This is a genomic window from Pseudomonas sp. Irchel s3h14 (genome assembly GCF_900187425.1).
Taxonomy (GTDB): domain Bacteria; phylum Pseudomonadota; class Gammaproteobacteria; order Pseudomonadales; family Pseudomonadaceae; genus Aquipseudomonas.
On the sequence record NZ_FYDJ01000001.1, the window covers coordinates 1 to 453,026 of the forward strand.

The 453,026-nt window shown below is 59.2% G+C and carries 424 protein-coding genes, 1 other RNA gene and 4 pseudogenes (1 of these 429 running past the window's edge); 248 read left to right on the top strand and 181 right to left on the bottom strand.

Annotation, left to right across the window (positions count from 1 at the left end; all coding sequences use genetic code 11):
- Positions 1-577: 577 nt before the first annotated feature.
- Positions 578-1,798: a CaiB/BaiF CoA-transferase family protein gene (locus CKW16_RS00010; protein ID WP_008154477.1), complete on the bottom strand. Its 1,221-nt coding sequence runs from the start codon at positions 1,796-1,798 to the stop codon at positions 578-580.
- A 13-nt stretch (positions 1,799-1,811) separates the two neighbouring features.
- The gene (locus tag CKW16_RS00015) at positions 1,812-2,993 is read right to left on the bottom strand and encodes an acyl-CoA dehydrogenase (RefSeq protein ID WP_095126727.1); all 1,182 of its coding nucleotides are present in this window, start codon (positions 2,991-2,993) and stop codon (positions 1,812-1,814) included.
- A 157-nt stretch (positions 2,994-3,150) separates the two neighbouring features.
- Here CKW16_RS00015 and CKW16_RS00020 point away from each other — a divergent pair, with 157 nt between their 5' ends.
- From CKW16_RS00020 to CKW16_RS00070, 11 genes are all read left to right on the top strand, one after another.
- Positions 3,151-4,050 carry a LysR family transcriptional regulator gene (locus CKW16_RS00020; RefSeq protein ID WP_095126728.1) on the top strand — a complete coding sequence of 300 codons (900 nt, stop codon included), beginning with the start codon at positions 3,151-3,153 and terminating at the stop codon, positions 4,048-4,050.
- 436 nt (positions 4,051-4,486) lie between these two features.
- A complete protein-coding gene (locus tag CKW16_RS00025) occupies positions 4,487-5,608 on the top strand; it encodes a Re/Si-specific NAD(P)(+) transhydrogenase subunit alpha (protein WP_008154472.1) in 1,122 nt (373 codons plus the stop codon).
- Positions 5,609-5,623: 15 nt separating this feature from the next.
- The gene (locus tag CKW16_RS00030; RefSeq protein ID WP_003187010.1) at positions 5,624-5,947 is read left to right on the top strand and encodes an NAD(P) transhydrogenase subunit alpha; all 324 of its coding nucleotides are present in this window, start codon (positions 5,624-5,626) and stop codon (positions 5,945-5,947) included.
- The gene (locus CKW16_RS00035) at positions 5,947-7,383 is read left to right on the top strand and encodes an NAD(P)(+) transhydrogenase (Re/Si-specific) subunit beta (protein WP_095126729.1); all 1,437 of its coding nucleotides are present in this window, start codon (positions 5,947-5,949) and stop codon (positions 7,381-7,383) included. Before CKW16_RS00030 ends, CKW16_RS00035 begins: the two co-directional genes overlap by 1 nt.
- Positions 7,384-7,563: 180 nt before the next feature.
- The gene (locus CKW16_RS00040; RefSeq protein ID WP_074872382.1) at positions 7,564-9,057 is read left to right on the top strand and encodes an acetyl-CoA hydrolase/transferase family protein; all 1,494 of its coding nucleotides are present in this window, start codon (positions 7,564-7,566) and stop codon (positions 9,055-9,057) included.
- Between the two features lie 319 nt (positions 9,058-9,376).
- Positions 9,377-9,592, top strand: a complete 216-nt coding sequence (locus CKW16_RS00045; protein ID WP_008154465.1) for a DUF1127 domain-containing protein — start codon at positions 9,377-9,379, stop codon at positions 9,590-9,592.
- Between the two features lie 257 nt (positions 9,593-9,849).
- Entirely contained in the window at positions 9,850-10,059 is a 210-nt protein-coding gene (locus CKW16_RS00050) for a DUF1127 domain-containing protein (RefSeq protein WP_095126730.1), read from the top strand.
- A 145-nt stretch (positions 10,060-10,204) separates the two neighbouring features.
- Complete coding sequence (locus CKW16_RS00055; RefSeq protein ID WP_008044656.1) at positions 10,205-10,522, top strand: DUF2388 domain-containing protein; 318 nt, start codon at positions 10,205-10,207, stop codon at positions 10,520-10,522.
- 107 nt (positions 10,523-10,629) lie between these two features.
- The gene (locus CKW16_RS00060; protein WP_095126731.1) at positions 10,630-10,947 is read left to right on the top strand and encodes a DUF2388 domain-containing protein; all 318 of its coding nucleotides are present in this window, start codon (positions 10,630-10,632) and stop codon (positions 10,945-10,947) included.
- Positions 10,948-10,974: 27 nt separating this feature from the next.
- Positions 10,975-11,295: a DUF2388 domain-containing protein gene (locus CKW16_RS00065; protein WP_095126732.1), complete on the top strand. Its 321-nt coding sequence runs from the start codon at positions 10,975-10,977 to the stop codon at positions 11,293-11,295.
- Positions 11,292-13,253: a DUF4105 domain-containing protein gene (locus tag CKW16_RS00070; RefSeq protein ID WP_095126733.1), complete on the top strand. Its 1,962-nt coding sequence runs from the start codon at positions 11,292-11,294 to the stop codon at positions 13,251-13,253. Before CKW16_RS00065 ends, CKW16_RS00070 begins: the two co-directional genes overlap by 4 nt.
- A gap of 50 nt (positions 13,254-13,303) precedes the next feature.
- On the opposite strand, the gene CKW16_RS00075 is transcribed toward CKW16_RS00070, so the two are convergent.
- From CKW16_RS00075 to trpB, 3 genes are all read right to left on the bottom strand, one after another.
- Positions 13,304-13,759 (bottom strand): anti-virulence regulator CigR family protein, encoded by a 456-nt coding sequence (locus CKW16_RS00075; RefSeq protein WP_095126734.1) that lies wholly within the window; start codon positions 13,757-13,759, stop codon positions 13,304-13,306.
- Positions 13,760-13,880: 121 nt separating this feature from the next.
- Complete coding sequence (gene trpA, locus CKW16_RS00080; protein WP_095126735.1) at positions 13,881-14,693, bottom strand: tryptophan synthase subunit alpha; 813 nt, start codon at positions 14,691-14,693, stop codon at positions 13,881-13,883.
- On the bottom strand, positions 14,693-15,928 hold the full coding sequence (gene trpB / locus CKW16_RS00085; protein ID WP_095126736.1) for a tryptophan synthase subunit beta: 1,236 nt from the start codon (positions 15,926-15,928) through the stop codon (positions 14,693-14,695). Before trpB ends, trpA begins: the two co-directional genes overlap by 1 nt.
- A gap of 125 nt (positions 15,929-16,053) precedes the next feature.
- Between trpB and CKW16_RS00090 the strand changes: the two genes are divergently transcribed.
- On the top strand, positions 16,054-16,947 hold the full coding sequence (locus tag CKW16_RS00090; protein ID WP_095126737.1) for a LysR family transcriptional regulator: 894 nt from the start codon (positions 16,054-16,056) through the stop codon (positions 16,945-16,947).
- On the opposite strand, the gene CKW16_RS00095 is transcribed toward CKW16_RS00090, so the two are convergent.
- Positions 16,944-17,270, bottom strand: coding sequence for a YqjD family protein (locus tag CKW16_RS00095; protein WP_095126738.1), 327 nt, complete (start codon positions 17,268-17,270; stop codon positions 16,944-16,946). The two genes, CKW16_RS00090 and CKW16_RS00095, sit on opposite strands and share 4 nt — an antisense overlap.
- Positions 17,271-17,425: 155 nt before the next feature.
- Here CKW16_RS00095 and CKW16_RS00100 point away from each other — a divergent pair, with 155 nt between their 5' ends.
- On the top strand, positions 17,426-17,641 hold the full coding sequence (locus CKW16_RS00100) for a dodecin (protein WP_008027736.1): 216 nt from the start codon (positions 17,426-17,428) through the stop codon (positions 17,639-17,641).
- 123 nt (positions 17,642-17,764) lie between these two features.
- Positions 17,765-17,989, top strand: coding sequence for a DUF1161 domain-containing protein (locus CKW16_RS00105; RefSeq protein WP_095126739.1), 225 nt, complete (start codon positions 17,765-17,767; stop codon positions 17,987-17,989).
- Between the two features lie 64 nt (positions 17,990-18,053).
- Here the strand turns inward: CKW16_RS00105 and CKW16_RS00110 are convergent, their stop codons facing one another.
- On the bottom strand, positions 18,054-19,055 hold the full coding sequence (locus CKW16_RS00110; RefSeq protein ID WP_095126740.1) for an LLM class flavin-dependent oxidoreductase: 1,002 nt from the start codon (positions 19,053-19,055) through the stop codon (positions 18,054-18,056).
- Between the two features lie 241 nt (positions 19,056-19,296).
- Between CKW16_RS00110 and CKW16_RS00115 the strand changes: the two genes are divergently transcribed.
- Positions 19,297-19,728, top strand: a complete 432-nt coding sequence (locus CKW16_RS00115) for an OsmC family protein (RefSeq protein ID WP_046044847.1) — start codon at positions 19,297-19,299, stop codon at positions 19,726-19,728.
- Between the two features lie 156 nt (positions 19,729-19,884).
- A complete protein-coding gene (locus tag CKW16_RS00120; protein ID WP_095126741.1) occupies positions 19,885-20,118 on the top strand; it encodes a DUF1161 domain-containing protein in 234 nt (77 codons plus the stop codon).
- A 6-nt stretch (positions 20,119-20,124) separates the two neighbouring features.
- Here CKW16_RS00120 and CKW16_RS00125 read toward each other — a convergent pair whose 3' ends face one another.
- Both CKW16_RS00125 and CKW16_RS00130 read right to left on the bottom strand, forming a co-directional pair.
- On the bottom strand, positions 20,125-20,547 hold the full coding sequence (locus tag CKW16_RS00125; protein WP_095126742.1) for a hypothetical protein: 423 nt from the start codon (positions 20,545-20,547) through the stop codon (positions 20,125-20,127).
- Between the two features lie 40 nt (positions 20,548-20,587).
- Positions 20,588-21,010, bottom strand: coding sequence for a hypothetical protein (locus CKW16_RS00130; protein ID WP_095126743.1), 423 nt, complete (start codon positions 21,008-21,010; stop codon positions 20,588-20,590).
- Between the two features lie 59 nt (positions 21,011-21,069).
- Between CKW16_RS00130 and CKW16_RS00135 the strand changes: the two genes are divergently transcribed.
- The gene (locus CKW16_RS00135; RefSeq protein WP_095126744.1) at positions 21,070-22,158 is read left to right on the top strand and encodes an aminopeptidase; all 1,089 of its coding nucleotides are present in this window, start codon (positions 21,070-21,072) and stop codon (positions 22,156-22,158) included.
- 38 nt (positions 22,159-22,196) lie between these two features.
- Here the strand turns inward: CKW16_RS00135 and CKW16_RS00140 are convergent, their stop codons facing one another.
- The 3 genes from CKW16_RS00140 to CKW16_RS00150 all read right to left on the bottom strand — a co-directional run bounded on the left by CKW16_RS00140 (position 22,197) and on the right by CKW16_RS00150 (position 24,072).
- Complete coding sequence (locus CKW16_RS00140) at positions 22,197-22,655, bottom strand: transposase (RefSeq protein WP_095126745.1); 459 nt, start codon at positions 22,653-22,655, stop codon at positions 22,197-22,199.
- Between the two features lie 194 nt (positions 22,656-22,849).
- Positions 22,850-23,500: an HAD family hydrolase gene (locus tag CKW16_RS00145; protein ID WP_095126746.1), complete on the bottom strand. Its 651-nt coding sequence runs from the start codon at positions 23,498-23,500 to the stop codon at positions 22,850-22,852.
- Between the two features lie 26 nt (positions 23,501-23,526).
- Positions 23,527-24,072: a gamma carbonic anhydrase family protein gene (locus tag CKW16_RS00150; RefSeq protein WP_095126747.1), complete on the bottom strand. Its 546-nt coding sequence runs from the start codon at positions 24,070-24,072 to the stop codon at positions 23,527-23,529.
- A gap of 62 nt (positions 24,073-24,134) precedes the next feature.
- Here CKW16_RS00150 and prlC point away from each other — a divergent pair, with 62 nt between their 5' ends.
- Together prlC and CKW16_RS00160 are read left to right on the top strand one after the other, a co-directional pair.
- Complete coding sequence (gene prlC, locus CKW16_RS00155) at positions 24,135-26,213, top strand: oligopeptidase A (protein WP_176471498.1); 2,079 nt, start codon at positions 24,135-24,137, stop codon at positions 26,211-26,213.
- Positions 26,210-26,497 carry a YheV family putative zinc ribbon protein gene (locus tag CKW16_RS00160; protein WP_095126748.1) on the top strand — a complete coding sequence of 96 codons (288 nt, stop codon included), beginning with the start codon at positions 26,210-26,212 and terminating at the stop codon, positions 26,495-26,497. The genes prlC and CKW16_RS00160 overlap by 4 nt, the downstream gene beginning before the upstream one ends.
- A gap of 173 nt (positions 26,498-26,670) precedes the next feature.
- Here the strand turns inward: CKW16_RS00160 and CKW16_RS00165 are convergent, their stop codons facing one another.
- Positions 26,671-27,315, bottom strand: coding sequence for a tyrosine-protein phosphatase (locus CKW16_RS00165; protein WP_095126749.1), 645 nt, complete (start codon positions 27,313-27,315; stop codon positions 26,671-26,673).
- A gap of 300 nt (positions 27,316-27,615) precedes the next feature.
- Here CKW16_RS00165 and CKW16_RS00170 point away from each other — a divergent pair, with 300 nt between their 5' ends.
- Genes CKW16_RS00170 through CKW16_RS00180 form a run of 3 tightly spaced genes read left to right on the top strand, consistent with a single transcriptional unit; the run spans position 27,616 to position 31,457 of the window.
- Positions 27,616-28,356 (top strand): gluconate 2-dehydrogenase subunit 3 family protein, encoded by a 741-nt coding sequence (locus tag CKW16_RS00170; protein WP_095126750.1) that lies wholly within the window; start codon positions 27,616-27,618, stop codon positions 28,354-28,356.
- 2 nt (positions 28,357-28,358) lie between these two features.
- Entirely contained in the window at positions 28,359-30,143 is a 1,785-nt protein-coding gene (locus CKW16_RS00175; RefSeq protein WP_095126751.1) for a GMC family oxidoreductase, read from the top strand.
- 12 nt (positions 30,144-30,155) lie between these two features.
- Positions 30,156-31,457 (top strand): cytochrome c, encoded by a 1,302-nt coding sequence (locus CKW16_RS00180; protein ID WP_095126752.1) that lies wholly within the window; start codon positions 30,156-30,158, stop codon positions 31,455-31,457.
- A gap of 102 nt (positions 31,458-31,559) precedes the next feature.
- On the opposite strand, the gene CKW16_RS00185 is transcribed toward CKW16_RS00180, so the two are convergent.
- On the bottom strand, positions 31,560-31,865 hold the full coding sequence (locus CKW16_RS00185; RefSeq protein WP_095126753.1) for a hypothetical protein: 306 nt from the start codon (positions 31,863-31,865) through the stop codon (positions 31,560-31,562).
- A 230-nt stretch (positions 31,866-32,095) separates the two neighbouring features.
- On the opposite strand from CKW16_RS00185, the gene CKW16_RS00190 reads away from it, so the two are divergent.
- The 3 genes from CKW16_RS00190 to CKW16_RS00200 all read left to right on the top strand — a co-directional run bounded on the left by CKW16_RS00190 (position 32,096) and on the right by CKW16_RS00200 (position 35,746).
- Positions 32,096-33,154 (top strand): PA0069 family radical SAM protein, encoded by a 1,059-nt coding sequence (locus CKW16_RS00190; RefSeq protein ID WP_095126754.1) that lies wholly within the window; start codon positions 32,096-32,098, stop codon positions 33,152-33,154.
- Between the two features lie 243 nt (positions 33,155-33,397).
- Positions 33,398-34,129, top strand: coding sequence for a carbonic anhydrase (locus tag CKW16_RS00195; protein ID WP_033059830.1), 732 nt, complete (start codon positions 33,398-33,400; stop codon positions 34,127-34,129).
- A gap of 90 nt (positions 34,130-34,219) precedes the next feature.
- The gene (locus tag CKW16_RS00200; RefSeq protein WP_095126755.1) at positions 34,220-35,746 is read left to right on the top strand and encodes a SulP family inorganic anion transporter; all 1,527 of its coding nucleotides are present in this window, start codon (positions 34,220-34,222) and stop codon (positions 35,744-35,746) included.
- 120 nt (positions 35,747-35,866) lie between these two features.
- On the opposite strand, the gene CKW16_RS00205 is transcribed toward CKW16_RS00200, so the two are convergent.
- Entirely contained in the window at positions 35,867-36,517 is a 651-nt protein-coding gene (locus CKW16_RS00205) for a hypothetical protein (protein WP_046044861.1), read from the bottom strand.
- Between the two features lie 370 nt (positions 36,518-36,887).
- Between CKW16_RS00205 and coxB the strand changes: the two genes are divergently transcribed.
- From coxB to CKW16_RS00225, 4 genes are all read left to right on the top strand, one after another.
- Positions 36,888-38,015, top strand: coding sequence for a cytochrome c oxidase subunit II (gene coxB, locus CKW16_RS00210; RefSeq protein ID WP_095126756.1), 1,128 nt, complete (start codon positions 36,888-36,890; stop codon positions 38,013-38,015).
- Positions 38,016-38,097: 82 nt separating this feature from the next.
- Positions 38,098-39,690, top strand: coding sequence for a cytochrome c oxidase subunit I (gene ctaD, locus CKW16_RS00215; RefSeq protein WP_095126757.1), 1,593 nt, complete (start codon positions 38,098-38,100; stop codon positions 39,688-39,690).
- A gap of 126 nt (positions 39,691-39,816) precedes the next feature.
- Positions 39,817-40,374, top strand: a complete 558-nt coding sequence (locus CKW16_RS00220; protein ID WP_008152475.1) for a cytochrome c oxidase assembly protein — start codon at positions 39,817-39,819, stop codon at positions 40,372-40,374.
- A gap of 33 nt (positions 40,375-40,407) precedes the next feature.
- The gene (locus CKW16_RS00225) at positions 40,408-41,295 is read left to right on the top strand and encodes a cytochrome c oxidase subunit 3 (protein WP_095126758.1); all 888 of its coding nucleotides are present in this window, start codon (positions 40,408-40,410) and stop codon (positions 41,293-41,295) included.
- A gap of 18 nt (positions 41,296-41,313) precedes the next feature.
- Here CKW16_RS00225 and CKW16_RS00230 read toward each other — a convergent pair whose 3' ends face one another.
- Positions 41,314-41,517 carry a twin transmembrane helix small protein gene (locus tag CKW16_RS00230; protein ID WP_095126759.1) on the bottom strand — a complete coding sequence of 68 codons (204 nt, stop codon included), beginning with the start codon at positions 41,515-41,517 and terminating at the stop codon, positions 41,314-41,316.
- A gap of 70 nt (positions 41,518-41,587) precedes the next feature.
- Between CKW16_RS00230 and CKW16_RS00235 the strand changes: the two genes are divergently transcribed.
- Genes CKW16_RS00235 through CKW16_RS00255 form a run of 5 tightly spaced genes read left to right on the top strand, consistent with a single transcriptional unit; the run spans position 41,588 to position 45,496 of the window.
- Complete coding sequence (locus CKW16_RS00235; protein ID WP_095126760.1) at positions 41,588-42,328, top strand: SURF1 family protein; 741 nt, start codon at positions 41,588-41,590, stop codon at positions 42,326-42,328.
- Positions 42,294-42,887 carry a hypothetical protein gene (locus CKW16_RS00240; protein WP_095127244.1) on the top strand — a complete coding sequence of 198 codons (594 nt, stop codon included), beginning with the start codon at positions 42,294-42,296 and terminating at the stop codon, positions 42,885-42,887. Before CKW16_RS00235 ends, CKW16_RS00240 begins: the two co-directional genes overlap by 35 nt.
- A 10-nt stretch (positions 42,888-42,897) precedes the next feature.
- Entirely contained in the window at positions 42,898-43,977 is a 1,080-nt protein-coding gene (locus tag CKW16_RS00245) for a heme A synthase (protein WP_095126761.1), read from the top strand.
- Positions 43,965-44,864, top strand: a complete 900-nt coding sequence (cyoE, locus tag CKW16_RS00250; RefSeq protein WP_095126762.1) for a heme o synthase — start codon at positions 43,965-43,967, stop codon at positions 44,862-44,864. Before CKW16_RS00245 ends, cyoE begins: the two co-directional genes overlap by 13 nt.
- Positions 44,861-45,496: an SCO family protein gene (locus tag CKW16_RS00255; RefSeq protein WP_095126763.1), complete on the top strand. Its 636-nt coding sequence runs from the start codon at positions 44,861-44,863 to the stop codon at positions 45,494-45,496. The genes cyoE and CKW16_RS00255 overlap by 4 nt, the downstream gene beginning before the upstream one ends.
- 180 nt (positions 45,497-45,676) lie before the next feature.
- Here CKW16_RS00255 and CKW16_RS00260 read toward each other — a convergent pair whose 3' ends face one another.
- The 3 genes from CKW16_RS00260 to CKW16_RS00270 form a co-directional block, all read right to left on the bottom strand.
- Positions 45,677-46,450, bottom strand: coding sequence for a MetQ/NlpA family ABC transporter substrate-binding protein (locus CKW16_RS00260; protein ID WP_095126764.1), 774 nt, complete (start codon positions 46,448-46,450; stop codon positions 45,677-45,679).
- 79 nt (positions 46,451-46,529) lie between these two features.
- Entirely contained in the window at positions 46,530-47,204 is a 675-nt protein-coding gene (locus CKW16_RS00265) for a methionine ABC transporter permease (RefSeq protein ID WP_095126765.1), read from the bottom strand.
- Complete coding sequence (locus CKW16_RS00270) at positions 47,204-48,211, bottom strand: methionine ABC transporter ATP-binding protein (protein ID WP_056738424.1); 1,008 nt, start codon at positions 48,209-48,211, stop codon at positions 47,204-47,206. Before CKW16_RS00270 ends, CKW16_RS00265 begins: the two co-directional genes overlap by 1 nt.
- A gap of 262 nt (positions 48,212-48,473) precedes the next feature.
- Between CKW16_RS00270 and katE the strand changes: the two genes are divergently transcribed.
- Positions 48,474-50,612: a catalase HPII gene (gene katE, locus CKW16_RS00275; RefSeq protein WP_095126766.1), complete on the top strand. Its 2,139-nt coding sequence runs from the start codon at positions 48,474-48,476 to the stop codon at positions 50,610-50,612.
- A gap of 122 nt (positions 50,613-50,734) precedes the next feature.
- Here katE and CKW16_RS00280 read toward each other — a convergent pair whose 3' ends face one another.
- From CKW16_RS00280 to zur, 4 genes are read right to left on the bottom strand one after another with little or no spacing between them, the layout of a single operon-like run.
- Positions 50,735-51,451 carry a PA5502 family lipoprotein gene (locus tag CKW16_RS00280; protein ID WP_095126767.1) on the bottom strand — a complete coding sequence of 239 codons (717 nt, stop codon included), beginning with the start codon at positions 51,449-51,451 and terminating at the stop codon, positions 50,735-50,737.
- A gap of 37 nt (positions 51,452-51,488) precedes the next feature.
- Positions 51,489-52,277: a zinc ABC transporter permease subunit ZnuB gene (gene znuB, locus CKW16_RS00285; protein WP_095126768.1), complete on the bottom strand. Its 789-nt coding sequence runs from the start codon at positions 52,275-52,277 to the stop codon at positions 51,489-51,491.
- Complete coding sequence (gene znuC / locus CKW16_RS00290; protein ID WP_095126769.1) at positions 52,270-53,055, bottom strand: zinc ABC transporter ATP-binding protein ZnuC; 786 nt, start codon at positions 53,053-53,055, stop codon at positions 52,270-52,272. The genes znuB and znuC overlap by 8 nt, the downstream gene beginning before the upstream one ends.
- The gene (gene zur, locus CKW16_RS00295; protein WP_074872304.1) at positions 53,055-53,537 is read right to left on the bottom strand and encodes a zinc uptake transcriptional repressor Zur; all 483 of its coding nucleotides are present in this window, start codon (positions 53,535-53,537) and stop codon (positions 53,055-53,057) included. Before zur ends, znuC begins: the two co-directional genes overlap by 1 nt.
- 66 nt (positions 53,538-53,603) lie before the next feature.
- On the opposite strand from zur, the gene CKW16_RS00300 reads away from it, so the two are divergent.
- The gene (locus CKW16_RS00300) at positions 53,604-54,524 is read left to right on the top strand and encodes a zinc ABC transporter substrate-binding protein ZnuA (RefSeq protein WP_095127245.1); all 921 of its coding nucleotides are present in this window, start codon (positions 53,604-53,606) and stop codon (positions 54,522-54,524) included.
- 135 nt (positions 54,525-54,659) lie between these two features.
- Here CKW16_RS00300 and CKW16_RS00305 read toward each other — a convergent pair whose 3' ends face one another.
- Positions 54,660-55,610, bottom strand: coding sequence for a homoserine kinase (locus tag CKW16_RS00305; protein WP_095126770.1), 951 nt, complete (start codon positions 55,608-55,610; stop codon positions 54,660-54,662).
- A 58-nt stretch (positions 55,611-55,668) separates the two neighbouring features.
- Positions 55,669-55,959, bottom strand: coding sequence for a DUF2782 domain-containing protein (locus CKW16_RS00310; protein ID WP_046055305.1), 291 nt, complete (start codon positions 55,957-55,959; stop codon positions 55,669-55,671).
- A gap of 74 nt (positions 55,960-56,033) precedes the next feature.
- Between CKW16_RS00310 and polA the strand changes: the two genes are divergently transcribed.
- Entirely contained in the window at positions 56,034-58,805 is a 2,772-nt protein-coding gene (polA, locus tag CKW16_RS00315; protein WP_095126771.1) for a DNA polymerase I, read from the top strand.
- 301 nt (positions 58,806-59,106) lie between these two features.
- On the opposite strand, the gene yihA is transcribed toward polA, so the two are convergent.
- Positions 59,107-59,748: a ribosome biogenesis GTP-binding protein YihA/YsxC gene (yihA, locus tag CKW16_RS00320; protein ID WP_046044882.1), complete on the bottom strand. Its 642-nt coding sequence runs from the start codon at positions 59,746-59,748 to the stop codon at positions 59,107-59,109.
- 191 nt (positions 59,749-59,939) lie between these two features.
- On the opposite strand from yihA, the gene CKW16_RS00325 reads away from it, so the two are divergent.
- From CKW16_RS00325 to CKW16_RS00355, 7 genes are all read left to right on the top strand, one after another.
- The gene (locus CKW16_RS00325) at positions 59,940-60,230 is read left to right on the top strand and encodes a cytochrome c5 family protein (RefSeq protein ID WP_095126772.1); all 291 of its coding nucleotides are present in this window, start codon (positions 59,940-59,942) and stop codon (positions 60,228-60,230) included.
- A gap of 46 nt (positions 60,231-60,276) precedes the next feature.
- Positions 60,277-60,888 (top strand): cytochrome c, encoded by a 612-nt coding sequence (locus tag CKW16_RS00330; RefSeq protein WP_074872296.1) that lies wholly within the window; start codon positions 60,277-60,279, stop codon positions 60,886-60,888.
- Between the two features lie 200 nt (positions 60,889-61,088).
- Positions 61,089-61,730: a thiol:disulfide interchange protein DsbA/DsbL gene (locus tag CKW16_RS00335; RefSeq protein WP_095126773.1), complete on the top strand. Its 642-nt coding sequence runs from the start codon at positions 61,089-61,091 to the stop codon at positions 61,728-61,730.
- Positions 61,731-61,744: 14 nt separating this feature from the next.
- Complete coding sequence (locus CKW16_RS00340) at positions 61,745-62,623, top strand: endonuclease/exonuclease/phosphatase family protein (RefSeq protein ID WP_095126774.1); 879 nt, start codon at positions 61,745-61,747, stop codon at positions 62,621-62,623.
- A complete protein-coding gene (locus tag CKW16_RS00345) occupies positions 62,620-64,698 on the top strand; it encodes a GGDEF domain-containing protein (protein ID WP_095126775.1) in 2,079 nt (692 codons plus the stop codon). The genes CKW16_RS00340 and CKW16_RS00345 overlap by 4 nt, the downstream gene beginning before the upstream one ends.
- A 103-nt stretch (positions 64,699-64,801) precedes the next feature.
- The gene (locus CKW16_RS00350) at positions 64,802-65,581 is read left to right on the top strand and encodes an N-acetylmuramoyl-L-alanine amidase (RefSeq protein ID WP_095126776.1); all 780 of its coding nucleotides are present in this window, start codon (positions 64,802-64,804) and stop codon (positions 65,579-65,581) included.
- 75 nt (positions 65,582-65,656) lie between these two features.
- The gene (locus CKW16_RS00355) at positions 65,657-67,270 is read left to right on the top strand and encodes an EAL domain-containing protein (protein WP_095126777.1); all 1,614 of its coding nucleotides are present in this window, start codon (positions 65,657-65,659) and stop codon (positions 67,268-67,270) included.
- Positions 67,271-67,282: 12 nt separating this feature from the next.
- Here CKW16_RS00355 and CKW16_RS00360 read toward each other — a convergent pair whose 3' ends face one another.
- A complete protein-coding gene (locus CKW16_RS00360) occupies positions 67,283-69,073 on the bottom strand; it encodes an ATP-binding protein (protein WP_095126778.1) in 1,791 nt (596 codons plus the stop codon).
- 10 nt (positions 69,074-69,083) lie between these two features.
- Positions 69,084-70,430, bottom strand: coding sequence for a sigma-54-dependent response regulator transcription factor AlgB (algB, locus tag CKW16_RS00365; RefSeq protein ID WP_095126779.1), 1,347 nt, complete (start codon positions 70,428-70,430; stop codon positions 69,084-69,086).
- Between the two features lie 434 nt (positions 70,431-70,864).
- On the opposite strand from algB, the gene CKW16_RS00370 reads away from it, so the two are divergent.
- The 4 genes from CKW16_RS00370 (at position 70,865) to CKW16_RS00390 (ending at position 74,993) form a co-directional block, all read left to right on the top strand.
- Positions 70,865-71,152: a hypothetical protein gene (locus CKW16_RS00370; RefSeq protein WP_046044889.1), complete on the top strand. Its 288-nt coding sequence runs from the start codon at positions 70,865-70,867 to the stop codon at positions 71,150-71,152.
- An 81-nt stretch (positions 71,153-71,233) separates the two neighbouring features.
- Positions 71,234-71,398, top strand: coding sequence for a DUF1328 domain-containing protein (locus CKW16_RS00375; protein WP_003177151.1), 165 nt, complete (start codon positions 71,234-71,236; stop codon positions 71,396-71,398).
- 790 nt (positions 71,399-72,188) lie between these two features.
- On the top strand, positions 72,189-73,520 hold the full coding sequence (gene gltP / locus CKW16_RS00385; RefSeq protein WP_095126780.1) for a glutamate/aspartate:proton symporter GltP: 1,332 nt from the start codon (positions 72,189-72,191) through the stop codon (positions 73,518-73,520).
- A gap of 243 nt (positions 73,521-73,763) precedes the next feature.
- On the top strand, positions 73,764-74,993 hold the full coding sequence (locus CKW16_RS00390; RefSeq protein ID WP_095126781.1) for a nucleoside recognition domain-containing protein: 1,230 nt from the start codon (positions 73,764-73,766) through the stop codon (positions 74,991-74,993).
- 135 nt (positions 74,994-75,128) lie between these two features.
- On the opposite strand, the gene CKW16_RS00395 is transcribed toward CKW16_RS00390, so the two are convergent.
- The 9 genes from CKW16_RS00395 to CKW16_RS00435 form a co-directional block, all read right to left on the bottom strand.
- Positions 75,129-75,755, bottom strand: a complete 627-nt coding sequence (locus CKW16_RS00395) for an ABC-type transport auxiliary lipoprotein family protein (protein WP_095126782.1) — start codon at positions 75,753-75,755, stop codon at positions 75,129-75,131.
- Positions 75,752-76,690 carry an MlaD family protein gene (locus tag CKW16_RS00400; protein WP_095126783.1) on the bottom strand — a complete coding sequence of 313 codons (939 nt, stop codon included), beginning with the start codon at positions 76,688-76,690 and terminating at the stop codon, positions 75,752-75,754. The genes CKW16_RS00395 and CKW16_RS00400 overlap by 4 nt, the downstream gene beginning before the upstream one ends.
- 1 nt (position 76,691) lies before the next feature.
- Positions 76,692-77,495: an ABC transporter ATP-binding protein gene (locus tag CKW16_RS00405; RefSeq protein ID WP_095126784.1), complete on the bottom strand. Its 804-nt coding sequence runs from the start codon at positions 77,493-77,495 to the stop codon at positions 76,692-76,694.
- Entirely contained in the window at positions 77,492-78,640 is a 1,149-nt protein-coding gene (locus tag CKW16_RS00410; RefSeq protein ID WP_095126785.1) for an ABC transporter permease, read from the bottom strand. Before CKW16_RS00410 ends, CKW16_RS00405 begins: the two co-directional genes overlap by 4 nt.
- A 53-nt stretch (positions 78,641-78,693) precedes the next feature.
- The gene (locus tag CKW16_RS00415; RefSeq protein ID WP_095126786.1) at positions 78,694-79,725 is read right to left on the bottom strand and encodes a DUF5924 family protein; all 1,032 of its coding nucleotides are present in this window, start codon (positions 79,723-79,725) and stop codon (positions 78,694-78,696) included.
- A 117-nt stretch (positions 79,726-79,842) separates the two neighbouring features.
- Positions 79,843-81,231 carry a pitrilysin family protein gene (locus CKW16_RS00420; RefSeq protein ID WP_095126787.1) on the bottom strand — a complete coding sequence of 463 codons (1,389 nt, stop codon included), beginning with the start codon at positions 81,229-81,231 and terminating at the stop codon, positions 79,843-79,845.
- 56 nt (positions 81,232-81,287) lie between these two features.
- Positions 81,288-82,946 carry a Na/Pi cotransporter family protein gene (locus tag CKW16_RS00425; protein WP_095126788.1) on the bottom strand — a complete coding sequence of 553 codons (1,659 nt, stop codon included), beginning with the start codon at positions 82,944-82,946 and terminating at the stop codon, positions 81,288-81,290.
- A 213-nt stretch (positions 82,947-83,159) separates the two neighbouring features.
- Entirely contained in the window at positions 83,160-83,927 is a 768-nt protein-coding gene (locus CKW16_RS00430; RefSeq protein WP_095126789.1) for a TerC family protein, read from the bottom strand.
- Between the two features lie 85 nt (positions 83,928-84,012).
- Positions 84,013-85,320, bottom strand: a complete 1,308-nt coding sequence (locus CKW16_RS00435; RefSeq protein WP_095126790.1) for a CitMHS family transporter — start codon at positions 85,318-85,320, stop codon at positions 84,013-84,015.
- Between the two features lie 419 nt (positions 85,321-85,739).
- On the opposite strand from CKW16_RS00435, the gene CKW16_RS00440 reads away from it, so the two are divergent.
- The gene (locus CKW16_RS00440; protein ID WP_095126791.1) at positions 85,740-86,141 is read left to right on the top strand and encodes a GFA family protein; all 402 of its coding nucleotides are present in this window, start codon (positions 85,740-85,742) and stop codon (positions 86,139-86,141) included.
- Between the two features lie 5 nt (positions 86,142-86,146).
- Here CKW16_RS00440 and CKW16_RS00445 read toward each other — a convergent pair whose 3' ends face one another.
- On the bottom strand, positions 86,147-86,473 hold the full coding sequence (locus CKW16_RS00445; RefSeq protein ID WP_095126792.1) for a DOPA 4,5-dioxygenase family protein: 327 nt from the start codon (positions 86,471-86,473) through the stop codon (positions 86,147-86,149).
- Between the two features lie 82 nt (positions 86,474-86,555).
- Between CKW16_RS00445 and CKW16_RS00450 the strand changes: the two genes are divergently transcribed.
- Positions 86,556-87,227 carry an NAD(P)-dependent oxidoreductase gene (locus CKW16_RS00450; protein ID WP_095126793.1) on the top strand — a complete coding sequence of 224 codons (672 nt, stop codon included), beginning with the start codon at positions 86,556-86,558 and terminating at the stop codon, positions 87,225-87,227.
- Here the strand turns inward: CKW16_RS00450 and CKW16_RS00455 are convergent.
- Positions 87,214-88,164 carry a LysR family transcriptional regulator gene (locus CKW16_RS00455; RefSeq protein ID WP_095126794.1) on the bottom strand — a complete coding sequence of 317 codons (951 nt, stop codon included), beginning with the start codon at positions 88,162-88,164 and terminating at the stop codon, positions 87,214-87,216. The genes CKW16_RS00450 and CKW16_RS00455 overlap by 14 nt on opposite strands.
- Before the next feature lie 114 nt (positions 88,165-88,278).
- Between CKW16_RS00455 and betC the strand changes: the two genes are divergently transcribed.
- The 3 genes from betC to CKW16_RS00470 all read left to right on the top strand — a co-directional run bounded on the left by betC (position 88,279) and on the right by CKW16_RS00470 (position 92,476).
- The gene (betC, locus tag CKW16_RS00460; protein WP_095126795.1) at positions 88,279-89,793 is read left to right on the top strand and encodes a choline-sulfatase; all 1,515 of its coding nucleotides are present in this window, start codon (positions 88,279-88,281) and stop codon (positions 89,791-89,793) included.
- Positions 89,794-89,809: 16 nt separating this feature from the next.
- Positions 89,810-90,730 carry a choline ABC transporter substrate-binding protein gene (gene choX, locus CKW16_RS00465; protein WP_008155658.1) on the top strand — a complete coding sequence of 307 codons (921 nt, stop codon included), beginning with the start codon at positions 89,810-89,812 and terminating at the stop codon, positions 90,728-90,730.
- A gap of 177 nt (positions 90,731-90,907) precedes the next feature.
- Positions 90,908-92,476, top strand: a complete 1,569-nt coding sequence (locus CKW16_RS00470; RefSeq protein WP_095126796.1) for a SulP family inorganic anion transporter — start codon at positions 90,908-90,910, stop codon at positions 92,474-92,476.
- A 100-nt stretch (positions 92,477-92,576) separates the two neighbouring features.
- On the opposite strand, the gene aroE is transcribed toward CKW16_RS00470, so the two are convergent.
- Both aroE and hemF read right to left on the bottom strand, forming a co-directional pair.
- Entirely contained in the window at positions 92,577-93,398 is an 822-nt protein-coding gene (aroE, locus tag CKW16_RS00475; RefSeq protein WP_095126797.1) for a shikimate dehydrogenase, read from the bottom strand.
- A gap of 13 nt (positions 93,399-93,411) precedes the next feature.
- Entirely contained in the window at positions 93,412-94,326 is a 915-nt protein-coding gene (gene hemF, locus CKW16_RS00480) for an oxygen-dependent coproporphyrinogen oxidase (RefSeq protein ID WP_095126798.1), read from the bottom strand.
- Between the two features lie 178 nt (positions 94,327-94,504).
- On the opposite strand from hemF, the gene CKW16_RS00485 reads away from it, so the two are divergent.
- Positions 94,505-95,482, top strand: coding sequence for an NADPH:quinone reductase (locus tag CKW16_RS00485; protein WP_095126799.1), 978 nt, complete (start codon positions 94,505-94,507; stop codon positions 95,480-95,482).
- 90 nt (positions 95,483-95,572) lie between these two features.
- On the opposite strand, the gene CKW16_RS00490 is transcribed toward CKW16_RS00485, so the two are convergent.
- The 3 genes from CKW16_RS00490 to CKW16_RS00500 all read right to left on the bottom strand — a co-directional run bounded on the left by CKW16_RS00490 (position 95,573) and on the right by CKW16_RS00500 (position 98,390).
- Positions 95,573-96,130, bottom strand: a complete 558-nt coding sequence (locus CKW16_RS00490; RefSeq protein ID WP_056738480.1) for an L-threonylcarbamoyladenylate synthase — start codon at positions 96,128-96,130, stop codon at positions 95,573-95,575.
- A gap of 54 nt (positions 96,131-96,184) precedes the next feature.
- Positions 96,185-97,285: a DNA-processing protein DprA gene (gene dprA / locus CKW16_RS00495; RefSeq protein WP_095126800.1), complete on the bottom strand. Its 1,101-nt coding sequence runs from the start codon at positions 97,283-97,285 to the stop codon at positions 96,185-96,187.
- A gap of 79 nt (positions 97,286-97,364) precedes the next feature.
- Positions 97,365-98,390 carry a LysM peptidoglycan-binding domain-containing protein gene (locus CKW16_RS00500; protein WP_095126801.1) on the bottom strand — a complete coding sequence of 342 codons (1,026 nt, stop codon included), beginning with the start codon at positions 98,388-98,390 and terminating at the stop codon, positions 97,365-97,367.
- 172 nt (positions 98,391-98,562) lie between these two features.
- On the opposite strand from CKW16_RS00500, the gene def reads away from it, so the two are divergent.
- From def to CKW16_RS00525, 5 genes are all read left to right on the top strand, one after another.
- Positions 98,563-99,069 carry a peptide deformylase gene (gene def / locus CKW16_RS00505; protein WP_008155676.1) on the top strand — a complete coding sequence of 169 codons (507 nt, stop codon included), beginning with the start codon at positions 98,563-98,565 and terminating at the stop codon, positions 99,067-99,069.
- Between the two features lie 57 nt (positions 99,070-99,126).
- Positions 99,127-100,086: a methionyl-tRNA formyltransferase gene (fmt, locus tag CKW16_RS00510; protein ID WP_095126802.1), complete on the top strand. Its 960-nt coding sequence runs from the start codon at positions 99,127-99,129 to the stop codon at positions 100,084-100,086.
- Complete coding sequence (gene rsmB / locus CKW16_RS00515) at positions 100,083-101,393, top strand: 16S rRNA (cytosine(967)-C(5))-methyltransferase RsmB (RefSeq protein ID WP_095126803.1); 1,311 nt, start codon at positions 100,083-100,085, stop codon at positions 101,391-101,393. Before fmt ends, rsmB begins: the two co-directional genes overlap by 4 nt.
- A gap of 22 nt (positions 101,394-101,415) precedes the next feature.
- Positions 101,416-102,789 carry a Trk system potassium transporter TrkA gene (trkA, locus tag CKW16_RS00520; protein WP_095126804.1) on the top strand — a complete coding sequence of 458 codons (1,374 nt, stop codon included), beginning with the start codon at positions 101,416-101,418 and terminating at the stop codon, positions 102,787-102,789.
- A 144-nt stretch (positions 102,790-102,933) separates the two neighbouring features.
- On the top strand, positions 102,934-103,248 hold the full coding sequence (locus CKW16_RS00525) for a tetratricopeptide repeat protein (protein WP_095126805.1): 315 nt from the start codon (positions 102,934-102,936) through the stop codon (positions 103,246-103,248).
- Here CKW16_RS00525 and CKW16_RS00530 read toward each other — a convergent pair whose 3' ends face one another.
- From CKW16_RS00530 to CKW16_RS00540, 3 genes are all read right to left on the bottom strand, one after another.
- The gene (locus CKW16_RS00530; protein WP_008155688.1) at positions 103,249-103,488 is read right to left on the bottom strand and encodes a PilZ domain-containing protein; all 240 of its coding nucleotides are present in this window, start codon (positions 103,486-103,488) and stop codon (positions 103,249-103,251) included. It abuts the gene before it with no gap.
- 72 nt (positions 103,489-103,560) lie between these two features.
- Positions 103,561-104,448 (bottom strand): lysophospholipid acyltransferase, encoded by an 888-nt coding sequence (locus CKW16_RS00535; protein ID WP_095126806.1) that lies wholly within the window; start codon positions 104,446-104,448, stop codon positions 103,561-103,563.
- 40 nt (positions 104,449-104,488) lie between these two features.
- Positions 104,489-105,046 carry a DNA-3-methyladenine glycosylase I gene (locus CKW16_RS00540; RefSeq protein ID WP_095126807.1) on the bottom strand — a complete coding sequence of 186 codons (558 nt, stop codon included), beginning with the start codon at positions 105,044-105,046 and terminating at the stop codon, positions 104,489-104,491.
- A gap of 81 nt (positions 105,047-105,127) precedes the next feature.
- Between CKW16_RS00540 and glyQ the strand changes: the two genes are divergently transcribed.
- The 4 genes from glyQ (at position 105,128) to CKW16_RS00560 (ending at position 109,550) form a co-directional block, all read left to right on the top strand.
- Positions 105,128-106,081: a glycine--tRNA ligase subunit alpha gene (gene glyQ / locus CKW16_RS00545; RefSeq protein WP_008155694.1), complete on the top strand. Its 954-nt coding sequence runs from the start codon at positions 105,128-105,130 to the stop codon at positions 106,079-106,081.
- Complete coding sequence (gene glyS / locus CKW16_RS00550) at positions 106,078-108,132, top strand: glycine--tRNA ligase subunit beta (protein WP_095126808.1); 2,055 nt, start codon at positions 106,078-106,080, stop codon at positions 108,130-108,132. Before glyQ ends, glyS begins: the two co-directional genes overlap by 4 nt.
- A 4-nt stretch (positions 108,133-108,136) precedes the next feature.
- Positions 108,137-108,682, top strand: coding sequence for a D-glycero-beta-D-manno-heptose 1,7-bisphosphate 7-phosphatase (gene gmhB / locus CKW16_RS00555; protein ID WP_176471504.1), 546 nt, complete (start codon positions 108,137-108,139; stop codon positions 108,680-108,682).
- An 88-nt stretch (positions 108,683-108,770) separates the two neighbouring features.
- Positions 108,771-109,550: a 1-acyl-sn-glycerol-3-phosphate acyltransferase gene (locus CKW16_RS00560; RefSeq protein WP_095126809.1), complete on the top strand. Its 780-nt coding sequence runs from the start codon at positions 108,771-108,773 to the stop codon at positions 109,548-109,550.
- A 182-nt stretch (positions 109,551-109,732) separates the two neighbouring features.
- Here CKW16_RS00560 and CKW16_RS00565 read toward each other — a convergent pair whose 3' ends face one another.
- Together CKW16_RS00565 and CKW16_RS00570 are read right to left on the bottom strand one after the other, a co-directional pair.
- Positions 109,733-112,045: a CHASE2 domain-containing protein gene (locus CKW16_RS00565; RefSeq protein WP_095126810.1), complete on the bottom strand. Its 2,313-nt coding sequence runs from the start codon at positions 112,043-112,045 to the stop codon at positions 109,733-109,735.
- A gap of 18 nt (positions 112,046-112,063) precedes the next feature.
- Entirely contained in the window at positions 112,064-113,050 is a 987-nt protein-coding gene (locus CKW16_RS00570) for a FecR domain-containing protein (RefSeq protein WP_371918005.1), read from the bottom strand.
- A gap of 493 nt (positions 113,051-113,543) precedes the next feature.
- Here CKW16_RS00570 and CKW16_RS00580 point away from each other — a divergent pair, with 493 nt between their 5' ends.
- Complete coding sequence (locus CKW16_RS00580) at positions 113,544-114,263, top strand: response regulator transcription factor (RefSeq protein ID WP_095126813.1); 720 nt, start codon at positions 113,544-113,546, stop codon at positions 114,261-114,263.
- Positions 114,264-114,335: 72 nt separating this feature from the next.
- On the opposite strand, the gene gyrB is transcribed toward CKW16_RS00580, so the two are convergent.
- Genes gyrB through dnaA form a run of 4 tightly spaced genes read right to left on the bottom strand, consistent with a single transcriptional unit; the run spans position 114,336 to position 120,546 of the window.
- On the bottom strand, positions 114,336-116,753 hold the full coding sequence (gene gyrB / locus CKW16_RS00585) for a DNA topoisomerase (ATP-hydrolyzing) subunit B (protein ID WP_074872220.1): 2,418 nt from the start codon (positions 116,751-116,753) through the stop codon (positions 114,336-114,338).
- A 5-nt stretch (positions 116,754-116,758) separates the two neighbouring features.
- On the bottom strand, positions 116,759-117,862 hold the full coding sequence (gene recF, locus CKW16_RS00590) for a DNA replication/repair protein RecF (protein ID WP_007969883.1): 1,104 nt from the start codon (positions 117,860-117,862) through the stop codon (positions 116,759-116,761).
- Between the two features lie 20 nt (positions 117,863-117,882).
- Entirely contained in the window at positions 117,883-118,986 is a 1,104-nt protein-coding gene (dnaN, locus tag CKW16_RS00595; RefSeq protein WP_008155702.1) for a DNA polymerase III subunit beta, read from the bottom strand.
- Positions 118,987-119,025: 39 nt separating this feature from the next.
- Positions 119,026-120,546, bottom strand: coding sequence for a chromosomal replication initiator protein DnaA (gene dnaA / locus CKW16_RS00600; protein ID WP_095126814.1), 1,521 nt, complete (start codon positions 120,544-120,546; stop codon positions 119,026-119,028).
- 567 nt (positions 120,547-121,113) lie between these two features.
- Between dnaA and rpmH the strand changes: the two genes are divergently transcribed.
- The 26 genes from rpmH to CKW16_RS00735 all read left to right on the top strand — a co-directional run bounded on the left by rpmH (position 121,114) and on the right by CKW16_RS00735 (position 148,595).
- Positions 121,114-121,248: a 50S ribosomal protein L34 gene (gene rpmH / locus CKW16_RS00605; RefSeq protein ID WP_003213577.1), complete on the top strand. Its 135-nt coding sequence runs from the start codon at positions 121,114-121,116 to the stop codon at positions 121,246-121,248.
- Positions 121,249-121,264: 16 nt separating this feature from the next.
- The gene (gene rnpA / locus CKW16_RS00610) at positions 121,265-121,666 is read left to right on the top strand and encodes a ribonuclease P protein component (protein WP_031319201.1); all 402 of its coding nucleotides are present in this window, start codon (positions 121,265-121,267) and stop codon (positions 121,664-121,666) included.
- A complete protein-coding gene (gene yidD / locus CKW16_RS00615; protein WP_074872215.1) occupies positions 121,659-121,904 on the top strand; it encodes a membrane protein insertion efficiency factor YidD in 246 nt (81 codons plus the stop codon). Before rnpA ends, yidD begins: the two co-directional genes overlap by 8 nt.
- Positions 121,905-121,906: 2 nt before the next feature.
- Positions 121,907-123,592: a membrane protein insertase YidC gene (gene yidC, locus CKW16_RS00620; protein ID WP_095126815.1), complete on the top strand. Its 1,686-nt coding sequence runs from the start codon at positions 121,907-121,909 to the stop codon at positions 123,590-123,592.
- A 79-nt stretch (positions 123,593-123,671) separates the two neighbouring features.
- Positions 123,672-125,042: a tRNA uridine-5-carboxymethylaminomethyl(34) synthesis GTPase MnmE gene (gene mnmE / locus CKW16_RS00625; RefSeq protein ID WP_033059689.1), complete on the top strand. Its 1,371-nt coding sequence runs from the start codon at positions 123,672-123,674 to the stop codon at positions 125,040-125,042.
- 550 nt (positions 125,043-125,592) lie between these two features.
- On the top strand, positions 125,593-127,491 hold the full coding sequence (gene mnmG, locus CKW16_RS00635; RefSeq protein WP_095126816.1) for a tRNA uridine-5-carboxymethylaminomethyl(34) synthesis enzyme MnmG: 1,899 nt from the start codon (positions 125,593-125,595) through the stop codon (positions 127,489-127,491).
- Positions 127,488-128,132 carry a 16S rRNA (guanine(527)-N(7))-methyltransferase RsmG gene (gene rsmG / locus CKW16_RS00640; protein ID WP_033059687.1) on the top strand — a complete coding sequence of 215 codons (645 nt, stop codon included), beginning with the start codon at positions 127,488-127,490 and terminating at the stop codon, positions 128,130-128,132. The genes mnmG and rsmG overlap by 4 nt, the downstream gene beginning before the upstream one ends.
- Before the next feature lie 18 nt (positions 128,133-128,150).
- Complete coding sequence (locus CKW16_RS00645; RefSeq protein WP_008155709.1) at positions 128,151-128,948, top strand: ParA family protein; 798 nt, start codon at positions 128,151-128,153, stop codon at positions 128,946-128,948.
- 9 nt (positions 128,949-128,957) lie between these two features.
- Positions 128,958-129,830, top strand: a complete 873-nt coding sequence (locus tag CKW16_RS00650) for a ParB/RepB/Spo0J family partition protein (RefSeq protein ID WP_095126817.1) — start codon at positions 128,958-128,960, stop codon at positions 129,828-129,830.
- A gap of 147 nt (positions 129,831-129,977) precedes the next feature.
- Complete coding sequence (locus tag CKW16_RS00655; RefSeq protein ID WP_007948092.1) at positions 129,978-130,385, top strand: F0F1 ATP synthase subunit I; 408 nt, start codon at positions 129,978-129,980, stop codon at positions 130,383-130,385.
- A gap of 16 nt (positions 130,386-130,401) precedes the next feature.
- Positions 130,402-131,271 carry a F0F1 ATP synthase subunit A gene (atpB, locus tag CKW16_RS00660; protein ID WP_095126818.1) on the top strand — a complete coding sequence of 290 codons (870 nt, stop codon included), beginning with the start codon at positions 130,402-130,404 and terminating at the stop codon, positions 131,269-131,271.
- A gap of 133 nt (positions 131,272-131,404) precedes the next feature.
- Positions 131,405-131,662, top strand: a complete 258-nt coding sequence (gene atpE, locus CKW16_RS00665) for a F0F1 ATP synthase subunit C (RefSeq protein ID WP_002555987.1) — start codon at positions 131,405-131,407, stop codon at positions 131,660-131,662.
- 56 nt (positions 131,663-131,718) lie between these two features.
- Positions 131,719-132,189 carry a F0F1 ATP synthase subunit B gene (locus CKW16_RS00670; protein WP_008027535.1) on the top strand — a complete coding sequence of 157 codons (471 nt, stop codon included), beginning with the start codon at positions 131,719-131,721 and terminating at the stop codon, positions 132,187-132,189.
- A gap of 12 nt (positions 132,190-132,201) precedes the next feature.
- Positions 132,202-132,738, top strand: coding sequence for a F0F1 ATP synthase subunit delta (locus CKW16_RS00675; RefSeq protein WP_008155712.1), 537 nt, complete (start codon positions 132,202-132,204; stop codon positions 132,736-132,738).
- Between the two features lie 21 nt (positions 132,739-132,759).
- Positions 132,760-134,304 (top strand): F0F1 ATP synthase subunit alpha, encoded by a 1,545-nt coding sequence (atpA, locus tag CKW16_RS00680; protein ID WP_008155713.1) that lies wholly within the window; start codon positions 132,760-132,762, stop codon positions 134,302-134,304.
- Between the two features lie 50 nt (positions 134,305-134,354).
- On the top strand, positions 134,355-135,215 hold the full coding sequence (gene atpG / locus CKW16_RS00685; protein WP_095126819.1) for a F0F1 ATP synthase subunit gamma: 861 nt from the start codon (positions 134,355-134,357) through the stop codon (positions 135,213-135,215).
- Between the two features lie 27 nt (positions 135,216-135,242).
- Positions 135,243-136,622, top strand: coding sequence for a F0F1 ATP synthase subunit beta (gene atpD / locus CKW16_RS00690; RefSeq protein WP_033059678.1), 1,380 nt, complete (start codon positions 135,243-135,245; stop codon positions 136,620-136,622).
- Between the two features lie 45 nt (positions 136,623-136,667).
- Positions 136,668-137,093: a F0F1 ATP synthase subunit epsilon gene (locus tag CKW16_RS00695; RefSeq protein ID WP_008155716.1), complete on the top strand. Its 426-nt coding sequence runs from the start codon at positions 136,668-136,670 to the stop codon at positions 137,091-137,093.
- A gap of 116 nt (positions 137,094-137,209) precedes the next feature.
- On the top strand, positions 137,210-138,577 hold the full coding sequence (gene glmU, locus CKW16_RS00700; RefSeq protein ID WP_095126820.1) for a bifunctional UDP-N-acetylglucosamine diphosphorylase/glucosamine-1-phosphate N-acetyltransferase GlmU: 1,368 nt from the start codon (positions 137,210-137,212) through the stop codon (positions 138,575-138,577).
- A 226-nt stretch (positions 138,578-138,803) separates the two neighbouring features.
- Positions 138,804-139,580 carry a DeoR/GlpR family DNA-binding transcription regulator gene (locus CKW16_RS00705; protein ID WP_008155718.1) on the top strand — a complete coding sequence of 259 codons (777 nt, stop codon included), beginning with the start codon at positions 138,804-138,806 and terminating at the stop codon, positions 139,578-139,580.
- Between the two features lies 1 nt (position 139,581).
- The gene (gene glmS, locus CKW16_RS00710; protein WP_095126821.1) at positions 139,582-141,414 is read left to right on the top strand and encodes a glutamine--fructose-6-phosphate transaminase (isomerizing); all 1,833 of its coding nucleotides are present in this window, start codon (positions 139,582-139,584) and stop codon (positions 141,412-141,414) included.
- 77 nt (positions 141,415-141,491) lie between these two features.
- The gene (locus CKW16_RS00715) at positions 141,492-142,394 is read left to right on the top strand and encodes a LysR family transcriptional regulator (protein WP_095126822.1); all 903 of its coding nucleotides are present in this window, start codon (positions 141,492-141,494) and stop codon (positions 142,392-142,394) included.
- 131 nt (positions 142,395-142,525) lie between these two features.
- Positions 142,526-143,152, top strand: coding sequence for a glutathione S-transferase family protein (locus tag CKW16_RS00720; RefSeq protein ID WP_095126823.1), 627 nt, complete (start codon positions 142,526-142,528; stop codon positions 143,150-143,152).
- A 63-nt stretch (positions 143,153-143,215) separates the two neighbouring features.
- Positions 143,216-145,246, top strand: coding sequence for a pyridoxamine 5'-phosphate oxidase family protein (locus CKW16_RS00725; RefSeq protein ID WP_095126824.1), 2,031 nt, complete (start codon positions 143,216-143,218; stop codon positions 145,244-145,246).
- 51 nt (positions 145,247-145,297) lie between these two features.
- Complete coding sequence (locus CKW16_RS00730; RefSeq protein WP_095126825.1) at positions 145,298-146,494, top strand: DUF3142 domain-containing protein; 1,197 nt, start codon at positions 145,298-145,300, stop codon at positions 146,492-146,494.
- Complete coding sequence (locus tag CKW16_RS00735; protein WP_095126826.1) at positions 146,481-148,595, top strand: hypothetical protein; 2,115 nt, start codon at positions 146,481-146,483, stop codon at positions 148,593-148,595. The genes CKW16_RS00730 and CKW16_RS00735 overlap by 14 nt, the downstream gene beginning before the upstream one ends.
- A gap of 3 nt (positions 148,596-148,598) precedes the next feature.
- Here CKW16_RS00735 and CKW16_RS00740 read toward each other — a convergent pair whose 3' ends face one another.
- A complete protein-coding gene (locus CKW16_RS00740) occupies positions 148,599-149,228 on the bottom strand; it encodes a LysE family translocator (protein ID WP_095127247.1) in 630 nt (209 codons plus the stop codon).
- 145 nt (positions 149,229-149,373) lie between these two features.
- On the opposite strand from CKW16_RS00740, the gene CKW16_RS00745 reads away from it, so the two are divergent.
- Complete coding sequence (locus tag CKW16_RS00745; protein WP_033059662.1) at positions 149,374-149,850, top strand: Lrp/AsnC family transcriptional regulator; 477 nt, start codon at positions 149,374-149,376, stop codon at positions 149,848-149,850.
- 124 nt (positions 149,851-149,974) lie between these two features.
- Here the strand turns inward: CKW16_RS00745 and lpdA are convergent, their stop codons facing one another.
- Positions 149,975-151,375 carry a dihydrolipoyl dehydrogenase gene (lpdA, locus tag CKW16_RS00750; RefSeq protein ID WP_095126827.1) on the bottom strand — a complete coding sequence of 467 codons (1,401 nt, stop codon included), beginning with the start codon at positions 151,373-151,375 and terminating at the stop codon, positions 149,975-149,977.
- A gap of 215 nt (positions 151,376-151,590) precedes the next feature.
- Here lpdA and hflK (CKW16_RS00755) point away from each other — a divergent pair, with 215 nt between their 5' ends.
- From hflK (CKW16_RS00755) to cfaB, 5 genes are all read left to right on the top strand, one after another.
- The gene (gene hflK / locus CKW16_RS00755) at positions 151,591-153,549 is read left to right on the top strand and encodes a protease modulator HflK (RefSeq protein WP_095127248.1); all 1,959 of its coding nucleotides are present in this window, start codon (positions 151,591-151,593) and stop codon (positions 153,547-153,549) included.
- A complete protein-coding gene (gene hflC / locus CKW16_RS00760) occupies positions 153,546-154,580 on the top strand; it encodes a protease modulator HflC (protein ID WP_095126828.1) in 1,035 nt (344 codons plus the stop codon). Before hflK (CKW16_RS00755) ends, hflC begins: the two co-directional genes overlap by 4 nt.
- A complete protein-coding gene (gene hflK / locus CKW16_RS00765) occupies positions 154,577-155,635 on the top strand; it encodes a protease modulator HflK (protein WP_095126829.1) in 1,059 nt (352 codons plus the stop codon). The genes hflC and hflK (CKW16_RS00765) overlap by 4 nt, the downstream gene beginning before the upstream one ends.
- Positions 155,632-157,542 (top strand): cation-translocating P-type ATPase, encoded by a 1,911-nt coding sequence (locus CKW16_RS00770; protein ID WP_095126830.1) that lies wholly within the window; start codon positions 155,632-155,634, stop codon positions 157,540-157,542. Before hflK (CKW16_RS00765) ends, CKW16_RS00770 begins: the two co-directional genes overlap by 4 nt.
- 226 nt (positions 157,543-157,768) lie before the next feature.
- Positions 157,769-158,953 (top strand): C17 cyclopropane fatty acid synthase CfaB, encoded by a 1,185-nt coding sequence (gene cfaB, locus CKW16_RS00775; protein ID WP_095126831.1) that lies wholly within the window; start codon positions 157,769-157,771, stop codon positions 158,951-158,953.
- Here cfaB and cls read toward each other — a convergent pair.
- Positions 158,950-160,389: a cardiolipin synthase gene (cls, locus tag CKW16_RS00780; protein ID WP_095126832.1), complete on the bottom strand. Its 1,440-nt coding sequence runs from the start codon at positions 160,387-160,389 to the stop codon at positions 158,950-158,952. The two genes, cfaB and cls, sit on opposite strands and share 4 nt — an antisense overlap.
- Positions 160,390-160,521: 132 nt before the next feature.
- On the opposite strand from cls, the gene CKW16_RS00785 reads away from it, so the two are divergent.
- Positions 160,522-161,043: a DUF3617 domain-containing protein gene (locus CKW16_RS00785; RefSeq protein ID WP_095126833.1), complete on the top strand. Its 522-nt coding sequence runs from the start codon at positions 160,522-160,524 to the stop codon at positions 161,041-161,043.
- 23 nt (positions 161,044-161,066) lie between these two features.
- Here the strand turns inward: CKW16_RS00785 and CKW16_RS00790 are convergent, their stop codons facing one another.
- The 7 genes from CKW16_RS00790 to folE2 are packed head-to-tail and all read right to left on the bottom strand — an operon-like array spanning position 161,067 to position 167,177.
- Positions 161,067-161,948, bottom strand: a complete 882-nt coding sequence (locus CKW16_RS00790; RefSeq protein ID WP_095126834.1) for a His/Gly/Thr/Pro-type tRNA ligase C-terminal domain-containing protein — start codon at positions 161,946-161,948, stop codon at positions 161,067-161,069.
- A gap of 17 nt (positions 161,949-161,965) precedes the next feature.
- On the bottom strand, positions 161,966-163,303 hold the full coding sequence (locus CKW16_RS00795) for a dihydroorotase (RefSeq protein ID WP_095126835.1): 1,338 nt from the start codon (positions 163,301-163,303) through the stop codon (positions 161,966-161,968).
- Positions 163,304-163,305: 2 nt separating this feature from the next.
- The gene (locus CKW16_RS00800; protein ID WP_046044954.1) at positions 163,306-163,866 is read right to left on the bottom strand and encodes a DapH/DapD/GlmU-related protein; all 561 of its coding nucleotides are present in this window, start codon (positions 163,864-163,866) and stop codon (positions 163,306-163,308) included.
- Positions 163,863-164,738: a metal ABC transporter substrate-binding protein gene (locus CKW16_RS00805; protein ID WP_095126836.1), complete on the bottom strand. Its 876-nt coding sequence runs from the start codon at positions 164,736-164,738 to the stop codon at positions 163,863-163,865. The genes CKW16_RS00800 and CKW16_RS00805 overlap by 4 nt, the downstream gene beginning before the upstream one ends.
- Positions 164,739-164,749: 11 nt before the next feature.
- On the bottom strand, positions 164,750-165,616 hold the full coding sequence (locus CKW16_RS00810) for a metal ABC transporter permease (RefSeq protein ID WP_095126837.1): 867 nt from the start codon (positions 165,614-165,616) through the stop codon (positions 164,750-164,752).
- Positions 165,616-166,284 carry a metal ABC transporter ATP-binding protein gene (locus CKW16_RS00815; RefSeq protein WP_095126838.1) on the bottom strand — a complete coding sequence of 223 codons (669 nt, stop codon included), beginning with the start codon at positions 166,282-166,284 and terminating at the stop codon, positions 165,616-165,618. Before CKW16_RS00815 ends, CKW16_RS00810 begins: the two co-directional genes overlap by 1 nt.
- Positions 166,281-167,177, bottom strand: a complete 897-nt coding sequence (folE2, locus tag CKW16_RS00820; RefSeq protein WP_095127249.1) for a GTP cyclohydrolase FolE2 — start codon at positions 167,175-167,177, stop codon at positions 166,281-166,283. The genes CKW16_RS00815 and folE2 overlap by 4 nt, the downstream gene beginning before the upstream one ends.
- Positions 167,178-167,263: 86 nt before the next feature.
- Here folE2 and CKW16_RS00825 point away from each other — a divergent pair, with 86 nt between their 5' ends.
- Positions 167,264-168,460, top strand: a complete 1,197-nt coding sequence (locus CKW16_RS00825; protein ID WP_095126839.1) for an N-acetylmuramoyl-L-alanine amidase — start codon at positions 167,264-167,266, stop codon at positions 168,458-168,460.
- On the opposite strand, the gene CKW16_RS00830 is transcribed toward CKW16_RS00825, so the two are convergent.
- The gene (locus tag CKW16_RS00830) at positions 168,457-168,834 is read right to left on the bottom strand and encodes a glutamine synthetase (RefSeq protein ID WP_095126840.1); all 378 of its coding nucleotides are present in this window, start codon (positions 168,832-168,834) and stop codon (positions 168,457-168,459) included. The two genes, CKW16_RS00825 and CKW16_RS00830, sit on opposite strands and share 4 nt — an antisense overlap.
- Positions 168,835-168,977: 143 nt before the next feature.
- On the opposite strand from CKW16_RS00830, the gene zigA reads away from it, so the two are divergent.
- Both zigA and CKW16_RS00840 read left to right on the top strand, forming a co-directional pair.
- Positions 168,978-170,186 (top strand): zinc metallochaperone GTPase ZigA, encoded by a 1,209-nt coding sequence (gene zigA, locus CKW16_RS00835; protein WP_095126841.1) that lies wholly within the window; start codon positions 168,978-168,980, stop codon positions 170,184-170,186.
- Entirely contained in the window at positions 170,186-170,836 is a 651-nt protein-coding gene (locus CKW16_RS00840; RefSeq protein ID WP_095126842.1) for a DUF1826 domain-containing protein, read from the top strand. Before zigA ends, CKW16_RS00840 begins: the two co-directional genes overlap by 1 nt.
- A gap of 4 nt (positions 170,837-170,840) precedes the next feature.
- Here the strand turns inward: CKW16_RS00840 and CKW16_RS00845 are convergent, their stop codons facing one another.
- Complete coding sequence (locus tag CKW16_RS00845) at positions 170,841-171,197, bottom strand: hypothetical protein (protein ID WP_046044962.1); 357 nt, start codon at positions 171,195-171,197, stop codon at positions 170,841-170,843.
- A gap of 28 nt (positions 171,198-171,225) precedes the next feature.
- Here CKW16_RS00845 and CKW16_RS00850 point away from each other — a divergent pair, with 28 nt between their 5' ends.
- A complete protein-coding gene (locus CKW16_RS00850; RefSeq protein WP_095126843.1) occupies positions 171,226-172,197 on the top strand; it encodes a GTP-binding protein in 972 nt (323 codons plus the stop codon).
- Position 172,198: 1 nt separating this feature from the next.
- On the opposite strand, the gene CKW16_RS00855 is transcribed toward CKW16_RS00850, so the two are convergent.
- Complete coding sequence (locus CKW16_RS00855; protein ID WP_095126844.1) at positions 172,199-172,612, bottom strand: DUF3301 domain-containing protein; 414 nt, start codon at positions 172,610-172,612, stop codon at positions 172,199-172,201.
- 120 nt (positions 172,613-172,732) lie between these two features.
- Between CKW16_RS00855 and pdxY the strand changes: the two genes are divergently transcribed.
- Positions 172,733-173,605, top strand: coding sequence for a pyridoxal kinase PdxY (gene pdxY / locus CKW16_RS00860; RefSeq protein ID WP_095126845.1), 873 nt, complete (start codon positions 172,733-172,735; stop codon positions 173,603-173,605).
- A gap of 177 nt (positions 173,606-173,782) precedes the next feature.
- Here pdxY and CKW16_RS00865 read toward each other — a convergent pair whose 3' ends face one another.
- Positions 173,783-174,265: an acyl-CoA thioesterase gene (locus CKW16_RS00865; RefSeq protein WP_095126846.1), complete on the bottom strand. Its 483-nt coding sequence runs from the start codon at positions 174,263-174,265 to the stop codon at positions 173,783-173,785.
- A 205-nt stretch (positions 174,266-174,470) separates the two neighbouring features.
- Between CKW16_RS00865 and CKW16_RS00870 the strand changes: the two genes are divergently transcribed.
- Positions 174,471-176,234 carry a cation:proton antiporter gene (locus tag CKW16_RS00870; RefSeq protein WP_095126847.1) on the top strand — a complete coding sequence of 588 codons (1,764 nt, stop codon included), beginning with the start codon at positions 174,471-174,473 and terminating at the stop codon, positions 176,232-176,234.
- A 151-nt stretch (positions 176,235-176,385) separates the two neighbouring features.
- Here the strand turns inward: CKW16_RS00870 and CKW16_RS00875 are convergent, their stop codons facing one another.
- The 3 genes from CKW16_RS00875 to uvrD all read right to left on the bottom strand — a co-directional run bounded on the left by CKW16_RS00875 (position 176,386) and on the right by uvrD (position 180,282).
- Positions 176,386-176,793 (bottom strand): SMI1/KNR4 family protein, encoded by a 408-nt coding sequence (locus CKW16_RS00875; protein ID WP_008156656.1) that lies wholly within the window; start codon positions 176,791-176,793, stop codon positions 176,386-176,388.
- 136 nt (positions 176,794-176,929) lie between these two features.
- The gene (locus CKW16_RS00880; RefSeq protein WP_095126848.1) at positions 176,930-177,805 is read right to left on the bottom strand and encodes a Tim44 domain-containing protein; all 876 of its coding nucleotides are present in this window, start codon (positions 177,803-177,805) and stop codon (positions 176,930-176,932) included.
- Positions 177,806-178,098: 293 nt separating this feature from the next.
- Positions 178,099-180,282 carry a DNA helicase II gene (gene uvrD / locus CKW16_RS00885; protein WP_046044969.1) on the bottom strand — a complete coding sequence of 728 codons (2,184 nt, stop codon included), beginning with the start codon at positions 180,280-180,282 and terminating at the stop codon, positions 178,099-178,101.
- A gap of 258 nt (positions 180,283-180,540) precedes the next feature.
- Here uvrD and CKW16_RS00890 point away from each other — a divergent pair, with 258 nt between their 5' ends.
- The 3 genes from CKW16_RS00890 (at position 180,541) to CKW16_RS00900 (ending at position 184,897) form a co-directional block, all read left to right on the top strand.
- The gene (locus tag CKW16_RS00890) at positions 180,541-183,414 is read left to right on the top strand and encodes an EAL domain-containing protein (RefSeq protein ID WP_095126849.1); all 2,874 of its coding nucleotides are present in this window, start codon (positions 180,541-180,543) and stop codon (positions 183,412-183,414) included.
- A 135-nt stretch (positions 183,415-183,549) separates the two neighbouring features.
- Entirely contained in the window at positions 183,550-184,416 is an 867-nt protein-coding gene (hexR, locus tag CKW16_RS00895; RefSeq protein ID WP_008156648.1) for a transcriptional regulator HexR, read from the top strand.
- A 271-nt stretch (positions 184,417-184,687) separates the two neighbouring features.
- Positions 184,688-184,897: a PA3496 family putative envelope integrity protein gene (locus tag CKW16_RS00900; RefSeq protein WP_095126850.1), complete on the top strand. Its 210-nt coding sequence runs from the start codon at positions 184,688-184,690 to the stop codon at positions 184,895-184,897.
- On the opposite strand, the gene CKW16_RS00905 is transcribed toward CKW16_RS00900, so the two are convergent.
- The gene (locus tag CKW16_RS00905) at positions 184,839-185,801 is read right to left on the bottom strand and encodes a LysR family transcriptional regulator (protein WP_046044972.1); all 963 of its coding nucleotides are present in this window, start codon (positions 185,799-185,801) and stop codon (positions 184,839-184,841) included. The genes CKW16_RS00900 and CKW16_RS00905 overlap by 59 nt on opposite strands.
- 190 nt (positions 185,802-185,991) lie before the next feature.
- Between CKW16_RS00905 and CKW16_RS00910 the strand changes: the two genes are divergently transcribed.
- Together CKW16_RS00910 and oadA are read left to right on the top strand one after the other, a co-directional pair.
- Positions 185,992-187,407 carry an acetyl-CoA carboxylase biotin carboxylase subunit gene (locus CKW16_RS00910; protein WP_008156643.1) on the top strand — a complete coding sequence of 472 codons (1,416 nt, stop codon included), beginning with the start codon at positions 185,992-185,994 and terminating at the stop codon, positions 187,405-187,407.
- A gap of 11 nt (positions 187,408-187,418) precedes the next feature.
- A complete protein-coding gene (gene oadA, locus CKW16_RS00915; protein WP_095126851.1) occupies positions 187,419-189,227 on the top strand; it encodes a sodium-extruding oxaloacetate decarboxylase subunit alpha in 1,809 nt (602 codons plus the stop codon).
- A 78-nt stretch (positions 189,228-189,305) separates the two neighbouring features.
- Here oadA and CKW16_RS00920 read toward each other — a convergent pair whose 3' ends face one another.
- Positions 189,306-191,549: an autotransporter domain-containing protein gene (locus tag CKW16_RS00920; protein ID WP_095126852.1), complete on the bottom strand. Its 2,244-nt coding sequence runs from the start codon at positions 191,547-191,549 to the stop codon at positions 189,306-189,308.
- 426 nt (positions 191,550-191,975) lie between these two features.
- On the opposite strand from CKW16_RS00920, the gene CKW16_RS00925 reads away from it, so the two are divergent.
- The 3 genes from CKW16_RS00925 (at position 191,976) to CKW16_RS00935 (ending at position 194,264) form a co-directional block, all read left to right on the top strand.
- Complete coding sequence (locus CKW16_RS00925; RefSeq protein ID WP_095126853.1) at positions 191,976-193,328, top strand: HipA domain-containing protein; 1,353 nt, start codon at positions 191,976-191,978, stop codon at positions 193,326-193,328.
- The gene (locus CKW16_RS00930) at positions 193,325-193,603 is read left to right on the top strand and encodes a helix-turn-helix domain-containing protein (RefSeq protein ID WP_095126854.1); all 279 of its coding nucleotides are present in this window, start codon (positions 193,325-193,327) and stop codon (positions 193,601-193,603) included. The genes CKW16_RS00925 and CKW16_RS00930 overlap by 4 nt, the downstream gene beginning before the upstream one ends.
- 391 nt (positions 193,604-193,994) lie before the next feature.
- Entirely contained in the window at positions 193,995-194,264 is a 270-nt protein-coding gene (locus CKW16_RS00935) for a hypothetical protein (RefSeq protein ID WP_095126855.1), read from the top strand.
- Positions 194,265-194,335: 71 nt separating this feature from the next.
- Here CKW16_RS00935 and CKW16_RS00940 read toward each other — a convergent pair whose 3' ends face one another.
- Positions 194,336-195,172 (bottom strand): amino acid ABC transporter permease, encoded by an 837-nt coding sequence (locus tag CKW16_RS00940; RefSeq protein WP_095126856.1) that lies wholly within the window; start codon positions 195,170-195,172, stop codon positions 194,336-194,338.
- The gene (locus CKW16_RS00945; RefSeq protein WP_095126857.1) at positions 195,169-195,990 is read right to left on the bottom strand and encodes an ABC transporter substrate-binding protein; all 822 of its coding nucleotides are present in this window, start codon (positions 195,988-195,990) and stop codon (positions 195,169-195,171) included. The genes CKW16_RS00940 and CKW16_RS00945 overlap by 4 nt, the downstream gene beginning before the upstream one ends.
- A gap of 112 nt (positions 195,991-196,102) precedes the next feature.
- Here CKW16_RS00945 and CKW16_RS00950 point away from each other — a divergent pair, with 112 nt between their 5' ends.
- A complete protein-coding gene (locus CKW16_RS00950; RefSeq protein WP_095126858.1) occupies positions 196,103-197,002 on the top strand; it encodes a homocysteine S-methyltransferase family protein in 900 nt (299 codons plus the stop codon).
- A 133-nt stretch (positions 197,003-197,135) separates the two neighbouring features.
- Here CKW16_RS00950 and CKW16_RS00955 read toward each other — a convergent pair whose 3' ends face one another.
- The 3 genes from CKW16_RS00955 to CKW16_RS00965 are packed head-to-tail and all read right to left on the bottom strand — an operon-like array spanning position 197,136 to position 198,904.
- On the bottom strand, positions 197,136-197,807 hold the full coding sequence (locus CKW16_RS00955) for a GNAT family N-acetyltransferase (protein ID WP_046053906.1): 672 nt from the start codon (positions 197,805-197,807) through the stop codon (positions 197,136-197,138).
- A gap of 17 nt (positions 197,808-197,824) precedes the next feature.
- A complete protein-coding gene (locus tag CKW16_RS00960; protein ID WP_095126859.1) occupies positions 197,825-198,271 on the bottom strand; it encodes a GNAT family N-acetyltransferase in 447 nt (148 codons plus the stop codon).
- A 9-nt stretch (positions 198,272-198,280) separates the two neighbouring features.
- Complete coding sequence (locus CKW16_RS00965) at positions 198,281-198,904, bottom strand: FMN-binding negative transcriptional regulator (protein WP_033059256.1); 624 nt, start codon at positions 198,902-198,904, stop codon at positions 198,281-198,283.
- Between the two features lie 90 nt (positions 198,905-198,994).
- Between CKW16_RS00965 and CKW16_RS00970 the strand changes: the two genes are divergently transcribed.
- The gene (locus CKW16_RS00970; RefSeq protein WP_095126860.1) at positions 198,995-200,545 is read left to right on the top strand and encodes a PLP-dependent aminotransferase family protein; all 1,551 of its coding nucleotides are present in this window, start codon (positions 198,995-198,997) and stop codon (positions 200,543-200,545) included.
- 21 nt (positions 200,546-200,566) lie between these two features.
- Here CKW16_RS00970 and CKW16_RS00975 read toward each other — a convergent pair whose 3' ends face one another.
- The 6 genes from CKW16_RS00975 to aspA form a co-directional block, all read right to left on the bottom strand.
- On the bottom strand, positions 200,567-201,682 hold the full coding sequence (locus CKW16_RS00975) for a polyamine ABC transporter substrate-binding protein (RefSeq protein ID WP_095126861.1): 1,116 nt from the start codon (positions 201,680-201,682) through the stop codon (positions 200,567-200,569).
- Between the two features lie 12 nt (positions 201,683-201,694).
- Complete coding sequence (locus CKW16_RS00980; protein WP_095126862.1) at positions 201,695-202,726, bottom strand: histone deacetylase family protein; 1,032 nt, start codon at positions 202,724-202,726, stop codon at positions 201,695-201,697.
- 255 nt (positions 202,727-202,981) lie between these two features.
- On the bottom strand, positions 202,982-203,974 hold the full coding sequence (locus CKW16_RS00985) for an AraC family transcriptional regulator (protein WP_095126863.1): 993 nt from the start codon (positions 203,972-203,974) through the stop codon (positions 202,982-202,984).
- A 177-nt stretch (positions 203,975-204,151) separates the two neighbouring features.
- Positions 204,152-205,156, bottom strand: coding sequence for an asparaginase (locus CKW16_RS00990; RefSeq protein WP_095126864.1), 1,005 nt, complete (start codon positions 205,154-205,156; stop codon positions 204,152-204,154).
- Between the two features lie 141 nt (positions 205,157-205,297).
- Positions 205,298-206,749, bottom strand: a complete 1,452-nt coding sequence (locus CKW16_RS00995) for a sodium:alanine symporter family protein (protein WP_095126865.1) — start codon at positions 206,747-206,749, stop codon at positions 205,298-205,300.
- 503 nt (positions 206,750-207,252) lie between these two features.
- A complete protein-coding gene (gene aspA / locus CKW16_RS01000; protein ID WP_033059267.1) occupies positions 207,253-208,677 on the bottom strand; it encodes an aspartate ammonia-lyase in 1,425 nt (474 codons plus the stop codon).
- A gap of 180 nt (positions 208,678-208,857) precedes the next feature.
- Between aspA and CKW16_RS01005 the strand changes: the two genes are divergently transcribed.
- The 5 genes from CKW16_RS01005 to CKW16_RS01025 all read left to right on the top strand — a co-directional run bounded on the left by CKW16_RS01005 (position 208,858) and on the right by CKW16_RS01025 (position 212,646).
- Complete coding sequence (locus CKW16_RS01005; protein ID WP_095126866.1) at positions 208,858-209,775, top strand: LysR substrate-binding domain-containing protein; 918 nt, start codon at positions 208,858-208,860, stop codon at positions 209,773-209,775.
- A 295-nt stretch (positions 209,776-210,070) separates the two neighbouring features.
- Positions 210,071-210,562 carry a 5-(carboxyamino)imidazole ribonucleotide mutase gene (gene purE, locus CKW16_RS01010; protein ID WP_046044990.1) on the top strand — a complete coding sequence of 164 codons (492 nt, stop codon included), beginning with the start codon at positions 210,071-210,073 and terminating at the stop codon, positions 210,560-210,562.
- Between the two features lie 11 nt (positions 210,563-210,573).
- A complete protein-coding gene (locus CKW16_RS01015) occupies positions 210,574-211,656 on the top strand; it encodes a 5-(carboxyamino)imidazole ribonucleotide synthase (RefSeq protein ID WP_095126867.1) in 1,083 nt (360 codons plus the stop codon).
- A gap of 107 nt (positions 211,657-211,763) precedes the next feature.
- Complete coding sequence (locus tag CKW16_RS01020; RefSeq protein WP_007896499.1) at positions 211,764-212,012, top strand: GlsB/YeaQ/YmgE family stress response membrane protein; 249 nt, start codon at positions 211,764-211,766, stop codon at positions 212,010-212,012.
- 97 nt (positions 212,013-212,109) lie between these two features.
- Positions 212,110-212,646, top strand: a complete 537-nt coding sequence (locus CKW16_RS01025; protein ID WP_095127250.1) for a DUF3299 domain-containing protein — start codon at positions 212,110-212,112, stop codon at positions 212,644-212,646.
- A 146-nt stretch (positions 212,647-212,792) separates the two neighbouring features.
- On the opposite strand, the gene CKW16_RS01030 is transcribed toward CKW16_RS01025, so the two are convergent.
- Together CKW16_RS01030 and CKW16_RS01035 are read right to left on the bottom strand one after the other, a co-directional pair.
- Positions 212,793-213,692 (bottom strand): D-hexose-6-phosphate mutarotase, encoded by a 900-nt coding sequence (locus CKW16_RS01030; protein ID WP_095126868.1) that lies wholly within the window; start codon positions 213,690-213,692, stop codon positions 212,793-212,795.
- A 57-nt stretch (positions 213,693-213,749) separates the two neighbouring features.
- On the bottom strand, positions 213,750-214,154 hold the full coding sequence (locus CKW16_RS01035) for an acyl-CoA thioesterase (RefSeq protein ID WP_003177184.1): 405 nt from the start codon (positions 214,152-214,154) through the stop codon (positions 213,750-213,752).
- Positions 214,155-214,518: 364 nt separating this feature from the next.
- Between CKW16_RS01035 and CKW16_RS01040 the strand changes: the two genes are divergently transcribed.
- Positions 214,519-215,817: an MFS transporter gene (locus tag CKW16_RS01040; RefSeq protein ID WP_095126869.1), complete on the top strand. Its 1,299-nt coding sequence runs from the start codon at positions 214,519-214,521 to the stop codon at positions 215,815-215,817.
- Between the two features lie 17 nt (positions 215,818-215,834).
- Here CKW16_RS01040 and CKW16_RS01045 read toward each other — a convergent pair whose 3' ends face one another.
- Together CKW16_RS01045 and CKW16_RS01050 are read right to left on the bottom strand one after the other, a co-directional pair.
- Positions 215,835-216,326, bottom strand: a complete 492-nt coding sequence (locus CKW16_RS01045; RefSeq protein ID WP_095126870.1) for a type II toxin-antitoxin system VapC family toxin — start codon at positions 216,324-216,326, stop codon at positions 215,835-215,837.
- Complete coding sequence (locus CKW16_RS01050) at positions 216,323-217,381, bottom strand: helix-turn-helix domain-containing protein (protein ID WP_095126871.1); 1,059 nt, start codon at positions 217,379-217,381, stop codon at positions 216,323-216,325. Before CKW16_RS01050 ends, CKW16_RS01045 begins: the two co-directional genes overlap by 4 nt.
- Positions 217,382-217,568: 187 nt before the next feature.
- Here CKW16_RS01050 and CKW16_RS01055 point away from each other — a divergent pair, with 187 nt between their 5' ends.
- From CKW16_RS01055 to CKW16_RS01085, 7 genes are all read left to right on the top strand, one after another.
- Positions 217,569-218,567: a phosphate ABC transporter substrate-binding protein PstS gene (locus CKW16_RS01055; protein WP_095126872.1), complete on the top strand. Its 999-nt coding sequence runs from the start codon at positions 217,569-217,571 to the stop codon at positions 218,565-218,567.
- 224 nt (positions 218,568-218,791) lie between these two features.
- The gene (locus tag CKW16_RS01060) at positions 218,792-221,074 is read left to right on the top strand and encodes an ABC transporter permease subunit (protein ID WP_095126873.1); all 2,283 of its coding nucleotides are present in this window, start codon (positions 218,792-218,794) and stop codon (positions 221,072-221,074) included.
- Between the two features lie 15 nt (positions 221,075-221,089).
- Positions 221,090-222,760, top strand: a complete 1,671-nt coding sequence (gene pstA / locus CKW16_RS01065; RefSeq protein WP_095126874.1) for a phosphate ABC transporter permease PstA — start codon at positions 221,090-221,092, stop codon at positions 222,758-222,760.
- A gap of 157 nt (positions 222,761-222,917) precedes the next feature.
- Complete coding sequence (pstB, locus tag CKW16_RS01070; protein ID WP_046044998.1) at positions 222,918-223,751, top strand: phosphate ABC transporter ATP-binding protein PstB; 834 nt, start codon at positions 222,918-222,920, stop codon at positions 223,749-223,751.
- Between the two features lie 71 nt (positions 223,752-223,822).
- On the top strand, positions 223,823-224,584 hold the full coding sequence (gene phoU / locus CKW16_RS01075) for a phosphate signaling complex protein PhoU (RefSeq protein ID WP_008150055.1): 762 nt from the start codon (positions 223,823-223,825) through the stop codon (positions 224,582-224,584).
- A gap of 167 nt (positions 224,585-224,751) precedes the next feature.
- Entirely contained in the window at positions 224,752-225,705 is a 954-nt protein-coding gene (locus tag CKW16_RS01080) for a response regulator (protein WP_095126875.1), read from the top strand.
- A 208-nt stretch (positions 225,706-225,913) separates the two neighbouring features.
- Complete coding sequence (locus CKW16_RS01085) at positions 225,914-226,810, top strand: peptidoglycan DD-metalloendopeptidase family protein (RefSeq protein ID WP_095126876.1); 897 nt, start codon at positions 225,914-225,916, stop codon at positions 226,808-226,810.
- A 113-nt stretch (positions 226,811-226,923) separates the two neighbouring features.
- Here the strand turns inward: CKW16_RS01085 and CKW16_RS01090 are convergent, their stop codons facing one another.
- The 3 genes from CKW16_RS01090 to phoB all read right to left on the bottom strand — a co-directional run bounded on the left by CKW16_RS01090 (position 226,924) and on the right by phoB (position 230,445).
- Positions 226,924-228,264: a hemolysin family protein gene (locus tag CKW16_RS01090; protein WP_095126877.1), complete on the bottom strand. Its 1,341-nt coding sequence runs from the start codon at positions 228,262-228,264 to the stop codon at positions 226,924-226,926.
- A 123-nt stretch (positions 228,265-228,387) separates the two neighbouring features.
- On the bottom strand, positions 228,388-229,674 hold the full coding sequence (gene phoR / locus CKW16_RS01095) for a phosphate regulon sensor histidine kinase PhoR (RefSeq protein WP_219732363.1): 1,287 nt from the start codon (positions 229,672-229,674) through the stop codon (positions 228,388-228,390).
- An 81-nt stretch (positions 229,675-229,755) separates the two neighbouring features.
- The gene (gene phoB, locus CKW16_RS01100; RefSeq protein WP_046045002.1) at positions 229,756-230,445 is read right to left on the bottom strand and encodes a phosphate regulon transcriptional regulator PhoB; all 690 of its coding nucleotides are present in this window, start codon (positions 230,443-230,445) and stop codon (positions 229,756-229,758) included.
- A gap of 152 nt (positions 230,446-230,597) precedes the next feature.
- Here phoB and CKW16_RS01105 point away from each other — a divergent pair, with 152 nt between their 5' ends.
- Positions 230,598-230,987, top strand: a complete 390-nt coding sequence (locus tag CKW16_RS01105; protein ID WP_095126879.1) for a hypothetical protein — start codon at positions 230,598-230,600, stop codon at positions 230,985-230,987.
- A 150-nt stretch (positions 230,988-231,137) separates the two neighbouring features.
- On the opposite strand, the gene ubiA is transcribed toward CKW16_RS01105, so the two are convergent.
- Positions 231,138-232,028, bottom strand: coding sequence for a 4-hydroxybenzoate octaprenyltransferase (gene ubiA, locus CKW16_RS01110; protein WP_095126880.1), 891 nt, complete (start codon positions 232,026-232,028; stop codon positions 231,138-231,140).
- Positions 232,028-232,591: a chorismate lyase gene (locus tag CKW16_RS01115; protein ID WP_095126881.1), complete on the bottom strand. Its 564-nt coding sequence runs from the start codon at positions 232,589-232,591 to the stop codon at positions 232,028-232,030. The genes ubiA and CKW16_RS01115 overlap by 1 nt, the downstream gene beginning before the upstream one ends.
- Positions 232,592-232,791: 200 nt before the next feature.
- On the opposite strand from CKW16_RS01115, the gene CKW16_RS01120 reads away from it, so the two are divergent.
- The 3 genes from CKW16_RS01120 to CKW16_RS01130 all read left to right on the top strand — a co-directional run bounded on the left by CKW16_RS01120 (position 232,792) and on the right by CKW16_RS01130 (position 234,596).
- A complete protein-coding gene (locus tag CKW16_RS01120) occupies positions 232,792-232,959 on the top strand; it encodes a rubredoxin (protein ID WP_074872076.1) in 168 nt (55 codons plus the stop codon).
- Between the two features lie 20 nt (positions 232,960-232,979).
- On the top strand, positions 232,980-234,128 hold the full coding sequence (locus CKW16_RS01125; RefSeq protein WP_095126882.1) for an NAD(P)/FAD-dependent oxidoreductase: 1,149 nt from the start codon (positions 232,980-232,982) through the stop codon (positions 234,126-234,128).
- A gap of 192 nt (positions 234,129-234,320) precedes the next feature.
- On the top strand, positions 234,321-234,596 hold the full coding sequence (locus tag CKW16_RS01130) for an HU family DNA-binding protein (protein ID WP_003213368.1): 276 nt from the start codon (positions 234,321-234,323) through the stop codon (positions 234,594-234,596).
- An 89-nt stretch (positions 234,597-234,685) separates the two neighbouring features.
- Here CKW16_RS01130 and CKW16_RS01135 read toward each other — a convergent pair whose 3' ends face one another.
- Entirely contained in the window at positions 234,686-235,081 is a 396-nt protein-coding gene (locus CKW16_RS01135) for a DUF6124 family protein (RefSeq protein WP_095126883.1), read from the bottom strand.
- A 905-nt stretch (positions 235,082-235,986) separates the two neighbouring features.
- On the opposite strand from CKW16_RS01135, the gene tssA reads away from it, so the two are divergent.
- The 25 genes from tssA (at position 235,987) to CKW16_RS01260 (ending at position 266,518) form a co-directional block, all read left to right on the top strand.
- Entirely contained in the window at positions 235,987-237,543 is a 1,557-nt protein-coding gene (gene tssA, locus CKW16_RS01140; protein WP_095126884.1) for a type VI secretion system protein TssA, read from the top strand.
- A gap of 32 nt (positions 237,544-237,575) precedes the next feature.
- A complete protein-coding gene (gene tssB, locus CKW16_RS01145) occupies positions 237,576-238,079 on the top strand; it encodes a type VI secretion system contractile sheath small subunit (RefSeq protein WP_046045012.1) in 504 nt (167 codons plus the stop codon).
- Positions 238,080-238,107: 28 nt separating this feature from the next.
- A complete protein-coding gene (tssC, locus tag CKW16_RS01150; RefSeq protein WP_095126885.1) occupies positions 238,108-239,583 on the top strand; it encodes a type VI secretion system contractile sheath large subunit in 1,476 nt (491 codons plus the stop codon).
- 13 nt (positions 239,584-239,596) lie between these two features.
- Positions 239,597-240,004, top strand: a complete 408-nt coding sequence (tssE, locus tag CKW16_RS01155; protein ID WP_008150080.1) for a type VI secretion system baseplate subunit TssE — start codon at positions 239,597-239,599, stop codon at positions 240,002-240,004.
- A gap of 10 nt (positions 240,005-240,014) precedes the next feature.
- Positions 240,015-240,539, top strand: coding sequence for a PAAR domain-containing protein (locus CKW16_RS01160; RefSeq protein ID WP_095126886.1), 525 nt, complete (start codon positions 240,015-240,017; stop codon positions 240,537-240,539).
- A gap of 63 nt (positions 240,540-240,602) precedes the next feature.
- Positions 240,603-241,547, top strand: coding sequence for a DUF6402 family protein (locus CKW16_RS01165; protein ID WP_095126887.1), 945 nt, complete (start codon positions 240,603-240,605; stop codon positions 241,545-241,547).
- Positions 241,544-241,954: a hypothetical protein gene (locus CKW16_RS01170; RefSeq protein ID WP_095126888.1), complete on the top strand. Its 411-nt coding sequence runs from the start codon at positions 241,544-241,546 to the stop codon at positions 241,952-241,954. Before CKW16_RS01165 ends, CKW16_RS01170 begins: the two co-directional genes overlap by 4 nt.
- Positions 241,955-242,064: 110 nt before the next feature.
- Positions 242,065-242,505 carry a hypothetical protein gene (locus tag CKW16_RS01175; protein ID WP_141232697.1) on the top strand — a complete coding sequence of 147 codons (441 nt, stop codon included), beginning with the start codon at positions 242,065-242,067 and terminating at the stop codon, positions 242,503-242,505.
- A 74-nt stretch (positions 242,506-242,579) separates the two neighbouring features.
- Positions 242,580-244,367: a type VI secretion system baseplate subunit TssF gene (tssF, locus tag CKW16_RS01180; protein WP_095126890.1), complete on the top strand. Its 1,788-nt coding sequence runs from the start codon at positions 242,580-242,582 to the stop codon at positions 244,365-244,367.
- Positions 244,331-245,338 (top strand): type VI secretion system baseplate subunit TssG, encoded by a 1,008-nt coding sequence (gene tssG, locus CKW16_RS01185; protein WP_095126891.1) that lies wholly within the window; start codon positions 244,331-244,333, stop codon positions 245,336-245,338. Before tssF ends, tssG begins: the two co-directional genes overlap by 37 nt.
- A 13-nt stretch (positions 245,339-245,351) precedes the next feature.
- Positions 245,352-248,000, top strand: a complete 2,649-nt coding sequence (tssH, locus tag CKW16_RS01190; RefSeq protein ID WP_095126892.1) for a type VI secretion system ATPase TssH — start codon at positions 245,352-245,354, stop codon at positions 247,998-248,000.
- Positions 248,001-248,010: 10 nt separating this feature from the next.
- Positions 248,011-249,531 (top strand): sigma-54-dependent Fis family transcriptional regulator, encoded by a 1,521-nt coding sequence (locus CKW16_RS01195; protein ID WP_095126893.1) that lies wholly within the window; start codon positions 248,011-248,013, stop codon positions 249,529-249,531.
- Between the two features lie 93 nt (positions 249,532-249,624).
- Positions 249,625-249,765, top strand: a complete 141-nt coding sequence (locus CKW16_RS01200; RefSeq protein WP_008150087.1) for a hypothetical protein — start codon at positions 249,625-249,627, stop codon at positions 249,763-249,765.
- A gap of 17 nt (positions 249,766-249,782) precedes the next feature.
- Positions 249,783-250,979, top strand: coding sequence for a type VI secretion system-associated FHA domain protein TagH (gene tagH / locus CKW16_RS01205; RefSeq protein ID WP_095126894.1), 1,197 nt, complete (start codon positions 249,783-249,785; stop codon positions 250,977-250,979).
- A 5-nt stretch (positions 250,980-250,984) separates the two neighbouring features.
- Positions 250,985-251,485, top strand: a complete 501-nt coding sequence (gene tssJ / locus CKW16_RS01210) for a type VI secretion system lipoprotein TssJ (protein ID WP_008150089.1) — start codon at positions 250,985-250,987, stop codon at positions 251,483-251,485.
- 2 nt (positions 251,486-251,487) lie between these two features.
- Complete coding sequence (gene tssK, locus CKW16_RS01215) at positions 251,488-252,819, top strand: type VI secretion system baseplate subunit TssK (protein ID WP_046045022.1); 1,332 nt, start codon at positions 251,488-251,490, stop codon at positions 252,817-252,819.
- Between the two features lie 5 nt (positions 252,820-252,824).
- On the top strand, positions 252,825-253,700 hold the full coding sequence (icmH, locus tag CKW16_RS01220) for a type IVB secretion system protein IcmH/DotU (RefSeq protein WP_008150091.1): 876 nt from the start codon (positions 252,825-252,827) through the stop codon (positions 253,698-253,700).
- 13 nt (positions 253,701-253,713) lie between these two features.
- Positions 253,714-257,238, top strand: coding sequence for a type VI secretion system membrane subunit TssM (gene tssM / locus CKW16_RS01225; RefSeq protein WP_176471499.1), 3,525 nt, complete (start codon positions 253,714-253,716; stop codon positions 257,236-257,238).
- A complete protein-coding gene (locus CKW16_RS01230) occupies positions 257,238-257,966 on the top strand; it encodes a PP2C family serine/threonine-protein phosphatase (RefSeq protein ID WP_046045025.1) in 729 nt (242 codons plus the stop codon). Before tssM ends, CKW16_RS01230 begins: the two co-directional genes overlap by 1 nt.
- Entirely contained in the window at positions 257,963-258,964 is a 1,002-nt protein-coding gene (locus tag CKW16_RS01235; RefSeq protein ID WP_176471500.1) for a serine/threonine-protein kinase, read from the top strand. Before CKW16_RS01230 ends, CKW16_RS01235 begins: the two co-directional genes overlap by 4 nt.
- Positions 258,965-258,992: 28 nt before the next feature.
- Complete coding sequence (tssI, locus tag CKW16_RS01240; RefSeq protein WP_095126897.1) at positions 258,993-261,035, top strand: type VI secretion system tip protein TssI/VgrG; 2,043 nt, start codon at positions 258,993-258,995, stop codon at positions 261,033-261,035.
- Between the two features lie 53 nt (positions 261,036-261,088).
- A complete protein-coding gene (locus tag CKW16_RS01245) occupies positions 261,089-263,824 on the top strand; it encodes a hypothetical protein (protein WP_095126898.1) in 2,736 nt (911 codons plus the stop codon).
- On the top strand, positions 263,824-264,711 hold the full coding sequence (locus CKW16_RS01250; protein WP_095126899.1) for a tetratricopeptide repeat protein: 888 nt from the start codon (positions 263,824-263,826) through the stop codon (positions 264,709-264,711). Before CKW16_RS01245 ends, CKW16_RS01250 begins: the two co-directional genes overlap by 1 nt.
- Before the next feature lie 36 nt (positions 264,712-264,747).
- Positions 264,748-266,073, top strand: coding sequence for a lysozyme inhibitor LprI family protein (locus CKW16_RS32420; RefSeq protein ID WP_256580437.1), 1,326 nt, complete (start codon positions 264,748-264,750; stop codon positions 266,071-266,073).
- A gap of 4 nt (positions 266,074-266,077) precedes the next feature.
- Positions 266,078-266,518 (top strand): hypothetical protein, encoded by a 441-nt coding sequence (locus CKW16_RS01260; RefSeq protein WP_095126900.1) that lies wholly within the window; start codon positions 266,078-266,080, stop codon positions 266,516-266,518.
- 56 nt (positions 266,519-266,574) lie between these two features.
- Here CKW16_RS01260 and CKW16_RS01265 read toward each other — a convergent pair whose 3' ends face one another.
- On the bottom strand, positions 266,575-266,958 hold the full coding sequence (locus CKW16_RS01265; RefSeq protein ID WP_095126901.1) for a DUF6124 family protein: 384 nt from the start codon (positions 266,956-266,958) through the stop codon (positions 266,575-266,577).
- A gap of 436 nt (positions 266,959-267,394) precedes the next feature.
- On the opposite strand from CKW16_RS01265, the gene CKW16_RS01270 reads away from it, so the two are divergent.
- Positions 267,395-267,784, top strand: a complete 390-nt coding sequence (locus tag CKW16_RS01270) for a hypothetical protein (protein WP_008030620.1) — start codon at positions 267,395-267,397, stop codon at positions 267,782-267,784.
- 98 nt (positions 267,785-267,882) lie between these two features.
- Here CKW16_RS01270 and CKW16_RS01275 read toward each other — a convergent pair whose 3' ends face one another.
- The 6 genes from CKW16_RS01275 to exbB form a co-directional block, all read right to left on the bottom strand.
- Complete coding sequence (locus tag CKW16_RS01275; RefSeq protein ID WP_095126902.1) at positions 267,883-269,283, bottom strand: aminoacyl-tRNA deacylase and HDOD domain-containing protein; 1,401 nt, start codon at positions 269,281-269,283, stop codon at positions 267,883-267,885.
- A gap of 78 nt (positions 269,284-269,361) precedes the next feature.
- Positions 269,362-271,437 (bottom strand): ATP-dependent DNA helicase RecG, encoded by a 2,076-nt coding sequence (recG, locus tag CKW16_RS01280; protein WP_095126903.1) that lies wholly within the window; start codon positions 271,435-271,437, stop codon positions 269,362-269,364.
- Positions 271,438-271,446: 9 nt separating this feature from the next.
- Positions 271,447-272,376 carry a hydrogen peroxide-inducible genes activator gene (locus tag CKW16_RS01285; protein WP_010465236.1) on the bottom strand — a complete coding sequence of 310 codons (930 nt, stop codon included), beginning with the start codon at positions 272,374-272,376 and terminating at the stop codon, positions 271,447-271,449.
- Between the two features lie 281 nt (positions 272,377-272,657).
- The gene (locus CKW16_RS01290; protein WP_095126904.1) at positions 272,658-273,407 is read right to left on the bottom strand and encodes an energy transducer TonB; all 750 of its coding nucleotides are present in this window, start codon (positions 273,405-273,407) and stop codon (positions 272,658-272,660) included.
- Complete coding sequence (exbD, locus tag CKW16_RS01295; RefSeq protein ID WP_095126905.1) at positions 273,404-273,832, bottom strand: TonB system transport protein ExbD; 429 nt, start codon at positions 273,830-273,832, stop codon at positions 273,404-273,406. Before exbD ends, CKW16_RS01290 begins: the two co-directional genes overlap by 4 nt.
- Positions 273,833-273,838: 6 nt before the next feature.
- Positions 273,839-274,825, bottom strand: coding sequence for a tonB-system energizer ExbB (exbB, locus tag CKW16_RS01300; protein ID WP_095126906.1), 987 nt, complete (start codon positions 274,823-274,825; stop codon positions 273,839-273,841).
- A gap of 189 nt (positions 274,826-275,014) precedes the next feature.
- Here exbB and CKW16_RS01305 point away from each other — a divergent pair, with 189 nt between their 5' ends.
- Positions 275,015-275,872 (top strand): SDR family oxidoreductase, encoded by an 858-nt coding sequence (locus CKW16_RS01305; protein WP_095126907.1) that lies wholly within the window; start codon positions 275,015-275,017, stop codon positions 275,870-275,872.
- Between the two features lie 170 nt (positions 275,873-276,042).
- Here the strand turns inward: CKW16_RS01305 and CKW16_RS01315 are convergent, their stop codons facing one another.
- The 6 genes from CKW16_RS01315 to CKW16_RS01340 all read right to left on the bottom strand — a co-directional run bounded on the left by CKW16_RS01315 (position 276,043) and on the right by CKW16_RS01340 (position 281,333).
- Positions 276,043-276,783 (bottom strand): hypothetical protein, encoded by a 741-nt coding sequence (locus CKW16_RS01315; RefSeq protein WP_095126909.1) that lies wholly within the window; start codon positions 276,781-276,783, stop codon positions 276,043-276,045.
- 55 nt (positions 276,784-276,838) lie between these two features.
- Positions 276,839-277,219, bottom strand: coding sequence for a RidA family protein (locus tag CKW16_RS01320; RefSeq protein ID WP_003229509.1), 381 nt, complete (start codon positions 277,217-277,219; stop codon positions 276,839-276,841).
- 24 nt (positions 277,220-277,243) lie between these two features.
- Positions 277,244-279,349, bottom strand: a complete 2,106-nt coding sequence (gene spoT / locus CKW16_RS01325) for a bifunctional GTP diphosphokinase/guanosine-3',5'-bis pyrophosphate 3'-pyrophosphohydrolase (RefSeq protein ID WP_033059343.1) — start codon at positions 279,347-279,349, stop codon at positions 277,244-277,246.
- Positions 279,350-279,405: 56 nt separating this feature from the next.
- Positions 279,406-279,669, bottom strand: a complete 264-nt coding sequence (gene rpoZ / locus CKW16_RS01330; protein WP_007894670.1) for a DNA-directed RNA polymerase subunit omega — start codon at positions 279,667-279,669, stop codon at positions 279,406-279,408.
- A gap of 167 nt (positions 279,670-279,836) precedes the next feature.
- On the bottom strand, positions 279,837-280,457 hold the full coding sequence (gene gmk / locus CKW16_RS01335) for a guanylate kinase (protein WP_046045040.1): 621 nt from the start codon (positions 280,455-280,457) through the stop codon (positions 279,837-279,839).
- Positions 280,458-280,469: 12 nt separating this feature from the next.
- On the bottom strand, positions 280,470-281,333 hold the full coding sequence (locus tag CKW16_RS01340; RefSeq protein ID WP_095126910.1) for a YicC/YloC family endoribonuclease: 864 nt from the start codon (positions 281,331-281,333) through the stop codon (positions 280,470-280,472).
- Between the two features lie 270 nt (positions 281,334-281,603).
- On the opposite strand from CKW16_RS01340, the gene rph reads away from it, so the two are divergent.
- Both rph and CKW16_RS01350 read left to right on the top strand, forming a co-directional pair.
- The gene (rph, locus tag CKW16_RS01345; protein ID WP_010465211.1) at positions 281,604-282,326 is read left to right on the top strand and encodes a ribonuclease PH; all 723 of its coding nucleotides are present in this window, start codon (positions 281,604-281,606) and stop codon (positions 282,324-282,326) included.
- Between the two features lie 28 nt (positions 282,327-282,354).
- Entirely contained in the window at positions 282,355-282,723 is a 369-nt protein-coding gene (locus CKW16_RS01350) for a DUF4870 domain-containing protein (RefSeq protein WP_095126911.1), read from the top strand.
- 167 nt (positions 282,724-282,890) lie between these two features.
- On the opposite strand, the gene CKW16_RS01355 is transcribed toward CKW16_RS01350, so the two are convergent.
- Positions 282,891-283,670: an exodeoxyribonuclease III gene (locus CKW16_RS01355; protein WP_007934608.1), complete on the bottom strand. Its 780-nt coding sequence runs from the start codon at positions 283,668-283,670 to the stop codon at positions 282,891-282,893.
- 82 nt (positions 283,671-283,752) lie between these two features.
- Here CKW16_RS01355 and pyrE point away from each other — a divergent pair, with 82 nt between their 5' ends.
- Positions 283,753-284,397, top strand: a complete 645-nt coding sequence (pyrE, locus tag CKW16_RS01360; RefSeq protein WP_007934609.1) for an orotate phosphoribosyltransferase — start codon at positions 283,753-283,755, stop codon at positions 284,395-284,397.
- Positions 284,398-284,452: 55 nt separating this feature from the next.
- Here the strand turns inward: pyrE and CKW16_RS01365 are convergent, their stop codons facing one another.
- The 9 genes and pseudogenes from CKW16_RS01365 to coaBC all read right to left on the bottom strand — a co-directional run bounded on the left by CKW16_RS01365 (position 284,453) and on the right by coaBC (position 292,121).
- Entirely contained in the window at positions 284,453-285,322 is an 870-nt protein-coding gene (locus tag CKW16_RS01365; RefSeq protein WP_095126912.1) for a hypothetical protein, read from the bottom strand.
- A complete protein-coding gene (locus tag CKW16_RS01370) occupies positions 285,310-286,368 on the bottom strand; it encodes a type IV toxin-antitoxin system AbiEi family antitoxin (RefSeq protein ID WP_095126913.1) in 1,059 nt (352 codons plus the stop codon). The genes CKW16_RS01365 and CKW16_RS01370 overlap by 13 nt, the downstream gene beginning before the upstream one ends.
- Positions 286,369-286,502: 134 nt before the next feature.
- Complete coding sequence (locus tag CKW16_RS01375; RefSeq protein ID WP_095126914.1) at positions 286,503-286,886, bottom strand: hypothetical protein; 384 nt, start codon at positions 286,884-286,886, stop codon at positions 286,503-286,505.
- Complete coding sequence (locus tag CKW16_RS01380) at positions 286,873-287,445, bottom strand: hypothetical protein (RefSeq protein ID WP_056738674.1); 573 nt, start codon at positions 287,443-287,445, stop codon at positions 286,873-286,875. Before CKW16_RS01380 ends, CKW16_RS01375 begins: the two co-directional genes overlap by 14 nt.
- A gap of 17 nt (positions 287,446-287,462) precedes the next feature.
- Positions 287,463-287,675 carry a hypothetical protein gene (locus CKW16_RS01385; protein WP_080932508.1) on the bottom strand — a complete coding sequence of 71 codons (213 nt, stop codon included), beginning with the start codon at positions 287,673-287,675 and terminating at the stop codon, positions 287,463-287,465.
- Between the two features lie 190 nt (positions 287,676-287,865).
- Positions 287,866-288,771, bottom strand: coding sequence for an acetylglutamate kinase (gene argB, locus CKW16_RS01390; protein ID WP_008007602.1), 906 nt, complete (start codon positions 288,769-288,771; stop codon positions 287,866-287,868).
- Between the two features lie 25 nt (positions 288,772-288,796).
- Positions 288,797-290,173, bottom strand: a pseudogene (locus CKW16_RS01395) (phosphomannomutase/phosphoglucomutase); the annotation flags it as partial.
- A 278-nt stretch (positions 290,174-290,451) separates the two neighbouring features.
- Positions 290,452-290,907: a dUTP diphosphatase gene (gene dut, locus CKW16_RS01405; protein ID WP_095126916.1), complete on the bottom strand. Its 456-nt coding sequence runs from the start codon at positions 290,905-290,907 to the stop codon at positions 290,452-290,454.
- Between the two features lie 5 nt (positions 290,908-290,912).
- Positions 290,913-292,121 (bottom strand): bifunctional phosphopantothenoylcysteine decarboxylase/phosphopantothenate--cysteine ligase CoaBC, encoded by a 1,209-nt coding sequence (gene coaBC, locus CKW16_RS01410; protein ID WP_008150165.1) that lies wholly within the window; start codon positions 292,119-292,121, stop codon positions 290,913-290,915.
- Positions 292,122-292,257: 136 nt separating this feature from the next.
- On the opposite strand from coaBC, the gene radC reads away from it, so the two are divergent.
- On the top strand, positions 292,258-292,932 hold the full coding sequence (radC, locus tag CKW16_RS01415; RefSeq protein WP_095126917.1) for a DNA repair protein RadC: 675 nt from the start codon (positions 292,258-292,260) through the stop codon (positions 292,930-292,932).
- Between the two features lie 141 nt (positions 292,933-293,073).
- On the opposite strand, the gene CKW16_RS01425 is transcribed toward radC, so the two are convergent.
- Positions 293,074-294,660, bottom strand: coding sequence for an ABC transporter substrate-binding protein (locus CKW16_RS01425; protein WP_095126918.1), 1,587 nt, complete (start codon positions 294,658-294,660; stop codon positions 293,074-293,076).
- A gap of 446 nt (positions 294,661-295,106) precedes the next feature.
- On the opposite strand from CKW16_RS01425, the gene rpmB reads away from it, so the two are divergent.
- On the top strand, positions 295,107-295,340 hold the full coding sequence (gene rpmB / locus CKW16_RS01430) for a 50S ribosomal protein L28 (RefSeq protein WP_007894701.1): 234 nt from the start codon (positions 295,107-295,109) through the stop codon (positions 295,338-295,340).
- Between the two features lie 11 nt (positions 295,341-295,351).
- A complete protein-coding gene (gene rpmG / locus CKW16_RS01435; RefSeq protein ID WP_008150173.1) occupies positions 295,352-295,507 on the top strand; it encodes a 50S ribosomal protein L33 in 156 nt (51 codons plus the stop codon).
- A gap of 72 nt (positions 295,508-295,579) precedes the next feature.
- Here rpmG and CKW16_RS01440 read toward each other — a convergent pair whose 3' ends face one another.
- On the bottom strand, positions 295,580-295,942 hold the full coding sequence (locus CKW16_RS01440) for a cupin domain-containing protein (RefSeq protein WP_095126919.1): 363 nt from the start codon (positions 295,940-295,942) through the stop codon (positions 295,580-295,582).
- Between the two features lie 238 nt (positions 295,943-296,180).
- Here CKW16_RS01440 and CKW16_RS01445 point away from each other — a divergent pair, with 238 nt between their 5' ends.
- Both CKW16_RS01445 and CKW16_RS01450 read left to right on the top strand, forming a co-directional pair.
- A complete protein-coding gene (locus CKW16_RS01445; protein ID WP_008150178.1) occupies positions 296,181-297,674 on the top strand; it encodes an aldehyde dehydrogenase in 1,494 nt (497 codons plus the stop codon).
- A 191-nt stretch (positions 297,675-297,865) separates the two neighbouring features.
- Positions 297,866-299,008 carry an MFS transporter gene (locus tag CKW16_RS01450; protein ID WP_095126920.1) on the top strand — a complete coding sequence of 381 codons (1,143 nt, stop codon included), beginning with the start codon at positions 297,866-297,868 and terminating at the stop codon, positions 299,006-299,008.
- A 30-nt stretch (positions 299,009-299,038) separates the two neighbouring features.
- On the opposite strand, the gene CKW16_RS01455 is transcribed toward CKW16_RS01450, so the two are convergent.
- Positions 299,039-300,619: a phospholipase D family protein gene (locus tag CKW16_RS01455; RefSeq protein ID WP_095126921.1), complete on the bottom strand. Its 1,581-nt coding sequence runs from the start codon at positions 300,617-300,619 to the stop codon at positions 299,039-299,041.
- Positions 300,620-301,148: 529 nt separating this feature from the next.
- On the opposite strand from CKW16_RS01455, the gene CKW16_RS01460 reads away from it, so the two are divergent.
- The 4 genes from CKW16_RS01460 (at position 301,149) to CKW16_RS01475 (ending at position 305,760) form a co-directional block, all read left to right on the top strand.
- Positions 301,149-301,811: a DUF1120 domain-containing protein gene (locus CKW16_RS01460; RefSeq protein ID WP_095126922.1), complete on the top strand. Its 663-nt coding sequence runs from the start codon at positions 301,149-301,151 to the stop codon at positions 301,809-301,811.
- A gap of 205 nt (positions 301,812-302,016) precedes the next feature.
- Positions 302,017-302,724 (top strand): fimbria/pilus chaperone family protein, encoded by a 708-nt coding sequence (locus CKW16_RS01465; protein WP_095126923.1) that lies wholly within the window; start codon positions 302,017-302,019, stop codon positions 302,722-302,724.
- A 23-nt stretch (positions 302,725-302,747) separates the two neighbouring features.
- Positions 302,748-305,159 carry a fimbria/pilus outer membrane usher protein gene (locus CKW16_RS01470; protein WP_256580438.1) on the top strand — a complete coding sequence of 804 codons (2,412 nt, stop codon included), beginning with the start codon at positions 302,748-302,750 and terminating at the stop codon, positions 305,157-305,159.
- Between the two features lie 28 nt (positions 305,160-305,187).
- Complete coding sequence (locus CKW16_RS01475) at positions 305,188-305,760, top strand: hypothetical protein (protein WP_095126925.1); 573 nt, start codon at positions 305,188-305,190, stop codon at positions 305,758-305,760.
- Between the two features lie 12 nt (positions 305,761-305,772).
- Here CKW16_RS01475 and CKW16_RS01480 read toward each other — a convergent pair whose 3' ends face one another.
- A complete protein-coding gene (locus tag CKW16_RS01480; protein ID WP_095126926.1) occupies positions 305,773-307,206 on the bottom strand; it encodes a PLP-dependent aminotransferase family protein in 1,434 nt (477 codons plus the stop codon).
- Between the two features lie 179 nt (positions 307,207-307,385).
- Between CKW16_RS01480 and CKW16_RS01485 the strand changes: the two genes are divergently transcribed.
- On the top strand, positions 307,386-307,631 hold the full coding sequence (locus tag CKW16_RS01485) for a DUF1127 domain-containing protein (protein WP_095126927.1): 246 nt from the start codon (positions 307,386-307,388) through the stop codon (positions 307,629-307,631).
- A 144-nt stretch (positions 307,632-307,775) separates the two neighbouring features.
- On the opposite strand, the gene CKW16_RS01490 is transcribed toward CKW16_RS01485, so the two are convergent.
- Entirely contained in the window at positions 307,776-309,089 is a 1,314-nt protein-coding gene (locus tag CKW16_RS01490; RefSeq protein WP_095126928.1) for an FAD-binding oxidoreductase, read from the bottom strand.
- Between the two features lie 147 nt (positions 309,090-309,236).
- On the opposite strand from CKW16_RS01490, the gene CKW16_RS01495 reads away from it, so the two are divergent.
- Positions 309,237-309,590, top strand: a complete 354-nt coding sequence (locus CKW16_RS01495; RefSeq protein WP_007947437.1) for a YkgJ family cysteine cluster protein — start codon at positions 309,237-309,239, stop codon at positions 309,588-309,590.
- Positions 309,591-309,713: 123 nt separating this feature from the next.
- Here CKW16_RS01495 and CKW16_RS01500 read toward each other — a convergent pair whose 3' ends face one another.
- Positions 309,714-310,202 carry an Lrp/AsnC ligand binding domain-containing protein gene (locus tag CKW16_RS01500; protein WP_003177284.1) on the bottom strand — a complete coding sequence of 163 codons (489 nt, stop codon included), beginning with the start codon at positions 310,200-310,202 and terminating at the stop codon, positions 309,714-309,716.
- A 157-nt stretch (positions 310,203-310,359) separates the two neighbouring features.
- Between CKW16_RS01500 and dadA the strand changes: the two genes are divergently transcribed.
- The 6 genes from dadA (at position 310,360) to CKW16_RS01530 (ending at position 316,480) form a co-directional block, all read left to right on the top strand.
- Complete coding sequence (gene dadA / locus CKW16_RS01505) at positions 310,360-311,664, top strand: D-amino acid dehydrogenase (protein ID WP_074880408.1); 1,305 nt, start codon at positions 310,360-310,362, stop codon at positions 311,662-311,664.
- Entirely contained in the window at positions 311,636-311,989 is a 354-nt protein-coding gene (locus CKW16_RS01510) for a RidA family protein (protein WP_008150191.1), read from the top strand. The genes dadA and CKW16_RS01510 overlap by 29 nt, the downstream gene beginning before the upstream one ends.
- Positions 311,990-312,085: 96 nt before the next feature.
- On the top strand, positions 312,086-313,159 hold the full coding sequence (gene alr / locus CKW16_RS01515) for an alanine racemase (RefSeq protein WP_095126929.1): 1,074 nt from the start codon (positions 312,086-312,088) through the stop codon (positions 313,157-313,159).
- Positions 313,160-313,286: 127 nt separating this feature from the next.
- A complete protein-coding gene (locus CKW16_RS01520) occupies positions 313,287-313,835 on the top strand; it encodes a cupin domain-containing protein (RefSeq protein ID WP_008150195.1) in 549 nt (182 codons plus the stop codon).
- Positions 313,836-314,004: 169 nt separating this feature from the next.
- Entirely contained in the window at positions 314,005-314,430 is a 426-nt protein-coding gene (locus CKW16_RS01525) for a cytochrome c5 family protein (RefSeq protein ID WP_095126930.1), read from the top strand.
- A gap of 127 nt (positions 314,431-314,557) precedes the next feature.
- On the top strand, positions 314,558-316,480 hold the full coding sequence (locus tag CKW16_RS01530) for an acetyl-CoA hydrolase/transferase C-terminal domain-containing protein (RefSeq protein ID WP_095126931.1): 1,923 nt from the start codon (positions 314,558-314,560) through the stop codon (positions 316,478-316,480).
- A 147-nt stretch (positions 316,481-316,627) separates the two neighbouring features.
- On the opposite strand, the gene CKW16_RS01540 is transcribed toward CKW16_RS01530, so the two are convergent.
- Both CKW16_RS01540 and rep read right to left on the bottom strand, forming a co-directional pair.
- The gene (locus tag CKW16_RS01540; RefSeq protein WP_020799401.1) at positions 316,628-317,200 is read right to left on the bottom strand and encodes a xanthine phosphoribosyltransferase; all 573 of its coding nucleotides are present in this window, start codon (positions 317,198-317,200) and stop codon (positions 316,628-316,630) included.
- 56 nt (positions 317,201-317,256) lie between these two features.
- Complete coding sequence (gene rep, locus CKW16_RS01545) at positions 317,257-319,266, bottom strand: DNA helicase Rep (protein ID WP_095126933.1); 2,010 nt, start codon at positions 319,264-319,266, stop codon at positions 317,257-317,259.
- Between the two features lie 271 nt (positions 319,267-319,537).
- On the opposite strand from rep, the gene CKW16_RS01550 reads away from it, so the two are divergent.
- On the top strand, positions 319,538-321,211 hold the full coding sequence (locus CKW16_RS01550; RefSeq protein WP_095126934.1) for a bifunctional diguanylate cyclase/phosphodiesterase: 1,674 nt from the start codon (positions 319,538-319,540) through the stop codon (positions 321,209-321,211).
- A 105-nt stretch (positions 321,212-321,316) separates the two neighbouring features.
- Here the strand turns inward: CKW16_RS01550 and CKW16_RS01555 are convergent, their stop codons facing one another.
- Entirely contained in the window at positions 321,317-322,714 is a 1,398-nt protein-coding gene (locus CKW16_RS01555; RefSeq protein WP_095127252.1) for a NorM family multidrug efflux MATE transporter, read from the bottom strand.
- 159 nt (positions 322,715-322,873) lie between these two features.
- Between CKW16_RS01555 and CKW16_RS01560 the strand changes: the two genes are divergently transcribed.
- Together CKW16_RS01560 and CKW16_RS01570 are read left to right on the top strand one after the other, a co-directional pair.
- Entirely contained in the window at positions 322,874-323,794 is a 921-nt protein-coding gene (locus CKW16_RS01560; RefSeq protein WP_095126935.1) for a LysR substrate-binding domain-containing protein, read from the top strand.
- 183 nt (positions 323,795-323,977) lie between these two features.
- On the top strand, positions 323,978-325,954 hold the full coding sequence (locus CKW16_RS01570) for a methyl-accepting chemotaxis protein (RefSeq protein WP_095126936.1): 1,977 nt from the start codon (positions 323,978-323,980) through the stop codon (positions 325,952-325,954).
- 154 nt (positions 325,955-326,108) lie between these two features.
- Here the strand turns inward: CKW16_RS01570 and CKW16_RS01575 are convergent, their stop codons facing one another.
- Genes CKW16_RS01575 through CKW16_RS01625 form a run of 11 tightly spaced genes read right to left on the bottom strand, consistent with a single transcriptional unit; the run spans position 326,109 to position 342,533 of the window.
- Positions 326,109-327,548 carry a VWA domain-containing protein gene (locus CKW16_RS01575; RefSeq protein WP_095126937.1) on the bottom strand — a complete coding sequence of 480 codons (1,440 nt, stop codon included), beginning with the start codon at positions 327,546-327,548 and terminating at the stop codon, positions 326,109-326,111.
- Between the two features lie 57 nt (positions 327,549-327,605).
- Entirely contained in the window at positions 327,606-328,112 is a 507-nt protein-coding gene (locus CKW16_RS01580; RefSeq protein ID WP_095126938.1) for a hypothetical protein, read from the bottom strand.
- 4 nt (positions 328,113-328,116) lie between these two features.
- Positions 328,117-328,851 carry a hypothetical protein gene (locus CKW16_RS01585; RefSeq protein WP_095126939.1) on the bottom strand — a complete coding sequence of 245 codons (735 nt, stop codon included), beginning with the start codon at positions 328,849-328,851 and terminating at the stop codon, positions 328,117-328,119.
- Positions 328,852-328,898: 47 nt separating this feature from the next.
- Entirely contained in the window at positions 328,899-330,443 is a 1,545-nt protein-coding gene (locus CKW16_RS01590) for an SUMF1/EgtB/PvdO family nonheme iron enzyme (protein WP_095126940.1), read from the bottom strand.
- Entirely contained in the window at positions 330,433-331,656 is a 1,224-nt protein-coding gene (locus CKW16_RS01595; protein ID WP_095126941.1) for an ABC transporter permease, read from the bottom strand. Before CKW16_RS01595 ends, CKW16_RS01590 begins: the two co-directional genes overlap by 11 nt.
- Entirely contained in the window at positions 331,640-332,341 is a 702-nt protein-coding gene (locus tag CKW16_RS01600; RefSeq protein WP_095126942.1) for an ABC transporter ATP-binding protein, read from the bottom strand. The genes CKW16_RS01595 and CKW16_RS01600 overlap by 17 nt, the downstream gene beginning before the upstream one ends.
- 10 nt (positions 332,342-332,351) lie before the next feature.
- Positions 332,352-334,343 (bottom strand): vWA domain-containing protein, encoded by a 1,992-nt coding sequence (locus tag CKW16_RS01605; RefSeq protein ID WP_095126943.1) that lies wholly within the window; start codon positions 334,341-334,343, stop codon positions 332,352-332,354.
- Positions 334,343-335,362: a hypothetical protein gene (locus CKW16_RS01610; RefSeq protein WP_095126944.1), complete on the bottom strand. Its 1,020-nt coding sequence runs from the start codon at positions 335,360-335,362 to the stop codon at positions 334,343-334,345. The genes CKW16_RS01605 and CKW16_RS01610 overlap by 1 nt, the downstream gene beginning before the upstream one ends.
- A gap of 3 nt (positions 335,363-335,365) precedes the next feature.
- Positions 335,366-338,080: a putative virulence factor gene (locus tag CKW16_RS01615; RefSeq protein ID WP_095126945.1), complete on the bottom strand. Its 2,715-nt coding sequence runs from the start codon at positions 338,078-338,080 to the stop codon at positions 335,366-335,368.
- Entirely contained in the window at positions 338,077-341,142 is a 3,066-nt protein-coding gene (locus CKW16_RS01620; RefSeq protein WP_095126946.1) for a virulence factor SrfB, read from the bottom strand. The genes CKW16_RS01615 and CKW16_RS01620 overlap by 4 nt, the downstream gene beginning before the upstream one ends.
- 17 nt (positions 341,143-341,159) lie before the next feature.
- Positions 341,160-342,533 carry an SrfA family protein gene (locus CKW16_RS01625; RefSeq protein ID WP_095126947.1) on the bottom strand — a complete coding sequence of 458 codons (1,374 nt, stop codon included), beginning with the start codon at positions 342,531-342,533 and terminating at the stop codon, positions 341,160-341,162.
- 266 nt (positions 342,534-342,799) lie between these two features.
- On the opposite strand from CKW16_RS01625, the gene CKW16_RS01630 reads away from it, so the two are divergent.
- The gene (locus CKW16_RS01630; RefSeq protein WP_095126948.1) at positions 342,800-344,014 is read left to right on the top strand and encodes an aldose 1-epimerase family protein; all 1,215 of its coding nucleotides are present in this window, start codon (positions 342,800-342,802) and stop codon (positions 344,012-344,014) included.
- A 5-nt stretch (positions 344,015-344,019) separates the two neighbouring features.
- On the opposite strand, the gene CKW16_RS01635 is transcribed toward CKW16_RS01630, so the two are convergent.
- From CKW16_RS01635 to CKW16_RS01640, 3 genes are all read right to left on the bottom strand, one after another.
- Positions 344,020-345,513, bottom strand: coding sequence for a YifB family Mg chelatase-like AAA ATPase (locus tag CKW16_RS01635; RefSeq protein WP_046045074.1), 1,494 nt, complete (start codon positions 345,511-345,513; stop codon positions 344,020-344,022).
- Positions 345,514-345,695: 182 nt separating this feature from the next.
- Entirely contained in the window at positions 345,696-345,866 is a 171-nt protein-coding gene (locus CKW16_RS32230) for a hypothetical protein (RefSeq protein WP_176471501.1), read from the bottom strand.
- 34 nt (positions 345,867-345,900) lie between these two features.
- On the bottom strand, positions 345,901-346,437 hold the full coding sequence (locus tag CKW16_RS01640) for an N-acetyltransferase (RefSeq protein ID WP_095126949.1): 537 nt from the start codon (positions 346,435-346,437) through the stop codon (positions 345,901-345,903).
- Between the two features lie 191 nt (positions 346,438-346,628).
- Here CKW16_RS01640 and CKW16_RS01645 point away from each other — a divergent pair, with 191 nt between their 5' ends.
- Positions 346,629-346,892: a HigA family addiction module antitoxin gene (locus tag CKW16_RS01645; protein ID WP_095126950.1), complete on the top strand. Its 264-nt coding sequence runs from the start codon at positions 346,629-346,631 to the stop codon at positions 346,890-346,892.
- Positions 346,893-346,896: 4 nt separating this feature from the next.
- On the opposite strand, the pseudogene CKW16_RS01650 reads toward CKW16_RS01645, so the two are convergent.
- Together CKW16_RS01650 and CKW16_RS01655 are read right to left on the bottom strand one after the other, a co-directional pair.
- A pseudogene (locus CKW16_RS01650) lies at positions 346,897-347,423 on the bottom strand (Bro-N domain-containing protein).
- Positions 347,424-347,850: 427 nt separating this feature from the next.
- Entirely contained in the window at positions 347,851-348,117 is a 267-nt protein-coding gene (locus CKW16_RS01655) for an accessory factor UbiK family protein (RefSeq protein ID WP_007894783.1), read from the bottom strand.
- 418 nt (positions 348,118-348,535) lie between these two features.
- Here CKW16_RS01655 and glnK point away from each other — a divergent pair, with 418 nt between their 5' ends.
- The 4 genes from glnK (at position 348,536) to sutA (ending at position 351,314) form a co-directional block, all read left to right on the top strand.
- The gene (glnK, locus tag CKW16_RS01660; protein WP_002555808.1) at positions 348,536-348,874 is read left to right on the top strand and encodes a P-II family nitrogen regulator; all 339 of its coding nucleotides are present in this window, start codon (positions 348,536-348,538) and stop codon (positions 348,872-348,874) included.
- 35 nt (positions 348,875-348,909) lie between these two features.
- Positions 348,910-350,247: an ammonium transporter gene (locus CKW16_RS01665; RefSeq protein ID WP_095126951.1), complete on the top strand. Its 1,338-nt coding sequence runs from the start codon at positions 348,910-348,912 to the stop codon at positions 350,245-350,247.
- 215 nt (positions 350,248-350,462) lie between these two features.
- On the top strand, positions 350,463-350,888 hold the full coding sequence (locus CKW16_RS01670) for a secondary thiamine-phosphate synthase enzyme YjbQ (RefSeq protein WP_008030499.1): 426 nt from the start codon (positions 350,463-350,465) through the stop codon (positions 350,886-350,888).
- Positions 350,889-350,990: 102 nt separating this feature from the next.
- Positions 350,991-351,314 carry a transcriptional regulator SutA gene (sutA, locus tag CKW16_RS01675; protein WP_046045079.1) on the top strand — a complete coding sequence of 108 codons (324 nt, stop codon included), beginning with the start codon at positions 350,991-350,993 and terminating at the stop codon, positions 351,312-351,314.
- 170 nt (positions 351,315-351,484) lie between these two features.
- Here sutA and CKW16_RS01680 read toward each other — a convergent pair whose 3' ends face one another.
- From CKW16_RS01680 to CKW16_RS01705, 6 genes are read right to left on the bottom strand one after another with little or no spacing between them, the layout of a single operon-like run.
- The gene (locus tag CKW16_RS01680; protein WP_095126952.1) at positions 351,485-352,189 is read right to left on the bottom strand and encodes an HAD family hydrolase; all 705 of its coding nucleotides are present in this window, start codon (positions 352,187-352,189) and stop codon (positions 351,485-351,487) included.
- Positions 352,186-353,085, bottom strand: a complete 900-nt coding sequence (xerC, locus tag CKW16_RS01685) for a tyrosine recombinase XerC (RefSeq protein WP_008150257.1) — start codon at positions 353,083-353,085, stop codon at positions 352,186-352,188. Before xerC ends, CKW16_RS01680 begins: the two co-directional genes overlap by 4 nt.
- Positions 353,086-353,087: 2 nt before the next feature.
- Complete coding sequence (locus CKW16_RS01690) at positions 353,088-353,813, bottom strand: DUF484 family protein (RefSeq protein ID WP_095126953.1); 726 nt, start codon at positions 353,811-353,813, stop codon at positions 353,088-353,090.
- Positions 353,814-353,826: 13 nt separating this feature from the next.
- Positions 353,827-354,657: a diaminopimelate epimerase gene (dapF, locus tag CKW16_RS01695; protein ID WP_046045083.1), complete on the bottom strand. Its 831-nt coding sequence runs from the start codon at positions 354,655-354,657 to the stop codon at positions 353,827-353,829.
- Positions 354,658-354,661: 4 nt separating this feature from the next.
- Entirely contained in the window at positions 354,662-355,909 is a 1,248-nt protein-coding gene (gene lysA / locus CKW16_RS01700; protein WP_095126954.1) for a diaminopimelate decarboxylase, read from the bottom strand.
- A gap of 9 nt (positions 355,910-355,918) precedes the next feature.
- A complete protein-coding gene (locus CKW16_RS01705) occupies positions 355,919-356,101 on the bottom strand; it encodes a lipoprotein (RefSeq protein ID WP_046045085.1) in 183 nt (60 codons plus the stop codon).
- A 239-nt stretch (positions 356,102-356,340) separates the two neighbouring features.
- Here CKW16_RS01705 and cyaY point away from each other — a divergent pair, with 239 nt between their 5' ends.
- From cyaY to rnk, 3 genes are all read left to right on the top strand, one after another.
- Positions 356,341-356,673 (top strand): iron donor protein CyaY, encoded by a 333-nt coding sequence (gene cyaY, locus CKW16_RS01710; protein ID WP_095126955.1) that lies wholly within the window; start codon positions 356,341-356,343, stop codon positions 356,671-356,673.
- A 4-nt stretch (positions 356,674-356,677) separates the two neighbouring features.
- On the top strand, positions 356,678-356,896 hold the full coding sequence (locus CKW16_RS01715) for a DUF1289 domain-containing protein (RefSeq protein WP_095126956.1): 219 nt from the start codon (positions 356,678-356,680) through the stop codon (positions 356,894-356,896).
- A 166-nt stretch (positions 356,897-357,062) separates the two neighbouring features.
- Positions 357,063-357,473: a nucleoside diphosphate kinase regulator gene (rnk, locus tag CKW16_RS01720; RefSeq protein ID WP_046045088.1), complete on the top strand. Its 411-nt coding sequence runs from the start codon at positions 357,063-357,065 to the stop codon at positions 357,471-357,473.
- Positions 357,474-357,478: 5 nt separating this feature from the next.
- Here the strand turns inward: rnk and CKW16_RS01725 are convergent, their stop codons facing one another.
- From CKW16_RS01725 to CKW16_RS01735, 3 genes are all read right to left on the bottom strand, one after another.
- Positions 357,479-360,325, bottom strand: coding sequence for a class I adenylate cyclase (locus CKW16_RS01725; protein WP_095126957.1), 2,847 nt, complete (start codon positions 360,323-360,325; stop codon positions 357,479-357,481).
- Between the two features lie 205 nt (positions 360,326-360,530).
- On the bottom strand, positions 360,531-360,776 hold the full coding sequence (locus CKW16_RS01730) for a TIGR02647 family protein (protein WP_008150272.1): 246 nt from the start codon (positions 360,774-360,776) through the stop codon (positions 360,531-360,533).
- A gap of 297 nt (positions 360,777-361,073) precedes the next feature.
- Complete coding sequence (locus tag CKW16_RS01735; RefSeq protein WP_046045090.1) at positions 361,074-361,370, bottom strand: hypothetical protein; 297 nt, start codon at positions 361,368-361,370, stop codon at positions 361,074-361,076.
- Positions 361,371-361,494: 124 nt separating this feature from the next.
- Here CKW16_RS01735 and CKW16_RS01740 point away from each other — a divergent pair, with 124 nt between their 5' ends.
- Positions 361,495-362,154: a glutathione S-transferase family protein gene (locus CKW16_RS01740; protein WP_095126958.1), complete on the top strand. Its 660-nt coding sequence runs from the start codon at positions 361,495-361,497 to the stop codon at positions 362,152-362,154.
- Between the two features lie 118 nt (positions 362,155-362,272).
- Here CKW16_RS01740 and argH read toward each other — a convergent pair whose 3' ends face one another.
- The gene (gene argH, locus CKW16_RS01745) at positions 362,273-363,667 is read right to left on the bottom strand and encodes an argininosuccinate lyase (protein WP_010465079.1); all 1,395 of its coding nucleotides are present in this window, start codon (positions 363,665-363,667) and stop codon (positions 362,273-362,275) included.
- 143 nt (positions 363,668-363,810) lie between these two features.
- Here argH and CKW16_RS32425 point away from each other — a divergent pair.
- The 8 genes and pseudogenes from CKW16_RS32425 to CKW16_RS01780 form a co-directional block, all read left to right on the top strand.
- Positions 363,811-364,129, top strand: a pseudogene (locus tag CKW16_RS32425) (sensor histidine kinase); the annotation flags it as partial.
- Positions 364,126-364,872 (top strand): LytTR family DNA-binding domain-containing protein, encoded by a 747-nt coding sequence (locus CKW16_RS01750; protein WP_046045093.1) that lies wholly within the window; start codon positions 364,126-364,128, stop codon positions 364,870-364,872. The pseudogene CKW16_RS32425 and the gene CKW16_RS01750, both read left to right, overlap by 4 nt.
- 137 nt (positions 364,873-365,009) lie before the next feature.
- A complete protein-coding gene (gene hemC / locus CKW16_RS01755) occupies positions 365,010-365,951 on the top strand; it encodes a hydroxymethylbilane synthase (protein WP_095126959.1) in 942 nt (313 codons plus the stop codon).
- Positions 365,948-366,715, top strand: a complete 768-nt coding sequence (locus CKW16_RS01760; RefSeq protein ID WP_095126960.1) for a uroporphyrinogen-III synthase — start codon at positions 365,948-365,950, stop codon at positions 366,713-366,715. The genes hemC and CKW16_RS01760 overlap by 4 nt, the downstream gene beginning before the upstream one ends.
- A 16-nt stretch (positions 366,716-366,731) precedes the next feature.
- On the top strand, positions 366,732-367,886 hold the full coding sequence (locus tag CKW16_RS01765; protein WP_095126961.1) for a uroporphyrinogen-III C-methyltransferase: 1,155 nt from the start codon (positions 366,732-366,734) through the stop codon (positions 367,884-367,886).
- Positions 367,883-369,121, top strand: coding sequence for a heme biosynthesis protein HemY (locus tag CKW16_RS01770; RefSeq protein ID WP_095126962.1), 1,239 nt, complete (start codon positions 367,883-367,885; stop codon positions 369,119-369,121). The genes CKW16_RS01765 and CKW16_RS01770 overlap by 4 nt, the downstream gene beginning before the upstream one ends.
- A gap of 229 nt (positions 369,122-369,350) precedes the next feature.
- Positions 369,351-369,902: a disulfide bond formation protein B gene (locus CKW16_RS01775; protein WP_095126963.1), complete on the top strand. Its 552-nt coding sequence runs from the start codon at positions 369,351-369,353 to the stop codon at positions 369,900-369,902.
- A gap of 179 nt (positions 369,903-370,081) precedes the next feature.
- Positions 370,082-370,540, top strand: a complete 459-nt coding sequence (locus tag CKW16_RS01780; RefSeq protein ID WP_046045098.1) for an Rsd/AlgQ family anti-sigma factor — start codon at positions 370,082-370,084, stop codon at positions 370,538-370,540.
- Positions 370,541-370,603: 63 nt separating this feature from the next.
- On the opposite strand, the gene CKW16_RS01785 is transcribed toward CKW16_RS01780, so the two are convergent.
- Positions 370,604-371,269 (bottom strand): FKBP-type peptidyl-prolyl cis-trans isomerase, encoded by a 666-nt coding sequence (locus tag CKW16_RS01785; protein WP_095126964.1) that lies wholly within the window; start codon positions 371,267-371,269, stop codon positions 370,604-370,606.
- A gap of 192 nt (positions 371,270-371,461) precedes the next feature.
- Here CKW16_RS01785 and CKW16_RS01790 point away from each other — a divergent pair, with 192 nt between their 5' ends.
- Entirely contained in the window at positions 371,462-372,571 is a 1,110-nt protein-coding gene (locus tag CKW16_RS01790) for an AlgP family protein (protein ID WP_095126965.1), read from the top strand.
- On the opposite strand, the gene CKW16_RS01795 is transcribed toward CKW16_RS01790, so the two are convergent.
- Positions 372,568-373,032 carry a TIGR02444 family protein gene (locus CKW16_RS01795; RefSeq protein WP_095126966.1) on the bottom strand — a complete coding sequence of 155 codons (465 nt, stop codon included), beginning with the start codon at positions 373,030-373,032 and terminating at the stop codon, positions 372,568-372,570. The two genes, CKW16_RS01790 and CKW16_RS01795, sit on opposite strands and share 4 nt — an antisense overlap.
- Positions 373,033-373,082: 50 nt before the next feature.
- Here CKW16_RS01795 and CKW16_RS01800 point away from each other — a divergent pair, with 50 nt between their 5' ends.
- From CKW16_RS01800 to CKW16_RS01810, 3 genes are all read left to right on the top strand, one after another.
- Entirely contained in the window at positions 373,083-374,993 is a 1,911-nt protein-coding gene (locus tag CKW16_RS01800) for an ATP-binding cassette domain-containing protein (RefSeq protein WP_095126967.1), read from the top strand.
- Positions 374,993-375,574, top strand: coding sequence for a mechanosensitive ion channel family protein (locus CKW16_RS01805; RefSeq protein ID WP_095126968.1), 582 nt, complete (start codon positions 374,993-374,995; stop codon positions 375,572-375,574). Before CKW16_RS01800 ends, CKW16_RS01805 begins: the two co-directional genes overlap by 1 nt.
- Before the next feature lie 252 nt (positions 375,575-375,826).
- Positions 375,827-376,459, top strand: coding sequence for a LysE family transporter (locus CKW16_RS01810; RefSeq protein WP_095126969.1), 633 nt, complete (start codon positions 375,827-375,829; stop codon positions 376,457-376,459).
- A 54-nt stretch (positions 376,460-376,513) separates the two neighbouring features.
- Here CKW16_RS01810 and CKW16_RS01815 read toward each other — a convergent pair whose 3' ends face one another.
- The 4 genes from CKW16_RS01815 to CKW16_RS01830 are packed head-to-tail and all read right to left on the bottom strand — an operon-like array spanning position 376,514 to position 379,659.
- Positions 376,514-377,257 carry a penicillin-binding protein activator LpoB gene (locus CKW16_RS01815; RefSeq protein ID WP_095126970.1) on the bottom strand — a complete coding sequence of 248 codons (744 nt, stop codon included), beginning with the start codon at positions 377,255-377,257 and terminating at the stop codon, positions 376,514-376,516.
- Positions 377,258-377,260: 3 nt separating this feature from the next.
- On the bottom strand, positions 377,261-377,851 hold the full coding sequence (gene lpoB, locus CKW16_RS01820) for a penicillin-binding protein activator LpoB (RefSeq protein ID WP_008150305.1): 591 nt from the start codon (positions 377,849-377,851) through the stop codon (positions 377,261-377,263).
- Between the two features lie 23 nt (positions 377,852-377,874).
- Positions 377,875-378,249 carry a YcfL family protein gene (locus tag CKW16_RS01825; RefSeq protein WP_046045107.1) on the bottom strand — a complete coding sequence of 125 codons (375 nt, stop codon included), beginning with the start codon at positions 378,247-378,249 and terminating at the stop codon, positions 377,875-377,877.
- 12 nt (positions 378,250-378,261) lie between these two features.
- Positions 378,262-379,659, bottom strand: a complete 1,398-nt coding sequence (locus CKW16_RS01830; protein WP_095126971.1) for a COG3014 family protein — start codon at positions 379,657-379,659, stop codon at positions 378,262-378,264.
- Between the two features lie 166 nt (positions 379,660-379,825).
- Here CKW16_RS01830 and CKW16_RS01835 point away from each other — a divergent pair, with 166 nt between their 5' ends.
- Together CKW16_RS01835 and CKW16_RS01840 are read left to right on the top strand one after the other, a co-directional pair.
- Complete coding sequence (locus CKW16_RS01835; RefSeq protein ID WP_095126972.1) at positions 379,826-381,724, top strand: cytochrome c/FTR1 family iron permease; 1,899 nt, start codon at positions 379,826-379,828, stop codon at positions 381,722-381,724.
- Between the two features lie 27 nt (positions 381,725-381,751).
- Positions 381,752-382,207: a YaiI/YqxD family protein gene (locus CKW16_RS01840; protein ID WP_095126973.1), complete on the top strand. Its 456-nt coding sequence runs from the start codon at positions 381,752-381,754 to the stop codon at positions 382,205-382,207.
- A 114-nt stretch (positions 382,208-382,321) separates the two neighbouring features.
- On the opposite strand, the gene elbB is transcribed toward CKW16_RS01840, so the two are convergent.
- The gene (gene elbB / locus CKW16_RS01845) at positions 382,322-382,990 is read right to left on the bottom strand and encodes an isoprenoid biosynthesis glyoxalase ElbB (RefSeq protein WP_095126974.1); all 669 of its coding nucleotides are present in this window, start codon (positions 382,988-382,990) and stop codon (positions 382,322-382,324) included.
- A 115-nt stretch (positions 382,991-383,105) separates the two neighbouring features.
- Here elbB and CKW16_RS01850 point away from each other — a divergent pair, with 115 nt between their 5' ends.
- The gene (locus CKW16_RS01850; RefSeq protein WP_095126975.1) at positions 383,106-384,341 is read left to right on the top strand and encodes a sterol desaturase family protein; all 1,236 of its coding nucleotides are present in this window, start codon (positions 383,106-383,108) and stop codon (positions 384,339-384,341) included.
- Here the strand turns inward: CKW16_RS01850 and CKW16_RS01855 are convergent.
- Entirely contained in the window at positions 384,322-384,945 is a 624-nt protein-coding gene (locus CKW16_RS01855) for a DedA family protein (RefSeq protein ID WP_095126976.1), read from the bottom strand. The genes CKW16_RS01850 and CKW16_RS01855 overlap by 20 nt on opposite strands.
- A gap of 208 nt (positions 384,946-385,153) precedes the next feature.
- On the opposite strand from CKW16_RS01855, the gene hemB reads away from it, so the two are divergent.
- Positions 385,154-386,167: a porphobilinogen synthase gene (gene hemB / locus CKW16_RS01860; RefSeq protein ID WP_095126977.1), complete on the top strand. Its 1,014-nt coding sequence runs from the start codon at positions 385,154-385,156 to the stop codon at positions 386,165-386,167.
- A gap of 18 nt (positions 386,168-386,185) precedes the next feature.
- Complete coding sequence (ppk1, locus tag CKW16_RS01865; RefSeq protein WP_095126978.1) at positions 386,186-388,408, top strand: polyphosphate kinase 1; 2,223 nt, start codon at positions 386,186-386,188, stop codon at positions 388,406-388,408.
- 194 nt (positions 388,409-388,602) lie between these two features.
- Here ppk1 and ppx read toward each other — a convergent pair whose 3' ends face one another.
- From ppx to CKW16_RS01890, 5 genes are all read right to left on the bottom strand, one after another.
- Positions 388,603-390,105 carry an exopolyphosphatase gene (gene ppx, locus CKW16_RS01870; RefSeq protein ID WP_095126979.1) on the bottom strand — a complete coding sequence of 501 codons (1,503 nt, stop codon included), beginning with the start codon at positions 390,103-390,105 and terminating at the stop codon, positions 388,603-388,605.
- Between the two features lie 232 nt (positions 390,106-390,337).
- Positions 390,338-391,075: an amino acid ABC transporter ATP-binding protein gene (locus tag CKW16_RS01875; protein ID WP_095126980.1), complete on the bottom strand. Its 738-nt coding sequence runs from the start codon at positions 391,073-391,075 to the stop codon at positions 390,338-390,340.
- Positions 391,062-391,712, bottom strand: a complete 651-nt coding sequence (locus CKW16_RS01880) for an amino acid ABC transporter permease (protein ID WP_033060645.1) — start codon at positions 391,710-391,712, stop codon at positions 391,062-391,064. The genes CKW16_RS01875 and CKW16_RS01880 overlap by 14 nt, the downstream gene beginning before the upstream one ends.
- The gene (locus CKW16_RS01885) at positions 391,709-392,377 is read right to left on the bottom strand and encodes an amino acid ABC transporter permease (protein WP_095126981.1); all 669 of its coding nucleotides are present in this window, start codon (positions 392,375-392,377) and stop codon (positions 391,709-391,711) included. The genes CKW16_RS01880 and CKW16_RS01885 overlap by 4 nt, the downstream gene beginning before the upstream one ends.
- A 21-nt stretch (positions 392,378-392,398) precedes the next feature.
- Complete coding sequence (locus tag CKW16_RS01890; RefSeq protein ID WP_033060641.1) at positions 392,399-393,184, bottom strand: transporter substrate-binding domain-containing protein; 786 nt, start codon at positions 393,182-393,184, stop codon at positions 392,399-392,401.
- Positions 393,185-393,440: 256 nt separating this feature from the next.
- Here CKW16_RS01890 and CKW16_RS01895 point away from each other — a divergent pair, with 256 nt between their 5' ends.
- The 6 genes from CKW16_RS01895 (at position 393,441) to CKW16_RS01920 (ending at position 399,582) form a co-directional block, all read left to right on the top strand.
- Positions 393,441-394,148, top strand: coding sequence for a FadR/GntR family transcriptional regulator (locus CKW16_RS01895; protein WP_095126982.1), 708 nt, complete (start codon positions 393,441-393,443; stop codon positions 394,146-394,148).
- A 120-nt stretch (positions 394,149-394,268) separates the two neighbouring features.
- Positions 394,269-394,598, top strand: coding sequence for a thioredoxin TrxA (trxA, locus tag CKW16_RS01900; protein ID WP_008150340.1), 330 nt, complete (start codon positions 394,269-394,271; stop codon positions 394,596-394,598).
- A gap of 248 nt (positions 394,599-394,846) precedes the next feature.
- A complete protein-coding gene (rho, locus tag CKW16_RS01905; protein ID WP_007942421.1) occupies positions 394,847-396,106 on the top strand; it encodes a transcription termination factor Rho in 1,260 nt (419 codons plus the stop codon).
- Positions 396,107-396,245: 139 nt separating this feature from the next.
- Positions 396,246-397,712, top strand: a complete 1,467-nt coding sequence (gene ubiD, locus CKW16_RS01910; protein ID WP_095126983.1) for a 4-hydroxy-3-polyprenylbenzoate decarboxylase — start codon at positions 396,246-396,248, stop codon at positions 397,710-397,712.
- A complete protein-coding gene (locus CKW16_RS01915) occupies positions 397,712-398,680 on the top strand; it encodes a CDP-6-deoxy-delta-3,4-glucoseen reductase (RefSeq protein WP_095126984.1) in 969 nt (322 codons plus the stop codon). Before ubiD ends, CKW16_RS01915 begins: the two co-directional genes overlap by 1 nt.
- A gap of 233 nt (positions 398,681-398,913) precedes the next feature.
- Entirely contained in the window at positions 398,914-399,582 is a 669-nt protein-coding gene (locus tag CKW16_RS01920) for a gamma-glutamylcyclotransferase (RefSeq protein ID WP_095126985.1), read from the top strand.
- Here CKW16_RS01920 and glpT read toward each other — a convergent pair.
- Positions 399,558-400,907: a glycerol-3-phosphate transporter gene (glpT, locus tag CKW16_RS01925; RefSeq protein ID WP_095126986.1), complete on the bottom strand. Its 1,350-nt coding sequence runs from the start codon at positions 400,905-400,907 to the stop codon at positions 399,558-399,560. The genes CKW16_RS01920 and glpT overlap by 25 nt on opposite strands.
- A gap of 327 nt (positions 400,908-401,234) precedes the next feature.
- Between glpT and CKW16_RS01930 the strand changes: the two are divergent.
- Positions 401,235-401,844 (top strand): annotated as a pseudogene (locus CKW16_RS01930) (energy transducer TonB).
- 61 nt (positions 401,845-401,905) lie between these two features.
- Here the strand turns inward: CKW16_RS01930 and CKW16_RS01935 are convergent.
- Positions 401,906-402,883 (bottom strand): NADPH:quinone oxidoreductase family protein, encoded by a 978-nt coding sequence (locus CKW16_RS01935; RefSeq protein ID WP_095126987.1) that lies wholly within the window; start codon positions 402,881-402,883, stop codon positions 401,906-401,908.
- A gap of 150 nt (positions 402,884-403,033) precedes the next feature.
- Between CKW16_RS01935 and CKW16_RS01940 the strand changes: the two genes are divergently transcribed.
- Positions 403,034-403,441, top strand: coding sequence for a flagellar basal body-associated protein FliL (locus CKW16_RS01940; RefSeq protein WP_095126988.1), 408 nt, complete (start codon positions 403,034-403,036; stop codon positions 403,439-403,441).
- 116 nt (positions 403,442-403,557) lie between these two features.
- Here the strand turns inward: CKW16_RS01940 and CKW16_RS01945 are convergent, their stop codons facing one another.
- Positions 403,558-404,007: an EVE domain-containing protein gene (locus CKW16_RS01945; RefSeq protein WP_095126989.1), complete on the bottom strand. Its 450-nt coding sequence runs from the start codon at positions 404,005-404,007 to the stop codon at positions 403,558-403,560.
- A 201-nt stretch (positions 404,008-404,208) separates the two neighbouring features.
- Between CKW16_RS01945 and CKW16_RS01950 the strand changes: the two genes are divergently transcribed.
- Positions 404,209-404,361 (top strand): hypothetical protein, encoded by a 153-nt coding sequence (locus tag CKW16_RS01950; protein ID WP_008024268.1) that lies wholly within the window; start codon positions 404,209-404,211, stop codon positions 404,359-404,361.
- Positions 404,362-404,395: 34 nt separating this feature from the next.
- On the opposite strand, the gene CKW16_RS01955 is transcribed toward CKW16_RS01950, so the two are convergent.
- From CKW16_RS01955 to CKW16_RS01970, 4 genes are all read right to left on the bottom strand, one after another.
- The gene (locus CKW16_RS01955) at positions 404,396-405,001 is read right to left on the bottom strand and encodes a 5-formyltetrahydrofolate cyclo-ligase (protein WP_095126990.1); all 606 of its coding nucleotides are present in this window, start codon (positions 404,999-405,001) and stop codon (positions 404,396-404,398) included.
- An 86-nt stretch (positions 405,002-405,087) separates the two neighbouring features.
- Positions 405,088-405,266: non-coding RNA, 6S RNA (ssrS, locus tag CKW16_RS01960), on the bottom strand.
- Positions 405,267-405,296: 30 nt separating this feature from the next.
- Entirely contained in the window at positions 405,297-405,614 is a 318-nt protein-coding gene (locus CKW16_RS01965) for a cell division protein ZapA (RefSeq protein ID WP_007942435.1), read from the bottom strand.
- On the bottom strand, positions 405,611-405,820 hold the full coding sequence (locus tag CKW16_RS01970; protein ID WP_007942437.1) for a TIGR02449 family protein: 210 nt from the start codon (positions 405,818-405,820) through the stop codon (positions 405,611-405,613). The genes CKW16_RS01965 and CKW16_RS01970 overlap by 4 nt, the downstream gene beginning before the upstream one ends.
- A gap of 128 nt (positions 405,821-405,948) precedes the next feature.
- On the opposite strand from CKW16_RS01970, the gene CKW16_RS01975 reads away from it, so the two are divergent.
- The 9 genes from CKW16_RS01975 to gcvP all read left to right on the top strand — a co-directional run bounded on the left by CKW16_RS01975 (position 405,949) and on the right by gcvP (position 418,039).
- Positions 405,949-406,509 carry a YecA family protein gene (locus tag CKW16_RS01975; protein ID WP_095126991.1) on the top strand — a complete coding sequence of 187 codons (561 nt, stop codon included), beginning with the start codon at positions 405,949-405,951 and terminating at the stop codon, positions 406,507-406,509.
- Between the two features lie 27 nt (positions 406,510-406,536).
- Positions 406,537-407,871: a Xaa-Pro aminopeptidase gene (pepP, locus tag CKW16_RS01980; RefSeq protein WP_095126992.1), complete on the top strand. Its 1,335-nt coding sequence runs from the start codon at positions 406,537-406,539 to the stop codon at positions 407,869-407,871.
- Complete coding sequence (gene ubiH, locus CKW16_RS01985) at positions 407,868-409,055, top strand: 2-octaprenyl-6-methoxyphenyl hydroxylase (protein ID WP_095126993.1); 1,188 nt, start codon at positions 407,868-407,870, stop codon at positions 409,053-409,055. Before pepP ends, ubiH begins: the two co-directional genes overlap by 4 nt.
- 66 nt (positions 409,056-409,121) lie before the next feature.
- Positions 409,122-410,339, top strand: coding sequence for a 2-octaprenyl-3-methyl-6-methoxy-1,4-benzoquinol hydroxylase (locus CKW16_RS01990; RefSeq protein ID WP_176471506.1), 1,218 nt, complete (start codon positions 409,122-409,124; stop codon positions 410,337-410,339).
- Between the two features lie 236 nt (positions 410,340-410,575).
- Positions 410,576-411,580 (top strand): extracellular solute-binding protein, encoded by a 1,005-nt coding sequence (locus CKW16_RS01995; protein WP_095126995.1) that lies wholly within the window; start codon positions 410,576-410,578, stop codon positions 411,578-411,580.
- A gap of 163 nt (positions 411,581-411,743) precedes the next feature.
- Complete coding sequence (locus CKW16_RS02000; protein WP_095126996.1) at positions 411,744-413,360, top strand: iron ABC transporter permease; 1,617 nt, start codon at positions 411,744-411,746, stop codon at positions 413,358-413,360.
- Between the two features lie 156 nt (positions 413,361-413,516).
- Positions 413,517-414,599 carry a glycine cleavage system aminomethyltransferase GcvT gene (gene gcvT / locus CKW16_RS02005; protein WP_095126997.1) on the top strand — a complete coding sequence of 361 codons (1,083 nt, stop codon included), beginning with the start codon at positions 413,517-413,519 and terminating at the stop codon, positions 414,597-414,599.
- A gap of 50 nt (positions 414,600-414,649) precedes the next feature.
- Positions 414,650-415,033 (top strand): glycine cleavage system protein GcvH, encoded by a 384-nt coding sequence (gene gcvH / locus CKW16_RS02010; protein WP_095126998.1) that lies wholly within the window; start codon positions 414,650-414,652, stop codon positions 415,031-415,033.
- A gap of 132 nt (positions 415,034-415,165) precedes the next feature.
- Positions 415,166-418,039 (top strand): aminomethyl-transferring glycine dehydrogenase, encoded by a 2,874-nt coding sequence (gene gcvP / locus CKW16_RS02015; RefSeq protein ID WP_095126999.1) that lies wholly within the window; start codon positions 415,166-415,168, stop codon positions 418,037-418,039.
- 63 nt (positions 418,040-418,102) lie between these two features.
- Here gcvP and CKW16_RS02020 read toward each other — a convergent pair whose 3' ends face one another.
- The 4 genes from CKW16_RS02020 to CKW16_RS02035 form a co-directional block, all read right to left on the bottom strand.
- A complete protein-coding gene (locus CKW16_RS02020; protein WP_095127000.1) occupies positions 418,103-418,768 on the bottom strand; it encodes an outer membrane protein in 666 nt (221 codons plus the stop codon).
- A 213-nt stretch (positions 418,769-418,981) separates the two neighbouring features.
- Positions 418,982-419,299 carry a DUF2388 domain-containing protein gene (locus tag CKW16_RS02025; RefSeq protein ID WP_095127001.1) on the bottom strand — a complete coding sequence of 106 codons (318 nt, stop codon included), beginning with the start codon at positions 419,297-419,299 and terminating at the stop codon, positions 418,982-418,984.
- Between the two features lie 73 nt (positions 419,300-419,372).
- Positions 419,373-421,157, bottom strand: coding sequence for a GspE/PulE family protein (locus CKW16_RS02030; RefSeq protein ID WP_095127002.1), 1,785 nt, complete (start codon positions 421,155-421,157; stop codon positions 419,373-419,375).
- A gap of 90 nt (positions 421,158-421,247) precedes the next feature.
- Positions 421,248-421,586, bottom strand: coding sequence for a hypothetical protein (locus tag CKW16_RS02035; protein ID WP_095127003.1), 339 nt, complete (start codon positions 421,584-421,586; stop codon positions 421,248-421,250).
- A 126-nt stretch (positions 421,587-421,712) separates the two neighbouring features.
- On the opposite strand from CKW16_RS02035, the gene CKW16_RS02040 reads away from it, so the two are divergent.
- Positions 421,713-422,177, top strand: coding sequence for an Lrp/AsnC family transcriptional regulator (locus CKW16_RS02040; protein ID WP_046045137.1), 465 nt, complete (start codon positions 421,713-421,715; stop codon positions 422,175-422,177).
- A 131-nt stretch (positions 422,178-422,308) separates the two neighbouring features.
- Here CKW16_RS02040 and CKW16_RS02045 read toward each other — a convergent pair whose 3' ends face one another.
- Positions 422,309-423,676, bottom strand: a complete 1,368-nt coding sequence (locus CKW16_RS02045) for an inorganic triphosphatase (protein ID WP_095127004.1) — start codon at positions 423,674-423,676, stop codon at positions 422,309-422,311.
- Positions 423,677-423,833: 157 nt separating this feature from the next.
- Here CKW16_RS02045 and argE point away from each other — a divergent pair, with 157 nt between their 5' ends.
- Positions 423,834-424,991 carry an acetylornithine deacetylase gene (gene argE, locus CKW16_RS02050; RefSeq protein WP_095127005.1) on the top strand — a complete coding sequence of 386 codons (1,158 nt, stop codon included), beginning with the start codon at positions 423,834-423,836 and terminating at the stop codon, positions 424,989-424,991.
- Between the two features lie 136 nt (positions 424,992-425,127).
- A complete protein-coding gene (gene argA, locus CKW16_RS02055; protein ID WP_008026003.1) occupies positions 425,128-426,426 on the top strand; it encodes an amino-acid N-acetyltransferase in 1,299 nt (432 codons plus the stop codon).
- Between the two features lie 129 nt (positions 426,427-426,555).
- On the opposite strand, the gene tauA is transcribed toward argA, so the two are convergent.
- Complete coding sequence (gene tauA, locus CKW16_RS02060) at positions 426,556-427,545, bottom strand: taurine ABC transporter substrate-binding protein (RefSeq protein WP_095127006.1); 990 nt, start codon at positions 427,543-427,545, stop codon at positions 426,556-426,558.
- A gap of 350 nt (positions 427,546-427,895) precedes the next feature.
- Between tauA and CKW16_RS02065 the strand changes: the two genes are divergently transcribed.
- The 11 genes from CKW16_RS02065 (at position 427,896) to CKW16_RS02115 (ending at position 438,691) form a co-directional block, all read left to right on the top strand.
- On the top strand, positions 427,896-429,239 hold the full coding sequence (locus CKW16_RS02065) for an OprD family porin (RefSeq protein ID WP_095127007.1): 1,344 nt from the start codon (positions 427,896-427,898) through the stop codon (positions 429,237-429,239).
- 351 nt (positions 429,240-429,590) lie between these two features.
- On the top strand, positions 429,591-430,952 hold the full coding sequence (locus CKW16_RS02070) for an OprD family porin (protein ID WP_095127008.1): 1,362 nt from the start codon (positions 429,591-429,593) through the stop codon (positions 430,950-430,952).
- Positions 430,953-431,247: 295 nt separating this feature from the next.
- The gene (locus CKW16_RS02075; RefSeq protein WP_046053759.1) at positions 431,248-431,886 is read left to right on the top strand and encodes a peroxiredoxin; all 639 of its coding nucleotides are present in this window, start codon (positions 431,248-431,250) and stop codon (positions 431,884-431,886) included.
- A 299-nt stretch (positions 431,887-432,185) separates the two neighbouring features.
- Entirely contained in the window at positions 432,186-432,587 is a 402-nt protein-coding gene (locus tag CKW16_RS02080) for a nuclear transport factor 2 family protein (protein WP_095127009.1), read from the top strand.
- Between the two features lie 38 nt (positions 432,588-432,625).
- The gene (locus CKW16_RS02085; RefSeq protein ID WP_095127010.1) at positions 432,626-433,729 is read left to right on the top strand and encodes an alpha/beta hydrolase fold domain-containing protein; all 1,104 of its coding nucleotides are present in this window, start codon (positions 432,626-432,628) and stop codon (positions 433,727-433,729) included.
- Positions 433,730-434,025: 296 nt separating this feature from the next.
- A complete protein-coding gene (gene ssuE / locus CKW16_RS02090) occupies positions 434,026-434,619 on the top strand; it encodes an NADPH-dependent FMN reductase (RefSeq protein ID WP_008150435.1) in 594 nt (197 codons plus the stop codon).
- Positions 434,620-434,708: 89 nt separating this feature from the next.
- Complete coding sequence (locus CKW16_RS02095; protein WP_095127011.1) at positions 434,709-435,674, top strand: sulfonate ABC transporter substrate-binding protein; 966 nt, start codon at positions 434,709-434,711, stop codon at positions 435,672-435,674.
- Positions 435,675-435,699: 25 nt separating this feature from the next.
- A complete protein-coding gene (ssuD, locus tag CKW16_RS02100) occupies positions 435,700-436,848 on the top strand; it encodes an FMNH2-dependent alkanesulfonate monooxygenase (protein WP_008026018.1) in 1,149 nt (382 codons plus the stop codon).
- A gap of 8 nt (positions 436,849-436,856) precedes the next feature.
- Complete coding sequence (gene ssuC / locus CKW16_RS02105) at positions 436,857-437,639, top strand: aliphatic sulfonate ABC transporter permease SsuC (protein ID WP_095127012.1); 783 nt, start codon at positions 436,857-436,859, stop codon at positions 437,637-437,639.
- The gene (gene ssuB / locus CKW16_RS02110) at positions 437,636-438,442 is read left to right on the top strand and encodes an aliphatic sulfonates ABC transporter ATP-binding protein (RefSeq protein WP_095127013.1); all 807 of its coding nucleotides are present in this window, start codon (positions 437,636-437,638) and stop codon (positions 438,440-438,442) included. Before ssuC ends, ssuB begins: the two co-directional genes overlap by 4 nt.
- Before the next feature lie 33 nt (positions 438,443-438,475).
- Complete coding sequence (locus CKW16_RS02115; protein WP_003229256.1) at positions 438,476-438,691, top strand: molybdopterin-binding protein; 216 nt, start codon at positions 438,476-438,478, stop codon at positions 438,689-438,691.
- 63 nt (positions 438,692-438,754) lie between these two features.
- Here the strand turns inward: CKW16_RS02115 and CKW16_RS02120 are convergent, their stop codons facing one another.
- The 3 genes from CKW16_RS02120 to CKW16_RS02130 form a co-directional block, all read right to left on the bottom strand.
- Positions 438,755-439,519, bottom strand: a complete 765-nt coding sequence (locus tag CKW16_RS02120; protein WP_095127014.1) for a hypothetical protein — start codon at positions 439,517-439,519, stop codon at positions 438,755-438,757.
- 15 nt (positions 439,520-439,534) lie between these two features.
- Positions 439,535-440,167, bottom strand: a complete 633-nt coding sequence (locus CKW16_RS02125; RefSeq protein WP_095127015.1) for a TetR/AcrR family transcriptional regulator — start codon at positions 440,165-440,167, stop codon at positions 439,535-439,537.
- Positions 440,168-440,369: 202 nt separating this feature from the next.
- On the bottom strand, positions 440,370-441,746 hold the full coding sequence (locus tag CKW16_RS02130) for a glutamine synthetase family protein (protein ID WP_095127016.1): 1,377 nt from the start codon (positions 441,744-441,746) through the stop codon (positions 440,370-440,372).
- A gap of 278 nt (positions 441,747-442,024) precedes the next feature.
- On the opposite strand from CKW16_RS02130, the gene CKW16_RS02135 reads away from it, so the two are divergent.
- The 8 genes from CKW16_RS02135 (at position 442,025) to CKW16_RS02170 (ending at position 451,202) form a co-directional block, all read left to right on the top strand.
- Positions 442,025-442,801: a gamma-glutamyl-gamma-aminobutyrate hydrolase family protein gene (locus CKW16_RS02135; protein ID WP_095127017.1), complete on the top strand. Its 777-nt coding sequence runs from the start codon at positions 442,025-442,027 to the stop codon at positions 442,799-442,801.
- 37 nt (positions 442,802-442,838) lie between these two features.
- The gene (locus tag CKW16_RS02140; RefSeq protein WP_095127018.1) at positions 442,839-444,197 is read left to right on the top strand and encodes a glutamine synthetase family protein; all 1,359 of its coding nucleotides are present in this window, start codon (positions 442,839-442,841) and stop codon (positions 444,195-444,197) included.
- 60 nt (positions 444,198-444,257) lie between these two features.
- Entirely contained in the window at positions 444,258-445,622 is a 1,365-nt protein-coding gene (locus tag CKW16_RS02145; RefSeq protein WP_095127019.1) for an aspartate aminotransferase family protein, read from the top strand.
- 197 nt (positions 445,623-445,819) lie between these two features.
- Positions 445,820-446,917, top strand: coding sequence for a polyamine ABC transporter substrate-binding protein (locus tag CKW16_RS02150; RefSeq protein ID WP_095127020.1), 1,098 nt, complete (start codon positions 445,820-445,822; stop codon positions 446,915-446,917).
- A 164-nt stretch (positions 446,918-447,081) separates the two neighbouring features.
- Positions 447,082-448,179 carry a polyamine ABC transporter substrate-binding protein gene (locus CKW16_RS02155; RefSeq protein ID WP_095127021.1) on the top strand — a complete coding sequence of 366 codons (1,098 nt, stop codon included), beginning with the start codon at positions 447,082-447,084 and terminating at the stop codon, positions 448,177-448,179.
- 73 nt (positions 448,180-448,252) lie between these two features.
- Positions 448,253-449,395, top strand: coding sequence for an ABC transporter ATP-binding protein (locus CKW16_RS02160; protein ID WP_008150457.1), 1,143 nt, complete (start codon positions 448,253-448,255; stop codon positions 449,393-449,395).
- A gap of 35 nt (positions 449,396-449,430) precedes the next feature.
- Positions 449,431-450,312 carry an ABC transporter permease subunit gene (locus tag CKW16_RS02165; protein WP_176471507.1) on the top strand — a complete coding sequence of 294 codons (882 nt, stop codon included), beginning with the start codon at positions 449,431-449,433 and terminating at the stop codon, positions 450,310-450,312.
- Positions 450,309-451,202: an ABC transporter permease subunit gene (locus tag CKW16_RS02170; RefSeq protein WP_095127023.1), complete on the top strand. Its 894-nt coding sequence runs from the start codon at positions 450,309-450,311 to the stop codon at positions 451,200-451,202. The genes CKW16_RS02165 and CKW16_RS02170 overlap by 4 nt, the downstream gene beginning before the upstream one ends.
- Before the next feature lie 116 nt (positions 451,203-451,318).
- Here the strand turns inward: CKW16_RS02170 and CKW16_RS02175 are convergent, their stop codons facing one another.
- Positions 451,319-451,960 (bottom strand): HD domain-containing protein, encoded by a 642-nt coding sequence (locus CKW16_RS02175; RefSeq protein WP_095127024.1) that lies wholly within the window; start codon positions 451,958-451,960, stop codon positions 451,319-451,321.
- 374 nt (positions 451,961-452,334) lie between these two features.
- On the opposite strand from CKW16_RS02175, the gene CKW16_RS02180 reads away from it, so the two are divergent.
- Positions 452,335-453,026 carry the 5' portion of a GlxA family transcriptional regulator gene (locus tag CKW16_RS02180; RefSeq protein ID WP_095127253.1) on the top strand. Its footprint extends 274 nt past the window's final position, so only the first 692 of its 966 coding nucleotides appear in the window; it begins with the start codon at positions 452,335-452,337; its stop codon lies beyond the right edge, outside the window.

The window sequence follows — 453,026 nt, forward strand, 5'->3', positions numbered from 1 at the left end:
TCTCGCGGAGTAACTTGTGACGCTGATAATCTTGTTGACTATCAGTCTGACTCCACAAGCACCCACACGAATTGCTTGATTCAGTTGTTAAAGAGCGGTTGGTTAAGATCTTTCGTCTCAACCGAGGCGCGCATTCTACAGCAGCCTCTGTTGCTGTCAAGCGGTTATTTTCCGAAGTTTTCAAAGTTTCCTTTGCAACTTCAACCACTTGCGCTTGCGATCTCTCGTTAGCGGGAGGCGAATTCTACAGCGTTACTCGCTGCTGTCAACACCTCTTTTACACCGCTTTCGACCGAGAAGATCGAATCGCCCATCAAGCTAAACCACCCTGCCTGACCGACTCCTTCTGGACTTCGACGAGCTGAAGCAACTCGCTGTCGAAAACTGCGTAACTCACTGTTTACCAAGGAGTTTTCCGTTTCGACTGCGCCGGAAGTGGGGCGAATTATAGACTTCCAGAATCTGCCGTCAACCCTTAATTACGCTTTTCTATCAATCACTTGCAGGACGCCGGAAAACAGCCCGTTTCCTCTCTATATAGGAGAGTAAAACGACCCCCTCTATATAGAAGAAACCCTCAGAGTACCCCGGCCTCTTTGAATGCAGCCACAACGCCGGCATCCAGACCCAACACCCGCTGCAGAACCTCCAGCGTATGCTCCCCTAATAGAGGAGGCGCATTGCGATACTCCACAGGCGTTTCGGACAGACGAATCGGACTCGCCACTTGCGGCACCATCCCGGCCAGCACATGGGGCAGCTCGATCGCCAACCCGCGCGCCTTAACCTGAGGATCCGCAAACATCTGAGCCAGATCATTGATCGGCCCGCACGGCACACCTGCTTGCTCCAACTGCAGCACCCACTCAGCAGTCGTCTTGAACACCGTCGCCTGGCGGATAAGCGGAATCAACACCGCCCGATTCGCCACCCGCAACTTGTTGGTCGCAAAACGTGGATCATCTGCCCACTGCGGCTGACCAGCCACTTCAGCAAACTTGCGAAACTGCCCGTCATTACCCACGGTAAGGATGAAGTCTCCATCCGCCGTAGGAAAGTCCTGATAAGGCACGATATTCGGATGAGCATTACCCAGGCGCTTCGGAGCATTGCCCGTAGTCAGGTAATTCATTGCCTGGTTAGCCAGACAGGCCACCTGAACATCCAACAGCGCCATATCAATATGCTGACCGCCACCGTCATGGTCCCGATGCGCAAGCGCTGCAAGGATCGCCACGGTCGAATAGAGACCGGTCAAAATGTCCGTCAGCGCCACGCCGACTTTCACCGGCCCGGCACCCTCGTCCCCTTCGGGTCGCCCCGTCAGACTCATCAGACCGCCCAGCCCCTGGATCATGAAGTCATAACCCGCGCGCTTGGCATAAGGGCCTGTCTGGCCAAACCCGGTAATCGAGCAATAGATCAGATTCGGATTGATCGCCTTGAGCGATTCATAATCCAGCCCATAAGCCGCCAGACCACCGACCTTGAAATTCTCGATCAGGATGTCCGACTTCGCCGCCAGATCACGCACCAACTTCTGCCCTTCAGGCCGGGTGAAGTCGATGGTGACCGATTGCTTGTTGCGATTGGCCGACAAGTAATAGGCGGCCTCGCTGGTGTTCTCGCCATAAGCGTCTTTAAGGAAGGGAGGCCCCCAGGCGCGCGTGTCATCGCCATTGCCCGGGCGCTCGACCTTGATCACTTCGGCGCCAAGGTCAGCAAGGATCTGCCCGGCCCACGGTCCGGCCAGAACCCGCGATAAATCCAGTACCCGTAGATGCGAAAGCGCGCCCATGGCCGTTCTCCTATTAATAGAACGCCTGGATGCCAGTCTGCGCACGGCCGAGGATCAGTGCATGGACGTCATGCGTACCTTCATAGGTATTCACCACTTCCAGGTTGACCAAGTGGCGAGCAACACCGAACTCATCGGAAATACCATTACCACCCAGCATGTCACGCGCCATGCGGGCAATGTCCAGGGACTTGCCGCAGGAGTTGCGCTTCATCATCGAAGTGATCTCGACCGCCGCAGTACCTTCATCTTTCATACGACCCAGACGCAGGCAACCTTGCAGCGCCAGGGTGATTTCAGTCTGCATGTCGGCCAGCTTCTTCTGGATCAGCTGAGTGGCGGCCAATGGACGGCCGAACTGCTGACGATCCAGGGTGTATTGGCGAGCGGTGTGCCAGCAAAACTCGGCCGCGCCCAGCGCGCCCCAGGAAATGCCGTAGCGGGCCGAGTTGAGGCAAGTAAAAGGGCCTTTCAAGCCACGGACATCCGGGAAGATGTTCTCTTCAGGGACAAACACGTTGTCCATGACGATTTCGCCGGTGATGGATGCGCGCAAGCCAACCTTGCCGTGAATTGCAGGAGCGCTCAGGCCTTTCCAGCCTTTCTCGAGCACGAAACCGCGGATGTCGCCGGCATCGTCCTTACCCCAGACCACGAACACATCGGCGATCGGGCTGTTGGTGATCCACATTTTGCAGCCAGTCAGGCTGTAACCGCCTTCCACTTTGCGTGCACGAGTGATCATCGAGCCCGGGTCGGAACCGTGGTCAGGCTCGGTCAGACCGAAGCAACCGATCCATTCACCCGAAGCCAGTTTTGGCAGGTACTTCTGCTTTTGAGCTTCGGTGCCGAATTCATTGATCGGCACCATCACCAGCGAGGACTGCACACTCATCATCGACCGATAGCCAGAGTCGACGCGCTCGACTTCACGGGCTATCAGGCCGTAGCTGACGTAGTTCAGGCCGCTGCCACCATACTGCTCAGGGATAGTCGCGCCCAACAGGCCGATTTCACCCATCTCGCGGAAGATCGCCGGGTCGGTCTTTTCATGGCGGAAAGCTTCTAGAACACGCGGCGCGAGCTTCTGCTGAGCGAATTGCTCAGCGGTGTCGCGAATCATGCGTTCTTCTTCGGTGAGCTGTTGATCCAGCAGCAGGGGATCGATCCAGTTGAAGCTAGCTTTACCGCCCATGAGTGTGTCCTCTCGAATCGGGTCAAATAACGTGGGCTGATCCTAGGCCGGGTTCGGCGTTACGGCAAACGAGGATTTTGCATACTGTTGTGCTAATTTCTCACTCCGAAACATCGCAAAATAGCTTTTATGCGATGTATTAGTGAGGTTGACGTACATGCGCAGGAAAATCCCCAGCACAACTGCCCTGATCAGCTTTGAAGCAGCAGCTCGCCACGAAAGTTTTACCAAGGCAGCTCAGGAGCTTTCGCTCACTCAGGGCGCCATTTGCCGACAGATCGCCAGCCTTGAGGAATTCCTCAGCGTAGAACTGTTCCGACGCTCGCGACGTGGGGTCAAGCTGACGGAGGCCGGACTTTCCTACAGCCGCCGGGTGGCTACCCAACTCGATGCCGTTGAACGGGACACCTTGTCAGTGATGGGCCAGCAAGGTGCCAACGTGATCGAGCTGGCGGTGGTTCCAACCTTCGGCACTCAATGGCTACTGCCACGACTCAAGGATTTCCAGCAAAAACACCCGGAAGTGACGGTCAACCTCACCAACCGAACGCGCCCCTTCCTGTTTGCCGACACCGACTTCGATGCCGCGATCTATTTTGGCGATGCGGACTGGTCGGGTACCGAATCCCACAGGCTGATGGGCGAAAATCCGATGCCGGTATGCAGCCCCAACCTCATGGGGGAAAAGACAACCCTGTCTCCCGGCGACATCGCCGAATTGCCCCTGCTGCAGCAGACCACCCGCCCTTATGCCTGGCGCCAGTGGTTCAACTCTCAAAACCTAAATGTCCCGCGAGACATGACAGGACCGCGCTACGAGCTATTCTCCATGCTTGCCCAAGCGGCCATGCACGATATGGGAATAGCGCTGATTCCACCGTTCCTGATTCAACGTGAACTGGCCGAGAAGCGCCTGGTCATTGCCAACGCCCAAGCGTTATCAAGCATCAAGGCGTATTACTTGATGATTCCCGAGCGAAAGGTCGAATCGGCCTCTTTAAGGGCATTTCGCGATTGGCTGGTCAATCAGGCACAGAGCTACAGCCTAGAAGGATAAAGGCCTCGCCTGATTAACTGACCTCGTAGTCAGCAAAATCAAAGCACTACAGATATAAGTATTTGTCGCATATTCGAAGACTGTACCGACAAGCAGTACAAACGTCCCACAAGAGCCTGAAAACGTGGCCTTGAGCCTCTATTGCGGAGCAATAACGACTCATTCACCTGACCGATGCGTAAATTCTTCAATTTTCACAAGAATCCTTACAAGGCACGGCCTGCAAGGGATTGAACCGGTCAGTTGCGACATTCGGTCACGGGGTGACTTGTAGTTAATTTTCCGTCACCCGTCATAAACCCTTGAAGGGCACTAAGTTCGCCTGCAAAATGCCGCGCCCCGCCCTGATTTGGCGGGATCGTGCTGATCGGCCGCCCCCAGCCGCACCATCCGAAGTGCCTGGGTTTACTCAATAAGATCACGCAGGAGATTTGACGTGCACATTGGTGTTCCTCTCGAAACCCAGACCGGTGAAACACGGGTTGCTGCAACCCCGGAAACCATCAAGAAGCTGATCGGCCAGGGTCATAAGGTCACTGTGCAAAGCGGCGCCGGCATTAACGCCAGCGTTGTCGACAGTGCCTATGAAGCGGCAGGCGCAATTATTGGCAGCGCCAACGATGCGTTTGGTGCCGAGCTGATTCTCAAGGTGGTCGCCCCCAGCGACAGCGAACTGACGCTGATAAAAAGCGGCACCGTTGTGGTGGGCATGCTCAACCCGTTCAGCAATGAAACCATTGCCAAGCTGGCTGAGTGCGGCATTACCGCTTTCGCACTGGAGGCCGCACCACGCACCTCCCGCGCTCAGAGCCTGGATGTGCTGTCCTCCCAAGCCAACATCGCCGGTTACAAAGCCGTGTTGCTGGCCGCTCACCACTATCCACGCTTCATGCCGATGCTGATGACCGCTGCGGGCACCGTGAAAGCGGCGCGTGTGCTGATACTCGGCGCCGGCGTGGCCGGTTTGCAGGCGATCGCTACGGCGAAACGTCTGGGTGCAGTGATCGAAGCGTCTGACGTACGTCCTGCGGTAAAAGAGCAGATCGAATCCCTCGGCGCCAAGTTCGTCGACGTGCCTTATGAGACCGATGAAGAGCGCGAATGCGCCGTTGGTGTCGGCGGTTACGCACGACCAATGCCCGCCAGCTGGATGCAACGTCAGGCCCTGGCCGTGCACGAACGCGCCAAACAGGCTGACATTGTTATCACCACGGCACTGATCCCGGGCCGCAAGGCACCGACGTTGTTGAGCGCGGAAACCGTGGCGCAGATGAAGCCGGGCTCGGTGGTCATCGACCTCGCGGCAGCCCAGGGCGGCAACTGCCCGCTGACCGTGGCTGACCAGGTTGTGGTTGAGAATGGCGTGATTATTTGCGGCCCGACCAATCTGGCCGGCGCAGTCGCGGCAGACGCTTCAGCACTGTACGCGCGCAACCTGCTGGACTTCCTGAAGCTGGTCTTCAACAAAGAAGGCCAGTTCGAGATCAACCTCGAAGACGACATCGTCGCCGCGTGCCTGATGTGCCGCGACGGCCAAGTCATCCGCAAAAACGCCTAAGCAGGGATTCAGACGATGGAAGAGCTTATCTCCCCCGGTATCTACAACCTGATCATCTTCGTGCTGGCGATTTATGTCGGTTATCACGTGGTCTGGAACGTTACACCTGCACTGCACACGCCTTTGATGGCGGTGACCAACGCGATCTCGGCGATCGTGATCGTCGGCGCCATGTTGGCCGCGGCATTGACCGTCACACCTCTGGGCAAAACCATGGGCACCCTGGCGGTAGCTCTGGCAGCGGTGAACGTATTTGGTGGCTTCCTGGTTACCCGCAGGATGCTTGAGATGTTCAAGAAAAAAGCCCCAAAAGCAGTAAAAGAAGAGGCGCCTAAGTAATGAGCATGAATCTTGTAACGACGCTCTACTTGATCGCGTCGATCTGTTTCATCCAGGCCCTCAAAGGCCTGTCGCACCCGACCACGTCGCGGCGCGGCAACCTGTTCGGCATGCTTGGCATGGCGCTGGCCATCCTGACCACCGTGGGCCTCATCTATAAGCTCGGCGCAGAGCTGGCCACCGCCGGGATCGGCTATGTCATCGTCGGCCTGCTGGTCGGCGGCACGGCCGGTTCGATCATGGCCAAACGCGTTGAAATGACCAAGATGCCGGAACTGGTCGCCTTCATGCACAGCATGATCGGTTTGGCCGCAGTGTTCATCGCCATTGCGGCGGTGGTCGAGCCGCAGTCTCTGGGCATCGTCAAACAGTTAGGTGATTCGATTCCGGCCGGTAACCGCATGGAGCTGTTCCTTGGCGCAGCGATTGGTGCCATCACCTTCTCCGGTTCAGTAATTGCCTTCGGCAAGCTGTCGGGCAAGTACAAGTTCCGTCTGTTCCAGGGCGCACCGGTACAGTTCAGCGGTCAACACAAGTTGAACCTGGTGTTGGGCCTGGCGACGCTCGGCCTGGGCATCACTTTCATGCTGACCGGCAACCTTGGCGCCTTCGCCCTGATGCTGGCCCTGGCCTTCGTGATGGGCGTGCTGATCATCATCCCGATCGGCGGTGCCGATATGCCGGTGGTGGTGTCGATGCTCAACAGCTATTCCGGTTGGGCAGCAGCGGGTATCGGCTTCTCGCTGAACAACTCGATGCTGATCATCGCCGGATCGCTGGTGGGCTCTTCCGGTGCAATCCTCTCGTACATCATGTGCAAAGCGATGAACCGCTCGTTCTTCAACGTACTGCTCGGCGGTTTCGGCGGTGCAACGGAATCCGCAGGCCCCGCTGGCGCCAAGGAAGCTCGTCCGGTGAAGTCCGGCTCGTCCGATGACGCCGCGTTCCTGCTGACCAACGCCGACACCGTGATCATCGTGCCGGGCTATGGCCTGGCGGTGGCACGTGCCCAGCACTCTCTGATGGAACTGGCGGAGAAGTTGACTCACCGTGGTGTCACTGTGAAGTTTGCGATCCACCCGGTCGCCGGGCGGATGCCAGGACACATGAACGTCCTGCTGGCCGAGGCCGAAGTACCTTACGAGCAAGTGTTCGAGATGGAAGACATCAACTCCGAGTTCGGTCAGACCGACGTGGTGCTGGTGCTTGGCGCCAACGATGTGGTCAACCCGGCGGCGAAGAACGATCCGAAATCGCCGATTGCCGGCATGCCGATCCTCGAGGCCTACAAAGCCAAGACCGTCATCGTCAACAAGCGCTCGATGGCCAGCGGCTATGCCGGCCTGGACAACGAGCTTTTCTACCTCGACAAAACCATGATGGTCTTCGGCGACGCCAAGAAAGTCATCGAAGACATGGTCAAAGCCGTCGATTAAAACCTGCTCCAGCGCAATACCCAAAACCTCAGCCTTTAGTAGGCTGGGGTTTTTTATTGCCCGCTAAAAACCGACCAAAGGCTCTAAATCGGGGCTCTGCATTCGACCATGGTAGCGGGAGGAATTTTTTTGAAATCACTAGACTGCATACCTTGCTTTCGTTGCCCGAGATAACAATCCATGTACCGTGATCGTATTCGCTTGCCTTCGTTGTTGGATAAGGTGATGAGCGCCGCTGACGCTGCCGCTCTGATTGAGGACGGCATGACCGTCGGCATGAGTGGTTTCACTCGCGCCGGCGAAGCCAAAGCCGTGCCCCATGCATTGGCCGAGCGCGCCAAAATCACCCCGCTGAAAATCACGCTGATGACCGGCGCCAGCCTGGGCAATGACCTCGATAAACAGCTCACCGAAGCCGGCGTATTGTCACGACGCATGCCCTTCCAGGTCGACAGCACCCTGCGCAAAGCCATTAACGCCGGCGAAGTGATGTTCATTGACCAGCATCTGTCGGAAACCGTGGAGTCGCTGCGCAATCAGCAACTCAAGCTGCCGGACATCGCGGTGATTGAAGCTGTGGCGATCACCGAGCAGGGCCATATCGTGCCGACCACGTCGGTGGGTAACTCGGCCAGCTTCGCGATTTTCGCCAAACAGGTGATCGTCGAGATCAACCTGGCGCACAACCCGAATCTCGAAGGTCTGCACGACATCTATATCCCGACCTATCGGCCGACCCGCACGCCGATTCCACTGGTAAAGGTCGACGATCGCATTGGCAGCACTGCCATCCCGATCCCGCCGGAAAAGATCGTCGCAATCGTGATCACCAATCAGTCCGACTCGCCGTCCACCGTACTGCCGCCGGACGTTGATACCCAGGCCATTGCCGACCACCTGATCGACTTCTTCAAACAGGAAGTGGCTGCCGGGCGCATGACCAACAAGCTCGGCCCGCTGCAAGCCGGGATTGGCAACATCGCCAACTCGGTGATGTGCGGGCTGATCGACTCGCCGTTCGAAGACCTGACGATGTACTCCGAAGTGCTTCAGGACTCGACCTTCGACCTGATCGACGCCGGCAAGCTGAGCTTTGCTTCGGGCAGCTCGATCACCTTGTCGAGCCGTCGCAATACCGATGTTTTCGGCAACCTTGAGCGCTACAAGGACAAACTGGTCCTGCGCCCGCAGGAAATTTCCAACCACCCGGAAGTGGTGCGCCGGCTCGGCATCATCGGCATCAACACGGCGCTTGAGTTCGACTTGTACGGCAACGTCAACTCCACCCACATCTGCGGCACGCGGATGATGAACGGCATCGGCGGCTCGGGCGACTTTGCGCGCAATGCGCATTTGGCGATTTTCGTAACCAAATCGATCGCCAAGGGCGGCGCGATTTCCAGCGTGGTGCCGATGGTCAGCCACGTTGATCACACTGAGCATGACGTCGACATCCTCGTCACCGAGATCGGTCTGGCGGACTTGCGTGGCCTGGCGCCGCGAGAGCGCGCTCGGGTCATCATCGACAACTGCGTGCACCCGGACTATCGGCAAGCCCTGGATGACTACTTCACAGCCGCTTGTGCACTCGGCGGGCACACGCCGCATATCCTGCGTGATGCCCTGAGCTGGCACATAAACCTCGAAGAAACCGGGCGGATGCTCGCGGTGTAATTGGTACAGATAGCAGCTGACGCAAACACAGTTTCGTCAGCTTGCTGTTGCCAGACCAAATCCTGAATAAAACTGTACTGCTGTACCGGTCTTTTCCTACCGTAATTGCCTACCTTTTCGAGTCAACCAACCAAAAACGCACGATATTAGTGCAGACAAGTACAGTTGCCTCAATTTCGACCAGTACACCACCCTTTAACAGTTAACTGGTCCCTCACAATACAGGTGAACTGTATCTAGAGAGACTGGCCAAACGAGAGGATCATTGGCATCAGTTAAACCACTACCTAATCCCGCCATAAGCGGAAGGATGTCAACCATGGAACGTACACTCAGTTCCGAGCTGTTTTTCGAAGACAACGCTGTAAAAACCCAGGCTTCCACGCCTCTTCGCGTTCTCGCCAACCTGATGCTGTGGCAGCGCCGCATCTCCAGCCGCCATCAACTGGCTCGTCTGGATTCGCGTCTGCTGGCTGACGCAGGGATTAGCGAAGCACAACGCTACGAAGAGCTGAGCAAGCCGTTCTGGCGCTAAGTTAGCGTCGCTGGCTCTGACCCACCGGGTCCACCGCCAGCACTCCAAATTGAAAAAACAAAGCCCGTCGTGGGAAACCACGACGGGCTTTGTCGTTTTGGACCTCAACATGGGTCATACAGTAGAGCTTTCGCTTAACAGGTACAGTTTTACTATTTAAACAACTGAGCCAGTACAATTTCAGTGCGGTGTGTCTGTTGCGGAAGAGATGACGGGATCAACATGAAATCCCGTACTGCCAGCAAAAGGACCGCGCCATGAATCACTTACTGGATGTTTCCGTTTCCACACCTCAATCAACGCCTCGTTTCCTTTGGTTTCGTAGATTGCTGAGAGGCCTCGCCAACAGCCTTGAAAGGGCTCGAACCCGGCGTTTGTTGGGCCAACTCAATGACCGGCAGCTCTCAGACCTGAACATCAGCCACGCAGATCGTCTCAACGAGTTGGATAAACCGTTCTGGCGCTAGCTTCCTGCTTGAACAGACGGGACTGTTCGAACCGACACTCATAGGCCTAATATCCAGATGAAACGTGGCGAACGCTGCATGATTGGCGTCTGATTCAACAGACACTGCGCCACCTCTCAATCGGTTTATCCAAAGGAGTTTCACCATGTCCCGTCTTCGTCTGCTCAGCGCTGCAGCCCTGCTTGCCGTGGCCGCTAATTCCCACGCCACCAGCTTTATCGTGACCACCGACGCCGTCGTCGGCGCCCTCAAGGCCACGTCCGATGCGACCTCCGATGTCACTTCTTCCTTTCGCGATGACAAAATCGTGCGCGCCGCCCGTGACGACGCCGCCAGCTTCGTGGCCAGCGAAGGCGCCATTCGTGGCGTGAAACTGGAAAGCGCACTCGACCATATTCGCCACCAGGCACCTCAGCTGAACGCGACTGACGCACAACTGGCGCAAGCCATACTGACTATCTAAGCGTCACCACTGACGTGGGACACGCCCGCCGTGTCCCAATGTTTCGGCGCTGGCTCTAGACCGGGCGTTGCGCTAGCCTTGCGACTCGCCTTCAGCTATCGAGTCTCATGCGTTTTCTTTCAAATCTGTTGATCTCTCCGCTTTTCGTGGCCACCTGCTGGGTGGGCTCCGTCCATGCCTATGACGCCTTCAATCTGTCTACACAAGGCATCGTGGCTACCGGCTACGCCACAAGCATGGTGACCTCCGCTCCCTTCGACCGTAAGCTGCTACTCGCGGCACAAGATGATGCTGCGGCGTTCATCGCCAGTGACGGTCAACTGCGAGGAGCACAACTGGAGTCCGCCCTTATTTATCTGCGCCGGACCCAGCCAAAACTTCGTGCCAGCGACCTTGAACTGGCGCAGGCAATTCTCGTCCAATAGTTATCCTTGTTCTTGCGGAGTCGTTCCATGCGTAGCCCTCTGATTGTTGCCGCCCTTGGCCTTCTGTTATTGGCCGATGTGGCTCAGGCGCACACTTTGGTCGCCACCAGTAACATCCTCATCAATGCCACCCAACGCACGCTTGATTTCACTTCCGATACCACGACGTCCATCCGTGACTCGAAGATCGTTCGTGAAGCCCACGACGATGCGGCCAGTTTCGTCGCCAGCGATGGCGAGATTCGTGGCGCGCACCTGGAAGCGGCCTTCAACACGTTGCGCACCCGCGTACCGGAAGCTCGCGGCGCCAGTGATCAGGTTCTCGCCGAAGCCATCCTCGCACTGTGAGGTCCCCAGGCGCCTGGCTGTTGGCCGGGGTCATGTTGCTGCTCGGCAACACGGCTCAGGCTGACTTGCAATTAAGGCTTAAAACCGAAGGCCTCAGCCCCGCTCAACAACAAGCCAGTCAGGCGTTGCTCGATGAAGCCATGCAGGCGCTGCCGCCGCGGTTCATCGAGCAGCTAGACCGACGCATCGACGTCGGCTGGACCGATGACATGCCGAGCAACGCTTACGGCCAGGCGTCGCTGGTGTCCGAGCTCGATCTGAACCGCAACCTGCTTGCCAGCCTCACTGACGGCAGCGCCGCGACCAAAAAGACTTATCGTCCTCATGGCACCGTACGCCGCGAAATGCTTGCCACGGTGTTGCACGAACTCACCCACATCTACGACCGCTCGCGCCTGTGGCCAAACGCAGAGCGCACGCTGATTCAGCACTGCACCCGGCGCAACAGCAGCTCAGGGCTGATTGGCATTCCCGATCAATGCCGCGGCCAGTCCGACCGACGTTTTACGCTCAGCGACGACCCGCACCTGCTCGACCTCGCCGGCTGGCCACAGTATGTCGGCCGTCGTGGCGAGCGCGAACAGCACAACCGGCAAATTGCCCGCAGCCCCGACATTTACGAGACGAGCAGCCCCAAGGAGTTCGTCGCGGTCAACATGGAGTATTTCCTCCTCGACCCGAGCTACGCCTGCCGTCGTCCGGCGTTGTACCGCTACTACAAAGAACATTTCGGCTGGGCGCCCGCCGCTAAAGACACCTGCGGCAAATCCTTCTCCTTCCTCAATGCCGGCAACGATTTCGCCAAAACACCACTGGGCCAGGTCGATCCGGAACGGGTCTACGCCGTCGACTATCTGCTGGCAGAAGCCAACCAGAACTGGGTCAGTCGCTGGGGTCACAGCATGTTGCGGTTGGTGATCTGTGCACCCGGCCGCCCCCGTGGGCCGGATTGTCGGCTGGATCTGGATCAGCATCTGGTGTTGTCCTACCGCGCCTTCGTCGGTGACGTACAGCTGTCGAGTTGGGACGGATTGGTGGGCAAATACCCGTCGCGCCTGTTTGTCCTGCCGCTGGCCCAGGTGATCGACGAATACACCAAGACCGAACTGCGCAGCCTGGCTTCGGTGCCGCTGAACCTGTCGCGCAGCGAGATCGAAGACGTGGTGGAACACGCCGCCGAAATGCACTGGAGTTACGACGGCAACTACTTCTTCCTGTCCAATAACTGCGCTGTAGAGGGCCTGAAGTTACTGCGTAGCAGTACCAACAATACAAAACTGGTCGGGTTGGACAGCATCATGCCCAACGGTTTGCTGGAAGTGCTCAAGGGCCGCGGACTGGCGGACACCAGCGTGCTGGACGATCCCCGCGAAGCGCTGCGCCTGGGCTACCGATTCGACTCCTTCCGCGATCGTTATCAAGCGATGTTCGAAGTGCTGAAGAAGCACTTGCCGATCAAGCAGGAAAAGGTCGAAGACTGGCTCTCATTGAAAGCTGAAGAGCGCCGGCAATGGATCGACCAAGCCGATTTGCGCACCAGCGCAGCCTTGCTGTTATTGGAGCAGGCAGCCTTCCGTCAACAATTGGTGCTGGCCCAGGACGAAGTAAAGCAACGTTATCTGGGCGCTCGGGAATTGAAGAACGGCGGCATGGACAAGGCCAACGCGACCTTGCAGCAAATTCTTGCCAACAGCGGCTTCCTCAGCCGTCCGGCGGAGCTGCTTGGTACCGGAGGTTATGGATTGCCGCAGCCAAGTGAGTGGCAGCGTCTGGAATCGGAAAGCAGCCTGCGGCAGAAACAGCTTCAGGCGCTGACAGGCGATCTGGACAAGGAAGTGAGAGCGCTCCTCGAACCGAGCCGTGCAGCCGAAATGGCCGCCAATGAAGCCAACCTGAAGCAGGTTGGCGAGCATCTGAGGAAGTTGCACAAGGCTGCGGGCGGCTTGGAGTTGCCGTAACCAACAGGCTTCGCGGCTAATCCGCGAAGCCTTCAACACCTACCTGCTATTCAAAGCACCCCTTCGAGAATTTCATAAACGATCCCGGTTCCTACGGCGATCAGCACAATATCGCCACCCGCACGGCGCCATTCGTACCCCGGGTAATATGGCAGCCGGCCCAAGGCACGGTTATCGAGGCGTTCGCCGTAATAGCCGTGAGGCAGCGGTCGGCCACGCACCAAATGAATACCTGGAGGTGGCGGAGCACCGCGCACGAAATAGCCATGGTTATCGTGGATAGTCTGGCGCACCGGGCCGAAGTCCCGTGGCGGAGGGCCGCCGCGATGATTGTCCTGCGGGCCACGGTGATCGTCGCCATGATTGTCACCGCGGTTATCGTTATGGCCTTGCTGCGGGCCGCCGCGGTCGTGATCGTCGTGCTGATCAGCACTCGCACTCAGCAACGGGGTGGCACTGAGCATCAGCACACCCAGGCTGGCAATCAGACGTTTCGGCATTTTCATCGGGTCTTTCCTCACTGCACATACAGCAAAAAGGGCTTCAGAACGTAGTCCTGAAGCCCTCGGTCTTGCTGTTTAGTCTGTGCCGCGAGGCTCTAATTCCTCTGTATCAGGAACTTTACCTTCAGCTGACGCGGGCTTTACGCACGCCGTCTGCCAGCGCCGAGCAAAGGCTCAACACGCCATCAACTGCCTGATCCGGCGTTGACGCATTGGCGATGTGATCGATCAACGCCGAACCCACCACCACGCCATCAGCCAGACGCGCGATGGACGCCGCTTGCTCCGGTGTACGAATACCGAAACCGATGCTGATCGGCAGATCGGTGTGGCGACGCAGACGCGCAACCGCTTCTTCAACATGCTCCAGCGTCGCCGCGCCCGCACCGGTCACACCGGCAACAGACACGTAATAGACGAAGCCTGAGCTGCCGTTCAGGACAGTCGGCAGGCGCACATCGTCAGTCGTCGGGGTGGTCAGGCGGATGAAATCCAAACCTGCGGCCTGGGCCGGGTCGCACAGTTCGCCGTTATGCTCCGGCGGCAAGTCGACCACGATCAACCCGTCAACGCCGGCCTCTTTCGCATCGGCAATGAAACGCGGCACGCCATACATGTGGATCGGGTTGAAGTAACCCATCAGCACCAGCGGCGTCTCGGTATTGCCTGCACGGAACTCGCGAACCATTTGCAGGGTTTTCGCCAGGTTCTGCTTGGCGCCGAGGGCGCGGATGTTGGCCAACTGGATTGCCGGGCCATCGGCCATCGGATCGGTGAAAGGCATGCCCAACTCGATCACGTCGGCACCGGCGCCAGGCAGGCCTTTGAGGATCGCCAGAGAGGTGTCATAGCTCGGGTCGCCAGCGGTCACGAAGGTCACCAGGGCGGCACGATTCTGTTCCTTGAGTTCGGCAAAACGCGTTTGCAGGCGGCTCATCAGTGTTTCTCCTGCTTGGACTGCTCTTGTTGAGAGTTTTCCATGTGGTGCATCACGGTTTGCATGTCTTTGTCGCCACGGCCGGACAGGTTGACCACCATCAGGTGATCTTTCGGCAGGGTCGGTGCGCGTTTGAACACTTCGGCCAGGGCATGGGCGCTTTCCAGTGCAGGAATAATCCCTTCCAGGCGGCAGCATTTGTGGAACGCATCGAGGGCTTCGTCGTCGGTTACCGAGGTGTACTGGACGCGGCCGATGTCATGCAACCAGGCGTGTTCCGGGCCGATGCCTGGATAGTCGAGGCCGGCAGAGATTGAGTGAGCGTCGATGATCTGGCCGTCGTCGTCCTGCAGCAGGAAGGTACGGTTGCCGTGCAGTACGCCCGGTACGCCGCCGTTCAGGCTGGCCGCGTGCTTGCCGGTTTCAATACCGTAGCCGGCAGCTTCAACGCCGATGATCTCGACGCTTTTGTCGTCGAGGAACGGGTGAAACAGGCCCATGGCGTTGGAACCGCCACCGATGCACGCCACCAGGCTGTCCGGCAGACGACCTTCCTGGTCTTGCAGTTGCGTACGGGTTTCTTTGCCGATAACAGCCTGGAAGTCGCGAACCATCGCAGGATAAGGGTGCGGACCGGCCACAGTGCCAATCAGGTAGAAGGTGCTGTCGACGTTGGTCACCCAGTCACGCAGGGCTTCGTTCATCGCATCTTTCAGGGTGCCGGTACCGGCCACGACCGGGATCACTTCGGCGCCCAGCAGCTTCATGCGAAATACGTTGGCCTGCTGACGTTCGATGTCAGTGGTGCCCATGTAGATCACGCAATCGAGGCCAAAACGTGCAGCCACGGTGGCGGTCGCCACGCCGTGCATGCCAGCGCCAGTCTCGGCGATGATGCGTTTCTTGCCCATGCGTCGCGCCAGCAGAATCTGGCCGATGCAGTTGTTGATCTTGTGCGCGCCGGTGTGGTTCAGCTCTTCGCGCTTGAGGTAAATCTTCGCGCCGCCGCAGAACTCTGTCAGACGTTCGGCAAAGTACAGTGGGCTTGGGCGACCTACGTAGTCGCGCTGGAAGTAGGCCAATTCTTCTTTGAATGCAGGATCATCCTTGGCCAATTCGTATTCACGGGCCAGATCGAGGATCAACGGCATCAGGGTTTCGGCGACGTAACGGCCGCCGAACGCGCCAAACAGGCCGTTGGCGTCGGGGCCGTTGCGCAGATTAGTCTGGGTCATGGGTCGCTCCAGTTGAATGCGTGGGATGATGCTTTTGAAAAGAGAGTGGGCTAACTCTACCCCTGACGCCTTGAGCTGAAAACCGATAAGATCGCTGCAACCTGTCAGGAAAACTCACAGATCTCATGAGCCATGACCTTCCCCCGTTGAACGCCCTTCGGGCCTTCGAAGCGACTGCCCGCCTGAATAGCGTCAGCAAGGCGGCCGAACAGCTGCACGTCACCCATGGTGCGGTCAGCCGGCAACTCAAGGTGCTTGAAGAACATCTGGGCGTGAGCCTGTTCATCAAGGAAGGCCGCGGCCTTAAACTCACAGATGCGGGCATTCGTTTGCGCGATGCCAGCGGCGAGGCGTTCGAGCGTTTGCGGACTGTTTGTGCAGAGCTGACCCAAAGCACCGCCGACGCACCGTTCGTACTGGGTTGCTCGGGCAGCTTGTTGGCACGCTGGTTTATTCCCAGGTTGGGACGATTGAATACCGACCTGCCGGACCTGCGCCTGCACCTGTCGGCTGGCGAGGGTGATCTCGATCCACGTCGCCCGGGACTGGACGCCTTGCTGGTGTTTGCCGAGCCACCGTGGCCAGCGGACATGCAAGTCTATGAGTTGGCGAGCGAACGGATCGGCCCGGTCATAAGCCCGCGATTCGCCGGCTTCGAACGACTGCAAGACGCACCGCCCGCAGCGCTGCTGAGCGAGCCATTGCTGCACACCACCTCACGCCCGCAGGCCTGGCCAAGCTGGGCACAACAAAGCAACCTCGACGCCAAAGCATTGAAGTACGGACAGGGTTTCGAGCATTTGTATTACTTGTTGGAGGCCGCAGTGGCCGGCCTGGGTGTGGCGATTGCGCCCGAGCCGCTGGTCGCTGAGGACTTGAAGGCCGGGCGCCTGGTTGCGCCATGGGGCTTCAGTGAAACCCCGGCGCAACTGGCGTTGTGGCTACCCAAGCGCGCCGCGGACGGGCGCGCTCGGCAACTGGCGCAGTGGCTCAAAAACGAGCTGAGCCAGACGGATTAGTCACCGCGTTTGAACAGCAGATAAGCCGCGAGCAGCCCCAATGCACCGACAGCCACACCCGCTGTCGTCCAAGGGTGTTCCTGGGCGTAATCCCGCGTGGCAATCCCGGTTTCACGGGTTTTGACTTTGACGTCTTCGTACGCATCGCTGAGCAGATGACGCGAATGCTTCAGCGCATTCTCGGCGTTGCTTTTCAAGGCTTTAAGGGTTTTACGCGACTCGTCCGAGGCGTCGTCCTTCAGGTTTTCCAAAGACTTCAGCAGACTCTCGATCTCGGCTTCCATGCTTTGCAATGAGGCTTTACGTAAAGAGGTGTTGGCCATGGTGGCTCTCCTGCATTGATTGAGTTGCGTGTGTTGGTTGGGACTTCAGGGGTTCGAGAAAGTGCAGTAAATCTGAACTTCCACTTCGGATTGGCCGACAGAAGTAATACGAAAAATCACTGCTAGGCTGTATTTCACACCCTGAGGAGAACGCCATGACTGACCATCACACCTACAAGAAAGTCGAACTCGTCGGCTCGTCCACCAGTAGCATTGAAGACGCCATCAACAACGCACTGGCCGAGGCCAGCAAAAGCCTAAAATATATGGAATGGTTTGAAGTGACCGAAACCCGCGGGCACATCAAGGACGGTAAGGCAGCGCACTTTCAGGTGACGCTCAAAGTCGGGTTCCGGATTGCCAGTAGCTGAGTTTGAGCTAGTCTTCTGAGCCTGCGCGCTGGCCGAGCGCCATAGGGAATGGCAAAGCGCTACATATTTACATCCGGCTGATTGCTGGGTGACCCTATTGACCCGACCAGGGAATGCGACCCGATGAAGAATTTTATTTTAGCGGTAGGTTTGTTGATTTTTGCGGGAACAGCCCTGGCCCAGGGCAAGTCGTGCGAAGAGCTAAAAGCTGAAATCGCCGCGAAACTGGATGCCAAGGGCATTGCTAATTATTCACTGGAAATCGTCGATAAAGGCGCTGCCGCTGACGGCAAAGTCGTCGGCACTTGTGAAAAAGGTTCCAAGCAAATCGTCTACAAGCAGGGCTGACCGCCCTCGAAAATGAAAAAGCCGACGCAATGACGTCGGCTTTTTTGCGCTCGCGATTTGAGCGTCAGCCCTTCATGACCTGGGCCAGCAGTTCATAGGAGTGCACGCGATCGGCATGTTCGTACAGGTCGCAGGTAAAAATCAGCTCGTCCGCCTGGGTCTGCTCGATCAGCACTTCCAGTTTTGCGCGGATTTTCTGCGGACTGCCAACCATCGCCAGGCCAAGGAAATCGCCGACCGCCTCTTTCTCATGAGGCAGCCACAGGCCGTCCATGGTTTTTACCGGCGGACGTTGCACCAGGCTCTGGCCACGCATCAACGCCAGGATGCGCTGATAGACCGAGGTTGCCAGATAATCGGCCTGCTCGTCGGTGTCGGCAGCCACCAAGGGCACACCGAGCATTACGTAGGGCTTATCCAATATTGCTGAAGGCTTGAAGTGATTGCGGTAGACGCGAATGGCCTCATGCATGAAGCGCGGTGCGAAATGTGAAGCGAAGGCGTAGGGCAAACCGCGTTCACCCGCCAGTTGCGCACTGAACAAGCTGGAGCCCAGCAGCCAGACCGGGACGTTGGTGCCCGTGCCTGGCATTGCGATGATCCGCTGGTCCGGAGTACGTGGGCCGAGGTAACGCATCAGTTCGGCAACATCTTCCGGGAATTCGTCGGCGCTGCCGGAGCGTTCACGACGCAAAGCGCGGGCGGTCATCTGGTCGGAACCGGGTGCACGGCCCAGGCCCAGGTCGATCCGGCCCGGGTACAGACTTTCGAGCGTGCCGAACTGCTCGGCGATCACCAGCGGCGCGTGGTTTGGCAGCATCACACCGCCCGAGCCAACACGAATGGTCGAGGTGCCGCCAGCCAGGTAGCCAAGCAGTACCGAAGTCGCCGAACTGGCAATGCCGTCCATGTTGTGGTGTTCGGCAACCCAGAAACGGTTGTAGCCGAATTTTTCGACGTGCTGAGCCAGGTCCAGGGAATTGCGCAGCGACTGGGCCGCGCTGCCGTTCTCCCGCACGGGCACCAGATCGAGGGTCGAGAACTTGATATCGGACAGTCGTTTCATAAGCCTGCTTCTCCAATTGAGGGCGCAGGTTTTTTCTTACAAACGAAAACCTGCCGAATCTATAAGCGTGATTCATGCAATGAGGGCATATACCCGAGTTTCAATGGCAGAGCCAAAATTCCTACGAAATAAGAGGACCGATCAGATCAGGTGAACTTTGCACCACGGTCTATCCTCAGAACCCTAGCAACCGAAAACCACAAAGGCGCGACGCTTCGCGCCGGATCTTGAGGAGGCAGACATGGCTATTACGAAGAAAGCATCGGCTCATTGGGAAGGTGACCTGAAAACCGGTATCGGCTCGATTTCCACGGAAACCGGTGTCCTCAGAGAAGCGCCCTACGGCTTCAAGGCCCGTTTCGAAGGCGGCAAGGGCACCAATCCGGAAGAGCTGATCGGAGCAGCGCACGCGGGCTGCTTCTCCATGGCGTTTTCGATGATTCTCGGCGATGCCGGTCTCAAGGCTGACAGCATCGATACCAATGCCGAAGTTACCCTGGACCAGGTGGACGGCGGATTCGCGATCACGGCAGTGAAATTGATACTCAAAGCGAAGATTCCTGGGGCGACTCAGGCTCAATTTGAGGAATTGAGCAATAAAGCCAAAGAAGGCTGCCCGGTATCCAAAGTGCTGAATGCGAAAATCAGTCTGGATGCAACATTGATCAGCTGATAGGGGTTGTCGCGCTCACCGATAAAAGATCGCAGCCTCGGCGGGCTGCGTTCTTTTTTTGCGCTGAAACAAAACCTGGCTGGCGAGATTGTGGTCGAATAAATGACAGCAGCTAAAGCGCATTACCGTGCGCGCTGCCTCAAAGGAGCTTCAACCATGAAACGTTTTGCCTTGGCGATTATCTGTTGCGCGCTGGCCACACCGGCCCTGGCGGCAACGAAATCCTGTGAAGAACTCAAAGCCGAGATTGAAGCCAAGATCCAGGCCAATAACGTCTCGTCCTACACGCTGGAAATCGTCACCAACGACGAAGTACACGATCAGAATATGGTCGTTGGCTCGTGCGAAGGCGGCACGAAGAAAATCATCTACCAGAAGAACGACCGCTGATTCACCTCACATGAGGCAATAGGACTCTCGATCTTCAGCGACGATTTCACGCTTGGCGTTGTACAACCGGGCGCCGGGGGTGAACGCTATCGAACGGCCTTCCAGCACATAACGCTGGCCGGCTTCGAAATAATCGTAGTTGATGGTCAGGTAGCACAAGCGTTCCGAGGGGCCGTTCATCATGCCCAGGCCCCCACCACCGGGCACTTCAAAGTCGAATCGAACGATCAGCTCATGGCTACCGGGGGTGACCTGGAAAAAACGCCCGTCACGCAATCGCTGATTGTCCAGGCGTTCGGCCATCAGCAATTTATCGTTGGGGAATGGCGTAGAAAACTCGACCCAGGCCATCTGCGGATTAACCGCTGGCAACGGGCTCTGACAGCCAGCAACGATGCTTGCAGCAAGTAACAGCGTTAACCTGCGCATGATGATTTTCTCAAGGACTAGTCCTTTAGAATAACGCCGATCAGGTGCGTTGGCAGCCTGCCGGTACACCCTGGCCAATCACTTTTCGCTGCTGATCATAGAGCTTTGCCCACGGCCGAAAGCCGATATTTCCTGCTTTCAGCTGATACCGCTCGCCGGCATTGAAGTCGTTGAATTTCACGTTTATCTGGCAGTCACGCCATAGCGGTTCGGCGTCGGGCCCGATGTTGGTGGGTGCGACCGGGAATTGGTAACGAACCGTCAACTCATGGCTACCCGGCGGAACCTCGAAATAGCGCTTGTCGGTGGCGGCCTTGTCATCGACTTCCAGCGCTTGCAGCGCGGTGTCTTCCTGCTTCGAATCCAGGTCGATCCACGCTTGAGCCGGATCATGGCGGGGTAATCCGAATCCAGCACAACCTGCCAGCAACAGCAGGCTTCCTGTCAGCATCAACGTGCGCATAGCGGAGCTCCAGTCAGGCGGGATAGTCTTGCGGGCAGACTCTCCAAGGATGATTCATTTTGATCAGGCCGCTTCCAAGCCTTGGGTTACTTGATCGCGTTTTACGCATTTTGTTTCCGGGTGTGTTGTTTTTGTTTCTCAACGGTTGCGCCGGCGTCAGCTATTACGGCCAATTGGCCAGTGGTCAGCTGCAATTGCTGCGGGCACGCGAGCCGGTTTCCACAGTGATTGCCGATCCCGGTCGCGATCAGCTATTGCGTGCGCACCTGACTCAATCGCAAAAGGCCCGTACGTTCGCCAGCCAACAGCTGCGGCTACCGGATAACCAGAGTTACCGTTTGTACGCCGACATTGGCCGGCCGTTCGTAGTCTGGAACGTGTTTGCCACGCCGGAATTTTCCCTGACACCCCAGAACCATTGCTTCCCGATCGCCGGTTGCGTCGCCTATCGCGGTTATTACAGTCAGAGCGCGGCCCGCGGTGAAGCTGCGTTGCTACGATTGCAAGGTATGGACGTATCGATCGGTGGCGTCGAGGCTTATTCGACGCTCGGCTGGTTCAACGATCCGATTATCAGTTCGATGGTGGCCTGGGGTGACGAACGATTGGCCACGCTGATCTTCCATGAACTGGCGCATCAACGTGTTTATGTGAAGGACGACACCGAGTTCAATGAGTCTTTCGCCACCTTCGTCGAACAGGAAGGCACCCGCCAATGGCGTGCATTCCGCGGCTTGCCACCGGACAGCGGCGCGCAGGTGCAGCAACGGGACCAGTTCATTCAATTGGTTCTGGATACCCGAACGCGACTTGAACGGCTGTACACCCTGCCCCTGCCCGCCGACCAGATGCGCCAGCGCAAAGCCGACGAGTTCGAACGATTGCGGGGTGAATACCGGCAGCTGCGCGACAGCCAATGGGCTGGGGAAAAACGCTATGACGCGTGGATCAATGCGCCGATGAACAATGCCCGGCTGTTGCCATTTGGGCTGTACGACCAATGGGTGCCGGCGTTTGCGGCGTTGTTCAGGCAGGTAGGTGGGGATTGGGTGAAGTTTTATGCGGCAGTCGAGAAGCTCGGCGCGTTGCCGGTGGGTGAGCGCAAGGCGGCGTTGAAAGCATTAGCAGATAAGATTTCCGTCAACTGAACTGCCGCCACCGCGGGCAAGTAGTCGCTAGCGTTGGCTCACAACCAAATAGCATCCCACAACGGATAATCCCCAACCCTCTCGACCAATCCCGCTCGCAATGGATTGGCGACGATGTATCGAGCAACTGCCTGTAGGTCTTCTTCTTTGCGAATGGCGCGATCATGGAATCCTGGCTGCCAAATCGGACCTTCTCTCTGAAGCGCCCGGTTTAATGTGACCGTTGTGCGTGATTTCGTGCGGGCCATCAGGGTCGGCAAGGGAATGTTTTGAAGTTCGATAAGCCAATGAAAATGATCAGGCATGACAACCCAGGCCAATGAGTTGGCGAATTGCTCTTGTTGCGCCTTTTGAAATGCATCGACTACTAATCGACCCGTTTGAAAACTGGAAAAAACAGGCTGACGGTTTCGGACGACGGCTGTCAGCAAGTAGATTTGCCCCTCCTCCGAGTAACGTCCTGAACGTAGTCGGTGGGCATGATGCTGGCTTGGCATTGATGATCCTCCTTGATCCAACTTCTTTTTGAGGCTAGATCACGGAGCAAAGTTTGAGTCGCAACAGTTACTCAGGATGTGTCCGGAAGAACGCCATCGCGGGCAAGCCTTGCTCCTACAGATTCTCGTCAAGTCGCAATGGTGGGCACGACACGCCCCCGTAGGAGCAAAGCTTGCTCGCGATGGCGGTTTAATTAACGCTGCAAAAACGCCTGATGCATCTCTTCCAGCGTCTCGAAGAGCCAGGCCGGTGCTTCAGCGCTCAACTCTTCCCGACTGCCAAACCCGTAACCCACCGCCGCCGCATCCAGCCCGTTACTGCGCGCACCGATCAGATCGTGCTTACGGTCGCCGATCATCAGGGTGTTGGCCGGGTCCAGGCCTTCTTCGGCCATCAAGTGGGCGATCAGCTCGACTTTGTTGGTCCGGGTTCCATCCAGTTCGCTGCCGTAGATCACTTTGAAGTGCTTGGCGAAGTCGAAGTGCCGGGCAATTTCCCGGGCGAAAATCCACGGTTTTGACGTCGCGATGTACAGCTGTCGCCCTTGCCCGCCGAGGGTTTCCAGCAATGGTGTGACGCCGTCGAATACGCGGTTCTCGTACAGGCCGGTGACCTTGAAGCGTTCGCGGTAGAAGTTCACCGCTTCCCAGGCCTTGGGCTCGTCGAAGTCGTAGAACTGCATGAACGCCTGCAACAACGGCGGACCGATGAAGTGTTCAAGTTTGGTCAGGTCGGGTTCATCGATGCCCAGTTTGCTCAAGGCGAACTGGATCGAACGGGTGATGCCCTCGCGTGGATCGGTCAGGGTGCCATCGAGGTCGAACAATACGGTTTGGTAATGCATGTTGAATCCTGAATAAGGGCGCAGGGTCAGAGCTGGTCGTAGCCTTCGGCCAGATGCAAATTCTTGAGCTTCACGTAGTTCGCCGCGCTGTAGGTGAAAAAGGCTTTTTCCTTGTCAGTCAGTGGCCGGACCTGTTTCACCGGGCTTCCCACATAAAGGAAGCCGCTTTCAAGGCGTTTGCCCGGGGGCACCAGGCTGCCAGCACCGATAATCACGTCGTCCTCGACCACCGCGCCGTCCATGACGATGCTGCCCATGCCGATCAGAATCCGATTGCCTACGGAGCAGCCGTGGAGCATGACTTTATGCGCGATGGTCACATCGTCGCCAATCAGCAACGGAAAGCCATCGGGATTGAACGGCCCGTCATGGGTGATGTGCAGCACACAGCCGTCCTGCACGCTGGTGCGCGCACCAACGCGGATGCGGTGCATGTCGCCACGAATCACCGTCAGCGGCCAGACCGAGCTGTCTTCGCCGATTTCAACGTCGCCGATCACCACCGCCGAACCGTCGACAAAGGCGCCTTTACCCAGTAGCGGCGTGTGGTTCTGATACTTGCGAAGGGTCACGATAGGCTCTCTCTCTTTTGCTGATAGCTGCGGTGAGCGTCGATTGTAATTAAGATGGCGCAATGTTTCTTCCAGCCAAGGTGCCAACCGTGAGCGTGAACAACCCTCTTTTGCAGTCCTACGACCTGCCGCCGTTCTCGGCGATCCGTGCCGAACACGTACAACCGGCCATCGAACAGATCCTGGCTGACAACCGCGCCGCCATTATCGAGATCCTCAAAACCCAGGGCAAACAACCGACCTGGGCCGGCCTGGTGCTGGCGATGGACGAACTGAATGATCGCCTGGGCGCGGCCTGGAGCCCGGTCAGCCACCTGAATGCCGTGTGCAACAGCGCCGAATTGCGCGAAGCCTACGAGTCCTGCCTGCCGGCCTTGAGCGCCTACGCCACCGAATTGGGCCAGAACCGCGAGTTGTTCGAGGCGTTCGAAGCGCTGGCTAACAGCCCCGAAGCTGCCGGTTTTGATGTGGCGCAGAAAACTATCCTGGAACACTCCCTACGTGACTTCCGTCTGTCGGGTATCGACCTGCCGGAAGCCGAACAAAAGCGATACGCCGAAGTGCAGAGCAAATTGTCGGAGCTGGGCAGCCGCTTCTCCAACCAGCTGCTCGATGCCACCCAGGCCTGGACCAAGCACGTCACTGACGAAGCTACACTCGCAGGCCTGACCGATTCGGCCAAGGCGCAAATGGCCGCGGCTGCACAGGCCAAAGGTCTGGAAGGCTTCCTGATCACCCTGGAATTCCCAAGCTACTACGCGGTGATGACCTACGCCCACGACCGCGCCCTGCGCGAAGAAGTCTACGCCGCCTACTGCACCCGTGCGTCGGACCAAGGCCCGAATTCCGGTCAGAACGATAACGGCCCGGTCATGGAAGAAATCCTCGACCTGCGTCAGGAGCTTGCAAAACTCTTGGGCTTCGCCAGCTTCTCGGAGCTGAGCCTGGCCACCAAAATGGCCGAATCGAGCGATCAGGTGCTGAGTTTCCTGCGCGATCTGGCCAAGCGCAGCAAGCCATTCGCCGCCCAGGATCTGGAACAGCTCAAGGCGTACGCCGCCGAACAAGGCTGCCCGGACCTGCAAAGCTGGGACAGCGGTTTCTACGGTGAAAAGCTTCGCGAGCAGCGCTACAGCGTGGCCCAGGAAGCCCTTCGCGCTTACTTCCCGATCGATAAAGTGCTGGGCGGTCTATTCGCTATCGTTCAGCGCCTGTACGGCATCGAAATCACCGAACTGAAAGGCTTCGACACCTGGCACCCGGATGTTCGCCTGTTCGAAATCAAGGAAAACGGCCAGCACGTCGGCCGCTTCTTCTTCGACCTCTACGCCCGCGCCAACAAGCGTGGCGGTGCCTGGATGGACGGCGCCCGCGACCGTCGCCGCACGATCAGCGGCGTATTGCAAAGTCCGGTGGCGAACCTGGTGTGCAACTTCACCCCGGCCGACAGCGGCAAACCGGCCCTGTTGACCCACGACGAAGTGACCACCCTGTTCCACGAATTCGGTCACGGCCTGCATCACCTGTTGACCCGCGTTGAACACGCCGGCGTATCCGGCATCAACGGCGTGGCCTGGGATGCGGTCGAGCTGCCAAGCCAGTTCATGGAGAACTGGTGCTGGGAGCCGGAAGGTCTGGCGCTGATCTCCGGTCACTACGAAACCGGCGAACCGCTGCCTCAGGACCTGCTGGAAAAAATGCTCGCGGCGAAGAACTTCCAGTCCGGCCTGATGATGGTTCGTCAGCTGGAGTTCTCGCTATTCGACTTCGACCTGCACGCCACCCACGGTGACGGCCGTAGCGTGGCGCAGGTACTTGAAGGTGTGCGCGACGAGGTGTCAGTCATGCGTCCACCCGCCTACAACCGCTTCCCTAACAGCTTTGCGCACATCTTCGCCGGCGGTTATGCGGCGGGCTACTACAGCTACAAGTGGGCTGAAGTGCTGTCGGCGGATGCCTTCTCGAAGTTCGAAGAAGAAGGCGTGCTCAACGCCGAGACCGGCCGCGCGTTCCGCGAAGCGATCCTGGCACGCGGTGGTTCCCAGGAGCCGATGGTGCTGTTCGTCGACTTCCGCGGACGCCCGCCGTCGATTGACGCACTCTTGCGCCACAGCGGCCTGAGTGAGGTCGCAGCAGCATGAGCGAGGGGCCTGTGAAGACGAAAAAGCGCTTTATCGCCGGGGCGGTCTGCCCGGCATGCAGCGAGCCGGACAAGTTGATGATGTGGAACGAAGACGAAGTCCCGCACCGCGAGTGCGTGGCCTGCGGTTATTCCGACACGCTGAATGAACAAGGCCTTTCGGTACCCAAGGAATTGGGCACGCGGGTCAACATTTCGGCACTGAAGGTGCCGGACGCCAAGGTTCAGGCCGTGCAGTTTTTCCCGAACCCGAAGCTGAAGAAAAAGCCTGACGAGCAACACTGAGTCAACGCCACCTTCCACTCCTGAACGGATTGGAAGGTGGTATCTATCTACCACCTTTCCCCTGCGCTTCCTTTATAGGCTGACCACATTCAGCCTCTACTCAAGGAAGACGCCATGCCCGATACCAATCCGCTTTTGCAGGCCCAGAGGCCGTTGCCCGCTGACACAACGGTTTACTCGACATGGGCCGATTTGAACCAGCTCTTCATCGAACAACTGGCGAATGGGCTCGTGCTGCAATCGCCGTTGGCCAGCGCGGTGCGGAGCTTGTCGACATCGACCTGCATCATGTAGCGGACGCCGTCCTTGAAATGAGTGCTGTCACCAAAACCGCCCTGGGTCATTTCGTTCAGGGCGTCTTCCTTGCTCCAGCCCTGCACCACGACCCGGTACATGGCCGCCATCAGGCCCGTGCGGTCCGAACCATGTTTACAGTGCATCAGCACCGGCCCCTCGGCTTCGGCAGTCTGGATCGTACGAAGGGCTTTGAGTACATCCGCGTCATCCACATGGTTGGTGCGATAGGGCAGCTGTACTTGTGCGATACCTGGCGCGGATAACCAGCTTGAATCCGACTCTGGGAGGAAAGTGATAACGGTACCGACCTTGAGTTTTTCCAGTAACGGCACGGCGCCTCTGTCGGGCAATGCACTGCGATAGAGCGTCGGGGACATTTTGAAGAGGTTGTATTGCACCTCGACCGATTGAGCCCACTCCGCAGGTCGGGGCAACGCACTGTCGTCGGCAAGGGCCAGCGGCAGGTTCAAAAGTGCGGCCAGCGACAGACAAATCGCCGGGATACAACGCGGTAGAGACATGCTCGGGGTGACCGTTCAGGAAGAATCGGGAAGATGACGCCCAGCTTCATCCCCGAGCGGTCAAAGGCCTGTGACCCCTCTGTCAAAGAATCGTGAATCGGCCGATCGCTTTCATTGCAAAACCGAGGTTTTTTAGCTGAATCGGTTCATCTTTATGCTTAGCCTGCTACCATTTGTTTCTCCATATTACCGATGCGCCCTATTGCTCCCCCGCTTGGTGGCGATCTGCATCGGTGCCAAAACGAAAAGTCGTCCTGCGAGACGGCTGAAAAACCGCTATGCCTGATGAGGTGCCACCCTATGTCCGATCAAGATCGAGACAACCCGCGGCGTGAGTTTTTGCGCAAAACCCTGACCTTGATCCCGGTGGTCACCGTTGCCAGCACCGGTCTGGGCAGCACGGTCCTGATGGGCGCGCCCGAAGCAGCCCCGGCCAGTTCCGGCAAAGCGCCGGTCAGCACCAGCACCTATGAACCCAGCTACTTCACCGCCGAAGAATGGACGTTCATCCAGGCGGCTGTCGCCCAGCTGATTCCAAGCGATGCCCAAGGGCCAGGCGCTCTGGAAGCCGGTGTGCCCGAATACATCGACCGCCAGATGAACACGCCTTACGCGGCCGGTGCGCTGTGGTTCATGCAGGGACCGTTCAACGCAGACGCTGCTCCGGAAATGGGCTGGCAGAGCAAACTGGTGCCCAAAGAGATTTATCGCCTGGGCATCGCCGCCACGGATGCTTGGTCGAAAGCGTTCAACGGTAAAGTATTTGCTGAGCAAGACAGCGCTACCCGAGACGATTTGCTCAAGCAACTCGAGGCCGGAAAACCTCAGTTCGACAGTGTTCCAGCGAAGATTTTCTTCAACCTGCTGCTGCAAAACACCAAAGAAGGGTTCTTCTGCGACCCGATTCACGGCGGCAATAAAGGCATGGTCGGCTGGACCATGATCGGCTTCCCCGGCGCCCGCGCCGATTTCATGGATTGGGTGGAACGCAACGAGCAATACCCCTTCCCGGCAGTTTCGATTCGCGGCGAGAGGGCGTAAGCATGGCAACGGTAATGAAGAAGGTCGACGCAGTGATCGTCGGTTTTGGCTGGACGGGCGCGATCATGGCGAAGGAGCTGACAGAAGCCGGCCTGAATGTGCTGGCGCTGGAGCGCGGGCCGATGCAGGACACTTACCCCGACGGCAACTATCCACAGGTGATCGACGAACTCACCTACAGCGTGCGGAAAAAACTCTTCCAGGACATTTCCAAAGAGACCGTGACCATTCGCCATAGCGTGAATGACATCGCGCTACCGAACCGCCAACTGGGCGCCTTCCTGCCCGGCAATGGTGTCGGCGGCGCCGGTTTGCACTGGTCCGGCGTGCACTTTCGGGTCGACCCGATCGAGTTGCGCATGCGCAGCCACTACGAAGAACGCTACGGCAAAAGCTTCATCCCCAAGGACATGACCATTCAGGACTTCGGCGTCAGCTATGAAGAGCTGGAACCGTTTTTCGATTACGCCGAGAAGGTCTTTGGCACTTCGGGTCAGGCGTGGACGGTGAAGGGTCAGTTGGTCGGCGAAGGCAAGGGCGGCAACCCGTACGCGCCGGATCGTTCGAATCATTTCCCGCTGGAATCGCAGAAGAACACTGTTTCCGCACAGCTGTTTCAGAAAGCGGCCACCGCAGTGGGTTACAAACCCTACAACCTGCCCTCGGCCAATACGTCAGGCCCCTACACCAACCCCTACGGCGCTCAGATGGGCCCGTGCAACTTCTGCGGTTTTTGCAGCGGCTATGTCTGCTACATGTATTCCAAGGCATCGCCGAACGTAAACATTCTGCCGGCGCTCAAACCGCTGCCCAATTTCGAGTTGCGGCCCAACTCCCACGTACTGCGGGTCAATCTCGACAGCACCAAGAGCAAGGCGACAGGCGTGACCTACATCGACGGCCAGGGCCGGGAGGTCGAGCAGCCGGCAGACCTGGTGATCCTCGGTGCCTTCCAGTTCCACAATGTGCGGCTGATGTTGCTTTCGGGTATCGGCAAACCGTACGACCCGATCAGCGGCGAAGGCGTGGTCGGCAAAAACTTCGCCTACCAGAACATGGCCACCATCAAGGCCTACTTCGACAAAGACACCCACACCAATAACTTTATCGGTGCCGGCGGTAACGGCGTGGCGGTGGATGACTTCAACGCCGACAACTTCGATCACGGCCCCCATGGTTTCGTCGGCGGCTCGCCGATGTGGGTCAACCAGGCAGGCAGCCGACCGATCGCTGGCACATCCAACCCGCCGGGCACCCCGGCCTGGGGCAGTGCCTGGAAACGTGCCACCGCCGATTACTACACCCATCAAGTGTCGATGGATGCCCACGGCGCGCATCAATCCTACCGCGGCAACTACCTCGATCTAGACCCGGTGTACCGCGATGCCTACGGCTTGCCGCTATTGCGGATGACCTTCGACTGGCAGGAAAACGACATCAAGATGAACCGCTTCATGGTCGAGAAAATGGGCAAGATCGCCGAAGCGATGAGCCCCAAGGCCATCGCCGTACTGGGCAAGAAGGTTGGCGATCACTTCAACACCGCGTCTTACCAGACCACCCACCTTAACGGTGGCGCGATCATGGGCACCGACCCGAAAACCAGCGCTCTGAACCGTTACTTGCAGAGCTGGGACGTACACAACGTTTTCGTCCCCGGAGCGTCAGCTTTCCCACAAGGTCTGGGCTACAACCCTACCGGCCTGGTGGCAGCTTTGACCTACTGGTCGGCCCGGGCGATCCGCGAGCAGTACCTGAAAAACCCCGGCCCGCTGGTTCAGGCTTAAGGAGCGATGACCATGAAAGCACTTGTTATCGCGACCCTGGCGCTGCTCGGTTGTGGCTCGATCAACGCCGCTGAAATCGATCAAAACCTGATCAAACAAGGCGAGTACCTCGCCCGAGCGGGTGACTGCGTGGCTTGCCATACCGCCAAGGACGGCAAGCCGTTCGCCGGCGGCCTGCCGATGGAAACGCCGATCGGGACGATCTACTCCACCAATATCACTCCGGATAAAACCGGGCTGGGCGACTACAGCTTTGAGGATTTCGACAAAGCAGTCCGGCATGGTGTCGCCAAAAACGGTAGTACCTTGTACCCGGCCATGCCGTATCCGTCCTACGCCAGTGTCAACGAAACCGACATGAACGCCTTGTACGCCTACTTCATGCACGGCGTAGCTCCGGTGGCTCAAGAGAACAAGGACAGCGACATTCCGTGGCCCTTGAGCATGCGCTGGCCGCTGACTGGCTGGCGCTGGATGTTTGCCCCGGCCGTGGCGGACTACAAAGCGGCACTCGGCGAAGATGCCGTGGTCAGCCGTGGGGCTTATCTGGTCGAGGGCTTGGGACATTGCGGTGCGTGCCATACGCCGCGTGCCCTGACCATGCAGGAAAAAGCCCTGAGTGCCGGCGAAGGCAGTGCATTTCTGTCAGGCAGTGCGCCACTGGAAGGCTGGATCGCGAAAAGTCTGCGCGGCGATCACAAAGACGGCCTGGGCAGCTGGAGCGAAGAACAACTGGTGCAGTTCCTCAAGACCGGTCGCAGCGATCGTAGCGCGGTGTTTGGTGGCATGAGTGATGTGGTGACGCACAGCATGCAGTACATGACCGACAACGATCTGACCGCGATTGCCCGTTACCTCAAGTCCTTGCCGGCGAATGATCCCGACGATCAGCCGCACCAGTACGACAAACAGGTCGCACAGGCGCTGTGGAACGGGGACGACAGCAAGCCTGGCGCTTCGGTGTACATCGATAACTGCGCGGCCTGTCACCGTACCGATGGCCATGGCTACACCAAAGTGTTCCCGGCGCTGGCGGGCAACCCGGTGTTGCAGTCGGAGGATCCGACGTCGCTGATTCACATCGTGCTCAAGGGCGGTACGCTGCCGGCGACTCACACGGCCCCTTCGACCTTTACCATGCCGGGATTCGCCTGGCGCTTGTCGGATCAGGAAGTGGCGGATGTGGTGAGTTTCATTGCCACTAGTTGGGGAAACAAAGGTGCCACTGTTAAAGCCAGTGATGTAATGGCGTTAAGGGAAGACGAAATGAAAACGACTTCAAATGATGACATTGGCCAAGCGACGACTCATTAAATAAAATAAAAAAGCGGCATGGAAACTCCATACCGCTTTTTTAGGCTTAGTTACAACCTAACGTGCACTCAATATTTACCGACTGCATGCGTTCAATCGCGATTACGGATTAACGATCTTCGAATAGGCACTCGCCAAGGCCAGCAGAACGGCCTTGTCTTGTGCGTCGATGTCACCATCACCGTCCACATCAGCATGGGCGGCCCCCATGGTGAACGTCATGCCGCCATCGTTCGATACGGCCTCGCGGGTGCTCGAGTCCAGCAGAGCGTAAGTGACAGCGCGGTTTTCCGAATCGTAACCCTCTTCCTTTAGTGCAAACTGCATGGAAACCCTAACTTCTTTTGGACTAACAATAGACGCTCGCATCAGCTGCAAAAAAACACCACGATGATTGTAATTCGACATTAATTAATTCCATTTAATAGTTAAACACGACAACTTCGTGCGCAACAGATATTACTAATAGCTCTTATAACTATGCCAGGTGTTATATGTATCTCATGGTGACGAACGCTTTAACCAATCGATAGAAATACAAAGAACCAGGTTTTTTGTAATTAACAGGCGCCGAACGGCACTGGCCGAATTTGTCGAGGCCCTATACTGTATGAACATACAGCCAAAGGACCTTGTCGATGCCTACCCCCCTGCCACCTCGCGGCCGCGGCACCGCCACCAACCCGCACAACCGTTTCGCGCCGAATCGCTCGGTGGCCGAGGATGACGGCTGGTATCAGGAAGCGCCGATCACCCAAGGCACCGAGGTGCGCATCGAAACGGCGAAAACCATCATCACTCGCAACAACTCGCCGGACTTGCCCTTCGATCGTTCGATCAATCCCTATCGCGGCTGCGAGCATGGCTGCATCTATTGCTACGCGCGGCCCAGCCACGCTTATTGGGACATGTCGCCAGGGCTGGATTTCGAAACCAAGCTGATCGCCAAGACCAACGCAGCCGATGTGCTGGAAGAACAACTGTCCAAGCGCGACTATCAATGCGCGCCGATCAATCTGGGCTCCAATACGGATCCTTATCAGCCGATCGAGCGCGAGCACAAAATCACCCGCAAAACCCTCGAAGTCCTGCTGCGTTATCGTCACCCGGTGACCATCATTACCAAGGGCTCGCTGATTCTTCGGGATCTGGACTTGCTGGTCGAACTCGCCGAGCAAAGGCTGGTGGCGGTGATGATCAGCCTTACCACCCTGGACGACGAGCTCAAACGCATCCTCGAGCCGCGCGCCGCGGCACCCAAGGCTCGGTTGCGGGCGATCCGCGTGATGCGTGAAGCGGGAATTCCGGTGGGCGTTCTGTGCTCGCCGATGATTCCGATGATCAACGACAGCGAACTCGAAAGCCTGCTCACCGAAGCGCATGCCGCGGGGGCGCAAAGTGCGGCCTACATGATGCTGCGCCTGCCACTGGAAGTTGCACCGCTGTTCGAAGAATGGCTGGCGGCCCACTATCCTCAGCGTGCCGCTCATGTGTTGAGCCTGATTCGTCAGAGCCGTGGTGGCGAGCTCTACGACAGTCGCTTTGGTGCCCGGATGCGCGGCGAAGGACCGTTTGCCGATCTGCTGGCGCAGCGCTTTGCCAAAACCATCAAACGTCTGGGTCTCAATCGTCGGGAAGGTTTCAATCTGGACTGCGAAGCCTTCTGTCCGCCGGGTCGCCAGATGTCGTTGATTTGAGGACAATTGACCTATTGTTGGGTAGTGTGAAATGCACTTTGCCACTACGCCGGTCACACTTTTTGTAACCTGGAACACACGTTCTAGAGCGGTTTATTCAGTTTGAGTTAAGTTTCGGCCGCTACCTTGTTCATCGAGTGACTGACGGGTCTAGATACTCGGCCTGGATGTTTTTTAAACAGCCACTGGCTTCACACCGGACAAAACGGGAAAATTCCCTGACTCCGCCAAAGAGGATGAATCATGAGTGACAAGGATAAACAGCCGTTGGCTGCGTCGGCTTCAGCCCAACCCGAGGCGGAAACCGCCGATGCAGCGCTGCAGCATATTGTTGACGGCTTTTTGCATTTTCATCACGAAGTTTTTCCACAGCAGGAAGAACTCTTCAAAAAACTCGCCACGGCCCAGAGCCCCAGAGCGATGTTCATCGCCTGCGCCGATTCGCGCATCGTTCCTGAGCTGATCACCCAAAGCGCCCCCGGCGACCTGTTCGTCACCCGTAACGTCGGCAACGTTGTGCCGCCTTATGGGCAAATGAACGGCGGTGTTTCCACGGCGATCGAATACGCCGTTCTGGCCCTCGGTGTGCAACACATCATCATCTGCGGGCACTCTGACTGTGGCGCGATGCGCGCAGTGCTCAACCCGCAAAGCCTGGAAAAAATGCCGACGGTCAAAGCCTGGTTGCGTCATGCCGAAGTGGCAAAAACCATGGTCCAGGAAAACTGCCATTGCGCTGACGAAAACGAAAGCATGCACGTCCTCACCGAGGAGAATGTGATCGCCCAGCTGCAACATTTGCGCACGCACCCGTCGGTTGCCTCGCGCATGGCCAATGGTCAGCTGTTTATCCATGGTTGGATCTACAACATCGAAACCAGCGAAATCAGAGCTTACGACGCGGACAAGGGTTGTTTCCTGCCGCTCGATGGCAGCCATCCGATTCCGGTGGCGACGCCTAAAGCGCGCTTCTAAATCTTCCTAAATTATTGTGTGGTTTAGTCGAGGCTGCTGATCAAGCAGCCCGGCTTCGCCACGCCTGAAGAAAACTTCGGGAGAGTCACCATGCGTGCTGCTCAACTTAAAGCTGTTCTGCCACGGGAGCTGCTGGCGTCCGTGGTTGTGTTTCTCGTCGCCCTGCCCTTGTGCATGGGCATCGCCATCGCCTCGGGGCTGCCGCCGTCCAAAGGCTTGATCACCGGGATCATCGGTGGCCTGGTGGTGGGCTGGATTGCCGGTTCGCCACTGCAAGTCAGCGGCCCGGCGGCCGGTTTGGCTGTTCTGGTGTTCGAATTGGTACGCCAGCACGGCATCGACATGCTCGGACCAATCCTGCTGCTGGCCGGTTTTCTGCAACTGGTGGCCGGGCGTTTGAAGCTGGGCTGCTGGTTTCGGGTGACGGCGCCGGCGGTGGTGTACGGCATGCTCGCCGGGATTGGCGTGCTGATCGTGTTGTCACAGGTGCATGTGATGCTCGACGCCGTGCCCAAGCCTTCCGGGCTGGATAACCTGGCAGCCTTCCCGGCTGCCGTCGTGCAGGCCTTGCCCTCCTTCGGTTGGCAAGCCGGTTTGCTCGGGCTGTCGACGATTGCGGTGATGTGGTTGTGGGAGAAATTCCGCCCCCATTCCCTGCGCTTCATTCCTGGCGCACTGCTGGGTGTAGGCCTGGCGACCGTTGCCAGCCTGGTGCTCGCCTTGCAGGTCAAACGAGTGGAAGTCCCGGCCAACCTGGCGGAAGCCATCGACTGGCTGAAACCCGCAGATTTACTCAACCTCGCTGACCCGACGCTGCTCATTGCCGCATTTGCCGTGGCGTTTATCGCCAGCGCCGAAACCCTGCTTTCGGCCGCCGCGGTGGACCGCATGCACAGTGGCCAGCGCTCGGACTTCGACCGGGAATTGTCGGCTCAAGGCGTCGGCAACATGCTCTGCGGTCTGCTCGGCGCACTGCCAATGACCGGCGTGATCGTGCGCAGTTCGGCCAACGTCCAGGCCGGCGCCACCACGCGACTGTCGACGATCTTCCACGGCCTGTGGTTGCTGGCTTTCGTGTTGCTGCTGTCCAGCGTGCTGCAAAGCATCCCGGTGGCGAGCCTGGCGGGCGTTCTGGTTTACACCGGCTTCAAACTGGTCGACCTCAAGGCCTTCCGCGGTCTGGGCCGTTATGGCCGGATGCCGATGTTCACCTACGCGGCGACTGCCCTGGCAATCGTCTTCACCGACCTGCTGACCGGTGTGCTGATCGGCTTCGGCCTGACCCTGGCCAAACTGGCCTGGAAGGCTTCGCGGCTGAAAATCAGCCTGATCGATCTGCCCAAGGACGGAGAAATGGAGCTGCGATTGACAGGTGCAGCGACCTTTCTCAAAGTGCCGGCGCTGACCCAGGTGCTGGGGACCATTCCGGCAGGCGCGACGGTGCATGTGCCGCTCAATAACCTGAGCTACATCGATCACTCGTGTCTGGAGTTGCTGGAGGAATGGGGTCGGGCCAATGCGGCCAAGGGATCAAAACTGTTGATTGAAGCGCGGGGGTTGAAGCGCAGGTTGGAGGGGCGATTACGGACCACGACGGGTGTCGGTTCCACCGCTTGAATCACCTTGTAGGAGCCGAGCTTGCTCGCGATGACGGATTTACATTCGACATTGACGTCGACTGATACACCGCATCGCGAGCAAGCTCAGCTCCTACAGGGGATTGTGTTGATCAATGGATCAAGCCGCTGGCTGATCCAGTTCCAGGCCCACGCCTAACCGACGCGACATGCACGGCCAGCGCTTCCACGCAGCGCCAGTGTCCGGGCTGCTTAGCTTTCCACGGTAGGCTTCCACCGACTCCAGCGCGAAGCTTTCGTCGTCGAGCATCTCGTCCACGGCGTGATGTACAGCCTCATCCAGTTGGTTGGCGAACTCCTCACCGATCAGTTGGTGGGCAATCAGGTTGGCGACAGTCATGTCCAAGGGGATCAGTGGCTGGCCAAAATGCTTGATGTACAGGTCATTGACCTCTTCGACAAAACGGTGCGCCAGATAGGCTTCGTCCAGCAGGCTGTCGAGCCCGATGTGTCCAGCCATTATCGTCGGCGGCTGGAGGAAGTACTGTTCGGCAATTTTCAGCACCGGTTTGATCTGTGACTCGATACCCGCTTCCCTGGCAACTTCATTGGCTGCATCCAGCAGATCAGGAACTTCATCGATGTAGGCGGCGACAAAACGCGTCAGCACACCATTGGCGTCCGCTTCCGGCAATTGGATGGATGGGTGTAGATGAGGCAGTTTGCTTTCCAGCTGACGAGTCAGCAGGCCGGTCTCGGCTTCGTGTTGTTGGGCTTTTTGGATCTGCTCGCGCAATGCGGCGGTGTTCATGAAAACTCCAGGAAACAAAGGCAATGAAATAGGGAAGACATAACTTAGCTGGCATACGAAAAATGCTAAGACGCATTTGTCATAATTATTTCATCCTTGAGACATCAAAGTTATATCGGTTTGCCACCACTCGTCTGCATCCTTCTCCATTCGAGCCCTGGAACGCAAGTCCCACCTGTTTCAGATGATTTACGCCCTCACATTGCGAGGTGGCAGTCGCTGTCTATACTCGGGTGGGAATGGAGTTAGCTGATGCGCCCGACTGCACACGCAGCAAGGCTTGGCGATTCAAGTTCGTAGTCTGAAAAAGCCGCTCCCTTGCCGCAGGTGAAAGCCGGCGGGATAAAAAGAACGATAAGGGGAACCCGCAATGATGCGACATCCACACGTCTGGATGGGCCTCCTGTTGTGGTCGATTTTCAGTCAGGCACAAGCGGCCTGGACTGTGAATATGGCGCCGGGAGCGACTGAAATCAGTCACGCAGTATTTGACCTGCACATGACCATTTTCTGGATCTGTGTAGTGATCGGCATCATCGTCTTCGGCGCCATGTTCTGGTCGATGATTCTCCACCGCCGCTCGACCGGGCAGGTGGCCGCAAAATTTCATGAAAGCACCACCGTTGAAATCCTCTGGACCATCGTGCCCTTCCTGATCCTGGTGGCCATGGCGGTTCCCGCGACTGCAACCCTGATCAAGATGTACGACGCCAGTGAGCCGGATATCGATATCCAGGTCACCGGCTATCAGTGGAAGTGGCACTACAAATACCTGGGCCAGGATGTCGAGTTCTTCAGCAACCTGACCACGCCCGCCGATCAGATCCACAACAAGGAAGCCAAGAGCGAGCACTACTTGCTTGAGGTCGATAAGCCTTTGGTGCTGCCGATCGGCGCCAAGGTGCGCTTCCTGGTGACTTCCGCCGACGTCATCCACTCCTGGTGGGTGCCGGCCTTTGCGGTCAAGCGCGATGCGATTCCGGGGTTCGTCAACGAAGCCTGGACCCGCGTCGACAAGCCCGGTCTCTACCGCGGTCAATGCGCCGAATTGTGCGGCAAGGACCACGGCTTCATGCCGATCGTGGTCGAGGTCAAGGAAAAGGCCGATTACGAAAAATGGCTGGCCGAGCGCAAGGCTGAAGCCCTGCAGCTCAAAGAGCTGACCAGTAAGGAATGGACCCTCGACGAGCTCAAAGAGCGCGGCGACAAGGTCTATCACACCACCTGCGTCGCCTGTCACCAGGCCGAAGGTCAGGGCCTGCCGCCGATGTTCCCGGCGCTCAAGGGCTCGAAAATCGCTACCGGACCGATCAAGGATCACTTGGGCATTGTCTTCCACGGCAAACCCGGTACCTCCATGGCGGCGTTCGGCAAGCAACTCTCGGAAGTCGATATCGCAGCGGTCGTGACCTACGAACGTAACGCCTGGGGCAACAACAAGGGCGACATGGTCACCCCTAAAGAAGTGCTGGAGCTGAAACAGGCGGAAAGCAAATGACCCGGTCTATTGCGCACGTAAGGAACCCGTCGGGGCATCGCGCCCCGGCCTGCCCAGCCCATCTGTTTGCAGGAGACAGGACATGACTGCTGTCGTCGATGACCATGTTCATACCGGCACCGCCCACGCCCACGGCCCCGCCAAAGGCCTGATGCGCTGGGTGCTGACCACCAACCACAAGGATATCGGCACGCTGTACCTGTGGTTCGCGTTCTCCATGTTCTTGCTCGGCGGCTCGTTCGCGATGGTGATTCGTGCCGAGTTGTTCCAGCCGGGACTGCAAATCGTCCAGCCGGAGTTCTTCAACCAGATGACCACCATGCACGGTCTGGTGATGGTCTTCGGTGCGGTGATGCCGGCGTTCGTCGGCCTCGCCAACTGGATGATCCCGTTGATGATCGGCGCGCCGGACATGGCCCTGCCACGGATGAACAACTTCAGCTTCTGGCTATTGCCGGCGGCGTTCATCCTGCTGGTATCGACCCTGTTCACCCCCAGCGGCGGTCCGAACTTCGGCTGGACGTTCTACGCCCCGCTGTCGACGACCTATGCGCCGGAAAGCGTGACGTTCTTCATCTTCGCCATCCACTTGATGGGGATCAGTTCGATCATGGGTGCGATCAACGTGATCGCCACCATCCTCAACCTGCGCGCCCCCGGCATGACGCTGATGAAAATGCCGCTGTTCGTCTGGACCTGGCTGATTACCGCGTTCCTGCTGATTGCGGTGATGCCGGTACTGGCCGGGTGCGTGACGATGATGCTGATGGACATCCACTTCGGCACCAGCTTCTTCAGTGCCGCCGGTGGCGGTGACCCGGTGTTGTTCCAGCACGTGTTCTGGTTCTTCGGTCACCCCGAGGTGTACATCATGATCCTGCCGGCCTTCGGTGCCGTCAGCTCGATCATTCCCGCGTTCTCACGCAAGCCGCTGTTTGGCTACACCTCGATGGTCTATGCGACGGCGAGTATCGCGTTCCTGTCGTTCATCGTCTGGGCGCACCACATGTTCGTGGTCGGCATTCCGCTGGTGGGCGAGTTGTTCTTCATGTACGCCACGTTGCTGATCGCGGTGCCGACCGGAGTGAAGGTGTTCAACTGGGCCAGTACCATGTGGCAAGGCTCGCTGACCTTCGAGACACCGATGCTGTTTGCCGTAGCGTTCGTGATCCTGTTTTCCATCGGCGGTTTCTCCGGGTTGATGCTGGCCATCGCCCCGGCAGACTTCCAGTACCAGGACACCTACTTTGTGGTCGCGCACTTCCACTATGTGCTGGTGCCGGGGGCGATCTTCGGGATCTTCGCCTCGGCCTACTACTGGCTGCCGAAATGGACCGGCCACATGTACGACGAAACCCTCGGCAAGCTGCACTTCTGGCTGTCGTTCATCGGCATGAACCTGGCGTTCTTCCCGATGCACTTTGTGGGGCTGGCGGGCATGCCGCGACGGATTCCCGACTACAACCTGCAATTCGCCGACTTCAACATGGTGTCGTCGATCGGCGCGTTCATGTTCGGCGCCACGCAGATCTTCTTCCTGTTCATCGTGATCAAGACCATTCGTGGCGGCGAGCCGGCACCGGCCAAACCGTGGGATGGGGCCGAAGGCCTGGAATGGAGCATCCCGTCACCGGCGCCGTATCACACCTTCACCACGCCGCCGGAAGTGAAATGAACGCGCAACCCTATGTGGGAGCGGGCTTGCTCGCGAAGAACGATAACGCGGTTGATCTGACGGACCGCGGCGTCTGCTTCGCGAGCAAGCCCGCTCCCACAGGGTTCTCGGTGGGGGTTGGAAATCATGGCTGATTCGATTTCGTTGAAGAAACTGGTCACGCGCCTGCTGCTGGTGGTGGTGGCGATGTTTGTCTTCGGGTTTGCCCTGGTGCCGATCTACGACGTGATGTGCAAGGCGTTCGGCATCAACGGCAAGACCGGCGGGCAGTACGAGGGCGAGCAAACGGTCGACACCTCGCGGCAGGTTCGCGTGCAGTTTCTGTCGACCAATTCCGCCGACATGTCCTGGGACTTCTATCCCAAGAGCGATGAGCTGACGGCTAATCCGGGGGCGGTGAACGAGATGATTTTCATCGCCCATAACCCGACCGATCGCCCGATGAGCGCCCAGGCGGTTCCGAGCATCGCGCCCAGCGCCGCGGCGGCGTACTTCCACAAAACCGAATGTTTCTGCTTTACCCAGCAAGTGCTGCAGCCCGGTCAACGGATCGAGATGCCGGTACGTTTCATCGTTGACCGTGACATGCCCAAGGATGTGAAGCACCTGACGCTTTCCTACACGCTGTTCGATATCACCGCACGTCATCCACCCGCGGCTGTTGCTGCAAACACCGGTGGCTAGGCGTTAAAGCGTGCCCGATAAGGAGAACAATAAATGGCAACTCATGAACATTATTACGTTCCGGCACAGAGCAAATGGCCGATCATTGCCACGGTCGGTATGTTCGTCACCGTGCTCGGCCTGGCCACCTGGTTCAACGACCTGAAGGCGGCGCGGCCGGAGTCCCACGGCCCGCTGATCTTTTTCGTCGGTAGCCTGCTGCTGGCCTACATGCTGTTCGGCTGGTTCGGTACGGTGATCAAGGAAAGCCGCCAGGGGTTGTACAGCGCACAGATGGATCGCTCGTTCCGCTGGGGCATGAGCTGGTTCATCTTCTCGGAGGTGATGTTCTTCATCGCGTTCTTCGGCGCACTGTTTTATGTGAGAAACATTTCCGGCCCGGCGCTCGGGGGTGAAGGGGCCAAAGGCCTCGCTCATATGCTCTGGCCTAATTTCGAGTTCGTCTGGCCGTTGCTGAACAACCCTGATTCGAAACTGTTTCCGCCGCCCAAGGATGTCATCAGCCCGTGGGGCCTGCCGCTGCTCAATACCGTGCTGCTGGTGAGTTCCAGCGTCACCGTGACCATCGCCCACCACGCCTTGAAAAAGGGCCATCGCGGCGCACTGAAAATCTGGCTGGCGCTGACCGTACTGCTCGGTTGCGCGTTCCTCGGCTTCCAGGCCGAAGAGTACATCCACGCTTACAAGGAACTGGGCCTGACCCTGGGTTCCGGGATCTACGGCGCGACCTTCTTCATGCTCACCGGCTTCCACGGCGCCCACGTGACCATGGGCACCATCATCCTGTTTGTAATGCTGATGCGGATCATGCGCGGGCATTTCGATGCCGATCACCAATTCGGATTTGAGGCCGCGAGCTGGTACTGGCACTTCGTGGACGTGGTGTGGATCGGGCTTTTCGTTTTCGTCTACGTGCTCTGAGGCTCTTGACTTAAAGAGCTACCAAGGCACGTGCGACACCAACTGGCCGCTGAAAAAACCCCAGGCAATCAAGCCGAGGGTAATGGCGGCCAGCGCAACACGAACACTCAAGGCAATGACGAGGCGGTTCGAGCGGCTGTCGTCCTTGACCAGAAAAAACAGGCCGCTGAACAGGCTGACAACCGTGGCAATCAGCATCAGGACGATGGCTGCTTTGAGCATGGTGAGACTCCGGGGGAAAGGCGATGCACTTGAGTATAGCTATCGCGACTACCGACTTTCTGGCGACGCCATGAAGCGTTTCCGGCCGGGCATCGTGCCGACCCTGGTGGTCGCGGTGTTGTTGCCCATGCTGGTGTCACTCGGGTTCTGGCAAATGAGCCGGGGCGCAGAGAAAAGCGCGCTGCTGCAAAGCTACACCGAGCGCCGTGCCGCTGAACCGATGGCCAGCACCGAGCTGCAACCCACCGCAGATCCGGCCTTCCGCCGGGTACACCTGCACGGCCAGTTCGATGCCGCACACAGCCTGTTGCTGGATAACCGTCAGCGCGACGGCAAGGTTGGCGTCGAACTGCTGCAACCGTTTCAGGATCAGGCGACCGGGCTCTGGCTGCTGGTCAATCGCGGCTGGCTGCCGTGGCCGGATCGCCGCACCCCACCGCAATTCACCACACCGACTCAGTCCTTGAGCCTCGTTGCCTGGGTCTACGTCTCCCCCGGCGCCACCTTCCAATTGCACGCCGACCCGAACACCACGACCTGGCCACAACTGATCACCGCGGTCGAGCCGGTCAAGCTCTGGACGACGCTGGATCGCGAAGGTTTTGCCTACGAATTACGCGCAGAAAGCGGTCCCGCGACTTACCAGGCTGATTGGCCGGTAGTCGCCATGGGACCGGAAAAACACCTGGCTTATGCCGTGCAGTGGTTCGCTATGTCGATCGCCCTGTTCGGCCTCTATCTCTATCTCGGCTGGCACAACGCAAAGGAGAAACACCATGGGAGCGGCCATGAATCCACCCAGCATGTCTGAGGCGAAAACGCCGGCGAGTCGGCGCAAGGGTCGCTTGCAATTGCTGCTGATCCTGCTTGGGGTGATCGGTCCGATGATCCTCGCCACCGGCATGTACAAATTGCAGTTCTGGGTGCCAGAAGGTCGCAGTTACCACGGCGAACTGATCGGCAACGGCCAGACCCGCGCCGACCTCGGCGTGCAGGCGCAGGAGGATCGTTGGCAGATACTGGTGACCGCGCCCAAGGATTGCTCGGTGGACTGCCAGCAACTGGTGTACCTGGCGCGGCAGATCCAGATCGGCCTCGGCCGTGATGCCGGGCGCGCCAGTCATGCCTTGGCCGCGGCACAACCGCTGAGCAGTGAATACGACGCCAAGCTGACGCGCGAGTATCCTCAATTACAACGTTATCCACTGAATTTGACCGACTTCCATAAGACCGCCGGCGACCAGTCAGTGCCACAGCTGTGGATCATCGACCCTCACGGCAATCTGGTGCTGCGCTACGACCCGACGGTGAAGGGTAAGGATCTGCTCAACGACCTGCGCCATTTGCTGAAACTGTCGAACATCGGATAAGGGCATCGTCATGGCCAAACCTGGATTTCGCCTCGCGCTGTTTGCCACCTTGCTGGCACTGATTGTGGTGTTGCTCGGCGCTTACACCCGCCTGACTCACGCCGGCCTCGGCTGTCCGGACTGGCCGGGTTGCTATGGCTTTATCAGCGTGCCGCAAAGCGAAGTTCAATTGGCCCATGCCGAACTGCATTTTCCTGATGCGCCCGTCGAAGCTCACAAGGGCTGGAACGAGATGGTTCACCGCTACTTCGCCGGCACGCTAGGGCTGCTGATCTCGGTATTGGCCGGCCGCGCCTGGGTTCATCGTCGTCATCCAGGGCAGCCGGTGAAGTTGCCGTTGTTCCTGCTGGCGGTGGTGATTGCCCAAGCGGCATTCGGCATGTGGACGGTGACGCTCAAGCTCTGGCCGCAAGTGGTCACTGGGCATTTGCTCGGCGGCTTTGCGACGTTGAGTCTGCTGTTTTTGCTGACGTTGCGATTGTCCGGCGTGTTGCCGGCGCTAACCGTGCCACGGCGTTTGCAGTACTGGGCGACCGCCGGGTTACTGCTGGTGATTCTGCAAATTGCCTTGGGTGGATGGGTCAGTTCCAACTACGCGGCGGTGGCCTGTATCGACTTCCCGACCTGTCATGGGCAATGGCTGCCGCCCGCGGACTTCGCCAACGGTTTTCACCTGACCCAACACATCGGCCCCAATTACCTCGGCGGGCAACTGGACAACGATGCTCGCACGGCGATTCATCTGACTCACCGCATCGGCGCATTACTGGTGACCTTGGTGCTGCTCGGACTGGCCTGGCAGCTGAAGGTGGTCGGCATGACGCGGCTGGCCGGGCTGGTGCTGATCGCACTCGCCGCGCAAATCACCCTCGGTATCAGCAATGTGCTGTTTCACCTGCCGCTGCCAGTGGCCGTCGCACACAACGCGGGCGGCGCGGCACTGTTGCTGACGATGGTGCTGGTCAATTATCACGCGCGAACCAGTCTGGTTCGGGTCAAGCAGCAACCCCCTGCACGCTGGCGGTTCAGCCCGCGTAAACACTCAGCCGGGCCCATAACAATAAAAGGAGAGATGCCATGGCGACTCTGATCGGCGCACGTCACAGTCAGGCGATCTGGCGTGACTACCTGGAGCTGACCAAGCCGAAAGTGGTGGTGCTGATGCTCATCACCTCGCTGGTCGGCATGTTCCTCGCGACCCGCGCCGGGGTGCCGTGGACGGTGCTGGTGTTTGGCAATCTGGGGATCGCCTTGTGTGCCGGTGGTGCGGCAGCCGTCAATCATGTGGTTGACCGACGCATCGATGCGGTCATGGCCCGCACGCACAAACGTCCCCTGGCCGAAGGTCGAGTGTCACCGGCGGCCGCGCTGACGTTTGCCTTGGTATTGGCGGTGCTTGGGCAAACCATACTGCTGGCCTTCACCAATCCACTGACGGCGTGGCTGACCCTGGCCTCGCTACTCGGCTATGCGGTGGTCTACACCGGTTTCCTGAAACGCGCGACGCCACAAAACATCGTCATCGGCGGACTGGCCGGCGCCGCCCCGCCACTGCTCGGCTGGACCGCCGCCACCGGCCACGTCAGCGCCGAACCCTTGCTGTTGGTGTTGATCATCTTCGCCTGGACCCCGCCGCACTTCTGGGCGCTGGCCATTCACCGTAAAGAGGAATACGCCAAGGCTGACATCCCGATGCTGCCGGTGACCCATGGCGAGCACTACACCAAAGTTCATATCCTGCTTTATACCTTCGCGCTGCTGGCCGTGAGCCTGATGCCGTACGTGATCCACATGAGCGGCGTGCTCTACCTGATTTGCGCGCTGGGACTTGGCGCGAGGTTTCTGCAATGGGCCATCGTGCTGTACCGTGGCACTCGGCCGCACGCGGCGATCAACACGTTCAAGTACTCTATTTATTACTTGTTCCTGCTGTTTATCGCGCTGCTCGTAGACCACTACTTACTGTTGAACCTATGACTCGAACCCAGAAAACCATCTTCATCCTCGTTGCCCTGATCGCGCTGGTCCTGGGCCTGACCATCAACAAAGTGCTGTCCGGAAAAGGCCAGGGCGACCCGACTGCGCTGATCGATGCCGGGATCATTCTGCTACCGCAAAGCCGCAACCTGCCGAACGTGACGATGACCGACCAGAACGGCAAACCGGTGGCGGTCAACGAGCTGAAAGACAAATGGTCGCTGCTGTTCTTCGGCTACACCTTCTGCCCGGACATCTGCCCGACCACCCTCGCCCAGTTGCGCCAGATCAAGAGCGAACTGCCGCCAGAGGCTGTGGATAAGTTGCAGATCATTCTGGTCAGCGTCGACCCGAATCGCGACACACCCCAGCAGCTCAAGCAGTACCTGGGCTACTTCGATCCGCAGTTCCAAGGGCTGACGGCTTCGTCGGTTGAAGACATTCAGAAACTGGCCAACGCGGTGAGTATTCCGTTCATTCCGGCGGACACCAGCAAGCCGAACTACACCGTCGACCACAGCGGCAACCTGGCGGTGATCGGGCCGGACGGGACGCAGCGTGGGTTCATTCGGGCGCCGTTGAACAACGTGAAATTGGTGGCGCAGTTGCCGGTGATGCTGAACCGTCAATAATTTGGGCAACACATAACTAATGTGGGAGCGGGCTTGCTCGCGAATGCGGTGGGCCAGCCAACATAAATGCTGAATGACACACCGCATTCGCGAGCAAGCCCGCTCCCACAGGGTCCGTATTCCAGGCATAAAAAAACGGGGACGCAATCAATGCGTCCCCGTTCTTTTATTGCTGTCTGATCAGAACGCTGGCAATACCGCGCCTTTGTACTTCTCGAGGATGAAGGCTTTCACTTCCGGGCTGTGCAGGGCAGCAATCAGCTTCTTCATCGCTTCGCTGTCCTTGTCGTCTGGACGGGCAACGAGGATGTTCACGTAAGGCGAGTCGTTGCCTTCGATAACCAGCGCGTCCTTGGACGGATCAAGCTTGGCTTCCAGCGCGTAGTTGGTGTTGATCAGCGCCAGGTCGACCTGGGTCAGCACGCGCGGGATGGTCGCGGCTTCCAGTTCACGGAATTTCAGGTCCTTGGTGTTCTCGGTGATGTCCTTGACGGTAGCGAGGATATTGTTCGAATCCTTCAACTTGATCAGGCCAGCCTTCGCCAGCAGCAACAGCGCACGGCCGCCGTTGGTGGCGTCGTTCGGGATCACCACGTTGGCGCCGCCGGGCAACTCGGTCAGCGCTTTGTACTTGCTGGAGTAAGCGCCCAGCGGTTCCAGGTGCACACCGGCAACGGCCACCAGGTTGGTGCCCTTGGCCTTGTTGAATTCATCGAGGTACGGCTGGTGCTGGAAGAAGTTGGCGTCCAGACGTTTTTCGGCCACCTGCACGTTCGGCTGGATGTAGTCGGTGAAGACTTTGACCTTCAGGTCCACGCCTTCTTTGGCCAGGGCCGGTTTCACGAATTCGAGGATTTCTGCGTGCGGAACCGGGGTGGCCGCGACGCTCAGGGTTTCATTGGCCTGAGCAGAGAACGCCGCAACTGCTGCGAGCGCTACGAGTAGTTTTTTCATTCAGCTAACTCCTTGTGCGGCGCCGGTCTTCGACGCCTGCCAGCGAATGGCCGGCTCAATTGTCATTTACGAGAACGCTTTATTTCCTGGAGAAATGGACAACCAGTTTGTCGCCAACGGTTTGCAGAACCTGAACGATCACCAGCAGCAACATCACCGTCACGACCATCACATCAGGCTGGAAACGCTGGTAACCGAAACGGATCGCCAGGTCGCCCAAACCACCCGCGCCGACCACACCCGCCATCGCCGTGTAGGACACCAGTGTAATGGCTGTCACCGTAATCGCGGCGAAGATGCCCGGGCGGGCTTCCGGCAGCAAGGCATTGGTGATGATCTGCCGGGTCGTCGCGCCCATGGCCTGGGTCGCCTCGATGATGCCGCGATCCACTTCACGCAGGGCGGTTTCCACCAGCCGCGCGAAGAATGGCGTAGCGCCCACCACCAGCGGCGGAATCGCACCGGCGACACCGAGGGACGTACCAGTGATCAACACCGTGAACGGAATCATCACGATCAGCAGAATGATGAACGGCAGCGAACGCAGGATGTTCACCATCAGCGACAGCATCGCGTAGACGCCTTTGGCTTCCAGCAACTGACGCGGGCTGCAGAGGAACAACAGCACGCCCAGGGGCAGGCCGAGCAAAACGGTGAACAACAACGAACCGAAGAGCATCAGAAAGGTATCGCCGGTGGCCAGCCAGATTTCGAACCAGTCGATATTGACGAAGAAACTTGCCAGGACTTCCATTAGCGCAGGACCTCCATGTGGACGTCAGCTGCGGTGAAGTGGGCGAACGCCGCTTCCATGTCGCCACCGGTAACAGCCAGGGTCAACTGCCCGTAGGGCACGTCTTTGATGCGGTCGATACGACCGGCCAGGATGCTGTAGTCCACACCCGTTTCACGAGCGACAGTGCCCAGTAGCGGTGCGTAGGTCGCTTCGCCCTGGAAGGTCAGACGCACGATGCGACCTGGCACGTGAGCGAAGTCATCGCGCTGCTCGCTTTCGTCGATCTGCTCGTCTTCTTGCACGAAGCGCTTGGTGGTCGGGTGCTTCGGATGCAGGAACACCTCGGCCACCGAACCTTGCTCGACGATCACGCCAGCGTCCATCACCGCGACTTGGTCGCAGACCCGGCGGATCACGTCCATCTCGTGGGTGATCAAGACGATGGTCAGCTTCAGCTCGCGATTGATCTCGGCCAGCAATTGCAGGACCGACGCGGTGGTCTGCGGGTCCAGTGCGCTGGTGGCTTCGTCGCACAGCAGGATTTTCGGCTTGGTTGCCAGGGCGCGGGCAATGCCGACACGCTGTTTCTGGCCACCGGACAACTGCGCGGGGTACTTCTTGGCGTGGTCGGACAGGCCGACCCGCTTCAGCAATTCGGCCACACGCCGGTCGATCTCGCTGCGCGACAGTTCACCGGCCAGGGTCAATGGCAGCGCAACGTTGTCGGCCACGGTCTTGGACGCCAGCAAGTTGAAGTGCTGGAAAATCATCCCGACTTGCTGACGGAAGCGTCGCAGGCTGTTGGCGTCGAGCGCGGTGACTTCTTCGCCGTCGACGAATATCTTGCCGCCACTGGACTCTTCCAGGCGATTGATCAGACGCAGCAGGGTACTTTTTCCCGCACCGGAATGGCCGATCAGACCGAAGACCTGACCGTTCTCAATCGTCAGACTGGTCGGATGCAGGGCGGGAATATCCTTACCGGCGACGCGGTAGGTTTTGTGGACGTTTTGAAACTCGATCACGTAGCGAACCTTGTGGGGCGCGTTGGAAAAGGATCAGCGGTTAGCCGGGCGCGCATTTTAGCCTGTCCGTATAGAGGTTATTAGCATTTATTCCGCATTCAACCTTCCATTTGGCAATAACGCGATCAAAGGTTAGAAAAAAGGAACGGCGCAAATCGTCATCAGTCACTAATTAGGCAACTCGAAAACGCCCCCGGTCCGTGCCTGGGGTATTGCTCAAGAGTCCTGGCTACGGCGGGAATCGCACGAGGAGTTTTGCCTGATGAGTACTAAAAAGCCTGCCGCAACCAAAAGCGCACTGGCCGGGACCGATACACCGGACCGCGGTAACACCAATGCCAAGCTCGACAGCCTGGAGCAATTTCGCTCCGACGCCACTGAACAGGCCCTGCGCACCAATCAGGGCGTGAAGGTCTCGGACAACCAGAACACGTTGAAGGCCGGCGCCCGCGGGCCATCGTTGCTGGAAGATTTCATCATGCGTGAAAAGATCACGCACTTTGACCATGAACGCATTCCCGAGCGCATCGTCCACGCCCGCGGCACCGGTGCTCACGGCTACTTCCAGAGCTATGAAACCCATTCCGTGCTGACCAAGGCCGGATTCCTACAAGACCCAAGCCAAAAAACCCCGGTTTTCGTCCGCTTCTCCACGGTGCAGGGCCCTCGTGGGTCGGGCGATACCGTGCGGGACGTACGAGGTTTCGCGGTGAAGTTTTTCACCGACGAAGGCAACTTCGACCTGGTGGGCAACAACATGCCGGTGTTCTTCATTCAGGATGCGATCAAGTTTCCTGACTTCGTGCACGCGGTGAAACCCGAGCCACACAATGAGATACCCACCGGCGGCTCAGCTCACGATACCTTTTGGGATTTTGTCTCTCTGGTACCGGAATCGGCGCACATGGTGATCTGGACCATGTCCGACCGGGCGATCCCGAAAAGCCTGCGCAGCATGCAAGGCTTCGGTGTGCATACCTTCCGCCTGATCAATGCCGAAGGTAAATCGCGCTTCGTCAAATTCCACTGGCGCCCCACGGCCGGGACGTGTTCGCTGGTGTGGGATGAAGCGCAGAAACTCGCCGGTAAAGACACGGATTACCACCGTCGCGATCTCTGGGAGTCGATCGAGATGGGCGACTACCCGGAATGGGAACTGGGCGTGCAGATCATCGAGGAGGAGAACGAACATAAATTCGACTTCGACATCCTCGACCCGACCAAGCTGATTCCGGAAGAACTGGTGCCGATTACCCCGCTGGGCAAAATGACCCTCAACCGTAACCCCGACAACTTCTTCGCCGAAACCGAACAGGTCGCCTTCTGCCCTGGGCATATCGTGCCGGGCATAGATTTTTCCAACGATCCATTGCTGCAGGGTCGATTGTTTTCCTACACCGACACGCAAATCAGCCGACTTGGCGGGCCGAACTTTCACGAGATCCCGATCAACCGCCCGGTGGCACCGTTCCACAATGGTCAACGGGATGCGCTGCATCGCACCACCATCGACAAGGGCCGCGCGTCCTACGAGCCGAACTCCATTGATAGCGGTTGGCCGAAAGAAACACCGCCGGCAGCCCTGGATGGCGGTTTTGAAAGTTACCCAGAGCGCATCGACGCCAACAAAATTCGTCAGCGCAGCGAATCCTTCAGCGACCATTTCTCCCAGGCGCGGCTGTTTTTCCACAGCATGAGCAAGCACGAGCAGGAGCACATCATCTCGGCTTACAGCTTCGAGCTGGGCAAGGTTGAGCGGGCGTTCATCCGCGCGCGCCAGGTGAATGAGATTCTGGCCAACATCGATCTGGAACTGGCCAGGCGCGTGGCGCAGAACCTGGGGTTGCCAGCGCCCAAAGCCGGGACGGTCGAAGTACGCAAAACCTCACCGGATCGCTCGCCGGCCCTGAGCCAGGCCAACTTGCTGCCGGCGGATATCAAAACCCGCAAAGTGGCAATCCTGGCAGCCAATGGCGTCGATGGTGCAGCGATTGAAGCCATGAAGAAAGCGCTGAAGGCCGAAGGTGCGCACGCCAAACTGCTCGGCCCGACGTCTGCTCCGGTGACCACCGCCGATGGCAAAGCCTTGCCGGTCGATGCGTCGATGGAAGGCTTGCCTTCGGTGGCGTTCGATGCGGTGTTTGTGCCCGGTGGCGCGGCGTCGATCAAGGCGTTGAGCACTGACGGCGTGGCGCTGCATTACCTGTTGGAGGCGTACAAGCACTTGAAGGCGATTGCGCTGCAGGGTGAGGCCAAACAGTTGCTGGATGTGTTGAAGCTGGAGGCTGATGCGGGGTTGATCGTGGGTGCGGATGCGAAGTTGATCAAACCGTTTTTTGCCGCGATCGGGCAGCATCGGGTGTGGGACAGAGAGCCTAAGGCCAAGGCGATTCCGGCCTGAAGTTATGCGTGAATGGAAGGACGCCTTCGCGAGCAAGCCCGCTCCCACATTTGATCTCAGTTGGTTACAGAAATTGCGTACACAGGAGATCAAATGTGGGAGCGGGCTTGCTCGCGAAGCTTTTAGGGTTTACGCGGACTCAAGACCATCTGCGCAGGCACGTTGCGCAGAATCTGCTTCTCCAGATTCAGGTCAAAATCCGCATCGAGTTTCTTCACGCGCTTGGTCAGCAACGTGGTCAACCAAGGGAAGTCCTGGGTGCGTGGCGCTTGAATACTCACATCACACTGGTAATTCACCACATCGGCGGCGATCGCATCCAGTTGGCGACGAAGCTTGGTCATATCAGTCAGGTTCAACGCAACTGTGGTGCTTTCAGCCGTTGGATCAATGACTTTGGCCTGTGGCTTGGCTTCAGCAGCCATGAGCGCAGCTTCGGCTCTATCCAGCTCGGCTTTGCGGGCATCGACGATGGCGTTGTTCAGCCCGCCGGTCAGCGCCGGGGCCTTGGGCATCAACGCTCGGGCGCGGCTCAGCGCAGTGGCAGCGGCATTCACATCGCCTTTTTGCAGCACAATCTGGCTGCGGCGCAGATAGGCTTCGGCCAGTTGCCGCTGGTATTGCTCAAGGGATTGATCGTTGGGCGACTCGGCCTGCAAGGCAGCGAGTTGATCTTCGGCAGTCGCCAGCTCACTGCTGGCGAGGCTTTGTTCCAGCTGTGCGATGGCCGTGGCCCGTGCACCGGTAGCCTCGGGGGCCGCCGGTGGCGTGCTTTGACAAGCGCCCAGTAGCAGCGAAAATGCGACAAGGAGCAGATAACGGGAGGCGAACGGCTTCATTCCTGCGACTCTCTATTTGCGCAAAAAACGAGCAAGTCTACACCCCTCGACGGGGCAGGACAAAACTCAGCAAAAACAGTGCGGCGGCCGTCACAACAATCGATGGGCCCGCCGGGGTGTCCTTGAACCACGACAGCGCCAGCCCGCCACAGACCGCGAGCATACCCAGCAGGCTCGCGCCCAGTGCCATCTGCTCCGGTGACCGGGCGTGACGTTGTGCCGCAGCCGCCGGGATGATCAGCAAGGACGTAATCAGCAACACACCGACGATTTTCATCGCCACCGCGATCACCACAGCGATCAGCAACATCAGGGTCAAGCGCAACGCCGCCACCGGCAGACCTTCAACCCTGGCCAATTCTTCGTGCACCGTGATTGCCAGCAATGGCCGCCACAACGTCACCAGCAAGGCCAGAACGGCCGTGCTGCCGCCGAGTATCCAGGCCAGATCGGTCGGGCTGATCGCCAGCAAGTCGCCGAACAGATAAGCCATCAGGTCGATCCGCACTTCGTGCATGAAGCTTAGTACGACCAAACCCAAAGAGAGCGTGCTCGGTGCGAGAATTCCCAAAAGCGTGTCGGACGCCAGCGGTTGGCGCTGTTGCAAAGTCACCAGCAACACCGCCAACAGCAGGCAGCCTACGGTGACCGCAACCGTTGGGCTGACATCCAGCAAAAAACCCAGCGCCACGCCGAGCAGCGCGGCATGGGAAAGGGTGTCGCCGAAATAGGCCATGCGCCGCCAGACCACGAACGAACCCAACGGGCCCGCGACCAACGCCAGGGCCAGACCTGCAAGCAGGGCGTAGAACAGAAAATCAGCCATGCTTGCAGCTATCTCCGTGAACGTGGGTAGGGGCCGACGGGGCCGCGCTGACCACCGAGCCATGCAAGTCATGGGCGTGGTCATGATGGTGGTGATAAATCGCCAGGCTTTGTGCGTTCTTTCCGAACAGCTCGACGAAAGCCGGATCACCGCTGACCTGCTCAGGGTGCCCGGAGCAGCAGACGTGACGGTTGAGGCAGACCACCTGGTCGGTGGTGCTCATCACCAGGTGCAGATCGTGGGACACCATCAACACGCCGCAGCCGTGGCGGTCGCGCAATCGTGTGATCAGGCTGTAGAGCTCAGCCTGACCGGCCACATCGACGCCTTGCACAGGTTCGTCGAGCACCAGCAGTTCCGGCTCACGCAGCAATGCCCGGGCCAGCAGCACCCGCTGCATTTCGCCACCGGAAACACTTTGCACCGGGCTATCGATCACCTGTTCGGCGCCGACTTCCTTGAGTGCCGCCAAGGCCATGGCGCGGTCCACTCCCGGCACCAGACGCAAGAAGCGCAGCACCGACAGCGGCAGCGTCGGATCGACGTGAAGTTTTTGCGGCATGTAACCAACCCGCAGTTTCGGCTTGCGCCACACACTGCCGCTGTCCGGTTTCAACAGACCGAGTACAGCGCGCACCAGCGTGGTCTTGCCGGCGCCGTTCGGGCCGATCAGGGTGACGATCTGCCCCGGCTCGACACTCAGCTCGATGTTATCCAGCACGTTTTGCCCGGCAAAGGTGACAGCAACCTGCTCGAGGCGGATCAGCGCGTTGCTCATCAAACCCCCTGGCAACCCGAGCAGAGGCCGACCACTTCAACGGTCTGGCCCTCGACGACAAATCCGACATCCTTGGCGCTACTGATGATCGCGTCACTGATGGATTTCTGTTCGAGCTCGATGGCGGCGTGGCATTCGCGGCAAATCAGGAACTGGCCCTGGTGGGCGTGTCCCGGGTGATTGCAGCCGACGAAGGCGTTCAGTGAGGAGATGCGGTGTACGAGGCCGTTTTCCAGCAGGAAATCCAGCGCACGGTACACGGTTGGTGGCGCCGCACGGCGACCGTCCTGCTCGCTGAGTACCGCGAGAATGTCGTAGGCACCCAACGGTTTGTGGCTTTGCCATACCAGTTCCAGCACCCGCCGGCGCAAGGCGGTCAGGCGCAGGCCTTGACGTGCGCACAGAACATCGGCCTCAGACAATGCGCTATGGACGCAATGAGAGTGGTCGTGGGGACGGCTGGCAATCGGTGTTTTAGGCATGAGCGGCGACGAGTTTTGTGAGAGACGTTATTATGTTACCCGTTCTCGCCTCTTCGAGTGGTCATCGTGTCCCGACTTTTTTCTATCTTTGTCGCATTTGTCGCAAGTTTTCTGCTGATGGGTTCAGCTCACGCCGAAGTCAAAGTTCTCACCAGTATCAAGCCTCTGCAGCTGATCGCCGCGGCGGTGCAGGACGGTGTTGCGATACCGGAAGTCTTGCTGCCGCCCGGCGCCTCCCCGCATAACTACGCCTTGCGCCCTTCCGACGTACGGAAGGTGCAATCGGTGGATCTGGTGTACTGGATCGGTCCGAGCATGGAAGGTTTCCTGCCCCGCGTGCTGAATGGTCGTACGCTGCCCAGCGTCGCCGTGCAGGATTTACCGGGCCTGAAACTGCGACATTTCGCCGAAGATAGCCACTCCCACGCTGAAGAAGCCGACGAGCATGATCACGATCACCGCCCCGGTAGCCTGGACGCACACTTGTGGCTTTCGCCGGTCAACGCCCGCGTCATCGCCACAAAAATGGCCGCAGACCTGAGTGCAGCCGATCCGGCCAATGCCGCGCGTTATCAGAGCAACCTCAAGGCGTTCGATGAGCGTCTGGATGCAATGGATCTTCGCTTGAAGGCGCGTCTGGCCGGCATCGCGGGCAAACCGTACTTCGTGTTCCACGAGGCCTTCGACTACTTTGAAGACGCCTACGGCCTCAAGCACGCTGGCGTATTCAGCGTCGCCGCCGAGGTCCAACCCGGCGCCCAGCACGTCGCGGCGATGCGCACTCGATTGCAGGAAGTCGGCAAAACCTGCGTGTTCAGCGAACCGCCTCTGCGTCCGCGCCTGGCGGAAACCCTGGTGGCAGGTCTGCCGGTGAAGCTGGCGGAACTGGACGCGCTGGGCGGGTACACGCCGGCGACCGCTCAGGGGTATGAGCAGGTGCTGGAGAAGTTGGGGAATGATTTGGCTGGGTGCCTGGAGTCGTTGTAACTCAGACATTTGTGGCGCCACCATTCGCGAGCAAGCCCGCTCCCACATTGGATCTCAGTCGGCCACGGAATTTGTGTGCACAGGAGATCCAGTGTGGGAGCGGCGGTGCGACGATTCGACTTGCTCGCGAAGCTTTTAGAGGGCGAACGGCAGCGGGGTGCTGACCTTCTGCCGCTGCGCCAGACGCTGCTGAAACTCCATCGGATCGTGAATCAGCACGTCCTGCCCGGCAAACGACTCGGCGGCGATCAACCGCGACAACCAGAACCGTACGCACGCCACCCGCAGCATGGTCGGCCACAACTCCGCCTCAGCCGCCGTGAACGGTCGCAGCGCTGCATAAGCGCCGAGCAACGCCCTCGCCCGCGGCCCGTCGATCAACCCGCTCTCGTCCGAACACCAGTCGTTCAAGGCAATCGCCACGTCGTAGAGCATCGGCCCCGAACACGCGTTGTAGAAGTCGATCAACCCGGTCAGGTGGGTGCCTTCGAACATCGCGTTATCGCGGAACAGGTCGGCGTGGATATTGGCTCGCGGCAGCGCCAGAATTTTCGTCTTCTGCTGTGTGATTTCGTCCAGCGCCCGTTGCAGCAGATCGCTTTGCTCGGCATTGAGGTACGACAGCAACTGCGTGCCCTCTTCCAGCATCCAGTCCAGGCCGCGATCGGTCTTGCGCTTGATCATGTTGGCCTGGGTCGCAAGGTGCAGATGGCCGAGCAACTCGCCCACCTGAGCGCAATGCTGCGCATTGGCTTCCTTGATGTGCTTGCCCGCCAGACGTGGCTGCAACAGCGCAGGTTTGCCGGCCAGTTCGCGCAAGGCGACGCCGTCGGTGGTGCGCAAGGCATAAGGCACTGGCAGGTCGGCGTCATGCAGCACGTCGAGCAGTTCTATGAAGAACGGCATTTCCTGAACCGGACCACGCTCAATCAGGGTCAGGACAAATTCGCCCTGCTCCAGGCTGATGAAGAAATTGGTGTTTTCGCTACCGGCGGCAATCCCCTGGAAATCAAGCAGGCGGCCGAGCCCGTAAGGGGCGAGAAAGGTTTCCAGCTCGGGCCGAGCCAGCGGGGTGAACACAGACATGTTTGAACTGCCAGTACGGGCGCCGCTGCTTGAGCCAGCGCCGATTGAAATTAAGAAACTACTTCCACTCAAAGATCTTCCATGACGGAATCAGCATATCCGGCTGATCCGAGCGGATGAAGTTTGCATCTGTCCCGTCCGCACGCACTAGAAAATACGGTGGTGCGCCCTTCGGTGTGACCTTGATCGCATACAGGAAACCGTTTTGACGGTACTCCTGGATGGTTTTATCCCCTTCCGTGCGGATGGTGACTTCCGGCTCCGGTGTCGGTGCATCGTCCGCCGCCATGACGGCCAACGGAACGGATGCAAACAACCCAGCCAGCAACAGGCGATTTAGTGTGCGCATGATAACCTTGTCCCTTTGTCGTCAACGGTCCCGCTATTCTAGCGCCGGACCCGCCGAAAAGGTTGATCCTGCTCATGAGCCAAGCCCCCCTCGTCCTGGTGGACGGTTCTTCTTACCTGTACCGCGCCTTTCACGCCCTCCCACCGCTGACCACGTCCAAAGGCCTGCCGACCGGTGCGGTCAAGGGCGTATTGAACATGCTCAAGAGCCTGCGCAAGCAGTATCCGGAAAGTCCGTTCGCCGTGGTGTTCGACGCCAAGGGTGGGACATTTCGCGATGACATGTACGCCGAATACAAGGCCAACCGCCCGAGCATGCCCGACGACATGCGTGTTCAGATCGAGCCGCTGCACCAGAGCGTGATCGCCCTGGGCTTCCCGCTCCTGTGCGTCGAAGGCGTTGAAGCCGATGACGTGATCGGCACCCTGGCCCGCAGCAGCGCAGCGGCCGACCGTCCGGTGGTGATCTCCACCGGCGACAAGGACATGGCGCAGCTGGTCGACGGCCACATTACCTTGGTCAATACCATGACCGGTAGCGCGCTGGACGTGGAGGGCGTGAAGGAGAAATTCGGCGTCGCTCCCGAGCAGATCATCGATTACCTGGCACTCATGGGCGATTCTTCCGACAACATTCCGGGCGTTCCGGGCATTGGTCCGAAGACCGCTTCCGGCCTGTTGGTCGGCGTGAACGGCGGCCTGACCGAGCTCTATGCGCAGCTCGACATCGTCCCGACCCTGCCGATTCGCGGGGCCAAAACCCTGCCGGCCAAGCTCGAAGAGCACAAGGAGATGGCGTTTCTCTCCTATCAATTGGCAACCATCAAGATCGACGTGCCGCTGGATATCGGCCTCGACGACCTGCAAATGGGCAAGCCGGATCACGACAAGCTCGCCGAGCTCTACACCCTGCTTGAGTTCAAGAGCTGGTTCGAAGAGAACCAGCGCGACGCCAAGCGTTCCGGCCAGGAAGTCGTCGCTCCAGTGGCTGAAGAAGCGGCCGTCGATACCGAACTCAAGTACACCACCATCCTCACCCAGGCTGATTTCGACCTGTGGCTGAAGAAGCTCAACGACGCCAAGCTGATTGCCTTCGACACTGAAACCACTGGCATCGATGCGCAGCAGGCGCAACTGGTGGGCCTGTCTTTCGCTGTACAAGCCAACGAAGCGGCCTACATCCCGCTGACCCATTCCTACATGGGCGTGCCGGATCAGCTCGATCGCGACACCGTGCTGCGCGCGCTGAAGCCGATTTTGGAAGACCCGAGCAAACTCAAGGTTGGCCAGCACGCCAAGTTCGACATGAACATCCTGGCCAACTGCGCCATCGGTGGCGATCAGAGCTGCGGCATCACCGTACAAGGCGTCGCTTTCGACACGATGCTCGAATCCTACGTACTGGACTCCACCGCGACCCGCCACGACATGGACAGCCTGGCGCTCAAGTACCTGAATCACACCACCACCAGTTTTCAGGACATCGCCGGCAAGGGTGCCAAACAGCTGACATTTGATCAGATCTCCCTGGAACTGGCCGGACCTTACGCCGCCGAAGACGCCGACGTCACGCTGCGCCTGCATCAAACCCTGCTGGAAAAGCTCAATGCCATCCCGAGCCTGAGCAAGGTCCTGAGCGAAATCGAAATGCCGCTGGTGCCGGTTCTGGCACGGATCGAACGCCAAGGCGCGCTGGTCGATGCCAACCTGCTGGGCATTCAGAGCGTTGAGCTGGGCGAGAAAATGGTCGCCCTCGAGCGTGAGGCATTTGCCATCGCCGGGGAAGAATTCAACCTTGGCTCGCCGAAGCAATTAGGCGTGATCCTGTACGAAAAACTCGGCCTGCCGATCCTCAGCAAAACCGCCAAGGGCCAGGCGTCCACCGCCGAAGCCGTGCTGGCGGAACTGGCCGAACAGGATTTCCCGCTGCCCAAAGTGCTGATGCAGTACCGCTCGATGAGCAAGCTGAAAAGTACCTACACCGATCGCCTGCCAGAGCAGATCAACCCGCGCACCGGGCGAATTCATACCTCTTATCATCAGGCCGTCGCGGCGACCGGGCGTTTGTCGTCCAGTGATCCAAACCTGCAGAACATTCCGATCCGCACCGCTGAAGGGCGTCGGATTCGTCAGGCGTTCGTCGCGCCAAAAGGCTACAAGCTGCTGGCAGCGGACTATTCGCAAATCGAACTGCGAATCATGGCTCACCTGGCCAAGGACGAAGGGTTGCTGCACGCGTTCCGCAACGATCTGGACGTGCACAAAGCCACTGCTGCGGAAGTCTTCGGGGTTGAACTGGCGGACGTCACCACCGACCAACGGCGCAGCGCCAAGGCGATCAACTTCGGCTTGATCTACGGAATGAGCGCGTTTGGCCTGGCCAAACAGATTGGTGTTGATCGCAAGCAATCCCAGGCCTACATCGACCGTTACTTCGCCCGTTACCCAGGCGTGCTGGAATACATGGAACGCACCCGCGCACAGGCCGCCGAACAAGGTTTCGTCGAAACCATCTTTGGTCGTCGTTTGTACCTGCCAGAAATCAACGCGAAAAACCCGGCCCTGCGCAAAGGTGCCGAACGCACGGCGATCAACGCCCCGATGCAAGGCACGGCGGCGGACATCATCAAGAAAGCCATGATTGCCGTGGATAGCTGGCTGACAGCATCAGGCCTCGACGCCAAAGTCATCCTGCAGGTGCACGATGAACTGGTTCTGGAAGTGCGTGAAGATTTGGTCGACCAGGTCCGCGATGAAATTCGCGTGCACATGAGCGACGCAGCGAAGCTTGATGTGCCGCTGTTGGTAGAGGTTGGTGTAGGAAATAATTGGGATGAGGCTCACTGAGCCGTCTGAAAAGGCGTTTTCTGCTGCGGCATAGTGCCGCGGCAGAAGGCCAAAGGGCTCTATAGTTCGGAAAATTCGACGGCCTATTCCAAAGGCTTTTTAAAAAATTCTGAACTAATCGCCTGAATCGCCACTCAGAGTTACTGAATGGGTGGTGAAGCCCTTCGATGCTCCTAATGTTGTGTTAAGTGTTGGCAGATATCTGGACCCCGCCCTAGCGGTCCGGAACTTGAACCCCGGAACTTCCCCCTCCCCATAAGAAGTCCGGGGTTTTTTTTGCCCGCGGTTTTTGTAAATGAGCTTACTCCGCGAGCTCGGCGCCCTTGTCCGCCAGTTCCATCCAGCCCGCCAGTACAGTGTAGGCGTCTTCCAGGCCCATGCGTTTTGGCGCCGAGAACAGCTGGATGCTGATCGCATCTCCCCAACCCTTGCGGATGTCTGCCTGAACCTTGAGCAGGACGTTTTTCGCCGCGCCGTAGGTCAGCTTGTCGGCTTTGGTCAGCAAAATGTGCATCGGCATGCCGCTGGCGACAGCCCAGTCGAGCATCAGCAGGTCGAAGTCAGTCATTGGATGACGGATGTCCATCATCAAAATCAGCCCCTTCAAACTCTCACGACCACCCAGATAGGCTTCCAGGTGACGCTGCCAGTGCAGCTTCAACGGGATAGGCACTTTCGCGTAACCGTACCCCGGCAGGTCGACCAGACGACGATCATCGTCTAGCTTGAAGAAGTTCAAGAGCTGTGTGCGACCCGGAGTTTTCGAGGTCCGCGCAAGGCTGGCGTGCGTCAAAGTGTTCAGCGCACTGGACTTGCCGGCGTTGGAACGCCCGGCGAAGGCCACTTCAAAGCCTTCGTCGTCGGGACATTGATCGACTTTGGCAGCGCTGAGCATGAAGGTGGACTGTTGGCACAGGCCGAGGATGGGGTTCTTGAGTTGCATGGGATTTCCGATGTGGGCGGCGCCGGGAATGGACGCGGCGAGCAGTGTCGTTTCCGTTTCAGTGACGCCAGTATATAATGCCGCAGATTTTGTGTGCGCTTTGTCCCAGCGTAGGATGAAGTTCACGAGAGCGATTGACCTTGATTGCGCACTAGAACGCAGAACGCTCTCAACCCTGAAAAGGTCGTTTTATGACGAAATGGCTGCTAGCTGCCGGTGTCTTGATGCCGCTTTACAGCGCTCAGGCTACACAGGATGCGGAAGCTGTGTACAACCGTGTTTGTGGTGCCTGTCATTCCGGCCAACTACCCATGGCGCCCAAAAAGGGCGATCAGGAAGCTTGGACGCCGAGGTTGGCGAAAGGTATGGAGACGCTGGTGCAACACGTGACCCAGGGTTTCAAGGCGATGCCGCCGCGTGGTTTGTGCATGGACTGCAGTGCCGAGGATTACCAAGCAATCATCCAGTGGATGAGCGAGTGATCCCGGTCCATAACTCTTTAACCCTTAGCCGTAGTTGGATTAGCTGATGAACAAATTGATCGTGAGTCTGCTGTTGACCGTGGGGATCTCCGGCATTGCCCATGCTGCAGGTGATGCGACTGCTGGTCAGGCGAAAGCCGCAGTATGTGGCGCCTGTCATGGCCCGGATGGCAACAGTATGGCGCCTAACTTTCCGAAACTGGCAGGCCAGGGCGAGCGTTATCTGAACAAGCAGCTACACGACATCAAGTCCGGCAAACGCACGGTACTGGAAATGACCGGCCTGCTGACCAACCTGAGCGATCAGGACCTGGCCGATATCTCAGCCTACTTCGCCAGTCAGAAAGGCAGCGTGGGCGCCGCCGACCCGAAAGTCGTTTCTCGCGGTGAAGCACTGTTCCGCGGCGGCGATCTGGCCAAGGGCCTGCCGGCCTGCACCGGTTGCCACTCTCCAGACGGCAAGGGCAACGCTGCTGCCGGCTTCCCGCACCTGGGCGGCCAGCACGCTCAATACATCGCCAAGCAACTGACCGACTTCCGCAAGGAAGAGGCCGGCCGCACCAACGATGGCGACACCAAGCCGATGCAGAGCATCTCCAAAAAGCTGAGCGACGAAGATATCGCAGCGGTGTCCAGCTACATTCAAGGTCTGCACTAAGACCGACGAATCGGGCGTTATGCGAGGTGTACACCTCCTGCAACGTTAACGCTCGATTAATCCGTCGGTGCAAGCATAAAAAGGGTGGCCTTGGCCGCCCTTTTTTGTGGCCGCTGCCGTTACACTACAGAACTCAAGCCCGTCAGGACCTGTCTGAAAACAGGTCGCGCGAGGCGACCAAAATTGTCCAGGAGTAAAGCATGCGTAATCTGATCATCAGCGCCGCACTCGTCGCTGCCAGCCTGTTCGGCATGACCGCCCAAGCGGCTGAAGCACCCGCAGCGCCTTATGTCGAACTGACCAATCCCGTCCCGGTAGCTGTACCTGGCAAGATCGAAGTGGTGGAGCTGTTCTGGTACGGCTGCCCGCACTGCTACGCTTTCGAACCAAAAGTCAATCCTTGGGCTGAAAAGCTGCCATCGGATGTGAACTTCGTGCGCATTCCAGCGATGTTCGGCGGTGCCTGGGACATTCACGGTCAATTGTTCCTGACTCTCGAAGCCATGGGCGTCGAAAGCAAGGTTCACTCGGCGGTATTCGAAGCGATCCAGGTCGAAAAAAAGCGCCTGACCACGCCTGAAGAGATGGCCGAGTTCGTCGCCACCCAGGGCATCGACAAGGACAAGTTCCTGGCCACCTACAACTCCTTCGCAATCAAGGGCCAAATCAACAAAGCCCGCGAACTGGCCAAGAAATATGAAATCTCCGGCGTTCCGACCATGATCGTCAACGGCAAGTATCGCTTCGACGTGGGCTCTGCCGGCGGCGCCGAGCAAGCATTGCAACTGGCCGACAAGCTGATCGACAAAGAGCGAGCGGCTAACAAGGCTGCTGCCAACTAAGCGCGGCGACTGCCATGCGCCGCTGGGGCACTGAACGCGTCGTTGGCCTGCATGATCCGCGGGTCAACGAACATCATCTGGAATCGACGGGCCTGCCCGCAGACAGTCGTCTGCGCTTGCTCAGTTTCAATATCCAGGTCGGCATCAGTACCGAGCGCTATCACCACTACCTGACCCGGGGCTGGCAGCATCTGTTGCCGCACACCGGGCGTGCCGACAACTTGCAAAAGATCGGCAATCTGCTGGGCGACTTCGATCTGGTCGCCTTGCAGGAGGCCGATGGCGGCAGCTTGCGATCAGGCTACGTCAACCAGGTCGAACACCTGGCCCATCTCGGCGCATTCCCCTACTGGTATCAACAACTCAATCGCAATCTCGGACGCCTCGGCCAGCACAGCAATGGTGTGCTCAGCCGCCTGCGCCCGTGGGCGATTGAAGATCATCCGCTACCGGGGCCCAAAGGTCGCGGGGCGATTCTGGTGCGCTTTGGCGAAGGTCCTGAGGCGCTGGTGGTGGTCATGATGCACCTGGCACTGGGCGCTCGCGCCCGCAGCATGCAACTGGCTTACATCCGCGAGTTGATCGGCGGCTATAAACACCAGGTGCTGATGGGCGACATGAATACCCATGCCAGTGACTTGCTGCAAAACTCCCCGTTGCGTGACCTCGGCCTGCTCGCGCCGCAACTGGAAGCGACGTTCCCTAGCTGGCGCCCGCAGCGCTGTCTGGACCATATTCTGCTGAGCCCCACCCTGACCCTTGAAAAGGTCGAGGTGCTGGCACAACCCATTTCCGATCACCTGCCGGTCGCGGTAGAGATTCGTCTGCCGGGTTCGCTCACGGCCGATGCATTGCCCGCGTTGAGTCCTGCCCCTCGCGGATCCCATGAATGAGCGACGAAGCACAGCGCTGGAAAGAGAAATACCTCAAAAGCATCGAACAACAGGAAAAGCTCGAACGTCGCTGGGACGCCCGGCTCGACCTGCTGCGTCGTGGCCTGGTGCGCAGCACGCTGGCAGCCGAGGGCACCGACCGCGTCGTTGACCAATGCATGAAGGAAATGCGTGAAGTCGTGCGCACCGACGACATGGACGCCGGCCTGGCCGCCCTGCTTCCGCGGCTGGAAAAAGCCGTGCTCGACTCCGAACAACGCCGGGAAACCCGGATCAATCAGACCAGCGCTGCATTGACCGCGCTGGTCTCACAGCTGCAAACATTACCGCTGCCCCGGGAAATAAGCCGGCCGCTGAAAAACTTCGCCAAGCATCTGGAGGCAAGAGTCGGGCAGGCGCGCGAAATTCCGTTGCTGCTCAGCGAACTGAGCGGTCTGCAAGGCAAAGCCCTGAATCAGCTTGAAAACCCGGCGGAACCCGGCCGCCCTGGTTTGCTGCAGCGGCTGTTTGGTAGCCGTGAAGCGGATGAAGCGGCATTACAGGTTGTCCCCGGCACTGTTCCGACGCCCACCCTGCTGCATGCCGAAGCGGTTGCTGTGCCTCATGCCGAGACATCACAGGTAACCGTCGATCTCGCACCAAAAATCGATAAGCCGCAAGTGGCGGTCACACAAGTTGCCGCGCCCGCGACTGCATCCGAGCCACCGACAATCGAGACTCCGCCCGCAGCAGCGCCTTCTCCTGCAGTTGTAGCGTTTGTCCCGCCGGTGCTCGAGCCGGAGCGAGCACGCGCCCAGACTCCAGAGACGCAACCGCAACCGGACATAGAACATCCAGAAGAACCCGCGCCATCAATCATCGAGCCAGAAATACGGGCTCAACCGGCAATCAATCCCGACGAACTGACCCCGGTGGTCTATCTCGACAGCCTGCCATTACCCCCGGCCATGGCCGAGGTGTTGGCCGCCGTAGATACTGAACAATCCGAGCCGGATGCTCTCTACGCCCTGCCGGACTCACCCGAGCCGTCCTACAGCTCGGTGGCCAAGCATATCGAAGACACGTTACTGGGCCTGCTCGACGACCTGACGCTGCCCGAGCGTCATCGTCCGCAAGCCGAAGCGATGCGTGATCGCCTGCAAAACGGTTTGAACTGGTACGAACTACTGCCAATCCTCGACGATCTGGCAACCTTGATGCTGGCAATCACCGACAGTGGCCAACATGAATTCGAAGCCTACTTGCAACAGCTAAACGAACGCCTCGAGTCGTTCCAAAGCAACTTGCAAGCCGCCAGCGAAGGCCATGCCGACAACCGTTCCGCCGCACGCGAGATGGACACGCAGATCCGCGAGCAGGTCGACGGCTTGCAGAGCAGCATGCAGGAAGCCGCCGACCTGGACGATCTCAAGCACGTCCTGGAAAACCATCTGGAAGGCCTGCTCGGCACCATGGACCAGCACCAGAAGCAGCGTAACGAGCGCGAGCAGGAAGTCGCGGCCCGCCTCCATGGTCTGGCCGAACGCGTTGCGCACATGGAGCAGGAAGCCCTGGGCTACCGCGAGCATCTTGAAGAGCAGCGTCAGAAGGCGCTGATCGACCCGCTCACCGGCCTGCCCAACCGGGCAGCCTGGAGCGAACGGCTGGATCACGAAATCAACCAATGGCAGCAACACGGCAACACCCTGTTGCTGGCCATGCTCGACCTCGACCATTTCAAACGCATCAACGATAACTATGGTCACCTGGCGGGCGACAAAGTCTTGAAAATCATCGCCAGCGTGCTACGCAAGCGCCTGCGCGGGACGGATTTCATTGCCCGGTTCGGCGGTGAGGAGTTTGTCCTGTTGATGCCAGACACAGCGCCAACTGCTGGTGCGAAACTGCTGGAAAAGCTGCGTGCATCGATCGAAGCCTGCCCTTTCCACTTCAAGGGCGAGCCGGTCACCATCACCATTTCCATGGGCTTGACTGCATTCAAGCCCGGTGAACATAGCGATCTGGTCCTTAAAAGAGCCGATCAGGCCCTATATCGCGCGAAACATGCCGGCCGTAACCAAATCGCACTGGGCTGACGGGCAATTGTTCCATTTTGTTTAAAACTTCGCGTGGGCCATCTGCGCGCAAGGCAGTACGTTACACTGTTGCATTACTGTCTTGCGTGTATTGCCTTCTGCCATGAAATATCTATCTCTCATCGTGTCGCTGATTCTGTTGGCCGGTTGTGCCAGCGGCCCCCGGTTCGACACCCGTCACCCTTCAGCCAATTACGACAGCCGCATTCAGTTCGTGGTGGTGCACTACACCTCCGCGTCACTGGAACGCTCGCTGCAACTGCTGACCCATGGCGACGTCAGCAGCCACTACCTGATTGGCGACGACAAGGGCGCCACCATCTACAAGCTGATGGATGAAAATCTGCGGGCCTGGCACGCAGGGGAAAGCGAATGGCAAGGCCGGACCTGGTTGAACTCCAGCTCCATTGGCATTGAAATCGTCAATCCGGGCTTTAAAGACACCCCGACCGGGCGCCTTTGGTACCCCTATAGCGAAGACCAGGTCCAGTCCCTGATCGTCCTGCTCAAGGACATCAGCAAGCGTTACGCCATCAATCCCCGCAGCATCATCGGCCACAGCGACATCGCCCCGATGCGCAAGCTTGATCCGGGGCCGCTGTTCCCCTGGAAGCGTCTGGCTGCCGAAGGCCTGGGAATCTGGCCGAACGAGCAGGCCGTAACGCGTCAGCAAGCACAGTTCGAAGTACAACTGCCAACCATCAGCTGGTTTCAGGCACAGCTGGCCCGCGCGGGTTATCCCACCCCGCAAACCGGCGAACTGGATGTTGCGACACGTCATGTGATTGCGGCTTTCCAGCTGCATTTCCGACCGACACGTTTCGATGGCACACCAGATGCGCAAACCGCGGCGCTTCTACAAGTCTTGAACCAGACAAAATAATGACGCCCGCCCGACGGTCAGGGCTTTTTTCCAATCAGCAGCTATAACTCATTGGTAATTCTTCGGATATTCCCTATGCCTGCTGCTCGAGAGACACTTCGTAGTTGGTTCTTTCGCCCTTGGTTTTTGGCGATACTGGCTGCTGCCTTGAGCGCGACACTTCTGATGGCCGGCAGCCTGTTCGTGGCCATGCATCAAGTCGAGCAGAGCGAAAGTGAAGAAATGAATGCCCAGGGCGAGCGCTTCCTTGCTCGTCTGGAGCAACTTTTCGGACAGTTGCGTGAAAGCCTCGACGACCTGGAAGCCCAGCCATTACGCGGCTGCGATGACGAAATGATCGCGACCTTGCAACAGGTCAGCTTCAATTACCGTTTCGTTTACGAAGCCGCTTATATGGACGCCTCGCGGATCTGTTCCAACCGCCCCCGCCAGGAAGGGCTGTCGATGATAAGACCGCCAGACATCAAGGGGCCGACCTACAGCTACTGGCTGAACACCACCACCGAACCCGATGAAAACCGCGCCGCGCTGATGCTCGGACGCGGCAATTTTCGTGTCGCTACGTCTCGCGGGCATTTGACCGACATGGTCGACTTGCCACCGGGAAGCAGCCTGCTGGTGGTGCTCGACCACGGTACGCGCGCGATTCCGGTACTGGGTGTCTCGCAGGCCTGGCCACCCACCGAACCCTGGCCCCCGAAAAGCCTCGACGCGCTACAAGTGACGCATTCCCGCTTGATTTACCGCATGCCCACCAACAATCCGGAATACCAATTGGTGCTGATCAGCCCGCGCACCGGTATGCATGTGCCCGCTGTCTGGTGGTGGTTGCTGCCGGCCAGCCTGGCACTCGCCTTATGCGTGGGTTTTTTGGTGCTTTTACTCGTGCGCCAGCGACAGTCGCTGGACGCCGAACTGAGTGGCGCCATACGGCGAGGCGAATTGCAGGTGCTGTATCAGCCGATCTTCGACCTCGACAGCCGCCACTGTGTCGGGGCAGAAGCCTTGCTGCGCTGGCGAAGGCCGGACGGAACCCTGACCAGCCCCGACCTGTTTATTCCGATGGCGGAGAACACCGGCCAGATCCGCCAGATGACCGACTTCGTCCTGCAACGCCTGCTTGAGCAGCTGGGTCAATTGTTGCGGGCCAATCCGCAACTGTACATCTCGGTCAACCTGGCGGCCTGCGACGTCATGGTGCCGCGTATCGGCCAAGTCATGGCGCGCCTGCTGACCTTGCACCGCGTCGCGGCAAAGCAAATTGCCTTTGAGGTCACCGAGCGGGGATTGATCGATGTCGTGGTAGCCCGGGAAAACCTGCAAGCCTTGCGGGATGTCGGGCATCAAGTGCTGATTGATGACTTTGGCACCGGCTATTGCAGCCTCGCCTATCTGCAAACCCTGCCAGTCGATTGCCTGAAAATCGACAAGGCGTTTATCGATGCGCTGGGTCATGACGCTGCAAGTAGCGGTGTCGCCCCGCACATCATTCACATGGCCCAGGCCCTGCAACTCAAGGTGATTGCCGAGGGCATCGAACTTGAATCCCAGGCGGCGCTTCTGAGCAGTGAAGGCGTGAAGTTCGGTCAGGGTTGGCTATTCGCCCGTGCGTTGAGTGCGGTGCAGTTCATCGAGCTGATTACCCGTGGTCGCCGATTGGCTGCCCGACGTCTCGATGACGAAGCCTGAAGCGGCTGCGGCTTAAACCGACAGCGCCATATAGAACTGAGTACCCTGCCCCGGCCGCGAATAAACACCCATCCGACCGCCGTGCAACTGCACGATTTCCTTGCACAGTGCCAGACCGAGCCCGGCACCACCCTTCTTGCGACCGACCTGTACAAAGGGTTCGAAAATCCGCCCCTGCTGGCCATAGGCAATGCCTTCGCCGTTGTCCTCGACGCTGATAATCACTCGTTCCCCATGGCGTCGAGCCTGCAAACGTATTTGCCCGCCGGAAGCGGTATGGCGCAACGCGTTGTCGATCAGGTTATCGAGTACCCGGTCCAGCTGCGGCTGATCGGCCTGCAATCGCGGCAATGGCCCTTGCACTTCCACCAACAGGTCGATGCCCTGCTCTTCTGCCGGGCCGGTAAAACGTGCCCGGGCCTGCTCCAGCAAATCCTCGATGGAGCACGGCGCCAATGTGAGTTTCTGCAATCCGTTCTGGTAGCGGGAGAAGTTCAGCAAGTCGTTGATCAACTGCATCAAGCGCTGCATCTCTTCATTCACGGTGTCCAGCAGATCAGCTTCACGCGAGTCCTTGGCAAAGTGCGCGCGCTCTCGGAACAGACCGAACGCCATGTGCATCCCGGTAACCGGCGTTCGCAATTCATGGGAGGCGCGCAGCACGAACTCGCTGCGCACCCGCTCAAACGCCCGCTGTTCGGTGACGTCATGCAGCACCATCACGGCGCCGAGAATATGACCCTGTGTATGGCTGACCGGCGTCAGGCTAAAGGTCAGCAACCGCGACTCACCGTCGACTTCGATACTCAGGTCCTCAGGCGCCCGCTCCAGGGTGCCGCCGCGCAGCACCAGTTGCAGCTGATCATCGAGTTCGGGACGCTCAAGCGCCGTACCCAGACCTTCACCGAGACGATCGCTGTCCCAACCCAACTGACGCTGCGCCACTGGGTTGAGGTGTTCCAAACGGCCATCGTGGTCAATCATCAACAGCCCATCGTCGATGCTGTCGAGCACGGCCTGCAAACGCTGCTGGCCGGCGAGCAGTTCATCGATATTGGTGGCCTGATGCTCACGCAGGGCCTCGGCCATGATCCCGAAGCGCTTGGTCAGCTGGTTCATTTCCACGGCCGAGGAAATCGGTAGCGTCACTTCGAAATTGCCTTGACCGATGTTGTCTGCCGCCTGGACCAGGGCCTCGATCGGCTCACCAAAACGTCGAGCGATAGCGTGGGCGGTGACGAAGCCGATGATCAGCACCGCCAACCCCACCAGCCCGAGCAGGCCGGCAATCAGCAGCGCCCTCTCCCGAGCCTGCCGTTCGGTGGCATTGATGTTATCCAGCGCACGCTGTTGCTCGACGATCAAACCATTGAGTAGCGCATTGAATTTTTCGGTGAGTTCTTTGTTGCCACTCAACACCTGTGTCGAGTCACGTGACAGGTCGTATTCCTGCAGAAAGCTCAAGTAGTCAGTCTTGGCCTGTTCGAAACCGAACTGGCGCTCATCGCCAGCCTGGGCATGGACAATGCCGTCGTCAAGCAACTGGAAATAATGCTGCTTGGACGCCTCGAACGCTGCAGGATCCGGCTTCTCGCTGAGCATGATCATCAGCTGATCGCCCAAGGTCTGACGCAATTTAAGTCCCAGGTCGAGCGTGACGAAATTATTGCGAATCAGCGCTTCCTGGGAACTCGCCATCTGCATCACGCTGACCAGCCCGAGCAACAGCCCAAGCAACGCCACGGTGATCAGTGCGGAAATACTCAGAAACAGCCGCGTGCGCAACTTCATCGCCAGTCTCATCGGAGACTGCTCACAAGTTGTACTGCTTGCGTTTTCGGTACAACGTCGAGGCATCGATACCCAGGGTCTTGGCGGCCTGGTCCAGCGTATCTGCAGTGGCGAGGACCGCTCCGATGTGGGCTTTTTCCAATTCATCCAGACTCAGCGCAGCGCCGATGCGAGGTGCGTTGTTGACCGGGGTTTCAGCCATGCCCAAGTGACTGATCTCGACCCGTTCCTGTGGACAAATGATGCTTGCCCGCTCCACAACGTTGCGCAGTTCGCGAATGTTCCCCGGCCAGCGGTAGCCGAGCAGCGCGTCACGGGCTTCGTCGCTGAAGCCCCGAGCCGGACGCGCGTATTCCTTGACGAAACGGGCCAGAAAGCGATCGGCCAGGTTCAGAATATCCTCCCTGCGCTCGCGCAGTGGCGGCAGGTGCAGGGTGATCACGTTCAGGCGGTAGAGCAGGTCTTCGCGGAAACGGCCATCGCGGACCATGTCTTCGAGGTTCTGGTTAGTGGCCGCGAGGATGCGCACATCGGCGCGGCGGGTGACCGGGTCGCCCACCCGTTCGTATTCTTTATCCTGGATGAAACGCAGCAGTTTAGGTTGCAAAACCAACGGAAAATCGCCGATCTCGTCAAGAAACAGCGTCCCGCCATCGGCCTGATTGACTCGCCCCAAAGTGCTTTCGCTGGCTCCGGTGAACGCGCCACGGCTGTGGCCGAAGAGCTCGCTTTCCATGAGTTCGGCGGTCAGGGACGGGCAGTTGATCGTGATGCAGGATTTCTTCGCGCGCTTGCTCCAGCCGTGAATGGCTTGGGACAGTTCGCCTTTACCGGTACCGGACTCGCCGAGAATCAAAATATTGGCATCGGTGCTGGCCACCTGGCGGGCGGTTTCGAGCACGACTTTCATCGCCGGGCTGTGAGAGTCCAGGCCATCCTTGGGTTTGCGCACTTCGCCTTCCAGGGCTTCCAGACGTGCCGACAGTTGCCGTACTTCCAGTTGCTTGGCGGTGGCCAGGCGCAATTGGTCGGGGCTGCAAGGCTTGACCAGATAGTCGGCGGCACCGGCCTGAATCGCATCCACGGCAGTATCCACGGCCGAGTGTGCGGTGACGATCACCACCCTCATCCACGGCGCCTGAATGCGCATTTGGGCCAGCACATCGAGGCCATTGTCTTCACCCAAGCGCAGGTCGAGGAAGCACAGGTCGAAGACTTGACGCTGAAGCAGTGCATCAGCCTGAGCGGCGCTGTTGGCGGTAGCGACGCTGTAGCCTTCATCTTCGAGGCAATAACGGAAAGTACGCAGGATGGCGGACTCATCGTCCACCAGCAGAATGCGGCCTTGATGCTCAGTGGCTGATTCCATTTTCCTACGCTCCTTAACGAATGATCTTGGTTAGTCCCGGAAAAATCGGGCAAGTTGCATGGTTGATTCTGGTCGATTCCAGCCACAGCAGCGTAGCTCTCTCCTCACCCTACGGCTAATCGCCTGATTTTGTTGTTTTTTTATCAGATAGCCGGTTCGCAGGCGATTGCCGGTGTCCCTTTGTGACATCCACGCCCTCCTCGCAATTCAAAAATATTAAAAGTTCCTACGAGTCCATCGTGCATTACGCACGACTTCAAAAGGACCATCGTGCAGGATGCGTCCGATCCGCTTTCCACATCACTCATAACTGATTGATTTTATTCGTTTTTATTATCATGAAAAGCTGGCATGCAGGCTGCAATGATCTGATTAACCGGGGCATTCAAGAAGTCGCCCTAACAAGATCACCACAGTGTGGGAGGAGCTTCAGGATGAGTCGCCAACGTGCCGCCCAGTTGCGTATCTCGCCACTGCATATCCAGCAAGGTCTGTTGGCTGTTCTGGCGCTATTGATCACCTTGATCGCCGGTCAGCAGTTTCAGCGTTGGGAGCAGAACCAGCAGCAAGAAGCGCCACGCTTGTCGATTCAGCACCCGACCCAAACCCATTTCAGCGCGGCCAGCAGCAACCAGGCTGACAGCCCCCCAATGCGAATGATGGACGTCGACCAGGCTCAGCCTGCGGATGAGATGCCTCGCCAGGAACGTTGGGTGTTCTAAACACATGAACTTGGCGCGTTCGAAGCGCCGGGAAAAGCACCACAAGCAACATCTCTATATAGAAGCGTAAGGAGAATCACCATGTTGAGCTGGGCAATCACATTCTTGATCATTGCCATCATCGCTGCGGTACTGGGCTTCGGTGGTATCGCGGGCACCGCCACGGGTATCGCCAAGATTCTCTTTGTCGTGTTCCTGGTGATGTTCATTGCTTCCTTCTTCTTTGGCCGTCGCGGTCGAGGGTGAACATGAGCGTTTTGTTAAAGACACTGGCAGCCGCCCTGCTTCTGGGCGGTAGTGCCATGGAAGAAAGATCAACACTGGTACTGAATTCGTAACATGAAAGAAGCAGCATGGCTTCTTTCCACTGCGCTACCCGAGGACGGTAGACGCATGATCAAGGGGCCGGGACGTTCTGCCTGTTTCAGGGGCGGAGTGACCTACGGGTACAGGGAGTACCTGCGCAAGGGCCGGGTCAGGCAGAAGCTGCGACGCAAGTTCGTCGATCACTCATGGATCGACGGACTTGCGAAGAGCTTCCTCAGCGCAAAGCGTTGTCTTAGAGCGTTCTGCTCACATCCCCGCTTCATCTCCGCTAATCCCTCGCAAAACCATTTCGCGGTGTTTCTTTGGTGACCGTATATCGAGAAAACTGCGACTCAAAGACCGAGAATTTTCGCGCTTAAACGTAGGCTTTTTCCCAAGTTTTAGTCCACATTCCCTTGTTCAAAAAACAACCAACCTCCTCTGCGATGGCCGGTTCACGGCACTTATGCCTGCCGAAATGTCGTATTCGAACCGGTTGGGACGCGAGTTTCAGTTAAAAAAGTTCATGCCGATTCGGCATAGGGTAGGCGTTTACGGCATTAGACGTCGCTTCCTTGCATCTGAATAGTTGCGCCTTTTTTCGCCTGCCAGAGAGCCGATAACAAGCGCTCCGGGGCACCTTATACGGGGGTAGATGCACAAGACTTTTTCGCCACAAGCGTTCCAGTTCTTGCATCTGCCTGAGTCAAACGCAAGTAAGGGTAAAGATATGAAGAAGGCAAAGCTTAGCCTCGCCTGGCAGATCCTCATCGGTCTGGTATTGGGGATTGCAATCGGTGCGCTGCTCAACCATTTCAGTGCCGAAAAAGCCTGGTGGATCAGCAACGTCCTGCAACCAGCAGGCGATATCTTTATCCGTCTGATCAAGATGATTGTGATCCCGATCGTGATCTCTTCGCTGATCGTCGGTATTGCAGGTGTCGGCGACGCGAAGAAGCTCGGGCGTATCGGTCTGAAGACCATCATTTACTTCGAGATCGTCACCACCATCGCCATCGTGGTCGGTCTGATGCTGGCCAACGTGTTCCATCCAGGCACCGGCATCGACATGAGCACCCTGGGTACCGTGGATATTTCCAAGTACCAGGCCACTGCCGCCGAGGTTCAGCATGAACATGCGTTCATCGAAACCATCCTCAACCTGATCCCGTCGAACATCTTCGCGGCCATGGCCCGCGGCGAGATGCTGCCGATCATCTTCTTCTCCGTATTGTTCGGCCTCGGTCTGTCGAGCCTGCAATCGGACCTGCGCGAGCCGCTGGTGAAGATGTTCCAGGGCGTGTCGGAAAGCATGTTCAAAGTCACTCACATGATCATGAACTACGCCCCGATCGGCGTTTTCGCACTGATCGCGGTGACCGTGGCCAACTTCGGCTTCGCCTCTCTGATACCGCTGGCCAAACTGGTGATCCTGGTTTACGTCGCCATCGCCTTCTTTGCCTTCGTGGTGCTGGGCCTGATCGCTCGCCTGTTCGGCTTCTCGGTGATCAAGCTGATCCGCATCTTCAAGGATGAGCTGGTGCTGGCCTACTCCACCGCCAGTTCCGAAACCGTGCTGCCGCGCGTGATCGAGAAGATGGAAGCCTACGGCGCACCGAAAGCTATTTGCAGTTTCGTAGTACCAACCGGCTACTCGTTCAACCTCGACGGTTCGACCCTGTACCAGAGCATCGCGGCGATCTTCATTGCCCAGCTCTACGGCATCGACCTGTCGATCAGCCAGCAATTGCTGCTGGTGCTGACCCTGATGGTCACCTCCAAAGGCATCGCCGGTGTACCGGGTGTGTCCTTTGTGGTGCTGCTGGCCACCTTGGGCAGCGTGGGTATTCCACTCGAAGGCCTGGCGTTCATCGCCGGTGTCGACCGCATCATGGACATGGCCCGTACCGCACTGAACGTGATCGGCAATGCCTTGGCCGTGCTGGTCATCTCCCGCTGGGAAGGCATGTACGACGACGCCAAGGGCGAGCGCTACTGGAACTCGCTGCCGCACTGGCGCAGCAAGGAAAAATTGCCAGCTGGCGAGATTTCCAGCAACTGATCACGCCCCCTGTAGGAGCAAGGCTTGCCCGCGATGAACGATAACGCGGTGTAACTGATACACGGCGGCGCCTCAATCGCTGGCAAGCCATGCTCCTACAGTACGGAGTTGCACGTACATTACGTGCAGGACGTAATCCCGCAGTAGCGATCAAAGCTCACAAACAAACCCCGGAGAAATCCGGGGTTTGTCGTTTCAGGCTACCCCGCTATCATTCGCCGCATTCTTCGGGGGATTTGACTGATGCTTAATGGCCTGTGGCTTGGCTTCTTCATCGTGGCTGCCGTTTCGGCACTGGCGCAATGGCTGATCGGCGGTAACGCCGGGATCTTCGCGGCGATGGTGGAAAGCATTTTCGCCATGGCCAAGTTGTCGGTCGAAGTCATGGTCCTGTTGTTCGGCACCCTGACGCTCTGGCTGGGCTTTCTGCGGATTGCCGAGAAGGCCGGGATCGTCGAGTGGCTGGCCAAAGCGCTGGGCCCGTTGTTCCTGCGCCTGATGCCGGGAGTGCCGGCCGGACATCCAGCCATCGGCCTGATCACGCTGAACTTCGCCGCCAACGGCCTGGGCCTGGACAACGCCGCCACACCGATCGGCCTTAAAGCGATGAAGGCGCTGCAAGAGCTCAACCCCAGCGACACCATCGCCAGCAACGCGCAGATCCTGTTCCTGGTGCTCAACGCCTCCTCCCTGACCCTGCTGCCGGTGACGATCTTCATGTACCGCGCCCAGCAAGGTGCGCCCGATCCGACCCTGGTGTTCCTGCCAATCCTGCTCGCCACCAGTTGCTCGACATTGGTCGGCCTGCTGTCGGTGGCGTTCATGCAGCGTCTGCGCCTGTGGGACCCGGTGGTGCTCGCGTACATGATTCCCGGTGCCTTGGCCCTCGGTGGCTTCATGGCGCTGCTGGCGACGCTCTCAGCGACCGCTCTGGCCGGCCTGTCATCGATCCTCGGCAACGTGACGCTGTTCGGGCTGATCATGTTGTTTCTGGTGATTGGCGCGCTGCGCAAGGTGAAGGTCTACGAAGCGTTCGTCGAAGGCGCCAAAGAAGGCTTCGACGTGGCCAAGAACCTGCTGCCGTATCTGGTGGCGATGCTGTGTGCCGTCGGCGTGCTGCGGGCATCCGGAGCGCTGGACTTCGGTCTGGACGGGATTCGGCATCTGGTGGAATGGGCCGGTTGGGACACGCGCTTCGTCGATGCGCTGCCGACAGCGATGGTCAAGCCGTTCTCCGGCAGTGCCGCCCGGGCGATGCTGATTGAAACCATGAAAACGTCAGGCGTGGACAGCTTCCCGGCGCTGGTGGCGGCGACGATTCAGGGCAGCACCGAAACGACGTTCTATGTATTGGCGGTGTACTTCGGCGCGGTGGGGATCCAGCGGGCGCGGCATGCGGTGGGGTGTGCGTTGCTGGCGGAGTTGGCCGGGGTGCTGGGCGCGATCGGCGTCTGTTACTGGTTCTTCGGATAAACCAAAAACCCCATGTGGGAGCGGCGGTGCGACGATTCGACTTGCTCGCGAAAGCGGTGTGTCATTCAACATTGATGTCGCCTGACACTACGCCTTCGCGAGCAAGCCCGCTCCCACATTGGGTTTGCGTTGGCCTCAAGGCCTTGGCGGCGGGGCGACTTTTTGGCCTTGCTCCACCGCCCAAGCCACCACCTGCACCGTCAACTGGTCACTGGCCTGGCCAAACCCGGCCACCACCGCCGGCACCTTCGCATCGCTCAACGGCTGGCGTACTTCGAAGCGCCGGCTGGCGAGGATTCGCTGGTCATAACCACGCACCAGCAACGCATCCAGACGCACGACGACGCTCGCACTCGTGCCTTGGTACTCGGTCTGGAACGCCTGCAGACTGCCGCCTAGCTCCAAATCCGCCTGGAAATTGCTGTCATCTGTACTGAGCAGCGGTACTCGACCATCACGCTGGAACCCGTCCAACAGACGATTGCGCAGCAACACCGGTGCCGGGTCGCTCCAACGCGAAGCCGTGTAGCTGCTGATCAAATCACCCTGAGGGATCACGGCGATCTTCGGGCTGTTCAAAGCCTCGCTGGCCTGCGGCTTGGTCAGACGCAGCGACCAGCGCTGCGGCGTCCCGTGACTGGCCGATGCGCTGCTCTGGGCCGAAGGCAACCGATAGACATCGGACGGCTCGGACTTGGGCAGGATCGAGCAGGCGCTGAGCACAAGGAAGCTGGCGAGGAGGGCGAGGTGAGGCAGCTTCATGGCGTGAACTCCTTGTTCTTGTCATTGCCCAGCAAATAACCGGTGGGGTTGGCTTCCAGTCGCTGGGAAATAGCCCGCAACGAGGTCAGGGTGTCGCGCAGTTCACGCACCGCCGGAGCCAGGCCATTGAGGCCTTGCATGCCGCTGTTGAGTGAGTCCTGATTGGTCGTGAGCAGCTTGTTGATGGTCGCGCTGCTCTGTTCCAGCGACTTCATCGCCTGCTCGGCGCTGCCGAACATCTGCTTGCCTTGATCGTTGAGCATGCCATTAGCGTTGCGCATCAGCGCGGACGTCTGTTCCAGCATGGCGCCGGCCTGTTTGCCGACCGACGCCAGTTGCTGCATCGCCTGGCGAATATCGCCGCGCTGGTCGGCGATGGTGCCGGTGGTTTGTTCCAGATGTTCAAGGGTCTTGCTGATCCGCTCGACGTTCTCCGAAGAAAACATCTGATTGGCGTTGTGCATCAGCATGTTCACACCGGCCACCAGGTCGCCGCTGTCATTCAGCAAACGGGCGATGGGCGAGGGCGAGGCAATGATCGTCGGTAAATTACCGTCCTTGCCCTTGAGCGTCGGACTTTGCGGTGTACCACCGCTGAGCTGAATGATCGAGGTGCCGGTGATGCCGGTCAGCGCCAATATGGCCCGGGTGTCTTCCTTGATCGGGGTGTCACCGCCCAGGCGAATCCGCGCCAGCACCCGGCGTGGGTCTTTCGGGTCCAGACGCAGGGCCACCACGTCGCCGACCTTGATCCCGCTGTACTGCACGGCGCTGCCCTTGGACAGACCGCTGACGGCTTCGTTGAAGACGACTTCGTAATCCTTGAATTCGGTGTCGACGCTGGACTTGGCCAGCCACAAGCCGAAGAGCAGGGCGCCCGCCACCACAATCACGGTGAACAGGCCGATCAATACATGATGGGCTCGGGTTTCCATGTCAGACCTCCTTAAGTTGTTGAGTGGCGGTCAGCGCCGCGCGGCCGCGAGGGCCATGGAAGTATTCGTGAATCCACGGATCGTCGGTTTCCGAGACTTTGTCGATGGCATCCGCCACCAGCACTTTCTTTTGCGCCAGCACCGCCACGCGGTCAGTGATGGTGTAGAGCGTGTCGAGGTCGTGGGTGACCAGAAACACACTCAGGCCCAACGCATCGCGCAGGGTCAGGATCAATTGATCGAACGCGGCCGCGCCAATCGGATCGAGGCCGGCGGTGGGTTCGTCGAGAAACAGGATGTCCGGGTCCAGCGCCAGCGCGCGGGCCAGGGCCGCACGCTTGATCATGCCGCCGGACAGCGAAGCGGGGTACTTGTCGGCCGCCGACAGCGGCAGCCCGGCCAAGGCCATTTTCACTGCCGCCAAATGCTCGGCGTCCTCTCGGCTCAAACCGGCATGTTCGATCAGGGGCAGCGCGACGTTCTCGGTCACGGTCAGCGAAGAGAACAGGGCGCCTTTCTGGAACAGCACGCCGAAGCGCCGTTCGACCATCGAGCGCTCGTGTTCGGACAGCGTCGGCAGATTTTTACCGAAGACCTTCACCACCCCTTCGCTGGGCTGGCGCAAGCCGACGATACTGCGCAACAGCACTGACTTGCCGCTGCCGGAACCGCCGACCACGGCAAGGATTTCGCCCTTGTACAAATCCAGATCGAGGTTCTCATGCACGCTCTGACTGCCGAAGCGATTGCACAGACCGCGGACTTCGATCACCGCCTCGGAGGGCGCTCGGGGTAGACGACTCACCAGCCCATCTCCATGAAAAACAGCGCGGCCACGGCGTCGAGCACGATCACCACGAAAATCGACTGGACCACGCTCGACGTGGTGTGCGCGCCGACGGACTCGGCGCTGCCACTGACCTTGAAGCCTTCGAGGCAGCCGATCGCGGCGATCAGAAACGCGAAGATCGGCGCTTTGACGATCCCCACCAAAAAATGCTGAACACCGATGTCGGTTTGCAGCAGCGACAGGAACATCGCTGGCGAGATATCCAGCGCCACCGCGCAAACCACACCGCCACCGATAATCCCCGAAAGCATCGCCAGAAAGGTCAGCATCGGCAGCGCGACCAGCAGGGCCAACACGCGCGGCACCACCAGCAGCTCCATCGGGTCGAGGCCCAAGGTGCGAATAGCGTCGATTTCTTCGTTGGCTTTCATCGAGCCGATCTGCGCGGTGAACGCACTGGCGGTGCGGCCGGCCATCAGGATCGCGGTCAGCAACACACCGAATTCGCGCAGGAAGGAGAACGCCACCAGGTCCACGGTGAAAATACTCGCGCCGAAACTCGCCAGCACCGTCGCCCCGAGAAACGCCACCACGGCGCCCACCAGAAAGGTCAGCAGGGCAACGATGGGCGCGGCGTCGAGGCCGGTCTGTTCGATGTGCGCCACCATCGGCGTAATACGCCAGCGCTTGGGGCGAAACAGACCGCGGGCGATGGTTTCCAGTATCAGGCCGACGAAGCCCAGCAACTGCAGGGTGTCCTGCCAGACCGCGTCCACCGCCCGGCCGATGCGGGTCAGCAGTTGAATGCCGACGCTGATTTCCGGTTCCTTGATTGGCACGCAGAAGTCGGTCAGCGAGCAATAGACGGTCTGCAACAAGGCACGGTCGGCCGAGGACAGTGTGCAATCGGGGTGTTCGGCGGATCGGCCCAAACGCTCGGAACCGAGCAACTCCACCAACAGCGACGCGCCGGCGGTGTCGAGCGCGCCGAGGCCGTTGAGGTCGATGTGAGTGCTGTCGTCGTATTGACCGCGGAGCTTTTCGCTCAGGCGCTTGAGATCGGCGTAATGGGCAAGCGTCCAGTCACCCGTGACCCGCAACTGAGCAGGGGAGTGAGAGGTGTCCAGTCGGGCACTGCCGGGCATTGTGCTGCTGGTCATAAGCTCCGTGCTTTATTGGCTATTACGCAGCTCTACGTAATAGCACGAACGGGTTACTTTGCGGCAGTCGCAGGCTTGTTGTCCTTTACCACGAAGCGCAACACACCGATGACCTGGCCATCTTCGGTCAGCACCCGAACCTGCCACTTACCCGCGGGGTTGCCGGGGAAATTCTGCTTGTGGGTCCACGCACGGTAGCCTTCCTTGCGCCCCCCGTTGATATCCAGCGGGATACGGTCGACTTCTTTACCGTTGAACATCCAGACGTGATAAATCCGTTCGGCCAGACCTCGCGGGGCATTGATCGCGGTGTACGCGTACAGCCCACCTCCGCGAATCTGCTCGGCGCTGACTTCTTCCAGGCTCTTGCCGGGGGTGCGGTCCTGCATTTGGGTGCTGATCGCCACGTCGGTCATCCACAGGGTCGCCGGCGGCACCCAGGATCGCAGCACCCAACCGAGCGCGCCTATGCCCACCGTGATACTGAGAATCGCCAAGGCGTTGCGCACGGTACGAATCGGGAAGATCGACGCCAGGCTCGGGAACGACAGCACGACGGCGGTGCCCAGGGCCAGTTTGAAACTCTGAGCGGTGGTCAGGTGCAGGATGACGGGCAGGGCGGTCAGCAGGGCAGCGAACAACGTCAGTGTGTGCAGTGCCAGGAACGCCCAGCGCCGGGGGGCCAGCCATTTGTAGTAGAGCGGGTCGATGATGGAAATCAGCGCGGCGATGCCCAGCAGACCGGTGAAGAACAGCTGGCCGCTGTTCCAGGTGGTGGTGATAAAAAAGAACGGCAGGACGAAGAACAGGCTTTCCTGGTGGATCATCTGCGTGGCGTAGCGCAGCAGAGGTTGGGGGATCTCGCGTTTGAAGATCCTGGCGAACAGCTTGGTGAGGCTGTTTTCCAGCATCAGCCAGATCCAGCTGACCAGCATGATGGTGGTGATCCAGGTCGCCAGACCTTGCTGGCGATCCACCAGAATGAAGCTGCCGACCCCGGAAATGAAACCGCCGAGCGCAATGACCCCAGGGTAGCGCTTCATCAATTCCAGGATGCGCTGGACGTATAGGGTCAGAGTAGGCATTCGGCGGTTCGCAATAGTCGTGGGGAAAATCCTCGACAGGGTAACCGCCGAGAGGGCGGCGTGGCGAGGGGCTGCGGCCCAATCACAAAACCGTGTAGCAGCAGGCTTCGCCAGCTGCTACACGGTTCGCGGTGCCCTTCGATGCAAGCGCCAACCTATCAGCATCAATACGATGAGCCCCAGCACCCCGGCAATCGCCCACACAAACTGATCATCACTGATCAACGGCTGTTCGATCCGCAGGTAGCCCGGCTGCATCAGCAATTCACGCATGGCCTTGTTTGCTTCCTCCAGCGTCACTCCTTGCAGTTCCTTGGCCGGGTTGGCGAAACGGCCGTCCTCGTAGTCCCCAAGGGCACTCCAGTAATAATCGGCCAACGCGCTGTTGCCTTGCACGGCCCAGGCCTGGCGGGAGATGGCGGCCTGCTTGAGGCGGTTGAAGGTGTTGGCATTGAGACCGTCCCTGAGCAACCCGGCCTTCAGATCATCCAGCACCTGTTCGGCCTCGGGCACGTCGTCGCGCTCAAGGTCTGCGTTCAGGCTCATGAAGCCCACGCCGCCAAACACCTCGCGCTCGGCCGAAGGTCCGTAGGACAAGCCATGGGCCAGGCGCATTTGGCGGTAGAGCGCCCAGTCCAGATAGTCCTTGAGCAAGTCGAAGGTTTCGTCGTGCTGATCTTCCAGCACCGGCTCCGGCACCAGCCAATGCAACTTGGCACTGTCGCCGACAAAACCGTGACTCAGAGTGCGCTCATGGGCAGCACTGGCCTGGATCGCCGGCAGGGGCGGGTGATCGGTCGGGTCGACCGCTTCAAGCGCGCCATAAGACCGTTCCAGATAGGCCGGCAGCAACCGCTCGAGGTCGCCGACCACGATCAGGGTCATGTTATTGGGCGCGTACCAGGCCTTGCGTACCTTTTCCAACTGATCGCGGGTCAGGTTATCGACCTCAGGCCGCTCGGGGCATTTGAGGCCCAGTTCCACCGCCAACTGATTACTCGCCGTGTGGCCAAGATCCTGGCGATCCAGCCAGCGTTGCAGGTGCGAGTAATGGCCGCCGTCTTCGCGCTCGACCACTTGTTTGGCGGCGTTGATGGCGTTGTCGTCGATTCGGGTCTGGGTCAGCAGCGCCAGCAGCAGGTCGAGAACCTTGCGCTGGTTTTTCGCCGGGGCCTCGATGACGAACGTCGTGTCGGCATTGCTGGTGTAGGCGTTCCACTCGCCACCCAGGGCCTGCATGCGTTCTTCCAGCCCGCCTTCGCCCGTGGCGTCGATGCCGCTGAACAGCAAGTGTTCAAGCAGGTGCGGCAGCTCCTTGTCGGCGCAGCTGAAATCATCGATGCCGACGCCGACCACCAGACGAATCGCCACATGCCCGCGCTCGGTGCCAGGCTTGAGCAGCAATTGCAGGCCGTTGGGCAGCGTATAGCCCTCGACCTGAAAGCGATCCAGGGCAAATGAAGAGAATGAGCAAAGCAACAGACAGGCGAACAACAAACAACGCATAACGGGTTTCCATACGGCTAGCGTAAGTTCAACAGACTTCAGGCAACTGTGGACGTTCAGGGTGAATGAGTGATGTCAGCGAATTCGTCGACCGCCAGTGCACCGGTGTCGGAAGTTTCCAGCACCACATAGGCGCTGCTGCAAAACAGCGAATTCAGACGCTTCATGTCGGCTATCAACTCAAGGTGCAACGAGCTGGTTTCGATACTTTGCACGATCTTACGTTGCAATCGGCTGACGTGAGCATGGGCCAGGCGGCGTTCCTGTGCGCGGAAGCGACGTTTCTCACGCAATAACTGGCGAGCACTTTCCTTATCGGCACTGAGAAACACTGACAACCCCAGGCGCAGGTTGGATATCAACTGACTGTGCAGCCCCGCCAACTCTTCCAGGCCGACCTCGGAAAAAGACCGGCGCTGCGAGGTTTTCTGCTGCTGAACCTTACGCAGCATGCGTTCAATAAGGTCACTGGCAAGTTTAAGGTTGATCGCCAGCTCGATGATTTCCGCCCAGCGCCGGCTGTCCTGCTCACTGAGGTCTTCGCGGGGCATTTGCGCCAGATACAGCTTGATCGCACCGTAGAGCGATTCGACATCATCAGTCAGACGCCGCATTTCCTGGGTAACGGCGGTTTGCTTGCCGTGCAGCACGTCGAGCATGGCCTCGAGCATGTTGTCGATCAGGTCGCCGATGCGCAGGGTTTCCCGGGCGGCATTGGCCAGCGCCAGGCTGGGCGTGACCAGCGCCGTCGGATCAAGATGCCGCGGTTTGGCAGTGCCGTTGAGTTGCGGGCGCTCCGGCAGTACCCACGCACAGAACCTGGCCATCGGCCCGACACTCGGCAGCAAGAGCAGGCAGCGCGCGGTGTTGTAGAGCAGGTGAAAGCCGATGACCATTTCCTGAGGGCTGAAGTCCAGGCTGTCGATCCAGTGCACCAACGGGTCGAGTACCGGGATGATCAGCAACAGGCCGATCAACTTGTACAGCAAGCTGCCCAACGCCACCTGACGGCCGGCGGCGTTCTGCATGCTGGTGCTGAGGAAGGCGAGGATGCCGCTGCCGATGTTGGCGCCGATCACCAGGCCGATGGCCACGGGCAGGCTGATCACTGCGGCACCGGCCAGGGTCGCGGTCAGCAGGACGGCGGCCAGGCTGGAGTAGGAAACCATTGCGAACAACGCGCCGACCAGGGCATCCAGCAAGATGTCGCCGGTCAGCGAGGCGAAAATCACCTTCACGCCTTGGGCCTGGGTGATCGGCGCGGCAGCCTCGACGATCAGTTGCAGCGCCAGAATGATCAGCCCCAGTCCGATACTGACCCGGCCCATCTGTCCGACCCGGGTCTGTTTGCGCGACAGGAAGAAAATCACCCCAAGAAAGATCAGCAGCGGTGACAGCCATGACAGGTCAAAGGTCAGCACTCGCGCCATCAGCGCGGTACCGACGTCGGCCCCGAGCATGGTCGCCAGGGCCGGGGTCAGCGCCATCAGGCCCTGACCGACAAAGGAGGTGACGAGCATGGCGGTAGCGTTGCTGCTCTGGACCATCGCCGTCACGACGATCCCCGAGATGAACGCCAGCCAGCGCTTGGACATGTTCCGGCCAATCACATGGCGCAGGTTGGAACCGTAGACCCGCAGGATGCCGGTTCGGACGATGTGCGTGCCCCAAATCAACAAGGCCACGGCAGATAACAAATTGAGCAGGGTGAGCATGCAGGCCCCCTGTGGTGGTAGCGCCCCATTGGGGCAAGTTGACGGTGCCGCGCGTTCTTCTACGTTCTGTACTTAAGCTGTAGTTGGCTAACGGTCTGCGCGCCAGCATCGCACAGCTAAAGAAGCGATTGAAACAAAACTGTCATGAAAACAGGTTGATGCAGGTATGAAAAAAGGGCCCGAAGGCCCCTTTGTCATCACATGGCATTCGGGTTACTGACCCGGAACGTCCTTGCGCAGTTTCACTGGGTCTTGCTGCTTCTTCTTTTTCATCATCGCAGTGCGCATCTTGATGTTGATCGCTTCCACCGCCAGCGAGAACGCCATGGCGAAGTAGACGTAGCCTTTTGGCAAGTGCACTTCAAAGGATTCGGCAATCAGCACGGTACCGACCAGCAGCAGGAACGACAGCGCCAGCATCTTCAGCGACGGGTGCTTGTCGATGAACTCGCTGATGGTGCCGGAAGCTAACATCATCACCAGCACAGCAACGACGATCGCCGCGACCATGACCGGTACGTGGGACACCATGCCCACGGCGGTGATGACCGAGTCCAGCGAGAACACGATGTCGATGATCGCGATCTGAATGATGGTGTAGAGGAAGTTGCCGCCCTTGCCGCCCGGTTCATCATGGGATTCGTCTTCACCTTCCAGCGCGTGGTACATCTCTTGCGAGCTCTTCCACAGCAGGAACAGGCCACCGAAGAACAGGATCAGGTCACGCCCGGAAATACCCTGGTCGAACACTTCGAACAGGTCGGCGGTAAGGCGCATGACCCAAGTGATCGACAGCAGCAACAGGATCCGCGTGATCATGGCCAGTGCCAGGCCGAAGATCCGGGTGCGCTGTTGCATGTGCTTGGGCATGCGGCTGACCAGGATCGAAATCATGATGATGTTATCGATACCCAGGACGATTTCCAGGGCGGTCAGGGTGAAGAAGGCAACCCAGATTTCAGGGTTGGTCAGCCATTCCATGTGTTTTCCTTTGTGCGAGTGTTAAACCACGAAGGGCCCAGGCTTCAAACAACAAAGCCTGGACCCGTCATGGTGAGTCTTGGGCTTATAGAGTGCTGAACAGCGGAAAAATCCCCATCAGCAAGGCGGCGATCAGTATGCACATGCAAACCAGCACTGCCCACTTCAGGGTGAAACGCTGGTGATCACCGAAGTCGATACCAGCCAGGGCCACCAACAGATAGGTCGATGGTACCAGCGGGCTCAGCAAGTGGACGGGCTGACCGACGATCGAGGCACGTGCCATTTCAACCGCGGTTATACCGTAATGGCTGGCAGCTTCCGCAAGTACCGGTAACACGCCGTAATAAAATGCATCGTTCGACATGAAGAATGTGAACGGCATGCTCACCAGCGCGGTGATCACGGCCAGGTACGGCCCGAGGAAATCCGGGATAACCGCCAGCAGGCTTTTCGACATCGCATCGACCATGCCGGTGCCCGTCAGGATACCGGTGAAGATACCCGCGGCAAAGATCAAACCGACCACCGCCAGCACGCTGCCGGCGTGGGCCGCAACGCGGTCCTTCTGCTGTTGCAGACATGGATAGTTGACGATCATCGCGATACTGAAAGCCACCATGAACAGCACCGGCAGCGGCAACAGGCCAGCGACCAGGGTGCACATCAGGGCCAGAGTCAGGGCGCCGTTGAACCAGATCAACTTCGGACGACGGGCATCCGGGAACTGCGAAACGCTGATTTCGCTGTGATCGATTTCATCGCCCACCAGGTGCAGTTCACCCAGACGCGCACGCTCACGCTTGCCGTAGAAGTAGGCGATGACCAGGATCGCCACCACGCCGGCGGCCATGGCCGGGATCATCGGGACAAAGATGTCGGACGGGTCGACATGCAGCGCACTGGCCGCACGGGCGGTCGGGCCACCCCATGGGGTCATGTTCATCACGCCACCGGCGAGGATGATCAGGCCGGCCATGATCCGCGGGCTCATGCCGATGCGGGCGTAGAGCGGCAGCATGGCGGCCACGCAGATCATATAAGTGGTCGCGCCGTCACCATCGAGGGAGACGACGAGCGCCAGTACGGCGGTGCCGACCGAAACTTTCAACGGGTCGCCCTTGACCAGTTTGAGGATCTTGCGCACGGCCGGGTCGAACAGGCCGGAGTCGATCATCAGGGCGAAGTACAGAATGGCGAACATCAGCATCACACCGGTCGGTGCGAGCTTGGTGATGCCTTCGAGCATCATCGGGCCGATCTTCGGCGCAAAACCGCCGAACAGTGCGAACAGGATCGGGATAATGATCAGAGCGATCAGCGCGGAAAGGCGCTTGGTCATGATCAGGAACATGAACGTGATGACCATGGCAAAGCCAAGGAAAGTCAGCATGGGAATACTCCAGGCATAGCGCGGCTAGGGAATGGGCGAACCGGGTGGGTCAGCGCAGAACGGGAAGCACGAGGCGTATGGGCGGAGTGACAGCGAAGCGGCGGGTAGAAGAGGACATCAGGATCACCATTGTTGTTGTTAAATGGGCTGTGCGAGCGATAAAACACTGGCATTGGCCGACCGGTCTGTTGCCGGTAGTGGGGGCGATCCTAATCGGGGAAGCTTTCACCCAGCTTTCGCGGATGAAAGCATTGACCAGATGTGCAACCGGTCGTCGGACCGGGGCAGGGACGTTAAACCGAGTTGACGCCTTCGCGAGCAAGCCCGCTCCCACACTGGATCTGTGGCGTACGCAAAACCAATGTGGGAGCGGGCTTGCTCGCGAAGGCGTCGGAACATACGCATCAGGAGGAAACAGAATGTGCGAAGTTCATACCGGTGGCTGCCATTGCGGACATCTGCGCTATCAATTCAGCGGGCCTTTGCACGACATCGCCCACTGTCATTGTTCGATTTGCCGACGGGTCAGCGGCGGGATCGTGACCACCTGGATCACCGTGCCCGCGTCAGCCTTTGAATGGCTGAAAGGAACGCCAGCGCAGTACAACTCTTCAACACCCTGCGTGCGGTATTTCTGCGGCAACTGTGGGGCGCAGCTGGCGCTGATAACGCAGCTGAGCCCGGACAGCATCGACGTGACCATCGCCACCCTCGATCATCCCGAGCAGGCACCCGCCGAAAGGCACATCTGGACTGGTAACCGTCTTCCCTGGCTGCATCTGGACGAACATTTGCCCGGCGAAGCTGAAGAACAGTTGTAAACTGATCAAAAAATAGACAGATCCAGTGGCCGAATCGCGCCCATCCAGATGGCGTGCTCGGTGTGGTCGAGCAGATCGTCGCCGGTGTCCGGGTGCAGGAACACCACCAAACCCTTGCGGTTGAGCGCAAGCCAGGGCAGCACATCGCCGATGTATTGCGGCTCGAAAGCCAACTGGCAGCTCCAGTCCGGGTGCGGGCCCACCGGCCGCTCATGGACGCGGCCCATCTTCACTGGAAACAGTTGCGCTGCCTGCTCACACAAGGCTCGCGCCTGAGGAAGGGTGCTGGCGTCGAAGTAGACATGGGCGTGGTAGCCCTTGATCCGCTGCATTTGAAACCCTCTGAACCGAGTCGAACCGGCGTTGTTTCCCACAGGTCACACGCCACATAGATAGGAAGAACGGAGCACGGCCATGAAAAATGCCGAAACCCCGGTGGTGAAAGTGGTGCTTTATGGTGCCATGAGTAGCCTGGGCAGTGCGCTGATGGCTGAAATGCTGCGGCGCCAACATGAAGTGATCGCGATTCTCGATGACCTGACGGCGCTCGCGCCGCGCCCGGGATTGCGGACGAAGAGCGGCGATTTGTTCGACGCCAAGCGGGTCAAGCAGAGCGTCGCCGGTTGTTCCGCGGTGATCTGTCTGCTGGATGCACCCGGGTTGCCGATGAACAGCGAGCACGTGGAAAAATCCATCGTGCCCGGCCCGGTCGAGCAAGTGCTGGCGGTGGATGCGCTGATCGATGGCATGCAGGCCTCGGGGATTTCCCGGCTGTTTCTGGTGGGCGACTTCGAGGTACTGGACGATCCGGAGATAGAAGATCGACTGCAACGCCACGCCGCCGAAGAAATCCGCGAGGCCCTGCAAAGCAGCACCTTGCACTGGACACTGATCAATGCGCCGCGCGGGGTGCCCGGGCTGACCATCGAGCATTTCAGCCACGTCAGCAGTAGCCTGGAGCCGGGCCTCGCCGAACCGCTTGAACGGTTGAGCCGGGTGGCGGTCGGGATTGCCGATGAGTTGCGTTTGAACCTGCATGTCGGCGAACACGTGACCTTCGTCGCGACCGAGGCTATACAGCGATAGACGGCAACGGCAGGCCATTCAACGATTGCGCACTGCTGGCCTGCTCAGCCATCAGCCAGTCCACAAACTGTTGAATCAGCGCACCACGCCGTTTCCGCTGGGGCAGGACCACGTAATAGCCGAGCCTGGAAATCACCGTTTCCGCGATCGGTCGACACAACAAACCTTGCGCCAGCAAGTTATCCACAAGGTGCCGCCACCCAATCGCCACACCTTGGCCGCCAATCGCCGCTTGAATCAACAGCGTGTAATTGTCGAAGCGCAATTGCCCCGGCGCAGGTGCCGAAGCGATCCCCAACTCACGAAACACGCCGCTCCAGTCGAACCAGTTGCTGCTGTTTTCGCCTCGAAGGTGCAGCAGCGGGAACTCGAGCAATGACTGGGAGGGCAAGGGCAGGGGACGATCCTTCAATAGCAACGGGCTGCACACCGGAAATACTTCCTCGCTGAACAGCCAATGGCTTTCGCCCTGCTTGAATCGGCCATCACCGAACAACACCGCCACATCAATATCGGTGCGCAGCATGTTGAGGCTGCGTTCGCTGGTGACCAGGCTGACGTCCACTTGAGGATTGGCGGCATGGAAGCGGTGCAGGCGCGGCATCAGCCAATACGCGGCGAAGGCGAAATCGGTGGCGACCTGCAACACTTCATGTTGGTGCTGTGCGCTGATCGCGCTCAATCCTGCGTCGATGTTCTGCAATCCGAGCTGAACCTGCTCAAACAGGATCGTCCCGGCCTCGGTCAGTTCGATGCCGCGATAGATCCGGTCGAACAACCGCGTCCCGAGTTGTTCTTCCAACCGTTTGATCTGCTGGCTGATGGCCGGTTGCGTGGTGCCGAGCTCCACCGCGGCAGCCGTGAAGCTGCGTTGACGGGCCGCCGCTTCAAAGGCGCGAAGCAAATCCAGAGACAAATCACCAAGGGCGTCATACATAAGCTGTGCTTATCCTAGTCATTGCCGCGCATGGGCTTTACCACAAATTGCATGGGCTACATGCTCGAACGCAGCACTCTCGCATAAATATTCACTATGGAATGCCGCGATCACATGAAGCGCAAGAATATTCTTTTCATCATGGCCGATCAGATGGCCGCGCCAATGTTGCCGTTCTACGGCCCTTCGCCCATCAAACTGCCGAATCTCAGCCGCCTCGCCGCCGAAGGCGTGGTGTTCGACGCCGCTTACTGCAACAGCCCACTGTGCGCGCCGTCGCGTTTTACCCTGGTCAGCGGTCAGTTGCCGAGCAAGATCGGCGCCTACGACAACGCGGCCGATTTCCCCGCCGATGTACCGACTTATGCCCACTACCTGCGTCGACTCGGCTACCGCACCGCGCTGTCGGGCAAGATGCATTTCTGCGGCCCGGATCAGCTGCACGGCTATGAAGAACGCTTGACCAGCGACATCTACCCGGCCGATTACGGCTGGTCTGTGAACTGGGACGAGCCGGACGTGCGGCCAACCTGGTTTCACAACATGTCTTCGGTACTGCAAGCCGGGCCATGCGTACGCACCAATCAGCTGGATTTCGACGAAGAGGTGGTGTTCAAGGCCCAGCAGTACTTGTTCGATCACATCCGGGAAGATGGCGATCAGCCGTTCTGCCTGACTGTTTCCATGACTCACCCACACGACCCGTACACCATTCCCAAGGCTTTCTGGGATATGTACGACGACGCTGACATCCCTTTGCCCGAAACCCCGACGCAGACCGAACTTGATCCGCACTCCCAACGTTTGCTCAAAGTTTACGACCTGTGGGACAAACCGTTGCCTGTGGATAAGATTCGCGATGCGCGCCGGGCGTACTTCGGTGCGTGTAGCTATATAGACAGTAACGTCGGCAAACTCCTGCAAACACTTGAGGAAACCGGCCTGATCGATGACACCATCATCGTGTTTTCCGGTGACCACGGCGACATGCTCGGCGAGCGCGGGCTCTGGTACAAAATGCATTGGTACGAAATGGCCGCCCGCGTACCGCTGTTGATCAGTGCGCCGGGGCAATTCGGGGCTGGCCGGGTCAGCGCGGCGGTCTCCACTGCCGATCTGTTGCCGACCTTTGTCGAACTGGCCGGCGGTTCGCTGGAGCCAGGGCTGCCGCTGGATGGCCGCTCACTGGTCTCGCACCTGCAAGGGCAGGGCGGTCATGACGAAGTCTTCGGCGAATACATGGCTGAAGGCACCATCAGCCCGCTGATGATGATTCGCCGCGGCGCCTACAAATTCATCTACAGCGAAGACGACCCTTGCCTGCTCTTCGACGTACACAACGACCCGCGCGAACAGGAAGAACTCAGTCAATCGCCGCAACATCGGCCGCTTTTCGATGAATTTCTCGCTGAAGCCCGGGCCAAATGGGACATCCCGACGATCCACCAACAAGTGCTCGCCAGTCAACGGCGCCGACGTTTTGTCGCCGAGGCGTTAACCCTCGGCAAGCTGAAGAGCTGGGATCACCAGCCGCTGGTGGACGCCAGTCAGCAGTACATGCGCAACCACATCGACCTCGACGATCTGGAGCGTAAAGCACGTTATCCACAACCCTGCCAAAACCAATAATGTTAAGGGGAATGCCATGCGTAGGTTATCCACAGCAATGACGGTCGGGCTTCTGGCTCTGGGCAGCGCATCGGCGTATGCCGATCAGAGTTGCGAGACGGTAAAAATGGCCGACCCTGGCTGGAGCGACATTGCCGCGACCAACGCCATCACCGGGTTTCTGCTGGACGGCATGGGCTACAAGGCCAAGGTCGACACGCTTGCAGTGCCTATCACCTTTGGTGGCTTGAAGGATGGCCAGGTCGACGTGTTTCTCGGTAACTGGATGCCGGCGCAGCAGGGTTTCTACGACAAGTTCGTGGCCACCGGCGATGTCACACAACTGGCGAAGAACCTCGATGGCACCGAATTCACCCTCGCCGTCCCGGATTACGTCTGGGACGCGGGTGTGCATAACTTTTCCGACCTGAACAAATACGCCGACAAGTTCGACAAGAAGATCTACGGCATCGGCTCCGGCGCTCCCGCCAACATCTCCTTGCAGGAAATCATAAAGAAGAACGACTTCGACATGGGGCAGTGGAAACTGGTCGAGTCCAGCGAACAGGCCATGCTGGCGGAAGTGTCTCGCGCGGTGAAGAAACAGAAGTTCGTGACCTTCCTCGGCTGGACCCCGCACCCGATGAACGTGCAACTGAAAATGCATTACCTCAAGGGCGGCGAGAAGTACTTCGGCGACACCGGCAGCGTTCACACCCTGACCCGCAAAGGTTATGCACAGGCCTGCCCGAACGTTGGCAAATTGCTCACCAACCTGAGTTTCACCCAGGAAATGGAGAACAGCATCATGGCCGAGGTGGTGAACAAGAAGGTCAGCAATGCTGATGCGGCCAAGGCGTGGATCAAGGCGAATCCGGCGGTGCTGGATAAGTGGCTGGACGGGGTGAAGACAGTGGATGGGAAGGATGCGTTGGGGGCGGTGAAAGCGAAGCTGTAACTCCCTGCGCCGATCGTTCCCACGCTCTGCGTGGGAATGCATCCCGTGACGCTCCGCGTCACATTCAGAAGCGGACGCGGAGCGTCCATGGCGGCATTCCCACGCGGAGCGTGGGAACGATCAGCGATCGATGTCTCGTCCTGCTACCCTTGCGCAAAATCTCACCCGAGAGGACCCATGGCCTTCCCAAGCCGCCATTCGCTCTTCCCCTTCCTCAGCTGGATGCCTCGGCAAACCCGCGCCAGCGTCGGGCGTGACCTGATCGTCGGCCTCAGCGGTGCGATTCTCGCGTTGCCGCAATCCATTGCCTACGCGCTGATCGCCGGTCTCCCACCTGAATACGGTCTGTACGCGGCGATTATCCCGGTGCTGATCGCGTGTCTGTGGGGCTCTTCGTGGCACTTGATCTGCGGTCCTACAGCGGCGATTTCTATTGTCTTGTACGCCAGCGTCAGTCCTCTGGCCGTTCCTGCGTCAGAGGACTACGTCACCTTGATCCTGTTGCTGACACTGCTTGCCGGCATTTTCCAGTGGCTGCTCGGTTTGCTGCGCTTCGGCGCCTTGGTGAATTTCGTCTCGCACTCGGTGGTGCTGGGTTTCACCCTCGGCGCGGCGGTGGTGATTGCCATCGGCCAACTGCCGAATCTGCTGGGGCTGGAATTGCCCAACCAGGCAACAGCGCTGAACAGCTTGATGATGCTGTTCAGTCATCTCGGCGAAGTGGATAAACCTTCGCTCATGTTGGGCTTGGCGACAGTCGTGGTGGGCGTGGTGTTGAAACTGCTGTTGCCACGCTGGCCGACGCTGTTGATCACCCTGGCGCTGAGCGGATTGCAGGTCTGGCTCTGGCCATCGATGTTCAGTCATGTGAAGTTGGTCAGCGCGTTTGTCGGGCGGCTGCCGCCTATCAGCCCGCTGCCGCTGGATCTGGACCTGATTCTGCGTTTGTTACCCAGCGCGGTGGCGGTGGGCATGCTCGGGCTGGTCACCAGTCTGTCGATTGCCCGTTCCTTATCGGCCCGCTCACAACAGTTGCTCGACGCCAATCAGGAAGTCCGCGCCCAGGGTTTATCGAACATGGTCGGTGCATTTTTTTCCGGATCGCTGTCAGCCGGTTCCTTCACCCGCTCCGGCCTGAGCTACGAAGCAGGTGCCTGTTCGCCAATGGCCGGCGTTTTTTCGGCGGTGTGGGTGGCGCTGTTCGCCATCTTCGGCGCGAATTTGATCGCGCACATTCCGATCCCGGCCATGGCCGGCAGCATTCTGTTGATCGCCTGGGGGTTGGTGGATCATCACGGCATTCGCGCGTTGTTGCGGGTCAGCCGCGCCGAGTTCCTGGTCATGGCGCTGACCTGTGTCGCCACGCTGCTGCTGGAATTGCAGACCGCGATCTACGCCGGAGTGCTGGCTTCGCTGTTCTTCTACCTCAAACGCACCTCGCAACCGCGAGTCCAGCATTGGCGGGATGGGGATGAAGACATTCTTCGGGTAGGTGGTTCGATCTTTTTTGGCGCCAGCCATTACCTGCAAGTACGCCTGCAACGGATGCACGGCGCGCGCGTGGTGATCGAGGCGCAACAGATCAACTTCATCGACTATTCAGGCGTGGAGATGCTGCACCAGGAAGCGCGACGGCTACTGCGGCAGGATCGCAGCCTGACCCTGCGGCGTGCGCGGCCGCAGGTAGTGGAAGAATTGAGGAAGCTGGAAGGGGCGGAAAAATGCCCGATCCGGTTTGAGGACTGATCCGAAATCGGTGTCGCGCCATTCGCGAGCAAGCCCGCTCCCACATTGGTTTTGTGAACGCCACAGATCAAATGTGGGAGCGGGCTTGCTCGCGAAGCTTTTAAAGGCCCAACTGGCGGCGAAGTTCGGCCAAAACCGGCGCGGTATTCGGGCGCACGCCGCGCCACAGGAAGAAGGCTTCTGCCGCTTGTTCGGCGAGCATCCCCAAGCCATCCATCGACACCGCCGCGCCATGCTCACTGGCCCAACGGCAGAACGAGGTTGGCTCTTTGCCGTACATCATGTCGTAGCAAACCGTCTTGCCCGGCTCGATCAAACTGCTGGCAATCGGCGGAACATCCCCTGACAGACTGGCGGACGTCGCGTTGATGATCAGGTCCACCGACTCCTTCAACCAATCAAAACCACTGGCCGACACCGGCCCCAGGTCCGCGAACAATTCCGCCAACAGTTCGGCTTTTTCCACCGTGCGGTTGGCGATGACCACCGAGGCGGGTTGCTCGGCCAGCAGCGGCTCCAGCGCTCCACGCACTGCGCCGCCGGCACCGAGCAGCAGGATCCGTTTGCCCTTGAGGCTGAAACCGGCGTTGACCGTCAGGTCCCGTACCAGCCCGGCGCCATCGGTGTTATCACCCAGCAGGCTGCCATCAGCGAGTTTGCTCAGGGTGTTCACCGCACCGGCGCGCTGCGCCCGCGCCGTCAGACTGTTCGCCAGACGATAGGCCTCTTCCTTGAACGGCACCGTCACATTCGCCCCACGACCTTCGAGGAAAAACGTCCGGGCGCAGGTGGAAAAATCGTCGAGAGGCGCCAGCAACGTGTTGTAGTCCAGCTTTTGAGCCGTCTGCTCGGCGAACAGACGGTGGATCAGCGGCGACTTGCTGTGGCCAATCGGGTTACCGAATACGACGTAACGGTCCATCAGAATTCCTCGTTCAGGCCTTGGCCAACCAATCGCGGTCTTGCAGGAAGTACTCGGTCAGCCGTGCTTCTTCGCTGCCCGGCTCGGCTTTCCAGTCGTAGCTCCAGCGTACTTGCGGTGGCAGGGACATCAGGATCGACTCGGTACGCCCGCCCGATTGCAGACCGAACAGCGTGCCGCGGTCGTAGACCAGGTTGAATTCAACGTAGCGCCCACGGCGGAATTCCTGGAATTCACGCTGTTTGGCGGTAAACGCATCATTTTTGCGGCGCTGCACGATGGGCAGGTAGGCGTCGATGAACGCGTCACCGATGGCGCGCATGAAAGCGAAGCTGGTGTCGAAGTCCCACTCGTTCAAGTCATCGAAGAACAGGCCGCCGATGCCGCGCGGCTCGTGGCGATGCTTGATGTGGAAATAGCTGTCGCACCAGGCTTTGTAGCGCGGGTAAACATCCGGGCCGAACGGCGCGCAGGCCTGTTCGGCGACGCGGTGCCAGTGCACGCAGTCTTCTTCATTGCCGTAATAAGGCGTCAGGTCAAAGCCGCCACCGAACCACCAGACTGGCTCTTCGCCTTCTTTTTCAGCGATGAAAAAGCGCACGTTGGCGTGGGACGTCGGCACATGCGGGTTGTGCGGGTGAATAACCAGCGACACGCCGAGGGCTTCAAAGCCACGCCCGGCCAGTTCTGGCCGATGGGCGCTGGCGGAGGGTGGGAGACCGCTGCCGAAGACGTGGGAAAAGTTGACGCCGCCCTTTTCGATGACCGAGCCGTTTTCGATCACCCGGGTGCGACCGCCACCACCGGCAGTCCGGGTCCAGGCGTCTTCGACGAACTGCGTGCCGCCGTCTTCAGCTTCGAGGGCCGCGCAAATGCGGTCTTGCAGGTCGAGCAGGTAGGCTTTTACGGCCTCGGTGCGGGTCGTCATGTCATCACCTTGAATCGGGCAAAGCTACGCGGCGCTCCATGGGAGCGGGGCCGGCGCAAATGGGCGCGTAGCATAACATCGCAGATGGACCTGCCGCAGTTGACGAAGATCAAGCTTGGGAGTTCGATAGGGAGCTTCGCGCTACAACTCCAGTAGCCAAGACCTAAGGAGAGTTCTGATGGCTAAGCGTATCCAGTTCCGCGCCCATGGCGGCCCCGAAGTGCTCGAGTATGTTGACTACCAACCCTCCGAGCCCGGCCCGCAGCAGGTTCGCGTGACCAACAAGGCCATCGGCCTGAATTTCATCGACACCTATTACCGCAGCGGTCTCTATGCGCCGCCAGCCCTGCCATCTGGCCTGGGCTCGGAAGGCGCGGGCGTCGTCGAGGCGGTGGGCAGTGACGTCACCCGGTTCAAGGTCGGTGATCGCGTGGCGTACGGCAGCGGTCCACTGGGCGCCTACAGCGACGTTCACGTGTTGCCGGAGGCCAACCTGGTGCATCTGCCGGACGCGATCAGCTTCGAACAGGCTGCCGGCGTAATGCTCAAGGGCCTGACCGTGCAGTACCTGCTGCGTCAGACCTATGAACTCAAGGGTGGCGAAACCATCCTGTTTCACGCTGCCGCGGGTGGCGTCGGCTCACTGGCCTGCCAATGGGCCAAGGCCTTGGGCGTGAAGTTGATCGGCACGGTCAGCTCACCGGAGAAAGCCGCACTGGCCAAGGCCAACGGCGCATGGGCGACCATCGATTACAGCCATGAAAACGTCGCACAGCGCGTACTGGAATTGACTGACGGGAAAAAAGTCCCGGTGGTGTACGACGGCGTGGGCAAGGACACTTGGCTGACTTCGCTTGATAGCGCGGCGCCTCGCGGTCTGGTGGTGAGCTTCGGCAATGCGTCGGGTGCGGTAGACGGGGTGAACCTGGGGATTCTCTCGGCGAAGGGTTCGCTGTACGTGACCCGCCCGACCCTGGCGACTTACGCCAACAACGCTGAAAACCTGCAGCGTATGGCGGATGAGCTGTTCGAGATGATCATCAGCGGCAAGCTGAAAGTGGACATCAGCCAGAAGTATCCATTGGCCGAAGCGGCGAAGGCGCAGACCGAGTTGTCGGCGCGGCGTACGACGGGTTCGACTGTTTTGCTGCCTTAAGGGCCTCTTCGCGGGCAAGCCTTGCTCCTACAGGGGATCGCGTACTACCTGTAGGAGCAAGGCTTGCCCGCGATGAACGATGACGCGGTCCTAGTCCGGGCGCACAACGTGGCCGGTCGCGAGATCGCGAATCACGCTCGGATTCTTGCGCCCACCCAGATTCCCACCCAACACGTAATCCACCTGCCCACGGAAATACTGCTCGACGCGAATCCGCGTCCGCGCCGCCGGTTGGCCCTGCGGGTTGGCCGACGTTGAAACCAACGGCCCGACCACCGCGCACAAATCCCGCACCAACGGGTGATCGCTGACCCGCAGCGCCACCGTTTCATGCACGCCGGTAATCCACTGCGGCAACATATTCTGATGCGGCACCAGCCAGGTGTTCGGCCCCGGCCAGGTGCTGGCCATGCGATCCATCCACAATTCAGGAAAGTCTTCGAAGAGGAAGTCGAACTGGCGAATGTTGTCGGCCACCAGAATCAACCCTTTTTCCACCGACCGACCCTTGATCGCCAGCAGACGATAGACCGCCTCTTCGTCCCACGGGTCGCAACCCAGGCCCCAGACCGCTTCGGTTGGGTAGGCAATCACCGCGCCTGCGCGAATGGCTCGTGCGGCTTGTTGCACACGCCAACTGTTGACCATGAAAAACTCTCCGGAATAAGGCTCTGCGCAGTTTACCGATCTTCCTTATAAAACCTAGCTCACCCGCGCAAACCAGCGCCCGCTTTCGCAGACCGCCCGGCCGTCCATTTCCAGCTCCGTCAGCGCTGCCAGCACTTTTGGCAAGGCCCAGCCGCTGGTGACGGACAACGCTTCACTGGTGTGGGGCGCGGCATGCAGGAGCATGAGCAACGGATGTGTCACCGCTGGTGTCGCTGTGGATAACGGCAACCGTTGCCAGCCACGCAAGGCTTCGAGGATGTGCTCGATGGTTTCCACCAGCACCGCGCCGTCGCGGATCAGCTGATGACAACCCTTTGCACCTGGGTGGTGGATCGAACCTGGAATCGCATACACCTCGCGCCCTTGCTCCGCCGCCAGCCTCGCGGTGATCAGCGAACCGCTGGCGATACTCGCCTCGACCACCAGCACGCCGAGGGATAAACCGCTGATGATTCGATTGCGCCGGGGGAAGTTACTGGCGGTCGGCCCGGCGTCCAGCGGGAACTCCGAAAGCACCGCGCTGCCCGAGGCGCTCATGGCGTCTGCCAGTCGTCGATTGCGCTGTGGATAAAACTTTTCAAGTCCCGTGCCAAGTACACCGACCGTTCGCCCGCCCACGTCCAGAGCGGCTTGATGCGCGGCGGCATCAATGCCCAGCGCCAGACCGCTGGTAATGACAAAACCGGCGCCGGCCAGACTGCGGGAAAATGCGGCGGCGGTGTCCATGCCCGGCCGCGAAGCGCGACGGCTACCGACCATCGCCAGCTGCGGTTTTTCCAGAATGCCGGGATCACCCGCCACGAATAACAGCGGCGGCGCATCACTGATTTCCGCCAACAGTGCCGGGTAATCAGGTTGGTCCCACATCAGTAAATGCTGGCCCGGACGCTCTAACCAGGCCAACGCATGGCTCGCGCCATCACGAATTTCACTGGAGCGCCTGGCCTCTGCGCAAGCGAGGGGCAAACCCAACGAACGCCAGGCACTGGCCGGTGCGCTGATAGCCTTGGACGCCGAGCCGAAGGCCTCAAGCAATTTCTTGAATCGCGCAGGACCGAGTTCCGGCAGGCGATGCAAACGTAAACGAGCTTCCAGTTCCGCAGGGGAAACCGGTGCAAAAGCAGACAGCGACATGGATCATCCTTGATCGTTATGAGCCCCGTTCAAACGGGAATAAGCTGTGGATAACTCTGTTGGTAACTTGTGGATCCAGTTAAGGATTTCGCACCTTGTCCAGCACCGCCAGGGAGCGTGATGCATAGAGCACCAGCCCGTAGCTGAGCTTGTCGTAGGTGCGGAAAACCATCAGCAAACCGGCGCGCTCATCCGGGATTTTCAGTGGCTGACCGGTGATCCGGTCACGCACGGTTTCGCCGGTTTTCATCACCACCAACACGTTGCCTTCGGCCAGGCCATCGCGCTGGCCCTTGTTCAGCGTGACCACATCCAGCGCGCCAATTTGGGTAACCCCGCGCGGCACGTCGATGATCAACCCGTTGATCTCGGTTTTTGGCGCACTGGGCATGAAGGTCGAGTTGATCGAGCGCTCCTCACCGCTGAACAAGCGGTCGCCGAGGCGGACTTCCTGAGTGGTGCGTTGCAGCGCCAGGGTGGCGACGTCGCCTTCGGTGGCCACAATCTCGCCGCCGCCGATGTCGTCGGCATTGATCCCCAAAAATTCTTTACTGACAGGATCGGTGTAGACCTTGCCCTGACGGAAGATGCCGTAAACCGGTTGAGCCGGGTCGAAGTGACCGCGAGCGAAGATTCGGTCACCGGTGCCACTGAGCACGCGTTCGGCATCGCCGGCGACGATATAGGGCGCCTTGTCGAAGTCCTCGGCCTTGTCGATGATGCGGTTGCTCAGCAGAAAGCTGTTGATCGATTGCAGCGGAATGCTCGGGATCGCATCGGCAACCGCGCTGCTGCGGATGCGTGGCGACAGCTTGATGGTGCCCCTGGAAGCGCCGCGATTAAGGGTCAGGCGTGGCTGCCCGTTGACGTAGACCAGCGACAGCGAGTCGCCGGGGTAAATCAGATTGGGGTTTTCGATCTGTGGATTGGCCTGCCAGAGTTCCGGCCATTTCCATGGTTCACGAAGGTATTTCCCCGATATGTCCCAGAGTGTGTCACCCGATACCACGGTGTATTGCTGTGGAAAACCTTCCTTGAGTTGCACTTGCCCGTGCGCCAAACCGGCCGAGGCCAGAAGGAGCAAGGCGAGTAGTGATTTCCTCATGCGGTGAATCCCTTTATTATGTGCATTCGCGTAGAACGCCAGAGCCCTCGTGGCTCGCTCCCGACTCTTTACCAAAAAGAGCAGGAAGCTACGTTTTACAACGGTAGCCTGCATCTTCGGACCCGCCAGGCCATCGACCCGACATTACCTCAAACGTGCAGCAATTAAGCTTATGGCCATTTTAGACATCCTCGAATTCCCCGATTCGCGCCTGCGCACTATCGCCAAACCTGTGGCCGTAGTGGACGACGAAGTGCGTCAGTTGGTCGATGACATGTTTGAAACAATGTATGAAGCGCCAGGCATCGGCCTCGCCGCGACCCAGGTCAACGTGCACAAACGTATCGTCGTGATGGACCTCTCCGAAGACCGCAGCGAACCACGGGTGTTCATCAACCCCGAGTTCGAAACCCTGACCGACGAGATGGAGCAATATCAAGAAGGCTGCCTCTCGGTGCCGGGCTTCTACGAAAACGTCGATCGCCCACAGAAGGTTAAAGTCAAAGCTCTGGACCGCGACGGCCAGCCTTACGAACTGATCGCCGAAGGCCTGCTCGCGGTGTGCATCCAGCATGAATGCGACCACCTGAATGGCAAATTGTTCGTCGACTACCTGTCCAATCTCAAACGCGACCGAATCAAGAAGAAACTGGAAAAGCTCCATCGCCAGAACGCTTGATGCCCTCCTTTCAAAGGCTTGCTGCGGCAAGCCTTTTTCTTTTGCGAGACCTTTCGAATGACTGAGCCACTGCGCATCGTCTTTGCCGGCACCCCGGAATTCGCCGCCGAACACCTCAAGGCCCTGCTCGACAGCCCTTACGAGATCGTCGCGGTCTACACCCAACCGGACCGTCCGGCGGGTCGCGGGCAAAAACTGATGCCAAGTCCGGTCAAGCAGTTGGCTCTGGAAAACAACATTCCTGTGCTGCAACCGCCAACCCTGCGCAACGAAGACGCTCAGGCTGAACTGGCCGCGCTCAAGCCGGACTTGCTGGTGGTGGTCGCCTACGGCCTGATTCTGCCGCAAGTGGTGCTGGATATTCCGCGCCTGGGTTGCATCAACAGCCACGCCTCCTTGCTGCCACGCTGGCGCGGTGCGGCGCCGATTCAGCGCGCCGTCGAAGCGGGCGACAACGAAAGCGGCGTGACCGTCATGCGCATGGAGCTGGGCCTCGACACCGGGCCGATGCTGCTGAAAGTCACCACCCCGATCACCGGTGAAGACACCGGCGGCAGCCTCCACGACCGTCTGGCTGAAATGGGTCCACCGGCTGTGATTCAGGCGATTGCTGGCCTCGCTGCCGGAACGCTGGAAGGCGAAGTGCAGGACGACAGCCTCGCCACTTATGCTCACAAATTGAACAAGGACGAAGCGCGCATCGACTGGAGCCGTCCGGCGGTTGAGCTGGAACGTCTGGTCCGCGCCTTCAATCCATGGCCGATCTGCCACAGCACGCTGAACGGCGAAGCGCTGAAAGTCCTGGCCGCCAGCCTCGCTGAAGGGCAGGGCGCACCGGGGGAAATCCTCAGCGCCAGCAAGGATGGTTTGATCGTCGCCTGCGGTGAGCAGGCCCTGTGTCTGACTCGTCTGCAATTGCCCGGCGGCAAGGCGCTGAACTTCAGCGACTTGTTCAACAGCCGTCGTGAGAAATTCGCCGTCGGTACCGTTCTCGGTCAAGCGGCGGACGCTCAATGAATCCACGTCTGGCCGCCGCCAAGGCACTCGCCGCTGTTCTTAACGGAAAAGCCTCACTCAACAGCTCCCTGCCGACACAGATGGACAAGGTCGAAGACCGCGACCGCGGCTTCACCCAGGACCTGGCATTCGGCACCGCTCGCTGGCAGCCGCGTTTGTCGGCGCTGGCGGCCAAGTTGCTGCAGAAGCCGTTCAAGGCAGCCGACGCCGATGTCGAAGCGCTGTTGCTGGTCGGTCTCTACCAGTTGCTCTACACCCGGGTTCCGGCCCATGCCGCCATCGGTGAAACCGTGGGTTGCGCCGACAAGCTGAAAAAGCCCTGGGCCAAGGCCTTGCTCAACGCCGTGCTGCGCCGCGCCCAGCGTGAAAGCGAAGCGCTGCTGGCCGAGCTGGAACACGATCCTGTGGTGCGCACCGCCCACCCGCGCTGGCTGCAAAAATCTCTCAAGGCGTTCTGGCCTGAGCAGTGGGAAGCCATTTGTGCGGCAAACAACGCGCATCCGCCGATGATCCTGCGGGTCAACCGTCGTCATCACAGCCGCGATGCTTATCTCGGGTTGCTGACCGACGCCGGCATCGCCGCCACGCCATGTGTTTACAGTCAGGACGGCATCATTCTCGACGCCGCTGCCGACGTGCGCAGCTTGCCGGGTTTCGCCGAAGGCTGGATCAGCGTGCAGGACGAAGCCGCGCAACTGGCCGCCGATCTGCTCGACCTGGCACCGGGTCAACGGGTGCTGGACGCCTGCTGCGCACCGGGCGGCAAGACCTGTCACATCCTTGAAGCCGAGTCGGCACTCGCCGGCGTGGTGGCGGTGGACCTGGAAGCCAAGCGTCTGGTGCGAGTGCGGGAAAACCTCGCACGCCTGGGCCTGAGCGCCGAACTGATCGCCGCCGACGGCCGCGACACCGCCACCTGGTGGGACGGCAAACCGTTCCAGCGCATTTTGCTGGACGCGCCATGCTCGGCCACCGGTGTGATTCGTCGTCACCCGGACATCAAGCTGACTCGCCAACCCGATGACATCGCCGCGCTGGCGGTGCTGCAAGGTGAGCTGCTCGATGCCATGTGGATAACTTTGGAGGTCGGCGGCATCCTGCTGTACGCCACCTGCTCCATGCTGCCGACCGAGAACACCGAAGTCATCGAAGCCTTCCTCGCTCGCACACCGGGCGCCCGTGAACTCGACATCGCCAGTCAGGCCGGCATCAAACAGCCCCATGGCCGTCAATTGCTGGCCCAGGAAGGTGGCCATGACGGGTTCTATTACGCCAAGCTGATCAAGATTGCCGCCGCGCGCGGTTAACCGGTTTTAAGGGAGTGACTGGATGAAAATCATCATCCTCGGCGCAGGGCAGGTCGGCGGTTCGCTGGCAGAACACTTGGCCAGCGAGGCCAATGACATCACCGTGGTCGACACGGACGGCGAACGCCTGCGCGACCTCGGCGATCGGCTGGACATCCGCACCGTGCAGGGCCGCGGCTCACTGCCGACCGTGCTGCGTCAGGCCGGTGCCGACGACGCCGACATGCTGGTGGCGGTGACCAACAGCGACGAAACCAACATGGTGGCCTGCCAGGTTGCCCACACCCTGTTTCACACGCCGACCAAAATCGCTCGCGTGCGCGAAGCCGCCTACCTGACTCGCTCCGAGCTGTTCGACAATGACGCGATTCCGGTGGACGTGCTGATCAGCCCGGAACAAGTGGTCACCAATTACATCAAGCGCCTGATCCAGCATCCGGGCGCCTTGCAGGTGATCGACTTCGCCGAAGGCAAAGCCCAATTGGTGGCGGTCAAGGCCTATTACGGCGGCCCGCTGGTGGGTCAGCAACTGCGCCAGTTGCGTGAACACATGCCGAATGTCGAAACCCGGGTCGCGGCGATTTTCCGTCGTGATCGGCCGATCCTGCCTCAGGGCGATACGGTGATCGAGGCGGACGACGAAGTCTTTTTCATCGCCGCCAAGGCGAATATTCGCGCCGTGATGAGCGAAATGCGCCGCCTCGATGAGAGCTACAAGCGCATCGTCATCGCAGGCGGCGGGCAGATCGGTGAACGTCTGGCCGAGGCTATCGAAAGCCGTTACCAAGTGAAGATCATCGAGATGAACCCGGCGCGCTGCCGTCATCTCTCGGACACCCTCGACAGCACCGTGGTGTTGCAGGGCAGTGCCTCCGACCGCGACTTGCTGATGGAAGAGAACATCGCCGACGCCGACCTTTTCCTGGCACTGACCAACGACGACGAAGCCAACATCATGTCGTCGCTGCTGGCCAAGCGCCTGGGTGCGAAGAAGGTGATGACCATCATCAACAACCCGGCCTACGTTGACCTGATCCAGGGCGGCGACATCGACATCGCCATCAGCCCGCAACTGGCGACCATCGGCACCTTGCTGGCGCACGTGCGTCGCGGCGATATCGTCAGCGTGCACTCATTGCGCCGGGGCGCGGCGGAAGCCATCGAGGCGATTGCCCACGGAGATGAAAGATCGAGCAAGGTCATCGGCAAGTCCATTGAGAACATTGGCTTGCCGCCGGGCACCACCATCGGCGCAATCATCCGTGACGAAGAGGTGATCATTGCCCACGACAACACGGTGATCGCGGCGGGCGACCATGTGATTCTGTTCCTTGTGGATAAAAAGCATATTCGGGATGTGGAAAAGCTGTTCCATGTGGGACTCAGCTTTTTCTGATCTCGCAACCAGATCGTTCCCACGCTCTGCGTGGGAATGCCTCAACGGACGCTCCGCGTTCGGCTTTGGATGGGACGCGGAGCGTCCCGGGCTGCATTCCCACGCAGAGCGTGGGAACGATCACTGTCTAAAGAGGTGCGAAAGATGCTCGAATCCCTGGAAAAGATGCTCGCCAAGGGTGTGGATAACTCATTGCTGCGCTTCGGGCTGGGCAAGGGTTATCTGGATCTTGGGGAATACGCCAAGGCCGCCGAACATTTCCAGCGTTGTGTCGAATTCGATCCGAAGTATTCGGCCGCCTGGAAGCTATTGGGCAAGGCCCATCTGGGGCTGAAGGATTTCGCATCCGCACGTCAGGCGTGGGAACTGGGCCTGGAAGCCGCTCGCGCCCATGGCGACAAGCAGGCCGAAAAAGAAATGACGGTGTTTCTGAAGAAGCTTGATCGTCAGGCTCACTGATCAGAGGTAGCGCAGGCCAATGCCCTCGGCATCCACCAGCACCACTTCCATGCGCACCCGCGGCGCGCCTGTGGGTAAGTCCTGCACCTGTCCGTACACCACCGCGCCCTTGGGCAACGCCGACAAGCCCGGATGCTTGACGTAGACACCTGTCGTCGAAAGGTTACGCGTCTGGCCCAGGCATTCGCCGAAGCTGTGGTGACTGATCTTGATGCGAAACGATTTGCGGTGTTCGGACATCTTCTGCGCCCTTTATTGAACGGTTGTGGATAACCCTGACCCCAAGGTTATCCACAGATCATGCCAACCGACTCAGTACCAGCGTTCTTCACCCGGCGGACGCTTCTTGAAGCGCTTCATGCTCCACATGTACTGGCTCGGATACGCCCGCACATAGCGCTCGACCACCTGGCTCATGGCCGCGCAGGACGTCTCGGTATCGGTGCTGTACATGGCCTCTGGCGCGGCTTCGAGGATCACTTTGTAACCCGAACCGTCCGGCAGACGTAGCGCATGCAGGAACACGCCGACCGCTTTGCCGCCGGCGAGCATGTTCGGTACGAACTTGCTGGTCAGGGCCTGGGTGGCGAAGAACGGCACGAAAATCCCGGCGGATTCGGACGGTTCCGGGTCAGCGGGAATGCCCACTGCACCACCTTTGCGCACTTCCTTGATAACACTGAGGATGCCTTCCTTGGTAGAAGCCGCAACTCGGTTACCCAATTGCACCCGCTGCTTGCGCAGCAAATCATCCACCGCCTTCAACTTTGGCGGGCGATAGAAAATGATCGGTTTGCACTGGTTGCAATAGAAGTGGTTCAACACTTCCCAGTTGCCCAGGTGACTGGTGATGCCGACGACACCTTTGCCGGAGGCGAGGGCGTCCTTTAATACGTCGAGACCTTCGACTTCACGCACCAGGTCGATGGAGCGCTGGGCCGGCCAGATCCAGGCGCAAGCGCTTTCGGTCAGGGACTTGCCGATGTCTTTCAAGCTCTGGCCTACCAGCCGCTCACGCTCGGCCGGGTCCATATCCGGGAAACACTTGGCGAGATTGATCCGCACCACATCGCGGGAACGGTTAGGGGTTTTCCACATGACCCAGCCGATGGCCGAGCCCACTGCCTGCACTGCCCGCCACGGAAGCAGGGCAAACAGCCGCAGAGCGCCTACAAGCAAGGCGCCTTTCAACTTATCCACAGGTCACTCCTGATCTTGTGCTGTGCGCGAGGCGGCTATTCTAACCGCCGTTCGCCAGCGCCGCGTAGCGATCGCAATCCTGGGTGTGGTCCATGACCATGCCCGAGGCCTGCATCAGCGCGTAGCAAATAGTCGGACCGACGAACGTGAAGCCGGCCTTTTTCAGGCCTTTGCTCATCTCCACGGCGGTCGGCGTCACGGCCGGCACTTCGCTGCGGTCCTTGAAATGGTTGATCACAGGCTTGCCGTCGACGAAGGACCAGAGAAACTCCACCGGATCTTCCAGCGCCAGCCAGGCCTGGGCATTGCGCCGGGCTGCATTGAGTTTGAGGCGATTGCGAATGATGCCCGGATCGAGCATCAATTCTTCGATTTCGGCGTCGCTCATTTGCGCCACGCGTTGTACGTCGAAGCCGAACATCACCTGACGATAGTGCTCACGTTTGCGCAGCACGGTGATCCAGGAAAGGCCGGCCTGGAACCCTTCGAGCAAAAGCAACTCGAACAATCCCTGCGCATCGCGTAGCGGCGTGCCCCACTCCTGATCGTGATAAGCCATGTACAACGGATCTTCGGAACACCAAAAGCAGCGTGGCATAAGGCTCCAGGGGGCGTGCGCAGGACCGAATCGGGTATACTCCCGCTCTTTAAATCGCAGCCCAAGAAACAGGTGAATTTCGTGAGCCAGCCTACGCCAGCCGTGCGTACCTTCCAAGACTTGATCCTCGCCCTCCAGCAATACTGGGCCGAGCAAGGTTGTGTGGTACTTCAGCCCTACGATATGGAAGTAGGCGCCGGGACTTTCCACACTGCCACGTTTCTGCGCGCCATTGGCCCGGAAACCTGGAACGCCGCTTATGTGCAGCCCAGTCGTCGCCCGACTGACGGCCGCTACGGCGAAAACCCGAACCGTCTGCAGCACTACTACCAGTTCCAGGTCGTGCTGAAGCCGAACCCGGACAACTTCCAGGAACTGTACCTGGGCTCCCTCAAGCATGTCGGCCTGGACCCGCTGGTCCACGACATTCGCTTCGTTGAAGACAACTGGGAATCGCCAACACTGGGCGCCTGGGGTCTGGGCTGGGAAGTCTGGCTCAACGGCATGGAAGTGACGCAGTTCACTTACTTCCAGCAAGCGGGCGGCATCGAGTGCTACCCGGTGACCGGCGAGATCACTTACGGTCTTGAGCGTCTGGCCATGTACCTGCAAGGCGTGGATTCGGTCTACGACCTGGTCTGGGCTGACGGCCCGATGGGCAAAGTGACCTACGGCGATGTGTTCCACCAGAACGAAGTGGAGCAGTCGACCTACAACTTCGAACACGCCAACGTCGAGAAGCTGTTCGAACTGTTCGATTTCTACGAAAGCGAAGCCAAGCGCCTGATCGAACTCGACCAGCCGCTGCCGTTGCCGAGCTACGAAATGGTGTTGAAGGCGTCCCATACCTTCAACCTGCTGGATGCTCGCCGGGCGATCTCGGTGACTGCGCGTCAGCAATACATTCTGCGTGTCCGCACCCTGGCGCGTTCCGTTGCGCAAGCCTACCTGCTGGCTCGTGCCAAGCTGGGCTTCCCGATGGCGACCCCGGACTTGCGTGACGAAGTACTGGCCAAGCTGGAGGCTGCACAATGAGTGCTCAAGATTTTCTGGTTGAACTGGGCACCGAAGAACTGCCACCCAAAGCCCTGAACACCTTGGCCGACGCGTTCCTGGCCGGTATCGACAAGGGCCTGCAAGCCGCTGGCCTGAACTACGAGACCAAAACCGTCTACGCCGCGCCACGTCGTCTGGCTGTGCTGATCACCGATCTGGCGACTCAGCAGCCGGATCGCAGCATCAACCTCGATGGTCCGCCACGTCAGGCCGCATTCGATGCTGAAGGCAACCCGACTCAAGCGGCCCTGGGCTTCGCCAAGAAGTGCGGCGTCGACCTGAGCGAAATCGATCAGAGCGGCCCGAAACTGCGTTACAGCCAAAGCATCGCCGGCAAACCGACCGCGAGCCTGCTGCCGACCATCGTCGAAGATTCCCTGAACGACCTGCCGATCCCCAAGCGCATGCGCTGGGGTGCTCGTAAGGAAGAGTTCGTTCGCCCGACCCAGTGGCTGGTGATGCTGCTCGGTGACCAGGTCATCGATTGCACGATCCTTGCCCAGAAGTCCGGCCGCGATTCCCGTGGTCACCGCTTCCATCACCCGGAAAGCGTACGCATCACCTCGCCGGCCAACTACTTGACCGACCTGCGTGCCGCTTACGTATTGGCCGATGCCAATGAGCGTCGCGAGCTGATCAGCAAGCGCGTCGAAGAGCTGGCGACGATGCAGGAAGGGACGGCTATCGTGCCGCCAGCCCTGCTCGATGAAGTGACCGCGCTGGTTGAATGGCCGGTGCCGCTGGTGTGCTCGTTCGAAGAGCGTTTCCTCGACGTGCCGCAAGAAGCCCTGATCACCACCATGCAGGACAACCAGAAGTACTTCTGCCTGCTGGATGCCGACGGCAAGTTGCTGCCACGTTTCATTACCGTGGCCAACATCGAAAGCAAAGACCCGCAACAGATCATCGCCGGTAACGAGAAAGTGGTTCGCCCACGCCTGACCGACGCCGAGTTCTTCTTCAAGCAAGACAAGAAGCAGAAACTCGAAGATTTCAATCTGCGTCTGCAGAATGTGGTGTTCCAGGAAAAACTCGGCAGCGTCTACGACAAGGCCGAGCGCGTTTCCAAACTTGCTGCGTTCATCGCCCAACGCATTGGCGGCAACGCCGCGTGGGCTTCCCGTGCAGGCCTGCTGTCCAAGTGCGACCTGGCGACCGAGATGGTCGGTGAGTTCCCGGAGATGCAAGGTGTTGCCGGTTACTACTACGCCCTCAACGACGGCGAGCCGGAAGAAGTTGCACTGGCACTGAACGAGCAGTACATGCCGCGCGGTGCCGGCGCTGAACTGCCGACCACCCTGACCGGTGCGGCCGTGGCCATCGCGGACAAGCTCGACACCCTGGTCGGCATCTTTGGCATCGGCATGCTGCCAACCGGTAGCAAAGACCCGTACGCCTTGCGCCGTGCTGCACTCGGCGTGTTGCGCATCCTGATCGACAAGAAGCTCGACCTCGACCTGAACGACGCCGTGGCTTTCGCCGTGAATGCCTTCGGTACCAAGATCAAGGCTGCCGGCCTCAACGATTCGGTGCTGGAGTTCATCTTCGACCGTCTGCGTGCCCGTTACGAAGACGAAGGGGTTGATGTCGGGACTTACCTGTCGGTGCGTGCCCTGAAACCGGGTTCGGCGCTGGACTTCGATCAGCGCGTACAAGCGGTAGAGGCGTTCCGCAAATTGCCGGAAGCCGCTGCCCTGGCTGCCGTGAACAAGCGTGTTTCGAACTTGCTGAGCAAGGTCGAAGGCTCTGTTCCTTCGGTCGTGGAAGCCAAGTACTTCGACAACGCCAACGAGTTCTCCCTGTACTCGGCGATCCAGCAGGCTGACCAGGCTGTCCAGCCGATGGCTGCGGCGCGTCAGTACAGCGAATCGCTGGCACGTCTGGCTGCCTTGCGCGAGCCAGTGGATGCGTTCTTCGAAGCGGTAATGGTCAACGCGGAGGATGCCAAGGTCCGCGCCAACCGTTATGCGTTGCTGGCGCGTCTGCGTGGGCTGTTCCTCGGCGTCGCCGACATTTCGCTGCTGGGCTGAGGGGCTGCTGTTGAAACTGCTGATTCTCGATCGGGACGGGGTGATCAATTACGACTCCGACGCTTACATCAAGTCGGTGGAGGAGTGGATTCCGCTCCCGGGTTCGATCGAAGCCATCGCGCAGTTGAGCAAGGCCGGCTGGACGGTAGCGGTGGCTACCAACCAGTCGGGCATCGCTCGCGGCTATTACGACATCGCCACCCTGGACGCCATGCACGAGCGCTTGCGCTCGCTAGTGGCGGAGCAGGGCGGTGAAGTCGGGCTGATCGTCTATTGCCCGCACGGGCCGGACGACGGCTGCGATTGCCGCAAACCAAAACCCGGGATGTTGAAAACCATCGCCGCGCATTACAACGTATCGCTGACCAATCTTTGGTTCGTCGGCGATACCCTTGGTGACCTGGAGGCCGCCAAAGCCGTCGATTCTCAGCCAGTTTTGGTAAAGACCGGGAAAGGCGAAAAGACTTTGGGCAAGACCCTACCGGTAGGCACCTTGATTTTTGACGATCTGGCGGCGATTGCCGCAGAACTTATCCACAAATGCCCTTAAATAAGTAGTGCGCTTCGATTTTTCTGATTAAGGATGAAGGGAAGTGCGCTTTATATAGACGGGCAAAGCCCGCACGGTAAACGTCGCCATGTCGATACTGCAGGCCATCAGAACTTTCCTCTTTTATCTGTTGCTGGGCACCACCTCTTTGCTCTGGTGCAGCCTGAGCTTTTTTATCGCGCCGTTTCTGCCGTTCAAGGCGCGCTATCGCTTCATCAATGTGTACTGGTGCCGCTGCGCGTTGTGGCTGAGCAAAGTCTTTCTGGGCATCAGCTACGAAGTGAAGGGTGCCGAGAATGTGCCCGACCAGCCCTGCGTGATTCAGTCGAACCACCAGAGCACGTGGGAGACGTTCTTTCTATCCGCCTACTTTGAGCCATTGAGCCAGGTACTTAAGCGCGAACTGCTCTTCGTTCCGTTTTTCGGCTGGGCCATGGCCATGCTGCGACCGATCGCCATCGACCGCGACAACCCGAAGGCAGCACTCAAGCATGTGGCGAAGAAGGGCGATGAACTGCTGAAAGACGGCGTCTGGGTTCTGATATTCCCAGAGGGAACGCGCGTTCCTTACGGCACCATCGGAAAATTCTCTCGCGGTGGTACCGCTTTAGCCGTCAACGCCGCACTTCCAGTACTGCCGATTGCGCACAATGCTGGCAAGTTCTGGCCGAAAACCGGTTGGGCGAAGAAGCAGGGCGTTATTACCGTGATCATCGGCGTGCCCATGTATGCCGAGGGTAGCGGGCCACGCGCGGTTGCCGAGCTCAATGATCGAGTCCAGGCCTGGAACGAGCAGATGCAACGTGAAATGGGTTCGCTGCCACCCGCCCCGCAAGCCCCGGCTGCTACTGACCAAGTGGCTGTCTGAGATTTTGTGGATAACCTGTGTACCGTTTGCTTGAAATGCGTCGGATTTAGTTCATAGGTTTATGATTTATATACATATTTTATAACCTCATAAAAAACCGAAAAAGGTGCATAAGTTTTTTCGGACGTAAAAAAACCGGCTGATATAGCCGGTTTTTTTATGCCCGTTGAAAAGCGTCTGGGTCACTCGCTCAATAGCGGTAACTGGATACTGAACGTCGTGCCTTGTCCCACCATGCTATGACAGGAAATCCTCCCGCCATGACGGTCCACCACCGCCTTGACCATGGACAAGCCCAGCCCCAGGCCGTCGCTGCCGTGAGCCGAGGTAAAACGCCGATACTGACTGAACAACTCGGGAAGTTCATCGACCGCAATCCCTCGACCCTGATCGGCGATCTCGCACAGAAGCCAACCCTCGGCACAACTCACCCGCACTGAGATCCGCGAGCCCGCCGGACTGTACTTGATGGCGTTTTCCAGCAGGTTGAACAGTGCCCGTGTCAGTAGCGATTGATCGGCCAGGACCAGCGCTTCAGCGTCTTCGTCGAGGTCATGCAGCAACTGAATGCTCTTCAGATGAGCGATGCTCGAGGCCTGGTCGAAGGTATCGAGCAACAACATCGCGAACATGCTCGGCTGAAACTGATAGGCCTCGGATTCGGCTTTTGCCAACAGCACAAAAGCCTCGGTCAGGTTCAGCGCTTTGCGCACTTGTAACTCGATCTGGCTGAACACTTGAATGTCGCCGGACACCTCATGCCGCTGAACATCGAGCAAGGCCAGAATCGCCGAGTGGGGAGCCCTGAGGTCATGGGACAAAAAGCGCAACAACACGGCTCGCTGTTCCTCGGCGTCGCGCTCGACACTCAAGTCAGTAAGGCTCAGTAGCCAGCCAATCACCGAATCGCCCTCGGCTGGCAACAGGGGTGCCAGGTCCAGACGCAGACTACGTGCCTGAGTGTCACGAAACTCCAGCGGCTCCAGGGTCGACAACGCAGATGGCATTCCGTTGGACGGCACCGGGTAACCCAGGTCGCTCAGTTGCTCGAGCATGTCCTCGCCCACCAGGCCACGACAAAACACCTCTCGAGCCTTGCGATTGGCCAGCAGAATGCGCCCTTGCGGATCGCTGATCAGCGTCGCCACCGGCAGGTATTCAAGTCCATCGGCAATGAAACGTCGGGTATCGCGGGTCCGGCTCATGGCCTGCTCTAGCGCGACGATTTGCCCTTGCAGCACATCACCGGCCGGGGCCTGGGTGCGACGACGTTCGGGAAAGACTTTTGGCTCGCTGTCCAGGCGCGCCAGTTCCCAGCCGAAATAGGCGAGCACCGCGTTCAGCCTTCGCCAATTCCAGATCAGGTAGCCCAACATCATCCCTAGCAGGCTCGCAGCCGGTGACCACCACCAGCCAAGCCGCATCAGTACACCCGAACCCAGTAGAGCGGCCGTCATTGCACCCAAAGTCAGCCATAGGGCGCGACGCGGACGCACCAACAGCAGGCCCAGCAACTCACCGACAATCACCACCGATAGCAACGCCGCCAAGCGCTGATCGAGAGCCACGATGTTGCGCTGTTGCAGCAGCCCGTTGAGGATATTCGCCTGAATCTCAATGCCCGGGGTGGTGCCGATGCTGGCCGATTGCGGTGTCACGTAGCGGTCGCCCAGGCCTGGAGCGGTCGAGCCGATCAGGATCAAGCGATCGCGCAACAACTCGGGCGGGACTTCGCCGCGCAATACGCTGACGTAGGGCACGCTGGGAAAGCCCGCGTCGGAACGGATGAAAGGAATCCGTATTTCGTGGGCTCGCTGCCAGCCTTGCGCCGATGGCAGAGCCGGGGTACCAGGCATCGGTACATTTCCCTTATCGGCAAGGGTTTCTTCGTACAGCAGCCAGGCCAGTTGCGGGCGGGGTTTTTGCGTCGGTCCTTCGCTTAAATACACGCTGCGTACAACTCCGTCGGCATCCGCTTCGGCATTGATGTGCCCGATGCCTTTGGCGCAATGGCTCAGCGCAGCCACCGGTTCAATTTCCCCCAAGGGTTGCCCATAACGTGCGACGCCTTCGCGCAACAGCGGCACGAAAACATTCCCGGCTCGACACGCCGCCTGAGCCAACAGCTGATCGTTGTCGGGATGGCTATCGGGCTCGCTGAAGATAACGTCGAACAGAACGCCTTTAACATTCGCGGCGCTGAGCCGATCCAGCAGTTGCGCGTGCATGGCCCGCGACCACGGCCATTGGCCAAGCTGCTGCAAGCTGTAGTCGTCGATCGTGACGATGAGTATTCGCGGGTCCACCGGCAGCGGACTCAGCCGGCGCAGGTTGTCGTACAGCAGATTGCTCAGGGTCAGGCCCTGGCTCATGGACAGCATCGCCGTCAGCGGCAACAGGATCAGACAGACCCACAGCCACTCGCGGACCATGCGCCGAAATAACCGCTGAGCCTGGGTCGGCTCGCGGTCATCCTTCCTTGGCCGTCTCTTCATCGGTCGTCGGCCAGGGTGCTATTGGACACGAGGGGTCCTGGGGTAATAGAAAATGTCATATACCCCGGTCTCTCCCTCTAACCCCTGAGCGTCGTAGGCCGACAGGCGAACATGGTAGAAAAACGCTTTCAGCCCGCTGAATTTGACCTCTGGTGTACTGGAAAACTGCTCTTGTTTGATGTCCATAAAGGCTGCGTCGGTAGCCACTTGCGCCCGATAACGTGTGGCCCCTTCAATGGGTTTCATGATCAATTGCCACACAGGCACATTACCCGTCTGACCGGCTTGCCCCAACAAACGCGGGGCAGGTAACAAGTCGATTGGCGTCAACGTGCCTTGTTTCTGAATACGCAAACCCTGACGGGCCATAACTTGGACCTCGTCAGCTTCAGAGCTCTGAGTCCGTTTGGCAGCCGACCGGGGAGGGCGGGAGTCCGACGTTTCCTCATCACGGTTGACCGCCACGTGTCCGTTCAGAACCTCCAGCAGCGCTTCGCCACCGTCATCGTTGCGCACCCGAAAGTGCGTGCCCCGAACGCCCAGTACACCGACCGGCGTGACGATCTGAAAGCGATCATGGTCGCTGGCACGTTTGATCACATACGACTCAACCTGCCCCTGCTCAAGAATGACCTGAGGGATCGAATGCTCTTCATTGAGGTGCAGGGTGATATGGGAACTGGAGGGCAACACCACCCGCGAGCCATCCCCCAGGGACAGGCTGACAAACGCCGAGGGCGAGGTTTTGACGCCTTCCTGTTCGTCGATCGACATACCTTCCTGCAGTGGCGTCTGCTTGCCCTTGGCGTCCAGTTTCCAGGCTTCGCCGGTCAGATGCTCGACAGTCGCCGGCAGCGGTTGTCCACGGCATTGTTGGTTTTCATCGATATAAGGCAGACGTTTTGCCGAAGCGACTGCTGCTGATGCACTCTGGGTGAATAATCCCATCAGGCCAGCAACCAGTAACAGACAGACACCCGAACGGCGTGGGAGCAATAAGGTCATGGGGTTCATGGATTGGCTTTTATGCTCTTATGAAAATCACGCCGGATAACGCACACAAGTATTTGACGCACGATACCTGACTGGACGCTCTGGCAGATAGCCATGGGAGCAAAGGACATGAGAGATGACACATCCTTGTGTCGGAACCGAGCAGGCACTCCGTGCGTTTTCCCCTGAACTGGAGACCGCCGAAAACCGGCGATCGACGGTCCTGCCAGGTTGGCTTGACGCTCCCTGCGTCGGAGCACATCCCAATGCCCCTGTGCCGCTCAGCGACGACGAATCTACCGGCAAAAGTGGCCTTGCGAGCCGATTCTCAATATTTGTTCAGAATTGGTCGAAGGCTAAAACATCCCATCGGCGAAGTGACACCAGCATAGCCATACTTGGGACCTTCGCAGCAATTCGTCACAATTGTTCAGATTCAGTCAATCAGCCTAAACTCCCGTAGGAATTTTTACTTTGCACTTACGAGATGAAGGAAACACTCGGCATGCGTGTCGCAATACTGGATGACGAGCCCGCCGAACTCCGCCGGGTGGAACAGACACTGCGACAGATCCCCGTCACGGGAGAGCAGGCGTGGACGCTGCATTGCTTCGAGCGGGGAGAGGACTTACTCCGGCAACTCCGGCGGGAGACCTTCGATCTGCTGATCCTCGATTGGCAGCTGCCTGATATCAGCGGCCTGGCATTGTTGCGCTGGACCCGTGAACACATGGACGTGCCACCGGCGGCGATCATGCTCACCAGTCGCGATACCGAAAGCGATATCGTCCAGGCATTGAACGCCGGGGCCGACGATTACGTGAGCAAACCGTTTCGTCCCAACGAGCTGATGGCTCGGGTCAGCGCAGTGCTTCGTCGGCATGGGCTGCAACGCGCGGCAGCCACCGAAATACTGACCTTCAATGACCTCGAATTCGACGACGCCGAACTCACCGTTACCCGTGCCTCCACCCCCATTAGCCTTACCGAACGGGAATACCGTCTCGCTCGCTGCCTGTTCGCCAATCTGGGCCGACCTTTGTCCCGTGAATACTTGTATGAGCGCTTTTGGACTCATGAAGAAATAGTCTCCTCACGCCCGCTAGACACTCATATTTATCGCCTGCGCAACAAGTTGGGCCTGACGGCTGATCGCGGTTGGCAACTGCTGACGATTTACGGGTATGGGTATCGGCTTGAGAGCGTGGCCACTGCTAGCGAATGACGACATTTCGACGATCAATAAAAAAGGCCAACGCTAAGCGTTGGCCTTTTTCGTTTTAGCGGTCCTGCCGGATCAGAAGTCCAGGTTGGAAACCGCCAGGGCGTTGCTTTCGATGAAGTCACGACGAGGCTCGACCGCATCACCCATCAGGGTGTTGAAGATCTGGTCCGCGCCAATGGCGTCTTCGATGGTCACTTTAAGCATCCGGCGCTGGCTTGGGTCCATGGTGGTTTCCCACAGCTGATCCGGGTTCATCTCACCCAGACCTTTGTATCGCTGGATGGTGTGACGCTTGGTGCTTTCGGCCATCAGCCATTCGAGGGCTTCCTTGAACTCGGTGACCGGTTTCTTGCGCTCGCCACGCTGGATATACGCGCCGTCGTCCAGCAAGGTGCTCAGTTGAGCGCCCAGAGAAACAACAGTCTTGTAATCGTTGCTGCCGAAGAAGTCGCGGTTGAACGTGACGTAGTTCGACAGGCCGTGGGAGATCAGTTCGACCTCAGGCAGCCAGACGTTACGTTCACGGTCTTCACGCAGGCTGGCTTTGTAGACCAGGCCGGACTTCTCGACGGTGCGCAGGCGAACTTCGTACTGGGCCATCCAATCCTGCATCGCAGCGTGATCGGACAATTGCTCCAGGCTAACGGCAGGCAGGTAGATGAAGTGCTCGGTCAGCTCCTGTGGGTACAGGCGCGACAGACGCTTGAGCGTCTTCATTACCAGACGGAAATCATTCACCAGACGCTCGAGGGCGGGTCCGGAAATACCCGGGGCTTCCTCGTTCAGGTGCAGGCTCGCATCTTCCAGGGCCGACTGCGTCATGTACTCTTCCATGGCGTCGTCGTCTTTGATGTATTGCTCTTGCTTGCCTTTCTTGACCTTGTACAGCGGTGGCTGAGCGATGTAGATGTAGCCGCGCTCGATCAGTTCTGGCAACTGACGGAAGAAGAAGGTCAGCAGCAGGGTACGGATGTGCGAACCGTCGACGTCAGCATCGGTCATGATGATGATGTTGTGGTAACGCAGCTTCGCGATGTTGTACTCATCGCGACCAATGCCACAGCCCAGCGCGGTGATCAAGGTGCCCACTTCTTGCGAAGAGATCATCTTGTCGAAGCGCGCCTTCTCGACGTTCAGGATCTTGCCCTTGAGAGGCAGGATGGCTTGGGTCCGACGGTTGCGTCCCTGCTTGGCGGAGCCGCCAGCAGAGTCACCTTCCACGAGGTACAGTTCGGAAAGGGCAGGGTCTTTTTCCTGGCAGTCAGCCAGTTTGCCCGGCAGGCCGGCGATATCCAGCGCGCCTTTACGACGGGTCATCTCACGGGCTTTACGCGCCGCTTCACGAGCGCGAGCCGCATCGATCATCTTGCCGACGACCAGTTTGGCTTCGTTCGGGTTTTCCAGCAGGAAGTCGGAGAAGTACTTGCCCATTTCCTGTTCGACCGCGGTCTTCACTTCGGAAGAAACCAGCTTGTCTTTGGTCTGGGAGCTGAACTTCGGATCCGGCACTTTTACCGAGATGATCGCGGTCAGGCCTTCACGGGCATCGTCACCGGTGGTCGCGACTTTGTGCTTCTTCGCCAGACCTTCGGCTTCGATGTAGGTGTTCAGGTTACGCGTCAGTGCGGAACGGAAACCCACCAGGTGAGTACCGCCATCGCGCTGTGGAATGTTGTTGGTGAAGCACAACAGGTTCTCGTTGAAGCTGTCGTTCCACTGCAAGGCGATTTCCACGCCGATGCCGTCTTCACGCTGGATGTTGAAATGGAACACCTGGTTGACCGGGGTCTTGTTGGTGTTCAGGTATTCAACGAACGCGCGCAAGCCACCTTCGTACTTGAACAGCTCTTCCTTACCGCTGCGCTCATCCTTGAGGACGATGCCGACACCGGAGTTGAGGAAGGACAGTTCACGAATCCGCTTGGCCAGGATGTCCCAGCTGAAGTGGATGTTCTTGAACGTCAGGTCGGACGGTTTGAAGTGAATCTGGGTGCCGGTGGTTTCGCTTTCACCGACGATTTTCATCGGTTCTTTTGGAACACCGTGAATGTAGGTCTGTTCCCAGATTTTGCCGCTGCGGCGAACGGTCAGGACCAGCTCTTCGGACAGGGCGTTCACAACCGACACACCTACACCGTGCAGACCGCCGGATACTTTGTAGGAGTTGTCGTCGAACTTACCGCCGGCGTGCAGCACGGTCATGATGACCTCGGCTGCCGAGACGCCTTCTTCTTTGTGCACGTCTACCGGGATACCACGACCATTGTCGCGAACGGTGATGGATTCGTCCGGGTGGATGATGATGCTGATGTCGTCGCAGTGGCCGGCGAGAGCTTCGTCGATCGAGTTATCGACCACTTCGAACACCATGTGGTGGAGACCGCTGCCATCGTCGGTGTCACCAATGTACATACCGGGACGTTTGCGTACGGCATCCAGGCCTTTCAGCACTTTAATGCTCGTTGAGTCGTACGTATTTTCTTCGCTCAATGCCTTCACTCCCGATGGTCGTGGGTCTGGGTGATACGGCCCTGTTCCACGTGGAACAGAGCGACTGGCGTTTCCGTCTGCCAGCCTTCCCTCAATAATTCGTGATCTACACAGGTGATAAACACCTGGCAGCGTAAGTCTTCCAGCAAGCGGCAAAGCGCGCGGCGGTGGTGCTCGTCCAGTTCGGACGGCAGGTCATCCACCAGATAAATACACTGGCCGCGTCGGGCCTGGCTGACCAAGTGCCCTTGGGCAATCCGCAATGCACAGACCACCAGCTTCTGCTGACCGCGAGACAAGATGTCCGCGGCGTTGTGTGCGCCCAATCTAAGACGCAAATCAGCGCGCTGTGGTCCGGCCTGGGTATGACCCATTTGCTGATCCCGCTGAAGGGACCCGGCGAGCACTGCACTCAGCTCGCGGTCTTTGTCCCAACCTCGGTAATAGCTGAGCGTTAAGCCCTCGAGCTCAACCAGTTCGCTCAAGGTCTGTTCAAAGACTGGTTTCAAGGCTTTGATATAAGCGCGGCGGTATTCATCAATTTCAGCGCTGGCCTGGCACAGTTCCCTGTCCCAAACCGCTTGCGAAACGGCGTCAAGTGTACCATGCCGCAGCCAAGAGTTTCTCTGGCGCAGGGCCTTCTGCAAGCGCTGCCAGGTGGACATGAATCGTGGTTCCACGTGGAACACGCCCCAGTCGAGAAACTGCCGGCGAATCTTCGGTGCGCCTTCCAGCAAGCGGAAGCTATCAGGGTTGATCAGCTGCAGCGGCAGGATTTCCGCCAGTTGTGCCGCGCTACGGGCGTTCTGCCCGTCGATGCGGATCTGGAACTCCCCTTGACGGTCGCGGGAGATCCCCAAGGCGCTGTGCCCACCCTCGGCCAACTCCACCTGCCCAAACACCGTACAGGCGAGCTGCTCGTACTGAATGACCGGTAACAGGCGGGTGCTACGAAACGAACGGGCAAGCCCCAGCAGATGAATGGCTTCCAGAACACTGGTTTTGCCGCTGCCGTTGGCGCCGTAAAGAATGTTGATTCGGGGGGAGGGGGAGAAGGTCACCGGGTGCAGATTGCGCACCGCGGTGACCGAGACGCGACTTAAGGACATCTAGCTTCTGCTGAGCATGATTACAGACGCATCGGCATGACAACGTAAGCCGAGTCGTCGTTGTCAGACTCTTGCACCAACGCACTGCTGTTGGAGTCGGACAGGATCAGGCGAACCTGCTCAGTCGTCATGACGCCCAACACGTCCAGCAGGTAGCTCACGTTGAAGCCGATTTCCAGATTGCCGCCGTTGTACTCGACGCCCACTTCTTCTTCCGCTTCCTCCTGTTCCGGGTTGTTCGCCTGGATCTTCAGCTGACCATTGGCCAATTGAAGACGGATGCCGCGGTACTTCTCGTTGGACAGAATCGCGGTACGGCTGAACGCTTCACGCAGGGCCTGACGATCGCCGAGGACCAGTTTGTCGCCACCTTTCGGCAGAACACGCTCGTAGTCAGGGAATTTGCCGTCGACCAGTTTCGAGGTAAAGGTGAATTCGCCAGTGGTGGCGCGGATGTGGTGTTGACCCAGAACGATGCTGACGATGCCGTCCGGTTCGGTCAGCAGACGCGCCAGCTCAAGGATACCCTTGCGCGGCACGATCACCTGGTGACGATCAGGCTGACCGATATCGGCCTTCATCGAGCACATGGCCAGACGGTGACCGTCGGTGGCCACGGCGCGGATGATGCCTTCGGAAACTTCCAGCAGCATGCCGTTGAGGTAATAACGCACGTCCTGCTGGGCCATGGCGAAGCTGGTGCGTTCGATCAAACGGCGCAGTTTGCTTTGCTCAAGGCTGCACGTCAGCGAGCCGGGGCCTTCTTCCACAGTCGGGAAGTCATTGGCCGGCAAGGTCGACAGGGTGAACCGGCTACGGCCGGCCTTCACCACGAGCTTCTGCTCGTCGACCTTGATGTCGATCAGCGCATCGTTCGGCAAGCTCTTGCAGATATCCATCAGCTTGCGCGCAGGCACAGTGATGGAACCTGGATCGGCAGGCTCTTCGAGTTGTACACGACCGACCAGCTCGACTTCCAGGTCGGTACCGGTCAGCGACAATTGCTGGCCTTCGACAACCAGCAGCACGTTGGAGAGCACCGGCAAGGTCTGTCGGCGCTCGACGACGCCTGCGACCAGTTGCAGGGGTTTCAACAGGGCTTCGCGTTGAATGGTGAAATGCATGGTCTAGTCCCTTGCCTTAATAAGCTGCGCTGGTGTTCATCAAGTGGTCAGTGTACGCAGCAGGTTCTTGTAGTCCTCGCGGATGTCCGCGTCGGATTCCTTAAGTTCGTTGATCTTGCGGCAGGCGTGCAAAACAGTCGTGTGGTCCCGGCCGCCAAACACATCGCCGATTTCCGGCAGGCTGTGGTTAGTCAACTCTTTGGACAATGCCATTGCAACCTGACGCGGACGTGCGACCGAGCGTGAACGACGCTTGGACAGCAGGTCGGAGATCTTGATCTTGTAGTACTCGGCGACCGTGCGCTGAATGTTATCCACAGAGACCAGTTTGTCTTGCAGCGCCAACAAGTCTTTCAGGGATTCGCGAATCAGCTCGATGGTGATGTCGCGGCCCATGAAGTGCGAGTGGGCGATCACGCGTTTCAGCGCGCCTTCCAGCTCACGGACGTTGGAGCGAATACGCTGGGCAATGAAGAACGCCGCGTCATGGGGCAGATCGACTTTGGCCTGATCGGCCTTTTTCATCAGGATCGCCACGCGGGTTTCCAGCTCCGGCGGCTCGACGGCTACCGTCAGGCCCCAGCCGAAGCGGGATTTGAGGCGTTCTTCAAGGCCTTCGATTTCTTTCGGGTAGCGGTCACTGGTGAGAATGACCTGCTGGCCACCTTCAAGCAGGGCGTTGAAGGTGTGGAAAAACTCTTCCTGGGAACGTTCTTTACGGGCGAAGAACTGAATGTCATCGATCAACAACGCATCCACCGAGCGGTAGAAGCGCTTGAACTCGTTGATCGCATTCAGCTGCAGGGCCTTGACCATGTCAGCCACGAACCGCTCGGAATGCAGGTACACAACCTTGGCATTCGGATTCTTCTTTAATAGGTGGTTACCCACCGCGTGCATCAAGTGGGTTTTACCCAAGCCGACGCCACCATAAAGGAAGAGCGGGTTGTAACCGTGCTTGGGATTGTCCGCCACTTGCCAGGCCGCAGCCCGGGCCAGTTGGTTGGACTTGCCCTCGACGAAGTTTTCGAAGGTGAAGGTGCGGTTCAGGTAGCTGGTGTGCTTGAGCGCACCTTCGACCTGCACCGTACGCTGTTCGGCGCGAATCGGAGCTTGTTGCGAACTGGCCCCGGCCATCGGGTCGAAGCTGTCGCGCGATGGCTCTTCATTAACCTCGGCAACTTTTTGCGTCGCTCGCTTGGTCGGAGCGGTTACCTGGGCTGGCGCCGGGGCGCTGACAGGTGCTTGAGCGGCCTGAGCCTGTGAAGCAGCGGCGGCCAACGGAGCATTCGGGGCGGCACGTGGTGCCGAACTGCGTTTGCTGCCTATTAATAAGGACAGCGCCGGCGCCATGCCATTGCCATGCTCATCCAGCAGTTCAAGGACGCGGCCCAGGTACTTTTCGTTGACCCAGTCGAGAACAAAACGATTCGGTGCGTAGACACGCAACTCGTCGCCTTCGGCTTCGACCTGTAGTGGACGGATCCAAGTGTTGAATTGTTGGGCAGGCAGCTCATCGCGCAAAAGCTCCACGCACTGCTGCCAAAGTTCCACTGACACGGATATCCCCTAAGTTGAAAGCCGGTGAGGCAAAAACAAGCCGCCATTGTAGCCGACCAAGCCCCGACTTATCCACACGAAGGTTGTGCACCGGCCATGAAGAATCAGTGATTTATACGAAAAAAAGACGACCAGCGGTCTGTGTATAAGCTCTGTGGATAACCGGGTCTAAGGTCGTTGTACAAGTGGGGGGGAAACTCGGTGGATAACCACCCTGTGGATAAGTACCCCTTTCACACACAGCTTATCCGACAGCGCAGCACAGGGTTACCACCGTTTTCCACCGTAGTTGTCATTCTCTGTACATCACGACTTTAAAGGGCTGATGGCAGTTATCCACAGATGATCGTGTCCCTAGCTTTTATAAGCTTTACAGAAAAGCTTTAAATACTTTCCTTCTTAATTTCTATATCTAGCCAGGGAGCTCGGCAGGAAAAACGTCTGGAGATCTATTTATAAGGAAACGCTGGTTGGAAATTGACCTAGAGGCTTGCTTTCTCTAGAATCCCCGGTCTCTTAAAACGGGGGCCATTCCGGCCCGTTGTGGACGAACCAGGTAACACGACAATGAAACGTACTTTCCAACCAAGCACTATCAAACGCGCTCGTACCCACGGTTTCCGTGCTCGCATGGCTACCAAGAACGGTCGTGCCGTTCTGTCGCGTCGTCGCGCCAAAGGTCGTGCGCGTCTGGCAGTTTGATAAGCCGGCACTGGAGGTGAGTCAGGACTTCAGTCGGGAAAAGCGTCTGCTTACTCCCCGGCATTTCAAGGCAGTCTTTGACTCCCCTACCGGCAAGGTTCCGGGGAAAAATCTCCTGCTCCTTGCGCGCAACAACGATCTTGATCACCCCCGTCTCGGGCTGGTTATCGGGAAAAAGAGCGTAAAGCTCTCCGTCGAGCGCAATCGCCTCAAACGTCTGATGCGCGAATCGTTCCGTCTGAACCAGGACTCACTGGCCGGCTGGGACATCGTTATCGTCGCGCGCAAAGGTTTGGGTGACGTAGAAAACCCCGAATTGATTCAGCATTTCGGCAAACTCTGGAAGCGTCTGGCACGCAGCACGCCGGTACCAGCAGTCAAAACCGAAACTGTAGGGGTAGACAGTCCCGATGCGTAAACTGGCACTCGTTCCGATCCAGTTTTATCGCTATGCCATTAGTCCTCTGATGGCCAGTCACTGTCGTTTCTACCCCAGTTGTTCCTGCTACGCGTATGAAGCCATAGAAAATCATGGCCTTCTGCGCGGTGGCTGGCTGGCCTTTCGTCGTTTAGGTCGCTGTCATCCGTGGAATCCCGGTGGTTATGACCCGGTTCCATCTATCCCTACCTCCCGTTCTTCTTCGATGGCCGAGTAATCATGGATATCAAACGCACGATCCTGATCGTCGCCCTGGCAATCGTGTCCTACGTTATGGTTCTTAAATGGAACCAGGACTATGGCCAGGCTGCCCTGCCGACTCAGAATGTTGCTTCCAGTACTACCGCACCGGGCCTACCGGACGCGGCGACTGGCAATAATGCTTCTGTCAGTGACGACATTCCACGCGCCGCAAGCGATACCAGTGCAACTGCACCTGCTGAAACTCCAGTAGCTGCAAGCAAAGACCTCATCCAGATCAAAACGGATGTGCTCAACCTGGCAATCGATCCACAAGGTGGTGATGTTGCGCAGTTGACGCTGCCGCTGTATCCACGTCGCCAGGACCATCCGGAAATTCCATTCCAGTTGTTCGATAACGGCAACGAGCGGACTTATCTGGCTCAGAGTGGCCTGATCGGCACCAACGGTCCGGACGCCAGTCCTGCCGGTCGTCCGGTTTACTCCTCGGAGAAGAAGATTTACCAACTGGCTGACGGTCAGGACCAATTGGTCGCGGACCTGAAGTTCAGCAAGGACGGCGTCAACTACATCAAGCGTTTCACATTGAAACGTGGCCTGTATGACGTAACCGTTTCCTACCTGATCGATAACCAGAGCGCTCAGCCTTGGTCCGGTGCAATGTTCGCGCAATTGAAGCGTGATGCCAGCTCCGATCCTTCTTCCAGCACCGCCACCGGCACCGCGACTTACCTGGGCGCCGCCCTGTGGACAAGTAACGAGCCGTACAAGAAAGTGTCGATGAGCGACATGGACAAGGCTCAGCTGAAAGAAACCGTTAACGGTGGTTGGGTTGCATGGTTGCAGCACTACTTCGTGACCGCGTGGATTCCGGCGAAAGGCGAGAACAACCTCGTCCAGACCCGTAAAGACAGCAAAGGCAACTACATCATTGGCTACACCGCACCGGCAATGACTGTCGCGCCAGGTGCAAAAGCCGAAACCAGCGCTGTTCTATACGCCGGTCCGAAAAGCCAGGCTGTGCTGAAAGAGTTGTCCCCAGGTCTGGAACTGACCGTCGACTACGGCATTCTGTGGTTCATTGCCCAGCCAATCTTCTGGCTGCTGCAACACATCCACGCGCTGGTCGGTAACTGGGGCTGGTCGATCATCTTCCTGACCATGCTGATCAAAGGGATCTTCTTCCCGCTGTCGGCTGCCAGCTACAAATCCATGGCGCGCATGCGTGCAGTGGCACCGAAACTGGCGGCGCTGAAAGAGCAACATGGCGACGACCGGCAGAAAATGTCGCAATCCATGATGGAGCTGTACAAGAAAGAGAAGATCAATCCGCTGGGTGGTTGCTTGCCAATCCTCGTGCAGATGCCGGTTTTCCTTTCGCTGTACTGGGTTCTGCTGGAAAGCGTTGAAATGCGCCAAGCGCCGTTCATGCTGTGGATTACTGACCTGTCGATCAAGGATCCGTTCTTCATTCTGCCGATCATCATGGGCGTAACCATGTTCATCCAGCAGCAGTTGAACCCGACTCCTCCGGATCCGATGCAGGCCAAGGTGATGAAGCTGATGCCAATCATCTTCACCTTCTTCTTCCTGTGGTTCCCGGCTGGTCTGGTGCTGTACTGGGTAGTGAACAACGTTTTGTCGATTGCCCAACAGTGGTACATCACGCGTAAGATCGAAGCAGCTACCAAAGCAGCTGCCTGATTTACACTGTGAATAACCACTCAAAACGCCCCCTAGTGGGGCGTTTTGCTATCTGTCACTTTTGTCTGGATAACGGTTTATGAGCGTTCCTCGTGAAACCATCGCCGCCGTCGCCACCGCTCAAGGTCGCGGCGGTGTGGGCATCGTCCGAATTTCCGGACCGCTGGCGAGTGTTGCGGCCAAGGCCTTCAGCGGTCGTGAACTCAAGCCAAGGTTTGCCCACTACGGTCCATTCCTCAGTGAAAACGATGAGGTGCTGGATCAAGGCATTGCCCTGTATTTTCCGGGCCCGAACTCGTTCACCGGCGAAGATGTGCTGGAGCTCCAGGGCCATGGCGGTCCGATAGTTCTGGATATGCTGCTCAAGCGTTGCCTGGAACTGGGCTGTCGGTTGGCCCGGCCGGGTGAATTCAGCGAGCGCGCGTTCCTTAATGACAAACTCGACCTCGCTCAGGCCGAGGCGATTGCCGACTTGATCGAGGCAAGTTCTGCACAGGCTGCACGAAATGCCCTGCGTTCCTTGCAGGGCGCATTCTCCGAGCGTGTGCATAACCTCACCGAGCAATTGATTGGCCTGCGCATCTATGTCGAAGCGGCGATCGACTTCCCTGAAGAAGAAATCGACTTCCTCGCCGATGGTCATGTACTGAGCATGCTCGACAAAGTACGTGACGAGTTATCCACCGTACTACGGGAAGCCGGGCAGGGTGCCTTGCTGCGTGACGGGATGACCGTGGTGATCGCCGGCCGGCCAAATGCCGGTAAATCCAGTCTGTTGAATGCACTGGCCGGTCGTGAAGCAGCGATCGTCACCGAGATCGCCGGCACCACCCGGGACATTCTTCGTGAACATATCCACATCGATGGTATGCCGCTGCACGTGGTCGACACCGCTGGTCTGCGAGATACCGACGACCAGGTAGAAAAAATCGGTGTCGAACGGGCGCTGAAAGCAATCGGCGAGGCTGATCGAGTCCTGTTGGTGGTCGATGCAACCGCTCCTGAGGCACTTGATCCGTTCGCGTTATGGCCTGAATTTCTGGAAATCCGTCCCGATCCGGCGAAAGTCACGCTGATCCGAAACAAGGCAGACCTCACGGGCGAAGCCATTGCCCTGGAAGTCAGCGAGGATGGACACGTCACCATCAGCCTGAGCGCCAAATCTGCAGGTGAAGGGCTGGAATTACTGCGTGACCATCTCAAGGCCTGCATGGGCTACGAACAGACCTCGGAAAGCAGCTTCAGTGCTCGCAGGCGTCACCTTGAAGCGTTGCGTCACGCCAGTGCTTCCCTTGAGCACGGCCGTGCACAGCTGACCCTGGCGGGAGCCGGTGAACTTTTAGCCGAGGATTTGCGACAAGCCCAACACGCTTTGGGTGAAATCACCGGTGCATTCAGCTCCGATGACTTGCTGGGACGGATTTTTTCCAGCTTCTGTATCGGTAAATAGTCCTCCCGTTATCCACAGACAGGCCATTCGTGCCTGTCTGTTCCCTCCTTTTCTTGAATTCTCTTCCAGTGCTGAGCAGATTCTTTCTGCTTGAGCGGATTTCCCGTGCCCTGGATTTGCTTATTCAGCAGTTTTCTGTGGATTAAGCCCTGTGAATAACTGCCTCTAAGGGCAGTTGATAACAGGGCCTCAAAACTGAAGATAACCGCCCCTGTGGATAAGCACCCCTTTCATCCACAGGCTTAAACCGGTTATCCAAGGGCCTCCTTGGCACATGACCACAGGGTTTTGAATCTCTGTACATATTGAATATAAAGGCCTGTAGAGATCTATCCACAGAAATGTGGCTCAGTAGAAATAAACATAAAAACAAAGATTTAATAAATTTCTTTCTTTTTAATTTCTATAACCGCGACTTCTCCACAGCTGGTTAAATTTTGTGCAAAGGGTTCTTTAGGAAGGGCGAAGTCCCTATACTTGCCGCCCAGGTCCAAAAACCTGAGCTCAAACTATTCCTGATTACCTAACTGAAGCAGGCACGAGGTGCGTGGTGGATTTCCCTTCCCGTTTTGAAGTGATCGTCATCGGCGGCGGTCATGCCGGTACCGAGGCAGCACTGGCCTCAGCACGTATGGGTGCAAAAACCCTGTTGCTGACGCATAACGTGGAAACCCTCGGTGCCATGAGTTGCAACCCCGCTATCGGTGGGATTGGCAAAAGCCATCTGGTCAAGGAAATCGATGCCCTCGGCGGCGCGATGGCCATGGCTACCGATAAAGGCGGTATTCAATTTCGTGTATTGAACAGCCGCAAAGGCCCGGCCGTGCGTGCAACCCGCGCTCAGGCAGACCGGGTTCTGTACAAGGCAGCTGTCCGCGAAATCCTCGAAAACCAGCCGAACCTGTGGATATTTCAACAGGCCGCCGACGACCTGATCGTCGAGCAGGAACAAGTGCGCGGTGTTGTCACCCAAATGGGCCTGCGTTTCTTGGCGGATTCCGTGGTGTTGACCACTGGCACCTTCCTCGGTGGACTTATCCACATCGGAATGCAGAATTTTTCCGGTGGCCGTGCTGGTGATCCGCCGTCGATTGCCCTGGCTCACCGTCTGCGTGAATTGCCATTGCGTGTCGGTCGCCTGAAAACCGGTACGCCACCGCGTATCGACGGCCGTTCTGTGGATTTCTCGGTGATGACCGAGCAAGCAGGCGATACACCGATCCCGGTGATGTCGTTCATGGGTTCCAAAGAGCAACATCCGAAACAGGTGAGCTGCTGGATAACCCACACGAACGCCCGTACCCACGAAATCATTGCCGCGAACCTCGATCGTTCGCCGATGTATTCCGATGCAGGTTTGATCGAAGGGATTGGTCCACGTTACTGCCCGTCGATTGAAGACAAGATCCACCGCTTTGCCGACAAGGAAAGCCATCAGGTCTTTATCGAACCGGAAGGCCTGACGACCAACGAGCTGTACCCGAACGGGATATCCACATCCCTGCCGTTCGACGTGCAATTGCAGATCGTGCAATCGATCCGCGGCATGGAAAACGCGCACATCGTTCGTCCGGGTTACGCCATCGAATACGACTACTTCGATCCGCGTGACCTGAAGTACAACCTGGAAACCAAAGTCATCGCCGGTCTGTTCTTCGCCGGGCAAATCAACGGCACCACCGGTTACGAAGAAGCCGGCGCCCAGGGTTTGCTGGCCGGGGCCAACGCCGCACTGCGTGCTCAGGGCAAAGATGCCTGGTGCCCGCGTCGCGACGAGGCGTACATCGGAGTGTTGGTCGACGACCTGATTACTCTGGGTACCCAGGAACCGTATCGGATGTTCACGTCCCGTGCCGAATACCGTCTGATCCTGCGCGAAGACAACGCCGACCTGCGCTTGACCGAAAAAGGTCGCGAACTGGGTCTGGTGGACGACGCGCGTTGGGCTGCGTTCTGCACCAAACGCGAAAGCATCACGCTGGAAGAGCAACGCCTGAAAAGTACTTGGGTTCGCCCGGGCACCGAGCAAGGCGATGCGATTTCCGAAAAGTTCGGCACGCCGCTGACCCACGAATACAACTTGCTCAATCTGCTGAGCCGTCCGGAAATCGACTACGCTGGTCTGATCGCCGTGACCGGTGGTGGCGCAGAAGATCCACAAGTCGCCGAGCAGGTCGAAATCAAGACCAAATACGCCGGTTATATCGATCGCCAGCAGGATGAAATCGCACGGCTGCGGGCCAGCGAAGACACAAAACTGCCTGTGGATATCGATTACACGAACATTTCCGGTCTCTCCAAAGAGATCCAGAGCAAGCTCGGTGCGACCCGTCCAGAGACTTTGGGCCAGGCGTCGCGTATCCCGGGTGTGACGCCGGCAGCGATTTCGCTGTTGATGATTCATTTGAAAAAACGCGGCGCGGGCCGTCAGTTGGAGCAAAGCGCTTGAGTTCGTTGGTCACCTCGCAACACGCAGAAGAGTTATCCACAGGTGCTCGCCAGCTCGGTGTCACGCTGACAGAAACCCAGCATGCCCAGCTGCTGGGTTATCTGGCCCTGTTGATAAAATGGAACAAAGCTTACAACCTGACTGCCGTACGCGATCCGGATGAAATGGTTTCCCGTCACTTGCTCGATAGTTTGAGCGTGATGTCGTTCGTCGAAAACGGTCGCTGGCTGGACGTCGGCAGCGGTGGCGGCATGCCGGGTATTCCGTTGGCCATCCTGTTTCCAGAGTCCCAAGTGACCTGCCTCGACAGCAACGGCAAGAAAACCCGCTTCCTGACCCAGGTCAAACTCGAACTCAAACTGGATAACCTGCAAGTTATCCACAGTCGCGTCGAAGCTTTTCAGCCTGATCAGCCATTCAACGGGATCATTTCCCGGGCGTTCAGCAGCATGGAGAACTTCAGCAACTGGACTCGCCACCTCGGCGACACCGAAACACGTTGGCTGGCAATGAAGGGCGTTCATCCCGCCGATGAGCTGGTAGCATTGCCGGCAGACTTCCACCTCGATAGCGAACACGCCCTGGCCGTACCCGGTTGCCAAGGCCAACGCCATCTGCTGATACTGCGCCGCACGGCATGATTGGGAACACAAGCAAGAATGGCTAAGGTATTCGCGATAGCGAACCAAAAGGGTGGTGTGGGCAAGACCACCACCTGTATCAACCTCGCAGCTTCCCTGGTCGCTACCAAGCGCCGGGTGCTGTTGATCGATCTCGATCCACAGGGCAACGCCACCATGGGTAGCGGTGTGGATAAACACGGCCTGGAAAACTCGGTCTATGACCTGCTGATCGGCGAATGCGATCTGGCCCAGGCCATGCACTATTCCGAGCACGGTGGTTACCAACTGCTGCCGGCCAACCGCGACCTGACCGCGGCCGAAGTGGTTCTGCTGGAAATGCAGATGAAGGAAAGCCGCCTGCGCAGCGCGTTGGCGCCGATCCGTGAAAACTACGATTACATTTTGATCGACTGTCCGCCGTCGTTGTCGATGCTCACGCTGAACGCTTTGGTCGCCGCTGATGGGGTGATTATCCCCATGCAGTGCGAGTACTTCGCGCTCGAAGGTTTGAGCGACCTTGTGGATAACATCAAGCGCATCGCTGAGTTGCTGAACCCGAACCTGAAAGTCGAAGGCCTGTTGCGGACCATGTATGACCCGCGCCTGAGCCTGATGAACGATGTTTCGGCGCAGCTCAAGGAACACTTCGGCGAGCAGCTCTACGACACGGTGATTCCGCGCAACATCCGCCTGGCCGAAGCACCAAGCTATGGCATGCCGGCACTGGCGTATGACAAATCATCGCGGGGCGCCATTGCCTATCTGGCATTGGCGGGCGAGATGGTTCGTCGTCAACGCAAAAACTCACGCACTGCCGCTGCTCAGGCAACTTAAGGAATCCCCATGGCCGTCAAGAAACGAGGTCTCGGACGTGGACTGGATGCACTGCTGAGTGGTCCGACTGTCAGCTCGCTGGAAGAACTAGCGGTGCAGGCTGATCAGCGTGAGCTGCAGCACCTGCCCCTGGACCTGATCCAGCGCGGCAAGTACCAGCCGCGTCGGGACATGGACCCTCAGGCGCTGGAAGAGCTGGCGCAGTCGATCAAGGCTCAGGGCGTGATGCAGCCGATCGTGGTTCGTCCGATTGGCAGCGGTCGCTTCGAAATCATCGCCGGTGAACGCCGCTGGCGCGCCAGCCAGCAGGCCGGCCAGGAAACTATCCCGGCGATGGTTCGCGATGTGCCGGATGAAACCGCGATCGCCATGGCGCTGATCGAGAACATCCAGCGCGAAGACCTCAACCCGATCGAAGAAGCGGTGGCTTTGCAGCGTTTGCAGCAGGAATTCCAGCTGACGCAGCAACAAGTGGCTGAAGCCGTGGGCAAATCCCGCGTGACCGTGGCCAACCTGCTACGCTTGATCGCGTTGCCGGAAGTAATCAAAACCATGCTGTCCCACGGCGACCTGGAAATGGGTCATGCCCGTGCTTTGCTCGGTTTACCGGAAAATCAACAGGTTGAAGGGGCGCGACACGTTGTCGCACGGGGGCTGACTGTACGCCAGACTGAAGCACTGGTTCGCCAGTGGTTGAGTGGCAAACAGGAACCTGCTGAACCGGTAAAGCCGGACCCGGATATCGCTCGACTCGAACAGCGTCTGGCTGAGCGCCTAGGCTCTGCGGTGCAGATTCGCCACGGGAAAAAGGGGAAGGGGCAGTTGGTGATCGGTTACAACTCCCTGGATGAGCTTCAAGGTGTACTTGCACACATCCGCTGAAACATTTCCTCATGTAGCGTGCAGTCGGAAATCACTACCTGACAGTTGAATAGGGGCAGAACCGCCCCTATACTCTGCGCGCATTTTGTCGGCACAAATTATGCCAAGTTATTGAATTCTGGCAGCCGATCATTGGGGAGCAAAACGATGGAAAGCCGCACGCCAAACCGCTTGCCGTTCCATCGCCTGGCAGTTTTTCCGGTCTTGTTGGCTCAATTTGTCGTTTTGGTACTGGCCGCTTTGGCGCTCTGGTACTGGCATGGAGTCGTAGCCGGGTACTCAGGACTCTGCGGAGGCCTGATAGCCTTGCTACCCAATGTTTATTTCGCTCACAGGGCATTTCGGTTTTCCGGCGCCCGAGCAGCTCAAGCCATCGTCCGGTCTTTTTATGCCGGCGAGGCGGGCAAACTAATTTTGACGGCAGTGCTCTTTGCATTGACGTTTGCAGGTGTGAAGCCATTGGCGCCGCTAGCTGTATTCGGCGTCTTCGTGTTGACCCAACTGGTCAGCTGGTTCGCGCCCCTGCTGATGAGAACAAGACTTTCGAGACCTTAGGGCGTTTGAGGCAACCATGGCAGAGACAACCGCTTCGGGCTATATCCAGCACCACTTGCAGAACCTGACCTTCGGTCAGCACCCAACTGGCGGGTGGGGTTTTGCCCACACCGCAGCAGAAGCCAAAGAAATGGGCTTCTGGGCTTTCCACGTCGATACTCTCGGCTGGTCGGTCGCGTTGGGTCTGATCTTCGTTTTTCTTTTCCGCATGGCGGCAAAGAAGGCGACTTCCGGTCAGCCTGGCGGCCTACAGAACTTCGTCGAGGTTCTGATCGAGTTCGTCGACAGCAGCGTGAAAGATACCTTTCACGGTCGTAATCCATTGATCGCACCATTGGCGCTGACAATTTTTGTCTGGGTGTTCCTGATGAACGCCGTCGACCTGGTTCCGGTCGACTGGATTCCGAAAGTGGCAGCCATCATTACTGGCGACCCGCATCTGGTCTTCCGTGCTGTTCCAACCACTGACCCGAACGCGACCCTGGGTATGTCCCTGTCGGTGTTCGCGTTGATCATTTTCTACAGCATCAAGGTCAAGGGCATCGGCGGCTTCATCGGCGAACTGACCCTGCACCCTTTCGGCAGCAAGAACATCTTCGTTCAAGCCCTGCTGATCCCGGTGAACTTCCTGCTGGAGTTCGTGACGCTGGTTGCCAAGCCTATCTCCCTGGCACTGCGTCTGTTCGGCAACATGTACGCCGGCGAACTGGTCTTCATTCTGATTGCTGTGATGTTCGGCAGCGGTCTGCTCTGGCTTAGCGGCCTGGGCATTGTTCTGCAGTGGGCGTGGGCTGTGTTCCACATCCTGATCATCACCCTGCAGGCGTTTATCTTCATGATGCTGTCCATCGTTTACTTGTCGATGGCGCACGAAGAGAACCATTAAGACCAGTCTCGACTAGTCTGATGTCCCACTCGGTCAAACGGGTGGGTGCCCGAACAGGGCTATGAAACGATTTGTTTTACCGCTTTAAAATCTAAAAAACCTAAACCATACGACGTAAAAGTCGGGAGGAAAGATGGAAACTGTAGTTGGTCTAACCGCTATCGCTGTTGCACTGTTGATCGGCCTGGGCGCACTGGGTACCGCAATTGGTTTCGGCCTGTTGGGTGGCAAGTTCCTGGAAGGCGCAGCGCGTCAGCCAGAGATGGTTCCAATGCTGCAAGTCAAAATGTTCATCGTTGCCGGTCTGCTCGACGCCGTAACCATGATCGGTGTTGGTATCGCTCTGTTCTTCACCTTCGCGAACCCATTCGTTGGTCAACTCGCTGGCTAATTACTCGAACCTTCGAGTAATTGGTGTGATGTGCAACGAACGAGCGAGGTGTTGGCGTGAACATTAATGCAACCCTGATTGGCCAGTCCGTTGCGTTCTTCATTTTTGTACTGTTTTGCATGAAGTTCGTGTGGCCTCCGGTCATCGCGGCTTTGCACGAACGTCAGAAGAAGATCGCGGATGGACTGGACGCTGCCGCCCGAGCAGCTCGCGACCTGGAGTTGGCCCAAGATAAAGCGGGTCAACAACTGCGCGAAGCAAAAGCTCAGGCAGCCGAAATCATTGAGCAAGCCAAGAAACGCGGTAACCAGATCGTCGAAGAGGCTGTTGAAAAAGCCCGTATCGACGCTGACCGTGTGAAGGTTCAGGCTCAGGCCGAGATCGAGCAGGAACTGAACAGTGTCAAAGACGCGCTGCGTGCCCAATTGGGTGCTCTGGCCGTTGGCGGCGCCGAGAAGATCCTGGGTGCCACAATCGATCAAAACGCGCACGCGGAGCTGGTAAACAAACTGGCTGCTGAAATTTAAGCGAGGGCGATCATGGCAGAATTGACCACGTTGGCCCGACCTTACGCTAAGGCAGCCTTCGAGCACGCCCAGGCCCACCAGCAACTGGCCTCTTGGTCAGCCATGCTCGGCCTGGCTGCAGCAGTGTCGCAAGACGACACCATGCAGCGCGTGCTCAAGGCCCCGCGACTGACGAGCGCAGACAAGGCCGCCACGTTTATTGACGTGTGCGGCGACAAGTTTGATGTGAAGGCACAGAACTTCATTAACGTCGTTGCCGAAAACGACCGTCTCCCGCTGTTGCCGGAGATCGCCGCTCTGTTTGACCTGTACAAGGCCGAACAAGAGAAATCGGTAGACGTTGAAGTCACCAGTGCTTTTGCATTGAACCAAGAACAGCAAGACAAACTCGCCAAGGTTCTCAGTGCACGACTCAACCGGGAAGTGCGCCTGCAAGTCGAGGAAGACAAATCCCTTATTGGGGGCATTGTCATCCGCGCCGGCGACCTGGTAATCGATGGCTCGGTTCGCGGCAAACTCGCGAACCTTGCCGAAGCATTGAAATCTTGAGTTTGAAGGGGCAGCAGAGCAATGCAGCAACTCAATCCTTCCGAAATAAGTGAAATTATCAAGGGCCGCATCGACAAGCTCGATGTGACCTCCCAAGCCCGTAACGAAGGCACTGTCGTCAGCGTATCTGACGGTATCGTGCGGATTCACGGTCTGGCCGACGTAATGTACGGCGAGATGATCGAGTTTCCGGGCGGCGTCTTCGGTATGGCTCTCAACCTGGAGCAAGACTCCGTAGGTGCCGTTGTATTGGGCTCTTACCAGTCTCTGGCTGAAGGCATGAGCGCCAAGTGCACTGGCCGCATCCTCGAAGTTCCGGTTGGTAAGGAACTGCTGGGTCGCGTAGTCGACGCACTGGGTAACCCAGTTGACGGCAAAGGTCCGCTGAACAACACCGAGACCGATGCGGTCGAGAAAGTTGCTCCAGGCGTGATCTGGCGTAAGTCGGTAGACCAGCCTGTACAGACTGGCTACAAGGCTGTCGATGCCATGATTCCTGTCGGCCGTGGCCAGCGTGAGCTGATCATCGGTGACCGTCAGATCGGTAAAACCGCTCTGGCGATCGACGCGATCATCAACCAGAAAAACAGCGGTATTTTCTGCGTCTACGTAGCGATCGGTCAGAAACAATCGACCATCGCTAACGTGGTTCGCAAGCTGGAAGAAAACGGCGCACTGGCTAACACCATCGTCGTTGCCGCGAGCGCTTCGGAATCTGCAGCACTGCAGTTCCTGGCACCGTACTCCGGTTGCACCATGGGTGAATTCTTCCGCGACCGCGGTGAAGACGCGCTGATCGTTTATGACGATCTGTCCAAGCAAGCAGTGGCTTACCGCCAGATTTCCCTGCTGCTGCGCCGTCCACCAGGCCGTGAAGCTTACCCAGGCGACGTGTTCTATCTCCACTCCCGTCTGCTGGAGCGCGCATCCCGCGTTTCGGAAGAGTACGTAGAGAAGTTCACCAACGGCGCAGTGACCGGCAAAACCGGTTCCCTGACCGCACTGCCGATCATCGAAACCCAGGCTGGCGACGTTTCCGCGTTCGTTCCGACCAACGTGATTTCCATCACCGACGGTCAGATCTTCCTGGAATCGGCCATGTTCAACTCCGGGATCCGTCCTGCTGTGAACGCCGGTGTTTCGGTATCCCGTGTGGGTGGTGCCGCTCAGACCAAGATCATCAAGAAGCTCTCCGGTGGTATCCGTACCGCTCTGGCTCAGTACCGTGAACTGGCGGCATTCGCCCAGTTCGCTTCTGACCTGGACGAAGCGACCCGTAAGCAACTTGAGCATGGTCAGCGCGTTACCGAGCTGATGAAGCAGAAGCAATACGCACCAATGTCGATCGCTGACATGGCGCTGTCGCTGTATGCCGCTGAGCGTGGGTTCCTGACTGACGTTGAAATCGCCAAGATCGGCAGCTTCGAACAAGCGCTGATTGCTTTCTTCAACCGCGATCACGCCGATTTGATGGCGAAGATCAACGTGAAGGGTGACTTCAATGACGAAATCGACGCTGGCATGAAAGCCGGTATCGAGAAGTTCAAGGCCACCCAAACCTGGTAAGCCGCAGCGGGAGCCGCAAGGCTCCCGCTTGCTAACCTGATAGGTGTTACATGGCAGGCGCAAAAGAGATTCGCAGTAAGATTGCGAGCATCAAAAGCACGCAAAAGATTACCAGCGCCATGGAAAAAGTGGCGGTCAGTAAAATGCGCAAGGCACAAATGCGCATGGCTGCTAGCCGTCCTTACGCGGAGCGCATCCGCCAGGTTATTGGTCATTTGGCCAACGCCAACCCGGAGTATCGCCACCCCTTCATGATCGAGCGTGAAATCAAGCGCGTCGGTTATGTCGTAGTGAGCAGTGACCGTGGTCTGTGTGGTGGCTTGAACACCAACCTGTTCAAGGCCCTGGTCAAGGACATGGCGGTAAACCGCGAAAACGGCGTCGAGATCGATCTGTGTGTTGTTGGTAGCAAGGGTGCGGCTTTCTTCCGCAACTTCGGCGGTAACGTCGTTGCAGCTATCAGCCACCTGGGTGAAGAGCCGTCGATCAATGATCTGATTGGCAGCGTCAAGGTGATGCTGGATGCCTACCTGGACGGCCGTATTGATCGCCTGTCCGTGGTGTCCAACAAGTTCGTCAACACCATGACGCAATTGCCTACCGTGGAGCAGTTGATTCCACTGGTGGCAACCGCAGATAAAGAACTCAAGCACCACTGGGACTATCTCTACGAACCGGATGCCAAAGAGCTGCTTGACGGCTTGATGGTCCGCTACGTCGAGTCGCAGGTCTACCAGGCGGTGGTCGAGAACAACGCGGCTGAACAAGCTGCGCGGATGATCGCGATGAAGAACGCTACCGACAACGCCGGTGATTTGATCAGCGATTTGCAGCTGGTCTACAACAAGGCGCGTCAGGCTGCGATCACCCAAGAGATCTCGGAAATCGTCGGCGGCGCTGCCGCGGTTTAACGGTTCAAATATTCAGAGGATCCAGCTATGAGTAGCGGACGTATCGTTCAAATCATCGGCGCCGTTATCGACGTGGAATTTCCACGCGACAGCGTACCGAGCATCTACAACGCGCTGTTGGTACAAAGCGCGGCAGGGACCACTCTGGAAGTTCAGCAACAGCTGGGCGACGGCGTGGTTCGTACCATTGCGATGGGTTCCACCGAAGGCTTGAAGCGCGGTCTGGAAGTCAAGGACTCTGGCGCAGCCATCTCCGTACCGGTCGGTAAAGCGACCCTGGGCCGGATCATGGACGTACTGGGCAACCCGATCGACGAAGCTGGCCCGATTGACACCGAAGAGCGCTGGGGCATTCACCGTCCTGCGCCAACCTTCGCTGAACAAGCTGGCGGCAATGACCTGTTGGAAACCGGCATCAAGGTTATCGACCTGGTTTGCCCGTTCGCCAAGGGTGGTAAAGTCGGTCTGTTCGGTGGTGCCGGTGTAGGCAAAACCGTAAACATGATGGAACTGATCCGTAACATCGCCATCGAGCACAGCGGTTATTCCGTGTTCGCCGGTGTGGGTGAGCGTACTCGTGAGGGTAACGACTTCTACCACGAGATGAAGGATTCCAACGTTCTGGACAAAGTGGCACTGGTTTACGGTCAGATGAACGAGCCGCCGGGTAACCGTCTGCGCGTAGCACTGACCGGCCTGACCATGGCCGAGAAGTTCCGTGACGAAGGTAACGACGTTCTGCTGTTCGTCGACAACATCTATCGTTACACCCTGGCCGGTACTGAAGTATCCGCACTGCTGGGCCGTATGCCTTCCGCAGTAGGTTACCAGCCGACCCTGGCCGAAGAGATGGGTACTCTGCAAGAGCGTATCACTTCGACCAAAAACGGTTCGATCACTTCGATCCAGGCGGTATACGTACCTGCGGATGACTTGACTGACCCGTCGCCAGCGACCACTTTCGCCCACTTGGACGCCACCGTCGTTCTGTCCCGTGACATCGCTTCCCTGGGTATCTACCCAGCGGTCGATCCACTCGACTCGACTTCGCGCCAGCTGGACCCGAACGTAATCGGCCAGGACCACTACGACACCGCTCGCGGCGTACAGTATGTTCTGCAACGTTACAAAGAACTGAAGGACATCATTGCGATCCTGGGTATGGACGAGCTGTCGGAAGCCGACAAGCAGTTGGTAAACCGTGCTCGTAAGATCCAGCGTTTCTTGTCGCAGCCGTTCTTCGTGGCTGAAGTCTTCACCGGTGCTTCGGGTAAATACGTTTCCCTGAAAGACACCATTGCTGGCTTCAAAGGCATCCTCAACGGTGACTACGACCACCTGCCAGAACAAGCGTTCTACATGGTCGGCGGCATCGAAGAAGCGATCGAGAAAGCCAAGAAACTGTAATCCCGGCGCCCGGCAACGGGCGCTAATTTAGGTTGAGGCAATCAGATGGCTATGACAGTCCATTGCGATATCGTCAGCGCGGAAGGGGAAATCTTCTCCGGCCTGGTCGAGATGGTGGTTGCGCACGGTGCACTGGGTGATCTTGGTATCGCTCTGGGTCACGCGCCGCTGATCACTAATCTCAAGCCGGGCCCGATCCGCCTGATCAAGCAGGGCGGGGAAGAGGAGGTGTATTACATCTCTGGCGGTTTCCTCGAGGTTCAGCCGAACATGGTCAAGGTACTTGCCGACACTGTGCAACGTGCTGCCGACCTGGACGAAGCCTCCGCTCAGGAAGCCGTTAAGGCTGCCGAGAAGGCCTTGCATGACCGTGGTGCAGAATTCGATTACGGTTCTGCCGCCGCACGTCTGGCCGAGGCCGCAGCTCAGCTGCGCACCGTCCAGCAGATCCGCAAGAAGTTCGGCCACTAATAGGCCACTGCTTGTTGTGTGATTGATTAAAAAGGGTAGCCTCGGCTACCCTTTTTTCTTTTTAGATATTCATAACCTGGTCGCAGCCGCTGACCACCCAGGATTGGTAGCCAGTCATGTCTTTAGAAATCGTTATCCTCGCTGCTGGTCAAGGCACTCGCATGCGTTCGGCACTGCCGAAAGTTCTGCATCCGATTGCCGGCAACTCGATGCTCGGCCATGTTATCCACAGCGCCCGGCAACTTGATCCACAGCGCATTCACGTAGTGATCGGCCATGGCGCCGATGCAGTACGCGAGCGTCTGGCGGCGGATGATCTGAATTTCGTCCTGCAGGACAAACAGCTTGGGACTGGACACGCCGTTGCTCAAGCGGTGCCTTTCATTGAGTCCGACACTGTCCTGATTCTTTATGGTGACGTGCCATTGATCGAAGTCGAGACCCTGCAGCGTCTGCTCAAGCAAGTAGCGCCGCAGCAACTGGGTTTGCTGACTGTAGAACTGGACGACCCGACCGGCTATGGCCGCATCGTCCGCAACGCCGACGGCAAAGTGACGGCCATCGTCGAGCAGAAAGACGCCAACGAAGCCGAACGAGCGATCACTGAAGGCAACACCGGCATTCTGGCGGTGCCGTTCGCGCAATTGGCTGGTTGGATGAGCCGCCTGTCGAACAACAATGCCCAGGGCGAGTATTACCTGACCGATGTGATCGCGATGGCAGTCAGCGATGGTCTGGTGGTGGCCACCGAGCAACCGCATGACGCCATGGAAGTGCAGGGCGCTAACGACCGCAAGCAGCTTTCCGAGCTTGAGCGTCACTATCAGCTGCGCGCCGGCCGTCGTTTGATGGCTCAGGGCGTGACCCTGCGTGACCCGGCTCGTTTTGATGTGCGCGGTGAAATCACCGTCGGCCGCGACGTGCTGATCGACATCAACGTGATCCTCGAAGGCAAGGTCGTTATCGAGGACGACGTGGTGATCGGCCCGAACTGCGTGATCAAGGACAGTACCTTGCGCAAAGGCGTGGTGATCAAGGCTAACAGCCACATCGAAGGTGCGATTCTCGGCGAAGGCAGCGATGCCGGCCCATTCGCTCGTTTGCGTCCAGGTACTGTGCTGGAAGCACGCGCGCATGTGGGTAACTTTGTTGAGTTGAAAAACGCTCACTTGGGCGAAGGCGCCAAGGCCGGTCATCTGACCTATCTGGGTGATGCCGAGATCGGCGCGCGTACCAACATCGGCGCGGGCACCATCACCTGCAACTACGACGGCGCGAATAAGTGGAAAACCGTGCTGGGTGAAGATGTGTTCATCGGTTCCAACAACTCGTTGGTCGCGCCTGTGGATATCTCTTCGGGTGCGACCACTGCTGCTGGTTCGACCATTACGCAGAATGTGGATAACGCGCAGTTGGCCGTGGGCCGTGCACGGCAGAAGAATATCGATGGCTGGAAACGGCCGGAGAAGATCAAGAAAAGCTGAGTTATCCACAAGCTCATGCGGCGGTCTTGAGATCGCCTTCGCGGGCAAGCCTTGCTCCTACAAGTTTTGGGTTGTTCACATAATGTGTGACGACGCTGACCTGTAGGAGCGAGGCTTGCCCGCGATGCTTTTATCCACAGGTCTTTTTATCGCCCCACGCTTGACGAAGTTTCGCCAATAGGTTTTGATTGCTTCCGTTATCTTTCGAATCGAAACTTACCAAGCCATGTCGAAACGCAATACACCTCAACGCCGTCACAACATCCTCGCCTTGCTCAATGAGCAGGGCGAAGTCAGTGTGGATGAGCTGGCCAAGCGCTTCGAAACGTCGGAAGTTACGATCCGCAAGGATCTCGCGGCGCTTGAGAGCAACGGCTTACTGCTGCGCCGTTATGGCGGAGCGATCACCCTGCCTCAAGAGCTGGTGGCCGACCTTGGTCAGCCGGTGTCCAAATACAAGCAGGCTATCGCCCGCGCCGCCGTTACGCGGATTCGCGAGCATGCGCGGATCATCATCGACAGCGGCAGCACCACGGCGGCGATGATTCCGGAACTCGGCCAGCAGCCGGGCCTGGTCGTGATGACCAACTCCCTGCATGTCGCCAATGCCTTGAGCGAACTTGAGCATGAGCCGGTACTGTTGATGACCGGCGGCACTTGGGACCCGCATTCCGAGTCCTTTCAGGGGCAGGTGGCCGAGCAGGTCCTACGCTCTTACGATTTCGACCAGTTGTTCATCGGTGCCGACGGCATCGACCTGGTTCGCGGTACCACCACCTTCAACGAACTGCTGGGGCTGAGCCGGGTCATGGCTGAAGTCGCCCGGGAAGTGGTTGTCATGGTGGAGGCCGACAAGATCGGCCGCAAGATTCCCAACCTGGAGCTGCCCTGGAGCAGCGTCCATACCCTTATTACCGATGATCGCCTGCCGCTTGAGGCACGGGATCAGATTCAGGCCCGCGGAATCAACTTGATCCTCGCGGCTGTCAATCAGGAGAAATAGCATGTGTGGAATTGTCGGCGCAGTCGCAGAACGTAATATCACCGCCATCCTGCTCGAAGGCCTGAAACGCCTGGAATACCGTGGCTATGACAGTGCAGGTGTAGCGGTCTACACCAATGACCAAAAGCTTGAGCGCCTGCGTCGCCCGGGCAAGGTCAGTGAATTGGAACAGGCGCTGGCCGAAGAACCGCTGGTCGGCCGCCTGGGTATTGCCCACACCCGCTGGGCCACTCACGGCGCGCCGTGTGAGCGCAACGCTCACCCGCATTTCTCCGGTGATCTGGCGGTGGTGCACAACGGCATCATCGAGAACCACGAAGCCCTGCGCGAGCAACTGAAAGCTTTGGGTCACGTGTTCACCTCGGACACCGACACCGAAGTCATTGCTCACCTGTTGAACCACAAACTCAAGGATCTGCCTGATCTGACCGTGGCCCTGAAGGCTACTGTCAAAGAGCTGCACGGTGCATACGGCTTGGCGGTCATCAGCGCTCAGCAACCGGATCGTCTGGTTGCGGCCCGCAGCGGCAGCCCGCTGGTCATCGGTCTGGGCATGGGTGAAAACTTCCTGGCTTCCGATCAACTGGCCCTGCGCCAGGTCACTGACCGCTTCATGTACCTGGAAGAAGGCGATATCGCCGAAATTCGCCGCGACAGCGTGCAAATCTGGGACGTTAGCGGCCAAGTGGTCGAACGTGAGTCGGTGCAGTACCGCGATGGCGCCGAAGCCGCCGACAAGGGCGAATTCCGCCACTTCATGCTCAAGGAAATTCACGAGCAACCGGCCGTGGTGCAGCGCACTCTGGAAGGTCGCATTAGCCAGAATCAAGTACTGGTGCAAGCGTTCGGTCCACAGGCTGCCGAGCTGTTCGCCAAAGTGCGTAACGTGCAGATCGTCGCGTGCGGCACCAGTTACCACGCCGGCATGGTTGCCCGTTACTGGCTCGAAGAACTGGCCGGCATCCCGTGCCAGGTCGAAGTCGCCAGCGAATTCCGCTACCGCAAGGTGGTGGTGCAGGCCGACACCCTGTTCGTGACCATCTCCCAGTCCGGCGAAACCGCCGACACCCTGGCTGCCCTGCGCAACGCCAAGGAGTTGGGTTACCTCGCCAGCCTGGCGATTTGCAACGTCGGCATCAGCTCATTGGTGCGTGAATCCGATCTGACTCTGCTGACCCAGGCCGGTCGCGAAATCGGCGTGGCCTCGACCAAAGCCTTTACCACTCAGTTGGTCGGTCTGCTGTTGCTGACCCTGTCCTTGGGTCAGGTTCACGGCACGTTGGCCAAAGGCGTCGAAGCCACATTGGTTGAAGAGCTGCGTCGCCTGCCAACCCGCCTCGGCGAAGCCCTGGCCATGGACGGCACCGTCGAAAAAATCGCCGAGCTGTTCGCCGAGAAAAACCACACCCTGTTCCTCGGTCGTGGCGCGCAATTCCCGGTGGCGATGGAAGGGGCGCTCAAGCTCAAGGAAATCTCCTACATCCACGCCGAAGCCTATCCGGCCGGCGAGCTGAAACACGGTCCGTTGGCGCTTGTGGATAACGACATGCCAGTGGTCACCGTGGCACCGAACAACGAGCTGCTGGAGAAGTTGAAATCCAACCTCCAGGAAGTCCGCGCCCGTGGCGGCGAGCTGATCGTCTTCGCAGACGAGCAGGCCGGCATGACCAATGGCGAAGGCACGCACGTTGTGCAAATGCCACACATCCACGACATCCTGTCGCCGATCCTCTACACCATTCCGCTGCAGTTGCTCTCGTATTACGTTGCCGTGTTGAAAGGCACCGACGTTGACCAACCGCGTAACCTGGCGAAGTCGGTGACGGTGGAATAAGTTATCCACAGGTGATGGAACATTAAAAATCGCAGCCTACGGTTGCGATTTTTTTTATCTGAATTGAGGACACGCCCATGGACCGATTCCAGGAAATGCAGGTCTTCGCTGCCGTCGCCCAAGACCAAGGCTTCTCGGCGGCGGCGCGGCGTCTGGGCCTGTCGGCCGCCAGCGTCACTCGCGCCGTGGCGGCGCTGGAGAAACGCATCGGCACGTTGCTGCTGACGCGCACCACCCGCAGTGTGCATTTGAGCGAGGCGGGTCAGCGTTACCTGGAAGACTGTCGGAGGATTCTCGCCGAGGTGCAGGAAGCCGAGGACTCGGCAGCGGGCAGTCATACCCAACCACGTGGGCAACTGACAATTACTGCGCCGGTGTTGTTCGGTGAGCAGTTTGTCACGCCAGTGATGGTGAATTATCTGACGCAATTTCCTGAGGTCAGCATCAATGGGTTGCTGGTCGACCGAGTAGTCAGCATGGTCGAGGAGGGCATTGATGTCGCCGTGCGCATCGGTGAGTTGCCCGACAGTAATCAGCACGCGATTCGCGTGGGTGAGGTTCGGCGGGTGATTTGCGGCTCGCCAGAATTCCTGGCGGCCAATGGTCGACCTCGACATCCTCAGGATCTGGCTCAGGCGCCGGTTATTGCGACGTCCTCTATCGGTCAGTCGAGAACCTGGCCGTTCCTCGAAGGGGGAGAGCCGCTGAGTGTTCGACCAGCGCCGCGCCTGGTGGTGACGGCGAATCAGGCGGCTATTACGGCGGCGTGCCTGGGTTTGGGGCTGACCCGGGTTCTGTCTTATCAGGTCGCGAGCAAAGTCGCCTCCGGTGAGCTGGAAATCGTTCTGGCTGACTTCGAACTGCCGCCATTGCCTATCCATGTGGTCTATCAAGGCGGGCGCAAGGCCCCTGCGCGGATCCGTAGTTTTGTGGATTTTGCGGTGAGCGCGCTACGTGAGCATCCGTCCTTGCAGGCGTGATGGTTTATTTCACTGGGTGAAATAATGGATTGCGTTGGCTGGTTATTCTGTTGTTTTGGTTGCGGGTGGAAGATAGCACCCCATCGGTGCTGAACACTGCTCAACAGCGCCACCACCCAACGGAGTCGACCATGCAAGCGATCAAACTCTACAACTTCCCACGTTCCGGCCACGCTCACCGTGTAGAGCTGATGCTGTCCCTGCTGCATCTGCCGACCGAGCTAATCTTTGTCGACTTGCCGAAGGGCGCGCACAAACAGCCGGATTTCCTCGCGCTCAACGCTTTTGGTCAAATTCCGGTCATCGATGATCAAGGCGTGGTGCTGGCCGACTCCAACGCGATTCTGGTTTATCTGGCGCAAAAATATGGCAACGGCCGTTGGTTGCCAGCCGATCCGGTCGGGGCGGCCAAGGTGCAGCGCTGGTTGTCGATTGCCGCTGGGCCGATTGCCTTTGGCCCCGCCAGAGCGAGGCTGATCACGGTGTTTGGGGCGGCTTACAACGCTGAAGAGGTGATTGCTTATTCCCACACCGTGCTCAAAGTGATCGATCAGGAACTGGCCGCGACGCCGTATCTGGCCGGCGCCGAGCCAACCATTGCCGACGTTTCGGCCTACAGCTACATCGCCCATGCGCCAGAAGGCAACGTGTCCCTGGAGGACTACGCCAACATCCGCGCCTGGTTGGCGCGGATCGAAGCGTTGCCAGGGTTTGTCGGCATGCCGCGCACCGTTGCCGGTCTGCAAAAAACTGCCTGATGCTTACGGCCCGACACTCTCGGGTCGTTCACACTGCGCCGATGGCGCAGGGGAGAAGTCGTTGTGGACCGTTCACCCTGGCACGCCGGCGAGAAAAAATTGCAGGCTCATGTGGGCATTGCCGAGCGAATGGAGGTGCTCGGTCGTAAGGTGATTCGCAGCGAGATGCCGGATCAGCACCGCACGTTCTATGAGCAACTGCCGTTCATGTTGTACGGCGCGGTGGATGCCGATGGTAATCCCTGGGCCAGTATTCTTGAAGGGCCACCGGGTTTCGCTCACTCGCCCGAGCCGGGCACACTGCAATTTCGCAGCCTGCCGGGCGCTGATGATCCGGCGCAATTGACGGAGGGTGCGGCGATCGGCCTGCTGGGGATCGAACTGCACACCCGGCGCCGCAACCGCGTCAACGGCCGAGTCGGCGCGATGACGGCAAGCGGCTTTGATGTGACGGTGGAGCAATCCTTCGGCAATTGCCCGCAATACATCCAATTGCGGCAGTTTCGCTCGGTGCCGTTGGCGGATCCGTCGACTCGCCTCGCGCAACACCTCAACGGGCTGGATGATGCGTCGAAAGCCCTGATCGCGGGAGCCGATACGTTCTTTGTCGCCAGTTACGTGGACGTTGATGGGCAACGCTCGGTGGATGTTTCTCACCGCGGCGGCCAGGCCGGTTTCGTACAGGTAGAAGGCAATCGCCTGACCATTCCGGATTTCGCCGGCAACCTGTTTTTCAACACCTTGGGCAACCTGCTGCTCAATCCCCGGGCCGGTTTGCTGTTTGTCGATTTCAATTCGGGAGACCTGCTGCACCTCAGCGGTCGCACCGAAGTCATTCTTGAAGGCCCACAGGTCGAGGCGTTTCAAGGGGCTGAGCGCTTGTGGACAGTCGAGGTGGAAAGCGTGGTGCGTCGGCCCGGCGCGCTTGCTCTGCGCTGGCGCTTCGACGGCGTGTCTCCCACCAGTTTGCTGACCGGCACTTGGGAGCAGGCCAACGCTCGTCTGCAAGCCCAGGCGTTGGGCGATCGTTGGCGGCCGCTGCGGGTGGCGCGTATCAAAGAGGAAAGCCACAACATCCGCTCGATCTATCTGGAGCCTGCCGATGGCGCGGGGTTGCCAGTGTTTCAGGCCGGGCAGCATTTGCCGCTGCGCTTCAACATTGCCGGCGAGGTGCACATCCGCACTTACAGCCTGTCGAGTGCGCCGTCCGATGATTTTTTCCGCATCAGCGTGAAGCGTGAAGGTTTGGTGTCTTCGCATCTGCATGAGCAGGTTCGTGTCGGTGATCTGTTGGAGGCCCGTGCGCCTCAAGGGCATTTCACCGTGGCACCTAATGAACGTCGGCCGCTGGTGCTTCTGGCTGCTGGTGTCGGCATCACACCGCTGCTGTCGATGCTGCGCGAGGTGGTTTATCAAGGCCTGCGCACCCGCCGCATCCGGCCGACCTGGTTTTTCCAGAGTTCGCGCACGCTGGCCGATCAAGTGTTTCGTCCTGAGCTGGATCGATTGCTCGACGGTGCGGGTGACGCGGTCAGGGTGCTGCGTCTGGTGAGTCAGCCGGAAGCCGGGGCTTTGGAAGGTGAGGATTTCGACCTGAGCGGGCGGATCGATACCGCGCTGCTCAAGACCCTCCTTGAAGTGGAGGACTACGATCAGCTGGATTTTGTCCTCTGCGGTCCGGGCAGTTTTACCCAGGGGCTGTACGACGGCCTGCGGGAACTGGACATCCGTGATGCAAGGATTCACGCCGAAACCTTTGGCCCCTCGACCTTGCGCCGAGTGCCGGACCCCGACGCGGTGGTCATCGAGCAACCGCCCGCTGCTACCACCTCCGTGCCGGTGGTGTTTCAGCGCTCGGCTAAGGAGGCCCGCTGGCAACCTAACGGTGGAAGTTTGCTGGAGTTGGCGGAAAGCCGAGGGTTGCGCCCGGAATTCAGTTGTCGCGGTGGTTCCTGCGGGACCTGCAAGACTCGCCTGATCAGCGGCCAGGTGAGTTATCCACAGCCGCCAGCCGAAGTGCCGGACGACGGACAAGTGCTGATTTGTTGTGCGATTCCGGCGCAGGGGTCGCAGCCTTTGGTCCTCGACCTGTAGCATCTGCCGAACGCAGCTTCTGGCCGCTGCGATAAGGGATCAGATTCGGTTATGTATTTTTTCGCTCGTCTGTCGGCGTTGATTGTCGCGGTGGCATTGCTCAACGGTTGCGAACGACAGGACGCGCCACCGCTCGATCAGCAACTCTACGTCTGGCAACGGCAATGGACACCGGCCCACGAAGCGGCGCTGAGGGACAGCCGCGCTGACTTTTCCACCCTGCGGGTGCTGGCCTTGCAGGCATTCCCTGAGGCGGGTTGGAGCCGGGCGCGGATTGACCCGGCGCTACTCAAGCGTGATGGTCGGCCGCTGATCGCGGTGATTCGTCTCGACGGCCAACTCAAGTCGCTGGATCGGGACGCAGTCACCGCGCAGATCCTGCAGGTACTCGACGATTGGCAAGTGCAGGGCCTGAATCTCTCCGGTGTGGAAATCGACCACGATGCCGGTAATGCTCGGCTACCGGCCTACCGCGAATTTCTTACGCATCTGCGCGCAGTTTTGCCGGCCACTATTGCGCTGAGCATCACCGCGTTGCCGGCCTGGCTCGACAGTCCCGAATTGTCGGCATTGTTATCCACAGTCGACAGCAGCGTGTTGCAGGTGCACGCGGTGAGCGATCCGCGTCTTGGCTTGTTCGACCCGGATCTGGCCCGACAATGGGCCAAGGCCTGGAGCCGCATCACTTCGAAACCGTTCTATCTGGCGCTGCCGGCCTATGGTGTGGCGTTGCTGCCGGGTGGCACCGGTGCGCCGGTAGTGGAAAGCGAAGTGCCCATCGAACGGGGTGGCAAGCGTCGGGAATTGCTCGCCGATCCGCAGCAACTGAGCCGACTCGGGACCGAGTTGCGCAACGATCCACCGGCGCATCTGGCGGGCCTGATCTGGTTTCGTCTGCCGCTGGCCAACGACCGCCGGGCCTGGAGTCTGACGACCCTGAGCGCCGTGGCGCGTGGCGATGCCCTCGATAGTCGACTGGCGTTGAAACTCTCGGTGCAGAACGACCTCTATGACATCAGCCTCAGCAATCAGGGCAACCTCGACAGCGCATGGCCCGAACGCCTGACACTCGCGGTGCAGGGTTGTGACGGTGCCGATGCGCTGGCCGGTTATGCGTTGCAACAGCGTCCGGATCTGCTTACCTTCACCCGCCTGCGCGACGGTCGAATACCGGCCGGCGGGCAGCGCGCCGTGGGTTGGGCTCGTTGCGCACATATTGATCAAGGAGGTTCGAATGTTTACCCGTAACTGGCCCCGCCATCTGCTTTGCCTGAGCCTCAGCCTGCCGCTGGGTTCGGCGCTGGCCTGTGGGCCGGATTTCCCGATGCGTCTGCTCGACAACCGCGGCCAGTCGCTGGCGGAGCTGCCGGAAGGTAACTTCAGATTTGAAATCAGTCGCCTCGGGCATGCGGTCGCCGGGCTGAAGAACGTCACCGAAACCGCCTATAACATGGATGCGCCCGACTACGCGGAACAGCGGGATAAGGCTGAACAATCCGGTTTGACCGCGGAGCAGCAGGGGCTGGTGAAACAGTTACGCAGCCTGACTGATGCGCATGAGGTCGAGATCCAGGGTGCGAACCTGCCGGCTGAGCTCAAACTCTATCTGGCCGGCGCGGTGGCATTCAATTCCGGTGATCATGGGCTGGCCGCCGAGTACTTCCAAAAATTGCTGGCATTGCCAGCGGATCAACGGGCGTTGCGCAGCACTTGGGCGGCCTACTCGTTAGGTCGGGCGCTGTTTGCCATGAGCGCGGAAGCGGACGCTGGTCCTGACCTGCTGGCTCAATCTCGAAAGTCTTTCGAGCAGACCCGTCAGCTGAGCATCGACGGTTTTAGCGATCCACTGGAACTGGGTGTGGCCAGCCTCGGCGAAGAGGCCCGCGTGGCCCGCACCGCCGGCGACTGGAACAGTGCCATCGAACTTTACGCCACGCAAAACCTTCAGGGGTCGGCGGTGGGTTACACCTCGCTGAAACTGTTGGTGGCCGACCTCGCGGCGATGCCTGACGATCAACTGGCCGTGTTGCTCAAGGGCAAACCGGTGCAGCAACTGGTGACGGCGTCGTTGATCAGCCGACTGGGCTGGTCATTCGGCGATCAACCGCCGAACGAATTGAAACTGATCAAACTGCTGCAAAACAGCACCCGCGGTAGCCTCGACAACGCGGATCGTCTGGCGGCGGTGAATTATCAACAGGGTGATTACGCCAGCGCCAAGGCATTCCTCGAACACGCCGGTGATGGCGGACTGGCGTGGTGGCTGCGGGCCAAACTGGCCGTGCGCGATGGCGATAAAAACGCGGCTGCTGCTGCGTATGCCAAGGCTGCCCAGGCCTTCCCGCAGAACGAGTCGTGGGGTGAGCGACGCACGCCGGACTGGGACTTCGAAACGCTTCAACCCAAATGCCGGGTTGAGGGGGAAAGCGCGATCCTGGCATTGCAACGCGGGGATTACCTGCAAGCGTTTGATCAGCTTTATCGCAGTAAAGATATCTACTGGTTCGACGCAGCCACGGTCGCCGAGCGTGTGTTGACGGTCGATGAACTCAAGCAATACGTCGACACTCAAGTGCCGGCGCCGCCCCCTCTGACTCAGCAGGATCGCGATAACTACGTGCAGTTACCGGTGGCGGCAAAACTGCGCAATTTGCTCGGGCGGCGCTTGTTGCGCGAAGAGCGGTACGACGAAGCTTCAGCCTATTTCGATAACGCCGACTTGCAGGCCAAGGCCAAGTGGTACGGACAGTTGCGCCACGACGCCGAATCCAAGTGGTGGCCGACCAAACGGGCATTCGCTTATTACCATGCCGCGACACTGGCCCGTTTCGACGGAATGGAGTTGTTGGGCTACGAGATGTCCCCGGATTACGCCACCTTCGGCGGCAATTACAGTCTGGAAGCGCCCGAACTCAAGGTCGGGCCGCTGATGGCCGAGGGTGAAGTGCAGCGCCAGCAAGCCACGGTGGCGCAGCCTGATGAACGTTTCCACTACCGTTTTGTCGCCACGGCGCTGGCGAGCAAGGCCGCTGATCATCTGCCCCACAGCAGTCAGGCGTTTGCTTCGGTGCTGTGCAAGGCTTCGTCGTGGAACACCAGCCTGCAAGAGCAAAGTGCGTTCTACCGTCGTTATGTCGAGGAAGGCCCGTATGTGGTCTGGGCTGGCGATTTTGGTCATCAATGCCAGGATCCAGACTTTCAGAGCGCCGACAAGCGCTATGTGACCCAGGTCTCCGACGCCGCGCGCGCGCAGCTGCGGCCTTACAAAACACCGTTGCAGATTGGCGGCGTGATAGCGGTCACGGCAGCGGCGCTGTTGCTGATCAATCGCCGCCGCAAAACGCGGTAAGACTCAAGCCTGTTGCACAAAGGTCAGCCGCACGGCGAAGCCGATCAGCAGACTGCCAAACAGCCACTGCTGCAGCCGCTGGGCCGAAGGACTGCGTTGCAGCCAACGGCCCAGCGCTGCGCCGGTCAGTGCGTAAGCGCTGTCGAATAACAACCCAACGCCAACCAACACCACGCCCAGTGTCGCAAATTGTGCGAGCACCGGCCCGGCGTGTGGATCGATGAACTGCGGCAGCAGCACCGAGCAGAACAGCAACGCTTTGGGGTTGAGCAGGTTGGTCAGCAAACCGCGCTGGATTGCTGCGCGCCAACGAGGTTTCTCGGTGGTGGCGTCTGCTCCGTTCAAGTTCGGCAGCATTGTGGTTCGCAGGCATTGAATGCCGATCCATAGCAGATACGCGGCCCCGGCCAGGCGTACCACGTCGAACGTCCAAGGTGCAGCCTTGAACAGTGCCGCCAACCCCAACGCAGCCAACGCCACATGGCATCCCCGGGCCACACCCAGACCCACCGCAGTCGCCAGCGCCGCGCCTTTGCCCTGACGGGCACCGGTCTGCAACAACAGGATCATGTCCGGGCCCGGCAACAGATAGACCACCGCCAGCGCCATGAAAAACACCCAGAGTCCTGCCACGTTGCACCCCATTCGTTGTCGATTCGGTACGGCCAGTCTAGGGCTGAAGGGCAGGGCAGGTGGTTGCGTAGTTCGCTTCTAAAATGCTTATGGTTGGCATAATCTGCCACTCAATTGCATGCAAACCATCAGGATCTGCCAAACCATGAAACTCGACGCCTACGACCGCAAGATTCTCGCTGCACTGCAACGGGACGGTCGCCTGAGCAATGTGCAACTGGCAGACGAGATCGGTCTGTCCGCCTCGCCTTGTTTGCGCCGGGTTCGAATGCTCGAAGAAGCCGGGGTGATACGTGGTTACCAGGCCAATCTGGATCGCGACGAAGTAGGGCTTGGACTGACGGTGTTTGTCGGGGTCAAGGTCGAACGGCACAACGATGAACAGGCCGAATCCTTTCGCCTGGCCGTGACCGCGTTGCCGGAGGTGATTTCGGCCTTTCTGGTGTCAGGGGAATCGGATTTTCTGCTGCAAGTGGTGGTGCCGGACCTGCGCGCCTATGACCGTTTTCTCACGGGGCGTTTGCTGAAATTGCCGGGTGTAAGCGACATCCGCAGCAACTTTGCGATTCATACGGTGAAGACGCCAGGGGCGTTGCCGTTGGAACATTTACCAGCGAACTAAGATCGTTCCCACGCTCTGCGTGGGAATGCAGCCCGGGACGCTCCGCGTCCCTTCCGGAGCCGAACGCGGAGCGTCCGTTGAGGCATTCCCACGCAGAGCGTGGGAACGATCAGGGGAAACACCATCACATCTGCGTCGCCATCCCCTCCACATTCATTGCCGCCTGGCGCAAGGCCTCGGAGCGGGTCGGGTGTGGATGGCAGGTCAGGGCAATGTCTTCGGCAGAGGCGCTGAACTCCATGGCCACACAGTATTCGCCAATCATCTCACTGACGCTTGGCCCCACCAGGTGCACGCCGAGAATCTCGTCGGTGCGCTCATCGGCCAGCACTTTGGCGAAGCCTTCAGTCTCGTGATTGATCTTTGCCCGGCTGTTGGCGGTGAAGGGGAATTTGCCAACCTTGTAGGCACGACCTTCGGCCTTCAGTTGTTCTTCGGTCTTGCCGACGCTGGCCAGTTCGGGCTTGGTGTAGATCACGTTGGGGATCAGGTCGTAGTTGACCTCGGCCGCCTTGCCGACAATCTGCTCGATGCAGACCATGGCCTCGTCTTCGGCCTTGTGGGCGAGCATCGGCCCGGACGTGACGTCGCCGATCACCCAGATGCCAGCCGCTTCGGTGCGATGACCCTTGTTGGCGAGCATGCCGCGCTTATCCGTGGCGAGACCTACGTTTTCCAGCCCCAGGCCTTGGGTGTAAGGCCGGCGGCCGATGGATACCAGCACGTAATCCGCTTCAATCGTTTCGGCCGTGCCACCAGCGGCGGGTTCGACGCTGAGCTGAACGCCGGTCGCCGAGGTTGTGGCGCTGGTGACTTTGGAGCTCAATTTGAAGTTGATGCCCTGTTTACTCAACGAACGTTGCAGGGTTTTACCGGCTTCACCATCTACACCGGGGCAGATCCGGTCGAGAAATTCGATCACTGTCACCTGAGCGCCCAAACGCCGCCACACCGAACCCAGCTCCAGGCCGATCACCCCGGCGCCGATCACCACCAGATGCTTGGGTACTTCGGTAAGCGACAACGCGCCCGTCGAATCGAGGATGCGCTTGTTGTCGATGTCCACACCGGGCAGGGGAGTGGGCTCGGAACCGGTGGCGATGATGATGTCCTTGGCGTTCAGTTCGGTCTTGCCGCCCTGGCTGTCGGTCACCGTCACTTTGCCGGGCCCGTCGATGTGGCCCCAGCCCCTGAGCCAATGGACTTTGTTTTTACGAAACAGAAACTCGATGCCCTTGGTCAACCCGGCAACGCTTTCATCCTTTTGCTTCATCATTTGCGCGAGGTTGAGTGTGGGTTTGACTTCAATCCCCAGGTTGGCGAATTCCGCGCCCATGGCGGCGTCGTAAAGTTCGGAGGCGTGCAGCAACGCTTTTGACGGCATGCAACCGACGTTCAGGCAGGTGCCGCCGAGCGTGGTGCGTCCTTCGATGCAAGCCGCTCTCAGGCCCAACTGCCCGGCGCGGATTGCCGCGTTATAACCACCGGGGCCTCCGCCCAGAATCACGACGTCATAGTTGCTCATGGTGTACTCCTGGAGTGAATCGGATCGGAATGGGTAAACGTAGTCCTTGGGTAAAATTACGAACGTAATATGTGCGTTCCGCGGCATTTCGGTCAAGGCTTCAGCCAAGCGACAGGTTGAGCGCCTTCAGATACAGCATTTAAGAACGGAAATTTCACGGCTTTCGTTATATCGTAACGAACTGCGATATGAGCAACGATAAACACTGGGGTGGTATGCAAGTCGATCTCGATGTCGATGGGACGCAAGTAGCCGGGCTGCCGCGTTTCCAGCAGGCGGTTTTTCAAGGGCGACGATTGCGTCAGTTCGCAATCGGTCTGGGCGCTCTTGCGGCGACAGGCTGGTTGCTGGCGTTTTTTGTCGGGCTGTTTGCGCCGCAGTCGCTTTGGCCCGCGTTGCTGGTCAATCAGAGCGCCGGTTTGCTGGTGCTGGTCGCCGGTTTGCAATCGGCCTGGTGGGTGACGCAATGGCGCGTACGGGCGTTGAATCCGGTCGTGCAGGTCGTCGTTGCTGACGAAGTCGTTGCCCCGGTGGGCTGGTACGAACAGCTGCTGGATCGGCTCAGCCAGCGATGGCTGCGAATGCTGGTGCAGATCGGCGCCCCGACGCTGTGGCTCGCAGGTTGGTCGCTGTTGACGTTATTGAGCATCGAACAAGTCTGGAACCTTGCACTGCCGCCAACCGCACCGGGATTGTCGGCCAGTGTCGGTGCGGCGCTGTCGTTGTTGCTGGCCTTCGGTTTACTGGTGCAGGAGCGTCAACTGGCGCAGGAAAACGTCGCGCAATGGCCCGAAGCAGCGTCGTTGGCGCAGCTGACACGGGTGGCGATCATTGGCCTGGTGCTCAGCGCTTTGTGCTTGTTGTTGGGTAGCGAAACCTCGGTATGGCCGGTGCGTCTGGCGGTACTGATTGGCTTATTGCCAGGGTTGGTCGCCGCTGAGCTGCTGTTGCGCGCCCTGCTGTCGTTGTTCAGTCCGCAGCGCGAACAACTCGAACCTGCCTTGCTGGCGCGCAGCTTCGTCGCCGACATGCTGCGCTGGCCGCCGCAACCCTTGTTGGCGTTGCAGCACGAATTGCACAACCGCTTCGGCATCGACCTGCGACAGATCTGGGCCTTCACCTACATGCGTCGGGCATTTCTGCCGGTGCTCGCCGTGGTCTCGATTGTGGGTTGGTCACTCACCGGCATTCACGAAATCCCGATGCAAGGGCGAGGCATCTACGAGCGTTTCGGCAAACCGGTGGAGGTATTCGGTCCTGGTTTGCACGCAGGTTTGCCCTGGCCTCTGGGCCGAGTGTTGAGCGTCGAGAACGGTGTGGTCCACGAGTTGGCCACCAGTGTTGGCGACACACCGGCGTCGGTGGTGGCCGATCCCGCCGAAGGCCCGGCGCCCGCGATTGCCAATCGCTTGTGGGACGCCAGCCATGTGAACGACAAATCCCAAGTCATTGCCAGCAGCCGAGCCGACAAGCAGAGCTTCCAGATCGTCAACATGGACGTGCGTTTCGTCTACCGCATCGGCCTGAGCGATCAAGCGGCATTGGCGGCGACCTACAACAGCGCTGATGTCCCGACACTGATCCGCAGCACCGCCAGCCGAATTCTGGTCCACGATTTCGCCTCGCGAACCCTCGACGGTTTGCTCGGTGAGGACAGGGTAGGGCTAGCCGAAGAGATTGGTCGGGCGGTGCAGGCTGACTTGCAGAAACTCGACAGCGGCGTGGAAATTCTCGCCACCGTGGTCGAGGCGATTCATCCGCCGGCCGGTGCCGCCAATGCCTATCACGGTGTTCAGGCTGCGCAGATTGGCGCCCAGGCATTGATTTCCCGCGAGCGTGGGGCGGCGGCGGAAGCCACCAACCAGGCGCAATTGCAGGCCAGCATCGCTCGCGATCAAGCGACGGCCAGCGCTCGTGAAATCAACGCTACCGCTCAAGCGGCGGATCTGCGGTTCAGCGCCGAACAAAAAGCCTACGCCAGCGCCGGCCAGGCCTTCGTGCTGGAACAGTACTTCAGCCAACTGTCCCAGGGCTTGGCCAATGCCAGGTTGCTGGTGCTCGATCATCGTCTGGGCGGAAGCGGTAACGCGCCGACCATCGACTTACGTACGTTCACGCTGCCGGCTGATCCTGCGCCAGCGCGTAATACCGCTCAGCCAGGAGCTGCCAATTGAGCCAGTCGCACACTCACGATCACGATGACCACACTGGCCACGATCACGGCCATGGCGGCCATCACCACGGCCATCACCACCACGGTGATCCCCAAGAAGCGGGCCCGTTCCCATGGCGGCGAATGGGCTGGGCAGCGTTGTTGGTAGCGTTCGCCATTGCGGCAGCGAGCCTGGTGCAAGTGCGTTCGGGGGAGGCGACGGTGATCACGCGTTTCGGTAATCCGTCGCGGGTACTGCTGGAACCAGGTCTTGGCTGGCGCTGGCCTGCTCCTTTTGAAGCGGCGATTCCTGTCGATCTGCGACTGCGCACGACCTCGAGTGGTTTACAGGATGTGGGCACGCGGGACGGTTTGCGCATCATCGTTCAGGCGTACGTGGCCTGGCAGGTTCAGGGCGATCCGGACAACGTGCAACGCTTCATGCGCGCCGTACAGAATCAGCCGGACGAAGCTGCGCGGCAGATTCGTACGTTTGTGGGTTCGGCTCTGGAAACCACGGCCAGCAGTTTTGATTTGGCTAACCTGGTGAACACCGACGCCAATCAAGTTCACATCGCCGATTTTGAAGCGCAGTTGCGTCAGCAAATCGATCAGCAGCTGCTCACGACTTATGGTGTGCGGGTGGTGCAAGTCGGTATCGAGCGTCTGACTTTGCCGTCGGTAACCCTCACCGCTACGGTCGATCGCATGCGTGCCGAGCGTGAAACAATCGCCACCGAACGCACGGCCATCGGCAAGCGCGAAGCGGCGCAAATCCGTTCCGCTGCTGAGCGTGATGCACGAATCGTACAAGCCGATGCGACGGTGAAAGCTGCCGATATCGAAGCACAGTCGCGCGTTGAAGCCGCGCAGATTTATGGTCGCGCCTACGCCGGGTCACCACAGCTCTACAACCTGCTGCGCTCCCTCGACACACTGGGCACGATCGTCACGCCCGGCACCAAACTGATTTTGCGCACCGACGCCGCGCCGTTCCGGGTGTTGGTTGACGGTCCGCCGACCCTTGATAACAAGTCCGGGTCGCAGCCATGAAATTAGTTCCACGTGGAACAAATGAGTTAAGCAGTCCCTGGATTCAGGCGGGGCGATTGGCTTTTTTGGCCCTTTACGCCGTGACAGTGCTAGCCGCTTTGGTGTGGGCATTTTCCAATGTGCGGCAGATCGATCCGCAAAATCGCGCGGTGGTTTTGCACTTCGGCGCGCTGGATCGCATCCAGAATGCTGGTCTGCTATTGGCCTGGCCCCGCCCGTTTGAGCAGGTGATTTTGTTGCCCGCAGCGGATCGGGTGATTGAGCGTCGGGTGGAAAACCTGCTGCGCACCGATGCCGCGTTACAGGCAGACCGAGTGGCGAGTTTCGCCACACCGATCAGCGATGCACTCGCCGGCTCAGGTTACTTGCTCACCGGTGACGCGGGCGTGGTGCAACTGGATGTGCGGGTTTTCTACAAAGTCACCGAGCCGTACGCCTTCGTCCTTCAAGGCGAACATGTGTTGCCGGCATTGGATCGATTGGTGACTCGCAGCGCGGTGGCCCTCACTGCCGCACGAGATCTGGACACCATTCTAGTGGCGCGACCGGAACTCATCGGCGCGGATAAACAGGCTGCCGAAAGACGCGAACGTCTGCGCGGTGATCTGGTGCAAGGCATCAATCAGCGCCTGGCTGACCTGACCGCGACCGGGCAGGGATTAGGAATAGAAGTGGCGCGAGTCGACGTGCAATCAAGTTTGCCCAGCCCAGCGGTCAACGCCTTCAACGCTGTTCTGACCGCCAGTCAGCAAGCCGATAAAGCTGTGGCCAATGCGCGCACTGAAGCCGAGAAACTGACTCAGACCGCCAACGAACAAGCCGATCGCACCCTGCAAGTCGCTCACGCCCAAGCGAGCGAACGTCTGGCCAAAGCCTCGGCTGACACGGCCACGGTATTGAGCCTGGCCAAGGCGCAGCAGCAGGGCACCGACCCGCAAATGCTGCTGCGCATCTACCGCGAACGGATGCCGAAGATTCTTGGCCAGGCCGGTTCGGTGACCACGGTCAACCCGAAAGACGATTCCCGCCTGATCATTCAGGGAGCTGCACAATGACCACCCCAACCGCCGCCGCACCGAGCATGTTGTCCTCGGCTGAACAACGCAGCGCCGCCCGACAATTGACCCTGGCCATGCTCGCATTGGGCCTGCTTGCGCTCGGCCTGACCTGGCGCTGGTTGTCGCCGGAGCAGACGGGCGTCAGTCAATTGCTGCTGGGCTTTGCTTCGTTACTGGTGGCCGTGCCCGTGATGCGTTCCGCCTGGTACAGCCTGCGTTATCCGAGCCTGCACGGGATCACTGATCAATTGATCGCCCTGGCCATGCTGGGGGCGTGGGCCACGGGTGATCTGCTGACCGCGGCGTTGCTGCCGATCATCATGATCTTCGGCCACGTGCTGGAAGAGCGCAGCGTGATCGGCTCACAGGAGGCGATTCGCGCCCTTGGCAAACTGACTCGCAGCCACGCGCGCAAAGTTCAGGCCGATGGCGCCATCGTCGAAGTCGATAACGGCACACTCAAGGCCGGCGACCTCGTCGAGGTGCGCGCGGGTGACCGGGTGCCGGCGGATGGTCGGGTGCTGTCCGGTCAGGCGAGCCTGGACACCGCTTCGATTACTGGCGAATCGGTGCCGATGGAGGCGGGTGTCGGCATGCAAGTCTTCGGCGGCGCGATCAACCTCGACGGTCTGTTGCGTATTGAAGTGACCCGCACCGGCAATGAGTCGACCCTCGGCAAAGTCATCGCGCTGATGCAAAGTGCCGAACGTTCCAAACCACCGATCACGCGTTTGCTGGAACGCTACGCCGGCAGCTACATGGTGCTGGTGTTGCTGCTGGCCGCGGTGACCTGGTTCGTCACTAACGATGCTCAGGCCATGCTCGCGGTGTTGGTGGCGGCCTGTCCTTGTGCATTGGTGTTGTCCGCGCCGGCCACGGCGATTGCCGGGGTGGCGGTGGCGGCTCGTCACGGGATTCTGATTCGCAGCTCCGCGTTCCTCGAAGAGTTGGCAGACCTGACTTCACTGGTGGTCGACAAGACCGGAACCCTGACCTTCGGCACCTTGCGTTTGCAATCCATCGACAGCCCAATCGAGGATCGCAGCCACGTCCTTAAACTCGCTGCCAGCCTCGGGTCCGCCAGCAGTCATCCGGTCAGCCGCGCGCTCGCCGGGTTGGTCACCCAGGAACATTTTCTGCTGCTCTCCGACATCCGCGAACGTCAGGGGTTGGGCGTGGTGGCGATGACGGAGCAGGGCGAGGCGGCGCTCGGTCGTCCGGAGCTATTCGCGCAATTGGGCATCGCCACTTCAAGTGTCCCCGACCACGATGGCCCGATTGCCGGGTTGGCGCTCAACGGTGAATTCCTCGCCTGGCTTTTGCTGGCCGACAGCGTCAAACCCGAAGCTCGATTTGCTTTGAGCGAGTTACGCGAATTGGGGTTGGGCAGGCAGTTGCTGCTGACAGGTGATCGGCAAAGCGTCGCGCACACATTGGCGCGAGATGTCGGGATCAGCGACGTTGAAGCTCAAGCGTTGCCCGAGGACAAACTCAATCGCGTGCTGAAGGAAATCGGCAGCGGCTTCCGGCCGATGGTCGTGGGAGATGGGATCAACGATTCGCTGGCGCTCAAGGCCGGCGTGGTCGGCGTCGCCATGGGCGCGGGTGGGGCGGATATCGCGCTGGCCTCGGCCGATATCGTCCTGATCGGCAGCGACCTGCGTCGACTCGGCACGTGTGTGCGCTTGAGTCGCCAATGCCGGCAAACGTTGCAGGTTAACGTGATCATCGGTCTGGGCTGGACGCTGGCGATTGTAGCTTTCGCCGCCTTCGGCTGGCTCGGTGCTGCGGGCGCGATGATTGCCGCGCTGTTGCACAACTTCAGCACCTTGCTGGTGTTGGGGAATGCCGGGCGTTTACTGCGTTTTCAGGAACCATTGCTCAAGCTGAAGGATGAGGATTGAGTACGCCTGGTGAATGCTCTAAACAGCGTGAACTCGGGCGATTTCAAGTTTTCAGAACTGTACGACGAATTCGTAGTCATCTAGGTGAGGGCAATCACTTTTGTGAATTCGCGACGGTGGGTTCGAGCGTTACGAATTATAGAAAAGGGCTATTAATTCGATAGCCAGCTATTTTTCAAGGATGGACTACCCTCACATCAGACGTCTGAAACAAGAGGGTCTATCCATGCTCGCGCATCTTCCTCCGGCCTTACAGAATCTGCAGTTACCGCTACGCCTGCGACTCTGGGACGGCCATGAATTCAATCTGGGGCCGACGCCTAGCGTCACTATTGTGGTCAAGGACCCACAAATGGTTACCCAGTTCACTCATCCAAGCCTGGACGCGCTCGGAGCGGCGTTTGTCGAAGGTAAACTTGAGCTGGAAGGCTCCATCAGCGACGTGATCCGTGTCTGCGATGAGTGGAGCCAGGCGTTGCTCGGTGATCAAGACAGTCAACCGGTGCGCACCGCTCACGACAAAGAAGCCGACGCCAAGGCGATTTCCTACCACTACGACCTTTCCAACGCGTTTTATCAACTGTGGCTCGACAGTGACATGGCGTATTCTTGCGCCTATTTTGAGACCGGCAGTGAAACGCTGGAACAAGCCCAGCAAGCCAAATTCCGCCACCTGTGCCGCAAGCTGCGGCTGCAACCAGGGGAATATTTGCTGGATGTCGGCTGCGGTTGGGGCGGACTGGCACGGTATGCGGCCCGGGAGTTTGGCGCGAAGGTGTTCGGGATCACACTCAGTAAAGAGCAACTGGCACTTGCCCGTGAACGGGTGACTGCCGAAGGTCTGGACGATCTGGTCGAACTGCAACTGCTCGACTACCGCGACCTGCCTCAGGACGGTCGCTTCGACAAAGTGGTCAGTGTCGGCATGTTCGAACACGTTGGCCACGCCAATCTGGCCGAGTACTGCAACACCTTGTTCGGTGCGGTGAAGGAGGGTGGCCTGGTGATGAACCACGGGATCACCGCCAAGCGCATCGACGGCCGTCCGGTGGGGCGCGGTGCCGGCGAATTCATCGAGAAATATGTGTTCCCCAATGGCGAGCTGCCGCACCTGTCGATGATCTCTGCCGAGATCAGCGAAGCAGGGCTGGAGATCGTCGACGTCGAGAGTCTGCGCCTGCATTACGCGCGTACGCTGGACCATTGGAGCGAACGCCTGGAAGACAATCTGGAAGCGGCTTCCAGGCTGGTGCCAGAGCAGGCGTTACGGATCTGGCGGCTGTATCTGGCGGGATGCGCTTATGCGTTCGCCAAGGGTTGGATCAATCTGCACCAGATCCTGGCGGTGAAAGCCCACCCCGATGGCAGCCATGAACTGCCATGGACGCGAGACGATATCTACAACCCTTAAAGTATCGGTGAAATAAGCCGGGCGACCCGCATGCCGACCTGTTGCAGGCGGTGGGTCTCCCGGCTTTCTTCTTTGGCGATCTCGTGAGCCTGGGCGAAGTCATCGATGAGCATCTGTTCTACTTCGGCGGCAAATTCGCTGTCGACCGTCAACAACATCACTTCAAAATTCAGCCGGAACGAGCGGTTGTCCAGATTGGCACTGCCAATGGCGCTGATTTCGCTGTCGATCAACACCACTTTCTGATGCAGGAATCCCGGCTCATAGCGGAACACCCGCACGCCGGCGCGCACGGCTTCGAAGGCATAAAGGCTGGAGGCGGCGTAGACGATCCGGTGGTCCGGTCGAGAGGGCAGCAACAGCCGCACATCCACGCCTCGCAGAACCGCTAGCCTTAACGCAGCGAACACGGCTTCGTCGGGGATGAAATACGGGCTGGTGATCCACACCCGCTCGGTTGCCGCATGGATGGCTTCGACGAAGAATAACGAACAGGTTTCGTAGGAATCCGCCGGACCGCTGGCGAGTAATTGGCAGAGCACGCCGTCGTCCGGGTAAACGTCCGGCAGGATCAGCGGCGGCAATGAGCGGGCGGCCCAAAACCAGTCTTCAGCGAAAGATTCCTGCATGCAGGCAACCACCGGCCCGCGTACTTGCACATGGGTATCGCGCCACGGGGCGAGGGGTGGTTTCTCGCCCATGTATTCGTCGCCGACGTTGTGCCCTCCGACGAAACCCAGCACTCCATCGACCACCACAATCTTGCGGTGGTTGCGGAAGTTGACCTGGAAGCGGTTGAGCCAGCCGCTGCGGGTCGCAAAGGCTTTGACCTCGACGCCGGCATCGCGCAGCGGCTGCACGTAACTGTGAGGCAGGGAATGGCTGCCGATGCGGTCGTACAATAAATAAACCGCCACGCCTTCGGCGGCTTTCTGCAGTAGCAAGGTTTGCAGGCGTTGACCGAGGCGATCGTCGTGGATGATGAAAAACTGAATCAGCACTGCTTCTTTCGCATTGCTGATGGCGTCAAAAATGGCGTTGAAGGTGGCTTGGCCGTCGATCAGCAAACGCACTTCGTTGTTCGCCAGGCACGGCATGCGCCCCAGTTTCGGCATGGCCCTCAAGGACGCGTAAGCATTGGAGGCACGAGCGGTCAGCGCCTCTTCTACCCAAGGACGCCAGTTCAGATCGGAGATAGCCTTGCGCATTTCTTCGTTGGCCTGGCGCCGAGCCTTGATGTAGCCATCGAAGGTACTGCGGCCGAAGACCAGATAGGGGATGAGCGTGAGGTAGGGAATAAACACCAACGACAGGGCCCAGGCGATTGATCCCTGGGCGGTCCGGACGGTGAGCACGGCGTGGATGGCAGCGATCAGGCCCAGCGTGTGAAGCAGTGCAATCATGTAGCCGAAAATATGCGGTCCAAAGTAATCCATGGGGGCAGCCTTGCTCCTGAAGATTCAATGCTTAACAGACCATGTTCCGTGCAGAATGTCGCTATTTAATTGGCCCATGAACCGAAGCTACTCGCTGACGTCTAACGGCCACAACTGATCAGGAGTTACTCGATGAACGTTCGTCTGCTGGGTTTGGCCATGGCTGTTGGTTTGTCACTTCCTGTGGCCGCTCAGGCGCAGATGTTGCAGCCCGGTTTGTGGGAAATGACCACAAGCAACATGAAGGTCGATGACCAGAATCTCCCGGATTTGCAGCTGATTCTTGGCCAGATACAGAGCCAGATGACCCCTCAACAGCGCGCGCAGCTCGAAAAGCAGGGCATCACCATGGGCGGCAAAGGGATTCGGGCTTGTCTGACTCCGGAGCAGGTGAAGACAGACGATATTCCGCTGACCGATCCACAGTCGGGCTGCAAGCAAGAAATCACCGACCGCACCGGGAATCAGTGGAAATTCCGCTTCAGCTGTCCGAAAGCGCAGGGCACCGGTGTTGCCACTTTCCTCAGTGATCGTGAGTTCACCACCAAGGTTAACGGCACCTTCAACGCCACCGGCATTCAGCAGAAGGGCAGCCTCGATAGCCGCGCCGTTTGGTTGGGGCAGGATTGCGGGACCGTCAAGCCGAGAGCTTAAAAGGCCGCCAGCAGGCTCGCGACCTACATGACCGTGTGGGAGCGGGCCTGATTCAACCACTCACACACCGTCTCAACCCCCATCCTCCCGAAGTCTTCACCTGTGCGGCTGCGCACACTGACAAACCCGCCTGCTTTTTCTTTCTCCCCGATCACCACCAGATACGGCACATGCTGACTGTGCTCGCGAATCTTTTGGCGGACTTTCTCGTGACGCAGATCCGCGCGGGCGTGCACGCCACTTCGACGCAATGCCTCGGTCACCGACTGCGCATAATCCGCCTGACGCTCGTCCATGCTGACGATCATGACGTGTGGTGGTGTCCGCCAGTTATCAAGCTCCTGTTGGCAGGACCAGCATGTACCGTAAATCCGTTGCGGCAACGTATCGCTGATGTGGTCGAGGGTGAACGCTTGCAGCACTCTGGTCGCGGGGACATGCGGGCCAGCGGTCGTAGATTCGAAGTTCCCCAGGCGGTAAAGCGATGTCTTTCCTTGACGGCGAATCGAGTGATTGGTCGCCGCCAGAGCCTGCATGCGGGCTTCGATCAGTCGCAGGTCTGTCTGCGTTAAGGATCGCTCGGCAGAAAACGAATGAAAGAACCCGTCGCCCAGCGCCGTTCCTGCGTGAAGTTGCACCTGTGGATGGAGTTGTTTAACGGCCATGGCCAGCATCAGCACGCAGGAGCGTCGCAGGATCTCCAGCCCGTCGGGCTCTTGAGGCGTGACGATGCTGACCCTGGCATCGGCTTCGATCATGAACTCACAGTCCACCAGGATGCCGTCCACTCGGCCGGCCACCGCCGCTTTTGCCAGTCCGGGTCCGATACTCGCGGCGAGTTCGTACACCGACAGCGGTTGGTCGTATTCACGCAATGAACCATCGCTCAGGGTGATGTGAATCATGTCGGTGCTCTCGAGTGCTAGCGCATAAACCGTAGTGGTAAACCCTGGCAGTTGTCATTAAGACGTTTGTCGTGCCAGGCAATTTGCCCCGACACGATCGTGGTGCTGACGCTGTGCCGGAAACGCTTGCGGGCAAAAGGTGTCCAGCCGCATTGAGACAGGATCGGCTGCAGGGAAACGGCGACGCCGCCGGGTTCCGGTTTGATCAGAACGAGGTCGGCCCAATAGCCTTCGCGCAGATAACCGCGGTCGGGAATGGCGAACAGATCGGCGACTCGGTGACTGGTTTTTGCGACGAGCGTAGTGATCGGCAACACTTCATCCGCGACCAATTCCAGCAACGCGGGCAGGGCGTGTTGCACCAACGGCAAACCGGAAGGCGCCTGACTGTACGGCCGCTGTTTTTCGGCCCAGGTGTGTGGCGCGTGATCGCTGCCGATCACGTCGAGCCGATGGCTCAGCAATGCTTTGCGCAAGGCATCGCGGTCGGCCTGGGTTTTGATCGCCGGGTTGCACTTGATCAGGTTGCCGAGGCTCGGGTAATCCCGGTCATCGAACAGCAAGTGGTGCAGGCAGACTTCGGCAGTGATGCGTTTTTGGGCCAGCGGCTTGTCTTCGAACAACGCCAGTTCGCGGGCGGTGGTCAGGTGCAGAACGTGCAGTCGGGTGCCGTGACGCCTGGCCAGGTCCACGGCCATAGAGGAGGAGCGAAAGCAGGCCTCGGCGTTGCGGATCAGCGGGTGGGCCGCCGCTGGAATGTGTTCGCCGAACAAGTCACGCAGGTTCGCGGCATTGGCGTCGATGCTGGGCGTGTGTTCGCAGTGGGCCAACAGAATGGTCGGCACCTCGGCGAATAACCGCTCCAGAATCTTTGGGTCATCGACCAGCATGTTGCCGGTCGAGGCGCCCATGAACACTTTGACGCCGGCAACTTCACAGGGATTAAGCCAGGCGACGGTATCGAGATTGTCGTTGCTCACGCCGAAATGAAAGCCGTAATTGGCGACGGAGTTGATCGCCGCTCGGCGCTTTTTGTCGGTCAATGCGCTGAGGGTCAGGGTCGCCGGATTGGTGTTGGGCATGTCCATGAAGCTGGTGATGCCACCGGCCACCGCAGCCCGGGATTCGGTGTAGAAGCTGCCCTTGTCTGGCGAGCCTGGATCGCGGAAATGCACTTGGTCGTCGATCATTCCGGGCAGCAGCCATTGCCCTTGTGCGTCGATTTCCACGTCGGCATTTTCACCGTGGATGCTGCTGGCGATCTTCACGATTCGCCCGTTGCTCACCAACAGATCACCTTCAAACTCCCGACCTTCGTTCACCAGCCGGGCATTGCGAATCAGCACGCTGCTCATGGTCAGAACTCGTTCTGCAGGGCTTTGTAGCCGCGCACAAGATCGACGTTGGTACGCGCCACGTCCTCGGAAAACTCCGAGGCGCTGACGCTCACCGGTGGGAACTGCGACAGATCTGTCTTCGGGCCGATGCGGGTGGTGGAGGGCACGTAGAAGTCTTCGGGCAAGTCGCGACCATCGACCACCGAGTTGTGCCGCACTACGCAACCGTCACCGACGACGCAGTTGAACAGCACGCTGTTGAACCCGATAAACACCCGGTCGCCAACCTTGCACGGACCATGAACGATCGAGCGGTGGGCGATGGAACTGAACTCGCCGATGGTCACTGCCGCGCCGGACTTGGAGTGGATCACCACGCCATCCTGGATGTTCGAGTTGGCGCCGATGGTGATCGGCTCCATCTCGCCTGAGGCATCCACTTCGTCGGCACGAATCACCGCGTAAGGACCGACGAAGACGTTCTCGCCGATCACCACTTTGCCGCAGATGATGGCGGTTTTGTCCACGTAGGCAGATTCGGCTATCACCGGCAAATCACCGGAAGGATTCTTGCGGATCATGGCTTGCTCAACGCGTTGTACAGGGTGTTGAGGTTGTACTCGAACAACCCGATGAATGTGCTGGCCGGCCCGTTAGCCGCGAGCGCATCGGAGTACAACGTGCCACCGATGTGCGCGCCGCTTTCATCGGCAATCTGCTTGAGCAGGCGTGCATCCTTGATGTTTTCCATGAACACCGCTTTGACCTTGGCCTGGCGTATCTGGGTGATCAGTGCAGCGACTTCGGCGGCTGACGGTTCGCGCTCGGTGGACAGGCCTTGAGGCGCCATGAAGTCGATGCCATAGGCCTGACCGAGATAACCGAAGGCGTCATGGGACGTCACGATTTTACGATTGCCCGGTGGCAGCGAACCGAGTTTGACCTTGGCTTCGGCAAGCAGCGCGTAGATCTGTTTCAGGTAGGCCTGACTGTTGCGTTCGTAGTCGTTTTTATTCGTCGGGTCGGCGGCGATCAGTGCCTTGGTGATGTTGCTGATATACAGCTCAGCGTTCGCCAGGTTGTGCCAGGCGTGCGGGTCGGGAATCGTCTCGCCATCTTCATCCAGGGAACGCGGGATGACGCCGCGGCTCGCGCTGATCACCGGCGCTTTGGTCTCGGTGCTGGTCACCAGTCGGTCCAGCCATGGCTCGAAACCCAAGCCGTTTTTAATGATGAGTTTGGCTTTGAGCAACGCCTTGGCGTTGTCCGGAGTCGGCTCGTACGTGTGAGCATCGGCATCCGCGCCGACCATGTTGGTGATCTGGATATGGTCGCCGCCGACTTGATGGGTCATGTCGGCGAGGATGCTGAAACTGGTGACTACCTGAAGTTTTTCCGCAGCAGACAGCGACATCGACAGCAGCAAACTGAACAGCACGAGTAGAACGCGCATCGGGTAACACCTCATTGGGATGTGAGCAAAGGCGGGCGGCGCAGCAAACCGTGCACCGGTCCGAACACCACGGACAGCAGATACAAACCACCAGCCACCAGCACGATTGCCGGGCCACTGGGCAGCGAGTAGTAGAACGACAGCAACAGTCCGAGCCACACCGAGAGGCAGCCGAGCAGGGCGGCGATGGCCATTAACACCGGCAAGCGACGACTCCAGAAGCGAGATGCGGCGGCGGGCAACATCATCAAACCGACCACCATCAGTGCACCGATGGCTTGAAAACCGATCACCAGATTCAGCACCACCAGGGTTAGAAATACGCCGTGGGCCAGGGGACCAAGTCGGCTGACGGTTTGCAGAAAGAGTGGGTCGAGGGTGTCCAGCAACAGCGGTTTATAGATGAAGGCCATGGCGATCAGGCTGAAGCCGGAGACCCAGAGCATGCCCGTCAACGTCGGGCCATCGACCGCCAGCGCCGAGCCAAACAACAGGTGCAACAGGTCCAGACGTTTGCCGGCGATGCCGAGGATCAGCACACCGCAGGCCAGGGAGATCGGGTAGATCGCGGCGAGGCTGGCGTCTTCCCGCAGGCCGGTGCGACGGGTGATCCAGGCGGCGAGTCCGGCCATGCCGAGACCGGCACCGAGGCCGCCGACGGTCAGCGCCGGCAGACTCAATCCGGCGAACCAGAAGCCCAATGCGGCCCCCGGCAGAATGCCGTGAGCCACCGCGTCGCCGATCAGGCTCATCCGTCGCAGGATCAGAAACACGCCCAACGGTGCGGTGCTGCATGCCAGAACCAATCCACCGAGAAGTGCTCGACGCATGAACACGAACTCGTGGAACGGTTGCCAAAGATGAGCGGCCGCGAGCATCAGGCCACCCGCGTATGGGGTTGTTGCTGGATCAGATCAACGCTCGACCCGAGGACGCAGCCAGTGCTTTTGATCAGCAGCGTTTGAGGAATGTGTTGGCGAACGGCGGCCAGGTCATGACACACGATCACTTGGGTTCGGCCTTCGGCATGCCAGGCGTGAATGTGTTTCCAGAGCAGTGCCTGACCGAGCTCGTCGAGGGCGGCGTGGGGTTCGTCGAGCAATAGCAATGGTGCGTCGGCGAGGCTCAAACGGGCGAGCAGGGCACGCTGTAATTCGCCGCCGGACAAAGCCATCAATGGGCGCTGTTCCAGTCCGCTCAGACACCAGTTTTCCAGGACGGCTTTGAGGCGTTGTCTGCGTATCTCGGGAGACTGCGTGCTACCCCAGAAACCGGCGGCGACTAACTCTTGCATGCTGATGGGGAATTGGCGATCCAGGTGTTGTTGCTGTGGAAGGAACGAGAGGCTGCCCTTGCGTGGAACATCCAGGATGACTTTGCCGGTCAGCGGTTTTTGCAAACCCGCGATGACTTTCAGCAGGCTGCTTTTACCCGAGCCGTTCGCACCGATTACGGCGGTGAGACTTCCTTGGGACAGTTCGAAATCCACGGGTGGGGTCAGTGGTTGGCCGGGTGCACCCCAACGCAAGGCTTGGCAATGAATCATGCGGCCTCCCAATTCCAGCGGCTTTCGGCGACCGCGTCGTGTGCGTGGAGGCTTTCCGCGTGGATGACTCGTATGTGGAAGGCGTTGATGCCAGGGGAGCGTTTCAGGGCCAGGTTCAAACGTCGGGCGGCGTCTTCGCAGAACATCAGGTTCTGCCCGTTGGCCCGCGCGAAGGCTTGTTCGTCGGCGCGTTTTACGGCGGTTTGTACGGCGGTGCCGAGGGCTGCTTCGGCGTCATTGATGATCGCGATCAGCGGCAGGTCATCCAGATAGTCATCCACTCGAAGCCGCAATCTCGCAGTGCTCCGTTGGCTGTGAGGCGTTGCGACGATGCCTTTTGTAGAGCCGAGCCAAGCCAACACATCGGCATGTTGCAACGGCTTGTTGGCGAAGTCATCGACGAATTGCTGCTGAATCAACTGCCGGGAAAGCGCAGCCGAACACGGACAAGTCGAGGAATAAGGCACGTCGATTTTTAGTTCCACGTGGAACATCGCGTTTTTCAAACGTGCTTCGATGCTCACTGGATAGGTTTTCCAGCCGGCCAATGGACTGACCAGCGCCGGTCTTTTGAGCAGTAAATCGGTGTGAATTTTTAAGTAAGCGCTGTTGGACAGTCCTTCATGAGTCTTGAGAAAACTTTGTAAAACTCGCCGCAACAAGGCAGGTGTCAGGTTTTCTTGCTCGAGCATTTCCAGCGCCAAGTACAGCCGCGACATATGAATTCCGCGCGCCTCTCCATCGTCGAGGCTAACGCCGGCGTCGGCCTTTGCACTCATTCGTTGGCCATCGAATAAAACAGGAAGAGCAATGCCGCACATGCCCACCCAGTCGAGTGGCAGGGCTTGGCGTGAGGCCTGCGCGGCGATATCCGGCAGAGTCAGCGCATTCATGAGCAGGTCCATCGTGGGAGTCGATTTCGTATGTTATGTTATTACATTAAAATCAACCATGCCTTTTTTATGAACAGGCTTTCATCATGCACAGACGTCATTTGCTCAATCTGATCCTGGCCAGCGCGGCCTTCGTTTTACCGTTTGGCGTCTCGGCCACTCAGATTCGCAATGCGCGGCTCTGGCATTCGGATGACAAGTTGCGATTGGTGTTCGATCTGAGCGGGCCGGTGCAATACAAGACGTTTTCCCTGAGCGCTCCCGAACGGCTGATCATCGATCTGAGTAGCGCCAACCTCAGTGGCGACTTCAGTCAGTTGGCGCTCAGCAACACTGTGATTCGCTCGATACGCTCCGGGCCCTTCGGCCAGGGCGATACGCGAATCGTCCTCGACCTCAGCGGCCCGGTGCAGCTCGCCAGTTTTTTGCTGCCACCACAGGACGGTCAGGGACATCGACTGGTACTCGATCTGAAGACGGCTGTGCCGTTACAAATGGCGGCTGCGCCCGAGGCGGCGATCGACAAGGCTCACCCCAAGCGCGACATCATCGTCGTGGTCGACCCCGGTCACGGCGGCAAAGACCCCGGCGCGGTCGGCGCCAAAGGTGAGCGTGAGAAAGACGTGGTGCTGTCCATTGCCCAGCTGTTGGCCAAACGGCTGAAACGCGAGAAGGGCTTCGACGTGAAACTGGTGCGCAACGACGACTTCTTCGTCCCGTTGCGCAAGCGTGTGGAGATCGCTCGCAAGCACAATGCCGACATGTTCATCTCGGTGCATGCCGATGCGGCGCCACGTCTGACGGCGTCGGGCGCGTCGGTCTACTGCCTGTCCGAGGGTGGAGCAACCTCGGCGACGGCGCGTTTCATGGCGCAACGTGAGAACGGCGCAGACCTGCTGGGCGCTACCAGCCTGCTCAACCTCAAGGACAAGGACCCGATGCTCGCCGGGGTCATTCTCGACATGTCGATGAACGCGACTCTCGCCGCCAGTTTGCAGTTGGGCAGTACTGTGCTCGGCAGTCTGGCGGGCATCACCACATTGCATCAGAAGCGTGTGGAACAAGCGGGATTTGCGGTGCTGAAATCGCCGGATGTGCCGTCGATCCTGGTAGAAACCGGCTTCATCTCCAACGCTCGTGACAGTCAGCGACTGGTCACCGCGCGCCACCAGCAGGCCGTAGCCGATGGCTTGTTCGAAGGTTTACAGCGCTATTTCCAGAAAAATCCGCCGGTAAACAGCTACATCGCTTGGCAGCAGGAGCAGAAGAAATCCCAGGCCTAACATCCCGTAATTCGGCTACAGGTGAACTTGCCACTGCTGCCACCGGAACTGGAAAACCGATTGATCGTGGTCCAGCCGACGCGACGGTTGTAGCCGACCCAGGCCTCGCCATCGGACGCGAGCCCAGTGAAGAACGTGAGTTGTCCGTAGCGACTGTTGGTCTGCGCCCAATGGCGTTTGCCGGCCGCTTCGAAGCCCCGCAGATAGATCGTATTGCCGACGGTGTTGACGCTGTAGGCGTTGCCGTCGCCATCCACGCAGGCGAGCAGATTGGCGCTTCGGGTGCATTTGGCCAGGCTCGGGATTTGCGCCCAGGCATCGACAGCGACCAGCAGCGAAAAGCTCATCAGCGCTATTTTCAGGGCTACACGCATAGGATTTCTCACGGACCGAACGGGCTTGAGCATCGTGCCCTTTGTCATCGAGGGCAAGAGGAGAGTGGCTTGATTGTGTTGTTATACTATAACATCAAGTTAAGCCCGACACTGCGACCGGGCATCTCTGTGAGGAATACCTGATGCCCAATCGTCTCCCCGTCACCGTCCTGTCGGGCTTTCTCGGCGCTGGCAAAAGTACGCTGCTCAACTACGTGCTGCGCAATCGCGAGAAGCTGCGCGTCGCCGTGATCGTCAATGATATGAGCGAAATCAACATCGATGGCGGCGAAGTCCAGCGCGATGTCACCCTGAATCGTGCGGAAGAAAAACTGGTGGAGATGAGCAATGGCTGCATCTGCTGCACCTTGCGCGAAGACTTGTTGGAAGAAGTGAGCAAACTCGCCAAGGAGGGTCGCTTTGATTATTTATTGATCGAATCCACCGGCATTTCCGAGCCACTGCCCGTGGCGGAAACCTTCACCTTCCGCGATGAAGAAGGACAGAGCCTGGCCGACATCGCCCGGCTCGACACCATGGTCACCGTGGTCGATGGCATGAACTTCCTGCTCGACTATCAGGCCGCCGAAAGCCTCGCATCCCGTGGTGAAACCTTGGGCGAGGAAGACGAACGCTCGATTACCGACCTGTTGATCGAGCAGATCGAATTCGCCGACGTGATTCTGATCAGCAAGATCGACTTGATCAGCAGCAGCGAACGCCAGGAGCTGATCGCGATCCTTGAGCGGCTTAACGCCCAGGCGGAAATCATCCCGATGGTCATGGGCGAAATTCCCTTGGCGAAGATCCTCAATACCGGCCGTTTCGACTTCGAAAAGGCCGCTCAGGCTCCGGGCTGGTTACAGGAACTGCGTGGCGAACACGTGCCAGAAACCGAGGAATATGGCATCGCCTCGACAGCCTACCGAGCACGCCGACCGTTTCATCCACAGCGCTTTTACCGCTTCATCGACCGCCCGTGGGTGAACGGCAAACTGCTGCGCTCCAAGGGCTTCTTCTGGCTGGCCAGCAAGCACATGGACGCCGGTAGTTGGTCCCAGGCGGGCGGATTGATGCGCCATGGTTTCGCCGGACGCTGGTGGCGTTTCGTGCCGAAAACCCAGTGGCCGCAGGACGAGGAAAGCACCGCCGGGATCATGGAAAACTGGACCGCAACCAGCGGCGATTGCCGCCAGGAACTGGTGTTCATCGGCCAGAACATCGACTTCGCGCAACTCACCAGCGAACTCGACAATTGCCTGCTGACCGACGATGAAATGGCGTTAGGCGTCGAGGGCTGGCGACTACTGCCAGATCCATTTGGCCCGTGGCACGAAGAGGCGGCAGCCTGATGTTGGCACCCAGTCTGAAACTGCGGCCGATCATTCATCAGGTTCAAGGTGAGACGCCGCAAGCGCTGACCCGAATACTGGATGACGGCGTAAACCTCGCCGTTTGGCAGCGCCAACTGCCGGCGCACATCGCTGATTTCGGGCGTTTGCTGCTGTCACTGAACGAGCCGTTGGCCGAGTCGCTGGTCCTGGAACTGCCCCGCGACGACACCGAACCCAATCTTCATGGATTAGCCTCAGGTTTCAGTGATCTCGAAGGTTACGAAGGTTTCATCGCCGACGTCTCCTGGCTGGTCAGTGCTTTCGCCTGTTTGATGGGCGCCAAGCGTGTCGGCCTGCGCCTGCGGGTCCTGGACAAGGCCATGTGCCCGCGTTTCCACGTCGATCATGTGCCGGTACGGTTGATCACCACGTATTGCGGGATCGGCAGCCAGTGGCTGAAGGAAGGTGCGATGGATCGCCGACAACTGGGCAAAGCCGAAGCCGAACCCCAGGACGGTCCGCTGATCGAGCAGATCGCCAGCGGCGAAGTCGCGTTACTCAAAGGTGAGAAATGGCATGGCAACGAAGGCTTCGGCCTTATTCACCGCTCGCCACAGCTTGCGTCCGGTGAGCGGCGGCTGATCCTGACGCTCGACTGGCTGAGCTAGCGGCTCACGGTTTGAGCCAGGTTCCCTGGCTCTGGGCTTCGCAAAACGGCTTCAAATACGCCGCATCCGTGGCTACGCCGTAATAGTGAATATCCTGCCGGTAAGGCATATTGGCGACTTGGGCGTTGCTGCACACGCCGAATGCGCCGGTGGGGCATTGGTCGACGTACTGCACCTCGACTTTCTGGCCTGGAAGGTTCGGCTGGCAGAAACCATCGGCGAATAGCTTTTCCGGGATGTTGCGGTTCTGCTGGCAGACTTTCACGTCGAGTCGCGCAGCCGTGCTATGTACCACGCAAGCCTGGGCCAGCGCGTCGCCGGACATGAGCGCCAAGAGCACCGACAATCCCATCAACCGCATCCTTTACCTCCTCAGAAAACCATCGACCATGTTGCAGAATATTCCCACGCACGTCATTGCTGGCCCCTTGGGTGCCGGCAAGACCAGCCTGATCAAGCACCTGCTGGCGCAGCGGCCGGCAAATGAGCGTTGGGCGGTGCTGATCAACGAGTTCGGCCAGATCGGCCTCGACGCTGCGTTGCTGACCCGAGACGCCGATGGTATCGCACTGGGTGAAGTGGCCGGGGGCTGTTTGTGTTGCGTGAATGGTGCGCCGTTTCAGATCGGCCTCGGGCGTTTGCTGCGCAAGGCGCGGCCGGATCGGCTGTTTATTGAACCCTCCGGGCTGGGGCATCCGGCGCAATTGCTCAGGCAGTTGAGTGAGGCGCCGTGGCAAGGCGTGCTGGCTGTTCAACCCTGCGTGCTGGTGCTGGATGCCCAGGCACTTGCTGCCGGCAAACCGCTGCCGGTGGCGCAACAGGAAGCGCTCAAGAGCGCCGGGTTGTTGCTGATGAATAAAGCCGAAAATATCGACGATACTGATCGCCAGCGAATCGCCGCACAGTTGCCGGCGCGTCCGTTGTATTGGACGCAGCAAGCCGCGTTGCCATTGAGTGAGTTACCAGGGCTTGGGGTTCAGGCTGTAGCGGGTGTGGATAACTTCGTTGCGCCCAAAGGATTGGCGCAGTTGCCGGCCATCTGGACCGATCCTGCGCTGCCAATTTGCTTGAGCCAGGAGCAGGAGGGCGGCTGGAGCGTTGGGTGGCGCTGGCATCCGAGTCAGGCTTTCGATGCGACGCTCGTTGGTCGTTGGCTTGAAAGCCTTGCCTGGCGGCGGGCGAAGCTGGTTATCCACAGCGTCGACGGGTGGGTTTCGGCGAATGCGCTGGAAAATTCGGCGCTGGGCTGGCAGCCCAGCGAATGGCGGCGTGATTCGCGCATCGAGCTGATTTTCAGTGAGCCGCAGGATGTTGATTCATTGCAAAGAGAGCTAGCCGACTGCCGGTCGAGCGCGACTTGAATCAAGGACGCCATTTGGTGTGTTCTTGCCGCCACTGGCTCATCTCGATGACCTCAGCGCGCGGTTTCACTACATCGGCCACCGCAGGTGTGTCGTCGAACGGCATCGGGTAGGGCGCCAGCTCAATCTGCGCACTGTGGGCGCCGAACTGGGTGATGGTGCCGTTGTGACGGCTTTCACCGGTTACGGTGAATTCGAAGTTATACACACGGGCGAGGCGCCGCCGGCCGTTGGCGTCTTTAATGAACGCTATCTTCTTCAAGGCCACGTTGCCGTCCAGCAGCTCGATTCCGAGCTTTGCGCAATGCAGCTTGACCCGCTCCAGCGCGCGCTCGCGCAAGCCATGGTTGTGCCATACCCACGCGCCACCGGTGGCAAGCAGCATCAGGACGAAGATATTTCCAAGGGTCAGCATCAACACGTTGCTCCAACAAGATAGTGTCAGCTTAACTGCGTCGCCGGTCTGTCGTACAGGCTGCGTTTAGTCGCATACTGCGCGGCTTGAATTTCAATCGTTTGACGGAAAACTCACCGCATGAAACGTACGCCCCATCTGCTCGCCATCCAGTCCCACGTGGTGTTCGGCCACGCTGGCAACAGCGCCGCGGTTTTCCCGATGCAGCGGGTCGGGGTGAATGTCTGGCCGCTCAATACGGTGCAGTTCTCCAACCACACCCAGTACGGCCAGTGGGCCGGTGAAGTGCTGGCGCCGCATCAGATTCCCGACCTGGTCGAAGGCATCGCGGCGATTGGCGAGCTGGGCAACTGCGACGCCGTATTGTCCGGCTATCTCGGCAGTGCTGCCCAGGGCCGGGCGATCCTGACAGGTGTGGCGCGGATCAAGTCGATGAATCCCAAGGCTCTGTATCTGTGTGACCCGGTGATGGGCCATCCGGAGAAGGGTTGCAGCGTCCCTGCGGAAGTCAGCGATTTCCTGCTGGAGGAGGCGGCTGCCGTGGCGGACTTCATGTGCCCCAACCAGCTGGAGCTGGACAGCTTTTCGGGGCGCAAGCCGCAATCGTTGTTCGATTGCCTGGCCATGGCGCGAGCGCTGCTGGCGCGTGGTCCGAAGGCTGTGCTGGTCAAGCATCTGGACTATCCCGGTAAACAGGGGGATGTTTTCGAGATGTTGCTGGTGACGGCCGAAGACAGCTGGCATTTGCGCCGTCCGCTGCTGGCGTTCCCGCGTCAGCCGGTGGGCGTCGGCGACCTGACCTCCGGCCTGTTTCTGGCTCGCGTGCTGTTGGGCGATAGCCTGGTGGCGGCTTTTGAATTCGCTGCGTCGGCGGTGCATGAAGTGCTGCTGGAAACCCAGGCTTGCTCCAGCTATGAGCTGGAACTGGTACGGGCTCAGGACCGGATCGCCCACCCGCGGGTGCGGTTCGAGGCGACGGCGATCAGTCTCTGAGTTCCGCGTTGAACCCATTCGCGAGCAAGTCGGATCGCCGCACCGCCGCTCCCACACGGGATCTCCTGTGAACACAAAATTTGTGTACGACGGAGGCCAAATGTGGGAGCGGCGGTGCGGCGATCCGACTTGCTCGCGAAGACTATCTAACGAACGACATCAAGCTCACTGAACAGCTCAGGCGTCGCCCTTGATGTCCTGATAGCGCTTTTCCAGTTCCTGACGAATCTGCCGACGTTGCTGGGCCTGCATGAAGCGGCGTTTGTCTTCGCTGTTCTGCGGTTGCAGTGGCGGGACAACAGCCGGTTTGCGGTCGTCATCTACCGCGACCATGGTGAAGAAGCAGCTGTTGGTGTGGCGCACCGAGCGCTCGCGGATGTTTTCGGTCACCACCTTGATGCCCACCTCCATGGAAGTGTTGCCGGTGAAATTGACCGAGGCCAGAAAGGTCACCAGTTCGCCGACATGAATCGGCTCGCGGAAAATCACCTGGTCCACCGACAGGGTCACCACGTAGCGGCCGGCATAACGGCTGGCGCAGGCGTAGGCCACTTCGTCGAGGTATTTGAGCAAGGTACCGCCGTGGACATTGCCAGAGAAGTTGGCCATGTCGGGGGTCATCAATACCGTCATCGACAGTTGTGCGTTTCCGGGTTCCATAGCGTTCTCACGGTTCAAGGCAGAATTTCGGGAGGGCGGCACCTCTGCGGGGGCCTCGTCAGCTTTTTCAAACCAACAGTTATCGGGACGCCGGGCGGGTGGCTGCCGTCACGCCCGGATCGATCTGTTTCCATATATTGCACCGCCTTTGCAGCGGAAGTCGTGGTGTTAACCTCCAAAAGTCCCCCTTAAGGAGCCCCACACCATGCATGCCATCAGCTTCATTCAAGATCTGGCAGTGATCATGTTGATCGCGGGTGTGGTGACCGTGCTGTTTCATCGCTTCAAACAACCGGTGGTGCTCGGCTACATCGTCGCCGGCTTCATCATCGGCCCGCACACCCCGCCGTTCAGCCTGATCCACGATGAAGAAACCATCAAAACCCTTGCCGAACTCGGGGTGATTTTCCTGATGTTCTGCCTGGGCCTGGAGTTCAGCCTGCTCAAGCTGTTCAAGGTCGGCGCCACGGCGTTCATTGCGGCGTTCCTGGAAATCGTGCTGATGATCTGGATCGGCTACGAGATCGGTCGCTGGTTCGATTGGAATACCATGGACTCGCTGTTCCTCGGCGCGATCCTGGCGATTTCGTCCACCACCATCATCGTCAAGGCGCTCAACGATCTGAAGATGAAGAACGAGCGCTTTGCACAGCTGATTTTCGGCGTGCTGATCGTTGAAGACATTCTTGGCATCGGCATCATCGCCTTGCTGTCGAGCATCGCGGTCAGCGGTACGGTCAGTTCCGGCGAAGTGTTTTCCACGGTCGGCAAGCTCTCGCTGTTCATGATCGTCGCACTGGTCATCGGTATCCTGCTGGTGCCGCGATTGCTGGCCTACGTGGCGAAGTTCGAAAGCAATGAAATGCTGCTGATCACCGTATTGGGGCTGTGTTTCGGCTTCTGTTTGCTGGTGGTCAAACTTGAGTACAGCATGGTGCTCGGCGCCTTCCTGATTGGCGCGATCATGGCTGAATCCCGGCAATTGCTGAAAATCGAGCGCTTGATCGAACCGGTTCGCGATCTGTTCAGTGCGATCTTCTTTGTCGCCATTGGGCTGATGCTCGATCCGATGATCCTGCTGCAATACGCGTGGCCGATTGCGGTGATCACCGTGGCCGTGGTGCTGGGCAAGATGTTTTCTTGCGGTCTTGGCGCGTTTATCGCTGGCAATGATGGACGCACCTCACTTCGCGTCGGGATGGGGCTTTCGCAGATTGGCGAATTTTCTTTCATCATCGCGGCGCTGGGCATGACGTTGCAGGTCACCAGCAACTTCCTTTACCCGGTCGCTGTTGCCGTCTCGGTGATCACCACGTTGCTGACGCCTTACCTGATCCGCGCGGCTGATCCGCTATCGATCAAGCTTGCAGCGGTGGTGCCGAAGCGACTGGGCAGGGTATTGGGGATGTACGGCGAATGGCTGCGCAGCATCCAGCCTCAGGGCGAGGGCGCGCTGTTGGCGTCGATGATTCGGCGGATTCTGTTGCAGGTGGGAGTCAATCTGGCATTGGTGATTGCGATCTTCTTCTCGGGCGCTTATTTCGCCGAGCGCATGTCCACTTACCTGCAAGACTGGATCAGTGACCCGAGCTGGCAGAAAGCGTTGATCTGGGGTGGGGCGTTGCTGTTGTCGCTACCGTTCCTGATCGCCGCCTATCGCAAGCTCAAGGCGCTCTCGATGCTGTTGGCGGAGATGGGCGTGAAGCCGGAGATGGCCGGCCGCCACACGCAGCGAGTGCGTCGGGTGATCGCCGAAGTGATCCCGATCCTCTCGCTGCTGGTGATTTTTCTGCTGCTGGCAGCCTTGTCGGCCAGTATTCTGCCGACCAACAAGTTGCTGGTGCTGATCGTCGTCGTTGCGGCCGCTGTAGCGGCGCTGCTCTGGCGCTGGTTCATCCGCGTGCATACGCGGATGCAGGTGGCGTTGCTCGAAACATTGGACAACCACAAGGATTCCTCAAGCCACTGAGACCTCTGTAGCAGCTGCCGAAGGCTGCGTTCGACTGCGTAGCAGTCGCAAAATCGGGCAATGAGATTTCCAGATAAACCGAGTCTTCAGGGTTTACGACTGCTACGCAGTCGAACGCAGGCTACGCCAGCTGCTACAAAGTCGTGCTTGCTCAGCTTTCCAGCCAGACGTCCCGCGCCCAGTGCCACACCGATTCCCAGGTTTCTTCGGCGATCAGTTCTTCTTCTGCCAACCACAGCACCACGGTGCCGTCTTCTTCGACCAGGTAGTAGTTGTCACCGTCCTGGCAGATCGGAATCATGCTGCGATCAACACCCGCATCCCAGGCGTTGGCGGCAACGTCCGGCAGGTAGGTGTGGGATTGCGGGTCGGTAACGGTTACCGGCTCCAGGCTGCCGTAGACGACGTCGCTGACGGTCAGCAAAAATTCTCTGAAGACAAACGGAATGTCGATGAACAGCTGTTCTTCGATTTCCACCAGTTGATCTTCGTCGGGCAACTCCAAGGGGACCGGTACCGGTTCGTTGGCTTCACGCAGTTGTTCGATGATTTCTTCCACGTCCGGGATCCTCTTGCTTGATGGCGCGGTTTAGTTGGGGCGGTTTATACAGTAGCTCGCTATAGATGCAACCGCGAAATAGAAAAACCCCGGCAAGGCCGGGGTTTTCATTACAGCATGCTTAACGCAGTGGGGATCAGCCGTTCTGGCGGATACCGGCGACCAGCCAAGGCTGGTTCTCGCCCTGCGGACGTTCCATGTTCCAGCTTTCGCTGAACACTTCGCCCTGGTCGAAACGCGAGCTCTTCGACACACCGGTGAAGGTCAGGGTGGCGATGGTCTTGTCGGCACGGTCATCCACGCCGTCCAGTTGAACATTGAGGTTATCAATGTAGGTGGACTGGAAATCGTCGCCCAGATCGGCACGTTCGCGCTTGAGGAACTCCAGCAGTTGCGGGGTCACGAACTCGGCGATCTTGTCCATTTCGTTGGCGTCCCAGTGTTGCTGCAGGGACTGGAAGTGGTTGCGGGCCGCTTCAATGAAGTTCTTCTCATTGAACCAGGCCGGAGCGTTGATCACCGGACGAGCGGCAACCGGTGCTGCCGAGCCGCCGAAGATCGAACCCATGGCCGCTGGCTTCTGCTCGAACACTTCACGCTGCATCGGTGCGCCAGCTGGAGCCATGTGCTCCTGCTGCTTGCGACGACGAGCGGCGATGAAACGGAAGACCAGGAAGGCGATGACGGCCATGATCAGGATGTCGAGGATCTGCATGCCCTGGAAGCCGTCGCCCATGAACATGGAGGCCAGCAGGCCACCGGCCGCGATACCGGCCAGAGGGCCAAGCCAGCGCGAAGCACCGCCGGCCTTGGCAGCGGCGCCAGCAGCACCGGCCGCGCCCGCAGTGGCGGCAGCGCCGCCTGCAGCAGAAGAAGGAGCCATTTGGCTGGTCTGGTGAGTCGGCGCAGCGCCGGAGCTCTTGCCACCACCAAAGCGCTTGGCGGCATTGGCGTCGAGGCTCATCGTCAGGCCAATGCACAACGCCATGGCGATGCTAAGAAAACGTTTCATAAAGGGAATTCCCATTTGTGGAAGGCACGCGCGCCATGTTGCACAGCTGAAGTGTTACTGGCTAGCGGCAGAGTGTTTCGGGCTTTTGCCTGACAGGTTGCGTTCAGCTTCAATCAGCGCAATAAGGCCTGTTAACTTTGGTCCGTAGGACGAGTGGATAAGTTCTGTAGGAGTCAGGGCATCAACCTGTGGGAGCGGGCTTGCTCGCGAAGAACGATGACGCGGTGCCTCTGATACACCGCGGTGCTGCCTTCGCGAGCAAGCCCGCTCCCACAAAAAGCTCTCGGTTGTCTTTATACCGCTTCCAGCTTCGCGTAACCCAACATCAGCCATTTGCTGCCTTCGCTGAAGTTCACCTGCACCCGAGCCTGAGCCCCGGCACCTTCGAAGTTCAGGATCACACCGTCGCCAAACACCGAATGCCGTACGGCCTGGCCGAGGCTGAACCCGGTGTCCGGGATCTCGCTACCGCCAAACAGGCTGCTGGAGCTCTGCTGCTGGCCGCCACCGAATGGACGGCTGACGCTGTTGGACAGCCGCACTTCCTGGATCAGGCCTTTCGGCACTTCACGTACGAAACGCGAGACCTTGTTGTAGGTCTCGCTGCCGTACAGGCGTCGGGTTTCAGCATAGGTCATCACCAGGTTCTGCATCGCCCGGGTGATACCGACGTAGGCCAAACGGCGCTCCTCTTCAAGACGACCCGGTTCTTCAAGGCTCATCTTGTGCGGGAACAGACCTTCTTCCATGCCCACCAGGAACACATAAGGGAATTCCAGACCCTTGGCGCTGTGCAAGGTCATCAACTGAATGCTGTCTTCGTGCTCGTCAGCCTGAGTGTCCCCGGCTTCCAGCGACGCGTGACCGAGGAACGCCGCCAGTGGCGTCAGGTCTTCGTCTTCTTCAGCGTTTTCGAAGTTGCGCGCGGCGCTGACCAGTTCCTCAAGGTTTTCTACCCGGGCCTGGCCTTTCTCGCCTTTTTCCGCTTCGTGATAGGCGATCAGCCCGGACTGCTCGATGACGGTCTGGGTCATCAGATGCAGCGGCATCTCCATGCACTTGGCGGCGAGGTTCTCGATCAGCTCAATAAATGCACCCAGCGCGCCGGCCGCGCGACCGGTCAGGCCTTTATTGGCGACCAGCAGGCGCATGGCTTCCCACATCGACACATCGCTGTGACGGGCGTGGTCGCGGATCGCTTCAACGGTTTTCTCACCGATACCACGGGCCGGAACGTTGATCACCCGCTCCAGCGCTGCATCGTTGCCGCGACCTTCCAGCAAACGCAGGTAGGCCATGGCGTTTTTGATTTCTGCCCGTTCGAAGAAGCGCTGACCGCCATAGATGCGGTACGGAATGCGCTCACGCAGCAAGGCTTCTTCCAAAACGCGCGATTGGGCGTTGGAGCGGTACAAAATCGCGATATCGCTGCGGGCCAAGCCGGTTTTCAGCGCGCTTTCGATGGTTTCCACCACGTAGCGTGCTTCATCGTGTTCGTTGAACGCGGCGTACAGATTGATCGCTTCGCCTTCGCCGCCGTCGGTCCACAGCTCTTTGCCCATGCGTCCGGTGTTATTGGCGATCAGGGCGTTGGCCGCTTTGAGGATGCCGGCGGTGGAGCGGTAGTTTTGCTCCAGACGAATGGTTTCGGCATCTGGAAAATCGTCGGAATACTGATAGATGTTTTCGATTTTCGCGCCGCGCCAGCCATAGATCGACTGATCGTCGTCGCCGACCACCATCAGGCTGTCGCCGCCCTTGGCCAGCAGACGCAACCAGGCGTACTGCACGGCGTTGGTGTCCTGAAATTCGTCTACCAGGATGTGGCGGAAGCGTTTCTGATAATGAGCCAGCAAGCCCGGATGATCGCGCCACAAGTCGAGGGCGCGCAGCAGCAATTCGGAGAAGTCGATCACGCCAGCGCGCAGGCACGCAGCCTCATAGGCTTCATAAATGCTGCGCATGGTTGCCAGAAACAGATCGCCGCTGGCTTGAATGTGTTGCGGACGCAGACCTTCGTCTTTCTGCCCGTTGATGAACCACTGGGCCTGACGGGCCGGCCAGCGTTGCTCGTCCAGGCCCAGCTCGCGGATCACCCGCTTGACCAGCCGTTGCTGGTCGTCGCTGTCGAGAATCTGGAAAGTCTGGCTCAGGCCGGCTTCCTGCCAGTGCGCCCGCAGCAAGCGGTGCGCCAGGCCGTGGAAGGTGCCGACCCACATGCCGGCCGGGTTGATACCCATCAGCTGCTCGATGCGATGACGCATCTCGGCAGCGGCCTTATTGGTGAAGGTCACCGACAGGATGGAGTGGGGCGAGGCGTTTTCGACCTGGATCAACCAGGCGATACGGTGCACCAGCACTCGGGTTTTACCGGAACCAGCACCGGCCAGGACCAACTGACGACCCACGCGGGCAGCTACGGCCTGGCGTTGGGCATCGTTGAGGGAGTTCAGCAGAAGGGAGAGATCATCGCGCATCGGGGCATTCTAGGGTGCGCCGTCACACCGGGCAAACCGAGCTTTGCATTAGCCGATGAAAGAAGCACGGATGACGACCGGTCGGTCACTGGCTGCAGGCGTTGGCGGGGCTCGCCTCAAGGCTTTTCAGCGGGTATGGGGGGCTGCAGTTTTTGTCGATTTTATGATCTGGAGCAGTTTGGTCCGGGCATTTGCTTGTGTATGCTCCGTCGACGTTTCGGGCTCATGCTCACCATTATAAGAACAAGAACATTGCCTATGACCCTCAGCACCGACCTGTCGGGCCCCGTTGTGGAGCCTCGGGTTATCCGCAAACAGTACGCCATGGAAATGGCGGTCGAACGCACGCGTCTGCTTTATCAGGGCTCATTGCTGCCCACATTATTCATGTTGATCAATGGTCTGGTCTGCGCTGGCTTGCTTTGGAGTCCGCAGCGTTACTTCCTGGTCAGCGTCTGGCTGGTGTGGCTGTTGTCACTGGTGGCGTTGCGGGTGATTCAAGTCGCAGCCTTCGATTCGGCGATACCCAACCGTCAGGCCCATCCGATCTGGCGCCGCATGTTTTTGCTGGGTTCGGCCATGACCGGCCTGACCCTGGCCGGCGCCGGCATTGCGCTGGTACCCGCCGATAACTTCATTCAACAAGCCTGGGTGTTCGGCCTGATCGGCGCCGCAGCGCTTTCGGCCAGCGTTGCCTACGCGGTCAGCCTTCCGGCGTTCCTGTCCTTTACCTTGCCCTGTCTGTTGCCGGCCATCGGCTATCTGTTCTGGGGCGGCGATGAACAAAGTCAGGGCTGGGGCTGGTTTGGTCTGATTTTACTGGGTGCGTTGAGTGTGGTCGCCTGGCAGGTCAATCGGCTCATCGATAGCGGACTGTTGCGGCGCTTCCAGAATCAGGCCCTGATCGAGCACTTGCAGCAGGCTCAAAGCTGCAGCGATCAGCTCAATCAAAAGCTGGCCAAGGAAATCGACCAGCGCCGTCGTGCCGAAGACGAGCTACGTCAAATTCAGATCGAGCTGGAAAGCCGTGTTGCCCAGCGCAGCCTGGAGCTGGACGCTGCCAATCAGGCTCTGAGCAAGAGTGAAGCGCGTCTCGCTCTGGCGTTGAAGGCCAGTGAGCTCGGGTTGTGGGACTGGAACCTGCAAACCGACGAAGTCCATCACACCCATCTTCAGGAACTGTTCGGCCTGGAGCCGGAATTCGTGACGGCGATGCTTCGCCACCTCAAGCCGCGCCTGCACCCTGATGACTTGCCGTCGCTCAAGCGTGCGCTGGTCGAGCATCTGAAGGGCCGCAGCGAGGATTACCAGATTGAGTACCGCGTGCGCCACGGCGATGGCCATTGGGTCTGGATCGAGGACCGAGGTCGAGCGGTTGAGCGCGGCGAAAATGGCCGGGTGATCCGCATGGTCGGCACCCGTCGCGACATCAGCGACAGCAAAGCTCTGGAAGAGCAACGGCAACTGGCCGCGACGGTGTTCGAAGCCGCCAGCGAAGGCATCGTGATTTTCGATCCGAATTACGCGCTGATCGCGGTCAACCAGGCCTTCAGCCGAGTCACTGGCTATGACATTGAAGACATGATCGGACGCAACGTGGTCGAGTTGCCGTGCAGCCGGGATGCCCGTCGACACTACGGGGCGATTCATCAAGCGCTGGAGCAGCACGGCAGTTGGCAGGGCGAGCTGGTAGAAACCCGCAAGAATGGCGAGTTGTATCCGCAATGGTTGCAACTGAACGCTGTGCGTGATGCTCGGGGAAATGTGAGCCATATCGTGGGCTTCTTCGCCGATCTATCGGCCCGGCGCGAATCTGAAGAGCGCATGCGTTACCTGGCGCATTACGACGAATTAACGGGCTTGGCCAACCGTTCTCTGTTCCGCGAACGGCTAAGCGAAGCTCATCAGCGGGTGCGCCAGGGCGGCTACCGCAGTCTGGCGTTGCTGCACATCAATCTGGATCGCTTCAAGCTGCTCAATGACAGCCTTGGCCATGAAATCGCCGACCAGCTCTTGCAGAAAATGGCTCGGCGGCTGGTCAATGCGTTGCCTGAAGCGGACACCATCGCTCGCTTGTCCGGCGATGAGTTTGCCGTGTTGTTCAATGCCTACGGCAACCTGTCGAGCCTGGCGCGGGTGGCGACCCGACTGTCGACCAAGCTGCGTTTGCCGATCACTGTCGAGGGCCATGAACTGGTGGTTAGCGCGTCCATGGGCATCAGTATGTTGCCGGACAACGCGCGAGAAATTTCCGCGCTGGTCCATCAGTCAAATATGGCCATGCAGCACGCCAAGCACTTGGGCGGAAATAACTTTCAGTTCTACACCGACAGCCTGCAAGCCAGCACGCTGGAGCGCTTGCAGCTGGAAAATCAGCTGCGTAAGGCCATCGATGAGAAGCAGCTGAAGGTGTTTTACCAACCGAAGCTGTGCCTCGCCACGGGCCGGCTGAATGCCGCCGAGGCGCTGGTGCGCTGGGATCACCCGACCATGGGTCGTGTGCCGCCGGGGGACTTCATCGGTCTGGCCGAGGAAACCGGGTTGATCGGCCCAATCGGCGAGTTTGTGTTGCGTCAGGCCTGCTGGCAAGCCTGTGAGTGGCAGCGTCAGGGGCTTGAACCGATACGGGTGTCGGTCAATCTGTCGGTGCATCAATTGCGTCAGGGCAAACTGGTCAGCCTGGTGCGTCAGGTGCTGGAAGAAACCGGTCTGGCGCCGCACTACCTGGAGCTGGAACTCACCGAAAGTCAGTTGCTGGACAGCGTCGAGCACATCATCGCGACCTTCCAGCAATTGCGCGATCTGGGCGTGAAACTGGCGATTGACGATTTTGGCACGGGTTATTCGTCCTTGAGCTACCTCAAGCGCATCCCCGTGGATTACGTGAAGATCGATCAGGCGTTTATCCGCGGTCTGGGGGAGGGCAGCGAGGATGCGGCGATCACCCGGGCAATCATTGCCATGGCGCACGGCCTGTCGCTCAAAGTGGTGGCCGAGGGTGTGGAGCGGGCAGAGCAGTTGGCGTTTTTGAAAGCCGAGCACTGCGATGAAGTGCAGGGTTATTTGATTAGTCGTCCGGTCGAGGCCGATGGCCTGGCGGCGCAGTTGCGTGCGGACGCGAAACCCTTGTAAGGGCTACATGGAGCGTATGTGGCGTGAAATGGGGACATCGAGTTACGCATTGAGCAGGCAAAAAGCCGATTCATGTAGTATAACTACAAGCGTGCTACATCCCCGGCACCTGCCAATAACAAAGAGTCCAGCCCTTTGAATCTGCTGCAACACATCGCCCAGTCACGCCACCTCTTACGCAAGTCGGAGCTCAAGGTCGCCGACCACGTGCTGCTTGATCCTGCGGCGGTGATGCACAGCTCCATGGCCGACCTGGCCCACAACGTGGGCATCAGCGAACCGACCATCGTGCGGTTCTGCCGCGCCATCGGTTGTTCCGGTTTCCAGGACTTGAAGCTGAAGCTGGCACAGAGCCTGGCTGCTGGCGCGAGCTTCGGGCAATTCGCGATTCATGAAGACGACTCGGTCGCTGACTACAGCCTGAAAATCTTCGACACCACCCTGCACACGCTGATGGAGGTTCGCGAGAAGCTTGATCCGGTGGAGTTGCAGCGTGCTGTGTCGCTCATGTCTCAGGCTCAGCGGGTCGAGTTCTATGGCTTTGGTGCTTCGGGCGCAGTGGCGGCCGATGCCCAGCACAAGTTCTTCCGTTTGTTGCTGACGGCGGCGGCGTATTCCGACCCGCACATGCAGGCGATGTCGGCGGTCACGTTGAAACCGACCGACGTGGCGATCTGTATTTCCCAGTCCGGGCGTTCCAAAGATTTGTTGATCACCGCCAATCTGGTGCGCGAGAGCGGCGCTTCGCTGATTACCTTGTGCCCGAGCCAGACACCGTTGGCCGAACTGTCGACCGTCAACCTGGCGATCGATGTGCACGAAGACACCGAGATCTATACGCCGCTGACCTCGCGCATCGCCCACCTGGTGGTGATCGACGTGTTGGCGATGGGCGTGGCCATGGCGCGCGGGCCGAGCCTGGTCAATCACCTCAAGAGCGTCAAGCGCAGCCTGCGCAGCTTGCGGCTGTCGCCTAAATCGGTAAAAGCGCTGGACGATTGATTCGTCGTTTGGCATGAAATGGTCGGAAGGTCGTTCCGACCTTATTCGCGAGCAAGCCCGCTCCCACATTGATCGGTTGTGTTGCACAAAAAGTGTATACATCGCAGATCCCATGTGGGAGCGGGCTTGGTCCGGGCGGCGTTCCGACGAAGGCGGCCGCAAAAACACTACTTTCAATGGCAATGTTCACATCCCTGTAACCCGCCCGCCGCCAAACCGTCATCCCTCGCGCCTATCTTGAAACTCCCGTAATCGCCTTGGGAGACTCGAAATGGCCCAGCCCTACGAAGAACGCAACAGCGCCACCAGAACCCGTCGTCAGCAGGAAGACCAGCGCCGCATGGAATTTCGCCGTGCTATCGAGGATCGCTGCGAACGTCGCCAACTGTTGGCCGAGATCGGTGATTTCCCTGATCTGGAGCTCAACTACTGGCAGGCGGCACCGGCAACTTCCCGTCGAAACGCTCAACCAGCACGCTGATCTGCACCCGCTCGCTGCGAATAAACGCAAGGAACGCGTGCGCCACCGGTGACAGTCGTTTCGCCTTGGCTTGCACCAGGCACCAGCTGCGGTACAGCGGCAGCTCTTCGACCGGCAACTCGATCAATCCGCCGGTCGCCAACTCAAGGTTCAGGGCGTGACGCGTCAACAGCGCCACGCCCAGACCCGCCAGCACACATTCACGCTGGGCTTCGGCTGATGAGACTTCCTGGGTCTGGTTGAAGTGCACGCGCTTCTCTTTGAAATATTCTTCGCAAGCCAGCCGCGTCCCGGAGCCGGATTCGCGCATCAGCAGTGTGTAGGGTTCAAGATCCTGCAAACGCAGCGGGCCCATGTGGCACAGCGGATGATCCGGTGGCGCCACGGCAACGATCGGGTTGTTGAGGAATGGCAAGAACTCCAGCCCCATGTCCTGCGGCACCATGGACATGATCACCAGGTCGTCGCGGTTGTCCGACAGTCGTCGAATTACCTGCCCGCGATTGACCACCGTCAGTTGCAGGTTCACTTCCGGATGCTGGCGCTTGAACGCGGCAAACAGGTGTGGCACGAAATACTTGGCGCTGGATTCCACCGCCAGTTTCAGCTGTCCTTGCAGCGATCCCTGCATGTCTGAAAGCTGCATGTCGAGGTTTTCCAGGCGTCCGAAAATGTCCCGGCTGGCGCGTTGAAGGGCTTCGGCCGCCTCGGTCATGTAGAGCTTTTTGCCGACGTAATCGAACAAAGGCTGCCCAATCAGCTCTTCAAGTTGACGAATCTGCAGGCTCACGGCAGGTTGTGTGAGAGACATTTCATCGGCTGCGCGGCTGTAGGACCGTAAATCACAGACCTCATTGAAGATCTGTAATTGACGCAATGTCATACGCATCAAGGACTTACGCATTTTATAGACGCTCTCACCGCGGGCTGATGCGCCAACTATAAGTCTTTACTTATGACTGACCCAATAATTAATCATTTTTGTTAATCCCTTGTGGGGGCTAGTGTGGGGCTGCGACTGAATCGAAACATTTGGTCACGCGTCGACCTGGTCTAGCAGGTCGTGGGTACCACCGGCTCAAGGGAACCTCCAAGTGATAAAAAAGATCCTGATCGCCAACCGTGGTGAGATTGCCGTACGAATCGTGCGTGCCTGCGCCGAGATGGGCATTCGCTCGGTCGCGATCTATTCCGACGCCGACCGCCATGCGTTGCATGTGAAACGCGCGGACGAGGCCCACAGCATTGGTGCCGAGCCACTGGCCGGTTACCTGAATGCGCGCAAGCTGGTGAATCTGGCGGTAGAAACCGGTTGCGATGCGCTGCACCCCGGCTACGGTTTCCTCTCGGAAAACGCTGAACTGGCAGATATCTGCGCAGAGCGCGGCATCAAGTTCATTGGTCCATCGGCTGAAGTGATTCGCCGCATGGGCGACAAGACCGAAGCCCGTCGCAGCATGATCAAGGCTGGCGTACCGGTTACCCCGGGGACCGAAGGCAACGTCGCGGATATCGCGGAAGCCTTGATCGAAGGCGACCGCATCGGTTATCCGGTGATGCTCAAGGCGACTTCCGGTGGTGGTGGCCGTGGTATCCGTCGCTGCGACAGCCGGGAAGAACTTGAACAAGCATTCCCGCGGGTGATTTCCGAAGCCACCAAGGCCTTCGGTTCCGCGGAAGTGTTCCTGGAAAAATGCATCGTCAATCCAAAACACATCGAAGCGCAGATCCTCGGCGACAGCTTTGGCAACGTGGTGCACCTGTTCGAGCGTGACTGTTCGATCCAGCGCCGTAACCAGAAGCTCATCGAGATCGCCCCGAGCCCGCAACTGACCCCGGAACAGCGCGCCTACATCGGCGACCTGTCGGTGCGCGCAGCCAAAGCCGTGGGTTACGAGAACGCCGGCACCGTGGAGTTCCTGCTCGCCGAGGGCGAGGTGTACTTCATGGAGATGAACACCCGGGTGCAGGTGGAACACACCATCACCGAAGAAATCACCGGCATCGACATCGTTCGCGAGCAGATTCGCATCGCGTCAGGCCTCCCGCTTTCGGTGAAACAGGAAGACATCCAGCACCGCGGTTTCGCGCTGCAATTCCGGATCAACGCCGAAGACCCGAAAAACAACTTCCTGCCGAGCTTTGGCAAGATCACCCGTTACTACGCGCCCGGCGGCCCCGGCGTGCGCACCGACACGGCGATCTACACCGGCTACACCATTCCGCCGTTCTACGACTCCATGTGCCTGAAACTGGTGGTCTGGGCGCTGACGTGGGAAGAGGCGATGGACCGTGGCTTGCGTGCCCTCGACGACATGCGTCTGCAAGGGGTCAAGACCACCGCCGCGTACTACCAGGAAATCCTGCGTAACCCGGAATTCCGTAGCGGTCAGTTCAATACCAGCTTCGTTGAAAGCCACCCTGAACTGACCAACTACTCGATCAAGCGCAAACCCGAAGAGCTGGCCCTGGCCATCGCCGCCGCCATCGCCGCCCACGCAGGCCTGTGAGGAATAGAACAATGAGCAAACAAATCTACGTTACCGACACAATCCTGCGCGACGCCCACCAATCGCTGCTCGCCACCCGCATGCGCACCGAAGACATGCTGCCGATCTGCGACAAGCTCGACAAAGTCGGCTACTGGTCGCTGGAATGCTGGGGCGGCGCGACCTTCGACGCCTGCGTACGCTTTCTGAAAGAAGACCCGTGGGAGCGTCTGCGCCAGCTGCGCGCGGCGCTGCCTAACACTCGCCTGCAAATGCTTCTGCGTGGCCAGAACCTGCTGGGTTACCGCCACTACAGCGACGACGTGGTCAAAGCCTTCGTCGCCAAGGCCGCGGTCAATGGCATCGATGTGTTCCGCATCTTCGACGCCATGAACGACGTGCGTAACCTGCGAGTCGCCATCGAAGCGGTGAAAGCCGCCGGCAAACACGCTCAAGGCACCATCGCCTACACCACCAGCCCGGTGCACACCATCGAGGCGTTCGTGGCGCAAGCCAAGCAAATGGAAGCCATGGGTTGCGACTCGGTGGCGATCAAGGACATGGCCGGCCTGCTGACTCCGTACGCCACCGGCGAACTGGTCAAGGCATTGAAATCCGAGCAATCGCTGCCAGTGTTCATTCACTCCCACGACACGGCTGGTCTGGCCGCGATGTGCCAAATGAAGGCCATCGAAAACGGTGCCGACCACATCGATACCGCGATCTCCAGCTTCGCCTGGGGCACCAGCCACCCGGGCACCGAGTCGATGGTTGCCGCCCTTAAAGGCAGCGAGTTCGACACCGGCCTGAACCTGGAACTGCTGCAAGAGATCGGTCTGTACTTCTACGCCGTGCGCAAGAAGTACCACCAGTTCGAAAGCGAGTTCACCGCCGTCGACACCCGCGTTCAAGTCAACCAGGTACCGGGCGGGATGATTTCCAACCTGGCCAACCAGTTGAAAGAGCAGGGCGCCCTGAACCGCATGAGCGAAGTGCTGGCCGAAATCCCGCGCGTTCGTGAAGACCTCGGCTTCCCGCCGCTGGTGACCCCGACCTCGCAGATCGTCGGCACCCAGGCGTTCTTCAACGTGCTGGCCGGCGAGCGCTACAAGACCATCACCAACGAAGTGAAGCTCTACCTGCAGGGCGGCTACGGCAAGGCGCCGGGCACCGTGAACGAAAAACTGCGTCGCCAGGCGATCGGCAGCGAAGAAGTGATCGACGTGCGTCCGGCCGACCTGCTCAAGCCAGAGATGACCAAACTGCGTGCCGAAATCGGTAACGTGGCCAAGTCTGAAGAAGACGTGCTGACCTACGCCATGTTCCCGGACATCGGTCGCAAGTTCCTCGAAGAACGCGCTGCCGGCACCTTGACGCCTGAGGTGCTGCTGCCGATTCCTGAAGCTGGCGGCGTGACCTCGGCCGGTGGCGAAGGCGTACCGACCGAGTTCGTCATCGACGTCCACGGCGAAACCTACCGCGTCGACATCACCGGTGTCGGCGTCAAGGCTGAAGGCAAGCGTCACTTCTACCTGTCTATCGACGGCATGCCGGAAGAAGTGGTGTTCGAACCGCTCAACGAATTCGTCAGCGGCGGCAGCAGCAAGCGCAAGCAAGCCACTGCACCGGGCCACGTCAGCACCACCATGCCGGGCAACATCGTCGACGTGCTGGTCAAGGAAGGCGACACCGTGAAAGCCGGCCAGGCCGTGCTGATCACCGAAGCGATGAAGATGGAAACCGAAGTCCAATCGGCCATCGCCGGCAAAGTCACCGCCATCCACGTGGCCAAGGGCGATCGGGTGAACCCGGGCGAAATCCTGATCGAGATCGAAGGCTGAGTTAACAGCCTCGATACACCGTTTTAAACCTCGGGGGGGCATGTGCTCCCCTTTTTTTTCGCCCCGGGTTTGTGGCTGTTAGAAACTCATTCGCCACTGACCCGTCACGCCGTGGTTTCGGCTGTCGGTGCCGATCTCACCAGTGAGGCCGACGCCCAGGGTGTGTTTTGCTGACAATCCAAGGTCCAGCCCTGCATCGACCAGCAGGCTGTCACGATCCAGCGGCGCGCCGGAAACGGTGAAGTTTTTTCCGCCCGTCACCAATCGTTGGCGGGTATCGCTGTAGACGTCCCCGTAAGTGTGTTTCCAGCCGGCACTGAACCGCGGCGTCAGTTGCATGCCGTTATCCAGCGTGTTGAGCTTCGCCAGCCGCAGGCCGAATGTGCTGTTCAAATTGTTCTGCGTTTGACCGTGTACCTTCAGTGCCGCTGCGCCACCTTTTTCTGTGTAAGTGTCGCGCTGATAGCGTTGGTAGCCCAGGCTGGCAAACGGTTCGATGCTGACGTTCGCCCGGCCCAGGTTGTAACCCAATTCCGCAAAGGCCTGCTGGGTGTTGGCATCGTAACGGCCTTCGGGGCGGTCGCTGAAACCTTTGAAGGCAACCCGGCGTTTAGTGCTGCCGTCGTGGCTGCTATAGGTCGCGCCCAGGCGCAGGGACATTGGTCCGTTTTGACGCAGGGCATAAGCTCCCACATGCCAGCTGTCGAGATCGCCGTCGAGTCCGCGGCTGTCCAGGCGCGTTTCGGACTTGCCGCTCATTACCCCGATGCGCCATTCCTCATCGATGCCCCAATCAGCTCCCAGTACCAGGCCTTGGGTTGTGTGTTTCAGAGCGTCGTAATCGCGATCCAGCGTCCCACCGTGACCCAATGCTTGAAGCCAGACTCGGCCATTGTCCTCGCTACCCGCGGCCAGGCGTGGTGCATTGCGCTTGATGGAATTGCTGTAGCTACTGGCGCTGTCCAGCTGACGCATGGCCGAGAGCATGGTCGCACTGATTGGGCTGTCACTGTTCAGGGTCGCTTTCGCGAGGTTGGCGTTATTGCCGCCAGCCAGCTGTTCGATGGCAACAGATGCCGTTTGTTTGTCAGCGCTGAGCAGGGCCGCGACAGCAGCGTTTGTGGGGCTGGATGCCTTTGGCACTGTGGCGACGGAATGGGTAGCTGGGGGTGGAGTTGCAGCTGTGACGGGCTGGTCGGTAGTAGTTGTCGGTGTGGAGACCGGAACGGATGTGTCGGTAATTGCAGGTGGATTCGGAGCTTCAGCGACGGAGGGTGCTTGAGGTATGTCCGTTGACTCTTCAATGCTTTGGGCGACTTCCTTCCCGTTATCCGTGATTGCGACAGCATCCAACGGCACATCGTTACGGACGAGGATCAGGTCGACACTCTTGTCTTGGTAGTCGAGATTGGGCGTTAAAAAGGCAAGGTTGTTGAGGACTTTCCCAAATTCCCCTTCGACTTTATTGGCAATTAGGATGTTTTTTTCGCTGATTAGCGGGTATTCACCCGGTGCTGCAACGATGTTCAGTGTGGCGCCGCCAAGGCTGGCGGTGCCATCGACTATTATCGTTTCACTTTTGCGGTCGGCATTGACCTCGTAAGTTAGCTCGGCAGTTTTGGAGAGATTCAAGTCACCTTTAACTTTCGGTGCGCCGTGCAAACCGTCGACAGAAAGCTTTCCGTTTACCTTCAGGGAACCCGTTAAACCGTTGCCCGCGAAAGCACCTTTTTCATGGATAACGACGTCGCCTTCGATAGTTCCCGGGTTGTTCAGGGTGCCTCCTGATTGCACGGTCGCTCCGCCGCCAATCTTTCCGTGGTTGACAAGCGTTCCTTGGGTCAACGCCCCACCCTGGATATGTCCATTATTTATTAGCGTTGCTTTTGGACGTATCAGGACACCGGTATTGAAATCACCGGGACCATTCATGGTCCAAGTACTTCGTTTGAGCTCCAGGCCTTCAAAACGACGACTCTCGCCTAACGTGCCACCGCTCGCGGTATCGAGCTGCAGGAAGTTGACACCGTCACCACCGTCAATCAATCCGGAAAGGACTCCGCGGCCAGACACAAGGACCAGATCATCTCCATCGCCGAATGTCCGATCAATACCATCCGTTGCTTTGCTGATGGTTGTCTTGTCGGTGGCGGGATCATTTATAAATGCGTCCAGCGCCGCTATGAGCTGCTCCGGCGTTGCTCCCGAAGGAATGGTGTCATCGATGGATACTTGCTGGGCAAGCGAAATTTCAGCGCAACCCAGCGCAAGCGCAATGGCCAGCGCCAAGTGTTTTGGTCGGTATTTATGTTGAACGGACATCGAATTCGGCCTCTGTTGATAAGAGGCCAAACTCTAAGAGGGAGGCTATAGGTGCCGATGTCAGCTGCTTCCGGCGAGCTTGCGGGGGTTCTCAGAAGGTTGTGTAGAAAATTGCCAGCCTCCTGAGGAAGGTTGTTTTTACCCGTTCGGGCTGACGCTTTTTCTTACAACAAATCGAGACATGGTCGGCTATCGCAAACTCGGAAACTCATCTGCCACTGACTGGGCAACCCAGACTCCGTCTGTTGCTGCCGATACTAGTATTGGTTCGAATCTGCATTGTTTTGCGTATTTTCTACGTAAGGTTGAATTAATCTGCATTTTATTGCGTATGGAGACGATGCTTGGTGATGATAAATGCACTATATTGCAGTTATGGTGCGGGCTAGCTTCTGAGAGATGCATTTAAATGCAGGTGATGACGATATGTACGACCTGACTTTACAGATCTTTACCTCCGGGAATTGGCACGACGCCATGGTCTTAAGCTTCGACAGCCCTGAAAAAGGTTTCGAAAGTCGATGCAACTTTGGCTACGAAACCCCCTATCTCGTCGAAAACATTGAGGGTATTGGAACACCCTTTGCCAAAGCCGTAAGTGCTAGGTTTCCTTTGGACTGGGAGGGTAAGCGATCCAACGTGCCAGCATTTCTGCATGACATCGCACCTGCCGGTGCCGCCAAGAAATTTCTGCTGACACACATAGGTCGTGACAAGCCTGCTGACGTCAGTGCCGACCTTTATTTACTGGCCAGAAGCACTCCGGCACCGATTGGCAATATGCGCATAAAGGAATCCGCCGAGGCAGTAGATCAGCGCAAGCCTATAGGGTTTAAACGCCAGGACGTCATTAGTCGGGATAACCGGTTTCTCGAATATGCCTATGAGCAGGGCGCTGCAATTGGGGGAGCAACGGGGGCAGGTGGCGAGGCGCCAAAACTCTTGTTAGCTCAGGGTAAGGGCACAGATCTATACCCCGATGCAGTATTGGACGATGCAGACGTTACCCAGCACTGGTTCGTGAAGTTCTCTCGCAATAAAGGAACCCGGAACGATCAGGACATTCTCAGAAGCGAGTACCACTACTACAAGGCACTACAAAAACTAGGCATCGAAACGGTGGCAGAACAGGGCTTGGCCTTGGAGGAGGGGACCAAACCTAGCTTGTGGATGCAGCGTTTTGATCGGCAAGTGACCCCTCAGGGTGTCGAGCGTTTTGCCGTGGAGTCGATCTACTCTCTGGCGCAAATCACCACGCCCGGTAGCCCGATGGACCACATGGAAGTTATCCGGCTGCTTGCGGGGCTATGGCGTGATGCGGGGCAGGCGGACCAAATCCCGAATCTCGTTGCTGACTATCTGCGTCGGGATCTGCTCAATAAAATCCTCGGCAACTCAGATAACCACGGGCGCAATACCGCAATCATCCGCGATACGGCCTCGTTTCGCCTGGCACCGATCTATGACTTGGCGCCAATGGTGATGGACGACGAAGGCGTCACAAGAACCACCAAGTGGCCGAAAGAGTTGGAGAGGGCTGGGGATGTAAATTGGCGTGGTGTGTGCCAGGCATTGGCCGACATCGCTGATCCGAATGATCCGCTGGCAGCGCTAATTGATTTGCCGGGTTCTTTTGAACGCCTGCGTGAGGATGCCAAACACTTGTTGGCACTCCCGGACATTCTGACTGACAACGGATTGCCCGACGCCACAATGAATCACCCGCGAATTGCATTGAAAAATCTGGAGCAGCGTTTGAAAGAGTGGGACCTGAAATGAGCATGACGGTTGCCGAGCGCACATTGCTCATAGAAAGCATTCAAGAGGCGCTGGCCCAAGGCACTCTTGAGATTGGTGAGGCAGTCCGTCGCTTGCGGGTGGAAGTCACAGGCCTGCACCAGACCCAGTTTGCAAAGATGTGCAAAGTCTCGGTGCGCACGCTGGTGCATATCGAACATGGAGAAGGCAATCAGACGCTGAAATCGTTGAATTCGGTGTTCCGACCGTTTGGATTGAAGATGGGCGTAGTTCGGATTCGGCGCGATTTCAGCTGAAACTGCACGGACCAATGTGGGAGCGAGCTTGCTCGCGATGGCGACACAGCAGTCAACCAAGTATTGAATTCGTCACTTCATTCGGTGCTTGGTGTAGGACCGCTCTGAGATAAGGAGACCGGGTTTTACATCGAATGAGGGCTCGCCTATAGTTCGCCCGTCGCCGACGAATCGGTGATCGATCTTAGCCGGTCGAACAAAGAGTGCACGGGCGCCCCCTGAAAGGAGGCGCTTTTTGCTGCCTATGTTTTTATGCCTATGGCGGCTGTGCGTGGGACACCTTCGGGTGTGCCGGAGTTCTCTTTGTCCGGTCGGCTAACCCGCGTACAGCTGTCACCTAAATTTGCTTAGCCGCGAACGGTGGGAGCTCTTCACTCAGAGAGAAATCCCCATGTCCAAATATCACCCGCTCCAAGGCAACTTCAGCGTCGGCCCGACGTTGTACATCGACACCGAAGCCCGTACTTCCGACCTTCTTGAAACTGCCACCCATCGAATCAAAGCCGCACGAAATCTGCTCAACAGCGTCACATGTCTGTGCGTGAAGGATGCGGAAGGTCATGACTTGGAACACTTTGCCAACGCTGCGCATATGTTGATCCAGGATGGCTGTGACGCCTTGGATGCGTTGGGCTGGAAGCTGGATAAAACCACACGTTAAAGATTAAAAGATCGCAGCCTTCGGCAGCTCCTACATGGGATTTGCGTACATTCGAAGGCTGCGACTTTTCGCTAACTACGGCTCAAATACGCCTTCCCATAATGCCGCTCCATCCGCGCCTGAATCAGCTCCAGCCCAATCGACATCACCCAATAAATCACCGCTGCCGTCGTCAGCATTTCGATGTAGCGATAGCTCGAGCGCCCATACGATTGCGCCAGAAACATCACCTCCCAAACCCCCATCACCGAGATCAGCGACGAGTCTTTGAGCATTGAGATGAATTGGTTGGTGGTCGGCGGGATGATGGTGCGCATGGCCTGGGGCAGGGTGACGCGCCAGAAGATTACGGTTTCGCGCATGCCCAGGGCCAGGGATGCTTCGCGTTGGCCGTGGGCGACGCCGAGGATGCCGGCGCGGAAGATTTCGCTGAGGTACGCGCCGTAGTTGAGCGACAGGGCAATGATGCCGGCGGCGATGGCGCCCGGGACGATGCCCAGTTGTGGCAGGCCGAGGTAGATCAGCAGGATCTGGATCAGTAGCGGTGTGCCACGAAAGAACGAGGCATAGAAGCTCGCAATGCCGAAGGCCACGGCGCTTTTCGACAGCCGCGCCAGGGCGGTGATGAAGCCCAGCAGCGAGGAGGTCACGATCGAACACAGGCACAGAAACAGCGTCAGCGCCGCGCCCTGCAAGAAGCCGTTGGGCGCCAGGTGCAGACCGATCAGGTTCGGCAGTTTGTCGAGGATGATCGAGAACTTCAGGTCGAAGCTCAGGAAGAAGCTGGCGAACAACCCGAGCATCGCCGCCCACGTCAGGTACAGCCGCGTGCGGAAACCGAATATCCGTTGCAACAGCGACTCAGCCACCGGTTGTGGCGGCTGAGGAGGTTTGGGGAAAGAAGTCATTTGCTGATGTCGGCGCCGATCCATTTTTGCGAAAGCTTGCTCAGGGTGCCGTCCTGTTTCAGCTGAGCGAAGACGTCACGCACTTTGGCGTCCCACTGGGCGTCGCCTTTTTCAATGGCCACCGAATTCGGCTCCGAGTACAGCGGCTCGCCGGCAAGCTTGAAGCGTTTGTCTTCGGTCAGGCGCGGTTGCGCGGTGACAAGGTTGGTGAGGATCGCGTCCAGTCGCACGCCAGCACCCAGGCCGAGGTCCTGAAATGCCACGTTGTCAGTGTCATACGGGGCGATCTGCACATCCTCGAACGGGTACTGCAGCAGGGTGTCTTCGGCGCCTTCGATCACCAGGTTTTTGTTCAGGTAGCTTTCATAGCTGGAGGCGCTGGTGAGGCCGACTTTCTTGCCACTCAGGTCTTTGGCACTGTGGATGCTGTCGTCCTTGGCGTTGACCACGATCACCGCTGGCGAGGCGTAGTACTCGACCGGGAAGTCGAAGACCTCGGCGCGGGCCTTGCTCGGGGTCATGGAACAGATGCAGATGTCGTAGCGACCACTCCAGCGGCCGGCCGCGATCACGTCCCAGGACGGGGTTTCGAGGCGCAGTTTGACGCCCAGTTTGTCTGCCACGGCCTTGGCCACGTCGACGTCGAAGCCGTCGAGCTGGTTCTGATCATTGAGGAACGAGAAGGGTGGATAGCTTTCCATCAACACGCCCACAAGCTCTTTCTTTTTTTCGACGCGATCCAGCGTGGCGCCACCAAAGGCTTGGGTGGAGGCAGCCAGAATCGTCAGGCCCAAGGCCAGTAGCGGTTGGAATTTCACAGTCGATCCCTGATAAAAAAGAGGTTGTTATTAACCGGATGGTGCGTATTAAATAGTTATAAGAACGACTCTGATAGTGAGTTATTTTCATAAGCTTATGAGTGAAAAGCATATGGGCGCAGCAAGCACAGTAATTCTGGATGGCGGCATGGGTCGTGAGTTGCAACGCCGAGGCGCGCCGTTCAGACAGCCCGAGTGGTCGGCGCTGGCCTTGAGCGAAGCGCCGCAAGCGGTAGAGGCGGTGCACACGGCTTATATCGAAAGCGGTGCGAACGTGATCACCAGCAACAGTTATGCGGTGGTGCCGTTTCACATTGGCGAAGAGCGTTTTGCAGCAGAAGGGCAGGCGCTCGCGGCGTTGGCCGGTGAGCTGGCTCGGCGCGCGGTAGAGGTTTCGGGCAAAGCGGTGCGTGTGGCCGGTTCATTGCCGCCGCTGTTTGGGTCCTACCGTCCGGACCTTTTCGATGCTGCTCGGGCGACTGAATTGTTGGCGCCGCTGGTGAAGGGGCTGGCACCTCATGTCGATCTGTGGCTGGCAGAAACCCAGAGTTCGATCGTTGAAGCGCGAGCGATCCATGCTGGTCTGCCGAAGGACGGCAAGCCGTTTTGGCTGTCGTTTACCCTGAAGGATGAGGACACGGACGAAGTGCCGCGCTTGCGTTCGGGCGAGCCGGTGGCTGAAGCCGCAGCAGTAGCGGCTGAGCTGGGCGTCGAGACGTTGCTGTTCAACTGCAGCCAGCCGGAAGTGATTGGAGCTGCGATTGATGCGGCGCGGGAAACCTTCGAGCGTTTAGGGGTGAAGATTCACATCGGTGCGTACGCCAATGCCTTCCCGCCGCAACCGAAAGAGGCCACGGCCAACGACGGTTTGGACCCGTTGCGTGAAGACCTTGATCCGCCGGGTTACCTGCATTGGGCGGCTGATTGGCAGAAGCGTGGCGCCAGCCATTTGGGCGGGTGCTGTGGGATCGGGCCGGAGCATATTGCAGTGTTAGCCCAGAAATTAGCGTGAAGCCATTCGCGAGCAAGCCCGCTCCCACAGGGTTTTGGATTGACCACAAAATTGTGATCCACCCCAATCCAGTGTGGGAGCGGGCTTGCTCCGGGCGGCGTTCCGACGATGGCGTCCGTTCGGGCGCCGAAGATTACCCGCGGCACTCGGCCAGGGTTTTCACCTGCCCCGAATCCGTCTGGTTCTCATCGGACAGCCATCGCTCAAACCCCGCCCCGATCGCCGGCCATTCCGAGTCCAGAATCGAATACCACGCCGTGTCCCGATTCTGGCCCTTGACCACCATGTGCTGGCGAAACACGCCCTCAAAACTGAACCCCAGCCGTTCGGCCGCGTATTTGGAGCGGGCATTGCCGTTGTTGCACTTCCACTCCAGACGGCGATAACCCAGCGCAAAGGATTCCTTGGCCAGCAAATAAACCGCCTCGGTGCTTTTCGGCGAGCGCTGCATCGGCGCACCGAAAGTGACATGGCCGATCTCGATCCGACCTTGTGAAGGAACAATCGACATCAAACTGAGGATGCCTTGCACATCGCCGCTGGCACGGTCGATCACGCTAAAGAAATACGGGTCGCTGTTAGCTGCATGATTGTTCAGCCAATCGTTGAACGCGCTGCGCTCCGGGAAAGGACCGTATGGCAAATAGTCCCAGAGTTTCGGGTCGGCACCCGGGCCTTGCAGGGCTTTCCACAAACCGTCGGCGTGACGCGCCGGGTCGAGTTTTTCCAGGCGGATGAAACGCCCTTCGATGGTTTGAACCGACGGCGCCGGGACGCCTTTCCAGTCGGCGAGTGAAGTCGACATGCTGTTCTCCTTGGACCTTAAATGGCTTTGCGAAACTGGATAAAACCGGGGCGTTCGGCGATGCGCTCGTAGAGCTGGATCGCGGTGGCGTTGGTTTCGTGGGTCAGCCAGTGGACCTTGCCGCAACCGTCCTCTTTGGCTGTGGCGTAGACGAACTCGATCAGTTGTCGGCCGACGCCGGTGCCGCGAGTTTCCGGCACTACCAGCAAGTCTTGCAGGTAGCAGGAGTTTTCGATGCTCCAGTTCGAACGATGGTAGATGAAGTGCACCATGCCCACCGCTTTGCCATCGGCCCAGGCCAGTGCGGCATGGGTCGGTTCGCTCGGGTCGAGCAGGCGCTGCCAGGTGCTTTGGGTGACGGCCTCAGGCAGTTCGGTGTTGTAGAAACGCAGGTACGCTTGCCACAAGGGTAACCAGGCGGCGTGATCGTCGGCGGTGACCTGGCGGATGTCGATCTGACTCATGTTCGTTCCTTAACGCATCAAGTGGGCGAGGGCTTGGTCGTGCACATCAGGGCTGGCGGCAAGCCCCTCGCGCACACCGGTGATGTCTGCAGCGTTGCGGTTCTGGCTGAGCTTGCGCTTGCCTTCCAGGCGCTGGATCGGCAAGGCAAAACCGACGATGGCCTTGAGCATCCCGTCAATGTAGTCGGCGGGGGCATCGGCGACTTTCCATGGACTGGCGCGACCCGCTTCATGACGATCAGTCAGCGCGCTGACCAGCGTGCGCAGGCGATCGGCGTCGGTGAACACTTCGGCCGTGCCGTAGGCGTGCACGGCGACGTAGTTCCAGGTCGGCACCACTTTGCCGTGCTCGGCTTTGCTCGGGTAAAACCCCGGGCTGACGTAAGCGTCGGCGCCAGCAAAAATCACCAAGGCTTCGGCGCCGTTCTGCAGTTCCTTCCATTGCGGATTGGCCTTGGCGAAGTGACCGTAAAGGGTGCCATTCGGGCCTTGGTCTGAACTCAACAGCAGCGGCAAATGGCTGGCTTGCAGACCTTGTTCCCCGTGTGTGACCAGCACAGCGAGGCGGGTGCCGAGTATCTGCTGGTGCAGTTCATGCAAATCATCTATGGCAAAGCTGCTTGGCGTGTACATGGAGATTTTCCTTGGCGAATGCCTGCATCCTAGGCAGGCTAATGGTCTGTTGTAAGAGCCATTAACGACCAATTTCATAGGTCCATTGCCATGACCAGCGAGCCACTGTCCTTGTCATTCAACCCGGCGGGTATCGAACTCGATCGCCGTCAGGGTTTGAGTCGTCAGCTCTATCAGGCCTTGCGGGTGCGAGTGCTCGACGGTCGTCTGGTCAGCGGTACGCGATTACCCGCCAGTCGCGATCTGGCGGCGGCGTTGTCGATTTCCCGAAACAGCGTGGTCCGGGCCTACGATCAGCTCTACGCCGAGGGCTTTATAGAAGGACGTGTGGGTGACGGGACGTATGTCGCGCAATTGCCTCAATCAGTGCTACCGGTGAAAAAACTATCCACAAAAGTATCCACAGGGTTATCAACAGGGTTACCCACAACCTTATCCACAAATTGGCTGGATTTACCTGTGGTTTCATCCAGCAAAGTTATCCACAGCGGCGCATTGGGGCGGGTTGAAAGGAACCATTTGGCCCTGCCTCCCGTCGGTCCACCCCGCGCATTTCGTGTGGGTGTTCCGGCTTTTGATCTGTTCCCTTTCGAGGTCTGGGCCAAGCTGAATGCGGCTTTCTGGCGTAAACCGGATCTCCAGCAGCTGTGTTACGGCGATCCTGCGGGCGATGCACGGTTACGCGGCCTGATTGCTGCGTATTTGCGCAGTTCCCGGGGGATGCAGTGCACGGCTGAGCAAATAGTGATCACCAGTGGCGCACAGCAGGGGATTAGCCTTTGTGCACAGCTGCTGGTAGAGCCGGGCGATGGCGTGGCGATCGAGAATCCGGGGTATCGGGCGGCGGGTCATGCGTTCGCCGTGGCCGGTGCGCGATTGCATGGGGTGGCGGTGGACAGCGAGGGCATCGACTGCACCGAATTGAACGGGCTCAACGATTGTCGATTGGCCTATGTCACACCGTCGCATCAGTACCCGACCGGGGTGGTGATGAGTCTGGCGCGGCGGCTGGAGTTGTTGGCCTGGGCCGAGCGAACCGAGGGATGGATCGTCGAGGATGATTACGACGGCGAATACCGTTACAGCGGCGCGCCACTGGCACCGCTGGCTGCGCTTGATCGTCACGGTCGGGTGCTCTACGTCGGCACGTTCGGCAAAGTGGCTTTCCCGGCATTGCGCCTGGGCTATCTGGTGCTGCCACCGGCATTGGTGGACGCTTTCGCCCAACGTCGCGCGGTTGATGTGCGCCATTCCGAGGTGAGCACCCAGGCCGTCATGGCTGAGTTCATGGCGGCCGGGCATTTCCAGCGGCATATCCGCCGCATGCGCCGCGCTGCGTTGAGTCGCCGCAATACGCTTCTGGCCAACTGGCCTTCGGATATCCCAGGGGTGGGCAGCCTGCCGAGTGTGGCGGCAGGGCTGCACTTGACGGTGGCGGTCGACACTCAGGCCCGCGAACGCGAACTGATTGAAGCCGCCGCCAGCGTCGATGTCGAGATCAATGGCCTGAGCAGTTACTGGTTGCCGGATTCGAGATCCACTGTGGATCAACGCGCCGGGCTGGTGCTGGGCTTCGCGGCGGTGCCCGAGGCGGCGATCATCGCAGCGCTCGGGCGATTGCAGAAGGCTTGGCGGCCCTGAGATCGAGGACTTCCGTCAGGTTCAGGTCCCGGACTTGATCTTGGTCCAGGCCCGGGTCCGTGCCCGTTCGGCATCGCGGGGCAGAGGTTGCAGGGTGTAAAGCGTGCTCATCGCCGCTTCGGTTGGGTACAGATTCGGGTTGTTGCGGATCGCCGGGTCGACCAATTCTGTGGCGTCCTTGTTCGGGTTCGGGTAGCCGACGAAGTCGCTGACCGGTGCAATCACCTGCGGCTGCAACAAGTAGTTGATGAAGGTGTAGGCGTCTTCCGGGTTCTTCGCGCCTTTGGGGATCGAGAGCATGTCGAACCAGATTGGCGCGCCTTCTTTCGGCAGGCGCATGTCGACGATCACGCCGTTCTTGGCTTCCTTGGCGCGGTTCGCTGCCTGGGAGAAGCTGCCGGAGTAACCGACAGCGACGCAGATGTCACCGTTGGCGATGTCGGCCATGTACTTCGAGGAATGGAAGTAGGTGACGTACGGACGGATCTTCATCAGCAGCGCTTCAGCCTTTTCGTAGTCCGCCGGTTTCTTGCTGTTGGGGTCCAGACCCAGGTGTTGCAAGGCCAGTGGCAGGATCTCCGACGGCGAGTCGAGTAGCGCAACACCGCACTGCTTGAGCTTGCTGATGTTCTCTTCCTTGAAGATCAGGTCCCAGCTGTCCACCGGTGCGTTGTCACCCAATGCTGCCTTGATCTTGTCCGGGTTGAAGCCGATCAGGATGGTCCCGTACATGTACGGCACGGCAAATTTGTTGCCCGGATCGTTGGCTTCGATCAGCTTCATCAGCTTGGGATCGAGGTGGTTCCAGTTCGGCAGTTTGCTGCGATCCAGTGGCTGGAAAACGCCGGCCTCGATTTGCTTGGCAAGGAATACGTTGGACGGCACGACCACGTCATAGCCGGAGTTACCAGTCAGCAACTTGGCCTCCAGCGCTTCGTTGGTGTCGAAGATGTCGTAGACCAGTTTGGTCTGGGTGTTCTGGGACTTGAAGTCTTCCAGCGCTTTGGGGGTGATGTAGTCGAACCAGTTGTAGACGCGCAACGTTCGCTCTTCAGCATGAACGGCGCCACTGAGCACTGTGGCGCAGAGCACTGTGGGAAAGAGTGCGGGCGCGATAAAACGCTTGAGACTGATCATTGTTCTAATTCCTCATTGGGCGCTTTCAAAACCTTCAAGTACGTTCACGGCATTGATGCCGATTTCTTCTACCGCGTAGCCGCCTTCCATCACGAACAGCGTCGGCTTGCCGAGGCCCGCGATGCGTGCGCCCATGGCCAGGTAATCCGGGCTGTCGAGCTTGAACTGGGAGATCGGATCATCCTTGAACGTATCGACGCCCAGGGAGACGACGACGATATCGGCGCCGTACTTTTCGATCTCTTTGCAGGCTTGTTCCAGCGCGGCGCTCCAACTGTCCCAGCCGCTGCCGGCCGGCAAAGGGTAGTTGAAGTTGAAGCCTTCGCCGGCCCCTTCACCCAGCTCATCTTCATAGCCGAGGAAGAACGGGAACTCAGCTTCCGGATGCCCGTGGATCGAGGTGAACAGCACGTCGCTGCGCTCATAGAAAATCGATTGAGTGCCGTTGCCGTGGTGGTAGTCGACGTCGAGGATCGCGACTTTTTTGTGGCCCTGATCGAGGAACGCCTGCGCAGCGATGGCGGCATTGTTGAGGTAGCAATAACCCCCCATCAAATCGCTGGCGGCGTGGTGTCCTGGTGGACGGCATAAAGCGAAGGCACTGCGGGCGCCGCGTTGAATGACGGCTTGAGCGGTCAACGCGACTTGCGCCGCGCTGTACGCTGCTTGCCAGGTGCCGGCGGTAATCGGTGCGCCGCCGTCGAAGCTGTAATAGCCGAGTTGGCCGTGCAGGCTGGTGGGCATGATCCGGCGCAGGGTGCGGGCCGGCCAGGTGTAGGGCAGCAAGTCGCCGTCGGTACCGAATTCGGTCCAGCGCGCCCAGGCACCTTTGAAGAAGTCGAGATAATCGCGGCTGTGGATGCGCGCGATCGGATCGAGGCCGAAATCTTGCGGCGCTTCGACCGGGCCGAGGTCGCGGTACTGCACGCGCTGCAGAACATGGTCGGCTCGCGAAGGCATTTCGAAGCAGGGCATCAGTTGCCCGTCCATCAATTCGCAACGGCCGTGGTGCAGGTGGTGATCGTCCGAGTAGATCGTCAGCATTTCTTGTTCTCCGCAGGCTGATTCGGTTGAACACAGTCTTGCGGCGCGCGGCGTTTGAGAGAACGGCAGGAAAGGCCAAAAGGGGATCGATATGGCCAAAAGAATTGACCGGAATTCGCCCCTTATTGGCGCGAGCCCTGGCCGATCGTTCCCACGCTCCGCGTGGGAATGCCTCTTGGGACGCTCCGCGTCCCGGTGACGCAGAGCGTCACTGGCTGCATTCCCACGCAGAGCATGGGAACGATCAGTGGGAACTCATGGTCTGAACTGACTCGGCGCCACACCGCTCCAGCGCACAAACGCATGACGGAAACTCGCGGTCTCGCTGAAACCCAATGCTTCAGCGATTTGATAGATCGGCAGTTGGTCCTCGCAGAGCATGCGTTTGGCCTGCTCGAACCGCAGCTCATCAAGCAATTCCTGATAGCTGCAACCCAGGTCATTCAGGTGCCGACGCAAGGTGCGCGCCGAGCAATTCATCTGTTCGGCCAAACCTTCGAGGCCGGGCGCCGCATTCAACTGCGCGCTGAGTAGCTGGCGGATTCGTCCCAGCCACACCTGGCGACCCGTGAACTCGGTGTTCTGTTTGCGGCAGCGTTCGGCCATGGCTTGATGGGTGATGGCGTCGGCCAGAGGCAGGGGGTGCTCCAGCCAGGCTTTGTCGAAGGCAAAGGCGTTGGACGCAGCGTCGAACTGCAAGGGGCAAGCGAAACGTTCGGTGTAGCGTGCCTGATAGTCCGGTGCCGGGTATTCGAAGCGGGCGCCAAGCAGCGGCAACGGTTGGCCGAGCAGGTCTTCGCAAGTGACCTTCATCGAAACCAGGCAAAACTCGACATTGAATGGCGCCAGCGCAGGGTTTTCCCGATAGTCGCCAGCGGTGAGCCAGATGCGCTCGTTATCCTCTTCCAGGCTCAACTCGAACAGTGTTCCTAATAGCGCCGGATAATGCAGTGCCAGCCGCAAGGCGTCACCTAAAGTGGCGCTGGTGAGTAAGGCGTACCCGAGCATGCCGTAGGACGAAACATGCATTCGCCGGCCCAATTCCAGGCCGATGTCACGCTTCAGCGCGACGGCGTTGGCGCAGACCTGCATCTCCTGATTGGTGGTGATGCGCGTGTCCGCCCGGCTCAGATCCGCCGCGCTGATGCCGCTTCCAGCCAGCAAGGCTTCGCTGGGCAGCCCCTGGTCCTTGAAAGCGCTGAGCACCAAAGAGACGGCGTTGAGGGTGGTGAGGTGGGAGTGGAGCATGGGGTATTCCAGCCTTGGGATGCTGGAACGCAGCAAGTTGTATGCCTGATGGAGATCCTGTGGGAGCGAGCCGGCTCCGGGCGGCGCTCCGACGATGGCGGTGTGTCAGTCAGCATCAATGTTGGATGGACGACCGCTATCGCGAGCAGGCTCGCTCCCACAGGGTTTTGCAGGGTGTCAGATGAGTTCGCCGCAGAGGTCGAGCTCTACAAGACGCCGCACTTCAGCGATGTCGAGCCCGGCACCCAGCAACCCATGCAACTTGCCGAACGCGGCTTCACGGGTCATGCCACCACCCGACAGCACGCCCACGCCGCGCAACCGACTGCCAGCCTCGTAAACATCCAGCTCGACGCCACCTTCATGGCATTGGGTGACGGCTACAACCACAACACCCTTGTCCCGCGCCCGTTCCAGGCTGGCGAGGAACTCTGGATTGTCGCTCGGTCCGGTGCCGCTGCCGTAGCACTCCAGCACCAGTCCCTGAATGCCACTGTCGAGCAGGCCATCCAGTATCTCGGCGCCGATGCCGGGGAACAGCGGCAACACGGCGACCTTCGCCAGTTGCTTGGGCTGGTTGTAGGTCAGCGGCACCGGTATTGAAGACGCCTTCGCACCGCCACCCTGACGCTCAAGACGCTTGAACGGATGACGACCGAAACTGCGAACCTTCGCGCAACGGGTCGGGTCCAGCAGTTCGCCGTGGAAGTACAGATGAACGCCCGGCGCAAGGCCTTGGCCGAGGGCTACCAGCGCGCCACTGAGGTTTTCCCAGGCATCGCTGTCGGTCACGCCGGCCGGCAGCATGGAACCGGTGAACACCACGCGGGCATGCAGGCCGAGCAATTGAAAACTCATGGCCGCAGCGCTGTAGGCGAGGGTGTCGGTGCCGTGCAGGATCAGCACGCTGTCGCAGCCCTGGACATCGACGGCGTCGACCACCGCTTCACGCAGTTGCTGCCAGTAAGCCGGGCTCATGTTGGCGCTGTCGATCAGCGGCGACATCTCGCGAAAGCGCCACTGCGGTACGACAAGGTCAGGCTGGCTGTGCAGATATTCGCGCATCCGGGCTTCGAAACCGGATGCCGGGGCCAGGCCATGAGCGCTGGCTTGCATACCGATGGTGCCGCCGGTGTAGAGCACCATGACGTGCTGGGCGGCAGGGTAGGTCGAGGAATTCATGGAGACGCTCCGAGAACAATGAGTTCCATTGTGGGAGCGGGCTTGCTCGCGAATGCGGTGTATCAGTCAACGATGATGTTGAATGTTACGACCTCTTCGCGAGCAAGCCCGCTCCCACAGGGGATACCGCACTTTAACCGATCAGCGTTGCGCTGCGGGTACGCCTTGCTGCTCAGCTTCAGCCTTGGTGGCGGCGGCTGGCGGATTGGCTGGCCAGGCTTTCAGGTCCAGGTCCAGATCCGGGAATTTGCTCGAATCGAACACAGGCGTCTTGATGCCGGCCGCGCGCTGGTCATCGTAGTCACGCAGGATGCGCATGCCGACTTTGAACAGCAGGAACAGCGCGATCAGGTTCACGAATGCCAGCATCGTCATGGTGATGTCGGCGAAGGCGAACACCGTGCCCAGGTTCTCGATAGCGCCCCAGAAAATCAACACCAATACCAGCGCGCGGTAGCCGATCAACGCCTTGCGGTTTTCACCGATCAGGAAGCGCAGGTTGCTCTCGCCCAGGTAGTAGTTGTAGAGGATCGAGGTGAACACGAACAACGACAGGGCCACGGAGATGAAGCTCCGGCCCCAGTCACCGACCACGGCGGCCAGGGAGTTCTGGGTCAGGGCAATGCCGTCGCCTTCGAAGCCCGGGGTGTAGAAGCCCGAGAGCAGAATCAGCAACGCGGTGCAGGTGCAGATCACGAAGGTGTCGAGGAACACGCTGAACGCCTGAACCACACCTTGTGACACCGGGTGCTCGACCGACGCGACCGCGGCCACGTTCGGCGCACTGCCCAGGCCTGCTTCGTTGGCGAATACGCCGCGCTTCACGCCCATGACAATGGCGCTGCCGATCAGGCCGCCGAAGGCCTGGTCGAGACCGAAGGCGCTTTTGACGATGGTCATCAGCATCGCTGGAACGTGGTCGAATTGCAGCACGATCACGTAGATGGTCACGCCGATGTACACCAGGGTTTTCACCGGCACCAGCAGGTCAGCGACCTTGGCGATGCGCTTGATCCCACCGATGAACACCAGACCCAGCAACACCGCCAGGGCCAGACCGGTGTAAGTGGTGTCGAGGCCGAAAGCGTTGTTCAGCGAGTGGGTCACGGCGTGGGATTGCAGACCGTTGAAGGCGAAGCCGAAGGTGATCAGCAGCAGGAACGCCATGATCATGCCCAGCCAGCGTTTCTGCAGGCCGTGCTGGATGTAGTAGGACGGGCCGCCACGGTAGGTGCCGTCGGAGTCGCAACGCTTGTAGAGCTGGCCGAGGGAGCATTCGAAGAAGCTGCTGGACATGCCGACCAGCGCGGTCACCCACATCCAGAACACCGCACCCGGACCACCCAGGGTCACGGCGATACCGACACCGGCGATGTTACCCGCACCGACGCGGCCGGCGAGGCTGAGCATCAAGGCCTGGAACGAACTGAGTTGGCCGGCGCTGCTTTTCAGGCTGTCGCGGAACACCGCGAACATGTGGAAGAAGTGGCGTAATTGAACGAAACGCGAGCGGATCGTGAAGTAGCTACCGAGCCCGACAATGAGCACGATCAGTACTTTCCCTGAGAGGAAGTCGTTGATGACTTCGAGCATGGATTATTCCTCGCTGTTTTTTGTGTAGGCAAATGCTGTGCGGTCAGAAACATCGCGTTACACCGGATTGCGCGCGGCAAAACAGGTGAGGCGAAGGTTCGTCCCGATTTCATATTGCGGGTTTGTTATTAGTTCGGGTTTCGCATGGTTTTGGGCCTCGTTACCGACGACCGCTCACGCGAAGAGGGGCGGCACTATACCGATGAGCGTGCCGTCCGTCTGCACGATTGTGGTGCAAGCATCGAAACGAGGTCCCTTTCTCTTGTAGGAGCATGGCTTGCCAGCGATGGCGATCTTGAGGGCGCCATCGCCGGCAAGCCGTGCTCCTACAGAAGTCGAGCCAGGCACGACCTATACGGTCGGGCCTGCAAATAATTAAAAAAAAGGGCTTGGGGAATAAATCCCCAAGCCCTCAAAAGGTGAGAGGTGTCTAGTCCCTCGACCTGGTGAGCGTGGCGCTTCGTGCTCTTCGTTAAAAGAGCCAGCGCCGGCGTTGCGTTCGGTTAAGCCTTCAGAGGCACCAGACGCGGAGCAATCATGTTTTCCGGGCGCAGGATGTCGGCGAGCATTTCGTCGTCGAGCAAGCCTTCTTCGCGCACCAGTTCCAGCACGCCGCGGCCGCTTTCGAGGGCGATACGCGCGATGCGGGTGGCGTTTTCATAGCCGATGTACGGGTTCAGCGCGGTGACCAGACCGATCGAGTGTTCGACCAGTTCGCGGCAGCGCTCTTCGTTGGCGGTGATGCCGACAATGCAGTGCTCGCGCAGCATGTCCATGGCGCGTTGCAGCAGGCGGATCGAGTCGAAGATCTTGAACGCGATCAGCGGCTCCATCACGTTCAGTTGCAACTGGCCGCCTTCGGCCGCGATGGTCAGGGCCAGGTCGTTGCCGATGATCTGGAACGCCACCTGGTTAACCGCTTCCGGGATAACCGGGTTGACCTTGCCAGGCATGATGGAGCTACCTGGCTGACGCGCTGGCAGGTTGATTTCGTTGATGCCGGTGCGTGGGCCGCTGGACAGCAGGCGCAGGTCATTGCAGATCTTCGACAGCTTGACCGCGGTGCGCTTGAGCATGCCGGAGAACAGCACGAAGGCGCCCATGTCGGAGGTGGCTTCGATCAGGTCGGCGGCCGGAACCAGCGGTTGACCGCTGATCAGTGCCAGACGCTCAACGGCCAGGTGCTGGTAACGCGGGTCAGCGTTGATGCCGGTACCGATCGCGGTGCCGCCCAGGTTCACTTCGGTCAGCAGTTCAGGTGCCAGTGTTTTCAGACGTGCCAGGTCTTCGCTCAATGTGGTGGCGAAGGCACGGAATTCTTGACCCAGGGTCATCGGCACGGCGTCTTGCAGCTGGGTACGACCCATCTTCAGGACGTGGCTGAACTCAACACCCTTGGCAGCGAACGCCTGGATCAGGCTGTCGAGGCTGGCCAGCAGCGCGTCGTGACCCAGCAGCAGACCCAGACGGATCGCGGTCGGGTAGGCGTCGTTGGTCGACTGCGCCATGTTCACGTCGTTGTTCGGGTGCAGGTATTGGTATTCGCCCTTCTGGTGACCCATGGCCTCCAGCGCGATGTTGGCGATGACTTCGTTGGCATTCATGTTGGTTGAAGTGCCAGCGCCGCCTTGAATCATGTCCACCACGAACTCTTCGTGGAAATCGCCGCGGATCAAACGTGCACAGGCTTCGCTGATGGCAGCGTGCTTGGCTTCGCTCAGGTGACCCAGTTCGCGGTTGGCGTCAGCGGCGGCCTGTTTGACCATGGCCAGGCCGACAACCAGCTTCGGGTAATGCGAAATCGGAACGCCGGAGAGACGGAAGTTGTTCACCGCTCGCAGGGTCTGGATGCCGTAATACGCTTGAGCAGGTACTTCGAGTACGCCAAGCAGGTCTTTTTCTGTGCGGAAAGATGCAGCGGAGGACATGATAGAAATCATCTCGATATGGACCCGGTCTGTGCCGGAACACTGCAAATGCTAGGCTTGTGGAGAATTTTGGGCCAATGCTGTTAAACACTAGCCTATGCACATTCGGCATAATGCCCGTGTGACGCCGTGTCTGCGGCGAGCGTGTGACCTAAATTGGTGCGTGTCCGGGAGGCCGTGATGAACCTTGAAAGTAAATGGCTGGAGGACTTTAGTGCTCTGGCCGCCACCCGCAGCTTCTCCCAGGCTGCCGAACGACGCTTCGTGACTCAGCCGGCATTCAGTCGACGGATCCGCAGCCTTGAAGCCGCGCTGGGGCTGACCTTGGTCAATCGCTCGCGTACGCCGATCGAGCTGACGGCGGCGGGGCAGCTGTTTCTGGTCACCGCGCGGACGGTGGTCGAGCAACTCGGTGAAGTGTTGCGTCACCTTCATCACCTGGAAGGCGGGCAGGGCGAGGTGATGCAGGTCGCTGCCGCTCACTCCCTGGCGTTGGGGTTCTTTCCGCGCTGGATCGCGCAGTTGCGTAACGAAGGCCTGAACATCGCGACGCGCCTGGTGGCAACCAACGTCGGTGATGCCGTGCATGCCCTGCGCGAAGGCGGTTGCGATCTGATGCTGGCGTTCTACGACCCGGATGCCGCGATGCAGATGGACCCGGAAATCTTCCCGTCGCTGCACCTTGGCGACACTGAAATGCTCCCGGTCTGCGCGGCAGACGCCGAGGGCAAGCCACTGTTCGATCTGGAAGGCGAAGGCAGCGTGCCGCTGCTCGCCTACAGCGCCGGTGCGTTTCTCGGGCGTTCGGTGAACATGCTGCTGCGTCAGCGTGCGCTGCGGTTCACTACCATTTACGAAACCGCCATGGCCGACAGCCTTAAAAGCATGGCGCTGGAAGGATTGGGCATTGCCTGGGTGCCGCGGCTCAGCGTGCGCGCCGAACTGGCTCGTGGCGAACTGGTGGTTTGCGGCGGCCCGCAATGGCATGTGCCGCTGGAGATTCGCCTGTACCGCTGCGCCTTGGTGCGCAAGGCGAATGTGCGGTTGCTGTGGCGCAAGCTTGAAGGCGGTGCCGCGCAGGGCACAACCTCCCTGTAGGAGCACAGCTTGCTGGTGATGGCGTCCGCCAAATCGCCATCGCCGGCAAGCCGTGCTCCTACAAGGACAGGATGCGCCAGCAAGCATTTTGGCTGACCCTGAAGTCAATAAAACCGGGACTTTGGCCCGAATGACAGATGGTCGTATCGGGGGCTGTTTATCTGCTTCATTGAGGTATACTGCGCGGCCTTCGGCCGGTTCGTCCGGCCATAATTCGTACAATCAAGCCACGCATTTTGCGTGGCTTGTTGTTTTTTGACGCGCCTGCGGGCGCCCAGAGAGAAGAGGCACGACGATGAGTGCACTGGTTGGCGTGATCATGGGCTCCAAGTCCGATTGGTCCACCCTTAGCCACACCGCCGATATGCTGGAAAAGCTCGGCATTCCTTACGAGGTGAAAGTGGTCTCTGCCCACCGCACCCCGGACCTGCTGTTCCAGTACGCCGAAGAGGCTGAGGCGCGTGGCATCGAGGTGATTATCGCCGGTGCCGGCGGCGCAGCCCACTTGCCAGGCATGTGTGCGGCCAAAACCCACCTGCCGGTGCTTGGCGTGCCGGTGCAGTCGTCGATGCTCTCGGGCGTCGATTCGCTGCTGTCTATCGTGCAGATGCCCGCGGGCATTCCGGTCGCCACCCTGGCCATCGGCAAGGCTGGCGCGATCAACGCAGCACTGCTCTCGGCGAGCATCCTCGGCGCCAAGCGCCCGCAGTTCCACGCGGTGCTGAAAAAATTCCGCGCTGAGCAGACAGACAGCGTCCTGGAAAATCCAGACCCACGCATCGCCTGAGGTTGTTGACGATGAAGATCGGTGTAATCGGTGGCGGCCAGTTGGGTCGCATGTTGGCGCTGGCGGGCACTCCGCTGGGCATGAACTTCGCTTTCCTGGACCCCGCGCCGGATGCTTGCGCAGCCGCGTTGGGCGAACATCTGCGGGCCGATTACGGCGATCAGGATCACCTGCGTCAGCTGGCCGATGAAGTCGATCTGGTGACTTTCGAGTTCGAAAGCGTCCCGGCCGAAACCGTGGCCTTCCTGTCGCAATTCGTCCCGGTTTACCCGAGCGCCGAAGCCCTGCGCATCGCCCGTGATCGCTGGTTCGAGAAGAGCATGTTCAAGGACCTGGGGATTCCCACCCCGGCGTTCGCCGACATTCAATCGCAAGCCGATCTGGACGCTGCCGTGGCTTCCATCGGTCTGCCTGCCGTGCTGAAAACCCGCACCTTGGGTTACGACGGCAAGGGCCAGAAGGTCCTGCGCAAGCCTGAAGACGTGGCCGGCACGTTCGCCGAACTGGGCAGCGTGGCCTGCCTGCTGGAAGGTTTCGTGCCGTTCACCGGTGAAGTCTCGTTGATCGCCGTGCGCGCTCGCGATGGCGAAACCAGGTTCTATCCGCTGGTTCACAACACCCACGACAGCGGCATCCTCAAGTTGTCCGTGGCCAGCACCGACCACCCGCTGCAAGTCTTGGCCGAAGATTATTCCAGTCGTGTGCTCAAGCAGCTGAACTACGTCGGCGTGATGGCGTTCGAGTTCTTTGAAGTCGACGGTGGCCTCAAGGCCAACGAGATAGCCCCGCGTGTGCATAACTCGGGTCACTGGACCACTGAAGGTGCCGAGTGCAGCCAGTTCGAAAACCACCTGCGGGCCGTCGCCGGTCTGCCGCTGGGTTCGACGGCCAAGGTCGGCGAGAGCGCGATGCTCAACTTCATCGGTGTTGTACCACCGGTAGAGAAAGTGATCGCGATCGACGATTGCCATTTGCATCACTATGGCAAGGCCTTCAAGGTCGGCCGCAAGGTCGGTCACGCCAATCTGCGCTGTGCAGACCGTGATACGTTGGCTGCACAGATCCTCAAGGTCGAAGCGCTCATCGCCGAATAGTTTCATGTGGCAGCGGCGGAACCATTCAGGGGCCGCCGTTCTCTGATGGCAGGATGCCAAAGTCTGACTAGGCTTTGGGCATTGCCATTCAATCAGAGGGAAATGCCATGGGAATTATTGGAACCATCTTTATCGGCTTGATCGTCGGCCTGCTGGCTCGGTTTCTGAAACCGGGCGATGACAGCATGGGCTGGATCATGACCATCCTGCTCGGTATCGGCGGTTCGTTGGCGGCCACTTATGGCGGCCAGGCTCTGGGCATCTACCGCGCTGGCGAAGGCGCAGGTTTCATCGGTGCGCTGGTGGGCGCGGTGGTATTGCTGGTGATTTACGGCCTGATCAAAAAAAGGACCTGATTGAAGTGACAAAGCCCTCTCTGCGCCATCGCCGGAGAGGGCTAGAATGCTCGGCGTTGCCATCGTCACATTGTCCTATCCTTTGCCGAGCACTTTCATGCGCCGTCTTCTGTTGACTCTTCTCTTCCTGGGCAGTGGTTTGGCCCATGCCGGCGAACTGCCGGAAACCGACTGGCTCGAACTGATGCCCAAGTCGGACCAGAAAGCCCTCGAGGCCATGCCCGAAATCGACCACAACTCCCCCGAAGCCAATGGCACCTTTACCGAAAAGGGTGGCATGAAGCAGAGCAAGGGCTTGCCGGCGGTGATGTATTCGACCAAAACCGTGCCGTCGATGAACGACAAGAACATCCGCATCGGTGGTTATCCGGTGCCGCTGGAGTCCGACGCCCAGGGCCGCAGCACGCTGTTCTTCCTCGTGCCGTATCCGGGCGCCTGCATTCACGTGCCGCCGCCGCCACCTAATCAATTGGTGTTGGTGCGTTATCCGAAAGGGTTGAAGCTGAATGACATCTATACACCGCTGTGGGTGACCGGCACGCTGAAGGTCGAGAAGGTCAACAACGACCTGGCTGACGCAGCGTATGCGCTGGATGCGGCGAAGGTGCGGGTGGTGAAAGAGTCGGATCTGTAAAGCGCCAGTAGGCCTGGCACAAACCAAATGTGGGAGCGGGCTTGCTCGCGAAGGCGGTGTAACAGTCAACGATGATGTTGAATGTTATGGCCTCTTCGCGAGCAAGTCGAATCGTCGCACCGCCGCTCCCACATTGGTTTACCGTGTTAGAGAGATTTGCTGGCGATGCTGACACCCAGGGTATGGCTCGCACCCGGCGCCAGCGTCACCACATCATCCATCACATTCGCCGTTTCAATGCACAGCATCCGCTGCCAGCCATCGTCGGCCATGTCACTGAACGCCGCAGCGCGTTCAATCCACGGATTCCAGATCACCGCCGAGCGTGAACCGCTGCTGGTCAGCTCGATGCGCCGTTCCCAGGCCGGATCGACAATGCTCAGCTTCGCCGGGGTATTGAGATAGATACGATCGGTCTCGCCAGTAAAATGCAGATCGCCGGCCTGAGTGACAGTTTTCCAGTCGTCCAGGGTTTCGATGTAACTCAAGCCATCCAGCCCTTCGACATGCACATCGCGTACATCGCTGACCGCGAAATAACTGTGCAGTGCCTGGCTGATGGTGACTTTGTCAGCGCCCTGGTTATGGCTGGTCAGGTTGATATGCAGTTGCTCATCCAGACGAATGCTCAGCTTCAAATCCACTTGATGCGGCCAGCCTGGCAAGCCGCCTTCAGGGTAAGGTAGAACAAACTCCACCTTCAGGCTTTCGCCCTCGGTTTCAATGCCGCCCAGTTCCCAGTCCATCGCCCGCACCAACCCGTGGGCGGTCGGCGCTTCGTTGCTGACGCGCATCGCCTGAACGCTCTGCGGGTTGCGCGGCAGATTGCCGAACCACGGCCAGCACACCGGAACCCCGGCGCGGATGCTCTTGCCAGTCTTGAACACTGCCTCGTCGTTGAGCCAGATCAGCGGCGGTTCCCCGGCCACTTGATAACTGAGGATGTGCGCGCCCTGCTGGGCAACCAGCAGTTCGGCCTGACCGTGGCGGATGCGCCAGCAGTTCAGTTCATCCAGTTTCACGGCTTCAACGTTGGGCGTGCTCATGGGGCAACTCTCGATCAGGAACAATGACTGCAATGGACCGCAGAAAGGTCGCAGTGTTTAACGAGCTCTAGGCGGAACCGAGCGGGTGCGACCGCTGCCGTCGATGGCGACGAACACAAACACAGCTTCAGTCACTTTACGCCATTCGCTGGACAGCGGATCGTCACTCCAGACTTCGACCATCATCTGAATCGAGCTGCGGCCGATTTCCAGCGCCTGGGTATAGAAGGAGAGCTGAGCACCCACCGCCACCGGAACCAGAAATGCCATGCGGTCGATCGCAACCGTAGCCACGCGGCCACCCGCGACTTTGCTGGCCATTGCGGTGCCGGCCAAATCCATCTGCGACACCAGCCAACCGCCGAAAATATCGCCAAAGCCGTTGGTTTCGCGAGGGAGCGCGGTAATTTGCAGGGCAAGGTCGCCTTGCGGGATTGGATCTTCTTGTTCGAGCTCTATCATGCCGGGGGTGCCTCTGACCCGTGACTCTCATTGGTACTTCAGGTGAATAGCCGTCTCAAGGAAAAACGATTCAGCCCCGAACATACTACGTTCGTCACGTTTTTCGTAAGGCGCCTAAAGGGAAACTCTGCGAAATCGGCTGGCGGGTGCCAACGACGTTTTCGCACAGCAACCCCTTACAAGCAGGTGCAGGATTGCGAGTATATCGGTCGGTAGACTCCGAGACGACCGTCCGGTTCTCATTTCGACCGTCAATTACGCACCTCTATGTGCTTTTTCGAACAATTTGCTATCGTGCCGGACCTGCCCAAGCCTCAGCCAGCGTTGTTGGGGTTGCAGATCCGACTATAAGAGAAGCCTTGCCATGACCACAGCGCCCTCGAGCATCGCGCAGCCAACCCAATCCGCACGTCCGCTGACCCGCAGCGATTACAAGACTTTGTCACTGTCAGCCCTGGGCGGTGCGCTGGAGTTTTACGATTTCATCATCTTCGTGTTCTTCGCCACGGTGGTCGGCAAGCTGTTCTTCCCGGCCGACATGCCCGAGTGGCTGCGCTTGATGCAGACCTTCGGGATCTTTGCCGCCGGCTACCTGGCGCGGCCGCTGGGCGGCATCGTCATGGCACACTTCGGCGACCTGCTGGGACGCAAGAAGATGTTCACCCTGAGCATTTTCATGATGGCGGTGCCGACCCTGATCATGGGCCTGCTACCGACTTACGCGCAGATAGGCATGTGGGCGCCGATCCTGTTGCTGCTGATGCGGGTGATCCAAGGCGCTGCGATTGGCGGTGAAGTGCCGGGCGCGTGGGTATTCGTTTCCGAACATGTGCCGCAGCGGCACATCGGCTACGCCTGCGGCACCCTGACCTGCGGCCTGACGGCCGGTATCCTGCTGGGCTCGCTGGTCGCCACCGCGATCAACAGCATTTACACCCCGGTCGAAGTTTCGGATTACGCCTGGCGGATTCCGTTCCTGCTGGGTGGCGTGTTCGGCCTGTTCTCGGTTTACCTGCGCCGCTGGCTGCACGAGACACCGGTATTCGCCGAGCTGCAACTGCGCAAGGCCCTGGCAGAAGAAGTGCCGCTGCGCGCCGTGTTGCGCGACCATCGCGGGGCGATCCTGATTTCCATGCTGCTGACCTGGCTGCTGTCCGCCGGCATCATCGTGGTCATCCTCATGACCCCGACCGTGCTGCAGACCGTCTACCACTTCTCGCCAACCACCGCATTGCAGGCCAACAGCCTGGCGATCGTGTTTCTGAGCCTGGGCTGCGTCGCCTCCGGTGCACTGGCTGACCGCTTCGGTGCAGGTCGTGTCTTCGTGTTCGGCAGTGCTGCGTTGCTGATCAGTTCGTGGACCTTCTACCACAGCCTGTTCAACCACCCTGACTGGCTGTTCCCGATGTACGCCTTGACCGGCTTGCTGGTCGGCACCATCGGTGCAGTGCCGTATGTGATGGTCAAAGCCTTCCCGGCGGTGGTGCGCTTCAGCGGGCTGTCGTTCTCCTACAACCTGGCCTACGCCATCTTCGGCGGCCTGACCCCGATGGTTGTCACCCTGCTGCTGAAGGAAAGCCCGTTGGGGCCTGCCTATTACGTGGCGATCATCTGCGGTGTCGGGATTCTGGTGGGCGCTTACCTCTGGAAGAAGGGTCGATAGCGCTAGACCGCCAGTTGTTAAGGCTTTCGCCAGTGCGAAAGCCTTGCTCCACATTCGCCCGTCGGTAAACGTGCTCCATGCTCAAGCATATGGTCCAGAGCATCTGCGGCGTGCTTCGGTTGAATGACCCGATGCTCCACCATCAAATCGAGTAACCAGAGTGCGCCATGCACGTGTAAGCCATCCCTCTGCGCTTGACGCCTCAGCTTGCCATCTCCGGTGAGCAACGGCCGACCTGTTTCTTTTGCGAGCAGATAGCACGACACATCGGCTAATGAGCTGTTGTTGTGCTCTATTTTGAGACTGAACAGCTTGGTAACCCCTGATTCGTCGAAGGACTCAACAATCAACCCCCGTCCGAGCAATTCGTCATGGGGGAAATCTTCGAGTTCATGCAGCACGAAATCTGTGCAGCAAAGAGTGAATGGCAGTCTGAACATCTGCTCCAGCAGTCCGGCATTTCTGAAGTCGATCCAGATATTCGTATCGCTGATGTAGATCAGACTCATGCACTCTCCAGTGAGCCCAGAAAATTGGGGTCAAGAGCGCTCACTGGTTTACGTAGAAGTTCGGCTGCACGGGATTTGGTGATCAACCCTTCCGCTAGCCCCCAGAACACCAAAGATTCAAAACGTTGCGGTGGTTTGCATGGCAAGGGGTCGGGTTCGGCCTTGCGCCAGCCGTTCGCACTGAACTGGATGGTGAGGGATTTATATCCACTGTCGCTAAGGAGGTTCAGATCCTTGAGGCGCCTCAATGCTGCATGCATTGAAATCCCGTATTGGCGCTTGGCGATCAACAACTCACGAGGATGGACCCGTGAGCGAGGATGGTTACCGAAGTCGCTGGTTACACCTTTGGCCGGGTAGAGGAAGGCGCCTGCGAAACGATGGCAACAGTTTTCCTTATCCCGTTCAGGCATATCATCGGGTAACTGCATGACCCAATGACCCAGTTCATGTGCCGCGGTGAAGCGTATGCGTTCACCTGGTCGCTCGGCATTCAGTGCAATCAAGACGTGGCGACCGTCACTGGTGGCGGCGCAGGCTCCGTCGAAGTCATCCGGTCCCATAAGCATCGCGACCTTGATGCTGTGCTCTTCCAGCTGTTCGGTCAGGTTGGAGATGGGGTCGCTACCAATTCCCCAGAAGTTCCTGAGTGACTCGGCAGCATGCTCGGCATCTTCGATAGAAGAAACGGGCAGCATTTGAGCCGGGGTGGCTGGAGTCTGGATGTCGACTGGGTCGAAGCATTCCTCCAGAGCCATATAGCGCTCAAGGTGCTCGCGAATCTGCTCTTCGACCTGAATCTGGCGATACTTCGGCATTTTCGCGAGTTTGCGAAACTCAAGGGGGGCAAGCGGAACGGCATCCGCACGGAAGAAGTATTCAGGATTGACCTGCAGTACTTTGGCCATTTGCAGCAGGCGCGCCGAGTTCGGGATACTTAACCCCTTCTCATATTTGCTGAGGGCTTGCTTGGTGATGTCTCCAAGTTGGAGCGCCAGAGCCTCCAGGGACATGCCGCGCAGTAGGCGAGCGCGGCGAATTCGGTCGTTGATCATGAGTTCCTCTCGTGGTTGACAAGGCTATATTTTAGTTTTGATTTGTCAACCTTGCTTTGACGGGGCAGGGCATCTGCGTTTCGAATGCTGGCCTTTCATCTAATTGTCATATTTCAGCCATAGAGTGTTCACACGGCCTGCTGATACTTGGCCCCGACTTAACACACCTATCTGCTAGGAGTAAGGCATGAAACTGAAGCGTTTGATGGCGGCAATGACTTTTGTCGCTGCTGGCGTTGCGACTGCCAACGCGGTTGCCGCTGTTGACCCTGCTATCCCGAGCTACACCAAGACCACTGGTGTGTCGGGCAACCTGTCCAGCGTCGGCTCCGATACCCTGGCCAACCTCATGACCCTGTGGGCTGAGAACTACAAAAAAGAATACCCGAACGTAAACATCCAGATTCAGGCTGCCGGTTCTTCTACCGCGCCACCTGCGCTGACTGAAGGCACCGCTAACCTGGGCCCGATGAGCCGCAAGATGAAGGACAACGAGCTGCAAGCCTTCGAAACCAAATACGGCTACAAGCCAACCGCTATCCCGGTCGCCGTGGACGCCCTGGCTGTGTTTGTGCACAAGGACAACCCGATCCAGCACCTGACCATGGAACAAGTCGACGCGATCTTCTCCTCGACTCGTCTGTGCGGCGCCAAAGCTGACGTGAAAACCTGGGGCGACCTGGGTGTGACCGGCGACCTGGCCAACAAGCCAGTGCAACTGTTCGGTCGTAACTCGGTATCCGGCACTTATGGCTACTTCAAAGAAGAAGCCCTGTGCAAAGGCGACTACAAGCCAAACGTCAACGAACAACCAGGCTCGGCTTCGGTCGTGCAATCGATCAGCTCCTCGCTGAACGGCGTCGGTTACTCGGGCATCGGCTACAAGACCGCTAGCGTGAAAACTGTGGCCCTGGCCAAGAAAGGCAGCACCGAGTTCGTTGAAGACACTGAAGAAAACGCCCTGAACGGCAAGTACCCGCTGTCGCGTTTCCTCTACGTTTACGTCAACAAGGCCCCGAACAAGCCTCTGGCCCCGCTGGAAGCCGAGTTCGTGAAGCTGATTCTGTCCAAACAGGGTCAGGAAGTTGTAGTGAAAGACGGCTACATCCCACTGCCAGCCAAAGTTGCTGCAAAAGCACTGGCTGACCTGGGTCTGCAAGAAGGTAACAACGTAGCAAAAAAGTAAAACCGTAGGAGCCGAGCTTGCTCGCGATGGGGCGCCGCGTTTCACCTTTGAAACCGTGGCGCTACCATCGCGGGCAAGCCTCGCTCCTACAACGGCTCAGGGTTACCACGCAGGTAACCCGGCCTCCCCAAATTTTCGGTCCACTGCCAGTTTCCACGGGCGGCGGATTTGTTGCGTCACTGCATTGTCATCTTTCTGTCATACAGGATCGCTAGGGTGTGCGCATGACTGATCTGGCCAATTCCACCATGACTACAAATCCCCCCAAGCGAATTGACTTCAATACGCCTGAGCTGCAACGCAAGCGCCGCATCCGCGCGCTCAAGGATCGACTGACCCGCTGGTACGTCCTCGTAGGCGGCCTTGCCGTCCTCGGCGCGATCACGCTGATCTTCTTCTTCCTCGCCTACGTCGTCTTCCCTCTGTTCCAGGGTGCCGACCTGACCGCCAAAGACGCCATCACGCCCGCCTGGATGCAAGACGCCGGCAAGCCGTTGATGATCTCCCTGGAAGAACAGAACCAGGTTGCCATGCGGGTTTCCGACAAGGGCCAGGCACTGTTCTTTGATATCGACAGTGGCGCTGAACTCAAGCGTGTCGATCTGAAGGTTCCGGCCGGCGTCAGCGTGACTTCTATCGGTGAAGACCAGCCAGGTCATCCACTGGTAGCGGTGGGCCTGTCCAACGGTCAGGCACTGGTGTTCCGTCATACCTATAAAGTCAGCTACCCGGACGGCAAGAAGACCATTACGCCAGCCGTCGAGTATCCGTACGGTGAAACGCCGATCGCACTGAACGAGACGGGCGGCGCGCTGGAGCACGTCAGCCTTAACGCGACCGATTCGACCCTGATGCTGGTCGGCTCCACCGGTTCGCAACTCAATGTTTTGTCGCTGACCAGCGAAGAAAACATGATGACCGGCGAAATCACCAACGAGCAGAAGCGTATTGATCTGCCGCAGATGAACGAGCCGGTGAAGAACATCTTCGTCGACCCGCGTCAGCAATGGCTGTACGTGATTAACGGTCGCGCCCAGGCCGACGTGTTCAGCCTGCGCGACAAGAGCCTCAACGGTCGCTACAAACTACTTGAAGACGGCGAAGCGCAAATCACTGCCAGTACTCAACTGGTGGGCGGCATCTCGCTGATCCTCGGCGATTCCAAAGGCGGTCTGGCCCAGTGGTTCATGGCGCGCGATCCCGATGGTGAACAGCGTCTGAAGCAGATTCGTACCTTCCAGATGGGCACCGCACCGATTGTTGAAATCACCGCCGAAGAACGTCGCAAAGGCTTCCTTGCCCTCGACGCGTCCGGCAAGCTCGGCGTCTTCCACAGTACCGCTCACCGCACGTTGCTGGTCGATCAGGTGGTGGAAGGCCAAGGCATTTTCGGTCTGTCGCCGCGTGCCAACCGCATCATCGTCGAGGCCAACGGTAAGGTGCAGCCACTGTTGCTGGAGAACCCGCACCCGGAAGTATCGTGGAGCGCGTTGTGGAGCAAGGTCTGGTACGAGAACTACGACGAGCCTAAATACGTCTGGCAATCGACCGCGGCCAACACCGACTTCGAACCGAAAATGAGCTTGTCTCCGCTGACCTTCGGTACCTTGAAGGCCGCTTTCTACGCCATGCTGTTGGCCGCGCCGCTGGCCGTCGCTGCGGCGATCTACACCGCATACTTCATGGCCCCAAGCTTGCGCCGCAAGGTCAAACCGGTGATCGAGCTGATGGAAGCGATGCCGACGGTGATCCTCGGCTTCTTCGCCGGGTTGTTCCTGGCACCCTATGTCGAAGGGCATTTGCCGGGGATTTTCAGCCTGCTGCTGTTGATGCCGATCGGCATCCTGGTCGCCGGTTTCACCTTCAGTCGCCTGCCTGAATCGCTGCGCCTGCGGGTGCCGGAAGGCTGGGAAAGCGCGATCCTGATCCCGGTGATCCTGTTCGTGGGCTGGCTCTCGCTGTACATGAGCCCGTACATGGAAACCTGGTTCTTCGGCGGCGACATGCGCATGTGGATCTCCCACGACCTGGGCATCACCTACGACCAGCGCAACGCTCTGGTGGTCGGTCTGGCCATGGGTTTTGCGGTCATCCCGAACATCTACTCCATCGCCGAAGATGCCGTGTTCAGCGTGCCACGTGGCCTGACTCTTGGCTCCCTGGCCCTCGGTGCCACGCCGTGGCAGACCATGACTCGCGTGGTGATCCTCACCGCCAGCCCGGGCATCTTCTCGGCGCTGATGATCGGCATGGGCCGTGCAGTCGGTGAAACCATGATCGTGCTGATGGCCACCGGTAACACGCCGGTCATGGAAATGAACCTGTTTGAAGGTCTGCGAACGCTGGCCGCCAACGTCGCGGTGGAAATGCCCGAATCGGAAGTCGGCGGCAGCCACTACCGCGTGCTGTTCCTCTCGGCGCTGGTGCTGCTGTTGTTCACCTTCATCATGAACACCCTCGCGGAACTGATTCGTCAGCGTCTGCGCAAGAAATACTCGTCGCTTTAAGAAAGGTAGAAGTCTGTGAAACAGAACTCCCTGAAAGGATGGTTCAAGAGCGGCGCCCCCGGCGTCTGGATCAGCGGTGGCGCGGTGTCCATCGCGGTCATCATGACCATTGGCTTGCTGGCAGTGATTGCCGTGCGCGGTCTGGGCCATTTCTGGCCGGCGGACCTGGTGCACGCCAGTTACGACGTGCCGGGCCAGGCCAATCACCTCGTCATCGGCGAAGTGGTGCAGAAAGAAGAAGTGCCGCGCGAGCGCCTGAAAAGCGCTGGCCTGCCGGTGCCCGATCAGGGCCCGGAGTTCATGACCCGCGAGCTGATCAAGGTCGGCAACCGTGACTTGAACGGCACTGACTTCACGTGGATTGTCGGCGAGTGGCTGACTAACCAAACGACCCCGACTGAGCTCATGGCTATCGAGCGTCGCGAATGGGGCAACTTCTACGGCTACCTGGTCAACGTCAAACAGGACGGCAAGGTCATCGCTGAAGGCGAAGCGGCGTGGCCTGAGTTGCAGGCGCGTGTGGAACGCGTGAACAAGCTCGCCGCGCAGCTCAAAACCCTTGAAAAGGTCGACATCGGCGCGATCAACGCAGGTCTGGAGCGTGTGCGTCTGCACGGCCGCAAACTGGAGTTGGCAGGCCAGCTCGACGCTGCCGCACAAGCGGACATGGAATCCGAGCGCGCTGAGCTCAATGCGCGCTATCAAGACATCGAAGCCCGTCTGAATGACCTGCACGCCCAATTCAACCGCGACAGCCTCACGGCCCGCGATGCGAACGGCAAAGAAATCGAAATCAGCATCGGTAAAGTGGTACACGCCTACCAGCCGAACGCGATGGGCACCGTTACCAAGATCGGCTTCTACTTCAGCAAGGTGTGGGAATTCCTCAGTGATGACCCGCGTGAAGCGAACACCGAAGGCGGGATCTTCCCGGCGATTTTCGGCACCGTGATGATGACGTTGATCATGGCGATGATCGTGACCCCGTTCGGCGTGCTGGCGGCGGTTTACCTGCGTGAATACGCCAAGCAGAACACGCTTACGCGGATTATCCGCATCGCCGTGAACAACCTGGCCGGTGTTCCAGCCATCGTTTACGGCGTGTTCGGTCTGGGCTTCTTCGTCTACGTATTGGGCGGATCGGTTGACCGGTTGTTCTTCCCTGAAGCATTGCCGGCACCGACCTTTGGTACGCCGGGTCTGCTCTGGGCGTCCTTGACCCTGGCGCTGCTGGCGGTACCTGTGGTGATCGTGGCCACGGAAGAAGGTCTGGCGCGGATTCCTCGCACCGTGCGCGAAGGCTCGTTGGCCCTCGGCGCAACCAAGGCTGAAACCTTGTGGAAGATCGTGCTGCCGATGGCCAGCCCGGCGATGATGACCGGCATGATCCTCGCGGTGGCTCGCGCCGCCGGTGAAGTGGCGCCGCTGATGCTGGTAGGTGTGGTGAAACTGGCGCCGTCGCTGCCGCTGGACGGCAACTACCCGTACCTTCACCTGGACCAGAAGATCATGCACTTGGGCTTCCATATTTATGACGTCGGCTTCCAGAGCCCGAACGTCGAAGCTGCGCGGCCGCTGGTGTACGCCACGGCGCTGCTGCTGGTGCTGGTGATCGCCACGCTTAACCTGTCGGCCGTCTACATCCGTAACCACCTGCGCGAAAAATACAAAGCGCTGGATAGCTAATACCGCCGCTCCCTGTAGGAGCACAGCTTGCTGGCGATGGCGATCTTGAAGACGCCATCGCGGGCAAGCCTTGCTCCTACAAGACGGCAACACCGCTGGCCCATTTTGTGAGGCCAGCGGCCAACCGAACCGAATTTGTTAGCACAGGGAGCCTCCCATGCAGCACGAAGCACATACCCACGGCATCAACATGTCGGCGCTGGGTCGCGACAAACAGAGCCTGAGTCTCGAGCAGGAAACCGTGGCCATTGAAGTGCCGGGCCTGAGCCTGTTCTACGGTGACAAACAAGCGCTGTACGACGTCAGCATGAACATCCCGAAACAGCGCGTGACCGCCTTCATCGGCCCATCCGGCTGCGGCAAGTCCACGCTGCTGCGCACCTTCAACCGCATGAACGACCTGGTGGATGGCTGCCGTGTCGAAGGCGAGATCAACCTTTACGGCAACAACATTTACCGTAAGGGTGAAGATGTCGCCGAGCTGCGTCGTCGCGTCGGCATGGTGTTCCAGAAGCCGAACCCGTTCCCGAAAACCATCTACGAGAACGTGGTTTACGGCCTGCGCATCCAGGGCATCAACAAAAAACGCGTACTCGACGAAGCCGTCGAGTGGGCGTTGAAAGGCGCGGCGCTGTGGGACGAAGTCAAAGACCGTCTGCACGAGTCGGCACTTGGGCTGTCCGGTGGTCAGCAACAACGTCTGGTGATCGCTCGCACCATCGCCGTGGAGCCGGAAGTGCTGCTGCTCGACGAACCGTGCTCGGCACTCGACCCGATCTCCACGCTGAAAGTCGAAGAGCTGATCTACGAACTGAAATCGAAGTTCACCATCGTCATCGTGACCCACAACATGCAACAGGCCGCGCGGGTTTCCGACTACACGGCGTTCATGTACATGGGCAAACTGGTGGAATTCGGCGACACCGATACCCTGTTCACCAATCCGGCGAAGAAGCAGACCGAAGACTACATCACTGGTCGCTACGGCTAGGAAGCTGTTGTTGCTCACTGAACTGACGCTGCGGTCCACCGCACCTTACCGGACGCTCCAAGGACGCCAACATGATTAGTAAAGAAGGCCTTACCCATCACATCTCCGCGCAGTTCAACGCTGAGCTCGAGGAAGTGCGCAGCCACCTCCTGGCCATGGGCGGGCTGGTGGAAAAGCAGGTCAACGACGCGGTGACCGCGCTGATTGAGGCCGACTCCGGCCTGGCCCAGCAGGTTCGCGAGATCGACGACCAGATCAACCAGATGGAACGCAACATCGACGAAGAATGCCTGCGCATTCTGGCTCGCCGTCAGCCGGCAGCATCGGACTTGCGTTTGATCATTAGCATCTCCAAGTCGGTGATCGACCTGGAGCGCATCGGTGACGAAGCGACCAAGATCGCCCGTCGCGCCATCCAGTTGTGTGAAGAAGGCGAAGCCCCGCGGGGTTACGTCGAGGTTCGCCACATCGGCGACCAGGTCCGCAACATGGTTCGCGATGCACTGGACGCCTTTGCCCGCTTCGACGCCGACCTGGCGTTGTCGGTGGCCCAGTACGACAAGATCATCGACCGCGAATACAAAACCGCGTTGCGTGAGCTCGCCACCTACATGATGGAAGACCCGCGCTCTATCTCGCGGGTCTTGAGCATCATTTGGGTGCTGCGTTCGCTGGAACGGATCGGCGACCACGCACGCAATATCTCGGAGCTGGTGATTTACCTGGTGCGCGGCACCGACGTGCGGCATCTGGGCCTCAAGCGCATGAAAGAAGAAGTTGAAGGCACAAGTGGCGAAACCGCTAATGTTCCGGGCAAAGCTGACGATAAGTAAGATTGCCTGAGAAAAGCGCCCGGCCTTTTGGCCGGGCGTTTTTGTTTGTGGTTGATGAATTCGAAAGCAGCACCCGCGAACGAAAAGTCCCGGCGTGACTGAAGGTTTTTGGCAATGTGCCATCAGCAAAGCGGTATGCTTGCCGGGATTTTTTAAAGGGGTGATGGATGAGTAAGGTCAGTGTGTTGGTCGTGGACGACGCGTCGTTCATTCGTGACCTGGTGAAGAAGTGCTTGCGCAACTACTTCCCGGGTATCCGGATCGAAGACGCGGTCAACGGCAAAAAGGCTCAGGCCTTGCTGGCACGGGAAGCGTTCGACCTGGTCCTGTGCGACTGGGAAATGCCGGAAATGTCCGGTCTGGAGCTGCTGACCTGGTGCCGCGAGCAGGACAACCTCAAGACCATGCCGTTCGTGATGGTGACCAGCCGTGGCGATAAAGAGAACGTCGTCCAGGCGATCCAGGCCGGGGTTTCCGGCTACGTCAGCAAGCCGTTCACCAACGAGCAACTGCTGACCAAGGTCAAGCAGGCCCTGAACAAGGTCGGCAAGCTCGATACCTTGATGAACAGCGCGCCGACCAAAATGAACTCGGCGTTCGGCAACGATTCCCTGAGCGCATTGACCGGTGGCAAGGCTGCCGTGGTCGCGCCCGCAGCAGCGCCGGTCAACCCGTTCGCCAAACCTGTCGCCGCCGCGCCAGCCCCGGCGGCTGCTGCTGCGTCTCGCGGTCTGCTCAACAGCCCGCCGATCAAGCCTCCAGCGTCCTCCGCGGCGCCAACGGGCGGTCGTGGTCAGGGCCAACTGCGCCTGCCGAACGGCATTCAGCAATGTGTGATCAAGGCCTTGAGTCTCAAGGAAGCCTTGCTGGTGGTGAAACGTACCGACACCCTGCCGCAAGTGCTCGACAGCGCCGTGCTGGACCTGGAGCAGGGCGATAACGCCGAAACCGCCCGTCTGAACGGCTACCTGCACGCCATCGTCGCCCACGAGCCAAAACCCGACAGCGACTGGTTGCAACTGACCTTCCGCTTCGTCGACCAGGATGCGCAGAAGCTCGATTACATCTCCCGTTTGATAGCACGTGGTACGGCGCAGAAGCATTTCATACCCGGCGCTTAATCTGTACCGCTGATCGGCTGATCGTTCCCACGCTCTGCGTGGGAATGCCTCTCGGGACGCTCTGCGTCCCTGCGGCTGTGACGCGGAGCGTCACTGGCTGCATTCCCACGCAGAGCGTGGGAACGATCATTTGAAACATCTGCCGACTACCTGGGTCCATTGCAGCTGCTAGGCTCTTTCCCAGGCCTTACTCGACAGAATTTTGCCCATGCTCGCGCGCCTGCTGTTTCTCTGCGGTCTTTTCATGGCATCCGCCTCGGCGATGGCCATGACGATCTACAAGTCCACCGACGCCAGTGGCGTGGTCTCCTACAGCGACCGCCCCACGACGGGCTCCAAGGTGTTCGTTTTTCGTGATCGCATGGTCGAGAATCTAGAGCGCCAGGTGTACCTCATCATCACGAAGAAGAAGGGCGTGGACAGCGTTTACGTGCGCAATGACTTGTATGCGCCGGTAGAAATCGAGTTGAGCTTCGGCGGGCTGAAGAACGTCAGTGGTGCGCCAAGCCGACCGATTCGCCGGGTGATGCCGGCACGCAGCAGTATTCGTCTGGCGCTGCTCACAGCCTCGCAGCCCGGAAGGCCGCTCGCGTATGTCCCAAAATTTGAATACTCCCTGGGCGACCCCTCAGGGGCCGCTATGGCCTATCGATACCCGTTGCCCTGGCGCGGCGGACCGTTTCGGCTGAGTCAGGGCGCCAACGGTCAATACAGCCACTTTGGTCCAAAGAACCGCTACGCCATGGACATCGCCATGCCGGTAGGCACGCCGATCATCGCGGCGCGAGGCGGTGTAGTGGTGAAAACCGAGAATGCCCAGACCGGGCGCGGCACCGATCCGTCGGGTAATTTCGTGCGGGTGCTGCACGATGACGGGACGATGGGCGTGTACCTGCACCTCAAGCGAGGTTCGGTGAGCGTTCGCGAGGGGCAACGGGTGTCGGTGGGGAGTCCGCTGGCCTTGTCGGGCAATACCGGCAACAGCAGCGGGCCGCACCTGCATTTCGTGGTGCAGCGCAATACCGGGTTGGGGCTGGTGTCGATCCCGTACCAGTTCAATCAACCGGTGGGTAGCCTGCCGAACTTTGCGCTCGGCAAACAGTGAGGTGTTGCCTGTTCTGACGCCTTCGCGAGCAAGCCCGCTCCCACAAGGTCTGTGCAAAACCTGTGGGAGCGGGCTTGCTCGCGAAGGGATCGACGCGGATCCGGATCTGCGTATTAATCGAGCATCAACACCTTGGCCAGAATGATCTTCGGCCCTTTCATCTTCTTGATGATGATCCGCAAGCCTTCGACTTCCAGCACTTCTTCCTCTTCCGGCACCCGTTTCAGGGTTTCGTAGACCAGCCCGGCGAGAGTTTCGGCTTCGATGTGGTCCAGGTCGATGCCCAGCAGGCGCTCGACCTTGAACAGCGGCGTGTCGCCGCGCACCAGCAGCTTGCCCGGCTGGTACGCGAGGATCCCGCGCTCAGCCTTGCGGTGTTCGTCCTGAATGTCGCCGACCAGTACTTCCAGCACGTCTTCCATGGTCAGGTAGCCGATGATGTTGCCGTCGGCCTCTTCAACCACGGCGAAGTGCGAGCCGCCTTTGCGGAACTGTTCCAGCAACTGCGACAGCGGCATATGGCGCGAAACGCGCTCCAGCGGCCGGGTCAGTTCGGCGAGGTTGAACGACTCGGGAATGTGGTCCAGAGCCGCCAGTTCCAGCAGCAAATCCTTGATGTGCAGCAGGCCGACGAACTCCTGACGATCGCTGTCGTACACCGGATAACGGCTGAACTTGTGGCGACGGAACATCGCCAGGATTTCCTTCAGCGGCGCGTTGAACTCCAGCGTCACCAGGTCTTCCCGGGAATTGGCCCAGTCGACCACTTCCAGCTCGCCCATTTCCACCGCGGAGGCCAAAACGCGCATGCCTTGGTCGCTCGGGTCCTGGCCACGGCTGGAGTGCAGGATCAGTTTCAGTTCTTCACGGCTGTAATGGTGCTCGTGATGCGGGCCGGGTTCACCCTGGCCGGCGATCCGCAAGATCTGGTTGGCGCTGGCGTTGAGCAGGTAGATGGCCGGGTACATGGCCCAGTAGAACAGGTACAGCGGCACCGCCGTCCAGAGCGACAGCAGCTCGGGTTTGCGGATGGCCCAGGATTTCGGGGCCAGTTCGCCGACCACGATGTGCAGGTACGAAATGATGAAGAACGCCGTGAAGAACGACACGCCTTTGACCACTTCGGCGGACTCTACGCCGACAGCGCTCAGTACCGGCTCGAGAATATGGGCGAACGCCGGCTCACCGACCCAGCCCAGGCCGAGGGAGGCGAGGGTGATACCCAATTGGCACGCCGACAGGTAGGCATCGAGCTGACTGTGAACGGTGCGCAGGATATGTCCGCGCCAGCCGTTTTTATCAGCGATGGCCTCGACCCGGGTCGAGCGCAATTTGACCATGGCAAATTCCGCCGCAACGAAAAAGCCGTTGAGCAAAACCAGGATCAGAGCAAAAAGAATCATGCCGAAATCGGCGAAGAGTGTCGCGAGGGTCAAGCCAGGGGAAGGGTCCATGATGGAGTTTTGCGGGTTCCGTGTATTCGAAAGGAAAGAAAAAAGTGCGCCTGAAGGGCAGGCACAAGTCAGCCAATGTAGCGGCTGACCGTGCGATTGCCTAGTGGCGCGTGCCGGCCGGTATCAGTCGGTGGCGCTGATGACCCGGGATTTGGTGACCTGAGCCGGCGCAAAATGGCAGGTAAAGGTGCTGCCGTGCCCCGGCACACTGCTGATTTCCATCCGTGCGCGGTGGCGCAGCAGCACGTGTTTGACAATGGCCAGCCCAAGCCCGGTGCCGCCGGTGTTGGAGTTGCGGCTGGAATCGACGCGGTAGAAGCGTTCGGTCAGGCGCGGCAAGTGTTTGCTGTCGATGCCGATCCCGGAATCCTGCACGCTCAGGTGTGCGCCTTGCTCATCGCCCCACCAGCGGATGCGGATATTGCCTTCGGCCGGGGTGTATTTCACCGCGTTGAACACCAGATTGGAAAACGCGCTGCGCAATTCGGCTTCGCTGCCCTTGAGCAGAATCGTCGGGTCGGCTTCCAGGGTTATTTTCTGATTGCGCTGGGCGGACAGTTGCTGAGCGTCGCTCTTGATCGATTGCAGCAAGCCGTCGATGGCCACTGGCTGGTTGTCCGACGGGTAATCGGTGGCTTCCAGTTTGGCCAGCAGCAGCAAATCGTTGAGCAACGTCTGCATGCGCCCGCCTTGCTGCTGCATCTGCTGCAAGGCACGGGACCAGCGCGGGTTCACGTCCTCGACGTTGTCGAGCAGGGTTTCCAGATAACCGCAGATCACCGTCAACGGCGTGCGCAGTTCATGGGAGACGTTGGCGATGAAGTCTTTGCGCATCTGTTCCAGTTGATGGATACGCGTCACGTCGCGCACCAGCATCAAGTGTTCGTTGTTGCCGTAGCGGGTGATGTACAGCTGAATGCGCAGACGGTCGTTGATCGGTGACGGGATTTCCAGCGGCTCGGCGTAGCTGTCCTGCTCGAAGTATTCCTTGAAGCGCGGATGACGGACGAGGTTGGTTACCGGCTGGCCGCTGTCTTGTGGAGTCTTGAGGCCGAGCAGGGTTTCGGCGGCGCGGTTCCACCATTCAAGGTTGCCGTCGCTGTCGAGCATGATCACTGCGTCTTTCAGCGCGGCTGTGGATTCCTGGACCCGGTCGATTACCGCTTGCAGACGCCCGCGTACGCGTTGATCGCGGCGTTGCAGGTGGTAGATGCTGTCGAACACTTCGCCCCACAGGCCATAACCATCGGGCGGTGCTTCATCGGGTTTGTGCAGGCGCAGCCATTCGTGCAGTCGCAGCAGTTGCTTGAGGGTCCAGGCCAGGTAAAGGCCCAGGCCCGCGGCGAGGCTCCAGCCGTAGTAGCCGGTAATCAGGCCGATCACCAGGCAACCGGTCACCAGTAAAAGCATGTGGCGGATCAGGGTGCCATGCCAGTTTTGGTTCACTTGAACGCGCGTCCTTGTCAGCTTGTCGGGCGGGAAAGGTCCGGATCAGGCCTTGGTGGAGAACCGGTAGCCGGTGCCGCGCACGGTTTGTACCAGATTTTCGTAAGCATCGCCGAGGGCTTTGCGCAGGCGGCGGATGTGCACGTCGACGGTGCGCTCTTCGACATACACATTGCCGCCCCAGACCTGATCCAGCAACTGGCCGCGGGTGTAGGCACGTTCCTGGTGGGTCATGAAGAATTGCAGCAAACGGTATTCGGTCGGGCCCATCTCGGCGGGTTTACCGTCGATGGTCACGCGGTGGCTGATCGGGTCCAGCAGCAGGCCGCCGACTTCGATCGGTGTCTCGCCATCGGTAGGACCGGCACGGCGCAGCACGGCTTTCAGGCGCGCAACCAGCTCACGAGGGGAAAAAGGCTTGGTGATGTAGTCATCGGCGCCGACTTCCAGGCCCTGGATCTTGTTGTCCTCTTCACCCTTGGCGGTGAGCATGATAATCGGGATGTCCCCGGTCAGCTCATCGCGCTTGAGGCGTCGGGCCAGTTCGATGCCGGACGTGCCGGGCAGCATCCAGTCGAGCAGGATCAGGTCCGGCTTGCGGTCGACAATGATGGCGTGGGCCTGCTGCGAGTTCTCAGCCTCCATGCAGTCATAGCCGGCCATTTCCAACGCAACGGCGATCATTTCGCGAATGGGCGCTTCGTCGTCGACGATCAGAATGCTCCTGCCAACCATGCCTTAATCCTCTTGTCATTTAACTGTCTTGCGCCGCATTAGATAACGGAATTATTGCAGTCGTGTGACAGTATTTTAGTCGCCCGGCGATTGTCATGATCCTGAACTAAGCTCTAAGTCCGAATCCTGACAACCACAAAAGGAAGGTTTCCATGAAGCACATCGCTCAATCCTGGAAGGCGCTGCTGGTCACTGCCGCGCTAACGCTGCCGACAATGGCCTTCGCCGAAGATCCGGGCATGGTTAAAGACGGCATGTTGGTCGACCACAAGGGCATGACGTTGTACACCTTTGACAACGACACTGGCGGCAAGTCGGCGTGCACCGGCAAGTGCGCAGAAAACTGGCCGCCGCTGAAAGCCACTGCGGCCGACAAGGGCGATGGCAAAAAGTGGACCGTCATCGAGCGTGACGATGGCACGATGCAGTGGGCGTTCGATGGCAAGCCGCTGTACTACTTCGTTCAAGACAAGAAGCCAGGAGACATGACCGGCGACAAGAAAATGGACAAGTGGCACATCCTCCAAGGGCCGAAGATGTAAACCTGTAGCAGCTGGCGAAGCCTGCGTCCGGCTGCGAAGCAGTCGTAAATCCTGCGCACGCGGTTCATCTGATACACCGCATAAACAGACTTTACGACTGCTGCGCAGCCGAACGCAGCCTGCGGCAGCTGCTACATAAAAGCGTGTCCATCAACGCAGTCCGTAATCCAGCACGATCCCGACAAAAATCGCCAACCCGGCCCAATGGTTGTGCAGAAACGCCTTGAAGCAACGCATCCGGTCTTTGCCGCGGGTGTACCAGAACTCCCACGCAAAACAGCCCGCCGCCGCCAGCAATCCCAGGTGGAACCAGCCGCCCAACTCGAATTTCGACCCGGCCAGCAGCAGGCAACCCAACGCCAACCCTTGCAGGATCAGGATGATCATCCGATCCGCATCACCAAACAGAATCGCCGTGGATTTCACGCCGATCTTCAAATCGTCGTCGCGGTCGGTCATCGCGTAATAAGTGTCGTAGCCGACGGTCCACATCAGATTGGCGATCCACAGCAACCACGCCGCCGCCGGGAGTTCACCGGTCTCGGCGGTGAACGCCATCGGCATGCCCCAAGAGAACGCCGCGCCCAACACCACTTGCGGGTAATAGGTGTAGCGCTTCATGAACGGGTAAGTGAGGGCCAGTGCCAAACCACCGAACGACAGCCAGACCGTTGCCGCATTGGTGCACAACACCAGCAGGAAACTCACGCCCATCAGCAGTGCGAAGAACACCAGCGCTTCTTTGGAACTGATCTTGCCGCTCACCAATGGCCGCTGTTCGGTGCGTTTCACGTAGCCATCGACCTTGCGGTCTGCCCAATCATTGATCACGCAGCCGCCGGCGCGGGTCAGCACCACGCCCAGGACGAAAATGACGATATTGGCCAGGGAGGGCGACCCTTTACCGGCGATCCACAGTGCCCACAGCGTCGGCCACAGCAGCAGATAAATGCCGATCGGTTTGTCCATGCGGGTCAGCTGAATGAAATCCCAGGCCCGTGGATTCAAGCGATTCAGGGACTTGAGCAGGCTCTGATACATCAGCAGTTCTCCGGATGGGCGCGGGTAGCGTTCCACAAGGTCGGCAAGAAAATTTCGGCCACCAGCACGCTCAAGGCGCCGCGGTCGAAACGCGAACGGCGGCCCCACAGTTCAGGTGCCCGGGACTCCATCGGCAGCCACTCCTGAGGATAGTGACAAACCTCAATGACGCGCCGTTGAAACGCCTGATCGCAAAACAGCAATTCGCCCAGGGAGCGGCTGCCCAATTCGTCCATGTGCAATCCGTCGCCCTGCAACGCGCTGCGCGCTGCCACGCTGCGCGCAAATACCCAGGCTTCGCCGTGGCCGCGCAGATACACCTCGCGAACCCAGCCTTCGCTGCCTTCGGCCAGGTCCAGCGCGGCACATTCGTCGGCGCGAAGCGGTTGCCAGCCTTCGAAGAGTGGCGTGACGCTGAAACCGTCATTCGACAAACGGATCAGCCGTCGGGTCAAAGAGCTTTCATCGAACAGCCAGTCGAGGGTAGACGTGTCGGGGAGGGGCGTCAGTTGGCTTCGAGGGAGCCAAAGCGGGGTCGCGGCAGAGGATTTTGAGTGCGGCACAGTGAGTCATTATTGGCAGCAAATGAGGCGGCGAGCTTACCATGTCAGCCTGCGATTTTGATTGATCCGGCCGGCCATTGCGTCGAACAGGCTTGCATCTGCCGGGCCCGATCAGTACAAAACGCGCTGAGCCGGACGGCAGCGCTCCAACCATCGACCGTTCGCGCCGGCAAAAGCCTGAATCTTGAGGATGTACGTGAATGAAAAAGTGGCAATGTGTGGTCTGCGGCCTGATCTACAACGAGGCCGACGGCTGGCCGGATGACGGCATTGCGCCGGGCACGCAGTGGCAGGACGTGCCGGAAGACTGGCTGTGCCCGGACTGCGGCGTCGGCAAGATGGATTTCGAAATGATCGAAATCAACTAAGACATATAGAGGAGTAAGGAATGAACGCACCTGTCGTGATCGTCGGCACCGGGCTGGCTGGCTACAACCTGGCCCGGGAGTTTCGCAAACTCGATGGCGAAACCCCGCTGCTGCTGATTACTGCAGATGACGGACGCTCCTACTCCAAGCCGATGCTCTCCACCGGCTTCGGCAAAAACAAAGACGCCGACGGCCTGAGCATGGCCGAACCCGGCACCATGGCCGAGCAGTTGAAGGCCGAAGTGCGTACACACACGCGCATCAGCGGCATCGACCCTGGCCACAAGCGCTTGTGGATCGGTGAGGAGGCGGTGTTTTACCGTGACCTGATCCTCGCCTGGGGCGCGGAAACCGTGCGAGTGCCGATCGAAGGCGATGCGGCTGACGCAGTCTTCCCGATCAACGACCTGGAAGACTACGCGCGCTTTCGCGCAGCGGCGGCCGGCAAGCGTCGGGTGTTGTTGCTCGGTGCCGGCCTGATTGGTTGCGAGTTCGCCAACGACCTGATCCTTGGTGGCTACGAGGTGCAACTGGTTGCACCGTGCGAGCAGATCATGCCGACCCTGTTGCACCCGGCGGCAGCCGCTGCAGTCCAGGCCGGGCTGGAAAGCCTGGGCGCACGCTTCCACCTCGGGCCGGTGCTCAATCGCTTGCAGCGCGTTGCTGACGGACTGGAAGCGCATCTGTCCGATGGCCAGGTGATTCCTTGCGATGTGGTGGTGTCGGCCATTGGTCTGCGTCCGCGCATCGACCTGGCGGCTGCGGCCGGTGTGCAGGTCAATCGCGGCGTAGTGGTCGATCGCCACCTGAAAACCTCCCACGCCAATATCTATGCCTTGGGCGACTGCGCCGAAGTCGATGGGCTGAATCTGTTGTACGTGATGCCCCTCATGAGCTGTGCGAGAGCGCTGGCCCAGACCCTCGCCGGAAACCCGACGGCGGTGAGTTATGGCCCGATGCCCATCACCGTTAAAACGCCGGTCTGCCCATTGGTGGTTTCACCGCCACCACGGGGTTTGGAGGGCGTCTGGACGGTCGAAGGGCAGGGCGCGGACATCAAAGTATTGTGCCGCGATGCCAGCGGCAAACTGCTGGGTTATGCCCTGACAGGCGCGGCCGTGATGGAAAAACTGGCCCTGAACAAAGAGCTTCCGGCACTGCTGGCGTAAATACCGGACGTTCTGTCGGAATCACCCCTCTTTTGCCCTTACAAAGGTCGCGCCGAGACTGGCGCGGCTCTTCGCTGCGTGCCATCCTCACTCCCGTCTGCCGCAGAGTAGAGCATCTGCGGCGCTTTGGGCGCTGTTCCAACGAGAACAGCACGGACATAACAACAAAAAACCGTCAAAGGGGCTTCACTAATGCGTAAACCAGAACTCGCCGCTGCAATTGCTGAAAAAGCAGACCTCACCAAAGAGCAGGCCAACCGCGTTCTCAACGCCGTTCTCGAAGAAATCACCGGCGCTCTGCACCGCAAGGACAGCGTTACGCTGGTGGGCTTCGGTACCTTCCTGCAACGCCACCGCGGTGCCCGCACCGGCAAAAACCCGCAAACCGGTGAGCCCGTCAAAATCAAGGCCAGCAACACTGTTGCGTTCAAGCCAGGCAAATCGTTGAAAGACAGCGTTAATCCGTAACACGCACCGACTTCCCGCGTAGCGGGTGAGCGGGATAAAAAATGGGCACGCCAACTTGGTTGGGTGCCCATTTTTTTATGGGTGGCGGTTTAGGTGACGCGGGTTTGTTGCTTGGCGAAAATCGCCGCCATCTCGGGTTCATCCAGATGATCCAGTGTTCGCTCCACCAACAAATGCACGCCGTCAGCCATGCGGCTGAGCGCCAGGGCTACGGAGCGGCGGGAACCGTCCACATCGTCGGCGAGGTTGGCGGCGATGGCGCTGATGGACAGCAAATCTTCCGAGGCATTGGCGAGAAGGGTTTCAGGGTTGATGCCCGGGCAGACGCTGAAGAGCTGGCCGTTGCGTTTTGGTGGTTTGGGGTCGGCTGGCGGGAAGTGATGGTCGAGGGCGCGCTCGGCGGCTTCGCTGAGTTTGTTTGAATCGGGGCTTTCGTAGGGAGAGACCGGATCGGTGTCGGGTGGGTTGGGTGTGACCTTGAACATGATCTTCAATTCCTTGAATGATGCTGACAACACTTCGCCGACTAAACGAAGGGGTGGCAGCTGTACGCAGGTTAGTCGGACCGGGGAATTGAAGAAGCCGGCGCACCCGAAGGTGCCCTACGCACAGCCACCATCAAATGCAGGTAGGAAATACCTGTCTGACAGAAGCTTGTGCAACTTCAATTACCAGCGAGCGACTAAACCCGATCACTGATGGGCAGTGACAGGAACCAAATTACCGACCGACCCCAAGGCGCACAAGCCGGCGGATTCTGGCGTAGCCGTAGGCAACGGCGCAAGGTGTTGTAGCTTGCAGGACGTTACCTTGAGGCGTTTTAAACAAGCGCTTTCGAGTGGTGTTTAACCATCGTAAATGTTGGCACTCCTTAAATCCCGATATGAAATTTCCGCGATACCGAAAGTTCCAATGTGGAACTTTGTTTTGTGAATGGGGTGCCATCACCGTGATGGCACTTTTCATACAGACTGTTGTCGCTCCAATTTGTTGAAATATGACAGCGCCTTTCGGAAGCCTCCTACATTTAATATTTTTTATTGTTGTCATGATTCAGACGCGTGGCAGCGATTCAATCGGCAGCGACCGCGGGTGATTGACAGTGATGGCTCTAAGTCGGTGGTTTCCGATCGATACGCCGGGTGAGGAAACATTAAACTGATATCAGGGAATCCCTTGCGATATATAAGGAATTCTCCTGCGTGCAATAGAGACGCTTCGTCTCGTTGTTTAATCAGATGCTTGCTAGTGGCCATCATCGTGAGTACGATGCGCGCACTTGAAAGAGCACGAACTCAATTGGATGAGACTCATCGCAGCTCTTTGATTCTGTCTCGCGTCGTTGGAACTCCAATAGACGTATGACTGTAATCCTAATTAAAGGCCATGGATGTCCTACTCAAGCAAACTTTCCGCTCATTACCTCGAACTCGCAAAAGCCTCTGTTTCCAAAGAGAATTTCGCGGGCGAGGACGTTCGCTTTTCGAGCGAATATGAGGTGCTGGAAAGCGAGCTGGGCAAAGCCTCGTCCATGCACGAAAGCGGTCAGATCGACTGGCTGAAAATCCGCGAAAACAGTGAAAACCTGCTGCGCACCCAGTCCAAGGACTTGCGGGTTGGCGCCTGGCTGACCTGGGCGCTGTACCAGCGCGAATCCTTTCAAGGGCTGCTGGCCGGCCTCGGTTTGCTGCACTACCTGTGCGAAAGCCACTGGGCCGAAGTCCACCCGAACAAGGCCCGCACCCGCTCCGCTGCCATCAGTTGGCTGGTACCGCGTCTTGAGCAGGTGCTGACCGAAAACGTCGCGATCAAAGAGCAGTTGCCGATGTTCCGGCGGCTGGTCGAACACCTTGAGGGTCTCGATGCCGCTTGCACCGAGCACTTGGGCGATGATGCGCCGTTGCTGCTGCCGATCTCCCGCCGCTTGAAAAACATGGTTCAGCGCGCCGCCGACAACCAGCCCGAACCGGGTGTGGTGGGCGCCGCGGTGGCCCAGGTCAAACAGGCTGCCACGCAGTTGTTCACCCCCGGCGCACCGATCGATAACGAGAAAGAAGCCCACAAGGCCCTGCGTGCCCAGCAGGAAAGCGCGCGACCGTTGTGTGCCTGGTGGCTCAAGCAGAAAGCCACCGACCTGCGCGCCTTGCGCCTCAATCGCACACTGTTGTGGTTGCCCATCGACGCGGTGCCCGAGCGCAACGCCGAGCAGATCACCGTTCTGCGTGGTTTGCCAGCCGACAAGCTCAAGGCCTATCAGGACCGTTACGACCAGGCCAAATACGCTGACCTGCTGGTGGAACTGGAGGCGAGCCTGGCGAAGGCGCCGTTCTGGTTCGATGGCCAGCGAATGGTCTGGGAGTGCCTCCAGGGGCTCAACGCCGAGATGGCTATGCGCGAAGTGGAAATCCACTTCGCGCTTTTGATTCAGCGCCTGCCCGGCATCATCGAATTGCGTTTCCATGACGGCGCCCCGTTTGCCGATCCGGCGACCCGCGCCTGGGTCAGCGCCCACGTCATGCCGCACCTGCAAAGCGCCAGTGCGCCGCGCAAGGTCGAAGTCGCCGACAGCCAGCCGGCCTGGGAACTGGCCCTGGAAGAAGTCTTGCCGATCCTGCGCAAGGACGGCCTCAAGGCCGCCGTGCAGATCCTCAAGCAAGGCTTGCAGAGCGCCCACGGCGGACGGGTCCGATTCTTCTGGCAGTTCGCCCTCGCGCGGCTGTGCTTCATGGCCAAGAAATACGAACTGGCCAAGACCCAACTCGAAACCCTGGACCAAACATTACAGGACTCAGGCCTGAACGCCTGGGAGCCCGATCTTGCGCTGGAAGTGCTGCATTTATTGCATAGCTGCTGCGAGTTGTTACCGCAGAACCATGCCGTACGTGAACGCAAGGAAGAGATTTATCGCAGGCTGTGCCACCTCGATCTCGAAGTGGTACTCGAATAGGCCCCAGGGCCACAACCGCAAGGAGAATAGCCATGGCCAAAGAAGGCTCGGTAGCCCCCAAGGAACGCATCAACGTCACTTTCAAACCTGCCACCGGTGGTGCTCAGGAAGAGATTGAACTGCCGTTGAAACTACTGGCAATCGGTGACTACACCCACCGCAAGGACGAACGTAAAGTCGAAGATCGCAAGCCGATCAGCATCGACAAGATGACCTTCGACGAAGTGCTGGCCAAGCAAGAGCTGCAGCTGACGTTGAGCGTACCGAACCGTCTTCAGGAAGAAGGCGACACTGAAGAACTGGCCGTGAAACTGCGCGTCAACTCGATGAAGGACTTCAACCCGGCCAGCCTGGTCGAGCAAGTGCCTGAGCTGAAAAAACTGATGGAACTGCGCGACGCGCTGGTGGCCCTCAAAGGTCCGCTGGGTAACGCGCCTGCGTTCCGCAAAGCCATCGAAGGCGTGCTCGCCGACGACGAATCCCGCGGTCGCGTACTGGGTGAGCTGGGCTTGAACGCCGCAGCCCAGGACGCCTGAGTCTCCATCAGCCAAGGAAGCCAACACAATGAGCACTAGCGCAGCACAGCAAAAGAGCAAAGAGAACGGCGAATACAGCATTCTCGACAGCATCATCGCCGAAACCCGCCTGACGCCGGACGACGAAGCCTACGACATCGCCAAGCGCGGTGTGTCGGCCTTCATCGAAGAGCTGCTCAAGCCGCAGAACAACGGTGAGCCAGTCAAGAAGGCCATGGTTGACCGCATGATCGCCGAGATCGATGCCAAGCTCAGCCGCCAGATGGACGAAATCCTGCACCACCCGGCCTTCCAGTCTCTGGAATCGTCGTGGCGTGGTCTGCAGTTGCTGGTCGACCGCACCAACTTCCGCGAAAACATCAAGATCGAAATCCTCAACGTCTCCAAAGAAGACCTGCTGGACGATTTCGAAGATTCGCCGGAAGTGATGCAGGCTGGCCTGTACAAGCACATCTACACCGCTGAGTACGGTCAGTTCGGTGGTCAGCCGGTTGGCGCGATCATCGCCAACTACTTCATGTCCCCAAGTTCGCCGGACGTGAAACTGATGCAGTACGTGTCCAGCGTTGCCTGCATGTCGCACGCGCCGTTCATCGCCGCGGCCGGCCCGAAATTCTTCGGTCTGGAAAGCTTCACCGGTCTGCCGGACCTGAAGGATCTGAAAGATCACTTCGAAGGCCCGCAATTCGCCAAATGGCAGAGCTTCCGCCAGTCGGAAGACTCCCGTTACGTTGGCCTGACCGTGCCGCGTTTCCTGCTGCGTAACCCGTACGACCCGGAAGAAAACCCGGTCAAATCGTTCGTGTACAAAGAAACCGTCGCCAACAGCCACGAGCACTACCTGTGGGGCAACACCGCCTACGCGTTCGGCACCAAGCTGACCGACAGCTTCGCCAAATTCCGCTGGTGCCCGAACATCATCGGCCCGCAGAGCGGTGGCGCGGTTGAAGACCTGCCGTTGCACCACTTCGAAAGCATGGGCGAAATCGAAACCAAGATTCCTACCGAAGTATTGGTTTCTGACCGTCGTGAATACGAACTGGCCGAGGAAGGCTTCATCTCCCTGACCATGCGCAAAGGCTCCGACAACGCGGCGTTCTTCTCCGCAAGCTCGGTGCAGAAGCCGAAGTTCTTCGGCATCAGCGCAGAAGGCAAGGCAGCAGAGCTGAACTACAAGCTCGGCACCCAACTGCCGTACATGATGATCGTCAACCGCCTGGCTCACTACTTGAAAGTGCTGCAGCGCGAGCAACTCGGTTCGTGGAAAGAACGTACCGACCTCGAGCTGGAACTCAACAAGTGGATCCGCCAGTACGTGGCCGACCAGGAAAACCCAAGTGCCGAAGTCCGTGGCCGTCGTCCACTGCGCGCTGCCCAGATCATCGTCAGCGATGTTGAAGGCGAGCCTGGCTGGTACCGCGTCAGCCTGAACGTGCGCCCGCACTTCAAGTACATGGGTGCCGATTTCACCCTGTCGCTGGTTGGCAAGCTGGACAAAGAGTAAGCGGAGCTAACTCATGACTGGATACGGCAGCCTTTTCGAACGCCTGGGTGGCGACGCGGACAAACGCGTCGGCTGGAGCCGCGAGGTCTCCGCCATGGCGTCCGTGGCTGCCCATCTGGCCAAGATGCTCAGCACCCGTGCGGGCAGCGTGCAAACGCTGTCCGATTACGGGCTACCCGATCTCAATGACATGCGTCTGAGCCTGCACGACTCCCTGAGTCAGGCCCGTCTGGCCATCGAAAATTTCATCGAAGCCTACGAGCCACGCCTGAGCAATGTGCGTGTCATTTCCCTGCCGCGTGACCACGATCAGCTTCGCCTGTCCTTCAGCATCGAAGGCCTGCTGGAAGTTGATGGTTTCAAGCGCCAGGTCAGTTTCGCCGCGCGCCTGGATGGCAGCGGTCAGGTCAAGGTCAACTAAGGAGACTCCGATGTCCGGCAAACCCGCAGCACGCGTCACCGACCCCACCGCTTGCCCGCTCCCCGGTCATGGCACCAATCCGATCGCCGCCGGTTCCGGCGACGTGTTCTTCGACGGCCTCGCGGCCGCCCGCCAAGGCGATGCCTCGGCGTGTGGTGGTGCGATGTCGGGCGGGTTGGCGACGACGGTTTTGATTAACGGGAAACCGGCTGCGACGGTGGATTCCGTCGGGACTCATGGCAACAAGGTTACGGCCGGGTCCGGGACGGTGATTATCGGGAATTCTCATTCGGCGGTGCCGTTTGTGGCGCCGTTGCCGGTGGAGATTCAGTGGCCGTTTAATGAGCATTTTGTGATCAATTGCCAAGACACCGGGAAGCCGTTGGCTGGGGTTGAGTACACGCTTAAAACTGCCTCGGGAAAGATCATCACTGGTGTCACAGGCAGTGATGGTAAAACGCAAAAAATCTTTTCATCGGCGGCAGAAGAGTTCGAGCTAGTCATACAACCACAGTCCAAAGTGGTGCTCGCTTAAAGAAAATTACAAGGAAGTGCCGTCGACGACGGTGTTCTTAATGTTTCTGGGACGGATTTTTAAATGGCAGCGACAACCATCAAGTCAACCATGACGCCGGCAAGCAATCAAACCGGACAAACTGTCGCTGTGCGTCAATTTAAAATTACCGATATTCCGGACGCCATGAAGAAAATCGAATGGCCGGTGGCGGCCGAGTTGATGCTTAAGTGGTTTGATGGCAAGCCTTGGTCCACAACAAAAGACGGAGGCATGGAAGAAGAAGTTAAGGGGCATCACAAATTTGCCCCTGATGAATATATTAATGAAAGTATTGTGAAAATGAGTTGGGCTCTTCAATTCGACAGAGCAAAAGAGTCCGTCGATCGTCTGCGCACCAAATGGAACAATCCGGCGGCGATTAATCTTATTAAAAGTAAAATGAAACCAGTCTATGGCGGTAGAACGCCAGGTGTTTATCCATTTGCTTTCAATGGTGTGGCAAGTGCCGTAGAGAGGTTTGGTTACGCGAACAGTGAAACGATCGAGTTTGAGCAGTCTGGTGAAGACGAAGTCAATGAACTGCGCGCCGCCCTCGCCAATTTTAATATCCATGTGTTCGCGGAAGGCGAAATAGTCGTTACTGAAAAGAGCGTAGTTTTTCTTCCGAATCGGATAGGTTTTTATATTGAAGATTCCTATGACTTCAATGATGCCCTCTCTCTGTATAGCCAGGGGTTGGGCTATTGGAATTTCGACGGGATTGAGGCGGACATTGTCGAAGGGGCTAATAAGAATGCGAGCAACACCCTTGAACAAAACAGACTGAAATTCAACTCTCGTGGCGGAATGAGCCCTGAAAAGCAAGCGGCTTATGATGAGTTGGGAAGAAAGCACTATATGTTAGTGCAGAACAGCGACTTTCAAAAATATCGGCAAGAAAATCAGAAAGGCGGGGATTTCCGTGTTTATTCTGACGTCCTATATGAAAGCGTTTCTGCTGCGCCGATCGAGATTCTGGTCAAATGAATAATTCCAGAAGATCGATTAAAGCGTTTGCCACTCTGATAGTTGTGGTGTGCGCCGGCCTGTTTGTAGTCAATAACGAGTTGACCCGTGCTCCTTATGTGTCGTTTGCCAGTCCTTCAGGCGATTATCAAGTCGAGGCGGTTCGGGCCAGTTGGCTGTTGGGGGCGTCAGGCATGGTGTATCTGCGGTTTGTTGACAAGAAAAACTCCAGTCAAGTTTATCGAACGCCGCTGACGTCGGAGACGTCTCTGGATATGCAGTCATTTGAAGATAAAGACATTGTCGGAGTTACATGGATTGATTTTGACAAGGATCGCCGGACTTTTACGTTGTCTGTTCCAAATTGGAAGGCTCACTGGGCAAGTTTCTTAATTAGTAACACCCCTTATGAAATCATGGATAACTGATGGTTTATCTGACGCGGGGGGCTCTGTGCGAGCCAATAAAGAGAAAACAAGGGACGAAAAAGTGGGCTCTCCCTAGCATCATGAGATGCCCAAAACGAGCCCGCTGTAAAATGACCTATTCCAGCTATTTCAAGTGGGCAGTATGGATGCCCGCCATTTTGTTGCCGCTGTTATTTATTGCGGACACTCTATTGCCTCCTGTAACACCCTTCGGAGGGTGGAAGCAGTTTTTTCATATGTTCATATTGGCTTTTGGCGTGGGTGCTTATTTCATATTTGCATTTTTGGCATCGCGAGTCATTGATCGAAAAACCGAGCGTGAAGTCGTCCGGCTCGCATGTTGGGCTCCGGTTATTTTTATACCCTTCTATGCCGCGCCGTGGTTTTTGTACGGCGTGATTTATTTAGTCAGTGGCCACTTGGCGGGTCTCAGGCTAATGGTTGAATGGTTGGCATATATACCTTATTTGTTGGTTGCGGGGTATTTCTGTTCGATCGTCACAATAGTTATTTATCAAGTTGTCAAAAGATTTTTCCGCCAAGAGCTGTAGTCAGGGATCAGCAGTAGCAGTCGGCAGTCACGAACTTAGCGAATTCACACGAACCCAAAATCAGGCAACTAGAAATGTCCTTTAACCACTACTACCAAAGCGAACTCACCGCACTTCGCCAGTTAGGTCGTCGATTCGCCGAGCGTAGCCCGGCGTTGGCGCCTTTCCTCGGCCAGGCCGGGCGGGATCCGGACGTGGAGCGGTTGCTGGAAGGCTTTGCGTTTCTGACCGGCCGCCTGCGTCAGAAGCTCGACGACGAGTTACCCGAACTCAGCCATTCGCTGATGCACCTGCTGTGGCCCAACTACATGCGGCCGCTGCCGGCGTTCAGCATTTTGCAGTTCGACCCGTTGAAGCGTTCGGGCCCGGCGTTGATGGTCGAGCGTGATACGCCGGTGGAAAGCGTGCCGATCGATGACGTGCGTTGCCGCTTCCGCACTTGCTACCCGACCGAAGTCTTGCCGCTGGATCTGGCCGCGCTGAATTACTCGGTGAAAGGCGACGGTTCGCTGTTGAGCCTGCGCCTGGAGATGAGCGCTGACGGTCACCTTGGTGAACTGGAACTGAGCCGTCTGCGTCTGCACTTCGCCGGTGAGCGCTACATCAGCCAGATGCTTTACCTGAGCCTGTTGCGCAACCTGGAAGGCATCGAGCTGATCCCGCTGGATGGCGCCGGCAAGCCCATCAACGGCGTCAACGGCACGCCAATGGCCTTCAAGATGCCCGGCGACCGCGTGCAGCCGGTGGGTTTCGCAGAAGAAGAGGCGTTGATCCCGTATCCGCTGAACACCTTCCGTGGCTACCGCTACTTGCAGGAATATTTCGCCTTCCAGGACAAATTCCTGTTCGTCGACGTCAACGGTCTGGACATTCTCAAGGCGCTGCCGGAAGACACGCTGAAGCAGATGCGCGGCCTCGAATTGCGCTTCGATATTCGCAAGAGCGGTATCCAGCGCCTGCGCCCGACGCTGGACAACGTGAAGCTCTATTGCACGCCGATCGTCAACCTGTTCAAGCACGATGCACTGCCGATCCGCCTCGATGGAAAACAGGACGAATACCTGCTGCTGCCGGCCGAGTACGACCTGGAGAACTGCGGTGTGTTTTCGGTGGAAACCGTCACCGGCTGGAAGCCCGGCGGCCTTGGTTATCAGGAGTACGTGCCGTTCGAATCGTTCGAGCATGACCCGAGTTTCGACGTGCCCAACAGCCGTCCGCACTACAGCATTCGCCAGCGTTCGTCCTCGTTGCACGACGGCCTCGACACGTACCTGAGCTTCGGCATCCGTCACACCGAAGCCCACGAAACCCTGTCGATCGAGCTGATGTGCACCAACCAGAACCTGCCGCGCAAGCTCAAGCTCGGCGACATCTGCATGGCCTGCGAAGAGACGCCGGAGTTCCTCAGTTTCCGCAACATCACCCCGGCCACGCCCAGTTATGCGCCGCCGCTGAACCGTGACTTCCTCTGGAAGCTGATCAGCAACATGTCGCTTAACTATCTGTCGCTGGCCGACGTCAATGCGTTGAAGGTGATTCTCGAAACCTACGACCTGCCGCGCTACTACGACCAACACGCTGAAAAAGTCAGCAAGCGCCTGCTGGGCGGGCTCAAGTCGATCAAGCACCAACACGTCGACCGCTTGCACCGAGGGTTGCCGGTACGCGGGTTGCGCACCGAGCTGACCATCGACCCGGAAGGGTATATCGGCGAGGGCGACCTGTTCGTTTTCGCTTCGGTTCTTAACGAGTTTTTCGCGCTTTACGCCAGTCTCAACTCGTACCACGAGCTGCGAGTAAAAAGCACACAGGGAGAGGTGTACCAATGGACACCACGTATGGGTCTGCAACCCCTGCTTTAAGCGGGCTGACCCGGGTAATACGCGAGTACTCGCTGTTTCAGGCCGTGCTGCTGGTGGTTGACCGGCTGCGCGAGGCGCACCCGTACCTGAGCGAAGACGATCTGTATGACCAGCTGGAATTCCAGGCCAATCCGAGCCTGGGTTTTCCCGGCAGTGACGTCGATCGCGTGGAGTTTTTCGAAGAGCACGGGCAGATGCGCGCGCGTCTGCGTTTCAACCTGATCGGCCTGGTCGGTTCCGGTTCGCCGCTGCCGGCGTTCTACGGCGAACAGGCCCTGGGCGATAGCGAAGACGGCAACCCGACCCGCAACTTTCTCGACCTGTTTCACCATCGCCTGCAACGGCTGATGCTGCCGATCTGGAAAAAATACCGCTACCGCGCAAGCTTCCAGAGCGGCGCCCTCGACCCGTTTTCGTCGCAGCTGTTTGCATTGATCGGCCTCGGTGGCGAAGAGATCCGCCGGGCCAAGGAACTGAACTGGAAACGCCTGCTGCCGTACCTCGGCTTGCTCAGCTTGCGGGCGCACTCGGCGGCGCTGATCGAAGCGGTGCTGCGTTACTACTTCAAACACGCCGAACTGACCATCGAGCAGTGCATCGAGCGTCGCGTCGAAATCCTCGACGAGCAGCGCAATCGCTTGGGCCGCGCCAACAGCCTGCTCGGTGAAGACCTGGTGCTGGGTGAACACGTGCGCGACCGCAGCGGTAAGTTCCGCATCCACATCCGCGAACTCGACTGGCAACGCTTCCACGAATTCCTGCCGATCGGTTTTGGCTACCAGCCGCTCTGTGCGCTGGTGCGGTTCACCCTGCGTGACCCGCTCGATTACGACATTCGCCTGGTGTTGCGCCAGGAAGAAATCCGCGAACTGCGCATCGGTGAGCAAAACGCCTGTCGCCTGGGATGGACCAGTTGGCTCGGCCGCGAAAAAGCGGACGGCGTGGTGACCCTGGGCAGCAAAATTCATTAAGGACAGATGACCAATGATCAACGTAGACCTGCAACAACTTATCCAGGCGCTGGACGCCGAAACCCGTCGTGACCTGGAAAGTTCGGCCGAACGCTGTGTCGCCCGTGGCGGCAGCAAGATCCTCGTCGAAGACTTGCTGCTGGGCTTGCTGGAGCGCCCGCAAGGCTTGCTCGCACGCGCGCTGCAAGACGCCGAAGTCGATGCCGGTGAGCTCAGCGCCGCGTTGCAATCGCGGGTCGAGCACAGCGCTTCGCGCAACCCGGTGTTCGCCCCGGAACTGGTGCAGTGGCTGCAAGACGCGTTGCTGGTGGCCAACCTTGAACTGGGCCAGAGCCAGGTCGAGCAAGCCGCGTTGATCCTCGCACTGTTGCGCAACCCGATGCGCTACGCCGGCAGCCGCTACCAATCATTGCTGGCCAAACTGAACATCGAGCGCCTGAAAGAATTCGCCCTGTCGCAGAAAGAACAACCGGCCACGGGCAAACCCGCGGTGCCCGGCGAATCGCTGTTGCAGCGCTTCACCCACAACCTGACCCAACAAGCCCGCGACGGCAAACTCGACCCGGTGCTGTGCCGCGATGGTGCGATCCGGCAGATGGTCGACATCCTCGCCCGTCGCCGCAAGAACAACCCGATCGTGGTCGGTGAAGCCGGCGTCGGCAAAACCGCCATCGTCGAAGGCCTGGCCTCGCGCATCGCCGCCGGTGAAGTGCCGCAAGTCTTGAAAGGCGTTGAGTTGCTGTCGCTGGACATGGGCCTGTTGCAGGCCGGCGCCAGCGTCAAAGGTGAGTTTGAACGCCGCCTCAAAGGCGTGATTGACGAAGTCAAAGCCTCGCCGAAACCGATCATCCTGTTCATCGACGAAGCTCACACACTGATCGGCGCGGGCGGCAACGCCGGCGGTTCCGACGCGGCCAACCTGCTCAAGCCAGCCCTGGCCCGTGGCGAGTTGCGCACCATCGCCGCCACCACTTGGGCGGAGTACAAGAAGTACTTCGAAAAAGACCCGGCCCTGGCCCGTCGTTTCCAACCGGTGCAGCTGCACGAACCGACCGTCAGCGAAACGGTGACCATCCTGCGTGGCCTGGCTCAGGTTTACGAGAAGAGCCACGGCATCTACCTGCGCGATGACGCGGTGGTTGCGGCGGCCGAGTTGTCTGCCCGTTACCTGGCGGGTCGTCAGCTGCCGGACAAAGCCGTCGACGTCCTCGACACCGCGTGCGCCCGCGTACGCATCAGCCTCGCCGCTGCCCCGGAAAGCCTCGAACGCTTGCGTGGCGAACTGGCTGAAGGTGGCCGTCAGCGTCAGGCGCTGCGCCGTGATGCCGAGGCCGGTCTGCTGATCGATCACGAAGTGCTGGACGCTTTGGAAGGTCGTCTGGCCGAAGCCGAAGATGAAAGGGTCGCCCTCGAAGCGCTGTGGACCGAGCAGAAAGAACTGGCCGAGCGCCTGCTGGACCTGCGTCAGCAATTGGCCAAGGCCCGCGAAGCCGTCGCCGTCGAGCCTACTGTCACGGTTGAAGAAGATACCGAAGGCACCGTGATCGAAACGCTGCCGGTGGACGAAGCGCAAAGCGTCGAAACGCTGGAAAGCGCACTCAACGAAACTCACAAAGCGCTGACCGAGCTTCAGATCAAAGAGCGTCTGGTGAGCTTCGAAGTCTGCCCGCGTCTGGTGGCCGAAGTGATCAGCGCCTGGACCGGCGTGCCATTGGCGCAACTGGCCCGCGAGCACAACGCCAAGGTCGCGAGCTTCGCCACCGACTTGCGCACCCGCATCCGTGGTCAGGAACAAGCCGTTCACGCACTGGACCGCTCGATGCGCGCCACCGCTGCCGGCCTGAACAAACCTGATGCGCCGGTCGGCGTGTTCCTGCTGGTCGGCCCGAGCGGCGTCGGCAAGACCGAAACCGCGCTGGCCCTGGCGGACTTGCTGTACGGCGGTGATCGTTTCATCACCACCATCAACATGTCCGAGTTCCAGGAAAAACACACCGTTTCGCGCCTGATCGGAGCACCGCCGGGCTACGTCGGTTACGGCGAGGGCGGCATGCTCACCGAAGCCGTGCGGCAGAAGCCGTACTCCGTCGTCCTGCTCGACGAAGTCGAAAAGGCTGATCCGGACGTGCTGAACCTGTTCTACCAAATCTTCGACAAAGGCGTGGCCAACGACGGCGAAGGGCGCGAGATCGACTTCCGCAACACGCTGATCCTGATGACCTCGAACCTGGGCAGCGATCGCATCGCCGAGCTCTGTGAAAACGGCGCGCGGCCGTCGGCCGAAGTCCTTGAAGAAACCATCCGCCCGGTGCTGAGCAAACACTTCAAACCGGCGCTGCTGGCGCGCATGCGCGTCGTGCCTTACTACCCGGTCGGTGGCCCGGTGTTGCGCGAGCTGATCGAAATCAAACTCGGCCGTCTGGGCGAGCGCCTGAACCGTCGTCAGCTGGATTTCACGTACTCCCAGGACCTCGTCGACCACTTGGCCGAACGCTGCACCCAAAGCGACAGTGGCGCACGCCTGATCGACCACTTGCTCGACCTGCACGTGCTGCCGCTGGTGGCCGACCGCTTACTCGATGCGATGGCCACGGGCGAAAGCCTCAAGCGCGTTCACGCGACACTCGACGGCAACGCCAGCGTGACCTGCGAGTTCGCCTGAGGTGGGTGTGATGTTCACTCAAGTGCCGCAACCACTGGTCTATGCCGAAGCCTTGCTGGCGCAATTCGCCAGCCTGTCGCGGTCGGCGGACGGTGCTGCGCTGCTGGGTGACTTCGTGCGTGGGTTGGCCGAGCTCAGCGGTTGCGAGTTGACGCAGCTGTACTTGCTGGACGCGACTCACACGTGCCTGGGGATGAACGCCGAATGCCTCAACGGCATCCTGCAGCCCCGGGAAGCGGCGAGCCTGCCGGCGGATTACAACGGTGAACAACTGCTGCAATTCGCCCTGTGCCAGAACCGCGTGGTGTGCCTCAGCGAGCTGAGCGGCAGCCTGCACGAAACCAGTTTCCTGCCGCCTCAGGCCATGCCTTGGCAGTCGCTGTTGTGTGTGCCGCTGGTCAATCAGCAGAAAGCCGTCGAAGGCTTGCTGCTGTGTGCCAGTCGCCGGCACATCGACCTGCAAGGCTTTGCCGATTCCCTCGGGCAACTTGGTTCGTTCGTGCTCGGCCAACTGCATTTGTTGCAACGTCTGCGTCAGCCGACCGGTGATGCACGTCCGGCGAAGGTCAGCGTCCCGAGCGCCAGCGGTTACGGTTTGATCGGCAAGAGTTCGGCCATGCGCCAGACCTATTCGCTGATCAGCAAAGTCCTGCACAGCCCGTATACCGTGCTGCTGCGCGGCGAAACCGGCACCGGCAAGGAAGTGGTGGCGCGAGCGATTCACGATTGCGGCCCGCGCCGTTCCCAGGCGTTCATTGTGCAGAACTGCGCGGCGTTCCCCGAGAACCTGCTGGAAAGCGAGCTGTTCGGCTATCGCAAAGGTGCCTTCACCGGTGCTGATCGCGACCGTGCCGGGCTGTTCGACGCGGCCAACGGCGGCACCTTGCTGCTCGATGAAATCGGCGATATGCCGTTGTCCCTGCAAGCCAAGCTGTTGCGGGTTCTGCAGGAAGGCGAGATCCGCCCGCTAGGTTCTAACGACACCCATAAAATCGACGTGCGCATCATCGCCGCGACTCACCGGGATTTGTCGGTGCTGGTCAGCGAAGGCAAATTCCGCGAGGACTTGTACTACCGCCTCGCGCAGTTCCCGATCGAGTTGCCGGCCCTACGCCAGCGCGAAGGCGACATCCTCGACCTGGCCCGGCACTTCGCCGACAAGGCGTGCTCGTTCTTGCAACGGGACGCCGTGAGTTGGTCCGATGCGGCGCTGGATCACCTGTCCGGTTATGCCTTCCCCGGCAACGTGCGTGAACTCAAAGGCCTGGTCGAACGCGCGGTGCTGTTGTGCGAGGGCGGTGAGTTACTGGCCGAGCATTTTTCCCTGCGCATGGAAGCCATGCCGGAAGACAGCAGCGGCCTGAACCTGCGCGAACGCCTGGAGCAGGTCGAGCGCAGTCTGTTGCTCGATTGCCTGCGCAAAAACGACGGCAACCAGACCCTCGCGGCCCGCGAACTCGGGCTGCCACGCCGCACGCTGCTGTATCGCCTCGGGCGCCTGAATATCAATTTGGGTGATTTCGATGGGTAGGCAAACGACCGTCGATTTCACCTCATCCGCTTCTAACAGCGCCACCCAAACGGGTCGGCGCTTTGTACTTTGTCTACCCCTGGAGACCCTCTGATGTCTGTTCGTCACTGGCAAGCCGTCCTGCTGACCCTCGTCGTTCTATGCGGCCTCGGCGGCTGTAGCGGCAATTACAAATACAACGACAACACCTATCGCCCATTGGGTGATCCGCAGGCGGTCAATCGCGGCAAGTGACCGCAAGGAGTATCACCATGGAACTGGTTTTCGAAATGCTCAACACCAAGCAGTTCGTGCCCACGGATTTGTGCCAGAAGACCTTCAAACAGGCCGGTGGCGTGATTGGTCGGGGCGAGGATTGCGACTGGATCATCCCGGACCGCAAGCGTCACCTGTCCAATCACCACGCGTTGATCAGCTACCGCGAAGGCACGTTTTTCCTGACCGATACCAGCAGCAACGGTATCCAGGACAGCGAAAGCGGCGCACGCCTGCGCAAGGGCGAAGCGATGCGCATCGAGCACGGCAGTGTCTACGTGCTGGGTGACTTCGAGATCCGTGCGCGGCTGGTGCGCGACCCGGCGACCTTCGACGTTGAAGTCGGCCGCCCGCAAGCAGCGGGCAGCATCATTCCGGACGATGCGTTTCTCGATCTCGACCCGCTCAATGCCCTCGATCAGCAAGAACGCGTGTATTCGGAAATCGACGAACTGATCTCCCCGAGCACGACTATCGAGGACACCCGTCAGCGCGCCGACTATGCGCGTATCGACATGGAAAGCCTGATGGTGCCGGAGCTGATCAACGCCCCGGCAGAGCCAGCCCCCGCGCCACCGCCCAAAGCAGTCGAGCGTCAGAGTGAAGGTTTCTGGGAGCACTTCGGTGCGGCGCTGGGCGTGGACCTCAAAGGCCTCGACCACGACGCCCGCGAAGCCCTGGCGCTGAATGCTGCACGCCTGCTCAAGCAAAGCGTTGGCGGTTTGCAGCAGAGCCTGCGCACCCGCAGCGAACTGAAAAACGAACTGCGTCTGGCCCAGACCACCGTGCAAGGCACCCAAAAGAACCCGCTGAAATTTGCCGTCGATGCCGGTGAAGCGTTGGGCATTTTGTTGCAGCCGAACAAGCCGGGTCAGTTGCCGGCCGAGCAAGCAATTTCCCGTGCGTTCCGCGATTTGCAGGCGCATCAGGTGGCCTTGCTGACCGCCAGTCGCGCCGCCGTTCGCGGCACGCTGGAGCACTTCTCGCCCCAACAATTGACCCTGCGTTTCGAGCGCGACAACAAGCCTTTGCTGGCCACGTCCGGCAGTCGCTGGAGAGCCTACGGTCGTTATCACCAAGCCCTGCGTCAGGACGATGACTGGAGCGAGCGCCTGCTGGCCCGCGACTTCGCTCAGGCCTACGAAGAACAGATCCGCCTGATCTCCACCCTTCACACCGACCACCAAGGATGATGCGCATGTCTCGCTGCTCGACCGCTTTTTTCAAGACGCTGACGGCGTTCGCGGCCCTGGTGCTGCTGGCCGGCTGCTCGTCGCTGTCGCCGTATTCCCACGTCACCAAACTCAACCTGAAGCTGACCGCCAGCGATCAGCTGAACCCGGACCTCAATGGGCGTCCGTCGCCGATCGTTGTGCGTCTGTTCGAGCTCAAGCACCCGGTGACGTTCGAGAACGCTGACTTCTTCAGCCTGTACGAACGCGCCAAGGAATCCCTGGCCCCGGACCTTGTGGCCAGCGAAGAAATTGAACTGCGTCCAGGTGAAACCGTGGAGATGAAACTCAGCGTGGAGGAGGGCAGTCGTTACGTCGGCATCCTCGCCGCCTACCGCGATCTGCCGGAAACCAAATGGCGCTACACGGTGCAAGTCACCCCGGTGGAAGTCACCGACGCTGATCTGACCCTCGACCAGGCCGGTATTCGCAACAGCAACGAAACGCTCGCCAAGGCGGATGACTGATCATGAATTCCCATAAAGTGATTTGGCAGGAAGGCATGCTGCTGCGTCCGCAGCACTTCCAGCACAACGATCGCTACTACGACCACCAGATGAAAACCCGCACGCAGTTGCTGGGCAGCTACACCTGGGGCTTCCTGAACCTGGACATCGACTTGCAGTTCCTCAACATGGGCAAACTGGTGATCAGCCAGGCCTCGGGGATTCTGCCGGACGGCAGCCTGTTCGAACTCGGCGGCAACACCGAACCGCTGGCGCTCGACGTGCCGCCGAACACCGGTAATACACCGATCTACCTCGCGCTGCCGCTGGTTACCGGTAACCACATCGAGTCGCGTCGTCCGGAGCAATCCGACGTGCTGGCGCGCTACACCGCATACGAAGCGGAAGTGGCCGACTCCAACGCTGGCGACGATTCCGCCAGCCAGGTCAGCTGCGGCCGCCCGGACTTCAAACTGTTGCTCGGCGAGCAGCAGAGCGACCAGGCCTACGTGAAACTGAAGATCTGCGAAGTGCTCGACACCACGCCCGACGGCGTGATCAGCCTCGACCCGGATTTCGTCCCGACCTACATCCAGGCGCATTCGTCCAGCTACCTGCTGTCGTGCCTGAAAGAAGTGATCAGCATGCTCGGCCACCGGGGCGACACCATCGCCGAGCGCATCCGCTCCAACGGCAAAGTCGGTGGCGCGGAAGTCGGCGACTTCATGATGCTGCAACTGATCAACCGCACCGAACTGCTGCTGCGTCACTACCTCGGCCTGGAGCAGGTTCACCCGGAAGAGTTGTACCGCACGCTGCTGACCATGCTCGGCGATCTGGCGACCTTCTCCAGCGACAGCAAACGCCCGCGTCTGGACAGCCGTTACCAGCACAGCGACCAGGGCGCGAGCTTCCGCAAGCTGATGGAAGCGATTCGTCAGGTACTGTCGATGGTGCTCGAACAGCACGCCATCGAACTGGTCCTGCAAGCGCGTCAGTACGGGATCATCGTCTCGCCGTTGCACGACCACAAACTGCTGGGCTCGGCCTCATTCGTGCTCGCGGCCAGCGCCAACTGCGACTCCGAAGAACTGCGCCATCGCTTGCCGGCGCACCTCAAGGTCGGCCCGGTGGAGCGCATCCGCCAACTGGTCAACCTGCATCTGCCGGGCATCAAGGTCAAACCGTTGCCGGTGGCCCCACGGCAGATCGCGTTCCACTCCAACAAAACCTATTTCATTCTCGAACTCAGTTCCGAAGACCTGGCACAACTCGAGCGCTCCGGCGGCTTCGCGTTCCACGTGTCCGGCGAATTCGCCGAGCTCGAACTGAAATTCTGGGCCATCAGGAACTGACCGACATGATCAAGGACATGGAACATACCCAGGACGATAAAACCGTCCTGCTCGACCGTCAGGGCCACGGCCCGGCGCAGAGTCCGCTGACAGATTTCGCCGCACCGCCGCGTTTTGAACAGCTGGAAGAACGGATGATCTACGCCGCGCGCTTGCGCCCGGCCGAAGCGTTCAACATCAGCCTAAATTCGCTGGTCGCAGCCGCCTCCGACCTGTTGTCGGAAGTGGTGCGACTCAAGCACAGCGACACCCGCGAAGACATGTACGCGCTCAACGAGCGACTGACCGCCGGCCTGAAACTGTTTGAAGTGCGAGCGCTGCACAACGGCGCCGAAAGCAGCCAGGTGATGGCCGCGCGTTACGTGCTCTGCACCGTGGTCGACGAAGCCGTCGTGACCACGCCGTGGGGCAACGAAAGCGAGTGGTCGCAGATGAGCCTGCTTAGCAGCTTCCACAACGAAACCTTCGGCGGCGAGAAGTTCTTCCAGCTGCTGGATCGTCTGTCGAAAAACCCGGTCAAGCATCTGCCGATGCTGGAGCTGATGTACCTGTGCCTGTCGCTGGGCTTCGAGGGTAAATACCGCGTGCAAGCCCGCGGCATGCTCGAGCTCGAAGGCATCCGCGACGCCTTGTATCGCCAGATTCGCCAACTTCGCGGCGACGTGCCGCGCGAACTGTCGCCGCATTGGGAAGGCTTGAACGATCAGCGCCGCAGCCTGGTGCGCATCGTGCCGGCGTGGATGGTGGTGCTGTTCACCGTGGTTTGCCTGGTGGTGATGTATTCGGGCTTCGCCTGGGTATTGGGCGAGCAACGCGAAACCGTTCTGCAACCTTATCAGCAGCTTGATCCGGCCGCGGTTCAGCCGCAGTCGCAGCCGTAAACAGGGACGTGTGATGAAAAAGTTTTTCAAGAAAGTCGGCGCATTCTTGCGTCAGACCTGGGTCTGGACCTTGCTGCTGGTGCTGTTCGTCGCGCTGCTGGTGTGGTTCGTCGGGCCGCTGCTGGCGGTCAATGACTACAAGTTCTGGGAAGGTTCGACCTCCCGCCTGCTGACCATCAGTGTGCTGTTCCTGATCTGGGGCCTGACCATGGTCTTCGTCAGCTGGCGCGCTGGCGTACGCAAGAAAGCCATCGAAGACACCGAAGACGGCCAGGATCGTATCCGCCGTGAAGAGCTGATCGACGAAGAGCAGAAAGAGCTTCGCGTACGCTTCAAGGATGCGTTGAAAACCCTGAAGACTTCGAGTCTCTATCGCGGTCGCAGCGAGCGCTGGCGCAGTGATTTGCCGTGGTACTTGCTGATCGGCCCTCAGGGCAGCGGCAAGACCAGCCTGCTGGACTTCTCGGGCCTTGAGTTTCCGATCAACAAGATCGACCGCAAACTGACCCGCGACACCCTCGGCACGCGTCATTGCGACTGGTACTTCGCCGACCACGGTGTGCTGATCGACACCGCCGGGCGTTACCTGACCCAGCCGGATGCCGAAGTCGATGGCAGCGCCTGGAGCACCTTGCTCGACCTGCTGCGCAAGCGTCGCCGCAACCGTCCGTTGAACGGCGTGCTGGTGACCATTCCGGTGGAAATGCTGCTGGGCAACACCGAGCAAGACCTCGACACCCTGGCTCGCCAGGTGCGTGCCCGTCTGCAAGACGTGCATCAGAAACTGCACGTCGATGTGCCGGTTTATCTGGTGCTGAGCAAGGCTGACAAGCTGCTCGGTTTCGACGAGTTCTTCGATCAACTGACCCGCGAAGAAAGCGATCAAGTACTCGGCACCAGCTTCCGCAAAGAGCAGAGCGGCACCGACGTCGCCGTGCTGCGCGCCGAGTTTGAAGAGCTGCTGCGTCGCCTGAACAGCCAAGTGATCATGCGCATGCACCAGGAGCGCGACACCCAGCGCCGTGGTCGCATTCTCGACTTCCCGCATCAACTGGGGCAGATCGGCGAGCGTCTGTGTCTGTTCGTCGACATGGCGTTCACCGGCAACCGCTACCAGCGTGTCAGCCAGCTGCGCGGTTTCTACCTGACCAGCGCACCGCACCTGACTCAAGAGATGGACCAGACCACCGCCGGCATCGGCGCCAATCTGGGCATGAACGCTGGCGTGCTGCCGACCTTGCGCAGCGGCCGTTCGCGCTTCATTCACCATTTGCTCAGCCGAGTTATCTTCCCGGAAGCCGATCTGGCCGGTCTGGACAAGCGCGAACGCAGCCGCATCCATTGGGGCCAACGTGCCCTGTACGTAGGCGCATTGGCGGCGCTGGCACTGTTCGGCATGCTGTGGGCGGGCGGATTCTCGGCCAACTACGAGCGTCTGGAAAACCTGCGTAACCTCGCTCAAAACTGGACTCAACAGCGCTCGGCCCTGACCGCGCGTGATGATTCCATGGCAGTGCTCAAGACCCTCGACACCAGCTACGCGGCGACTCAGGTCTTCCCGAATAAAGGTGACGTGTCGTACCACGAACGTGGCGGCCTGTACCAAGGCGAAGAGGTCAACCCGGTGGTCAAGGAGGCCTACGAGCGTGAGCTTGAAGCGCAACTGCTGCCGAAGGTTGCGACGCTGCTGGAAGGGCAGATCCGTGCCAACATGAAGGATCGCGAACGCCTGCTCAACAGCCTGCGTGCGTACCTGATGTTGAACATGAAAGACCGTCGCGACGGCCCGTGGCTCAAGGATTGGGTGGCCACCGAATGGTCCCAGCGTTACGCCGGCAACACTGCCGTGCAGAACGGTTTGAACACCCACTTCGAGCGTTTGCTGAAGCAGCCGTTTATCTATCCGCTGAACGATCAACTGGTGGCCCAGGCGCGTCAGGTGTTGCGCAGCGAGTCGCTGGCCAACGTGGTTTACCGGATGCTGCGCGAGCAGGCCCGCAACCTGCCGGAATACCGTTTGAGCCAACACTTGGGCCCACAAGGTGCGCTGTTTGTCGGCACCGAATACGTGATCCCGGGTTTCTACACCCAACAGGGTTATCAGCAGTACTTCTCGGTTCAGGGCTCTGCGCTGGTTACCGATATCCTGCGTGATAACTGGGTGCTGGGCGAAGGCTCGGGCATCAGCGGCATGGACTTGCGTCGCCTGATGGTCGAACTGGAGCAACTGTACTTCCGCGACTACGCCAACTTCTGGAGCGAAGCGGTCGGCCAGGTGGCATTGCCACCGATCAACGACGCCGGTGAAGGCGCCGAGCAACTGGCAGGGCTGACATCCGCCAACTCCCCCGTGCTGCAACTGCTGGTGGAAGTGCGCGAAAACACCCGTTTCCCGGTGATCGCCGACAGCGCTGATGAAGCTGCCGAGGCGGCGGACAAACTGGGCGAGAAGGGCGGCAAGCTCGGCAAACTCGCGGCGGCTGCGGCTGACAAAGCCGCAGACATGACCAAGAACCTGCCGGACACCGCGAAGAAATCCCTGCAACGTCGCTTCGAACCGCTGCACCGTTTGCTGGATGACAACAACGGCCCGGCCGCTGATTTGACCCCGGCTTTGACGGCGCTCAACGACCTGCAACTGCAACTGGCGAGCCTGGCCCGTGCCAGTGCGCCGGAACAGGCTGCGTTCGAAATGGCCAAGACCCGCATGAGCGGCCAGCGTGATGCGTTGAGCAACTTGCGTAATGCCTCCAACCGTCTGCCGCGTCCGGTCAGCGTGTGGTTCAACGTACTGGCTGAAGACACCTGGCGTCTGGTGCTGAACGATTCCTACCAGTACCTGAACCAGCGTTATCAGAGCGAGCTGTACAGCTTCTATGGCAAGGCGATCAACAAGCGTTACCCGTTCAGCGCCCACAGCACCAGCGACGTTGCGATCAGCGACTTCCGCGAGTTCTTCAAGGCGCAGGGCATCAACGATCGCTTCTTTGAAACCTATATGCGTCCGTTCGTGAGTGGCGATCCAGGCAACTACCGTCTGCGCAGCATCGACGGTCACAGCATGCCGATCTCCAAGGTCTACCTCGACCAGATGGCCGCGGCACAAGTGATTCGCCAGAGCTTCTTCTCGATCAACCCGGCCGAGCCACAAGTGCAGTTCAAACTGGAGCCGTACACCCTCGACCCGGCCGTCAGCCGTTCCGAGTTCAAGTTTGGCGACAAGACCATCGAATACCGCCACGGCCCGATCGTGCCGGTGTCGTTCAAATGGCCGACCGATGCTGAAGACGGTCGCACCAGCCTGGTCCTCGACAAAATGGCCGGCCGCCCGATCGGCATCGAGAAGAACACCGGCCCATGGTCGCTGTTCCGTCTGTTCGACCTGATGCAGACCGAGTACCTGAGCGGTCGCGATGTGCTGGTGCTCAAAGCTGACGTAGGCGGCCTGCGCGCCAATTACCTGCTTAGCAGCCAGCGCACACCGAACCCGTTCGACATGGGTGTGCTGCGTACCTTCCGTATGCCGGTGCAGCTCTGATGCTGGTTGCCAGTCCCTGGCGCAGCGCTGCGCGCACCGATCCGGGCAAGGTTCGGGCGCGCAACGAAGATGCTTTCCTCGACTGCCCACAGCAGGGGCTGTGGGTGGTCGCGGATGGCATGGGCGGTCATCAGGGTGGCGACATCGCCAGCCAGTTGATCGTCGCCAGCCTGGCGGAATTGCCGGTGCAGGACGACTTCGACGAACGACTCAAAGGCATACGCCAGTGCCTGCACTGGCTTAACCGTCGCTTGGGTCAGGAGTTGACCGTCACGGCCGGGCGCCACGACAGCATCATGGGCAGCACCGTGGTGGCGCTGCTGGTGGAAGGTAATCGCGCGGCCTGCATCTGGGCCGGCGACAGCCGTTGCTACCTGTGGCGTGGCCAGCGGTTGTATCAGCTGTCCAAGGACCATTCGCTGCAACAGCAACTCATCGACGAGCAACAGATGAGCATCGAGGACGCCCGTGCCCATCCTTCGGCCCATGCCCTGACCCGTGCGGTCGGGGCAGCCGATGTGCTGACTCTGGACGTGCTCGAACTCGAGGTTTACCCCGGCGATACGTTTCTGTTGTGCAGCGATGGTTTGTACCAGGGCTTAAGCACTGATGCCTTGGGCAACGCCCTGAGCCTGACCGCGCCGCACGTTGCGCTGGAGCGTCTGTTCGACGGCGCTCTGCGTGGCTCGGCCCGGGACAATCTGACTGCTGTGGTGATCCGAAAATGACTCAACTCATGCCGCCGCTCGACGACCTGCTGGTGACTGACGAGGAAGCCAATAACCTGACTTACTTTGCGTTCGCCAAATCACACAAGGCTGAACCCGCGCTGGCGCCGACCAAGGCCAGCGTCGGCGAAATGCCGGACGTACTCGCAGGCCGTTACCGCATCGAGCGCCTGCTCGGTGCTGGTGGCATGGGCGCGGTTTACCGCGCAAGGGACTTGTTGAGCGAACAGTTCGGCGATCCCGACCCTTACATCGCGCTGAAAATCCTCAGCGAAGAATTTGCCGAATCGCCGGACGCCAGTGCCTTGCTCTACAGCGAGTTCGCCCTGACCCGACGCCTGCGCCACGACAACGTGCTGCGTTTGCACAGCTTTGAAGTGGACACCGATTGCCAGCGCGCCTTCATCACCATGGAACTCATGCGTGGGCTGACCCTGGACAAATTACTCTGCGAGCGGCCGCTGGGCCTGCCGTGGAAAGAACTGCGCGACATCGCGCTGCCGCTGCTCGACGCGCTGGCCTTCGCCCACGCTCGCGGCGTGCTGCACGGCGACATGAAGCCGAGCAACGTCATGCTCAGCGAAGAAGGCGTGCGCCTGTTCGACTTCGGTCTGGGCCAGGCCGAGGAGGGCATCTTGCCCGGCCTGCCACACCTGAGCCGCAACCGCTTCAACGCCTGGACCCCCGGCTACGCCGCCCCCGAACTGCTCGAAGGCCAGCCGCTGTCGGCCAGTGCGGATGTCTACGGCGTGGCCTGCGTGCTCTACGAATTGGCCGGCGGCAAACACCCGTTCCGCCGCTTGCCCTCGACCGAAGCCCGCGACGGCCACCTCGAACGCGAGCTGCACGCACCCAGGAATCTCCCGAAACACTGCTGGCCAGCCCTGCGAACGGCGCTGGCATTCAATGCGGCAGATCGAACGATCACTGCCGCCCAACTGCGTGACGCTATGGGCGCCACATCGACTTGGCTGCAACGTCTGCGACTTCGGGCGTAACGGATGACTACCGAACAGGGAGCAAACAATGTTTAACCCTTCCAACGAAACGCATTTCAGCCTGACCGTCGAAGACTATGTCGGCGACCTGCAAGTGCTGTCGTTCACCGGCACCGAAGGCATCAGCCAGCCGTATCGCTTTGACCTGGAACTGGTCAGCGAAAACCCCGACCTCGACCTGGAAAAGCTCCTGCACAAACAGGCTTTTTTGGCGTTCGATCCACAAGGCAGCGGCATCCACGGCCAGATCTACCGCGTTGCCCAAGGCGATGCCGGCAAACGCCTGACCCGCTACAAAATCTCCCTGGTGCCGCAACTGCAATACCTGCATCACCGCACCAACCAGCGCATCTACCAGCAGATGTCGGCACCGAAAATCATCGCGCTGATCCTCGACGAACACGGCATCAAGGCCAACGCCTACAGCTTCCAGCTCAGCCAGCCCTGCCCGGATCGCGACTACTGCGTGCAATACGACGAAACCGACCTGCACTTCGTCCAGCGCCTGTGCGAAGAGGAAGGCATTCACTACCACTTCCAGCACAGTTCCAATGGTCATCTTTTGGTATTCGGCGACGACCAGACCGTGTTCCCTAAACTCGGCCAGCCAACGGCGTATGTGCAAGGCAGCGGCATGGTCGCCGATGAGCCGGTGATCAAAGGTTTCAAACTACGCCTGGAAACCCGCACCGGCCGCGTCACCCGCCGCGACTACGACTTCGAAAAACCACGCCTGCAACTCGAGTCCGCCTACAAACCCGAGGCCCAAAGCGACGCGCCGGACCTCGAAGACTACGACTACCCCGGCCGCTTCATCGACCGTGCGCGCGGAAAATTCCTCAGCCAGCGCGCCCTCGAACGCCACCGCGCCGACTACCGCCAGGCCGAAGGCCACGGCGATCAAACGCGCCTGATCAGCGGCCACTTCCTGGAAATGTCCGACCACCCGCGCACCGAGTGGAACGACCTGTGGCTGCTCACCGAAATCTTCCACGAAGGCAAACAGCCGCAAGTCCTCGAAGAGTCGGTGACCAGCGACACCACCGACCACAAGGACGACTTCCACCAGGGCTACCGCAACCGCTTCCTCGCCACCCCGTGGGACGTGTTCTACCGCCCGGCCCTGCAACACCCGAAACCCCGCGTCCTCGGCAGCCAGACCGCCATGGTCACCGGCCCCAAAGGTGAAGAGATCCACTGCGACCAATACGGCCGCATCAAGGTGCAATTCCATTGGGACCGCGAAGGCCTGGCTGACGACAAAACCAGCTGCTGGATGCGTGTTTCTTCGAGTTGGGCCGGCGACCGCTATGGCGCCATCGCCATCCCGCGAATCGGCATGGAAGTGCTGGTGACCTTCCTCGAAGGCGATCCCGATCAGCCGTTGGTAACCGGTTGCCTGTACCACAAGGAAAACCTCGTCCCCTACGACCTGCCGGCGAACAAAACCCGCACGGTGTTCAAAACCCTCAGCTCACCGGGCGGCGGCGGGTTTAATGAACTGCGGATTGAGGACAAGAAAGGGGCCGAGCAGATCTTCATTCATGCCCAGCGGGATTGGGATGAAAACATTGAGCATGATCAGAAGATTCGTGTGGGGAATGAACGCCACGATACCGTGGAGAAGAACACCTACACCGAGCTGAAGGCTGAAGAACATCGCACCACGATTGCTGATCGCAAGACTGAAGCGCGGATGGATGATCACCTGACGATTGGGCAGAACCAGCATGTGAAGCTGGGGACTGCGCAGCTGACTAGCGTTGGGAAAGAGATTCATCTGAAGGCTGGGGACAAGATTGTGATTGAGGCTGGGATGGAGCTCACCGTGAAGGCGGGCGGTAGCTTCATCAAACTCGATGCCGGCGGTATCACAGTTGTTGGGCCGGTGGTGAAAATTAATGCCGGTGGGTCGGCGGGGAGTGGGACAGGGATTGGGATTAAACCGCCGGTGCTGCCGGGGGCGGCGGATGCGGATAAGGCGGGGAGTTTGATGGATCAGGCGTTGTTGAATGCGCCTGAAGAACAGGTCAAACGCAAACCCAAACGAATGCTTAACTTTTCCGGCTAATAGACACCGACGGCAATCCAAGCCACCAGGGATCAGAATTCAGGTAATTGGTAATGACAGAGACAACGAGCAAAGTTGAGAAGTGGTCGTATCCCCTTAAGGTCGGGGCGGTAGAGGCGAAAGACCCAATGCAGTATTACGCGGCATTGGCGAAAGCCAAAGATGGTTATTACCCACTGGGGGCTAACGGTCTTTGGCATGGCGGCGTTCACTTCGATGAAGGAACCGGTTTGGTGAAAGATCTGACAGAAGTCAGATGCATCGCCGACGGTGAGGTTGTGGCGTATCGCATTGATGAGGCCTATCCAAAGTCAGACTTCGGCTCGACGCATTCGGTCTTTTCAACAGGCTTTGTGTTGGTTAAGCATCGGCTCGAAATGCCTAGCCCTCATGCGCCAGCGACGGTGCCTGGTTCTACACCTGCCGTAGCCCCCTTGCCAGGCCCAAGCCTCACCTTTTTCAGCCTTTATATGCACTTGCTGGACTGGGAAGGTTACAAAGCTAATCCTGCGTTAAAGAGGCCGGAGTTCTGGGGGAAGGGACTGTATCAGGTCAAGGCAAATGCTCCAGATAAATCACTTGGGCTAAGGGTTCGTGGGGGCGGATCAGGACAATTTCCTGTATTGGCGGTGTTACCTCGCGGCACCACTGTTCTCACGAAGCCTGCGGCTGCGGCAGAAAAATGGCTTGAGATAGTCAGTGTCACGCCGGAGTATGTTGGCTTAGCGCCAAATACCGGCTGGGTGTTTAAAGGGGAACTGAAACACCTGGGCGGTGACCGTTATTTTGTGGGGGAGAGTGCTAAAGATGCTCCTCCCGATCAGAAGCCCGGCGCCAATGTGCGTGATGCAACCAGCAATGGTCTGCCAATCGCGCTTCTACCGGTGGGTACTCAGATAAAGATCAGCGAGGAAGGAGCCCACGGGAAGTACCGCAAGCTTGTCGAGATTGTGAGTGGTCAAGCCATTCCTGCACTCACTATTGGTGCTGATGGAAAGCTGCCGGGCTTCGTATGGCTGGACTCATTGGAAGCCAAGAGCGAGCCGCATAGTCCTCGAGGTGAAGTTGTCCAGTTGACTCCGACTTTCAAAATCAAAGCAGGTGACATTCTGGGGCATGTCGGCAAATATCAAAATCACTCCGATGCGGCGGCAAAGAATTTGCTGCATATGGAGGTCTTTAGCTGCGAAGACGTGAAAGCGTTTAAAGATACTTGCTTGCCAAAGGTTTCTGGTCTCGCACCCACAGCCAAGACCGTGGTGAAAATTCCAAAAAATAGCCAATTGATAACTCACCAGCAGGGAATGAATGCCACCAATCCACCTAAAGTTTCGGATTCCGGAGTAAAGACAGGGTTCGACTTCTTTATTCCTGTAAGTGTTTTGGAAGCACTGCCAACAGATAAAAAAATCAAAGCTTCCATCGTTATGGGAGCCACGACGACCACGACATTTTGGTGGCGGCTTGATGGGGTGCTCGGTGATGGAAATGGCAATCCTGTTAGTGGGTGGTTTGCTGAACCTGATATTTCGCTATCTCGGCATACTCCTTGGGAGTGGGAAGGTTTCGACTTCATTAAAGAGACTGTCAGTAACGCGGATCACCTAGCTGCCACCCTTCATGCTCAAGAGCAGCTGACGGAAGAGGAACGCTCCAGATTTCTTCCGCAGGTTAGCGAATCTGTCGCTGGTCCAGTTAATGATCGTCTGTATAAAATTGTTGATACCGGCGGAGATAAAAAATTATCGTCAGACGAGATAGTAGATGCGCTAAAGAAACCTTGGCACGCCCAGTCTATTTCTCAGTTAATTACTAACTATGAAAATGAGTGGTATTTCAAGCCGGAGAAGTGGGATGCGCTTGATGAACTCATGGGGCATGCCGACTCAGATCCCAACAAGGCGTGGCAAGAAGAGAAGCTCAGGATCAAGAGTCTTGGATGGTGGGACAAGCTTATAGGGCAGCATGGGATAACCGATGACGCTAAGGTTTGGCACATTAGTCCAGTTGCACTGATCGGTAATTTCTCCGGGAAGTCTGAGCGACAGTTAATAACATTGGCCATGCTGAAAAAAGCCAGGCCCTCTATTGCGGATGATTATTGCGACACTATACTGCCAATTCTTAATAAATATGCAAAATTATATAGCGTGAATACACCGTTGAGGGTCGCGCATCTTCTGTCTCAAGTTGGTCACGAAAGCGGATTCAAAGTTAAGTCGGAGGTGCTGGATTACAGTGCTGTCCGGATGCGGAAGGTTTTTGGATGTAGGAACAACATGCAAGGCTATAATGACGCCACTGATGAGTGCATTATTTTGCCTAGATTGCGGCCTAAGCTTTGGAGTGAAGAAAGCACCTATGCGCATAATGCCGTTAACTTAGGCAGTTATGTTTACGCCAGTAGGAATGGTAACGGAGATGAGGCGAGTCAGGAGGGTTACAAGTATCGGGGGAGGGGGATTATACAGTTGACGGGGAAAAACAACTATCGCGAGTACACCAGGATTCATAATGAGAAAGATCCATCTGATCCTCGGGATTTTTTAGCTGATCCGGACTTGATTGTTAATAATATTACTTACGGTATCGAGTCGGCTTTTGTTTGGTGGGATCTAAATAACTTGAACTCTAGAATCGCACAGTCACTCGCCACTAGAACGGAGAGTAATATTAACCAGCACGTCGCGGATATTTCGATAGTGGTTAATGGTGGAACCATCGGCCTAACAGAGCGAGTTACTCTTTTTAATGAGTTACGTAGCATGATTGAAACGGAGCTGAATTGATGAGAAAAATTATCCTGGCTACCTTGATAGGGTTTTCCGTGTCCGCAGTCGCGGAAAGTAAAGTCTATCCTTTGGCTCCAAGTTTCCATGGCGCAGAAAAAGTTGAGTTTGTATCGATTGAAAGCGAAAATGGAAAAACCGTAAAGGGTAACTTTCTCAGTTCGAGCGGACAGCAATATAGCATTCCAGATACTTGTGAGCCTGAGGGCGGGGATCCAGAAGTAAGTGATGCCTATTCGGTGCAAGGTAAAGAAAACTATTTTGTATTTGAATGTGCGTGGACTGTTCAGCACTCTGGTATTGGTCTTGATGGCACCCAATACGAAACATTTGTTTATTTTGGTAAAGATGTGACGTCGGTTGTAAAAAACAAAGCTTTATCCCAAGCGCTTTCTGGCTATGAAGGTAGTTTGGAGGAAGGGGATAGAAGCTATGCCTGGTATTCGAAACGTAAAATTGCTAGTAAAAAACTATTAGAGCTTGAATCTGGGAAGACCTTGGATTCACTCGCGCTAGCACATGAGATCGCTTTAATTCGGTTGAAAGATTCTGATTATGAGGCCGTTAAATCATATTTGAGCCCCGAGCGGATTGAACTGCTATTTAAAAATTATCCTGTTAGTAAGTCGACTGTCGTGGCTTATAACGATATTGGCTATGCATTAGGTCAAGCTGGTGAAACAAAGTTGGCCTATCAGGTGTTGAAGAAGGTTGAACAGATTTCTCCAGATAGAATTGTTCTAAAGTTGAATATTGCCGATGTATTGTGGGGGGGCGAGAAGAATAAATCGAAAGAGTACTATAAAGAATATATTGGTTTGATGAAGAAAGCCGGGAAAGAAGCACTTATACCAAAGCAGGCGATTGAGCGGAGTGCTTCAAATTGAAAAAGGTAGGTGAGTAAGTGATGGATGGATTTATAAGTGAATAAGCTGGCGTCGCTCATAAATAATTTTGTCGCCGGTTTCTTTATGTCGTTGCCTAAAGTTGCATCAGCACAGGGAATAGTTTTGAGGAGGTTTTTTTTGTTGGTGACGCTCTTGTGTCCCCCGCTCGTTGCCGCTGAACCGATCTTCCAATCTCTACTGCCTTGTAAACAGGAAGGTAACACCGCAAGTCATTGCTCGGTGGTGCTGGATAGCAATGGTTACTTGGTAGATACCAATTCCGGCAAGAAGCTGTCCGACATAGCAGAGTCGATTGGAGCGTTGAATTCGTTTGAGCTCTACCGGGATGGCAGTCGATACATTCTGGCTAATGAAAATTTCTCCAGAGCTCAGTCCCGCCGCTGGATGGTGTTTGGCTATGACGGTGGAAGGATTGTCCTGCAAAGAATTTATATCTTCTCGTTGGACATTTCTGAACACTCAGGGCCTTACTGGCATGGTTACGACTGCCGCCCCGACTCTAATCCATTCACCCGCCCAAGCGGCGAGTCTTTCAGCGAGTCAGCTATGGAGGCGCTGTGCGGCGATGCTGAAGGTGAAGTGGTAGTGGTGCCGGAAAATTCATCTGTATTCGTGCCCACCAACTCCTTGGCCGTCGGTGTTCCCGTGTACAGCGCCCGAAAACGTGTTGGTGCTGCGACCTACCTATTTGCTGGAAGTTACGAGCCGGATCTGTCGACGATGGCTTGTATGTCCAACTGCTTTCTCATTGCATCGGAAATAGCTAAGTCTCCGGCGAGTAACGTATCAGCTGCTTCAAGTACTTCCGGTAGCGCCAAGGAATCGTGCAACCCCGACAGCTTTACCAATCCCGATTTGATCATCTGCGGCCAGCAAAGCTTCGAAAAAGTCGACGCAGTGTTGAATGAGCAATACAAGAAAACCCTGGCCAGCTTGTCTCCGTCAGACAAGAAGCAACTGACCGATGTGCAACGAAAGTGGGTGCGCTTTAAAGAAGCGTATTGCGAGGATATCTACCAGTCCGCTTTGCCGGGAGCCGAAGCGCCTATCGAAAATCTTGCGTGTTTGGCGCAGACAACCAATGCCCGGTTGGGCGAGCTCATTTATCTACAGACAGGGCTGCCAAATGATGGCTTTTACAAAGCTGCATCGTTGATGGCAGGGCAGGATCGCGAAAGCGGCTTGAAGGCCTCGATCAATCTGCTGGGAGGGGGTGAATTCGACGACCCGGTTTGGAAGCAATATGCGGATGGGCAGTGCGAGATGAGTTTCCGTTTGTTTCGGGAAGATCTCGCTTATTGCGCTGTGCGAATGCGCTTTCAGTTACCCATGAACCGCTAAAGGAATGATCGATTTGAAATCTTTGTCTGTGTTTTTTATTGCGTTGTTACTCCTCTGTCCGCTGGCGGCTCACAGTGAAGTCACAACAGAGGTCTATTGCTTCCGTTCGCAGGAAGGCAAAAGCGTCAATTTTGAGTTCAGAACCTATTACGACTCGGTCGCCAAATGGAGCGGGGCGGGGGTTAAGTACAGCAAGTCGAAGAAGGCCATTGCTCTTGTCCATCGGAGCACTGAGCATGAAGTCATGACTGAAGATGGACCCTATCAGTTCACGAAGACGTGGATAGAAGTGGCTGACGGTGCGCTGACGGGGGAGTATGAAATGGTCAGTCAGGGTGCCCGGATTTATGGAATGACTTATACGAACTATAAATCCGGAAAGAAGTATTCATTTGAGCAAGATATCAGTATGGATTCGCCATCAGAGACTGGTTGTCAGTGGTGAGTCAGGGATCATCAAGAAAGGGGACTTAACGTCCCCTTTTTCTATTCGCGGTTCCGCTACACCTTCGCCCGATGCTCCGCCGGATTCGGCGAATCAATATGATCCAGCGCTCGCTCCACTAACAGATGCACACCGACCGCCATTCTGCTGAGTGCCAGTGCGACGGAGCTGCGTGAGCCTTCTACACTGTCGGCCAGGTCGGCGGCGATGGCGCTGATGGACAGCAGGTCTTCTGAGGCGTTGGCCAGGAGGGTTTCGGTGTGGAGGTCGGGAGCGACGATGAAGAGGTCGCCATTGCGACGTTTAGGTTTTTTATCCGCAGGTGTGCCGAGGTGAAGATCTAGGGCGCGCCCGGCGGCTGCGTGGAGTTTTTTCGAATCGAGGGATTCGTAGGGAGATGTGGCTTCGTTTTCGGGCGAGTTATCTGTTGGATTGGTCATAGGTGTAAATCCTCGGAGTTAATAAATTCTCTCCCGGTTTCGGACTTGCACATCCGTGTCACCGATTTGCGGCGACCACCAAAGACTATCGGTGATACCGAAGACTGCCTAGTTCACGGACAGCCCGGCGTGTTGAAGGAAATGTCCGAGAGGTTTGAGGGGATCAAGATCAAAAGATCGTCCGAACGCGGCCCGAACCTTCGGCAGCTCCTACAGGATTGTGTTTCTTCAGGTGTAGGGAAGGTGCCGAGAGGTGACGCGGAGCGTCACGGGATGCATTCCTTTGCTGCGCGTGGGAACGATCAGGTTGGCGTGACTTGGTAGTCATTGGCGTCAAAAAGACCCGCATCTTCTTCTAACGCAACCAGATGGTGGCGTTCTTGCATGAAGCCGCTACACTGCGCCGGCCGTTCATTTTCCTTTTGAGGCTGTGCGCATGAAATTTCGTTTTCTTCTGTGGATGCTGGGTTTGTTGATGGGTAAGGCCAGTCGGACTAATCCTGCGTTTCAGCAGCAGTTGGGTGACAAGGAGTTGGTGTTCCAGCTACAGACCCTGGACGGGAAAGTGGCGCGGCATTTCTTTGTGAAGGATCAGCGTATTACCAGCAAGTCTGGCGTGTATGCCGAGCCTGCGTTTGCGATTGCCTTCAAAGATGCGGCGTATGGCTTTGCCACGATGCAGGCGAAGAACAAGCAGTTGGCGTTTATGACGGGGATTCAGGACAAGTCGATTCAGATCAAGGGCAACCCGGCGCTGGTGATCTGGTTCCAGGGGCTGACCAAGTATTTGAAGCCGAGGAAGGCGAAGGCTAAAGCCAAGGTTTGAAATCTTTCAGGTAGACCGGGTTGGATTCATCGCGAGCAGGCTCGCTCCCACAGGGTTTAGGTGATCCCCTGTGGGAGCGAGCCTGCTCGCGATTGGTTTTAGACCTGGGTGAATTGCGAAGCCAGTTCGCGCAGCAGCACTTCAGCCTCAAGCACTTTGCTGACGACATCATTGGCTTTGTCACGCGTCAAACCCACACGCTCCAGCAACGCATCCGGAATGTCTTCATCCGGCCCAGACCCAATCCCGCGGCTACGCAGCAAACGCACTGCCAGACACACCAGGTTTGGGTACTCGGCGTAATCGCCGTCGTAGCCCGGGTCGTGCTGGAAGCGCAGCGCGGTGGCCAGTTCTTCGGGCATGTCCCAGTAGCGCATCAGCCACGAGCCGATCTGTTCACGGCTGATGCCCAGCAGGTGTTGCTCGACGTAGCTGTGGCACAGGTGCGGGTTGACCTCCAGGTGGCGGCAGATCAGCGAGAAGTGCGGCGGGAAGACGTGGGCCAGCAGCAAGTAGCCGAAGTTGTGCAGCAGGCCGGCGAGGTAGGTCAGGCCGGCTTCCGGGCGCTGGGCGCGCGGCATGGCGCGGGTCAGGCCTTCGATGACGGCGGCGGTGTAGATCGATTGCTGCCAGTACGGCGTGGTGTGTTGCGGATGGTCTTTTGGCAGGCTCAGGGTTTTGCCCAGGGCCAGGCCCAGCGCCAGGTTGATCACCAGGTCGAAGCCCAGCACCCGCACGATGGCGTCTTCTACTGAGCGAATCTTGCCCGGTGAGGCGTAGTACGGCGACGCCGCCCAGCTCACGACTTGTGCGGCCAGGGCCGGGTCGGTTTCGACGACGCCGGTGATGTCGTCGATGGTGGCGTTGGGGTCGACGCGCAGTTTGATGATTTTCTGCGCGGTCTCGGCCAGCGGCGGAATCTCGATGGTTTCTTCCAGGCGTTGCTGGATGCGCCGTGCGGTGAACGCTTGAACGGCCTGAGTGATTTCCTCGCGGTCATCGTGAGGGCGGTCGAGGTTCGGGCGAATGCTGATCAGCGCTTCGCCGAAGTTGGCGGCGCTGGCCTTGGTCAGCATGGTCTTGAAGTCTTCGCTGGTGATCTCCAGCAACACGCCCGGCTCGCCCGAGTTGATCAGCAACTTCGGCTCGCGCAGCAGGCTTTCTTCATACAGGCACGGTGAACTGGTGAGCGCCGGCATGCCGGGCAGCAGGCTCAGGTTGTGTTTGCCGAGCATTTTTACCAGGCGTTCGGTGGACACGGCGGTGAGGCGGCGGCCAGTCAGTTCGGCGAGGCGATTGAGGTCCAGCAATTGGCTCTGCGGGAACAGCACCATGAGCGTGCCCACGGCGTCATCAAGCAGAACAGCCTGCACTTTGCGTGCGGCGTTCAGGCCGTGATGGTCGAGGACTTCTTCGTAGGCGATACCCAATTTGCCCAGCATCAGCCGAATAACCGACGGAGCGTGCGGGGTGGCGGGTGCGAGGGCAACTTCGGTCATGGTCTGTATCCGTTTTAAAACAATGGCAGGAGTATAACCAGCTTGCTCAGAACGGTGGTTCAGAAACTGCGACGGTGCTCACACTTGGCCGTATTGCTGCCCATGACGTAGCCAGCGGTCGAGCAGCGGGCTGACGTGATCCGGCCAGCGTTCCAGCAGCGCCTGGGCGGCGTCGCGCACGGCGGGCAGCAGATCGGCGTCGCGCATCAGGTCGGCGACCTTGAATTGCAACAGGCCGGTCTGGCGCGTACCGAGTATTTCGCCGGGACCGCGCAGCTCGAGGTCTTTTTCGGCGATGACAAACCCGTCGTTGGTTTCACGCATGATGCCCAAACGCTGACGACCGATCTGTGACAGCGGTGGATGGTAGAGCAGCACGCAATGGCTGGCGGCGCTGCCCCGACCCACACGACCGCGCAACTGGTGCAATTGCGCGAGCCCGAGGCGTTCTGGGTTTTCGATGATCATCAGGCTGGCGTTGGGCACGTCGACGCCGACTTCAATCACCGTGGTGGCGACCAGCAGTTGCAGGTTGCCGGCCTTGAATTCGGCCATGACCGCGGCTTTCTCGACGGGCTTCATGCGGCCGTGGATCAGCCCGACCTTCAACTCGCCGAGGGCGGCAGTGAGGTCTTCGTAGGTGGTTTCGGCAGCCTGGCAAGTCAGCTCTTCCGACTCTTCAATCAGCGTGCACACCCAATAGGCCTGACGCCCTTCGGCACAGGCGCCGCGCACCCGTTCGATGACTTCGACGCGCCGGGTATCGGTGATCAGCACGGTGTTCACCGGGGTTCGGCCGGGCGGCAGTTCGTCGAGGATCGAGGTGTCGAGGTCGGCGTAGGCGCTCATGGCCAGCGTCCGGGGAATCGGTGTGGCGGTCATGATCAGCTGATGCGGACACATCCGCCCGCCGACACCTTTCTGCCGCAACGCCAGCCGTTGCTGCACGCCGAAGCGGTGCTGTTCGTCGATGATCGCCAGTGCGAGGTTTTTGAACTGCACTTCGTCCTGGAACAGCGCGTGGGTGCCGACCACCATTGGTGTGCCGTTGGCAATCTGCTCCAGTGCGGCCACGCGGTTCTTGCCTTTGAGCTTGCCGGCCAGCCATGCGACTTCGATGCCCAGCGGTTCGAGCCAGCGCTTGAAGGTGATGAAGTGCTGCTCGGCGAGGATTTCGGTGGGCGCCATCAGCGCGACTTGATATCCGGCCTCCAGCGCTTGCAGTGCGGCGAGGGCAGCGACCACGGTTTTACCCGCGCCGACGTCGCCCTGAATCAGCCGCAACATGGGTTCGTGCTGACTGAGGTCGTAGGCGATTTCGTTGCCGACCCGTTGCTGAGCGCCGGTCGGGGTGAAACCGAGGTTGGCCAGATACTGGGCCGGCAGCTGAGTGGCTTTCGGCATCGCCGGCGCGCGCAGGGAGCGCATGCTCTCACGCAGGCGCTGCTGGGACAGTTGATGGGTCAGCAGTTCTTCAAAGGCCAGACGGTGCTGCGCCCAGTGATGACCGAGGGCGAGTTCGTCGACATCGGCATCGGCTGGCGGGTGGTGCAGGTAGCGGATCGCATCGGCCAGCGGCGCCAGTTGATAGTCCCGCGCCAGTTCATTCGGCAGCCAGTCGGGCAGGCTGGTGGGGCCGAGCATCGTCAGGGTTTGCATGCACAACTGGCGCAAGCGCTGTTGGGTCAGGCCTTCGGTGAGCGGGTAAACCGGGGTCAGGGTTTCGTCCACCGGCGGCGGCTCGTCGCCGGTGATGGCGCGGTATTCCGGGTGGTAGATTTCCAGCCCCGACGCGCCGGGCCGTGCTTCGCCATAGCAGCGAATCCGCGTACCGCGTTTGAGGCCTTCTTTCTGAGCGTTGCTGAAATGGTAGAAACGCAGACTGAGCCCGCCGGTGCCGTCCTGCAGGCGCACCACCAGGCTGCGGCGGCGGCCCATGACCACATCGGCGCCGCTGACGGTGCCTTCGATCACAGCGTCTTGCCCGGGTCGCAAATGGCCGATCGGGACCACGCGAGTGCGGTCCTGATAGCGCAACGGCAGGTGAAAAAGCACGTCCTGGAGATTCTCCAGGCCGACCTTGGCCAATTTCTCGGCCATGGCTTCACCGACACCCTTGAGTGCCGTCACCGACACTTGCGACAACTCGGTCATGGCAGCAACTTAGGCCGCAACCACCGGTGCTTGCGGCTTGGCCACCGAGCACAGGCGAATGGAGTCAGCGAGGATTTCAATCGCTTTCGGCCGCGGGAAGCTCGCGCGCCAGGCGATGGCGACGGTGCGGAACGGCACCGGAGGTGTCAGTGGACGCACTTCGATCACGCCGGGAGCGTAGTGATGGCTGTCGACCGCCGACAGCGGCAGGATCGAGATGCCGAGGCCGGACGCAACCATGTGGCGGATGGTTTCCAGGGAGCTGGATTCCACCGTGGTGTGCTTGGCGCCGTCGTTGCCTTTGGCCAGGGTCGGGCAGGCTTCCAGCACTTGATCGCGGAAGCAGTGGCCTTCGCCGAGCAGCAACAGGCTCTTGTCGTTGAGCAGGCTGGCGTCGATGGATTCTTTTTGGGTCCACGGGTGCTGGGCCGGCATCAGGACGTAGAACGGCTCGTCGTAGAGTTGCAGGGTCAGCACGTCGGCTTCGTTGAACGGCAGGGCGATGATGATCGCGTCGAGCTCGCCGTTGCGCAGTTTGTCGCGCAGCACGTGGGTGAAGTTTTCTTCGATGTACAACGGCATCTGCGGGGCGACCCGGTGCAGTTGTGGAATCAGGTGCGGAAACAGGTACGGGCCGACGGTGTAGATCGCGCCGACTTTCAGCGGGGCGGTCAGCTGGTTCTTGCCGGCCTGGGCCAGTTCGCGGATGCCTTGGGCCTGTTCCAGCACTTTCTGCGCCTGGGCGACAATGCCTTCACCGACCGGGGTCAGGCGCACGGCACTCTTGCTGCGCTCGAAAATCAGCACACCGAGTTCGTCTTCAAGCTTTTTCACGCCCACCGACAGGGTCGGCTGGCTGACATGGCAACGCTCGGCCGCGTGGCCGAAGTGCTGCTCTTGGGCGAGGGTAACGATGTAGCGTAATTCTGTAAGAGTCATAGCAAGCGTCCATGAAGTTGCGGGCCAAGCATACCGGCTGCAATCGATAGACGCACGTTATCAGACTGAGTGCGTTGAGTGACACAGGGCAAAGCAGGTTTGCCGCTGGCGGATATGCAAAAGGCACCTTTCGGGTGCCTTTATGGTTGATACATAACCCTGTGGGAGCGGGCTTGCTCCGGGCGGCGATCCGACGAAAGCGGTGTGTCAGTCAACATAGATGTTGAATGTGCTGGCCTCTTCGCGAGCAAGCCCGCTCCCACAGGGGGATCTGCGGTGGTTTAACGTCGGCGTTTTTCCAGCGAGTAAACAAACGGTGCAACGATTTCGATGGCGCCGTTGGTCAACATGTCGGCCGGTGGCTTTGGCAGCGGTTGGGCGCGGCGGATCATTTCCAGGGTGGCCCGGTCCAGATCGGCAGTACCAGAGCCGCCCACCAGTTCGAACGACAACACGTTACCTTCAGCATCCACCACGAAGCGGAGGCGGTTCATGCCTTCCTTGCCCCGCGCCTGCGCACTGGCCGGGTACTTCTTGTACTTGGCCAAGTGAGCGAGCAGGGTGCCTTGCCAACTGGCCTTGGCTGCTTGCTGCGCCGGTGATGGGCCCGGTGCCGGCTGAGCGGATTTCTCCGTTGGCGCCCGAGTCGGTTGCGCGTCGCTCGGTTTCTCCTCGGACGGCTTCTCTTTAGGCGGTTCCGGCTTTTTCTCCACAGGCTTGGGCGGTTGAGGCTTTGGCTTGGGTTTGACCGGTTTCGGCACGGCGATCTCGGCCTTTGGCACTTCAGCCAGCTTCGGTATCGGCAGCTCTTCCACCGGGGCGGGTGGCTGTGGCGGCGTTATGACCTTCGGAGGTGCCGGCGGTGGCGGGGCCGGAACCGGCGCCAATTCGACCATCATCGCCTGTGGCGGCAGCTCGATCGGTGGGCGCGACGTCCAGTTCAGCGCCAGCGCAATGGCCAGCGCATGGACGCCCAGCACCACGGCCAGGCTCCCGCTGTAACGCGTCAGCTTTTGGCGCGTCGTGATCATTTCTTGGCTGCCGTCTCGAGTCCGACCAGACCCACCTTCAGGTAACCGGCAGAGCGCAGGTTGTCCATCACGCTCATCAGGTCGCCGTAATCCACGCCTTTATCGGCCTGGAAGAAGATCGTCGTGTCTTTCTTGCCTTTGGTCCTGGCGTCGAGGGTGGCGCCGAGTGCTTCGGCCTTCACTTCGTCTTCGCCGAGGAACAGGCGTTGATCAGCCTTGACGCTGAGGAACACCGGTTTCTCCGGCCGCGGCGCCGGTTTGGCGCTGGAGGCCGGCAGGTCGACCTTGATGTCCACGGTGGCAAGCGGGGCCGCCACCATGAAGATGATCAACAGCACCAGCATCACGTCGATGAACGGTGTGACGTTGATTTCGTGGTTCTCGGCCAGATCGTCGTCTGCGCCTTCTTTCAAATGCAAGCCCATGGCTGATTACCCTACTTTGACCATGTGGGGTTGCGCGGAGCGCTCGGTGGTCGGCAGGTGATCGAGGTCACGGCTGACCAGTAGCAGGACTTCAGCCGAAGCGTCGGACACTTGGGCCTTGTAACCTGCGATGGAGCGGGCAAAGACGTTGTAGATCACTACGGCTGGAATCGCTGCAACCAGACCCAGTGCAGTCGCCAGCAGGGCTTCGGCGATGCCGGGAGCTACGACGGCGAGGTTGGTGGTCTGGGTTTTGGCGATGCCGATGAAGCTGTTCATGATGCCCCACACGGTACCGAACAGGCCGACGAACGGCGCGGTGGAACCGATGGTGGCGAGCACGCCGGTGCCGCTGCTCATATTGCGACCGCAGGCCGCAACCAGACGCTCAAGGCGGAAGGCGACGCGTTCCTTGATGCCTTCTTTCTCGCGGCTGTTGACCGACAAACGCATCTCTTCCAGGGCGTCATGCACCAGCAAATTGGCGAGGGTGCCTTGCTTGGTGGCTGTCACACTGGCTTCTTTAAGCGTGGTGGCTTTTTTCAGGTGGACGATTTCGGTGCGCAGACGACGCTTGGCGCCCATCAGCTCGAAGCCTTTGGCGATCCAGATGGTCCAGGTGATGATCGAGGCGATGGCCAGGCCGATCATCACGATTTTCACGATGATGTCGGCGTTCTGGTACATGCCCCACGGCGACAGATCGTGGGCCATGCCCAGGGTGTTGTCGGCTTCGAGGACTTCGGGAACGTCTTCGGCGGTGGTGTCTACAGCTTGGGTCGGGTCGATCGCAGCCGGGGTAACATGATCAGCTGGAGTTGGAGTTGGAGTTGGAGCTGGAGCTGGAGCAGCAGTGGCTGCCGGAGCGGCTGGCGCTTGTACGTCAGCGAAAGCGGCGGTCGGCGCCAGCATCAGGCTGAGCAGCAGGGCGGCCACCGCGCTCCAGGCGCGAGGTCGTTTGGTTGGCGAAGCGGGGAATTGATTGCGTGTCATGCTGGCCGGACCTGAGAGAAAAAGACGGTAAATGTTCTTCCAGGCCTCGTGAGGCCGAGAACAAAAGTGGCAGGCATTATTGCAAGTAATTCTTGTTAACAAAAGTAATAGAGTATCTTTTTTTCCTTCATTGCTAGCCGCTCGTCCATTGCCAGCGCTAGTCTGTGCCTTTCTGATGGGAGTTTTCTGATGTCCGCGCCCTCTGTTTTGATCGCCGGCTGTGGTGATGTTGGTAGTCGTCTGGCCACGCAATTGTTGGCTGGCGGATGGGAGGTTCACGGCTTGCGGCGTGATGTTTCGCGCCTGCCCAAGGGGGTGATTGGCGTTGCCGGTGACTTGTTCAATGAAGACTGTCCAGCGACCTGGCCGGTCGGTGCGGTGGATTACCTGGTGTATTGCGCGGCCGCCACCGATCACGATGAAGCCGGTTATCGCGCTGCTTATGTGCAGGGCTTGCAGCATGTGCTGGAATGGCTGAACGACTATGGGCAGGTGCCCAATCGCCTGCTGTTTGTTTCCAGCAGCAGTGTGTATGGCCAGCAGGATGGCGAGTGGGTCGATGAGACTTCGCCGACCATTGCAACAGGCTATTCGGGTCGATTGATGCTAGAGGCGGAGCAAGTGGCACTCCAAAGCGGCATCCCGGCCAGCATCGTACGTTTGACCGGCATTTACGGCCCAGGTCGCGAAAGGTTGCTGACGCAGGTGCGTCGGGGTTATCGCGTGGCGATCGATCCACCGTTGTACGGCAACCGTATTCACGCCGACGACGCGGCGGGGTTGATGGCGTATCTGCTCGAAGCAGATCGTCGCGGTGTGGCGCTGGATGACGTCTACATTGGTGTGGACGATGCGCCTGCGCCGCTGGCCGAAGTGGTGGGCTGGTTGCGTGAGTATCTGGGCGTGACCGAATGGGCCGAAGACGCGAGCGTGCGTCGCACTGGCAGTAAGCAATGCAGTAATGCTCGGGCGAAAGCCTTGGGCTGGACGCCGAAGTACCCAAGCTATCGCGAAGGCTACGCCGCGATCATTGAAGGGCGCAGCTGACTTCCGGCCACCACAAACCAAATGTGGGAGCGGCGGTGCGACGATTCGACTTGCCCGCGAAAGCGGTGTAACACTCAACAACGATGTTGAATGTTATGACCCCTTCGCGAGCAAGTCGAATCGTCGCACCGCCGCTCCCACATTTGATCTTCGTTGCAGCTAAGATCTGGTTACTGCTTCTCGAGCAACCACTTGCGATCACCTGGGGTGAACTGCGGCATTTCATCTGCCTGTGCGGTGTTCACTGCCTGGAGGATTTCCAGTTCCTTGCCCTTGCGTGCAAAGATCCAGGTGTTGCCCTGGCCGTTGAGTTGCAGCCACATGTTGTCATTGCCGCCGCTCATAGATGCGCAATCGCCCGCCAGACACAAGGCATAACGATCCGCTCCCGGCAGACCTGCAACCTGGCCGTCAGCCTGGAATTGCACGGTATTGCCTTCACCAGGACCGCTGACGACTTTCCAGCTGCCACCCATGTAGGCCGAATACAGTGCGCGCTCGAAACTGGCGCCCATCGGTGCGCCGTCCGGAACCGTAACCTGCGCGCGGTCGAAGACTTGCTCCGGCTCATTGTCGCTGGCGGCCTGGCTCAGTTGCTTGCCATCACGCTTCAGTTCACTACCCGAGCTGCCATAAAAGTCGACTTTCCAGGCGCCAGACTCTTCGCCCAGCAGCTTGCCGTCGACGTTTTCAAAACCATTGGTGTAGCGGGCCTGACCAGCCTTGGTGTTGACGTCCCATTCCAGGTTCGGACCATAGGCCTGGAGCGCTTCGCGCAGGGGGCCGCCTTTGGCTGCAGCATCGATCGCCACCTGATTGATCCAGGTGCCGCTGATATCACGGTCGGCAGGGTTGCTGGCACATCCGCCCAAGAGTAGGGCGACCAGCGAGAGAGCTAGCGCTTGGCGCATGGTGGAATCCTTTCAAAACGAAGACGGCGCAGCCTTTAAAGCTGCGCCGGACGCATTACTCGATGACCAGAATGGCATCCATCTCAACCTGCGAACCCTTTGGCAGGGCCGCTACGCCGATGGCGGCGCGGGCAGGGTAAGGCTGGTCAAAGTACTTGCCCATGATCTCGTTGACCTTGGCGAAGTGGCTCAGGTCGGTGAGGAAGATGTTCAGTTTGACGATGTCCTTGAACGAACCGCCAGCGGCTTCAGCCACGGCTTTGAGGTTCTCGAACACCTGGACGGTCTGGGCTTCGAAGCCTTCTACCAGTTCCATGGTTTTTGGGTCCAGAGGAATTTGACCCGACATGTAAACGGTGTTGCCAGCCTTGATCGCCTGGGAGTAAGTGCCAATGGCGGCCGGGGCCTTGTCGCTGGTGATAACTGTTTTGGTCATGAATGACTCCTTGTAATGAGTGGCTTACGCACGCATGCGAGTGATGCGAATCACCCCGGTCAGGGCGCGCAGTTTCTTGATCACGCGGGCCAGGTGCACGCGGTCGTGCACGCTGACCACCAGTTGGACCACGCTGATGCGACCATCGCGTTCGTCCATGCTGATTTTTTCGATATTGCCGTCGGCCGCGTTGACGCTGCTGGCCAGCAGAGCGATCAGGCCGCGCTGGTGTTCCAGCTCGACGCGCAGCTCGACATTGAATTCGCCGGTGACATCCTTGGCCCACGAGAGCTGGATGCATTTTTCCGGGTTGTGGCGGATTTCGCTGATGTTGCGGCAGTTGTCCAGGTGCACGACCATGCCTTTGCCCGCAGACAGGTGGCCAACAATCGGGTCGCCCGGGATCGGCGTGCAGCACTTGGCGTAACTGAGCACCAGGCCTTCGGTGCCGCGAATCGCCAGCGGGCCTTCCGCGCTCGGCAGCTGTTCGCCTTCGCCAAGCAGTCGGCGGGCGACCACGTAAGCCATGCGATTGCCCAGGCCGATGTCTTCAAGCAGGTCTTCGATCAGTTCCAGGCGGTACTCGGTGAGCATCGCCTTGACGCGCTCGGCTGCTACTTTCTCCAGCGAGCTGTCGAAACCGTTGAGAACCTTGTTCAGCAGGCGTTCGCCGAGGCTGATGGATTCGGAGCGGCGTTGCAGTTTCAGCGCATGGCGGATGTGAGTCCGCGCCTTGCCGGTGACTACGAAGTTAAGCCACGCCGGATTCGGCCGTGCTCCCGGGGCGCTGACGATCTCGACCGTGGAGCCGCTTTGCAGCGGTTCGGACAGCGGTGCGAGACGACGATTGATCCGACAGGCAATGCAGCTGTTGCCCACGTCGGTGTGCACCGCGTAAGCGAAGTCGACCGCCGTGGAGCCTTTGGGCAGCTCCATGATCCGGCCTTTGGGCGTGAACACGTAGACCTCGTCCGGGAACAGGTCGATCTTCACGCTCTCGATGAATTCCAGCGAGTTGCCGGCCCGTTGCTGCATCTCCAGCACGCCTTTGACCCACTGACGGGCGCGGGCGTGAGTGCCTTTTGGCTGCTCGTCACCACTGGATTTGTACAGCCAATGGGCGGCGATGCCGTTGTTGGCCATCTCTTCCATTTCACGGGTGCGGATCTGAATCTCGATCGGTACACCGTGCATGCCGAACAGCGTGGTGTGCAGCGACTGGTAGCCGTTGGCCTTGGGGATCGCGATGTAATCCTTGAAGCGACCCGGCAACGGTTTGTACAAATTATGCACAGCACCCAGCACGCGGTAGCAGGTATCGACCTTGTCGACGATGATCCGGAACGCATAGACGTCCATGATCTCGTTGAAGGCCCGACGCTTGCCGCGCATTTTCTTGTAGATGCCGTAGAGGTGTTTCTGGCGACCGCTGACCTCGCCCTGAATGCCGTCGATGGCCAGGCAGTGGCTGAGGGATTCTTCGATCTTGTTGACGATTTCCTTGCGGTTGCCCCGGGCGCGTTTGACCGCCTGGTTGATCCGTGCGGAACGCATCGGGTGCATCGCCTTGAAGCCGAGGTCTTCGAATTCTATGCGGATGGCGTGCATACCCAGCCGGTTGGCGATGGGCGCATAGATTTCCAGGGTTTCCTTGGCGATCCGTCGGCGTTTTTCGCCAGACAGGACTTCCAGCGTGCGCATGTTGTGCAGGCGGTCAGCCAGTTTGACCAGGATCACGCGAATGTCGCGGGCCATGGCCATGGCCATTTTCTGGAAGTTTTCAGCCTGGGCTTCGGCTTTGGTCTCGAAGTTCATCTGGGTCAGTTTGCTGACCCCGTCGACCAGTTCGGCCACGGTTTCGCCGAATTGCGCTTGCAGCGCTTCCTTGGCAATACCGGTGTCTTCGATCACGTCATGCAGCATCGCAGCCATCAGGCTCTGATGGTCCATGTGCATGTCGGCAAGAATATTCGCAACCGCGAGTGGGTGCGTGACGTACGCCTCGCCGCTACGGCGGCGTTGGCCGTCGTGGGCTTGTTCGGCGTAGAAGTACGCTCGGCGGACCAGGTTGACCTGGTCCTTGCCGAGGTAGGTCGATAAGCGATCGGCGAGGGCGTCTATGCTCGGCATGATGAATCCTGCCGTTCGCTGTGACCCCGCGCCGTGCTACGTCGACCAGGCATGGCTTAGACTGCCTCGTTGGACTCGTCCTCGAACGCTGCGAACAGCGGTTCGTCTTCGACGATTTCAGCGTTGGCGATGAACTCGTAGCTCATCAGGCCTTCAGCGATTTCACGCAAGGCTACAACGGTAGGCTTGTCGTTTTCCCACTGAACCAGTGGCTCTTTGCCGCCGGTGGCCAATTGACGGGCACGCTTGGTAGACAGCATGACCAGCTCAAAGCGGTTTTCCACGTGGTTTAGGCAATCTTCAACGGTTACGCGGGCCATGGTATTCCTCGGAGCGAATGCAATATGCGCGCTGCCCGGTTGGGCGAGCGGACTCAACAGTTTAAAAAATCACCAGCGATTAGGGAAGCGCTGATTTTTTGACCAAGCCCTTCAACGCGCTGCAAGTGCCAATGTAAAGCCCTTGCAACGGTTTTGGGAAGAGCTGTTTAGCCGAGCAATTCGGCCAAAAGTTTTCCGTTACGCTGCTGCTGACGCTTCTGATGCAGCTGATTGGCACGGAAAATTGCCTGCAAGTCGCGCAGTGCGTGGGCGAAATCGTCGTTGATGATCAGGTAATCGTAGTCGACGTAGTGGCTCATTTCGCTGACGGCTTCGCGCATCCGGCCTTCGATGATCTCGTCGCTGTCCTGGCCACGATTGGTCAGGCGCTGGTGCAAGGCCTGCAAGGAAGGCGGCAGAATGAAGATCGAACGAGCCTGGGGCATCAACTTGCGCACTTGCTCGGCGCCCTGCCAGTCGATTTCCAGAATCAGGTCGTGACCTTCGTCCAGGGTCTGCTGCAGGTGGCTTTGCGAGGTGCCGTAGAGATTGCCGAACACTTCGGCGCGCTCGAGGAAATCCCCGTGCTCGATCATCTTCACGAACTCGCTGCGTTCGACGAAGTGATAGTTCACGCCGTTCACCTCACCGGGGCGCATCGCGCGGGTGGTGTGGGAGACGGAGACGCGGATCTCCTGATCAGCGTCGGTCAGGGCCTTGACCAGGCTGCTCTTGCCCGCGCCCGAAGGTGCGGAAATGATGTACAGGGTGCCGGTGCTGTGGGTCATGTCAGGGTTGCCTTACTCAATATTCTGCACTTGTTCGCGCATCTGCTCGATCAACACTTTGAGGTTGACCGCCGCCTGGGTGCTGCGCGGGTCGAAGGCTTTGGAGCCCAGTGTGTTGGCTTCGCGGTTGAGCTCCTGCATCAGGAAGTCCAGGCGCCGACCGGCAGCGCCACCGGATTTGAGCACCCGGCGAACTTCGATGATGTGAGTGCTCAGGCGATCCAGTTCTTCGGCGACGTCGCTCTTTTGCGCGAGCATGACCATTTCCTGTTCCAGCCGCTGCGGATCCATCTCGGCCTTCATGTCGGCGAAGCGGTCGAGGACCTTCTGGCGCTGGGTGGCAAGCATCTGCGGGACCAGTTCACGCAGGGTCACCACGTCTTCTTCAATGGAGGTCAGGCGATCGTTGATCAATCGCGCCAGCTCCGCGCCTTCGCGCTCGCGGCCGGCCTTGAGTTCTTTCAGGCCTTCGTTGAACAGCGCCAGGGCTTCGGCATTCAGGGCTTGCGGGTCGGTCGCATCGCCCACCAGCACGCCGGGCCAGGCCAGGACTTCCAGCGGGTTCAGTGCAGCCGGATTTTTGATCAGGCTGGCGATGGTCTCGGCGGCGGCGACCAATTGCGCGGCGCGCTCGCGGTCCACTTGCAGTGGTTTGTCGGTATTTTCTTCGGTGAAGCGCAGGGTGCATTCGAGCTTGCCCCGGGAGATTCCCTGGCGCAGTGCTTCGCGGACCGCACCTTCGAGGTCGCGAAAGGACTCAGGCAGACGCAAATGCGGCTCCAGGTAGCGGCTGTTGACCGAGCGCAGTTCCCAGCTCAGGGTGCCTTGGGTGCCGGCTTTTTCGACGCGGGCAAAGGCGGTCATGCTGTGCACCATGGAGGTACCTCGCAATGCAGGTTCATGCGTTACCAAAGGTTTCGCAGGCCTGATCTATATGAATTTAAGCCCAGAGGCAGCAAAGGCGCAGGATTGTAGCGCAGTGGGGCGAATGCGCCCAAACACACGGTGTGACAAAGGGCTGCAGGTCGTCGGCAAAGCGCTGTGCAGGGCCTTCAGTCGTCGGGGGATTTTTTTAGAAGTGCCCACTCGTGGCCCTGCGGCTCTATAATGCTCCGCAGTTTTCCGTCCCCCGTACAGGTATTCCCTATGAAACGTCCAAGTGGTCGCGCTGCCGATCAGCTCCGCTCGATCCGCATTACCCGCAACTACACCAAACACGCCGAGGGATCTGTACTGGTCGAGTTCGGTGATACCAAAGTCATCTGCACCGTCAGCGTCGAGAACGGCGTGCCGCGTTTCCTCAAAGGTCAGGGCCAAGGCTGGTTGACCGCTGAATACGGCATGCTGCCGCGCGCCACTGGCGAGCGTAACCAGCGTGAAGCGAGCCGCGGCAAACAAGGCGGCCGCACCCTGGAGATCCAGCGTCTGATCGGTCGTTCCCTGCGTGCTTCGCTGGACATGTCCAAGCTGGGCGACGTGACCCTGTACGTCGACTGCGACGTGATCCAGGCTGACGGCGGCACCCGTACTGCATCCATCACCGGCGCCATGGTTGCACTGGTTGATGCCTTGAAAGTGATCAAGAAGCGCGGCGGCCTGAAAGGCGGCGACCCGCTGAAGCAAATGATCGCTGCCGTATCGGTGGGCATGTATCAGGGTGAGCCGGTACTCGACCTTGACTACCTGGAAGACTCGGCCGCCGAGACCGACCTGAACGTGGTGATGACCAGCACTGGCGGCTTCATCGAAGTCCAGGGCACTGCCGAAGGCGCACCGTTCCAGCCGGAAGAACTGAACGCTATGCTTGAGTTGGCGAAGAAAGGCATGACCGAAATCTTCGAGCTGCAAAAGGCTGCACTGGCCGACTGATCGGACTGCTCCACGCAAGGAGGACGCCATGAGTGACGAGCAACAGCTGCTTCCCACCCCGAGCAAAGAGGTTCGGCAGTGGGCGATGTTTTGTCACCTGTCCGCCTTGCTGGGGATCTGGATTCCGTTCGGTACGCTGATCGGCCCTCTGATTCTCTGGCAGATGAAGCGCGAGATGGACCCGTTTGTTGATGCTCAAGGCAAGGAGGCGCTGAACTTTCAGATCACCGTCGCCATTGCCTCCGCCATTTGCTTCCTGCTGATGGTGGTGATCGTCGGGTTCTTCCTGTTCGGTCTGTTGGCGATCGGTGCGCTGGTGCTGACGATCATCGGCGGCGTGAAGGCCAATGAAGGGGTGCCTTACCGGTATCCATTCACCTGGCGGTTGATCAAATAATCACCACGGTCCTGTAGGAGCAAAGCTTGCTCGCGATTCAGGCGCCGCGGTGAGTCAGATACAGTGCGTCATCGTTCATCGCGAGCAAGCTTTGCTCCTACAGGAATGAGGCGCGCACAAAAAAGCCGACAGTAGATGTCGGCTTTTTTGTGTGTGCGGAACGACGCTTAGATGGTCAGCGTCCAGTCGTAGTCCACGATCAGCGGTGCATGCTGCGAGAACCGTGGCTGACGTGGCAAGCGTGCGCTGCGTACGAAGCGACGCAGGCCCGGAGTCAGCAACTGATAGTCGAAACGCCAACCGAGGTTGAGCATTTCAGCCTGTTCGTTATCCGGCCACCAGCTGTACTGGTCACCTTCACGGCTGACTTCACGCAGGGCATCGACATAGCCCATGTTGCCGACAATCTCGTCCATCCAGGCACGTTCAGGTGCCAGGAAGCCCGGGGATTGCTGGCTGTCACGCCAGTTCTTGATATCCAGCTTCTGTTGCGCCACGTACAGCGAGCCACAGTAAATGTACTCGCGACGTTTGCGTCGCTGTTTATCCAGATAACGGGCGAAATCGTCCATTAGCTTGAACTTCTGGTTCAAGTCTTCATCGCCGTTCTGCCCCGAAGGGAGCAGTAAGGTCGCGATGCTGACCTTGTCGAAATCGGCTTGCAGGTAGCGCCCGTAGCGGTCGGCTGTCTCGAAGCCGAGACCGCTGATGACTGCCTTCGGTTGCAGCCGCGAATACAAAGCCACGCCACCTTGGGCGGGAACTTCGGCTTCGCAGGCATAAAGGAAGTAGCCATCCAGTTGGAAAGCTGGATCGTCCAGTTCAAAGGCGGAGGCGCGGGTGTCCTGCAGGCAGATGACGTCGGCATTCTGTGCTTGCAGCCAACTGAGCAAACCTCGCTCCACTGCAGCCTGAATACCATTGACGTTCACACTGATGATCCGCATAAATGGCCCCAAAAATCGCGTGCGTGTATGATACACGGCGTCAACCTAATTAGCTAAATCCGTGGTATTTGGGGGTTTTTTCATGCAAGCGTATCAGCGCGATTTCATTCGTTTTGCCATCGATCGCGGCGTTTTGCGCTTCGGCGAGTTCACCCTGAAGTCCGGGCGCACCAGTCCTTACTTCTTCAATGCCGGCCTGTTCAACTCGGGTTCGGCCCTTGCGCAGCTGGGTCGTTTCTATGCGGCGGCCATCGTCGAGAGCGGCATTTCGTTCGACGTACTGTTCGGCCCGGCCTACAAAGGCATCCCTTTGGCGGCGACCACCGCAGTGGCCCTGGCCGAACATCATGACCGTGATTTGCCATGGTGCTTCAACCGCAAGGAAGCCAAGGCTCACGGCGAAGGCGGCAGTCTGGTCGGCGCACCGTTGACCGGCGACGTGCTGATCATCGACGACGTGATCACCGCTGGCACTGCCATCCGTGAAGTGATGCAGATCATCGCTTCCCAGGACGGCGCCAAGGCTGCGGGCGTGCTCATCGCCCTGAACCGTCAGGAGCGTGGCAACGGCGAGTTGTCGGCCATCCAGGAAGTGGAGCGTGACTTCGGCATTCCGGTGATCAGCATTGTTTCGCTGAATCAGGTGCTCGAATTCCTGGCTGACGATCCGCAGCTCAAGCAACACTTGCCGGCGGTTGAAGCCTACCGCGCGCAGTTCGGCGTCTAAAGAAAAGGCCCTGTGAGAGCAGGGTCTTTTTTGAGTGCTGGTATCAGGGTCGCTATTACTCCCGTAGTCGCAACGCGCGCAATAAGGCATCAATCTGCCCAAAAGCGTCCTGTTGCCATTGATCCGGTGTGCGATCTCCCAGGATTTGGCTGTCTTCGACGAAGCGTCTTACTGAGGTCGGGCCGTAGCCCTCGGCGATATCAAACTTTTCGCAAATGAACTGAAAACCCTGTTCGCCACTTCCAGTTTCAAGTACTGGTCGACACTCTTCTGCAAGTGCTTCTATGCCTCCGGGATAATTGCGAACGCAGTAGTAGATGTCGTATGCGTCCTTCTGTTTATGCCTTCCGTTCAGGGCATATCCCTTCATCGCCAGTAGTGCGGGGACTGAGCACACAGCGACCTCCACTCGATTTTTGCCGCCCGCAGGCATTGGGCCTTCAATTGCAACCATCTGATAGAAACGCATGGCCAAGTCAGCGCCGTCGGCGCGTTGAACTGCAAAGTCGTTGAGAATGGGTGGCTTGTTTTGGATGATTTCGGCGTCGCGCGGCATCAAGAAATCCACGATCACATCTATCGCAGCTCCACCGTCCTGCACGGGGACCTGGCGGACTAGTTGGAATCGCCGAAGTTCTCCTCTTTGCTCGTATCCATTGCCCATCAGTGCTTCGATCAATGTTGCGTACTCGCCTTCACCGAGAGCCTCTGCGTTCAGGCTTAAATCGACATCAAGGGTACCAACATGTTGCATATCGTCATTCGCAAGCAGAAGCCACGGCACTGCTCCACCGATCACTGCAAACTTGCCTCTGAAGGAACCAAGAATTTGACCCATTTCGACTAATACCGCCTTCACTGCAGTCGTCGTTCTGTCGTCATAATCTGAAGCGGATTGAGGCTCTTGAGGTACTAACGGGGCCATGTCAATTTTTCCTGTCGTAGATACTCGGCAGCTTCCTTTCCTCGCTCTCCTGCTACCGATAGATCCAGATAGGTCTGAACTGGACTGGTGCATATGGCGCCCGGCGCGGCTTCAACGGTGTCCAGTAGAAGTCCTTCGTCCCTGGGTAAAGTGATCACTACGTTTTCTCCCTTTGATGCGGGAACCAACTGTAATGCTTTGACCAATTTCTCTAGACCTTGAATGTCCGCAAAAAAGTAATTCGTGCTGACTCGAGCATAGGGCGCGAGCCATTGAGCGGCAGAAAATGAGGAAAAAAGCGCGTGTCCGTTGCTCCTTTCTCCGATAGCGTTCCGCGCCGCATTTTCCAATGCGCTGCCATGTAAGGTGGTATAGAACTTTTTACGGTCCCCTGATGGAAGCTCGTATGTTTCGACCCATGCATCCAAAAGGGCTTTAGGATCGGAAAGACATACACCCTCGTTTGTTGTTTTTGCCCATTCTCGATTCAGCAGTGCGGTGCGGACATTGCTGACTTGACCCAGACTCGCTCCGGAAGCTTCGGAAAGCTCCATCACCCGCCAGGCTCGGTCCGGTTCCCGAAGCATCATACGAATGATCTGAGCTGATTTTGGCTTGAAGAGAGACTTCAGCTCCCTGTTCTCCGAGGGCGGCTTGTCAGCAACTTGGTGGTCAATGAATACACCATCGAATGAAATCCAGGAATTGCCTTCCAGGTCCAGATATCCCACACCTTTTTCCCGACACGCTTGTCTGGCTACGGGTGAAAGATAAGGTGCGACCACGATAGGCGTCGCCTGTGTGTTCCGCTCGTTCACGTAGTCGCGAAGCTGAAGTATGGCTGCGTTTATGAATCTGGGCTGGCCACTTGCTTTCACCTCGCAGACCAGAGAGTGCGATTTCCCTGATGTGTTTACCTCGACAACGAAGTCGGGAGTCCAGGCTTTTGAAAGCGGGACAGATTTCAGGCTTTTAATCTCGAGGATCGGTATTTTACTCAGGAGGTTTCGCAGCGCGTCTCTTGAGTGCATTTCGAGCTCTTTCATTGATTTAACCCTTTTCAACGAATGCTGAAAATATCCATTCTGGTGAAATCTGTCGAGGATTTTCATCCAATATGATGATTTCAGCGAATGCTGAAAATAAGGTTAACAGTGAAATATGGAAAGCGGACGTGCTACTAGCCCAACCTCCGCCATTTATCGATAAGCCGCACAGCGAGCCATACATTGAGCAGCGCAAACACCAGCAACGCCAGGACGACGAACACATAAAGCGTGCGATCCACGTCGAAATTCCACAGATCCAGTGTGCTGCTGCCCATGATCCTCACAGCAGCAGGAAGGTTGACGTAAAACAGCGCCAGGAAGGCGCTGGTCAGAGGGAGGGCGCAGGCGAACAAAACGTTCGTTACCTTTTTTCGGCTACGTTTTCTGGCGAGCGGGCCAGATTGGTTTTCATCCAGTTCCAGTGCTTCATGCAGCCTCGGCCACGCCAGGTTGAACATGAAGGTGGTCAAGGTCAGCAGCAATCCACTGACCGCCACGATGTCACTGAACGGCATTGATCCCCAGCGTTGCGCAGAGCAAGTCGTGGGAATCCTCACTGATCTCGAACTGCCCGGCGCTGCCTTTACGTTTTGTGATGGGTTTGAAGGTCGGTTCGTTCTGTGTGATCAGCATGTTTAGCTCATCACGAATGACGTCCGAACTGATCACCACCAGGTACACCGTCTGCGCATGTTCCGCAGACTCGATCACGGCTCGCATGCTGTGCTGCAGAATATCGTCCAGCTGATTACGAAAGCGCGAAACCGTGTTTTTCAGCAGGGTTTTGCTTTGGCTCTGGGTCAGCTGAAAAATCGTCGATATCTGAGATTCGGTCGGCAATGTCTGCCCGAAGTAGCTTTGAATCAGATACAGCAAGCGGTCCTGTTTCGCTTCATCGGCCCGACTCGGCATGCCGCCTTCTACCAGCATTTTCAAGTATTCGGTCAGGCTCGCCTTGGCGATTCGCTGCAGGGCGTGGGCGATTTCGTGGTCGGAGATCCTCAAGGTCTTTTTGACCGGCTCCCTTTGCTCGAGGTCGAATACCTGGGCGTCAATCGTGAACGAGATCTGCATGGTTCAGACCCCCGTGATTACTTGGAAGGCTTGTTTGGATACGGATCTGCCACGGCGTCACCTTGGCCGGTCAGGATATTCCAGCCATTAAGTACGTGGGTGCTTGGTTTGAAGTCTGGACACGGCGGAAGCGAAGTCTTTGACTGATTGGTGTATTCGCGCCCGCAGTCTGCGCACTCGTAAGTGCCTGCTGAAACATCACTGCCGTAGGGAACGTGGTCTTTTTGCATGGGGAAGATCTCCTGTGGATACAGGGAAGATCCTATGCGGACTTGTGCTGGCGGGATGTCGGACGTTTCGCTTAATCAGGTCAGGCATTTCCTGCGCGCATAAAAAAGATCGCAGACTTCGTCAGCTCCTACAGAATATTCGTACATCCGTAGGTGCCGCAGAAGGGTGCGATCTTTTGATGTTCTTGAATCAGTGACGCTTGCGATTGCTGATCAAGGTACCCACACCGGTGTCGGTGAAGATTTCCAGAAGAATCGCATTCGGCACCCGGCCATCGATGATCAACGAACTGCCCACGCCACCTTGCACGGCTTCCAGCGCGCAACGGATCTTCGGCAGCATGCCGCCGTAGATGGTGCCGTCGGCGATCAAGTCGTCGACTTGCTGGGTTGTCAGGCCGGTCAGGACCGTCCCCGACTTGTCCATCAGGCCGGCGATGTTGGTCAGCAGCATCAGCTTTTCAGCTTTCAGTGCTTCGGCAACTTTACCGGCCACCAGGTCAGCGTTGATGTTGTACGACTCGCCGTTGGCGCCGACACCGATTGGCGCGATCACCGGGATGAAGTCACCTTTGACCAGCAGGTTCAGCAGGTCGGTGTTGATCCCGACCACTTCGCCCACCTGGCCGATGTCGATGATTTCCGGTTGGGTCATCTCCGGCGTCTGGCGGGTCACGGTGAGTTTCTTCGCACGAATCAGCTCGGCGTCTTTACCGGTCAGGCCGATGGCGCTGCCGCCATGACGGTTGATCAGGTTGACGATGTCCTTGTTCACCTGGCCGCCGAGGACCATTTCCACCACGTCCATGGTTTGCGCGTCAGTCACGCGCATGCCATCGATGAAATGGCTCTCGATCGACAGACGCTTGAGCAGGTCGCCGATTTGCGGGCCGCCGCCGTGAACCACCACCGGGTTAATGCCGACGGCTTTCATCAGCACGATGTCGCGGGCGAAGCCGGTTTTCAGCTCCTCGCTTTCCATCGCGTTGCCGCCGTATTTGATCACCAGCGTCTTGCCGACATAGCGGCGAATGTAAGGCAGCGCTTCGGACAGGACCTTGGCGGTGTTGGCGGCGGCTTCGCGTTCGAGGGTCATTCAGGGCTCCGGGTGCTTCGTTAAATCAAAACGGTAATTGGAGATCAGGTGCAACACGCTTCAACTGGACTTTGAATACGTCCTTGATGCGCTGCAGTTCAGCCTCGTCATCGGCCTCGAAGCGCAGCACCAGCACCGGTGTGGTGTTGGACGCGCGAACCAGGCCCCAGCCTTTGGCGTAGTCGACTCGCACGCCGTCAATGGTGGTCAGGTCGGCGCCTTCGCCCCACTTCGCATCGTGCAGAGCATCAATGATGCTGAATTTGCTCTCTTCGGTCACATGGATATTGATTTCCGGCGTAGAAATATCGTTCGGGAAGGTCGCAAACAGCTCTTCCGCGTTGGATTTTTCTTTGCTGAGGATCTCCAGCAGACGAGCGGCGCTGTAAATGCCATCGTCGAAACCGAACCAGCGCTCCTTGAAGAAGATGTGCCCACTCATTTCGCCGGCCAGCAGGGCGCCGGTTTGTTTCATTTTCTTTTTGATCAACGAGTGACCGGTCTTCCACATTAGCGGACGGCCGCCGTATTCCTTGATCAATGGCGTCAGGCGACGGGTGCATTTGACGTCGAAGATGATTTCCGCGTCAGCGTTGCGCGCCAGTACGTCACGGGCGAACAGCATCAGCAGGCGGTCGGGGTAGACGATGCTGCCGGTGTTGGTCACTACGCCGACGCGGTCGCCGTCGCCGTCGAAGGCCAGGCCCAGGTCAGCGTTGGTTTCCTTGACCTTGGCGATCAGGTCCACGAGGTTTTCAGGCTTGCCCGGGTCCGGGTGGTGATTCGGGAAGTTGCCGTCGACTTCGCAGAACAGCGGGATGACTTCGCAGTTCAGGGCTTCGATCAGTTGCGGGGCGATCACGCCGGCCGCGCCGTTACCGCAGTCGACCACGACTTTGAGGCGACGAGCCAGTTTGATGTCCTGGACGATTTCGGTGTTGTAGCGGTCGAGGATCTCGACCTGGGTGATGCTGCCCTTGCCGCTGCTCAGGTTGTTGGTCTTGAGGCGTTCGTGCAGGGCCTGGATCTGTTCGTTGGCCAGGGTGTCGCCGGCAATGACGATTTTGAAGCCGTTGTAGTTCGACGGGTTGTGGCTGCCGGTGAGCATCACGCCGGATTTTCCGGCCAGCACGTTGGCGGCGTAGTACAGCGCAGGCGTTGGCACCAGGCCGACGTCGCTGACGTGGCAACCGCTGTCGGCGAGGCCTTTGATCAGTTGTTCGACCAGTTCTGGACCGGACAAGCGACCGTCACGGCCGACGGACACATTAGGTTCGTCCTGGGCCAGGCTCTGGGAGCCGATGGCGCGACCGAGCCAATAAGCGGTTTCAGCGTTCAAGAATTCCGGGACGGTGCCGCGAATATCGTAGGCGCGGAAGATGCTGTCGGGGAACTTGGGTGCGACTTGGGCTGGGGTGCTCATCTGTAGAAATGCTCCATCTCGAAAGTGGCTGGACCTGCCGCGAAGAACTCGTCGGCCGGCTCAAACTGAAGGGTATGACGGCGTTTTCCACTGAGAGTTCGTGGTGTGTAAAGGCCATGACCCCGACATCAGCGTGTAATGGAACGGCCAATGCCTTGATTTTCAGTGATAAACCTTCCAGATGACGTCTGTGCAATTCAGTGCAAAACCTGTGGGAGCGAGCAATCGAGCTTCGACCGGCTGCTCCCACAAAGTCATCAATGGCTGCCGGAGTGTCCGAAACCGCCCGTACCGCGCTGGGTTTCAACGAACTCTTCGACCATTTCAAAATGCGCTTGAACCACCGGTACCAGCACCAACTGGGCCAAACGTTCGCCAACGACCATGGTGAATTCGGTCTGGCCACGGTTCCAGCACGACACCATCAACGGTCCTTGATAATCGGAGTCGATCAGGCCGACCAGGTTGCCCAGCACGATGCCGTGCTTATGGCCCAGGCCGGAGCGCGGGAGAATCAGCGCCGCCAAACCCGGATCGCCAATGTAGACGGACAGGCCGGTAGGAATCAGCAGGGTTTCGCCTGGCTTGATGACAGTGTCTTTTTCCAGCATGGCGCGCAGGTCGAGGCCGGCGGAGCCTGGCGTGGCGTACTGTGGCAGCGGGAAATCGGTACCGATGCGAGGGTCGAGGATCTTGGCTTGCAAAGCGTGCATGTAAATTAAACCTGGTTCAGACGTTCGGCGATAAAAGTGATCAGCTGGCGAGCAATCTTGCTCTTGCTGGTCTGGGCGAAAAGTGTGGCGTGTAGCTGGCGGTCGATCACGCTGCAGGCGTTTTCTTCGCTGTTGAAGCCAATACTCGGGTTGGCGACGTCGTTGGCGACGATCAAATCGAGGTTCTTGTCTTTCAACTTGCGGGCAGCGTAGTCGAGCAGGTGTTCGGTTTCGGCGGCGAACCCGACACTGAACGGACGGTCGGGGCGTGTGGCAATGGTGGCCAGAATGTCCGGGTTACGCACCATCTGTAGCAACAAGCCGTCGCCGTTCGTAGGGTCTTTCTTGAGTTTCTGTGGGGCGACGACTTCCGGGCGGTAATCCGCGACCGCTGCCGAGGCGATGAACAGGTCGCAAGGGATCGCGGCTTCGCAGGCGGCAAGCATGTCGCGAGCACTGACCACGTCGATGCGCGTGACGCGATCCGGGGTCGGCAGGTGCACCGGGCCGGTGATCAGCGTTACGCGGGCGCCGGCTTCCACCGCGGCTTCGGCCAGGGCAAAGCCCATTTTTCCGGAGCTGTGGTTGGTGATGTAGCGCACCGGGTCGATGTTTTCCTGGGTCGGGCCGGCGGTGATCAGCACGTGTTTGCCGGTCAGTGCCTGACGCTGAAAACAGTCCGCCGCACACTGGGCGAGGTCGGTGGCTTCGAGCATGCGACCCATGCCGACGTCGCCGCAGGCCTGGCTGCCGGAGGCTGGGCCGAAGGTTTTCAGGCCGCGGCTTTCGAGGGTTTGCAGGTTGGCCTGGGTGGCCGGGTCGCGCCACATGGCCTGGTTCATCGCCGGGGCAACGGCGACCACGGCGTCGGTGGCCAGCACCAGCGTGGTCAGCAGGTCGTCGGCAATGCCTTGGGCCAGGCGGGCAATGAGGTCCGCGGTGGCGGGGGCGATCAGCACCAGGTCGGCCCATTTGGCCAGCTCGATGTGGCCCATGGCAGCTTCGGCCGCCGGGTCGAGCAAGTCGAGGTGGACCGGATGCCCGGACAAGGCCTGCATGGTCAACGGTGTGATGAACTCGCTGCCGCCGCGGGTCATGACCACGCGCACTTCGGCGCCCTGGTCGATCAGGCGGCGAACCAGGTCGGCGCTCTTATAGGCAGCGATGCCGCCGCCGACGCCCAGAACGATGCGTTTCCGATACAGCCGCTGCATAGGTCTGCCTTTCATTTCGTTGATGACTGCATGGCGATACCCCCTCCCCAGGGATGAAATCGCCTGCAAAAAAGATGGGCTAAGATATCACAGCGACCGCTACGGAACAGCGGCGCCCACAGACCAGGGAGGTGCTATGAGTATTCGCGATTGGCCAGCGGCGGAACGGCCGCGGGAGAGGTTGCTTGAGTTGGGCTCGGGGAGCCTTTCGGACGCCGAACTGCTGGCGATTTTTTTACGAACGGGCGTGTCGGGTAAAAGCGCGGTAGATCTGGCGCGACACCTGTTGAGTCAGTTTGGCAGCTTGCGCTCACTGCTCGAGGCCGATCAAGCAGCATTCAGCCGGCAGTTGGGGCTCGGGCCGGCGAAATTCGCTCAGTTGCAAGCGGTCCAGGAAATGAGCCGGCGGCATTTGGCCGAACGTGCGCGCCAAAAACCGGCGCTGGAAAATCCGCAGGCGGTTCGTGATTACCTGAAGTCAATGCTGCGCCATGAGCCTCACGAGGTGTTCGGCTGTCTGTTTTTGGATTCCAGACATCAAGTGCTGACCTTTGAAGTGCTGTTTCGCGGCTCCATCGACAGCACCAGTGTCTATCCGAGACAAGTGGTTAAACGCGCGTTGGCCCACAACGCCGCAGCACTGATCCTCTGCCATAACCATCCGTCGGGTAACACCAACCCCAGTCAAGCCGACCGAACGCTGACCAAGCGCCTGCAAGAGGCGCTGGACCTGATCGATGTTCGGGTGCTCGACCATTTCATCATCGGGGACGGCGATCCGCTGTCCATGGCTGAGTACGGGTGGATGTAGTGAACGACGAAAACCCATGTGGGAGCGGGCTTGCTCGCGAAGGCGTCGTGTCAGTCGATATCAATGTCTACTGACAGACCGCTTTCGCGAGCAAGTCGAATCGTCGCACCGCCGCTCCCACAGGTTTTGTGGTGACGCTGATTACTTGAGGATGACCTTCGAGTAATCCTGACGACCAAACGGGCTGACCTGATACCCCTCAACGTCCTTGCGCGTCAGCGCGAAGGCGGTCGGGTGGGCCAGCGGCAGCCACAGCGCCTGCTGCTGGATCTGTGCCTGGGCCTGTTCGTAGAGCTTGGTGCGCACACCTTGCTCGCCGGTGGTCTTGCCGGCGCTGATCAGCTTGTCCAGGTCCTGGTTGCAGTAGCGGGCGAAGTTGGTGCCGGATTTGACCGCGGCGCAGGAAAACTGCGGCGTGAGGAAGTTGTCCGGGTCTCCGTTGTCGCCGGCCCAGCCCATGAACAACAGGTCGTGTTCACCGGCCTTGGCGCGGCGAATCAGTTCGCCCCATTCGATCACCCGAATCTCGGCCTGGATGCCAATTTCCGCGAGGTCCGATTGCAGCATTTGAGCGCTGAGGCTCGGGTTCGGGTTGAGCAGACTGCCAGAAGGTCGGGTCCAGATGGTGGTCTGGAAACCGTCCTTGAGCCCGGCCTTCGCCATGAGTGCTTTGGCTTTTTCGACGTCGTGGGGATAACCCGGCAGGCCTTTGGCATAGCTCCAGGTGTTCGGCGGGTATGGGCCGTTGGCAGGTTCGGCGGTGTCTTCGAACACAGCTTTGACGTAGTTGGCCTTGTCGAACGCGAGGTTGATCGCCTGGCGCACTTCAGGCTTGTCCAGCGGCGGATGCTGGCTGTTGATGCCGACGAACGCGGTCATGAAGGCGTCAGTCTTTTCCACTTTCAGGGTCGGCTCTTTCAGCGCTGCCTGTACGTCCAGAGGCTTGGGCGACAGGGCGATCTGGCACTCGTTGCGGCGCAATTTCTGCAAGCGCACGTTAGCGTCAGGGGTGATGGCGAAAATCAGCGGATCCACCGAAGGCTTGCCGCGGAAGTAGTCCGGGTTGGCCTTGTAGCGGATCGAAGCATCTTTCTGGAAGCGCGTGAAGATGAACGGCCCGCTGCCGATTGGCTGGCTGTTGAGCTTCTCCGGGGTGCCAGCCTTGAGCAATTTATCGGCGTATTCAGCCGAATAGATCGAGGCGAAGCCCATGCTCAGGGTCGCGAGGAAGGTCGAGTCCGGGTGGTCGAGGGTGAACCGTATAGTCAGCGGGTCCAGTGCGTCGATCTTCTTGATCAGCGCTGGCAACTGCATCGACTGGGCGTGCGGGAAGCCGCTTTGGGCGACTTTGTGCCAGGGGTTTGCCGGGTCGAGCATGCGGTCGAAACTGAACTTCACGTCCTCGGCGGTCAGATCACGCGTCGGGCTGAAATATTCGGTGCGGTGGAATTTCACCTGCGGGTGCAATTTGAAGACATAGGTCAGGCCGTCGGGCGTGACTTCCCAGCTGTCGGCGAGGCTGGCGACCACTTTGCCGCTGGCGGTATCGAAGTCCACCAGACTGTTCATCAGCACGTCGGCCGAGGCGTTGGTGGTGGTCAGCGAGTTGTATTGCACCACGTCGAACCCTTCCGGGCTGGCCTCGGTGCAGACGCTCAGGGCCGCGGCATGGGCCAGCGGGCTCAGTAGGAGCGGGGCGAGCAACAGTGGTAGGGCAGCGAGGCGCATGGTCGGATTCCTTTACAGATCGAAGGCCCATCTGCAAGTGCAGTCTGGAAAAGGCTTACCCTAGTGGGCTCTTTTGTAAATGACTATCCCCTTTTTCATTTTAAGGGGACTATAGGCGATTGTTTTCGGTGAGTACCGGTTGAGCAAAACCCTGGATTGGCCTGTTGGCCGATTCTCTGCGACGAGCGGTCTTCATCGAGGATAGCCTTTATCCAAGGCGCTCAGAGCCAGAAAAACGGGGTTTTTATTAAGTCTGTGCACACGGAATGTTGTTGCTCTCCAGTCTTTCTGGTATAAAGCAGCGCTCTTTTCTAGGGGCCCGGTTCCTTCACTGTAGGTGTAGCCGGTAAGACCTCTAAAGAAACGCGGCGCCTGGCGCCAAATGACTGAGAGATTAAGCGGCCAACCCATGCCGGGTTGGGCATGTGGTTTTAGAGGGCTGAGGCATGTCGAGAGTATGTCAAGTTACCGGTAAGGGTCCGGTGACTGGGAATAACATTTCCCACGCAAACAACAAAACCCGTCGTCGTTTCCTGCCGAACCTGCAGCATCACCGCTTCTGGGTTGAAGAAGAGAAACGTTTTGTGCGTCTGCGCGTATCTGCCAAAGGCATGCGTATCATCGACAAGCGTGGCATCACTGTCGTGCTGGCCGAAATCCGCAAAGCTGGCAAGATCTAAGGGAGCTAATCATGCGTGAATTGATTCGAATGATTTCTAGCGCCGGTACTGGTCACTTCTACACTACCGACAAGAACAAGCGTACTACTCCGGACAAGCTCGAAAAGCGCATGTTCGATCCGCGCGTTCGCAAGCACGTGATGTACAAAGAAGGCAAAATCAAGTAATTGATTTTTCCCTCTTACAAAAAAGGCCCGTATCGCGAGATACGGGCCTTTTTTGTGGCCTCGAGAAAGGTTTCAAGCTTTCTGTTCAAACACCACATAGATCTTGCGGCACGGCTCCAGCACCTCCCAGGTGCCTCTGAACCCGGCCGGGATCACGAAGCGATCGCCCACGCGCAGGGTCTTGCCGTTGCCTTCGTTGTCGCGCAGCACTGAAACCCCCTGAACGATCTCGCAGTATTCATGCTCGGTGTAGTTCACATGCCACTGGCCGACCTCGCCTTCCCACACGCCTGCGCTCATCTGGCCGCAAGGGCTGTTGTAGTGGTTGTACACTGCTTGTTCAGGGTCGCCCTTGAGGACTTTCGCCGGGTCTGGTCGATAGCGATCGGGCTGGGTGGTGGCCTGGCTGAAGTCGACGATGTCCTGGATGCTCATTCTTGTAATCCCCCGTGATTGCGGCGCGAGTGGTTGGAAAGTCCAAAGTCTATGTTTATTAAAATGAACACCGCAAGGCCGTTTGCCGACCTTGTGTCAAATATATTGAAACAACCCCGGCCACTGGTTTAGGGTGGCAGTTGCCTTGGGCCGAAAAAGCAGGCTGGCCGGGCAGAATTCCTGACAGCGCCCGCGAAGACCGTGGAGCGTTCGTATTCAATAAGAGGAGGACACTCGTATGACCACCCTGACTCGTGCCGATTGGGAGCAACGGGCTCGCGATCTGAAGATCGAAGGCCGCGCCTACATCAATGGCGAATACACCGATGCTGTCTCCGCCGAGACCTTCGAGTGCATCAGCCCGGTCGATGGCCGTCTGCTGGGCAAGATTGCCAGCTGTGACGCCGCCGACGCCCAGCGCGCTGTTGAAAACGCTCGCGCCACCTTCAATTCCGGCGTCTGGTCGCGCCTGGCACCGACCAAACGCAAAGCCACCATGATCCGTTTCGCCGGCCTGCTGAAACAGCACGCCGAAGAGCTGGCCCTGCTTGAAACCCTGGACATGGGCAAGCCAATCAGTGATTCCCTGTACATCGACGTTCCAGGCGCGGCGCAAGCCCTGAGCTGGAGCGGTGAAGCCATCGACAAGATCTACGACGAAGTGGCCGCGACTCCCCATGACCAGCTGGGTCTGGTGACCCGTGAGCCGGTCGGCGTCGTCGGCGCGATCGTGCCGTGGAACTTCCCGTTGATGATGGCGTGCTGGAAACTCGGCCCGGCGCTGTCCACCGGTAACTCGGTGATCCTCAAGCCATCCGAAAAATCGCCGCTGACCGCCATCCGCATCGCTGCGCTGGCCGTTGAGGCCGGCATCCCGAAAGGCGTGTTGAACGTCCTGCCAGGTTACGGTCACACCGTCGGCAAGGCCCTGGCCCTGCACAATGATGTGGACACCCTGGTGTTCACCGGTTCGACTAAAATCGCCAAGCAACTGCTGATCTACTCCGGCGAATCGAACATGAAACGCGTCTGGCTCGAAGCCGGCGGCAAGAGCCCGAACATCGTGTTCGCCGATGCGCCGGACCTGCAAGCTGCCGCTGAATCGGCGGCCGGCGCCATCGCCTTCAACCAGGGCGAAGTCTGCACCGCTGGCTCGCGCCTGCTGGTGGAGCGTTCGATCAAGGATAAATTCCTGCCGCTGGTGATCGAGGCGCTGAAAACCTGGAAACCGGGCAACCCGCTGGACCCGGCAACCAACGTCGGCGCGCTGGTGGATACCCAGCAGATGAACACCGTACTGTCCTACATCGAATCGGGCCACACCGACGGCGCCAAACTGGTGGCGGGCGGCAAGCGCATTCTTCAGGAAACCGGTGGCACCTACGTTGAGCCAACGATTTTCGACGGCGTGAGCAATGCGATGAAAATCGCTCAGGAAGAAATCTTCGGCCCAGTGCTGTCGGTGATCACTTTCGATACCGCCGAAGAAGCCATTGCGATTGCCAACGACACCCCTTACGGCTTGGCCGCAGCAGTGTGGACCAAGGATATTTCCAAGGCCCATCTGACTGCCAAGGCACTGCGCGCTGGTAGCGTGTGGGTTAACCAGTATGACGGCGGCGACATGACGGCCCCGTTCGGTGGCTTCAAGCAGTCCGGCAACGGTCGCGACAAGTCGCTGCATGCGTTCGACAAGTACACCGAGCTGAAGGCGACCTGGATCAAGTTGTAAGCCAGTGAAGGAGCCCGGCAACCAATCGGACTCCTGAGCGACGCAGATCCCTTGTGGGAGCGGGCTTGCTCGCGAAGGCGCCGTAACAGCCAACGAAGATGTTGGATGTGATGGCCTCTTCGCGAGCAAGCCCGCTCCCACATTTGTTTTTGTACGACCTGTAAAAAATAACAATCCACAGGAGCGTGGAAATGCGTTGGGCGACTTATTTCGCCGTGTTGGCGTCTGTCTTGAGTGTCGGCCTGGCGCTGGGCGTCAGCATGCCGTTGGTGTCGTTTCGCCTGGAAGGCTGGGGTTACGGCTCGTTCGCCATCGGTGTGATGGCAGCAATGCCCGCCATTGGCGTATTGCTGGGGGCAAAGATCTCCAGCCATCTGGCCGCGTGTCTGGGCACGGCCAATCTGATGCGTCTGTGTCTATGGGCCGGGGCGTTGTCCATCGGTTTGCTGGCGCTGTTGCCAAGCTATCCGATTTGGCTGGTATTGCGGCTGATGATCGGGGTGATCCTGACCCTCGTCTTCATCCTCGGCGAAAGCTGGATCAACCAACTTGTGGTCGAGCAATGGCGCGGGCGATTGGTGGCGCTGTATGGCAGCAGTTATGCGCTGAGTCAGCTGGCCGGGCCGTTGCTGCTTGGCGTTGTGGGCACCGAGCACGATTACGGATTTTGGGTTGGCGTCGGGTTGCTGACGGCGGCACCGTTCCTGTTGCTGGGTCGCAGCGGAGCGCCGACCAGTGAAGCCTGCAGCGTGACCTTCAGTGACTTGCTGGGCTTCTGTCGTGGCCTGCCGGCGATTGCCTGGGCGGTGTCGCTGTTCGCAGCGTTCGAAGCGATGATCCTGACTTTGTTGCCGGTTTATTGCCTGCGTCAGGGCTTTACGACGGACATTGCGTTGGCGATGGTCAGCACGGTGGTGGTGGGTGATGCCTTGCTGCAATTGCCGATTGGCGCACTGGCTGATCGCCTGTCGCGGCGTACGTTGTTCACCGGGTGTGCGGTGATCCTGTTGATATCGAGCCTGGCTATCCCGTTGTTGATCGACACGTTGCTGATCTGGCCGTTGTGGGTGTTGTTCGGTGCCAGTGCCGGTGGCTTGTTCACCTTGTCACTGATCCTGATCGGCGAGCGTTATCGCGACGATGCGCTGGTGCGCGCCAATGCGCATATCGCGCAGCTGTGGGGTATCGGTTGCCTGGTCGGGCCGCTGGCCGCCGGTGCCGGCAGTCAGTGGATCAGCGGGCATGCGTTGCCGCTGCTGATGGCGGCCGGTGCGCTGGGGTTGGTGATTCTGCTGTCACGGCAAGGCGCGTTTGGTGCGGTGCAGCCGGCATAGATCTTGGCAATCTATATGACTGCACTGTTTTTAAAGCATCCGCTCCAGGCCGACCATGCTGCTGAGCCATGAATTGAAATGCAGCCACCAACTTCCCGGTTCTTTGGTCAGTGTGTGCTGTTTGCCGTCATCTTCAGTGACCCAGACGATCTGACCCTTTTCCAGCCGGGCCTGATAGCTGAGGGCCGGCGCCATACCCTCCAGTGCCAGTTCGCGTACCCGTCCGGCGAGCTGCGGGTTGTCCACCAGTACCCCGACTTCGGTGTTCCACAGCACCGAGCGCGGGTCGAAATTGAACGAGCCGATGAAGGCTTTCTGTCGGTCGAAAATCATCGCCTTGCTGTGCAGGCTGGAGTCGGAACTACGGGAGGAGCTGCTCCCGCTGTGAAACAGGCTCGGTCCGCTGCCGCCGTTACCGTTATCGCCGGGCTGGCGGCGTAATTCGAACAATTGCACGCCGTGCTCCAGTAACGCTTTGCGATAAGGTGCGTAACCACCGTGCGTGGCCGGTACATCGGTGGCTTCCAGTGAATTGGTCAGCAAACTCACCGACACGCCGGCATCGGCGCGACCGGTCAGGTACACCAGGCCCGGTTGTGCGGGCACGATGTAGGGCGAGACCATGATCAGCTCCTTGCTGACCCCATCGAGCTCGGGCGCCAATTGGGTGGTCAGTAGCAGGTGCGGGTCCGGTTCGCCGTCGGCCAGCACCTTGCTCGGTGCGTCCCACAACGCCTGGTTCCAGGCCCAGATCAACTCCCGGCGCCAGACATCCAGGCGCGGATGAGTGGTATAGGCCATCAACTGCTGATAAAGCGCGTGGTTCTGTTTGCGCGTTTCCTCCAGGGATTCGTCCAGTCGGGTCCGGGTGTTTCTCAGATCCTTGGCTGTCGGCTTGGTCGAGAGAAACTGTTCGATCGGCTTGCTCAGGGCGCTGTTCCAGTACTGGTCGAAGCTGTGTCCCAACTGCTCTGCAACCGGGCCGACACTGAGCATGTCGATGTCGGTGAAATTGAGGTTGGGTTCGGCATCGAAATACTCGTCCCCCAGGTTGCGCCCGCCAACGATTGCCGCGCTGTTGTCCGTCACCCACAGTTTGTTGTGCATGCGCCGGTGTTGCTGCGACAGGTCGAACAGCCGGCCCATGGTTCGCGTAACGACGGTGCTGCGGCCCAGGTGCAGCGGGTTGAACACGCGGATCTGAATCTTCGGATGGGCGGCGAGGGTCGCGATGATCCGGTCCAGGCCATCGCTGGTGGTGTCGTCGAGCAGAATCCGCACCCGCACGCCGCGGTCGGCGGCGTTGAGCAGTTCGCTCACCAATATTCGTGTGCTGATGCCGTCATGCACGATGTAGTACTGCAGATCGAGGCTGCTTTGGGCGTTGCGAATCAGCTCGGCGCGGGCGGTGAAGGCCTCGGCGCTATCGGAGAGCAAACGAAAGCCCGATTGGCCCTGATGAGGCGCAGCCTGGGCCTGAATTGAGCGGCCGAAGCTGGACTGGGTCGCCGGCAGTGCCTGGCTAGGGGATTTTTGCGCATCGAACGTGGCGCAACCGCTCAAGCACACGCTGAGCAACAGGAGAAAAGCCAGGGTTGGTCGGGAGCTCAAGTCGGATGTCTCGCATCACGGCAAAGACGAAGTATGGCACAGCCTGCCCAAATGAGGCGTCAACGGGGCGAACAGAACGAGGCGTGGTTGAAACTTGTAACTTTACGTCAGGGTTAAAGTTGAAGTGATCGCAAGTGAGTTTAGGGGCGATGTAATAGTGTCGGGTTTAAAGGTTGCGAAGATGTTTTTAATTGGGTGCTGTTTTAAATTTTTTGAATTGATTTCAATAGAGTCAGTGATAGAGGATGCCAGGATTTAGCCGGAGGACATCCTCGCGGACGAGTATTTAGAGGGTGGCGTGAAAGTCACACAGAGTTCGAGGAAGATGCTTCCAGGTTTTTCGGACAACTCCTTGCAAACCTTGACTCGAAAAGCTACGAGCCTTTGAGAATAACCCTCGGGCTATTAACGAGTATTCCTACAGATAAAGCTTACGCTATCCGCAATGATCGCTTGGCTTGATTTGCTATCGGACTTTTTTTCGTATGCAAAGCATGTGATTGATATCTGTCTAACAAGGAATTTAATAATGAAAAAGCTGTTTTTAGTCGCTGCGATGGCTGTTGCTGTTTCTCCCGTGATGGCATCGGCGGCCAGTGTCGGATTGACCGTTACAGGTAACATTGTTCCAACTTCCTGTACGCCAAGTTTCGCGGGCGGTACTAACGTTGATCTGGGTCAGATCACTTTAAGTTCTCTGAGTCCTACGGCTCAAAACAATCTGCCAGAACATGATATTTCCCTGAATATCCGCTGCGATGCCCCGGCCGCCGTTGAGTTCGGTGTGAAAGACAACCGTGCCGCGACTAAGGCTCCGAACCTGGTCTTCAGCCCTACAGGGTTTATCGGTGAAAATCTTTACTACGGCTTGGGTAACGCCGGCAGCTCTGGTGTGGGTCTCGGTGGGTTTGGCCTGCGGGTTGGCAAGGCCACGACTGACAATAGTGAGCAGACTTTCCTGGTTCGCACTCCAGACAACCTGAACTGGCGCTTGCCTGGCAGCCGCATGGTCTCGAACTTCCCGACCACTTACTCCTGGGGCCTGAGTGCGGCTGCCGGTCCGGCCGCAGCGCTGGTACACACTTTTGAAATGAAAGTGGCCGCCGTCATCCGGCCCACCCGTCAACTGCCGGCGACCACCACCTCGTTCAAGGTCGATGGTTCGGTGATTTTCGACGTGTTCTACCTCTAAGACAGGTTTTTTCAGGACGGCGACGGCTGATTTCCTGAACACAACCTGGTTTCAAACCGGGTGATAGAGACGGCTGCTGCCAGCGCAGAAGCAAGGGCGCTGCATAGCCCGCTGAATCTCTATCGCCAGGTCCCTTCGTCAAAAGAGCACAGCCTCGACGCACGTTCCAAACCGGATCGCTGCGTTGGTACGCCTGGAAATCATCATGTATTCATTAAAAAAGCACGTCGCGCTTGTTGCGTTGATTGCAATTGGTCTGTCGATTTCGTCGGGCGCAATGGGCGTCGGCATGGTGCCGGAAGTGCCGGTACTGCTGGTGGAAGAGTCCCTCGGCGAAGCCACGATCAACGTCAAGAACACCGATGATCAACCCGCGCTGTTGTATACCGTTATCGAGAACACGCCCGAGGACCAAGAAAGTCTGTTGGTACTGAGTCCGCCTGTGGCGCGGGTCGAAGCCGGTGGAACACAGCAGGTCCGATTCATTCTGCAAAGCAGCAAACCGCTCGAAACCGAGCGCCTCAAGCGTGTCATCTTCGAAGGCATCCTGCCGAAAACCTCAGAGAGTGATGCTCAGATAGTCCTGGGTGTGAGGCAGAACATTCCGGTGATCCTGCGTCCGGCCAATCTGCCGGTCGAGGTTGAACCCTGGAAGCGTTTGAACTGGTCGCTGCACGGCGCTCAGCTAAAGGTCAAAAACCCCAGCCCTTATGTCGTTCGACTGTCCAAATCCGTCAGCGTCATGCCATCTGGCGTGATGCTGGATTTGCCGCGAACCTATGTCTTGCCGGGTGAAGAGCTTGTGCTGGCGGGCGCCGCTTTGTTGGCCTCAAGCACGACGGTACGTCTGTCCCCCGCAACCACCTACGGTTTCGCGGTGGGCACTTATGACGCACCGCTGGTCTTCAAGTAATGCTCGGCACTCGTGGGGCGAGGATGGCGCTTGTCGCCGGAATGACCTACGGCGTGACGGTTTGTGATCGAGCCCTTGCCGACGAGCGTGTGGCGTTCGACGCCGAAGTGCTGAAAGACCGAGGGATTGACCCGAAACTGGCGCAGTACTTCAGTTTGGCTCCACGATTCGAGCAAGGTCTGCGGCGGATAGCGCTGGAAGTCAACGGCGTGGCAAAGGGGCGTGCGCTCGGCAGGTTTAATGAAAACGGTGACCTGTGTGTCGACATGGGGCTGCTGGCAGGTGGTGGCGTTCGTGTTCCCGATCGCCTCTCGCAGGAATCGGGCAAGGGCGCTTGCGTGCTGTTCAGTACAGCGTTTCCGGATGCGATTGCCCGGCTCGACCCGGGCAAGGAACAGGTCAGTCTGCTGGTGCCCACGCACTTGTTGGCGTCTCCGGGGCCGGGCCAGCGCAGTTTCTCCAATGGTGGCGTCGCGGGCCTGTTCAACTATGACGCGTTGGCGGTCAGCAGTCAGTTCAATGGCCAGTCGAGTCAGTATCACAGCCTCAACTCCGAAGTCGGCCTGAATGCCGGGGATTGGATTTTTCGGAGCCGCCAATCGTACGCTTCGTTTCAGGGAGTTACTCGCTTTGAGCATCTGAATGCCTATGCCGAACGGACCCTGGAAAGCGACAAGACCCAGATGCAGTTGGGTCAACTCACCCTGGCCACGCCACTGTTCGCTGGAGGGGCGTTTACCGGGGTTCAGTTTCTGCCCGAATCTGCGCTCGCATTGGAGAACGAAGGGTTTGGTGCCGGATCTGCCGTCGAAGGCATTGCTTATTCGCCGGCTCGAGTGGAGGTGCGGCAAAACGGTGCAATGATCTACACCACCGTCGTCCCCGCCGGACCTTTCACCCTCAGGGACCTGCCACTGTTGAGCTACAACCTTGATCTTGACGTGACGGTGAATGAGGAAAATGGTTCGCGGCGGCGATTTACCGTGCCTTCAGGGAGCCTGCGCAGAGGGACTGGCAGTTCGAGTGCCAGTTATTCATTGGCCTTCGGTCAGGTTCGCCGAATAACTGGCGATAATCGCGAAACCCCGACGTTTGCCACGCTCAGCAATGACTGGCAATGGCGGCCAGGTACGCAGTTGAATGTCGGAGTAATGGGAGCCAACGACTATCAATCGGTCGGTTGGGGAATCCATCAGGCGCTGACTGATCAAAGCACGGTCAGTGCTCAGCAGGTGGTCTCTGGCGTGCTGACCTCGAAAACGCGTGGCACTCAGTTTCAAGCAGCGCTCAGTACCGTTCTCGCCCCCTCATTGTCTGCAAGCCTGACGGCCTCGCAGCAATCTGAAGGTTTTCGCACGTTGTCGGACACTGCCTGGAATCAAACGCTTGATCGGCCCGACTCTCGAGCCAGCCAGCAGTTGGGGGCTTCGTTGAGCGGTACAACCACAGAGTCAGGAACGTTTGGCGCTGTGTTATCACGCAATGCCACGGTCAACGGTGAGGTGCAATCACGCCTGGGCCTTTCCTGGTCGCGTGCTTTTGGGGAGGTGAGCCTTTCAGTCAACCTTGAGCGCAGCTTCGGTGGCCAAACAAACAATGCATCAGGCACGGGCGCTTACCTCTCGCTGAGCATGCCGCTGGGTGCTCAGCGTAGCTTGAGCACTTATGCACGGCGCGACGACCGCGCCGGATTGAGCAGTGGGGCGCAGTTGAGTGAGCAAGTCAGCGACACACTGACCTATAGCTTTGCTGCCGACCGTGACGAAAACGGCGCCACAGGTATCAATGGGCGCGTCAACCTGTTGCCGCGCTACACCCGTGCAGCTCTGGGTTACTCCCACAGTGGCTCCGGGTCCAAGACCTATGACGTCGCCTTGCGTGGCGGTTTGGCGGTCCACGCGGATGGAGTCACACCGTCGCCCTATCCCCTGCGCGACACGTTCGGACTGGTGAAGGTAGGGGAATCGGCGGGTGTCAAAATACGCACTTCACAGGGGCCGGTCTGGACAGACGGTGCCGGGCGTGCCGTGGCCGCCAGTCTGCCGGCCTACCGCAACACCAAGGTAGAGATCGAAACAGCCAGCCTGCCGCGTAGCGTCGACGTGCTCAATGGCTATCAGGAGGTCGAGGCCGGACGTGGTTCGGTCCAGGTATTTGATTTCGCGCTCGTCAGCGCCCGGCGCGTATTGCTCGTGGTGCATACGGCGCAAGGCCAGCCAGTGGCCAAGGGGGTGGCGGTCTACGCCGGCGAAAAATACCTGACGACAGTGGTCGACGCTGGAAAGATTTTTCTGCTCGATGCGCAGAGCGAGATGCAATTGCAGCTGGCGTTGACCGAGGGCGACACGTGCAACGTGACCCTGAAGCTTGCCAAGACACCCTCCGAGTCATCAGCACTTTTCGAGACCGCTGAAGCGGTTTGCGAGGTGGGGTGATGTCTATAGTTCGCTTAAAGGAACGTCCATGAAATCAGCGGTATTCAGTTATTTTCCCGACATCTTGCGTGCGGGACCCCGCACCTTGGTGCTTGGCGTTTTGCTTTCATCTCCCTTCGTTCAGGTACAGGCCGCCGACCGTTGCACAGCTGCGCTGTCGCCGGCACTGCTGGACTTTGGGTCGACCACTCGCGGGGCCTTGCTGGAACACTCGACGGGCAGTGCTTCAGCAAGCTTTGGCAGCCGGCGTACCAGTCTTCAGGTGCAGTGCGCAGAAGCGATGCCGATGACGCTCATGCTGGAGGCGTCGGCGGCGAATGCCCAGCTCTATCGATTCTCGGAGGGGACATTACAGGTACGGATCCTCGGTGCTCAACTGGACGGCCTGACGGTGGATTGGGTGCGCAAGGGTGAAGAGGGCACGCCCAACCCGGATACGTTAAGGCCTGGCGACCGAATGATGCCGTGGCGCAACGGTACGGTGGCGGCAGGTCAGCGACTGGTTCTGGAGCTTGAGCTTGAGGCGCGAGTTAGCCAAGAGGCGACGCAGGTTCGCGACGTGACCCGGTTCGAAAGTCGCGGCAGTTTTGTGGTGAACTGATGTGCCGCAGGGTCAGTCGCTCACACCGTCGATGTCTGCCAACAGCTTGATTGCTGCCGCGCCGACCTTGCGTACAGCATCCTCGATCTGCGGCGTTGGCTTGGCGGCGTAGTTCATCCGCAGGCAATTGCGGTATTTGCCCGAGGCGGAAAAGATACTGCCGACGGCGATCTGTACGCCTTGATCGTGCAGTGCACGATTCAGTTTCAGGGTGTCGAAACCCTCCGGCAGCTCGACCCAGAGCATGAAGCTGCCCTGGGGGCGACTGGCTCGGGTACCGGCCGGAAAATAGCGGCTGACCCAATCGATCATTACGTCGCGATTGCGCTGGTATTGGGTGCGCATCCGCCGCAAATGCGGCTCGAAATGCCCAGCCTTGAGGAATTCGGCGATGGCAATCTGCGGTTGCGGCGCGGTGGAGCCGGTGCTGATGTATTTCATGTGCAGCACCCGTTCCAGATACCGTCCCGGCGCCACCCAGCCAATACGCAGTCCCGGCGCCAGGGTCTTGGAAAAGGAACTGCACAGCAGGACGCGGCCGTCTTCGTCGAAGGATTTGATCGTGCGTGGACGTGGGTAGGTGTAGGCCAGTTCGCCATACACATCGTCCTCGATGATCGCTACGTCGAAACGCTGGGCGAGCGTCAACAACGCGCGTTTGCGCGACTCCGGCATGATGTAGCCCAGCGGGTTGTTGCAGTTGGGAGTCAACTGTATGGCCTTGATTGGCCATTGTTCCAGGGCCAGTTCGAGGGCATCGAGGCTGATCCCGGTGAGCGGGTCGGTGGGGATTTCCAGGGCTTTCATGCCCAGGCCCTTGAGGGTTTGCATGGCGCCGTGAAAGCTTGGTGAGTCCACGGCCACAATGTCGCCCGGATCGCAGATGGAGCGGATGCTGGTGGACAGCGCTTCGTGACAACCGGTGGTGATCACCAGATCGTTGGCGCTCAATTGGCAGCCGGAATCGAGCAGCAGGCGGGCAATCTGTTCGCGCAGTTCGAGGGTGCCGTAGATGTTGTCGTAATACAGACCGGGCATGTCCTGCCGCCGGCTGATTCGCGCCAGGCTGCGCAGCAGCGGTTTCATGGTCGGCGTGGTGATGTCCGGCATGCCGCGCCCCAGTTGCACGACATCTTTACGCGGGACGGCGCGAATGAGTTCCAGCACCTGATCCCACTGGGAAATATCCACCGGCCGCTGTGCCGGGCGACCAATGGCCGGCAGCTCCGGCAGTTCACGACCCACCGGAACGAAGTAGCCGGATTTGGGTTTCGGTGTCGCCAACCCGCTGTCTTCCAACACGCGATAGGCCTGCTGCACTGTGCTCAGGCTGACGCCGTGTTCAACACTCAACGCCCGCACCGACGGCAGCCGGTCACCGGGGCGATAGAAGCCCTGTTCGATACGCGTGCCGAGCAGTTCGGCGAGGTTGACGTAAAGGGTCATGGCGCAGTCTCGGTGTGGGTGATTTGGTGAACCAGTACAGATGGGTCGAAAATAGGGGATTCAGTCGCTGAAATGCAAAATCTGTATGGAGTTAATACAGTCTCGTTGAATCTGTAATGCTTTTTGCCGTCCGCGCATCATGAAAGCTCTGGCTACCCAAGTAAACAGGAGCAATCAAAATGAACGGCTTGAGCGATGTGCGGCTGACGTTACACAGTCAGGAACTGGCGGCAGGGCAAAACAACGGCGCACGCGAGGCGGTCATGCGCAACGCACCGTCCGGCCTGAGTCGCTGGGGTCTGTTCTGGCATCGTCTGCACACGCGCAAGGCGTTGCTGGAGCTCACGACTGAGCAACTGAGGGATGTGGGGCTGAGTCGGGAGCAGGCGCGGGAGGAGGGGCTTAAACCCTTCTGGCGGATCTGAGTCTTGTGGTGTTCTTTGAACCGATTCGCGAGCAAGCCTGCTCCCACATTTGATCGTTGCCGAACACCAAATCTGTGTTCACTGAGAATCTAATGTGGGAGCGGGCTTGCTCGCGAAGGCGTCCGAAAGAACGCCACTGATCTTTCAAACCAACTCTTTAAGCCGATGCCACAACATCCCGAGCGCCAGTAGTGGCGAGCGCAAATGCTTGCCGCCAGGGAACGTGATATGCGGCACCTTGGCAAACAGATCAAACCCACCACCCTGCTGACCACTGATAGCCTCAGCCAACAACTTCCCCGCGAGGTGTGTGGCATTCACGCCATGACCGGAATAAGCCTGGGCGTAATACACATTCGGCTGATCCTTGAGCCGCCCGATCTGCGGCAGGCGATTAGCGCCAATGCCGATCATCCCGCCCCATTGGTAGTCGATCTTGACCCCGGCCAGTTGCGGGAAAACCTCCAGCATCTTCGGCCGCATGTAGGCGGCGATGTCCTTCGGGTCGCGACCTGAATAATGGCAGGCGCCGCCAAACAGCAAGCGGCGGTCCGCCGAGAGCCGATAGTAATCCAGTGCCACCCGTTGATCGCAGACCGCCATGTTCTGCGGCAGCAGCGAGTGAGCCAGCGCTTCGCTCAAGGGTTCGGTGGCGATGATGTAGCTGCCGGCGGGCAGCACCTTGCCGCCGAGTTCGGGATTGAGTTCATTGAGGTAGGCGTTGCAGCCCAGCACCAGCGTCTTGGCGCGAACCGAGCCCTGGGCGGTATGGACCTTGACCTCGGGGCCATAATCGATGCGGGTGACTGCCGATTGTTCGAACAGCTTCACCCCCAACTGCTGGGCGGCCGCCGCTTCGCCCAGCGCCAGGTTCAGCGGGTGCAGATGCCCCGAGCCCATGTCGATCAAACCGCCGACGTAGCGGTCGGAACCCACTACGGAATGCATTTCACTGGCTTGCAGCAGACGGGTTTCGTAACGGTAACCGAGACGGCGCAGCTCTTCGGCGTCTTCGGCAAAACCTTCGAGGTCCCGGGGCTTGTTCGCCAAGTCGCAATAGCCCCAGGTCAGGTCACAAGGGATCTGAAAACGCTCGACGCGCTGCCGGACGATTTCCACCGCTTCCAGGCCCATGAGTTTCATCTGACGCACGCCGTCCGCACCGATCACGTTGGCGAACTGATCGAGGCCGTGGCCGACGCCTCGAATCAACTGCCCGCCATTGCGTCCGCTGGCGCCCCAACCGATTTTGTGGGCTTCAAGCAAGATCACACTGAAGCCGCGTTCGGCCAGTTCGAGCGCCGTGTTCAACCCGGAGAACCCGCCACCGACCACGCACACGTCAGCCACCAGGTCAGCTGTGAGCACCGGATGATCGGGCTGCGGCAGGCTGCTGGCGGCGTAGTAAGAAGCAGGGTGCTGGTGGTTCGGGGCCGGTTGCTGAGCACGGGCATTCATGTGCGTGTTCCTGATTCTTGTGTTTAGAAAATTTGACGGAGCATAAGCCGGACCTTCGGACGCGGGCAACACTGGTCGGTTGGTGCTGTCTGGATCGCGGCTTTTGCGTCAGAATCCCGCTCTATTCCGCTTTTGGTCACCGCTTCGATGAGCTGCAACAGTCAGAAAATTCGCACGCTACGGCAGCAGATTCCCTCGTTCGAGTGCGTGCCCGGCTGCCATGACTGCTGTGGGCCGGTGACCACCTCGCCAGAAGAAATGTCCCGCCTGCCGCGCAAGACCCGGGCCGAGCAGGACGCTGCGATGGATGAGCTCAACTGTGTGCACCTCGGGCCGAACGGCTGCACCGTGTATGACGAGCGGCCGCTGATCTGTCGACTGTTCGGCACCACCAAGACCTTGCCGTGCCCGAATGGGCGGGGGCCGGTGGAGCTGATTCATCCGCGGGTCGAGAAGCAGATTCATGAGTACATGGCTTCAACGCGGCAGGTGCTGGTGTAACGATTTGATCGTTCCCACGCTCTGCGTGGGAATGCAGCCCGGGACGCTCTGCGTCCCAAGAGCCGAACGCGGAGCGTCCGTTGAGGCATTCCCACGCGGAGCGTGGGAACGATCGGCACAGGCTCAATCCGGAATCGGCAGGCTCAAACTCTCTTTCACCTCTTCCATCACGATGTAGCTCTTGGATTCGCGCACATGCGGCAGCTTGAGCAGTATGTCGCCCAGCAGTTTGCGGTACGAGGCCATCTCGGAAATCCGCGCTTTCACCAGATAGTCGAAATCCCCTGACACCAAATGGCACTCCAGTACGTGGGGCAGTTTCAGCACCGCGCGTCGGAACTCTTCGAAAGTATCGCCGGATTTGTAGTCGAGGCTGATCTCGACGAACACCAGAAGACTACCCTTGAGATGCTGCGGATTGAGCCGGGCGTTGTAGCCCATGATGATCCCTTCGCGCTCCAGCCGCCGGACCCGCTCGGTACACGGCGTGGTCGAGAGCCCGACCTTTTCCCCCAGCTCGGTGAAGGAGATGCGCCCGTCCGCTTGCAGGATCCGCAGGATGTTGCGGTCGATCTTGTCCAGCTCACGTTTGGTCTGAGTGTTGGTACGCATAGGGGATGCGCCTCCGTGAAAAGCGTTTTTGCCGAGAATTCTCGCCAAATATAGGCACTTATATAGTGAAAAGCACTGCCTAATCTTTTTTACACTGCGCACATCAATGCTCGACAACTACGAACGTCAGCGGCAAGCCGCGATGAGGGATATGAAAATGCGCGTTATGGTCTTGGGTAGCGGCGTCATCGGTACCACCAGTGCTTACTATCTGGCGCGTGCCGGGTTTGAAGTGGTGGTCGTGGACCGTCAGCCGGCTGCTGCCATGGAGACCAGTTTCGCCAACGCCGGGCAGGTTTCGCCGGGTTATGCCTCACCATGGGCGGCGCCGGGCGTGCCGCTCAAGGCCATCAAGTGGTTGTTGCAGCGCCACGCACCGCTGGCGATCAAGGCCACCGCCGACATCGACCAATACCTGTGGATGGCGCAGATGCTGCGCAACTGCACCGCCAGCCGTTATGCGGTGAACAAGGAGCGCATGGTCCGCCTGTCCGAGTACAGCCGTGACTGCCTCGACGAATTGCGCGCCGAAACCGGCATTGCCTACGAAGGCCGCAGCCTCGGTACTACCCAACTGTTCCGCACCCAGGCTCAACTTGATGGCGCCTGGAAAGACATCGCCGTGCTGAAAGAGTCCGGCGTGCCGTTCGAACTGCTCGACCGCGCCGGCATTGCCCGCGTCGAGCCGGCGCTGGCCAGTGTCACCGACATTCTCGCCGGTGCCCTGCGCCTGCCGAACGACCAGACTGGCGACTGCCAGATGTTCACCACCCGCCTGGTCGAAATGGCTACCAAACTGGGTGTGGAATTCCGCTTCGACCAGGACATTCAGCGCCTCGACTACGCCGGCGACCGCATCAATGGTGTCTGGATCGACGGCAAGCTGGAAACCGCTGATCGCTACGTGCTGGCCCTGGGCAGCTACTCTCCGCAACTGCTCAAGCCGCTGGGCATCAAGGCGCCGGTGTATCCGCTCAAGGGTTACTCCCTGACCGTGCCGATTACTAACCCGGCGATGGCCCCGACTTCGACTATTCTCGACGAGACCTACAAGGTCGCGATCACCCGTTTCGACAACCGCATCCGCGTCGGTGGCATGGCTGAAATAGCCGGTTTTGACCTGTCGCTGAACCCGCGTCGGCGGGAAACCCTGGAGATGATCGTCAACGACCTCTATCCTCAGGGCGGCGATCTGGCCCAGGCGAGTTTCTGGACCGGTCTGCGTCCGACCACTCCGGACGGCACCCCGATCGTGGGAGCTACGCCGTTCAGCAATCTGTTTTTGAACACGGGTCACGGCACGCTTGGTTGGACCATGGCGTGCGGTTCCGGTCGCTTGCTGGCCGATCTGATGGCGAAGAAAACGCCGCAGATCAGCGCCGAAGGCCTCGATATTTCCCGTTATGGAAAAAAACTTCAGGAGTCTGCAAAACATGTCAATCCAGCGCCAGCTCACCAATGAGCGCATGAGCCAGATCGTAGTCCACAGCGGTACCGTGTATCTGGCAGGGCAGGTCGGCGACGATATGAACGCCGGGATTGAACAACAGACCCGTGAAACACTTGCCAACATCGAGCGTTTGCTGGATCTGGCCGGGACCGACAAGAGCCGTTTGCTGTCGGTGACGATTTACTTGAAAGACATTGATGCACACTTTGAAGGCATGAACGCGGTCTGGGACAAATGGCTGCCAAAAGGCGTCGCACCGGCCCGTGCCACCGTTGAATCGAAGTTGTGCGAACCGGAAATCCTGGTTGAGCTGTCGGTTGTCGCCGCTCTGCCATAAATTCGTCTGAAAAATCCCTCTCCCGGTGCTACTGGCGGTTCACGCCGTCAGCCAGCGCCGGTTTTTCTTCCCATGACCGCCTAGAAGTCTGCCGCCATGCGTCCAGCCCGTGCCCTGATCGACCTTCAAGCCCTGCGTCACAACTACCAAATCGCCCGTGAAGTCACGGGGGCCAAGGCCCTCGCGGTGATCAAGGCCGATGCCTACGGTCATGGCGCGGTGCGTTGCGCCCAGGCGCTGGAAGCCGAAGCAGATGGTTTCGCCGTGGCTTGTATCGAAGAAGCGTTGGAGCTGCGAGCCGCGGGTATTCGTGCGCCGGTGTTGCTGCTGGAAGGTTTTTTCGAGGCCGATGAGCTATCGCTGATCGTCGAGCATGACTTCTGGTGTGTGGTCCATTCGCTGTGGCAACTCGAAGCCATCGAGAACGCTGCACTGAGCAAGCCGATCACGGTCTGGCTCAAGCTCGATTCGGGCATGCATCGGGTGGGCTTGCATCCAAAGGATTATCAGGCGGCCTATCAACGGCTGCTGGCCAGCGGCAAGGTGGCGAAGATTGTTCTGATGAGCCACTTCGCCCGGGCCGATGAGCTGCACAGCCAGGCCAGTACCGAGCAGGTCGCGGTGTTCGAAGCGGCGCGCCAGGGCTTGTCGGCTGAGGTCAGCCTGCGTAACTCGCCGGCAGTGCTCGGTTGGCCGCAGATTCCGAGTGATTGGGTTCGCCCGGGCATCATGCTCTACGGCGCGACTCCGTTTGAAGAAGCCAACGCCGTGGCGTCCCGCCTGCAACCGGTGATGACCCTCGAATCGAAAGTGATCTGCGTGCGTGAACTGCCGGCCGGCGAGCCGATCGGTTACGGCGCCACATTCATCACCCAGAAACCAATGCGCGTGGGCGTGGTGGCCATGGGTTACGCCGATGGCTACCCACGTCAGGCACCGACCGGCACGCCCGTGATGGTTGCCGGGCAGCGCAGCCAGTTGATTGGTCGGGTGTCGATGGACATGCTCTGCATCGACCTGACCGATGTGCCGCAAGCCGGCCTCGGTTCGACCGTCGAGTTGTGGGGCAAAAACATTCTTGCCAGTGACGTGGCGGCGGCTGCGGGCACGATTCCTTACCAGATCTTCTGCAACCTGCGTCGGGTGCCAATGCTCTATTCCGGGGCTTAGGTTAAAGCGCCCCGACCGAAAGTCGCTTCGCCGAACAGGATTCAGGTCCAAGTGTTGTAAATACTGAACGCTGTCGCCATGATAACGCTCAATATTCCAACAACCTGAATCCCTGGAGGCTCCAGCATTGGACGTCGGTGAACGACTGCAATCCATCCGTAAGCTCAAAGGACTTTCCCAGCGTGAACTCGCCAAGCGCGCGGGCGTCACCAACAGCACCATTTCGATGATCGAGAAGAACAGCGTCAGCCCCTCGATCAGTTCGCTGAGGAAGGTACTGGGCGGGATTCCCATGTCCATGGTCGAGTTCTTTTCCGAAGAAATCCTGCAGGAAAAACCGACTCAGATCGTCTACAAAGCCAACGAGCTGATCGATATTTCCGATGGCGCAGTGACCATGAAACTGGTCGGCAGGGCTCATCCGAGCCGGGCCATCGCGTTCCTCAACGAAATCTACCCGCCAGGCGCCGACACCGGTGACGAGATGCTCACCCATGAGGGCGAGGAAACCGGGATTTTGCTCGAAGGTCGACTTGAACTGGTGGTGGGGCTTGAAACTTTTGTGCTCGAAGCCGGCGACAGCTACTACTTTGAAAGTACTAAACCGCACCGCTTCCGTAATCCGTTCGATGCGCCAGCGCGACTAATCAGCGCAGCGACTCCAGCGAATTTCTAAGAAAAGAGGCGTCCCGCGAGCATTGCGGAGGTGCCCGAGTTGTTTTTCCGCCACGCATAAGACCCCTTCGACTTTAGGGTTGTTTCAGTGTGGCGGGCTTACCGTTATACTTGCGCCCGCCTGCGAACCGTGGCCGTGGGCGTGACTAGCCACCATTGAGGGTGAACGCGTGAATCTAATTATGAAAATGCTGGCCGTACCAGCAACCGTATTGGCCCTTTGGGCAGTCAGCGCACAAGCTGCGACCAACGACGATATTGCTAAACGCCTTGAGCCAGTCGGCCAGGTTTGCGTTCAGGGTAAAGAGTGCAAGGGGATGGAAGTCGCTGCTTCTGCGGGTGGTGGAGATGCCAAAACCCCTGACTCAGTGATTGCAAAACATTGTAACGCTTGCCACGGCACCGGCCTGTTGGGCGCACCGAAAGTCGGTGATGCTGCAGCCTGGGGCGAGCGCGCCAAGAAAGAAGGCGGCCTTGACGGCTTGCTGGCGAAAGCAATCTCCGGCGTCAACGCGATGCCACCAAAAGGCACCTGCGCCGATTGCTCTGATGGCGATCTCAAGGGCGCCATCCAGAAGATGTCCGGCCTGAAGTAAGCCTTCATCTTCATCAAAAAGCCGCTTTCGAGCGGTTTTTTTGTGCCTGCGATTTACGCCTGAGACTGTTCATTGCAGCAAAGACCCGGCAAGCTCGTTCCAACCCCAATTGGTAAGGGAGGATCAGATGGTGCAGCTGTGTTCTATCGAGCAAGCGGTCGATGATGTCCTGGCACGGTTGCCGGCGCATATCCACATGGGCCTGCCCCTCGGTCTGGGCAAGCCCAACCACTTCGTCAACGCGCTGTTTCAACGCATCGCGCAGTTGCCCGAGCGGCAGCTGACGATCTACACCGCCCTGTGCCTGGGCCGTCCTTCCTTGGGCGACGGTTTGCAAAAGCGCTTTCTTGAGCCCTTCATCGAGCGGGTTTTCGGCGATTATCCGGAACTGGATTTCCTGGCCGACCTGCATCGCGACAGCCTGCCGTCCAACATCCATGTCCAGCAATTCTTCATGCAGCCCGGCAGCCTACTGCGCAGCGCACAGGCCCAGCAGGATTACGTCAGCAGCAATTACAGCCACGCCGCTCGAGACATCAACGCCGCCGGGTTGAACCTGGTGGCGCAATTGGTGGCCAGCCACAGCGAACATCCCGACCGCCTGAGCCTGAGCTGCAACCCGGACATCACCCTCGACCTGTTCCCGATGATCGCCAAGCGTAGGGCGGCGGGTGAGACGATCCTGCTGGTGGGCCAGGTGCACGACGATTTGCCGTACATGCCCGGCGATGCTGAAATCGGTATCGACACGTTCGACCTGCTGATCGACGAGAAGGACAGCACCACGTTGTTCTCCACGCCGAACATGCCGGTGGGTTTCCAGGATCACTTCATCGGGCTGCATGCCAGCACGTTGGTGCGCGACGGCGGCACCTTGCAGATCGGCATCGGTGCCATGGGCGATGCGCTGACCGCTGCGCTGCTGGCGCGGGAGGCCGACAATGACGGTTACAAGGCGTTGCTGGCGGACGTGAATCTCAGCCAGTGGGCACAACTCATCGACCGCGAAGGCGGCGTCGAACCTTTCGCCAAAGGCCTTTACGGTTGCAGCGAAATGTTCGTCAACGGCTTGCTGGTGCTGGCCGACGCCGGGATCGTGCGGCGCAAGGTCTACCCCGATGTGCCGACCCAGCAACAGGCCAATGCCGGTACGCTGGACGAAGCTGCGCAGACTGACGGCATCTCGGTGCACGGCGGCTTCTTCCTTGGACCGCGCAGTTTCTATGAGCGCCTGCGCGAGCTGCCGCACAGCAAGCGGCTCGAGTTCAACATGACCCGCATCAGCTACATCAACGAGCTCTACGGTCAGGAAGAACTCAAACGCTTGCAGCGCCTCGATGCACGCTTCATCAACACCGCCTTCACGATGACCCTGCTTGGCGCAGCCGTATCGGATCAGCTCGAAGACGGGCGAGTACTCAGCGGCGTCGGCGGGCAGTACAACTTCGTTGCGCAAGGACATGCCTTGGAAGGTGCGCGTTCGGTGCTGCTCCTGCGCAGCTGGCGCGAATCGGGCGGTGAGGTCAGTTCGAACATCGTCTGGGAGTACGGCCATTGCACGATCCCGCGACACCTGCGAGACATCGTGGTCACCGAGTACGGCATCGCCGATCTGCGGGGCAAGACCGATGCGGCGGTGATCGAGGCGTTGCTGAACATCAGCGACTCACGTTTTCAGCCGGGGCTGATCGAACAGGCTCAGGCCGTCGGCAAGTTATCGAAGAGTTTCCGTATTGATCCACGGTTCGCCGACAACAGTCCGCAACGCTTGCAGGCCATTCAGGCGCGGCATCCGCAGTTGTTTCCGGAGTATCCGTTGGGCTGTGATTTCACCGTCGAGGAGAAGGATCTGCTGCGGGCGCTGAACTGGTTGAAGAGCAAGTTCAAGCTCACGGAGATTCTGGAGCTGGGCAAGGCCGCGCTGGATGCGCCAGAACCTTCATCGTTTCCCGAACACCTGGAACGAATGCAGCTGACCAACCCGGAAGGGTTGAAAGAGGATTTGTTTCAGCGGATATTGCTCACCGGCCTCAAAGCCACCGCACAATAACAGCCGACACAAAACACCAATCTGATCGTTCCCACGCTCTGCGTGGGAATGCAGCCCGGGACGCTCCGCGTTCCAGCTTTCGAATGGGACGCGGAGCGTCCCTTGAGGCATTCCCACGCAGAGCGTGGGAACGATCATTGCGGGGGGTTATTCGATGAAGGTTACTACGCCGCCAGCCAGCGACTGCACGCGAGCCAAAGACTCAACGCGATAACCCTGCGCATCCAGTTCCGCACGGCCGCCCTGGAACGACTTCTCGATCACGATACCCAAACCAGCAACCGTAGCGCCGGCCTGTTTGATGATCGAGATCAGCGCTTGCGACGCCTTACCGTTGGCCAAAAAGTCATCAATGATCAGCACGCGGTCGCTGCTGGTCAGGTGGCGCGGGGAGATTGCCACGGTGCTTTCGGTCTGCTTGGTGAACGAGTAAACGGTCGCCGACAGCAGGTTTTCGGTCAGGGTCAGGGACTGATGCTTGCGCGCAAAAATCACCGGCACGCCAAGGTTCAGACCGGTCATGATCGCCGGCGCAATGCCCGAGGCTTCGATGGTGACGATCTTGGTGATGCCCGAGTCCTTGAACAGCGTGGCGAATTCGTCGCCGATCAGCTTCATCAGGGCCGGGTCGATCTGGTGGTTCAGAAAGGCGTCGACTTTCAGGACCTGGTCGGAAAGCACGATGCCTTCTTCGCGAATTTTCTTGTGCAGTGCTTCCATGAAGCGTTCCTCTAAGGACGGCTATGCGTCTAAGGCTGGTTAAAAAGTAGTCGATTCTAGCGCTTTAACATCGCGCGTATATCCGCCAATGCCGTATTGCCGCGAACAGCTTTGACTTCAACGGGTGTGTCGTCGGTGCCTTCCCAAGCCAGGTCGTCCGGTGGCAGTTCATCGAGGAAGCGGCTCGGGGCGCAATCGATGATCTCGCCGTATTGCTTACGCTTGGCGGCGAAGGTGAAGGCCAGCGTCTGACGCGCTCGGGTAATTCCGACGTAGGCCAGCCGACGTTCTTCTTCGATAGTGTCGGCTTCGATACTGGAACGGTGCGGGAGGATTTCCTCTTCCATGCCCATGATGAACACGTAAGGGAATTCCAGACCCTTGGAGGCGTGCAGGGTCATCATCTGCACACCTTCGGCACCGTCTTCCTCTTCCTGCTGACGTTCCAGCATGTCGCGCAGGACGAGTTTGCCGATGGCGTCTTCGACGGTCATCTCGCCTTCTTCGTCTTTTTCGAGGGTGTTTTTCAACGCCTCGATCAGGAACCAGACGTTACCCATGCGGTAATCGGCGGCCTTGTCGCTGGAACTGTTGGTGCGCAGCCAGTTCTCGTAGTCGATGTCCATGACCATGCTGCGCAGCGCCGAGATCGGGTCTTCGCCGGCGCACTGCTCGCGGACCTTGTCCATGAAGCGCTTGAAGCGCGACAGTCGATCGGTGAAGCGCGTATCCAGATGTTCGCCCAGACCGATTTCGTCGGTGGCGGCGTACATCGAGATTTTGCGTTCGGTGGCGTAGTTGCCAAGCTTTTCCAGCGTGGTCGAACCGATCTCCCGGCGTGGGACGTTGATCACCCGCAGGAAGGCGTTGTCGTCGTCGGGGTTCACGATCAGGCGGAAATAGGCCATCAGGTCTTTCACTTCCTGACGTCCGAAAAAGCTGTTGCCGCCGGATAGGCGATACGGAATCTGGTGGTGTTGCAGCTTCAGCTCGATCAGCTTGGCCTGGTAGTTACCGCGATACAGGATTGCAAAATCGCTGTAGGGCCGATCCGTGCGCAAGTGCAGGGTCAGCAGCTCCACGGCCACGCGTTCGGCTTCGGCGTCTTCGTTGCGGCAACGGATCACGCGGATCTCGTCGCCGTGGCCCATCTCGCTCCACAGCTGCTTTTCGAATTCGTGCGGGTTGTTCGAGATCAGCACGTTGGCGCAACGCAGGATGCGGCTGGTGGAGCGATAGTTTTGCTCCAGCATCACCACTTTCAGGGACGGGTAATCGTCCTTGAGCAGCATCAGGTTTTCCGGCCGGGCGCCGCGCCAGGCGTAGATCGACTGGTCGTCATCGCCCACCACGGTGAACTGGTTGCGGATGCCGATGAGCAGCTTCACCAGCAAATACTGGCTGGCGTTGGTGTCCTGGTATTCGTCCACCAGCAGGTAGCGGACTTTGTTCTGCCATTTTTCGAGGATGTCGGCGTGTTCCTGGAACAGCTTCACCGGCAGCAGGATCAGGTCGTCGAAGTCCACCGCGTTGAACGCCTTGAGCGTGCGCTGATAGTGGGTGTAGACGATGGCGGCGGTCTGTTCCTTGGGGTTGCGCGCGTTTTCCAGGGCTTCGGGCGGCAGGATCAGGTCGTTTTTCCACGAGCCGATCATGTTCTTGATCTCGTCGACGCCGTCGTCGCCCGAGTATTCCTTCTGCATGATGTCGGTCATCAAGGCTTTGACATCGGTCTCGTCGAAGATCGAGAAACCCGGCTTGTAGCCCAACCGCACGTGTTCCTTGCGGATGATGTTCAGGCCCAGATTGTGGAAGGTGCAGACGGTCAGGCCGCGGCCTTCGCCGCCCTTGAGCAGGGTGCCGACCCGTTCCTTCATCTCGCGCGCGGCCTTGTTGGTAAAGGTCATGGCGACGATGTACTGGGCGCGGATGCCACAACTCTGGATCAAGTGGGCGATCTTGCGCGTGATCACGCTGGTCTTGCCGGAGCCTGCACCGGCGAGCACCAATAGAGGGCCGCCGACGTAGTTCACGGCTTCTTGCTGCCGGGGATTGAGTCGGGACATACGAAATCAGGGAGTCGTTTGCGAAATGGGCCGGCATTTTAACAGGCTCAGCGAATTGTGCTGCTCTCTCCGACTTGTGACGCAGCACGCTATCTATATTTGCCGGTTTTGATACTTTCACGCAGGATGCGTGGTGAGTTTGCGTCTAATGTTCGTAGTTCCGGATACAAAGCCGCGTTTGATAGCCGAGGCCATCTGGTCATTTGGTCATTGGTTACCGCCGCTGCATAATGCCCACCGCCTACATCTTTGCAGAGTCTAGGGAGCTAGCTTGTCTACGCCTGTCGAACCCTTGCGTTTGCTGCTACTGGCCGAAGAGCCAGCGTGGGCAGCGTTGTTGCGCGAGTGTCTGGCTCCGATGGGGAGCTCGACCGTGCTGATCAGCGCGCCGAGCTGGGAGTCGGTCAGCAGTCTGTTCGATGACAACCGCAACGCGGTGTTGTTGACGATTCCAGCGCTTCAACCTCTACCTGGCCGTTGCAGCCTGCCGACGGTATTGCTGCTCGAACATGAGCCGCTGTTGCCACCCGATGGAGTGAGTGACTGGCTGGTACGCGATCACCTTGATCCCGGCATGTTGCGCCGGTGCCTGCGGCATGTGCGTGAGCGCGGCCTGCTGGAAAACACGCTGCAGCGCCTGGCCGAGCAAGACCCGCTGACCGGCATCGCCAACCGCCAGGGTTTCCAGACCTTGCTGGCGGCGCGTCTGGCGGAAAACGACGGCCGCGGCCTGGCCCTCGGACACCTCGACCTCGACAACTTCCGTCACGCCAACGATGCCCTCGGCCACCAGGCCGGTGACCGGTTGATCCTGCAAGTGGTCGCGCGGCTGAAAAGCCAGCTTGAGGCCAGCGATCAGTTGGCCCGACTGGGCAGTGATGAGTTCGCCCTGCTGATCGACACCCGCCGCGCGCCTCAGCGCGCCGAATGGATGGCCGAACGCATTACTGAAGCGCTGGCCGAACCTTACTGGGTCGATGGCGAAAGCCTGTTGATCGGTTCCAGCCTGGGCATCGCCCACGCCCGGGCCCAGGCCGGCGCCGATCCGCTGATGTGGCACGCACACATCGCCATGCAACAAGCCAAAAGTACTCAGGGCTGTACCTTCCACATCTTCAACGAACGCATCAACCGCAATGCCCGCAGCATGGCCGATCTCGAAAGCGAGCTGCGTCGGGCGTTGCGCCGGGATGAACTGGAACTGCATTACCAGCCACGCTTGAACCTTGAGGACGGGCAGATCGTCGGCCTCGAAGCCTTGGTACGCTGGCGTCATGGCGAGCGCGGTTTGCTGCCACCCAGCGAATTTGTGCCGCTGGCCGAGCAAAGCGGCTTGATTGTGCCACTCGGTTACTGGGTGATTTCCCGGGCCCTGCGTGACATGCAGGCGTTGCGCGAACGGGGTTTGCCGGCGTTGCACATGGCGATCAACCTGTCGTTTCGGCAGTTTCAGGACAGCCAGTTACTCTCGACACTGAGTCGGTTGATTGCCGAGCGCGGCGTCGAGGCGCAATGGCTGGAATTCGAACTGACTGAAACCGCGGTGATGCGCCGCAGCGATCTGGTCAAACAGACCATGGATGCGCTGGGGCGTCTGGGTGTGCGCTTCTCCCTCGACGACTTCGGCACCGGTTTCTCTTCGTTTGTGCACCTCAACAGCCTGCCGATTGCGTTGTTGAAGGTCGACAAGAGCTTTGTCGGCGGCATGGAAGAACGGGAAGAGAATCGCAAGCTGGTGCACGCGATGATCAATCTGGCGCACAACCTCAATCTTGAAGTGGTCGCCGAAGGCGTAGAAACGCCGGAGCAACTGGATCTATTGCGCGGGTTTGGCTGCGATCAGGTGCAAGGGTATTTGATCAGCAAGCCGTTGCCGCTGGCGGAGTTGGTTGAGTACCTGACCTTCGGTAGCAGCCAACAGCCCGCACTGGAAGTCGTGAGCTAACGAGGATCCTGTAGGAGCAAGGCTTGCCCGCGATGCAGGCGACACGGTCTTGCAGGCACACCGCGTTATCGTTCATCGCGGGCAAGCCATGCTCCTACAGGGATCTCAGTCTGGCTGAGGGATTTCGAAACGCTGCTGCGACTCGGGCTCCCGACGAATCATCTTTTTCATCTTCCACTCAAACGCCCACGTCAGGCTCACCGCCGCGCACGCCAGCCCCAGCGCCAATCCCCACCAGACACCCGTCGGCCCCCAATTCAAATGGAAGGCCATCCACCAGGCGGCTGGCGCGCCAATCAGCCAATAGCAGCCCAAACCCACCAGGAACGTGGTCTTGGCATCCTTGAGCCCGCGAATGCAGCCCATGGCGATGGTTTGCGTGCCGTCGAACAGTTCGAACCACGCGGCGACCGCCAACAGGCTCACGGCCAGGTTGATGACGTCGCGAAACGCCGGGTCGTTGTGGTCCAGGAACAAACCGATCAACTGATTCGGCAGCAACCAGAAGACCATGGCGAAGGCAAGCATCGCCGCCGCGCCAAAAGCGATGCCGACCCGTCCGGCCAGGCGTGCATTCAGCAGTTGCCCGGCGCCGTAGTGCTGGCCGATGCGCATGGTGATCGCATAGGAAATCCCCGCCGGAACCATGAACGCCACCGAGACGATTTGCAGGGCAATCTGGTGTGCGCCCATTTGCGTACTGCCCATGGTGCCCATGCACAGCGCGGCGAACGCAAACAGTCCGACTTCCACCGCATAGGTGCCACCAATCGGCAGGCCCAGGCGCCACAGTTCCTTGAGGTATTGACGGTCAGGTCGCGACAAGCCCTGACGCAAGGGATAAGCGTCGTAGGCCGGATGCCGACGGATGTGCCAGGCCAGCGCCAGCGCCATGCAGTTGGCGACAACAGCGGTAACCAGCCCGATGCCCATCAACCCCAGTTTTGGCAGACCGAACATGCCGGTAATCAATGCGTAATTGAGCAGGAAGTTAGCCACGGTGCCGCCGAGGCTGATGACCATCACTGGCGTCGCCCGGCCAATGGCGCTGGTGAAGCCGCGCAGGGCCATGAAGCTCAGGTAGCCGGGCAGGGCGAACGGCAGGATCAGCAGGAACTGCCCGGCTGCGTGGACGTTGGTTTCGGTCTGGCCGAACAGCAGCAACACCGGTTTGAGGTTCCACAGCAGCAGCCCGGCCACCAACGCCATCAGCCACGCCAGCCATAACCCGGCCTGGGTCAGCCGGGTGGCGCCGACGATGTCGCCGGCACCCTGACGAATAGCCACGAGGGTGCCGACCGCGGCGATCACGCCAATGCAGAAAATCGACACGAACGAGTAAGTTGCTGCGCCCAGGCCGCCACCGGCCAGCGCCTCTGGACTCAGGCGCGCCATCATCAAGGTGTCGGTGAGGACCATCAGCATGTGCGCCAACTGCGAGGCAATCAACGGCCCCGCCAGCCGCAGGATGGCCCAGAGTTCGGTACGTGCTGGATGCTGCATGGTCATCACGCTCGATAATTAAAGAGGGACAGGAAAGCGTCGATTCTCGGCGCTCTACGGGGTTTGCACAAAGGGATAAAAAGGATGGGTTGCATGATTCAAACTCATGCTGGAGAGTTTCTGCTAGGTTGACCGAATCCCGCTATAGGAGCTTTCCGAATGTCTCGTCGTCTTCCTCCCTTGTATGCCCTGCGCGCATTCGAAGCGGCGGCGCGGCACAGTTCGTTTACCCGTGCGGCCGAAGAATTATCGATCACCCAAAGCGCGGTCAGCCGGCACATTCGTACGCTCGAAGAGCATTTTGCCTGTCGGCTGTTTCACCGCAGTGGGCGCAATCTGCAATTGACCGAGTCGGCGCGGCTGATCCTGCCCGGCATTCGCGAAGGCTTCACCGCCCTGGAGCGGGCCTGCAATACCTTGCGTGCCGAAGATGACATCCTGCGCATGAAAGCGCCGTCGACCCTGACCATGCGCTGGCTGCTGGCACGGCTCAGTCGCTTTCGGCACCTGCAACCGGGCAACGAGGTGCAATTGACCAGCGCCTGGATGGATGTCGACTCGGTGGACTTCAACCATGAACCGTTCGACTGCGCCGTCATCCTCAGCAACGGAAATTTCCCGCCGGACTGGGAGGCGAGTTTCCTGTTCCCGGAAGAACTGATTCCAGTCGGTGCGCCGAATCTTCTGCAGGATCAACCGTGGGATGTCGCACGGCTGGCCAATGCCGAACTGCTGCACCCGACGCCGGATCGTCGCGACTGGCGCAGTTGGCTGGAACGCATGGGGCTGTCGGATCAGGTGTCGCTCAAGGGCGGGCAGGTGTTCGACACGCTGGAACTGGGCATGATCGCCGCCGCCCGAGGTTATGGCGTGTCCATGGGCGATCTACTGATGGTGGCGGAAGATGTGGCTCAGGGGCGTCTGAGCTTGCCGTGGCCGACGGCCGTCGCCAGCGGTGAGAAATATTACCTGGTCTGGCCGAAAACCCGACCCGGTGGTGAACGTTTGCGCAGGCTCAGCGACTTCCTGCAAGGCGAAGCCCGAGCAATGGAATTGCCCGATGTTCAACACTTGGGCTGAATCGATAGAGCCGCCGCAATAGCGGCCTTGAGCCATATCCCGGCTATTTACTCAAGTATTCGGATTTACCGCCGAAAATGCAGGTGGAACCTTCGTGCAGGTTCGACGCAATTCCCATTATTAGAATTTTGCTGAGTGTGCAGCCAGATCAAGGAGGATCCGGTCGCTCGGCCAGGAGCTGTCATGTCTCAACCTCGTGCCCGGATCGCCTCACAGCTTGGTCTTGCGCTTGCCGTGATACTGGCGATTGTCATCAGCGGCAGTACCGTGTTCGCCCTGCGCTCGCTGGACACCGCCAACCTCGCCACCCGCGAAGAGCACCTGGCCAGTGAAGCCCGGTTGCTGGCCGATCAGTTGAGTACCTTTCACGGCACGTTGCGTGAAAGCACCCAGCGCCTGAGCGGTCTGTTCGAGAAGCGCTTCAGCGCCGGTTTGAGCGTGCACCCGGACGAACCGGTGGCGGTGGCGGGCACTCAGACCCCGGGCCTGCACCTTGGCAGCGAAGTGCTGAACAACAATTTCAAGGAAGTGGACGAGTTCAAGCAAATGACCGCCGGCGTTGCGACGGTGTTTGTGCGCAGCGGCGAAGACTTCATCCGGGTCAGCACGTCCCTGAGCAAACAGGACGGCAGCCGGGCCATCGGCACGCTGCTCGATCACGCGAACCCGGCCTATGCCCGCTTGATGGCGGGGCAGGCCTACGTCGGTCGTGCCTTGTTGTTCGAACGCTCCTACATGACTCAGTACACCCCCGTACGTGACAGCGGCGGTAAGGTGATTGCTGTTCTGTTCGTAGGATTTGATTACACCGACGCTCAGAACGCGCAGTTCGCCAACCTCAAACGCTTCCGTATCGGCCAGACCGGTTCCCTGGCGCTGCTGGATGAACAGAGCAAATGGCTGGTGCCGATCGCGGGCGTACAAGCGCTGGATCAGGCGACTCCGACCATCGTTGGCTTGGCGAAAACGCCGGGCAAGGGCAAGTTCTGGAGCGACAAGTCCGAAGATTTCTACAGCATTGCCGTACCGTTTGAAGGCGGCCCATGGTCGGTCGTGGCGAGCATGCCGAAAACTGAAATTCGTGCCGTGACCTGGAGTGTCGGCATTCAATTGGCGATTGGCAGTCTGTTGGCGATGTTGATCGCTGTGGGTTCGGCGGTCTGGCTGTTGCGCAGCAAACTCGCACCTTTGGGTGATCTGGTGCGTCAGGCGGAAGCCTTGGGTGCTGGTGATTTGAGCGTGCGGCTGAACGTGTCGAGCAACGACGAGATCGGTCAGCTGGCTCGCGCGTTCAACCAGATGAGCCAGGCGCTGTCGACCATGGTCGAGCACATCCGCAAGGCCTCGCAAGAGGTCAACAGCCGCGCCCAGGCCTTGTCCGGTCTTTCCGGTGGCGCCTATGAAGGGATGGAGCAGCAGTCGGGCGAAATCACCAGCATGGCCGGCGCCGTGGAAGAGTTCAGCGCCACCTCCCTGAACATCGCCGACAACATGGGCAGCACTCAGCGTCTGGCCCAGGAAAACGCACAGCAAACCCAGATCGGTCGTACGTCGATGGACGAAGCGTCCTCGTCCCTGGAACAAATCGCTGGCGCGCTGAACAGCACGGCGACGGTGATCAATACCTTGGGTCAGCGCTCCCAGGAAATCGGCGGCATTGTCGGTGTGATTACCTCAATTGCCGATCAAACCAACCTGCTGGCGCTCAACGCCGCCATCGAAGCCGCTCGTGCCGGCGAGCAGGGTCGTGGTTTTGCGGTCGTGGCCGATGAAGTTCGCAACCTGGCGTCACGTACTCGCCAGGCGACGGACGAGATTTCCGGGATGATCCAGAGCATTCAGCTGGAAACCGGTAACGCCATCAGCACCATGGAGCAGGGCAACGTGTTGATGCAGGAAGGCCTGTCGCGCAACGCCAATGTGGCTTCAGCCCTGGCGCGGATCGATGAGCAAAGCCGTTCTGCCGGTCAGCAATTCGCGGCGATCACCACCGCGACGCAGGAGCAGAGCAGTACCGCCACCTTGCTCAGCAGCAACCTGCAAAGCATTGCTCTGGCGAACAGTGAGCAGCGCGAAGTGGTGTCCAATCTGGCGATCACCGCCAAAGAGCTGGAGAAACTGGCGGCGGACTTGCGGCATGAGGTTGACCGGTTTCGTTGAGGCGCCTCTGAAATAGCTTTCGTCGGAACGCCGCCCGGAGCAAGCCCGCTCCCACAGGGTTTTGTGTCGATCACAAATCCAGTGTGGGAGCGGCGGTGCGACGATTCGACTTGCTCGCGAATGGGGTCACCTCAATTCAGGATCTGCCCCCAAGCTAGTCACACTTGGCATTGCTCGATACTTCCTTGCTCGCCAGTTTCAACTGTTTGGCCAATTCAGCCGCATTGGTGCTGTTGTAAACCCGGCCACCGGTGTTTTCGGCGATGCAGCGCGACGGGCCACCGGCGCCGATTTTCACCACGTTGACCCGCAAGCGCGGTTGTTCCCTGGCGATTTGGCGGGACACGGCGCAGGCGTCTTTATCGCAACCGTCCTCGCCGTCGACGAACATCACGATCACTGCATCGTTATTGCGCCCGTCGACCTTGCTGGCGGCGTAGGCCAGGCTGTCGGCCAGTGGTGTGCCATCGTTGGGAACCAGACCGCGAATCCCGTTGATCAGCCGCGGGCGGTCGCCAAACTTGAACACGCCCTGGTCCGGTGTTCTTTCGCAACCGGCGAAGGTGATCAGGCGCGTGTCGATCTTCGGGTCCAGCCCATTGATCATGCCGGCCAGCGAGTCCTTGGCGACGTCCATGCGGCTGGGCTTGGCGAAGATCTGCATGGTGCGGTTCGGGTCCAGGTACTTGTTCATCTCATTGCCGAAGAACCAGTCCTCATCGGATTTCACCGACTTGATGTTCAAATCCATCGAACCCGAGGTATCGAGTACCACCACAAATTGCGGGGGCACGGCATCAGGCGCTTTTTTACGGCACGCGTAGTTGTCCAGCGTCGGGGCCGGAGGTGGTGGCGGTGGCGGCGGCGGCGGTGGCGGCGCGGCCACGACCGGTTTTGGTGGTGGGACCGGCTTGGGTGGCGGTACCGGTTCTGGCGCGGGTACTGGTTCTGGTTCCGGAGCAGGTTCCGGTTCCACGACAGGCTCGGGTACCGGCTCAACCGGTTTCTCCACTGGCGTCACCACTGGCGCTACCGGCGCTACCGGTGGAACCACGACAACCGGTTCACGGTGCAGGAACCACCAGAGCCACAGCGCCAGAAGCAGCAACAGCAGCGCAAGCAAGGCCGCCGCGATCCACCAGCCACGGCGCGATGGCGGAACAACCGGCACCACTGGAACCACCGGTGGCACGATCGGTTTGGGCGGTCGCAGGTTCCAGCGCACCACCAACGGCTCACCGTTGAGGCTGTAGAGTTTGTCCAGCTCAGGCGTGCCGAGCAGGCTGCGCAGGTCTTGCGCTTCCGTCGGTTGACCGCGTTTTTGCAGTTCGTCCGCCAGCTGTCCGAGGGACGTCTGACGCACTTCATAGGTTTCCAGCAAGCGTCGTTGCGCGTCCTCGTTGAGGTCGGCGTAGGGCGTGGGTTGCCCACCCAGTTCGGTCCACCATTCCAGTACGTCGCCGCTGCCCATCCGCGGGATGGCAAAAAGGCTGGCGACGGTCGGCGGAAAGTGTTTCTGGATGAGGGCGACTTTGGCTTGCAGCGCACTCATCCCCTCCGGTGTGGCTTGCGCATCCCTGATGACCCGCTGCATGACGACTTTTTCCTGAAAAAGTGCAGGCCTCCATCGGGAGGCCTGCGGGGTGAAAAGTTACTCTTCGTAGCCGAGGCTGAATTGCAGCTGATTGACCTTCTTCTGCAGCGCCTTCAGTTCTTGCTGCTTGGCCGCCAGCGTCGCTGGCGTTGATTTGGCCATTGGCGCCGCTTGCGAAGCCTTGAGCTGCTGCTCGAGGCCGGCAATCTGCTTCTGCACCTGGCTTTCATTGCCGCGCCGGGCCTTGAGTGAGGTCAGCAGTTGCCCCAGCGACTGATTCAGCGCCGCCTGGGCTTTCTGCTGGCTGGCCAGGTCGGTTTTGGTACTGAGCTGCTGGGCCTGAATGTTCTCGTACACCTGACGGAACATTGCGTTTTGCTGACGGGACTCGCTCAGGGCCAGTTCCTTCTGCTTGACCTGATCGCTGTAACCACCGGAGTAGTCGCAGTTCATCTTGGTCAGCATGCTGCTGTCGCGATTGGTCGCATCGCATTCGCCCGGCGTGGTCGCGCAACCGCTCAAGGCCAGGACGGCAGTGAGGACCGCCAGTTGTCGTAGCGTCATGTGCTTAGCCCAGGGTGATTGCGGAGCGTTGGCTGTACAGACCGTCGACTTCCTTCTGCAGGGCAGCGACTTTCTGGTTCATTTTCATAATGTTCATGTCCACCTGCTTGATCTCGGCGCCGGCGGCGCCTTGTGCACGCTCGGCGTCTGCCACTTTGGTGTACTCGGTGACTTTGACGCGCATGTTGCCGAGGTCTTTACGCAGGCGCGTGATGTTCGAATCGATCTCGGCGATTTGCACTTGGGCCTGGGTCTTGTCGACTTTCTTGTTGGCGATGTCCTTTTTGATCTGGGCAATTTTCGCCTGATCATCATTGATCACTTGCTGAGCGGTCTCGGTACGGGCGATCACGTTCTGGGTGTCTCGTTCGACGTCGCTGTTCATTTTAGCCAGGCGGGTGGTGGTGTCGGAGTATTCGCTGCGACGCTGATCCAGGTAGTAGTTCGCGCCCATGGCCACGCCACATGCGGTAATACCGGCGGCGACGGCGCACACGGCTTTGTTGCTGCTGTTGGACAGCGCGCAAGCGAGGATGCCGGCACCGGCACCGACGGCGCAGGCCTGGTAGCCGGACTTGCTGAAGAACTCTGCGTCTTGACCCTGGGTCAGGCGCGGGTCGGTCCCGTCGCTGTCGCCGAGCATGGAGCTACCGGTGTTGGCGCAACCGGTCAGCAGCAGGCTGCCGGCGACAACGAAAGCGATCTGAAGCTTGAAGCGAGTCCAAAGGCTGCGCGACATGGTGAAACTCCTAGGTGACGGTGTTGAAGTGTTGTTATTGAGATGAGTTATTGAGTGACGGTTTTGCAGCTCTTCAGCCAGGCTTCAGTGTCGATTTTCTGCTTTTGCAGGAACGCCTTCTGATTAGCCCAGTGGGTGCGCAAGTAAGGTTTTAGGTCTTGCAGCTGTTTGTTGCGGGTGATGATTTCTTCCATCACCGGGACCTGTGTTTCAAGCAGCGGCAGGCCGTACAAGGTCGCCGATTCCACCAGGCTGCTGGCGTAGTAACGGCTGAGCTTGTGCAGACGGTCTTTCTGCTCGTCGAGCTTGCCTTTACGCATGTCGCAACTGGCGTCTTTGTCCGCGCTTTCGCAATTAAGTTTGTAGTTCTTTTGCAGGAAGTCCAAGTACTGGCCGTCGTCGAGCATCTTGGTGCACAGGAATGCGCCCAGATTGAGGCTGGCACGGATCGCCTGGTCGCGGGTTTCTTCCTGCTGCTGATTGCTGGCGCGCAGCTGGTTCTCCAGCGCCTGGAGTTTTTCCTTGAGCGCTTTGTCTTCGACGCCCGAGGCCAGGTTGTTCAAGGATTGCACGGTGCCTTTGTCGGCGGATTCAGTTTCCTTGCTGCCAGTGCCGAGTTTCTTCCAGCTGCTTTCGATGCTGGCGACCCGTTCGCGAGAGGTGAGGGTCGGGGAGACCAGCACCAGTCGCAGGCCGGTGGTTTTGTTTTTCACCTGACCTTCGGCGTTGTAGTACGGCTCTTCCTTACGCAATGCGGTACGCAGGTCGGCCTGCGCGGTCAGGTAGTTGCCGCCACGCACGACGTAGCCGCCGGCCTGGCCGTGCTGGCGGTCGAGTTTGTTCAAGCGAAACGGTTCGAACATCATCTCGTCGACGTTGCCGAGCATGTCGTGCAGGCCCAATGGATTGGGTTTTTGCAGGCCGGACAACTGCACTTTGCCGTTGGACGATTGCGCCCCGGCGAACCACTCGTAAGCGTTGATGCCGTCGGGCATCGGGTAACGCGTGTCGCGAAATTCCGCTGCGCCGACTTCCAGGCCGCCGCGAGCGGCGAATTCCCACTCGACTTCCGTCGGCAGGCGCAGGAAGCCCAGCGCGCCGTCTTCTTTCGGCAATTTGCCGGCAGCGTTTTTACGCAGCCACAGGTTGTATTTGTCGGCCGCTTCGACGGCTTGCACCCAACTTACCGCCGTTTGCGGCACGCGCATTTTGGTGGCGGCGGTGGGGCAGGTTGCTTCGGTCAGTGCGGCGTATTGCAGCTGACTCATCTCGTACTTGGCCATCAGGTAGTAGCGGGATTTGTCGTTCTTCGCGCCAGTGAAACTGCCGGCGATGAACGTCGGTCGGGTCTGTTCGACGTAGCCATACTCCGCGCCGTCCTGACCGATGTTGATCGGATAGTCGTCGAGCGGCCCTGCGACCGGAATGAACACTTTGCGAAACACCATCGAGCCTTCACAAGGCATCGGCAGCACGACGTCGCTGGCTTCGGGCATCGGGTTGAAATACTTCTCTTCCCAGCCCGCCGCCGAGGCGTCGAGCAGGTAGCCGAGGCTCAGGGGCAACAGCAAGCCAAAACGTTTATAGCTCACGCAGACTCTCCGCAGGTTGGATGTTGATGGCTCGCAGGGCGCCGATCACGGCCACCAATGCGGCGACCAGAAAGGTCAGGAGCAGGGCGGCAAAGCCATGCCAGACAGTGATGTGGCAAACGAAGGTGCCGGTGGCCTGGCTGCTGCCGAGCAGGTAGTCGAACAAATGACTGCCGACGGCATAAAACCCCAGCCCGCCGACGTAGCCCGCAAGGCTTAGCACCAGCGCCTGCAAGACCACAAAACCGCCGACGGCCCGGCGCTTGAAACCCAGCAGACGCAGGACCGCGAGGCTTTTGCGTTTGCGGTCGATGTTGGCCAGGAACGCACCGACCATCGACGCCACGCAGCCAATCAGCGCCGCCACGGCGATCACGCCGAAGATCAGCCCCAGCACATGGTTGATGGCTTTGACGTTGTCGATGTCGGCCAGCCGGCTCGAGGTTTCGATGTGTTGTTCGTTGAGCCAGTGCTCCAGCGGCGCGACCTGATCGATGTCGCGCGCATACACACGGGCGCGGGCATACAGCGGTTGCAGATTGCCCTGAGGCTTGCCGGTGTCAACGCCGAACGCACTGACCTGATAACCATCGCGAAAGCGCTCCAGATCCAGCAACAGCGGCGGGGCGACAAACCCGGCAGCGCGGCCGAAGCGGGCGCCGTCGAGCACTGCCAGCACCGTCAGCGTCATCTCGCCGCGTTCATTGACACCTTCCAGGCGGCGCAACGCTCGCAGCTGCACGCTGTCGCCGACCTTGGCCTGCAAGCGTTGCGCAGCGCGGGCGCTGAGGATCACTTGATTGCCGACCGGGTTGAGCGGCGCCAGGTTCAGTTGTGGGTCGCCCGGCTCGGTGGCGATGATTTCTGCGCCTTCGACAAACCGTTGCATGCCGATCAGCAAGTCAGCCTGGGTATTCAGCGAGCGCGTCTGGCCGAGGGCAAAACCGGTTTCGGGGCGCAGGCGCAAACGCTCGATCCATGCAGTGTCGTAGTTGCCGTTGCTGAGCATCTTCACTTCAAGGTTGCGTGGGTCGCGCAGCAGTTCGTCCTGCAACTGGCTGACCACCCCGTGCTTGAGCCCGAACAGCAGCAGCAACGGCGCGATCACCGCCACCAGGGAGGCGGCGATGCACAGCGAGACCTTGCGGTCGTGCCAGAGGTCTTGCAGCGCCAGTGAGCCCAGCAGGCGCAAGCGATCAGTCCATCGGTTCAAACAGAGTCTCTCCCTGGCGGCTGATAGCGCCGAGGCGCGGTAAACCGAAATCCTTCAGCAGGGCCCAGTCATGGGACACGACGAGCGCACTCAGGCCCATGTTCGACACCAGGCTCAGCAGCAACTCGAACAAACGCCGGGCGCTGTGAGGGTCGAGCGCGGCGGTCGGCTCGTCGGCCAACAGCAGCAGTGGTTCATGGGCAATGGCGCGCACACAGGCAACACGCTGGCGTTCGCCGATCGACAAGGCCTGAGGTTGTTTATCCAGCAACCCTTGCAGGCGCAACACGTCAACGGCGTGGTCGATGTGCTCGCTCTTCACCGACATCCCGAGCAAACGGCGCGGCAGGCTGATGTTGTCCCGCACGCTGAGGAACGGCAGCAAGCCGCCGCTCTGCAAAATGAAGCCCAAATGCCGGGAGCGCACCGCCGCCAAGGCTGGCTGGTCATCGCTGGCAAGCAGTTGGGCGATGTCCTGATCGTGGGTTGCGCCCAGCCGAAAGCGCTCGAGCTCGACCGGCGCGAGCAACAGGCCGATGGCTTCGAGCAGCGTGCTTTTGCCGCTGCCGCTCTCGCCGGTGATGGCGAGGATTTCTCCGGCGCCGACCTGCAAGTGCGGCAGGCGCACGTGATGGGCCAGCGCGCCTTCACCACGGCGCACCAGCAGGTTCTTGATATCGAGCATCAGCGTCTCGTTAAGGCATCATTTCGAGTGGCACGGGGTACACGTTGTCCCGCGCATCGCTGTCCTTGGCTAAAGCAACCCAGCGGTCGACGTCAGCGTTGTAACGCTGGTAGTGCCGCAGCTTGGTATTGAGCGTGCGGATGAATTTCTCCTGCGCCAGGCCATCCCAGCTCTTCCAGGTTTCTTCGTCCAGGTTCAATACTTCGCTCTGATACGGCAGGTCTTCGAGGTACTCGCCGAGCACGCCCATGTCCGCCAGTTTGGCGTTGCTGTTCTGCTTGAGCTGATTCGGATCGGCGCCCATGGTCGCAGCGACCGAACGCAGGCGCTCGAACATTTCCGTCGGCGAAATCAGGCCTTCGTTGGCGGCATCGAGGATCTGCTTCATCACGTCGCTCAAGTCGCTGAGCTGCGACTTGGTCAGCAGCACCCGCACATCGGTGGTCGGGATGTTCTGCTTGATCAGGTCCCTGTCGGTGATCCACGCCTTGAACACTGGTGGCGCCTTGCTGTTGGTCTTCTCGCCCAGATAGGCGAGTTGCATGGCGTGGCCGATCAGTGCCGCGTCTTCGAGCATTTTCTTCTCGGCCGGGTCCTGCTTGGCGTTCGCCGCGCTGCCGATGGCGTCTTCGCCCATGTAGGCGGCTTTCACCTGTGTCGTGATCGCGGCAGCCAGTGCGTCGACCTTGCGGCCGAACTCCTGCACATCGCCCGCATTTACCGGGTAGTACAGCGAGGTGTTGGTGCCCGGGTAGGTTGACAGGTTCCGGTACTGCGCCTCGGCCTTGGCGTGGTCCTTGGCCCCGGCCGGGGTTTTCAAGTGCAGCGTATAGATAGCGACGCCCGGATTGGCGGCCTCGATACGCACCTGCGCTGCGCTCAACCCGGTCTTCGACAGTTTGTCGTCGCCCTCGATAGCGCCCGCGTCGGTGATCAACACCACGTAGCGCGCACCGAACTGGCTCCAGTCGACCTTGTCGATGCTCTCCATGACGCCGGCAAATGAGTCCTCGTCGAAGCTGCTGCTCGACACGGTGGCCTGTTTGAGGTCGGCGATCTTGGCGAAAAAGTCGGCGCTGTCTTTCACCTTGGTAGGGTCGGCGTACATCTTGGTGGTGTATTCCAGCCCCGGCACCGCCTGGGTGTTGGAGCGGAAAGCCACCATGCCGAACTTGACCTGCTTGCCGAGGTTCTGCGCTTCGATCCGCTGATAAACCTTGCGGATCGCCTCACGAGTACGGTCAATGTACGGGTCCATCGAAATCGTCGAGTCGATGACAAACACCACCGCCGCACTGAATTCTTTCAGTTGGCTGGCCGTTTTGTCTTCGGCTTCCTTGCCACCGGCAGCGCTGTTGGCAGCACCGCCCTTGGCGTTCTTGTCATCCGGCTTGCTGACCGAAGCGACATTGAGCAGGCGCGTGCGGAAACCGCTTTCGGTCATGACTTCTTCGCCACTGAGCACCGGCAGCAGGTAGAACTGCTTTTGCAGGTCGACGAAGTATTCAGGTTCTTCAGCCAGTACGCCCGGTGCTTGTTTGCCCTTTTTCAGCGTGGCCCGCAGCGGCGCGACTTTGCTCACCGGGTCCGGCGCATCGAGGATGCCTTCTACCGTGGCGCGTTCCTTGAAGAACAGCAGTCGGTCGCGGTTGGCCGGGTTGGTGAAAGCCAGTGTCAGCTGCATTTTCCAGTCGGTGGTGCAACTCGCCGGCAACCAGCCAATGGTTTTGCCGTAACTGTCGGGGCCGACTTTCAGCCACTCGGCATTCGCCGCTTGAGCGCGTTCGTACACATAGAAACGGCTGAAGACCGGTTGCGCATCGCCTGCGGCACCGCCCGCCGTCGGGCTGATCTTGCAGCCCGGGGTGGTCAGCACGCGCTGGAACAAGGTTTTTTTACCGGCCTGGATCAGCGGTTTGTCATCGGCGTGGGACAGCGGGCTGATGCACAGCGCCAGCAACGTGGCAGCGCTCAACAGGAAACGACTCACGGAGGAATGCATCACTTCTGCAACTCCTCAAACCGCTGCTTGGCTTCGGCGTTGTTCGGGTCCTGGGTGAGGATCGTTTCGTACCAATAGGCCGCAGTGGCGTTGTCCGCGACCGGGAAGCACTCGCTGGCTTTCAGGTATTTAGGGTCGTATTCGCGGGCATAAGCGTTGGCGATCAGCGCGTCACCGGCCTGGGCACGGTTGGCGTACAAGCGCTGGGCGACACCGCAGTGTTTGCTGGCTTTGGCCTGGTTGATGATTTCCAGCAACTTGGCACTGTCGGGCGCAGCCTTGATGCAGGTCTGGACGAAGGTCAATTCGGGCAGGCTGTTCATGCTCTCGAGGGTGCAGGCTTGAGTGTCGGCGCCGGCCGGTGCGGCGGCCACCGGGGCAGGCGCCGGGGTGCGTTTGTAGAACCAGAATCCGCCGCCCGCTGCCAGCAGCAACAGCACGGCAATCAACAGACCCATCAGGCCTTTGTTGCTTTTTTTCACCGGTGCGGGAGGCGGCGTGTAGTCGGGCTCGGTGAGCACCGACTCCAATTCTACTTCTGGCTCGGCGGTGGACAGGACCAGTTCAGGCAGCTCAGGGATTTCCGGCATTTCCGGTGCCGGTGCACTCGGCGCCGTCAGATCGGCGCCGCCGTAGGTCGAGCGCGTCTGGCCGCCGGCCGTGGACGGCAGCACACCAACGCCGGGCCGAACCACGCCTTTGTCTGCATGCCCTTGGCTCTGTTCGCGTAGTTCAATCTGGAATTGCGAGTTGGCGCCGCCTTCCAGCAGCGGGTCGACCACGTCCGGGCCGACCTGCGCTTCCAGGCCTTCGCCGCTGGCCATGACGTTGAAACGCGAGACCTTGAACCAGAATGGATTGTTGCTCCAGGCCTTGTGGTCCTGGAGGTAAAAACCGTCCTGGTTACGCTGAATGGAAAACTCCAGCTGTTCCTCGCCACCCTGCCATTTCTTCACAGTGAGGCGGGCCTGGCCAGGCACATTGGGCTCTAACGCGAGCAGGTCGACACGAATTGGCATTGCTTATCTCGCTGTGAAGGCTGTGAGCACTTGGCCCAGCCGTTCGTTCTGTTCAGGGGTGATTTCGCGCCCGGCGCCATGGCCGGCATTGTCCTGCGTGATGCAGGCCAGGCCCGAGAGCCAGTCGCCGAGATACCGCTGCGCCTGATTCGCCGGTTGCGCCGGCAGCACGGGCACTTGTCCGGGACTGATGTCGGTGTAGAACGAGAACAGCGGCGCCTTGGCTCCGGCGCGACTGTTCGGACGCTCGCTCACCGGCTTCTGGAGGTAGCCGAACCACGACACGAAATCGCGCAGCACCCGTTGCACTTCCAGTACCTGGCGCTCGACCAGTTGATCGCGCCGCGCGCCACTTTGTGCACGTTTGAGGACTGCGCGGCTCAGTTGCCCCGGCAAGTCCTGGCGATAACCGGCGGTGATCAGTTCGTCGACCACCGCTTCCAGCAAGGCCTTTTCCAGACCGAGCAGGTTGAGCAGGCTTTGGCGGGTGGTCAGTTCACGCAGGTGTGCGATCCAGGCCTTGAACGCGGCTTTGGCGAAACGGTGCTCGTTGCTTTGCAATTCGGGTGTCGGAGTGCCGGTTTTGCTGCTGCTGACCGGCGCGTCGTGGCTCAGGTCGTCACCGAAATCGAAATCGAAACCGGCGTCGTTGCCGTACAGGCTCTGGCTCGGCGTCGGTGCGACCGGTTCATCGCTCACGGTTGGCTCATCATCGGTTTCGTACACGCCGCTGAGGTAGAGATCGCGGACCTCTTCACTCGGCATGTCGAGTTGATCGATCAACTCGCCGAGCACCGCCGGACGACGTCCCAGGCTGGTCAGAATCATCTGCGCCTGGGCTTTTTTCGCGGCAGCGGCACCGTCGCCGTCGGCGTGGTACCAGGTACTCAGGCCATGAGTGGTCAGGCCTTCGAGGCATTCGCTCAATTGCTCGCGGATGCGCTGCAGTTTGAATTCGATATTGGCTACGCCCTTGAAACTACCGCTGAAGTGGCTGATGCCACCGTCATCGTTGCGCAGCATTTCTGCCCAGGCGTTGGCAGGATCGTGGATGTGTTTGCACACCAGGTCGTTGCCGGCAAAGCTTGTACCCAGGGCGTCGACTCGCTCCTGGTAACTGGCATTGAGGCCGGTTTCGGCACCCGTCGCGTCTTGTTCGATGAACGCCGCGTCCATGCGCGGTTTGCGCACCAGGAAGGTGTTCTGGAACGGCGTGCCGGCCCAGTCGTTCATCCAGCTCAAGCTGCCGAAGCGCTCGAGCATGGTCAGCTTGACCATGCCGTTCCAGCTCTCGTCGTACTGATCGGGCGTCAGGCTCAGGGAGTTGGTGATGCGCAGGTCGAGCATGGTCAGCGCCCAGATCAGACCAGTGTCGCGTTTGCTGCGAGCGGCCGAGTCGGCGCCTTGGGTCTTTTCGATCCAGCGGGTCAGCACCGGGCCTACGTCGTTGACGTCGCTCTGCTTGGTCGAACCGGTGCAGACCACCAGCGCGTTCATTTCCTGGTTATCGGTGTAGCGTTCGAACAGGTAGGCGACCTTGCCACGCAGGATCAGCTGCGAAACGGAGTTGTCCTTGGTGGCGGATTGCGGGTCGTTGGAGTCGGCGATCTCGTGCAGTTTCTTGCGCCCGCGATAACCGGGGAAGTCCAGCAAGTCGACCTGGTTGACGATGTCGTCCGCCGGGGCTTCGATCAGGCCGAAGGTCATCTCGGCAGTCAGTGCCGCCAATTGCGCAACCGCAATGCCCTGACTGTTTTGCAGGCGTCCGTCGACCTGGGGCCGCACGTCGATCGGCAAGTCCAGCGGGCTGCCGAAGCGCTCGAGGATGTCGACGTTCATGATGCTGTCGCGCTGGCTGTAGGTGTCGTTTTCGAAACTCACCAAGGCATGCAGCGGGGCGAACACGGTCTCGGGCAGGCCCAGCTTGTGCAGCGCGCCGGCCAGTTGCTGGTACACGCGCGTCAGTTCGCTTTGCTCACCCCACAGGATTGAAAACAGCTCGGCACGTTCCTGGAAATTCAGCCGTGGCGCCAGTTGCAACGCTGTCGGCCAATACAGGTGTTCGAGTTTCTTCACCGAATTGCGGAAGTTGTCCCGCAGGTAATCCCACAGCGACACCAGATCGTCGGCGTTAACGCCCGGTTGCAGCGGCCCGGTTTCCCGACCTTCGAACGGTTTCAGCACGCGCAGGATGCGTTCTTCGTCGATCTCGTAGGAAATCCGTTCAAGGTCGAAGTCCTTGAACCAGGAGTTGGCCAGAATCTTCGCCAGCTCGATTTCCTTGAACAGGGTCAGCTCGACCGGGAACTGCGGATCCTGGCTCTGCGTGGCGTGGCGGCTGAAGCGCGTCACCAGGCCGGTGGCTTCCTTGCCGCCACCCACAGGGTTGATGTGCTTGATGAAGTCCAGGCGCTGGCCACCGAAATCGGTTTCCAGTTTGCCGTTCTGACCGGCCGCGAGGGCAGAAATCAGGTAGGACTTGCCGGCCTGGGACAAGCCGAAAAAGCCGATGGTCATCGGCGTGCAGGCCACGCGACCGAGGCTTTGAGCCAGGTTGCGGGCACGGTGCAGGCGGATGTTCAGGTTGTCGGCTTCGCTGTCCAGGCGCGGCGCATTGCCGCGCGTCTGGCCAATCCAGTCCAGCGCCTGACCGGCACCTTTATAAACAGCGGCCCAACTGGCAGAGAGCTGAGTTTGATCGGGGGTCAGATCATTCATTTGCGTTTCACACTTCCACTGTCGAGCCAGTACTTGGTCTCGCTCAGGCCGGCGTCGAGCATGGTGTTGAGTTCCAGCTCGAGGTCGCTGCGCGGGTTGAAGTTGACGTTGTTACTGTTGGATTCGATGTCGCGAACCGAGAGGCGGTCGCTGACCAGATCCTGCTTGCGCGTGTATTTGTCCGCCGGTTTGACCTCAAACCGCACCTTGAGCAGCGGCGCGCTGCCGTTTTCACCGATCGCGCGGGAAAACTTCTCCCGACCGGCCTTGGTGAACCGCAAGGTGTACAGCGGCGAGGCGGCCCAGCGATCAGCGGCCAACTGACGGAAACCGAGGCGCAGATCGCCGCGCATTTCCAGTTGTGGCGTGTCGGCGGCATCGCCAACGCCAATTTCGGGCAGCTTGATTTTGTAGTCTTCGGACTGGATGTCGCGGTACAGCACGTCGGCATCCTTGATCACGTTGTTCAGGTCGATGACGCCGATGTGCTTGACCGTCGAATACGGCTTGAGCGCCGAAGAGCGGAAGTAGAAGTTCGGCACGCTGTGATTGGCGCACAACAGGCAAAGCATGGCACCCACCGACGCGGTGCTTTTCGGGTCGTCGATCCGGCCGTTCTTGTGGAACGGGTACCAGCCGCCGGTGCGGTAGTTTTGCAGCGCCAGAATGCGCCCCGGTGGCAGCGGCAGCACCTTGCGAATGAACGCCTGGATGCCAGGCAGGCGCGAAGGGCGGCCGGTCAGCAGCAAGACATCGCACGGGTAATGCGCGACCACTTCACACAACGCACCGAGAATCTTGGTGATGTTGATCTGGTCGTTGAGGAACGCGGCGTGGAGCTTCTGCAGGTCGAAACTGATCGGCGCGTCATACAGGTCGAAACCGCTCTGACCGCCGACATCGCGGCGCACGGCGGCGTTCACGTAGTCGAGCACGGTCTGGCTGATCGCGTTGTCACCGAGCAACTGGCGGTAGCTCTGTGGGGTGACTTCTTGCGGCACTTGCGGGTCGTAATGCTCGTACGCCTTGAGCAGCGCCAGGCCCAGCGGTGCGAACACCTGCAGGTTCAGTTGCTGGCGCAGAATCATGTCCTGGGCGCTGACCGATTCATCGCCACACAGGCGCGACATCAGCGAATCCGGGGCTTTCACGCCGGTGTTCTGCAAGGCTTTTTCAAAGCTCGGCAGGATGAAGTCCTGGATCACGTCCAGCAGGATGTCATCGCCGGCCACTTTGAAGCCATCGCGAAAACGCTGCTCGGGCACGATGTGCACGTTGCTGCCGCTGCCGGTGTTGCCGGCGCGGTCGAGGCGATAGTCAGTGATGACCAGGTCGGTGGTGCCGCCGCCGATGTCGATGGTTGCCAGGGTGATGCGTTCGCGGTCGGTCTTGTCCGGCCGGGCGATGGTGTCGAAAAACTCTTCCGGGTGACCGGCGAAGTTCTCGTTGACCTCGGTGTACAGGTATACCAACTGGCCGCAGGAGGCTTCGTCCCATTCCACGCGGATGCTCGGGATCGGCGTGCGCGGGCTGACGGCCTGATCCTGATGCGGATCTTCCTCGCCGGCATGCCAGCCGAGGCTCTTCCACACCAGGCCGATGGCTTGCAGCATGCGTTCGTTGAGGATGCTGCGCTCGGCCTGCGGCATGCCCGGCGGCACGGTCAAGGTGATGCTGTTGAGCTGACGCGGTACGCGGGTGTGCCCCTGGCGCGAACGCTGGGCCGGGCTGTTGATTTGCGACAGCGCCTGGGCCAGTACTTCAGCGAGCATGAAAGTCATCAGCGAGCTGCGCGAGTAACGCGGCATGAACACTGGCAGACGATCGTCTTCTTCGAGGCTGTAAAGCGCCTCGCCGGTTTCATTGATCAGGTGCGAGAACGGTGCGGCCGTGGCGTAAGGCTCGTTATCGGTCTTGATGTACGAGCAGTTAAAACGCCAGCCGTGGCCGTAAGCGTTTTCGTCCCACAGATAGCGTTTCGGGCTGGACAGGCCAGTGGACCCTTCGGTGCCGCGACGACGGCTGGCCAGACGGCTGGCCTCATTGCCGACGCGGGCAATCGTTGCCCATTGGAACGCATCGTGACGGCCGCTCTTGACCGAGCAGTGGTCCTTGCCGAAATACGCCTGGGCGAATTCCACGCGGCTTTCGAACGGCAGATTGTAGGTGTGTTCGGGGGTGATCAGGTCGCGCAGTTCCAGCACGTAGTTCTGCTTCAGCCCGGAACCGGCCTGACCGTGGTTCTCGATCAGGATGCCGCAAGTGCGCGAGTTGCCGACGTCCAGCACCAGGTCCACCGGAATCGGCTTGACCAGGCCATTGCTGTCGTTGGCGACCACTTTGAGCTCAGGGATTTCTACTTTTGCCCGGGCCGTCGATTGCTGAGCTGCGGACGGTTTGCTCAACAGGCTGAGCAAGTTGAGGTAGTGCGCCAGGTGGTAGTTGGCGCGGATATCGGTGTCCAGCTCTGCGCGCGAACGGTGGGCATTGCCCTCGTTGAACACTTCCAGCAGCCACTCATTGACCCACGGCTGCGCCAGGAACCAGCGGGTTTCGCTGGCCTTGGTCGCCAGTTTGAAGGACACGCCGGAGCTGATGTCTTCTTCGTTCGGCGCCAGGTAGGCGGTGCCGTCACGCTTGGGCATGACGCGGCTGTCGAACGCCATCGTCAGACGGTGGGTGTTGCCATCGATGTCGGGTGTCGTCAGTTTCACCAGACGCATGCGCGACCAGTTGGTCGGACCTTCGTCGAAACGATGCGGCGGCATGAAGCGGAAAAACGGGGTCGGCAGCCAGATACCGTCCAGCAACTCGAGGCTGCTTTTCATGTCGACGCTGAACGCAGGTTTGGCTTTCTCGACCTTTTCCGGTTCAGGTTCGTAGAAAAAGAAGTCTTTCTCTTCGTTGTATGCCAAGCGGCAGATCAGCCCGCTGATCATCGGCGCGAACTCGCCCGCCGGTTCCTTGCGAGGATCCAGGCGCAGGGCGAAATCCATGAACTGGATGCCGGTGTCGCTGACCAGCGTGACGGTGTCTTCGAATTGGGTGACTTCAGGCAACATGTCGGGTTATTCCGTTTTTATTCGGCCACGTGCCGCATGGACATGGGGAATTGTTCTTTTCCGTAACCGCCGGTGCAGTCTGCGACTGTGGTCGCCCCTTTGCGGCAGTTGACCTTGGGCATGTCGTAAGTGCTGCCATCGCCACACACGGCCTGGCCCTGACTGTCGATGGCCAGGCTGCCACCCTTCATGGTAGCGCTCACCGGCCCGCTGCATTTCGTGCCGTCGGCCTGATGTACGGTGACTTCGCCCTTACCGTCCTTGAGCTGGTATTCCAGACGCAGCGGTTTGCCGGTTCGGCGATCCTGAATACCGGCACCGGCGCGGAACTGACCGTCGAGGAACTTGGCGGCACCGTCGGCGGCGTCTGGCGGGATGCTCAGGGGAGGGCCGGGTTTTGCGGCGGCGGATTTTTCTGCTTCGGGCGATGTGACATCCGGCGGCGCGGTTTTGTTCTCGGGTGGCGCGGTTGGGGATTCGGCTGCCGGGTCGTTGGCTGGGTCTTTGGCCAGGTCTGCCGGTGCGACATCAGCCTCGTTACCCTCGACAGCCGGCGCTTCCACGCCATTCGTTCCGGTCACAGCGGTGCCGGTTCCCGTGGTGGAGCCTACAACGGTCCCCGTCACAGGAACGCCATTGAGCGTCGTGACATTGCCGGTCAGTTGTGGTTCTTCCAGCTGTTTTTCCACCGGCACAATGCCCTCAGGCAGCAGGTCTACCGCCACCAACGGAATCGGGACGCAACCACGCAGACCGAGCAACAGCCACAAAAGCAGCAGCAGGAACGGCAGCAGCAACAGCCACCACCACCAGCGCCGCCACCACGGACGAGCAACCACCGGCACGACGGGCGCAACCACGGGCGCGGCTTCGACCACGGGTGGCAGCGTAAACGCGGGCGGAACTTGATAGAGGCAGTGCAGGGGATCGCGATTGCCGGTACCGGAATGCTCGAAACCCCAAAAGGTCAGCACCGGTTTGCCTTGCACCAGGTAGACGAAGTTTTCGTCGGGGAAATGAATCACACGCTTGAGCAGCTTGCCGAATACGGCTTTGTCGCCTTGCTGCTGTTCGGCTGGATCAGTACCCAGGAAACGCTGGCTCAATTCGTCGAGCGCGGTCTTCAGCGCTTCAAGTTGGCGGCGGGCAGGGGCGCGTTCTTCTTCGGTCGCACTGCTCCACGGGATCACATCGCCGTCGAGGCCGCTGTACCAGTCGATCTGGTTACCGAGCTCATCGCTTTGAGGGATGGCCAGGTGATCGACCATTTCGGGGTTCTTGCGGCGAATGGCTTCGCGCAATTGCAGGGCCGCCCGGTATACCGGTTGACCTGTTTCGCCCAGGGCAGTGAATGACCCGCTCTTACCGCTGCGTAATAGTGCCCCGCGCATTCAAACTCCATATGTTCTGTTGCGCAAAAATGACAGACAAAGGTGTCTGTTCTTGCTCCTGCAATTAGCTGGCGACCTTAATGTCATAATGATGTCGCCGTCAATCTGCCGGAGGTTCAAAACCGTATGAGACTAGCGTAAGAGTGCGGAGGTTGCATGGGGTCAATTTAAATTGGCTTGGGAAGGCTCGGGAGTGTGCTTTTTAAGCTTGCTGAATCGTTTCATCAGCGCTATAAAAAATGCACAACTCCAAGAAAGGCTTACCCATGAATCCGCTCAAACTCGTCGTTGCCTTTAGCGCGTTGTCCGCTGCTTCCCACGCCATGGCCTGGGATTACGTCCTGCTCGACACCGACAAAGCTTCCCAAAACTGGCAGATCACCAGCCAGCAACTGGGGGTGAAAACCGACCAACCTTTCTCAGTGACCCTTCGCACCTTGCACGGCGGTCGGCAAGAGGGCGTCAGCATCGTCGACATCGATAACGGCAACATGAAACTCTCGGTAGTCCCCACCCGCGGGATGAACGTCCTGCAGGCGTCGGTCGGTAATGTGCGCATGGGGTGGGATTCGCCGGTCAAGGACGTGGTCAATCCGTCCTTCATCGAACTCAATGGTCGCGGCGGGCTGGGCTGGCTCGAGGGCTTTAACGAACTGGTCACCCGCTGCGGCTACGAGTGGGTCGGCCATCCGGGCATGGACAACGGTGAACTGCTGACGCTCCACGGCCGCGCCGCCAACATCCCGGCCAGCAAAGTCACGTTGCACATCGATGAAAAACCGCCTTACACCATCAGCCTGCGTGGCGAGCTCAAAGAGCAGGCGTTCAAGAAAGTCGACTTCTCGGTGATGACCGAGCTGGTCACCGAACCCGGCAGCGCAGCGTTCGCCCTCAACGACACCCTCACCAACAACGGTGATTATCCGAAGGAATACCAGGCGCTGTACCACAGCAACTTCAGCACCCCATTCCTGGAACAGGGCGCCCGCTTTGCTGCACCGGTGAAACAGGTCTCGCCGTTCAACGACAAGGCCAAGGGCGATCTGCCGGACTGGCAAACCTACCGCGCGCCGACCAAGGACTACGACGAGACGGTTTACAACGTTGTTCCGTATGCCGATGCCAAGGGCGATACGCTGACTGTGCTGCATAACAAGGCCGGCAGCCTCGGGGTTTCGGTGGGTTTCAATACTCAACAGTTGCCGGTGTTCTCCCTGTGGAAAAACACGGACACCCAAGGGCAGGGCTATGTCACGGGCCTTGAGCCGGGGACGAGCTTTTCCTACAACCGCCGGTATCAACGGCCGCTGAATCTGGTGCCGACGATTGGAGCTAAAGAACAGAAGCAGTTTCAGATCAGCTACAGCTTGCTGGCGGATAAAGGGGCTGTGGATAAGGCGTTGAAACGGGTGAAAGAGATTCAGGGTGGGCGGGAGACGGAGGTGCGGCAGGCGCCGTTGGTGGATCTCACCAAGGAGTAAACCGATCAATTGGCGCTCGGCCGATACTGCAGCGCTTCTGCCAGATGTTCACGGGTGATGCCATCGACCTGTTCAAGGTCTGCCAGCGTGCGTGCGACCTTGAGCAGTCGATGGGCTGACCTGAGTGACAGGGTCAAACGCTCGCAGGCGGTTTCCAGCCAGGCTTCGTCGGTTGTGGATAACTTGCAGTGACGGCGCAGTCCCGGCAAATCAAGGAATGCGTTGGCGCAGCCTTGGCGTTTATGTTGCCGCTCCCGGGCGTTGGCAACCAGCACCGCAGCAGTGGCAGTGTCATCACCGGGTTTGAGCGCAGGATTCAACGCCGTGGCTTCCCGCGCGACGGTCAGGTGCAGGTCGATCCGATCCAGCAGCGGTCCCGACAGCTTGTTGCGGTAGCGTTGGACCATGTCCGGTGTACAACTGCATTTGCCGCTGGGTTCGCCAAGATACCCACAGGGGCACGGGTTCATCGCCGCCACTAATTGAAAGCGAGCCGGAAATCTCACGCGATCCTTGGCGCGGGAAATCACGATGTGACCGGATTCCAGGGGCTCCCTTAAGACTTCCAATACCTTGCGATCGAATTCCGGGAGTTCATCAAGGAACAGAACGCCATGGTGGGCGAGGGTGATTTCACCGGGTTGCGGCTTTGAACCACCGCCCACCAACGCCGGGCCGGAGGCCGAGTGATGGGGCTGGCGGAATGGTCTTTGCGGCCAGTGGCTCAAGGGCACGCAACTGGTGACGGATTGAATGGCTGCGACTTCCAGCGCCTCGTTTTCTGCCAAAGGAGGAAGCAGCCCCGGCAAACGACTCGCCAACAGCGTTTTCCCGGTCCCGGGTGGTCCGCTGAACAGAAGGTTATGAGCGCCCGCCGCCGCAATCAGCAATGCGCGTTTGGCCGAAAGTTGTCCCTGCACTTCATTCAGGTCCGGATAGGGTTTGCTGGCGTAGAGCAACCCGTTGGAAACGTAGGGCTCGACCGGCGTATGTCCATTGAAGTGCGCAACGGCTTCCAGCAGGTGATCCACGGCAAACACCTTCAGCCCCGACGCCAGGCACGCTTCCTCAGCATTCGCCCGCGGCACCATCAGCGAGCGCCCGGCCTTGCGTGCGGCCAGCGCAGCGGGCAACACGCCTCTCACCGCACGTACCGCGCCTGACAGCGCCAATTCTCCGAGGCATTCAATGTCATCCAGCGTCAACGTCGGCACCTGGACGCTGGCGGACAGAATCCCCAGGGCAATCGCCAAATCGAATCGTCCGCCGTCCTTCGGTAGGTCAGCGGGAGCGAGATTCAAGGTGATGCGCCGTGCAGGAAATTGCAGGCCCGAATTGATGATCGCACTGCGTACTCGATCCTTGCTTTCCTTCACGGCTGCTTCGGGTAAACCGACCATTGTCAGCGATGGCAAGCCGTTGGCCAGGTGGACTTCGACGGTGACGGCGGGCGCATCCACGCCAATCTGGGCGCGGCTGTGGACGATGGAAAGAGACATGGTCGTTCCTTGAGCTTTTTACGGGGGCCGCTTCCTGCGGGTTTTTGAAGGGTAGACGGGGGCGATGGATCTGGGGCGTGGTTATGCAGGCAAACTTTCACTGGATGTTGCGGACACGGAGCGGGGTAGTTGCGAGGCACAAAAAAACCGCCATTCAGACGGTTTTTTTCAAGAAGCGGTATTTAGTTTCTTCCACCAGCCAACCAACCACTTGGTTCAAGTTCTTTGCCGCGCGCGATGGCGACTTCAATAAAGCGTCGTTGATTAGCCGATAAATTCCCAGCCAAGCGACGTGCTTCGGCGTGAAACTCAACAAGTTGTAACAGCGTCGCCTTCCGCTTTTTTGGGCTCATACAATCCTCCTGCGATTGGATGCATATTTTGATGTTATTGGCCGCTCAAGTAGATGACAAGGCGGTTGGTCTGGTCGAATTCGAACCCGAGCTCTAGATAGTAAAAAACAACGTTCGGATCTGGATCCTGGATTTCGATCTCTCTGCATCCCAGCATACGCGCATAGAAATCTGCGGCCAGTATTGCGATGGGAGCTATCAAGCCACGAAGCGGATGGGATTTGTCTGGATCCCCCTGCAAAAGAATTACCTTCAGACAGATAGCGCTCCTGCGCGGTGTTGCATAGCACAAGCCGCACAGATTCTGCTCATACCAAATTGCCAAATCCAAACCCTTGGCATCTTTGCGCTTCCAGTCGGGAATGTGATCCCACGCGTAGATGGCTGCTCCTTCCCATAAATGACATTTCTCTATCGCTGTGGCGGTAATCGGCTCGAACCTGACAGCTGATACGTCGATTTTTAAAGTACGAGGCGCGACTTTTTTAATAAATGCTTTGTAGGTGAGCTTCCTTGCATCCGATTTAAAAGTCTGATTACGAAGGTCCGTGCCTTTTCCTTTTCTTCTCATTGCTAGCGTCTATCGAAGATGAAGGCGCAAGCGTAGAGGGCTGGTGGCGAACGATAAATCAGGCCATGGAGCTGCTTTTTGTAGGACTGTGCCTAGATAGATGAAGGACGCCGGTGAAAGAGCTCGGGTGGTCTTGCTTGATGAAGGTTGCCGATTATGATCACGCCTAAATGCAGCCATAGGAGGCGTACATGAACCGGATTGGGATGCGCCCGATTCATCCTGGTGAAATTCTCCGCAAGGAGTTTTTGACGCCACAGGGCATTACAACGGCGGCTTTGGCTCGCTCGCTGAAGGAGCCTGTGGCTGAAGTGAGCAACGTTGTGAGGCAGCAGAGCGGTGTCAGTGCTGGTCTGGCGAAGAAGCTATCCATGCTTTTGAATACCACGCCCGAATTCTGGCTGAATCTGCAATCGAGCTACGATCTTCGTAGCGCCGAAATCGAGCATGGATGAGCGCTTAAAGCGAATGCAACGCTCGAGAAGCTTTTTTCCACCATGGAAGGTTGACCGGACGCTGCGTCTGCTCGCCGCTCGGCAGCATATGTGGAACATCCTGCAACCGAATCCACGGTTGATTATTCCAATGCAACAGGCTCAACGACATCTCTGGCCAGTTCAGCAGGCTCAGAATCGGGCGTTCGGTTGAGGTGGGTTGTTGGGCGTCTCTGAGGGCGGGGACCACGTCGTGGGTCAGCCTTCGCGCAGGCCTCGGTATTCGGGGCAGTAGTGGTAGACCAGTAGCGCGTAGACGCCGGACTCGCTGATCAGCAGGGTGTTTTCGATGCATCCGTGGATGAGCATTTGGGCGGTTTGGCGTTGGTCGGGGTCGAGTTTTCGGACGGCTCGTTCGTCGAGGAAAAGCCTGAGCAATCGGCCGAGGTCGCGGGCGCTGAACCAGGCTTGGTTTTCCAGGAGGAGGGCGTGAAGGTGGAGTTTGTGGCGGGTGAAGACGCGGGGGATCAGATGAGAGTCATTGCGAATCATCGAAAGCTCCTTTTGCTAAAGGGGCTGCCGGCAATCGTCGCCAAACGAATGGGTGGCAGCTATACGCGGGTTGGCGAACCGGAGCAAAAGGAACCCGGCAGATCCGAAGATCTCCCACGCACAGCCGCCATGACTCGATATGACGGAAATTAGCCCGCCATCGGATGGTCGTCGTGCTCCTTAAGCCTTCCAGGTCGCCAAACCCAGTGCTGAAATATTCAGCTGAGGGTGAGCTTAGGAACCGGGGCTTTGCGACGCAATCGGACGGCGGATGTGATCTTTGTAGGACTCAGCCTGGAATTAGCGCTGAATGATCGTCCCCACGCTCTGCGTGGGAATGCATCCCGTGACGCTCTGCGTCACATTCTGAAGCGGAACGCGGAGCGTCCCTGGCGGCATTCCCACGCAGAGCGTGGGAACGATCAGGTTACTCGGCGTCAGCCGGCGGATTCAGCTTCGCTTCCAACTCCGCAACCTTCGCCTCAAGACTTTCCAACCGTGCCCGAGTCCGTGCCAGCACGACCATCTGGCTATCAAACTCTTCCCGGCTTACCAGGTCCAGCTTGCTGAAGCCGCTCTGCAACAGAGCCTTGAACTGGCTTTCGATTTCGCTTTTCGGCAGTGGGGTGTCGCCGCTGAAGAGGCGGGAGGCGGTGCCGCTCAGGGCATCGAGGAAGTCTTTGGGCGCGAGCATGGGAAATGTCCTGTCAACAATGGCGGGCAGTGTATCACGCAGTGTCTATAGTCAATCTCGCCGACAGGGGTGCACGCTTTTCGCGCATGGGGACGGACGGCTGCGCACTGTTGTTGTGCGTATCCGTCGGGCCATTTGCGCGCAGCAGCTTGCGACAGCGGCCAAAGGCTTGAAATCAGTGGGTTTTGGCGAGATGGCAAGCTTTCTGCTTAGTCCGTAGTAACCCATGCACTGATGCAGTCGCTGTGACGAATGCAGTGCGCCAAGCGGAACGGGGGAAATGTTTCGTGCGGAGTGGTTAGCAGGCGTCGGACGGGCAGGTAAGGCCGACGATGCGTTACAAAGCCAGGCACTGCGCTTAGACTTGAGTCGGGTTTGTTTTCCTGGGGCAAGTCCACCAATTCGGGAGAGAGTTTTCATGAAGCTAGTCACTGCCATCATCAAGCCGTTCAAACTGGACGACGTACGCGAGTCGCTGTCCGAGATCGGCGTGCAGGGCATTACCGTTACTGAAGTCAAAGGCTTCGGTCGGCAGAAGGGTCACACCGAGCTGTACCGCGGCGCGGAATACGTGGTCGATTTCCTGCCAAAGGTGAAGATCGATGTCGCCATTGACGACAAGGATCTTGACCGGGTTATCGAGGCGATAACCAAGGCTGCCAACACCGGCAAGATCGGGGACGGCAAGATCTTCGTGGTCAATCTGGAACAGGCGATTCGCATCCGTACCGGCGAAACCGATACCGACGCAATCTAAGCCGCCACAAACCCAACGCCCCAGGAGAAAACAATATGACTCTGCGTAAATTCGCAGGGCTAGGAGCCCTGTTGTCCCTCGTAATGCCCAGCCTGGCTATGGCGGCAGACGAAGTGGCGGCCCCAGTCCTCAATTCCGGCGACACTGCCTGGATGATGACCTCGACAGCCCTCGTGCTGTTCATGACCATTCCCGGCCTCGCGCTGTTCTACGGCGGCATGGTTCGCTCCAAAAACATTCTTTCCGTGATGATGCAGTGCTTTGCCATTACCGGTCTGATCAGCATCCTGTGGGTCATTTATGGCTACAGCATCGCGTTCGACACCACCGGCATGGAACAGGGCGTCGTCAACTTCAACTCATTCTTCGGCGGCATGGGCAAGGCTTTCCTCGCCGGTGTCACGCCATCGAGCCTGACCGGTCCCGCGGCGCTGTTCCCTGAGGCGGTGTTCATCACCTTCCAGATGACCTTCGCCATCATCACCCCTGCGCTGATCGTCGGTGCCTTCGCCGAGCGGATGAAGTTCTCCGCGATGCTGATCTTCATGGGCGTCTGGTTCACCCTGGTTTATGCACCGATTGCGCACATGGTCTGGTCCGGTAACGGCGGCCTGATGTGGGACTGGGGCGTGCTGGACTTCGCCGGCGGCACCGTGGTGCATATCAACGCCGGTGTGGCCGGTCTGATTGCCTGCCTGGTACTGGGCAAACGCAAAGGCTTCCCGACCACCCCGATGGCGCCGCACAACCTCGGTTACACCCTGATGGGCGCTGCCATGCTGTGGGTTGGCTGGTTCGGCTTCAACGCCGGTTCCGCCGCAGCCGCCAACGGCACGGCCGGTATGGCGATGCTGGTGACCCAGATCGCAACCGCCGCCGCTGCATTGGGCTGGATGTTCGCCGAGTGGATTACTCACGGCAAACCAAGTGCCCTGGGTATCGCTTCGGGTGTTGTGGCCGGTCTGGTTGCAATCACCCCAGCCGCTGGCACCGTGGGCCCGATGGGCGCTCTGGTCATCGGTCTGGCAGCCGGCGTGGTGTGCTTCTTCTGCGCCACCACCCTGAAACGCAAACTCGGTTATGACGATTCCCTGGACGCCTTCGGTGTGCACGGCATCGGCGGTATCCTCGGCGCGATTCTGACCGGTGTGTTCGCTGCACCGGCCCTGGGCGGCTTCGGCACTGTCACCGACATCGGTGCACAAGTCTGGATTCAACTGAAAGGCGTAGGCTTCACGGTGATCTACACCGCGATCGTCACCTACATCATCCTCAAGGTGCTGGACGCTGTCATGGGTCTGCGTATCACTGAGGAAGAAGAGGCGGTCGGCATCGATCTGGCACTTCACAACGAACGCGGCTACAACTTGTAAGTACGCGCACAAAAAAAATTGCCCGGCTTGCCGGGCATTTTTTTGTCTGGAGTTTGTCAGTGAAGGAACTGCTGAAAGGTTTTTTCGTACACGTTTAGTGGCGTTTACGACGGGCGTTTTTCTGCGGCCAATGGCTTACATGATAGAAGGAATATTAGGGCCTTTGTTTTTTCCCAGAGCGCGCTAGAATGCGCCCCGAACGTGCGGAGAACTGTATGTGGCAACAGACTCTGATTACCCTGCGGGCGAGGCCCCGGGGCTTTCATCTGGTAACGGACGAGTTACTCGCCGGCCTGCCTGAACTCAAGGCATGTCGGGTCGGTCTGTTGCATTTGTGGCTGCAGCATACCTCGGCGTCGTTGACCATCAACGAGAACGCCGATCCGGCGGTACGTCGCGACTTCGAACGATTTTTCAATCGTCTGATCCCACAAGGAACAGACGGCTATGAGCATAACGACGAAGGCCTGGACGACCTCCCGGCGCACTTCAAGGCCAGCGTGCTTGGCTGTCAGCTCAGTTTGCCGATTTCGGCAGGCCGACTGGCGCTGGGAACCTGGCAAGGCGTTTATCTGGGCGAGCACCGTGATTTTGGCGGTGCCCGTAAAGTCCTCGCCACCGTGCACGGTGAAGAGGCATAAACCGCTGGTTACCAGCGGTTGTAGAATTTTTTCCGGCAGCCTTCGACAGACGGCGAAGCTGGGCTATAACTAATCTGCTTTTCGCAAGTCATGAGGTAGAACATGAGCGACGATGATCTGGAAAACGACGACCTCGAAGTAGGCGACGACGACGAAACCGAAGAAGGTCTGGAAACAGCAGCGGAAGACGTTGCTGACGACGATGGCGGTGAAGCGCCCGTTCCGACCGCCAAAGGCAAAGCCAAGGCAGCGGTATCGGTCGATGAGCTGCCGAGCGTCGAAGCGAAAAACAAGGAGCGTGATGCTCTGGCGCGGGCCATGGAAGAGTTCCTGGCCAAGGGCGGCAAGGTGCAGGAAGTGGAGGCCAATGTGGTCGCCGATCCGCCCAAGAAGCCTGATAACAAGTACGGCAGCCGGCCTATCTGAGCCTGCTACTTGCTTGCTGAAAAAGCCCGCCGTCGCTGCGGGCTTTTTCATGGGCCCCTGTAGGAGCCGAGCTTGCTCGCGATGAGGGCGTCACATTCAAAATTGATTTCGACTGATACACCGCTATCGCGAGCAAGCTCGGCTCCTACAGGGGCGGTATGATTTCCGGGTTAGTGTTGGGCGTTCCAGAGGGCCAACAACGCCGGCAACTCGCTCAGGCTGCGAATCTCGGCATCCGGTGCCTTTTCGGCTTCCCAAACCTTGCCCGCCGGGTTAAACCAGACCGCCCGCAATCCTGCCTGCTGGGCGCCGGCAATGTCGTCACCCGGATGATCGCCGATATGCACGGCCGTCTCGGCCGTCGCGCCACCCCGTTGCAACGCCTCATGAAACAGTCGCGCATCCGGCTTGCCGATGCCGATGTCTTCGGCGCACAAGGCAAACTTGAAGTAATCCGCCAACCCTAAGCGACGCACATCGGCGTTGCCATTGGTGACCACGCCGAGGGCGTAGTGATTGGCCAGCGTCTCCAGGGTCGGTTGCACCTCCGGGAAGATTTCCAGCTGATGCCGCGCATGCAGAAACACTTCAAAGCTCTGATCGGCCAGGTCTGAGGCCTGGCCATGGTCGTAACCGGCCTCTTCCAGCGCATGGAACAAGACTCGGCGGCGTAGGGCGCTGATGCGGTGCTTGAGGCCCGGTTCACTGCTCAGGATCCGTTCGCGAATCGCCCACAAATGCTCCACCGGCACAGCGCCCAGATTTGGTGCGTGCTCGGTCAGCCATTCACGCAATATGGCTTCGGCGCTGACGATCACCGGGGCGGTATCCCACAGGGTGTCGTCGAGGTCGAAGGTGATCAATTGAATTCTCATGACTCATCGCCTTTGATGCGTTTGGCCCGTGGATGGGCGCTGTCGTAAACCGTCGCCAGGTGCTGGAAGTCCAGGTGGGTGTAGATCTGGGTGGTCTTGATGTCCGAGTGGCCGAGTAACTCCTGAACCGCCCGCAGGTCCTGGGAGGACTCCAGCAAATGGCTGGCGAAGGAGTGTCGCAGCATGTGCGGGTGCAGGTTCTGTCCCAGCTCGCGCTCGCCAGCGGCTTTAACCCGCACCTGAATCGCCCGTGGGCCGAGGCGCCGGCCTTGCTGGCTGACAAACACCGCGTCGTCCGCAGGGTTGGTCATGGCCCGCAGCGGCAGCCACAGCTCCAGCGCTTCGCGAGCTTTTTTGCCGACCGGCAGCAGTCGGGTCTTGCTGCCCTTGCCGAGCACTTGAACCATGCCGTCGGCCAGGTCCAGCTGATCCAGATTGAGCCCGGTCAGCTCCGACAGCCGCAAACCCGAGGAATAGAACAACTCCAGGATCGCTTGATCCCGACGTGCCAGAAAATCATCTTCCACCGCGCCCTCAAGTAGTTGCAGCGCGCGATCGGTGTCGAGGGTTTTTGGCAGCCGACGTTCGCCCTTCGGCGGTGCCAGGCCGTTGGCCGGGTCGTGGTCGCAGAGGCCTTCGCGGTTCAGATAGTGATAGAGCCCGCGCACCGCCGACAGCAGCCGCGCCAGGCTGCGGGACGATTGGCCCTGTGAATGCAGGCGTGCGATCAGGCTGCGCAGGCGCTGGATGTCCAGGGCCGCCCAACTGCTGATGTTCTGTTTGACGCACCAGCCCAGCACTTTGTCGAGGTCGCGGCGGTAGGCGTACAGCGTGTGGGGCGACACCTGCCGCTCACTGCGCAGGTGTTCGCAGTAAGCGTCCAGTTGCCGTTCCATCATCAGCGTACCGAGCGCAGGGAGGTGTTGACCCGTGGCAGCACGCGGCCCATGACTTCGGCGATGTAGCTGAGGAACAGTGTGCCCACCGAGCTCTTGTAGTGCTGCGGGTCGCGGCTGGCGATGGCCAGGACGCCGTGGATGCCTTGGTAGCTGATGGCGACGACGGCGGTGGAGCCGATCTGTTTGCGCTGTTCTTCGCCAAACAGGAAGTCCAGTTCGTGTTCACGCAGGCTGCCGCTGACGCTTTTGTCTTCCGAGAGCAAGCCGCCGATGGCCGTTTGTGCCTCGGCATGAGTGACCCAGCGGCCGACCGGCATCGGGTTGTCACCCAGCAGGATCAGGCTGACGAAAGGTACCTGGAAGTCCTGGCGCAGACTGTCTTCGACGCTGATTACCACATCTTCCAGGCTGGTGGCGTCCATCAGCGCGAGAATCAGGCGGCGAGTCTTGTCGAAGAGGCGGTCGTTGTCGCGGGCCACGTCCATCAAGTGCGAGAGGCGATGACGCAACTCGATATTGCGGTCGCGCAGGATGGTCATCTGGCGTTCGACCAGCGAAATGGTGTCGCCGCGCTGGTGCGGAATGCGCAAGGTTGCGAGCAGTTCTTCATGCTCGACGAAGAAATCCGGATGAGCCTCCAGGTACGCGGCAATCGCCGCCGCCTCAAGGCTTTCGGAAGGGGATTCGTCGGGCTGTAGGGCGGGAACCTGGGGCTTATCTTTCATGGATTCGACTCTCTCAAAGACGCACTTGTCCTTCATAAACGCGCACTGCCGGGCCGGTCATCATGACCGGTTGGCCAGGGCCTGCCCATTCAATGGACAAACGCCCGCCGGGCAGGTCGATCAAAAGCGGCGAATCCATCCACCCCTGGCTGATCGCGGCCACTGCGGCAGCGCAAGCGCCAGTTCCGCAAGCCTGGGTTTCCCCGGTCCCGCGTTCCCAGACGCGCAACTGCGCGCGGCTCCGGTCGATGACCTGGAGAAAACCGACATTGACCCGCGCCGGGAAGCGCGGATGGTTTTCGATTTTCGGCCCCAGTTCATGCACCGGTGCATTGTTGATGTCGCTGACCCGCAGCACGGCATGGGGGTTGCCCATGGACACGGCGGCCAGGTCGACCAGGGTGCCGTCGACGTCAACCTGATAACTCGTGGCCTGCTCCGGCGCTTCAAATGGAATCTCGGCCGGCACCAGGCGCGGTGCGCCCATGTTGACACCGATCTGCCCGTCGCTGCGGATATCCAGTTCGATGATGCCGCTTTTGGTCTCGACGCGGATCTGCCGCTTCGCGGTCAGGCGCTTGTCGAGCACAAAGCGAGCGAAACAGCGCGCACCGTTGCCGCACTGTTCCACTTCGGAGCCGTCGGCGTTGAAGATCCGGTAGCGGAAATCCACGTCCGGGTTGCTGGGCGCTTCGACGATCAGCAACTGGTCGAAACCGATACCCGTATGCCGATCGCCCCATTGCTTGGCGTGTTTGGGCAGGATGTGCGCATGCTGGCTGACCAGGTCAAGGACCATGAAGTCATTGCCCAGGCCGTGCATCTTGGTAAAACGCAGCAGCATGGTTTTACTCCGGCAGCAGGCTTTCGCCAGCAAACAACTCGGCTACCGTCTCACGGCGACGCACTTCAAATGCCTGATCACCGTCCACCAACACTTCAGCGGCACGGCCGCGGGTGTTGTAGTTGGAACTCATGACAAACCCGTAGGCACCGGCCGAATGCACGGCCAGCAGGTCGCCTTCTTCCAGGGCCAACTCACGATCCTTGGCCAGGAAGTCGCCGGTCTCGCAGATCGGCCCGACGATGTCGTAGGCGCGAGCCGCGGTAGTGCGCGGGCGCACGGCGGTGACGTCCATCCAGGCCTGGTACAGCGCCGGGCGGATCAGGTCGTTCATGGCCGCGTCGACGATGGCGAAGTCTTTGTGTTCGGTGTGCTTGAGGTACTCGACCTGGGTCAGCAGCACGCCGGCGTTGGCGACGATGAAGCGGCCCGGCTCGAACACCAGCGCCAGGTCACGACCGTCGAGACGTTCGCGCACGGCTTTGATGTAGTCGGCAGCCAATGGCGGCTCTTCATCGCGATAACGCACGCCCAAACCACCACCGAGATCGATGTGGCGCAGGTAAATGCCGCAATCGCCGAGGCGGTCGACCAGGCCCAGCAGGCGATCGAGGGCGTCGATGAAGGGTGGCAGGGTGGTCAGTTGCGAACCGATGTGGCAATCGACACCGACCACTTCCAGGTTTGGTAGCTGCGCGGCACGGATGTACACGTCTTCGGCGTCGGCGATGGCGATGCCGAACTTGTTCTCTTTAAGACCGGTGGAAATGTACGGGTGGGTGCCGGCGTCGACATCCGGGTTCACGCGCAGCGAGATCGGCGCGCGAACGCCCAGCTCGGCGGCGACGATTTGCAGGCGTTCCAGCTCATCGGTGGATTCGACGTTGAAGCAGTGCACGCCAACTTCCAGGGCACGACGCATGTCATCACGGGTCTTGCCGACACCGGAGAACACGATCTTGTCAGCAGTGCCGCCAGCGGCCAGTACGCGTTCCAGCTCGCCACGGGAGACGATGTCGAAACCGGCGCCCAAACGCGCCAGGACATTCAGAACACCCAGGTTGGAGTTGGCCTTGACCGCAAAGCAGACCAGGTGCGGCATGCCGGCCAGCGCATCGGCGTAAGCCAGGTACTGGGCTTCGATGTGCGCGCGAGAGTAGACGTAGGTCGGTGTGCCAAAGCGTTCGGCGATGGCGGACAGGGCAACACCTTCCGCGAACAGCTCGCCGTCACGGTAGTTAAAAGCGTCCATGGCGTTCCCTTATTGGTAGACGTCGTGCTTGTGTGCTTTCGACGGGCTCTTTTGCGAGGACTGAGCTTGCTCGGCAGGATCCTGGGAATCGTCAGGCAGGTACAGCGGGCCTTTTTGACCACAGGCCGATAATAAGCTGACAAAAGCGGCGAGCGAAGCGAGCGCAGCAAGGGAAGAGATCAGGCGCTTCATGGCGAAATCCTTGAAAATGCATTAATTGCGCCGGAGTATACCGGCCACCCGGCAGCTTGCCTATGCGACGGGGCTCCCGTCCGGCGGGGCTTGGACCGTAGCGCGGTAACTTGTCCTGCGCGGTGCACGGATATTTCGTAACGCTATCGGGCCCTTGGTCGTTATCCTTTGCAATCACCGGGGCTCGCCCGTATCTTGCGGCGCTTGAGCGTGAGTAGACACTTTTTGAGGTTCCCGCAATGAGTTTGACTGAAGCCCGTTTCCACGACCTGGTCGATGCCACCCAGCAGACGCTGGAAGATATTTTTGACGAGTGTGACCTGGATATCGATCTGGAGAGCTCGGCCGGTGTGCTCACCGTCAAGTTCGAAAACGGCAGCCAGTTGATTTTCAGCCGTCAGGAACCGCTGCGGCAGCTGTGGCTGGCGGCCGTATCGGGTGGCTTCCACTTTGATTACGACGCAGAAAGCGAGCGCTGGATGTGTGACAAGAGTGAAGAGCAGCTCGGTGAGATGCTCGAGCGCATCGTCAAGCAGCAAGCTGACGCCGAGCTCGATTTCGAAGGTCTGTGAGATCGTGACCCAGCCTGTGCCCGTTCGTCCGCCCAAACCGCTCTACAGCAATGTCAGCCCGGCGGTGGCTTCGCCGTGCAGCGGTGTGTGTCGGCTGGATGAGCAGAAGGTCTGCCTTGGGTGTTTTCGCCATGTCGAAGACATCCGCGAATGGCGCTCGGCCGATGACGATCGGCGGCGAGTGATTTGCGCCCAGGCAGTCCAGCGCAAGACCGCCACCTGAAGCCTTCACGCGACCTACAAAAGTGTGTCGTCGCCCCTCACTTGTATATTTATTGAGCTGTGATAGTGTCGAGAAACGCCTCAACCCATCGAGGCTCGTGAAAACCCCGCCTTTTTCTGGCGGGGTTTTGCTTTTTCTGTGCAGAAGAAAGGAGTCTGCCCAAATCATGACCGCACCTTCAATCACCCTTACCCGTCTGGACGTGCAACGTCTGGAGCGCCTGATCGACAGCCTGGATGACACGCTGCCGGGCGTTATCGCGCTGCAAACCGAACTGGACCGCGCCGATACCCTGGTCGGTCACGATGAAGTACCCGCCGATGTCGTGACCATGAACTCCCGTGTGCATTGCCGCGAAGAAGGCAGCGGCAAGGACTATCACCTGACGCTGGTTTATCCGAAGGATGCCAATGCCGACGAAGGCAAGATTTCCATTCTGGCGCCAGTGGGTAGCGCGCTGCTCGGTCTCAAGGTTGGTCAGCACATCGACTGGCCGGCTCCGGGCGGCAAGACACTGAAACTGACCCTGCTGGAAGTCGAATCGCAGCCGGCCGAGGGCGGCCACTTTCCGGAATAAACCCCTCAGACCTGCTCGAGTGCCTCGTTCAATGCGCGCTCCAGGTCAGCCTTGTAGCGCAAATACAAAATGCTTGAACTCTGACCATCACCGAGCAGGCCCGACAGGTCCAGGTCGGTGATGTAGCAGCGATAGCGTTCGGTTTCACGGCGCTGCTCGACGATTTCCCGGGCGACCACGCTGAACAGTTGGTCGCCATGTTCCAACTCTGAAAATTCCCGCTGATTGCAATACAACGTGACCTGCACCTGTCCCGGTGCGGCTTTGCCGACAATCGCCTGCACGTCGTAGAACGGTTTGTTGACCGGGGTTTGCGGCGCTGGCCGAGCTTCGACCCGACGCGCCCGTACAGGGCCGGAGGGCAGCAGTTGGTAATACAAGGTGTCCAGGCTCAGCGGCTGGGCGACGTCCATCGGCAGCAAGGCGTCGCGCCGGTACTGGATCGATTGCAGGAAACGTTGCATTGGCACCAGCAGGCTTTGCTCGTCGTGGTAGGGCAAACGCTGCTGCCACAGGGCATTAAATTCATCCAGCACGTACAGATCGGCGCGGTATTCGTTGATCCGGTAGAACACCTGAATGCAATCGGGCTGGCCCATCGGCAGGACCAGCGCCAGGTCGTGGTCTTCCAGTGCCATCGGGTCCAGGTGCAGTGGGCTGTAGCCTGGCCGCTCTTCGCCCAGGTAATCGACCAGCGCCGGCAGCGTGGCGAGGGCGACATGATTGACCTGGCCGGGCACCAGTTCCAGTACGTGATAGTGCTGCTGGACCTGAATCAGGTAGCGATGATTGAGTTTGCTCAACAGCAGGTTCTGCGCGGTATCGAGGATCTCTTCGACCCGCCGGGCAATAAACTGTGCGCGGTTGTGGCAGAAGCACCGAACCCGCAACGTGGGTTGTTGTAGCCCGCCGGGCAGGTTGTTGAGGTAATCACGCACGCAGTCGAGCAGCGCGTGAGGGCCGTCGAAGCGGTTGACCAGCACTTCGTTCCAACTATTGAGCGTGACCTGATCCAGGGTCAGCACCAGGTTTTCCCGGACGCCGGCGTAACTGAGGGAATCGGTGCGCTCGGTGGTCATCAGGATGTTCAGGTCGCGGTGGTGCTTGAGTGGATCGACGCCGACGTTCACCAGAATCAGCACTTCGCTCGGCTCACTGGCGCGCAGTAACGGCTCTTCGGCGACGGTCGTCAGGGGCAGGGCGATGCTCTGTTGCAGGCTGCCGAGCAGGTTGAACAGTTCGAACTCGCTCAGGTCGCTGCTGCCGGGATGCAAGGCCAGGCGGGTGCTGCTGTCGATCACGCCGTTGCGGTGGCACCAGGTCAGCAGTTCCAGCAATTGGCGGCTGCGCTTGATCGGTGCGAAATGCTCCCATTCGAGGGCCGTCAGGCTGCCGTTGTACAAACCCCACTGAGTTTGACCCGATTCTTTTTTGTTCGCAGCGTGCACCAGTGTGAGAGTGTCTTCGGCCAGATCCGGGGCGATGCCAGGGTTGATGAACTCGACCTTGTCGGCCTTGCGCTCGAAAGCCGCGTACAGCCGTCGACCCAGCACGTTGAGGTCGCGTTTGTTGATCAGGCTGACGGTCTGTTCGTTGCGGGCGAACTGGGTCAGGAAGCGGTAGCTGTAATTGAGTTCGTTGACCAAGGCCCTGCGTTCAGAGCCGACCTGACGGACTTTCCACTGGCTGCGGCTATCGAGCAGGGCCAGTTGACGATGATCCCACTGCCATTCGTGGGCCAGGCGTTTGAGCAACGAACGCTGCCAGCTCTGAGTGCGACTGCTGCTGCCAGTGAGTTTGCGATTGACCTTCAGGTACAACGCCCGGCGTACCAGCTCCAGCCGTTCCGGCTCGCCACGGGCGGTCAGGTATTCCTCGATGCGTCGGTAGACCACGACGTACGGGTCCAGCTCATCAAGGTCGAGCCGATTGGCAAACACCGCTTGCTTGAAGCGCAGGCTCAGGCAATGAACCTTGGGGTGTTCGCTGGCGTAGACCTCGATCAGCAGCAGTTTGAGCACCGATTTGTACGGCGACTCGATGCCCTTGAACAACTGCCAGAGTCCGGCGCCGATGTATTCGCCAGGTGGGATGTAGGCCAGATGCCCCAGGTCCAGGGTTTCGTCGGCACGGATGAAGCGCTTGGACATCAGCGTGTGGGTGTAACGGTCGTAGCTCGCTTCTTCGTAGACCGGCACCAGCCACCAGATGGGCGTGCGTCCGGCCAGCCAGATCGCGGTGCGGTAAAACTCGTCCAGCAGCAGATAGTGCTGGGTGGTGCCGCAGTCTTCCGAGCTCAGTTGCGTATCACGTTCGCCGCGTACGAAACGGGTCGGGTCGATCAGGAAAAAATGCGCCTCGGCACCTTGGCTGGCAGCCCAGACTTCGAGGAGCTGGCATTTTTTGCGCAGCTCGGCGAGCTCGCTTTCGCTCAAGTCCGGCCCGTGGCAGACCCACACGTCCATGTCGCTCTGGTCGGCCTGGGCGAGGGTGCCGAGGCTGCCCATCAGGAACAGGCCGTGAATCGGTCGCGGCGGATTGCTGCCATGGCGGGGCTTATAGGAAAACGAGCGGGTCAGGCGTTGGGCTTCGGCGAGGGCGTTGGCGTCGGGTTCGTAATTCGACAGCCCGGCCGGCGTGCTGCCCGAAACGTACCCCGGCAACAGCGGATGATTGACGTGGAAAAACAGCGGCAACAAGGTCAGCACCGCTTGCTGGCGGGTCGACAACCCTTCCATGGCGCGGGCCATACGGCCTTCGTTGAGCTTCAGAAAACGTGCGCGCAGTTGGCTGAGAACCTTGCGGTCGATTCCCTCGTCCAGATCGGGGCGGATTTCATGGTGGCGGGTCATGTCAGCTCAAACCGGCTCGCGGGGCTCAGACGTGGGTGTCTGCGGATGAGGGCAGTTTAGCGCCTCGGCTCCAGGACTTTTAAGCTGATTTTGTTTTTCTGGCGTCAGGTTTTTATCGCGGGGCGACGGCAGGCAACAGGGCGGGTAACGAAATGTGCCCGCGGAAATCCCGTAGCAGGGGTTTCCGTGGGCGCTACGGTAATGCTCAGGCAGTTTCCCGGACGTTGAGAATGGTCAGAACGGTTTGCACATTTTGCGCGGCGTCACGGCCCAGGCTGGTCAGATAACCACCATCTGGCTGGGTGATCAGTTCTTTGTCGAACAGTCTTTGGGCGGCGGCAATGGCTTTCGGGGCAGCGGTCTGATGAATTTTCAAACCTTCCTGGGAACTGTCCAGGTTGAAGAGTGCGAGGATTTCCAGTTCGGCAACCAACTCAGGGGTAAGCGACATAAGGACTCCAGACTTTCTAGGAATTGGACGACAGCGCCCCTAAGGTGATCCCACTCGGGCGGCATGTCCAGTGCTCGCGACAGGGTTTTTTCGCCTTGGGAAGCATTCCCCGGTGGGTGACGCGGCAGCGGGGTGGATACAGTGTAGTCAGGGTCTGGGAGAGCGTTGCAGATATTGCTATTCGTAGGAGCAAGCGGTGCGGCGATCCGACTTGCCCGCGATGAACGATAACGCGGTTCATCTGATAGACCTCAGTGCGGCAATCGCGGGCAAGCCATGCTCCTACAGGGCGCGGGCTTATTTCTTTTCCGGCGGCAACTCTGGCAATGCACGCAACGCAGCTTCGTACCATTCGGTGTTGAACGCGCGGTCTTCTTCGAGGATCGCGTCGATTTCCACCGCCAGAACGTGAGCCATCAGATTGAGGATTTCTTCACGCTCGTAACCCACCAGGGTCAGCTTGTTGAAGGTCGCCTTGGCGGCAGGCGGGTTGTCGCTTTCGATCTGGTTTTCGATGGCTTCGACCAGGGTGTTTTCGGCGAACTCTTCTTCGTCGATGTCGTCGTTGTTGATGCCGGGGGTTGGCTCGCTCATGGCAGGCTCCTCAAGTTAAGGCGGCCAGTTTACCTGCATTCAGCGCTGTGATGCTGCTGGCAAGAAACGTTGCGGCGTTCTATAAAAGGCACCTGCCAACCCCGCACGGCCTGGAGGCTAAGTGATGCTCAAGCTTTATGGATTTTCCGTCAGCAACTACTACAACATGGTCAAGCTGGCGCTGCTCGAGAAGGGACTGCCGTTTGAAGAGGTGCTGTTTTACCCGGGGCCGAGCCCCGAGGCATTAGCCATCAGCCCGCGCGGGAAGGTGCCGGTGCTGGGTGTCGAGCAGGGTTTCGTCAACGAAACCAGCGTGATTCTCGAATACCTCGAACACAGCCAGAAAGGCACGCCACTGTTGCCGAGCGATCCCTTTGAGCGGTCGCAGGCCCTGGCACTGGCCAAGGAAATCGAGCTGTACATCGAATTGCCGGGGCGTGCCTGCTACGCCGAAGCATTTTTCGGCATGACGGTGCCGGATGCGATCAAGGACAAGACCAAAGCCGAGTTGCTGCTGGGGTTTGCCTCACTGGGCAGGCACGGCAAGTTCGCCCCTTATGTGGCAGGCGACAGCCTGAGCATTGCGGATTTGTATTTCCTCTACAGCGTGCCGTTGGCCTGTGCGGTGGCGCAGAAGCTGTTTGACCTGGATTTGCTGGCCGAGATGCCGGCGGCCAAGGCGTTGCTGGAGCGTCTGGGGCAAAATCCGAATGTGCAGCGGATTGCAAAGGACAAGGAAGCGGCGATGCCAGCGTTTTTGGCGATGGTCGCGTCCAAAAAGTAATTTTGTAGCGTTCTTGCGAATGTCATCGCGGGCAAGCCTTGCTCCTACAGATTTACGTTGATTTCGAAATCGGCGTGAATCTGTAGGAGCAAGGCTTGCCCGCGATGCTTTTGGCGGTTTAGCGGCTGGCGAGTAACGCCTGGCCGCGAGCCACAGCCTTCTTGACCTGTGCCGGCGCAGTCCCGCCGATGTGGTCACGGGCATTCACCGAGCCTTCCAGGGTCAGCACGGCAAACACGTCCTGATCGATCTGGTCGCTGAACTTGCGCAGCTCTTCCAGGCTCATTTCCGCCAGGTCTTTACCGCTTTCCACGCCGTACTTCACGGCATGGCCAACGATTTCGTGGCAGTCACGGAACGGCAGACCACGACGTACCAGGTAGTCGGCCAGGTCGGTGGCGGTGGAGAAGCCGCGCAGGGCTGCTTCACGCATCATTGCGTGCTTGGGTTTGATCGCCGGGATCATGTCGGCAAAGGCCCGCAGCGAGTCGCGCAATGTGTCGGCGGCGTCGAACAGCGGCTCTTTGTCTTCCTGGTTGTCCTTGTTGTAGGCCAGTGGCTGGCCTTTCATCAGGGTCAGCAGGCCCATCAGTGCGCCGAATACGCGGCCGGTCTTGCCACGTACCAGCTCTGGGACGTCCGGGTTTTTCTTTTGCGGCATGATCGAGCTGCCGGTGCAGAAACGGTCCGGCAGATCGATGAACTGGAACTGCGCGCTGGTCCACAGCACCAACTCTTCGGAGAAGCGCGACAGGTGCATCATCGCGATGCTCGCGGCCGAGCAGAACTCGATGGCGAAGTCACGATCGGACACGTTGTCCAGCGAGTTGCCGCCCACAGCGTCGAAGCCCAACAGTTGGGCGGTGAATTCGCGGTCGATCGGGTAGGTGGTGCCGGCCAGTGCGGCGCTGCCCAGCGGCATGCGGTTGGTACGCTTGCGGCAGTCGACCAGGCGCTCGTAGTCGCGGCTGAGCATCTCGAACCAGGCCAGCATGTGGTGCCCGAAGGTCACCGGCTGCGCGGTTTGCAGGTGAGTGAAGCCCGGCATGATGCTGCCGGCTTCGCGCTCGGCCTGCTCCAGCAAGCCTTTTTGCAGGCGGGTGATTTCGCTCAGGATCAGGTCGATCTCGTCACGCAGCCACAGGCGGATGTCGGTGGCGACCTGGTCGTTACGGCTGCGGCCGGTGTGCAGCTTTTTACCGGTGACGCCGATGCGGTCGGTCAGACGCGCCTCGATGTTCATGTGCACGTCTTCGAGGTCGATGCGCCAGTCGAACTGGCCGGCCTCGATTTCACCCTGGATGGTCTTCAGGCCATCGGTGATGCTGTCGCGCTCGGCATCGGTCAGCACGCCGACCTTGGCCAGCATCGTGGCGTGAGCGATCGAGCCCATGATGTCGTGGCGATACAGGCGCTGGTCGAAAGTGACGGAGGCGGTGAAGCGGGCGACGAAGGCGTCGACGGGTTCACTGAAGCGGCCGCCCCAGGACTGATTGGTCTTGTCAGTGCTCATGAATTCGCTCGTGTCGGCTGAAGAAAGATGGCGTAGAAAGCTGTCGCGGATAATAACAGGGTTGCCAATCCTGTCGCTGGCACTGGTCGATACGTTTTTTTCTCAGGCGGCGGTCCATACTCGAATCAAAGCCGAGGGGATTTGCGCAACGATATTTTTCAATTGAGCAATATCGTGCCGGCAACCGTCTACAGTTGGACAGTAGGATCAGCGCAGTTCCAGACGCTGCGGCTGACTATAAGAAGAGGGGTGTTCGTATTGTGTATCAACAAACCCTACGGCGATGCCTCGCCAATGCGGGCCTGGGCCGCCAAACGCACGACAGATGAAAATTTAGCCGTCGGTCGGGCGGCACTTTTTGGCCCTCGCGCTAGTCTTAGCGTGGATCGCGGTGACGGACGTCACTTCACCTGTCTACGCTATCCTTGTGCGAGACTCACGCAGGAATCCAGCGCAATATGAATGTCCTGATCGTTGATGACGAACCCCTTGCCCGCGAGCGCCTGAGCCGAATGGTTGGCGAACTCGAGGGATACAGTGTCCTGGAGCCTAGCGCCACGAACGGCGATGAGGCGTTGGCTCTGATCGACAGCCACAAACCCGATATCGTGCTGCTCGATATCGGCATGCCGGGCCTCGATGGCCTGCAAGTGGCTGCACGATTGTGCGAACGCGAAACCCCGCCCGCCGTGGTGTTTTGCACAGGGCCCGATGAATTTGCCGTGGAAGCCTTACAGGCCAGCGCTGTAGGCTATCTGGTGAAACCTGTGCGTACAGAACAATTGCATGAAGCGTTGAAAAAAGCCGAGCGGCCCAATCGTGTCCAGCTCGCGGCCCTGACCCGTCCTGCCGCCGAAAGTGGCAGCGGCCCGCGCAGCCACATCAGCGCCCGTACCCGTAAAGGTATCGAACTGATCCCGTTGGGTCAGGTGGTCTACTTCATTGCGGATCACAAATACGTGACCTTGCGCCACGAAGGCGGCGAAGTGCTGCTGGATGAGCCGCTCAAGGCCCTTGAAGATGAATTTGGCGACCGCTTCGTGCGAATCCACCGCAACGCGCTGGTCGCCCGCGAACGCATCGAACGCCTGCAGCGCACGCCTCTGGGGCATTTTCAGCTGTTCCTCAAAGGCTTGAACGGCGATGCCCTGATCGTCAGCCGACGGCATGTGGCCGGCGTGCGCAAGATGATGCAACAGCTTTAATCCGCCATTTACGGGCGGGTTTCATCCCGATTGCTGGATGTCTGAGGCCAGGGAGGCCACGCGTTTTCTGATACAAGTCAAAGTGGATTTGGCTGAGCTGTTATTATCCGCCGTATCTATTCAGTACGGATTGATCCATGTCCTCTCGCGAAATCCGCATCGCCACCCGTAAAAGTGCACTCGCCCTGTGGCAGGCCGAATACGTCAAAGCCCGTCTGGAAGAGGCCCATCCGGGTCTGCTCGTGACGTTGGTGCCCATGGTCAGTCGCGGTGACAAATTGCTCGACTCGCCACTGTCGAAAATCGGCGGCAAGGGCCTGTTCGTCAAAGAACTGGAAACCGCGCTGCTGGAAAACGAAGCCGACATCGCGGTGCACTCGATGAAAGACGTGCCGATGGACTTCCCTGAAGGCCTCGGTCTGTTTTGCATCTGCGAGCGAGAAGACCCGCGTGATGCCTTCGTTTCCAATACCTACGCCAGCCTGGACGAATTGCCGCAAGGCAGCATCGTCGGCACCTCCAGCCTGCGCCGTCAGGCTCAGTTGCTGACCCGTCGTCCGGACCTGGAAATTCGCTTCCTGCGCGGCAACGTCAACACTCGGCTGGCCAAGCTCGATGCCGGCGAATACGACGCCATTATCCTCGCCGCCGCCGGCCTGATTCGTCTCGGCTTTGAAGATCGCATCACCTCGGCCATCAGCGTCGACGACAGTCTGCCGGCCGGTGGCCAAGGTGCGGTGGGTATCGAATGCCGCAGCGGCGACAGCGAAATTCACGCGCTGTTGGCACCGCTGCATCACCAGGACACTGCGATCCGCGTGACCGCCGAACGTGCTCTCAACAAACATTTGAATGGCGGCTGCCAAGTGCCGATCGCCTGCTATGCCGTGCTTGAAGGCGAGCAGATCTGGTTGCGTGGTCTTGTCGGTGATCCGAACGGCGGTCTGCTGCTCAGCGCCGAGGCTCGTGCGCCACGTAGCGACGCCGAAGCCTTGGGAGTGCAAGTGGCTGAAGACCTGCTGAGTCAAGGCGCCAACGACATCCTGAAAGCGGTCTACGGCGAGGCAGGTCACGAGTGACGGGTTGGCGCCTGCTGCTGACGCGTCCCGCGGATGAGTCGGCGGCGCTGAGCAGTCTTTTGGCCGAAAAGGGGATTTTCAGCAGCAGTTTGCCGCTTTTGGAGATCGAGCCGATTCCTGTCTCTGACACAATGCGCGAGGTGATTCAGGGACTGGATCGCTATTGCGCGGTAATCGTGGTCAGCAAACCGGCCGCCAGAATTGCTGTGGATCTGCTCGACCGGTATCGGCCGCAACCCCCTCGTTTGAAGTGGTTTAGCGTGGGCGCAGCCACCGCGCAGATCCTCGAGGATCGTGGGTTGGACATCAGCTTTCCGGTGGATGGCGATGACAGCGAAGCCTTGCTTGAACTTCCTCAGTTGCGCGAGGCAATCGCACGGCCCGGTCCACGCGTGCTGATCATGCGCGGGGAGGGCGGGCGCGAGTTGCTGGCTGAGCGTTTGCGCGAGCTTGGTGCTAGTGTCGAGTATCTGGAGTTGTACCGCCGCGACCTGCCGCACTACCCGCCGGCAGCGCTGCCTGACCGGATCGAAGCGGAACGCTTGAACGGGCTGGTGGTCAGCAGTGGACAGGGTTTTGAGCACCTGCATCAATTGGCCGGCGATGCCTGGCCGCAATTGGCGCGGTTGCCGTTGTTTGTTCCAAGCCCCCGGGTCGCCGAGCTGGCACGTGCCGCCGGGGCCCAAACAGTTGTGGATTGTCGTGGCGCCAGTGCCGCGGCTTTGCTGACGGCGTTACGGGAGCATCCCGGACCCGTTTTCTAATGCAAAGGATGGATACGTGAGCGAAACAGCCTTGCCTAAAGATGACGTCCAGCCAGTGCTCGATGCGCCGGTTGAAGCACCGGTTGAAACCGGGCCACCTGCTGCAGTGCAGCGCCGAGGCAATGGGCTGGCAATCGTCGCGCTGCTGCTGGGCGCTGCCGGTGTCGCCGTGGGCGGTTGGGGAGTCTGGCAGGTGCGTCACCTGCAAGCCAATACTCAACTGCAGTTGAGTCAGGTCCAGGCATTGAACGATCAGGCGCAGGACCTGAAGCTCAATGAACAACGCCTGACTGCTCGCCTGGAACAAATGCCAGCCGCCGCCGAGCTCGACGCGCGCAGTCGTTTGGTTACTCAGCTTCAAGGTGATCAGCAACGCTTGAATCAACGTCTGGAAACGGTTCTCGGCGCCAGCCGCAAGGATTGGCGTCTGGCCGAGGCCGAGCACCTGCTGCGTCTGGCCAGCCTGCGTCTTTCCGCGTTGCAGGACATCAGCAGTGCCCAGGCTTTGGTGCAGGGCGCCGATGAAATTCTGCGCGAACAGAACGACCCGGGCTCTTTTGCCGCTCGCGAGCAAGTGGCCAAAACGCTGGTGGCATTGCGTAGCACCCAACAGCCGGATCGCACCGGTCTGTTCCTGCGACTGGGGGCGCTGCGCGATCAGGTGGTCAGCCTCACCGAGTTGGCACCCGAGTACAAGGACCGTGGTGAATCCCTGTTGGGGCTCACCGCCGATGGCGACGGCGCCAGTCGCTGGGCGCAGTGGTGGGATCAGGTCTCGCGCTACATCCGCATCGACTTTAACGCCGACAAGAATGTGCGTCCGTTGCTGGCCGGGCAGAGTCTGAGCCAGGTGCGCCTGGCCCTGAGCCTGGCGCTGGAGCAGGCGCAATGGGCCGCGCTGAATGGCCAGGCCGCGGTTTATACCCAGGCGCTGGCTGAAGCGCGGGACGTGCTCAAGGGCAACTTCAACCCGGACAACCCTCAGAGCAAAGTGATGCTTGAGCAGGTTGGCGAGTTGAGCAAGCAACCGGTCACCGTCGTCACGCCAGATCTGACCGGCACGCTGAGTGCGGTTCAGGGGTATCTGGAGCGGCGTAATGTCAACGCCGAGGACTCGATCAAACCGATGGCCAAACCTGCCGCGGACACCGCTCAGGAGGCGACGCCATGAAACGCCTCTATGTGATCGTGTTCCTGGTGATCGCTGCGGCTGCCGCGCTTGGGCTGGCGATTGCCGAGCATTCCGGTTACGTGCTGATCGCCTACAAAAGCTTTCGCTATGAGTCGAGCCTGTGGGCAACCCTGGCGTTGGTCGCCGTGCTGTGGCTGGTGTTCTGGGGCATCAGGGCGTTGATCGAATTGGTGACGACTTCCAGCGGCGTGGTCAATCCCTGGTCGCGGCGCAATCGCAGTCGCCGGGTGCAGGTGGCGATTGAACACGGTCAGCTGGATCTGGCCGAAGGTCGCTGGGCCAGTGCGCAGCGTCATCTGCATCGGGCAGCGGAAGCCGAGCGCCAGCCTTTGCTTTACTACCTCGGCGCTGCCCGGGCCGCGAACGAACAAGGTCAATACGAGGAAAGCGACAACCTGCTGGAGCGCGCTCTGGAGCGACAACCCCAGGCAGAACTGGCGATTGCCCTGAGCCACGCACAATTACAGACTGACCGCGGTGATACGGAAGGCGCCTTGGTGACCCTGCAAGCCATGCACGAGCGTCATCCTCATAACGTCCAGACCTTGCGCCAGTTGCAGCGCTTGCACCAACAGCGGGGCGACTGGTCGGCGGTGATTCGTCTGCTGCCGGAGCTGCGCAAGGACAAGGTCCTGCCGCCGGCCGAACTGGCCGAACTGGAACGCCGGGCATGGGGTGAGAACCTGTCCCTGGCGGCGCATCAGGAAGAAGACGGGACGGTCGGCTTGCAATCGCTTAATCGCGCCTGGCAGCAGTTGACCTCAGCTCAGCGTCAGGAGCCGCAACTGGTGCTCGCGTATGCCGAGCAACTTCGGCAACTGGGTGCTCAGGTCGAGGCCGAAGAGGTCCTGCGAACGGCGCTCAAGCGCAACTACGACAGTCATCTGGCGCGCCTCTACGGACTCGTTCGCGGCAGTGATCCGGCACGTCAACTGCACACCGCCGAGAGTTGGCTCAAGGAACATCCGGCCGACCCAAGCCTGTTGCTGACCTTGGGGCGCTTGTGTCTGCAAAGCAGCCTTTGGGGCAAGGCCCGGGACTATCTGGAAAGCAGCCTGCGCGTGCAGCGCAACCCGGAAGCCTGCGCGGAGCTGGCGCGGCTGCTGGCGCAGCTGGGTGACACAGAACGCAGCAATCAGTTGTTCCAGGAGGGCTTGGGCTTGTTGGACGAGCGCTTGCTGGCGGCACCGTTGCCGGTTCCTGTTCACGCTTGAAGAGTGGACGACGGGTCGCTCGAAGGAGCGATCCCGTCGCCTGCAAACTGCCGGGATTTTACCTTTGTAGTCCGTCATCGGCAGAGTCCTACAGGGGACTACACCTAATCCTCTCGTTCCTGTCGGGTTTTCCCTACACTTCTGTTGAAGTGTCCCCGCTGGCCTGCCTTGAAAGGCTGACGCGCTTTCCTCTACCGTAACCGCCTGTCTCTACTGTTACGGAAATGCCATGTCTTTGGCCTGCTCACGCTCCTTGTTTTTCATGGCTTTCATTGCAGGTGCCCTGGCCCTGGGCGTGTCCTATTACCTGGAATATGCGGTCGGCCTCAAACCTTGCGGGTTGTGCCTGTTGCAGCGCTTTTGCCTCGCGTTGCTCACAGGTATCTGCCTGGTGGCTTCGGTGCATGGGCCGGGCCGCTTCGGGTCTTTCCTGTATTGGCTGCTCGGGCTGTTTTGCAGTCTGGCGGGTATGGTCTCGGCGTGGCGGCAGGTTTTGCTGCAGAGCGATCCAGCGCATCAGCTGTTGACGTGCCCGCCTAATCTGGCTGTTCAGTACGAGGACATGCCCTGGTTTTGCCAGGTGACACAGATGTTTAAAGGGGAGACGGAGTGCGCGGAGATTTCCTGGACACTGTTCGACCTGAGCATTCCTGAATGGAGTCTGCTGTTCTTCATGGCAATGACAATTCTGGGAATCTATCAGCAGCTGCGCGTTGTCTGGAAAGCCTGTCTGCGACCGCTCAGCGGCGGTTCGTCGCACCGGGCGCTGGCGGGTGATTAAACACTTGTATGAACTTTATCTCCTGCGTACCTTGAAGCCATTGTCGCGCGGGCATAATCTGGCCCGCACGTGTCATTGGAATTATGTTGCTCGAATGACGCTCTGCCTGGCCGATACTTGACCTTCAAGTGTGGCGATGGGTGTAGGGCAGCATGACCCACAAGGGAAGAGAGATCACCATGCTCGAAAGTTGTCAGAATGCTCAGGAACGTTGGGGTGGAGTGCATCTGCTGATCGATCGCTGGTTGCAGGAGCGTCACGAACTGGTTCGGGCCTATGATGCTCTCGGCGCCAAGCCTGAGGCACTGGGTGAGAACCGCAAGCCGTTGCAGGAATTCTGCGGCGTGCTGGTCGATTACGTGTCTGCCGGGCACTTCGAGATCTACGAACAGCTGACCGGCGAAGCCAAAGCGTTTGGTGATACTCGCGGGCTCGAGTTGGCCGAGACCATCTACCCTCGTATCGATGTCATCACCGAGAAGCTGCTAGCGTTCAATGACCTGTGTGATGCAGGTCAATGCGTGGCAGAGAAATTCAAAGAGCTGGGTGGCCTGTTGCACGAACGCTTCGAACTGGAAGACTGCCTGATCGAAGTGCTGCACACCGCTCACAAGGAAGAGGATTCGGTTCAGGCTTGAACCCCCTTCCTGCAAAACCTCCAAAAACGGTGCGCTATGCGTGCCGTTTTTCGTTTCCGGTATTCAGCTGGTGGCACCGCGCAATTCGACTTCGAATACCAGCGGTGTGAACGGCGCAATCAGGTCGCCGGCACCTTCGGCGCCATAGGCTTCGGCCGATGGAATCACCAGGCGCCATTTCGCACCGACCGGCATTTGCTGCAACGCGCTACGCCATCCGCTGATCACGCTGTCGAGACTGAACCACTGCGGCTGACTGTTCTGATCGAACACCGTGCCGTCGGGAAGGCGACCGATGTACAGCACCTGAACTTTGCCGTTGGGGCCGGCTTTGGCACCTGTGCCCGGCGCCAACTCTGTTAGCAATATTCCATCGGCCAGCTCACGAACCCCCTGTCTGGCTTTTTCCTCGGCGAGAAAGGCCTGCTCTTTTTCGAGGGCGATTTCACTTTGCGGCGTGCTCGGTTGCAAGGCGACCCGGGCTTCGTGCTCGGTAAGAATCTGTTCGATCTGCTCATCTTTCAGCGCCAGGGGTTTGCCTTGATAGGCTTGTTGCAAGCCTTGGATCAGCGCCTGAAGTTGCAGATCGGGAACCTCCTGGCGCAGGCGTTCGCCCAGGCTTGCGCCCAGGCTGTAAGAGAGATCATGAGTGTCATTTTCTTTGGTTTTTTCGGCGGCCTGGGCCACGGAAAAAAACACGCACAGTGATAAAAAAAGGTAGCGCGACATGGGCACTCTCCGACCTGAGATGCGGGGGATTATGCCAGTGTGAATGCGCTCGACGGTGAACTGGTTTTACGCAGGCGCAGAAGAATTTCAATCTGTTGCAACGTCGCGCTTTGGATACTGTCAACATGCCCTAGCGGCGGTAGCAGCAGAGGTCTAGTATGAGCCGCACCCACGTCAGCCAGGAGGTAAACCATGTCGGCCACCAAGAAGCCTGTAAATACTCCGTTGCACTTACTCCAACAACTCTCGGGCAGCTTGCTCGAGCATCTGGAAAACGCTTGTTCCCAAGCCTTGGCTGATGCTGAAAAACTGCTCGCCAAATTGGAAAAGCAACGCGGAAAAGCGCAAGAAAAACTGCACAAGTCCCGTACCAAATTGCAGGACGCTGCGGCGGCCGGCAAGGCCAAGGCACAAGCCAAAGCCAAGGGCGTGGTGAAGGAGCTTGAGGACTTGCTCGATGCCCTCAAGGATCGTCAATCCGAAACTCGCAGCTACATTCTGCAACTCAAGCGCGATGCTCAAGAAAGCCTGAAACTGGCCCAGGGCGTCGGTCGTGTACAAGAGGCTGTCGGCAAGGCGTTGTCCCTGCGTTCGGCCAAGCCTGCTGCGGCTCCTGCCAAGAAAGCCGCTGCCAAACCGGCTGCTGCAAAAGCACCGGCCAAGCCTGCCGCGGCTCCTGTTAAAAAAACCGCCGCCAAAGCACCGGTGAAAGCCGCAGCAAAACCTGCCGCTAAACCTGCGGCAAAAAAACCAGTCGCTGCTAGCGCTGCAAAACCGGCTGCAAAAACAGCCGCCGCCAAACCTGCCGCCAAGCCAGCCGCTGCCAAAACAGCTGCCGCTAAACCGGCTGCAAGAACCGCTGCTGCCAAGCCGGCGGTGGCGAGAACTGCAGCGGCTAAACCAGCGGCTAAACCGGCTGCAAAACCAGCGGCTAGAACTGCCACTGCGAAACCTGCTGCCAAGCCTGCCGCGAAACCAGTCGCGACTAAAACTGCTGCCAAGCCAGCTGCAAAACCGGCTGCCAAAACTGCTGCTGCAAAACCTGCTGCAGCCAAGCCAGCCACTGCTGCAAAACCTGCTGCAGCGAAACCAGCAGCCAAACCTGCTGCTGCCAAACCGGCTGCAAAACCAGCAGTGAAAAAACCGGTTGCCGCCAAGCCGGCCGCCGCGCCAGTTGCCAAGCCAGCCAACCCGGCTCCGGCAGCAACGTCTGCTTTAGCAGCCGCCACCTCGACAGCCACGCCAGCGCCAACGCCGGCCGCCGCATCGATCGCAGCAACCACCCCAACCAGCGCTTCCTAAGTGCTGCTTACCGCGACGCGCAGCTGATGCAGCGCGTCGCGGTCCAGGTGGGCGGCGCCTGCCGTTACACCTTCCAGCCAGGCCGATAGATCGGTCGCCTCACCTTGCGGCCAACTCAACGCCGATCGTTCCAGTCGCACCAACAGATGTCGCTCGGCTTCCAGTTCGAGTGCCTTCACTTGCTCGCGCAAAGCATTCAGTTCGCTATCGTCAGCGGCAACGACTTTCCAATTCACTCGCAAGGCTCGCAGCGGTCGCACCACGTCTGCGTCCCACGGTTCGGCCACGCTACGCAGTTGCTGCAATCGGTGTTCGTTACAGGCAACGCCACGTTCTCCCAGCCACAGCCCGCAGAGCAGCAAGCACACATTGATTCCCGCCGACTGCAATTGCAGACATGCGGGTTCAACACCGGGACGGGCGTAAGTACTAAGGGAAAAGCTCCACAGGTCAGAGGACATAGTGCTACTCGCGCCAGTTGCGAGCGAAGCTGGTAGACTCCGCCGCCATTATGATTCGACTTCAGAACCTGACTTTACAGCGTGGCCCTCAACGTCTGCTAGAAGACGCCGAGCTGACCCTGCACGCCGGCCACAAAGCCGGCCTCATCGGTGCCAACGGCGCCGGCAAATCGAGCCTGTTCGCCTTGCTTCTGGGTGACCTGCACCCGGACTCGGGTGATTGCTTCTTGCCGGCGGACTGGCGCATCGCCCACATGCGCCAGGAGATCGACACCCTCGATCGGGTGGCGGTCGACTATGTGCTCGATGGCGACCTGCGCCTGCGCGAGGTGCAACGCGACCTTGCGGCAGCCGAAGCGGCCCATGACGGTACCGCTCAGGCCCGCCTGCACTCGGAACTCGACAGCGCCGACGGTTACACCGCCGACGCCCGGGCCCGAAAGCTGCTGGCCGGCCTTGGGTTCACCAATGAACAGATGGATCGCCAGGTAGGAGATTTCTCTGGTGGTTGGCGGATGCGTCTGAACCTGGCGCAGGCTTTGATGTGCCCCTCGGACTTGTTGTTGCTCGACGAACCGACCAACCACTTGGACCTCGACGCCATCATCTGGCTCGAAGAATGGCTCAAAAGCTATCCCGGCACCTTGATGCTGATTTCCCACGACCGGGACTTCCTCGATGCCGTGGTCGATCACGTGGCCCACGTCGATCAGCGCAAGATCACCCTGTATCGCGGTGGCTACAGCGCCTTCGAACGCGCCCGTGCCGAACGTCTGGCCCAGCAACAGCAGGCTTACGAGAAGCAGCAGGCGCAACGTGCGCACATGGAAAGCTACATCGCCCGCTTCAAGGCCCAGGCCACCAAGGCCCGTCAGGCCCAGAGCCGGATCAAGGCGCTGGAGCGGATGGAAGAGCTGTCCGCCGCCCACGTCGATTCGCCATTCGATTTCGTTTTCCGTGAATCAGTGAAAATCTCCAGCCCGTTGATTGACCTCTCCGACGCCCGACTGGGTTACGGCGAGCGAGCCGTGCTGGAGAAGGTCAAGTTGCAACTGACCCCCGGTGCGCGGATCGGTTTGCTTGGCCCGAACGGTGCCGGTAAATCGACCCTGATCAAAAACCTTGCCGGTGAACTCGAGCCGTTGTCCGGCCGACTGACCCGTGGCGAGAACACCGTCGTTGGCTACTTCGCCCAACATCAGCTGGACTCGCTTGACTCCAAGGCCAGCCCGTTGCTGCACATGCAACGCCTGGCGCCGACCGAGCGCGAGCAGACCCTGCGCGACTTCCTCGGTGGTTTCGACTTCCGCGGTGCGCGGATCGATGAGCCGGTGCTGAACTTCTCCGGTGGCGAAAAGGCGCGCCTGGCGCTGGCGTTGATCGCCTGGGGCCGGCCGAACCTGCTGCTGCTCGACGAACCGACCAACCACCTGGACCTGGAAATGCGCCTGGCGCTGACCATGGCGCTTCAGGAGTTCAGCGGCGCGGTACTGGTGGTCTCCCACGATCGTCATTTGCTCAAAAGCACCACCGACAATTTCTATCTGGTGGCGGACGGCAAGGTCGAGGAATTCGACGGCGACCTGGAAGACTACACCCGTTGGCTGGTGGACTACCGCCAGCGCAACGCCCCGGTCAGCAATACGCCGGTCAATCCGGACAAGACCGACAAGAAGGCCCAGCGCCAAGCGGCGGCCGCGTTGCGTCAGCAACTGGCGCCGCACAAGCGTGAGGCTGACAAGCTCGAAGCCGAGCTGGGCAAGCTGCACGAGAAACTGGCGAAGATCGATACCAGCCTCGGCGACAGCGACGTTTACGAGCCGGCGCGCAAGAACGACTTGCGTGATCTGCTGGCCGAACAGGCCAAGCTGAAGGTCCGTGAAGCCGAGCTGGAAGAAGCCTGGATGGAAGCGCTGGAATTGCTTGAAAGCATGCAGGCGGAGCTGGAGGCGCTGTCTTGATGGAAGCCTTCAAGCTGCCATTGCCTGCCGTGTGGATCGAGCCGATCTGGCTGGTCGTGCAAATCTTGCTGATCCTGCTGGCCGGTTATATCGCCCAGCGTGTTGTCGCTAAATGCCTGACTCGATTGGGCGAGCGCTATCCGTTTCCGCCGCAGTTTTTTATGCCGCTGCGCGGTGGCCTGCGCTGGCTGATCATGGGCAGCGCGCTGATCTTCGTGCTGGAACGCCTCGGGGTGTCGGCGACGGTGCTCTGGACCGCGTTGTCCGGGTTTGTCGCGGTCGCGGCCGTGGCGTTCTTCGCCATGTGGAGCGTGCTCTCGAATCTGTTGTGCGCAATCCTGATCTTCACCGTCGGCCCATTCCGCATCGGTGACGTGGTCGAATTGGTGGACACCACCGACAAGCCTGGCGTCAAAGGCCGGGTCGTTGCGATCAATCTGCTCTACACCACGCTGATCGAAGCCGAAGAGCTCGGCACCGGCAGCGCCATGGTGCAAGTGCCCAACAGCCTGTTCTTCCAGCGCTCGGTTCGACGCTGGCGCGGCAGCGATGTATTCCCTTCCAATGGGTTTGAAAAGTAGGCTCTGAATTCCTGCATTGATGTCGTCTGATACACCGCTTTCGCGAGCAAGCCCGCTCCCACACTAGATTGATGAGGATCACAAATTTTGTGTCCACTGGAGATCCCATGTGGGAGCGGGCTTGCTCGCGAAGGGGGCCTCAAGCCATAAACGCTGGTCGGCAGTCCACCCTGTCCTGCAAAAAATCGGTAGTCATCGGCCCAAAGCCGCATTAGCTTAGACGTCTGTCACGAGTCTGAGTCGAGGTGTGCGATGGTGCTTCAAACATGGCTGGCGTTTTTTGCCGCCTGCTGGGTGATCAGTCTGTCTCCCGGTGCCGGCGCCATTGCGTCGATGTCCAGCGGTCTGCGATACGGTTTCTGGCGCGGTTATTGGAACGCCCTGGGTCTGCAACTGGGCCTGGCGCTACAGATTGCGATTGTCGCCGCCGGTGTCGGTGCGATCCTCGCGGCGTCGTCCACCGCTTTCTACGCGATCAAATGGTTTGGCGTGGCCTATCTGGTTTACCTGGCGGTCAAGCAATGGCGCGCACTGCCCAATGACATGAGCGACGACGCGGCCGTCCGGCAAATCGGCAAGCCGATGGCTTTGGTGTTCCGGGGTTTCCTGGTGAACGTCAGCAACCCCAAGGCATTGGTGTTCATGCTGGCGGTGTTGCCGCAATTCATTGATCCGCATGCACCGCTGGTGGCGCAGTACCTGATCCTCGGTGTGACCATGATCTGCGTCGACCTGATCGTCATGGCCGGTTACACCGGACTTGCATCGAAGGTGCTGCGGATGTTGCGCACGCCCAAGCAGCAGAAACGCATGAACCGCACGTTTGCCGGACTGTTCATTGGTGCGGCGGCATTCATGGCGACGCTGCGCAAAGCGGCGGTGTAAAGCCGTCAGGCACTAAAAAGGCGACCCTTGGGGTCGCCTTTTTTGTTTCACGGATCAGCGCAGGATGACCGGCGCGGTATCCGGTGGCAGGTCATTGCGCGGCTCCGGTTGTCCTGACGGCTCATAACTTCCATCCCCGAGCTGTTCGCTCAATTGTCGGGCCACATCCTCGCCCAGAGACCGGGAAACTTCACGCACCACCCGCGGGCGGTTCAATGAAACGTGGATATCCCGGTCGTTCACCAGTTTGGTGTCCTGAGCCTCGCCCATGGCGGTAAAGGCCGACGTTATCTCGTAAGTCCTGGTGTTGATCAGGCTGAAGTCGGCCACCAAAGTCAGTGCCAGCACTGCCGAATAGCTGTCGGTATTGGCCAGCTCGTTCATGTCCTGGGTGAAGTCGATGTCCGACAGCGTGCCGAACAGCACGTAGTCGGCACCCTTGAAGTGGCCGGCCTTGATGCGTTTGATCACGTCATACACATCGCTTTTAGCGCTGGTGGTGTAGGGCGTGCCCTGAATCAGCTGGAACATCCCGGTCTTGAGCATCTGACCTTTGATGTCACCACTGAAACGCCTGATTTCGGTCTGTTCCAGATAGCTGTTCTGCGTCGTGTACTCGTCATAACTGGACGAGCCACTGGTGCCGTAATAGTCCTGCTGATGATTGTCCCGGGCCGAGATCACGTGAACGTATTGATCCACGCTCGCTTCATAAGCCAAGTCGGTCACCGCGATTTTCGGGGCTGCCTGGGCGCCAACGGCGCAAGCCAGAGCCATGATGCCAATCCATACACGCATTGCTCAGCGCTCCGTGGTCTTGCGGATTTCTTTCTCGTCCATCCACTCTGCCAGCCCACTTTCGACGTCGATCAATTGCAGGCTGAATTTGTAGAAGACGTCCTTGTAATCGTTGCTGCGCTTGACGATGGAGCTGATCGAGCCTTCCAGACGATATCGGGCGGCGATCATGTTGCCGGTTTTGGCCACGGTACTTTTCTTGTACAGGCCGCTCTGGTTTTGCAGCTTGAGCTGATCAACCTGGCTTTGCATATCGGTGTTGTCGCTGGCAAAACGCGCGGTGCCGGAGTGCATCAGCTGCGTTTTGATCGACGTGGTGATTTCCCGGGTGTCGATGTACTCGCTGGTCTTGTTCATCACGTCGTACACCTGAACCACCGGGCGACCTTTCAGAACGCCGGACTGGGCTAGGGAACGGGTCATGCTTTGCGCGATCATCTGCAGGTCGGTCGAGCCGAATTCGTTGGTGACCAGTTCCACGGCTTTCGGGTCGCCATAGCTGATGTTGCCACTGCCCAATACCGGCGAGCGGTTTTCGGCACAGCCACCGATCAGCAGCGCAGCCAGGGCAAGGAGCGAAACGCGTACAAACATGGGCAAGGTCTCAAGTGGTCGGTTCACGGCGTATTGATCTCCAGGCGGAAATCCACGGCTTGGGGCACGGGAGCGATGGCCGGCAGGAAGCTGGTCTGCTCGGCATACAGGGTCAGGCTTTTCCAGGTGTCGGCTTCGGCCACGGGAAAGCCTTCCGGTCCCAGCCAAAGATAGCGGTAATACAGCGTTCGGTTGTGGGTGTCGGTGTTGCTCAACTGCGTGTTGATGGTCAGGAAGCCGTTTTCCCTGGCCATGCGCATCGGGCCGATGGCCACGTTCTCGATCGGTCCGGTGGCCATGACTTTGCTGGCGGCACTGCCCGGTTCCGGCGGAGGTGGCGGGGTGGCGCAACCGGCCAACAGGGCCAGCGCGACAACGGCGAAGCATTTCAATCCCATGAAAATCTCCGTTCAGGGTTGGGCAGGGCTGATTGCAGCCTGCGGTGCGGGAAGGGTATCGAGCTGCAGGGCAACATCGGCGGCGAATCGGCGGTCACCCACCGCGCGCAGGCTGAAGGCTTGATGTGTCTGATCCAGCTTGAACCTGACCGGTGCAGCGTCCGGCGCGTTGGGCAGCGCCAGTTGGTGCAGGCCTTTCTTGAGCCGCAGGCGGGCGACCAGCGTCTTGTCCGGCAACGTACGCCAGCCGCGGGTATCGGCATCCTCGCGTTGAAGCTGCTGCAGGAGCGTTTCCTCAAGCTTTTCGGGTCTGTGCTTTTTCAGATAGGCCAGGTATTCGACATTGGACCGGGCACGATGGAGCGTACGCTGGATAATACCCGGCATGTCATCACGCAAGGTGCGACGCGACATATCACCAAAGCTGTTGAGCAATGTCAGCTTGTGTTTTTTGCCGTCCACCATGATGAAGGCCACCGGTGGCGTGGAGGTGTCGGGGACGAGGATCGGGAATGACATGTTGGTGATGTAGGTTTCACCTTCGACGTCCACCGAAATCGGCACGCGCACCGAGCTGCGCGCCGGCGCCAGGCCGGTTTGCACGATCAGCAGAACGTCGACCTCGCCCGCCTTCAGCGGGGATTTGGCCAGGTTGCGCAAGGCTTGTTCGAGCAGCGGCGTATTGGGGCGCAGCTCGATGGCCTGGCGATAGCCCGGCGCGGCGAGGTCTTTCTCGTTCAACGATTCATAAATGAAGCCGGCGAGGTAATGGCTGAAGGCACTCTGGTAGCTGTTCTTCAGCGCGATCACTTCGGGGGCGTCGAGGGTCGCTACCGGGTAGCCCTGAAGGTCCTGGAATTTCATCGCGGCCCCTTCTTCCTTCGCCTGGTTTTCCAGTTCCAGGTATTGCTTGTCACGTTTGTCGGCAATGGTTGCTTCGCGCTCGTGGGTTTTCTTGATCATGACGCGCGCCAGTTCCGTTTCAGAGCCGGAGAGCAGCATCAGGGCCATTTGCGTGGTCAGGGCGACTCTCTCGAAATCGTAGCCATCGTATAAGCGCACCTTGTCGTTGGCGCTGTAACTGTTGAACTCGGTGAATTTTTTGAAGGGGACGAACATGGGCGAATTGTCCCACCCTTCGATCAACCGGTCGGCGTAGTCCCAATGTTGATAACTGTCGGGGAAATTGCCGGTGAGGCGCAGCAATTCGCCTTTTTCGAAGTGGTAAAGCAAGTCGCCCGGGGGAATGGGATTGTTGCGGTCGAGTACGGCAACCGCACCGTCGACCTGCCCGGCCTTGAAATACTCGAGTGTTTCTCCCAGCTCCGCGTTGTAGTCACGCAGGGTGGGACAACCGCTCAGTAGCAAACAGGCACTGAGTACAAATATGAAGCGCAGGCGGGTGGCCATTTACGGTATGTCTTCCTTGAAAACAAGCCGCCATGAGGCGGCAAATTATAGACTTGGATGATGGCACTTTGTTCCTCTACCTCAGCGGCCGCCGCATACAAAGCTTGAGTGAAAGTCATTGGAAGTGAACAATGTGTTACTTCGTATTTCCAATTGAGATTCATTCATGACTGCCCCGTCCCGTTTCCTGGCCTGGCTGGTGTTGCCGTTGTTTGCCCTGTGCAGTTTCAACCTGCTGGCCGACACCGTGGAAGGCGCGCCACAAGCGCTGCATTTGCTTGATTACATCGGTGCGGATTACCCGGAAACGGTGCAAGCGGGCAAGGTCATTAATGAGTCCGAATACCAAGAGCAGCTGGAATTTATCAAGGCGCTGCAAGGCTTGATCGCCGCGATGCCGGCCAAACCGGAAAAAGCCGGGCTGGAGCAGGGCGTCAGCACGCTGCGCAACGCGATCACTGCGCGTCAGGACGGCGCGGACGTCGGCCGTCAGGCACGGCAACTCGGCGCCAAGCTGGCGGTGACCTATGAAGTCAGCCAGGCGCCGATCATTACGCCGGATCCGACCCGTGGTGCGCCGTTGTACGCTCAGCATTGTTCGGTGTGCCACGGCGACGCGGGTGCCGGGGATGGCCCGGCAGGTGTCGGTCTGATGCCGCCACCGTCCAATCTGCGTGATGCGGCGCGGCTGGATCACCTGAGCCTCTACGCGATCTACAGTACCCTGGGCCTCGGTGTCGAAGGCACCGACATGCCGGCCTTCGCCGATCAACTGGATGATCGTCAGCGGTGGGACCTGGCGACCTACATCGCCAGCTTCAGCGCCGATCCGGCTGCTGCAAAATCCGAAAAGACCTACAACATCGCCGACCTGGCCCGTCAGACTCCCGCAGAAGTGCAGGTTGCCGAGGGGCCGCAAGCGGCGGCGACCTTCCGTGCGCAGCGGGCGCAACCGCCGCAGGTCAAGCGTGGTCCGGCGCAGTTGCTCGACTACACCGCCGCGACTCTGGACAAGAGCATCGCCGCGTACCGTGCCGGTGATCACGATCAGGCTTATGACCTGTCGGTGGCGGCTTATCTGGAGGGCTTCGAACTGGTCGAAAGTTCTCTGGATAACGTCGACGCCAACGTGCGTAAAGACACTGAAAAATCGCTGATGGCTTACCGTCAGTCGTTGCAAGACGGTTTGCCGGTGGCTCAGGTCCAGCAGCGTCTGGACGCAGCCAAGGCCAAGTTGAAGGAATCCGCCGGCCTGCTGGGCAGCGATGGCCTGAGCTGGTCTCTGAGCTACATCTCCGGTTTGTTGATTCTGTTGCGCGAAGGTCTGGAAGCGATTCTGGTGTTGGCGGCAATCCTCGCGTTCCTGCGCAACACCGGCCAGCAATCGGCGGTGCGCAGCGTCAACGTCGGCTGGGGGCTGGCGCTGCTGGCGGGTCTGGCGACCTGGGCGCTGGCGGCGTACGTGATCGATGTCAGCGGCTCGCAACGCGAATTGCTGGAAGGTGCGACGGCGTTGTTTGCCGCCGTCATGGTGCTCTGGCTCGGCGTGTGGATGCACGATCGTCGTCACGCAGCGGCCTGGCAGGATTACATCAAGAGCAGCCTGGTGGGCGGCGGTGGGCGTTTCGGGTTTGCGACGCTGGCATTCTTCTCGGTGTATCGCGAGCTGTTTGAAGTGATTTTGTTCTACGAGACCCTGTGGCTGCAGGCGGGTCCAGCGGGGCATAACGCGGTACTGGCGGGTGGCGCGACGGCATTGGTGTTGTTGGTCGGTCTGGCGTGGGTGATTCTGCGTGGCTCGGCGAAGCTGCCGCTGTCGTTGTTTTTCAGTATCAACGCCGGTCTGTTGTGTGCGTTGTCGGTGGTGTTTGCCGGGCATGGCGTGAAGGCGTTGCAGGAAGCCGGGATTTTCGGCACCCGGCCGGTGCCGTTCTTTGACTTCGACTGGCTGGGGATCCACGCTGATGCGTATTCGCTGAGTGCGCAGGCGGTGGCGATTATCGCGATCATCGTGCTGTATAGCCGTAGTCGGCTGGCTGAGAAGCGGCGGGTGCCGGTTTCCTGATCCGAGTGATCCTCAAGAGGTAAAAACATGCGTGTGTGGATCGATGCCGACGCCTGCCCTCGGGCGGCCAAGGATCTGGTGGTGAAGTTCGCCCTCAAGCGCCAGTTCGAAGTGGTGCTGGTGGCCGGACAGCCGCAAATCAAGCCGGGCTTGGCCCTGGTGAAGCTGATCGTGGTGCCAAGTGGTCCGGATGCCGCAGACGACTATCTGGTGGAATACGCGGTCCCCGGCGAATTGGTGATCTGCAGCGATGTGCCGCTTGCCGACCGTCTGGTGAAAAAGGGCGTTGCGGCGCTGGATCCGCGGGGCAAAGAGTTCGATGCGCAGAACATGGGCGATCGGTTGGCGGTGCGTAACCTGTTCACCGATTTGCGTGAACAGGGGCAGATGAGCGGCGGGCCAGCGCCATTTGGCGAGCGTGAGAAGCAGGCGTTTGCCAATGCGCTGGACCGGATCCTCACGCGGCTTTCCCGTTCACACTGATCGTTCCCACGCTCTGCGTGGGAATGCCTCAACGGACGCTCCGCGTTCGGCTCTGGATTGGGACGCGGAGCGTCCCGGGCTGCATTCCCACGCAGAGCGTGGGAACGATCAGGGTCAGGCGTCGTTTTCGTGGGTCAGTTCCAGAACGCGGTCGACCAGTTTGTTGATGCCGGACGCCGCTTCGCTGATCGATTGCGCCAGCATGTAAGCCGGGGTGCATACCAGTTTGCGGGCCTTGTCTTCGACGATGTCGCTCACCGCGCAATCTTTGTGGGTGGCGCCCATCTTGTTCATGGCGGCGGCAGTATCGGCGTCGTTGCCGATGGTGCAGGTCACGCCCGGTCCATAGATCTTCGCCGCGAGCGCCGGTGAGATGCAGATCAGCCCGACTGGTTTGCCGGCCTCGGCAAAGGCTTCAGCCAGCGCCAGGACTTCCGGTTGCACGGTGCAGCCGGCGCCTTCGACGGCGAAGTTCGACAGGTTCTTGGCCGCTCCGAAACCACCCGGAACAATCAGCGCATCGAAGTCTTCAACGTCCGCTTCACGAATATCCTTGATGTTGCCTCGGGCGATCCGCGCCGACTCCACCAGCACGTTGCGCGACTCGGGCATTTCTTCGCCGGTCAGGTGATTGATCACATGCAATTGCGCGATGTTCGGTGCGAAACACTGCACCTGAGCCCCCCGCTGGTCCAGACGCAACAGGGTGATCACGCTTTCGTGGATCTCGGCGCCGTCGTACACGCCACAGCCGGATAGGATCACTGCAATTTTTTTGCTCATGGGCTTTTCTCCAGATTCATGGCGTTAAATGTCCACTAATTTGTCACTCGTTGCCATAGGGTTAATTCGCGGCTACACCTAGGATCTGTCCTCAAGATTCCGATCAGGGCGCGTCATGGACTTCATTCTGTATGCGGTGCCGTTTTTCTTTGTGCTGATTGCCGTCGAACTGCTGGCCGATCGTTGGCGCGGAGTGAGCAATTATCGCGTGGCTGACGCGATCAACAGCATGAGCACCGGCGTGCTGTCGACCACCACCGGCCTGCTGACCAAAGGCGTCGGCCTGGTGACGTATGCGTTTGCCCTCAAGCACCTGGCGCTGTTCGAACTCTCGGCTGACAGCGTTTGGGTCTGGGTTTTCGCCTTTGTGCTCTACGACTTCTGCTACTACTGGCTGCATCGCATGGGCCACGAACGCAACATCCTCTGGGCGGCGCATTCGGTGCATCACCAGAGCGAGGACTACAACCTGTCCACGGCGCTGCGTCAGACCAGTACCGGCTTCCTGCTGAGCTGGATCTTCTACCTGCCGATGGCCGTGCTCGGCGTGCCGTTGCTGGTATTCATCAGCGTCGCCTCGCTGAACTTGCTGTACCAATTCTGGGTGCATACCAAACACATTCCCAAGCTCGGCTGGTTCGAGTGGTTCTTCGTCACGCCGTCCAATCATCGGGCTCACCATGCACAGAACGCTCTCTACATGGATCGCAACTACGGCGGGGTGTTCATTATTTGGGACCGTCTATTTGGCTCGTTCCAGGAAGAGGACGAAAACGAACCGGTGATTTTCGGTGTCACCACGCCACTGGCGAGCTGGAATCCGTTGTGGGCGAACGTGCAGTTCTACGCACAGCTGTGGGATGACGCGCGGCGTGCGCAAAGCAAATGGGACAAGTTGCGCATCTGGTTCATGCGCACCGGTTGGCGGCCGGCGGACGTGGCGGCCAAGTACCCGATGAACAAGCCAGACCTGAGTCAGTTCCGTAAATTCGAAGTGCCGCTGGACGGGCGTCAGCAGCTTTACGTCGTGTTGCAGTTCTGCGTCTACATCGCGCTGGGCAGCTACTTGATGAACCTGGAGCAGAGTTTGCCAACCGCCGCGCTGGTGCTCGGCTGGAGTGCCGTGGCGCTGGGTTTGTTTACGTTGGGCGTGGCCCTGGAGAATCGCCCGTGGGCGCTGAAGCTGGAGCTGCTGCGCCTGGCGTCGAATGTGCCGCTGGTGTGGCTGGCACCGGTCGTTGGGCTATGGCCGGCCAGCGCGGTGGGCTGGGTCGGCCTGCTGAGTTATAGCCTGCTTAGCGGTATCGGTCTCTACTGCTGCAGAAACCGTTTCACTCGGCTGGCGTCTTAGTCTCGGCAGATTTGGCCAGTTCGGCCTGCTCGTCGGCGTAGATCTTCTTCGCCAGACGGGCGTTCTTGAGGCGTCGGCGCAACCACAGGCAAAAGCCCAGTATCAGCAGGGCGCCGAGCACCCACAGCTCGTACTTCTTGACGCTGCCGAGCATGCCTTCGAGCACCGCACCGAAGTGATACGCGGCGGCAGCCAGCGCGGCGGCCCAGATCGCGGCACCAATCCCGTTGAGCAGCAGATAACGTCCCGGCGGATAGCCCGACAGGCCGATCGCTACCGGCATCACCGTGCGCAGGCCATAGACAAAGCGGAAGCTCAGCACCCAAATGTCCGGGTGCCTGCGGATGTGTTCCAGAGCCCGGTCACCCATCAATTGCCAGCGCGGTTTGCGCGCCAGCAACTTGCGGCCGTGCTTGCGCCCCAGGAAATACCACAGCTGATCACCGGCATAACTGCCGAGGAACGCCACGATCATGACCAATTTGAGGTCCATGTATCCGCGGAACGCGAGGAAGCCTGCGAGCACCAGAATGGTTTCGCCTTCGAAAAACGTGCCGAGAAAGAGGGCGAAGTAGCCGAATTCCTGAAGAAATTGTTGGAGCATTGTCTGGATGCTGGCGAAATGAACGCGCAGCCTAACCCTTCGGGAACATTCATGAAAGTGTCCAAATGTGTCTCGACGTGAACATTTCCTACAAGGACAATGGAATGCGGCTACGTGACGCAGGGATGCACATAACTGTCATACGTTGGTCATAATGGCCGCTTATAACTGTCACGCTCGCCCGCCAGCGCGGGCTCAGGAGTCTGCCGTGAGCTTTACCCCCGCCAACCGTTTGTTTCCAGCAACCCGCCTGCGTCGCAATCGCCGTGATGATTTTTCGCGTCGACTGGTCCGTGAAAACGTTCTGACCGTCGACGATCTGATCCTGCCGGTGTTCGTGCTGGACGGTGAAAACCGTCGCGAAGCGGTGGCCTCAATGCCGGGCGTCGAACGCCTGACCATCGATTTGTTGCTTGAGGAAGCGGCCAAGTGGGTCGAGCTGGGGATTCCGGCGCTGGCACTGTTCCCGGTGACGCCGCCGGAGCTCAAGTCTCTGGACGCCGCCGAAGCCTGGAACCCGAACGGGATCGCCCAGCGCGCCACCCGCGCATTGCGTGCGCAATTCCCTGACCTGGGTGTGATCACCGACGTTGCGCTGGACCCGTTCACCACCCACGGCCAGGACGGTATCCTCGACGAAGAAGGCTATGTGCAGAACGACATCACCGTCGACGCACTGGTCAAGCAGGCGCTGTCCCACGCCGAAGCCGGCGCTCAGGTGGTGGCCCCGTCGGACATGATGGACGGTCGCATCCAGGCGATCCGCGAGGCGCTGGAACTGGCCGATCACGTCAACGTGCGGATCATGGCCTACTCGGCGAAGTACGCCAGCGCCTATTACGGCCCGTTCCGCGATGCGGTCGGTTCGGCGCTGAACCTGGGCAAGGCCAACAAGGCCTCCTATCAGATGGACCCGGCCAACAGCAACGAAGCCCTGCACGAAGTGGCGGCGGACTTGTCAGAAGGCGCGGACATGGTCATGGTCAAGCCAGGCATGCCGTATCTGGACATCCTCTACCGGGTCAAAGAAGAATTTAAAGTGCCGACCTTTGTTTATCAGGTCAGCGGTGAATATGCCATGCACATGGCGGCGATCCAGAATGGCTGGTTGAGCGAAGGGGTTATCCTCGAATCCCTGACCGCTTTTAAACGTGCAGGCGCTGATGGCATCCTGACTTACTTTGCCGTCCGTGCTGCTCAATTGTTACGAGAGCAAAAATAGCCCTCCCAGGAACATTCGATGAATACCGAAGTACTCACTGAAGTTGCCGTAAAAGATGCTCAACCTGTGGTGGAGCAAATCGCTGAAATCCCGCCGGAACTGGAGCCTGCTCCACCCGCTGTGGTGGCCGAGCCCGCAATAACGGCACCAGCGATTGCCATTCCCGGCCTGGATGACAGCAGCCTGTACATCCATCGCGAGCTCTCGCAACTGCAGTTCAACATCCGCGTACTGGAGCAGGCGCTGGATGAGTCCTACCCGTTGCTGGAGCGGCTGAAGTTTCTGCTGATCTTCTCCAGCAACCTGGACGAGTTCTTCGAGATTCGTGTGGCCGGCCTGAAGAAGCAGATCACCTTCGCCCGTGAACAGGCTGGCGCCGATGGCCTGCAACCGCACCAGGCCCTGGCCCGCATCAGCGAACTGGTGCACGGTCACGTCGACCGCCAGTACGCGATCCTCAACGACATTCTGTTGCCGGAACTGGAGAAACATCAGGTCCGCTTCATCCGCCGGCGTCACTGGACCACCAAGATCAAAACCTGGGTGCGCCGCTATTTCCGCGACGAGATCGCGCCGATCATTACCCCGATCGGCCTCGACCCGACGCACCCGTTCCCGTTGCTGGTGAACAAGAGCCTGAACTTCATCGTCGAGCTCGAAGGTATCGATGCCTTCGGCCGCGATTCCGGTCTGGCGATCATCCCGGCGCCACGTCTGCTGCCGCGCGTCATCAAGTTGCCGGAAGAAGTGGGCGGCGCTGGCGACAACTACGTGTTCCTGTCGTCGATGATCCACGCTCACGCCGATGACCTGTTCCAGGGCATGAAGGTCAAGGGCTGCTACCAGTTCCGTCTGACCCGAAACGCCGACCTCGCCGTCGACACCGAAGATGTAGAAGACCTGGCCCGCGCCCTGCGCGGCGAGTTGTTCTCCCGTCGCTACGGTGACGCGGTGCGCCTGGAAGTCGCCGACACGTGCCCGAAACACCTGTCCGACTACTTGCTCAAACAGTTCAATCTGCACGAGACCGAGCTGTATCAGGTCAACGGTCCGGTCAACCTGACCCGCCTGTTCAGCATCACCGGTCTGGACAGTCAGCGAGCGCTGCAATACACGCCGTTCACCCCTCAGATCCCGAAACTGCTGCAAAACAGCGAGAACATCTTCAGTGTGATCAGCAAGCAGGACATCCTGTTGCTGCACCCGTTCGAGTCCTTCACTCCGGTGGTCGACCTGCTGCGCCAGGCTGCCAAGGACCCGCATGTATTGGCGGTCCGTCAGACCCTATACCGCTCCGGCGCCAACTCGGAAATCGTCGATGCGCTGGTCGATGCGGCGCGTAACGGCAAGGAAGTCACTGCGGTGATCGAGTTGCGTGCGCGGTTCGACGAAGAGTCCAACCTGCAACTGGCCAGCCGTCTGCAAGCGGCCGGTGCGGTGGTGATCTATGGCGTGGTCGGCTTCAAGACCCACGCCAAAATGATGCTGATTTTGCGTCGCGAGGCCGGCGAGATTGTCCGTTACGCCCACTTGGGGACCGGCAACTACCACGCGGCCAACGCACGTCTGTACACCGACTACAGCTTGCTGACCTCGGATGACGCCTTGTGCGAAGACGTTGGCAAACTGTTCAGCCAGCTGATCGGCATGGGTAAAACCCTGCGCATGAAGAAGCTGCTGCACGCGCCGTTCACGTTGAAGAAGGGCATGCTCGACATGATTGCCCGGGAGACCCAGTTCGCCCTCGACGGCAAACCGGCGCACATCATCGCCAAGTTCAACTCGCTGACCGATCCGAAGATCATCCGCGCGCTGTACAAGGCCAGTCAGTCCGGGGTGCGTATCGATCTGGTGGTGCGCGGCATGTGTTGCTTGCGTCCGGGCATCGCCGGCGTCTCGCACAACATCCACGTGCGCTCGATCATCGGGCGTTTCCTGGAGCACACCCGAGTGTTCTATTTCCTCAATGGCGGCGAAGAGCAGATGTTCCTGTCCAGTGCCGACTGGATGGAGCGCAACCTCGACAAGCGCGTCGAGACTTGCTTCCCGGTCGAGGGCAAGAAGCTGATCATGCGGGTCAAGAAAGAGCTGGAGCTGTATCTCACCGATAACACTCACAGCTGGAGCCTGCAGGCGGACGGCCGTTACATCCGCAACACGCCGACCGGCAACCAGAATCCGCGCAGCGCCCAGGCAACACTGCTGGAACGTTTGGGCAGCCCGATTCTGGCTGTTCGTTAACGCGCAAGTCGGGTAATAAAAAATGGCGATCCCTGCGGATCGCCATTTTTGTTTTCACCGCCGTCCCCTGTAGGAGCACAGCTTGCTGGCGATGGCGTCCGCGAGATCGCCATCGCCAGCAAGCTGTGCTCCTACAGCGATGGCGTCCGTGAGATCGCCATCGCCGGCAAGCCGTGCTCCTACAGGACCGTGTTTCAGCGAACGTTAAGCACGAAGCCGACGCGGGTCAGCCATTCCGCTTCCAGACCGAAGTCGGCCTGGGTCAGCTGGTTTTCGTCCAGCCAGTTTTCCGGGAATAACACATCCAGGCTGTCGCCATTGGCCTGCAGCACAACCTGAGGCATTTCCTGGGTGCCGCGGATGTGATGAAACAGGATCGCAAAGCGCAGCAGCACGCACAGGCGAATCAGCTTGATGCCTTCGTCGCCAAAATCGGCAAACCTGTCCCGGGGAATATTACGGCGGTGCCCACGTACCAGCAGTGCGAGCATCAGCTGGTCTTCGCGGGAGAACCCGGCCAGGTCCGAATGCTCGATCAGGTAGGAGCCGTGCTTGTGATACTGATAGTGGGCAATGTCCAGGCCCACTTCATGGACCTTGGCCGCCCAGCCGAGCAATTCGCGCCAGACGCCGTCATCCAGATCCCAATCTTCGGCGACTTGATCGAAGGCATGCAACGCCTTGCGTTCAACCCGCGCCGCTTGTTCCAGATCGACGTGATAACGCTCCATCAACGAGCTGAGGGTGCGCTCACGGACGTCTTCGTGATGATGACGGCCCAACAGATCATAGAGCACGCCTTCACGCAGGGCGCCTTCACAGTGGTCCATACGTTGCAGCTCGAGGGAGTCGAAGATCGCTTCGAGGATCGCCAGGCCCGCCGGGAAAATCGCCCGGCGGTCAGGCTTGATGCCTTCGAAGTCAATCTTCTCGACGTCGCCAAGTTTGATCAGCTTGCGCTTGAGCCAGGCCAGGCCTTGGGCGTTGACTTCGCCCGTGCCATGACCACCGGCCTTCAGCGCCAGGCCGATGGCGCGGATGGTGCCCGAGGAGCCGATGGCTTCATCCCAGGTCAGGCGGTGCAGGGCGTGTTCGATGCTCATGATCTCCAGCCGCGCCGCGGTGTACGCCTGGGCGTAGCGGGCCGGGGTGATCTTGCCGTCCTTGAAATAGCGCTGGGTGTAGCTGACGCAGCCCATTTGCAGGCTTTCGCGCAGCAGCGGTTCGAAGCGCTGGCCGATGATGAATTCGGTACTGCCGCCGCCGATGTCGGCCACCAGGCGTTTGCCCGGGGTGTCGGCGAGGGTGTGGGACACCCCGAGGTAGATCAGGCGCGCTTCTTCACGGCCAGAGATGACTTCCACCGGGTGGCCGAGAATTTCTTCGGCGCGGTGGATAAATTCGGCGCGGTTGCGCGCTTCACGCAAGGCGTTGGTGCCGACGATCCGCACGGCGCCGGTCGGCATGCCGCTGATCAGTTGGGCGAAACGCTTCAGGCAATCGAGCCCGCGTTGCATGGATTCTTCACTGAGCTGACGCTCATCGTCGATGCCGGCGGCCAGCTGAACCTTCTCCCCGAGTCGTTCGAGAATACGGATTTCGCCGTTCTGGGCCTTGGCCACGACCATGTGAAAGCTGTTGGAGCCCAGGTCGATTGCGGCGATCAGGGACAGATTCTTGGCTTGGGATTGCGGCATGGTCAGGGGTCTCGGTCGATAACCTCGACATCGTGCCACGATCAAACGCTGCCGCCAACGCGCAGGAGCTGCCAAAGGCTGCGATCTTTCAGCGCGGGGTACCTGCGCCGCGGCTGATGGCCTCTTCGCGAGCAAGCCCGCTCCCACATTTAACCGAGTCCCTCAGCAGAACACGGTCAACTGTGGGAGCGGGCTTGCTCGCGAAGGCGGTCTTACAGGCGCTTAAACCTCTTCAGCCTGCCGCTTCGACGGTGCCGATGAAATTCGCAAGCTCCGCCGTTTGCGGATTCGCGAACAGAATCTTCGGATCCCCGACTTCATGCACCTTGCCCTGATGCATGAACACCAACTTATCCCCAACCTCCCGGGCAAAACGCATCTCATGGGTGACCATAATCAACGTCATCCCTTCCTTGGCCAGTTGCCGGACCACGCTCAGCACTTCATTGACCAATTCCGGGTCCAGCGCCGAGGTAATCTCATCGCACAGCAAGACCTTCGGCGACATCGCCAGCGCCCGGGCAATCGCCACCCGCTGTTGCTGCCCACCAGACAATCGATCCGGGAAGGCATCGAATTTTTCCCCCAGCCCGACCCGCTCCAACATCTCCCGCGCCAGTTCGGCCGCTTTGGCTTTCGGCACTTTCTGCACCACCTGCGGCGCGAGCATCACGTTCTCGCCGACCGTCAGGTGCGGGAACAGGTTGAACTGCTGAAACACCATCCCGACTTTCTGTCGCAAGCTGCGCAGATCGGCACGGGCGGCGTCGAGGTATTCGCCGTCGACTTCGATCACGCCGTCGTTGATCGATTCCAGACCATTGAGGGTGCGTAGCAAGGTGGATTTTCCCGAGCCGCTGCGGCCGATGATCGCCACGACCTGGCCTTCCTCGACGCTGAGGTCGATGCCTTTGAGCACGTGGTGGTCGCCGTAATATTTATGCAGGGCCGAGATTCTAAGCAGAGGCATGCAGTCTCCTTTCCAGGTAGCGGGCACTGAGGGACAAGGGGTAGCAGAGCAGGAAGTAACCGAGGGCCACGAGGCCGTAGACCATGAACGGTTCAAAGGTCGCGTTGGCGAGCATGCCGCCGGTCTTGGTTAGTTCGGTGAAACCGATGATCGAGGTGACAGCGGTGCCTTTGACCACTTGCACCGAGAAGCCCACGGTCGGTGCTACGGCGATCCGCAGGGCTTGCGGCAGGATCACGTAGCGCAGTTGCTCCAGCGGATTCAGCGCCAGGCTCGACGAGGCTTCCCACTGGCCGTTGGGAATCGATTCGACGCAACCACGCCAGATCTCCGCCAGGTAGGCGCTGGTGAACAGCGTCAGGGCAATCGCCGCGGCCATCCACGGCGAAATCTCCACCCCGGCCAACGCCACACCGAAGAACACCAGAAACAGCTGCATCAACAGCGGCGTGCCCTGGAACAGTTCGATGTAGGTGCGGGCGAAGCTGCGCGGCAGGGATTTTTTCGAGATGCGCATGACCATGATCAGCAAGCCGATCAGTCCGCCACCGATAAACGCTACCAGCGACAGCGCCAAAGTCCATTGCAACCCCGTGAGCAGGTTGCGTACGACATCCCAGAATGTGAAATCGCTCATTGGCTGGTCCTCGCAATGTAGCGGCGGCCGATCCAGTTCAGCAGCTGGCGGATCAGCAGCGCCATGCACAGGTAGAGCAGCGTGGTCAGGGCGTAGGTTTCAAAGGCGCGGAAGTTGCGCGACTGAATGAAGTTGGCGGCGAAGCTCAGCTCTTCGGTGGCGATCTGCGAGCAGACCGCCGAACCCAGCATCACGATGATGATCTGGCTGCTCAATGCCGGCCAAACCTTGCCCAGGGCCGGCAGCAGCACCACGTGGCGAAAGGCTTCGAAACGCGTCATTGCCAGCGCCGCTGCGGCTTCAAGCTGTCCTCGAGGGATTGCCTGAATGCCGGCGCGGATGATCTCGGTGGAATAGGCGCCCAGGTTGATCACCATCGCCAGCACCGCGGCCTGCCATTCCGAAATCTGCACACCCAGTGACGGCAGGCCGAAGAAGATGAAAAACAACTGCACCAGAAATGGCGTGTTGCGGATCAACTCGACGTAGACCGCAAAAATGCCGGCGAACGGGCGGATGTTCCACGCTCGTACCAGCGCTCCGACGATGCCCAAGCCCACCCCGAGCACTGCGCCGATGGCCGTCAGTTCAAGGGTGAACAGCGCACCGCGCAGCAGCAGGTCGGTGTTTTGCACCACCGGTATGAAATCGAACTGATAAGCCATATTCAGTCTCCGCAACGACGATCAGAGATCGGCCGGCAGCGGCTCTTTGAGCCAGGTCCGGGAGTTCTTCTCCAGCGCGCCGTCGGTCTTGGCGGTGGCGAGGATCTGGTTGACCTTGTCCAGCAGCGCCGGCTCGTTTTTGTTCACGCCGACGTAGACCGGCGAATCCTTGAGCTTCACTTTCAGCGCCGGAATGCGTTTCGGGTTGCGTTCGCTGATGGTCACCATCACCACGTTGCCACTGGCGATCAGGTCAACTTGCCCGGCGAGGTAAGCGGCGATGGTCGAGTTGTTGTCTTCGAAGCGCTTGATGGTCACGCCTTCGGGCGCGACTTTGGTCAGCTCGATGTCTTCGATGGCGCCACGGGTGACGCTGATGGTTTTGCCCTTGAGATCGTCCAGGCTTTTGATACTGGCGTCTGGCGGACCGAAAACGGCGAGGTAGAACGGCGCGTAGGCACGGGAGAAGTCGATGACCTTCTCGCGCTCGGGGTTTTTGCCGAGGCTGGAGATCACCAGATCGACCTTGCCGGTGGTCAGGAACGGGATGCGGTTGGTGCTGTTGACCGGAGTCAGCTCGAGTTTGACCTTGAGTTGGTCGGCCAGCAGTTTGGCGGTGTCGATATCGAGACCGCGCGGTTTCATGTCCGGGCCGACCGAGCCGAAGGGCGGGAAGTCCTGAGGTACGGCAACCTTGAGGACGCCGCGCTTGACCACATCCTCCAGACCGTCGGCGTGGGCGGGCGCCTGGCTCAGCATCAGGCTGGCAAACAGGGCTGCGAGGAGGGCGCTGTAACGCTGGGTCATGGCAAATCTCCGAATCGGCGAGAAGTGAATTCTGCGGATCGACAGAGCATGGGCCGTGCCAACATCGGGTTTTGGGGGCGCAAGGCCACGGTTTTGCTGGTGTCGATCGGTCTTACTGGTCTGAACAGTTGGGCGGCATTTCGCACCCCGATAGCGCATCCATGAAAATCTCCGAACCCCCATGGGGCACGACTTGCCGGGCGTCGCGAATAGCTTTACAACTAACCGCTCATTGGCCTGGTTCGTCTGGAAAACCATGAACTCGATCTCTCGCGCCGTACCTGAAGTGGCGCTGCAAGCCATCCGTAAACTGATCACCGAACAGGGCTTCGGGCCTGGGGATGCCTTGCCCTCGCAACGGGATTTGGCGGTGCAATTGGGGGTCAGTCGGGCGTCGCTGCGCGAAGCGTTGTCGTCACTGAGTGCGTTGGGGGTGATCAGCATCCAGCCGGGCAAAGGCGTGTTCGTGCAGTCACCGGTTGATTTGCCGCGAGGTGATGCGGGGCTGAGTTGGCCGTTCGCGGCCCAGGCCTCGCCGCTGGACATCTTCCAGTTGCGCTATGCCCTGGAAGGCTTTGCCGCCGGTTTGGCGGCGGTGACCCTGAGTACTCACGAGCTCGATGCACTGGAAGATAACGTCGCCGCCATGCGCATCGAATTGAAGGCCGGCGACTTCGAGGCCGCGGCGCGACTGGATTTCGAGTTTCACCGGCGCATCCTGCTGGCGAGCGGCAATCAGGCGATGCTGAGCATTCTGACGGCCAGCGCCGACATCTTTCTAGAGAGCCAGAAACTACCGTTCATCCGGGCCGAGCGGGCCATGGAAACCTGGCAGGAACACCGCAAAATCCTTCGTGCGCTAGCCCGGCGGGCGTCCGGGGCAGCGCAGAAGGCCATGCACGAACACGTGCGTAACGCGGCACTGCGCACCGGAATTGCCTTCGTCGCTCCCGCCACCTCGTGACTTGGTCTATACCCAAACTCATGCGGCACCATAGCGAGACTCAATCATCTGCACCTTCCTGAACGAGGGAAGGGCGGCTATGATGGGCCACGTTTTTTTGCTTACAACCTGGAGACTTCCATGAGCAGCGATCTTATTAAACACGTCACCGACGCTAGCTTCGACGTCGACGTCCTCAAGGCCGAAGGCGCTGTACTGGTCGACTACTGGGCTGAATGGTGCGGCCCTTGCAAAATGATCGCTCCTGTTCTGGACGAAATTGCTGAAACCTACAAAGGCAAGCTGACCGTTGCCAAACTGAACATCGACGAAAACCAGGAAACCCCGGCCAAGCACGGCGTGCGTGGTATCCCGACTCTGATGCTGTTCAAGAACGGCAACGTTGAAGCGACCAAGGTCGGCGCACTGTCGAAGTCGCAACTGGCTGCTTTCCTCGACGCCAACATCTAAGCGTCGTTTAAAGCGTCATCAAAAAGGCCCCGCACATCGCGGGGCCTTTTCGTTATTGAGGGCTAGACGCTCCGAAACTCAGGTGGTACATTCGGCCCCGCACTGGTTTCTCCACTGCCCCCTGCTAGCCGTCGCCGACGCACTCCTTTTCGAATAAGTACGCGATCCTGTCGCCTTCTCTGCGGCGCGGCCTCATTAAGCCAAAAGCTTAATTTCCCCCCCTCCATAAATGATTACGTCATTCCTATATGAATCTGACTGAACTCAAGCAAAAGCCGATTACCGAACTGCTCGAATTGGCCGAACAGATGGGCATAGAAAATATGGCCCGTTCGCGCAAGCAGGACGTGATTTTCTCCCTGCTCAAAAAGCACGCTAAAAGCGGCGAGGAAATCTCCGGTGATGGCGTGCTGGAGATTCTCCAGGACGGCTTCGGCTTCCTTCGCTCCGCTGACGCTTCCTATCTCGCCGGCCCAGACGATATCTACGTCTCGCCGAGTCAGATCCGTCGCTTCAACTTGCGCACCGGTGACACCATCGTTGGCAAGATCCGTCCTCCAAAGGAAGGCGAGCGTTATTTCGCGCTGCTCAAGGTCGACACGATCAACTACGATCGTCCCGAGAACGCGAAAAACAAGATTCTCTTCGAGAACCTGACCCCGCTGTTCCCGACCGTGCGCATGAAGATGGAAGCCGGCAACGGTTCCACCGAAGACTTGACCGGTCGTGTCATCGACCTGTGCGCCCCGATCGGCAAAGGCCAGCGCGGTCTGATCGTTGCACCGCCGAAAGCCGGTAAAACCATCATGCTGCAGAACATCGCAGCGAACATCGCTCGTAATAACCCTGAAGTTCACCTGATCGTATTGCTGATCGACGAACGTCCGGAAGAAGTGACCGAAATGCAGCGCACCGTGCGCGGCGAAGTGGTTGCCTCGACGTTCGATGAGCCGCCAACCCGCCACGTGCAGGTTGCCGAAATGGTGATCGAGAAGGCCAAGCGCCTGGTCGAACACAAGAAAGACGTGGTGATCCTGCTCGACTCCATCACCCGTCTGGCTCGCGCCTACAACACCGTGATCCCGAGCTCCGGCAAAGTACTCACTGGTGGTGTCGATGCCCATGCCCTGGAGAAACCGAAACGTTTCTTCGGCGCCGCGCGGAACATCGAAGAAGGCGGTTCGCTGACCATCATCGCCACCGCGCTGGTTGAAACCGGCTCGAAGATGGACGAAGTGATCTACGAAGAATTCAAAGGCACGGGCAACATGGAACTGCCGCTGGATCGTCGTATCGCTGAAAAACGCGTCTTCCCGGCCATCAACATCAACCGTTCCGGCACCCGCCGCGAAGAGTTGCTGACTGCCGACGACGAGTTGCAACGCATGTGGATTCTTCGCAAGCTGCTGCACCCGATGGACGAAATCGCTGCCATCGAGTTCCTGGTCGACAAGCTGAAAACGACCAAGACCAACGATGAGTTCTTCCTGTCGATGAAACGCAAGTAAGTCGAACGGGCCAAGAAGCCGGGGAAACCCGGCTTTTTGCTATCTGATTTTTGATGAACCGGCAGTTCGTGGTTCTGAATAGAGGGGTTCGGCGCTAAACTGCCACCCCCGAACGGCACGGCCAATACGAGGCTCACGCATGCAGTATCGCGACTTGCGCGACTTTATCAGCGGTCTGGAAAAGCGCGGCGAACTCAAGCGCATCCAGGTTCCGGTGTCCCCAGTGCTCGAAATGACCGAGGTCTGCGACCGCACCCTGCGTGCCAAAGGTCCGGCCCTGCTTTTCGAAAACCCTACGGGTTATGACATCCCGGTGCTCGGCAACCTGTTCGGCACCCCTGAGCGCGTGGCGCTGGGCATGGGCGCAGAAGCGGTCAGTGAGCTGCGCGAGATCGGCAAGCTGCTGGCGTTCCTCAAGGAACCCGAGCCGCCGAAAGGCCTGAAGGATGCCTGGTCCAAGCTGCCGATCTTCCGCAAGATCATCGCCATGGCACCGAAAGTCGTCAAAGACGCGGTGTGCCAGGAAGTGGTCATCGAAGGCGACGACGTCGACCTCGCGATGCTGCCGGTGCAGACCTGCTGGCCGGGCGACGTCGGCCCGCTGATCACCTGGGGCCTGACCGTCACCAAAGGGCCGAACAAGGATCGCCAGAACCTCGGTATCTACCGTCAGCAAGTGATTGGTCGCAACAAGGTCATCATGCGCTGGCTGAGTCACCGTGGCGGCGCGCTGGATTACCGCGAGTGGTGCGAGAAGCATCCTGGCCAGCCGTTCCCGGTGTCCGTGGCGCTGGGCGCTGACCCGGCGACCATTCTCGGCGCGGTGACTCCTGTGCCGGACAGCCTTTCCGAATACGCTTTCGCCGGCCTGTTGCGCGGTAACCGCACCGAGTTGGTGAAGTGCCGTGGCAACGACTTGCAGGTCCCGGCGACCGCCGAGATCATCCTTGAAGGCGTGATCCATCCGGGCGAAATGGCCGACGAAGGCCCGTACGGCGACCACACCGGTTACTACAACGAAGTCGACAGCTTCCCGGTGTTCACCGTCGAGCGCATCACCCACCGGATCAAACCGATCTACCACAGCACCTACACCGGCCGTCCGCCGGATGAGCCGGCGATTCTCGGCGTGGCGCTGAACGAAGTGTTCGTGCCGATCCTGCAGAAGCAGTTCCCCGAGATCACCGACTTCTACCTGCCGCCCGAAGGCTGCTCGTACCGCATGGCCATCGTGACCATGAAGAAGTCGTATCCCGGACATGCCAAGCGGGTAATGCTGGGTGTCTGGTCGTTTTTGCGACAGTTCATGTACACCAAGTTCGTTATCGTCTGTGATGACGATATCAACGCACGCGACTGGAACGACGTGATTTGGGCCATCACCACGCGCATGGACCCCAAGCGCGACACGGTGTTGATCGACAACACGCCAATCGATTACCTGGACTTCGCCTCGCCGGTTTCCGGCCTGGGTTCGAAGATGGGGCTCGATGCCACGCATAAATGGCCGGGCGAAACCACTCGCGAGTGGGGCCGGGTGATCGTCAAGGACGAAGCCGTTACCCAGCGGATCGATGCCATCTGGAATCAGTTAGGAATAGATTGATGCGTGTAACCTTGCAGCCCTCCGGAGCAGTGCTACAGATTCTGCCCGGCGAGCGGATTCTCGATGGCGCGCGGCGTCTGGGCTATGAATGCCCGCAAAGCTGTCGAAACGGCAATTGCCATGTGTGCGCCGCATTGCTGGTGGAAGGGCGGGTCGAACAGGAAGGCGGTGTGCGCGACCATGGCGAGTTCTACACTTGCATTGCAGAGCCGCTGGAAGACTGCATCGTGCTGTGGGATGGCGTGCTCGCGCTGGGAGAACTGCCGGTGCGCAGCTTGTCGTGTCAGGTCATTGAATGCAGGGATGTCGGCGGCGATACCTGGCGTGTGCGTCTGCGAGCGCCGGCCGGCAAGCCGCCACGTTATCACGCCGGTCAGTACTTGATGATCGAACGCGAGAGCGGCGAGAAATCCGCGTTCTCCCTGGCCTCGGCACCGCATGGCGGGCGTGATCTGGAAATCCATGTGCTGGCGCGCGAAAGCAGTGCGCTGAGCCTGATCGACCAGTTGCAACGCAACCCGATGGTGCGGATCGAAATGCCGTTCGGCGACACCCATCTGGCGGAACTGCCGGACGGTCCACTGGTGCTGATCGCTGCGGGCACCGGCATGGGCCAGATCCATAGCCTGATCGAACATTGCCGTGCGACGGGCTTCAAACATCCGGTGCACCTGTATTGGGGCGTGCGTCGTCCTGAAGATTTTTATGCCATCGAACATTGGGATGAATGGCTGAAACTGGCCAATCTATTCCTGCATAAAGTCGTCAGCGATCAATGCGGCTGGCAGGGGCGCTGCGGGATGCTGCATGAGGCGGTGTGTGAGGACTTCCCCGATCTGAAACCCTTGCATGTCTACGCCAGCGGCTCTCCGGCCATGGTCTACGGCACGCTGGATGCTTTGGTCGGCGCCGGGATGGACGCTCATCAAATGCGTGCGGATGTATTTGCATACGCGCCGCGATTTTGATCCTCGATCTTGATCTGCGATTTTGATCGTCGATCTAATCGTTATAACTCTCTATATAGCCGATCGGTATTTATAAAATTATATAAATGCCGGTAGGTTATATGTCATTCAGGCAGATGTTTAAGAACTGTGCCATGGCACTTAAATTGCCTTAAAACATATGTGCCTTATTGTTACAGCGGTGCGTTCTATTAAGTAATTCTTCACCCGCGGGGAGCTGAACGCTAATCGCCATGAGCGCCATTGAATCTGCTTTTTTGAATCTGGCTTACCCTCCGCTGCTCGATCTGGGGCCGCAGCTCACGCACGAACAATTGCTCAGCTCAATGCAGTCGACGATGGCGCGCCACAAGGGCGGGCCGGTGTGGCTGTTCGCTTACGGTTCGCTGATCTGGCGTCCTGAATGTGCAGCGGTGGAGCGAGTGCGTGGTCGTGTGCATGGCTACCATCGCGGTTTGTATTTATGGTCCCACGAACATCGCGGCACACCGGAAGTACCTGGGCTGGTATTCGGCCTGGATCGCGGTGGTTCTTGCAGCGGCTTCGCCTATCGCTTGCCTGAAGAACAACTTGAAGCATCCCTTTACGCACTTTGGCAACGCGAAATGCCATTCCCGTCCTATCGCCCACACTGGCTCAACTGCCGTCTTGAAGACGGAAGTCAGGTTCAGGCGTTGGGGTTTGTATTGGAGCGGCATCTGCCCAGCTATGCGGGCAACTTGCCGGATCACGTGCTGAGCCACGTGTTCGAAAACGCTTGCGGGCGTTACGGCACTACTCGCGATTATGTCGAGCAGACCGCCCACGCCCTGCGTAGCCACGCCATGCCAGACCGGAATCTGGAGGCGCGGCTCAAGCGCTGCAAATCAAAGGCCGATCAGGCGATTGCTTCGCGACTCTGACTGGCGACTTGTTTGTGCCACAGCGTCGGCGCAAGGAAGGCCATCGCCAGTATGCATGCGCCAATCAGCAGCACGAAACCGCCATCCCAGCCGAAGTGGTCCACGGTGTAGCCCATCGCTGCACTGGCCGCGACCGACCCCCCCAGATAACCGAACAGACCCGTGAAGCCCGCTGCCGTACCGGCGGCTTTCTTCGGTGCCAATTCCAGTGCTTGCAGGCCGATCAGCATCACCGGGCCGTAAATCAGGAAGCCGATCGAGACGAGCGCGATCATGTCGACAGTCGGGTTGCCGGCCGGGTTGAGCCAGTAAACCAATGTCGCTACGGTCACCAATGCCATGAACACCATGCCGGTCAGGCCACGGTTGCCACGGAAGATCTTGTCCGACATCCAGCCGCATAGCAGCGTGCCCGGAATACCTGCCCATTCGTAGAAGAAGTAGGCCCACGAGGTTTTATCCACGGTGAAGCCCTTGGCTTCCTTGAGGTAGGTCGGTGCCCAGTCCAGCACGCCGTAGCGCAACAGGTAGACGAAGACGTTGGCCAGGGCGATGTACCAGAGCATTTTGTTGCGCAGCACGTATTTGACGAAGATTTCCTTGGCGCTGAATTCTTCTTCGTGGCTGGCGTCGTAGCCTTCCGGGTAGTCGTTCTTGTACTTCTCGATAGGCGGCAGGCCCACCGATTGCGGGGTGTCACGCATGGTGACGAAGGCAAACACCGCCACCGCCATGGCGACCGCCGCCGGCACGTAAAACGCTGCGTGCCAGTCATTGAACAGGCCCATGCCGAGCAGGAACAGCGGGCCGATCAGGCCGCCACCGACGTTATGCGCCACGTTCCACAAGGACACTACGCCACCGCGCTCCTTCTGCGACCACCAGTGCACCATCGTCCGCCCACTCGGCGGCCAGCCCATGCCCTGAGCCCAGCCATTGATAAAGAGCAGGATGAACATGATGGTCACGCTGGACGTCGCCCAAGGCGCGAAGCCGAAAATGAACATCACACCGGCCGATACCAACAGGCCGAAGGGCAGGAAGAAACGCGGATTGGAACGGTCGGACACGATGCCCATCAGGAACTTGGACAGGCCGTAGGAAATGGCGATGGCCGACAGCGCCAGGCCCAGCTCGCCGCGGGTATAGCCCTCTTCAATCAGATAGGGCATGGCCAGGGAGAAGTTCTTGCGCAGCAAGTAATAGCCGGCGTAGCCGATAAAAATACCGGCGAAGATCTGCCAGCGAAGGCGTCGGTAGGTGTTGTCTATTTTTTCTTCAGGCAATGGAGCCTGATGTGCGGCAGGACGAAAGAAAGCAAACATTCAAGAGCTCCAGATTTCTTGTTTTGACTGCGGATGCGAATGTTACAGTTTCGTTACCGAAAATAGCACCGCTTCGCATCGGCCAAATAGCGGAAATGCTGGAGATTGCATGTTCTTTTATGAACATGTCGCTCAGGTATAAATGTAGGGCGTTGTGGGAAACGTTACTTGCAGGTCTACGTGCCGCATTTCGGTCCAGGGTAGGACGAGTCATTGGGAAATGTCCTTCATATGAATGGGAAGTCGTGGCGTTCTGTTCCCAGTCGTCGAGCCTTAACCTTTGTGCTGGTGCCGGATCTGGCATTTCAGCTGCAAAGGGGAGGGGTTATGCGGTGGTTGGCGTGTGTACTTTTGTTGGTTATGTCAGTCGGTGTTCGGGCCGAGGAAGTGTTGCTGATCCCGGAAAACAATCCCAAGCCGATTTACCCAAGGGCGCTTTTCAGGGCCGGGATAACAGGTGAAGTTCGAGTCAGGTTCACTGCCAATGCCGATGGCTCGGTCAGCAAAGTAAGCATTCTGCAAAGCGATCATCCTGACCTGGCCGAAGCGACCCAGAAGGCGATAGCACAGTGGCGCTTTAAACCGTGGACGGCAGGAGGCGACAAACCCGCCGAACAGGACGTGACTGCGCCGATGGTTTTCAGACTGGATCTGGACACGCCCATTCATACCAACCAGTGGCTCAAACAATTGAGATGTCGTGACCTCAATGAGGCGTTGGTCGATTTTCCGGAGTATGCGTGGGTTGATTCAAAAGTGTTTGATTACACTCGCGCCTATCTGTCGAACGTGATTTATACGACACAGTTGCAGAATGAGCAGCGTCTGGCCTTGATTGCCAAACTGAATAAACCCGAAAATTGTCAGGGATTGTCGGACGAGCCCTGTCCGCAAGTACATGAGTTTGCTGCCGGAGGAAATTCGGAAGTTGCTTTAGTCCCGGACAATAAAAAGCGGTCTGAACAACTTCATTTGAAGTCCAGACCGCTGCATTGGGCTCAGCGAACCTGAACCACCACTTTCCCAACCGCTTTGCGCTGGCCAAGATCATTGATCGCCTGCGCCGCATTGCTCAGCGGATACACCTGCGACACCAGCGGCTTCAACTTGCCCTCGGCAAACCAGCCAAACAATTGCTGGAAGTTCGCCGCGTTGTCCTGTGGCTGGCGTTGGGCGAAGGAGCCCCAGAACACGCCGACCACCGCTGCACCTTTGAGTAGCGCAAGATTGACCGGCAACTCCGGAATGCGACCGCTGGCGAAACCCACCACCAGCAGGCGGCCGTTCCACGCAATGGCGCGGATGGCCTGGTCGAACAGGTCGCCACCGACCGGGTCGTAGATCACATCGGCGCCCTGGCCATCGGTCAGGCGCTTGATTTCGTCCTTGAGGCTGGTTTCGCTGTAGTTGATCAGCTCATCGGCGCCGGCAGCCTTGGCCACGGCGAGTTTTTCGGCGCTGCTGGCGGCGGCGATCACGCGGGCGCCCATGGCTTTGCCGATTTCCACGGCGGCCAGACCGACACCGCCGGAAGCGCCGAGTACCAGCAAGGTTTCACCCGGTTGCAGGTTGCCCCGTTGCTTGAGCGCGTGCATCGAAGTGCCGTAGGTCATGCTGAACGCGGCGGCGGTGTTGAAGTCCATCGATGGCGGGATGGACAGCACGTTGTAGCCCGGCACCGCGACCTGTTCGGCGAAACTGCCCCAGCCGGTCAGCGCCATGACCCGGTCGCCGACCTTGAGATGGCTGACCTTTTCGCCCACCGCGCTGACCACGCCAGCCGCTTCGCCACCCGGGGAAAACGGGAAGGGCGGCTTGAACTGATATTTGCCCTCGATGATCAGCGTGTCCGGGAAATTCACCCCGGCGGCGTGCACGTCCAGCAGGATTTCATTCTTCTTCGCGACAGGACTGGCGACGTCTTCCAGCACCAGCGATTCGGCAGGGCCGAAGGCTTTGCACAGCACGGCTTTCATCAGGGCTATTCCTTTGGGAGTGATGGCCGATAAGTGTAGGTGTGTGAGTCGATGGGTCAACGAGCATGCCCGGCCCTGATAGTCAGCCATAAGCTTGTGCTTGAGCGGCGGGTCGTTATGCTAGGCCGCAAACCGGATAAGGAGCGAATTGTGAAAGCGTGGATCATGTTGTTGCTGGCCCTGTCTCTGCCTGTGGCAGCGATGGCCGAAGAAGCCAAAGAAGGTGCAGCTCCGAAGGTCAATTACATCACCCTGAGCCCGCCGTTCGTGGGCAACTACGGGCTGGACGGGACGCCGAAGCTCAAGGTCTACAAGGCCGATGTGGCGTTGCGAGTGACCGGTGATGAGGCGACCAAACTGGTGAAAGCCAATGAGCCGTTGATTCGTAATCAACTGGTGGCGCTGTTTGCCCAGCAGACTACCGAGGCGATGAACAACGTCGAGGCCAAGGAAAAGCTGCGTCAGGAAGCCCTGAAGCAAACCCAGCAAATCATGAGCGACGAAACCGGCAAACCGGTGGTTGAGGATCTGTTGTTCAACAACCTCATTATCCAGTAATGCTGGATCCTGTAGGAGCAAAGCTTGCTCGCGATAGCGCCCACAAGACCGCCATCGCCGGCAAGCCGTGCTCCTACAAAAGCGCACCAGCAAGCCGCGCCCATTCAAAAAACATCTCAACGTAGCGCATTCACCGCCGCCCACTGCTCGGCCGTCACCGGCATCACCGACAGTCGCGAGCCTTTCTGCACCAGCGGCATCTCGGCCAGCGCCGCCTGCTGTTTCAGATAATCCAGCTTAAGCACGTTGGGAAACGTCTCGACATGCGCGACATTGATCGCGCTCCAGGCGTTTTTCTCTGCCGTGGCCTTCGGATCGTAGTAATGACTCTCCGGCTCCAGCGCCGTCGGGTCCGGATACGCGGCTTCGACGATCTTTCCGATCCCGGCGATCCCCGGTTCGGGGCAGCTGGAGTGATAGAAGAAAAACTCGTCGCCCACGGCCATGGCCCGCAGAAAATTACGTGCCTGGTAGTTGCGAACCCCGTCCCAGCGCGCTTTGCCAAGTGCCTCCAGGCCCTTGATCGAGAGCTCGTCGGGCTCGGATTTCATCAGCCAATAAGCCATGGTTTTTGCTCCTTGCGAAGTGGGTGGGCAAGTTGTCGGGGAATTTTATGACAAGCCGACGGTCGGTTGACGCCAGCGTTTGCGTGTCGGTTCACGTTGTCGCAGAATGCCGGCCTTCTAAGCTTGACGCTGCTGCACGGCCTACACCTACAACGGAAACCGCTGCTGTCATCGTGTTGATGTGCCTTTGGGGGGCAATCGATGAAACGCAAACCGGATTTACTATGGATTTTGGTTATTTTGTTCGGCCTCGGCGTCGTGACCACCGGCTATGCCCAAAGCCTGTGGAGCAACAAGACCGACGCTCCGATCGAAATCGCGCAGCAACAACAGCCGTCGGCCTTCAAACGCTGAACCTGTCTTCGGACGCTGCTGAAATCAGTGGCGTCTAGTCCGCGAAATACCACGCCTTGTCCGTGACCGTGCCCTGCAGCGGTACATCCCAGCTCGCCTGAGCCAATCGTTGAACCTTCTGACATTCATGGGCCAGGCCCAGCAGCGTCGGCTTGCGCCAATTTTTGCGGCGCGCCAGGTACGCCAGGCTCCGGTCGTAGAAACCACCGCCCATTCCCAAGCGTCCGCCGACATCGTCAAACCCCACCAGCGGCAACAACACCAGATCCAGCGCCCAGACCTTGCGTTGTCGGGCGATGTTGTGCCGTGGTTCGGGGATGCGAAAACGGTTGGGTTTGAGCTTTTCGCCGGGACGAATCCGCTGGAACACCATTTTGGTTCGTGGCCAGGCACTGAGCACTGGCAGATACGTCGCCTTGCCCCGACGTTGCGCGGCACGCATCAGCAGGCGCGGATCGATTTCACCGTCCATGGGCAGGTACAGAGAGATGTGCCTTGCGCGGCGGAATAGCGGGTGCTGGGCCAATTGTTTATACAGCCCGCGAGCAGCCTGGCGTTGCTGACTGGGTGTCAGTGCGCGGCGGGCCTTGCGCAGCATGCGTCGAAGTTGCGGGCGGGGCAGCAGCGCAGGTTCGGTCATGGATTCGGGCTTCAGAAGGGCAAGTACATAAAGCGTACCCGTAAAAAAGCCGATGCCGGTATTTAAACCGGCATCGGACTGGAATCAGGCTCCCCGGATGTACCGCTGTCGACTTAGCCCTTGAACCCGAAAGTTCAAGGTGGAAGATGCAGTAGGCTTTAAGGCTTTCCGTCTAGCGGACATGCACACCAGCCCAACGTGCAACCTCCAGGGTATAGCAAATCGGCTCAGGGACATCGCCAACTGGCAAGCACCCCAGGGAGTGATGCGAGTATACCCCAAGCGGTTTCGCGTTTCAGCCCTTGGTGACGTCCGGATCGGTTGCGAGCACCAGATCGACGCGATCCAGCAGGTCGCGAACCTGCTCGCGGGTCGAGCCGCTGGCCTGTACATCCGGGCGTTCTTCCTTGTGCAGAAGATCGTGCGTGATGTTCAGGGCAGCCATCACGGCGATGCGATCGGCACCGATAACTTTGCCGCTGCTGCGGATTTCGCGCATCTTGCCGTCCAGGTAACGGGCGGCGCTCACCAGGTTGCTGCGCTCTTCCTGGGGGCAGATGATCGAATATTCTTTATCGAGGATCTGCACGGTAACGCTATTGCTTGAACTCATGAGTCTTGCTCCAGGGCCTTGAGGCGCGAAATCATTGATTCGACCTTACGCCGGGCGATTTCGTTCTTTTCAATGAGGTGAGCGCGTTCCTCGCGCCAGGTCTTTTCCTGAGCTAGTAGGAGTCCGTTTTGACTCTTTAGTTGCTCGACCCGACTAATTAGCAGTTCGAGTCTGGCCATCAGAGCTTGCAGGTCGGTGTCTTCCATTGTGTCCACTGAAATTGTGCTTGATGGGTGGTAGCTGGCGGACAGCCTTTAATAGTCTTGGCGAGTCTGTCGATGTAGGATACAAGGCCTTCATTCTAGACATAGCGCCGTCTGGCGCCTAGCTGCCCATGCCCATTCAGAATTCCCCGTACCAAGCCTTCGCCAAACTGCTGACTTCCAGCGGTCATAATGTCTCGCCTGCCGAACTGCATGGCCTGCTGTTCGGCCGCAGTTGCGCCGGTGCCGGTTTCGATGCCGAAGGCTGGCTGGTCGATGCCGCCGAGCTGCTCGAAAGCGAGCCGCAGGATAATGTCCGCAACGCCTTGATCGGCTTGCAGGAGATGGTCAAGGGCGAGCTCACCGGCGACGACGTGACCGTCGTTCTGCTGCTGCCGACTGATGACGAGCCACTGGCCGACCGCGCCGCCGCACTGGGCCAATGGTGCCAGGGCTTCCTCAGCGGTTTCGGCCTGAACTGCCGTGACAGCAGCATGCTGAGCACCGAGGCCACCGAAGTGCTTCAGGACCTGGCGGCTATTTCACAGGTGCAAGACGCTCTGGAAGAGTCCGACGATGGCGAAAGCGATTACATGGAAGTGATGGAGTACCTGCGCGTCGCGCCGCTGCTGCTGTTCACCGAAAACAAAAAGCCGGACGCGCCGGCTGCCGCCAAACCGTCGTTGCATTAATCGCGTGCCAGGGAAAGCCATCTGCCCATGATTCATATCCCGAAATCGGAATACAGCCGTCGCCGCAAGGCCCTGATGGCGCAGATGGAACCCAACAGCATCGCCATCCTGCCCGCCGCCGCCGTTGCGATCCGCAACCGCGACGTCGAGCACGTCTACCGTCAGGACAGCGACTTCCAGTACCTCAGCGGTTTTCCCGAGCCTCAGGCGGTCATCGTTTTGATGCCCGGGCGTTTACATGGCGAATACATACTGTTCTGCCGTGAACGCAATGCCGAACGAGAGTTGTGGGACGGCTTGCGCGCCGGGCAGGAAGGCGCGATTCGCGACTTTGGCGCCGACGACGCCTTCCCCATCACCGACATCGACGACATTCTGCCGGGCCTGATCGAAGGTCGCGACCGGGTGTATTCGGCCATGGGCAGCAACCCGGAATTCGACCGGCACCTGATGGACTGGATCAACGTGATCCGCTCTAAAGCGCACCTCGGCGCCCAGCCGCCGAACGAATTCGTTGCCCTGGATCATCTGCTTCACGACATGCGCCTGTATAAATCGGCGGCAGAAGTGAAGGTGATGCGCGAAGCCGCACGGATTTCCGCCCAGGCGCACATCCGCGCGATGCAGGCCTGCCGTACGGGGTTGCATGAGTTCAGCCTCGAAGCCGAGCTCGACTACGAGTTCCGCAAGGGCGGGGCGAAAATGCCGGCCTACGGTTCGATCGTCGCCGCTGGGCGCAATAGCTGCATCCTGCATTACCAGCAGAATGACGCGGTACTCAAGGACGGCGATCTGGTATTGATCGATGCCGGTTGCGAGATCGACTGCTACGCCAGCGACATCACCCGCACCTGGCCGGTCAACGGCAAGTATTCAGCGGAACAGAAGGCGATCTACGAGTTGGTGCTGGCGTCGCAAGAAGCCGCATTTGCGGAAATCGCCCCGGATAAACACTGGAATCAGGCTCACGAAGCCACGGTCCGGGTGATTACCGCCGGTCTGGTGAAGTTGGGCCTGTTGCAGGGCGACGTCGACGAGTTGATCGCCAGCGAAGCCTATAAAGCGTTTTACATGCACCGCGCCGGCCACTGGCTGGGCATGGATGTGCATGATGTCGGCGAATACAAGGTCGGCGGCGAATGGCGCGTGCTGGAAGTCGGCATGGCGCTGACCGTGGAACCGGGCATCTACATTGCCCCGGGCAACCAGAACGTGGCGAAGAAATGGCGCGGCATTGGCGTGCGCATCGAGGACGACGTAGTGGTCACCAAAACCGGCTGTGAAATCCTGACCAAAGGCGTACCGAAAACGGTCGCCGAGATCGAGGCCTTGATGGCCGCCGCGCGGACACAAGCGGCATGAGTCGAGTCAATGTGGCAATCATCGGTGGTGGTCTGGTCGGCGCCAGCCTGGCGTTGGCACTGCAGGCCGGAGCCAAGGCTCGTGGCTGGAAGATCGTGCTGATCGAACCGTTCGCCCCCGGCGATACTTATCAACCGAGCTACGACGCCCGTTCTTCGGCGTTGTCCTACGGCGCCAAGCAGATTTATCAACGGTTGGGCGTGTGGCAGGAAATCTCCCGCCGCGCCGAGCCGATCAAGCAAATTCATGTGTCCGACCGTGGACGGTTCTCCACCGCTCGATTGTCGGCGATGGAAGAGGGCGTTCCGGCGCTGGGTTATGTGGTGGAAAACGCCTGGCTCGGCCAATGCCTCTGGCAGGGGCTGGACAAGGACGTGATCAGCTGGCGTTGCCCGGCGGAAGTCACGCGCATGGAGCCGCTGATCGATGGCTATCGCCTGACCCTCAACGACGAAACCACTCTGGAATGCGATCTTGCGGTACTCGCCGATGGCGGCCGTTCCGGTCTGCGCGAGCAACTGGGGATCGGCATCAAAAAGCGCCCGTACAACCAGAGCGCGTTGATTGCCAACATCACACCGAGTGAAGCGCACAACGGCATGGCCTTCGAGCGTTTCACCGATGACGGGCCGATGGCCTTGTTGCCGTTGCCGGAAAACCGCTGCGCACTGGTCTGGACCCGATTGGGAATGGATGCGCAACGGCTGGCGGCCCTCGATGAAAAGAGCTTCCTCAGCGAGTTGCAAGGCGTGTTCGGTTATCGCCTCGGCACGTTGAAGCAGGTTGGCGCGCGGCATTTGTACCCGCTGACATTGATCGAGGCCGAAGAGCAGGTGCGTCCGCATCTGGCAATTCTCGGTAATGCTGCCCACAGCCTGCACCCGATTGCAGGGCAAGGTTTCAACTTGTCCTTGCGTGATGCTCAAGCGTTGGCCGATGCGTTGTTGACCAGCGAAACATCTCCCGGAGACTTTGCGACCTTGCAGGCTTACCGCGAGCGTCAGCGTCTGGATCAGAACCTGACCGTGGGCTTCTCCGATCAGGTCACCCGTTTGTTCGGCAGCACTCAGCCGTTGGTTTCCCTGGGCCGTAATATCGGTCTGCTCGGGCTGGATCTGTTGCCGCCGGCCAAACGCTGGTTCGCCCGGCAGGCCATGGGTTTGGGTACGCGTCCCGATGCTTGAGTGGCGGTCGGAACATCCCTTTTTATGCGGCTCAAGCCGCAAGCGAGACAGGCTTAAAGCATGGAAATGCGCGCAGATCTGCTGATTGTCGGGGCCGGAATGGTCGGCAGCGCCCTGGCGCTGGCGTTGCAGGACAGCGGGCTGGAAGTCCTGCTGCTGGACGGCAGCCCCCTGAGCGTCAAACCCTTCGATGCCCAGGCTTCGTTCGAACCGCGAGTGAGCGCCTTATCGACTGCCAGCCAGCGGATTCTTGAACGTCTGGGCGTCTGGGACGGCATCGCCAATCGGCGCAGCAGCCCTTACACCGACATGCACGTTTGGGACGGCAGCGGCACCGGGCAAATCCATTTTTCGGCGGCCAGTGTGCATGCCGACGTGCTGGGGCATATCGTCGAGAACCGCGTGGTTCAGGACGCCTTGCTCGACCGTTTGCACGACTGTGACCTCGGAATGCTGGCCAATGCGCGTCTGGAACAGATGCGTCGCTCCGGCGATGACTGGCTGCTGACCCTGGCCGATGGCCGCACCTTGCGTGCACCTTTGGTGATCGCAGCGGATGGCGCTAATTCCGCCGTTCGGCGCCTGACCGGCATGGCGACGCGCGAGTGGGACTATATGCACCACGCGATTGTCACCAGCGTGCGCAGCGCCAAACCTCATCAACTGACCGCGTGGCAGCGCTTCACCGACAACGGTCCGCTGGCGTTTCTGCCGCTGGAGCGTGACGGTCAGCAGGATTGGTGTTCGATCGTCTGGTCGACCACGCCGAGCGAAGCCGAACGCCTGATGGCGCTGGGCGACGAGAGTTTCTGTAAAGAGCTGGAGCGGGCCTTCGAAGGTCGACTCGGCACAGTGCACAGCGCCGACCCGCGTCTGTGCGTACCGCTGCGGCAGCGTCATGCCAAGCGATACGTGGCTGAAGGTTTGGCGTTGATCGGCGATGCGGCGCACACCATTCACCCGCTGGCCGGGCAGGGCGTGAACCTCGGTTTCCTCGATGCCGCCGTGCTGGCCGAAGTGCTGTTGCAAGCGGCCACGCGTGGCGAGCGTCTGGCGGATGTAAAAGTGCTCAGCCGTTACGAACGTCGGCGCATGCCCCACAACCTGGCGTTGATGGCGGCGATGGAAGGCTTCGAACGCCTGTTCCAGGCTGATCCGTTGCCGATTCGCTGGTTGCGCAATGCCGGGTTAAAGGTGGTCGACCAGATGCCCGAAGCCAAGGCGCTGTTCGTGCGCGAAGCGCTTGGATTGATCGGGGATCTACCGGCTCTCGCCAAGGCCTGACATCTTCGTTGCGGCTGACGACCTCTTCGCGAGCAAGTCGAATCGTCGCACCGCCGCTCCCACAGTTGAAATGCATTCCCATGTGGGAGCGGGCTTGCTCGCGAAGACGTCGGTACATCCACCACACATCCCAACCTATGCAACATCTGGTAACGCCTCCGCGAACTGTTCGATTGAGAACGTAAATGTGAGTCCATATCATTTGGCTTCAATTTTTTAATCGAGAGATCGCTCCCATGCTGGTACCGAAGCGTCTACTGACCGCACTCGCCCTGACCGTGATTGGCAGCACCGCAGCCCAGGCCGCTGACGAGGTGGTGGTTTACTCCTCGCGTATCGACGAGCTGATCAAACCGGTCTTCGATGCCTACACCGCGAAAACCGGCGTGCAGGTGAAATTCATCACCGACAAGGAAGCGCCGCTGATGCAGCGGATCAAGGCCGAGGGCGAAAACGCCACCGCGGACCTGCTGCTGACCGTCGATGCCGGCAACCTCTGGCAGGCCGAGCAGATGGGCATCCTGCAACCGTTCACTTCCAAGGTGATCGACGCCAACATCCCGCTGCAATACCGCTCATCCGCCCATGCCTGGACTGGCCTGAGCCTGCGGGCGCGGACCATCGCTTACTCCACCGATCGGGTGAAACCCGGTGAGTTGACCACCTACGAAGGTCTGGCCGACAAGAACTGGGAAGGCCGCCTGTGCCTGCGCACAGCGAAAAAGGTCTACAACCAGTCCCTGACCGCCACCATGATCGAAGTCCATGGCGCCGACAAAACCGAGAAGATTCTCAAGGGCTGGGTGAGTAACCTGTCCACCGACGTGTTCTCGGATGACATCGCGGTGCTGGAAGCCATCAACGCGGGTCAATGCGACGTCGGCATCGTCAACACGTACTACTACGGTCGCCTGCACAAGCAGAAGCCTGATCTGGCGGTGAAGCTGTTCTGGCCGAACCAGGGCGACCGTGGCGTGCACGTGAACCTGTCGGGCATTGGCCTGACCAAACATGCTCCGCACCCGGAAGCGGCCAAGGCCCTTGTGGAATGGATGACCACGCCTGAAGCACAGAAGATCTTTGCTGACGTGAACCAGGAATTCCCGGCCAACCCTGCGGTTCAGCCGTCTGCAGAAGTGGCGAGCTGGGGCAAGTTTGTCGCCGATACCTTGCCTGTGGAAATTGCCGGCAAGCGTCAGGCTGAAGCGATTCGGATGATGGATCGGGCGGGTTGGAACTGACTGCAACGCTGATCGTTCCCACGCTCTGCGTGGGAATGCATCCCCCGACGCTCCGCGTCGAAGCGTGACGCAGAGCGTCACAAGATGTGTGCCCACGCAGACGGTTCGACGCCTCGACGTGGGCACAATCATTTCTATTGATCCACACCCCTGAGACTTTTCCTTGGCTCACCCCGCCCAACGCCGCTGGTATCCCCTGGTCTTCGCCATCGCTGCGCTGGTCCTGTTGCCACTCAGCGTTTTGCTGTTGTCATGGCAAACCATCGATCATCAAATCTGGTCCCATCTCTGGGATACCCAGATGCCACGTCTGCTGGGCAATACCCTGACCCTGGTACTTGGTGTCGGTATCGGCGTAACGCTCTTGGGTGTGAGCCTGGCCTGGCTCACCAGTCTCTGCGAATTCCCCGGTCGGCGTTGGCTGGACTGGGCGCTGATGCTGCCATTCGCCATTCCCGCCTACGTGCTGGCATTCGTCTTCGTCGGCCTGCTGGATTTCGCCGGTCCCGTGCAAACCCTGTTGCGCGAATGGTTCGGCACGGGCTTGAGGTTGCCGCGCGTGCGCTCCACCGGCGGTGTGATTCTGGTCCTGGTGCTGGTCTTCTACCCCTACGTTTATCTGTTGGCGCGAACCGCGTTCCTGGCGCAGGGCAAAGGCTTGATGGAAGCGGCGCGCGTTCTGGGGCAATCCCCGTTGCAAGCGTTCTGGCGAGTTGCGCTGCCCATGGCGCGCCCGGCCATCGGCGCTGGCGTGGCGCTGGCGCTGATGGAAACCTTGGCGGATTTCGGTGCGGTGTCGGTGTTCAACTTCGACACGTTCACGACCGCCATCTACAAGACCTGGTACGGATTTTTCAGCCTCTCCACCGCCGCGCAATTGGCCAGCCTGTTGCTGCTGGTGGTGATGGTCGTGCTGTACGGCGAGCGTCGTGCTCGCGGGGCCAACCGGGCGAGTAACGAACGACCTCGGGTCAAGGCGCTGTATCACCTGCGCGGTTTCAAGGCGTTGGCGGCCATGAGTTGGTGCGGTCTGGTGTTCGCCTGCGCTTTCGTCATTCCAGTGCTTCAACTGGTGGTGTGGTTCTGGCAGCGCGGGCGCTTCGACCTGGATGAGCGTTACGCGGGGCTGATCGTCCATACCCTGTACCTGGGCGGCATGGCGGCGCTGATCACCGTCAGTGTTGCTTTAGTGCTGGTGTTTGCCCGACGTCTGGCCCCGACCCGAGCGATCCGCTCCGGCATCAGCCTGGCCAACCTCGGCTATGCCTTGCCGGGTTCGGTGCTGGCGGTGTCGATCATGCTGGCGTTCAGTTACCTGGATCGCGAACTGGTGATCCCGTTATCGGGCTGGTTGGGCGGCGCCGGCAAGCCATTGTTGCTGGGCAGCCTGTCGGCGTTGTTGCTGGCCTATCTGGTGCGTTTCATCGCGGTGGCTTATGGACCGCTGGAAAGCAGTCTGGCGCGAATACGGCCATCTTTGCCCGAAGCGGCACGTAGCCTTGGCGTCAGTGGGCCACGACTGTTTTTCAAAGTGTATCTGCCGTTATTGCTGCCAGGAACGCTGAGCGCTGCGTTGCTGGTGTTCGTCGATGTGCTCAAGGAAATGCCCGCGACCCTGCTGATGCGCCCGTTTGGCTGGGATACGCTGGCGGTACGCATCTTCGAAATGACCAGCGAAGGCGAGTGGGCGAGGGCCTCTTTGCCGGCCTTGACTCTGGTTTTGGTCGGCCTGCTACCGGTCATCGGATTGATTCGACGTTCGGCGCATCGAAACGCCTAGGTGCCAGTCCTACACCTTGAGGCTACAATGCGCGGCATTCGGTGCGGTCCGTCCTACGGACCAGGTAGCTGAAATCGGCTGAAAGCCTTCTATTTCAAGGCTTTCACCCCGTGCAGCACCGGCCCGCACCTTCGCCACGCCCGGAAGGAGAAACCCATGGGACAGCGCACGCCTCTGTATGACCTTCATCTCGCCCTCGGCGCGAAGATGGTCGATTTTGGCGGTTGGGATATGCCTTTGCATTACGGCTCGCAGGTCGAGGAACACCATCAGGTGCGTCGCGATTGCGGGGTTTTCGATGTATCCCACATGACCGTGATCGATGTCAGCGGCCCTCAGGCCAAGGCCTGGCTCCAGCATTTGCTGGCCAATGACGTCGAACGTCTGCACAGCCCTGGCCGTGCCTTGTACAGCACCATGCTCAACGAGCGCGGCGGCATCGTCGACGACATGATCGTCTACCGTCTCGACGAAGGTTATCGGTTGGTGGTCAACGCCTCCACCCGTAATCAGGACCTCGCCTGGATGCAGGCCCATATCGATGGTTTCGATGTGCAGCTCAACGAGCGCTCCGAGTTGGCGATGCTGGCCATTCAAGGTCCTCAGGCCCGGCACAAAATCTCCGAACTGGTGACCCAGTCCCGCGGCAACCTGATTCAGATGCTCAAGCCCTTCGAAGGCCAGGCTGATGGTGACTGGTTCATCGCGCGCACCGGTTACACCGGCGAAGATGGCCTGGAAATCGTTCTGCCGGCCAATCAAGCGCCAGGATTCTTCAACGATCTGGTGGGCGCGGGCATCTCGCCGATCGGCCTCGGGGCGCGCGATACTCTGCGGGTCGAAGCCGGCATGAACCTCTACGGTCAGGACATTCACCAAGACGTTTCACCGCTGGCCTCCAACATGGCCTGGAGCATTGCCTGGGAACCGGCCACTCGCCAGTTCATCGGTCGCAGCGCTCTTGAAGCCGAACAGGCGGGTGGCGTGCAGCACAAACTGGTCGGTCTGGTCCTTGAGGAGCGTGGGGTTTTGCGCGCTCATCAAGTGGTTCGCATCGCCAATGTTGGCGAAGGGGAGATCACCAGTGGTAGTTTCTCTCCTACGCTTAGCAAGTCGATTGCACTGGCGCGCGTGCCGGTGGCTACCGCCGACCGCGCTGAAGTGGAAATCCGTGGCAAGTGGTACCCGGTCCGAGTGGTCAAACCGACCTTCGTACGCCACGGTAAAACCTTGATCTAACTTTTTTTGGCGGGCAATGACCGCTGACATTTTTCTTGAGGACACAGAACATGAGCGAAATCCCTGTCGACCTGCGTTTTGCCGAAAGTCACGAATGGGCCCGTCTAGACCATGATGGCGGCGTGAAAGTGGGTATTTCAGACCATGCTCAGGAAGCCTTGGGTGACGTAGTGTTCGTTGAGCTGCCGGAAATCGGCAAAGTGTTCGCTGCCGGTGAGGCTGCGGGTGTCGTCGAGTCGGTGAAGGCCGCGTCGGATATCTACTCGCCAGTTTCCGGTACAGTCATTGCCGTTAACGAAGAATTGGCCAGCAACCCGGAACTGCTCAACAGCGCGCCTTATGACAGCTGGATATTCAAACTTGAGCCAAGTGATACGTCTGAGCTGAACAACCTGCTCGACGCGATGGCCTACAAGGCCGCCATCGGCGAGTAAGCCTTAAGCGTCATCCCCAAAGCCCCGACTTGTCGGGGCTTTTTCATTCTCAAGGGGCACAGTGACAGCGACTGCTATGCTGGTTTGACCGTGTTGCATCGACGTTGAGCGCCAGTCAAGAGAGAGCCCGTCATGTCCCAGTTGCCGTCCTTGAGCCAGTTACGCGACCCCAATGCCTTCCTTCGCCGCCACCTCGGGCCCGATGCCGCCGAGCAACAGGCGATGCTCGACAGCCTCGGCCTCGGCAGCCGGGTCGAGTTGATCGAGCAGACGGTGCCGCCGGGAATCCGCCTGAACAGGCCGCTCGACCTGCCACCCGCGCTCGACGAAGAAGCCGCGCTGGCCAAACTGCGCGGTTACGCCGAGCAAAACCAGGTCTGGACCAGCCTGATCGGCATGGGCTACCACGGCACCCTCACGCCGACCGTCATTGTGCGCAACGTGCTGGAAAATCCCGGTTGGTACACCGCGTACACGCCGTATCAACCAGAGATTGCCCAGGGCCGGCTCGAAGCGCTGCTGAACTTCCAGCAATTGACCATCGACCTCACGGGCCTGGAACTGGCCAACGCCTCGCTGCTGGACGAAGCCACGGCAGCGGCGGAAGCCATGGCATTGGCCAAGCGTGTCGCCAAGTCCAGGAGCAATCTGTTCTTCGTCGACGAAAACTGTCATCCGCAGACCATTTCCGTGGTGCAGACCCGAGCAGAAGGGTTCGGCTTCGAGCTGATCATCGACACTGTGGATAACTTGAAACAGCACCAGGTGTTCGGTGCGCTCCTGCAATATCCCGATACCCACGGCGAAATCCGCGATCTTCGTCCGTTGATCGATCATCTGCATGCGCAGCAAGCCTTGGCGTGTGTCGCTGCCGATCTGCTGAGTCTGCTGTTACTGACGCCGCCGGGGGAGTTGGGCGCCGACGTGGTGTTCGGTTCATCCCAGCGTTTCGGCGTGCCCATGGGTTACGGTGGGCCTCACGCAGCGTTTTTTGCCAGTCGCGATGAGTACAAACGGGCGATTCCCGGGCGGATCATCGGCGTGTCGAAGGACGCTCGCGGCAACGTCGCCCTGCGCATGGCCCTGCAAACCCGCGAGCAACATATCCGCCGGGAGAAAGCCAACTCGAACATTTGCACCGCTCAGGTGCTGCTGGCCAACATTGCCAGTTTCTATGCGGTCTATCACGGTCCGGAAGGGCTCAAACGCATTGCCCAACGCGTCCATCGGCTGACCAGCATCCTCGCCGCTGGCCTGGAGCGCCGCGGCATCACCCGTCTCAACACACACTTTTTCGACACGCTGACGCTGGAGGTCGGTGGTACTCAGACGGCAATCATCGAAAGTGCCCAGGCCGCGCAGATCAATTTGCGCATCCTCGGGCGCGGGCAGTTGGGGCTGAGCCTCGACGAAACCTCTGACGAGTTCACCGTCGCGAAGTTGTTTGATGTGTTCCTCGGTTCCGATCATGGGCTGAACGTCGACGAACTGGACGCTGAAACCCTTGCTTCCGGCATTCCCTCGGGTCTGCTGCGTACCTCTACTTATCTGCGCCACCCGGTGTTCAGCGCCCATCACAGCGAAACCGAGATGCTGCGCTACCTCAAGCAACTGGAGAACAAGGACCTGGCGCTCAACCAATCGATGATCCCGCTGGGCTCTTGCACCATGAAACTCAATGCCACCAGCGAGATGATTCCGATCACGTGGCCGCAGTTCGCCAACCTGCACCCGTTTGTGCCGAAAGAGCAGGCGGTCGGTTATTCGCTGATGATCGAAGAGCTGGAGCGCTGGCTCTGCGCGATTACCGGTTTCGACGCGATCTGCATGCAACCCAACTCCGGGGCCCAAGGCGAGTACGCCGGGTTGCTGGCGATCCGCAAATATCACGAGAGCCGCCATGAGGGCGCGCGGGATATTTGCCTGATCCCGTCCTCGGCCCACGGCACCAACCCGGCGTCGGCGCAGATGGCCGGTATGCGGGTGGTGATCGTCGAATGCGACGAGGCGGGCAACGTTGATCTGGATGACCTCAAAGGCAAAGCCGCAGAGGCCGGAGACAAACTCGCCTGCCTGATGGCGACGTATCCTTCGACCCACGGCGTGTACGAGGAAGGCATCAGCGAAATCTGCGAAGTTATCCACAGTCACGGCGGCCAGGTGTACATGGATGGCGCCAACCTCAACGCTCAGGTCGGACTGGCGCGCCCGGCGGACATTGGCGCCGACGTGTCCCACATGAACCTGCACAAGACTTTCTGCATTCCCCATGGTGGCGGCGGGCCGGGCATGGGGCCGATTGGTGTGCGGGCGCATCTGGCGCCGTTCGTAGCCAATCACCCGGTGGTACCGATCGAAGGGCCATTGGCGCAAAACGGCGCAGTCAGCGCAGCGCCCTGGGGCAGTGCAAGCATCCTGCCGATCAGCTGGATGTACATCGCGATGATGGGGCCGCAATTGGCGGATGCCAGTGAAGTAGCGATCCTCGCCGCGAATTACCTGGCGCAGCACTTGTCCGGGGCGTTTCCGGTGCTTTACACCGGGCGCAACGAGCGGGTGGCTCACGAATGCATTCTTGACCTGCGGCCACTAAAGACGCTGACCGGGATCAGCGAGGAGGACGTCGCCAAGCGGCTGATGGACTATGGTTTCCATGCGCCGACCATGTCGTTTCCGGTGCCGGGGACGTTGATGGTTGAGCCCACCGAAAGTGAATCGAAGGCGGAGCTGGACCGTTTTATCGGGGCGATGCTGAGTATTCGCGCGGAAATCACCGAGGTGCAGAACGGTAACTGGCCGGCCGATGACAACCCGCTGAAACGTTCGCCGCATACCCTGGCGGATATCACCGGGGTTTGGGAGCGGTCCTACAGCATCCAGCAGGCGGTGACGCCGGATGCTCACACCAAGGCGCATAAGTACTGGCCGGTGGTGAATCGGGTGGACAACGTCTACGGTGACCGCAATCTGTTTTGCGCTTGCGTCCCGGTGGATGATTACCGCTGACAGGGTTTTGCATTGGGCAAAAAAATGCCGCTCATGGAGAGCGGCATTTTTTTGAGTCATGAATCAGAACGACATCCGCGCTTCAACGTAAAGATTCTGCTCTCGAAGCTTGCCCTTTAGTTGTTCGTCCCGTGCATTGATGCGGTTGGCGAAGGTGTTATAGCCGGTTTCAACCTTACCCATGTCGACATAGCGGTAGCCGGTGCCGACGGTAATTTGCCGGGTCAGTTTGAGGTCTGCACCGACGCCCAGGGTGTAGGCGAAATTGTTTTGGGTATTGTTGGCAAATCGACGTGAAGGGTTGGACTGATAGCCTTCGGAATTGATATGGGCCACGCCTGCGCCGGCCATGGCGTACAGCGATAGGCTTTGGGTCAAGGGGAAGTCCTTATAGGCATTGAACATCAGGCGTTTGGATGAGACCTGCATGTTGTTAACGTTGGCGTTGAATGGCGCCCAGTAACTCTTGAACTCCGAGTCCTGCTTGATGGTGTACTCGCTTTCCAGGCGCCAGCCGCCTATGAACTCATAACCGAGCGCAACGGAGCCGCCGACATCTTTGTTGCGCTCCGGACTGACGATACGGTTGTTCACCCTGGGACTTGTGAGCAGGGCGTCGGTAAGGTCTTGCTGGACACTCTGGATTTTTATCGAGCCGTACAGGCCTTCTGCGTGGGAAACGTGACTGTAGGCGGCCAGCAGAAGTAAAGATAAGACTGGTTTTTTCATGTGAGTCGATTCGCTTTTGGGGGTAATCCGAATCGACAAAGTTTGAGTTCGCACGTCTGGCGCTGATATCAGAGCTTTCATCAGTAGGTCGGTGAAAACTCGTCTGTATGTCGGTGTTTTGGCGTTAGCCTACGTAGGAAATAGCTGCGCAATTTCTCTGGTTCAAAAAAAATGCCGCTCATTGAGAGCGGCATTTTTGTTCAGCAGTAAATCTTAATTCGAAGCAACGGCATTCTTCGCCAGGATCGCGTTCGCCAGTTCCATGTCCGTGGCCTGCAGGCCAGGGTTGTCGGCGCGGACTTTCTGCATCGCGGCCTCCAGGTATGGGCCGCGAATGCCGCCGTCACTGGCGACAAAGCTGCCGGCATCGTCCTGGGCGGCAACGATCAGCTTGTTATCCTTGAAGGTCAGGTAGGTCGAACCGGTGGTCGCACCGGATGAGATGACGTTACGCCAAAAGCTATCGGCCATCACCGAACCGACAGGAAGGGACAACAAGGCGATGGTAGCGACAGCAAGTTTGAAACGCATATAGGGTGACTCCACTGGGTTAACTGCGGCGTTTGATTGCCAATCCCCCAATCGAGTTCCATGACGGCCGCGCCTACTTTTGTTCGCTCTGCGGCGTTACTCGCAGCACCTCCTCAATCGTCGTCAAACCCGCTGCGACTTTTTGCGCCCCTGACAGCCGCAAACTGCGCATGCCTTCCTTGAACGCCTGACGCCGCACCGCCAGCAAATCGGTGTCGGGGTTGATCAGCGCTTTGACGCCGTCCGTCAGCTGCATGATTTCGTAGACCCCGGCGCGGCCGCGGTAACCGGTATCGCGACATTCAAGGCAGCCGATGGCGCGATGTGCGTTGTTTGGCAACGGTGCCTGCCAGGGCCGGGTCAAGGTTTGCCAGTCTTCTTCACCCAGCGTCAGCGGCGCCTTGCAATGCGGGCACAAGGTGCGGACCAGGCGCTGGGCCATGACGCCGAGCACCGTGGCTTTGATCAGGTAATGCGGCACGCCCAGCTCCAGCAAGCGGCTGATCGCGCTCGGCGCATCGTTGGTGTGCAGCGTCGACAGCACCAAGTGGCCAGTGAGCGCAGCCTGGATTGCCATTTCAGCGGTTTCCAGATCACGGATCTCACCGATCATGATGATGTCCGGATCCTGTCGCATCAACGCACGCACACCAGCGGCAAAGGTCAGATCGATGTTGTGTTGGACCTGCATCTGGTTGAACGCCGGCTCGACCATTTCGATCGGGTCTTCGATGGTGCAGAGGTTGACCTCCGGCGTCGCCAGTTTTTTCAGGGTGGTGTACAGCGTGGTGGTCTTGCCGGAACCGGTCGGGCCGGTGACCAGAATGATGCCGTTGGGCTGGCTCGTCATGTCTTGCCAGCGGCGCAGGTCGTCGGCGGAGAAGCCCAGCTGATCGAAATCCTTGAGCAGTACTTCTGGATCGAAGATCCGCATGACCATTTTTTCGCCGAATGCGGTAGGCAATGTCGATAGCCGCAACTCGACTTCGCCACCGTCCGGGGTTTTGGTCTTGACCCGGCCGTCCTGGGGTTTGCGTTTTTCCGCGACGTTCATCCGCCCGAGGCTTTTCAGGCGGCTGACGATCGCCATGGTCACTTGCGGCGGGAATTGATAGACGTTGTGCAGCACGCCGTCGATGCGAAAGCGCACCGTGCCTTGTTCGCGCCGGGGTTCGATGTGGATATCGCTGGCGCGTTGCTGGAACGCGTACTGGAACAACCAGTCGACGATGTTGACGATGTGCGCGTCGTTGGCGTCCGGTTCCTGGTCGCTGGCGCCGAGGTTAAGCAACTGCTCGAAGTTGCCCAGGGTGTTCATCTGCTGATCGGCGTTGGTCGCGCCGCTGACCGATTTGGCCAGGCGGAAGAACTCCACACTGAAGCGCTGGATGTCGACCGGGTTGGCCACCACACGCTTGATCGGCAGTTTCAGCACATGGGTCAGGTCGGCTTCCCAGCCGGTGACGTAGGGCTGGGCGCTGGCCACGGTGACTGCGTCGCGGTCGATGGACACCGCAAGAATCTTGTGACGCTGGGCGAAGGCGTAGGACATCAGCGGCGTAATCGCCGCCACGTTGATTTTCAGCGGATCGATACGCAAGTAAGGCTGGCCGGCCTGCTGCGACAGCCAAAGCGTCAGGCTTTCCAGGTCGAGGTGTTTACCGGGACGGCTGAGGTCGTCCAGAAGTTGGCTGGCGATGAATTCCAGCGGGTGCATCTGGCCATTGGTAGCGTGACGGCGTCGAGCATTGAGCGCGTGTTCGGCCGAGTCCTGACTGATAAAACCTTGAGCGACCAGTTCACGCAGCAAATCATTGAGATCCAGCCAGCGGTCCTGAATGGCAAGTTGAACGGACATGCGGGCTCCTCATGAACAACAGTTCGCAAAGGATAGTCGCGGAGCCGCAGACCGTTGGGCCACTACCCGACGAAGCCGTGTCGAGTTTTTTCAGCCCGCCGCCTGAGCCGGTTCATCCCACGCGCAATCAGCTGCTCGCAGCTCAACCGAACAGACGCTGATCAGGTTACGTAATTTTTCCGCGATCACTTGGGCGCGGTGCCAGCTCAGGCCGTCCATCACGATGTCGATCGACAGCAGATCGTCCATCCGCTGCACGTTGACCTGTTGCGGCGTCAGAAACTGCAAGGCGAACAGGTTGAGCGCCCGGCACAGCAGATCCGGTTCGGCCTCGGCCAGCATTTGATAGTGAACGCGGCAGTGGGCGTTGCTGACGTTCCAGACATCGGCACGGGTGTGCGGGGTGTTGACGGCTTCTAGATGCGGCATGGTCGGTCTCCAAAATCACTGGAGGAATTTTTACATTCGGTGCCGGGCATTTCTTATCTATGATTGGGCTTATTGGCGATTGTTTGAATTGCTTGATTCGGTAAGTTATCAATCTAAGGTTTTTTTATGCATAGCGAGCTGGATGGCTACGACCGCAAGATTCTCGCGTTGCTGCAAGAGGACGCTTCACTTTCCAGTGCGCAGATTGCGGAGCAGGTGGGGTTGTCGCAGTCGCCATGCTGGCGGCGGATTCAGCGGATGAAGGAGGAGGGGATCATTCGCGGGCAGGTGACACTGCTTGATCGGAAGAAAATCGGTCTTAACACGCAGATCTTCGCCGAAATCAAACTCAACGCTCACGGGCGTTCGAACTTCACCGAATTCACCGAGGCGATTCGCGGCTTTCCCGAAGTGCTGGAATGTTATGTGCTGATGGGGTCGGTGGATTTCTTGCTGCGGATTGTGACGGCGGACATTGAGGCGTATGAGCGGTTTTTCTTCGAGAAGCTGTCTATGGTGCCGGGGATTCAGGAGGTGAACTCGATCGTGGCGTTGTCGGAAATCAAGTCCACGACGAGTTTGCCGGTGTAGCGCTGACCCTACACTGATCGTTCCCACGCTCCCGCGTGGGAATGCAGCCGGTGACGCTCCGCGTCACCTGGACGCGGAGCGTCCCTTAAGGCATTCCCACGCAGAGCGTGGGAACGATCATCATCGCGAGATTACATACGCAGCAGCATCTTCCACGCACGATTCTGATACACCGCAATCGCCTGCTGCTTGCGCGCATCCAGCGATTCATCGGTGATCGGCTCGTTCGCCAATTGAGCAAGCTGTTTCAGCTCACCGTACAGGCGATCCATTTCCGGAATATCCAGCACGCTGCGGGCATGGTGCAGCCAGGCCTGGATGCGCTCGATGCGCGGAAGTTGCTCGGCCAGGTCTTCTGGCTGTTGCTGATAACGCTGCAGTTGCAGGGAAGTCGCTTCTTCACCCAGCAAACGCGGCAGCCAGCTGCCCAATTGCGCAGCGCCCTGGCGATTGCCACGGACGTTGCGATCGGCAGCCCAGGTGCGGGCCAGCAACCAGCGCGAAGTGTTCAGCGAGAACAGGCCCCAGCGCGGATCTTCGAGCTCTTCGAGGAACTGCTCCGGCGCGGCTTTGCGCACGTCTTCGTCGTCGACACCGGCTTGCACCAGCGGACGCCAGTCTTCGAGCAAGGCATCCAGCGCGATGCGCAGATCGTGCGTTGACTGACGTGGCGCGGCTTGGCCCAGGCTGCTCAGCAGCGCGCGCAACTCAGCCAGGTTTTCGACCCAGTCCTGCAACAGGCGCCAGTGGCCGTTGAAACGATACTGCTCGGCCAGCCGCTGGCTGCTGCTCAGCAAGTGCCAGCTCAGCGCGGCAAAAGCGTCGTCCAGCTGGGTTTCAGCGGTGATCTGTGGTGCTGGCAGGCTCAACGAGTAGCTGTTGGCGTCGTACAAGCGATAACCGCGCTCGGCCTTGCTGATGTCACACGGCATCAGGGCGAGGGTCGCGGCCAGTTCGGCGGCCAGTTCCAGCAGAGCGGCCGGCTCGCCTTCGCGCAGTTCAAGCTCCAGCTCGCAGATTTCTTCTTTCTGCTTGCCGACCACCACGTGGCCGAGGTCCAGCGCAGCTTCGATAACCACTTTGGTCTTGCCACGGCCCCAGGCGATTTCAGCGCGTTCGCGGACGAAATCAGTGGTGAAGATCGCTTTCAGGGTTTTCTTGTCCAGCTCGGCGAGTTCTTCGGGCCAGCATTCGCCGTCGAGTTTCTTCACGTCGAGCTTGGCTTTGGGCAGGTTCCAGTCGTATTCGTTACGCACGGACAGACCGGCAACGCTCTGGCCGCGGGTCTTGAGGGTCTGAATCACTTCTTCGCCATCGCGGCGCAGGCGCAGGGCAACCTTGGCGCGGGCCAGGTCGCGCTCAGGCGTGTCGAAGTACTGGTTCATCAACTCACGGCGTTCCCAGCCACTTTTGTTGCGTTTTTTCAGGAGCGGGTGCTCGCGCAGGGCAGCGAGAGTTTCTCGGCTGACGCGGAGTTTGATTTCGGTTTCTTTCTGCATGGCCGGAAAATCCAGGATCGGGAGCGCAGCCGGGGGAATGTGTGGCTGCCAAGGTCGTGCAGTGTACAGGACTCGTTCGTCCTACGTGCCGTGGCGGTTTATTCCTGTCGCCGGATGGTTCTATGATGGAGTTCAAATCGGGAGTTGGGAGTCAGCGATGCTTTTGCCGTCCATGAAAGATCAGTTCGCTGCGCTGATCGCTGCGCCGTCCGTCAGCTGTACGCAGGCCAGCCTCGATCAAAGCAACCGTCCGGTGATTGATTTGCTGGCGACGTGGCTCGGCGATCTGGGTTTTACCTGCGACATCCAGCAGGTCAGCCCCGGCAAATTCAACCTGCTGGCCAGTTTCGGTTCCGGCCCCGGTGGCCTGGTGCTGGCCGGTCACAGTGACACCGTGCCGTTCGATGGCGCGCTGTGGCAGACCGATCCGCTGAAGCTGACCGAAGTCGATGGCCGCTGGGTGGGTCTGGGCAGTTGCGACATGAAGGGCTTTTTCGCCCTGGCCATCGAAGCCGTCATACCCTTGCTCGATCAGCCGTTCAAGCAACCGCTGCTGATCCTCGCCACCTGCGATGAAGAAAGTTCGATGTCCGGCGCTCGCGCTCTGGCCGAAGCCGGGCGGCCGTTGGGTCGTGCGGCGGTGATCGGCGAGCCGACCGGGCTGAAGCCGATCCGCATGCACAAAGGCATCATGATGGAGCGCATCGACATCCTCGGCCAGAGCGGCCACTCCTCGGATCCGCGCCTTGGCCACAGCGCCCTCGAAGCCATGCACGACGCCATCGGTGAGCTGCGCGGTTTGCGGTTGGCGTGGCAGCGTGAGTTCCGTAATCCACAGTTCAGCGTGCCGACGCCGACCCTGAATTTCGGCTGCATCCATGGCGGCGATAATCCCAACCGTATTTGCGGCCAGTGTTCGCTGGAGTTTGATCTGCGCCCATTGCCAGGTATGGACCCCAATGCCCTGCGCGCGGAGATTCTGCAGAAGCTCAAGCCCATTGCCGAGTGGCATCAGGTGAAGATCGATTACGCGCCGCTGTTCCCCGAAGTGCCGCCGTTCGAGCAGGCCGAGGACGCAGAATTGGTCCGGGTCGCGGAAAAGCTCACCGGCCATCGTGCCGAAGCAGTGGCGTTCGGCACCGAAGCGCCTTATCTTCAGCGTCTTGGCTGCGAAACACTGGTGCTCGGCCCTGGCGACATCGCCTGTGCGCACCAACCGGGGGAATACCTCGAAATGTCACGTTTGCAGCCTACGGTGCATCTATTACGTCAACTGATTGAACATTACTGCCTGACACCGGCGCCTCTCGTATAAATCGCCCGTGTCCAAACCCGTATCCATGAGGAGAGCGCGCGTGTCGCCAAGCCTGTTCCGACGATAACCATCAGCCCGCTGTGCGTTTTTCTGTTTCGCCCATTTTTTGGCTGCTATTTATTACAGGCCCAGGTTCATGCCCGAATACGTTAATTGGCTTCGTCACGCTTCGCCTTACATCAACGCCCACCGCGATTGCACCTTCGTCGTCATGTTGCCCGGCGACGGCGTGGAGCACCCGAACTTCGGCAATATCGTCCACGACCTGGTGCTGTTGCACAGCCTGGGCGTTCGACTGGTGCTGGTTCACGGTTCCCGTCCGCAAATTGAAACCCGCCTGGCTGCGCGCGGCCTGACCCCGCATTACCACCACGGCATGCGCATCACCGATGCCGCAACGCTGGAGTGTGTGATCGATGCGGTGGGCCAGCTGCGTATCGCCATCGAAGCGCGGCTGTCCATGGACATGGCTTCATCGCCAATGCAGGGCTCGCGCCTGCGGGTGGCCAGCGGCAATCTGGTCACGGCGCGGCCGATCGGTGTGCTCGAAGGCGTCGACTATCACCACACCGGCGAAGTGCGTCGGGTTGACCGCAAGGGCATCAATCGCCTGCTGGATGAGCGCTCCATCGTGCTGCTGTCGCCGCTGGGTTACTCGCCGACCGGTGAGATTTTCAACCTCGCCTGCGAAGACGTCGCCACCCGCGCCGCCATTGATCTGGGGGCGGACAAGCTGCTGTTGTTCGGCGCCGACCTGGGTTTGATCGATGAAAACGGTCGCCTGGTTCGTGAGTTGCGTCCGCAACAAGTGCCGGCGCATCTGCAGCGTCTGGGCAGCAACTATCAGGCTGAGCTGTTGGATGCGGCCGCTGAGGCCTGCCGCGGCGGTGTGGCTCGCAGTCATATCGTCAGCTACGCCGAAGACGGCGCGCTGCTGACCGAACTGTTCACCCGTGACGGTGGCGGTACGTTGGTGGCCCAGGAGCAATTCGAGGTTGTGCGCGAAGCGGCGATCGAAGACGTCGGTGGTTTACTGGATTTGATCAGCCCGCTGGAAGAGCAGGGCATTCTGGTGCGGCGTTCCCGTGAGGTGCTGGAGCGTGAGATCGAGCAGTTCAGTGTGGTCGAGCGCGAAGGCATGATCATCGCGTGTGCGGCGCTGTATCAGATCGCTGATTCGGATGCGGGGGAGTTGGCGTGTCTGGCGGTGAACCCGGAGTATCGCCATGGCGGTCGTGGTGATGAGTTGCTGGAGCGCATCGAAACCCGCGCCCGGGCGCAGGGGCTGAAAACCTTGTTCGTACTGACGACCCGGACCGCTCACTGGTTTCGCGAGCGTGGGTTTGTGCCGAGCAGTGTTGAACGCCTGCCATCAGCGCGGGCGTCGCTGTACAACTATCAGCGTAATTCGAAGATCTTCGAAAAAACCCTCTGAACTGATCGTTCCCACGCTCTGCGTGGGAATGCAGCCCGGGACGCTCCGCGTCCCATCTAAAGCCGAACGCGGAGCGTCCGTTGAGGCATTCCCACCAGACGGTTCGACGCCTCGACGTGGGAACGATCATCAATCCTGCACAAACTTCGCGCTGACATACGGCGAATAATCCGGCAGCACCGTCTCGATCTTCCCTTGTTCCTTCAAGAACTTCGCCGTCTCGCCAATCGCCTTGGCCGTGCCGCCGTCCAGCAGCGCGGTGGTCTGTTGGGCTTTCGCATCCGGGAACGTGGAACCGGCCAGCAACTCCGGCACATCAACGGCATTGGCACCGGTCAGTTTGGCGATTTTCTGCACAGGTACCGAGTCAGCAGTCCAGCTGTCTTTATGCGCGGCATAGTCGGCGAACGAGTCCAGCGTGACCTTGGCGAATTTGGCCACAACCTCTGGGTGCTTCTCGGCGTAATCCTTGCGCGCGACCCAGACTTCAAAGGTCGGTGCACCCCATTGGCCGACCTGTGCCGCGTCGGTCAAGGTCTTGCCGGTCTTGCGAATTTCCCCCAGCGCGGGTGACCAGACAAACGCACCATCGATGTCACCCCGCTTCCACGCCGCCGCGATTTCCGCCGGTTGCAAATTCACCACTTTGATTTTCGAGGCGTCCAGGCCCCAGTGCTTCAGCGCACCCAGCAAACTGTAGTGGGAGGTTGAAACGAAGGGTGTGGCGATGGTCTTGCCGATCAGATCTTCCGGTTTATCAATGCCACTGCCGTTGCGTACCACGAGTGCTTCAGCGGCGTTGATCTGGGCGGAAACAATGAACGCAACGATCGGCAGATTGCGCGAAGCAGCGGCCGCCAGCGGACTGGAGCCGAGGTTGCCAATCTGCACATCGCCGGAAGCAATGGCAGTAACCACTTCCGGGCCGCTATTGAAACGACGCCAGTCAATTTTCTGGCCTAGGGTTTTCTCGTACAGTCCGTCTGCCTGGGGGACTTTGCTGGGGTCGATACCGGTTTGATAACCGATCGTGAGGTTCGCCGCGTGAGCGCTAAAAGAAATTATTAGCGATACACAAACTGTAACAATTGGGCCGGATAGTGCGCGTTTGGTCGTCATGGCGCTGCCTTTCGATAGGGATTGATCGTGAATTGCATCAAAGCTAATCGATCTAAAAAAATGCTTACAAATACCCTTTAGGAATTAGCTTATGAGCCGGCGCCCGTGTCCCGGCTCAAGGGGTAGTGCGTCGCTAAATTCCTAAACGGTATGAAAAAGAATTGGTTGATTCTTTTTGGGTTTATGGCCCGGCAAGGAAGGAATTTGTTGGGGGTTAGACCATGGTCGTAGACACACATAGTTACGATTGACTTGTGATTCACGGTCTGGCGCTAATCGCGGATCTTAGGAGCCCGGGCATACGACCCTGGACCAGGAATACAAGAATTAGAAACGAGAGGAGCGAAACAATGAACAAGTCCACCTTGGCTCTGGGCGTGGCTGTGGCCGTCGGGGTTATGGCGCAGCAGGCCGGCGCCGCGGGTTTCATCGAAGACAGCAAAGCTTCCGTCAGTTCTCGCACCATGTATTACAACAACGATAACCGCGAGCGCGGCGGCACAGATCAGAGAGAGACCGCTGAAGGCCTCAAGTTCGATTATCTGTCCGGTTTCACCCAAGGTACTGTCGGCTTCGGTATCGATGCCCAGGCCCTCGTGGGTATCCATCTGGACGGCGGCAAGGGTCACCACCCAGCCAACAACAACACATTCTTCCCAAGCGACACCGATGGTTCGGCCGTGGACGAGTGGAGCCGTGCGGCAGCCAACGTCAAGGCCCGCTTCTCGAAGACCGAGGCCCACCTGGGTGGCGCTCTGCAACCGAACATGCCGATCCTGGTAGCGAACGACAGCCGCCTGCTGCCGCAGACCTTTGACGGTGGCACCATCACCTCGAAGGAAATCGACAACGTGACCCTCAACGCGGGTCAGTTGGAACACTCAGCAGGTCGCGCCTCTTCAAACTCCACCGGCCTGGCCGTGGCTGGCGGTACTCAGGACAGCAACCAGTTCCGTTACGCCGGTGCTGACTGGAAGGTCACCAAGGACCTTACCCTGCAGTACTACCACTCGAATCTGAAGGATTACTACAAGCAGGACTTTCTTGGCCTGATTCACGTTTTTCCGATCGACGCCAACCAGTCCTTCAAGACAGACCTGCGCTATTTTGACAGCGGCTCCGATGGCAAGAACGGCGACGCCGGCTACCGCTTCAACAACAACAACGGTTTTGCCAAGACCCCGGGCGAGGTCGATAACAAGACCTGGAGCGCCATGTTCACCTACACCCTGGGTGGCAATGCCTTCTTGCTCGGTCACCAGCGCGTCAGCGATGACGGCGGTTTCGTCTACCTGAATCAGGGCAACGTTGTTGATGGCAATGGTCGTCCGGAAGCGAACGGAGGCGCGAGCTTCTACCTGTTCACCGACGCCATGATTAACGGTTTTGTCCGTGCCGGTGAGAACACCACCTTCGGCCAGTACTCCTATGACTTCGCTGCGCTGGGTGTGCCGGGCCTGAAAACCTCGATTGCCTACCTGCACGGCGACAACATCAAAGCAACGAACGGCAGTGGCCCTGATTCGTCCGAGTGGGAACGTGACATGCGGATCGACTACACCATCCAGCAGGGCACTCTCAAAGGTTTCGGCGTGACGTTGCGTAATGGCGTCTACCGTGGCAGTGAAGTCTCCAACAACCCCGATGTTGACCAGACCCGTCTGATCTTCAACTACACCTACAGCTTCCTGTAAAAGCCATTAGAAAAAGTCTCGTCTGCAAGCGAGGCTTTTTTGTGGTTTTCAATATTCCAAATAGAGCTTACTTAGTAATTTTTTATTCTTTTTAGCTTTTAGGCCAAACACCTAAAGTGGGTGGCTTACGAGCCGATACCTTGTGTCCCGACTCAGAGTAGTAGCGCGAAGCTATATTCCTGAATGGCATGAAAAATAATGAAATAATTCTTTTTGTGTTTATCATGCGGGCCAAAATCACAAGGGTCAGGTCATCGCCGTAGTCACACGGTCTGGCACTAACCGAGCATTTCAGGATCCAGGGCATTCGACCCAGGACCTCAAGAATTAGAAACGATAGGAGCGAAACAAATGAACAAGTCCACCTTGGCCCTGGCTGTGGCCGTAGGGGTTATGGCGCAGCAAGCAGGCGCCGCCGGTTTCATCGAAGACAGCAAAGCTACTTTGGGGCTGCGTAACTTCTACATCAACACGGATAACCGTGACGGCACTGCCGATCCAAGCAGAAACGAAGAGTGGGGCCAAGGCTTCGATCTGCGCTTCACTTCCGGTTATACCCAAGGCACTGTCGGCTTCGGTATCGACGCCATCGGCCTGCTGGGTGTACGTCTGGATTCGGGCGGCGGCACTAATGGCAACGTTAACTCCAATGGCACCCCTGGTAACGCTTATGGCGGCACTGTGTTCCCGAGCAAGTCCAACGGCGAAGCGGTTGATAATTTCTCCAGCCTGGGCCTGACTGCCAAAGCCAAGATCTCCCAGACCGAACTGAAGCTGGGTACCTTGCAGCCAAAACTGCCGGTGATCGTGACCAACGACGGTCGTCTGCTGCCACAAACCTTCCAGGGCGGTCAGATCACTTCGGGCGAGATCAAGGACCTTACACTGGTCGGTGGTCAGATCGAGCACGCCAAAGGTCGTAACTCCAGCAACAACGAAGAGTTGTCGATTGTTGGTGCGAACAGTCGCACTGCGGCTGGTCGCGACAGCAACAAATTCTATTACGGCGGCGGTGACTACAAAATCACCAAAGACCTGACTGCCCAGTACTACTACGGCAACCTGGAAGATTTCTACAAGCAGCACTTCCTGGGTCTGGTTCACAACTGGGCAATCGGCCCGGGCGTTCTGAAATCCGACCTGCGCTACTTCAACAGCCGGGATGACGGTGCCAACGGTCACGACGCCAACTACTTCACCGCTGGCAACTACAATGCGCCAAACGGTAAAGGTAAGGTCGACAACAACCTGTATAGCGGCCTGTTCCTGTATACCGTTGCCGGCCACACCTTCGGCGGCGGCTATCAGGTCAGCAACGGTAGCAGCGACTTCCCTTACTTGAACCAGGGTGACGGCGCTTCGGCTTACCTGACTACCGACATGCAGATCCAGAAGTTCGCCCGTGCCGGCGAGCGCACTTGGCAAGCACGCTACTCGTATGACTTTGCCAAGGTCGGTGTCCCAGGTCTGACGGCCGGTGTGGTCTACCTGAAAGGTGATGAAATTGATACCGTCAACGCTCGCAGTGGCGAGTTGGCTAACGGTGCTTCCGAGTGGGAACGCGACCTGACTCTGGCTTACGTCGTACAAGAAGGCCCGCTGAAAAACCTTGGTTTGATGTGGAAAAACGCGATGTGGCGTACCGACCTGCCGAACACTCGTTCGCAGGACGAAAACCGTCTGATCGTCAGCTACTCGATCCCGCTGTTGTAATAGCACTCGCGTAACTGAAGTAAAAAAAGCCCCGCCCGGCATCTCGCCGGGCGGGGCTTTTGCGTTTTCAAGTCAGGCTCACCCCCGTAAACCCTCCTCGAAGTTTCCCTCTTTGTGCAGCAACTCAAGGCCTTCTCGAACCTTGTGGGCGATGATCGTCCCGATCGCCGCCGAGGTCCAGTGAACACATTTTTAATATTCATTTACGATCTAAACAAATCGATATCTATTCTTTTTAATGAATAAAAAATGCAGGCACAGTTGACCTCAACAAGCACTCACCAGGAGCAGCACCATGAGCCTCAGACTGGGCGATATCGCCCCCGATTTTGAACAGGATTCCAGCGCCGGCACCCTCCGTTTCCACGAATGGCTGGGCGATAGCTGGGGCGTGCTGTTTTCCCACCCGGCGGACTTCACCCCGGTGTGCACCACCGAATTGGGCTTCACTGCCAAGCTCAAGGACGAATTCGCCCAGCGCGGTGTGAAAGCCATTGCCCTGTCCGTGGACCCGGTGGACTCGCACCACAAGTGGATCGAAGACATCAACGAAACCCAGAATACCCTCGTCAACTTCCCGATCCTTGCCGACGCCGACCGCAAGGTCTCGGACCTCTACGACCTGATCCATCCCAATGCCAACGACACCCTGACCGTGCGCTCGCTGTTTGTGATCGACCCGAACAAGAAGGTGCGGCTGACCATCACCTACCCGGCGAGCACCGGCCGTAACTTCCATGAAATTCTGCGGGTGATCGACTCACTGCAACTCACCGACAACTACAAGGTGGCCACCCCGGCCAACTGGCAGGACGGTGATGAAGTGGTGATCGTGCCGTCGCTCAAGGACGAAGACGAAATCAACAAACGCTTTCCCAAGGGCTATCGCGCGGTGAAGCCGTACCTGCGTCTGACGCCACAGCCGAACAGGTAAACCATTGCATTTGAAAACGGCCATGCTCGCAATCTGCGCTATTTTTAGCTCAGATTAATTGCGACTGGAGCATCTCTCGTACCCAGAATATCTGCGACTGGGCTTGTATTCAGCGGCGTCTGCTTGCATTCCATTTGTGTGTGCTCACATTGTGTGCAAATGATGACTGACCTGCGCGTGGAGTGAGTTAAGGCCTGGCAACTGGAGCACGCATGGCTTTACCGGAAAATTATCAATGCGTTAGCTGACTTACTCGCGCAACTCCTGACTACAGACTGCACTACAGACGAGGGAACACCATGACTAGCACCGCCAGCTCTGCGCAGATTGACGTCGTCCAGCGCATGTACAATTCCAAAGGTGATATGGACGTCATTCGAGCGGTTATTGCACAAGATGCCGTGTGGGACATTGCCGTCGGTTTCCCGAAGGGCGGCGTCTATAACGGCCTTGACAACATCATTAACGACTTTTTCTCCTTCTTCGGCGACTTCACCGAATTCTGGGCCGAAGGTGACGAGTTCTTCGAGATTGGAGACCACGTCATCGCACTGGGTCGTTATCACGGTGTTACCAAGGACGGCGGTAACCAATTCACCTCCCGGTTCGTGCATATTTTCACCCTGCGTGATGGTCAGCTTATTCGTCTCCAGCAGACTGCCGACACGGTTCTTATCGCTCACGCGCTCGGGCGCGCCTGATTCGACACCCAACGCAACCGCACCTGTAGGGCAAGCTCATGACAACAACGCATGACCGCACCCTGGTTCAGCTTTCGTTGCCCGGTCGTCTCGGCGATCCTGCCACCGACTTTGGCTCCGATCCGCGAAGCAACGCTCGACTGGTTACAGCGATGGCCGCATTCGGTATGGACAAGCACGCTACGCTGCCGCCCGTCACTGCCACCGACTCGAGGACGGCCCTGTTTGAATGGGGGGCTGAGGCTGAAGCTGGCTTCGAGCAACTCTACAGCGCGGTCACCTCGGGTCTGCCACCCATTACCGGGGTGACGCGCACTGTCGAGACGATTACCGGTGTAGACGGCAACACGATCAGGCTTTACATACACCGCCCTGCCGAGTCCGCCGGTCTCATGCCCGGTGTTATCTACCTGCACTCTGGTGGGATGGTTCTGCTGAGCATGGACAACCCGCTTCATCTGCGCTGGGCCGATCAGTTGGCCGCCACTGGCCTGATCGTGGTCGGTGTCGACTTTCGTAACGGTGCGGGAAAACTTGGCCCCCACCCATTTCCGGCCGGCCTCAACGACAGCTTCAGTGCTCTGCAGTGGGCCGACGCTCGGCGCGATAAGCTCGGTGTGAGCAAGATCGTCGTAGTTGGCGACTCCGGCGGCGGCAACCTGGCCCTTGCCACCGCCCTCAAGGCCAAGCGGGATGGCCTGCTCACCCTGTTGGACGGGGTATATGCACTCGCGCCACACATTTCTGGTGCCTATGACTGGAGCGTGGAGGACCAGTCGCGCGAACTGCCCTCCTTGCTGGAAAACGACCAGTACTTCACCAGCCTCGCCACTAGTCGGGCCCTGGCCAGTCTCTACGACCCTGACTGCGCCAACCGCCGCAATCCACTGGCCTGGCCTTACCACGCGACCGAGGCCGACTTGACGGGCCTGCCACCACACGTCATTTCCACCAACGAACTCGACTCCGTGCGCGACGAAGGACTTGTGTACGCCCGCAAACTCGCTCACGCCGGCGTTAGTGTGATCAGTCGTACGGTCAACGGCATCGTCCATGACGCAGACGTCATCTTTGAGGCCGCTCTGCCGGAGCTTCATCACAGCGCTGTCTGCGACATCTACAACTTCGCTAGCAATCTATAGCCATTCCAGCTTCAAGCAACTTGAAATAGTCGGGAATGTTTGAGAGCGCTTGCTCGCGATGACGGCATACCAGGCGCCGCAAAATTCAGATTGAACCGTATCCACCAAGCAGGGGATTTCAGGCCGTTTTTACGGCCTGTTTTTTTGCCCGGGAAAAGCCATTTCATATAGATCTATAACGAATAACCAAATGAATAAATATGATTTATGGATATAACAATCACCTGTTAAGGTCACTTCCATCAAAGCGAGATCGCAAGCCGCGAATCGCCAACACCGTTCAAGGAATCGTCTGAATGCTGGTCGTCTCACTCGGTGGCAGTCCCAGCCAACGCTCCCGTTCCGGGGTGCTGCTGGAGCGCTCCCAACGCTGGTTGCAGGAGCAAGGTGTGGAAGTGGTGAGTTACCAGGTGCGGGACTTCCCGGCCGAAGACTTGCTGCATGCACGCTTCGACAGCCCGAAGGTGATCGACCTGCTGCAACAGATTGAAAACGCCGATGGCCTGCTGATCGCCACGCCGGTCTACAAAGCGTCGTTCTCCGGCGCATTGAAAACCGTGCTGGACCTGCTGCCCGAACGTGCCCTGGCCCACAAAGTGGTTTTGCCAATGGCCACCGGCGGCAGCATCGCCCACATGCTGGCGGTGGATTACGCGCTCAAGCCAGTGTTGTCGGCATTGAAAGCCCAGGAAATGCTCCACGGGATTTTCGCCGTAGACAGCCAGATCGCTTACGGCGAAGGCAGCGTCCAGGCGCAGTTGGCACCGGAGCTGGAAGAAAGACTGAATGAATCGCTGGAGCTGTTTTTCAGCGCCATGGCGCGACGGCCCAAGCCGATCGATCCGAATCTGTTGAATGAACGTTTGTTGAGTGCTCGCTGGAGCATTTAAGCCTTACCCCAATTTGAAGTACTCACCTTACTCAGCCGCCAACGGCCAAGCAGGTGCAGCCAAAACCCAACTGCAAAAAGGAGAGCGCCATGCGCACTGTCATTTTGCGTCGTGGTCTGGTCGCTCTGTTTGCTGCGGCTGTAACCTTCGGCGCCATTACTCAAGCTCAAGCCGAGACGCTTCGGATCGGTTATCAAAAGTACGGCACTTTGGTGCTGCTCAAAGCCAAAGGCACTTTGGAAAAACGCCTCGCCGCCCAAGGCGTGGACGTGCAATGGACTGAATTTCCCGGCGGCCCGCAGCTGCTCGAAGGCCTGAACGTCGGCTCCATCGACTTCGGCGTTACAGGTGAAACTCCCCCCGTATTCGCTCAAGCAGCCGGCGCCGATCTGCTCTATGTCGCCTACGAACCACCAGCGCCCCACAGCGAAGCGATCCTGGTGCCGAAGGACTCGGCGATCAAATCGGTGCAGGACCTCAAGGGCAAGAAAGTCGTCCTGAACAAAGGCTCCAACGTGCACTACCTGTTGGTCCGCGCACTGGAAGATGCCGGCCTCAAATACACCGACATCCAGACCGTATTCCTGCCGCCGGCCGATGCCCGCGCTGCGTTCGAACGTGGCAGCGTCGATGCCTGGGTGATCTGGGACCCGTACCAGGCCGCCGCCGAACAACAGTTGCAGGCACGCACTCTGCGTGATGGCCAAGGCATCGTCGACAACCATCAGTTCTACCTCGCGACCAAGCCTTATGCGCAGAAAAACCCTGAGGTGATCAAGACCCTTGTGGAAGAAGTGCGCGCCGTCGGCGAATGGTCCAAGGCCAATCCTGAAGACGTGACCAAACAAGTTTCGCCACTGATTGGCCTGCCAGCGGACATCACCCTGACCTCGATGAAACGCCAGGGCTACGGTGCGCTGTTCCTCACCCCTGAAGTGGTCGCCGCGCAACAGAAAATTGCCGACACCTTCTATCAGCTCAAGCTGATTCCAAAGCCGCTGAGTATCAAAGACGTGATCTGGACGCCTCCGGCGGCCGTTGCCCAAGCGCAGTAATTCGATTTCCTAAGGAGTCCACTCCATGAGCCTCAATATCTTCTGGTTCCTGCCTACCCACGGCGACGGCCACTACCTTGGCACCGCCGAAGGCGCTCGCGCTGTCGACCACGGTTATCTGCAACAAGTCGCGCAAGCAGCGGATCGTCTGGGCTTTGGCGGGGTGCTGATACCCACCGGGCGCTCCTGCGAAGACTCGTGGCTGGTGGCCGCGTCGCTGATCCCGGTGACCCAGCGTTTGAAATTCCTCGTCGCGCTACGCCCCGGGATCATTTCCCCTACGGTGGCCGCGCGTCAGGCTGCGACGCTGGATCGCCTGTCCGGCGGCCGTGCGTTGTTCAATCTGGTAACCGGCGGTGATCCGGAAGAATTGGCCGGCGACGGTTTGTTCCTGACTCACGAAGAACGCTATCAAGCCTCGGTGGAATTCACCCGTATCTGGCGCCGCGTACTGGAGGGCGAAACCGTCGATTACGACGGTCAGCACATCAGCGTAAAGGGCGCGAAGTTGCTCTACCCGCCGATCCAGCAACCGCGTCCGCCGCTGTACTTCGGTGGTTCTTCGGAAGCGGCGCAAGACCTCGCGGCAGAGCAGGTCGAGATGGTCCTGACCTGGGGCGAACCACCGGCCGCCGTTGCCGAGAAGATCGAACAAGTGCGCGCCAAAGCCGCGAAGCTCGGGCGTACCGTGCGCTTCGGCATTCGCTTGCACGTGATCGTTCGTGAAACCAATGCCGAAGCCTGGCAAGCGGCGGATCGACTGATCTCTCATCTGGACGACGACACCATCGCTCGCGCCCAGGCTTCTCTGGCGCGCTTCGACTCGGTGGGCCAGCAACGCATGGCCGCGCTGCATGGCGGCAGCCGTGACAATCTGGAAGTCAGCCCCAACCTGTGGGCCGGTGTCGGTCTGGTGCGTGGCGGTGCCGGTACAGCATTAGTGGGCGACGGTCCGACCGTGGCTGCTCGCGTGAAGGAATACGCGGACCTGGGCATCGACACGTTCATCTTCTCCGGTTATCCACACCTGGAAGAGTCTTACCGCGTCGCCGAATTGCTGTTCCCGCACCTGGACATCGAACGTCCGGAGTTGCCGAAAAGCGCCGGTTACGTCAGCCCGTTTGGTGAGATGGTCGCCAACGACATTCTCCCCAAAGCCGCGTCGCAGAGCTGAGGCGCGCCATGAAGAAACTTATCCATAACCTCGCGCCCTGGGCGTTACCTGTTTTGCTGCTGGCGGTGTGGCAGTTGTCGGTGTCGGCGGGCTGGTTGTCGACACGGATTCTGCCGGCGCCGATCGCGGTCATCGAAGCCGGCGTCAGCCTGGTGCGCAGCGGCGAAATCTGGACTCACCTGGCGATCAGCGGCTGGCGTGCAGCGCTGGGTTTCGCCATCGGCGGCAGCATCGGTCTGACCTTGGGCTTCATCACCGGCCTGTCGAAATGGGGCGAACGCCTGCTCGACAGTTCGGTGCAGATGATCCGCAACGTGCCACACCTGGCGCTGATTCCGCTGGTGATCCTGTGGTTCGGCATCGATGAGTCGGCGAAGATTTTCCTGGTGGCATTGGGCACGTTGTTCCCGATCTACCTCAACACCTATCACGGCATCCGCAACGTTGATCCGGCGCTGGTGGAAATGTCCCGCAGTTATGGCTTGTCCGGTTTCAGCCTGTTCCGTCAGGTGATTCTGCCGGGGGCGCTGCCTTCGATTCTGGTCGGTGTGCGGTTCGCGCTGGGCTTCATGTGGCTGACGTTGATCGTCGCGGAAACCATTTCCGCCAGCTCCGGCATCGGCTACCTGGCAATGAATGCCCGGGAGTTCTTGCAGACCGACGTGGTGGTACTGGCGATTCTTATGTACGCGGTACTCGGCAAACTCGCCGACCTCGCGGCCCGTGGACTTGAACGCGTGTGGTTGCGCTGGCACCCGGCCTATCAGGTTGTTAAAGGAGGTGCGGCATGACGGCTCAACAACCTCTACGCCTGCTGCGCGGGATTCCGCTGGCAGTGCGCAAGCTGCAAAAAACCTTCGGCGCGCGGCAAGTGCTGCGCGAGATCGATCTGCACATCCCGGCCGGTCAGTTTGTCGCCGTGGTCGGTCGTAGCGGTTGCGGCAAAAGTACCTTGCTGCGCTTGCTCGCCGGTCTCGACAAACCCACGGGCGGTGAATTGCTGGCCGGTTCCGCGCCGCTGAGTGAGGCGCGGGAAGACACTCGATTGATGTTCCAGGAAGCGCGTTTGCTGCCCTGGAAAAAGGTCATCGACAACGTCGGCCTCGGGCTCAAGGGCAACTGGCGTCCGCAAGCGCTGGAAGCCTTGGAGTCGGTCGGTCTGGCCGACCGCGCCAATGAATGGCCGGCCGCCTTGTCCGGTGGCCAGAAGCAACGTGTGGCCCTGGCCCGCGCGCTGATCCATCAACCGCGGTTGCTGTTGCTGGACGAACCGCTGGGCGCGCTGGATGCACTGACCCGAATTGAAATGCAGCAGCTGATCGAACGGCTCTGGCAGAAGCACGGTTTTACCGTGTTGCTGGTCACCCACGATGTCAGTGAAGCGGTAGCGATTGCCGACCGGGTGATCCTGATCGAAGAGGGCGAAGTCGGCCTCGACCTGCACGTTGAGCTGCCGCGCCCCCGGGTTCGCGGCTCCCATCGGCTGGCGGCACTGGAAACCGAAGTCCTCAATCGCGTGCTGGCGTTGCCCGGCGAACCGCCGGCACCGGAACCTGTTTCACCATTGCCCACGCAATTGCGTTGGGCTCAATAACTCAAGCCTTATCCAGCGACAGGAATCAACATCATGACGATCAAAGCCATCAACGTTCGTAACCAGTTCAAAGGCTCCATCAAGGAAATCGTACTCGGCGACGTACTGTCCGAAATCGACGTACAGACCGCTTCCGGCATCGTCACCTCGGTGATCACCACTCGCTCGGTGAAAGAGCTGGAGCTGGTGGTCGGCAGCGAAGTGATCGCGTTTGTGAAATCCACCGAGGTGTCGATCGCCAAGTTGTAAGCGCGTGCGCAAACAACGACCCCGAAGGGTGTAAGCCCTTCGGGGTTTTTTATGCGCGGGTGTTCAGGGCTCGGGCGCGCAGCGCCAACCGACGGCGGGCGCGTAGGTGCCGAGTGAAAACAGCAAACGTGGGTCGCTGAATAGCTCGCTGGCGTTTGGATCGATGTCTGCCGGCAACAGTGGCTGGCCGGTCTGTATGGGCAGTGTGGAATAGTCGATGTGCCACGGGGTTTGCCCGGCATGGTGGCGACCGAAAGAGAGTTCGCAGGCAAGCTGTTGCGGTGCGGTTGCCCCATCAATGTGTTCACGCAAATGGCCGCCGGGATTCAGCGCGACCGCGCGGCTGGCGGCGAACAGAAAGTAGTCACCGGCCAGCACCAGGCAGGCAACGCGCGTCGGATCATCGACCGCCTGTAACCACTGACCGCGACAGGTGCCGCGAGAGTCCGGCAGCCGCTCCCAGATCTCGTAGTAGCTGTCGTCCAGGGCGGTTTCGACCAGGCGTTCGCTGGTTTCGAAATGCATGCGCCCGATGTCTTCTTCGGTGCTGACGGGCTGGTAGTCGAGTTTGCGATGCCACTGGCAAATATCGCCGTTGACCTCGGTTACGCCGGCGAAGCCTTTTTGTTCGCTCAGGGTCAGCAGGTCCGCGTGATTCTGTTGCTCCAGCGGCAAGACCGGAAGCGGGGCAGGCGGGATGCGCAGGTCGGCAAACAAGCGCGGGGTTTGCAGCCAGTACACGGCTGTTTCGCTGTCGACGCGCCCCGACTGGAATTTGATCAGGCGTCGTTGCCACACGCCAAGGTAGTTGTCTGGAACGTGCGCCATGAACACCTCGTTGCGTTATGCGTCGCGCTTGGACAGGTAGGGCGGCAAATACAGGCCCAGGTAGGCGTCGAATACCCGCATCCCTTCCTCAGCCATGCGTGGCGTGATCTGCCCATGTTGCTGCACCGAACGCGCATAGACGCGGTCGCCGAGCTCCATGGCCAGGGCGAACACATCGACATCGGTCGGAAGCTTCGGCAATTCGAAGTGGTGATCGAAGAGTTTGTGCATCAGGTCGCCGAGTTCGATGTCGTGCTGACGGTCGGCCTGGGTGACTTCAGTCAGCCCGTGCTGGGCAAGAATGAGCTGGCGGGCGGCGGCGTCTTCGCTGTAGATCGCGAGCATGCGTTGTTCCACCAGTCGCGACAGATCGCGCCAGCCGTTCAGGGCTTCGTGGTCGATGGGCGCTTGCAGGCAGGCACGGAACGCAGCATGGACATCGGCCGTCAGGGCTTCGAGCAGCGCCGGGACGCTGGCAAAGAAGTGGTAGACGGAGGAGGGTGGGATCTCCGCGCGTTCGGCGACGCTATAGATCGACAGGCTGGCCACGCCCTCGGCAGCCAGCAGCGTGCGGGCGGCATCGAGTATCGAATCGATCCGGGCCTGGCTGCGAGCGCGGGGTTTGCGTGGGGTGGCGAGTCGGGTCATCGAAGTCTCCTGCGGGGCAGCGGGCATTGTACGAGCAGGGTTTGATGTTGTCTTGTCGGACGCCTTCGCGGGCAAGCCTCGCTCCTACGGAAAATCAAACGCATACCTGTAGGAGCGAGGCTTGCCCGCGAACCGCCGCAGGCGGCCATAAAAAAACGCCATCGGCCTTGACGACCGATGGCGTTGTTTTTACTGCAACCGCTTACACGGTATGCAGGTACCAGTTGTACTCGAGGTCGGAGATGGAGTGTTCGAACTCCTCCAGCTCGCTCTCTTTACACGCGACGAAGATATCGATGTATTTCGGATCGATGTACTTGGCCATGACTTCGCTGTCGTCCAGCTCGCGCAATGCATCGCGCAGGTTGTTCGGCAGGCTTTGCTCGTTCTGCTCGTAGGAGTTGCCTTCCACGGGTGCGCCCGGCTCGATCTTGTTGGTCAGGCCGTGATGCACGCCTGCCAGGACCGAAGCCATCAGCAGGTACGGGTTGGCATCGGCGCCGGCAACACGGTGTTCCAGACGGACCGCGTCGGCGGAACCGGTTGGCACACGTACCGCAACAGTACGGTTGTCCAGACCCCAGCACGGTGCGTTCGGCACGTAGAACTGTGCGCCGAAACGACGGTAGGAGTTGACGTTCGGGCAGAGGAAAGCCATCTGCGCCGGTAGGGTCTCGAGCACACCGCCGATCGCGTGACGCAGTGCGGCGTTCTGCTCGGGATCCTCACTGGCAAAAATGTTTTTGCCATCTTTATCAAGAATCGAGATGTGGACATGCAGACCGTTGCCCGCCTGGCCCGGGTAAGGCTTGGCCATGAAGGTGGTGTCCATCTCATGGTCGTAGGCGATGTTTTTGATCAGACGCTTGAGCAGGACCGCGTAGTCGCAGGCCTTGATCGGGTCGGCAACGTGGTGCAGGTTCACTTCGAACTGCGCCGGGGCACTTTCCTTGACGATCGCGTCGGCAGGGATGCCTTGCTCTTTCGCGCCTTCCAGAATGTCCTGGAGGCAGTCGACGTATTCGTCGAGGTCGTCGATCAGGTAAACCTGTGTCGAATGCGGGCGTTTGCCGGAGATCGGCGAGCGAGGCGGTTGTGGGCGACCGTTCACGTTCTCCTGGTCGATCAGGTAGAACTCCAGTTCGAACGCGGCGCAGATGGTGAGGCCCATCTCGTCAAACTTGGCTACGACTTGTCGCAGGACTTCGCGCGGGTCGGCGAAGAAAGGATCACCTTCGAGTTCGTGCATGGTCATTAACAGTTGCGCGGTAGGGCGCTTCTGCCAAGGCTCGTTGCACAGGGTGTCAGGGATTGGATAGCAGATTCGGTCAGCATCGCCGATGTCCAGGCCCAGGCCGGTGCTTTCCACCGTCGAGCCATTGATATCCAGAGCAAATAGAGAGGCCGGCAGGTTGATGCCTTTCTCGTAAACCTTGTGGAGGCTGGTGCGTTCAATGCGCTTGCCGCGCACCACACCATTCATATCCGCAATCAGAAGGTCAACGTACAGAACCTCAGGATGTTCCTTAAGGAACGCGTTCGCTTCGTTAAGCTGAACGGCACGCGGGGGTACCGACATGATGCAACACCTTTGTTGTTAAAAATATCAATCATTGATCTCTTCGGATTCCAGTCAACCCGAACGGCATGCCGAAGTCAAGCGAGGCCTTTTTTGCCCTAAAAAAGCACCCTTGGGGCTTTTTTGAGGCACTTTGGGGCGTTTTTATGCCTTTGAGCGATTTAGCGCCTGCGGGCTTGAGCGGGCCGTGTTGTATTTTTTACGGGGGTGTTGTGTAAAAAAATGAACAAGGCTAAGCTCGATTCAAACCCATAACACCAATAATACCGGGGTGCTTCATGTCTCGCCTGCCGTTAATCGGCGTCACCGCCTGCTCTAAGCAGATCGGTCTGCATGCTTATCACATCAGTGGCGACAAGTACGTCCGCGCCGTGGCTTCAGCGGCCAAGGGCCTGCCGGTGATTCTTCCGTCCCTGGCCGATTTGCTGGCACCGTCCGATATTCTGGACGGTCTGGATGGCATCCTCTTTACAGGCTCTCCTTCCAATATAGAACCGTTTCACTATAGCGGCCCAGCCAGCGTGCCGGGCACTGCACATGATTCTGCACGCGATGCCACCACCCTCCCGTTGATCCGCGCCGCAGTCGAGGCCGGCATTCCCGTACTCGGTATTTGCCGCGGCTTCCAGGAAATGAATGTGGCGTTCGGCGGCAGCCTGCATCAAAAAGTCCACGAAGCCGGTCCATTCATGGATCACCGTGAAGACGATAGCCTACCGCTTGAAGGACAGTATGCGCCAAGTCACCCGGTGCACATTCAACCGGGTGGTGTGCTCGCAGGTCTGGGCCTGGCGAGCGAGATACAGGTCAATTCGATTCATGGTCAGGGCGTTGAACGTCTGGCGCCGGGCCTTTGCGTCGAGGCCTTGGCTCCTGACGGGTTGATCGAGGCTGTCTCGGTCCCGCAGGGCAAGGGTTTTGCTTTAGGAGTGCAATGGCATCCCGAATGGCAGGTAAGCTCAAACCCGGATTACCTTGCGATCTTCCAGGCATTTGGCGATGCCTGTCGTAAGCGCGCATTACAACGCGACGCCGATGCGTTAAACAACGCCTGACTTATAAGAGTCAGGAAACCAAGCCTAAGAGGCATTTATGAGTAACAACCTCGACCAGCTCACCGATTGGTTGAAAGACCACAAGATCACAGAAGTCGAATGCATGATCGCCGACTTGACCGGGATCACCCGGGGCAAGATTTCGCCGACCAACAAGTTCATTGCCGAGAAAGGCATGCGCCTGCCCGAGAGCGTTCTGTTGCAGACCGTGACCGGCGACTATGTCGAAGACGACATCTATTACGAACTGCTCGACCCGGCCGACATCGACATGATCTGCCGCCCCGACCAGAACGCGGTATTCCTTGTGCCCTGGGCCATCGAGCCCACCGCTCAGGTGATCCACGACACCTACGACAAGCAAGGCAACCCGATCGAGCTGTCGCCGCGCAACGTGCTCAAAAAGGTGCTGAAACTCTATTCCGACAAGGGCTGGCAGCCGATCGTGGCGCCAGAAATGGAGTTCTACCTGACCAAGCGCTGCGAAGACCCGGACTTCCCGCTGCAACCGCCGGTTGGCCGTTCCGGTCGCCCGGAAACCGGTCGCCAGTCGTTCTCGATTGAAGCGGCGAACGAATTCGATCCGCTGTTCGAAGACGTCTACGACTGGTGCGAATTGCAGGAACTGGACCTCGACACGCTGATCCACGAGGACGGCACGGCGCAGATGGAAATCAACTTCCGTCACGGCGATGCCCTGTCCCTGGCCGACCAGATCCTGGTGTTCAAACGCACCATGCGCGAAGCCGCGCTCAAGCACGACGTGGCGGCGACGTTCATGGCCAAGCCGATGACCGGCGAGCCGGGCAGTGCGATGCACTTGCACCAGAGCATCATCGACATCGAGACCGGCAAGAACGTCTTCTCCAACGAAGACGGGAGCATGAGCCAGCTGTTCCTGCACCACATCGGTGGTTTGCAGAAACTGATCCCCGAGCTGTTGCCGCTGTTCGCCCCGAACGTCAACTCGTTCCGCCGCTTCCTGCCGGACACCTCGGCACCGGTGAACGTGGAGTGGGGCGAAGAGAACCGTACCGTGGGCCTGCGGGTTCCGGATGCCGGGCCGCAAAACCGTCGGGTGGAAAACCGCCTGCCGGGCGCCGACGCCAACCCGTACCTGGCGATTGCCGCGAGCCTGCTCTGCGGTTACATCGGCATGGTCGAAGGCTTGAACCCGAGTGCGCCGGTGGTGGGCCGTGGCTATGAACGCCGCAACCTGCGCCTGCCACTGACCATCGAAGACGCGCTGGAACGCATGGAACACAGCGCGACCATCGAGAAATACCTGGGCAAGAAATTCATCACTGGCTACGTCGCGGTCAAGCGGGCCGAGCATGAAAACTTCAAGCGCGTGATCAGTTCGTGGGAGCGGGAATTCCTGCTCTTCGCCGTCTGATGCGCCGGGCGCCGCCGTTATTGGGCGGCGCTTTCACCTGATTTTTTTAAGGAGATTCGCATGACCAGCAACAACCCGAAAACCCGTGAATGGCAAACCCTGAGCAACGATCACCACCTGGCCCCGTTCAGCGACTTCAAGCAGCTGAAAGAGAAAGGCCCACGGATCATCACCAACGCCAAGGGCGTTTACCTCTGGGACAGCGAAGGCAACAAGATCCTCGACGGCATGGCCGGCCTGTGGTGCGTGGCGATCGGCTACGGCCGCGATGAACTGGCCGATGCCGCCAGCAAACAAATGCGCGAACTGCCTTACTACAACCTGTTTTTCCAGACGGCTCACCCGCCGGTGCTGGAACTGGCCAAAGCCATCTCCGACATCGCGCCACAAGGCATGAACCACGTGTTCTTCACCGGTTCCGGCTCCGAAGGCAACGACACCATGCTGCGTATGGTTCGTCACTACTGGGCGATCAAGGGCCAGCCGAAGAAGAAAGTCATCATCAGCCGCAAGAACGGTTATCACGGTTCCACCGTGGCCGGCGCGAGCCTGGGTGGCATGACGTACATGCACGAACAAGGCGACTTGCCGATTCCGGGCATTGTCCACATCGCGCAGCCGTACTGGTTTGCTGAAGGCGGCAAGATGACACCGGAAGAGTTCGGTATCTGGGCGGCCAATCAGCTGGAAGAGAAGATTCTGGAAGTCGGCGTGGACAACGTCGGTGCCTTTATCGCCGAGCCGATCCAGGGTGCCGGTGGCGTGATCATTCCGCCAGACACCTACTGGCCGCGCATCAAGGAAATCCTCGCCAAGTACGACATTCTGTTCGTGGCGGACGAAGTGATCTGTGGGTTCGGCCGCACCGGTGAGTGGTTCGGTAGCGATTTCTACGACCTCAAACCCGACATGATGACCATCGCCAAAGGCCTGACGTCCGGCTACATCCCGATGGGTGGCCTGATCGTGCGTGACGAAGTGGTTGCGGTGCTCAACGAAGGTGGCGATTTCAACCACGGCTTCACCTATTCCGGGCACCCGGTGGCTGCTGCGGTGGCACTGGAGAACATCCGCATCCTGCGCGAAGAAAAAATTATCGAGCGCGTTCATGCAGAAACGGCACCCTATTTGCAGAGTCGCCTACGAGAACTGAACGATCACCCATTGGTGGGGGAAGTGCGTGGGGTGGGTCTGCTGGGGGCGATCGAGCTGGTGCAGGACAAGGCCACTCGCAAGCGTTACGAAGGCAAAGGCGCTGGCATGATTTGCCGCACGTTCTGCTTCGAAAACGGCCTGATCATGCGCGCCGTCGGCGACACCATGATCATCGCTCCGCCACTGGTGATTACACCGGCTGAAATCGATGAGTTGGTGACCAAGGCACGCAAGTGTCTGGACCTGACCCTGAGTGCATTGCAGGGCTAAGTGCTAGGCTCTGAGCGGGGTGCGAAGTTCGCATTTCGCTCAGCGCAAACAAAGGATGGGTCTTTCCTTGAAAGCCTGCCTTGGATCTTGCCAGACTACCGGTTGTTTTAGTTGCCCAGGAATAGGCCGCTGGCTCTTGGTTAACAAGAACGTGGTTAAAAAGAATAATTGGAGCATTACCCATGAAGGCATTAGGTATGAAGATAGCTGGCAAGACCCTCCTCGCCATGTCCCTGATGGGCGTGATGGCGGGCGCAGTTCAGGCGGACGACAAGGTTCTTCACGTGTACAACTGGTCCGATTACATCGCACCGGATACCGTCAAGAAGTTCGAAGCCGAGTCGGGGATCAAGGTTGTTTACGACGTATTCGACAGTAACGAAACCCTGGAAGCCAAGTTGCTGGCAGGCAAGTCCGGCTACGACATCGTCGTACCGTCGAACAACTTCCTGGCCAAGCAGATCAAGGCCGGCGTTTACCAGAAGCTCGACAAGTCCAAGCTGCCTAACTGGAAGAACCTGAACCCTGACCTGCTTAAAGCAGTATCGGTAAGTGACCCGGGCAACGAACACGCGTTCCCGTACATGTGGGGTTCGATCGGTATCGGCTTCAACGCCGAAAAGGTCAAGGCTGCACTGGGTGCCGATGCGCCAACCAATTCCTGGGACCTGCTGTTCAAACCTGAAAACGCCGCCAAGTTGAAGTCGTGCGGTATCAGCTTCCTCGATTCGCCAACCGAGATGATTCCGGTGGCGTTGCACTACCTGGGCTATCCAACCGACAGCCAGGACAAAAAACAACTGGCCGAAGCCGAAGCACTGTTCCTGAAGATTCGTCCTTCGGTGGGCTACTTCCACTCGTCCAAGTACATCTCCGACCTGGCCAACGGCAACATCTGCGTGGCCGTGGGTTACTCGGGTGACATCTACCAGGCCAAGTCCCGCGCGGCTGAAGCCGGTGACAAGGTGAAAGTCAGCTACAACATTCCGAAAGAAGGTGCGGGCAGCTTCTACGACATGGTCGCCATCCCTAAAGATGCCGAAAACGTCGAAGGCGCCTACAAGTTCATGACCTTCCTGCAGAAGCCGGAAATCATGGCTGAAATCACCAACGCCGTACGCTTCCCGAACGGTAACGCGGCCGCCACCGCATTGGTCGATAAAGAAATCACCGCCGACCCAGGCATCTATCCGCCAGAGGACGTGCTGGCCAAGCTGTACGCGATTGCCGACTTGCCGGCCGCGACCCAGCGGATCATGACTCGCAGCTGGACCAAGATCAAATCCGGTAAGTAAGTAAAACCCTGTAGCAGCTGCCGCCGGCTGCTACAGGGATCTTTATAAAGTTTGCTGGAACGGTTTTTCGAGGGTAAGTTGCGCGCCGGTTTTGTTGCCAGGCAGCCATGGCTGTCATGTAACGCTGGGCAACTTGGGCCCAACTAATTTTAGAGGACCTCCACGTGCCATTTTTTTCTTTGTTGCGCAATGCACTGCTGGTCGGCGCCGGACTGACGCTTGCCGTTAGTGTCCAGGCGGCTGGCACTGTGCATATTTATAACTGGTCGGACTACATCGGTTCGACGACCCTGGCAGACTTCCAGAAAGAAACCGGCATCAAACCGGTTTATGACGTCTTCGACTCTAACGAAACCCTGGAAGGCAAGTTGCTGGCCGGGCGTACCGGTTATGACGTGGTCGTGCCGTCCAACCACTTTCTCGGTAAGCAGATCAAGGCGGGCGCTTTCCAGAAGCTCGACAAGTCCAAGCTGAGCAACTATGCCAACCTCGACCCGGTGCTGCTCAAGCGCCTGGAGCAAAACGATCCGGGTAACCAGTACGCCGTGCCGTATCTGTGGGGCACTAACGGCATCGGTTACAACGTCGACAAGGTCAAGGCCGTACTGGGCCTCGACAAGATCGATTCCTGGGATGTGGTGTTCGAGCCGGAGAACATCAAGAAACTGCACAGCTGCGGCGTAGCGTTCCTCGACTCCGCCGATGAGATGATGCCCACGGTCCTCAACTACATGGGCCTGAACGCCAACAGCACCAACCCCGAAGACTACAAAAAGGCCGAAGCCAAGTTGCTGGCGGTGCGGCCTTACGTGACCTATTTCCACTCGTCCAAATACATCGCGGACCTGGCCAACGGCGATATCTGCGTGGCGATCGGCTTTTCCGGCGACATGTTCCAGGCCAAGGCCCGCGCGGCTGAAGCCGGCAAAGGCATGAACATCGCCTACTCGATTCCGAAAGAGGGCGGCGCGCTCTGGTTCGACATGCTGGCGATCCCCAAGGATGCGGCCAACGTCAAGGAAGCCCATGCCTTCATCAACTATTTGCTGAAACCCGAGGTGATCGCCCAGGTCAGCGATTCCGTGGGTTACGCCAACCCTAACCCAGGGTCGGACACACTGATGGAACAGTCCATTCGCACCGACGAATCGGTTTATCCACCGCAAGCAGTCCTCGACAAGACTTACGTGTCTATCGAGTTACCACCAAACATTCAACGTTTGATGACCCGCAGCTGGACCAAGGTCAAGTCGGGTAAATAGCTTCAAGGCTCAAACTATCCAAGGTTGGCTCACCTTGAGCGAACTGCACTCTTTTTTTCTGGGAGTTTCGTAAATGGCAGTTGCCTCCGGCGCCTATAAGAAAGCCCTCGAGGGCGACCAATCACCTAAACAGGTGTTGGTCAAAATCGACCGGGTCACGAAGAAGTTCGACGAGACGATTGCCGTGGACGATGTGTCCCTGGAAATCAAGAAAGGCGAGATTTTCGCCCTGCTCGGCGGTTCGGGATCGGGCAAATCCACGTTGCTGCGCATGCTCGCAGGCTTCGAACGGCCCACGGAGGGGCGCATTTTCCTCGATGGCGTAGACATCACCGACATGCCGCCGTACGAGCGGCCGATCAACATGATGTTCCAGTCTTACGCCCTGTTCCCGCACATGACCGTGGCGCAGAACATCGCGTTCGGCCTCAAGCAGGACAAAATCCCCGCAGCTGAAGTCGATGCGCGCGTGGCGGACATGCTTAAGCTGGTTCAGATGACGCAATACGCCAAGCGCAAGCCGCATCAGTTGTCCGGTGGCCAGCGTCAGCGTGTGGCCCTGGCGCGTTCGCTGGCCAAGCGACCGAAGCTGTTGCTGCTCGACGAACCGATGGGTGCTCTGGACAAGAAGCTGCGCTCGCAAATGCAGCTTGAGCTTGTCGAGATCATCGAGCGGGTCGGCGTAACCTGCGTCATGGTGACCCACGACCAGGAAGAGGCCATGACCATGGCCGAGCGCATCGCGATCATGCACCTGGGCTGGATTGCGCAGATCGGCAGCCCGATCGACATCTACGAAACCCCGACCAGCCGTCTGGTCTGTGAGTTCATCGGCAACGTCAACATCTTCGACGGTGAAGTGATCGACGACGCTGAAGGTCACGCGACCATCACCTGCAAGGACCTGGACCGCCAGATTTACGTGGGCCACGGCATCAGCACGTCGGTGCAGGACAAATCCGTGACCTACGCGATCCGTCCGGAAAAACTGCTGGTGACGCCGACCATGCCGACCTGCGAATACAACTGGTCCAGCGGCAAGGTGCATGACATCGCCTACCTCGGCGGTCACTCGGTGTTCTACGTCGAACTGCCGAGCGGCAAGATCGTCCAGTCTTTCGTCGCCAATGCCGAGCGCCGCGGTCAGCGCCCAACCTGGGGTGACCAGGTTTACGTGTACTGGGAAGACGACAGCGGCGTGGTACTTCGCTCATGAACATGCGCAAATTCAAACGCCGCCTCAATCGAATAATTCCCGGTGGCCGTCAGCTGGTCATCGGGGTTCCGTTTATCTGGCTGTTCATGTTCTTCATGTTGCCGTTCTTCATTGTTCTGAAGATCAGCTTCGCCGAAGCCGACGTGGCCATTCCGCCGTACACCGAGATCTATAGCTTCGTCGAGCAGAAGCTGCAGGTGCTGCTCAACCTCGGCAACTACGCGATGCTCGCCGGTGACGAGTTGTACATCGCCGCGTACCTCGGTTCGTTGAAGATGGCGCTGATCAGCACCATCCTCTGTTTGCTGATCGGTTACCCGATGGCCTACGCCATTGCCAGCGCCCGTAAAGAGATGCAAACGGTGCTGGTGCTGCTGATCATGATGCCGACCTGGACCGCGATCCTGATCCGCGTGTATGCGTGGATGGGCATCCTCAGCAACAACGGTCTACTCAATGGTTTCCTGATGACCATGGGCTGGATCGACGAACCTCTGCAGATCCTCAACACCAACCTCGCGGTGTACATCGGCGTGGTGTATTCGTATCTGCCGTTCATGATCCTGCCGCTCTACGCCAACCTGGTGAAGCACGACAACAGCCTGCTGGAAGCCGCATCCGATCTGGGTTCGAGCACGTTCAACAGCTTCTGGAAGATCACCATTCCGCTGTCCAAGAACGGCATTGTCGCGGGCTGCATGCTGGTTTTCATTCCGGTGGTGGGCGAGTTCGTGATCCCGGAACTGCTCGGCGGCCCGGAAACCCTGATGATCGGTAAAGTGCTCTGGCAAGAGTTCTTCAACAACCGTGACTGGCCGGTTGCCTCTGCCCTGGCAGTGGTGATGTTGTTGATCCTGATTGTGCCAATCATCCTGTTCAACCGTAGTCAGGCCAAAGAAATGGAGAGTAAAGAATGAAGCGCTTCCGTTTCTCAAGTTTCATGCTGGTTGCGGGTTTGCTGTTCATCTACGCGCCGATGCTGATCCTGGTGATCTACTCGTTCAACGCCTCGAAACTGGTAACGGTGTGGGGCGGCTGGTCGATCAAGTGGTACGTCGGTTTGATGGACAACACTCAACTGATGGGCTCGGTGGTGCGCTCGCTGGAAATCGCCTGCTACACGGCGGTGGCGGCGGTGGCGCTGGGTACGTTGGCGGCATTCGTGCTGACCCGTATCACCCACTTCAAGGGGCGCACGCTGTTCGGTGGCCTGGTCACCGCGCCGCTGGTGATGCCCGAAGTGATCACCGGTCTGTCGCTGTTGCTGCTGTTCGTGGCGATGGCGCAGATGATCGGTTGGCCACAGGAACGCGGCATCATCACCATCTGGATCGCCCACACCACGTTCTGTGCGGCGTATGTGGCGGTGGTGGTCTCGGCGCGCTTGCGTGAGCTGGACCTGTCCATCGAAGAAGCGGCCATGGACCTTGGCGCGAAGCCGTGGAAGGTGTTCTTCCTGATCACCATCCCGATGATCGCGCCATCGTTGGGGGCCGGCGGCATGATGTCCTTTGCCCTGTCCCTGGATGACCTGGTGTTGGCGAGCTTCGTGTCCGGTCCGGGTTCGACGACCCTGCCGATGGAAGTGTTCTCGGCGGTACGTCTGGGCGTGAAGCCTGAGATCAACGCTGTGGCCAGTCTGATTCTGCTGGCGGTATCGCTGATGACCTTCCTGGTCTGGTTCTTCAGCCGTCGTGCTGAAGAAAGTCGCAAACGTGCGATTCAGCAGGCGATCGAAGAAGGCGCTGCCGACTCCTGGAAACAACCGGACGTGCGTCGCGCCCCGCAGGCGCCGGAAGCGGCTTGATCCACGCATGATCGTTCCCACGCTCTGCGTGGGAATGCCTCTATGGACGCTCCGCGTCCACTGTGACGCGGAGCGTCACGGGCTGCATTCCCACGCGGAGCGTGGGAACGATCAGGTCAGGAAACCCAGGGTGACTTGCGGATGATCTCGACAAAGTTCATCGGCTTGAAACCCGGCTCACTGTCGACCAGCACATCCGCGTTTACGGTGCCGAAAGTGGTGTCCGGCTTGTGTTTGAAGCCATTGGCGAACGCACACAGGATGCACTCCTTGAACCCTTCGCCACGCGGGTGGGCATGCACCACTTCTTCGCGTTGCGCGCTGGGGAACGCTGCGTAATCGATGCCCAGCACATCCATTTCGACGCCAGCGGTGACCAGTGCCACGTTAGGACGCAGGTGTTGCGGCACGCCCGGTGTGGTGTGCAGGGCAATCGACAACCACACTTGCTCGATATCGTCGTTGGACAAACCGTAAGGCTTGAGGAACGCTTTGGCAGCGTTGGCGCTATCGACTTCGAAGCGCTCGGTGTCAGTGCGATGACCCTTCACCAGGCCCAAGTCATGGAACATCGCGCCGACGTACAACAGTTCGGGGTTGTAGGCCAGTTGCTTGCGTTCACCGCTCAAGGCGCCGAACAGAAACACCCGACGCGAATGGTGATACAGCAGGTCTGATTCGACGTCGCGAATGTATTCCGTGGTGGCCTTGGCCAACGCGCTGTCGGGGATTTTGATACCGGCGATGGTGCTGCTCATGGTGCTGTCCTCGTGGGGAACGCCGTGGCGGCGCTGATGGGATCAGTCTGTCCGCGCACCCGAAACCGGACAATCGATCCATGGCTGCGATCCCGGCCAATGAGCATGCATATCGCGCCAACCTCGCTTGTTGGTCGCGGATTGGCTAAGTTTGAATCCAGGTTGCACGCATGCCCTGTAGCAGCTGCCGAGCCCGCGAGGCTGCGTTCGGCTGCGAAGCAGTCGTAAACCCTGCGCACGCGATTCACCTGAAAGACCGCAGTGCCTGATTTCACGACTGCTGCGCAGCCGGACGCAGCCTCGCGGGCTCGGCAGCTGCTACAGATCGTGTGGTGGCCGACTTTCATTTCAATACCTGGAAGGCGAATTTTGCCATGAGTAAAACCGTTGCCATCGTGGTCTTCGCCGGCGTTCAGTCCCTGGACGTCACCGGTCCCATGGATGTGTTTTGCGAAGCGAATCGTTTCCTTGAGCCGGCAGATCACTATCGACTGGTGGTGATCGGCGTCGAGCGCGGGGTGATGGCGTGTTCCAACGGTTTGTCACTCAATGCCCATCGGCATTTCAGTGAAGCGCTGGAGGCTTATGACTTGCTGCTGGTGGCCGGTGGGCCGCAGTTGCCGTTCATGGATTTCGGTGCGGCATTCGATGCCTGGCTGCGCGATGCCTGCGCGCAGGCGCAACGCTTTGGTTCGATCTGCAACGGCGCGTTCATGCTCGCTCGGGCCGGGTTGCTGGAAGGACGAACGGTGACCACCCACTGGGGCGACGCCGCGGCGCTGGCGCAGTTGTGCCCGTCGACTCAGGTCGAGGCGGATCGTCTTTACGTACAGGACGGCGACCTCTACACCTCGGCGGGTGTCACGGCCGGGATTGATCTATCGCTGTACTTGCTGGCCAGGGATCACGGGCCAGAAGTAGCGCTGAGTGTGGCAAAGCGACTGGTGGTGTTCACTCAGCGCTCGGGCGGGCAGTCACAGTTCAGCCCATTCCTCACACCACACGCCGAACCCACTTCTGCCGTGGCGTTGGTGCAGCTTTACGTGTTGGCCAACCTGACGGGCGA

Bases quoted from the DNA above. Each gene is read 5' to 3' on its own strand.
- CKW16_RS01610 (WP_095126944.1), bottom strand. From the start codon at position 335,362: ATGCCAATTCGTGTCGACCTGCTCGCGTTAGAGCCCAATGTGCCTGGC.
- CKW16_RS00225 (WP_095126758.1), top strand. From the start codon at position 40,408: ATGGCAACTCATGAACATTATTACGTTCCGGCACAGAGCAAATGGCCG.
- CKW16_RS02120 (WP_095127014.1), bottom strand. From the start codon at position 439,519: ATGGCGCACGTTCCAGACAACTACCTTGGCGTGTGGCAACGACGCCTG.
- CKW16_RS00445 (WP_095126792.1), bottom strand. From the start codon at position 86,473: ATGCAGCGGATCAAGGGCTACCACGCCCATGTCTACTTCGACGCCAGC.
- CKW16_RS00925 (WP_095126853.1), top strand. From the start codon at position 191,976: ATGTACGACCTGACTTTACAGATCTTTACCTCCGGGAATTGGCACGAC.
- CKW16_RS00020 (WP_095126728.1), top strand. From the start codon at position 3,151: ATGCGCAGGAAAATCCCCAGCACAACTGCCCTGATCAGCTTTGAAGCA.
- CKW16_RS00355 (WP_095126777.1), top strand. From the start codon at position 65,657: ATGCCTGCTGCTCGAGAGACACTTCGTAGTTGGTTCTTTCGCCCTTGG.
- CKW16_RS01880 (WP_033060645.1), bottom strand. From the start codon at position 391,712: ATGAGCGATTTCACATTCTGGGATGTCGTACGCAACCTGCTCACGGGG.
- CKW16_RS02160 (WP_008150457.1), top strand. From the start codon at position 448,253: ATGGCAGTTGCCTCCGGCGCCTATAAGAAAGCCCTCGAGGGCGACCAA.
- CKW16_RS00935 (WP_095126855.1), top strand. From the start codon at position 193,995: ATGTCCAAATATCACCCGCTCCAAGGCAACTTCAGCGTCGGCCCGACG.
- recG (WP_095126903.1), bottom strand. From the start codon at position 271,437: ATGACCGAGTTGTCGCAAGTGTCGGTGACGGCACTCAAGGGTGTCGGT.
- CKW16_RS00180 (WP_095126752.1), top strand. From the start codon at position 30,156: ATGAAAGCACTTGTTATCGCGACCCTGGCGCTGCTCGGTTGTGGCTCG.
- zigA (WP_095126841.1), top strand. From the start codon at position 168,978: ATGCCCAATCGTCTCCCCGTCACCGTCCTGTCGGGCTTTCTCGGCGCT.
- tssE (WP_008150080.1), top strand. From the start codon at position 239,597: ATGACTGGATACGGCAGCCTTTTCGAACGCCTGGGTGGCGACGCGGAC.
- CKW16_RS01990 (WP_176471506.1), top strand. From the start codon at position 409,122: ATGCGCGCAGATCTGCTGATTGTCGGGGCCGGAATGGTCGGCAGCGCC.
- CKW16_RS01495 (WP_007947437.1), top strand. From the start codon at position 309,237: ATGAGCTGCAACAGTCAGAAAATTCGCACGCTACGGCAGCAGATTCCC.
- tssK (WP_046045022.1), top strand. From the start codon at position 251,488: ATGAATTCCCATAAAGTGATTTGGCAGGAAGGCATGCTGCTGCGTCCG.
- CKW16_RS00715 (WP_095126822.1), top strand. From the start codon at position 141,492: ATGGACCGATTCCAGGAAATGCAGGTCTTCGCTGCCGTCGCCCAAGAC.
- CKW16_RS00840 (WP_095126842.1), top strand. From the start codon at position 170,186: ATGTTGGCACCCAGTCTGAAACTGCGGCCGATCATTCATCAGGTTCAA.
- CKW16_RS01260 (WP_095126900.1), top strand. From the start codon at position 266,078: ATGATCGATTTGAAATCTTTGTCTGTGTTTTTTATTGCGTTGTTACTC.
- lpoB (WP_008150305.1), bottom strand. From the start codon at position 377,851: ATGTTTGTACGCGTTTCGCTCCTTGCCCTGGCTGCGCTGCTGATCGGT.
- CKW16_RS00645 (WP_008155709.1), top strand. From the start codon at position 128,151: ATGGCTAAGGTATTCGCGATAGCGAACCAAAAGGGTGGTGTGGGCAAG.
- CKW16_RS01780 (WP_046045098.1), top strand. From the start codon at position 370,082: ATGCTCGAAAGTTGTCAGAATGCTCAGGAACGTTGGGGTGGAGTGCAT.
- CKW16_RS01490 (WP_095126928.1), bottom strand. From the start codon at position 309,089: ATGAATGCCCGTGCTCAGCAACCGGCCCCGAACCACCAGCACCCTGCT.
- CKW16_RS02030 (WP_095127002.1), bottom strand. From the start codon at position 421,157: ATGTCCGTTCAACTTGCCATTCAGGACCGCTGGCTGGATCTCAATGAT.
- CKW16_RS01740 (WP_095126958.1), top strand. From the start codon at position 361,495: ATGCTCAAGCTTTATGGATTTTCCGTCAGCAACTACTACAACATGGTC.
- CKW16_RS02035 (WP_095127003.1), bottom strand. From the start codon at position 421,586: ATGCCGCATCTAGAAGCCGTCAACACCCCGCACACCCGTGCCGATGTC.
- CKW16_RS02115 (WP_003229256.1), top strand. From the start codon at position 438,476: ATGACGATCAAAGCCATCAACGTTCGTAACCAGTTCAAAGGCTCCATC.
- dnaN (WP_008155702.1), bottom strand. From the start codon at position 118,986: ATGCATTTCACCATTCAACGCGAAGCCCTGTTGAAACCCCTGCAACTG.
- CKW16_RS01090 (WP_095126877.1), bottom strand. From the start codon at position 228,264: ATGGACCCTTCCCCTGGCTTGACCCTCGCGACACTCTTCGCCGATTTC.
- CKW16_RS00455 (WP_095126794.1), bottom strand. From the start codon at position 88,164: ATGTATGACGCCCTTGGTGATTTGTCTCTGGATTTGCTTCGCGCCTTT.
- CKW16_RS00530 (WP_008155688.1), bottom strand. From the start codon at position 103,488: ATGTCCGAACACCGCAAATCGTTTCGCATCAAGATCAGTCACCACAGC.
- CKW16_RS00730 (WP_095126825.1), top strand. From the start codon at position 145,298: ATGTATTTTTTCGCTCGTCTGTCGGCGTTGATTGTCGCGGTGGCATTG.
- folE2 (WP_095127249.1), bottom strand. From the start codon at position 167,177: ATGAATGCGCTGACTCTGCCGGATATCGCCGCGCAGGCCTCACGCCAA.
- CKW16_RS02070 (WP_095127008.1), top strand. From the start codon at position 429,591: ATGAACAAGTCCACCTTGGCCCTGGCTGTGGCCGTAGGGGTTATGGCG.
- CKW16_RS01135 (WP_095126883.1), bottom strand. From the start codon at position 235,081: ATGTTCAAGGTCACACCCAACCCACCCGACACCGATCCGGTCTCTCCC.
- CKW16_RS01385 (WP_080932508.1), bottom strand. From the start codon at position 287,675: ATGCAAAAAGACCACGTTCCCTACGGCAGTGATGTTTCAGCAGGCACT.
- CKW16_RS01775 (WP_095126963.1), top strand. From the start codon at position 369,351: ATGTCTTTGGCCTGCTCACGCTCCTTGTTTTTCATGGCTTTCATTGCA.
- CKW16_RS01045 (WP_095126870.1), bottom strand. From the start codon at position 216,326: ATGAGTCTGATCTACATCAGCGATACGAATATCTGGATCGACTTCAGA.
- tauA (WP_095127006.1), bottom strand. From the start codon at position 427,545: ATGACGACCAAACGCGCACTATCCGGCCCAATTGTTACAGTTTGTGTA.
- CKW16_RS00865 (WP_095126846.1), bottom strand. From the start codon at position 174,265: ATGGAACCCGGAAACGCACAACTGTCGATGACGGTATTGATGACCCCC.
- CKW16_RS00675 (WP_008155712.1), top strand. From the start codon at position 132,202: ATGGCAGAATTGACCACGTTGGCCCGACCTTACGCTAAGGCAGCCTTC.
- CKW16_RS01130 (WP_003213368.1), top strand. From the start codon at position 234,321: ATGCGTAAACCAGAACTCGCCGCTGCAATTGCTGAAAAAGCAGACCTC.
- yihA (WP_046044882.1), bottom strand. From the start codon at position 59,748: ATGCAACTCAAGAACCCCATCCTCGGCCTGTGCCAACAGTCCACCTTC.
- CKW16_RS01975 (WP_095126991.1), top strand. From the start codon at position 405,949: ATGCCCATTCAGAATTCCCCGTACCAAGCCTTCGCCAAACTGCTGACT.
- CKW16_RS01935 (WP_095126987.1), bottom strand. From the start codon at position 402,883: ATGAAAGCCGTGCTGTGCAAAGCCTTCGGCCCTGCCGAATCGCTGGTG.
- ctaD (WP_095126757.1), top strand. From the start codon at position 38,098: ATGACTGCTGTCGTCGATGACCATGTTCATACCGGCACCGCCCACGCC.
- CKW16_RS01630 (WP_095126948.1), top strand. From the start codon at position 342,800: ATGAATCCGCTCAAACTCGTCGTTGCCTTTAGCGCGTTGTCCGCTGCT.
- CKW16_RS02175 (WP_095127024.1), bottom strand. From the start codon at position 451,960: ATGAGCAGCACCATCGCCGGTATCAAAATCCCCGACAGCGCGTTGGCC.
- CKW16_RS00115 (WP_046044847.1), top strand. From the start codon at position 19,297: ATGGCTATTACGAAGAAAGCATCGGCTCATTGGGAAGGTGACCTGAAA.
- rpoZ (WP_007894670.1), bottom strand. From the start codon at position 279,669: ATGGCCCGCGTAACCGTTGAAGATTGCCTAAACCACGTGGAAAACCGC.
- CKW16_RS02075 (WP_046053759.1), top strand. From the start codon at position 431,248: ATGAGCCTCAGACTGGGCGATATCGCCCCCGATTTTGAACAGGATTCC.
- CKW16_RS01315 (WP_095126909.1), bottom strand. From the start codon at position 276,783: ATGCGCCAAGCGCTAGCTCTCTCGCTGGTCGCCCTACTCTTGGGCGGA.
- CKW16_RS01120 (WP_074872076.1), top strand. From the start codon at position 232,792: ATGAAAAAGTGGCAATGTGTGGTCTGCGGCCTGATCTACAACGAGGCC.
- trxA (WP_008150340.1), top strand. From the start codon at position 394,269: ATGAGCAGCGATCTTATTAAACACGTCACCGACGCTAGCTTCGACGTC.
- CKW16_RS01840 (WP_095126973.1), top strand. From the start codon at position 381,752: ATGCGTGTGTGGATCGATGCCGACGCCTGCCCTCGGGCGGCCAAGGAT.
- CKW16_RS01615 (WP_095126945.1), bottom strand. From the start codon at position 338,080: ATGAATGATCTGACCCCCGATCAAACTCAGCTCTCTGCCAGTTGGGCC.
- gmk (WP_046045040.1), bottom strand. From the start codon at position 280,457: ATGACCCACAGCACCGGCACCCTGTACATCATTTCCGCACCTTCGGGC.
- CKW16_RS01370 (WP_095126913.1), bottom strand. From the start codon at position 286,368: ATGAAAGAGCTCGAAATGCACTCAAGAGACGCGCTGCGAAACCTCCTG.
- CKW16_RS00440 (WP_095126791.1), top strand. From the start codon at position 85,740: ATGTGCGAAGTTCATACCGGTGGCTGCCATTGCGGACATCTGCGCTAT.
- CKW16_RS01655 (WP_007894783.1), bottom strand. From the start codon at position 348,117: ATGCTCGCGCCCAAAGACTTCCTCGATGCCCTGAGCGGCACCGCCTCC.
- spoT (WP_033059343.1), bottom strand. From the start codon at position 279,349: ATGCCGAGCATAGACGCCCTCGCCGATCGCTTATCGACCTACCTCGGC.
- CKW16_RS01270 (WP_008030620.1), top strand. From the start codon at position 267,395: ATGAAATTTCGTTTTCTTCTGTGGATGCTGGGTTTGTTGATGGGTAAG.
- CKW16_RS00045 (WP_008154465.1), top strand. From the start codon at position 9,377: ATGGAACGTACACTCAGTTCCGAGCTGTTTTTCGAAGACAACGCTGTA.
- CKW16_RS00360 (WP_095126778.1), bottom strand. From the start codon at position 69,073: ATGAGACTGGCGATGAAGTTGCGCACGCGGCTGTTTCTGAGTATTTCC.
- CKW16_RS00565 (WP_095126810.1), bottom strand. From the start codon at position 112,045: ATGAAGAGACGGCCAAGGAAGGATGACCGCGAGCCGACCCAGGCTCAG.
- CKW16_RS00305 (WP_095126770.1), bottom strand. From the start codon at position 55,610: ATGTCTGTGTTCACCCCGCTGGCTCGGCCCGAGCTGGAAACCTTTCTC.
- dadA (WP_074880408.1), top strand. From the start codon at position 310,360: ATGCGCGTTATGGTCTTGGGTAGCGGCGTCATCGGTACCACCAGTGCT.
- CKW16_RS00035 (WP_095126729.1), top strand. From the start codon at position 5,947: ATGAGCATGAATCTTGTAACGACGCTCTACTTGATCGCGTCGATCTGT.
- CKW16_RS00940 (WP_095126856.1), bottom strand. From the start codon at position 195,172: ATGACTTCTTTCCCCAAACCTCCTCAGCCGCCACAACCGGTGGCTGAG.
- polA (WP_095126771.1), top strand. From the start codon at position 56,034: ATGAGCCAAGCCCCCCTCGTCCTGGTGGACGGTTCTTCTTACCTGTAC.
- rep (WP_095126933.1), bottom strand. From the start codon at position 319,266: ATGTCCCGACTCAATCCCCGGCAGCAAGAAGCCGTGAACTACGTCGGC.
- CKW16_RS01305 (WP_095126907.1), top strand. From the start codon at position 275,015: ATGTCCGCGCCCTCTGTTTTGATCGCCGGCTGTGGTGATGTTGGTAGT.
- CKW16_RS00400 (WP_095126783.1), bottom strand. From the start codon at position 76,690: ATGGAAACCCGAGCCCATCATGTATTGATCGGCCTGTTCACCGTGATT.
- CKW16_RS01680 (WP_095126952.1), bottom strand. From the start codon at position 352,189: ATGAGAATTCAATTGATCACCTTCGACCTCGACGACACCCTGTGGGAT.
- CKW16_RS00095 (WP_095126738.1), bottom strand. From the start codon at position 17,270: ATGGCCAACACCTCTTTACGTAAAGCCTCATTGCAAAGCATGGAAGCC.
- CKW16_RS00195 (WP_033059830.1), top strand. From the start codon at position 33,398: ATGAGTGACAAGGATAAACAGCCGTTGGCTGCGTCGGCTTCAGCCCAA.
- coxB (WP_095126756.1), top strand. From the start codon at position 36,888: ATGATGCGACATCCACACGTCTGGATGGGCCTCCTGTTGTGGTCGATT.
- alr (WP_095126929.1), top strand. From the start codon at position 312,086: ATGCGTCCAGCCCGTGCCCTGATCGACCTTCAAGCCCTGCGTCACAAC.
- rnk (WP_046045088.1), top strand. From the start codon at position 357,063: ATGACCGCACCTTCAATCACCCTTACCCGTCTGGACGTGCAACGTCTG.
- CKW16_RS01730 (WP_008150272.1), bottom strand. From the start codon at position 360,776: ATGTCGCTTACCCCTGAGTTGGTTGCCGAACTGGAAATCCTCGCACTC.
- CKW16_RS02170 (WP_095127023.1), top strand. From the start codon at position 450,309: ATGAAGCGCTTCCGTTTCTCAAGTTTCATGCTGGTTGCGGGTTTGCTG.
- CKW16_RS01705 (WP_046045085.1), bottom strand. From the start codon at position 356,101: ATGAAGCGCCTGATCTCTTCCCTTGCTGCGCTCGCTTCGCTCGCCGCT.
- CKW16_RS01830 (WP_095126971.1), bottom strand. From the start codon at position 379,659: ATGGCCACCCGCCTGCGCTTCATATTTGTACTCAGTGCCTGTTTGCTA.
- gltP (WP_095126780.1), top strand. From the start codon at position 72,189: ATGAAGAAGGCAAAGCTTAGCCTCGCCTGGCAGATCCTCATCGGTCTG.
- znuB (WP_095126768.1), bottom strand. From the start codon at position 52,277: ATGGCTGATTTTCTGTTCTACGCCCTGCTTGCAGGTCTGGCCCTGGCG.
- CKW16_RS00905 (WP_046044972.1), bottom strand. From the start codon at position 185,801: ATGCGTAAGTCCTTGATGCGTATGACATTGCGTCAATTACAGATCTTC.
- ppk1 (WP_095126978.1), top strand. From the start codon at position 386,186: ATGAATACCGAAGTACTCACTGAAGTTGCCGTAAAAGATGCTCAACCT.
- CKW16_RS00485 (WP_095126799.1), top strand. From the start codon at position 94,505: ATGGCTAAGCGTATCCAGTTCCGCGCCCATGGCGGCCCCGAAGTGCTC.
- CKW16_RS00200 (WP_095126755.1), top strand. From the start codon at position 34,220: ATGCGTGCTGCTCAACTTAAAGCTGTTCTGCCACGGGAGCTGCTGGCG.
- CKW16_RS01540 (WP_020799401.1), bottom strand. From the start codon at position 317,200: ATGGAAGCACTGCACAAGAAAATTCGCGAAGAAGGCATCGTGCTTTCC.
- CKW16_RS01885 (WP_095126981.1), bottom strand. From the start codon at position 392,377: ATGGCTTATCAGTTCGATTTCATACCGGTGGTGCAAAACACCGACCTG.
- CKW16_RS01580 (WP_095126938.1), bottom strand. From the start codon at position 328,112: ATGACGCTACGACAACTGGCGGTCCTCACTGCCGTCCTGGCCTTGAGC.
- katE (WP_095126766.1), top strand. From the start codon at position 48,474: ATGAGTACTAAAAAGCCTGCCGCAACCAAAAGCGCACTGGCCGGGACC.
- aspA (WP_033059267.1), bottom strand. From the start codon at position 208,677: ATGTCCTCCGCTGCATCTTTCCGCACAGAAAAAGACCTGCTTGGCGTA.
- CKW16_RS01465 (WP_095126923.1), top strand. From the start codon at position 302,017: ATGTATTCATTAAAAAAGCACGTCGCGCTTGTTGCGTTGATTGCAATT.
- CKW16_RS00870 (WP_095126847.1), top strand. From the start codon at position 174,471: ATGCATGCCATCAGCTTCATTCAAGATCTGGCAGTGATCATGTTGATC.
- glmU (WP_095126820.1), top strand. From the start codon at position 137,210: ATGTCTTTAGAAATCGTTATCCTCGCTGCTGGTCAAGGCACTCGCATG.
- CKW16_RS00030 (WP_003187010.1), top strand. From the start codon at position 5,624: ATGGAAGAGCTTATCTCCCCCGGTATCTACAACCTGATCATCTTCGTG.
- CKW16_RS02135 (WP_095127017.1), top strand. From the start codon at position 442,025: ATGTCTCGCCTGCCGTTAATCGGCGTCACCGCCTGCTCTAAGCAGATC.
- CKW16_RS00245 (WP_095126761.1), top strand. From the start codon at position 42,898: ATGGCCAAACCTGGATTTCGCCTCGCGCTGTTTGCCACCTTGCTGGCA.
- dut (WP_095126916.1), bottom strand. From the start codon at position 290,907: ATGCACGCTTTGCAAGCCAAGATCCTCGACCCTCGCATCGGTACCGAT.
- pyrE (WP_007934609.1), top strand. From the start codon at position 283,753: ATGCAAGCGTATCAGCGCGATTTCATTCGTTTTGCCATCGATCGCGGC.
- CKW16_RS01040 (WP_095126869.1), top strand. From the start codon at position 214,519: ATGACCACAGCGCCCTCGAGCATCGCGCAGCCAACCCAATCCGCACGT.
- CKW16_RS02095 (WP_095127011.1), top strand. From the start codon at position 434,709: ATGCGCACTGTCATTTTGCGTCGTGGTCTGGTCGCTCTGTTTGCTGCG.
- atpG (WP_095126819.1), top strand. From the start codon at position 134,355: ATGGCAGGCGCAAAAGAGATTCGCAGTAAGATTGCGAGCATCAAAAGC.
- CKW16_RS00950 (WP_095126858.1), top strand. From the start codon at position 196,103: ATGGGCGCAGCAAGCACAGTAATTCTGGATGGCGGCATGGGTCGTGAG.
- CKW16_RS00130 (WP_095126743.1), bottom strand. From the start codon at position 21,010: ATGCGCACGTTGATGCTGACAGGAAGCCTGCTGTTGCTGGCAGGTTGT.
- pstB (WP_046044998.1), top strand. From the start codon at position 222,918: ATGCAGCACGAAGCACATACCCACGGCATCAACATGTCGGCGCTGGGT.
- atpB (WP_095126818.1), top strand. From the start codon at position 130,402: ATGGCAGAGACAACCGCTTCGGGCTATATCCAGCACCACTTGCAGAAC.
- phoU (WP_008150055.1), top strand. From the start codon at position 223,823: ATGATTAGTAAAGAAGGCCTTACCCATCACATCTCCGCGCAGTTCAAC.
- CKW16_RS00525 (WP_095126805.1), top strand. From the start codon at position 102,934: ATGCTCGAATCCCTGGAAAAGATGCTCGCCAAGGGTGTGGATAACTCA.
- elbB (WP_095126974.1), bottom strand. From the start codon at position 382,990: ATGAGCAAAAAAATTGCAGTGATCCTATCCGGCTGTGGCGTGTACGAC.
- CKW16_RS00255 (WP_095126763.1), top strand. From the start codon at position 44,861: ATGACTCGAACCCAGAAAACCATCTTCATCCTCGTTGCCCTGATCGCG.
- CKW16_RS00075 (WP_095126734.1), bottom strand. From the start codon at position 13,759: ATGAAAATGCCGAAACGTCTGATTGCCAGCCTGGGTGTGCTGATGCTC.
- CKW16_RS01375 (WP_095126914.1), bottom strand. From the start codon at position 286,886: ATGCCGTTCAGTGACATCGTGGCGGTCAGTGGATTGCTGCTGACCTTG.
- argB (WP_008007602.1), bottom strand. From the start codon at position 288,771: ATGACCCTCGAACGCGAAGCCGCCGCCAACACCGCCAAGGTCCTGTCC.
- CKW16_RS00810 (WP_095126837.1), bottom strand. From the start codon at position 165,616: ATGCTCGCGGCCGCTCATCTTTGGCAACCGTTCCACGAGTTCGTGTTC.
- CKW16_RS01030 (WP_095126868.1), bottom strand. From the start codon at position 213,692: ATGAGCACGCCCAACGTTGAAGCCGTGAAACTGGATGAACTGAACTGC.
- CKW16_RS01835 (WP_095126972.1), top strand. From the start codon at position 379,826: ATGACTGCCCCGTCCCGTTTCCTGGCCTGGCTGGTGTTGCCGTTGTTT.
- atpD (WP_033059678.1), top strand. From the start codon at position 135,243: ATGAGTAGCGGACGTATCGTTCAAATCATCGGCGCCGTTATCGACGTG.
- CKW16_RS00975 (WP_095126861.1), bottom strand. From the start codon at position 201,682: ATGATCAGTCTCAAGCGTTTTATCGCGCCCGCACTCTTTCCCACAGTG.
- betC (WP_095126795.1), top strand. From the start codon at position 88,279: ATGAAGCGCAAGAATATTCTTTTCATCATGGCCGATCAGATGGCCGCG.
- CKW16_RS00845 (WP_046044962.1), bottom strand. From the start codon at position 171,197: ATGCGGTTGATGGGATTGTCGGTGCTCTTGGCGCTCATGTCCGGCGAC.
- CKW16_RS02130 (WP_095127016.1), bottom strand. From the start codon at position 441,746: ATGTCGGTACCCCCGCGTGCCGTTCAGCTTAACGAAGCGAACGCGTTC.
- atpA (WP_008155713.1), top strand. From the start codon at position 132,760: ATGCAGCAACTCAATCCTTCCGAAATAAGTGAAATTATCAAGGGCCGC.
- glpT (WP_095126986.1), bottom strand. From the start codon at position 400,907: ATGTTTGCTTTCTTTCGTCCTGCCGCACATCAGGCTCCATTGCCTGAA.
- glmS (WP_095126821.1), top strand. From the start codon at position 139,582: ATGTGTGGAATTGTCGGCGCAGTCGCAGAACGTAATATCACCGCCATC.
- CKW16_RS01470 (WP_256580438.1), top strand. From the start codon at position 302,748: ATGGCGCTTGTCGCCGGAATGACCTACGGCGTGACGGTTTGTGATCGA.
- CKW16_RS01485 (WP_095126927.1), top strand. From the start codon at position 307,386: ATGAACGGCTTGAGCGATGTGCGGCTGACGTTACACAGTCAGGAACTG.
- CKW16_RS00280 (WP_095126767.1), bottom strand. From the start codon at position 51,451: ATGAAGCCGTTCGCCTCCCGTTATCTGCTCCTTGTCGCATTTTCGCTG.
- CKW16_RS00980 (WP_095126862.1), bottom strand. From the start codon at position 202,726: ATGCTGACGATCTACTCGGACGATCACCACCTGCACCACGGCCGTTGC.
- CKW16_RS01160 (WP_095126886.1), top strand. From the start codon at position 240,015: ATGTCCGGCAAACCCGCAGCACGCGTCACCGACCCCACCGCTTGCCCG.
- CKW16_RS01425 (WP_095126918.1), bottom strand. From the start codon at position 294,660: ATGCGCCTCGCTGCCCTACCACTGTTGCTCGCCCCGCTCCTACTGAGC.
- CKW16_RS01915 (WP_095126984.1), top strand. From the start codon at position 397,712: ATGCGTGTAACCTTGCAGCCCTCCGGAGCAGTGCTACAGATTCTGCCC.
- CKW16_RS01055 (WP_095126872.1), top strand. From the start codon at position 217,569: ATGAAACTGAAGCGTTTGATGGCGGCAATGACTTTTGTCGCTGCTGGC.
- CKW16_RS01725 (WP_095126957.1), bottom strand. From the start codon at position 360,325: ATGACCCGCCACCATGAAATCCGCCCCGATCTGGACGAGGGAATCGAC.
- CKW16_RS01450 (WP_095126920.1), top strand. From the start codon at position 297,866: ATGCGTTGGGCGACTTATTTCGCCGTGTTGGCGTCTGTCTTGAGTGTC.
- CKW16_RS01950 (WP_008024268.1), top strand. From the start codon at position 404,209: ATGAAACGCAAACCGGATTTACTATGGATTTTGGTTATTTTGTTCGGC.
- CKW16_RS01530 (WP_095126931.1), top strand. From the start codon at position 314,558: ATGGTGCAGCTGTGTTCTATCGAGCAAGCGGTCGATGATGTCCTGGCA.
- CKW16_RS02020 (WP_095127000.1), bottom strand. From the start codon at position 418,768: ATGAAAAAACCAGTCTTATCTTTACTTCTGCTGGCCGCCTACAGTCAC.
- CKW16_RS01320 (WP_003229509.1), bottom strand. From the start codon at position 277,219: ATGACCAAAACAGTTATCACCAGCGACAAGGCCCCGGCCGCCATTGGC.
- CKW16_RS00890 (WP_095126849.1), top strand. From the start codon at position 180,541: ATGACCCTCAGCACCGACCTGTCGGGCCCCGTTGTGGAGCCTCGGGTT.
- CKW16_RS01005 (WP_095126866.1), top strand. From the start codon at position 208,858: ATGAACCTTGAAAGTAAATGGCTGGAGGACTTTAGTGCTCTGGCCGCC.
- CKW16_RS00695 (WP_008155716.1), top strand. From the start codon at position 136,668: ATGGCTATGACAGTCCATTGCGATATCGTCAGCGCGGAAGGGGAAATC.
- CKW16_RS00900 (WP_095126850.1), top strand. From the start codon at position 184,688: ATGGCCCAGCCCTACGAAGAACGCAACAGCGCCACCAGAACCCGTCGT.
- CKW16_RS00745 (WP_033059662.1), top strand. From the start codon at position 149,374: ATGAAACTCGACGCCTACGACCGCAAGATTCTCGCTGCACTGCAACGG.
- CKW16_RS01970 (WP_007942437.1), bottom strand. From the start codon at position 405,820: ATGGAAGACACCGACCTGCAAGCTCTGATGGCCAGACTCGAACTGCTA.
- CKW16_RS00220 (WP_008152475.1), top strand. From the start codon at position 39,817: ATGGCTGATTCGATTTCGTTGAAGAAACTGGTCACGCGCCTGCTGCTG.
- CKW16_RS01250 (WP_095126899.1), top strand. From the start codon at position 263,824: ATGAGAAAAATTATCCTGGCTACCTTGATAGGGTTTTCCGTGTCCGCA.
- trkA (WP_095126804.1), top strand. From the start codon at position 101,416: ATGAAAATCATCATCCTCGGCGCAGGGCAGGTCGGCGGTTCGCTGGCA.
- CKW16_RS02040 (WP_046045137.1), top strand. From the start codon at position 421,713: ATGCATAGCGAGCTGGATGGCTACGACCGCAAGATTCTCGCGTTGCTG.
- CKW16_RS01890 (WP_033060641.1), bottom strand. From the start codon at position 393,184: ATGACCCAGCGTTACAGCGCCCTCCTCGCAGCCCTGTTTGCCAGCCTG.
- CKW16_RS00920 (WP_095126852.1), bottom strand. From the start codon at position 191,549: ATGTCCGTTCAACATAAATACCGACCAAAACACTTGGCGCTGGCCATT.
- CKW16_RS00570 (WP_371918005.1), bottom strand. From the start codon at position 113,050: ATGACCTTATTGCTCCCACGCCGTTCGGGTGTCTGTCTGTTACTGGTT.
- CKW16_RS00790 (WP_095126834.1), bottom strand. From the start codon at position 161,948: ATGATTCACATCACCCTGAGCGATGGTTCATTGCGTGAATACGACCAA.
- tssB (WP_046045012.1), top strand. From the start codon at position 237,576: ATGGCCAAAGAAGGCTCGGTAGCCCCCAAGGAACGCATCAACGTCACT.
- CKW16_RS01340 (WP_095126910.1), bottom strand. From the start codon at position 281,333: ATGGTGCACAGCATGACCGCCTTTGCCCGCGTCGAAAAAGCCGGCACC.
- CKW16_RS02145 (WP_095127019.1), top strand. From the start codon at position 444,258: ATGACCAGCAACAACCCGAAAACCCGTGAATGGCAAACCCTGAGCAAC.
- tssC (WP_095126885.1), top strand. From the start codon at position 238,108: ATGAGCACTAGCGCAGCACAGCAAAAGAGCAAAGAGAACGGCGAATAC.
- CKW16_RS00265 (WP_095126765.1), bottom strand. From the start codon at position 47,204: ATGGAAGTCCTGGCAAGTTTCTTCGTCAATATCGACTGGTTCGAAATC.
- CKW16_RS00160 (WP_095126748.1), top strand. From the start codon at position 26,210: ATGAGCGAGGGGCCTGTGAAGACGAAAAAGCGCTTTATCGCCGGGGCG.
- gcvP (WP_095126999.1), top strand. From the start codon at position 415,166: ATGTCCCAGTTGCCGTCCTTGAGCCAGTTACGCGACCCCAATGCCTTC.
- CKW16_RS01690 (WP_095126953.1), bottom strand. From the start codon at position 353,813: ATGAAAGATAAGCCCCAGGTTCCCGCCCTACAGCCCGACGAATCCCCT.
- CKW16_RS01020 (WP_007896499.1), top strand. From the start codon at position 211,764: ATGGGAATTATTGGAACCATCTTTATCGGCTTGATCGTCGGCCTGCTG.
- sutA (WP_046045079.1), top strand. From the start codon at position 350,991: ATGAGCGACGATGATCTGGAAAACGACGACCTCGAAGTAGGCGACGAC.
- CKW16_RS01625 (WP_095126947.1), bottom strand. From the start codon at position 342,533: ATGCGCGGGGCACTATTACGCAGCGGTAAGAGCGGGTCATTCACTGCC.
- CKW16_RS00040 (WP_074872382.1), top strand. From the start codon at position 7,564: ATGTACCGTGATCGTATTCGCTTGCCTTCGTTGTTGGATAAGGTGATG.
- dapF (WP_046045083.1), bottom strand. From the start codon at position 354,657: ATGCTGCTGCGTTTTACCAAGATGCACGGCCTGGGCAATGACTTCATG.
- CKW16_RS00125 (WP_095126742.1), bottom strand. From the start codon at position 20,547: ATGCGCAGGTTAACGCTGTTACTTGCTGCAAGCATCGTTGCTGGCTGT.
- CKW16_RS01355 (WP_007934608.1), bottom strand. From the start codon at position 283,670: ATGCGGATCATCAGTGTGAACGTCAATGGTATTCAGGCTGCAGTGGAG.
- tssF (WP_095126890.1), top strand. From the start codon at position 242,580: ATGTCCTTTAACCACTACTACCAAAGCGAACTCACCGCACTTCGCCAG.
- CKW16_RS00795 (WP_095126835.1), bottom strand. From the start codon at position 163,303: ATGAGCAGCGTGCTGATTCGCAATGCCCGGCTGGTGAACGAAGGTCGG.
- CKW16_RS01475 (WP_095126925.1), top strand. From the start codon at position 305,188: ATGAAATCAGCGGTATTCAGTTATTTTCCCGACATCTTGCGTGCGGGA.
- CKW16_RS02085 (WP_095127010.1), top strand. From the start codon at position 432,626: ATGACAACAACGCATGACCGCACCCTGGTTCAGCTTTCGTTGCCCGGT.
- tssM (WP_176471499.1), top strand. From the start codon at position 253,714: ATGAAAAAGTTTTTCAAGAAAGTCGGCGCATTCTTGCGTCAGACCTGG.
- CKW16_RS00145 (WP_095126746.1), bottom strand. From the start codon at position 23,500: ATGCATTACCAAACCGTATTGTTCGACCTCGATGGCACCCTGACCGAT.
- CKW16_RS01275 (WP_095126902.1), bottom strand. From the start codon at position 269,283: ATGACCGAAGTTGCCCTCGCACCCGCCACCCCGCACGCTCCGTCGGTT.
- CKW16_RS01125 (WP_095126882.1), top strand. From the start codon at position 232,980: ATGAACGCACCTGTCGTGATCGTCGGCACCGGGCTGGCTGGCTACAAC.
- CKW16_RS00450 (WP_095126793.1), top strand. From the start codon at position 86,556: ATGAAAAATGCCGAAACCCCGGTGGTGAAAGTGGTGCTTTATGGTGCC.
- tagH (WP_095126894.1), top strand. From the start codon at position 249,783: ATGGAACTGGTTTTCGAAATGCTCAACACCAAGCAGTTCGTGCCCACG.
- CKW16_RS00985 (WP_095126863.1), bottom strand. From the start codon at position 203,974: ATGCTCCACTCCCACCTCACCACCCTCAACGCCGTCTCTTTGGTGCTC.
- algB (WP_095126779.1), bottom strand. From the start codon at position 70,430: ATGGAATCAGCCACTGAGCATCAAGGCCGCATTCTGCTGGTGGACGAT.
- CKW16_RS00490 (WP_056738480.1), bottom strand. From the start codon at position 96,130: ATGGTCAACAGTTGGCGTGTGCAACAAGCCGCACGAGCCATTCGCGCA.
- CKW16_RS00805 (WP_095126836.1), bottom strand. From the start codon at position 164,738: ATGCGCGTTCTACTCGTGCTGTTCAGTTTGCTGCTGTCGATGTCGCTG.
- CKW16_RS00770 (WP_095126830.1), top strand. From the start codon at position 155,632: ATGACCACCCCAACCGCCGCCGCACCGAGCATGTTGTCCTCGGCTGAA.
- CKW16_RS00090 (WP_095126737.1), top strand. From the start codon at position 16,054: ATGAGCCATGACCTTCCCCCGTTGAACGCCCTTCGGGCCTTCGAAGCG.
- CKW16_RS01895 (WP_095126982.1), top strand. From the start codon at position 393,441: ATGAACTCGATCTCTCGCGCCGTACCTGAAGTGGCGCTGCAAGCCATC.
- zur (WP_074872304.1), bottom strand. From the start codon at position 53,537: ATGCCTAAAACACCGATTGCCAGCCGTCCCCACGACCACTCTCATTGC.
- CKW16_RS01445 (WP_008150178.1), top strand. From the start codon at position 296,181: ATGACCACCCTGACTCGTGCCGATTGGGAGCAACGGGCTCGCGATCTG.
- CKW16_RS00815 (WP_095126838.1), bottom strand. From the start codon at position 166,284: ATGATTCATTGCCAAGCCTTGCGTTGGGGTGCACCCGGCCAACCACTG.
- CKW16_RS01555 (WP_095127252.1), bottom strand. From the start codon at position 322,714: ATGCAGCATCCAGCACGTACCGAACTCTGGGCCATCCTGCGGCTGGCG.
- CKW16_RS00310 (WP_046055305.1), bottom strand. From the start codon at position 55,959: ATGCGCACACTAAATCGCCTGTTGCTGGCTGGGTTGTTTGCATCCGTT.
- def (WP_008155676.1), top strand. From the start codon at position 98,563: ATGGCCATTTTAGACATCCTCGAATTCCCCGATTCGCGCCTGCGCACT.
- CKW16_RS00560 (WP_095126809.1), top strand. From the start codon at position 108,771: ATGTCGATACTGCAGGCCATCAGAACTTTCCTCTTTTATCTGTTGCTG.
- CKW16_RS01195 (WP_095126893.1), top strand. From the start codon at position 248,011: ATGTTCACTCAAGTGCCGCAACCACTGGTCTATGCCGAAGCCTTGCTG.
- CKW16_RS00170 (WP_095126750.1), top strand. From the start codon at position 27,616: ATGTCCGATCAAGATCGAGACAACCCGCGGCGTGAGTTTTTGCGCAAA.
- CKW16_RS00470 (WP_095126796.1), top strand. From the start codon at position 90,908: ATGGCCTTCCCAAGCCGCCATTCGCTCTTCCCCTTCCTCAGCTGGATG.
- CKW16_RS02025 (WP_095127001.1), bottom strand. From the start codon at position 419,299: ATGCGTTTCAAACTTGCTGTCGCTACCATCGCCTTGTTGTCCCTTCCT.
- CKW16_RS02125 (WP_095127015.1), bottom strand. From the start codon at position 440,167: ATGACCCGACTCGCCACCCCACGCAAACCCCGCGCTCGCAGCCAGGCC.
- CKW16_RS01285 (WP_010465236.1), bottom strand. From the start codon at position 272,376: ATGACTCTTACAGAATTACGCTACATCGTTACCCTCGCCCAAGAGCAG.
- CKW16_RS01955 (WP_095126990.1), bottom strand. From the start codon at position 405,001: ATGACCGAACCTGCGCTGCTGCCCCGCCCGCAACTTCGACGCATGCTG.
- CKW16_RS00995 (WP_095126865.1), bottom strand. From the start codon at position 206,749: ATGCTCGAAGTCATCAACGACTTCCTCTCAGGGAAAGTACTGATCGTG.
- CKW16_RS02045 (WP_095127004.1), bottom strand. From the start codon at position 423,676: ATGCAGAAAGAAACCGAAATCAAACTCCGCGTCAGCCGAGAAACTCTC.
- CKW16_RS01060 (WP_095126873.1), top strand. From the start codon at position 218,792: ATGACTGATCTGGCCAATTCCACCATGACTACAAATCCCCCCAAGCGA.
- CKW16_RS00435 (WP_095126790.1), bottom strand. From the start codon at position 85,320: ATGCTGACTTTCCTTGGCTTTGCCATGGTCATCACGTTCATGTTCCTG.
- CKW16_RS00330 (WP_074872296.1), top strand. From the start codon at position 60,277: ATGAACAAATTGATCGTGAGTCTGCTGTTGACCGTGGGGATCTCCGGC.
- glyS (WP_095126808.1), top strand. From the start codon at position 106,078: ATGAGTGCTCAAGATTTTCTGGTTGAACTGGGCACCGAAGAACTGCCA.
- phoB (WP_046045002.1), bottom strand. From the start codon at position 230,445: ATGGTTGGCAGGAGCATTCTGATCGTCGACGACGAAGCGCCCATTCGC.
- CKW16_RS01945 (WP_095126989.1), bottom strand. From the start codon at position 404,007: ATGGCTTATTGGCTGATGAAATCCGAGCCCGACGAGCTCTCGATCAAG.
- CKW16_RS00100 (WP_008027736.1), top strand. From the start codon at position 17,426: ATGACTGACCATCACACCTACAAGAAAGTCGAACTCGTCGGCTCGTCC.
- CKW16_RS01825 (WP_046045107.1), bottom strand. From the start codon at position 378,249: ATGGGATTGAAATGCTTCGCCGTTGTCGCGCTGGCCCTGTTGGCCGGT.
- CKW16_RS00375 (WP_003177151.1), top strand. From the start codon at position 71,234: ATGTTGAGCTGGGCAATCACATTCTTGATCATTGCCATCATCGCTGCG.
- CKW16_RS00335 (WP_095126773.1), top strand. From the start codon at position 61,089: ATGCGTAATCTGATCATCAGCGCCGCACTCGTCGCTGCCAGCCTGTTC.
- radC (WP_095126917.1), top strand. From the start codon at position 292,258: ATGAGTATTCGCGATTGGCCAGCGGCGGAACGGCCGCGGGAGAGGTTG.
- CKW16_RS00970 (WP_095126860.1), top strand. From the start codon at position 198,995: ATGACCAGCGAGCCACTGTCCTTGTCATTCAACCCGGCGGGTATCGAA.
- cls (WP_095126832.1), bottom strand. From the start codon at position 160,389: ATGGATTACTTTGGACCGCATATTTTCGGCTACATGATTGCACTGCTT.
- CKW16_RS00235 (WP_095126760.1), top strand. From the start codon at position 41,588: ATGAAGCGTTTCCGGCCGGGCATCGTGCCGACCCTGGTGGTCGCGGTG.
- icmH (WP_008150091.1), top strand. From the start codon at position 252,825: ATGATCAAGGACATGGAACATACCCAGGACGATAAAACCGTCCTGCTC.
- CKW16_RS01350 (WP_095126911.1), top strand. From the start codon at position 282,355: ATGAGTGACGAGCAACAGCTGCTTCCCACCCCGAGCAAAGAGGTTCGG.
- CKW16_RS01175 (WP_141232697.1), top strand. From the start codon at position 242,065: ATGACCTATTCCAGCTATTTCAAGTGGGCAGTATGGATGCCCGCCATT.
- CKW16_RS00055 (WP_008044656.1), top strand. From the start codon at position 10,205: ATGTCCCGTCTTCGTCTGCTCAGCGCTGCAGCCCTGCTTGCCGTGGCC.
- CKW16_RS01850 (WP_095126975.1), top strand. From the start codon at position 383,106: ATGGACTTCATTCTGTATGCGGTGCCGTTTTTCTTTGTGCTGATTGCC.
- CKW16_RS01605 (WP_095126943.1), bottom strand. From the start codon at position 334,343: ATGCATTCCTCCGTGAGTCGTTTCCTGTTGAGCGCTGCCACGTTGCTG.
- trpA (WP_095126735.1), bottom strand. From the start codon at position 14,693: ATGAGCCGCCTGCAAACGCGTTTTGCCGAACTCAAGGAACAGAATCGT.
- pepP (WP_095126992.1), top strand. From the start codon at position 406,537: ATGATTCATATCCCGAAATCGGAATACAGCCGTCGCCGCAAGGCCCTG.
- CKW16_RS01050 (WP_095126871.1), bottom strand. From the start codon at position 217,381: ATGATCAACGACCGAATTCGCCGCGCTCGCCTACTGCGCGGCATGTCC.
- CKW16_RS00165 (WP_095126749.1), bottom strand. From the start codon at position 27,315: ATGTCTCTACCGCGTTGTATCCCGGCGATTTGTCTGTCGCTGGCCGCA.
- lpdA (WP_095126827.1), bottom strand. From the start codon at position 151,375: ATGAGCAACTATGACGTCGTGATTCTGGGCGGAGGCCCCGGTGGTTAT.
- CKW16_RS01875 (WP_095126980.1), bottom strand. From the start codon at position 391,075: ATGCCTCTGCTTAGAATCTCGGCCCTGCATAAATATTACGGCGACCAC.
- rph (WP_010465211.1), top strand. From the start codon at position 281,604: ATGAAACGTCCAAGTGGTCGCGCTGCCGATCAGCTCCGCTCGATCCGC.
- CKW16_RS00850 (WP_095126843.1), top strand. From the start codon at position 171,226: ATGTTGCAGAATATTCCCACGCACGTCATTGCTGGCCCCTTGGGTGCC.
- CKW16_RS00650 (WP_095126817.1), top strand. From the start codon at position 128,958: ATGGCCGTCAAGAAACGAGGTCTCGGACGTGGACTGGATGCACTGCTG.
- atpE (WP_002555987.1), top strand. From the start codon at position 131,405: ATGGAAACTGTAGTTGGTCTAACCGCTATCGCTGTTGCACTGTTGATC.
- CKW16_RS01665 (WP_095126951.1), top strand. From the start codon at position 348,910: ATGACTCTGCGTAAATTCGCAGGGCTAGGAGCCCTGTTGTCCCTCGTA.
- tssJ (WP_008150089.1), top strand. From the start codon at position 250,985: ATGTCTCGCTGCTCGACCGCTTTTTTCAAGACGCTGACGGCGTTCGCG.
- argE (WP_095127005.1), top strand. From the start codon at position 423,834: ATGCTTTTGCCGTCCATGAAAGATCAGTTCGCTGCGCTGATCGCTGCG.
- CKW16_RS01510 (WP_008150191.1), top strand. From the start codon at position 311,636: ATGTCAATCCAGCGCCAGCTCACCAATGAGCGCATGAGCCAGATCGTA.
- recF (WP_007969883.1), bottom strand. From the start codon at position 117,862: ATGTCCTTAAGTCGCGTCTCGGTCACCGCGGTGCGCAATCTGCACCCG.
- CKW16_RS00785 (WP_095126833.1), top strand. From the start codon at position 160,522: ATGAACGTTCGTCTGCTGGGTTTGGCCATGGCTGTTGGTTTGTCACTT.
- CKW16_RS00140 (WP_095126745.1), bottom strand. From the start codon at position 22,655: ATGCCAAGCCAGCATCATGCCCACCGACTACGTTCAGGACGTTACTCG.
- CKW16_RS00960 (WP_095126859.1), bottom strand. From the start codon at position 198,271: ATGAGTCAGATCGACATCCGCCAGGTCACCGCCGACGATCACGCCGCC.
- exbD (WP_095126905.1), bottom strand. From the start codon at position 273,832: ATGGGCTTGCATTTGAAAGAAGGCGCAGACGACGATCTGGCCGAGAAC.
- tssA (WP_095126884.1), top strand. From the start codon at position 235,987: ATGTCCTACTCAAGCAAACTTTCCGCTCATTACCTCGAACTCGCAAAA.
- CKW16_RS01440 (WP_095126919.1), bottom strand. From the start codon at position 295,942: ATGAGCATCCAGGACATCGTCGACTTCAGCCAGGCCACCACCCAGCCC.
- CKW16_RS00965 (WP_033059256.1), bottom strand. From the start codon at position 198,904: ATGTACACGCCAAGCAGCTTTGCCATAGATGATTTGCATGAACTGCAC.
- CKW16_RS01235 (WP_176471500.1), top strand. From the start codon at position 257,963: ATGACTCAACTCATGCCGCCGCTCGACGACCTGCTGGTGACTGACGAG.
- CKW16_RS00325 (WP_095126772.1), top strand. From the start codon at position 59,940: ATGACGAAATGGCTGCTAGCTGCCGGTGTCTTGATGCCGCTTTACAGC.
- uvrD (WP_046044969.1), bottom strand. From the start codon at position 180,282: ATGCGCGATGATCTCTCCCTTCTGCTGAACTCCCTCAACGATGCCCAA.
- glnK (WP_002555808.1), top strand. From the start codon at position 348,536: ATGAAGCTAGTCACTGCCATCATCAAGCCGTTCAAACTGGACGACGTA.
- CKW16_RS01750 (WP_046045093.1), top strand. From the start codon at position 364,126: ATGAATGTCCTGATCGTTGATGACGAACCCCTTGCCCGCGAGCGCCTG.
- CKW16_RS01105 (WP_095126879.1), top strand. From the start codon at position 230,598: ATGAAGCACATCGCTCAATCCTGGAAGGCGCTGCTGGTCACTGCCGCG.
- CKW16_RS02065 (WP_095127007.1), top strand. From the start codon at position 427,896: ATGAACAAGTCCACCTTGGCTCTGGGCGTGGCTGTGGCCGTCGGGGTT.
- dprA (WP_095126800.1), bottom strand. From the start codon at position 97,285: ATGTCGCTGTCTGCTTTTGCACCGGTTTCCCCTGCGGAACTGGAAGCT.
- CKW16_RS01810 (WP_095126969.1), top strand. From the start codon at position 375,827: ATGGTGCTTCAAACATGGCTGGCGTTTTTTGCCGCCTGCTGGGTGATC.
- hflK (WP_095127248.1), top strand. From the start codon at position 151,591: ATGCAAGTCGATCTCGATGTCGATGGGACGCAAGTAGCCGGGCTGCCG.
- cfaB (WP_095126831.1), top strand. From the start codon at position 157,769: ATGCTCGCGCATCTTCCTCCGGCCTTACAGAATCTGCAGTTACCGCTA.
- pdxY (WP_095126845.1), top strand. From the start codon at position 172,733: ATGAAACGTACGCCCCATCTGCTCGCCATCCAGTCCCACGTGGTGTTC.
- cyoE (WP_095126762.1), top strand. From the start codon at position 43,965: ATGGCGACTCTGATCGGCGCACGTCACAGTCAGGCGATCTGGCGTGAC.
- CKW16_RS01640 (WP_095126949.1), bottom strand. From the start codon at position 346,437: ATGAGAAGAAAAGGAAAAGGCACGGACCTTCGTAATCAGACTTTTAAA.
- CKW16_RS01790 (WP_095126965.1), top strand. From the start codon at position 371,462: ATGTCGGCCACCAAGAAGCCTGTAAATACTCCGTTGCACTTACTCCAA.
- hemC (WP_095126959.1), top strand. From the start codon at position 365,010: ATGTCCTCTCGCGAAATCCGCATCGCCACCCGTAAAAGTGCACTCGCC.
- CKW16_RS01920 (WP_095126985.1), top strand. From the start codon at position 398,914: ATGAGCGCCATTGAATCTGCTTTTTTGAATCTGGCTTACCCTCCGCTG.
- CKW16_RS01670 (WP_008030499.1), top strand. From the start codon at position 350,463: ATGTGGCAACAGACTCTGATTACCCTGCGGGCGAGGCCCCGGGGCTTT.
- CKW16_RS01560 (WP_095126935.1), top strand. From the start codon at position 322,874: ATGTCTCGTCGTCTTCCTCCCTTGTATGCCCTGCGCGCATTCGAAGCG.
- tssI (WP_095126897.1), top strand. From the start codon at position 258,993: ATGTTTAACCCTTCCAACGAAACGCATTTCAGCCTGACCGTCGAAGAC.
- CKW16_RS00065 (WP_095126732.1), top strand. From the start codon at position 10,975: ATGCGTAGCCCTCTGATTGTTGCCGCCCTTGGCCTTCTGTTATTGGCC.
- CKW16_RS00185 (WP_095126753.1), bottom strand. From the start codon at position 31,865: ATGTCGAATTACAATCATCGTGGTGTTTTTTTGCAGCTGATGCGAGCG.
- hemF (WP_095126798.1), bottom strand. From the start codon at position 94,326: ATGACGACCCGCACCGAGGCCGTAAAAGCCTACCTGCTCGACCTGCAA.
- CKW16_RS00880 (WP_095126848.1), bottom strand. From the start codon at position 177,805: ATGAAACGTTTTCTTAGCATCGCCATGGCGTTGTGCATTGGCCTGACG.
- ppx (WP_095126979.1), bottom strand. From the start codon at position 390,105: ATGCCGCAATCCCAAGCCAAGAATCTGTCCCTGATCGCCGCAATCGAC.
- CKW16_RS00050 (WP_095126730.1), top strand. From the start codon at position 9,850: ATGAATCACTTACTGGATGTTTCCGTTTCCACACCTCAATCAACGCCT.
- CKW16_RS01805 (WP_095126968.1), top strand. From the start codon at position 374,993: ATGGAAGCCTTCAAGCTGCCATTGCCTGCCGTGTGGATCGAGCCGATC.
- purE (WP_046044990.1), top strand. From the start codon at position 210,071: ATGAGTGCACTGGTTGGCGTGATCATGGGCTCCAAGTCCGATTGGTCC.
- mnmE (WP_033059689.1), top strand. From the start codon at position 123,672: ATGAGCGTTCCTCGTGAAACCATCGCCGCCGTCGCCACCGCTCAAGGT.
- CKW16_RS00420 (WP_095126787.1), bottom strand. From the start codon at position 81,231: ATGCGTTGTTTGTTGTTCGCCTGTCTGTTGCTTTGCTCATTCTCTTCA.
- CKW16_RS00230 (WP_095126759.1), bottom strand. From the start codon at position 41,517: ATGCTCAAAGCAGCCATCGTCCTGATGCTGATTGCCACGGTTGTCAGC.
- CKW16_RS00720 (WP_095126823.1), top strand. From the start codon at position 142,526: ATGCAAGCGATCAAACTCTACAACTTCCCACGTTCCGGCCACGCTCAC.
- argH (WP_010465079.1), bottom strand. From the start codon at position 363,667: ATGAGCACTGACAAGACCAATCAGTCCTGGGGCGGCCGCTTCAGTGAA.
- CKW16_RS00705 (WP_008155718.1), top strand. From the start codon at position 138,804: ATGTCGAAACGCAATACACCTCAACGCCGTCACAACATCCTCGCCTTG.
- CKW16_RS01380 (WP_056738674.1), bottom strand. From the start codon at position 287,445: ATGCAGATCTCGTTCACGATTGACGCCCAGGTATTCGACCTCGAGCAA.
- CKW16_RS00830 (WP_095126840.1), bottom strand. From the start codon at position 168,834: ATGCGTGTAGCCCTGAAAATAGCGCTGATGAGCTTTTCGCTGCTGGTC.
- CKW16_RS00015 (WP_095126727.1), bottom strand. From the start codon at position 2,993: ATGGGCGGTAAAGCTAGCTTCAACTGGATCGATCCCCTGCTGCTGGAT.
- CKW16_RS00855 (WP_095126844.1), bottom strand. From the start codon at position 172,612: ATGCTGACCCTTGGAAATATCTTCGTCCTGATGCTGCTTGCCACCGGT.
- CKW16_RS00060 (WP_095126731.1), top strand. From the start codon at position 10,630: ATGCGTTTTCTTTCAAATCTGTTGATCTCTCCGCTTTTCGTGGCCACC.
- CKW16_RS32230 (WP_176471501.1), bottom strand. From the start codon at position 345,866: ATGAGCCCAAAAAAGCGGAAGGCGACGCTGTTACAACTTGTTGAGTTT.
- CKW16_RS01570 (WP_095126936.1), top strand. From the start codon at position 323,978: ATGTCTCAACCTCGTGCCCGGATCGCCTCACAGCTTGGTCTTGCGCTT.
- oadA (WP_095126851.1), top strand. From the start codon at position 187,419: ATGAGCAAACAAATCTACGTTACCGACACAATCCTGCGCGACGCCCAC.
- ssuE (WP_008150435.1), top strand. From the start codon at position 434,026: ATGCTGGTCGTCTCACTCGGTGGCAGTCCCAGCCAACGCTCCCGTTCC.
- CKW16_RS02150 (WP_095127020.1), top strand. From the start codon at position 445,820: ATGAAGATAGCTGGCAAGACCCTCCTCGCCATGTCCCTGATGGGCGTG.
- CKW16_RS00430 (WP_095126789.1), bottom strand. From the start codon at position 83,927: ATGGAATGGCTGACCAACCCTGAAATCTGGGTTGCCTTCTTCACCCTG.
- CKW16_RS01230 (WP_046045025.1), top strand. From the start codon at position 257,238: ATGCTGGTTGCCAGTCCCTGGCGCAGCGCTGCGCGCACCGATCCGGGC.
- rpmH (WP_003213577.1), top strand. From the start codon at position 121,114: ATGAAACGTACTTTCCAACCAAGCACTATCAAACGCGCTCGTACCCAC.
- argA (WP_008026003.1), top strand. From the start codon at position 425,128: ATGCCCGAATACGTTAATTGGCTTCGTCACGCTTCGCCTTACATCAAC.
- prlC (WP_176471498.1), top strand. From the start codon at position 24,135: ATGTTTCTTCCAGCCAAGGTGCCAACCGTGAGCGTGAACAACCCTCTT.
- rho (WP_007942421.1), top strand. From the start codon at position 394,847: ATGAATCTGACTGAACTCAAGCAAAAGCCGATTACCGAACTGCTCGAA.
- CKW16_RS01585 (WP_095126939.1), bottom strand. From the start codon at position 328,851: ATGTCGCGCAGCCTTTGGACTCGCTTCAAGCTTCAGATCGCTTTCGTT.
- CKW16_RS01815 (WP_095126970.1), bottom strand. From the start codon at position 377,257: ATGCGTGTATGGATTGGCATCATGGCTCTGGCTTGCGCCGTTGGCGCC.
- CKW16_RS01170 (WP_095126888.1), top strand. From the start codon at position 241,544: ATGAATAATTCCAGAAGATCGATTAAAGCGTTTGCCACTCTGATAGTT.
- CKW16_RS01795 (WP_095126966.1), bottom strand. From the start codon at position 373,032: ATGTCCTCTGACCTGTGGAGCTTTTCCCTTAGTACTTACGCCCGTCCC.
- exbB (WP_095126906.1), bottom strand. From the start codon at position 274,825: ATGACACGCAATCAATTCCCCGCTTCGCCAACCAAACGACCTCGCGCC.
- CKW16_RS00390 (WP_095126781.1), top strand. From the start codon at position 73,764: ATGCTTAATGGCCTGTGGCTTGGCTTCTTCATCGTGGCTGCCGTTTCG.
- xerC (WP_008150257.1), bottom strand. From the start codon at position 353,085: ATGGAACGGCAACTGGACGCTTACTGCGAACACCTGCGCAGTGAGCGG.
- CKW16_RS00190 (WP_095126754.1), top strand. From the start codon at position 32,096: ATGCCTACCCCCCTGCCACCTCGCGGCCGCGGCACCGCCACCAACCCG.
- CKW16_RS00500 (WP_095126801.1), bottom strand. From the start codon at position 98,390: ATGAGGAAATCACTACTCGCCTTGCTCCTTCTGGCCTCGGCCGGTTTG.
- CKW16_RS01855 (WP_095126976.1), bottom strand. From the start codon at position 384,945: ATGCTCCAACAATTTCTTCAGGAATTCGGCTACTTCGCCCTCTTTCTC.
- CKW16_RS00370 (WP_046044889.1), top strand. From the start codon at position 70,865: ATGAGTCGCCAACGTGCCGCCCAGTTGCGTATCTCGCCACTGCATATC.
- rsmB (WP_095126803.1), top strand. From the start codon at position 100,083: ATGAATCCACGTCTGGCCGCCGCCAAGGCACTCGCCGCTGTTCTTAAC.
- rpmG (WP_008150173.1), top strand. From the start codon at position 295,352: ATGCGTGAATTGATTCGAATGATTTCTAGCGCCGGTACTGGTCACTTC.
- CKW16_RS01600 (WP_095126942.1), bottom strand. From the start codon at position 332,341: ATGCTCGATATCAAGAACCTGCTGGTGCGCCGTGGTGAAGGCGCGCTG.
- lysA (WP_095126954.1), bottom strand. From the start codon at position 355,909: ATGGACGCTTTTAACTACCGTGACGGCGAGCTGTTCGCGGAAGGTGTT.
- tssG (WP_095126891.1), top strand. From the start codon at position 244,331: ATGGACACCACGTATGGGTCTGCAACCCCTGCTTTAAGCGGGCTGACC.
- fmt (WP_095126802.1), top strand. From the start codon at position 99,127: ATGACTGAGCCACTGCGCATCGTCTTTGCCGGCACCCCGGAATTCGCC.
- ssuB (WP_095127013.1), top strand. From the start codon at position 437,636: ATGACGGCTCAACAACCTCTACGCCTGCTGCGCGGGATTCCGCTGGCA.
- CKW16_RS00800 (WP_046044954.1), bottom strand. From the start codon at position 163,866: ATGATCCGCAAGAATCCTTCCGGTGATTTGCCGGTGATAGCCGAATCT.
- CKW16_RS02140 (WP_095127018.1), top strand. From the start codon at position 442,839: ATGAGTAACAACCTCGACCAGCTCACCGATTGGTTGAAAGACCACAAG.
- CKW16_RS00955 (WP_046053906.1), bottom strand. From the start codon at position 197,807: ATGTCGACTTCACTCGCCGACTGGAAAGGCGTCCCGGCGCCGTCGGTT.
- CKW16_RS00425 (WP_095126788.1), bottom strand. From the start codon at position 82,946: ATGCTCACCCTGCTCAATTTGTTATCTGCCGTGGCCTTGTTGATTTGG.
- tssH (WP_095126892.1), top strand. From the start codon at position 245,352: ATGATCAACGTAGACCTGCAACAACTTATCCAGGCGCTGGACGCCGAA.
- CKW16_RS02080 (WP_095127009.1), top strand. From the start codon at position 432,186: ATGACTAGCACCGCCAGCTCTGCGCAGATTGACGTCGTCCAGCGCATG.
- hflK (WP_095126829.1), top strand. From the start codon at position 154,577: ATGAAATTAGTTCCACGTGGAACAAATGAGTTAAGCAGTCCCTGGATT.
- CKW16_RS00930 (WP_095126854.1), top strand. From the start codon at position 193,325: ATGAGCATGACGGTTGCCGAGCGCACATTGCTCATAGAAAGCATTCAA.
- CKW16_RS00580 (WP_095126813.1), top strand. From the start codon at position 113,544: ATGCGTGTCGCAATACTGGATGACGAGCCCGCCGAACTCCGCCGGGTG.
- CKW16_RS01575 (WP_095126937.1), bottom strand. From the start codon at position 327,548: ATGCAGCGGGTCATCAGGGATGCGCAAGCCACACCGGAGGGGATGAGT.
- CKW16_RS01025 (WP_095127250.1), top strand. From the start codon at position 212,110: ATGCGCCGTCTTCTGTTGACTCTTCTCTTCCTGGGCAGTGGTTTGGCC.
- CKW16_RS00010 (WP_008154477.1), bottom strand. From the start codon at position 1,798: ATGGGCGCGCTTTCGCATCTACGGGTACTGGATTTATCGCGGGTTCTG.
- CKW16_RS00260 (WP_095126764.1), bottom strand. From the start codon at position 46,450: ATGAAAAAACTACTCGTAGCGCTCGCAGCAGTTGCGGCGTTCTCTGCT.
- CKW16_RS00340 (WP_095126774.1), top strand. From the start codon at position 61,745: ATGCGCCGCTGGGGCACTGAACGCGTCGTTGGCCTGCATGATCCGCGG.
- CKW16_RS01735 (WP_046045090.1), bottom strand. From the start codon at position 361,370: ATGAGCGAGCCAACCCCCGGCATCAACAACGACGACATCGACGAAGAA.
- CKW16_RS01460 (WP_095126922.1), top strand. From the start codon at position 301,149: ATGAAAAAGCTGTTTTTAGTCGCTGCGATGGCTGTTGCTGTTTCTCCC.
- CKW16_RS01800 (WP_095126967.1), top strand. From the start codon at position 373,083: ATGATTCGACTTCAGAACCTGACTTTACAGCGTGGCCCTCAACGTCTG.
- CKW16_RS01265 (WP_095126901.1), bottom strand. From the start codon at position 266,958: ATGACCAATCCAACAGATAACTCGCCCGAAAACGAAGCCACATCTCCC.
- CKW16_RS00175 (WP_095126751.1), top strand. From the start codon at position 28,359: ATGGCAACGGTAATGAAGAAGGTCGACGCAGTGATCGTCGGTTTTGGC.
- CKW16_RS01080 (WP_095126875.1), top strand. From the start codon at position 224,752: ATGAGTAAGGTCAGTGTGTTGGTCGTGGACGACGCGTCGTTCATTCGT.
- CKW16_RS00415 (WP_095126786.1), bottom strand. From the start codon at position 79,725: ATGCCTACTCTGACCCTATACGTCCAGCGCATCCTGGAATTGATGAAG.
- cyaY (WP_095126955.1), top strand. From the start codon at position 356,341: ATGAGTTTGACTGAAGCCCGTTTCCACGACCTGGTCGATGCCACCCAG.
- rpmB (WP_007894701.1), top strand. From the start codon at position 295,107: ATGTCGAGAGTATGTCAAGTTACCGGTAAGGGTCCGGTGACTGGGAAT.
- ubiH (WP_095126993.1), top strand. From the start codon at position 407,868: ATGAGTCGAGTCAATGTGGCAATCATCGGTGGTGGTCTGGTCGGCGCC.
- choX (WP_008155658.1), top strand. From the start codon at position 89,810: ATGCGTAGGTTATCCACAGCAATGACGGTCGGGCTTCTGGCTCTGGGC.
- CKW16_RS01995 (WP_095126995.1), top strand. From the start codon at position 410,576: ATGCTGGTACCGAAGCGTCTACTGACCGCACTCGCCCTGACCGTGATT.
- CKW16_RS00735 (WP_095126826.1), top strand. From the start codon at position 146,481: ATGTTTACCCGTAACTGGCCCCGCCATCTGCTTTGCCTGAGCCTCAGC.
- CKW16_RS00410 (WP_095126785.1), bottom strand. From the start codon at position 78,640: ATGACCAGCAGCACAATGCCCGGCAGTGCCCGACTGGACACCTCTCAC.
- CKW16_RS01500 (WP_003177284.1), bottom strand. From the start codon at position 310,202: ATGCGTACCAACACTCAGACCAAACGTGAGCTGGACAAGATCGACCGC.
- trpB (WP_095126736.1), bottom strand. From the start codon at position 15,928: ATGACCCAGACTAATCTGCGCAACGGCCCCGACGCCAACGGCCTGTTT.
- CKW16_RS00110 (WP_095126740.1), bottom strand. From the start codon at position 19,055: ATGAAACGACTGTCCGATATCAAGTTCTCGACCCTCGATCTGGTGCCC.
- CKW16_RS01770 (WP_095126962.1), top strand. From the start codon at position 367,883: ATGAAACGCCTCTATGTGATCGTGTTCCTGGTGATCGCTGCGGCTGCC.
- gcvH (WP_095126998.1), top strand. From the start codon at position 414,650: ATGAGCGAAATCCCTGTCGACCTGCGTTTTGCCGAAAGTCACGAATGG.
- CKW16_RS00825 (WP_095126839.1), top strand. From the start codon at position 167,264: ATGCACAGACGTCATTTGCTCAATCTGATCCTGGCCAGCGCGGCCTTC.
- CKW16_RS00990 (WP_095126864.1), bottom strand. From the start codon at position 205,156: ATGAATTCCTCGACCTACCCTGCCGCCCAGCACGTCATGGTGCTCTAC.
- CKW16_RS00240 (WP_095127244.1), top strand. From the start codon at position 42,294: ATGGGAGCGGCCATGAATCCACCCAGCATGTCTGAGGCGAAAACGCCG.
- CKW16_RS01035 (WP_003177184.1), bottom strand. From the start codon at position 214,154: ATGATAGAGCTCGAACAAGAAGATCCAATCCCGCAAGGCGACCTTGCC.
- CKW16_RS01290 (WP_095126904.1), bottom strand. From the start codon at position 273,407: ATGATCACGACGCGCCAAAAGCTGACGCGTTACAGCGGGAGCCTGGCC.
- CKW16_RS01785 (WP_095126964.1), bottom strand. From the start codon at position 371,269: ATGTCGCGCTACCTTTTTTTATCACTGTGCGTGTTTTTTTCCGTGGCC.
- CKW16_RS01085 (WP_095126876.1), top strand. From the start codon at position 225,914: ATGCTCGCGCGCCTGCTGTTTCTCTGCGGTCTTTTCATGGCATCCGCC.
- phoR (WP_219732363.1), bottom strand. From the start codon at position 229,674: ATGCTTTTACTGGTGACCGGTTGCCTGGTGATCGGCCTGATTACCGGC.
- CKW16_RS01165 (WP_095126887.1), top strand. From the start codon at position 240,603: ATGGCAGCGACAACCATCAAGTCAACCATGACGCCGGCAAGCAATCAA.
- aroE (WP_095126797.1), bottom strand. From the start codon at position 93,398: ATGGACCGTTACGTCGTATTCGGTAACCCGATTGGCCACAGCAAGTCG.
- CKW16_RS00395 (WP_095126782.1), bottom strand. From the start codon at position 75,755: ATGAAGCTGCCTCACCTCGCCCTCCTCGCCAGCTTCCTTGTGCTCAGC.
- CKW16_RS01015 (WP_095126867.1), top strand. From the start codon at position 210,574: ATGAAGATCGGTGTAATCGGTGGCGGCCAGTTGGGTCGCATGTTGGCG.
- CKW16_RS01480 (WP_095126926.1), bottom strand. From the start codon at position 307,206: ATGACCCTTTACGTCAACCTCGCCGAACTGCTCGGCACGCGTATCGAA.
- ssuC (WP_095127012.1), top strand. From the start codon at position 436,857: ATGAAGAAACTTATCCATAACCTCGCGCCCTGGGCGTTACCTGTTTTG.
- CKW16_RS01635 (WP_046045074.1), bottom strand. From the start codon at position 345,513: ATGTCTCTTTCCATCGTCCACAGCCGCGCCCAGATTGGCGTGGATGCG.
- CKW16_RS01645 (WP_095126950.1), top strand. From the start codon at position 346,629: ATGAACCGGATTGGGATGCGCCCGATTCATCCTGGTGAAATTCTCCGC.
- CKW16_RS00345 (WP_095126775.1), top strand. From the start codon at position 62,620: ATGAGCGACGAAGCACAGCGCTGGAAAGAGAAATACCTCAAAAGCATC.
- coaBC (WP_008150165.1), bottom strand. From the start codon at position 292,121: ATGCAGCGGCTGTATCGGAAACGCATCGTTCTGGGCGTCGGCGGCGGC.
- ssuD (WP_008026018.1), top strand. From the start codon at position 435,700: ATGAGCCTCAATATCTTCTGGTTCCTGCCTACCCACGGCGACGGCCAC.
- CKW16_RS01620 (WP_095126946.1), bottom strand. From the start codon at position 341,142: ATGTTGCCTGAAGTCACCCAATTCGAAGACACCGTCACGCTGGTCAGC.
- yidC (WP_095126815.1), top strand. From the start codon at position 121,907: ATGGATATCAAACGCACGATCCTGATCGTCGCCCTGGCAATCGTGTCC.
- CKW16_RS00205 (WP_046044861.1), bottom strand. From the start codon at position 36,517: ATGAACACCGCCGCATTGCGCGAGCAGATCCAAAAAGCCCAACAACAC.
- CKW16_RS00540 (WP_095126807.1), bottom strand. From the start codon at position 105,046: ATGCCACGCTGCTTTTGGTGTTCCGAAGATCCGTTGTACATGGCTTAT.
- CKW16_RS00350 (WP_095126776.1), top strand. From the start codon at position 64,802: ATGAAATATCTATCTCTCATCGTGTCGCTGATTCTGTTGGCCGGTTGT.
- CKW16_RS01245 (WP_095126898.1), top strand. From the start codon at position 261,089: ATGACAGAGACAACGAGCAAAGTTGAGAAGTGGTCGTATCCCCTTAAG.
- znuC (WP_095126769.1), bottom strand. From the start codon at position 53,055: ATGAGCAACGCGCTGATCCGCCTCGAGCAGGTTGCTGTCACCTTTGCC.
- gcvT (WP_095126997.1), top strand. From the start codon at position 413,517: ATGGGACAGCGCACGCCTCTGTATGACCTTCATCTCGCCCTCGGCGCG.
- CKW16_RS01365 (WP_095126912.1), bottom strand. From the start codon at position 285,322: ATGGCCCCGTTAGTACCTCAAGAGCCTCAATCCGCTTCAGATTATGAC.
- CKW16_RS00105 (WP_095126739.1), top strand. From the start codon at position 17,765: ATGAAGAATTTTATTTTAGCGGTAGGTTTGTTGATTTTTGCGGGAACA.
- ubiD (WP_095126983.1), top strand. From the start codon at position 396,246: ATGCAGTATCGCGACTTGCGCGACTTTATCAGCGGTCTGGAAAAGCGC.
- CKW16_RS00120 (WP_095126741.1), top strand. From the start codon at position 19,885: ATGAAACGTTTTGCCTTGGCGATTATCTGTTGCGCGCTGGCCACACCG.
- CKW16_RS00655 (WP_007948092.1), top strand. From the start codon at position 129,978: ATGGAAAGCCGCACGCCAAACCGCTTGCCGTTCCATCGCCTGGCAGTT.
- ubiA (WP_095126880.1), bottom strand. From the start codon at position 232,028: ATGTATCAGAGCCTGCTCAAGTCCCTGAATCGCTTGAATCCACGGGCC.
- yidD (WP_074872215.1), top strand. From the start codon at position 121,659: ATGCGTAAACTGGCACTCGTTCCGATCCAGTTTTATCGCTATGCCATT.
- CKW16_RS01965 (WP_007942435.1), bottom strand. From the start codon at position 405,614: ATGAGTTCAAGCAATAGCGTTACCGTGCAGATCCTCGATAAAGAATAT.
- CKW16_RS01200 (WP_008150087.1), top strand. From the start codon at position 249,625: ATGTCTGTTCGTCACTGGCAAGCCGTCCTGCTGACCCTCGTCGTTCTA.